The sequence below is a fragment of the Brevibacillus laterosporus genome, from assembly GCA_007833815.1.
Taxonomy (GTDB): domain Bacteria; phylum Bacillota; class Bacilli; order Brevibacillales; family Brevibacillaceae; genus Brevibacillus_B; species Brevibacillus_B laterosporus_D.
In genome coordinates this window covers 5,125,172-5,507,500 of sequence record CP033464.1, presented here as the reverse complement: position 1 = coordinate 5,507,500, position 382,329 = coordinate 5,125,172, and the positions used below count along the sequence as shown (strand labels likewise).

Annotated in this window: 303 protein-coding genes, 16 tRNA genes, 1 rRNA gene and 37 pseudogenes (2 of these 357 only partly in view); 265 read left to right on the top strand and 92 right to left on the bottom strand. The window is 40.7% G+C overall.

Annotated elements, in window-relative coordinates; translation table 11 throughout:
- The 15 genes from EEL30_27035 to EEL30_26965 form a co-directional block, all read left to right on the top strand.
- Positions 1 to 1,446 (top strand): 23S ribosomal RNA (locus tag EEL30_27035) (it extends 1,486 nt beyond the left edge of the window).
- A 59-nt stretch (positions 1,447 to 1,505) separates the two neighbouring features.
- Positions 1,506 to 1,580 (top strand) — tRNA-Asn (locus EEL30_27030).
- 1 nt (position 1,581) lies between these two features.
- Positions 1,582 to 1,657, top strand: a tRNA-Thr gene (locus EEL30_27025).
- A gap of 10 nt (positions 1,658 to 1,667) precedes the next feature.
- A tRNA-Glu gene (locus EEL30_27020) sits at positions 1,668 to 1,744 on the top strand.
- A gap of 9 nt (positions 1,745 to 1,753) precedes the next feature.
- Positions 1,754 to 1,829, top strand: a tRNA-Val gene (locus EEL30_27015).
- Between the two features lie 18 nt (positions 1,830 to 1,847).
- Positions 1,848 to 1,924: transfer RNA gene (locus EEL30_27010), tRNA-Met, on the top strand.
- A 7-nt stretch (positions 1,925 to 1,931) separates the two neighbouring features.
- Positions 1,932 to 2,008 (top strand) — tRNA-Asp (locus tag EEL30_27005).
- 37 nt (positions 2,009 to 2,045) lie between these two features.
- Positions 2,046 to 2,121 (top strand) — tRNA-Thr (locus EEL30_27000).
- 8 nt (positions 2,122 to 2,129) lie between these two features.
- Positions 2,130 to 2,214, top strand: a tRNA-Tyr gene (locus EEL30_26995).
- A 5-nt stretch (positions 2,215 to 2,219) separates the two neighbouring features.
- A tRNA-Lys gene (locus EEL30_26990) sits at positions 2,220 to 2,295 on the top strand.
- Between the two features lie 9 nt (positions 2,296 to 2,304).
- A tRNA-Gly gene (locus EEL30_26985) sits at positions 2,305 to 2,380 on the top strand.
- Positions 2,381 to 2,384: 4 nt separating this feature from the next.
- Positions 2,385 to 2,461 (top strand) — tRNA-Arg (locus EEL30_26980).
- Between the two features lie 11 nt (positions 2,462 to 2,472).
- Positions 2,473 to 2,546 (top strand) — tRNA-Pro (locus EEL30_26975).
- 14 nt (positions 2,547 to 2,560) lie between these two features.
- Positions 2,561 to 2,647: transfer RNA gene (locus tag EEL30_26970), tRNA-Leu, on the top strand.
- Positions 2,648 to 2,655: 8 nt separating this feature from the next.
- A tRNA-Gly gene (locus EEL30_26965) sits at positions 2,656 to 2,729 on the top strand.
- 275 nt (positions 2,730 to 3,004) lie between these two features.
- On the opposite strand, the gene EEL30_26960 is transcribed toward EEL30_26965, so the two are convergent.
- Positions 3,005 to 4,168, bottom strand: a complete 1,164-nt coding sequence (locus EEL30_26960; GenBank protein ID QDX95900.1) for a sensor histidine kinase — start codon at positions 4,166 to 4,168, stop codon at positions 3,005 to 3,007.
- Positions 4,169 to 4,409: 241 nt separating this feature from the next.
- Here EEL30_26960 and EEL30_26955 point away from each other — a divergent pair, with 241 nt between their 5' ends.
- From EEL30_26955 to ytfJ, 6 genes are all read left to right on the top strand, one after another.
- A complete protein-coding gene (locus tag EEL30_26955) occupies positions 4,410 to 5,129 on the top strand; it encodes a TerC family protein (protein QDX95591.1) in 720 nt (239 codons plus the stop codon).
- A 447-nt stretch (positions 5,130 to 5,576) separates the two neighbouring features.
- The gene (locus EEL30_26950) at positions 5,577 to 6,125 is read left to right on the top strand and encodes a hypothetical protein (protein ID QDX95590.1); all 549 of its coding nucleotides are present in this window, start codon (positions 5,577 to 5,579) and stop codon (positions 6,123 to 6,125) included.
- A 420-nt stretch (positions 6,126 to 6,545) separates the two neighbouring features.
- Entirely contained in the window at positions 6,546 to 6,749 is a 204-nt protein-coding gene (locus tag EEL30_26945) for an alpha/beta-type small acid-soluble spore protein (protein ID QDX95589.1), read from the top strand.
- A 193-nt stretch (positions 6,750 to 6,942) separates the two neighbouring features.
- Complete coding sequence (locus tag EEL30_26940; protein QDX95588.1) at positions 6,943 to 8,079, top strand: hypothetical protein; 1,137 nt, start codon at positions 6,943 to 6,945, stop codon at positions 8,077 to 8,079.
- 57 nt (positions 8,080 to 8,136) lie between these two features.
- Entirely contained in the window at positions 8,137 to 8,808 is a 672-nt protein-coding gene (locus EEL30_26935; protein QDX95587.1) for a DUF2953 domain-containing protein, read from the top strand.
- The gene (gene ytfJ, locus EEL30_26930) at positions 8,781 to 9,248 is read left to right on the top strand and encodes a sporulation protein YtfJ (GenBank protein ID QDX95586.1); all 468 of its coding nucleotides are present in this window, start codon (positions 8,781 to 8,783) and stop codon (positions 9,246 to 9,248) included. Before EEL30_26935 ends, ytfJ begins: the two co-directional genes overlap by 28 nt.
- A gap of 78 nt (positions 9,249 to 9,326) precedes the next feature.
- Here the strand turns inward: ytfJ and pyc are convergent, their stop codons facing one another.
- Complete coding sequence (gene pyc, locus EEL30_26925) at positions 9,327 to 12,770, bottom strand: pyruvate carboxylase (protein QDX95585.1); 3,444 nt, start codon at positions 12,768 to 12,770, stop codon at positions 9,327 to 9,329.
- Positions 12,771 to 13,136: 366 nt separating this feature from the next.
- Between pyc and EEL30_26920 the strand changes: the two genes are divergently transcribed.
- The gene (locus EEL30_26920; protein ID QDX95584.1) at positions 13,137 to 13,964 is read left to right on the top strand and encodes a DUF2837 family protein; all 828 of its coding nucleotides are present in this window, start codon (positions 13,137 to 13,139) and stop codon (positions 13,962 to 13,964) included.
- A gap of 16 nt (positions 13,965 to 13,980) precedes the next feature.
- Here the strand turns inward: EEL30_26920 and EEL30_26915 are convergent, their stop codons facing one another.
- On the bottom strand, positions 13,981 to 14,187 hold the full coding sequence (locus EEL30_26915; protein QDX95583.1) for a hypothetical protein: 207 nt from the start codon (positions 14,185 to 14,187) through the stop codon (positions 13,981 to 13,983).
- Positions 14,188 to 14,280: 93 nt separating this feature from the next.
- Here EEL30_26915 and tnpA point away from each other — a divergent pair, with 93 nt between their 5' ends.
- The 14 genes from tnpA (at position 14,281) to EEL30_26845 (ending at position 27,628) form a co-directional block, all read left to right on the top strand.
- Positions 14,281 to 14,679, top strand: a complete 399-nt coding sequence (gene tnpA / locus EEL30_26910; protein ID QDX95582.1) for an IS200/IS605 family transposase — start codon at positions 14,281 to 14,283, stop codon at positions 14,677 to 14,679.
- A gap of 4 nt (positions 14,680 to 14,683) precedes the next feature.
- Entirely contained in the window at positions 14,684 to 15,739 is a 1,056-nt protein-coding gene (locus tag EEL30_26905; protein ID QDX95581.1) for a transposase, read from the top strand.
- A 365-nt stretch (positions 15,740 to 16,104) separates the two neighbouring features.
- A complete protein-coding gene (locus EEL30_26900; protein ID QDX95580.1) occupies positions 16,105 to 16,632 on the top strand; it encodes a hypothetical protein in 528 nt (175 codons plus the stop codon).
- 95 nt (positions 16,633 to 16,727) lie between these two features.
- Positions 16,728 to 17,246, top strand: coding sequence for a thiol peroxidase (locus EEL30_26895; protein ID QDX95579.1), 519 nt, complete (start codon positions 16,728 to 16,730; stop codon positions 17,244 to 17,246).
- A gap of 278 nt (positions 17,247 to 17,524) precedes the next feature.
- Positions 17,525 to 18,544, top strand: coding sequence for an ABC transporter ATP-binding protein (locus EEL30_26890; protein QDX95578.1), 1,020 nt, complete (start codon positions 17,525 to 17,527; stop codon positions 18,542 to 18,544).
- Positions 18,541 to 19,536: a dipeptide ABC transporter ATP-binding protein gene (locus EEL30_26885; protein QDX95577.1), complete on the top strand. Its 996-nt coding sequence runs from the start codon at positions 18,541 to 18,543 to the stop codon at positions 19,534 to 19,536. The genes EEL30_26890 and EEL30_26885 overlap by 4 nt, the downstream gene beginning before the upstream one ends.
- A 42-nt stretch (positions 19,537 to 19,578) precedes the next feature.
- Positions 19,579 to 21,306, top strand: a complete 1,728-nt coding sequence (locus tag EEL30_26880) for an oligopeptide ABC transporter substrate-binding protein (protein ID QDX95576.1) — start codon at positions 19,579 to 19,581, stop codon at positions 21,304 to 21,306.
- A gap of 29 nt (positions 21,307 to 21,335) precedes the next feature.
- Positions 21,336 to 22,301, top strand: coding sequence for an ABC transporter permease (locus tag EEL30_26875; protein ID QDX95575.1), 966 nt, complete (start codon positions 21,336 to 21,338; stop codon positions 22,299 to 22,301).
- Between the two features lie 13 nt (positions 22,302 to 22,314).
- Positions 22,315 to 23,226 carry an ABC transporter permease gene (locus tag EEL30_26870; protein QDX95574.1) on the top strand — a complete coding sequence of 304 codons (912 nt, stop codon included), beginning with the start codon at positions 22,315 to 22,317 and terminating at the stop codon, positions 23,224 to 23,226.
- 121 nt (positions 23,227 to 23,347) lie between these two features.
- Positions 23,348 to 24,241 (top strand): RluA family pseudouridine synthase, encoded by an 894-nt coding sequence (locus EEL30_26865; protein QDX95573.1) that lies wholly within the window; start codon positions 23,348 to 23,350, stop codon positions 24,239 to 24,241.
- Between the two features lie 55 nt (positions 24,242 to 24,296).
- The gene (locus EEL30_26860; protein ID QDX95572.1) at positions 24,297 to 24,638 is read left to right on the top strand and encodes a DUF3870 domain-containing protein; all 342 of its coding nucleotides are present in this window, start codon (positions 24,297 to 24,299) and stop codon (positions 24,636 to 24,638) included.
- A 220-nt stretch (positions 24,639 to 24,858) separates the two neighbouring features.
- The gene (locus EEL30_26855) at positions 24,859 to 25,812 is read left to right on the top strand and encodes a fumarylacetoacetate hydrolase family protein (protein ID QDX95571.1); all 954 of its coding nucleotides are present in this window, start codon (positions 24,859 to 24,861) and stop codon (positions 25,810 to 25,812) included.
- Between the two features lie 15 nt (positions 25,813 to 25,827).
- Positions 25,828 to 26,991 carry a homogentisate 1,2-dioxygenase gene (locus EEL30_26850; GenBank protein ID QDX95570.1) on the top strand — a complete coding sequence of 388 codons (1,164 nt, stop codon included), beginning with the start codon at positions 25,828 to 25,830 and terminating at the stop codon, positions 26,989 to 26,991.
- 19 nt (positions 26,992 to 27,010) lie between these two features.
- A complete protein-coding gene (locus EEL30_26845; GenBank protein QDX95569.1) occupies positions 27,011 to 27,628 on the top strand; it encodes a flavin reductase family protein in 618 nt (205 codons plus the stop codon).
- 71 nt (positions 27,629 to 27,699) lie between these two features.
- On the opposite strand, the gene EEL30_26840 is transcribed toward EEL30_26845, so the two are convergent.
- The 4 genes from EEL30_26840 to EEL30_26825 form a co-directional block, all read right to left on the bottom strand.
- Positions 27,700 to 28,587, bottom strand: a complete 888-nt coding sequence (locus tag EEL30_26840; protein QDX95568.1) for an IS3 family transposase — start codon at positions 28,585 to 28,587, stop codon at positions 27,700 to 27,702.
- Entirely contained in the window at positions 28,575 to 29,252 is a 678-nt protein-coding gene (locus EEL30_26835) for a transposase (GenBank protein QDX95567.1), read from the bottom strand. Before EEL30_26835 ends, EEL30_26840 begins: the two co-directional genes overlap by 13 nt.
- An 88-nt stretch (positions 29,253 to 29,340) precedes the next feature.
- Positions 29,341 to 31,077 (bottom strand): ABC transporter permease subunit, encoded by a 1,737-nt coding sequence (locus EEL30_26830; GenBank protein QDX95566.1) that lies wholly within the window; start codon positions 31,075 to 31,077, stop codon positions 29,341 to 29,343.
- On the bottom strand, positions 31,077 to 32,273 hold the full coding sequence (locus EEL30_26825; protein QDX95565.1) for a glycine betaine/L-proline ABC transporter ATP-binding protein: 1,197 nt from the start codon (positions 32,271 to 32,273) through the stop codon (positions 31,077 to 31,079). Before EEL30_26825 ends, EEL30_26830 begins: the two co-directional genes overlap by 1 nt.
- A 285-nt stretch (positions 32,274 to 32,558) precedes the next feature.
- Here EEL30_26825 and EEL30_26820 point away from each other — a divergent pair, with 285 nt between their 5' ends.
- The gene (locus EEL30_26820; GenBank protein ID QDX95564.1) at positions 32,559 to 33,119 is read left to right on the top strand and encodes a GbsR/MarR family transcriptional regulator; all 561 of its coding nucleotides are present in this window, start codon (positions 32,559 to 32,561) and stop codon (positions 33,117 to 33,119) included.
- A gap of 134 nt (positions 33,120 to 33,253) precedes the next feature.
- On the opposite strand, the gene EEL30_26815 is transcribed toward EEL30_26820, so the two are convergent.
- The gene (locus EEL30_26815) at positions 33,254 to 33,622 is read right to left on the bottom strand and encodes a hypothetical protein (protein ID QDX95563.1); all 369 of its coding nucleotides are present in this window, start codon (positions 33,620 to 33,622) and stop codon (positions 33,254 to 33,256) included.
- 121 nt (positions 33,623 to 33,743) lie between these two features.
- Between EEL30_26815 and EEL30_26810 the strand changes: the two genes are divergently transcribed.
- From EEL30_26810 to EEL30_26790, 5 genes are all read left to right on the top strand, one after another.
- Entirely contained in the window at positions 33,744 to 34,109 is a 366-nt protein-coding gene (locus EEL30_26810) for a PspC domain-containing protein (GenBank protein QDX95562.1), read from the top strand.
- 420 nt (positions 34,110 to 34,529) lie between these two features.
- Complete coding sequence (locus EEL30_26805; protein QDX95561.1) at positions 34,530 to 34,769, top strand: hypothetical protein; 240 nt, start codon at positions 34,530 to 34,532, stop codon at positions 34,767 to 34,769.
- Positions 34,770 to 34,990: 221 nt separating this feature from the next.
- Positions 34,991 to 35,617: a DedA family protein gene (locus EEL30_26800; protein QDX95560.1), complete on the top strand. Its 627-nt coding sequence runs from the start codon at positions 34,991 to 34,993 to the stop codon at positions 35,615 to 35,617.
- On the top strand, positions 35,610 to 36,089 hold the full coding sequence (locus tag EEL30_26795) for a DUF1232 domain-containing protein (GenBank protein ID QDX95559.1): 480 nt from the start codon (positions 35,610 to 35,612) through the stop codon (positions 36,087 to 36,089). Before EEL30_26800 ends, EEL30_26795 begins: the two co-directional genes overlap by 8 nt.
- A gap of 2 nt (positions 36,090 to 36,091) precedes the next feature.
- The gene (locus EEL30_26790) at positions 36,092 to 37,039 is read left to right on the top strand and encodes an HD domain-containing protein (protein QDX95558.1); all 948 of its coding nucleotides are present in this window, start codon (positions 36,092 to 36,094) and stop codon (positions 37,037 to 37,039) included.
- A gap of 75 nt (positions 37,040 to 37,114) precedes the next feature.
- Here the strand turns inward: EEL30_26790 and EEL30_26785 are convergent, their stop codons facing one another.
- The 3 genes from EEL30_26785 to modA are packed head-to-tail and all read right to left on the bottom strand — an operon-like array spanning position 37,115 to position 39,405.
- Complete coding sequence (locus EEL30_26785; GenBank protein ID QDX95557.1) at positions 37,115 to 37,801, bottom strand: ATP-binding cassette domain-containing protein; 687 nt, start codon at positions 37,799 to 37,801, stop codon at positions 37,115 to 37,117.
- A gap of 30 nt (positions 37,802 to 37,831) precedes the next feature.
- Positions 37,832 to 38,521: a molybdate ABC transporter permease subunit gene (gene modB, locus EEL30_26780; GenBank protein ID QDX95556.1), complete on the bottom strand. Its 690-nt coding sequence runs from the start codon at positions 38,519 to 38,521 to the stop codon at positions 37,832 to 37,834.
- A gap of 53 nt (positions 38,522 to 38,574) precedes the next feature.
- Positions 38,575 to 39,405 (bottom strand): molybdate ABC transporter substrate-binding protein, encoded by an 831-nt coding sequence (modA, locus tag EEL30_26775; protein QDX95555.1) that lies wholly within the window; start codon positions 39,403 to 39,405, stop codon positions 38,575 to 38,577.
- A gap of 137 nt (positions 39,406 to 39,542) precedes the next feature.
- On the opposite strand from modA, the gene EEL30_26770 reads away from it, so the two are divergent.
- The 5 genes from EEL30_26770 (at position 39,543) to EEL30_26750 (ending at position 45,889) form a co-directional block, all read left to right on the top strand.
- Positions 39,543 to 40,508 carry a helix-turn-helix domain-containing protein gene (locus EEL30_26770; protein QDX95554.1) on the top strand — a complete coding sequence of 322 codons (966 nt, stop codon included), beginning with the start codon at positions 39,543 to 39,545 and terminating at the stop codon, positions 40,506 to 40,508.
- 172 nt (positions 40,509 to 40,680) lie between these two features.
- On the top strand, positions 40,681 to 41,967 hold the full coding sequence (locus EEL30_26765; GenBank protein ID QDX95553.1) for a hypothetical protein: 1,287 nt from the start codon (positions 40,681 to 40,683) through the stop codon (positions 41,965 to 41,967).
- An 89-nt stretch (positions 41,968 to 42,056) separates the two neighbouring features.
- Entirely contained in the window at positions 42,057 to 43,208 is a 1,152-nt protein-coding gene (locus EEL30_26760) for a carbohydrate diacid regulator (protein ID QDX95552.1), read from the top strand.
- Between the two features lie 222 nt (positions 43,209 to 43,430).
- The gene (locus tag EEL30_26755; GenBank protein QDX95551.1) at positions 43,431 to 44,699 is read left to right on the top strand and encodes a GntP family permease; all 1,269 of its coding nucleotides are present in this window, start codon (positions 43,431 to 43,433) and stop codon (positions 44,697 to 44,699) included.
- A 38-nt stretch (positions 44,700 to 44,737) separates the two neighbouring features.
- Positions 44,738 to 45,889, top strand: coding sequence for a glycerate kinase (locus EEL30_26750; GenBank protein QDX95550.1), 1,152 nt, complete (start codon positions 44,738 to 44,740; stop codon positions 45,887 to 45,889).
- Between the two features lie 74 nt (positions 45,890 to 45,963).
- Here EEL30_26750 and EEL30_26745 read toward each other — a convergent pair whose 3' ends face one another.
- Positions 45,964 to 46,578: an undecaprenyl-diphosphatase gene (locus tag EEL30_26745; protein ID QDX95549.1), complete on the bottom strand. Its 615-nt coding sequence runs from the start codon at positions 46,576 to 46,578 to the stop codon at positions 45,964 to 45,966.
- A 369-nt stretch (positions 46,579 to 46,947) separates the two neighbouring features.
- Between EEL30_26745 and EEL30_26740 the strand changes: the two genes are divergently transcribed.
- The 6 genes from EEL30_26740 to EEL30_26715 all read left to right on the top strand — a co-directional run bounded on the left by EEL30_26740 (position 46,948) and on the right by EEL30_26715 (position 53,500).
- Positions 46,948 to 47,913 (top strand): hypothetical protein, encoded by a 966-nt coding sequence (locus EEL30_26740; protein ID QDX95548.1) that lies wholly within the window; start codon positions 46,948 to 46,950, stop codon positions 47,911 to 47,913.
- A gap of 23 nt (positions 47,914 to 47,936) precedes the next feature.
- Positions 47,937 to 48,155, top strand: coding sequence for a hypothetical protein (locus EEL30_26735; protein ID QDX95547.1), 219 nt, complete (start codon positions 47,937 to 47,939; stop codon positions 48,153 to 48,155).
- Between the two features lie 110 nt (positions 48,156 to 48,265).
- Complete coding sequence (locus EEL30_26730) at positions 48,266 to 50,302, top strand: integrase (protein QDX95546.1); 2,037 nt, start codon at positions 48,266 to 48,268, stop codon at positions 50,300 to 50,302.
- 582 nt (positions 50,303 to 50,884) lie between these two features.
- Positions 50,885 to 52,366, top strand: a complete 1,482-nt coding sequence (locus EEL30_26725) for a LytR family transcriptional regulator (GenBank protein ID QDX95545.1) — start codon at positions 50,885 to 50,887, stop codon at positions 52,364 to 52,366.
- A gap of 263 nt (positions 52,367 to 52,629) precedes the next feature.
- Entirely contained in the window at positions 52,630 to 52,932 is a 303-nt protein-coding gene (locus EEL30_26720; protein ID QDX95544.1) for a hypothetical protein, read from the top strand.
- A 103-nt stretch (positions 52,933 to 53,035) separates the two neighbouring features.
- Complete coding sequence (locus tag EEL30_26715; protein QDX95543.1) at positions 53,036 to 53,500, top strand: hypothetical protein; 465 nt, start codon at positions 53,036 to 53,038, stop codon at positions 53,498 to 53,500.
- A gap of 24 nt (positions 53,501 to 53,524) precedes the next feature.
- Here the strand turns inward: EEL30_26715 and EEL30_26710 are convergent, their stop codons facing one another.
- A complete protein-coding gene (locus EEL30_26710; GenBank protein ID QDX95542.1) occupies positions 53,525 to 54,436 on the bottom strand; it encodes an NAD(P)-dependent oxidoreductase in 912 nt (303 codons plus the stop codon).
- A gap of 130 nt (positions 54,437 to 54,566) precedes the next feature.
- Between EEL30_26710 and EEL30_26705 the strand changes: the two genes are divergently transcribed.
- Entirely contained in the window at positions 54,567 to 56,567 is a 2,001-nt protein-coding gene (locus EEL30_26705) for an NADPH-dependent 2,4-dienoyl-CoA reductase (protein QDX95541.1), read from the top strand.
- Positions 56,568 to 56,700: 133 nt separating this feature from the next.
- Here EEL30_26705 and EEL30_26700 read toward each other — a convergent pair whose 3' ends face one another.
- Complete coding sequence (locus EEL30_26700; protein ID QDX95540.1) at positions 56,701 to 57,450, bottom strand: response regulator; 750 nt, start codon at positions 57,448 to 57,450, stop codon at positions 56,701 to 56,703.
- A 226-nt stretch (positions 57,451 to 57,676) separates the two neighbouring features.
- Here EEL30_26700 and EEL30_26695 point away from each other — a divergent pair, with 226 nt between their 5' ends.
- On the top strand, positions 57,677 to 58,678 hold the full coding sequence (locus EEL30_26695; protein QDX95539.1) for a M23 family metallopeptidase: 1,002 nt from the start codon (positions 57,677 to 57,679) through the stop codon (positions 58,676 to 58,678).
- 316 nt (positions 58,679 to 58,994) lie between these two features.
- On the opposite strand, the gene EEL30_26690 is transcribed toward EEL30_26695, so the two are convergent.
- Positions 58,995 to 60,416 (bottom strand): peptidase, encoded by a 1,422-nt coding sequence (locus EEL30_26690; GenBank protein ID QDX95538.1) that lies wholly within the window; start codon positions 60,414 to 60,416, stop codon positions 58,995 to 58,997.
- Between the two features lie 204 nt (positions 60,417 to 60,620).
- Between EEL30_26690 and EEL30_26685 the strand changes: the two genes are divergently transcribed.
- From EEL30_26685 to EEL30_26615, 15 genes are all read left to right on the top strand, one after another.
- Positions 60,621 to 61,472, top strand: a complete 852-nt coding sequence (locus EEL30_26685; GenBank protein QDX95537.1) for a MurR/RpiR family transcriptional regulator — start codon at positions 60,621 to 60,623, stop codon at positions 61,470 to 61,472.
- 174 nt (positions 61,473 to 61,646) lie between these two features.
- Positions 61,647 to 62,546 (top strand): N-acetylmuramic acid 6-phosphate etherase, encoded by a 900-nt coding sequence (murQ, locus tag EEL30_26680; GenBank protein ID QDX95536.1) that lies wholly within the window; start codon positions 61,647 to 61,649, stop codon positions 62,544 to 62,546.
- A 231-nt stretch (positions 62,547 to 62,777) separates the two neighbouring features.
- On the top strand, positions 62,778 to 63,083 hold the full coding sequence (locus EEL30_26675; GenBank protein QDX95535.1) for a PTS sugar transporter subunit IIB: 306 nt from the start codon (positions 62,778 to 62,780) through the stop codon (positions 63,081 to 63,083).
- 62 nt (positions 63,084 to 63,145) lie between these two features.
- The gene (locus EEL30_26670) at positions 63,146 to 64,423 is read left to right on the top strand and encodes a PTS sugar transporter subunit IIC (protein ID QDX95534.1); all 1,278 of its coding nucleotides are present in this window, start codon (positions 63,146 to 63,148) and stop codon (positions 64,421 to 64,423) included.
- 159 nt (positions 64,424 to 64,582) lie between these two features.
- Complete coding sequence (locus EEL30_26665; protein ID QDX95533.1) at positions 64,583 to 64,870, top strand: hypothetical protein; 288 nt, start codon at positions 64,583 to 64,585, stop codon at positions 64,868 to 64,870.
- Positions 64,871 to 64,948: 78 nt separating this feature from the next.
- Positions 64,949 to 66,280, top strand: a complete 1,332-nt coding sequence (locus EEL30_26660) for a 6-phospho-beta-glucosidase (protein ID QDX95532.1) — start codon at positions 64,949 to 64,951, stop codon at positions 66,278 to 66,280.
- 1 nt (position 66,281) lies between these two features.
- Positions 66,282 to 67,436, top strand: a complete 1,155-nt coding sequence (locus EEL30_26655) for an anhydro-N-acetylmuramic acid kinase (GenBank protein ID QDX95531.1) — start codon at positions 66,282 to 66,284, stop codon at positions 67,434 to 67,436.
- A gap of 34 nt (positions 67,437 to 67,470) precedes the next feature.
- Positions 67,471 to 67,818 (top strand): PTS lactose/cellobiose transporter subunit IIA, encoded by a 348-nt coding sequence (locus EEL30_26650; GenBank protein QDX95530.1) that lies wholly within the window; start codon positions 67,471 to 67,473, stop codon positions 67,816 to 67,818.
- 16 nt (positions 67,819 to 67,834) lie between these two features.
- A complete protein-coding gene (locus tag EEL30_26645; GenBank protein ID QDX95529.1) occupies positions 67,835 to 68,923 on the top strand; it encodes a DUF871 domain-containing protein in 1,089 nt (362 codons plus the stop codon).
- A 19-nt stretch (positions 68,924 to 68,942) separates the two neighbouring features.
- Positions 68,943 to 69,854 (top strand): ATPase, encoded by a 912-nt coding sequence (locus tag EEL30_26640; GenBank protein ID QDX95528.1) that lies wholly within the window; start codon positions 68,943 to 68,945, stop codon positions 69,852 to 69,854.
- 732 nt (positions 69,855 to 70,586) lie between these two features.
- Complete coding sequence (locus tag EEL30_26635; GenBank protein QDX95527.1) at positions 70,587 to 72,098, top strand: hypothetical protein; 1,512 nt, start codon at positions 70,587 to 70,589, stop codon at positions 72,096 to 72,098.
- A 131-nt stretch (positions 72,099 to 72,229) separates the two neighbouring features.
- Positions 72,230 to 72,892 carry an MgtC/SapB family protein gene (locus EEL30_26630; protein ID QDX95526.1) on the top strand — a complete coding sequence of 221 codons (663 nt, stop codon included), beginning with the start codon at positions 72,230 to 72,232 and terminating at the stop codon, positions 72,890 to 72,892.
- A 674-nt stretch (positions 72,893 to 73,566) separates the two neighbouring features.
- A complete protein-coding gene (locus EEL30_26625; GenBank protein ID QDX95525.1) occupies positions 73,567 to 73,863 on the top strand; it encodes a hypothetical protein in 297 nt (98 codons plus the stop codon).
- A 240-nt stretch (positions 73,864 to 74,103) separates the two neighbouring features.
- Positions 74,104 to 74,943 (top strand): MBL fold metallo-hydrolase, encoded by an 840-nt coding sequence (locus EEL30_26620; protein QDX95524.1) that lies wholly within the window; start codon positions 74,104 to 74,106, stop codon positions 74,941 to 74,943.
- Positions 74,944 to 75,018: 75 nt separating this feature from the next.
- Complete coding sequence (locus tag EEL30_26615; protein QDX95523.1) at positions 75,019 to 75,714, top strand: hypothetical protein; 696 nt, start codon at positions 75,019 to 75,021, stop codon at positions 75,712 to 75,714.
- Between the two features lie 38 nt (positions 75,715 to 75,752).
- Here the strand turns inward: EEL30_26615 and EEL30_26610 are convergent, their stop codons facing one another.
- Positions 75,753 to 76,739, bottom strand: coding sequence for a ketoacyl-ACP synthase III (locus EEL30_26610; protein QDX95522.1), 987 nt, complete (start codon positions 76,737 to 76,739; stop codon positions 75,753 to 75,755).
- A 143-nt stretch (positions 76,740 to 76,882) separates the two neighbouring features.
- Between EEL30_26610 and EEL30_26605 the strand changes: the two genes are divergently transcribed.
- A complete protein-coding gene (locus tag EEL30_26605; protein ID QDX95521.1) occupies positions 76,883 to 78,112 on the top strand; it encodes an MFS transporter in 1,230 nt (409 codons plus the stop codon).
- Positions 78,113 to 78,219: 107 nt separating this feature from the next.
- On the opposite strand, the gene EEL30_26600 is transcribed toward EEL30_26605, so the two are convergent.
- Positions 78,220 to 79,032: a lysophospholipase gene (locus EEL30_26600; protein ID QDX95520.1), complete on the bottom strand. Its 813-nt coding sequence runs from the start codon at positions 79,030 to 79,032 to the stop codon at positions 78,220 to 78,222.
- A 184-nt stretch (positions 79,033 to 79,216) separates the two neighbouring features.
- On the opposite strand from EEL30_26600, the gene EEL30_26595 reads away from it, so the two are divergent.
- The 4 genes from EEL30_26595 to EEL30_26580 all read left to right on the top strand — a co-directional run bounded on the left by EEL30_26595 (position 79,217) and on the right by EEL30_26580 (position 82,813).
- Positions 79,217 to 80,164, top strand: coding sequence for an ABC transporter ATP-binding protein (locus tag EEL30_26595; protein ID QDX95519.1), 948 nt, complete (start codon positions 79,217 to 79,219; stop codon positions 80,162 to 80,164).
- Entirely contained in the window at positions 80,157 to 81,137 is a 981-nt protein-coding gene (locus tag EEL30_26590; GenBank protein ID QDX95518.1) for an ABC transporter permease, read from the top strand. The genes EEL30_26595 and EEL30_26590 overlap by 8 nt, the downstream gene beginning before the upstream one ends.
- A 102-nt stretch (positions 81,138 to 81,239) precedes the next feature.
- Positions 81,240 to 81,923, top strand: a complete 684-nt coding sequence (locus EEL30_26585) for a transposase (protein QDX95517.1) — start codon at positions 81,240 to 81,242, stop codon at positions 81,921 to 81,923.
- Positions 81,884 to 82,813: an IS3 family transposase gene (locus tag EEL30_26580; protein QDX95516.1), complete on the top strand. Its 930-nt coding sequence runs from the start codon at positions 81,884 to 81,886 to the stop codon at positions 82,811 to 82,813. Before EEL30_26585 ends, EEL30_26580 begins: the two co-directional genes overlap by 40 nt.
- Positions 82,814 to 82,944: 131 nt before the next feature.
- Here the strand turns inward: EEL30_26580 and EEL30_26575 are convergent, their stop codons facing one another.
- The 3 genes from EEL30_26575 to EEL30_26565 form a co-directional block, all read right to left on the bottom strand.
- Positions 82,945 to 84,426, bottom strand: a complete 1,482-nt coding sequence (locus tag EEL30_26575) for a hypothetical protein (protein ID QDX95515.1) — start codon at positions 84,424 to 84,426, stop codon at positions 82,945 to 82,947.
- Positions 84,407 to 84,976 carry an RNA polymerase sigma factor gene (locus EEL30_26570; GenBank protein ID QDX95514.1) on the bottom strand — a complete coding sequence of 190 codons (570 nt, stop codon included), beginning with the start codon at positions 84,974 to 84,976 and terminating at the stop codon, positions 84,407 to 84,409. The genes EEL30_26575 and EEL30_26570 overlap by 20 nt, the downstream gene beginning before the upstream one ends.
- A 238-nt stretch (positions 84,977 to 85,214) precedes the next feature.
- Positions 85,215 to 86,906: a helicase gene (locus tag EEL30_26565; GenBank protein ID QDX95513.1), complete on the bottom strand. Its 1,692-nt coding sequence runs from the start codon at positions 86,904 to 86,906 to the stop codon at positions 85,215 to 85,217.
- Between the two features lie 148 nt (positions 86,907 to 87,054).
- Between EEL30_26565 and EEL30_26560 the strand changes: the two genes are divergently transcribed.
- The 8 genes and pseudogenes from EEL30_26560 to EEL30_26525 all read left to right on the top strand — a co-directional run bounded on the left by EEL30_26560 (position 87,055) and on the right by EEL30_26525 (position 94,606).
- A complete protein-coding gene (locus EEL30_26560; GenBank protein QDX95512.1) occupies positions 87,055 to 88,395 on the top strand; it encodes an HlyC/CorC family transporter in 1,341 nt (446 codons plus the stop codon).
- 61 nt (positions 88,396 to 88,456) lie between these two features.
- Positions 88,457 to 89,590 (top strand): peptidase, encoded by a 1,134-nt coding sequence (locus EEL30_26555; GenBank protein QDX95511.1) that lies wholly within the window; start codon positions 88,457 to 88,459, stop codon positions 89,588 to 89,590.
- A 7-nt stretch (positions 89,591 to 89,597) separates the two neighbouring features.
- Positions 89,598 to 90,165, top strand: a pseudogene (locus EEL30_26550) (class I SAM-dependent methyltransferase).
- A gap of 203 nt (positions 90,166 to 90,368) precedes the next feature.
- Positions 90,369 to 91,166 (top strand): 5'/3'-nucleotidase SurE, encoded by a 798-nt coding sequence (gene surE / locus EEL30_26545; GenBank protein QDX95510.1) that lies wholly within the window; start codon positions 90,369 to 90,371, stop codon positions 91,164 to 91,166.
- A gap of 3 nt (positions 91,167 to 91,169) precedes the next feature.
- Positions 91,170 to 92,174, top strand: coding sequence for a hypothetical protein (locus EEL30_26540; GenBank protein ID QDX95509.1), 1,005 nt, complete (start codon positions 91,170 to 91,172; stop codon positions 92,172 to 92,174).
- Positions 92,175 to 92,642: 468 nt separating this feature from the next.
- Positions 92,643 to 93,131 carry a hypothetical protein gene (locus EEL30_26535; GenBank protein ID QDX95508.1) on the top strand — a complete coding sequence of 163 codons (489 nt, stop codon included), beginning with the start codon at positions 92,643 to 92,645 and terminating at the stop codon, positions 93,129 to 93,131.
- Between the two features lie 77 nt (positions 93,132 to 93,208).
- Complete coding sequence (gene thpR, locus EEL30_26530) at positions 93,209 to 93,796, top strand: RNA 2',3'-cyclic phosphodiesterase (protein ID QDX95507.1); 588 nt, start codon at positions 93,209 to 93,211, stop codon at positions 93,794 to 93,796.
- A 129-nt stretch (positions 93,797 to 93,925) separates the two neighbouring features.
- Complete coding sequence (locus tag EEL30_26525) at positions 93,926 to 94,606, top strand: hypothetical protein (GenBank protein QDX95506.1); 681 nt, start codon at positions 93,926 to 93,928, stop codon at positions 94,604 to 94,606.
- A gap of 251 nt (positions 94,607 to 94,857) precedes the next feature.
- Here the strand turns inward: EEL30_26525 and EEL30_26520 are convergent, their stop codons facing one another.
- On the bottom strand, positions 94,858 to 95,346 hold the full coding sequence (locus tag EEL30_26520; GenBank protein ID QDX95505.1) for a purine-binding chemotaxis protein CheW: 489 nt from the start codon (positions 95,344 to 95,346) through the stop codon (positions 94,858 to 94,860).
- Positions 95,347 to 95,442: 96 nt separating this feature from the next.
- On the bottom strand, positions 95,443 to 95,631 hold the full coding sequence (locus EEL30_26515; GenBank protein ID QDX95504.1) for a hypothetical protein: 189 nt from the start codon (positions 95,629 to 95,631) through the stop codon (positions 95,443 to 95,445).
- A 487-nt stretch (positions 95,632 to 96,118) separates the two neighbouring features.
- Between EEL30_26515 and EEL30_26510 the strand changes: the two genes are divergently transcribed.
- Positions 96,119 to 103,753, top strand: coding sequence for an amino acid adenylation domain-containing protein (locus EEL30_26510; protein ID QDX95503.1), 7,635 nt, complete (start codon positions 96,119 to 96,121; stop codon positions 103,751 to 103,753).
- Between the two features lie 283 nt (positions 103,754 to 104,036).
- Here EEL30_26510 and EEL30_26505 read toward each other — a convergent pair whose 3' ends face one another.
- The gene (locus EEL30_26505; GenBank protein QDX95502.1) at positions 104,037 to 104,540 is read right to left on the bottom strand and encodes an ADP-heptose synthase; all 504 of its coding nucleotides are present in this window, start codon (positions 104,538 to 104,540) and stop codon (positions 104,037 to 104,039) included.
- 336 nt (positions 104,541 to 104,876) lie between these two features.
- Here EEL30_26505 and EEL30_26500 point away from each other — a divergent pair, with 336 nt between their 5' ends.
- Entirely contained in the window at positions 104,877 to 105,602 is a 726-nt protein-coding gene (locus EEL30_26500) for a TerC family protein (protein QDX95501.1), read from the top strand.
- 65 nt (positions 105,603 to 105,667) lie between these two features.
- Here the strand turns inward: EEL30_26500 and EEL30_26495 are convergent, their stop codons facing one another.
- Positions 105,668 to 106,243 (bottom strand): N-acetyltransferase, encoded by a 576-nt coding sequence (locus EEL30_26495; protein QDX95500.1) that lies wholly within the window; start codon positions 106,241 to 106,243, stop codon positions 105,668 to 105,670.
- A 139-nt stretch (positions 106,244 to 106,382) separates the two neighbouring features.
- A complete protein-coding gene (locus tag EEL30_26490; GenBank protein QDX95499.1) occupies positions 106,383 to 107,018 on the bottom strand; it encodes a hypothetical protein in 636 nt (211 codons plus the stop codon).
- Positions 107,019 to 107,339: 321 nt separating this feature from the next.
- On the opposite strand from EEL30_26490, the gene EEL30_26485 reads away from it, so the two are divergent.
- Together EEL30_26485 and fabI are read left to right on the top strand one after the other, a co-directional pair.
- The gene (locus EEL30_26485; GenBank protein QDX95498.1) at positions 107,340 to 108,062 is read left to right on the top strand and encodes a hypothetical protein; all 723 of its coding nucleotides are present in this window, start codon (positions 107,340 to 107,342) and stop codon (positions 108,060 to 108,062) included.
- A gap of 93 nt (positions 108,063 to 108,155) precedes the next feature.
- Positions 108,156 to 108,929: an enoyl-[acyl-carrier-protein] reductase FabI gene (gene fabI / locus EEL30_26480; GenBank protein ID QDX95497.1), complete on the top strand. Its 774-nt coding sequence runs from the start codon at positions 108,156 to 108,158 to the stop codon at positions 108,927 to 108,929.
- Positions 108,930 to 109,093: 164 nt separating this feature from the next.
- Here the strand turns inward: fabI and EEL30_26475 are convergent, their stop codons facing one another.
- Positions 109,094 to 111,490: an ATP-dependent helicase gene (locus EEL30_26475; protein QDX95496.1), complete on the bottom strand. Its 2,397-nt coding sequence runs from the start codon at positions 111,488 to 111,490 to the stop codon at positions 109,094 to 109,096.
- 60 nt (positions 111,491 to 111,550) lie between these two features.
- Positions 111,551 to 112,927: an HlyC/CorC family transporter gene (locus EEL30_26470; protein ID QDX95495.1), complete on the bottom strand. Its 1,377-nt coding sequence runs from the start codon at positions 112,925 to 112,927 to the stop codon at positions 111,551 to 111,553.
- 356 nt (positions 112,928 to 113,283) lie between these two features.
- Here EEL30_26470 and EEL30_26465 point away from each other — a divergent pair.
- Positions 113,284 to 114,074, top strand: a pseudogene (locus tag EEL30_26465) (MBL fold metallo-hydrolase).
- A gap of 105 nt (positions 114,075 to 114,179) precedes the next feature.
- On the opposite strand, the gene EEL30_26460 reads toward EEL30_26465, so the two are convergent.
- Positions 114,180 to 114,545 carry a hypothetical protein gene (locus EEL30_26460; GenBank protein QDX95494.1) on the bottom strand — a complete coding sequence of 122 codons (366 nt, stop codon included), beginning with the start codon at positions 114,543 to 114,545 and terminating at the stop codon, positions 114,180 to 114,182.
- Between the two features lie 212 nt (positions 114,546 to 114,757).
- On the opposite strand from EEL30_26460, the gene EEL30_26455 reads away from it, so the two are divergent.
- Positions 114,758 to 115,606 (top strand): PHP domain-containing protein, encoded by an 849-nt coding sequence (locus EEL30_26455; GenBank protein ID QDX95493.1) that lies wholly within the window; start codon positions 114,758 to 114,760, stop codon positions 115,604 to 115,606.
- An 84-nt stretch (positions 115,607 to 115,690) separates the two neighbouring features.
- On the opposite strand, the gene EEL30_26450 is transcribed toward EEL30_26455, so the two are convergent.
- From EEL30_26450 to EEL30_26440, 3 genes are all read right to left on the bottom strand, one after another.
- Entirely contained in the window at positions 115,691 to 116,134 is a 444-nt protein-coding gene (locus tag EEL30_26450) for a GNAT family N-acetyltransferase (GenBank protein ID QDX95492.1), read from the bottom strand.
- A gap of 129 nt (positions 116,135 to 116,263) precedes the next feature.
- On the bottom strand, positions 116,264 to 116,770 hold the full coding sequence (locus EEL30_26445) for a hypothetical protein (protein QDX95491.1): 507 nt from the start codon (positions 116,768 to 116,770) through the stop codon (positions 116,264 to 116,266).
- 345 nt (positions 116,771 to 117,115) lie between these two features.
- A complete protein-coding gene (locus EEL30_26440) occupies positions 117,116 to 117,844 on the bottom strand; it encodes an esterase family protein (GenBank protein QDX95490.1) in 729 nt (242 codons plus the stop codon).
- Between the two features lie 253 nt (positions 117,845 to 118,097).
- On the opposite strand from EEL30_26440, the gene EEL30_26435 reads away from it, so the two are divergent.
- From EEL30_26435 to EEL30_26405, 7 genes are all read left to right on the top strand, one after another.
- Positions 118,098 to 118,700, top strand: a complete 603-nt coding sequence (locus EEL30_26435) for a phosphatidylglycerophosphatase A (GenBank protein ID QDX95489.1) — start codon at positions 118,098 to 118,100, stop codon at positions 118,698 to 118,700.
- Between the two features lie 304 nt (positions 118,701 to 119,004).
- A complete protein-coding gene (locus tag EEL30_26430; GenBank protein QDX95488.1) occupies positions 119,005 to 119,184 on the top strand; it encodes a hypothetical protein in 180 nt (59 codons plus the stop codon).
- A 277-nt stretch (positions 119,185 to 119,461) separates the two neighbouring features.
- Entirely contained in the window at positions 119,462 to 121,129 is a 1,668-nt protein-coding gene (locus EEL30_26425) for an alpha/beta hydrolase (GenBank protein ID QDX95487.1), read from the top strand.
- 328 nt (positions 121,130 to 121,457) lie between these two features.
- Complete coding sequence (locus EEL30_26420) at positions 121,458 to 122,567, top strand: YdcF family protein (GenBank protein QDX95486.1); 1,110 nt, start codon at positions 121,458 to 121,460, stop codon at positions 122,565 to 122,567.
- Between the two features lie 625 nt (positions 122,568 to 123,192).
- Positions 123,193 to 125,193, top strand: coding sequence for a methyl-accepting chemotaxis protein (locus tag EEL30_26415; GenBank protein QDX95485.1), 2,001 nt, complete (start codon positions 123,193 to 123,195; stop codon positions 125,191 to 125,193).
- A gap of 964 nt (positions 125,194 to 126,157) precedes the next feature.
- Positions 126,158 to 126,234 (top strand) — tRNA-Met (locus tag EEL30_26410).
- 30 nt (positions 126,235 to 126,264) lie between these two features.
- Positions 126,265 to 126,340 (top strand) — tRNA-Val (locus tag EEL30_26405).
- A gap of 119 nt (positions 126,341 to 126,459) precedes the next feature.
- On the opposite strand, the gene EEL30_26400 is transcribed toward EEL30_26405, so the two are convergent.
- Positions 126,460 to 127,329 (bottom strand): site-specific integrase, encoded by an 870-nt coding sequence (locus EEL30_26400; protein ID QDX95484.1) that lies wholly within the window; start codon positions 127,327 to 127,329, stop codon positions 126,460 to 126,462.
- A gap of 222 nt (positions 127,330 to 127,551) precedes the next feature.
- Here EEL30_26400 and EEL30_26395 point away from each other — a divergent pair.
- From EEL30_26395 to EEL30_26375, 5 genes and pseudogenes are all read left to right on the top strand, one after another.
- Positions 127,552 to 128,234 (top strand): annotated as a pseudogene (locus EEL30_26395) (site-specific DNA-methyltransferase).
- Between the two features lie 188 nt (positions 128,235 to 128,422).
- Complete coding sequence (locus EEL30_26390; GenBank protein QDX95483.1) at positions 128,423 to 129,085, top strand: hypothetical protein; 663 nt, start codon at positions 128,423 to 128,425, stop codon at positions 129,083 to 129,085.
- Positions 129,086 to 129,181: 96 nt separating this feature from the next.
- Complete coding sequence (locus tag EEL30_26385; GenBank protein QDX95482.1) at positions 129,182 to 129,376, top strand: hypothetical protein; 195 nt, start codon at positions 129,182 to 129,184, stop codon at positions 129,374 to 129,376.
- Between the two features lie 208 nt (positions 129,377 to 129,584).
- Positions 129,585 to 130,268 carry a transposase gene (locus tag EEL30_26380; protein ID QDX95481.1) on the top strand — a complete coding sequence of 228 codons (684 nt, stop codon included), beginning with the start codon at positions 129,585 to 129,587 and terminating at the stop codon, positions 130,266 to 130,268.
- A gap of 106 nt (positions 130,269 to 130,374) precedes the next feature.
- Positions 130,375 to 130,719, top strand: a complete 345-nt coding sequence (locus tag EEL30_26375) for a transposase (protein QDX95480.1) — start codon at positions 130,375 to 130,377, stop codon at positions 130,717 to 130,719.
- A 74-nt stretch (positions 130,720 to 130,793) separates the two neighbouring features.
- On the opposite strand, the gene EEL30_26370 is transcribed toward EEL30_26375, so the two are convergent.
- Positions 130,794 to 132,152, bottom strand: a complete 1,359-nt coding sequence (locus tag EEL30_26370; protein QDX95479.1) for a transposase — start codon at positions 132,150 to 132,152, stop codon at positions 130,794 to 130,796.
- Positions 132,153 to 132,303: 151 nt separating this feature from the next.
- Here EEL30_26370 and EEL30_26365 point away from each other — a divergent pair, with 151 nt between their 5' ends.
- The gene (locus EEL30_26365; GenBank protein ID QDX95478.1) at positions 132,304 to 132,405 is read left to right on the top strand and encodes a hypothetical protein; all 102 of its coding nucleotides are present in this window, start codon (positions 132,304 to 132,306) and stop codon (positions 132,403 to 132,405) included.
- A 103-nt stretch (positions 132,406 to 132,508) separates the two neighbouring features.
- Here EEL30_26365 and EEL30_26360 read toward each other — a convergent pair whose 3' ends face one another.
- Positions 132,509 to 133,291 carry a hypothetical protein gene (locus EEL30_26360; GenBank protein QDX95477.1) on the bottom strand — a complete coding sequence of 261 codons (783 nt, stop codon included), beginning with the start codon at positions 133,289 to 133,291 and terminating at the stop codon, positions 132,509 to 132,511.
- Between the two features lie 58 nt (positions 133,292 to 133,349).
- Here EEL30_26360 and EEL30_26355 point away from each other — a divergent pair, with 58 nt between their 5' ends.
- The 4 genes from EEL30_26355 (at position 133,350) to EEL30_26340 (ending at position 135,126) form a co-directional block, all read left to right on the top strand.
- Complete coding sequence (locus tag EEL30_26355) at positions 133,350 to 133,691, top strand: YolD-like family protein (GenBank protein ID QDX95476.1); 342 nt, start codon at positions 133,350 to 133,352, stop codon at positions 133,689 to 133,691.
- A gap of 267 nt (positions 133,692 to 133,958) precedes the next feature.
- Entirely contained in the window at positions 133,959 to 134,300 is a 342-nt protein-coding gene (locus tag EEL30_26350; protein QDX95475.1) for a hypothetical protein, read from the top strand.
- A 334-nt stretch (positions 134,301 to 134,634) separates the two neighbouring features.
- Positions 134,635 to 134,889: a helix-turn-helix domain-containing protein gene (locus tag EEL30_26345; GenBank protein QDX95474.1), complete on the top strand. Its 255-nt coding sequence runs from the start codon at positions 134,635 to 134,637 to the stop codon at positions 134,887 to 134,889.
- 36 nt (positions 134,890 to 134,925) lie between these two features.
- On the top strand, positions 134,926 to 135,126 hold the full coding sequence (locus EEL30_26340) for a hypothetical protein (GenBank protein ID QDX95473.1): 201 nt from the start codon (positions 134,926 to 134,928) through the stop codon (positions 135,124 to 135,126).
- A 328-nt stretch (positions 135,127 to 135,454) separates the two neighbouring features.
- Here the strand turns inward: EEL30_26340 and EEL30_26335 are convergent, their stop codons facing one another.
- The 3 genes and pseudogenes from EEL30_26335 to EEL30_26325 form a co-directional block, all read right to left on the bottom strand.
- Complete coding sequence (locus EEL30_26335; GenBank protein ID QDX95472.1) at positions 135,455 to 136,228, bottom strand: site-specific integrase; 774 nt, start codon at positions 136,226 to 136,228, stop codon at positions 135,455 to 135,457.
- A 114-nt stretch (positions 136,229 to 136,342) separates the two neighbouring features.
- A complete protein-coding gene (locus EEL30_26330) occupies positions 136,343 to 137,269 on the bottom strand; it encodes an alpha/beta fold hydrolase (GenBank protein QDX95471.1) in 927 nt (308 codons plus the stop codon).
- Positions 137,270 to 137,320: 51 nt separating this feature from the next.
- A pseudogene (locus tag EEL30_26325) lies at positions 137,321 to 137,476 on the bottom strand (IS1595 family transposase).
- Positions 137,477 to 137,941: 465 nt separating this feature from the next.
- Here EEL30_26325 and EEL30_26320 point away from each other — a divergent pair.
- Positions 137,942 to 138,301, top strand: a pseudogene (locus tag EEL30_26320) (HNH endonuclease).
- A 47-nt stretch (positions 138,302 to 138,348) separates the two neighbouring features.
- Here the strand turns inward: EEL30_26320 and EEL30_26315 are convergent.
- A pseudogene (locus EEL30_26315) lies at positions 138,349 to 138,573 on the bottom strand (site-specific integrase).
- Positions 138,574 to 138,772: 199 nt separating this feature from the next.
- Between EEL30_26315 and EEL30_26310 the strand changes: the two are divergent.
- The 6 genes and pseudogenes from EEL30_26310 to EEL30_26285 all read left to right on the top strand — a co-directional run bounded on the left by EEL30_26310 (position 138,773) and on the right by EEL30_26285 (position 142,403).
- Positions 138,773 to 139,210 carry a hypothetical protein gene (locus tag EEL30_26310; GenBank protein ID QDX95470.1) on the top strand — a complete coding sequence of 146 codons (438 nt, stop codon included), beginning with the start codon at positions 138,773 to 138,775 and terminating at the stop codon, positions 139,208 to 139,210.
- Positions 139,211 to 139,261: 51 nt separating this feature from the next.
- The gene (locus EEL30_26305) at positions 139,262 to 139,411 is read left to right on the top strand and encodes a putative holin-like toxin (protein ID QDX95469.1); all 150 of its coding nucleotides are present in this window, start codon (positions 139,262 to 139,264) and stop codon (positions 139,409 to 139,411) included.
- 377 nt (positions 139,412 to 139,788) lie between these two features.
- Positions 139,789 to 140,103, top strand: a complete 315-nt coding sequence (locus EEL30_26300; protein ID QDX95468.1) for a hypothetical protein — start codon at positions 139,789 to 139,791, stop codon at positions 140,101 to 140,103.
- A 22-nt stretch (positions 140,104 to 140,125) separates the two neighbouring features.
- The gene (locus EEL30_26295) at positions 140,126 to 140,314 is read left to right on the top strand and encodes a hypothetical protein (GenBank protein ID QDX95467.1); all 189 of its coding nucleotides are present in this window, start codon (positions 140,126 to 140,128) and stop codon (positions 140,312 to 140,314) included.
- 260 nt (positions 140,315 to 140,574) lie between these two features.
- Positions 140,575 to 140,976, top strand: a complete 402-nt coding sequence (locus tag EEL30_26290) for a hypothetical protein (GenBank protein QDX95466.1) — start codon at positions 140,575 to 140,577, stop codon at positions 140,974 to 140,976.
- An 835-nt stretch (positions 140,977 to 141,811) separates the two neighbouring features.
- A pseudogene (locus tag EEL30_26285) lies at positions 141,812 to 142,403 on the top strand (recombinase family protein).
- An 87-nt stretch (positions 142,404 to 142,490) separates the two neighbouring features.
- On the opposite strand, the gene EEL30_26280 reads toward EEL30_26285, so the two are convergent.
- Entirely contained in the window at positions 142,491 to 142,670 is a 180-nt protein-coding gene (locus tag EEL30_26280) for a hypothetical protein (protein ID QDX95465.1), read from the bottom strand.
- Positions 142,671 to 143,122: 452 nt separating this feature from the next.
- On the opposite strand from EEL30_26280, the pseudogene EEL30_26275 reads away from it, so the two are divergent.
- The 14 genes and pseudogenes from EEL30_26275 to EEL30_26210 all read left to right on the top strand — a co-directional run bounded on the left by EEL30_26275 (position 143,123) and on the right by EEL30_26210 (position 157,727).
- Positions 143,123 to 144,922 (top strand): annotated as a pseudogene (locus EEL30_26275) (hypothetical protein).
- A gap of 63 nt (positions 144,923 to 144,985) precedes the next feature.
- Complete coding sequence (locus tag EEL30_26270) at positions 144,986 to 145,345, top strand: hypothetical protein (protein ID QDX95464.1); 360 nt, start codon at positions 144,986 to 144,988, stop codon at positions 145,343 to 145,345.
- Entirely contained in the window at positions 145,317 to 145,559 is a 243-nt protein-coding gene (locus EEL30_26265) for a hypothetical protein (protein QDX95463.1), read from the top strand. Before EEL30_26270 ends, EEL30_26265 begins: the two co-directional genes overlap by 29 nt.
- 6 nt (positions 145,560 to 145,565) lie before the next feature.
- On the top strand, positions 145,566 to 146,303 hold the full coding sequence (locus EEL30_26260; protein ID QDX95462.1) for a transposase: 738 nt from the start codon (positions 145,566 to 145,568) through the stop codon (positions 146,301 to 146,303).
- Positions 146,304 to 147,613: 1,310 nt separating this feature from the next.
- Positions 147,614 to 147,865 carry a heterocycloanthracin/sonorensin family bacteriocin gene (locus EEL30_26255; protein ID QDX95461.1) on the top strand — a complete coding sequence of 84 codons (252 nt, stop codon included), beginning with the start codon at positions 147,614 to 147,616 and terminating at the stop codon, positions 147,863 to 147,865.
- Between the two features lie 179 nt (positions 147,866 to 148,044).
- A complete protein-coding gene (locus EEL30_26250; GenBank protein QDX95460.1) occupies positions 148,045 to 149,982 on the top strand; it encodes a putative thiazole-containing bacteriocin maturation protein in 1,938 nt (645 codons plus the stop codon).
- Entirely contained in the window at positions 149,979 to 151,922 is a 1,944-nt protein-coding gene (locus tag EEL30_26245) for a bacteriocin biosynthesis protein SagD (GenBank protein ID QDX95459.1), read from the top strand. The genes EEL30_26250 and EEL30_26245 overlap by 4 nt, the downstream gene beginning before the upstream one ends.
- Before the next feature lie 22 nt (positions 151,923 to 151,944).
- On the top strand, positions 151,945 to 153,525 hold the full coding sequence (locus EEL30_26240) for a SagB/ThcOx family dehydrogenase (GenBank protein QDX95458.1): 1,581 nt from the start codon (positions 151,945 to 151,947) through the stop codon (positions 153,523 to 153,525).
- A 348-nt stretch (positions 153,526 to 153,873) separates the two neighbouring features.
- Positions 153,874 to 154,068, top strand: a pseudogene (locus tag EEL30_26235) (transposase).
- 222 nt (positions 154,069 to 154,290) lie between these two features.
- Entirely contained in the window at positions 154,291 to 154,533 is a 243-nt protein-coding gene (locus EEL30_26230) for a hypothetical protein (GenBank protein QDX95457.1), read from the top strand.
- Between the two features lie 369 nt (positions 154,534 to 154,902).
- Positions 154,903 to 155,187, top strand: a complete 285-nt coding sequence (locus EEL30_26225) for a hypothetical protein (GenBank protein ID QDX95456.1) — start codon at positions 154,903 to 154,905, stop codon at positions 155,185 to 155,187.
- Between the two features lie 33 nt (positions 155,188 to 155,220).
- Positions 155,221 to 155,673: pseudogene (locus EEL30_26220) on the top strand (hypothetical protein).
- Positions 155,658 to 156,188, top strand: coding sequence for a hypothetical protein (locus EEL30_26215; GenBank protein QDX95455.1), 531 nt, complete (start codon positions 155,658 to 155,660; stop codon positions 156,186 to 156,188). Before EEL30_26220 ends, EEL30_26215 begins: the two are co-directional and overlap by 16 nt.
- Before the next feature lie 11 nt (positions 156,189 to 156,199).
- A pseudogene (locus tag EEL30_26210) lies at positions 156,200 to 157,727 on the top strand (phage tail protein).
- A gap of 493 nt (positions 157,728 to 158,220) precedes the next feature.
- Here EEL30_26210 and fabG read toward each other — a convergent pair.
- The 6 genes from fabG to EEL30_26180 all read right to left on the bottom strand — a co-directional run bounded on the left by fabG (position 158,221) and on the right by EEL30_26180 (position 160,715).
- Positions 158,221 to 159,000, bottom strand: coding sequence for a 3-oxoacyl-ACP reductase FabG (gene fabG, locus EEL30_26205; GenBank protein ID QDX95454.1), 780 nt, complete (start codon positions 158,998 to 159,000; stop codon positions 158,221 to 158,223).
- Between the two features lie 115 nt (positions 159,001 to 159,115).
- Complete coding sequence (locus EEL30_26200; GenBank protein ID QDX95453.1) at positions 159,116 to 159,280, bottom strand: transposase; 165 nt, start codon at positions 159,278 to 159,280, stop codon at positions 159,116 to 159,118.
- A gap of 388 nt (positions 159,281 to 159,668) precedes the next feature.
- Positions 159,669 to 159,866: a hypothetical protein gene (locus EEL30_26195; protein ID QDX95452.1), complete on the bottom strand. Its 198-nt coding sequence runs from the start codon at positions 159,864 to 159,866 to the stop codon at positions 159,669 to 159,671.
- Entirely contained in the window at positions 159,838 to 160,137 is a 300-nt protein-coding gene (locus EEL30_26190) for a hypothetical protein (GenBank protein QDX95451.1), read from the bottom strand. The genes EEL30_26195 and EEL30_26190 overlap by 29 nt, the downstream gene beginning before the upstream one ends.
- Positions 160,138 to 160,175: 38 nt before the next feature.
- The gene (locus tag EEL30_26185) at positions 160,176 to 160,586 is read right to left on the bottom strand and encodes a hypothetical protein (GenBank protein QDX95450.1); all 411 of its coding nucleotides are present in this window, start codon (positions 160,584 to 160,586) and stop codon (positions 160,176 to 160,178) included.
- Positions 160,587 to 160,589: 3 nt separating this feature from the next.
- A complete protein-coding gene (locus EEL30_26180) occupies positions 160,590 to 160,715 on the bottom strand; it encodes a hypothetical protein (protein ID QDX95449.1) in 126 nt (41 codons plus the stop codon).
- A 450-nt stretch (positions 160,716 to 161,165) separates the two neighbouring features.
- Here EEL30_26180 and EEL30_26175 point away from each other — a divergent pair, with 450 nt between their 5' ends.
- The 3 genes from EEL30_26175 to EEL30_26165 all read left to right on the top strand — a co-directional run bounded on the left by EEL30_26175 (position 161,166) and on the right by EEL30_26165 (position 163,486).
- Entirely contained in the window at positions 161,166 to 161,609 is a 444-nt protein-coding gene (locus EEL30_26175) for a hypothetical protein (protein ID QDX95448.1), read from the top strand.
- Positions 161,610 to 162,175: 566 nt separating this feature from the next.
- Positions 162,176 to 163,066, top strand: a complete 891-nt coding sequence (locus EEL30_26170) for a cation transporter (GenBank protein ID QDX95447.1) — start codon at positions 162,176 to 162,178, stop codon at positions 163,064 to 163,066.
- A gap of 60 nt (positions 163,067 to 163,126) precedes the next feature.
- Complete coding sequence (locus EEL30_26165) at positions 163,127 to 163,486, top strand: HNH endonuclease (protein ID QDX95446.1); 360 nt, start codon at positions 163,127 to 163,129, stop codon at positions 163,484 to 163,486.
- Positions 163,487 to 164,392: 906 nt separating this feature from the next.
- Here EEL30_26165 and EEL30_26160 read toward each other — a convergent pair.
- On the bottom strand, positions 164,393 to 164,557 hold the full coding sequence (locus EEL30_26160) for a tryptophan RNA-binding attenuation protein (protein ID QDX95899.1): 165 nt from the start codon (positions 164,555 to 164,557) through the stop codon (positions 164,393 to 164,395).
- Between the two features lie 210 nt (positions 164,558 to 164,767).
- Between EEL30_26160 and EEL30_26155 the strand changes: the two genes are divergently transcribed.
- The 6 genes and pseudogenes from EEL30_26155 to EEL30_26130 all read left to right on the top strand — a co-directional run bounded on the left by EEL30_26155 (position 164,768) and on the right by EEL30_26130 (position 168,123).
- Positions 164,768 to 165,295, top strand: coding sequence for a phage terminase small subunit P27 family (locus EEL30_26155; protein ID QDX95445.1), 528 nt, complete (start codon positions 164,768 to 164,770; stop codon positions 165,293 to 165,295).
- Between the two features lie 133 nt (positions 165,296 to 165,428).
- Positions 165,429 to 165,778, top strand: a pseudogene (locus tag EEL30_26150) (HK97 family phage prohead protease).
- 421 nt (positions 165,779 to 166,199) lie between these two features.
- The gene (locus tag EEL30_26145) at positions 166,200 to 166,538 is read left to right on the top strand and encodes a YolD-like family protein (GenBank protein ID QDX95444.1); all 339 of its coding nucleotides are present in this window, start codon (positions 166,200 to 166,202) and stop codon (positions 166,536 to 166,538) included.
- A gap of 4 nt (positions 166,539 to 166,542) precedes the next feature.
- A pseudogene (locus tag EEL30_26140) lies at positions 166,543 to 166,664 on the top strand (mannosyl-glycoprotein endo-beta-N-acetylglucosamidase).
- Between the two features lie 235 nt (positions 166,665 to 166,899).
- Positions 166,900 to 167,693: pseudogene (locus EEL30_26135) on the top strand (DNA adenine methylase).
- A 217-nt stretch (positions 167,694 to 167,910) separates the two neighbouring features.
- The gene (locus EEL30_26130) at positions 167,911 to 168,123 is read left to right on the top strand and encodes a hypothetical protein (GenBank protein QDX95443.1); all 213 of its coding nucleotides are present in this window, start codon (positions 167,911 to 167,913) and stop codon (positions 168,121 to 168,123) included.
- Between the two features lie 318 nt (positions 168,124 to 168,441).
- On the opposite strand, the gene EEL30_26125 is transcribed toward EEL30_26130, so the two are convergent.
- Positions 168,442 to 169,215: a LysM peptidoglycan-binding domain-containing protein gene (locus tag EEL30_26125; GenBank protein ID QDX95442.1), complete on the bottom strand. Its 774-nt coding sequence runs from the start codon at positions 169,213 to 169,215 to the stop codon at positions 168,442 to 168,444.
- A 401-nt stretch (positions 169,216 to 169,616) separates the two neighbouring features.
- Entirely contained in the window at positions 169,617 to 170,423 is an 807-nt protein-coding gene (locus EEL30_26120) for a DUF2935 domain-containing protein (protein ID QDX95441.1), read from the bottom strand.
- Positions 170,424 to 171,359: 936 nt separating this feature from the next.
- On the opposite strand from EEL30_26120, the gene EEL30_26115 reads away from it, so the two are divergent.
- From EEL30_26115 to EEL30_26100, 4 genes and pseudogenes are all read left to right on the top strand, one after another.
- Entirely contained in the window at positions 171,360 to 171,602 is a 243-nt protein-coding gene (locus tag EEL30_26115) for a hypothetical protein (GenBank protein ID QDX95440.1), read from the top strand.
- Between the two features lie 28 nt (positions 171,603 to 171,630).
- Positions 171,631 to 171,916: pseudogene (locus EEL30_26110) on the top strand (hypothetical protein).
- Positions 171,917 to 174,183: 2,267 nt separating this feature from the next.
- Entirely contained in the window at positions 174,184 to 174,393 is a 210-nt protein-coding gene (locus EEL30_26105; GenBank protein ID QDX95439.1) for a hypothetical protein, read from the top strand.
- A gap of 199 nt (positions 174,394 to 174,592) precedes the next feature.
- A complete protein-coding gene (locus EEL30_26100; protein QDX95438.1) occupies positions 174,593 to 174,784 on the top strand; it encodes a hypothetical protein in 192 nt (63 codons plus the stop codon).
- A gap of 22 nt (positions 174,785 to 174,806) precedes the next feature.
- Here EEL30_26100 and EEL30_26095 read toward each other — a convergent pair whose 3' ends face one another.
- The gene (locus EEL30_26095) at positions 174,807 to 175,352 is read right to left on the bottom strand and encodes an IS3 family transposase (GenBank protein QDX95437.1); all 546 of its coding nucleotides are present in this window, start codon (positions 175,350 to 175,352) and stop codon (positions 174,807 to 174,809) included.
- A gap of 35 nt (positions 175,353 to 175,387) precedes the next feature.
- A pseudogene (locus EEL30_26090) lies at positions 175,388 to 175,683 on the bottom strand (transposase).
- Between the two features lie 360 nt (positions 175,684 to 176,043).
- Between EEL30_26090 and EEL30_26085 the strand changes: the two are divergent.
- Together EEL30_26085 and EEL30_26080 are read left to right on the top strand one after the other, a co-directional pair.
- On the top strand, positions 176,044 to 177,021 hold the full coding sequence (locus EEL30_26085) for a hypothetical protein (protein ID QDX95436.1): 978 nt from the start codon (positions 176,044 to 176,046) through the stop codon (positions 177,019 to 177,021).
- Positions 177,022 to 177,376: 355 nt separating this feature from the next.
- A pseudogene (locus EEL30_26080) lies at positions 177,377 to 178,539 on the top strand (IS3 family transposase).
- Positions 178,540 to 178,598: 59 nt separating this feature from the next.
- On the opposite strand, the gene EEL30_26075 reads toward EEL30_26080, so the two are convergent.
- The 3 genes from EEL30_26075 to EEL30_26065 all read right to left on the bottom strand — a co-directional run bounded on the left by EEL30_26075 (position 178,599) and on the right by EEL30_26065 (position 181,693).
- Positions 178,599 to 179,786 carry a galactose oxidase gene (locus EEL30_26075; protein QDX95435.1) on the bottom strand — a complete coding sequence of 396 codons (1,188 nt, stop codon included), beginning with the start codon at positions 179,784 to 179,786 and terminating at the stop codon, positions 178,599 to 178,601.
- A gap of 537 nt (positions 179,787 to 180,323) precedes the next feature.
- Positions 180,324 to 181,172 (bottom strand): SPOR domain-containing protein, encoded by an 849-nt coding sequence (locus EEL30_26070; protein ID QDX95434.1) that lies wholly within the window; start codon positions 181,170 to 181,172, stop codon positions 180,324 to 180,326.
- Positions 181,169 to 181,693 carry a sigma-70 family RNA polymerase sigma factor gene (locus tag EEL30_26065; protein QDX95433.1) on the bottom strand — a complete coding sequence of 175 codons (525 nt, stop codon included), beginning with the start codon at positions 181,691 to 181,693 and terminating at the stop codon, positions 181,169 to 181,171. Before EEL30_26065 ends, EEL30_26070 begins: the two co-directional genes overlap by 4 nt.
- 402 nt (positions 181,694 to 182,095) lie before the next feature.
- Here EEL30_26065 and EEL30_26060 point away from each other — a divergent pair, with 402 nt between their 5' ends.
- From EEL30_26060 to EEL30_26050, 3 genes are all read left to right on the top strand, one after another.
- A complete protein-coding gene (locus EEL30_26060; protein ID QDX95432.1) occupies positions 182,096 to 182,230 on the top strand; it encodes a hypothetical protein in 135 nt (44 codons plus the stop codon).
- A gap of 182 nt (positions 182,231 to 182,412) precedes the next feature.
- A complete protein-coding gene (locus tag EEL30_26055) occupies positions 182,413 to 182,601 on the top strand; it encodes a hypothetical protein (GenBank protein ID QDX95898.1) in 189 nt (62 codons plus the stop codon).
- 2 nt (positions 182,602 to 182,603) lie between these two features.
- Positions 182,604 to 183,236 carry a hypothetical protein gene (locus tag EEL30_26050; GenBank protein ID QDX95431.1) on the top strand — a complete coding sequence of 211 codons (633 nt, stop codon included), beginning with the start codon at positions 182,604 to 182,606 and terminating at the stop codon, positions 183,234 to 183,236.
- An 869-nt stretch (positions 183,237 to 184,105) separates the two neighbouring features.
- Here the strand turns inward: EEL30_26050 and EEL30_26045 are convergent.
- The gene (locus EEL30_26045; protein QDX95430.1) at positions 184,106 to 185,506 is read right to left on the bottom strand and encodes a dipeptidase; all 1,401 of its coding nucleotides are present in this window, start codon (positions 185,504 to 185,506) and stop codon (positions 184,106 to 184,108) included.
- 255 nt (positions 185,507 to 185,761) lie between these two features.
- Here EEL30_26045 and EEL30_26040 point away from each other — a divergent pair.
- The 6 genes and pseudogenes from EEL30_26040 to EEL30_26015 all read left to right on the top strand — a co-directional run bounded on the left by EEL30_26040 (position 185,762) and on the right by EEL30_26015 (position 193,813).
- Positions 185,762 to 186,103: pseudogene (locus tag EEL30_26040) on the top strand (YolD-like family protein).
- Between the two features lie 549 nt (positions 186,104 to 186,652).
- Positions 186,653 to 187,063 (top strand): hypothetical protein, encoded by a 411-nt coding sequence (locus EEL30_26035; protein QDX95897.1) that lies wholly within the window; start codon positions 186,653 to 186,655, stop codon positions 187,061 to 187,063.
- Between the two features lie 368 nt (positions 187,064 to 187,431).
- Positions 187,432 to 188,106, top strand: a complete 675-nt coding sequence (locus tag EEL30_26030; protein QDX95429.1) for a DNA-binding response regulator — start codon at positions 187,432 to 187,434, stop codon at positions 188,104 to 188,106.
- Positions 188,107 to 188,142: 36 nt separating this feature from the next.
- Positions 188,143 to 189,510: a GHKL domain-containing protein gene (locus EEL30_26025; protein QDX95428.1), complete on the top strand. Its 1,368-nt coding sequence runs from the start codon at positions 188,143 to 188,145 to the stop codon at positions 189,508 to 189,510.
- Between the two features lie 1,207 nt (positions 189,511 to 190,717).
- Entirely contained in the window at positions 190,718 to 192,475 is a 1,758-nt protein-coding gene (locus tag EEL30_26020; protein QDX95427.1) for a peptidase, read from the top strand.
- 504 nt (positions 192,476 to 192,979) lie between these two features.
- A complete protein-coding gene (locus EEL30_26015; protein ID QDX95426.1) occupies positions 192,980 to 193,813 on the top strand; it encodes a DUF2935 domain-containing protein in 834 nt (277 codons plus the stop codon).
- Between the two features lie 158 nt (positions 193,814 to 193,971).
- Here EEL30_26015 and EEL30_26010 read toward each other — a convergent pair whose 3' ends face one another.
- Complete coding sequence (locus EEL30_26010) at positions 193,972 to 194,358, bottom strand: hypothetical protein (protein QDX95425.1); 387 nt, start codon at positions 194,356 to 194,358, stop codon at positions 193,972 to 193,974.
- Positions 194,359 to 194,801: 443 nt separating this feature from the next.
- Here EEL30_26010 and EEL30_26005 point away from each other — a divergent pair, with 443 nt between their 5' ends.
- Positions 194,802 to 195,293 (top strand): hypothetical protein, encoded by a 492-nt coding sequence (locus EEL30_26005; protein ID QDX95424.1) that lies wholly within the window; start codon positions 194,802 to 194,804, stop codon positions 195,291 to 195,293.
- Positions 195,281 to 195,625 (top strand): TM2 domain-containing protein, encoded by a 345-nt coding sequence (locus tag EEL30_26000; protein QDX95423.1) that lies wholly within the window; start codon positions 195,281 to 195,283, stop codon positions 195,623 to 195,625. Before EEL30_26005 ends, EEL30_26000 begins: the two co-directional genes overlap by 13 nt.
- Before the next feature lie 526 nt (positions 195,626 to 196,151).
- On the opposite strand, the gene EEL30_25995 is transcribed toward EEL30_26000, so the two are convergent.
- On the bottom strand, positions 196,152 to 196,826 hold the full coding sequence (locus EEL30_25995) for a cupin domain-containing protein (protein ID QDX95422.1): 675 nt from the start codon (positions 196,824 to 196,826) through the stop codon (positions 196,152 to 196,154).
- Between the two features lie 928 nt (positions 196,827 to 197,754).
- Here EEL30_25995 and EEL30_25990 point away from each other — a divergent pair.
- The 3 genes from EEL30_25990 to EEL30_25980 all read left to right on the top strand — a co-directional run bounded on the left by EEL30_25990 (position 197,755) and on the right by EEL30_25980 (position 199,613).
- The gene (locus EEL30_25990; protein ID QDX95421.1) at positions 197,755 to 198,795 is read left to right on the top strand and encodes an MBL fold metallo-hydrolase; all 1,041 of its coding nucleotides are present in this window, start codon (positions 197,755 to 197,757) and stop codon (positions 198,793 to 198,795) included.
- 4 nt (positions 198,796 to 198,799) lie between these two features.
- A complete protein-coding gene (locus EEL30_25985; protein QDX95420.1) occupies positions 198,800 to 199,009 on the top strand; it encodes a DUF3006 domain-containing protein in 210 nt (69 codons plus the stop codon).
- A gap of 436 nt (positions 199,010 to 199,445) precedes the next feature.
- The gene (locus EEL30_25980) at positions 199,446 to 199,613 is read left to right on the top strand and encodes a DUF3006 family protein (protein ID QDX95419.1); all 168 of its coding nucleotides are present in this window, start codon (positions 199,446 to 199,448) and stop codon (positions 199,611 to 199,613) included.
- 114 nt (positions 199,614 to 199,727) lie between these two features.
- Here EEL30_25980 and EEL30_25975 read toward each other — a convergent pair whose 3' ends face one another.
- On the bottom strand, positions 199,728 to 201,152 hold the full coding sequence (locus EEL30_25975) for an aromatic amino acid hydroxylase (protein QDX95418.1): 1,425 nt from the start codon (positions 201,150 to 201,152) through the stop codon (positions 199,728 to 199,730).
- A gap of 325 nt (positions 201,153 to 201,477) precedes the next feature.
- On the opposite strand from EEL30_25975, the gene EEL30_25970 reads away from it, so the two are divergent.
- From EEL30_25970 to EEL30_25940, 7 genes and pseudogenes are all read left to right on the top strand, one after another.
- On the top strand, positions 201,478 to 202,977 hold the full coding sequence (locus EEL30_25970) for a spore germination protein (GenBank protein QDX95896.1): 1,500 nt from the start codon (positions 201,478 to 201,480) through the stop codon (positions 202,975 to 202,977).
- A 27-nt stretch (positions 202,978 to 203,004) separates the two neighbouring features.
- Positions 203,005 to 204,111 (top strand): spore gernimation protein, encoded by a 1,107-nt coding sequence (locus tag EEL30_25965; protein ID QDX95417.1) that lies wholly within the window; start codon positions 203,005 to 203,007, stop codon positions 204,109 to 204,111.
- A complete protein-coding gene (locus EEL30_25960) occupies positions 204,108 to 205,232 on the top strand; it encodes a Ger(x)C family spore germination protein (protein ID QDX95416.1) in 1,125 nt (374 codons plus the stop codon). The genes EEL30_25965 and EEL30_25960 overlap by 4 nt, the downstream gene beginning before the upstream one ends.
- A gap of 123 nt (positions 205,233 to 205,355) precedes the next feature.
- Positions 205,356 to 206,190 (top strand): annotated as a pseudogene (locus EEL30_25955) (cupin domain-containing protein).
- Positions 206,191 to 206,338: 148 nt separating this feature from the next.
- On the top strand, positions 206,339 to 207,259 hold the full coding sequence (gene rarD / locus EEL30_25950; protein QDX95415.1) for an EamA family transporter RarD: 921 nt from the start codon (positions 206,339 to 206,341) through the stop codon (positions 207,257 to 207,259).
- Positions 207,260 to 207,349: 90 nt separating this feature from the next.
- The gene (locus EEL30_25945) at positions 207,350 to 207,952 is read left to right on the top strand and encodes a hypothetical protein (GenBank protein QDX95414.1); all 603 of its coding nucleotides are present in this window, start codon (positions 207,350 to 207,352) and stop codon (positions 207,950 to 207,952) included.
- 246 nt (positions 207,953 to 208,198) lie between these two features.
- A complete protein-coding gene (locus tag EEL30_25940; GenBank protein QDX95895.1) occupies positions 208,199 to 208,462 on the top strand; it encodes a hypothetical protein in 264 nt (87 codons plus the stop codon).
- A gap of 120 nt (positions 208,463 to 208,582) precedes the next feature.
- On the opposite strand, the gene EEL30_25935 is transcribed toward EEL30_25940, so the two are convergent.
- Positions 208,583 to 209,044 (bottom strand): hypothetical protein, encoded by a 462-nt coding sequence (locus EEL30_25935; protein QDX95413.1) that lies wholly within the window; start codon positions 209,042 to 209,044, stop codon positions 208,583 to 208,585.
- Between the two features lie 286 nt (positions 209,045 to 209,330).
- Between EEL30_25935 and EEL30_25930 the strand changes: the two genes are divergently transcribed.
- From EEL30_25930 to EEL30_25890, 9 genes and pseudogenes are all read left to right on the top strand, one after another.
- Positions 209,331 to 211,073: a HAMP domain-containing protein gene (locus EEL30_25930; protein ID QDX95412.1), complete on the top strand. Its 1,743-nt coding sequence runs from the start codon at positions 209,331 to 209,333 to the stop codon at positions 211,071 to 211,073.
- 204 nt (positions 211,074 to 211,277) lie between these two features.
- Positions 211,278 to 211,880, top strand: coding sequence for a TetR/AcrR family transcriptional regulator (locus EEL30_25925; protein ID QDX95411.1), 603 nt, complete (start codon positions 211,278 to 211,280; stop codon positions 211,878 to 211,880).
- Complete coding sequence (locus tag EEL30_25920; GenBank protein ID QDX95894.1) at positions 211,880 to 212,299, top strand: DUF3995 domain-containing protein; 420 nt, start codon at positions 211,880 to 211,882, stop codon at positions 212,297 to 212,299. Before EEL30_25925 ends, EEL30_25920 begins: the two co-directional genes overlap by 1 nt.
- Before the next feature lie 192 nt (positions 212,300 to 212,491).
- Positions 212,492 to 212,788 (top strand): hypothetical protein, encoded by a 297-nt coding sequence (locus tag EEL30_25915; protein QDX95410.1) that lies wholly within the window; start codon positions 212,492 to 212,494, stop codon positions 212,786 to 212,788.
- 388 nt (positions 212,789 to 213,176) lie between these two features.
- A pseudogene (locus tag EEL30_25910) lies at positions 213,177 to 214,337 on the top strand (hypothetical protein).
- 112 nt (positions 214,338 to 214,449) lie between these two features.
- Positions 214,450 to 217,996 (top strand): annotated as a pseudogene (locus EEL30_25905) (DUF4132 domain-containing protein).
- 495 nt (positions 217,997 to 218,491) lie between these two features.
- Positions 218,492 to 218,965, top strand: a complete 474-nt coding sequence (locus EEL30_25900; protein ID QDX95409.1) for a hypothetical protein — start codon at positions 218,492 to 218,494, stop codon at positions 218,963 to 218,965.
- A gap of 115 nt (positions 218,966 to 219,080) precedes the next feature.
- Positions 219,081 to 219,302, top strand: coding sequence for a hypothetical protein (locus tag EEL30_25895; protein ID QDX95408.1), 222 nt, complete (start codon positions 219,081 to 219,083; stop codon positions 219,300 to 219,302).
- 256 nt (positions 219,303 to 219,558) lie between these two features.
- Positions 219,559 to 220,377: an alpha/beta hydrolase gene (locus tag EEL30_25890; GenBank protein QDX95407.1), complete on the top strand. Its 819-nt coding sequence runs from the start codon at positions 219,559 to 219,561 to the stop codon at positions 220,375 to 220,377.
- 78 nt (positions 220,378 to 220,455) lie between these two features.
- Here the strand turns inward: EEL30_25890 and EEL30_25885 are convergent, their stop codons facing one another.
- Genes EEL30_25885 through EEL30_25860 form a run of 6 tightly spaced genes read right to left on the bottom strand, consistent with a single transcriptional unit; the run spans position 220,456 to position 225,592 of the window.
- Positions 220,456 to 221,871: a 2-isopropylmalate synthase gene (locus EEL30_25885; protein ID QDX95406.1), complete on the bottom strand. Its 1,416-nt coding sequence runs from the start codon at positions 221,869 to 221,871 to the stop codon at positions 220,456 to 220,458.
- Positions 221,868 to 222,932, bottom strand: a complete 1,065-nt coding sequence (locus EEL30_25880) for an alpha/beta fold hydrolase (GenBank protein ID QDX95405.1) — start codon at positions 222,930 to 222,932, stop codon at positions 221,868 to 221,870. Before EEL30_25880 ends, EEL30_25885 begins: the two co-directional genes overlap by 4 nt.
- Positions 222,933 to 222,946: 14 nt before the next feature.
- On the bottom strand, positions 222,947 to 223,216 hold the full coding sequence (locus EEL30_25875; GenBank protein QDX95404.1) for a DUF441 family protein: 270 nt from the start codon (positions 223,214 to 223,216) through the stop codon (positions 222,947 to 222,949).
- Between the two features lie 7 nt (positions 223,217 to 223,223).
- Complete coding sequence (locus EEL30_25870; protein ID QDX95403.1) at positions 223,224 to 224,090, bottom strand: ThiF family adenylyltransferase; 867 nt, start codon at positions 224,088 to 224,090, stop codon at positions 223,224 to 223,226.
- Between the two features lie 10 nt (positions 224,091 to 224,100).
- Positions 224,101 to 224,949 carry a molybdopterin biosynthesis protein MoeB gene (locus tag EEL30_25865; protein ID QDX95402.1) on the bottom strand — a complete coding sequence of 283 codons (849 nt, stop codon included), beginning with the start codon at positions 224,947 to 224,949 and terminating at the stop codon, positions 224,101 to 224,103.
- 49 nt (positions 224,950 to 224,998) lie between these two features.
- Positions 224,999 to 225,592, bottom strand: coding sequence for a DJ-1/PfpI family protein (locus EEL30_25860; protein QDX95893.1), 594 nt, complete (start codon positions 225,590 to 225,592; stop codon positions 224,999 to 225,001).
- Positions 225,593 to 226,075: 483 nt separating this feature from the next.
- Between EEL30_25860 and EEL30_25855 the strand changes: the two genes are divergently transcribed.
- The 7 genes from EEL30_25855 (at position 226,076) to EEL30_25825 (ending at position 259,323) form a co-directional block, all read left to right on the top strand.
- A complete protein-coding gene (locus EEL30_25855; protein QDX95401.1) occupies positions 226,076 to 226,495 on the top strand; it encodes a hypothetical protein in 420 nt (139 codons plus the stop codon).
- Positions 226,496 to 226,945: 450 nt separating this feature from the next.
- The gene (locus EEL30_25850; GenBank protein QDX95400.1) at positions 226,946 to 239,347 is read left to right on the top strand and encodes an amino acid adenylation domain-containing protein; all 12,402 of its coding nucleotides are present in this window, start codon (positions 226,946 to 226,948) and stop codon (positions 239,345 to 239,347) included.
- 29 nt (positions 239,348 to 239,376) lie between these two features.
- Positions 239,377 to 254,007 (top strand): amino acid adenylation domain-containing protein, encoded by a 14,631-nt coding sequence (locus EEL30_25845; protein ID QDX95399.1) that lies wholly within the window; start codon positions 239,377 to 239,379, stop codon positions 254,005 to 254,007.
- Between the two features lie 172 nt (positions 254,008 to 254,179).
- Complete coding sequence (locus tag EEL30_25840) at positions 254,180 to 254,770, top strand: TetR/AcrR family transcriptional regulator (GenBank protein QDX95398.1); 591 nt, start codon at positions 254,180 to 254,182, stop codon at positions 254,768 to 254,770.
- Positions 254,771 to 254,791: 21 nt separating this feature from the next.
- Positions 254,792 to 255,421 (top strand): HXXEE domain-containing protein, encoded by a 630-nt coding sequence (locus EEL30_25835; GenBank protein ID QDX95397.1) that lies wholly within the window; start codon positions 254,792 to 254,794, stop codon positions 255,419 to 255,421.
- 639 nt (positions 255,422 to 256,060) lie between these two features.
- Positions 256,061 to 257,902, top strand: a complete 1,842-nt coding sequence (locus EEL30_25830) for a hypothetical protein (GenBank protein ID QDX95396.1) — start codon at positions 256,061 to 256,063, stop codon at positions 257,900 to 257,902.
- A 215-nt stretch (positions 257,903 to 258,117) separates the two neighbouring features.
- On the top strand, positions 258,118 to 259,323 hold the full coding sequence (locus EEL30_25825; protein QDX95395.1) for a DNA cytosine methyltransferase: 1,206 nt from the start codon (positions 258,118 to 258,120) through the stop codon (positions 259,321 to 259,323).
- Positions 259,324 to 259,671: 348 nt separating this feature from the next.
- On the opposite strand, the pseudogene EEL30_25820 reads toward EEL30_25825, so the two are convergent.
- Positions 259,672 to 260,454: pseudogene (locus EEL30_25820) on the bottom strand (AAA family ATPase).
- Positions 260,451 to 261,668: pseudogene (locus tag EEL30_25815) on the bottom strand (IS21 family transposase). The pseudogenes EEL30_25820 and EEL30_25815 overlap by 4 nt, the downstream one beginning before the upstream one ends.
- 224 nt (positions 261,669 to 261,892) lie before the next feature.
- Here EEL30_25815 and EEL30_25810 point away from each other — a divergent pair.
- Positions 261,893 to 262,165, top strand: a pseudogene (locus EEL30_25810) (hypothetical protein).
- A 342-nt stretch (positions 262,166 to 262,507) separates the two neighbouring features.
- Here the strand turns inward: EEL30_25810 and EEL30_25805 are convergent.
- Positions 262,508 to 262,717, bottom strand: coding sequence for a hypothetical protein (locus EEL30_25805; GenBank protein QDX95394.1), 210 nt, complete (start codon positions 262,715 to 262,717; stop codon positions 262,508 to 262,510).
- A gap of 453 nt (positions 262,718 to 263,170) precedes the next feature.
- Here EEL30_25805 and EEL30_25800 point away from each other — a divergent pair, with 453 nt between their 5' ends.
- The 5 genes and pseudogenes from EEL30_25800 (at position 263,171) to EEL30_25780 (ending at position 266,279) form a co-directional block, all read left to right on the top strand.
- Complete coding sequence (locus EEL30_25800; GenBank protein QDX95393.1) at positions 263,171 to 263,590, top strand: hypothetical protein; 420 nt, start codon at positions 263,171 to 263,173, stop codon at positions 263,588 to 263,590.
- A gap of 362 nt (positions 263,591 to 263,952) precedes the next feature.
- Positions 263,953 to 264,357 (top strand): hypothetical protein, encoded by a 405-nt coding sequence (locus EEL30_25795; GenBank protein QDX95392.1) that lies wholly within the window; start codon positions 263,953 to 263,955, stop codon positions 264,355 to 264,357.
- A 198-nt stretch (positions 264,358 to 264,555) separates the two neighbouring features.
- Positions 264,556 to 265,043, top strand: a pseudogene (locus EEL30_25790) (transcriptional regulator).
- 343 nt (positions 265,044 to 265,386) lie between these two features.
- On the top strand, positions 265,387 to 265,542 hold the full coding sequence (locus tag EEL30_25785; protein QDX95892.1) for an aspartyl-phosphate phosphatase Spo0E family protein: 156 nt from the start codon (positions 265,387 to 265,389) through the stop codon (positions 265,540 to 265,542).
- A gap of 311 nt (positions 265,543 to 265,853) precedes the next feature.
- Positions 265,854 to 266,279: a hypothetical protein gene (locus EEL30_25780; protein QDX95391.1), complete on the top strand. Its 426-nt coding sequence runs from the start codon at positions 265,854 to 265,856 to the stop codon at positions 266,277 to 266,279.
- A 73-nt stretch (positions 266,280 to 266,352) separates the two neighbouring features.
- On the opposite strand, the gene EEL30_25775 is transcribed toward EEL30_25780, so the two are convergent.
- Together EEL30_25775 and EEL30_25770 are read right to left on the bottom strand one after the other, a co-directional pair.
- A complete protein-coding gene (locus tag EEL30_25775; protein ID QDX95390.1) occupies positions 266,353 to 266,565 on the bottom strand; it encodes a hypothetical protein in 213 nt (70 codons plus the stop codon).
- 918 nt (positions 266,566 to 267,483) lie between these two features.
- Positions 267,484 to 268,827 carry a transposase gene (locus tag EEL30_25770; protein QDX95389.1) on the bottom strand — a complete coding sequence of 448 codons (1,344 nt, stop codon included), beginning with the start codon at positions 268,825 to 268,827 and terminating at the stop codon, positions 267,484 to 267,486.
- Positions 268,828 to 269,276: 449 nt separating this feature from the next.
- On the opposite strand from EEL30_25770, the gene EEL30_25765 reads away from it, so the two are divergent.
- Positions 269,277 to 270,740 carry a YdiU family protein gene (locus tag EEL30_25765; GenBank protein QDX95388.1) on the top strand — a complete coding sequence of 488 codons (1,464 nt, stop codon included), beginning with the start codon at positions 269,277 to 269,279 and terminating at the stop codon, positions 270,738 to 270,740.
- Between the two features lie 412 nt (positions 270,741 to 271,152).
- Here EEL30_25765 and EEL30_25760 read toward each other — a convergent pair whose 3' ends face one another.
- Positions 271,153 to 271,383: a hypothetical protein gene (locus EEL30_25760; protein ID QDX95387.1), complete on the bottom strand. Its 231-nt coding sequence runs from the start codon at positions 271,381 to 271,383 to the stop codon at positions 271,153 to 271,155.
- Positions 271,384 to 271,484: 101 nt separating this feature from the next.
- Positions 271,485 to 271,649, bottom strand: a complete 165-nt coding sequence (locus tag EEL30_25755) for a hypothetical protein (protein QDX95386.1) — start codon at positions 271,647 to 271,649, stop codon at positions 271,485 to 271,487.
- A gap of 302 nt (positions 271,650 to 271,951) precedes the next feature.
- Here EEL30_25755 and EEL30_25750 point away from each other — a divergent pair, with 302 nt between their 5' ends.
- From EEL30_25750 to EEL30_25740, 3 genes and pseudogenes are all read left to right on the top strand, one after another.
- Positions 271,952 to 273,250 carry an XRE family transcriptional regulator gene (locus EEL30_25750; GenBank protein ID QDX95385.1) on the top strand — a complete coding sequence of 433 codons (1,299 nt, stop codon included), beginning with the start codon at positions 271,952 to 271,954 and terminating at the stop codon, positions 273,248 to 273,250.
- 446 nt (positions 273,251 to 273,696) lie between these two features.
- A pseudogene (locus EEL30_25745) lies at positions 273,697 to 273,844 on the top strand (aspartyl-phosphate phosphatase Spo0E family protein).
- A gap of 423 nt (positions 273,845 to 274,267) precedes the next feature.
- Positions 274,268 to 274,975, top strand: coding sequence for a hypothetical protein (locus EEL30_25740; protein QDX95384.1), 708 nt, complete (start codon positions 274,268 to 274,270; stop codon positions 274,973 to 274,975).
- A gap of 1,282 nt (positions 274,976 to 276,257) precedes the next feature.
- Here EEL30_25740 and EEL30_25735 read toward each other — a convergent pair.
- On the bottom strand, positions 276,258 to 276,668 hold the full coding sequence (locus EEL30_25735; GenBank protein ID QDX95891.1) for a CHRD domain-containing protein: 411 nt from the start codon (positions 276,666 to 276,668) through the stop codon (positions 276,258 to 276,260).
- A 231-nt stretch (positions 276,669 to 276,899) separates the two neighbouring features.
- Positions 276,900 to 277,130 (bottom strand): hypothetical protein, encoded by a 231-nt coding sequence (locus EEL30_25730; GenBank protein ID QDX95383.1) that lies wholly within the window; start codon positions 277,128 to 277,130, stop codon positions 276,900 to 276,902.
- Between the two features lie 282 nt (positions 277,131 to 277,412).
- Between EEL30_25730 and EEL30_25725 the strand changes: the two genes are divergently transcribed.
- The 15 genes and pseudogenes from EEL30_25725 (at position 277,413) to EEL30_25655 (ending at position 307,883) form a co-directional block, all read left to right on the top strand.
- A complete protein-coding gene (locus EEL30_25725) occupies positions 277,413 to 278,915 on the top strand; it encodes a malate:quinone oxidoreductase (GenBank protein QDX95382.1) in 1,503 nt (500 codons plus the stop codon).
- Between the two features lie 572 nt (positions 278,916 to 279,487).
- Positions 279,488 to 280,783 (top strand): hydroxylamine reductase, encoded by a 1,296-nt coding sequence (hcp, locus tag EEL30_25720; GenBank protein ID QDX95381.1) that lies wholly within the window; start codon positions 279,488 to 279,490, stop codon positions 280,781 to 280,783.
- A gap of 323 nt (positions 280,784 to 281,106) precedes the next feature.
- A complete protein-coding gene (locus EEL30_25715; GenBank protein ID QDX95380.1) occupies positions 281,107 to 281,322 on the top strand; it encodes a hypothetical protein in 216 nt (71 codons plus the stop codon).
- Between the two features lie 101 nt (positions 281,323 to 281,423).
- Positions 281,424 to 281,624, top strand: coding sequence for a hypothetical protein (locus tag EEL30_25710; GenBank protein ID QDX95379.1), 201 nt, complete (start codon positions 281,424 to 281,426; stop codon positions 281,622 to 281,624).
- Between the two features lie 273 nt (positions 281,625 to 281,897).
- Positions 281,898 to 289,733: an amino acid adenylation domain-containing protein gene (locus tag EEL30_25705; protein QDX95378.1), complete on the top strand. Its 7,836-nt coding sequence runs from the start codon at positions 281,898 to 281,900 to the stop codon at positions 289,731 to 289,733.
- Between the two features lie 75 nt (positions 289,734 to 289,808).
- On the top strand, positions 289,809 to 293,084 hold the full coding sequence (locus EEL30_25700) for an amino acid adenylation domain-containing protein (protein QDX95377.1): 3,276 nt from the start codon (positions 289,809 to 289,811) through the stop codon (positions 293,082 to 293,084).
- Positions 293,085 to 293,090: 6 nt separating this feature from the next.
- A pseudogene (locus EEL30_25695) lies at positions 293,091 to 293,648 on the top strand (N-acetyltransferase).
- A gap of 29 nt (positions 293,649 to 293,677) precedes the next feature.
- Positions 293,678 to 293,905: pseudogene (locus EEL30_25690) on the top strand (ABC transporter ATP-binding protein).
- 535 nt (positions 293,906 to 294,440) lie between these two features.
- On the top strand, positions 294,441 to 301,451 hold the full coding sequence (locus tag EEL30_25685; GenBank protein ID QDX95376.1) for an amino acid adenylation domain-containing protein: 7,011 nt from the start codon (positions 294,441 to 294,443) through the stop codon (positions 301,449 to 301,451).
- 97 nt (positions 301,452 to 301,548) lie between these two features.
- Positions 301,549 to 302,266: pseudogene (locus tag EEL30_25680) on the top strand (ABC transporter ATP-binding protein).
- A gap of 87 nt (positions 302,267 to 302,353) precedes the next feature.
- Positions 302,354 to 302,956, top strand: a pseudogene (locus EEL30_25675) (hypothetical protein).
- An 80-nt stretch (positions 302,957 to 303,036) separates the two neighbouring features.
- Positions 303,037 to 303,597 carry a glycerol-3-phosphate responsive antiterminator gene (locus tag EEL30_25670; protein QDX95375.1) on the top strand — a complete coding sequence of 187 codons (561 nt, stop codon included), beginning with the start codon at positions 303,037 to 303,039 and terminating at the stop codon, positions 303,595 to 303,597.
- 181 nt (positions 303,598 to 303,778) lie between these two features.
- Positions 303,779 to 304,489, top strand: a complete 711-nt coding sequence (locus EEL30_25665) for an aquaporin family protein (GenBank protein QDX95374.1) — start codon at positions 303,779 to 303,781, stop codon at positions 304,487 to 304,489.
- Positions 304,490 to 304,535: 46 nt separating this feature from the next.
- Positions 304,536 to 306,044, top strand: coding sequence for a glycerol kinase (gene glpK / locus EEL30_25660; protein ID QDX95373.1), 1,509 nt, complete (start codon positions 304,536 to 304,538; stop codon positions 306,042 to 306,044).
- 174 nt (positions 306,045 to 306,218) lie between these two features.
- Entirely contained in the window at positions 306,219 to 307,883 is a 1,665-nt protein-coding gene (locus EEL30_25655; GenBank protein ID QDX95372.1) for a glycerol-3-phosphate dehydrogenase/oxidase, read from the top strand.
- 122 nt (positions 307,884 to 308,005) lie between these two features.
- On the opposite strand, the gene EEL30_25650 is transcribed toward EEL30_25655, so the two are convergent.
- Complete coding sequence (locus EEL30_25650) at positions 308,006 to 308,593, bottom strand: hypothetical protein (protein ID QDX95371.1); 588 nt, start codon at positions 308,591 to 308,593, stop codon at positions 308,006 to 308,008.
- A gap of 257 nt (positions 308,594 to 308,850) precedes the next feature.
- Between EEL30_25650 and EEL30_25645 the strand changes: the two genes are divergently transcribed.
- From EEL30_25645 to EEL30_25620, 6 genes are all read left to right on the top strand, one after another.
- A complete protein-coding gene (locus EEL30_25645) occupies positions 308,851 to 310,053 on the top strand; it encodes an amidohydrolase (GenBank protein QDX95370.1) in 1,203 nt (400 codons plus the stop codon).
- A gap of 67 nt (positions 310,054 to 310,120) precedes the next feature.
- Positions 310,121 to 311,428, top strand: coding sequence for an MFS transporter (locus EEL30_25640; GenBank protein QDX95369.1), 1,308 nt, complete (start codon positions 310,121 to 310,123; stop codon positions 311,426 to 311,428).
- Positions 311,425 to 312,759, top strand: a complete 1,335-nt coding sequence (locus EEL30_25635; protein ID QDX95368.1) for a CapA family protein — start codon at positions 311,425 to 311,427, stop codon at positions 312,757 to 312,759. Before EEL30_25640 ends, EEL30_25635 begins: the two co-directional genes overlap by 4 nt.
- 124 nt (positions 312,760 to 312,883) lie before the next feature.
- On the top strand, positions 312,884 to 313,816 hold the full coding sequence (locus EEL30_25630) for a manganese-dependent inorganic pyrophosphatase (GenBank protein ID QDX95367.1): 933 nt from the start codon (positions 312,884 to 312,886) through the stop codon (positions 313,814 to 313,816).
- A gap of 195 nt (positions 313,817 to 314,011) precedes the next feature.
- Positions 314,012 to 315,424 carry a DNA-binding protein gene (locus EEL30_25625; protein QDX95366.1) on the top strand — a complete coding sequence of 471 codons (1,413 nt, stop codon included), beginning with the start codon at positions 314,012 to 314,014 and terminating at the stop codon, positions 315,422 to 315,424.
- 307 nt (positions 315,425 to 315,731) lie between these two features.
- Positions 315,732 to 316,028, top strand: a complete 297-nt coding sequence (locus EEL30_25620; GenBank protein ID QDX95365.1) for an aspartyl-phosphate phosphatase Spo0E family protein — start codon at positions 315,732 to 315,734, stop codon at positions 316,026 to 316,028.
- Positions 316,029 to 316,214: 186 nt separating this feature from the next.
- Here the strand turns inward: EEL30_25620 and EEL30_25615 are convergent, their stop codons facing one another.
- Together EEL30_25615 and EEL30_25610 are read right to left on the bottom strand one after the other, a co-directional pair.
- Entirely contained in the window at positions 316,215 to 316,427 is a 213-nt protein-coding gene (locus EEL30_25615) for a hypothetical protein (GenBank protein QDX95364.1), read from the bottom strand.
- A 29-nt stretch (positions 316,428 to 316,456) separates the two neighbouring features.
- A complete protein-coding gene (locus EEL30_25610) occupies positions 316,457 to 316,822 on the bottom strand; it encodes an XRE family transcriptional regulator (GenBank protein QDX95363.1) in 366 nt (121 codons plus the stop codon).
- Between the two features lie 224 nt (positions 316,823 to 317,046).
- Between EEL30_25610 and EEL30_25605 the strand changes: the two genes are divergently transcribed.
- The 13 genes from EEL30_25605 (at position 317,047) to EEL30_25545 (ending at position 329,084) form a co-directional block, all read left to right on the top strand.
- Positions 317,047 to 317,709, top strand: a complete 663-nt coding sequence (locus tag EEL30_25605; GenBank protein ID QDX95362.1) for a DNA-binding response regulator — start codon at positions 317,047 to 317,049, stop codon at positions 317,707 to 317,709.
- A 13-nt stretch (positions 317,710 to 317,722) separates the two neighbouring features.
- Positions 317,723 to 319,240 carry a sensor histidine kinase gene (locus tag EEL30_25600; GenBank protein QDX95890.1) on the top strand — a complete coding sequence of 506 codons (1,518 nt, stop codon included), beginning with the start codon at positions 317,723 to 317,725 and terminating at the stop codon, positions 319,238 to 319,240.
- A 183-nt stretch (positions 319,241 to 319,423) separates the two neighbouring features.
- Positions 319,424 to 320,080 carry a sporulation membrane protein YtaF gene (ytaF, locus tag EEL30_25595; GenBank protein ID QDX95361.1) on the top strand — a complete coding sequence of 219 codons (657 nt, stop codon included), beginning with the start codon at positions 319,424 to 319,426 and terminating at the stop codon, positions 320,078 to 320,080.
- 49 nt (positions 320,081 to 320,129) lie between these two features.
- A complete protein-coding gene (locus EEL30_25590; GenBank protein ID QDX95360.1) occupies positions 320,130 to 320,288 on the top strand; it encodes a DUF418 domain-containing protein in 159 nt (52 codons plus the stop codon).
- Between the two features lie 537 nt (positions 320,289 to 320,825).
- On the top strand, positions 320,826 to 321,770 hold the full coding sequence (locus EEL30_25585) for an ABC transporter ATP-binding protein (protein QDX95359.1): 945 nt from the start codon (positions 320,826 to 320,828) through the stop codon (positions 321,768 to 321,770).
- Positions 321,767 to 322,918, top strand: coding sequence for an ABC transporter permease (locus EEL30_25580; GenBank protein QDX95358.1), 1,152 nt, complete (start codon positions 321,767 to 321,769; stop codon positions 322,916 to 322,918). The genes EEL30_25585 and EEL30_25580 overlap by 4 nt, the downstream gene beginning before the upstream one ends.
- Positions 322,919 to 322,920: 2 nt before the next feature.
- Positions 322,921 to 324,198 (top strand): hypothetical protein, encoded by a 1,278-nt coding sequence (locus tag EEL30_25575; protein QDX95357.1) that lies wholly within the window; start codon positions 322,921 to 322,923, stop codon positions 324,196 to 324,198.
- 15 nt (positions 324,199 to 324,213) lie between these two features.
- The gene (locus EEL30_25570; protein ID QDX95356.1) at positions 324,214 to 324,855 is read left to right on the top strand and encodes a hypothetical protein; all 642 of its coding nucleotides are present in this window, start codon (positions 324,214 to 324,216) and stop codon (positions 324,853 to 324,855) included.
- 12 nt (positions 324,856 to 324,867) lie between these two features.
- Complete coding sequence (locus EEL30_25565) at positions 324,868 to 326,592, top strand: SagB/ThcOx family dehydrogenase (protein ID QDX95355.1); 1,725 nt, start codon at positions 324,868 to 324,870, stop codon at positions 326,590 to 326,592.
- Between the two features lie 11 nt (positions 326,593 to 326,603).
- Positions 326,604 to 327,308, top strand: coding sequence for a hypothetical protein (locus tag EEL30_25560; GenBank protein QDX95354.1), 705 nt, complete (start codon positions 326,604 to 326,606; stop codon positions 327,306 to 327,308).
- Between the two features lie 210 nt (positions 327,309 to 327,518).
- On the top strand, positions 327,519 to 327,668 hold the full coding sequence (locus EEL30_25555) for a thiocillin family RiPP (protein QDX95889.1): 150 nt from the start codon (positions 327,519 to 327,521) through the stop codon (positions 327,666 to 327,668).
- 44 nt (positions 327,669 to 327,712) lie between these two features.
- Complete coding sequence (locus tag EEL30_25550) at positions 327,713 to 327,862, top strand: thiocillin family RiPP (GenBank protein QDX95888.1); 150 nt, start codon at positions 327,713 to 327,715, stop codon at positions 327,860 to 327,862.
- A 118-nt stretch (positions 327,863 to 327,980) separates the two neighbouring features.
- The gene (locus tag EEL30_25545; protein ID QDX95353.1) at positions 327,981 to 329,084 is read left to right on the top strand and encodes a PqqD family peptide modification chaperone; all 1,104 of its coding nucleotides are present in this window, start codon (positions 327,981 to 327,983) and stop codon (positions 329,082 to 329,084) included.
- Here the strand turns inward: EEL30_25545 and EEL30_25540 are convergent.
- Positions 329,060 to 329,227, bottom strand: a pseudogene (locus tag EEL30_25540) (flavodoxin family protein). The gene EEL30_25545 and the pseudogene EEL30_25540 sit on opposite strands and share 25 nt — an antisense overlap.
- 113 nt (positions 329,228 to 329,340) lie before the next feature.
- On the opposite strand from EEL30_25540, the pseudogene EEL30_25535 reads away from it, so the two are divergent.
- Together EEL30_25535 and EEL30_25530 are read left to right on the top strand one after the other, a co-directional pair.
- Positions 329,341 to 329,638: pseudogene (locus EEL30_25535) on the top strand (SDR family oxidoreductase).
- Between the two features lie 76 nt (positions 329,639 to 329,714).
- Positions 329,715 to 330,566 (top strand): hypothetical protein, encoded by an 852-nt coding sequence (locus EEL30_25530; GenBank protein ID QDX95352.1) that lies wholly within the window; start codon positions 329,715 to 329,717, stop codon positions 330,564 to 330,566.
- Between the two features lie 58 nt (positions 330,567 to 330,624).
- On the opposite strand, the gene EEL30_25525 is transcribed toward EEL30_25530, so the two are convergent.
- Positions 330,625 to 330,990: an XRE family transcriptional regulator gene (locus EEL30_25525; GenBank protein QDX95351.1), complete on the bottom strand. Its 366-nt coding sequence runs from the start codon at positions 330,988 to 330,990 to the stop codon at positions 330,625 to 330,627.
- Between the two features lie 160 nt (positions 330,991 to 331,150).
- Here EEL30_25525 and EEL30_25520 point away from each other — a divergent pair, with 160 nt between their 5' ends.
- From EEL30_25520 to EEL30_25510, 3 genes are all read left to right on the top strand, one after another.
- Positions 331,151 to 331,390, top strand: coding sequence for an XRE family transcriptional regulator (locus tag EEL30_25520; protein QDX95350.1), 240 nt, complete (start codon positions 331,151 to 331,153; stop codon positions 331,388 to 331,390).
- A 52-nt stretch (positions 331,391 to 331,442) separates the two neighbouring features.
- Positions 331,443 to 332,741: an XRE family transcriptional regulator gene (locus tag EEL30_25515; GenBank protein ID QDX95349.1), complete on the top strand. Its 1,299-nt coding sequence runs from the start codon at positions 331,443 to 331,445 to the stop codon at positions 332,739 to 332,741.
- A gap of 376 nt (positions 332,742 to 333,117) precedes the next feature.
- Complete coding sequence (locus EEL30_25510; GenBank protein QDX95348.1) at positions 333,118 to 334,530, top strand: DNA-binding protein; 1,413 nt, start codon at positions 333,118 to 333,120, stop codon at positions 334,528 to 334,530.
- Between the two features lie 144 nt (positions 334,531 to 334,674).
- Here the strand turns inward: EEL30_25510 and EEL30_25505 are convergent, their stop codons facing one another.
- Positions 334,675 to 335,352: an O-methyltransferase gene (locus EEL30_25505; GenBank protein ID QDX95347.1), complete on the bottom strand. Its 678-nt coding sequence runs from the start codon at positions 335,350 to 335,352 to the stop codon at positions 334,675 to 334,677.
- Positions 335,353 to 335,575: 223 nt separating this feature from the next.
- On the opposite strand from EEL30_25505, the pseudogene EEL30_25500 reads away from it, so the two are divergent.
- Positions 335,576 to 336,034 (top strand): annotated as a pseudogene (locus EEL30_25500) (IS4 family transposase).
- On the opposite strand, the gene EEL30_25495 reads toward EEL30_25500, so the two are convergent.
- From EEL30_25495 to EEL30_25470, 6 genes and pseudogenes are all read right to left on the bottom strand, one after another.
- On the bottom strand, positions 335,998 to 337,296 hold the full coding sequence (locus EEL30_25495; protein ID QDX95346.1) for a hypothetical protein: 1,299 nt from the start codon (positions 337,294 to 337,296) through the stop codon (positions 335,998 to 336,000). The pseudogene EEL30_25500 and the gene EEL30_25495 sit on opposite strands and share 37 nt — an antisense overlap.
- Positions 337,297 to 338,256: pseudogene (locus EEL30_25490) on the bottom strand (transposase).
- A gap of 332 nt (positions 338,257 to 338,588) precedes the next feature.
- On the bottom strand, positions 338,589 to 339,209 hold the full coding sequence (locus EEL30_25485; GenBank protein QDX95345.1) for an HAD family hydrolase: 621 nt from the start codon (positions 339,207 to 339,209) through the stop codon (positions 338,589 to 338,591).
- Between the two features lie 20 nt (positions 339,210 to 339,229).
- A complete protein-coding gene (locus EEL30_25480; GenBank protein ID QDX95344.1) occupies positions 339,230 to 339,994 on the bottom strand; it encodes a DeoR/GlpR transcriptional regulator in 765 nt (254 codons plus the stop codon).
- A gap of 264 nt (positions 339,995 to 340,258) precedes the next feature.
- Positions 340,259 to 341,617 (bottom strand): TrkH family potassium uptake protein, encoded by a 1,359-nt coding sequence (locus tag EEL30_25475; GenBank protein QDX95343.1) that lies wholly within the window; start codon positions 341,615 to 341,617, stop codon positions 340,259 to 340,261.
- A 149-nt stretch (positions 341,618 to 341,766) separates the two neighbouring features.
- Positions 341,767 to 342,486, bottom strand: a complete 720-nt coding sequence (locus EEL30_25470) for a 3-ketoacyl-ACP reductase (GenBank protein ID QDX95342.1) — start codon at positions 342,484 to 342,486, stop codon at positions 341,767 to 341,769.
- A 219-nt stretch (positions 342,487 to 342,705) separates the two neighbouring features.
- Here EEL30_25470 and EEL30_25465 point away from each other — a divergent pair, with 219 nt between their 5' ends.
- The 4 genes from EEL30_25465 (at position 342,706) to EEL30_25450 (ending at position 347,779) form a co-directional block, all read left to right on the top strand.
- Positions 342,706 to 343,398: an SDR family oxidoreductase gene (locus EEL30_25465; GenBank protein QDX95341.1), complete on the top strand. Its 693-nt coding sequence runs from the start codon at positions 342,706 to 342,708 to the stop codon at positions 343,396 to 343,398.
- 1,610 nt (positions 343,399 to 345,008) lie between these two features.
- Positions 345,009 to 345,407 carry a copper amine oxidase N-terminal domain-containing protein gene (locus EEL30_25460; GenBank protein ID QDX95887.1) on the top strand — a complete coding sequence of 133 codons (399 nt, stop codon included), beginning with the start codon at positions 345,009 to 345,011 and terminating at the stop codon, positions 345,405 to 345,407.
- A 226-nt stretch (positions 345,408 to 345,633) separates the two neighbouring features.
- Complete coding sequence (locus EEL30_25455; protein QDX95340.1) at positions 345,634 to 346,509, top strand: LysR family transcriptional regulator; 876 nt, start codon at positions 345,634 to 345,636, stop codon at positions 346,507 to 346,509.
- Between the two features lie 64 nt (positions 346,510 to 346,573).
- Positions 346,574 to 347,779 carry an MFS transporter gene (locus tag EEL30_25450; GenBank protein QDX95339.1) on the top strand — a complete coding sequence of 402 codons (1,206 nt, stop codon included), beginning with the start codon at positions 346,574 to 346,576 and terminating at the stop codon, positions 347,777 to 347,779.
- A gap of 106 nt (positions 347,780 to 347,885) precedes the next feature.
- On the opposite strand, the gene EEL30_25445 is transcribed toward EEL30_25450, so the two are convergent.
- Together EEL30_25445 and EEL30_25440 are read right to left on the bottom strand one after the other, a co-directional pair.
- The gene (locus tag EEL30_25445) at positions 347,886 to 348,602 is read right to left on the bottom strand and encodes a DNA-binding response regulator (GenBank protein ID QDX95338.1); all 717 of its coding nucleotides are present in this window, start codon (positions 348,600 to 348,602) and stop codon (positions 347,886 to 347,888) included.
- 17 nt (positions 348,603 to 348,619) lie between these two features.
- A complete protein-coding gene (locus EEL30_25440; GenBank protein QDX95337.1) occupies positions 348,620 to 349,801 on the bottom strand; it encodes a sensor histidine kinase in 1,182 nt (393 codons plus the stop codon).
- Between the two features lie 202 nt (positions 349,802 to 350,003).
- On the opposite strand from EEL30_25440, the gene EEL30_25435 reads away from it, so the two are divergent.
- The 5 genes and pseudogenes from EEL30_25435 to EEL30_25415 all read left to right on the top strand — a co-directional run bounded on the left by EEL30_25435 (position 350,004) and on the right by EEL30_25415 (position 356,996).
- Positions 350,004 to 350,420 carry a MarR family transcriptional regulator gene (locus tag EEL30_25435; protein QDX95336.1) on the top strand — a complete coding sequence of 139 codons (417 nt, stop codon included), beginning with the start codon at positions 350,004 to 350,006 and terminating at the stop codon, positions 350,418 to 350,420.
- Positions 350,421 to 350,443: 23 nt separating this feature from the next.
- Entirely contained in the window at positions 350,444 to 353,572 is a 3,129-nt protein-coding gene (locus tag EEL30_25430; GenBank protein ID QDX95335.1) for an efflux RND transporter permease subunit, read from the top strand.
- 26 nt (positions 353,573 to 353,598) lie between these two features.
- Entirely contained in the window at positions 353,599 to 354,843 is a 1,245-nt protein-coding gene (locus tag EEL30_25425) for an efflux RND transporter periplasmic adaptor subunit (GenBank protein QDX95334.1), read from the top strand.
- A gap of 203 nt (positions 354,844 to 355,046) precedes the next feature.
- Positions 355,047 to 355,442, top strand: a pseudogene (locus EEL30_25420) (hypothetical protein).
- 1,317 nt (positions 355,443 to 356,759) lie between these two features.
- Positions 356,760 to 356,996, top strand: coding sequence for a hypothetical protein (locus EEL30_25415; protein QDX95886.1), 237 nt, complete (start codon positions 356,760 to 356,762; stop codon positions 356,994 to 356,996).
- A 298-nt stretch (positions 356,997 to 357,294) separates the two neighbouring features.
- Here the strand turns inward: EEL30_25415 and ureC are convergent, their stop codons facing one another.
- Genes ureC through ureA form a run of 3 tightly spaced genes read right to left on the bottom strand, consistent with a single transcriptional unit; the run spans position 357,295 to position 359,692 of the window.
- Positions 357,295 to 359,004 carry an urease subunit alpha gene (gene ureC, locus EEL30_25410; GenBank protein QDX95333.1) on the bottom strand — a complete coding sequence of 570 codons (1,710 nt, stop codon included), beginning with the start codon at positions 359,002 to 359,004 and terminating at the stop codon, positions 357,295 to 357,297.
- Positions 359,001 to 359,378 (bottom strand): urease subunit beta, encoded by a 378-nt coding sequence (gene ureB / locus EEL30_25405; GenBank protein QDX95332.1) that lies wholly within the window; start codon positions 359,376 to 359,378, stop codon positions 359,001 to 359,003. The genes ureC and ureB overlap by 4 nt, the downstream gene beginning before the upstream one ends.
- Positions 359,375 to 359,692, bottom strand: a complete 318-nt coding sequence (ureA, locus tag EEL30_25400; GenBank protein QDX95331.1) for an urease subunit gamma — start codon at positions 359,690 to 359,692, stop codon at positions 359,375 to 359,377. The genes ureB and ureA overlap by 4 nt, the downstream gene beginning before the upstream one ends.
- Before the next feature lie 232 nt (positions 359,693 to 359,924).
- Between ureA and EEL30_25395 the strand changes: the two genes are divergently transcribed.
- Positions 359,925 to 360,281 carry a (2Fe-2S) ferredoxin domain-containing protein gene (locus tag EEL30_25395; protein QDX95330.1) on the top strand — a complete coding sequence of 119 codons (357 nt, stop codon included), beginning with the start codon at positions 359,925 to 359,927 and terminating at the stop codon, positions 360,279 to 360,281.
- A gap of 224 nt (positions 360,282 to 360,505) precedes the next feature.
- Here the strand turns inward: EEL30_25395 and EEL30_25390 are convergent, their stop codons facing one another.
- Positions 360,506 to 361,054 carry a cysteine hydrolase gene (locus tag EEL30_25390; GenBank protein ID QDX95329.1) on the bottom strand — a complete coding sequence of 183 codons (549 nt, stop codon included), beginning with the start codon at positions 361,052 to 361,054 and terminating at the stop codon, positions 360,506 to 360,508.
- 199 nt (positions 361,055 to 361,253) lie between these two features.
- Between EEL30_25390 and EEL30_25385 the strand changes: the two genes are divergently transcribed.
- The 4 genes from EEL30_25385 to EEL30_25370 all read left to right on the top strand — a co-directional run bounded on the left by EEL30_25385 (position 361,254) and on the right by EEL30_25370 (position 365,958).
- Positions 361,254 to 361,964 carry a DNA-binding response regulator gene (locus EEL30_25385; GenBank protein QDX95328.1) on the top strand — a complete coding sequence of 237 codons (711 nt, stop codon included), beginning with the start codon at positions 361,254 to 361,256 and terminating at the stop codon, positions 361,962 to 361,964.
- Between the two features lie 56 nt (positions 361,965 to 362,020).
- Positions 362,021 to 363,058, top strand: a complete 1,038-nt coding sequence (locus tag EEL30_25380) for a sensor histidine kinase (GenBank protein ID QDX95885.1) — start codon at positions 362,021 to 362,023, stop codon at positions 363,056 to 363,058.
- 124 nt (positions 363,059 to 363,182) lie between these two features.
- Complete coding sequence (locus tag EEL30_25375) at positions 363,183 to 363,953, top strand: ABC transporter ATP-binding protein (GenBank protein QDX95327.1); 771 nt, start codon at positions 363,183 to 363,185, stop codon at positions 363,951 to 363,953.
- On the top strand, positions 363,928 to 365,958 hold the full coding sequence (locus EEL30_25370; GenBank protein QDX95326.1) for an ABC transporter permease: 2,031 nt from the start codon (positions 363,928 to 363,930) through the stop codon (positions 365,956 to 365,958). The genes EEL30_25375 and EEL30_25370 overlap by 26 nt, the downstream gene beginning before the upstream one ends.
- A gap of 360 nt (positions 365,959 to 366,318) precedes the next feature.
- On the opposite strand, the gene EEL30_25365 is transcribed toward EEL30_25370, so the two are convergent.
- Positions 366,319 to 366,675: a helix-turn-helix domain-containing protein gene (locus EEL30_25365; protein ID QDX95325.1), complete on the bottom strand. Its 357-nt coding sequence runs from the start codon at positions 366,673 to 366,675 to the stop codon at positions 366,319 to 366,321.
- Between the two features lie 196 nt (positions 366,676 to 366,871).
- On the opposite strand from EEL30_25365, the gene EEL30_25360 reads away from it, so the two are divergent.
- The 22 genes and pseudogenes from EEL30_25360 to EEL30_25255 form a co-directional block, all read left to right on the top strand.
- Entirely contained in the window at positions 366,872 to 367,072 is a 201-nt protein-coding gene (locus EEL30_25360) for a hypothetical protein (protein QDX95324.1), read from the top strand.
- A gap of 381 nt (positions 367,073 to 367,453) precedes the next feature.
- Positions 367,454 to 368,067 (top strand): annotated as a pseudogene (locus tag EEL30_25355) (RNA polymerase subunit sigma-70).
- A 55-nt stretch (positions 368,068 to 368,122) separates the two neighbouring features.
- A complete protein-coding gene (locus EEL30_25350; protein ID QDX95323.1) occupies positions 368,123 to 368,329 on the top strand; it encodes a hypothetical protein in 207 nt (68 codons plus the stop codon).
- A 1-nt stretch (position 368,330) separates the two neighbouring features.
- Positions 368,331 to 368,780: a hypothetical protein gene (locus tag EEL30_25345; protein QDX95322.1), complete on the top strand. Its 450-nt coding sequence runs from the start codon at positions 368,331 to 368,333 to the stop codon at positions 368,778 to 368,780.
- Positions 368,773 to 369,036 carry a hypothetical protein gene (locus tag EEL30_25340; protein ID QDX95321.1) on the top strand — a complete coding sequence of 88 codons (264 nt, stop codon included), beginning with the start codon at positions 368,773 to 368,775 and terminating at the stop codon, positions 369,034 to 369,036. Before EEL30_25345 ends, EEL30_25340 begins: the two co-directional genes overlap by 8 nt.
- A 2-nt stretch (positions 369,037 to 369,038) precedes the next feature.
- Positions 369,039 to 370,376, top strand: coding sequence for a phage tail protein (locus EEL30_25335; protein QDX95320.1), 1,338 nt, complete (start codon positions 369,039 to 369,041; stop codon positions 370,374 to 370,376).
- Positions 370,377 to 370,378: 2 nt separating this feature from the next.
- Entirely contained in the window at positions 370,379 to 370,831 is a 453-nt protein-coding gene (locus EEL30_25330) for a hypothetical protein (protein QDX95319.1), read from the top strand.
- A gap of 11 nt (positions 370,832 to 370,842) precedes the next feature.
- A complete protein-coding gene (locus tag EEL30_25325; GenBank protein ID QDX95318.1) occupies positions 370,843 to 371,223 on the top strand; it encodes a hypothetical protein in 381 nt (126 codons plus the stop codon).
- Between the two features lie 213 nt (positions 371,224 to 371,436).
- Positions 371,437 to 374,067, top strand: coding sequence for a hypothetical protein (locus tag EEL30_25320; protein QDX95317.1), 2,631 nt, complete (start codon positions 371,437 to 371,439; stop codon positions 374,065 to 374,067).
- Positions 374,064 to 374,678: a hypothetical protein gene (locus EEL30_25315; protein ID QDX95316.1), complete on the top strand. Its 615-nt coding sequence runs from the start codon at positions 374,064 to 374,066 to the stop codon at positions 374,676 to 374,678. The genes EEL30_25320 and EEL30_25315 overlap by 4 nt, the downstream gene beginning before the upstream one ends.
- Before the next feature lie 12 nt (positions 374,679 to 374,690).
- Positions 374,691 to 375,638, top strand: coding sequence for a hypothetical protein (locus EEL30_25310; GenBank protein ID QDX95315.1), 948 nt, complete (start codon positions 374,691 to 374,693; stop codon positions 375,636 to 375,638).
- 3 nt (positions 375,639 to 375,641) lie between these two features.
- On the top strand, positions 375,642 to 375,896 hold the full coding sequence (locus tag EEL30_25305) for a hypothetical protein (GenBank protein ID QDX95314.1): 255 nt from the start codon (positions 375,642 to 375,644) through the stop codon (positions 375,894 to 375,896).
- Positions 375,897 to 376,325, top strand: coding sequence for a DUF2634 domain-containing protein (locus EEL30_25300; GenBank protein ID QDX95313.1), 429 nt, complete (start codon positions 375,897 to 375,899; stop codon positions 376,323 to 376,325).
- Complete coding sequence (locus EEL30_25295) at positions 376,313 to 377,128, top strand: hypothetical protein (GenBank protein ID QDX95312.1); 816 nt, start codon at positions 376,313 to 376,315, stop codon at positions 377,126 to 377,128. Before EEL30_25300 ends, EEL30_25295 begins: the two co-directional genes overlap by 13 nt.
- Positions 377,125 to 377,676: a hypothetical protein gene (locus tag EEL30_25290; protein QDX95311.1), complete on the top strand. Its 552-nt coding sequence runs from the start codon at positions 377,125 to 377,127 to the stop codon at positions 377,674 to 377,676. The genes EEL30_25295 and EEL30_25290 overlap by 4 nt, the downstream gene beginning before the upstream one ends.
- Positions 377,670 to 377,969, top strand: a complete 300-nt coding sequence (locus EEL30_25285) for a hypothetical protein (GenBank protein QDX95310.1) — start codon at positions 377,670 to 377,672, stop codon at positions 377,967 to 377,969. Before EEL30_25290 ends, EEL30_25285 begins: the two co-directional genes overlap by 7 nt.
- Positions 377,962 to 378,582 carry an integrase gene (locus EEL30_25280; protein QDX95309.1) on the top strand — a complete coding sequence of 207 codons (621 nt, stop codon included), beginning with the start codon at positions 377,962 to 377,964 and terminating at the stop codon, positions 378,580 to 378,582. Before EEL30_25285 ends, EEL30_25280 begins: the two co-directional genes overlap by 8 nt.
- Before the next feature lie 753 nt (positions 378,583 to 379,335).
- Positions 379,336 to 380,322: pseudogene (locus tag EEL30_25275) on the top strand (hypothetical protein).
- Positions 380,322 to 380,546, top strand: a complete 225-nt coding sequence (locus EEL30_25270; protein ID QDX95308.1) for a hypothetical protein — start codon at positions 380,322 to 380,324, stop codon at positions 380,544 to 380,546. Before EEL30_25275 ends, EEL30_25270 begins: the two are co-directional and overlap by 1 nt.
- Positions 380,547 to 380,780: 234 nt before the next feature.
- A complete protein-coding gene (locus EEL30_25265; protein ID QDX95307.1) occupies positions 380,781 to 381,608 on the top strand; it encodes a hypothetical protein in 828 nt (275 codons plus the stop codon).
- Positions 381,605 to 382,192, top strand: a complete 588-nt coding sequence (locus tag EEL30_25260; protein ID QDX95306.1) for a DUF2313 domain-containing protein — start codon at positions 381,605 to 381,607, stop codon at positions 382,190 to 382,192. The genes EEL30_25265 and EEL30_25260 overlap by 4 nt, the downstream gene beginning before the upstream one ends.
- Positions 382,192 to 382,329, top strand: partial view of a hypothetical protein gene (locus EEL30_25255; protein QDX95305.1) — the start only. The gene runs 144 nt beyond the window's last position; only the first 138 of its 282 coding nucleotides appear in the window; the start codon lies at positions 382,192 to 382,194; the stop codon falls past the right edge of the window. The genes EEL30_25260 and EEL30_25255 overlap by 1 nt, the downstream gene beginning before the upstream one ends.

Genomic DNA, 382,329 nt, shown 5'->3' with positions numbered 1-382,329 from the left:
AGGGTGAGCGGCCTATTGGATGGCCGTCTAAGCAGTAAGTGTGGTGTGTAGGCAAATCCGCACACCAGTAAGCACAAGCTGTGATGGCGAGGGAAATTATAGTACCGAAGTCCCTGATTTCACACTGCCAAGAAAAGCGTCTAGCGAGGAACAAGGTGCCCGTACCGCAAACCGACACAGGTAGGCGAGGAGAGAATCCTAAGGTGCGCGGGATAACTCTTGCTAAGGAACTCGGCAAAATGGCCCCGTAACTTCGGGAGAAGGGGCGCCTCGGTAGGGTTTATAGCCCGAGGAGGCCGCAGTGAAAAGGCCCAAGCGACTGTTTAGCAAAAACACAGGTCTCTGCGAAGCCGCAAGGCGAAGTATAGGGGCTGACGCCTGCCCGGTGCTGGAAGGTTAAGGGGATGGGTTAGCGCAAGCGAAGCTTTGAACCGAAGCCCCAGTAAACGGCGGCCGTAACTATAACGGTCCTAAGGTAGCGAAATTCCTTGTCGGGTAAGTTCCGACCCGCACGAAAGGCGTAACGACTTGGGCGCTGTCTCGGCAAGAGACCCGGTGAAATCATAATACCTGTGAAGATGCAGGTTACCCGCGACAAGACGGAAAGACCCCATGGAGCTTTACTGTAGCCTGGTATTGAAACTTTGTGCATCATGTACAGAATAGGTGGGAAGCTGTGAAGCGAGGGCGCCAGCCTTCGTGGAGCTGTCGTTGGGATACCACCCTTGATGTACGGAGTTTCTAACTTGCCGCCCTTATCGGGTGGAAGGACCATGCCAGGTGGGCAGTTTGACTGGGGCGGTCGCCTCCTAAAGAGTAACGGAGGCGCCCAAAGGTTCCCTCAGAATGGTCGGAAATCATTCGTAGAGTGTAAAGGCACAAGGGAGCTTGACTGCGAGACCTACAAGTCGAGCAGGGACGAAAGTCGGGCTTAGTGATCCGGTGGTTCCGCATGGAAGGGCCATCGCTCAACGGATAAAAGCTACCCTGGGGATAACAGGCTTATCTCCCCCAAGAGTCCACATCGACGGGGAGGTTTGGCACCTCGATGTCGGCTCATCGCATCCTGGGGCTGAAGTAGGTCCCAAGGGTTGGGCTGTTCGCCCATTAAAGCGGTACGCGAGCTGGGTTCAGAACGTCGTGAGACAGTTCGGTCCCTATCTGTCGCGGGCGTAGGAAGTTTGAGGAGAGCTGTCCTTAGTACGAGAGGACCGGGATGGACGCACCCCTGGTGCACCAGTTGTCACGCCAGTGGCACAGCTGGGTAGCTATGTGCGGACGGGATAAGCGCTGAAAGCATCTAAGCGTGAAGCCCCCTTCAAGATGAGACTTCCCATAGCGCAAGCTAGTAAGACCCCTCATAGACGATGAGGTTGATAGGTTCGGTGTGGAAGTGCAGTAATGCATGGAGCTGACGAATACTAATCGGTCGAGGACTTATCCACATGCCTGTATGCTGACTTTCATTATCCAGTTTTGAAAGAACAAGTTTTATTTTATACTGTTCCTCAGTAGCTCAATGGTGGAGCAACCGGCTGTTAACCGGTAGGCTGGCGGTTCGAGTCCGTCCTGAGGAGCCATGCTCCTGTAGCTCAGTCGGTAGAGCGTTTCCATGGTAAGGAAGAGGTCGCAGGTTCGATTCCTGTCGGGAGCACCATCACATGCTTGGCCCGTTGGTGAAGCGGTTTAACACAGCAGCCTTTCACGCTGTCATACAGGGGTTCGAATCCCCTACGGGTCACCATAGTACTTTGGAGGATTAGCTCAGCTGGGAGAGCATCTGCCTTACAAGCAGAGGGTCGGCGGTTCGATCCCGTCATCCTCCACCATTTTTATTTTCATATTGTCGCGGGGTGGAGCAGCTCGGTAGCTCGTCGGGCTCATAACCCGAAGGTCGCAGGTTCAAATCCTGTCCCCGCAACCAAATTTTTGGAGCTGTGGTGAAGTTGGAGTTCACGCCGGTCTGTCACACCGGAGGTCGCGGGTTCGAGTCCCGTCAGCTCCGCCATCTTTTTAAAAGATGACGGATGTAAATAACATAATTTGCCGGTGTAGCTCAATTGGTAGAGCACCTGACTTGTAATCAGGGGGTTGTGGGTTCAAGTCCTATCGCCGGCACCACCATACATGGGGAGATAGTGAAGTGGCTAAACACGGCAGACTGTAAATCTGCTCCCTCCGGGTTCGGCGGTTCGAATCCGTCTCTCCCCACCATGTATGAGCCATTAGCTCAGTTGGTAGAGCATCTGACTTTTAATCAGAGGGTCGAAGGTTCGAGTCCTTCATGGCTCACCATTTTTTTATGCGGACGTAGCTCAATTGGTAGAGCGTCGCCTTGCCAAGGCGAAGGTCGCGGGTTCGAGCCCCGTCGTCCGCTCCATTATGTGCCCTTAGCTCAGCCGGATAGAGCGTTTGACTACGAATCAAAAGGTCGGGAGTTCGAATCTCTCAGGGCACGCCATCTACATATATCGGGAAGTAGCTCAGCTTGGTAGAGTACTTGGTTTGGGACCAAGGTGTCGCAGGTTCGAATCCTGTCTTCCCGACATTTTCATTTTTTGCCGGGGTGGCGGAATAGGCAGACGCAACAGACTTAAAATCTGTCGGGAGTATTCCCGTACCGGTTCAAGTCCGGTCCTCGGCACCACATAATTTGCGGGTGTAGTTCAATGGTAGAACTCCAGCCTTCCAAGCTGGTCGCGTGGGTTCGATTCCCATCACCCGCTCCATTAAAGTCATAGAACTGGTTTTCGAAAAAAGAGTTCCTTTAAAGGGAACTCTTTTTTCATATGTCGGGAAAAATATAAATGCTACCGGATGATTAGAGGAAGTATTCAATTATAAAAAATGAGAAGCACATAATCCCAGCTATGGAAAGGAAGTAACTGGGATTATGTGCTTTTTTAGTTATAGAATGCATATAATAAAAGTATGCTACTAGTTTTACATATTTATCTGAAATGACAGAGAAATTCTGTTCTGATAAAGCGTACAGAACAGAATTTTATTGAAAATTGCATGGTAATCGAATAAAAAAACGAGTAACCGTACTATTAGACTCACAGTAAATGCTACCATTATGTTTTTCAATAATGTTTTTACAGATGGATAATCCAATGCCTGTACTATCGTCTTTGGTGGAAAAGAAGGGTTGAAAAAGTTTCTCTACAAGATCTTGAGGTATTTCTTCACCATTGTTTTCTACCATGATTGTAAGACTGTCCGTATGTTTGTAGGTGGATACCTGTACGTGCTTGTAAACGTTAGAACTAACGGCATCAATAGCATTGTTTAATAAATGAATGAGTACTTGGGACAGGCCCTCTTTATAGCAATACAAATCACAAGGGTCCATACGCATAATTAACGTCACGTTTTCAGCATGTAACCTTGGTGTGAGCAGTATTTCTACTTCATGGAGTAACTCAGATAATGAAACCTTTTTATAAACTTCATCTAAAATAGGCTTCTTGCAAAAACTGAGAAAGCCTGTAATTTGTCGATGGAAACTATCAAATTCGTGTAGTACGACTTGTACATAATTTTCCAAAACATGATTGCCATTTGTACTTTCCAAAATTAATTTTAGAAAGCCTTCAATGGCGCAAAGAGGGTTTCGTAACTCGTGTGCCATATTAGCCGCAATTTTGTCAAGTATTTCCAATTTATCATTATGTAAATAAGAAATGGTTTTTTCTTTTTCACTTAATTCATTTTGTACCAAATCTTCGTAATTTTGTACAGCCTGGTATAAGGCTTCATCAATTAATATCTTTAATCTTTTTTCCATAGAGGAGCGTTTTTCAGAAGTAATCAAATTGGGTGATATATTTGCTTGAATTTCATCCATAAATACATGATATAGTATTTGAAATGTTTTTAAGGCTAATGATAAAGGGAGCTTTTCAGTCCAAAACCAGTTACCTATTTCATGAGAGGACTCACGGACATCTTCTTCGTATGTGTCACGCATAAGTAGGAGTGAGATTAGGTAGCATGGTTTTTCAGCCAAATTTCTAGGTAGAGTTACCCGATAGGGATGAAAGAGATCTTCTAACTTATCTAACCACTTATTCGTAATTGTAGGTACTAGTGTTACTAAAAATTTAGAAATTTGCTCATATGTAAGCAATGTAACATTGACCATTACACCTTCACCCTCCTTCATCCTAATCAAGAATACAACTATTTTCAAGCAAAAAATACCCAATTCGTCAAAAAATCGTAAGTCAAATTCCGACAAAAGCAAGCTACTTGCGTAGAATTCAGTCAGATGGTATAACGTTGGCATGTAAGTGTAACGGAAGGGGACTAGAATACAAGATGGGTAAATAGCGCAAAGATACCTATAATAATACAAAAAGAAAAGTGAGAGTCAGATTCGACAAAGATCTGCGGTGCCTATTTCAATGTGGACAACCTCGAATCGAATTGACACAGCTCCTGATGCTCACACTAAATGGGGAGAAACCATGGATACAAACACACTACTTGCTTTATTTCATATTTTTATTATCGATGTGGTATTAAGTGGAGATAATGCTGTTGTAATTGGATTGGCCTGCCGTGGGCTTCCACCGATTGAACGAAAGAAAGCGATCCTATACGGTACGCTGGGTGCTGTGCTTTTGCGCGTATTACTTACGATTGTAGCTACTTGGATGCTCGCTATTCCATTAGTTAAAGCGGTGGGAGGGGTTATGCTGCTCTACATCGCTCTCAAATTGTTGGGCGGAGAAGAGGATACAAGCGAGGTGCACGTCAGCAAAAACAGTGGACAGGCGATTAAAACGATTATCTTAGCCGATTTTATTATGAGTCTAGATAACGTACTAGCTGTAGGTGGTGCTGCGAATGGGAATATTATCTTAGTGATAATCGGTCTTGCTTTAAGTATTCCATTGTTAATGTTTGGTAGTAGTCTGATTGCTAATTTGCTGGATCGCTATCCAATTCTTTTATATGTAGGCACAGGTATTCTTGCTTACACGGCCGTAAACATGTTTTTGGGAGATCCTTTTGTCCTTGATAAGATAGCTTCTAATCTGATCATTCCCCCTCAGGTTATATCTGGGATGGTGGTTATAGTAGTGTTATTGCTTGGTAAATGGCGTAGCCGTCGCACATAAAAGAACAGGCTGGGATTATTTCCTGGTCTGTTTTTTTGTGAACAAAGAGTAACAATTGTAGGATCTAAATAAAGCATTCACTGACCTTCTAGGTTGGTCTGGAAAAAGGAGATTTGAAATTACTGGTACTGTCTCTGAGGTATCGATTTGCCTCTAACGAACCGGATAATAGGAACACAAAAGAAGCATGAGATTGGAGATGGATACACCGCATTTAGATATAGGCTATGGTATGTATTAGACAAAATATAGAAGAATTTTACACTTCTAATCAATTATTTCAGTAAAACGAACATATAGATGGTAGTACCACTGTGGACAAGATTATATCATACAGTACTGCATTCACTTAGTCATTCACTTCTCGCGTTACTTTAGTGGAAATGGGTCATACTAACATAGATTTTGCAGAAATGGAGGACAGAAATAATAAAGGAGACGAGTCGATTGAACGTTGCCATGCTCACCCTATGGGGCATCTGGGATAAGATTTATCATTGCTGTAGCAGATTAAATTACATTCAAAAGGAACAGAATATCTTTCGCTATGCTATCCGAACATACCGTGGTGAAACGCTACAAACTGACAATGGTATTGTTATCCAAAAGGGAGACGTTGTTATCCGACTTCACATCCATAATTATTTGTTAGCTAAGCGTAGCATGGGAATTCACAGTGATGTACAGATCGGACTGACGCTGGTTCGTGAAGTCAGAAAGTCATTGCCTCAGCTAGCTAAAATGCTCATATCTCACCCAAAAGAACGAGAGATTAAAGGGATTGTGGGCACAACTATGCTATTCAAAGGAAGTGGGCAACTTGGGTTTTCTATGTCTCCTGTTCCAGATGTTTGGTACTTCAAATTTAAACGGTGGTATCTTACTTTATTAAAGATTGTCATGCATCCTAAAGGAAGAAAGGCTCCTACATCAATTGATCCACTTACTCGCGTATTTATGTCCAAGGAAGAATTGCTCAAACGTTTTTATTCATAGCAGGAAATGTAGGGAAGTAAAAATAACCAAAGAATACTGGAGAAAACTGCTAGATTGAAAAGGGTGTTTTTTTACCATTCTACTTTTAGGGAACCAGACAAGTTGATTTAAGTAAGTTTGATTTCTCAAAGAAAGATAACACACTGCATAAAAAAATTTAACAATGATTAAACTCTTGAAAAAGGAAGGGTAAGCGACCAGACAATGTTTTTGGATAAAAATTGGCAGGAATACAGCTAGCAAATTTCACACATAGTAAACTTACAAAGTTGCCAAAACGGTATGGATGGCAACGTCAAAAGATTTATTTATTCCTATAAGTTTGGTTAGTAGCATTGAAAATATAAGGACTAGTCTTTGCATTTTGAATGCTGCTAACGAAAAGTTGGTAGCCAAAAATTTAGATTGGAGTGACTAGATATGTCAAACAACAACGGATCTAGCAACAACCTTCTGGTACCTCAAGCAAACCAAGCTCTTGATCAATTGAAATACGAAATCGCATCTGAATTTGGTGTTCAACTTGGTCCTGACACAACATCTCGTCAAAACGGTTCTGTTGGTGGCGAAATCACAAAACGTCTTGTAAGTTTTGCTGAACAACAATTGTCTGGCCGTCAATAATTGAATATCTGGATGGTAAAAGGCGCCTTAATCGGCGTCTTTTTTACATACAAATATAACAAAAAAATAAAATATTTATCGTGTTATAAAATAAAATGGAAACATTTGTGCATTGAAAAGGCTGAGGTATTTATTAGAATGGAAAATGAGGCTTATCAACATAGAACGATACATTACTTTAGGAGGTTGATGCATGTTACGGAAAATGCTGATTGCGTGTATGGCATGTTTGTTCGGTATGCAAGCAGGTGTCATACAAGCAGAAGAAAAGGGTGAATCCCAACAGGAAACAGCATCTACAAACGATGAAGAAGAAACTAATCAAGGTCAAAATAGATACGCAACACCGGAAGGAAAAAATGATTCTTCAGAAGTTGAGTTAGAAGATTCGAAACAAAAAACAGAACAGAACAATAAGGAACATGTTGAGAAAGATCAGGTTGACACCATAAAAGATGTAGTCGGTCATTGGGCTGAAAAGGAAATCAAATCTCTATACGAGAACAAGGTCATATCCGATCAAGATGGACTTTTTCGTCCTGATGAAGAGATTACCATGGGTGAATTCATTGTTCTGCTATTGAAGAGCAAGCAAATTGAACCTGCTACTAAAGGAAAAAGCAGCTTTAGTGATGTACCCTTGAATAATTGGCTTTCACCTTATGCTGAAACAGCGTATCGCCTAGGAATAATTCAGGGAACTGTGGAGAACGGGAAACGAATGCTCAACCCTAATAGCTATGTAGAAAGGCAAGAATTGATTGCCTTTCTAAATAGAGCAAGTGGTAAAAGTGGAGAAGTAAATAATGTAAAATGGTCAACAACCTATGATACGTTAAAAAACTATCCTGACAGTCAAGAGGTTCCTACATGGAGTCAAAGAGAATATGCCTATGCTTTGCAAAATAAAGAAACTCAGAAAGCCTTGAATGGAAAGCTGGAGCCTAGGAAAAAGGTAACACGTGCAGAAGCTGCTAGTCAGGTTTACTACTCGTTATTTTTACCGAACAAACAAGATGCTTTATCGAAACACACGAACCCTGTCGAATTTTCTTATAAGCGTGTCCTACAAGTGCAAACCACAGCCTATGATTTTACCAATGGTCCAACTAAGGGATATCTCGGCTGGGACTTACGAGAGGGGATTGTAGCAGTTGATCCTTCAGTAATACCTTTAGGCACCCATTTATATATTGAGGGCTACGGGTATGCTGTAGCCGCGAACATTGGTTCCAAAGTGAAAAAAAACCACATTGATTTGTTTATGACTTCTCCTAAGCAGGCGAGAGATCATGGTATTCAGCAAGCAAAAGTGTATATCTTAAATTAACTGGTCATATTTGCCTTCCAAATCGCTCATACTACAAAAGCGAAGGGAGGCTTTTTTGTGCATTGGTTTTGGGGAGTTCTGATTGTACTGTTTCTTTTACTGATCTTGATTATGATTACCCCTATTAAAATTTTTTTACATTATCATCGGAAAAAGGAAAATGATATTTTTACCATACATATTCAAATTTGGAAACTAATTAAATTGAATTATGAGCTACCTATGATTAATCTCAAATTAAATAAAAACAATCATCCTGAAGTGGTTGCAAAAATAAAAAAGGAGGGGGACGTTCTTTCTAATACGGAAAGTAAGAGCAGTATTGATACAGAGGATGTTGAATCCTGGTTGCATCGTGTTCAGGAGCTGATTGAACGGATACAGGATTTTTATCCAATATTCCGCCAAGCTCTTCGGCATGTGTATTGTGAAAAGCTACAGTGGCAAACCATAATTGGCACAGGGGACGCGGCAGCTACAGGAACTCTGATCGGTTTAGTTTTAGGAATAAAAAATATGTTGGCGTCTATGCTCTCCTATTACATTTCTTTGCAGGAAATGCCGCGTATTACTGTAGAACCGATGTGGAATGCTACTATCATCCGAACCGAACTTTCTTGTGTTCTTTTCTTTCGGGTAGGACACGTTATTGTCGCGTTAGTTCGTATCGCAATCAAAATGAAGAAAGGGCGTGCGAGGAAATGGCAGATCACCCCATTCAGGGTTTAATGAAAACCACCATGGAAAATTTAAAGCATATGGTGGACGTCAATACCATTATTGGCGATCCGGTTGAAACACCGGATGGAAGCGTCATCCTGCCCATTTCAAAAGTAGGCTTTGGTTTTGCTTCAGGGGGTAGTGAATTCAAGATAACAGGAGATCATCATCCGGACCACAGCCATCCATTTGGTGGGGGTAGCGGTGGAGGTGTCTCTATTACACCTGTCGCTTTTCTAGTTGTTGGCAAGCAGGGGGTTCGTTCTATTCCACTGGAAAACGCTACCCATTTGTATGATCGCATCCTAGATTCTATCCCGCAAATTGTGGATAAATTCTCAGGCATGTGTAACAACAAGAAAAATCAAGGTGAAGAAAGCTGTTCACATACTGGAGTGTCTCCACAACAAGTTCACGAAGATCTGGGCGATTTGTTAGATAAGCAATAAGGCTAGGTAACGTTTTGCTACTTACAAAAAAAGAGCTGTTGGGGGAACAATCCTCAACAGCTCTTTTTTGTTCTATGGCTACTCGAGTTCGACTAACAGATCTCCTACTTCAATACTATCTCCTTCTTTAACGTGAATAGCTTTGATTGTACCATCCGAAGGTGCCTGAAGGGTTGTCTCCATTTTCATTGCTTCACTTACAATTAAATTGTGTCCACGGGAAATAGAATCGCCCGGTTTTACCAATACTTTTAGAATTTTACCTGGCATAGAGGCACCGATATGACCTGGGTTTTTACGATCAGCTTTTAAACGTATTAAGGCTGATACCTGTGCAGATAGATCTCGAACAGTGATGACACGGTTTTGACCATTCAAATCAAAGTTCACTTTACGCGTTCCGTCAGGGAGAACCTCTCCAATATTGTTGAGTTTAATAATTAACGTCTTACCTTGTTCAATAGTAACGGAGGTTTCTTCACCTAAACGCAAGCCATAGAAGAAAGTGGACGTCTCTAAATTGGACAAGTCACCATATAATTTGTTTGTCTGTTCATATTGTAAGAACACCTGAGGGTACATGATGTAAGACAAGACTTCTAGGTCATCTACCTTGCGTTCCACTTTTTCTTCTACTTCTTCTTTGGTCTTGTCAAAATCGATAGGGGAAAGCAATTCACCAGGTCGGCATGTAAATGCTTTGCGTCCTTTTAAAATAACATGTTGTAGCTTTTCAGGGAAACCATTAGGTGTTTGTCCTAGATAGCCTTGGAAGAATTGAATAACACTGTCCGGGAAGTCGATTCGATCCCCTTTTTCATATACGTTCTGTTCATCTAAGTCATTTTGAACCATAAACAGTGCCATATCGCCAACCACTTTGGAAGATGGAGTTACTTTAACAATATCGCCAAACATCTTATTGACGGTACTGTACATCTTCTTCACTTCGTCCCAGCGACCTTCCAAACCAACAGCCTTTGCTTGTTGTTCCAAATTAGAGTACTGACCACCCGGCATCTCATGCTGGTAAACTTCAGCACTAGTGGTTTTCATATCACTTGCAAAGCCTTGGTACATGGGGCGTACATCTTCCCAGTAATCCGATAATTTATTGAAACCGTTTAGATTAAGCTTAGTATCCCGCTCGCTTCCTTCTAACAAGGCAACAAGAGCATTAAGGCTTGGTTGGGACGTGAGACCAGACATAGAGCTAACGGAAGCATCAACAATATCTACACCTGCTTCAATAGCTTTTACCAACGTAGCGCCACCATTACCGGAACTGTCATGTGTATGCAGATGAATCGGAATACCGATCTCCTGCTTCAGAGAATGGACAAGCTGATAAGCGGCATATGGTTTCAAGAGTCCAGCCATGTCCTTGATAGCGAGGATGTTAGCACCTGCTTTTTCAAGTTGTTTGGCTAGTTCTATATAGTAGGATAACGAGTATTTTGTTCGATTCGGATCAAGGATATCACCGGTATAACAAATGGCTGCTTCTGCTACTTTGCCTGATTCGCGTACAGAGTTAATGGCCAGCTCCATACCTGGCAACCAGTTGAGGCTGTCGAAAATGCGGAATACGTCAATACCATTATCGGCAGATGCTTTAATGAAAGCTTTAACTGCATTGTCTGGATAATTGGTGTAGCCAACCGCGTTTGCACCGCGCAAAAGCATTTGGAATAAGACATTTGGAATTTTTTCGCGTAACAGACGCAAACGTTCCCACGGTGATTCACTTAAAAAGCGCATGCTGGTATCAAACGTAGCACCGCCCCACATTTCCAAGGAGAATAAATCTCCACCTAATTTGCCTGTTGCTTCAGCGATGGCAAGCATATCATAGGTACGTACCCGTGTTGCAAATAAGGATTGATGGGCGTCGCGGAAGGTGGTATCTGTAACTAATACTTGGTTTTGATTTTGAATCCATTTAGTTAAACCTTCAACGCCTTCCAGTTCCAAAATCTGTTTCGTACCAGCTGGATATGGCTGGTCGAACGGAGTTTTTGGAACACGTGGAGCATGGAATATTGGTTTTTCCTCTTTAGATAGCCCAGGATAGCCATTAACTGAGATATTTCCAAGGTAATTGAGCAAACGAGTACCACGGTCTTGTACACCAGGGAACTTGAATAGCTCTGGCTTTGTATCAATAAACGAGGTATTGTAATTACCTGACAAAAAATCAGGATGTGTGACCACATTTTTTAAAAATGGTAGGTTGGTCTTTACGCCACGAATTCGAAATTCTCGTAAGCTACGAAGCATTTTGCGGGAAGCTTGTTCAAACGTATTGGCATAGGTACAAATTTTAACTAGCAGGGAGTCATAGTATGGAGTAATGACAGCGCCAGGATATCCATTGTTCCCATCCAAACGTACTCCGAATCCTTCTCCAGAGCGCCACGCCAACAATTTACCAGCATCGGGGATAAATCCATTTTCTGGATCTTCGGTTGTGACGCGACACTGAATCGCATAACCGCTCATAGTGATATCTTTTTGAGATGTAATACCTATCTGTGGATCACTTAAATGTAAACCTTCTGCTACACGAATTTGGGTTTGTACGATATCAATGCCGGTGATAAGCTCCGTAATGGTGTGTTCTACTTGAATACGTGGGTTTACCTCAATAAAGTAAAATTTATTGTCTGATGTGAGTAAAAACTCAACCGTTCCTGCATTCGAATAACCAGCTGTTTTCATTAATGTAAGTGCAGATTGGCAAATTTCTTCTCGTAGCTCATCTGAAAGTGTTGTACTAGGTGCCACTTCTACGACTTTTTGATGGCGGCGCTGGATAGAGCAATCGCGTTCAAATAAGTGGACGAGATTACCATGCTGATCGCCTATAATTTGTACTTCAATATGTTTTGGATTTTCTAGATATCGTTCTAGATAAACCTCTGCGTTTCCAAAGGAAGAGTGCGCTTCTGATCGTGCTCTCTCTAAGCCTTCCTGCAATTCTTCTGGACCTCGAACAATTCGCATACCGCGACCGCCACCGCCAGAAACACCTTTGATAATAATAGGGAAACCTGATTGACGTGAAAAATCTAGGGCATCATCCAAAGATTCAATAGTGCCTTCCGTACCTGGAATAACAGGTATACCGGCTTCAATTGCCAGCTTACGGGCTTCTACTTTATCACCAAATTTTTGGATTAAGTCTGAGGAGGGGCCAATGAAAATTATTCCTTCTTCCTTACAACGACGGGCAAACTCCTCATTTTCTGATAAGAACCCATATCCTGGATGGATGGCATCGATATTGTGTCTCTTAGCAATCTCGATGATTCCCTCAATATCCAGATAAGCTTCAATCGGTCCTTTTCCTTCGCCAATTAAGTAAGACTCATCTGCTTTGAATCGATGTAACGAAATATTGTCTTGCTCTGAGTAGATGGCTACAGTACGGATTGTTAACTCAGTAGCAGCGCGGAAAATGCGTATGGCAATTTCCCCGCGGTTTGCTACCAGCAGTCTTTTAATTTTTCTCTGCTCCATGATTTTCTCCCCTATCGGTATGTAAGTGGTAGGTCAGTAACTCTATCATGTGGTTTCTTTCAATGATACAGAAAAACACCTGTATTTACATTATTTTTCGTACCATATTTCTTGCCTTTTGAGTTAATGAGTCAAATTCGTGACTTTATCTACAACTATACCCAAAAAAGATGGCTTTGAACAAAACGATAAAGAAGTTACTTTCATAATGAGCTAGTAACTCTGAAAGTAAGACATAGGGAATAAACTCCATTCACAGGGAAAGATACTTTTCTTCTACTACGAAACATTATAAAATAGGTTAGCGTTGACGAAAAGAATTATAAATTGCACAGTTATGGTAATGTGAATAGGAGAATACTTATTATGAAACTAATGATCGTGGTGGTGGTTACCATGTTGATTAGCTGTGTAGAGACTGTATCCTATGCTGCACGTCTTTCTGGTGCACGTACAGGGAAAATAGGGGCGTCTACTTCGCTTTTCAACATTTTGGTGTTATTCGCCCGGTTTGCTGTTATGAGTCAGTCCATTCTGTTGGCCTCTATGCTAGAGGCTGTTACTCGCTTCAAGGATAAGATTCCGTTCATGAACTATCAGGAATTGATCAATGAGTTGTTAATAAATTTTCGAATTGTTTTGCTTGGAATGAGTATGGGTATCGTGCTAGGTATGTTCTTATTGCCTACGGTTGCACGTGTACTAGCCATTGGTACACGTAAATTAGATAAGCATGGCAGTGTTCCTAAAATCTTTCTTAGCGAAGGTTTTCTGCGTCTGTTTTGGAAAATGCCCTCCCAATTTTGGATTCCATCGTTTCGGAATAATTGGCAAGTCATAAAAGAAACCCGCATAGGTGTAAATTTCTTTTGGATGAATGCCATCATCTTTTCGTTTTACTCCATTGCTATTTTATCCTCGTTGTATGCAGGGGTGCTCGTGCCTGACCATCGTACCGTAGCAAACCAAATGGCGACGGTCATTAATGGAGTGGGAACGATTCTACTGGTTATTTTTGTTGACCCGATTTGTTCAAAGCTACTCGATGATGTAGTAAGTGATGCCCGACCGTATAAGGATTTAAAAGTTACCGTATTTCACCTCGGCGCCGGACGGTTATTGGGTACAGTAATTGCTCAGCTTTTACTATTTCCATTCGCCTACTTGATATCACTAATTGCTCCACATATTTAGGGGAACAGGAGAGAGATTATGACGCTTTGTTTATAAAATGTTTTTTTATTTGCTTGTCTTTTTGGAATATGTAAATGGTCGCATTCAGCGCAATTCCTTTTGAAATGGAGGAATGCGCCTTTTTTGTAGACCGACCTACCATTTTTATTACAGTAATTGCCGACTGAAAGCCCACGGTTTTAATCGTGGGATGAAAGACGGCTTTGCCAGAACATCCCTTCATGGGATGGGCGGGGCAAACACCTAGCACATGTGCGTGTACTTTTCTTTTCGTTTAATTGTTGTAGTTGTACAATTAAACTGATACAATTGTTTTATGGGACAAGAATATAGACGTACAGCTACAACAGTATCTCTCATTAACTATCATTTTGTTTTCTGCCCTCGTTATCGAAGAAAAGTGTTAGTAAACCAAGTGGAAATTCGATTCAAGGAGCTATTGGCTGAAATATGCCATCAGAATAGCTGGCTTATTGTGGAAATGGAGATTATGCCCGATCATGTCCATCTGTTCCTGAACTGTCTTCCCACCGATTCTCCATCAGACGTAATGGCAAAAGTGAAGGGAGTGACCTCTCGAATAGTAAGGCAGGAGTTTAAGCATCTTGCTCATTTGCCTAGTCTGTGGACACGTTCTTTTTTCGTTAGTACAGCAGGAAACGTATCAAGCGAAACAGTAAAGCGTTATGTTGAAGAACAAAAGAAAAGGGGGTGAACACATGCAAGCTTTAACCGTTAAGATACGCATATTTCCTGATCAACCAGCCATTCTACGTCAATTAGGAAATGAGTACATTCGGGTAGTCAATCAGCTAACCAAACGGGCTGAACAACGAGGGGCATTTCCGAAAATGACTACAAAAGATGTAGAAACAATTCTTCCGTCTGCCGTTTGTAATCAAGCGATTCGTGATGCCAAAAGTGTTTTCAGTAAAATCAAGAAACTTGGTGTTCGTCCAATTCTTAAAAAATCTGTATATTTCGTTAACAATCAAAACTACACGGTATCCGAAAATACAGTTGCTTTCCCTATCGTTGTAGATAAAAAGACGAAGAAAACAGCGTTTCGTGCTACAGCGACTAGCAGAGATATGGAACTGTTAAGAAAAGCCAAACTTGGATTGATGCGTATCGTCGAAAAGTCAGGGAAATGGTACGCTCAAATTTCGGTAGAAGTACCTACAAGCGTAACAAACAAAGAAAACATCATGGGTATTGATCTTGGTTTGAAAGTTCCTGCTGTTTCTGTCACTTCTACAGGTAAAACCCGATTCTTTGGAAACGGCAGACAAAACAAGTACATACGAAGAAAGCACCAACAACGTAGACGTACATTAGGTAAACTCAAAAAACTGTCTGCCATTCGTAAGCTCGGTAATAAAGAGCAACGTTGGATGAAAGATCAAAACCATAAGATTAGTCGGCAAATTGTCGATACAGCCATTCAGGAAGGTGTGTCAATAATCAAGCTTGAACGACTAGAGAATATTCGCAAGACGGCAAGAACAAGCCGCAAAAACGCAAAGAATCTGCATAGTTGGACTTTTTATCAGCTTCAACAATTCATCTCCTACAAAGCAAACCTTGTCGGCATAAAGGTTGTGGAGGTAAATCCTTCCTACACTTCTCAATCTTGTCCTGCCTGTGCGGAGAAGAACAAAGTGAAAGATAGAAGGTACGAATGTTCATGCGGATTCAACGCTCATCGTGATCGGGTTGGAGCGATCAATATCATGAATCAACCTGTGGCAGATGGTAACAGTCTGTCAGCCTAAGATGCTATATGCACTGTCTTAGGACGGGCTGATGAGACAGCCCTGAACTTGGGGGAACTACGGTTAGCAGAAATGCACGACCGACTACCACCTAAGAATCCCAATGATACCGAAGGTGTCAGCTCCGGCTTTAGCCGTGGGAGTCTCAAATGGGGATATACCTGGACATATTAATGTTTTGTAGCGGCATATAAAAAAGGCAGTAAACCGTAATTTTTAAGCAATAAACCAATTGTTGCCTATGTTAGGTAGTGTAAGACAGATGATAAGATTAAATTAATCTGATCCTGTTTGGATGGTGTATCCGGCATGAAACGGTTTACCGCTTCTTTTTTTTGTCCAAAATGGGGAGAGGAGGGAATCATATGGACCTGTTGAGAAGAGAACCAGCGGAAATTTGGCGCTTACTTATTCCGCGCAAACAATGGTTATTTGATCAAGATACCGATCCCAGTGAATTTATTTTTGGCTATCGGGATAAAGTATATGTCGTAAACGAGGATGGTTCTGTGATTTCGCTACCTAAACCCTTGAATTTAGAGCGAATGAGTGTGATTCAATTACTTGATTTAATGGTGATGGGAACGGGTACATTTGATTATGACGATCATGGCATATTTGATGTTGGTGGCATTTTAAAGGATATGGGCTATATGGCACCTATTGGAATGGAGAAACATAATTATCGTGTAGAAATTGTTAATACTCTTGATCCAGACACTATGAATAGCTACTATGTCCTAAAAGGGGTAAGCTTTACATTTGCTTTGTATCATGCTATTTTGCGATGTCATGAGTTAAATGTGAAAAGCGACGGATTGTTTGAACATGAAGTCAAAGAAATTATAAAGATGGAACATAGAAAACATAGACCTAAACGCTATTTACATTAAGAATTCAGCTTTTAAACATTTTGATAGTGAAATGTTTCATAAAAACATGTATGATAATTGTACTACATAGCTACAAAGTTGGAGGAGGGTTACCTATGTCTACAATCGAACGTCAAGGTGTTGTTACTTTTAAAGATCAATCGGTTACGCTACTAGGTCCAGAAGTTAAAGTGGGAGATACAGCTCCTGAGTTTACCGTACTTGCAAACAATCTAAGCCCAGTAAAGCTGGCAGATTCCAAAGGCACGATTCGTCTTATTTCTGTAGTACCTTCTTTAGATACAGGTGTTTGTGATCAACAAACACGTCGTTTTAACGAAGAGGCAGCTAAGCTAGACAATGTAACGATTCTAACCGTTTCTGTAGATTTGCCATTTGCGCAAGCACGTTGGTGTGGAGCCGCTGGCATTGATAAGGTTCAAACCGTATCTGATCACCGTGATCTTTCTTTTGGTTTGGCTTATGGCGTAGTTATCAAAGAACTTCGTCTATTGTCCCGCGCGATATTCGTAGTAGATTCTAACGACAAAGTTGTTTACGTAGAATATCTGCCGGCTGTAGGCCAGCATCCAAACTACGAAGCAGCGATTGAAGCAGTAAAAGCAGCGAAATAAGGAAAGAACGTTCCCTATTTCTTTTTTCATAAAGTAAGTAAAGAAGCCGTCTCATTGGAGAGGGCTTTTTCACGTTAGAAAAAGTTACATATTATGAAAACCTTTTTCGCATCGAGGAAGAAATAGACTACTTGGTTTTTTTTGTAGGATTATGATAACAATTGGCAAAATTGTTGACTTTTATAGATAGGCTACCCCATAATATGGATAAAATTATTTTTAAAAAATTTAAATTTATCACACAATTTATTTTACTACTCGCGCAAAGCAGGTGACGTATGGAGAAAAAGCAGACAGAACCATTGCTGGAGATCTCTAACTTAGAAGCTGGCTTCCGTATTAACAAACAATTTTACAATGCGGTTGACGGTGTATCCTTTTCGGTTGAGACTGGCAAAGTGATTTGTATCGTTGGAGAATCAGGTTGCGGAAAAAGCGTCATGTCTTTATCTATCATGGGATTGTTACCTAAAGAAACAGGAAAAGTGGCGAACGGGAGCATTTTTTTCCAAAATAAAAATGTAGTGGGACTGACAGCAGATGAATTGAATAAAATACGCGGTAAAGAGATAGGAATGATCTTTCAGGAACCAATGACAGCACTTAATCCCGTGTTTACTATTGGATTCCAGCTAGAAGAGGTTTTGTTTAATCATCTGAAAATTTCGAAAAATGAAGCGAGAAGTCGGTCCATCGAATTGCTTTCACATGTTGGCATCCCACGCCCGGAAAAACTGGTAGACCAATATCCTCATCAACTTTCCGGAGGGATGAGGCAGCGTGTTATGATCGCCATGGCCATTGCTTGTCAACCCAAGCTATTGATTGCCGATGAACCTACTACTGCTTTGGATGTAACGATTCAAGCACAGATTCTAGAGCTTTTACGCGACATCCAATCCAAGAGTGGGATGTCCGTCATGCTGATCACACATGATTTAGGAGTAGTAGCTGAAATGGCAGATGAAGTAATGGTGATGTATGCAGGCAAAATTGTTGAGCAAGGCAATGTGGAACAAATTTTTTATGAGCCAAAGCATCCCTACCTGCAGCTGTTGTTAGAATCGATTCCGAAATTGGATGAAGATAAAGAGCGACTGTATTCCATTAAGGGGATTGTGCCATCTTTGGTCAACATGCCAAGGGTTGGATGCAGATTTGCTTCCCGCTGTCCGAAGGTTATGCCAGAGTGCACCGCGGTCTCGCCAGAGCTAGGCGATATTGGTGATTCACATAAAGTGCGTTGCCTACTCTATCCCCAAAGCAAACCTAACGAAATCGCGGAGGCGTCGCTATGAACCAAACCACTGCTCATACAAAAACGAAGACCTTGTTGGAGGTCAAGAACCTCAAAAAATATTATCCCATCACAGGCGGTTTATTTAGGCGGCAAATCGGTGAAGTGAAGGCAGTTGACGATATTTCATTTGTGCTAAGAGATGGAGAAACGTTAGGACTAGTAGGGGAATCAGGCTGTGGAAAATCGACAGCGGGACGAACCATTTTACGCTTAACTGATCCGACAGCCGGTAGTATTCACTTTGAAGGAAAAGATATTACTAGTATTAATGGAACTCAGCTACGGGATACGCGCCAAAATATGCAAATGGTTTTCCAAGATCCGTATGCTTCGTTAAATCCCAAAATGATGGTAGGCCACTTGGTAGCTGAACCAATCCGTAATTATACCAATCGAGTGGAAAAAGATGTAAAAGCTGAGGTTATGGAACTTCTTACACGAGTTGGATTACCAGAAGAGGCTTATTTTAAATATCCTCATGAGTTCTCTGGTGGTCAACGTCAACGGATTGGAATTGCCAGAGCTCTCGCGCTAAAACCTAAATTAATTTTGGCAGACGAGCCCGTCTCTGCTCTAGATGTATCGGTTCAATCCCAAGTATTGAATCTATTGCAGGATTTGCAAGAAGAGTTTAAATTATCCTATCTGTTTATTGCTCATAACTTAAGTGTTGTTAAACATATCAGCGATCGTATAGGGGTCATGTATCTCGGGCGATTGGTTGAAGTAACCGATAAGCACAGCTTGTATAAAGAGCCATTGCATCCGTACACGCAAGCGTTGCTATCTACAATTCCTGTGCCCGATCCGCGGGCTAGATTTAACCGAGAGCGAATCATTTTGCAAGGAGATGTACCTTCACCTGAAAAGCCACCTGCTGGTTGTGCCTTCCATCTTCGCTGTCCCTATGTGAAGCAGGAGTGTAAAGAGATAAAACCGCTCTTGAAGGAGGTGAGTGTAGGACATCAGGTTGCTTGCCATTTATATTAGTCATTCTCATTTCAATAAGATCATAGTAAGGGGGATTATTACATGAAAAAGAAAAATACGGTTGTTTTATCAGCTTTCTTAGCATTATCGATGGGTGTAGTAGGGTGTTCTAAACCAGCGGATACACCACAAACCAAACAAAATGAGTCAACACCTTCAGCGACTACCACTGAGCAGCAACCTAAAGATGGCGGAAAGGTTACCTATGCCTATGAAAGTCCGTTTCAAGGCTTATTGGAACGTGGCTTTTATGAGGGTGATGACGATGATCGTATCCTGCGCTTTATGATGGATCCATTGTTAGATACAGGAGACGATTTGAAAGCCTATCCTAAAATCGCTGAATGGAAGGAAAGTCCTGACCATTTAACCTACACGTTTACCTTTAAAAAGGGTGTTAAATGGCACAACGGTGATGAGCTAACAGTAGAGGACTGGTTATATGCCTTTGAAGTGATTGGACATAAAGATTATAAAGGATCGCGTTATTCCAATGTAAATATGATTGTAGGAATGGATGAATATAATAAAGGGACTGCAAAAACCATTTCTGGTGTAAAAATTATTGATCCCTATAATATTGAAGTCAAAATTAAAAAACCTATGGTTAATTTCTTAGATAACATTTGGTCAAATCCAATGCCGAAAAAATATTATGCCGGCATTTCTGTAAAAGACCTACCAAATTCACCGAAAGTTCGTCAGCAACCGATCGGTCTTGGACCATTTAAAGTGAAAAAAATTCAACCAGGTGAGTTTGTTGAATTAGAGCGCTTTGACGATTACTGGCAAGGCAAACCACACTTGGATGGTGTTGTATATAAAGTCATTGATGGCAAGTTATCAAATAGCTTATTGAAAAAAGGCGAAGTTGACATTATGGCAATTCCGCGTTCTCAAGCTAAAGAGGTAGCAAAAAATGATAATTTGGTGTTGAAAGAAGAAGATGAGTTAGCTTATAGCTATATTGGATTTAAGTTGGGTCATTGGGATGAAAATAAAAAGATAAATGTCATGGATAAACCGAAGTTTGCAGATAAGCGGTTACGTCAAGCGATGGCCTATGCGTTGGATCGCAAAGCGTTGGCTGATGCATTTGAAAATGGTAAAGCTGAACCACTTAACACACCAATGCCACCAGTGAGCTGGGCAAAGGTTCCGGCTGATCAAATTAATGCGTACGAATATAATCCTGAGAAAGCAAAGCAATTGCTGGATGAGGCTGGATATAAAGATGTTACTGGGGATGGGCTACGTGAAGATCCTCAAGGTAAGAAATTCACAATTAACTATGATGCAATGACACGTGATGAGACTGCGGAGCCACGCGCACAAGCTGTAATGCAATTCTGGAAAGATGTAGGCTTGGATGCAAAGTTAAATGGTGGAGCGTTGAAAGAATTTAACTTGTTCTACAGAACAGTAGAAAAAGATGAGCCTAGCGTTGAGGTGTTTGCTGGTGCGTGGTCCTTGGCAAGTGATCCTGATCCAACAGGATTATGGAAAGTAGATGATCTCTGGAATTATCCTCGTTGGGTGAATGCGGAATCTGACAAATTGATCGAAGAGGGTATTAGTGAAAAGGCTTTTGATGAAAATTATCGCAAAGAGGTTTACTACAAGTGGCAAAAACTTGTGAATGAAGAAGTACCGATGATTATCATGCATGCTCGTAAGGATATTACTGCTATCAACAAACGTCTACAAGGCGTACACACCAACTCCTTTACCAATCAGGTAGATACACATAAATGGTGGGTTACTAACTAATACAGCTTTAGAACAAGGGGAGTGTACGAATGGTTGCGTTTGCGCTGCGGAGATTTTTTTCCATGATTCCGATTTTGATCCTGATCTCCATTGCGGTGTTCACCCTGGCAAAATTAATGCCAGGGGACGCCCTTTCGGGGAAGATTGACCCTAATAATGCTAATCCTGAATATATAGCAAAAATGCGGGAATCGCTCGGATTTAACGATCCGATTCCTGTACAATATGGTCGTTGGGTTAGTGGTTTTCTGCAGGGGGATTTAGGTGACTCGTTCAATCATAAAATGCCGGTTACTCAGCTAATTGGCGAACGTTTACCTAATACGGTATTGCTGATGATTATGTCGTTGTTTTTTACTTATCTAGGCGCTTTGGTGATGGGCATGATTGCTGCTCGGCGTCCTTTCACATGGACAGATAATATCATTGTGGCACTCAACTATATTGGATATGCCATTCCATCGTTCTTTGCTGCTATTGTATGTATTTATGTATTTGCGATTCTGTTGGGATGGGTCCCTGCCAGCGGTTCTATCGGTGTGGATGTAGATCAGGGAACCTTATCTTACTATTTGAGCAAATTAGGACATACGATCTTACCAGCTGCTGTGCTTGGTCTATTTAATACAGCTGCCTATACACAGTTTTTACGCAATGACATTATTGAAGGTAGCGGTAAGGATTATGTGCGTACAGCTATGGCAAAAGGTACAGGCGAATCAGCTATTTATAACAAGCATATTTTGCGCAACTCTCTTATCCCGATGGTAACATTTCTAGGACTTGATATTGGTAACCTACTCGGGGGAGCGGTAATAGTCGAAACCATTTTTACCTATCCTGGATTGGGACAACTCTTTATTAACTCCGTCAGCAACCGAGATTATTCTGTCGTTATGTCGATCACCATGCTATTAACCTTTATGGCGTTATTAGGTAATCTAATCGCGGATTGGTTGTACAGTGTCGTTGATCCTCGGATACGATTGAAATAGGGAGGAAAGAGTTATGGAACCCGTAACAATAACCAACAGTCCAGAAGCTTCTGTACATCAGATGAAGCGTAGAGGAACTTCTCCTTGGGCTATCGGAATGCGCAAGTTTACAAATAATAAGCTAGCCATCTCTAGTATGATTTTTTTAGTATTGATTTTTCTGATCTGCTTTTTAGCCGATTTTTTAACCCATTATGATCCGATTAAGATTGATATCCGTAATTTGAACCAAGCACCTAGTTCTGAGCATTGGTTAGGTACAGATAAAGGTGGGCGAGACGTTTATACACGCCTTTTGTTTGGTGGACAAATATCACTCACAATCGGTCTCTCCATTACCCTGTTCGTCGTAGTCTTCGGTACCCTGATAGGGGCTGTGGCTGGTTATTTTGGCGGATTGGTGGATAGTTTACTTATGCGTTTTACGGATTTTATTATTACATTCCCGTTTCTCATTTTTGTTATCGTACTGAACTCAGTCTTTACGGCTTCGGGTGTGTTGACACTTATTACAGTGGTCAGTGTACTGAGCTGGGGGTCGACAGCTAGGATGGTACGCGGAAAGATTTTAGCAGAAAAAGAGAATGAGTATGTGCATAGTGCTGTTTCGATTGGATGTAAACCAGCTCAAGTTATTATCAAGCATATTTTACCCAATGTTATCTCTACCATCATTGTACAAGGGGTTTATTTGCTGGCTTCCATGATTGTAGTAGAGACAGGGCTTAGCTTTTTAGGATTTGGCGTTCCTTCTAATGTACCTTCGTGGGGGAATATCATGTCAGATGCGGTTTCTCCAGAAGTAATTGAGCAACAATGGTGGATTTGGTTACCGGCAGGTGCTTGCATTACGATGACCATTCTAGCGATTAACTTTGTAGGTGAAGGTTTAAAAGACGCTTTTAATCCAAAATCACTTCGCTAGCATTTACACAAATATAGTAGACGAAAGCCCTTCTTGCGCTGTTTCTCTTTTAGAGGACCAGAGTGAGAAGGGCTTTTGTGCTATACTAACGGTAATCATTTCTCAGAGCGAGGATATAAATATGAAAGAGTTGTTATTACGTTTTCATGCAAGTGAGAAACAAGCAGGTCGAAGTTTACGAGAGGTTCTGCAAAAAGATTACGAGATATCCCGTAAATTATTGATTCGAGCTAAATTCAGTGGGGAAATACAGATAAATGGAGAGCTTGCTTTCGTAACAAGAATTGTAGAAGCAGGAGATATTATTACCATCTGGATGGATGAGGAAGAGTCTGAAACCCTTCAGCCCGAGCCAATGGACTTACAGATTCGGTATGAAGACGAGGATGTTTTGGTGTTGGCTAAGCCTCCTGGAATAGTAGTTCATCCAACCGGTATGCACGTATCGGGAACCTTGGCAAATGGTGTTGTACATTACTGGCAGCAAAAAGGAGAACGTCGTAAATTTCGTCCTGTGAGCAGATTGGATAAGGATACGACTGGGTTAATTATTATTGCTAAAAATCAGTGGGCACATGACCGATTCTCACGCATGCAAAAAGATCGGAGCTTGAAGCGACGCTACCAAGCTATTGTTCATGGATGTGTAACCCCGCAACATGGTGTAGTTGACGCACCTATTGGTCGTAGGGAGGGTTCCATTGTAGAACGTGAAGTTCGCCCGGATGGACAGCAGGCGGTGACACACTATCAAGTTTTGCACAGCACTGATAACATGAGTCATATCCAGCTACAATTAGAAACAGGACGAACTCATCAGATACGTGTTCACATGAGCTATCTAGGCTATCCGTTGCTTGGGGATGATCTATATGGAGGAAGACGTGAGTTCATTTCAAGACAGGCGTTACATGCCTTTGAACTCAGATTCAATCATCCACGAACAGGTGAGGAAATATGTTTGACGGAACCATTACCAGGAGATATGCAGAAAATCATAGAATGTTCAGAATAGTTCTGGTCAAAGTGGAGCGTTTGATTTATTATGAAAGAAGGAGGGGGAAGGGATCATGGAGAATGCGCCCCTGCCTCGTTATACCGATGATGCTTATATCTTAGCCACTGGATTTGCTCAATTACCTAAGGGAACACCTTTAACAGATACTCAAAAGATGTTTGCCTGTTCGCTAGTGATTGATAGTCGAACCGACCAAGTGGTTGATGCATCATTTACTTTTTTAATGGGATTAAATGAAGAATTTATTCGTGGCTTAGTAATTGGATTGTGCTTGCCATCAGAATGGGATAAGTTGCAAGCCAACATCCGCAAACGTGCCTTGGTACCAACACAGGGGACCGTATTACAAGCGCTCCGCTCCGCACTGGATCGGTATTTGGAAGGAAAGCAGTAATTGTCACAGATGTCATGATTATGTAAAAAGATAGCAGAGTGACACTGGGTGTTTATGGGGAATAAATCCTAAGAAGATTTTTTCTCAATAAGTAGACATGAACCAGTTGCTCATACTGTCATGCAAACGTTGACTCGAAAGGAGTATTCCTTTTGCGTTTCTTGTGTGGCTTTATGTGCAACTGGTTTTTTTCGTTCATGCATGATTTAGGAGGGACGTCATGAAATTAGTTAGTTATCAACGAAAAGAAAAGCTTACACCAACAAGAAATCAAGCAGAATGGCGGGCAGGTTTGTATGTAGGGGAGGGAGTCATTGATGTAGCTAATGCAATGAAAGGAGCTCCATCAGCCATGCAGGGCTTGTTAGACGAATGGAATAGATGGTACCCACGTTTACTTGAGGAACAACAGCAAATAGAGGGCTGTGATTTAATTTCTTTGGAAGAGGTACAGCTAGGTGCTCCTATCCCACGTCCCCCTAGTTTTCGGGATTTTTATGCCTTTGAGCAGCATGTGAAGACGTGCCGGGAGCGTCGTAATTTAGAGATGGTGCCTGAATGGTATCAGATTCCCGTCTTTTATTTTTCTAATCCAGCTGTGTTTGTTGGGACGGAAGCTGGTATCACTAGTCCCAAGCATACGAAATCACTTGATTATGAATTAGAGATTGCTTGTGTCATCAGTAAAGAAGGAATAGATATACCAATAGAAAAGGCGGATGAGTATATCGCGGGATTTATGATTCTAAATGATTGGAGTGCGCGCGATATTCAACGTGAAGAAGTGAAGATAGGGCTTGGTCCTGCTAAGGCCAAAGATTTTGCAACTTCTTCAGGTCCGTGGCTAGTCACTGTTGATGAGTTGCAAGGTCGTCTTATCCCATCATTAAAAGGAAATCGTTATGATTTACAAATGACGGCGCGAATAAATGGGGAGCAGTATTCACGGGGGAACTTTATTGATATCTACTATACGTTCGCACAAATGATTGCTCGTGCTTCCGAAGATTGTTATTTGTATCCCGGGGATGTAATTGGTTCGGGTACGGTAGGTAGTGGGTGCTTGTTAGAAATAGGTGGTGGTGAGCTACGTGACTGGCTACAACCAGGAGATGTAGTTGAATTGGAAATTGATCATTTAGGAACATTGCGAAATACCATTAAGGAAAAATAAGGGGAGGAATATTTTATGCCATTTTACGCAAAGATGGGCGAAGTGCCACACAAACGTCATACCACATTTTTCAAGCCAAATGGTGAGTTGTACCGTGAGCAGTTAATGGGAACAAAGGGTTTCTCTGGGATTCAGTCCATCTTGTATCATCACAATCCTCCTACACAAGTGACGGAAGTAAAGAAATTTGCTACAATTAATATGGAATATGTGGAGCGAGAGGAGTTACGTCATCAGCATTTTTTAAGCTTTGATACGCCAAAGGGGGGAGACCCTATCCTTGGTCGTCGCTATTTGCTGGGAAATGATGACGTGGTCATGGCTGTCTGTTCACCAACTGAAAGAATGGATTATTATTATCGTAATTCGGAAGGTGACGAAGTAGTATTCGTTCATCAGGGCGAGGGAGAACTCCAAACCATTTTTGGTACAATTACGTATCGACCTGGAGATTATTTGGTCATTCCTATTGGTACGACCTATCGGATTGAACCATCAACGGAAGAGACTCGTTTCCTTATTATTGAATCTCAAAATGAAATTGTTCCACCAAAGCGTTATCGAAATGAACATGGTCAATTGTTGGAACATTCTCCATTTTGTGAGCGGGATATGCGTTTGCCAGAACGATTGGAAACACATGTGGAAGAAGGAAACTTTGAAGTTCGAGTAAAACAAAAACAAACATTATTTAGTTATACGTTTGACTTTCATCCTTTTGATGTTGTTGGATGGGATGGTTATTTGTTCCCATATGCGCTGAGCATTCATGATTTTGAACCAATAACCGGTCGTGTGCATCAGCCGCCTCCAGTTCATCAAACGTTTGCTGGTCAGAATTTTGTGATTTGTTCATTCGTTCCTCGTTTATATGATTATCATCCGCAGGCTATTCCAGCACCGTATTACCACAGCAATGTAGAGAGTGATGAAGTGCTGTATTATGTAGATGGTAACTTTATGAGTCGTAAAGGTGTGGTAGAAGGCTCCATAACCCTACATCCAATGGGTATTCCGCATGGGCCGCATCCAGGGAAGATTGAAGCAAGTATTGGTAAAAAAGAGACGAAAGAGTTGGCGGTCATGCTAGATACGTTCCGTCCGTTAAAAGCAACAAAACAGGCTCTTGCTGTAGAGGATACAGCTTATATGTATAGCTGGTTACCTGTAAAAGAATAGGTAAAAGGAGGCATGGCGTGTGGAGTTACGAATAAGCGATTTAGAGAGACAAGAAAAATATAAATTACTAATAGGTGGCATTATTCCGCGTCCCATTGCCTGGGTTACATCGCACAATCAGTCAGGATTGGTAAATGCAGCCCCGTTTAGCTATTTTAACGTTGCTTGCATTGACCCGATGATGATTTCCATTTCTGTTTCGCGTAAACCGGGACAGGTAATGAAGGATACAGCTCGAAATATCTCTGAAATAGGAGAGTTTGTCATTAACATGGTAGATGTGCATAATGTTGCGTTTGTAAATGAAACTTCGGCTGACTTTCCAGCTGATCAAAGTGAAGTAGAGGCGCTAAAACTTGATGTGCTCCCTTCCAAAGCGGTAAAGGTACCGAGATTGGCATTATCTCGAATCCATTTTGAGTGCGAGCTACATCAGATCGTTACCTTAGGTGAGCCAGCCGCTTCTGATTTAATCATTGGAGAGGTTGTTCATGTGCATATTGATGATGACATCTACTTTAGTGGTAAAATAGATGCTGAAAAATTTGCTCCAGTTAGCCGCTTAGCTGGACATACGTATGCCACGTTAGGCGATATGTTCGACCATCCACGACCTGTGCATGATCCAGAGAAATAGTCAAAAGAAAAAAGGCATCCTCACATTGAACTGCACCCTGTCAAGTAGACAGTACAAAAAATAAAAAACAGTTAAGCAGCCTTAGTTCTGTATTCCATTGGACTAAGGCTGTTTAGTTTTACCTGTAATCGGTCGTTATTGTAAAAGTACATGTAGTCATCAATGTCTTTCTTAAGTTCCTCGAAGGTACTATATGAATGCAAATAATACTTCTCACATTTAAGGGTTCCCCAGAACGCTTCTATTGGACCGTTATCAATACACCTGCCAACTCGGGACATGCTGTGGGTTAGTTTGTCGGCAAATAACTTTTTGAACCTGAAAGAGGTATATTGAAAACCTCGATCACTATGAAGCATAGGCTTACTTCCTGGTACCGCTTGCAAGGCCAAATTCACTGTTTTAAACACAAGGCTATTGTTATTGGAATGGCCTAAAACATAGGAGACAATCGAGTTATCATGAAGGTCTAAGATAGCACTTAAATAGGCCTTCTGGCCACTTCCGTACTTGAATTCCGTTATATCGGTTACCCACTTCTCATTCGGTGTTTTCGCATAAAACTTACGATTTAACAGATTCTCAGCAACTTGCTGTGGAGCTGAACGCGCATATTTTTTTCTCTTTCTGCGGATCACCGATTGGATTCCTCTTTTCTTCATAAGGCGTTGTATTCGCTTATGATTGATCCGTCGCTGGGTCTGGCGGCGCAAATGGAGGGTTAACCGACGGTACCCGTAGATGCCATCAACCTTCTCGTATAACGAGAGCATGGCATCAGTGAGTTGTTGATTTTCCAGTTCACGAGAACTGGTTTTGCGATTGAGCCATTTGTAATAGCTTGACCGTGAAATCTTTGCGATTTCACACAATACCTGCACGCTACATTGTTCTTCTTGCCAAACAGCTTGAATGGCAAGGTAGACATTCTCCTGCCGATATTGGCTTAACGTCGCCACCTTTCGATTTCCTGTAACTTTTTTAAGAAAGCATTCTCTGCTCGAAGCCGCTCATTTTCATACTCCAGCTTTTTCATTGCGAACTTTTGGCGATCCGCTTCGGTTAACTCCTCAAGCGCTTTTTTTCTTCCCCGCCCATCCTGTAAAGCATCCTGACCGTCATTTTCATACTTCTTTACCCATTGGTACACTTGTTGGTAGGAGACCTGGTACTGCTCCGCTGTCTTTTGATAGTCATGATGATGGGTAAGACAATAAAGAACAATATCAATCCTCTCCTGCCAAGTTGTAGATCGACCTTTCGTCATAGCTTTCACTCCCCCTGTATAGGTTTTTAAGCTGCTATGACCATTATACTTCTTTACCCAGTTGGAGAGTTGTGTTCGGCTGGCTATCTTGTACTTATCGATGGTCTGATATTGTGACAATCCCCCATAGAGATAATCCCTCACCGCTTGAAGCTTTAGTTCCGCAGAATAACTTCTATTGTGGGTTCGAACCTCTAACCCTTCGTATCCATACACTTCATAACGACCTCGCCATTTCGCTAAGGTTGATTTGTTAATCCCGTATTTTTTAACTGTAGCCATAAGACCCAACTGGCCACTTTCAACTTCTTGTAGGATGGCGAATTTCTCTGGCGCACCATATTGTACTTTAGGCATGAAAAAGCTCCCCTCACAGTAACAGGTTTTATTATTTCACCTGTCTACCTTTAGGGGAGCATATCACATGAGAGGACGCCTTTTTTCTTTACTTCTTGTATTCAATGCCTGTTAGCCATTGATCTACCTTATCTGGATGGGCAGAAATCCATTCCTTGGCAGCATCATCTGGCTCAATACCTTCCTGAATGCGGATCATTACTTGGGCCATATCATCAGGTGTCCATTTAAACTGGCGCAGGAATTGATAGGCATCTGGTAAGTCTTCTTGTAACCCTAAGCGGGCAATCGTGTGAATTTGTTCATCTTCCCCCAATGATTTTTTGGGATCGTCTAGATACTTTAATTTCATTTTGGCGAACATCCAGTGTGGCGTCCATCCAGTTACAACAATTGGTTTCTGTTGGCTATACGCTTTTTGTAGCTCGGTTGCCATTGCTGCGGATGAAGCCTCCATCAGAGTCCAATCTGTCAGTTGATAATCCTCTAACATTTTATTAGCTGCTGACATCAGACCAGCCCCAGGTTCAATTCCAATGATCGTTGCTTTTGTGGCATCTTTTATATCAGGGCGTCTTAGGTCCCCAATAGAGGTAATATCCATATATTCAGGAACAACTAGACCAAGTCGTGTACCTTCAAGATTAGCTCCTAAATCCTCTACATGGTCTTTGTTTTTAGCGTAGAAGCTCGCATGTGTTTTTGGTAACCAAGCGGCAACAAGGGCATCTGCACTTTTTGTAGCGACACCTGTCCACATAGGACCTGCTTCAACTTGTAACATGTTAACCTGATAACCTAGTTTTTGTTCTAAGACTTGTTTTACTACATGTGTACTGGCAATTTCAGAATCCCATGCTACATAAGAAAGGGTAATGTTTTTCGTGTTGCCACCATTACTAGCTATTCCACTAGCAATACTAGAGATAATCAAAATAGCGACTGAGGCCAAAATTAACGGCGTCCGATACTTCGGGGCAGCTTTGGCTGATTTCTTTTCTCGTCCTTTAATTAATGTTTGAGAAAAGCGATCCAAAATAATGGCTAGAATAACAACCGCAATCCCGGCTTCAAAGCCCACTCCTGTTTTGGTTTGTGTAACGGCACGATAAACATCAGAACCTAAACCTTGTGCACCGATCATGGATGAGATGACAACCATGGATAACGATAGCATAATGGTCTGATTAATCCCGGCCATGATGGAAGGTATTGCTAATGGGAATTGTAGTTTAATTAGTTTTTGCATAGGTGTAGAGCCAAATGCATCTGCTGCTTCCACCAAGTCTTCGGGTACTTGGCGAATCCCTAAATTCGTTAGACGAATCGTTGGGGGAATCGCAAAGATAACAGAAGCGATAACACCTGGTACCACGCCTAATGAAAAGAACGTAACCGCTGGCAACAGATAGACGAATGCTGGCATGGTCTGCATGAAATCTAGAATAGGCGTGACGATATTTTGAACCGTATTTTTCTTCGCGCACCAAATCCCAATCGGGACACCAAGGAAGATGGAGATCATGGCGGCTGTCAAAACTTGTGCTAAGGTCATCATGGTCTGTGGCCAATAGCCAAGGTTATAGATGAGAAGTAAACCAAGTACAGAGAATAGGGCCATTTTCCAACGTGCTACCAGATAAATAATCAGGGAGAACAAGACGATAAAGAGCAGAGCAGGAATATTAATAAATAGCCACTCAAAACCGCTAACTAATCCGCCGATAATTGCGCTAATCAGTGCAAATAAAGGGCCAAAAGAAGCATCGAACCAGGCTTCTAATGATTCAATCCATGAGCCTAAAGGAATTTTAGTCATATTCATTACACTGTTTCACCGCCTTCTGTGTTGCCTGAGAGTGCGGCTAATACGGCTCCGCGAATAATAATTCCCTGCAATCGATTTACGTCATCTACCACTGCTACAGGTACTCGGGTGGAGCTTACGATATCAAAAAGATCATTGAGTACAGTATCAGGGGGAACAGTAGGAAGCTCTTCTTTAATTAAGATATCCGCTAGCTTCTTACCTTCTCTAACGGCTTGTACGGCATCATCAGCTGTAATGGCGCCTAACAAACGTTTTTGTGTGTCTACCACATATAAAGTAGATACCCCGCGTTCTTGCATAAACTGCAAAGCAACACGTGGTCCGCGTTCTAATGTAATGGTTTCGGCGCGTTTCATAACGTGAGTAGCTGTGAGTACCTTTGACAAGTCAACGTCTTCCACAAAACGTTCTACATATTTATTAGCCGGGTTGGTCAAAATTTCTTCCGGTGTTCCAACCTGGACGACATTTCCATCCTTCATTAAGGCAATACGGTCACCAATCCGTAATGCTTCATCTAAATCATGCGTGATAAAAATAATGGTTTTTTTCATTTTTGTCTGCAATTCCAATAGTTCATCTTGCATCTCTTTGCGTATCAAAGGATCAAGGGCACTGAATGCTTCATCCATCAATAAAACGTCAGGATCATTAGCTAAGCCACGAGCAAGACCGACACGTTGTTGCATCCCACCACTAAGCTGATCAGGTAAAGAATTTTCCCATCCTTTTAAACCAACCAATTCCAAGCATTCCATTGCTTTTTCATGTCGCTCTGCTTTGGGAATGCCGGATACTTCCAGACCATATTCCACATTCTCTAATACAGTACGATGTGGAAAAAGAGCAAATTTTTGGAAAACCATTGTGATATTTTTACGGCGTACATCCCGTAGATCCTCATGATTTAAGGAAACGATATCCTTCCCATTAATAAACACATGGCCATCTGTCGGTTCAATTAGACGATTCAAAAGTCGTACTAACGTGGATTTACCACTGCCGGACAGCCCCATTATGACGAATATTTCTCCAGCCTCTATGGAAAACGAAGCTTGATTTACCCCCACAGTCATTTTTGTCTCTCTGAGGATTTTTTCTTTCGTCCATCCCTCTTTGAGCAGAGGTATTACTTTTTTTGGATCACGTCCAAATACCTTTGTTAAATTTTTGACTTCAATAATTGGCATGAAGACACTCCTTTCTTCTGGTAATTTCTTTTGCTCCCAGAGAAAACGTTCGATTTGATAAACAAATGCTCCGGTAAGTGTATGAAAAATGTATGAACATGAGCAAACAGGAAATAACTTGATCAAGTACGTACAGAAAAAACTTTACGCACTTTATGTACAGTATACTTCATTTTTCGTAAAATTTCACCTATACCCAGTCCTTTACTGGGATATGGTTGCCTCCTACAATAAAATCGATATAATGAAAGATGAAGTTTGACCTGTCCTAGGAGGTAAACAAAAATGGATGAATTTGAAGGACTTCCTGAAGAGCTTCAGGTTGCCGTTCAAAAAACGCGCCATCGCATGATTGAAACGGTTGGTAAAAACATGGATTTATTTGGAGTGACGCAATCGGTTGGTCATCTGTATGGCATGATGTACTTTTCACAAGGACCAGTCACTCTTGACGAAATGGGTCAAAAGATGGGGATGAGCAAAACCAGCATGAGCACCGGAATGCGAACCCTGATGGATCTCAAAATGGTCAACAAAGTTTGGAGCAAAGGTTCTCGCAAAGATCTTTATGAAACAGAACCAGATTGGCATCAAAATCTGGGTGATTACTTTTCCATTCGCTGGCGCAAATCACTGGAAAGCAATGTGCATCATTTGCACAAGTCCCTCAGAGAACTACAAATCCTGTTAGATAAGTACGGAGATGATCCTCACGCCAACAACGTAATTAAGGGTGACATGCTTAAAATGCAACATGCACTCTCTTATTATAAGTGGTTAGAGAAATTGATCCGTTCCTTTGAAACAGGTGACATTTTTGCTTTCCTGCCTAAGGAGGAAGAGTAATTCTACAAAACAAGTGTAGCGCTGAGGGAGTCCTTAGCGTTTTTTGTTTGCTCTGAAAAAAATACTAGATATTTATACCCATATATTGCTTGTTTAGAAACATTTGTAAGAAACCTTTTTACTTTATCGATCAATTACTTTCGATAGGGAACATTTGTATTATTGGTCGGAACGATTTGTTTTTTCCCGAAAAATCCTCCATAATTAGACACGGAATCTGGCCTAATGAACAGATCATAATCTGTTCCACTTCCGGAATTTACCGGCATGCCGTATGGAGTAAAGTTATCTTCATTTGTCGCTGTTTGTGGATGACTTTGTAAAAAATAGACATGCGGATTAAAGGTAGTTGGCATGCTTTGTATACGATTTGCACGGTTCCCGCCACAACCAGCTATAGAAAGCAATCCTACAGTGCTAATGAGCAAAAGGATTATTGATTTTGACTTCATCACATTGATCACCTCATCAATAGCGTGAGCAACCTGATCCTTTTTATGCAAGCCTGTCTCCGCCTATAGACGGAGGAAAAATCCCACTCCAGCCAGTTTTGTACAGTACACTTTTTCGGTATCCTAGTATTATCAAGAACATGCACATATATTGAGAGGGGATGCGTCTATTATGAATCGTATCTATCGATCCCAATCTGATAAAAAAATATCTGGGGTATGTGGCGGATTCGCTGCTTATCTGGGAATTGATGCGACTTTGCTCCGTTTGATTACAGCGGTTGTCACTTTTTTTACAGGAGTACCAATATTGTTGTACTTCTTACTTGCTTTCATCATGCCAAAGGAGCCGATATGGGAACAAGCACGTTATCAACGCCCACAGCCTGAATTTGCCTCAGGTTTTTATCAAGAACCATTTTATGAAAAAACAGGGTGCGATAAAGGTCTAGATCAAGAAATGGAACGATTAGAAAAAGCAGCGATGCGCCAAGAAATTAAACGATTACGTGCGGAACTAGAAAAATATCAGTCCTGATTGGAAAAGAAAATGGAAACAATATGCTGTCGTTGCATATGATGTAAGGTGGTTCGTTGGATCTTACATAGGGAGGGAAACGGTAGTGTATATCGGCGTTTTTGATATGAAAGAACGCTTGGACCAAACACGAAAAGTGCTTCGAGATAAGAAACATCTGCTTAAGATGCTGGAAGAAGATATTCGTGGTCTTGAAGATGATGTCCAGGTGTTAGAAGCAATGCTGACAACATGTCCATCAGTTACAGGTAAATAGTGACTTGCAAAAGAGGCGCAAGGAATGATGGCGCCTCTTTTGGGGTTGTAAGGAGTATATTTACTGTCTAAAGCTGGCAATACATAAGGTTATGGACAGAAGGTTGATTCCTTGGGCAGTTTGGGAGATAATAGTTTCTATACTGTAGGATGAGGTGGAAGTTAATGTCAACGACTGAACTATTGTTAAAGACGCACTTTGAAGGGCGTGTATTGCGAACGTTGCAATCCTATTTCCGTCGCAACAACGACGTTCTTTTAAAAGAAAGTCTAGTCGCGACTGGTCTGAAAAAAGAAGACGTTGAACATGTTATGACAATGATTTATAACAAACATACGGTTAGCGAAATTATGAAAGTTCTTCGTGAACGCAATGCATTTGCTCGCGACCAAAAAGCGGAATAAACGAGAAACGGGACCAACGCAAATTGAAGCGTGGGTCCTTTCTTTTTGTAGCATAGGATAAATTCCTATACCATTGTTATAGCCCAATTTATACGAGAGCACACGTGCATTTGTATGCAACCAATGGTGGCGAAGGACGTCATATTGGATAGATAAAGATTACCTGCACCTCCTATTATTGATTTAGCACGATAGATAAAGAAAGGAAAGGGAAGACCAGGATGGAAGAATTTATTAATCATTTTGGCGGATATATATCACAATATGGTTATTTTGCTCTATATGGACTATTCTTTTTTGGTTTGATAGGATTGCCTGTACCTGAGGAGACTCTGCTGGTTTTTTCTGGATTTTTAGTATCTAGAGGAGATCTGCATTTTCTACCTACATTTTTAGTCTGCTATCTAGGCTCCATTAGTGCAATGACGGCAGCTTATTGGATTGGTTTTAAATTGGGACATCCATTTATAGAAAAGCGCTTGAAGCCTTTTGAAAAAGGATATCGAGTGTATAAAAAGACAGAGGAATGGTTTCAACGGTTTGGAAAGTGGGCTATTCCCATCGGCTATTTTTTGCCGGGGATTCGTCAGTATACTGCCTACTTTGCTGGAATTACAGAGTTGCGTTTTCGCACGTTTGCTATTTTAGCTTATGCGGGAGGGGCATTTTGGACCGCTTTGTTTGTTAGTTTGGGGCTCATTTTAGGTGAGAGCTGGGAGAGAGTATTCCAACTAGCTGTTAAAAAAGTGACCATATGGATTCTACTCGCTTTTGTCGTAGTGGTTCTTGTGGTATATGTTTATCAGCGTATTTGCAGAAAAAGAGCGGGAGGAAAGCCGAATGAATGATGATCAAATCATGCTGTTGTCAAAAAATCATCAACGATTTTATGATAAGCTAAGAGAAAAAGTGGAGAAGTTCATTCGTAGCAAAGGCATGCCGGAGGATTCTACTCAGTATATTTTACTTGCACCTGATCTATTTGTCCTTTTGGCCAGATTGATGGTGGACAAGCGTGTTCCTACTGGATCCAAGGCTACAGCCGCATTTGTCGTTGCCTATTTTATTTCGCCAGTAGATTTGATTCCTGAAATGCTAACGGGACCTATTGGTTATCTAGATGACATTGTCTTATCCGTATATGCCCTGCGCAAAATTTTAATTAGCACCGAGCAAGTCATTGTACAAGAGCACTGGAATGGAAAAGATGATCTACTACAGGTAATTACGGATGTCATTCAGAAAGCGGATGATTTAGTAGGGACCAAGATCTTGAAAAAGATTGAGGCTCTCCTTTTCCATAAAACAAAGGAGAATTAGTTATGAAATTTTTGGCTGATTATGTGGAGGGAGAACGCGTAATTGCCTTTTGTCTCGTTAAAAGTAGAGAAATTGGTGTAGCTAGTAACCAGAGTGAATATATGAATTTAGAAATTGGTGATCGATCTGGTAGTTTGCCAGCAAAGATTTGGGATGTAACGGATGAATTAAAAGAAAACCTTCAAGTAAAATCTATCGTTAAAATTGATGCTCAGGTGCAGATGTATCGTGGTAAAAAGCAGTTGGTCATTCAACGTGTACGCCATGCCACTCCTGCAGACGAGGTTTTGATGGAATCACTAGTCCCTACTTCCAAATATGCTACAGATGAATTGTGGGCTAAGCTGGAAAGTCATATTTCCGATATTCAAAGTCCAACACTTCGCGCCATCATCTCGCATCTGATCGGAAAAGAAGACGTTTATGAACGGATGCGTTCTTTCCCTGCTGGTGTACGAATGCATCATCACTACTACTCAGGTTTATTGGAGCATGTTGTCTCCTTATTAGATTTGGGCAAACGCTTATTACCGCTCTATCCACAGGTAGATCATGATGTGCTCCTTACGACTTGCATCTTGCATGATATCGGAAAATTGTATGAGTTATCAGACCCGGTGGCACCTGAATATACGACGCCTGGGCAGTTGATTGGTCATTTAGTTATGGGAGTAGAAATGGTGACGCAGGCATGTTCGGACCTAGTTATTCCATTAGATGATAGTGAAGTTTTGCATTTGAAGCATTGCATTTTAAGCCATCATGGTGACTTGGAAATGGGATGGGGAAGCGCTGTTTCCGGTAAAACTCCAACCGCTGTCATTTTCCATTATCTTGATCAAATCGATAGTAAAATGAATGCGCTAGGCAACACCTTACAAGAGATGCCAGAAGAGCAAGAATGGCATTATGCGCCTGTGTTAAAGAGGAAGGTATGGAGAGGATTTTAGGTCACCATAACGTACAATTTTGAATATAAGGCAGATTATGTGTATGAAAAAAGCTGACGTGGGTTGCTCCATACGTCAGCTTTTTTTGTGTGTAGTGGAAGCAAGGTGAGGAAGTGGGCGTACTCGCACTTCTTCCTCTATCCTCCCCATCCGTAAGCGTAGGATTCTGTTTCCTAGCTTGTATGCTTCTGATTCGTCATGAGTGACTAATAAGACGGGTATGTTCCAGAGCTGATGCAAGCGTAGCAGCTCATCCTGACACTCTGCTCTTGTTACAGGATCAAGGGCTGATAGGGGTTCATCTAAAAGCAACAAATCTGGTTTGATTGCAAGAGCGCGAGCTAAGGCAACACGTTGCTTTTCCCCACCTGAGATTTTACTCGGATAGCTTTGCAAAAGATGACGAATACCGAGTGTTTCGCATATTTCCTGCAAGAAGGACGTATCTACCTCCTGTTTTCTGGAATGGATACCGTACAAAATATTTTTTTCGACAGTCATATGAGGAAACAAAGCGTAATCCTGAAAGACATAGCCGATATTTCGTTTTTGGGGAGGTACGCTACCTATTGGAGTGCATAAATCTTGTCCATGTAGTGTGATCTGAGCTGCATCTGGCGTGAGCAAGCCAGCAATACATTCCAAGATACTGGTTTTTCCTGAACCAGATTGACCGAACAGGACGACAATCTCGTTATGAACAACAAATGATGCTTCTAACGCAAAATGCACACGTGTTTTCATGATTTGGACTTGGAGCATAGAAATACCTCATCTACGTAAGATTGACTTCTAATCTTTGATCTGTGTGTGACGATTTAACGTATGCTTACTCCACCAGTTAAGCCAAAGGATAGTACTAAAGCCGATGGCAACGATAATGGCTACCCAAAAGGCAGCGATTTCCATACGCCCACCCTCGACAGCAAAATAGATGGCGATGGGGAGTGTTTCTGTTTTTCCAGGAATGTTGCCTGCTAGCATGAGTGTGGCCCCGAATTCACCTAGTGCTCTGGCAAAGGAAAGCACAAGCCCAGCCAATAATCCTGGCCAACATAAAGGAAGCGTGACGGTCCAGAAGACGCGCCAAGGGGAAGCACCAAGCATGATGGCAGCCTGTTCGTAGCGCCTATTCATATTTTGAAAGGCAGCATGAGCAGCTTGATACATCAGAGGAAAAGAGACCACAGCAGAAGCAATAACTGCTCCTACCCAGGTGAATACAATTTGAAACTGAAAAGACTCCAATAAAAATTTGCCGATTATTCCGTTTTTACCAAACAGCAGAAGTAGACCAAACCCGACAACGGTTGGGGGAAGCACGAGGGGCAATAGAAACAATGCTTCCAGAATACTTTTGCCAAAGAATTGACGACGAGAGAACCAATAGGCGATAAATAACCCGCTGATAAAGACAACGATAGTGGAAATCCCCGCTACCTGCAACGACAGGTAGAGCGGGGAATAAGAAATGTCAGGCATGAAAAGGTACCCTCACTTTATTTTGCTCTGCATATACATAAAAGATAAGTTAACTATTTTACAGGATGAAATCCATATTTCTCAAAGGCAGATTTTGAAAAATCAGTGGTAAGGAACGTTAAAAATTCTTGAGCTTCCTTTTGGTGCTTTGTCACTTTTACTAAGGCGGCAGGGTAGACAATCGGGCTGTGCCATTCTTGATTAGCTGTTGCTAGAATTTTTATCTTATCTGATGTAAGTGCATCACTTTTATACACTACACCTAGTTCAGCGTTTCCTGATTCAACATAGGTTAATACCTGACGTACGTCTTTCGCATAAACCATAGTTGGCTTCATTTTTTCCCAGAGACCCAATTTTGTCAAGGCTTCCTCTGTATAACGTCCGACTGGCACAGAGCTGGGTTCTCCAATGGCAAATTGTTTTACTAATGCAGGCGTTATTTTCTCAAAAGAATCAACGGAGATTGTACTCTCTTTAGGTGCAATCAACACCATTTCATTAGTGACCAGTTTTGTTAGGGAGTCTTCAGCAATGAGGCTTTTCTCCTTTAATGAATTCATATCCTTAGAACTGGCAGAGATAAAGAGATCGCTTGGTGCTCCCTGTTCAATTTGTTGTGCGAGCTTGCCTGATCCGCCAAAATTGTAGGTTAGTGTAACATCAGGATGCTTCGTTTCGTATTCTTTTTTCACATCTTGGAGCACATCGGTCATGCTGGCTGCCGCAGACACAAAGATTTCTGTTTTAGCTTGTTGTGATTTGGGGTCAGTAGTAGGTTGTGTGGTAGATGGTGCTGGGGTGGAACAGCCTACTGTTGCAAGTAACAAGGAGAAACTGACCAAACTGCTCAGAATTGATTTTTTTTTACGCGAGACTAACATGAAAGACTCTCCTTTGATATAAGTGGTTATAATTAGTTATATTTAGATATATCTAATTAAGAACATTATAGCTTGGATTACTTGTTATGGTAAGATATTTCTACAAACAAATAGATTCGGTAAAAAGGAGGCTAGCCATGACTCAAGATATCTCCTATACCACAGAAGAAATTGCCAATATTCTGCGAGTATCCAAGCTGACGGTATATGACCTCATAAAAAAGGGGGAGCTCTCTGCTTATCGGGTTGGTAGACAGATGCGAGTAGATGCAAGTGATTTGGATTCCTACAAGCAAAAAACAAAATCGAAAAAATCTAGTAACGCTACCCCCCTTCCTCAAGTAGGAAAATCTATCGTATCAGATAAACCAGCTTCTGTTGGAATCCAGTCAGTTATCATAAGTGGACAAGATATGGCGCTAGATTTGTTTGCCTCCCATTTAGAGAAGCAAGTAGGCAGCATCCGGGCGCTTCGTTCCTACCAAGGAAGTTTAAATAGCTTGGTCTCACTCTATCGAGGCGAAGCACATATCGTGAGTACGCACCTATTTGATGGGGACAGTGGTACCTACAATCTGCCCTATGTACAACGCATATTAACGGGACGGCCTTACCTCATTGTCCATATGATGGCTCGCCATTCAGGTTTGTATGTAGCAAAGGGGAATCCCTTGCAGCTGTGTACGTGGGCTGATTTACAAAAGCCAGGAGTTAGACTGGTAAATCGGGAAGCGGGTTCTGGAGCTAGAGTTTTGTTAGATGAACAATTGCGTCTTCATCAGCTTGAGCCATCCCGACTATCAGGTTATTTTGATCATGTAGAACATAGTCATTTAGCAGTCGCTACGGCTGTAGCTAGAGGATCAGCAGACGTAGGAATTGGGATTGAAAAAGCTGCTAAGATTGTAGATGTGGAATTTGTCCCCTTGATTCAAGAACACTACGATTTGGTTATGTTAGTAACGGAAGAGAGTCATTATTGGGTCAACAGTCTCATTCAATTGTTACAAAGTGAGGCATTTAAACAAGAATTACAAGCGATCGGGGGCTATGATGTAACGCTCACGGGGCAGATCAAGTTGAAGGGACCCATCAATACTTGATGATAATTTACTTTACAAATGATCAAAATCCCGGTATTCTAAAGGGTGTAAACTTGATATGAATGTGTTATGGAGGAGCCTGTCATTAGATGGGCTCTTTTTGTCGTTTTTTACATCCATCTTTTGGATAATATAACAATAAACTTCAGGAGAAAGAAAGAGAGGTTATCAAGTGGATAATCAAGCATTACTAGCAATTGCGATTTTTCTAATTACTTATGCTTTTATTATCAGTGAAAAACTGCACCGCACGATCGTTGCGGTGGCAGGGGGATTACTCATGATCCTCACGGGTATAGTTACGCAGGAAGAAGGGATTCATCATATCGATTTTAATACCCTAGGGCTATTAATCGGGATGATGATTATCGTGAGTATAACCGCACAAACAGGCGTTTTTACCTTCGTTGCCATTAAGGCGGCTAAGGCAGTAAAGGGAGACCCTGTTAAAATTCTGATTGCCTTGAGTTTAATTACAGCCTTTGCTTCTGCTTTGTTGGATAACGTAACGACTGTTCTCCTCATGGTACCTATCACCTTTAGTATTGCTCGTCAGCTGAAAGTAAATCCGATTCCTTATCTGATTAGTGAGATCATTTGCTCCAATGTAGGGGGAGCTGCAACGTTGATTGGTGATCCGCCAAACATCATGATTGGGAGTGCTGTACCTGAATTAACCTTTGTGGCTTTCTTGGTACATATGGCTCCGGCGATAGCTATTATACTCGTAGTCACCATCATTTACTTGCTATTGGTTTATCGCAAGGGATTACAGACAACACCAGAATTACAACAGAAACTAATGTTACTGGATGAAAAGCAGGAATTAACTAATCCTACTTTATTAAAGAAATCATTAACGGTTCTTTCACTAACCATTATTGGCTTTGGCTTGCATGGCGTATTCCATTTAGAATCTGCTACGATTGCATTAGTGGGAGCTTTCTTATTGCTATTATTGACAGGAGAGCATTATTTAGAAGAGGCTTTACTTAAAGTGGAGTGGAATACTATCTTCTTCTTTGCAGGATTATTTGTATTGGTATCTGGTCTGGTGAACACGGGGGTTATTGCTTCTCTGGCTGAAAAAGCAATCGTATTCACACAAGGCGATACCATGAAGACATCTCTTATCATTCTGTGGATGAGTGGGATTGCGTCTGCTTTTGTTGATAACATTCCGTTCGTAGCTACGATGATCCCAATGATTAAAGAAATGGGGAGCCTTGGTATTACTAATCTGGAGCCACTGTGGTGGAGCCTTGCGCTAGGTGCTTGTTTGGGTGGTAACGGAACGATTATCGGGGCCAGCGCTAACGTAATTGTTGTAGGGATGGCTACGAAAGAAAAATATCCGATTAGCTTTGGAATGTTCTTCAAGGTAGCGTTCCCGATTACAATCATTACGCTACTCATATCTCACTTATACGTCTATCTGCGTTACTTCTACTTTGCATAACGCTATCTACTATGTTATACAAAAAACCATCGAAAGAGGTGAGAGCCTTAGCCGATGGTTTTTTGGAACAATAAAGGGATGTGGTCGGAGTGTTGCAAGTTACACAAGAGCTCGCGCAGGCAATTGTTACTCGCATGATGAAGGTAATTGGTTATAACGTAAACGTGATGGATGAGCATGGATATATTATCGCTTCAGGTGATAAAAAGAGGCTACATCAAAAGCATGAAGGTGCGGTTATTGCTATTGAGCGTAAAGGTCGTTTTGAAGTATACCCAGAAGATGTGACCCGTCTGGTTGGTGTTCAGGCTGGAACCAATTTAATTATTCAATTCCAAAACGAAATTGTAGGTGTTATTGGTATAACTGGCGATCCTCGGGAAGTGACGAAGTATGGGGAGCTTGTCAAAATGACAGCAGAGATGTTTCTAGAACAATCCTATCTACTAGAGCAAGCCAAGCTGGATAAGCGGTTACGTGAAGATTTTTTGTTGTCGATCATACATTCTGAACAGCAAAATGTAACCTTATGGAAGGAACAGGCTAGGCGGTTGCAAATCGATTTATCCATTAAGAGGGTGGCGGTGGTCATTGAATTAATGGATAAAGGGATTTCGGATGATCGAGCTTACACCACATTACGCCAAATGGTTGGTTTATTGGAGACGCGCGATACCATTGAGATGATGGCAATTAAGAATTCTAAGCAGATTGTATTAGTAAAAGAATCACGTCATTATCGTGATGAGGAAGCTATTTGTGAAGGTGTTGAGCAAATTTTATCATTGCTTAAAAATCAGTTAATCACACCTATTAAAATATCGGTGGGAAAAGCTTTTTCGGGTGCTGAAGGGTTACGGCATTGCTATGAGTCTGCTCAAGACACTTTGATTGCTGGTAAAGCTATGGCTCCAGAATTAACCGTTTATTACTATGATGATTTCATAAATGAGACTTTGATGGTATCGGTACAGGATTCTTGGAAATCTGATGAGATGATCAAGGTGTATAAGAATCTTATTAATCTGGATAAAAGTGGGGAGCTCCAGCAAACCTTACAAGCTTATATGATCGAAGAGGGTGAGTTGCACAGAGTTGCTAAGCGGCTCATTATTCACCGTAATACGCTCAGATACCGATTACAACGCATTCATGACATCACTGGAAAAGATCCCAAGCGAATTAGTGACTTGATCTCGTTGCAATTTGCTATGTGGCTGTATAAGCTGAAAACCGAGTAAGCATGTAAGTAGCGATTAATGACCAGACAGTGTGATGGAGTAACAATTTCCAGTTTCTTAAAATCAAGCAACCCTTTTTGTGCAAATGAACAAAAACTCCTTGTCCTGCAGACGGGAGTTTTGTTTTTATAGATGATGAATCCGCTTACATGAAAGCGCTATGATAAAGACAGGAAATAACAATCATTCAAATAGAGCAAAAATCAGAAGGAGGAGTCACACATGGATGTAACCGTAAGCGTTTTCGGGGCATTAGCAGCGTTGGTTGTAGCAATCGTCCTTATTTTACGTAAAGTGCCGCCTGCTTATGGAATGATAGCTGGTGCCTTGATTGGTGGTATTATTGGGGGAGTCAGTTTGCCAGACACCGTGACCCTAATGATTGAAGGCACCAAGGGAGTTATTCCAGCTGTCCTACGTATCCTTGCAGCTGGTGTCTTGGCTGGTGTACTAATTGAATCGGGAGCAGCATCCACGATCGCTGAGACCATTGTGAAAAAAGTAGGCGAAACCAGAGCACTACTAGCACTAGCTATCGCGACGATGATTTTGACAGCTGTGGGAGTTTTTATCGACGTAGCTGTTATTACCGTAGCTCCGATTGCTCTTGCAATCGCGCAGCGCGCTGATATATCTAAAATGGGAATTTTGCTTGCGATGATTGGTGGAGGAAAAGCTGGTAACATTATGTCACCGAATCCTAACACGATCGCAGCAGCAGATACATTTTACGTACCATTGACATCCGTGATGGCGGCAGGAATTATTCCAGCTATCTTTGGAGTAGTAGTGACCTACTTTATTGCCAAGCGTCTGTCGCAAAAAGGAAGCAAAGTAGAAAAAAGTGAAATTAATGAAGTTGATAGAAGTACATTACCGAGTTTTGGAGCAGCTATTTTGGCACCGCTTACAGCGATTGTTCTGCTGGCTTTGCGTCCTCTATTCAACATCAATATAGATCCGCTAATTGCTTTACCAGTTGGTGGTCTTGTAGGTGCAATTGCTATGGGGCGTGCAAAGAAAATTAATCAGTATGCGATATATGGGTTAGGAAAAATGTCTGGTGTAGCAATCATGTTGATTGGTACAGGGACACTTGCAGGAATTATTGCCAACTCAGAGTTAAAAGGCGTTATTATTTCAGGATTGACGGCATCCGGTCTCCCAGCCTATCTGCTGGCACCAATTAGCGGTGCGCTAATGTCTTTGGCTACGGCTTCTACAACAGCTGGTACCGTGGTAGCAAGTTCTGTTTTTGGTAGTACGATCGTTGAGTTAGGTGTAAGCTCACTTGCAGCAGCAGCGATGATACATGCAGGTGCAACCGTATTTGATCATATGCCACACGGAAGCTTCTTCCATGCAACAGGTGGTAGCGTCAATATGGCGATGAAAGAACGTTTGCGCTTAATTCCTTATGAAACAGCTATTGGTTTGGTGCTTGCTGTAATTTCTACCCTTTTGTTTGGTATCTTCCAAATTCTTGGCTAAAAAAATAGCAAGGGTAACACCTGAGAGGAGAGACAACCATGAAATTCGTTATTGCACCGGATTCTTTTAAAGAAAGTCTTACAGCTTTGCAGGCGGCAGAAGCAATTGAAAAAGGAGTAAAAGAAGTCTTCCCTGATGCAGAGTGTGTATTGGTACCGATGGCAGATGGTGGAGAAGGTACGGTTCAATCGCTGGTGGATGCTACTGGTGGAGAGATTGTTACTTGTAAAGTGACGGGTCCTATGGATCAACCTGTGGATGCATTCTACGGTTTATTGGGCGATAAAAAGACGGCGGTTATTGAGATGGCAGCAGCTTCTGGTTTGCAGCTAGTGCCGCGTGAACAAAGAAACCCGCTTCTCACAACAACGCGGGGGACTGGTGAACTGATTCTTCATGCTTTGGATTTAGGCGTTACACATATCATACTAGGATTAGGTGGAAGTGCAACGAATGATGGCGGTGCCGGTGTAGCACAGGCATTAGGGGTACGGTTACTAGATCAGAACGGTAAAGATCTTGGTAGCGGGGGCGGAGAGCTTGGTAAGCTTGATCAAATTGATATAAGTGGTCTTGACCCGCGTCTACAACAGGTAACCTTTGAAGTAGCTTGTGACGTTGATAATCCATTGACAGGACCAAAGGGGGCTTCCGCAGTATTTGGACCGCAAAAAGGGGCAACCTCACAGCAAGTAGCTTTTCTGGATAAAAATTTAGCACATTATGCGAAGAAATTAAAAGAATGCCTTGGTAAAGATGTTGATCAGATTGAAGGAGCTGGGGCAGCAGGTGGTCTAGGAGCAGGTGTATTAGCTTTCTTTCAATGTGAATTAAAACGTGGTATTCAGATCGTAATAGAGGCTACTGGGTTGGCAAAACATGTGCAGGATGCTGATTTTGTCATCACAGGGGAAGGGCGCGTAGACTTTCAGACCATTCATGGTAAAACCCCGATTGGTGTAGCCAAAACTGCAAAGCAGTATCATGTTCCAGTGATCGGAATTGCGGGTTGCCTGACCGAGGAAAGCAATGTTGTGCATGAGTATGGAATTGATCTTTTATTCCCGATCATTCCGCATCTGGCTCCCTTAGAAGAGATTTTGCAAGAAGGGGCTCAAAATATGGAGCGGACGGCGCGCAATGTAGCTATGTCCTTGAAGCTAGGAGCAATGTTGCAGGCGAAAAAATAGGAAAACAAAAAGACCTTCTCATCATGAAACTTGCTGAAGTTTCAAGTGGTGAAAAGGTCTTTTTTCAAGAAAGATTATTCGATCGTGTGCTGTTTTTTGCGTGTAGCTGATTTTTTTGCTGGTATAATCGCACTTTCAATTTTCTCGTACAAAAGAATGCCCTGATCAATTAAGCTTACTACTTGAGGAAATCTTGGGAGTAAGCTGTGAATAGCGTAAGCACAGCTCATGCCGAGTACCATACCGGATAAAACGTCTGTTGGATAATGCACACCAATGAATACGCGGGAAAGAGAGACCCCGACTGCGAGTGTCATCCAGAAGCGTCTACCTTTTGGCTTAATAAAGTACCAGTAGGTTGCCGCGATGGCTAATGCTGCTGTAGCATGGTCACTTGGAAAAGAAGCATCCGCGTCATGCGGTACTAATGGTATGAGTGGCAATGTAACAAATGGGCGATCGCGAGGAATAAGCTGGCCTAACAACCAGCTAAGTCCCATGGAAATACAACAAACAATAATCGTTTGGATAATCATTCGTTTATTTTTACGATTGCCAAAAAACCAGTAAACCGGGATACTCAGATAAAATAGGTATTCTGCATATTTAGATAGAAAAATACTAATCCAGCCAACGACTGAATAGGAACCAGCAAAGGTGCTGAGGGCTTGTACAACAGTAGAATCCAACGTTAATTCCTCCAGTTCATAAACTCTGTCAAAACCTCTCCCCATTATATACCGAAGAGGTAGTAAATCCACCACCAATCCCTACTATTTTATTTCCATCTGTAAATCAAAGATGCTATTTACACGTTATGTTTACCATTACGTTTGAGGAAAGAAAAAGGTTACGGAACAAGCAAGTTGTTTCTGAAAAAACGGAAAGAATCTATAATTGATCAGCATGTATGCGATTACAATGATAACGAGGCTGTTACAAAATCACATTCAGTCATAAAAAAACAATACTAAATGTAGGATTTTCTGCTTTGATGTAGAATATAGGTTACTATTCCGTCTTGTGGAAAGTCTTTGCAATGCAGAAGGAGAATGTTCATGAAGAGGCCAACATATACCATCGCTAGTTACATCAAGAAGGTTTTTCGGCCAGGGGAGCGTTCACTTCCAAGAACTGATATCATTGCGCGCCTAGAAGAGCAACTGAGTCTTATGCCAAATGGAAAAAGCGCGGAAGCAACCCTCTCCGAAGCCATGCAGCTTACTGATTCGCCCATAAAGGTTGGAAGAACGGAAGCAATACTAGAGCTTTCTTACCAACCACATCAATTATTTGATCAGGCATATCGTTTTGTGAGAAAATCCCACTCTCCCAAAAATTTAGACCAAATGATGCGTGAATTGCGTCAACATACCCATTTTTCCTGGAATCAGATCACGAAATTGCTAACACTGGATAAAGACCCACGTTTTATTCAGTACGATGGAGATGATCGTTGGTATCTTGCTGAATGGAAGCTCGCCAATGACTCCATTTATGAATTTTTGGTTAGTAAAGCAATCGACAGACTCTCCATCCGACTTTTGTTCCACATGGTGGAGAATGAGTTGAAGCTGTCCATTAAAGAAAGTATTTTTGCACCAGAATTGGACGGACGCTTTACGGTTAACGGTGAAAACATTTACGTAAACGGCCAAGATGATACGGCAATAGCTATACAGGAAGTGGAAGCCGCAGAGGCACAAGTGGCTACGACAGATACTCTCGTCGAAAAACCAGCACTTGAGCAAACCGAACCACAAGGAAAAAATTTAGAACCGGTACAGGAGGAAAAAATCATGATTACAACGCAAACGAAAAACGTATTAACAGAAGTAGAACAACTATTAAGCAAGGCAGCGTCTCTTTTGGATCAACGCAATGCAGAAATGTCCCAAGAGGTTATTTCACATTTCCAAGAAAGTAACATGGATGCGATTGAAATCCTAATGAAAGAGAAACATAAAAACGAACAGGTAGTTACCGACATCAAAACAATTGTGACTACATTAGATCAAGAATAATGAAAACAGAAGAGTCCATTTGCATGGAAAAGAGATTTTATGTGATCCGAGAGATCATTTTGCAGTATGAGGCTCGTTTAAAGCATATGGAAATGTTGGTGGTGCAGTTTTTTTCCACCAATCAATTAGAAGCGATATCTGAATGTGTTGCTGAACGTGAAAGAGTTGAGAAGCTTATCAAAAAGCTACAACTTTTTATTGAAAAATGGGAAGCATACGCAGATATTAGTATTGATTACTAGATATTCGGGTAGAATAACTTGCAATCAATTCGGGAAATGCGATATAACTAGAAGGATTGTGGCAATTCCTAGCTGAAGGTTAGCTGGGTCGAAAGGAGAAACAACCCCCCATGTCAGTCGGTAGAAATGAACTGTGTCCATGTGGCAGCGGTAAGAAATATAAAAAGTGCTGTGGTGTTGTAACGGACATTGCCCATGTACGTATGGCTCGCGAGCAAAAGCTGCGCAAAGAGTTTGCTACTTGGACAGAACGTCTAACCAAGTATGTCGTGCAGCATGTAAGCGATTTAGAAATAAGTAGGGCGAGAGATCGTTTTGCTGAAGAAACGGGCCTTTCTATAAAAGAGCTGTTCCAACCACGCTGGATGGACCATTTTATGAATTGGTACGTGTTCGATGTGAAAAACGAGGGTGTTTCTATCCTTGAACATTTCATCGCTCAATACGGTAAACGAATGGATCAAGAGATAAAAGATGGTTTGTTACATCTTCAATTGGGTCTATACGAGATTACATCTGTTACAGAAAATATGACTGTCGTTACTGATGTGTACGACAATCAGGAACGCAATCTAATCCCTTCCCAATCCGTTGTACTAAAACCAGGACAACTATTGCTAGGTAGGTTAATTCCTCTCGGCTACCGTGATTCTATCTTTTCAGGTAGTTTAATGGTAAGTGCTTCTTTAAAAAAAGAATTGCTATCTATTGTAAAAAATGTTCAGAGTGCGGATAGAGAAGCTATTTCACTAGCTCTTTACAAGCGTTTAAATGAACAAGGTGTAAGCTATGAGCAAGAACCTGAGGAAGAGAGCATGGTTCGCTTCGTTTATGAAGGTGTGCACGCTCCTGAAATCAGACGCTTATTAAAAACACATGGTTCCTTTGAATCTAAAAAGCAAGAAGCTTCTCACGAGATTTGGATTTATGCTACGCAAAAGGACGAGTTCCTGATTCGTTCTTTGGATAGTGCCTTATTGGAACTTCATGAGGTAGCAGCTGAATTGATTTTAGAAAAAAATCGACTGACTATTGAAGGATATAAACCAGGTGTCGAAAGGGCGAGTGATGCGCTTCAGCTAAGTGTTCCAACAGAAGAAGTGCTTATTACTCAGTTAAGTTCGACAGGAACTAGATTGGCTCAAGGTACTTTGTTCATCACAAGTGTACCTATATTACCACCTAAAGTGTTGCAATGGACTATCCAGAGCTACTTTACGGAGAAATGGGTACAGACGCCTCAGATAGAGCTTCAGGACGTACCACCATTGTTGGTAGCCGCTTCTGATAAGCAAGAGTTAAAAGATGCTCTTGATCAGATCGTGGAGAAGTTAGAACAAGAGGAGGGGATGGGCCACGGTATTGCGCGCTTTATGAACGTAGAAGTGCTAAAAACAAAACTGTCCATGCCAAATCGCCTTCATCATGTAGCTAACTTGTTGGATCGTCCGTTAATCGAAGGTCTGCCGGAGAGTATTTTTACTGTTCGCCCAGAAGTGTTAGCTGACATTGCTTCTTTCGTAGAGGAAATGACAGCAGGAAAGTCTGAGCTAACGATGAAAAAATATGATGAAACTATGAATTTGTTCCGTACATTTATCCGTAATGCATTTAGTCCTTCGTTTGATTGGAACACATTACGTATTCAGCATGTCGCTTATTTCTTAGCTCATGATGTATTGGAACGTGTAGACTCTCCTTCCAAAACCTTGGCAATCAATTTGCTTTCTGTACTTACAGCATTCTTCAAATGGCTAGATAAGAAGCATAAGATTTTCTTGACTGCTGACATGCTGAGCTTGATTGGTCAACTAAAAGAAGATTTGCCAGAAGCGTATCGTATGCGTACTCTGTTGTCCAAAGAAGCTGTTCATTCTCTGCACCAAGCTTCCTTGCAACCGCAAGTGGTGCTGGAAGAAATGTTTGCTTACGCTGGCAAAAAACAGCCTGAGTATGCCTTAACGCGTCAAAATGGTGAACAACTCTCATTTGTAACAGAACAAGAAATAGTGATGAACGAGGGGTGGAGCATGTTTGCTATCACTGGACTTGTAGAGAATGGCAAGTTCCGCCTCTATGGTGCTCCTGAGATTTATCCACCAGCCATCACTGAATTGGTTATAGCTGCTACTAGGCAAAAAGCATAATCACTTACATCCCGTCTTGCTATTTAAGTGAGACGGGATGTTTTATTTCTGGCCTATCTATGCATGGCGAAAGCGGTATACTCACACAATAGAGGAAGCAAGATAAAAGGAGGAGAGCAGATGGCAAAGCAAATCAAAGGCAAAAACGATAAGTATCATATTCGTCATGGCGGAGATGCTCACCATAGTGGTCAAAATGCAAAACATGAGAATGAAAGCAAGCCAGTACAAGGGTTTAGCCAGGCACCTCATGGGATGCAATAGCTCTTCTGTGTTCTCCTAGTAAGTACTTGCTAGCTACATTTTTCCGACCCCTTTTCGTTTCTCATTAGCGAAAGGGGTTTCTATTATGATAGACATTTTTCTACAAAATCCCACATGCTTGTGGTATGATAGAGGATGTAGTTTTTAGCTAAAATAGGTGTAAAGCTCTATTTCACTTTACGAAAACTCAATTTATAATGATGGGAATTGTGAGACAAGAGGCTAGAGTTGAAATTTTTCCAAGAAGTTGGCTGTCTAACGAAGGAACATAGATTGCGAGTGACAAGATTTTTTGTCACATAAGGAGACTGATTACATATGCAAGAAACGGTTGCGAACACGAGTAAGCGCACCGCTTCCAAACCGAAGAAACCCAAGAAAAAGAAGACAAAGCTGCGCGTAATTCTTCTCACCCTACTAGCTTTACTGATTTTGAGTGGTAGCGCCTATGCCTTCTATGTGTACAAAACAATCGATGATGCTATGAATAAAGCAACGGAAGATCCTTATCAAGATGTGAAAAGTACATTACCTGTTGATTCGAGCTACAGCTCCAGTAAACCTATCTCTGTCGTCATGTTGGGACGGGATACCAGGGAAGAGACAGGTTCCGTTAATACCGATGTAATGATTGTTGGAGTCATTGATCCAGATACGAAAAAAGTGACAATGATCTCTATTCCTCGGGATACTCGAGTAAAAATTCCGGGCTACCGAGGATATCATAAGGTGAATGCTGTATTTGCCAATGGAGAGGTTGAGCGGCGTCAGGCAAAAGCAAAAGGGCAAACGCCTACAGAAAACGGAATTACGTTAACCAAAAAGACTCTCGAACAAGTGTTAGGCATTCCGATTAACCACTATGTAGAGGTAGACTTTAATGGATTTAAAGCGGTCGTTGATGCAGTAGGTGGAGTGGAAGTCAATATAGATCGTCGACTCGTATACGATGATCCAACTGATAACACGCATATTAACCTTAATCCAGGTAGACAAGTGTTGAATGGTAAGAATGCACTTGATTATGTGCGCCATCGTCATGATAATCGCGGGACCAAGTATTATTCCAACGACTTTGATCGAAACAATCGACAGCAGGAAGTAATTAAGGAAATTATGAATAAGATGTTGTCGATCGAAGGTTTTGCTAAATTACCTAAAGTGATTGAGACATCTGGTGATCATGTGCACACTGACTTTAGTAAGCAACAAATACTAGGCATTGCGAATGACTTTAAAAACTTTAACATGGATAATTTCGTTGTAGTAGACAGCGGGGCTTTCTGGAGCTCAAGCACAAGCTATACACTGTTACCAACGAGCAAAAGAGATGAGATTCGCCAAACGCTACAATCTGCTATGAAGCTAGATAGCAATGAGTTAGCTAAAATTGATTACAATGATTCTCCATTTGATAATCAAGTTGTGGAATATGTAAACAATTCCAAACCGAAACAGAAACAGGAATCAACTCAATCAAAACAATCCGTAAACAAAGTCCAACCAGAAGAAAAAGATTCTGAAACAAACAAGAACGGCACCATGAATGAGCAACAACAGGGTACCGATCAAGAGCAACAAAACGGTGTGAATGATTCAGAAACTATTGGTGGAGATAGTGGATCGCAATCAGAGGGCAACTCACCGCCAGCTGATATTATGGACGCACCTACTTTCCAACAGAACACCCCAGCCTCTAATCATGAAGTAACACCACCACCGGTAACTATCACGCCACCCTCATCTCCTAGTTCACCTTCTGTTGGAAGTGTAATACTGCCAGATAGACAGGCGTCCTAAAGGCTGAACGGATACCATGAATACAAATGCTTGAATATGCTTAGCATACAACCTTTTATAATCAGACCAGTTGGAGATCTCCAACTGGTTTTTTATTATGCCTCATGATTTATGAAATTTTTCCAAATAATTTGTTGAGTAGGGGATATGAAGTAGTTACCAAAGAGTAAAAACGTGATAAAATAAAAAGAACAATCAGAATATTTATAGGGATATACGTAATGTACTAATGGAATTGGCTTTAAGGGAAAGGGGAGATAGGTATGACACTGTTTTTGGTGAATACAGGCCTTGTTCTTTTATTCTTGTATTTTATTAGTCGTCAGAACGATGATGAAATCCTGTATGATGAAGATTATTTCCTCAAACACCCTTCTGCGTTGGAAGAATATCAACAAATGCCAATCGAATTTCAAAATGCCTTCTTCGGTAAGCATAAGGAGTGGCTAAAAGAAAAGTATATGTTGGGAGAAAGTTATCTGCTTGGATACTGTCCTAACAAAGATGTGAGACGGATATGGTTGTCAGAATTTCTGGACAAAAAAGACTGCCATCCGACATCCTGAAATCATTTTTCTTTTTGTGAAAACGGTTTCTTTTTGTGTAACTTTACGGCTTCCCCTGATTTCAGTATGATGAATGAAGTGCATCATGAGGAGGAAGAAGACTATGTTAGATATATTGGTAGCAAAAGTGGATGAGGAACTTTCAGCCTACGGTGTAACCACAGAGGTATTGCTTAAAACAGAACGCTCTATTTTAGAGGGGGAAGAGTACCACGAAGTAGAGATTAGATTCATGGAAGATGAAACAAGGGAAGGTGCTCCTGTAGCTTTTATTCACTTATTTCCGCTTGAAGAAGCAAATATGTGTGAATTTGAAGTAGAGGTTACCTATCTTGTAGATGGACGTGATACCAATGCTTTGTGGAAAGCTACTCAGGCAATTGTGCCAGAGATCGCTATCACCAGTAAAAAACGCATGCTATCACCAGAGCAGGAGTCGGAAGTAGAGTGGATTGCCGATTTTCATTTTATGCTTCCATTAAATCCAATGGATGAGAAGAGTGAGTGGGAAACAGTGATTACAAACCTAGCAGCGCATGTTGGGAAATTGGTTCGTATCACTTATTAACATGATAAAAAGGTGAAAAGGCTCTCAATCGAGAGCCTTTTCTTTTACCATAATTCCCGTTTTTTCTTCATAAATTTTAAACAAAGCGGCCATATCTTCACTAGGATATCTTTCGCAAGCTTGTTGGTACATTTCTTCAGCAAGCTTATTGATTGGCATGTCCAACTCGTACGCTTGAGCTAATTCTCCGGCAATACGCATATCTTTATATAGCAATTGATTGCTAAAACGAGCATCAAAATCACGTTGGTGTACCAATGGAACGATACGATGCAACATTTTGCTGTCACCAGTGCTTGCAGACAGAACTTCATACAATTGAGTGGTATCAACCCCTGCTTTGGTAGCTAAAATGAAAGCTTCAGCTAGAGCCGCTGTATGTACTCCGATGATGTAGTTATTCATCAGCTTAGCAATGCTACCATTGCCGATTTTACCTAAGTAGAACAGATTCGTCCCTAGTGCTTCAAATACCGGTTTGGCTCGCTCATAATTGCTTTCTAGACCGCCACACATGATAGCTAGAGTGCCAGCAGTAGCACCCATGGGGCCACCACTAATAGGAGCATCCATGTAAGAGCCACCCTTTTCTGTGATAGCATCAAACACACGTTGGTTCAATAAGGGGCTTACTGTTGAGTGATCAATCACTAATTTTCCCGTCAGATCGGCACTTAAAATACCATTTTCTCCAAAATAAACTTCTTCAATCGTGGAGGGAAGAGGTAAGCAGGTTAGTAAGACATCCACCTTTTCCACTAGATCAGCAGGGCTTTTAGCTTCAATGGCTCCAAAAGAAACAGCTTTTTCTATAGGACCACGGCTTCTAGAAACGACATGTACAGGAAAGCCAGCTTTTAGTAAATTTTGTACCATAGGTAGTCCCATCGTACCAAGTCCAATAAATCCAATCGTATCCAGTGTAATCTCCTCCAGTTTTGTTTAATGAATGATTTGCCTTTATTATAACAGGGCAATGCAAACATCGTCAGAAAAAAAGGAGTTTTTGAAGTGTGTAGAGAAATGAGTGAACATTCATTCAAAAAATAGAAAGTGGGGATGTCGGATGTTATCGCATATCTTCCAACCGATTCAAATTGCTACTTTACAACTTCCTAACCGTGTCATTATGGGTTCCATGCATGTGGGATTGGAAGCATTAGATCATGGTTATGAGCGTCTTACTGCCTTTTATGTAGAGCGAGCAAAGGGGGAAGCAGGTTTAATTGTCACCGGGGGCGCTGCCGTCCTACCAGAAGGGGGAGGCGGCGTAGGTTTTACAAACATTTACGCAGATGAGCATATTCAACCACTTTATAATATGACCCGTGCAGTCCATGATGCTGGGGGAAGGATTGCGCTACAGCTTTTCCATGCGGGGCGTTATGCTTACAAGGAAATGACTGGTCTCGATCCTGTAGCTCCTTCTCCACTGCAAGCACCCATTAATAGAACGGCCCCTATCGAAATGAATGAGGAATTAATTTTAGATACCATTCAGGCTTTTGCAAATGCAACGCGTCGAGCAAAAGAGGCAGGGTTTGACGCAGTTGAAATCATGGGTTCGGAAGGTTATTTGATTAATCAATTTTTGTCCCCTGTGACCAATCAACGTTCAGATGGATGGGGAGGAGACTTTGAACGACGTGCTCGTTTTGGACTGGAGATAGCTAGACAAGTTAAGGAAGTGGCTGGTCCTGAGTACCCTGTTTTTTTTCGGATGTCCGGACTAGATGTCATGCCAAATAGCACGACGTTAGAAGAATCCGTTCAATTTGCAAAATGGTTGGAGAAAATTGGCATAGATGCCCTGAATATTGGAATTGGATGGCATGAATCGCAAGTGCCGACCATCTCAATGATGGTCCCTCGGGCTTCATATGTCTGGGTAGCGAAAGCGATCAAAGAGGCAGTTGGCATCCCGGTTATTGCTAGCAATCGAATAAACGATGTTCGTTTGGCTAATCAAATTGTAGCAGAGGGGCATAGTGACCTAGTCTCTATGGCGCGTCCATTTTTGGCAGACCCATATATTGTTGCGAAGAGCAGAGCTGGTCGTTTTGCTGAAGTAAATACATGCATCGCCTGTAATCAGGCTTGCCTAGATCATATTTTTGAAGGAAAGACGGCTTCATGTTTAGTTAATCCGTTAGCAGGGCGCGAATGGGATATCAGCATTACGCCAGCAGAAGCGATCAAGAAAGTGGCCGTTATCGGAGCCGGTCCAGCTGGGATGGAAGCAGCGCGAGTGTTGGCATTGCGTGGACATGATGTGTCTTTATGGGAGAAAAATATTCGGTTAGGTGGACAACTCAATTTTGCCAGTCAGGTCCCTGGTAAGAGCGAATTTAAGGAGACGCTCCGTTACTATGAGAATGAGTTACGGAGGCTTGGGGTACAGATGCATCTGGGAGAAGAGGCAACCAGTGACAAACTTGTCGCTCAGGGAGTGACTGAAGTGGTTCTTGCTACCGGAGTGACGCCACGATCACCAAAGCTTCCAGGAATGGAGTTACCACATGTCGTAAGCTATGCTGATGTTTTTACAGGAAAGGTACCAGTGGGTCAACAGGTAGTGATCATTGGAGCAGGGGGTATTGCCTGCGATTTGTCTCATTTATTGGTAACGAACACTAGCTTTTCAGCAGAATCAGGTCAATATTTGGCAGAGTATGGAATTGTGCCGGCAAAATCATATGTGAGCATGCAACATAACAAGCGCTCTATCACGCTGTTGCGCCGGGGCAAGCACGTTGGGACTGGACTGGGTAAAACCACGCGTTGGGCCGTGCTGGCGTTGTTAAAGAAACACGGGGTAGTGACGAAAACAGAAATTGAGTACAAAGAAATTCTACCAGATGGTGTGCGTATTATAGAGAAAGAACAAGAAGTATTTATCCCGGCAGACACGGTTATTATTGCTGCTGGAAGCACGCCTAATCGGATACTTGTGGATTCTTTGCCACCTGATATGAAAGTTCATCTGATTGGTGGAGCTAAAGAAGCAGGAGAATTGGATGCAAAACGAGCAATATGGGAGGGCATGAGCGTGGGGAGAGAAGTGTAGTGTTTAAAAAGCTGGCGCATGAAAGGAGCTTTTAGTGCTACATGAAGTCATGCGTTACTTTTTTCGTCACATAGAATCACAGAATTGAAGTGCTCGAACGAAAATATTTCAAAAAACCTCTCACCCACTTTTATTATTTACTGTGGGTAGAGAGGCTTTTTAGATGATCAGAAGGGAATAAACTTTTCTCTTTATGAAATGTAAATTGAATAGTCGTCCCCTGCCCAAGCTCACTTGCCACCTGAATTTCTCCTCCATGTGCCAATGCTAACTCTTTGGCAATTGCCATCCCTAATCCAGTTCCTTGGGTCAATCCTTCTGTATTGGTTCCACGATAGTAGCGTTCGAATAATTGTTGGGTAACTTCGGGTTCCATTCCTGTACCACAATCGCGGATCGTTAACGAGAAGCCCTCTACATCCAAGCCATCCGTTTCACAAGCTACCAAGCAAATTTCAATAGGTGTACCTACAGGATTATGCAGGATGGCATTTGCAATTACATTATCAACCATCCGCTGAAACTGATAAACCTGAGCGGGGAAATCGACAACCTTGTTGGCTACTCTCACTTCTCCAGCTTGTTCATCTAACTGAAAATGGCCAAAATCATAGATTGTAGCCGGAATGATTGGCACTGGCTCATGTTCTGTTGATTGTAAATAACGACGGAGATGGGCTTTTATACTCTCTATTCCGCTTTTTCCAGGCAACATGACATCCAATAGGATAAGATCATAGGTTTTAATCTGACAGGCATTCAAGGCATCTTCGGCTGAGGTTGCCACATCCACATGCTCAAACCCTTCTTTAGAGAGAACGGTTGTTAGCATTTTACCGATGGCTAGCTCATCGTCCACCACCAAAAGTTGTGCATGAAGCATGCACCATTCCTCCTTTATGTATGTATCCTTTCCAAAATGCTTCTAGGGTTTATCATATCATGATTCTGAAGGAATTTTAGACACTCGATCTTAACTCAGTCTTAACGAATTAAGGAGGGAAGTAGGAGGACAGGGGTGCAAAGTAAGCTACTCGTAAGGCAGAGTTTCGTGAGTTGTAATGTTATTTTGATATGGTTATAGAGATAATTTCGAGAGGGGTTTATTCATGAAACGATCTATTTGCCAACCCTTACTTTTAGTAGTTGCGGTGGGAATAAGTCTCACTGCTTGCGAGCAACAGATGGTTAATCAGTCTGGGAAAGAACAAGTAGTGCAAAAAAAGGAGATTGGAAGCACTATGCAGCCCATCGAGCCCAAGCAATTAGGTGATGTATTTTTACACGAAGAGTATGAACGAATCCATGCACAAATGTCTCAGGAATTTCAGCAGCAAGTAAGCCTAGAGCAGTTGAAACAAATTGCCCATCCTTTTCAGGAAGGAATAACAGGCTATACTTTACAAGCTACTGTACCGATAGGTGATGGACAACAGCAATATCTGTGGCTTGATCAAAGTGGGAAAAAGGGATTAAGTGCTATATTTGACCAACAACAAAAAATTGGGGGACTACAAATTATGCCGCTCAAAACTTTTCCACAGACGGATCAAACCTTTACCAGAAATGTCTATTCTCCCCCTCTCAAACAGGATTGGTTTGTCTTCTGGGGAGGGACCAATGAATTATTTAACTATCACTATGATTATGAAAGTCAACGCTATGCCTACGATTTGGTTATCATGAAGCAAGGAAAGTCCCATCAGGGTGACCCTACTAAGAATGAAAGCTACTATGCTTACGGGCAGGAGGTAAGTGCTGCGGCAGACGGAAAGGTAGTGAAGGTGGAAAACGAAATCCCTGATAATGACCCAGTTGGTACGACGAATAAAACACAACTTCTCGGTAATCATGTGATTATTGACCATGGGAATGGCGAGTACAGTGTCACTGCGCATTTAAAAACAGGATCTCTTACAGTAAAAGTAGGAGATCAGGTAAAACGAGGCGAGGTCATCGGCCTGTGTGGAAATTCAGGTAATTCTAGTGAAGCACATATTCATTTTCAAGTCTCTAACTCACCTGAGGTTATGGAGAATAAGTCAGTTCGTATTAAATGGGAAGGGAATGTCAACCCGATACGTGGCGAGATCATGAAGAAGGGCTCATAAAATTTTTCAAACTGGCAGTAACTTATTATGATGCAGATCAAGACCAAGACCTATTGACATCCAAAGAATGTAGTCTAGCAATCAAGTGAAAGCTGTCGAGATACGGTTAGTTATTCAAAGAAGTAGTCGGACAATTAACGTGTCAGAAGACACGCTTTGTCCGAAGCCGATTCATCTCATGATTAAAATCACGAGTGTTCTCGGCTAATTCATAAATAACATTTTAATTTTGATTGCAAGAAATAAAGAGAACGTAGCAAGAAGCATGAGTATAAAGCTTCTTGCTACGTTTTTTATCTACACAGATAGGGATTTATTAGCTTCTATTATAAAGCGAGTAAGCGAAGTGATAGACACTGTCTACATTAGAATTCAGCTTCGTTGATCCACTAGCCACTAGAAGCGGAATCACATCATAATAGTGTATAAACGAGTAGAGGTAGTGGGTGTTCTGACCGATAGCTGGACCAATTCCGTTAACAGCGATACTAAAATTACCATTCGCATCAGCTGTTCCTGTACCTGAATAGACCGTATTATTCAGACGAGTCACGACATAAACCGTAATGGGAACATTATAAGCGGGGTAGCCATTGGCATCGTATGCTTTTCCATGTACGGTAATATTATTTTTAATTCTCCATTTTTTCCCCTGAGGATAATCGACTAAACCTTCCACACCTCCATCTGAATTAATGCTACTGATGATAACAGAGCTAGCTACTGATTGGTCTTTAACACTTAACGTATAGGTCTGAGAATCACTATAGCCTGATGAAGAGAGAACACGGACAAAATAGTCACCTTTAGGGAAATTAATGAGATACTGTTTGTTTTGATCGAGGCTGGCGAGTACATTTGCTGCTGCATCTAATATATCTGCACGATAAACGGTACCTGGAATTTGATTGTTTAAAGTGACAGAGATTGATTTTGGTTCTAGTACGTGGAAGTAGCTCCAATCTTCATCGAATGGATTATCAATGGTTTGGGTATTGGTAAAGGTTGTGGATTCTTTCTCATGAGCGAGCCATGCGTTGTCATCGGGTTCAGAGGTGTCGTAGGTAGTGGAGTGTTTGACTACGAGAGCAAATGTATTAGCTGTATCAAAGCCTTGAACTGAGTTTACGGCTATGTAGTAATAGCCTTCAGGGGCGATGCGGGCAACCTGTTCGTTTTTCCCTGCTTGATAGGAGGAGATAATTTCATCTTCAAGTTTCATGGTATTTTCATTTAATTTAAATAAATGCAGATCATAATTGACGTCAGTGGAGCGAACCGTTTGAAGGAAAACGGTTAATTTTCCAGGCTTAGTATTATAGAAAGCATACCATCTAATTTCGCCTTCCTTATTGATGGTACCGGAGTGAATGGAGTCGATTGTGATTGGCTTAGCGTTACTTGCGTCCGTATTTTCTGCCTCAGCTTCGGCAGTAGCGGATTTTTTCTTTTTGGCGGTCGACAGAGTGTCATCAATGTCGACAGTCTTTTCTTCAGGCTCAAGCAGGTCTTTTGCACCTTCTTCAACAACTAGCTTATCTCCTAGAGGTTTTCCTAGCTTTTCTGAGCCTAAATCTACTTCTTTAATAAGGGACTTGTCTGGCTTTTTCTTTGTCACTTGCTCTTTCACTTGTTCTTTCACATGTTCTTTCTCTTCTACTACTTCTTTGGCAAAACTTACATTACTAAAAGCGGTTGTAAAGAGAATAGCGACAGATAATAACACTTTTTTTAACATATAAATAATAAACCTCCCTTTGTGATGAAATTAACATCTCAAATACTATATTATCAATAAAATACATAATATTCCATTCTCATTTATTACATTTTTTTGAATTTAATATAAAAAATTAATTGTGATTTATCCTAATAGATTAGTTTCTACTATTACAAACTAGGTAAGATGTGGTAAAACTAGAGAAGAACGGAGGGGAATAACATGCATTCCATGATTGTAAGCAAGATTGAAAGTCAATTAAGTCGCTTTACGCAGGCAGAGAAAAAAGTAGCAAGCTATATTGTAAATCATGCCGAATTAATTCCAACCATGACAACAAAACAAATCTCCCAACAATCGGGGGCAAGCGAAGCGAGCGTTGTTCGGTTTTGTAAATCGATTGGGATGAGTAGCTTTCAGTCGTTTAAGCTAGCATTAGTTCGGGATTTGACCCGCTCAGATATGAATATGAGCGACTTTTCCATTATTAAAAAGCAGGATGAGCCATATGAATTGTTTCAAAAAGTCCAGTATCACAACAAGACTGCCATTGAGGAAATATCAACTTCTCTTGATAAACGAGAGCTAGAAAAAGCCATAGAGGCCATTTTACAGACCAAAAGCGTCGTATTTTACGGTGTAGGTGGTTCATCAGTGGTGTCCTTGGATGGATGTCATAAATTCAGGAAGATCGGCTATTACTCTGAGATGACTACTGATTTTCACATGATGCTCCCTGTCGTGTCCAATATGAAAAAAGGGGAAGTATTGATTGCCATTTCCGTAAGTGGTAATACAAAAGAGGTACTGGAAATCGTACGTTTTGCAAAAAAGAAACAAGTAACCGTAATCGCTATTACCAATTTAACGAAATCTCTTTTGTACAAAGAAGCTGATATTAAACTATGTACGCCAAACATTGAACAGGATTTTCGTGTAGGTAGTTTTGCTTCCAGAATCATGCATTTAACGATTGTGGATGCCTTATATGTCAGCGTGTTTAATCGAATAGGTGAAACGGTTATTGATCATTTCAATGAAATCCGTGAAGAAGTATTAAAATCTAGCAGGTAGGAGAGGTGATTAGATGAGCGGATGCTTGCCATTATGCTGCATCCTTGCTCTTTTACCCATCTTTTTTTTATTTTGTATTGAAATGTTGATTCATAAATTAAATAAAATTATTGACGTTTTATTTCAAAATGGTACAATGAAAGCGGAAACAAAATAGGAGTAGAAGGTGAGCGCATGCTGGAAAAGTTGGTAACAGAGACACGTAATAATAGAACGATGAATTTGGACCAGATGACGATCCTAAACGTGTTGCAAGTAATGAATGAGGAAGATCAAAAGGTACCACTCGCCATTGCGGCTGAACTGGAACAGATTGAAAGAGCCATTCAGCTAGTGATTCGCTCTTTTAAGCAAGGTGGTAGACTCATTTATGTGGGGGCTGGTACCAGCGGGCGATTAGGAATTCTAGATGCAGTAGAATGTCCTCCTACTTTTGGCACTGATTTTGAGGTTGTACAGGGACTGATTGCTGGAGGACAAGAAGCTTTTGTCGTCGCGGTGGAGGGTGCCGAGGATAATGCTGAGCTTGCCAAGAACGATTTGCAAGCCATTGGATTAACTGACATAGACACCGTGATCGGAATTGCTGCCAGCGGACGTACACCTTATGCTATCGGCGCTCTTCAGTACGCGAACAGTGTTGGAGCCAGTACGGCCAGCCTCGCTTGCAATAAAGGTGCGGAGATTAGCAACTTTGCTAAAGTAGCGATAGAAGTAGTTCCAGGCCCTGAAATATTGACTGGTTCCACACGATTAAAGGCGGGAACAGCACAAAAGCTAGTGCTGAACATGATCTCTACTTGTTCTATGATCGGTGTTGGAAAAGTCTATAAAAATCTGATGGTGGATGTGCAGCCAACCAATCTAAAGCTGGTGGAACGTTCCAAGCGAATTATCATGCAAGCTACAGATGTTAGTTACGAGCAAGCTGCTGAATGCTATGAAAAGGCTAATAAGAATGTGAAAGCGGCAATCGTGATGATTTTATCTGCATGTGAGTATGAAGAAGCGCTAGAACGCTTGGAAAAGAATGAGGGATTTGTTCAGCACGCCATACAACAACCGTCAGAATAGTAATTCAAGTACAAATATAACAATTACAAACAAATAGATTCGACAAAATGCATAGTGGGGTGTAACACTAAAGGCAGGTACTAAGCAGGTATTGGTTAAGCATTCCGATATTACTAAGTCTGTATATAGACGTGATTGCTGGTATCTAAGAGCTTCCCCTGCTCTTGTAACAAGTGTTTTATCCATCATGGGTTACAAAAAACTTTCATACATGCAAAAGGAGGAATCGTAATGAAGGTATTATTCGTATGTTCAGCAGGGATGTCCAGTGCTATTGTGGTAAACGCTCTCAAAAAAGAGGCAGATAAGCATGGGGTAGCGATGGAAGTGAAGGCTGTCAGTACACAAGAATTTGCTGAGGAAGTGAAAAATGGCTGGAATGTAGCCATGGTAGCTCCTCAAGTTCGTCACCGTTTTGAGCAATTGAAACAAGAAGCTGATGTAGCAGGAGTACCGTGCGATCTGATTCCACCTCAAGGCTACACACCACTGGGTGGAGCAACATTATTTAAAAAAGTACAAGAATTAGCGAAGTAATCAAGCATTCAGACCAGTTTTTGTAGAGAGTATGTACGCAAGAGTAAAGGGGGAAGTAAAACATGGACGCTTTTGTGCAATTTCTAGATAAACACTTGTCAGGTCCTATTGCTCGTATCGCTGAACAACGACATTTACGTGCAATCCGCGACGGGGTTATCTCTGCCTTACCGTTCATTATCGTCGGGAGTTTCTTCTTAATTATCGCTTTTCCACCGTTGCCGCAAGATTGGGCAATTACCATGTGGGCAAAAGAAAATGCCGGTCAAATTCTCATCCCATACCGTTTGACCATGTTTATTATGTCGCTCTATATCTCATTTGGGATAGGGCATAATCTAGCGAAGAGCTATAATCTTGATCCCTTGGCGGGTTCTCAATTAGCAATTATGGCATTTCTTATGACGATTGCGCCTAAAGTGATGGATGGTGTTGGTTTTGTTCTTCCGATGACCAATCTGGGTGGACACGGTTTGTTCGTAGCGATGCTAGCTTCTATTTTTGCCGTAGAGGTGTTGCGTTTCTGTAAACAGCGCAATTTAATGATAAAACTGCCCGATCAGGTACCACCTTCTTTGCTGCGATCCTTTGAAGCATTGATTCCGGTAGCAGTTGTTCTTCTGATCATGACACTCATTACCGTTGTCTTTAAAATTGATTTGCATGGACTTGTTGATAAAATCATTGCACCGCTTGTTAAAGCAGGAGATAGTTTGCCAGGGGTTTTGATTCCAGTTATCTTGATTACTTTCTTCTGGGCATTTGGTATCCATGGTGTTTCCATTGTTGGTACGATTGCCCGTCCACTATGGGAAGTATATCTGGCGAAAAATGCTGAAGCAGTTGCCGCTGGTCAAGCGATTCCGCATGTGGCTCCTGAAACGTTCTTTCAATGGTTTATCTGGGTTGGAGGATCCGGCGCAACACTTGGTCTTGTACTGTGTATGTTGTTGTTTGCCAAATCAAACTACCACAAGACATTGGGAAAAACGGTATTTGTACCAGGAATTTTCAATATTAATGAACCAGTTATTTTCGGGATGCCGATCGTATTAAATCCGGTATTGATCATTCCATTCGTTATTGTTCCAGTGATTACGGCTTCCTTGTCCTATTATGCTACTGTACTTGGTTGGGTGAATCCGACCTACATCATGGTACCTTGGACACTACCAGCGCCAATTGGAGCTTATCTGGCAACTGGTGGGGACTGGAGAGCAATCATTCTGGTATTAATTAATTTGTTAATCTCATTCTTGATCTACATTCCATTCTTTAAAATGTACGACAAAAAAGTAGTGGAACAAGAAAGAGAAGCTGAGGAAACAGCGACAATCTAAGCATTTCGTTATGATAAGAAAGAAAGGAGGGGGCGTGGAACAAAGAGAGCTTACAGCATTCTTTGTCCACGTCTTTCTCCGTTTAGTAAGCATAGTTCTACTTGCTTCACGGCTTTGTTATCTGTCAGTACCGTTCTATAAAAGAGGGAGGAATGGACAATGGAAGAGAGCAACAAGCTAATGAAATTTCGTTGGAAAAGCGCCTTTTTCTTCTTTACGTTTGTTGTGGGTTTAAATTTGTTACTCACCCCGCTTCTGACGTGGTTGGGACTATCCCAACGAGCAAGTCTGTTTCTGGTAAATAGCTTGGCTGGAGGAGTAGGAGTGAGCATGGTCATGCTCTACTTTGAAGGAAAATATAAAAATCGAAAACAAGCCATCACGTTTATTATAGGTTCGTTGGTCGTGTGCACGGCTGCTAGTTATTATCTCGTGTATTTGTACTAATCTTGCCGTTCTTGCCTAAAGAGACTAGAAATTTTTCTGAACAATATAGGAGAAATTGGACAGAGAGGAGCAACTGAGATGAATAAAAAAGGGATGAAGATTGTAACCATAGGAGGCGGCTCTAGTTATACCCCAGAGCTGGTGGAAGGTTTTATCAAGAGATTCGCTGACATGCCAATCCGCGAATTATGGCTAGTCGATATTGAGGAAGGAAAAGAGAAGCTACACATTGTTGGTGAATTGGCTAAACGCATGGTCAAAAAAGCAGGAGTACCTATGGAGATTCATCTAACGTTGGATCGCAGGGAAGCTTTACGGGATGCCGATTATGTTACGACACAGATGCGGGTCGGATTACTGGAAGCACGGATTAAAGATGAACGCATTCCACTCATGCATGGAATGATTGGTCAGGAGACGAACGGAGCAGGTGGATTGTTTAAAGGGTTACGTACGATCCCTGTATTGTTACAAATCGCCGAAGACATGCAAGAGCTTTGCCCGAATGCATGGCTGATTAACTTTACCAATCCAGCTGGCATGGTGACCGAAGCCTTATTGCGTTATGGGAAGCATTCAAAAGTTATTGGTATTTGTAACGTACCTATTACCACAAAGATGACGATAGCCAAGATGCTCGATATTGATGTAGGGCGACTTCATATTGATTTTGCTGGACTTAACCATCTCGTGTATGGACTTCGCGCTACAGTAGATGGGGAAGATGTGACTGAGCATGTTTTGCAAATGCTGGCTGATCCAGAGAAACAATTATCTATGCGTAATATCGCCCCTATGCCATGGGAACCAACTTTCTTGCAAGCACTAGGAGTTATCCCATGCCCGTATCATCGGTACTATTATAAGACACAAGATATTTTAACAGAGGAAGTAAAAGCATTCGAATCAGGAACAACACGGGCAGAAGTGGTAAAACGGTTGGAGGACGACCTGTTTGACTTATACCGGGATGAACACCTACAGATTAAGCCTCCCCAATTGGAAAAACGTGGCGGTGCGTATTACAGCGATGCTGCGTGTAGCCTAATTTCTTCTCTGTATAATGGAACAAATGATATTCAGACATTAAATGTTCGAAACAACGGGACCATTCAGGGTATTCCTAATGATTCTGCTGTGGAAGTGAATTGTATCGTTACGAAGGAAGGACCAAAACCGATCACTGTAGGTGAGCTGCCCACAGCTATTAATGGGCTTGTCCAACAGATTAAATCATTCGAAAGAGTAGGAGCAGAGGCGGCAGTTACTGGTTCATATGAAAAAGCTTTGTTGGCTTTAACGATTAATCCGCTTGTGCCAAGTGATGAGAAAGCTAAGGCTGTTCTTGATGATTTATTAGAGGCACATCGTGAGTATTTGCCTCAATTCTTTACAGAGGAGCAAGCTTGATATGGCTTACGTGATCGGACTAATGTCAGGTACGTCTTTGGATGGCATTGATGTAGCACTGGTCGATATTCAGGGGAGTGGCTATGATTCACAGGTCAAGCTGCTTGATTTCATGACACTTCCATTTGCCCAGGATGTACGGGATGAAATTGTGGATAGCTTGTCCCTAGATCGTTCTCACGTGCAGTTAATTTGTAGTCTCAATTTTAAACTGGGAGAGCTTTTCGCTGATGCCGTAGATGCTATTTGTGAGCAAAATCAGCTTGACTTTACCAGCATTACAGCCATTGGTTCTCATGGGCAAACCATCTATCATCAGCCCCAGTCAAAAGGGCAGTATGTAGCATCTACTTTGCAGATTGGTGAACCGGCAGTGATTGCTTATCGTACCAATACAACAGTGATTTCTAACTTTCGCACCATGGACATGGCGGCAGGGGGGCAAGGAGCTCCACTTGTACCTTACACCGAGCTTATTTTGTACAGAGATCATGAGAAATCACGGCTTCTACAAAACATTGGTGGGATTGGTAATGTGACCGTCATTCCTAAAGGGGCTCAGTTAGATGATGTGTACGCTTTTGACACGGGCCCTGGTAACATGATTATTGATGAGATATGTAAGATACTTTTCGGCACAGCTTATGACAAGGACGGAGCATGGGCTGCTAAAGGAGTAGTAAATCAGACTTTACTCGAACAGTGTATGAGCATCGAATATATGCAGGAAGCACCGCCTAAATCCACAGGAAGAGAGCTATTCGGTAAGCAGTTTGTAGAGAGGATGATGCGAGAGAATGCTCATGTTTCCCCATACGACTTGCTGGCTACCATGACGATGTTTACAGCTAGCTCCATTGCTTATCATTACAAGAACTTTATCTTTCCTACATTACAGGTGGATGAGGTGATTATAGGCGGTGGTGGTAGTTATAATAAAACGCTTCTCTCCATGTTACAACAACAGTTGGGAGATACGTGCCGGGTTATCACACAGGAAGATGTGGGACTGTCATCGGAAGCTAAGGAAGCGGTTGCCTTTGCGCTATTAGCCCATGAAACCCTTCATCGACTGCCAAGCAACGTACCGACTGCGACAGGGGCCAGAGAGCCTGTTATTTTGGGAAATGTGACGTATCCGCCTAGAAGAGTGTAAAAAAACGAGAAGAATATGAGTAGGAGTGGATGACATGCAAAACGAAATGAATAACGACATCAATAACAATGAAACGGCTATTTTTGAAATTATTGTTCACAGTGGAAATGCTCGTGGTCTTGCCTATGAAGCATTGACAGCAGCCGAAGAGTACAACTTTGACCAAGCTGCCGAGCTGATGAAGCAAGCACAGGAAGAATTAAGACTTGCTCATCACACGCAAACCGAGTTAATTCAAGCCGAGTTAAACGGTACACCTGCGGATAAGACATTGTTAATGATTCATGCGCAAGATCATCTTATGACATCAATGAGTGAACAAAAGCTGATTGAACATATGATTCGTATTTTACAAAAACTAAAAGCAGAGACTTCAAAATAGATAGGGAGGGTTTCGTATGCATCAGCTAGGTATCTCTATTTATCCTGAACACAGTACAGTCGAGAAAGACAAAGCGTATATTGCGCTAGCCAATCGGTATGGTTTCACACGTATTTTTACTTGCCTATTGTCCGTTGAGGGGGATGCAGAGGCAATCGTGCAAGAATGTAAGGAAACCATTGATTATGCTAATAGCCTAGGTATGCAAGTAATTGTAGATATAGCACCGCGTGTATTTGATAAATTGGGCATTTCCTACGACGACCTCTCCTTTTTCCATCGTTTAGGTGCTTATGGAATTCGTCTTGATATGGGATTTACTGGTCATGAAGAAGCAATGATGACTTATAATCCATATGGACTAAAAATCGAACTAAATATGAGCAGTGGCACGAAATACATTGATAACATCATGACCTATCAGCCACAAGTAGATAATATTTTGGGCTCACATAACTTTTATCCTCATCGTTATGCCGGTTTGTCGTTGAAACATTTTGAAGCATGTAGCCGCCAGTTTAAAGAAAAAGGGATTCGAACAGCGGCGTTTGTTACTTCTCAGACAGCTACGTTCGGACCATGGCCAGTGACTGAAGGACTTTGCTCACTGGAAATGCACCGTACGCTCCCTATCGGTACACAGGTTAAACACCTGTATTCAATGGGGCTGATTGACGATATCATTATCGCAAATGCTTATGCGTCAGAGTCTGAGCTGCGTGAAGTAAGTGAAGTGAATCCTAATAAATTAACATTTAGGGTCGAACTACATGAGAGTATTACGTCTCTTGAGAAAAAGATTGTATTAGAAGAGCCCCATTTCTATCGTGGGGACGTTTCCGATTACCTGATTCGTTCCACACAGTCTCGCGTGAAATACAAGCAAGAGGATTTCCCGCCATCAAACATACCACACATTCGCCGTGGAGATGTACTGGTGGAAAATAATCTATATGGACAGTACAAAGGAGAACTACAATTAGCTTTGCAGGATATGGACAATTCAGGTAAAACAAATGTGGTTGGTCGTATTGCTGAAGAAGAAATTTTCTTGTTGGATCAATTACAGCCATGGGGTAAGTTTGCGTTTGTGGAAAAGGCGTAAATAAGGGTGAGTGAAAAAAGTGGCCTATATCATCGGGGTTGACGGCGGCGGAACGAAAACAATAGCAGTGGCCTATAATTTACAAGGTATAGAGCTTGCTAGGGGAGAGAGCGGATACGGCAACGTCATGGTCCATAGAGAGACGGCCATCTCCCATATGATCCAAGCTATTGATCAATGTCAGAATGCAGTTATAGATGATCATGATTGTGTCTATTTATTTTTGGGGCTGGCAGGTATTGAGAGCGGTACACATCGGGAAGTAGTAGAAGCTAGTTTGCAAGAGCGCTTTGCGGTACCCATCACTATCACAAATGATGCCCGAATTGCTCATGCGGCTTGCTTGCAAGGCCAAGACGGTATGTTGACCATAGCAGGTACAGGAGCAGTAGCGCTCGGAGTACACAGAGGTCAGAGCTTCATGACTGGGGGATGGGGGCATCTACTCGGTGATGAAGGCAGCGGATATTGGATTGGGATTGAAGCTCTGCGGCAGTTGATGATAGAGGAAGAGTGCGGGTTTGCGTACAGCTCTTTAAGTCAGGTGCTACTAGATTATCTGGGACTACAAAAGGCGGCACAGATTAAAGGATTCGTCTATTCTTCTTCAAAGGATAAGATCGCAGCCCTAACCCCATTAGTTGTAGGGGAAGCGGAAGCTGGTGAGCCGAACGCCCAACGAATTCTACGGACAGCAGGACAATATTTGGCACAAATGACTATCCGTTTATACAAAAAAACCAAGTTTGAAGCACCTGTTTCCATCGCTCTAAAGGGAAGTATATTGACCCGAATTACGATTGTACAAAAGGCTTTTTATGAAGAATTGAAAAAGTTTATTCCAGACGCAGTATTTGTTTTAGAAGAGGTTTGTTCTTCCAAAGGAGCTTATTACTTGGCATTGCAAGAGATGAGGGAGCAAAGCAGGTAGAGCATTACGATCGAAAAAGCCGTGTCAGATATATGGAAGGAAAAAATAGACAATCGAAAAACACGTTTAGCCGGAGTAGTAGAAAGGCAGTTGTCCTTCTACGCTCCGGTTTTTATTTTTATTCCCCCCATGTGTATTCCGATATATTTTTTCTGCTTGTTCCTAATTTGTGTGGAGCTAGCCGAGGTTTGTTTTTCTACTTATGTAATCTGAGCACCAAAACTAGTATAATATAAAAATTTTGTAATATTATTGAAATTTTCAGAACTATCTATCATAATAGTTTCAATGATAGATTTTACTCCTATCATAAAATCTAGTTAAAAGGAGGGAGCCGTATGAAAAAAGTAGTGAAAGTAGAGCTCTCAGATAACAAAAATGTAACTGAAATGAAAGCTTTAATGTGGCGTGTTGTTGTTGACGTTTGTTTGTAATTTGAAGTACATCTTTTCAGCGAAAAAAACATCTTTTCAACGTAAAGAGGGGGTTTTACTATGAAAAAAGTTGTAAAGGTTACTGTCAATAATGAAAAGGTAACAGACATGAAAGGTATTGTCCATCCAATTATCACCACTGTTTGTTTACTTTAATGTTTTAGACAAGGGCACGTATGACGCGTGCTCTTGTTTTACTATCGTATAAGCTACTAAGGCCCTAGTAGCTCTTATGCTTGGCAATTGCCAAGTTTTCTTTATTTATGATCAAAATGAAGAAGGGATAGGATAAGATAAGATGAATTCCTTTCACATGATACAACGCTACGAAGAACTGCGTAAGCTAGCACAGGATACCGATCAATGGTTGGAGTCTAAAATAGGTTCAGATCTATGGGTAGATGGAATTAATGTGTTTTTAACAATCGAACATGGAGATTTTGTAGAAGGGCTTGAACAATTTCAACAAAAATATACATATGAACAAGATAATGTGACGAGTTGCCTTAGACAACTACAGCTGTATGCACGACATTCGGTTGCACAAGGTGAGTTTGCGCTGTACCAGGCTTTAGCAGTCGGCATGACATGGTTGTCTTTGCAGGAAGAGACGAATGGTCTACATTTTAATCTACCTGTACAAATTACCAACCATTCTATTGCACTCTTGCTGAGTCCTACCTACCTAGCCGTTTGGGCAAATAGTTATAACGCGGGCATTGAGCTATTTTTAGACGTAGATTCAACATTACCTACTCTGTTTCGTCCTGAACACGGGAAAATTTATCAGAATGCAGGCTCCTACCTCCGTGGGGAAAACCTTAAATTTCCATTTCAGAATTACTTTCATGAGATTGCTCATATTCTCTTGTTTCATGATGTGTATCAAAGGGTACTGGGATCAGAGGCTGAATGTAGAAGCTATTGGACTCATATCGAGGGATGTATCTATGCATTAGAAGAACAGGTATTAAGTGAGCTAATGGAAGTACAGACGGACTTGCATGTCATTGACGATGGATACGGAAATACGCAAGGGTTCGAAGAATTTGCTGCCTTCCGTATTGAGCTTTATCAAGGAAATGGCGAGCCTTCTTTAACGGGAGAAACATTACGGACCTATGTGAAGAGAGGCATGCAATTGGGAGAGGGGAACTTTCACATTCCCGATAACGCTGTCAAACAAACGATTTTGTCTAATCATGAATTAGAGGAAAGGGAACTGGAATTATTACATAAGCATTGTTTTTCCTTTGTGAAAGCTCTACAAGCTCATAGTGCTTGGGGAGTTAAAAGCTATGCACGAAATACATTACCTGCCTTTAGAGAAACGGTAGAGTTGCTCCCTGCTCATGCATATTGCATGAAAAAGCTGGAGGAATCACTTCAGAAAAACCCGTGGACAGACGTGCAATCTCTATTTTCCAGTGATCCGTTCCCACCACTGGATTCAAAACAGCGTAAACAGCATAAGCAACTATGGAAATGGAGAGAATTAATGTCACGTCTAGCGGAGATTCGTGGCTATTTGGAACAGTGCTCTAATCAACTCCTAGAGCAAAATAATCACCAATTATCAACTATTTATACAAAAATTCAGCAGGCTCTTTTACCTGTCGCAAAGCAAGTAGCAGATTGGATAAGAGAGCTTGAAGAGACTGCGGAATCAGAACAGCAACACCAGATTCGTTACGAGTCTGTTCAAAAAGAAATAAGCGAAATTCTTCAAGGAGTTCAGGAGGAAGAGGGGCAAAATCGTTTACTTTCTTTTTTACATGTACCATATTCGTATGTTTTAGAGCCGCATTAGATGGGAAGGTAAGCAGATAAAGTCTGATTCTCTTACATGAGAGTCAGATTTTTTGCTGTTTTGTACGAAGACATTCATTTGGTTTCAATGAACTACATATAAGGGTATAGAGAATGCTAGGGGGAATGAAGATGGAATGGGAATTACTCCTACGATTATTTGTTGGTGGTTTATGCGGGGCACTTATTGGATTCGAGCGGAAAAGTAGACAGAAAGCAGCGGGATTGCGCACGCATTTTCTTGTGGCGGTGGGTAGCTCGTTGATTATGATTGTTTCCAAATATGCCTTTTATGACGTTCTAGGTGACTCGGTCAAACTAGACCCAAGTCGTATTGCAGCCAATGTGGTGAGCGGCATCGGCTTCCTCGGAGCAGGTACTATCTTGGTGCAAAAACAGTCCATTCGCGGCTTAACAACAGCTGCTGGTTTGTGGGCTACGGCAGGTATTGGGCTTGCTATCGGTTCAGGTATGTATGGCATTGGTTTTTGTGCAACGATTCTTGTGTTGATTGGGCTAGAGATTCTGGATCGCAGCTTACAATTGGTTTTTCCAAAAACGATGCACCTTGTAGTTCATTTGCAAGAACAGAATCTCGTGCGGACTGTTATTGATAAATTAACAAACAATGGAGTCAAGATTTCCACCTATCAAGTGGAAATGCCCAATGAACAGGAGAATACAAAGACGATTCTGGATTTGCAGATTCAGGCTCAAGTCTCTACGGAAGTAAATCACTTGCTCATTGAAATCCAAGATATGATTGGTGTCACCTTTATACGAATGGATAAATAACGCAAGGGAATAAAAAAATGCCCGCCAATCTGCATGTTTTGGGCGGGCAAATATTTGCGGATAACAGACTATCCATGATTTAGTTTACTTGGTTATTCCTCTTTTCTCAAACGTAATAATTGGTTATTTTGAGAAAGTTATCATAATTATGTATTTGATAGTACCATGAGGAGATTAAACGGGATACAAGGCAGGGATATGATGCGATTTATAACGGATAGCGTTGATTATATAAGATCAAAAAAGATAATGGCAAAAAATTGATCGTGAGAAAAAAGAATAACGTAAGAAGAAAATGTCGAACGAAAGAGAAAAAAGTTTGTTGGTACAAAGAAATATAAAATAGGATTTTGTAAAAATGTGAATAAAATGTAATATTATTTCTTTTTATATATGATTGTAAGTCAAGGATCTCCCGAAACGGATCCTATATAAAAAAAGTATATACGTAGATAAGATAAGGCTTCAACCAGTGCTGATAACAGCGACAAAAAAAACAACTAGGGAGAGTAGAAAAACTATTATACATACATATCTATAAAAAGAAAATTTTTACATTAAAATACGACTACTGTCGGTTTATTGGAGTTTTTGTCGAAGCACTTTCTTTTCTTACGATTTCATTGCACAATAAAAATAACTTTATAGCCCTTTAGGGTGAAGGTGGCGTGGGTATGGGCGAGCACATGATATTATTAGGGAAGCGTCATTTTCTTAATGCACAACAGCAGAATATTCGAGTAAAGGATTGGAAATTCTGTCTGCCTGCAGGTTGTCGATTTATAGCAACGAGCGATGGCTATCCAGGAAATGACCATGCTATTAGTTTGTTTAAGAAGTCGGAAAAAATAGCACAAATGATCTTGCGTAAATCAAACGGGGAATTTCAATTTATTATGGAAGCAGTATCCAGTGAGTATGCAGTAGAAGTAATTGGGTTATCCAAAACAGTTATTTTTCAAGAAAAATAGTTCAAAAATAGGAGAATTTTCGAATAGGCACCCCTCATCGGGTGTCTTTCTTTTAACAGATAGGAATCAGATTTTGACGGCGCTCCAAGCTTGGTTTTATCAGATTTTTCTTACCTACAAATTTTTTATGTTTATCACAAAACAATCCAAACCAAGGAAGTTTTCTTTACCAAGAAGCTGTCTTGGTGTAACGTAGGAGATAAGAGTTTCTTGTGTGATATTGGCTTAAGGAGGAGTAGCATGAATACATTGCAGATTGGTGATTGTAAGCTAACGTGGATGAGGGGTGGAATGACCCAGTTAGACGGAGGAGCGATGTTTGGAGTTGTTCCAAAAGCCTTGTGGAGCAAACGCTACCCTTCCAATGAGCTCAATCAAATTCCCCTTCGCTCAGACCCTATTCTTGTACAAGTTCATGGAAAAAATATGCTGATTGAATCGGGTATGGGCACAAACCGTTTAAATGATAAACAAAAACGTAACTTTGGTCTTGTTGAAGAATCACAATTACATGAATCTCTTCAAGCAGTTGGGCTACATTTTGAAGATATTGATGTGGTGCTGATGACTCACATGCATTATGATCACGCAAATGGATTAGTTAGTGTGGCAGAAGATGGTAGTTTGCATTCTACTTTTCCTAATGCCATTATTTATATCAACGAAATTGAATGGAATGAATTAAGATCTCCTAATATCCGATCGCGTAACACGTATTGGGAAGACAATTGGCGGCCCATCGAAAAGCAGGTTTGTACGTATGGGGAACAAAAAGAGATTGTTCCTGGTATAACAATGGTTCATACAGGTGGGCACAGTGATGGACACGCTATCATCTTGTTTGAAAGCAAGGGTGAGAAGGCTTGCCATATGGCGGATATTATGCCTACACATGCACATCAGAACCCACTGTGGGTCATGGCCTACGATGATTATCCGATGACATCTATCTATGCTAAGGAAAAATGGATGAAGGAAATGATAGCAGAACAAGCGTGGTTCACTTTTTACCATGATGCCAAGTATCGGGCAGTGAAATGGAATGAACAAGGTGAAATGCTTGAGTCCATTCCAATTTAAGTATCACTAATGCTTTTCCGCTCTAGGGGGTAGGAAAGTCAAGTTTGCGAATAGGAAGAATGGCGGTGAAACAACATGCAATTGCGTCGTGAGCAAAGGGTGTGGCATTGGCTTGATTTTATGCTGGTGTTAATCACTATGTCTCCCATTATTGCGGCGATCGGTTTTTACACCCAAATGCCTGACAAGCTGTTAGTAGCAACAAGGATTGGGGAAAAGACCGGATACTACCAGGATAAACTGCTGTTTCTCCTTATTTTTAGCCTTGTCCAAATCATAGCACCAATATTAATACGCTTATTTATCACGATCTCTCGCCAACGAGAGCTGCAAACTAAACGGATGAACATTTGTTTTGATTTGTTGCGGATAGCTCAAGCAGTACTGTTTAGTACGATGTATTGTTTTTTGATATTGCAAAATTTGCTTATTCCCATTGGTGTGGAAATGTACGTCATGATTATAGTAGGTATCATCTTGTTAGTGTATGGATACCTGTTGCCGTGGATTTCGTATCTGCATCCGTTGGGAATGCGGACGTCTTGGACCAAAAAGGAACAGGAGGTCTGGGTTAGTACCCATTGCAAGCTGTCCGTTTTCTGGATGATAACAGGTACAGTCTATCTGCTATGTCCGTATTTGCCAGGATGGTTGGGATTATTGTTAATTACCATTTCCGTGTGCTTAACGATTTTATCAACCTATATTTATTCATACTTGTATTTTCGCCGGGGTAAAGGAAAACAGAACAAGCCATCCCTAGAAGCTTAGGCTTCTGAAGGGTGGCTTGTTTTTTGGATCGGAAGTCATTATTTGCGCTTATCTAAAGACAAACGGACCAGTGATGCCGCTTGAACGAAACCACCGCCAAAACCGTATAGGATCGCTGTGTCATCTTGTTTAATTTGTTGGGTAGATAAGGCCATATCCAAAGTTAACGGGATAGTCGCGCAGGAGGTATTTCCGAAATACTCTAGGCTGTAAAGTGTGCGTTCTAATGGAAATCCACTTTTTTCACAAATAGATTCGATCATGCGTAAGTTAGCACTGTGTGGAACGAACCAGTCCACATCTAATAGGGACAGATTGCTGTCCGTTACTATTTGGTTCATCCCCTGAGGTAATTGAGAGACCACCCACTTATACAATTCTCGTCCGTTTTGATATATATTACCATCTCCAAGAAGTTCTACATCTCCCATTTGTTTAGAAAGGCCTGTGCGATATAAGTGAATTCCACCGTTACCATTGCTACTCATGAAGGAGTGGAGGAAGCTAGGATTCTGTTCATCACGTTCTATACGAGCTGCACCAGCACCATCTCCGAACAGAACACAGGTATTACGATCGGAATAATCGGTTACTTTAGACAATGTCTCACCGGCTACCACCAGAACTTTTTGATGTAGCCCACTACTAACAAGTGAATTTGCCAAGTGTAACCCATAGACAAAACCAGCGCATGTTGCATTTAAGTCAAGAGCTCCAGCAGAACGAATGGAGAGCTTAGCTTGTAACTGACTAGCTACACTAGGAAAAGGATAGTCTGGAGTGGTGGTACACACAATTATGAAATCAACATCTTCTAATTCTTTATCATAGGCTTGCTGCAAATGATGAACGGCTTGTAGACAAAGATCGCTTGTAAATTGGTTGCGTTCAGCAATGCGGCGCTCACGTATGCCAGTTCTTCTAACAATCCATTCATCGCTGGTCTCTACTAATTTTTCTAGGTCAAAATTAGTGAGCCGCTTATCGGGAACGTAAGACCCTATAGCGGTAAGAAACTTGTCAATAGTTTATCCCCATTATATTTTTAGATAATCCCAATCAAATTTTTCATAGGGGAGAAGAGGCAAGTTCCATTGACTTTTCATTTGAATATTCTTACAATTCTCGTTATCCAGAAAGATAAATATAGATAAAGGGAGTAAGAGAGATGAACAGACTACGAGAATACTGGCAAGAATTCCACCCAATAATACACTCCTTGATTATCGGCACGATTTTTGTGCGAGCAGCTAGTTCCATGAGCATGCCATTTTTGGCCATTCACCTATCCAAGACAACCGATTTAAGCCCGATCATGATTGGGATTACAATTGGAGCCGGTCCTCTGGCATCCACGGTGGGGGGATTTATTGCAGGAACGCTGTCAGATTTGTTTGGACGAAGGAAAATTATGCTGTGGGCTTTGTATACCTGGATATTAGTTTTTTTAGGATTTGCGATCGGAAAAAGCGCACTCTTTTTTATTTTACTTAATATTTTGGCCGGTCTTTGTCGTTCATTCTATGAACCTGTCTCGCAAGCACTTATGGCTGATTTAACAGAGCCTGAACGTCGCTTTCGTGTGTTTTCCCTGAGATATCTGGCTATTAACATCGGGGTCTCTGTCGGCCCTTTATTAGGAGCCTATTTGGCATTATTAGGAGGAGCCCTTCCGTTTATTGTCACGGCTATTATCTATTTGTTCTATGTCATAAGCCTGCAATATTTATTGAATAAATTTGGTATAAAACAAATTGAAGGTCAAAAGAAAGAGAAGGTGACATTTGCCTTAGCTTGGCAGGTAGTGCGTCAAGACGTCGCCTTGAGATATTTTATTGTGGGTGGCATCCTAGTGTCGGTTGGCTATTCGCAAATGACAGTGACCTTATCTCAATTCGTTCAGGGCATGTTTGTTGACGGAGCTATCTTGTTTTCCTATCTCATGAGTTTAAATGCAATAGTGGTAGTGGCTTGTCAGATTCCGTTATCCAGATGGGCTGAAAAAAAGACCCCATTGTTTAGTCTTGTAGCTGGAACTGTAATGTACGCTATGGGTTTGCTAGGTTTCGGGCTTTCATCGAATTGGTGGGCTTTCATGGTCTCCATGTGTGTCTTTACCATTGGGGAGATTTTAACGTTCCCTGCCTCTAACGTATTCATCGACTACTTAGCACCAGATGGTATGCGTGGAACCTATTTTGGAGCGCAAAGCTTGCATAATTTAGGTCAATTTTTAGGCCCGGTGCTAGGGGGATATCTACTTGGAGGTTATAGTGGAACAATTATGTTTACAATTATTTCCTGTATAACACTTAGTAGCATTTTATTTTATATTCAAGGACGCAACAGTTACACCGCTCGCACCGGTCAAGCTATGATGATGACACGGACAGGGTAGCAACGATGGTTATCATAGTAGAAGATAGAAAAACTGTCGGGGTCATTAAAACCTCGACAGTTTTTGTGTAAGGGAGGTAACAGTAGATACGCATCCTTCACTAACGACTACTTTACTGCCTGCAAAATTCGGTTTGCTATACGCTCATATCCAGCATGATTAGGATGGAAATGGTCAGTGTATAAATAGGCTTTTTCCTTGTTCCAAAATAGATCGTAGGAGGGTATGACCAACACGTTATTATAGCGGGCGGAGATGGTAGTCGCTTCATTATTCCAATCCTGAACATGGGTATCTGATTCTTGTTTAAACTCTGTATCACCAAATGGGTTATAGAGAGCGGTATAAAAGACAGGTGCTTCTGGATTTATGGAGCGAATTTGTTTTACAATGGCTTCATAGTTGGTAGAAAGCTGAGTAGAAGCGTCCAATAGTTTTTCTAGATTAAATTCAAATATACCTCCGCTTTGGCGAAACAAATCATTGCCACCAATCGTAAACAATATGAGGTTGGCTTCGGAGACAAGTCGTTTGACATTTGTTTGTTTCAGTTGGTCTACTAAATCACCTGACTCAATGCCACTGATGGCTAAATTGCTTACCTGAATGTTTTGGTTACGTTCCTTTTCTACCTTTTGTTTAAAAAGCCCAATATAGCCTAAACCACTTGAATCTCCCAGTCCGCGTGTTAAGGAATCGCCCAACGCTACCATTTTTAATGTGCCTGTAGTGGGCAAGATAGCAGGGGGAGGAGTTTCTGGTTTTTGGACTTGTTTCGGGTTTTGAAGCTCAGCTGTACTTTTTTCTGCTAAACGCACTGGTGTAAAAGCAAAGCAGAAGCCGACTAACAGGGTAAAAAAAGATAAGCAAGCCAGTAGCAAAAGCCATCTGGTCAACGGATGTCGCTTTGATCTGAGCATCAGGGAACCTCCTCATGTAAGGCTGTTATGTCTTGTCATGTTACATTGTACTTCTATTGTACCATTCTGGTTGGAGATCAAACCAGAGAGGTTCATGTGGAAGGAAAAGCATGGGAAGTCCATCGTCGTGAAAGAATAAGAAATCCTATACCAACCAATTTACATACAGAAAGGTGGGAGTCATGTGGCAGACAAGGTTCTTTCTGTTGTTCACCTGCAAAAATCAATTAAAAAAAAGCAACTGATTCATGATATTACTTTTGATGTGAGGGAGGGGGAGGTATTTGGGTTTCTTGGACCCAACGGAGCTGGCAAAACAACCACGATTCGTATGCTGGTCGGACTAACCAGACCTGATAGAGGAGAGATAAAAATTGGTGGATATTCTTTACAAAAGAACTTTTTACAGGCCATTGATCAGGTGGGGTGTATTGTAGAGAACCCGGAATTGTATCCCTTTTTGACAGGGCAAGAGAACTTAGAGATGCTTGCTCGGATGAGTAAAAAGGTTAGCTCTGAGAGAATTTGTGAAGTAGTAAAGCAAGTGGAATTGACTGAAGCGATTCATGATCGAGTAAAAACGTATTCTCTTGGTATGCGTCAGCGCTTGGGGATTGCACAAGCGTTGCTACATCGTCCTCGCTTACTTATTTTAGATGAACCAACCAACGGATTAGATCCGGCTGGTATTCGTGAATTACGGCAGTTTATACGGCGCTTGGCAGTGGAAGAAAGAATTGGTGTCTTTATTTCTAGTCATATGCTAAGTGAGATTGAACTCATGTGTGATCGTGTAGCCATTATTAATAAGGGACGTGTCATTTCAGTTGGTCATGTCAAGGAATTAATGGAACAATTTGCAGATCAGGTTAACTGGAAATTTGCGGATAGTAGTTTGCCAAAGGCCGTGGAGTTCATGCAGGCAAGTCCCCATGTATATGAGCTTATTGCTTTGTCGGATGGTAGAGTGAAATGCCGGATGGATACGGACAAAATAGCCGAGGTTAACCGTACCCTCATCACTGCGGGAGTACATGTAATTGGCATTGAAGAAAAGGCGGTTACATTGGAAGATTTATTCCTCACTTTAACCCAAGATAAATCAGCAGATGAGGAGGGGAAGCATGCTTGATTTGGTATACAATGAAAGCTTAAAGCTAGTCAAACGCAAGCGCTTCTATGTAGTTGTCTTAATTTTGCTTATTCTGATCCCGCTTTTTACATATGCGCAATATAAATCGGTAGAGGTGGCTAGAGAGCAAATTGGAACAGATGATTGGCGTACCATTCTGCAACAAAAGATTGTAGATACCCAAAATAGATTGGCTTCCAGTCGGATTCCCCCTGAGTGGAGAGATTTTTTAAAAACCCAATTACAGCTACAGCAGTATTATTTAGATCATGATATAGATCCATCAGCGCCAGGAGCGGTTACGTTTGCGCGTGGATTTATGGACCAGGCTGTTGGTCTTTTTCTACCCATGATTATTGTGATTTTGGCAGTTGATCTAGTTTCTTCAGAATTTAGTGAAGGAACAATTAAACTGTTGTTGACAAGGCCAGTCAAACGTTGGAAAATCCTTACGAGCAAGTATATGACGCTCTTATTGTTTACCTCGCTGACCGTGTTGCTATGTCTTGTACTAGCGTATGCTATTTCAGGGATAGTCTTTGGTTATGGAGGTTGGAGGATGCCGGTTTTAACAGGTTTTCAGGCGTCAGGAGAAGGATTACAAACCTCACAGGTATTCGTATTAGATCAGTGGAAATATATCTTGATGCAGTATGGATTGGGCTGGTTCGTTTGCGTGGTGGTGGGAACAATATCGCTGATGATTTCTGTACTGGTGAGAAGTACAGCAGCTGGTATGGGTATTATGATGGCGGCACTCATTAGTGGGGCAATTTTGACCCAAATGGCATCTACGTGGGAACAAGCCAAGTATTTATTTAATGTAAATTTACAGCTTACGACCTATTTGGCAGGAAGCTTGCCACCTATTAAAGGTATGAGTCTACCCTTCTCTCTTGGGGTACTGTCTGTTTGGGGAATTGTTTCCTTAGTTGTTGCATACGGAGTGTTTACACGACAAGATGTTACGTAATCCATATATAACAAAAACCCTCTAGCTATGGTTTTGATATGCTCCCCTTGTGGTAGACAGTTGAAATAATATAACTGTTTCCTTACAAGGAGGAGCATTTTTATGTCCCATAAAGCAAAAATATCTGGGTCAGAAAAGATTGCAGCTATTGAAAAATATCTTCGTGGGGAAGATTCGCTTAATCATTTAGCAAATCTTCTAGATGTTTCCTTTCCATCTATTAAACAATGGCTTCAAACTTATCAATCATTAGGTCCAAACGGATTGCTCCATACATCCAAGAACTCCTCCTATTCCACAGAATTAAAGAAAACAGCTGTCGAGGATTATCTGGCTAGTCGTGGTTCTCACATGGATATATGTAAAAGATATGGCATCAAATCAACCCGCCAACTGCGTAACTGGATCCTGAAGTATAATGGTCATGAGAAGCCGAAAGCTTGCGGCACAGGAGGAACACCAATCATGACAAAAGGACGAGCAACTACTTACGATGAAAGAATTGAAATCGTCAGATTCTGTATAGAACATCAACACAATTACGCCCAAACCGCACAGAAATTTCAGGTATCCTATCAGCAAGTTTATTCTTGGACAAATAAATACATTAAATCTGGTGTAGATGCACTTCAGGATAAACGTGGAAAGCGAAAATCTGAAGATGAGATGTCCGAAGTGGAGAAGCTGAGGGCACAAAATAAGCTGCTTCAAGCTGAGAACAGAAGAAAGCAAATGGAGATTGATTTATTAAAAAAGCTGGACGAAATCCAAAGGAGGCGATTCTAAGCCAAGTCCGATATGAACCTGTATATCTTGCAATACGTGATCTTCATGAAAGTAAATCATATCCCATAAGTCTACTCTGTGAAAACATGGGAATTCAACGTTCTTCGTATTATAAATGGCTAAATAGGAAAGAAAGCCATAACGAGAAATTCAACAAAGAGTTGCTTCCCATGATTAAGGATGCCTATGAAGAAAGAAATGGGATCCTTGGATATCGTCAGATGACAATCAAACTAAACCGACAACACAATCTTACTGTTAACCATAAACGGATATACAGACTCATGAGAATCTTACAAATAAAATCAGTATGCCGCAGGAAGAAGAAAAGTTACATTCCGTCAACTCCTCAAATTACGACGGAAAATATTTTGAACAGAGATTTCGAATCCGACGGATTCGGTACAAAATGGCTCACTGACGTGACGGAAATGAAGTATGGCCTTCAAAGCAAGGCTTATTTGAGTGCAATCATGGATTTGTCAGATAAAAGTATTGTTTCTTTTGTGGTAGGGCATTCCAACAACAATGAACTTGTGTTTAGAACTTTTGATATCGCACATCAATCATATCCTAATGCTAAACCCATCTTTCATAGTGACCGAGGATTCCAATATACGAACAAAATGTTCAAAAAGAAACTGGACGACGCAGGAATGATACAAAGCATGTCGAGGGTATCTAGATGCATAGACAATGGACCGATGGAATCGTTTTGGGGAATGATAAAATCCGAGATGTATTATCTCAATAAATTTAATACATACAAAGAATTGGAAGTAGCAATTATGGAATACATAACTTACTACAATAACCATCGATACCAGAAAAGACTAAACTGTATGACGCCTTTGGAATACAGGCACTACCTTCAAAATTCAGCAGCATAAGAAAGACACCAACCCATGTGAAAATAGTTGGTGTCAGATTTTTTTGTTTTTCCGTTGTCTACTTGACTGGGGGCAGTTCATTTTACTCCGGCTAGAGGGTATTCATGTTGGTGTAAGCAAAAAACATCAAGCTATGACCAATTCATGGTTTTTACAATGTCCATTAAATCCTGCAAGCTCATTCCCTTTGCTGTTGCAATCACATATAGCTGTTGGGAAGACTTGTTGGTAATAAGATGGACAGTATGTTGCATGGTATTTTTTTCTTGGGAGTCAAACGTTACTCCGATTGCTTTATCAGTCCCTACAGAGAAGATTTGAGGAGAGCCCGCGAAGGTTCCTGGAATGGATAAAGCTCGTTTTTGCGTATCATTACGTAGTACCTCTAGCTTAATCTCAGCTTCACCATGGCGATAGACAGATATTTGGGAGGTAACGTGCTTACTCGTTTCTGATTCGTAATGAATATTGACAGAAGCTAGTTTATAATCTGCTTTGACAAGAGCAGCAAGTGGCATATCAGAAGCTTGCTTCGCTTTGTCCAGAGAAACGAAGGTAGAGAAGGTTTGAGGTTTCTCTTTCTCCTTTTCTTTCTCTTGCGTGAACATTTCACTTATAGAGCCCGCTGATTCAACCTCGGTTTCGGCTATAGAAGAAGCTTCCCCTACTGTCTGATTTTCAGGGCTTGCTATTGCTATGTCATTTGATTTTTTTAATTCATCAGAGGGTGTTGTAGACTCTGATCCAGATTTTTGATCATCCAGATTTTTCTCTGTTGCCTCAGCAGCTGTCACTGCATGCTCTTTTGACGCTGCTTGTTGTGGAGACAATGAACGTGAAGCGAGCATGGATGAAATGGCTGGATTATTATTTTGTCCTTGTTGGACAGCTTGCTTACTGTTATTCTGCATAGCGATCGCAGAGTCAGTGGAAGGTGTCTGTGTTTTCTTCGCCTGAGCTACCGCAGTATCTTTTTCATTTCTAACAGGCTTTGGTTCCTTTTTTTCCGTTGTTCCTTCTGCTTTTTGCATGGTAGGAACAGAAGTCTCCTGTGATCCTGTTTTTTGGTCAGTTACCAACGAATTTGTCTCAGGCAAATTCGAACTCGTAGGAGCTTGTTTGGTATCGATTTGTGGTGACTGAGCCATATAGGAGGTTGGCTCCTCTGGAACCGGTGCATAAGCTACCTGTGGAGGATGATCAACTCCACCTGTAAATCCTCCATTTAAAGCTTGGACGCCGACAAGTCCCATGACCAATAGAACGCTAGCTGCGCCCAAGACCGGATAGGATAAGAATTTAAAGCGTTTGGCTTTGGTGTTGCTACTTCCTTTTGTTTGATCAGTTACTGCAAGTGGAATGATTCCTCGCTCCGTTTTTTCAGATTGACTAAATCCTCCTTGATGCTGTGGAGCGGCATATATCTTATTCATAATGCTATTTTCCAAGTCAACGGAAGGGTGTGGAATCTCTTTTAGGAATAAATTTTCTTCGTTAGATGACCACTCATTTTCTAGCCAAGCCAAGCATTCATCACAGAATTCTAAATGGGAAAGAGCGGTGTCGTCGTCAACAGTGTTAGTCCATTTTGCCTTAAATTCTTGGCAATTCATGTACGAGTCCTCCTTCCATCTTCGTTAACACTTTGGCAAATTCTTGCCTTGCTCGTAAATATCGAACCCGTGCTGTAGACTCTGCTACCCCGAGAAGGGAAGCTATTTTATCAAAGGGATATTCGTGCGTACAACGAAGCACAATAACTTCTTTATAGGAGTCAGATAGCAGCTCGAAAGCTTCGGCGATGGTCTTCTGTTGTTCTTTTCGCAGAAGCGATTCCTGTGGTTGTTCATTCTGTACTCCTGAAGGGACGAAAGCCAATTGTTCATCCGTATCATGGAACTTCCGGCGCCGGAGAAAGTCGATGGTACGATTCCTCGCTAAAGTATGGAGCCATGTAGTTAGTTGACTTTCACCTCGATAGGTGTTCAGCTTTTCGTAGGCTTTGATAAATACCTCTTGGGTCAGATCTTCAGCGTCTGACTTGTTGTTTACCATCTTATATATGAAGATATAGATCATATGTTGGTATTTTTGAATAATGTCACGAAAAGCTTCGACGTCCCCTTGCAAAACCTGTTGTACAACTTCACTGTCGGTTTGCATCGAAGTATTGCCTCCCTTCACTTCATCTGACGATACGTTGTTTTCAAACGTTTCAGTTGGTTTTTTTGTTTTTATTCCACAAATATTTCCAGTCCTCTTACATAACGTATAAGCATGGATAAGACGTTGTAAAAAAGCTGGTGCTTGTAAAGTTTCTTCCCCATTCTATCATTTTTTTAGAAAAAAAAACGATACAAAAACTAGGAAAGCTTGGTACGTAGCTCATTCTTTACGTTTGCTAAGCTTCAAAGCTTGATGTATCTACCTCGGCATCTATAACCTGATAGTGATAACCTTGTTCTAATAGAAACATTTGGCGCTTACTGGAAAACTCCTGCTCGCGGGTATCCCGTGACACCAGTGTATAAAAATAGGCTTGGTTGGTTGCCTTAGGACGCAAAACACGGCCCAATCGTTGAGCTTCTTCTTGTCTAGAGCCAAATGTGCCGGAGATTTGAATAGCAACATTAGCATCTGGCAAATCTACTGCAAAATTGGCTACCTTAGATATCACTAGCTGTTTGATCTCCCCACGTTTAAACATGTCATAATAGCGACCACGGTCTTCTTCAGGTGTTTTACCCGTGATCAGCGGTAATCCTAGTGTACTTGCTACCTGCTCCAATTGTTTGATGTACTGACCAATAATTAGGATTTGATCATCTTTATGTTGCTCCAGTAGTTTTTGTACCCAGTCCACCTTATATGGGTTCTCCGCTGCTAATCGATATTTTTCACGTGTGCTAGAAAAAGCGTAGGCTTCTCGATAGATAGAGGGGAGTGGTAGTCTGATTTCTTTACAGAGGGCTGTTGCGATCCAGCCTTGTGCTTCTAAAGCTTTCCACGGCATTTCGTATTTTTTAGGTCCAATTAGTGAGAAGACCTCATCTTCTTTTCCATCTTCACGTACTAAGGTAGCGGTCAGACCTAATCGGCGTTTGGCTTGAATGCTCGAAGTCATTTTGAAGATGGGTGCAGGGAGCATGTGTACTTCGTCGTAAATGATTAACCCCCAATTATGATCCGTAAACAAGTTCATATGAGGAAACTCTTCCCCACCTCGCCGTCTAGATGTCACCATCTGATAGGTGGTAACTGTAACAGGGCGTACCTCTTTTTGTTCACCAGTATATTCGCCCACCATGTCAGTGGTCAGGGTGGTTTTTGTTATTACTTCGTTGATCCATTGCCGGACAGAGGTCGTGCTTGTGGTTAAGATAAGTGTGGCTGTCTCAAAACGTGCCATGGTTCCCATTCCAATAATGGTTTTTCCAGCTCCACAAGGCAAGCACAAGACGCCACTGCCACCATATGCAGTACCATTAGCATAAAAGGCTTCTACAGCATCAAGCTGATAATCTCGCAAAGCAAAAGGCGCACCAGTACTACCGTGAGACATAAGCTTCATCGGACATGGTTCGCCTTCCTGATAGCCGGCTATATCCTGCACAGGATAGCCAAGCTTGATGAGAGCCTGTTTTACCAGTCCACGAGAATAAGGCTTCAATATATACAAGCTGTCCGACCGTTTTTCTTCTATATAAGGTTGTAAGGACTGATAACCCATGACTTCAGCTAAGATCAGGGGGTCAACACTTGTCAGGGCGATGCCATCCTCGTATGTATGCATTTGAATTAATCCATATCTAGCAAACGCTCTTTTGATCTCATCCGCCACAGAAGGAGGCAGACCGTATTTACTGTACCGGCTTAGGGCATCCAAAATCTGTTCTGCTTGTAGCTGACTTGCTGCGGCATTCCATAATGAGAGCGGTGTAAGACGATAGGTGTGTATATATTCTGGGCTTTTAATCAGCTCAGCAAAGCCACTAATCGCTTGTCTTGCTTCATCAAATAGGGGATTCTCGACTTCTACTAAAATACTCCGATCACTTTGCACAATTAGCGGTAAATGGGGTTGAAAAGACACGTTCTTCACCTCATAGCGGTATCAATAAAGCCAATGGTACCATATTTCGGGACGAAAGGGAAAAGCAGGGGAGGAGCTTCATTTTGGTTCAAAATCAGGGGCTCAGGTTACAATACAAGTACCTTTATAGAGATAGGAGGAAAGGGCGTTGGATTCGAGTAATATTTTTGGGACAAGCATCAATTTATTGTTTGTTCTGTTTCTTGTTTTTCTAAACGGGTTTTTTGTAGCAACGGAATTCGCTCTGGTAAAGATACGTGAATCTCGAATTACCCAGCTTGTAGCAGAAGGTAATGTGAAGGCTAGATTAGTTGATAAATTGTTACATCAACTGGATGCTTATTTATCTGCAACCCAATTAGGGATTACGCTCGCTTCTCTAGGGTTAGGATGGATTGGAGAGCCAGCGATAGCGCATCTATTGCATCCCGTTTTTACATATGTAGGAATAACAGAACCATGGATGAGTTCAATCTCCGTTATTATTGGATTTTTGATTATTACGTTTTTACATATCGTGCTGGGGGAGTTGGCGCCCAAGTCGTTAGCTATACAGCGTCCTGAGCAGGTTTCTCTATTTGTGGCACGTCCGATGCAAGTTTTTTATAAAGCGATGTTTCCCTTTATTAAGCTGTTAAATGGGGCTGCCTCTAAAATTTTGCGCCTGTTTGGTATTGAACCGGTATCTGAGCACGAAGCGGCTCACACAGAAGAAGAGATTCGTATTTTGGTCAATGAAAGCCACAAAAGCGGATTAATTGATAACACCGAATTGATGCTAGTAGATAATATCTTTGAATTCTCGGAAACGACAGCTCGAGAAATCATGGTACCTAGAACAGATATGGTTGTGCTAGATATTAGAGATAGCTTTGAGGATAATTTGGATATTGTTAGTACGGGCAGATTTACTCGTTATCCGGTGGTAAATGGCGATAAGGATCATGTGGTGGGAATTTTGCATATCAAAGACATTTTAACCTATGCGTTAAAAGAAACAGAGAAGGAACGTCATTTGACGGATTTATTACGTCCTGCTTTATCTGTACCAGAGTCCATCTCTATCAGTCAATTGTTGACCATGCTGCAAAAACAACGGAGTCAAGTAGCCATTCTAATTGACGAATATGGTGGTACAGCTGGGTTACTCACGCTTGAGGACATCGTGGAAGAGATTGTAGGAGACATTCAGGACGAATTTGATGATGAGCGCCCTGAGATCGAGCAATTTAAGCAAAAAGAGGAGAGCATCGTTTCCTTTGATGGTCGTATGTTGCTTGAGGAAGTAAATGACTATCTTCATATACAGTTAGACACCACAGAAGTAGATACAATAGCTGGCTGGATTTATACGAAGATTACTCATCCTCCAACTATAGGCATGAAAGTCGAACAAGGAGAGTATGAATTTGAAGTTGGGGAAGTGAATCATTTACGAATTACACGTGTCTTTGTGAAGAAACTCATAAAAGAAAAAGTGGAAACGTAAGCCACTTAATGAGTCCCTGCATAGGATATCAAATAGACATGATTTTCGTGGAGGGGCTTTTGTGTATAAAATTATTTCATTTCCCAAAACTCTTGGCTATAACATATGTACAAAAAAGCTGGCAGAGAATCAAGCCATCATGGCCTCAGTTAGGCATTGTGCATCGGTAGGTTGTTTATTAGTAGCGCAGGATGAATTTGAAAAGCTGACCAAATTAATTGGTCAGGAAGGATATACGGTATCAAATGAAGTACAGGTGCGTTTACACAGCCAGGATGAAATTCCATGGGGGGTGGAGCATATAGGTGCACCTGCCATATGGAATGTAACACAAGGTAAGGGAATAAAAGTTGCCGTGATTGATACTGGCATTTCCCATTCTCACCCAGATTTAAAGGGACAGGTAAAAGGGAGAGTTTCAGTGATAAAAGGAGCAGGCCAGTCTAAAACGATTGGAGGTCATGGGACTCATGTAGCAGGGACCATTGCTGCTGTGGCCAATAATCGTGGGATTGTAGGTATTGCACCACAGGTCGATCTCTATGATGTGCAAGCATTTGGAGTGGATGGAACAGCCAATATCAGCGACATCATTGCTGGAATTAACTGGGCTATTGAGCAGAAGGTAGATATTATTAACATGAGCTTCGGTACGGGGGAGGATCATCCTGCTTTCCACCAAGCTCTGCGAGTAGCCTCCAAGAATGGAATCATGCTCGTAGCCTCCGCAGGTAATAACGGTGGAGCATTGGAATTTCCAGCTGCCTATCGTGAAGTAGTTGCGGTAGGAGCCATCAATCAACAGGCAAAATTGGCTGAATTTAGTGCGAGAGGCAGAGGATTGAACACGGTTGCTCCTGGTGTTGCCATTAAATCGACTTGGTTAAATAAAGAATATCGCACGTTGGACGGTACCTCTATGGCGGCTGCTCATATTTCAGGATTATATGCCTTACGTCTAGCAGAACAACGTAGTCGTGCAGAGGATCGCGTAAATAAACGTGTGAATAATCGTACAAACAATCGTACAAATAATCCTACAAATAAACGTGAAGAAGAAGCTCATGGAAAAAAACATGAAAGAAACAATGTAAAAAATCATGTGAAGAAAAATCATGAAAATACCTCAGCAAATAAAAATACTCATAACCGTCAAAGAAAATTCAGCCTTCTTTCTCTTTTTAAAAAACGATGATATGTAAATGAAGGGACATAGTTATTTGTTAGAAAAAAAGGGGGATGCCGCCAGCATTCTCGGGATTGAAGCGAATACCAAATGCTTTTTGCGTTGTTTGGTAACAAAAGAAGTAACGATCTGAAACGTGTACGCTATCTTTGCGGGGATTTTGTAGAATTTTTAAAACAGACAGATCAAACATTTGATGTTTGTTTCGCGTCTGGTGTTTTATACCATATGGTCAATCTAATCATGGTGCTGGGATTATTAAAAGAGCGATGCAAGAAAATGTATTTATGGACGCATTATTTTGATGAGAACATCTTACAGCACACCGTTGATTACGGTTTGCGATTTAGCGGAAGGCAATCAGCTTCAGAGTATGGCTTTGCACATACGCTGTATAACATAACTATTTGCAAGCACTCGATAGCAGTCTGTTTATCGGGGGCACCCTACCCTTTAGCAATTGGTTGAGTAGGCAGGATTTGCTTGCAGGCTTGCATCATGTCGGCTTCCATATAGAAGCAAGCTTTGACGATCCGGCCTACCCTAATGGCCCAGCTCTTGCCATAGTTGCAAGTGTTCGATAGTAAATAATTGAGCGTGGTATTCAAGTAGATAACCGAGGAAAACGGCATAACTCCTAAAAAAGCAAGGTATCATAGGAGTGTGCTTGATTCCTCGGTATTTTTATTTGATAGGAATGTTATGAATGATGAGTAGGGCGAGAGGTGAAACTTTCCATCCGATTTGTTACAATAACAAGATCAGATTGTTAAAGGAGATTGGTATTATGCGTATTCTGCTTACAAATGACGATGGCATTGAAGCATTAGGTATACGAACCCTTGCGGAAGCCCTTCTTCCTTTACAGGACCTTGAAATTTATGTGGTTGCTCCAAGTGAAGAGAGAAGCGGAGTGGGTCACGGTGTTACGTTTCGTGAAGCACTGGCGCCTACACCGCATGATTTTTATGGCTTACCAGTAAAGGCCTGGAGCGTAAATGGAAATCCTGCTGACTGTGTAAAGGCAGCATATTATCTGCTATTTAAAGATCAAGAGCGTCCTGATCTCGTGTTATCAGGAATAAACGTAGGTGCTAATCTAGGAAAAGATGTTTACTACTCAGGGACATGTAGTGCGGCTCGTGAAGCTGTTATTTTAGGTATCCCAGCTGTTGCCTTATCCTATGATAATTATCATAATCAGGCAAGTTTTGGAGAAGTAGGCAGCATTATTGGGCCATTGCTCCAACAATTTATGGAACAAACCAAACAGAAACAAATGCCAGAGAAAGTGTTTTGGAATGTGAATGTCCCCGATTTGCCTGAGAACCAAGTAAAAGGGATTACTCCAGCTGTTCTAGCGTTTGACTTTTATAACGATGTGTACAGCCCAGCGGAAACAGGTTATTTTTTGGGAAGAGAATATCCTGACCAGTGGGATACGCAAGGCGAGCAAGAAGATTTTCGTTTGTTAAAAAGTGGATATATGACTGTTACGCCTGTTCATATCGATTCCACTGACCGAAAATTACTGGAGCAAATGAAAGAGTGGCCACTTCTAAAAAATAAACCAAGGGGAGAGTAACAAATGGCAGAAATGCAGATGCAGCCCTTACTTTCTTTCTCTGGACCATCTCCTGATGTTCATACGTCAGGGGAGGTTCTGTCTATAGAGACTTATGTCTCCTTGTACCAAATCGTGAACGAGGAAGGATACCCCTGTTTTGGACGAATAAATGAACAAGGTGTTTCTGAAATTTACTTGGTATTTGAGGATATTGATGCTTTTAGTCAAGCGGTAGAGGGAGTTAGTACGGTTGAGTTTCGTACGTATGAGGAGAAATTACTACTTATCGTCTGGACAAAATCTGATGCGATTGCCCCACTCGGATTTCCGCTTTCATTTACCCCTCATGTAACTGTTGAACGCACCTGGCTTCATGCATTGTTAGAGCAGCCCAATCTGGAGCTGTTTTTTTTAGCAAGGGAACAGGGCATGCTGGTTCACATCTTCACAGAAATTCTTACGCTTTCATCTAATGAAAGATCAGGTGTTTACCAGATGCTTCAGGAACTAGATGAGCGTACCCGAATGTCCATTACGTTATCAGAAGAGATTGCCTCCAGGCCAGCAATGGAACTGCTAGATGAACTATTGTTACAAGAAGGAGAAGCGTATGATTTTCTGTACAGAATCCATATGGAACAGAATCAGGATAAGGCAGAGCATGTCTTGATGGAGAGCTTGCATCAAGCATTACACATGCTGAATAAACATCCAATAAGTCATATTCGGGAAGCGGATTTTCTAATCTGGGTCTATGGCGATGAGCAAACGTTCTCCATTTATACTAGCCCTTCCTTACGTAATCTGTACCCGACTCAGCAAGATGATCCATTTAGGACAGTGTTTCATCGGTTTCCTGCTTTTCGAAACATTCGGGAAATATCACCGCTAGTAGAAGGTGCATTTCCGATTTTTCAACGAGAAGCGGGTTGTTGTTATCACTTGGAATTAAATGATGAGGTGCAAACAAAGCTGGCTCGACTTTTTTCTCGTATTGATCAAATAAGCGCAAATCCATTTGTCTAAACATACAGAAAACTAGACATGTTTCAACAAAGGATTAGACAAGCCTAATTGCGAAAAAGTAAAGAGAGATTTGAACCTCTCATGGCTAAAGCCACGAGATTCCTGCGCTATCACATCCAACGAAGTGAGAATTAGCAGGCTATCCCCGTAGTCCCTACGGTTATTGAAAAAAAGTGTACGTTGGACTCTTCTCTCTGACCTACTGCTTGGTTTTCGCTTTTCGGTCAGAGAGGACGAAGGTGCTTGAATGTTTTACGCCACAAAGCATTCCTTATGGCAACCCCATACATTCAGTTTTCAATGAGCAATCTGTACAAGATTAGTATACCTGTTCTTGTTAGTTATTCAAAGAAGTAGTCGGACAATTAACGTGTCAGAAGACACGCTTTGTCCGAAGCCGATTCATCTCATGATTAAAATCACGAGTGTTCTCGGCTAATTCATAAAAAAGTGATGGAGGTGTAGGTAGTGAATTCTTCCCAGCATGGCAGTATCGCACTTATTTCTCAATCCTTTCAAGGTCTGCAAAAAGAAGTAGAGCAGATTGCCCAATCATTATCTCTTCGTACGGAAGGAGGGGTACGGCTTTCAATACAAGGAGAGTCGTTTGCAAACACCTTTTGTGCGGATTTCACTCTTTGGGATTTGGCAGGAGTCATTACGCTGAAAAGTAAGCCGGGGAGATACGGTTTCGGTCCTGACAAAGAACAAGATATTCCTATGATGATGCGATTTTCATTTTCTTACAACTCGCTGAGGGATGCGGAAACCACCAAACAGCGAATCGATGAATATTTTTCTTACGAAGCGGAAGTTCACTGGAATGTGGCTTCAACTGAACAAACGAAGCAAATGGATCTGTCGGTTCATTTTCAGTATCAACCGCAACATGATACTGTAGCTGCATATATTCGCTATGTATTGGGTATGATAACGGGACGAAATACAGCTGCCTAAATGTGGCTGGAAAAAAGGGCGCTCTATGAGAGAGTCCTCTTTTTTACGGATACGAATGAGAAAGGAAAGATTATCTTATGCTAAGACGCCTATTTATAGCCTTGCATGTCCCAACCAAGGTGGTTTCTTATATTGAAGATGCCCAACGACAAGTGAAACAGGAGCTTAATGCCCAACGCTGGCAACCTTTACATAACTTACATTTGACCCTTCATTTTCTAGGTGATGTCGATGAACAGAGAATTCCAGAGCTACAGAAAGATATTCAGATTGTCAGTTCCATTATTCGTCCTTTTTCTCTAGCTATTGATCATTTTGGCTCGTTTCCTCAAGGTGGAAAGCCACGAGTATTGTGGCTGGGCATGCAAGGGAATGTAGAGTCGTTGCAACAGATGCATCTCCTTTTAGGTAAACGATTGGATCGTCATCAAAACATACAGTTTGACAAACGACCGTATGAACCTCATGTAACCATAGCCCGCAAACCGTTTTTGCATGACGAACGTTCCCTCCCATTAGCAGATTGGTCGCAACGTTTTTTACCCCATCCCAAACCTAGCTGGATGGTAGAGGAAATTACCCTATTTCAGTCTGAATTACTGCCAGAAGGAGCTATTCATACTCCGCTATTTACCAGTTTATTAGGCGAAACAACGAACTTATAGAAAAAAACACCGTTTTGCCGTTCAAAATTACTCACCATCTGAATAAACTTAGTAAAAACAGGAGATCGCGAATGAAAGCGATCAAACATTACGAGATGTCAGATGCTGAGAAAGCGGTGGAAATTCAAAATGAGTGAGTTTACTACCGGGGTATTGTATCCAAGACGTTACGAGAACAAACTGATTAAAGAACTACCTGACTCGAAACAACCTTATTTTCATAAGCGGTTAAACGATGAATGGAATGCGTTTTTTCTAGAAGATGAGTGGGTGCAGACAGCGGAAACTCTTCAATATTTATTGGATTTATCCAAACGTGGAGTGGCCTTGTTATGGTTCCATGATGCGGAGGACAGCGGTTGGGGCTTCCGTCTATTTGAAGGCGGCTACGAGGTATCGTCTGCTACGATTAGCTACATTCTAGATATGGAATTAGCTGAGACTGAAATGAAGCGGAGATATCCACGTGTAATAGACCCAGATGATTATATGAAGGAAGAAGAGTTACGCAGAGAATACGATGAACTAATTGATACAATTTTTACTACACAAATGTATCGCCAGGAAGTGCAGAAGGGATTATCTCGCTGTAAACCACAGTTGTTTCGTTCCTTCTTGTCTCCCAAGCAGATTCAGCAACTCCATTCCTTGTTTGACACGAACATTCTAGTGGAAGTCGATTATGAAACAGGTAATAGTCTACTGTATGATTCAGTGGATTTGTTTAAGGAGATCTTAGGTATTGAAGAAATGATGTGGGTTAATTATTCGTATTTAGCAAGTGGTGGCAGAGATAGTGGCCTTGCATAGTTTTCCTGTTTTCCTAAGAAGGATATGGGCCAATAAGCATGCTTCACCAATCAAAAAAAGGCAGTAAACAAAGGCTTTGCCAAGAAATGATGAGGGCAAGGTCTTTGTTGTGTTCATTTTGTACTAATTGGAAAGCCATGCTTTATATAAAGAATTATCTTTGCAACAATTGCAATCACTCAACAATTACGGTGGCTCATTGTGATGTGTAAAAATGAGAAACAGAGCCACCAATAACCGATTAAGCTTACTTATTTAACAGGTTGAAGCCATGGGGCAAAAATAGTATGAAGATCAAGTAGAAGAAGCAGACGATCTCCTTCTTGAGCAATGCCTGCTAAATTGGACCCATCTAATCCTGCAACAACAGGTGGAGCTGTTTTAATGGAAGAAGGCGAAATTTTGGCTACTTCCGATACACCATCCACAACGATCCCTGCTTCAAACCCGTCTATCTTGAGCACGATAAACCGGCTTTCTTCGGTAAGTTGAATGGACGGTAGCCCAAACATTTTACGTATTTGCAAGATGGCCAGAATACTCCCACGTAGATTAATGACACCCTCTACATATTCAGGTGATTTAGGAACCTTCGTGATAGGCATAGGCTTAACAATCTCCAAGACATTCTCCAATGGAAAACCGAACGTCTCACTACCCATGGTAAACAAAATATAAGAAAGGGCCTCGGCTTCGTTCTGCGACTGGTTGAGGCCCAATTGGTTTTGACTTGATTCCATGAGGCTTCCCCCTCTCTATTTTTCTTTTCCAAGTACGTTTGCTATGTACGTCTCTCTTTATTATATCATCTCAACTGGAAAGAGGAATCGTTAGGTTTAGTTAATTAAATCATCCGAAAGTTGACTAGGTTCCGTCCACATTTTTGCTATTGCCTGATCAATTTCAAACATTAATATTTCCTTTTTGGATTGTGGAAATATAAGGAAAACCATAATTTCCAATATCATATTGTAATTGATATTATTGTAAACAATAGTGAAAGGAAATGAATGAATATTATACATGCGGGAGTCGAAAGCTTTTCCTTGCTTTCAATAAAGTACTACTGAACTAAAAACAAAAAGGACCACCCAATGATAAGTGATCTTTTTGTACCTGATTCATCCCATTATTTCTTCGTTATTGTTAGATTATTTCATGTCATAGCGTGACCATACTTAAATCGGAATCTAACGAAATCATCGTACATAACAATTACGTTTTCCTATCGTATAGCCTTTATTCTTACTTATCTGTAACGGACTTTTTATTATGTAAATAAAAGTTAATAAAAAATAATTGAATACCATTTTTTTCTTTTACAAAATATGTATAATTAATTTGTAAGGTTATTAAAAAGTTAAAAGTGTTATTTTTATTCTGACTTAAAAGAGGGGAGGTATGTTACTAGAGAAAATCTAGCATGTAGTTTGTTTGAAAACACAGATTATGAAAACCCCGAACAAACAATCATGAGTGAATCGTTTAATTGATTTAGGAGGGACTATTAGAATGTCTACAAAAACGAGTCTGGTGCAAGAAAAACGGGAAAAAAAGTCAACCTATGAACAAGCTATTGAGCTGACAAGCGTAGAAAAATCTCTTTGGGTAGCACATCAAATGAATCCAGCGCTATGCAATGAACCTCTTGGTATTAAAATGAAAGGGGAAGTATCTCTTTTCGTATTGCAAAAAGCATTAGATAGAATTGTTCAACGTCATCCAGCTCTGCGAATGATTTTTGTTTGTCGAGATGAAGAGAATCCGCAAAAAATTATTTTACCTCAAGTAGAAGTCCCAATAACTCCGTATGATTTTACATCTATCCCTTTGTTAGAAAAGGAAAGTATTATACAGGACTCATTAGAGCTTTTACGAATTGAACCGTTTGAGTTAAAAGAAGGACCATTATTTCGCCCTTATTTAATCAAAAAAAGTAACCAAGAATATCTGTTTTATATTGTTTTTCATCATATTATTTATGATGGCTGGAGCTCTGGTATCTTTTTGCGAGAATTATCTACTTTTTATACATCTTTAAAAAGGAATGAAGAAATTGATTCTGACAAGGAAAATGAAGATAACGTAGTTACTAAGATTCAACAAGCGAGTAACATAGGAGCATTATCCTATCAGGAATCTAACATATACTGGAAAAATAAGATGGAAGGCTCTCTTCCTTACGTGAATTTCCCTTACGATAGTGTTCCCGCTAACAACCTGTCCTATCAAGGAGATTACCTAAGTAGCATAATAGACGCTACCTTGATGAAAAGGGTTGAGAAATTCTCTGAAGATAATCAGGTAAGTGTATATCGTGTTATGTTAACGGCCTATTTTATCCTATTTCATCAAATGACAACGGAAGAAGATATCGTGGTAGGTATGCCTGCAAATACAAGACCTCGAAAAGGATTTGAAGAGATTTTTGGTTACTTTATTAATACTCTTCCTATACGTCTCTCTTTTACTAACATCAAAACATGCAATCAATTACTTCAACAGGTAGATATAAGTGTTAGAGAGGCATTGCAACACCAAAATTATCGAAGTGAATATCTGATGGAAAATACTAATTCCACCAGTAAGGGAGATAGACCTCTAATCTCTACTGTATTCAACATGGTAGGTCTTCCTACAATTGAACTTGAGGGACTTGAGGCAGAAGTAACCTACCAATTTAAACGTACGACTCTTTTTGATGTCGTATGGAGAGTAGTACGTAGCCAAGAGAGGGAATATACGATAGAAATAGACTTTAATACGGATTTATATGCCTTTGAAACGATCAAGGACCTTCTACATCGCTACATTCATACGCTAGAAACATTGATTCAAAACGCTGAAGCATCTCTACATACATTGCCATTACTTATTGAACAGGATTACGAGATCTATAAAAAGATAAATCATAATAATCTGGATTATCCGGCGGCCAAGACGTTGGATCAGCTTCTAGATGAACAAGCTGCTCAATATCCAGAACGCCTCGCGATCACAATGGGAGAGGAAGCTATTACATATAAGCAATTGGAGAGTCGTACAAATCAAGTAGCACATTATCTGCTTCAACATAACCTCAGCAAAAATGAACTGGTTGCATTAATGATGGATCGTCATATTGATACCATTGTCGCCATGATAGGAATCTTAAAAGCAGGTGGAGCTTACGTCCCTATTGACCCAGATTTTCCTGCTGAACGCATTCAATATATGGTCAAGGATAGTGGAGCAAATCATCTGATCACAAGGAAAAAATGGGAGGATAAACTTCCTGCTGATTTTGGAGGCTGTTTATTTTGGGAAGAGTTTCCTCAGCATCTCCCTCTTTATTCAGTCGAATCGTCTCATACTGCTGAAGATCTTGCTTACGTGATCTATACCTCAGGATCAACAGGTAATCCAAAAGGAGTATTATTGTCCCACACTGGGGTTGTAAACTTAGTTTATTCTTTAAAAGACAAGTACAGATTTACGGAAAAAGATGTATTTTTACAATTTGCTTCCTTCATTTTTGATGCCTCCGTGTGGGAAATTTTCTCTAGCTTATTGTGTGGGGGAAGGCTTTATCTGCTTTCAGACCTAGATCGAACATCACCAGAAAATTTTGTCCTTACCGTAAAAAACAACAAAGCGAATTACTGCCTTCTTCCTGTTATTTATTTTAAACAACTAACACAATTGCCTCAGGAGACTTTACGTCAGTTACAATCACTAAAAGTAATTTTTGTAGGTGGTGAAACATTGTCTCCAGAACCAGTACGTATGTGGCAACGCAAAATGGGGACGAAAATTCCGATTGCTAATGCGTACGGGCCTACAGAAGCTACTGTATGTAAAACCATCTATGATATCACTGAAATGGTACCAGAAACGAAACAGCACATTCCAATAGGAAAGCCTCTAGCAAACAGTGAAATATTTGTCTTGAATAAACATGGTATGCTGTGCCCTATAAACGTTCCGGGAGAATTGATAATTGGGGGAGTAGGATTAGCAAAGGGTTATTTAAATCAAGTGCAACAGACAGAGAAATCTTTTATTTCACTTGCTCTTCCTAATCAATCAGAGAAAAGATTTTATCGTACAGGGGATGTTGGGCGAATTTTACAAGATGGTAATTTGGAATTTATTGGACGTGTGGATCATCAGGTAAAAATTAGAGGCTATCGAATGGAGCTAGATGAAATTGAAACCATTCTACTGCAACACCCCAAAGTAAAGGATTCTGTCGTTGTTGTCCATAAAGACGATAGTGATCGTACGAGAATAGTAGCCTTTTATATATCTGCTGATTCTACTGAGGACATACCAACGAAGGAATTAGTAAACTACCTGAATCAAAAGCTACCGGTTTATATGGTACCAGATCATTTTTATTCTCTGTTATCAATGCCTCTCTCACCTAGTGGAAAAGTAGATCGTAAAGCGTTAGCTCAACAAGCCAAATCTCTTTTAACAATGGAGAACAAGACATGTATTTCACCTAGTACGTCTACTGAGAGAGATGTAGTAACAATCTGGGCAAAGGTGCTCCAAATGGAAGAAACAAAAATAAGTATTGATGATGATTTTTTTGCACTAGGAGGCCATTCATTAATAGGCATTAAAGTAATCAATCAAGTACATAAGCAACTGAATGCTAAAATTGAGCTAAAGGATATGTTCCAGTATCGCACGGTTGAACGTTTGGCAGCATTCATCGACAAGCAAGCAGATACAGAGTCTACCCATCAATCAAACAGTGATAAAGATTTACTGCCGCACGTTACCGAACAAGAGCATTATACATTATCGAATGCTCAGAAACGGTTATGGTTTTTAGATAAATGGAATTCTGGCCATAGTGTTTACCATGTTCCGCTACAGGTGAAAGTCAGACCAAGTCTTGATCCCGATTTATTTAGACAAGCTTTTGAAATATTGATGGAACGACATGAAATTTTGCGTACCATATTTGTAGAATTACAAGGAGAACCTAGACAGATCATTCGCAACACAAGCGAGCTATCATTTTTTTATAAGGATTTATCCCATTTACGCGAAGAAAAGCAGATAGCCTTGATTGAAGAAGAGGTAAGAAATGATGTAAAAGAGCCTTTTGATTTGGTCAATGGACCTTTGTTTCGGACTGCGTTATATTCCCTTACTGATGAGGTAAGCTATCTCTATTTAAACTTTCATCATCTCATCACGGATGAATGGAGTATACAACAACTCCTTCAAGAATGTATGGAGGTTTATAATGCACGTGAACAAGATATTACTCCCATGCTACAGCCTATTCATCACCGTTATATTGATTATGCAGAATGGCAAGAAAAACAGCTCCAAAAGGGTTACTGGGAAGTAGAAAAAGCATATTGGCTAGAACAGCTAAAAGGGCCTTTGCCTGTTCTACAGCTACCTATGGATTTCACTCGACCTAAAGAACAGACTTTTGAAGGGGACACCATATGTTATCCCCTTACCAAAAAGCTGACGCAGCAGTTAAAAGAAGTAAGTAGAGATGAAAATGTTTCGATGAATATGCTATTATTAGCTGCTTATTTCAAACTTCTAAACCATTTTTCTGGACAAGAAGATATTATTGTAGGAACACCTATCGCTGGGCGAATACATGAATCTTTGGAGCATATTCAAGGTTTCTTTGTAAATACATTGGCTATTCGGATGGATCTTCAATGTATGGAAACCTTGCAACAGCTTATACAAAAGGTAAAAGAGACTTGCTTAACAGCCTATAATCATCAAGCATATCCTTTTGATAAGTTAATAGAGCTTATAAACCCAGACAGAACTGAAAATCAAACACCTATTTTTTCAACAATGTTTAGCTATGAAAATAATCTGAACCTACAGCAGGGTGACTATCAATTAGAAGTGCTTCCTTGCGATATAAATACAAGTAAATTTGATCTTTCCTTGTCTGTGAATGAGAAAAAGCAACAATTACATGTTACGTTTGAATACAACAGAGATTTATTTACACAAGATACTGTCTCTCGATTTGCTAGTAGCTTAGAAAAAATTTTAGAAGCTTTCATAGACCAGCGATCGTTGGCACCACATGCACTAGATTTATTGACAGACGAAGAGAAACACTTGTATCAAGAAGTAAATCATACAAAAGCAATGTTTCCTACCAACCAAACTATTCAAGAACGGTTTTATGAACAAGCAAGCAAGTACCCTAGTAAAGAAGCTATATCGATGGGTGAGCATTCTCTTACTTATGAAGAAGTAAATCAGGCTTCCAATCAGGTTGCTCATTATCTGCGTCTCAAAGGAATGAGATCTAATGATAAAGTGGCCATATTATTAGATAGAAGCATAGAGAGCATCATTGCTATGCTAGGTATCTTAAAAGCAGGAGGAGCCTATGTTCCGATTGATACGAGTTATCCAAAGGATCGAATTCAATATATCTTAGAAGATAGTAAAACGTCATACATGATTACGAGAGATTCTCAAAAGACGGGTTTATCTCTTTATACAGGTGTCCTCATTCTGATGGATGATGTATATAAGCATTCGCAAACAAATAATGTGGATATTGTAAGCACCCCAGAGGATATAGCTTATGTCATTTATACATCTGGCTCGACAGGAAAACCAAAGGGCACATTACTGCGTCATCGGGGGGTTCTTAACCTGATTCAGTGGAGGAAAGATCAGTTTCAGGTGAGTCATGAGGATAATTTTGTACAGTTTGCTTCTTTTAGCTTTGACACCTCTGTATCTGAAATTTTTTCGGCTTTGTTACATGGAGCTAGATTACACATTTTATCCGAAGAAGAGAGGTACTCAGTAAGTGCATATGCTCAAGCAGTTCAAAAAGTGAAGGCCACAATCACCGATTTGCCGGTCGTATTTTTTCATAATCTGATTGCTTCCATGAATAATATAGAAGCGGAAATGATCAAAACGTTGCGCATGATGATGGTCGGGGGGGAAGCATTACCTGCCGAATCTGTTCGAGCATGGCAAAATAGATTTGGTCAGCATACGTTGATTGTAAATGAGTACGGTCCTACGGAAGCTACTGTCTCTGCAACTTTTTATCCAATTAACCTGATTCATCCTGAACAAAAGAATGTCCCGATTGGAAAACCTCTGGCTAATACGAAGATTTATATCCTACATTCTCAAAAGAATCTGTGCCCAATTGGTGCGATTGGTGAGATTTACATTGAGAGCGTCGGACTTTCCCCAGGGTATTGGAATCAAGAGCAGAAAAATGAAGAAGTATTTATTTCTAACCCATTCTCTCGTGAATATGCAGACAAATTATATCGAACAGGTGATTTAGCGAGATGGTTGCCAGACGGGAATATTGAATTTGTGGGAAGAAGAGATGATCAGATTAAAATAAGGGGTTACCGTGTAGAATTGGGTGAAATAGAGGAAACTCTTTTACAACATCCATTGATACATCAATCCGTTGTTTTGGCAGTAGACTCTATAGATGAGAAAGTTCTCGTCTCTTATTACACAACTACTAGTAAAGAAGAAATCCAAGTAAGCGAATTGAATACCTACTTATCTGGAATGCTTCCAGAATATATGCTGCCAAGACATTACAAACACCTTAGCGAGCTTCCTTTAACACCAAATGGCAAAGTCGATCGGAAAAGTTTGATACAAAACTCACCACATTTGATAACAAAAGAAAGAACCTTTACTAAGCCTGAGACGGAATTGCAAATAGAGATGGCTAACATATGGGAACAGGTTTTAGATGTGGAGGCAGTCGGATTAGAAGATGATTTTTTTGAGTTGGGTGGTCACTCCTTGAAAATCATGCCTGTTCTCGTACAACTGAAGCCAAAATATCCAATGATTCGTATTCAGGATTTTTTCAAATACCGTACAGTAGCAAAGCTTGCACAATATTTAGAAGAAAAGAAAGAAGAAACTCAAATTACAGAGCAGCTCCCCCAGAAAGCTACCCAACCTATTGTAAACCGTGTGCAGCAAAGGAAAAGAGAAAAGCCTTTGACGAACATTACAATGAATATTCCTAAGGGAGTATTTCTTACAGGTGCTACTGGTTTCTTAGGAGCGTATATTTTGAAGGAATTGCTTCAGATACCTTCTGTCTCTATCTATTGTCTCGTACGTAAAACAGAACAAACCTCCATTGATAAAAAACTGGCTGAAAAAATGGTTTTCTATTTTGGAAAAGGAATTCTGTCTCAGATGAAGGGGAGAGTTTTCACAATAGAAGGTGACTTAGGTAGCAAGAATCTAGGAGTAGATTCTTTGATATGGGATAGTCTTGTAGGTAAATTTAATTCGGTTATACATTGCGGGGGAGAGGTAAGACATTATGGAGATCGTGAATATTTTCATAAGGTAAATCTTGACTCAACAAATGAGTTGTTACAGTTATCGAAAAAAATGAAAGCACGTTTTCATTATATCTCCACGTTAAGTGTGGTTGGTCACTCTATTCACGATCCAGAAGAATTTATGTTTTATGAAACGGATTTTGATCGTGGTCAAACGATAGAGAATGTCTATGTTGAAAGTAAGTTTCTATCAGAGAAAAGTGTTAGGAAAGCTATCGAAGAGGGATTGGATGCTACTATTTACCGAGTAGGTAATTTGGTTGGTCATTCTGTGACGGGTAAGTTTCAATATAACATTCATGAAAATGCATTTTATCGCTTACTTAAAGCAATCTTCCTTTTACGAGTGGCCCCTTCTATGCCTGGTTATATGGATGTAACGCCAATTGATTATGGAAGCAAAGCTATTGTGCAGCTGGCATGTCAACAAGAAACGATTGGTGAGACTCTGCATATTTGCAATCCGTACCAAATTACTTGGGAGGACTTTATCCGCAATGTACAAAAGGCGGGATATCCGATTTCTCTTATTCATGCGCAAGAGTATATCCAAACTCTTTATCAGGGTGATCTTTCTGAGGAGAAACAACAAGCATTAGAGTTGATCTTACCTTCCTTAGAAGCTAGTGAAGGAATGTCTATTTCAATACCTGATTGTGCACTCACACAGGAATTTTTACAGAAAACATCCGTTGTTTGCCCAAGACCGACGGAAAAACTTGTAAGAGGTATGATAGAGTATGCTATTGAAGTAGATTTTTTTCCTACGATACAAGAGACTGTAATAAAGTAGGAAGCTCTCACCATGAAAGATATCCAAGGGTAAGGCTTTTTACAGAAAAGAAGGGGTAATGTGGTTGCCAAGCGTGCTTGCTAGCATCCACCAAAACTAATTTTTTGAACGCGTGCTTCTCCCGGCACTGCATGATGTTGGCGGTTAACCACAGATTTCATTATCTTTCATTTAGCTTTTATATATCCAATAAAAAGCGTGTAGACCTGTTTGTACCTTGGTACTTGTCTACACGCTGAAGGCTTATCTCTTTGAGTATAAAGGATAAGCCTTTCTTTTTTCTCTATAAGTAGAGATTGGGCTCCACGGCAAAATCAAAGTCCTCAATATCATAAAATTGAATCGGAATCACATATTCCAGCAAACGATCCTGCCATTCGGTTTGGTCCGTAATTAGTGGAATGTCCCATTTCATGGACGTTAAAATTAATTCTGTTTCAATGGGATCAAATATATCCCCCCACATGGCGGTATCTTCCGCTTTTACAATGGTAAAGTGAACAGTATCACTATGTTCAAAAGTAACGGTAGACCATGGTGCTACCAATGATTTTTCCATCATTTTACGTCGAAAAGGATTCTGGAAATATTGGATCATGTCTCCAACAATTTCTCTTACCCGTTTCTCTTCTTCCGGGTCATGCATGATGGGACTAGAATTTCCTACAAATTCGTCCAGTTCACGAAGAGTAGAAGAAGGGATGAGGTATTCGACAGGCTCGCTTGGCACTAGTAAATTACCGTATATAGCAAGCATGATGGCTTCAATCACAAATGGTTTCTTCACTTTTGTCTCCTCCTCCTTACTCATCCATCATACTGAAAAGGATGCTTGACAACAAGTGGAGTTCCTCGTATGATGACAATATAAAACTTAAAAGAACGTAACTCTCAGTCAAAGGGGAGTAGCTTTTACAGCAAAGTCGTCATTACAGGATGAATAATCCTCGGCTTTGTTGGCAACCAATCGTTGTTAGCAAGACCTTTGCCTATGTACATATGTACGTAGGTAAAGGTCTTTTTTGTTGTCAATCATGAAGATTTGTATGAAGAATCAGCAGGGGGATCAAGGAAAGTCGTTCAAAGGTGAGATGACCCACGGGAGGGCAGGGGGGAAGATATTATGTTTGAGACAGAATTTATTATTCAGTTACTAATGATCATTGCCATTGACATTTTGCTTGGGGGAGACAATGCAGTGGTCATTGCCATGGCGAGCCGAAACCTGCCGTTGGAGCAAAAGAAAAAAGCGATTATGTGGGGAACAGGCTTGGCCGTAATTGTACGTGTAATTGCAACTATTGCAGCAGCATACTTGTTAAAAATTCCATTCTTGTTTGTTGTAGGGGGTCTGTTGCTCGTTTGGATTTCTTATAATCTGTTAGTGGAAGATGGGAATGAAAAAGAGATTAAAGCAGGTGACTCGTTAATGGCAGCGATTCGAACCATTGTGATCGCTGACGTAACGATGGGAATTGATAACGTTGTAGCGGTTGCTGGTACTGCTCATGGTAACATGGTGCTAATTATTCTTGGTTTGTTGATTAGTATCCCGATTATGGTGTGGGGGAGCACGCTAATTCTAAAGGCGATGGATCGCTATGCATGGATTCCTTATGTAGGCGCAGGAATATTGGCTTTAGCAGCGGCTAAAATGATTACGCATGAGGCTCATCTACAACCTTTCTTTGACGCCAATCCGTGGATAAGCTATCTATTGAAAGGCGTTGTAATTGTGGGAGTAATTGGCGCTGGTTACTGGCAACGTAATCGGATGGCTAAAAAGGCGGAAGCTCGCCGGATTATGCAAGAGACGAAACCCCATCATGAAATGAATATAGGATCGTAAAAAAGTAGCCACGTGAGCAATAATGCTCCGTGGCTTTTACATTACCTTGAGATGAGAAGGAGAGTCTAGAATTTTTTTGCCTGCCATTCACTCCGTAAGATTCCCATTTTGATGGAATCGTAGTAAGCACCACGGACAATTCTTGCTTGTCGTATTCGCCCTTCCTCTTGCATACCACATTTTTGTGCGAGACCCATCATTCGTTCATTGCCTGACCATGTAGAGATTCCTAAACGAACCACATCCATTTCGGTAAACAAATAATCAATCCATGACTGAAAAGCGATGGTTCCGTAACCGCCTGACCAATAGGACGAATCATAAATCACAATGCCTATTTCGCACCAATTAGTAGCTCTGTCTACCCAGTAACGGCCTAGGGTTCCTTTTAGCTCGCCATTGATTTCAATCACCAGATGACTACGGGGAATTGTAGTGTTTACTAGAAGTAAGTCTTCCTGATATCGTCTTGTATATTCCTCCAATGGGACATAGATAACTGGTTGATAAGGCCCATTCCAATTATGGAACTCCTGGTCATCAGCCTCGAAGTTATAGTGCCATATGAGTGGAATATCCTCTGATTGAAGATCGCGTAGGACAAGATTTTGGAGGGAAGGATTCTTTATTTGCACATGCATGGTAGTGTACCTCCTACAATCTATAACTTTGAAAATTTTTTGCAAAAGTAACAATCTTTTATCATTATAAAATAGAGAAAGAGCGGAGCATAGACAAAAAAAATACCGGCACATGCCGGAGGGACGAAGAAGATTATCCTTACTCTGAGATTACACCATGGTTGTTACTGCGAGTGAACCAGCGAAAAGGATTGAGTGACCATCTGCTCTCATAACGATTGGAGCGTTGCTTGCGACGCGTCAAACGTTGATGCATCAGATCCATTTCAAACGTCACACGGCGCATTTCCAGACGAAGCGCTTCTTGCTTGTCTTCAATTTCAACGATTTTTTCTAATATAGAAGCCTGCAACTGTGGCAAAGTGGCTAGCTGACTTATTTCTTTTTGGAATTGAAGAAGTGTATCTTGCACGGTCATTTCCACTTCTCGAATCGCGTTAGTGAGGGGCTGACTAGGTGATGCTGTCCATTCAGTAACCTGTGTTTCCTCGTTGGCAGCGACTTCATTATCTAAGATATCTACAGGTAGGATACCTTCTTCGAGCATCTCCCGTTGAATCTCTTTTAGGGAACTGTTCCCGGAATCTTTGCGTTTTTTTGCCTCTTGCAACAAAGTGAATCCATCTGTGCTAATTAGATAATGTCCTTGTGGATTTTTTTGGCGTTGGCTTGTAGGAACAAATAACTCTAGCCAGTTACGCAGGGTACGAACATGTAAATCTAATTTTTCTGCTACTTCTTTAGAAGCCATCCAAGCATGCATAATTTGTTTCATTGTGATCACTCCCCAATCGAAATTCCTCAAAAGCAGATTTTAGTCAATTGTGACCAGTTTATACAACAGGACAAAGGATGAATATGCACCGGACAGATTTCGATTTCATTTTCTACAGGTATTATAGCACCTATTTTTCCCGGAAAAAGCCAATCGACAAAGGTTCTAAAAACTAGTGATCTTTCGGCGAATTTGGACAAGTATAGGGATGGATGTCTAGCTTTGGCACAAACTTAAGGACATAACTCTCCAGGTGCACGCGTAAAATGAATCAGATCAACAGTTTGTCCGATGGGGGCGGGGAAGGCAGGGCATAAAATAATGTGGCATCCTTCAATATCAATTCTGTTGTTACTGGTTTGTGCTGCTAGTTTGCTCGGCAGTATGACGATTTGTTTCCGCAAAACGTGGTCCGAACATGCTTTATTCGTGATGATCAGCTTAGGTGGCGGTATTTTACTGGCTTTAACCGTCCTTGATCTTCTACCCCACGCAATGATAGGCGGGGGTCATCAATTTCTGCCACTGGTATTGGTAGGCTTTATGCTGCTATTTTTAGTAGAAAGCATTCGACATGATCAGGGAAAACCCTATACGAATAACATGATTGGAGTAAGTCTTGGTTTTTTCATGCATGCCTTTTTTGAAGGATTTTCGATTGCTGCAGGATTGGACACGGATGCAGGACTCGCTCTTCCTTTGTTGATTGCGCTCATCTTACACCGATTGCCGGATGGAATTACGGTATCTTCCCTTTTGCTAGCAGCAACGGGTAACCGAGGAATGGCACTACTGGGAGGTCTTGGTCTTTGTGGAGCTACAATTCTTGGGGCTGTGACGTTACGTATGGCCGGACAATGGATTTCTGAAGAATGGACGAGTGCAGGACTCGCATTGTCAGCAGGGGTGTTTTTATATGTAGCAGCTAGTCATTTGGTCCCCTTGATTCAAAATCGAAATTTTCCTAGATTAAGTCTCTATTTTTGTGTATCCATGCTGTTGTACATGGTTTTTTCACTCTTTTTTCATACGCATACTCACTAAATGACTAACCAGACTACTAGCGATAACTCGTAGAACAAGCTAATATAAGTTATAATGTTTGGAGTATGCTGGGAAAGAAAGGGGTTTATACATATGCAATTATTGCAAGGTAAAAATATTTTGGTTATGGGTGTGGCGAATCATCGCAGCATCGCGTGGGGAATTGCGCAATCCTTGTCGAAAGCGGGAGCGAACCTGATTTTCACGTATCAAGGGGAGCGATTGAAAAAGAATGTAGAAGAATTGGCAGCAACACTGGATCAGCCAGAGCAAATTTTGTACAACTGCGATGTTACGAAGGATGAAGAGGTAGCAGCTTTATTTGGTTCCATAAAAGAAAAAGTGGGCGTTCTACATGGTATCGCACACTGCATTGCATTCGCTAAAGGGGAAGATCTAAATGGCGAATTCGCTGATACCTCGCGTGACGGTTTTGCATTAGCACATGACATTAGTGCGTATTCTCTGATAGCGGTAGCTCGTGAAGCTCGTCCACTAATGACAGAGGGTGGTAGCATTGTCACGTTGACTTATCTTGGCGGCGAGCGTGTTGTCTCCAATTACAACGTGATGGGAGTAGCGAAAGCAGCCCTAGACATGAGTGTACGTTATTTGGCAAGTGATCTTGGCAAAGATAACATCCGCGTCAATGCGATCTCTGCTGGTCCAATCCGTACATTAGCTGCAAAAGGGATTAGCGGCTTTAATGCTATCATTAAAGAGATTGAGGAAAAAGCTCCTTTACGTCGCACGATTGATCAAACAGAAGTAGGCGACACAGCTCTATTCTTGATGAGTTATATGTCTCGCGGTATTACTGGTGAAGTGTTACACGTTGACGCTGGCTACAATATCATGGGTCGTTAAGTAGAATACTAGAAAATCATCCCCTAATGTATAGAAGGATAGTTTATTAGACAAAAAGCAGGTTTTGAACTATGGCGATTAAACTGGTACACTTCGCTATAGCCAAGACCTGCTTTATTACGTTTACTTTCTTACATTTATATTCACTCTCGTTTTATAGAGAACTATTCCGGTTCTTTTTTCCCTCGACCCATCTCCGACACAAAGCGGGACATACGTGTTTTACGGCCGAATCTCTCTGTAGGTACACCAATAAATAAATCATGTCTCGCTCGCGTAACCGCTACGTACATGAGGCGGCGCTCTTCCTCGATAGCGTCCTTATTCCCTTGGCGTGCCTGATCCATGGCAAAATCATGGGGGATCGCACCTTCCACTACATCAACCAAAAAAACAGTATCAAATTCTAAACCCTTTGCTCGATGAATACTTAACATTTGCACCGCATTATTGCCGTTTTGCGGTTGCTTACGCCACTCCGCTTCTTTTTTTACCATCTCATCTATATAGGTTATAAAATCCTGAACACTGGCATGGCGTTTAGCCGAAACCAATAATTGGCGCAACTCGTCCGTGGAGCGTTCTTGATCTCTTTCCGGTCGATCTTTATCACGTTTTTTTACGTAATCACGCAACTTGAGATCCTCATAAATTGTTTCAAGAGCGTGAGCGGGGGACGCGTTATAAAAGCTAGTTAGCGTATCCGTTACTTTACGTATTTGTGCACGTTGAAAGGTTTTCAGATGGGCTAATTCTGGAAGCACGGTTAATTGCGAACAATTATTTAAAATAGACTGGCTTCGAATATCGTTCCAAACTGTTGGCGATAGATAGAGTGTAGGCAATATTTCCCGTAGAGCTGACTCATTTTCTTGATCCACTACTAATCGCAGGTAGCCCAGTGCCCAGCGAACAACTTGCTTGCTATAAAATGGCTCGTCCTCTCGTGTAAAGGAGAAGGGAATATCTGCCTCGCTCATACGTTCTAACAGGGGGCGAGTCGACTCGTACGTGCGAAACAACAGCGCAAATTGGTGTGGCTCTGCGCCATCCTGTATTCGTAGTTTAATTTCATCCACGATGCGGGATGCTTGTTCCTCTTCATCCGCTGGTTGGAATAGATAGCAGGAGCCTTCTTCCTGATGAAATGATTTTAGCTCCTTTTTCCAACGAGTACGATTGTTGCCGATCAGGGAGTAGCCTAGACCCACTATAGAAGAGCGTGAACGGTAGTTTACTTCTAAAGAAATCGTTTTTGCACCAGGATAATCTGCCGTAAATCCAAGAATGTAGCGTGGATTACTTCCTCTAAAGCCATAAATGGACTGATCATCGTCGCCGATTACACAGAGATTGTTCTCAGGAGCTGCCAGCAATTTTACTGTCTCGTACTGCACACGATTAATATCCTGGAACTCATCAATCATAATGTATCGAATGCGACCCTGATACAGTGACAAGATGTGCGGATCATCCTTTAGCATTTCATAACAGCCAATTAGCATATCGTCAAAGTCAAACCAATTATGTTGCTTTTTCAACTTTTCATACAGTGGATATAGCTCCTGGGCCTGCTTTTCTTCAGAGCTTTCCACAGATAGCAGCTGTGCATCGGAAGGGGTGATATATTCATTCTTCCAACGGCTAATAAGGCTCATGACTGCTTCAAAATCTGATTCTTTGACAATTGGATTCTCCATCTGTGCAATCGCACCGGTTTCACGTAAAAATTTACGTTTTTGCCATTCTTGTTTTAATAAGCGCTGTTGATCCCAGCGTTCAGGCTGATGAAATAGTAACATACGATAAAACAAGCTATGGAAGGTACCTGCAATCAGGGCAGATGCTTGATGAGAAGGCAAAGACTGCTTTAAACGATGCTTAATTTCACCAGCTGCTTTGGTAGTAAAGGTAACAACCATGATGGAGCGTGGGTCAATGTTCATCTCTGTAATCAAATGGGCAGTACGGGCTGTCATAACACGGGTTTTACCACTTCCAGCACCTGCGAGAATCAATAAGGGTCCCTTTGTACAAATGACAGCTTCTTCTTGTGCAGGATGTAACGTTGTATGATAGCGCTCCTCCAACACCTGAGTGCGTTGTTTTGGTGCGATCAAAGTTCGAAAACTTTTAGTGGGTGCAGGTGCTTGTGTAACGGTCGTTGATAGGGGTGAAATACTACGTCCTTTCGGCAACCGGAACCCACCGACCATGACATCATTGGACTGGTCATGGGTGGTAGTTGTTGTTACAGATTCCATGCTTGGTGTTGATCCAGACTGTTTCGCCATGACCGTACTATTGCTAGAGGTAGCTGCTAGCTCGGTTGTTACCAATGTTTGCTGTAAAAAGCTGTCCAGTTCGTCAAGGGAACAGGGAGCAGTATGTAAATGAGTAAAAAATGGTTCGCGGCTTACGCCAGCAACTATATGAACAGGCTGCCCACATACGGGGCAAGAGAGTTCCCTTTGATTCGCATACATGCGCCAAGTGGGAATCTTTGCATAGTTGTCTTTACGTAACATGAGCAATTCATCATTGTGCTTGGCTATATTCAAGATATATTCACTCCTATACAAACGGAAATGTCCCTCAATGATAGAGGGACATTCCAGTCATTAGGCTTGCAATAGGATGTTGCCAGACGCATCTTTTTGCGCTGACTCTACTTCAAGCTGTTCAATGGCAATTCGGTTAATGCGATGATTATCAAATTCTGTAATCGTAAACTTAAAGTTTTTATAGAGAACAGACTTCCCAGCTGTCACTTCTTCACTTAGTTGGCTATATACCCAACCAGCAATCGTATCCACATCATCGGAAACCAACTCAATCGGTAAAATATCATTCAAATCGTTAAGCAGAGTTTTACCAGAGACGGATAAGACATTTTCAGCTTTGGTCTCAATCTCAGGACGCTCAAACGCATCGAACTCATCCTGAATTTCGCCAACGATCTCTTCCAGGATATCTTCCATGGTAATGAATCCGGCAGTACCACCATATTCATCAATAACAATGGCAATCTGTGAACGGCGTTTTTGCATCAGGCGCAGAACATGGCTTACTTCCATGGATTCCGGTACCGTCAAGATAGGGCGCAAAAAGTCATGCAGATTGGCTTTGCCTTCTGTGAGAGCCGCTAGGTAGAAGTCTGAAGTATGCACAAAACCAATGATTCTGTCCTTGTCGTTATGAGCGACAGGAAAACGCGTATGGCGCTGATCACGAATCATTTGCAGGTTTTCTTCAAAGGTGTTGTCGTCATATAAGCAGATCATGTCAATTCGCGGAATCATGATTTCGCGAGCAAGACGTTCGGAGAAATCAAAGACATTATCGACAAGCTCCATCTCTTCAACATCAATATGACCGCTTTTGTGACTTTCATTTACTAACAAACGAATTTCTTCTTCTGTATGGGCCGTCTCACTTTCAGAGACAGGTTGAACGCCCAAACGGCGCAATAAGAAGGTAGCTGCACCATTCAGTACCCAAATGATTGGGAAACTGATTTTGTAGAAGAACATAAGCGGAGCTGCCACCCATAGGGAAGTTGATTCCGCTTTTTGAATAGCGACCGATTTTGGCGCCAATTCTCCAAGTACGATATGCAAAAAGGTAATGATACCGAATGCAATCGCGATGGAAATGGTGTGTAAAAGTGCCTCAGACGCAATCCAGTTACCAAGAATTGGTTTGACAATTAAATTCCCAATCACTGGTTCCCCGACCCAACCTAGTGCCAAAGATGCGAGTGTAATACCCAACTGGCAGGCGGATAAATAAGCGTCTAGTTGCTGTGTTACCTTTTGCGCATAAACGGCGCTTTTGCTACCTTCGTTAACCAATTGGGTTAAGCGCGTTTGACGCACTTTTACCAAGGAAAACTCGGCTGCAACGAAAAATCCGTTTAGAAGAACCAACAGAATAGCTACAAGTACTTGACCTGCGATAAACAGTAGGTTCGACGGATCTATCGGTATACTGTCCAAATAGTTTCTCCACCTCTAGCTTGTAGAAGGGGAGAACTCACCTCCATCTTTCGTTGAATTTATATATGATGTTGTAGATTATGAACGTTTGGACAAAAGATGACATGTTTCCATGCCAAGGCATAGGCAGTTTTTATAAAATGTTTACACATAAGTATACCAGCAGGGGAATTGGATAGTCAAAACCAGATATCTCTAATCTTGGCAAGAAAAAGCTACATGCATCGCTGTGGCTCCTTTTTTCTGGAAATCATGCATGTATTCATTAACGTAGCCTGACTCTCTGACAGGAGTGGTTGTTTATTTAGGCGGCTCTAACACACTTTCCATGAAATAAAGGAATGTCATAAGAAAGAGTGGGTTATTTTCCCGGGAGTGTCAATATTGGCATCGTGTTAACAGAAAAAGGAGCGGTGTTGATTGACTCCGGGTTGGATACACAAACAGCAAAAAAAACAAAGAAAGGGTTGGACGAATTGTCTCAGCCCTTGTATGCCATTATAAAGACACATTCACATGCGGATCACTTTGGTGGTAATCATTATTTACTTCAGCAATATCCACATGCAATAGTGTATGCTCCAGCTCTGGAAGAAGCCATTATTCGAAACCCAATGTTAGAACCTATTTATCTTGGTATGGGATCAACTCCACTACCTGAGTTGTGTAATAAATTTTTGTTAGCAGAATCCTCACGTGTAGATGAAATATTGCCAGAGGATGGTGAGCCGATCTTATCTGATTGCCGGGACATAGCTGGAATCAACTTGGTCTTGTTGTGGATGGTATCTGTTTTGCTGCAGATGAAACCATAAGGAGTGTTCAACGCTTGTAACAAACCAGCTATCAAGGATATCTACCTGGAAATGAAGTGCTTGAGACGGATGTTTTTTCAACGCTAACTTATAATGAAGAATATCATCAACAGATTTTAGGGGAAATTGAGGAAGGGTTTAGCGTGCAACCAGCTACATTAGAAGAAGGCTTAACATGGATCTGTGAAAAACGAGGCATTACTATCCAGAATATGACAAGTTATGTCTTATTTCGTACTGCCTTTATGGGATAGGTGATGGGACTTCATAAGCAAGGAAGAATTAGTTATTGCCTAGAGAGAAATCGATTGCTGTTTGTAAAAAATGGATAAGAACATATTTATTTTTGAAAAGATAGATGTGTAATGTGCACAAAATCACCTCGCCTATGTAGAGTGAAAAGCGTTTATGTTATGATGAGAGAGCTGGTTAATGCTTTATTGAGCGGCTTCTTGATGGGGCTTTCCTAAATAATCGGCTATTTCCGCCAGCTTATGTTCCGCTGCCACCTTTATTGCCCGGGGAATCAATAGACCTTCTCGGGACGTTCGTGAGGCCATCTTTAGTTTTAAATAAGGGGAGCCGATTTTTATCGTTTCCTCTTCGACAAATTCGTTGATGACTGTAAGGCGGGTGGGAATTCGTAAATGATAGGTCATGCCTGTTGATGAATCGTAGATCATGGCGTTATAGGTGGGTGAATCTTGGCTATTGCTCCTACGGAAACCTTGATCCAAAAGCGTTTTATCTACATACCACAGAGGCTGAACCATACCTACTAAAGCATCGCATTCAAGTTGCACAAAGACTCCCTCCTTGCTTTCCTTTTCTGTTTATAAATTCAGTTATATGTAAGCGCTCATTTTTTCAGACTGCTTTTTCTTGGATAAGGATCGTTTCGGAATTTTTATCTTTAAAAGTGGTAACGTAGGCTCGCTTACAACACGGGCTTTTTTTCGCATAAGACTGCCATCGCAGAGTCAATTTAAGTTTTTTAAAATCGAGGTGATTACTTATGGAGATTTCATGTGATTTACATACCCATACGTTGGCATCAGACGGAACAACGACACCAGCAGAGAACGTGCAGCTCGCTAAGGATGCAGGTCTCAGCGCTGTTGCTATTACCGACCACGATACAATTGCCGGGGTAGCAGAAGCGATTCAAAAAGGGATCGAGTTAGGCGTAGAAGTGATACCTGGTGTTGAGATTAGTACAGCTCACGAGGGAAAAGACATTCATATCCTGGGTTATTATATTCCGTTTGATGATTCGACTTTCCATGAAGCATTAGCAGGGTTACGTGATGTTCGTCATCTACGTAATTTGAAATTAATAGCACGTCTGCAAGAGATAGGACTAGATATCACGGTAGAAGATGTGTACCGTCGCAAAACCTCGGATGATAAAAACATCGGTCGTCCACACATCGCAGAAGAATTGGTGATAAAGGGGCTTGCTACATCTATTGATGATGCTTTTCAGAGGTATTTAGGAGAAGGTGGCGCCGCTTATGTAAATGTAGAGCGGATCGAGCCGTTAGTAGCTATCAACATGATCAAAAAAGTAGGTGGCGTGGCAGTCATTGCTCACCCAGGCTTATATCATAACAATGAATTGGTGGAAGAATTGATTGTCTACGGACTGGATGGCATCGAAATTAATCATCCAGATAACCAAGAGGAAGATAAGGCGATTTACCGTCAATTAGCAGAAGAGTACGGCTTGATTATTACAGGTGGTTCCGATTTCCATGGATATCGCGAAAATAAGACATTCCATGCACCACTAGGTACTCATGGCACGTCTGGTGAGGCTGTTGAAAAGATGCGGAAGCTAGCGGCATTACGACAAAAAAAGTAAGCTGGATTTGCATGCAAATAAAATGTCATAAATGAAAAACACGCAAGAGAGCTTCTCTTGCGTGTTTTTACTATGATCAAGTTACTATTCATGTAACTGTTTTTTCATCATGATATGATCAATACCGGCATCATCGAAAATCTCACCAAAGCCCACATACCCCAATTTCTCATAAAACGGTTGAGCATGTACCTGAGCCGAGAGTTTTAGTGTAGAGTATCCTTGCTGGACAGCGATGTCTTCCATATGCATCATCAAATCACGGCCAAGGCCTGTCCCGCGCGTCTCTTGTTTCACAGCAACTCGTTCAATTTTCCCAACCCCTTCTTCAAAAGGCCGAAGACGTCCAGCTGCTACGGGTTCGTTATCGTGATAGGCAACAAAGTGAGTTGTTGGAGTAGAGAGCTGATCGTGCTCATCGATTTCAAGATCTTCTGGTACCTGTTGTTCTTCTATAAAAACAACCCGTCGAACATACAAGGCATCTTGTAATTCTTTTTCCGTGCTTACTTGGCGAATGCTATACATCTGACTTCCCTCCAATAGTTACAAAGGCAACTGTTTTCTCATAGGATGTAAGGTCTGTTACGTTGTGTTCATAAAACAAACAGGCCATGACGAGCATGGCCTGTTTTTATCATAGCATGTCGAAAACGGTTAGGCCAAAGGAAAGCTTTTTACAATTGACCACTTACCATTAGCTTCTTCTTTAATTAGATGCAACTCTGTTATTTCGGAAGGAAGATCAAATTTCATCATGGCTAACTGATCAACAATATCCTTTAATTCTGACTCACTTAGATTACGTCCTATGGTCAGATGAGGCACAAAGACATACTCCTCTTGATGATCCCCAAAGTATTTCAAAATTTTAGCATGTAAGTCTTCAACAGCTTCTTTGTTCTGGAAAGAAAGAAAAATAACGTTTGTTGTAGGATGGAACGTAGAAGCTCGATGGAAATTAATAGAAAAAGATGGAGTTGATCGCACGATGTCTTCCAATTGAGTCGACAAGGTGGCAATCTGTGTATCTTCCGCTTCAAATGCCTCTTTTAACCGGATATATGGCTGGACCAAGGCATAGGCAGGGTCGTACCGTTTACGGTATGAGTTGGCGACTTCTTGCACTTCTTTTGATGGGAAAAGTACGATACTATACTTCATGGAAAACCATCCTCCTCACATAAAATACCCTTTAAAAGCTTTTTTCTATTTTAACAGAAAATTCTTTCGGTGTATAATGTTGCAGTTGTCTTGTATATACCTACCTTTTTCAGGAAAAACTACTGGAAAAGGAGGTGTACTATATGAAAAGTGCTGTGATGATGACCTACGCTTTTTTAGGAATTATGATGCTACTAGTGCTTCTTTTTACTATGATTTGGGCTATTCTTAAAAGCGATAAAACGGTTGTAACCAATGGAGCTGCTCGTTCGCAACTACGCGATCCGACAGACCCTTCCGCGGGAGAATAAAGCTATCATTTTGAGGTTATCTATATTCTATCTGTTATGAGTAAAAATAACGAATAATCTGTGGCAAATGGGCTTGCCAATGTTCCCATGTATGGTCGCCTTCGCTTAGTTCTAAGTGAAAGGTGGCCTTTTTTCGTTGTAACAATTCTACAAAGCGTTGGTGCGGGGTAAACAGATCGATAATACCACGGCTTGTAGAGACAGCCGTTTCTTTTGTTCCAATCTCCAGATAAAGAGATAATTGCTCAAGGGAATGGCTATTTTCTGCCAATGTATAAAAGGAATCATACAGAGCTCCAGATTGAGAGGCCACATTACCAAATGTATGGGGATAACGGATAGCAGTTGCCAAGGAAACCGTACCACCGAGGGAGTCACCAATCAGGGTTCGTCCACCGCTTAATGGCTCGGTTGCGTAATGTTTATCCATATAGGGTACTATTTCTTCAGCCATAAATCGAATATAGGCATCAAATTCCTCGCCATCTGGGTGATAACGCGAACGTCGTTTCTCCAGTTCAACGGGAATAAATACTACGATGAGATTCTGGATTTCCCTTTTGTCCAGCATACTGTCGAGCATACCTGGCAGGCGTCCCAAGCTCAAGTAATCTCGTCCGTCCTGAGCGTATAATACTGGATAAGAATACAGCGGTGAATAAAAAGGGGGTGTATAAATAAGCAGTGTTTCCGTAGTGCCCAGATGTTGACTAGAGAGAGTCACTTCTGACAAGCTACCTTTTGGTGTCTGAGGGGAAGACATGGGATAACCTCCTTTGCTAGATAATCGTATTTTACTGTATGTAGGAGGGGGACGGCAAAAAGGAAATGGGCTCAAACTTTTCTGATCACGTGTTACATCCGAAAAAAGATAACCACGCATTGTAAATCTGGTAAAGAAAGCAAGTAAGATGGCTTGATCTACCAGCATAGAGAGTCGCAACCTAAGCAGAATATGATACTATATAATATGTATTCATTATTTTGCCACTCATTTGTGTAAGGAGGTTGGCTTTATGAAAATCAAGAGGGTACACAGTAAACAAGTTAGAGATGCAGCTTTAGCCAGCTTGACAGAACGAGGAGTATCGATTGAGGCTATTGCGGAAATCGTGCACGCGATGCAATCGCCCTATTATCCTACTCTGGCCATGGGACCGTGTATTGAAAGTGTTCAGGCCGTTTTAGAAAAACGTGAAATTCAACACGCCATTTTAGTGGGCATCGAACTGGATAAATTGGCTGAAAAAGGTTTGCTTTCTGAACCTTTGCAATCCATAATCGCAAGTGACGAGGGTCTTTTTGGCTGTGATGAAACATTAGCACTAGGTTCCGTTTTTGGCTATGGTAGCATTGCTGTAACAACATTTGGACATCTAGATAAACAAAAAATTGGCATCATTAAACAGCTTGATAATAAAACAGAAGGTAAAGTAAATACGTTTTTGGACGACATGGTGTGTAGCATAGCCGCTAATGCTTCCAGTCGAATGGCGCATCGACTACGCGATGAAGAAGAGACAAAAGCAGCGGGAGAGGAAGCAGAATCAGATCAATTACGAATTAACATTGAAATGGCAGGTCAGCAAGCTAATAAGGCCTCTGATCAGGCAGGATAAGGCATTACGCACCATTTTATGTTGAACAAATGTGAGCGTACGAAATCTTGAAATCGTGGAATCACGGAATGCTGAAAGTTGAAAGCACCCAAGCCAGTTTTGTTGGCAGGGGTGCTTTTTATATGTGATGGTAAAGCAAGCTTGATATCTATTTACATATAACTTAGTAAAAAGGAATTGGATTCTTTGCTCCAGTTGCAAATCTTATCTCGGTATCATTTTGAATGCAGCTACTGCTTTGATTCTCCCACTTTTTCTTAGAATTTTACAAGAAGGTGGCAACCACGATAATGCTGAAAAAGTAATGGTAGGAGATAATGAAGCAGCCTATACAACCATGAAAATGCCAGATGGAGATATGCATAAACGAATTAGTTGGATTAAAAATGGAACTAGTTTAGGTTACAACGTGTGGACTTTCTCGAAAGATATTACAAAGCAAGACCTGTTAAAAATGGCAGAGGACCTTCAGAAAGCAAAATAAGTAGAAACATCCTGTTTTACCGTCAAAGGTGGAGTGGGATGTTTTTTTCGTAAATCGGTGTAAATAATATTTTTTCTTACATTAGGAAAACGAAGACTTTAGTGCGTAAAGATTGGGGAAGAAAACTAGTTTTTAGAAGAGGATACTACGAATCAGGTGAATAGGAAAAATGAATAACATTAATTTAAAATTAAATATTCGAAAAATTATTGACATTTTAATAAAGAAGGGAGAATATGTAAATTAAAGTATTATTATGAATAAGGAGTGAAAATCAATGCGCATCCCTAAGCTGTATCATGCTCTAATTTGTATTTCTCTAACTTCTAGCTTTCTATTACCTGCAACAATGTTTTCCACCAAAGCGTTAGCCGCTGCACCTGCGCCTACCCTACACGATGACAATCCCAATGGTGCTTTTGGTGACTGGTACACAGGGGCTGTTCCACCTAACGCTTCGCAGGACAAGCCTGTCATTTTATTCGTTCAAGGTCTTCACTCGAATTATAAAACGTGGTATCGGGACGGAGGGCTATACGAAGCAGCATACAACTCTGGTTATCGGACTGCTTTTGTTCAATTAAGAGATGCTGATGGTGAGGGTGGCAACATGCATACAAATGGACAGAAGCTGGCTGAAGTAATTAAAAAAGTAGCAGATAATTACAAAGTAAAACAAATTGCAATCGTAGCTCACTCGAAAGGCGGTATTGATACACAAGCAGCCCTTCTACATTATGGAGCAGCCCCTTACGTCCATACTGTTCACCAGCTTGCTACTCCTAATAAGGGGTCGGAGCTGGCAGACATTGCCTACTCTTCTTGGTTCTCTTGGCTTGCAGATATTCTAGGTAAAAAAGACGACGCGGTGTACTCCTTGCAAACGTCATATATGGCCAATTTCCGCAACCAAACGGATAATCGAAGCGATGTAAACAAAACCAAAACCTATATGGCGGCAGGCACTGGTGATGATGGTATGTTTACAGCGTATTGGTTTGCCCATGCTGTTTTACCAGGAGAAGACGATGGAGCGGTTACTGTCACATCCGCATTTGGCCTACCCTATGGAATCAAAACATTTACTAAAGATATTTCCCATTCCAGTATGACCGATGCTAAACACGTGTGGGCAGAGGTGGAGGCCAATATAAGTAAAAGCTCGAAGGGAGTAAAACAAGAACTAGCGGCGGAAACAGAGAGAGAATATCAAATGGATGAAGAAGAAAGTACTCCAACCTCAACCGTGAGCAATACTATTTTAAGAGGTGGGGAAATCAGCGGAAAAACGCAGGATACTTTCATGCTAGAAAGCGGAGTTAGTCAAATTATAGTAGATGTTATGACAGCGAATGAAAAGACAAAAGTAAAGCTAATTAGCCCATCTGGCAAGGAGTATACTCCAGAAAAACTAGAGATCAGCAAGTCGGGTAAACAGCGTAGCAACGAAGAGAACGAAGAAGAAAGTGATTCCACTAGATCCGAACATCTGTTTGCAAGTGCTATTCATAATGGGTTCGAGATCGATGAGCCAGAAAAAGGGAAGTGGAAACTTGTCGCTTCAGGCAAAAAAGATGCCTACTTCATGTTCGCTCAAGTAGAAAGTGAACAACCAATGGAAGTGGTAAGTGACAAAAAAATCTATGAACCTGGTGAACAAGGAGAGCTACGGATTGAACTACCTGAAGCCACTGTTAAGAAACAGGGAATTGCTAATGTGAGCATAATCGAAACAAAGAATCGACAACTTTTGGTGGCGGATGACTATTTGAAAATAAAGCAAAAAGATGATGAGATTACGGGAACTTTTAAAGCCCCTAAGGAACCAGGTGTTTACAACATTTGCTTGGAAATCACCGGAATTAACGAGCGTGGAGAAGAGTTTTCACGGTCTGTTTGGTATAACTTTGCGGTAGTGGATGAGGATACGGAGACCGATCTATAGGTATATTTTGTAATATATTTTGATATATGATAATAAAATAGAGTAATAATACATTTGTGAATGTATTATTATAAAAAGTTAATTTTTATTGTATACGTTTACATTGTGTGTTATTATTCGTTATACAAGAACGAAATCAGTCACACGGCGTGTAACTAGTTCGACTAGGCATGAGCCAAAAGGTGCGAGGAAGAAACTTTTCTTTTACCTTTTTGGTTCATGCTTTTTTAACTTACAAAGCCGTTACCTTTTGCGCAGAGGAGCGGTACAAAGACTTATTTCTGATTATCCTACCAACATTGAGAGCTGTTCATAAGGAGGAATTTTCATGGTGAAACTCAACAAAAAAATACTAGCTAGTGTAATCCTAGCAGCATCCTTGGTAACAACATCTAGTGTATTTGCTAACCCAAGTACTACTTCCGTGAAAAACGATGAGCCTACTACTTACCGCATTAACCAGTTAAAAGAAACGGCGATGTACTACTACTGGCACGGCGGTGATCTGAAAAAAGCGGAAGCGGAGATTTTCAAAGGCATTACGCTAAAAGGTAAATACGATGTAGTTGAAAACGCTTATCTAGAAGCGACTATGCTTGATCCTTTTGACAACGACCTGAAATTCTCGCTTGCTTCTACTCAGATTATTCAAAAGAAGCTTCCGGAAGCCTTGCAAACTTATAAGCAAATCTTGAATCTTGATCCTAATAACTTTAATGCCAATTTGTTATACGGGGTTTACTCCAAGGTAAATGGAGATCCAAAAACATATGACGCTCAAATGGCTAAAATAAAGAAACTAGACGAGACAAAGGCAAACGAGTATCTAGCCAAGCTTGCCTCAGCAGAAGCATACATGCAGACTACATTTAACAAAGACGTACCAAAAGGCTTGCCACAAAAAGACCATGCGATCGTCATTCTGGGTTATGCTCTAGCAGACGACGGGAGCATGCGTGAACCATTAATCGAACGCCTAAAAGCAGGACTTGCTCTGGCAAAGCAATACCCAAACTCTAAAATCATCGTGAGCGGTGGAGTACCGAAAGAAGGCATTACCGAAGCAGACGCAATGAGCAAATGGTTAATGGAACAAGGCATTGATAAAAACCGTATCCTATTGGATAACAAAGCGACTGATACAGTTGAAAACGCTCTTTTCTCCATTGGAATCATGGAGCGTGAAGGCTTGAAGGATATGACACTGGTATCTAGTGCGAGTCATATGCGTCGCGGACTAAGCGTGTTTAAAGAAGCAAGTGATCATTATGCGAAGCAAATGGGTAAAAAGAACGATCGAATATTCACGAATATGGTATACCTAGATTACAAATCCCTAGATGAAGCCCATAAAGTAACAATGGATGAGCAGTTAGTTATCTACCGTGATTTGTTGAGAACAAGCGGTATTTGGGCTTACCCTGGAATGCAACGCTAAGGTTAAAGGCTTCTTTGAACCTCTCATGGCTAAAGCCACGAGATTCCTGCGCTATCACATCCAACGAAGGTGCTTGAATGTTTTACGCCACAAAGCATTCCTTATGGCAACCCCATACATTCCGTTTTCAATGAGCAATCTGTACAAGATTAGTATACCTGTTCTTGTTAGTTATTCAAAGAAGTAGTCGGACAATTAACGTGTCAGAAGACATGCTTTGTCCGAAGCCGAGAACACTCATGATTAAAATCACGAGTGTTCTCGGCTAATTCATAAAAGGACAAATACATAAGTTACAGGCAGAATTGGACATAATCACATCTGTAACTCGTAGATAGATGCTGTCATTTCATTTCTTCAGGTAAAAAATCTAAAAGATGGAGCCGTCTTGTCTGTAGATTTGTCTGCGGGTGAGGCGGTTCTTTTGCGTATGTATATAAGCGATCGTTGATATATTTCGGGTTCATTTTCATTACAGATACTTACATTCACAATAATGTTTTTTTTTTTAACTTTCATAAATAGTTACATAAACGATAGAAAAAAACCGATGTAAATAATAGATATAAAGTCCTAGTCAGCTGTACTTTTTAGGCTGATCTACTATCAAGGGAGGCACAAGCTTATGAAATGGCTAGACATAAGAAGCAGAATATTTAATCGAAAGACATTACGGAGTAAGCTGATGTTTCTCATCATTGCTGTGTTACTTTTACAAGGAGTTCTAATTGGTTATTCCTCTTTTTACATTTCCAAGTGGCAGTTAGAACAAAAATTAGAAGGAGCAGCTGATTCTAGCGTTAGCTTATTGAATCAAGCGATTGACCAGATTATCCAATTGGAGATTGCTAATCTCAATACACTGGTTGAACAAATTACCTCTCGTCAAATCGACGAACAAAGCCCTGAACTCCGAAAAATAATGGAGGACTTTGCGAAGCAACATCCCGAAATTGAAATTGTAACAGTCGGGAATCAAAATGGTGCTTGGATGAAGGCGCCCGATCCTGGAAAACAAGAGTACGATCCACGCACGCGAGATTGGTATAAACAAGTCATACAAGACCCAAGCACAATCGCAATAAATGATCCAGTCGTTTCAATGACGACGAATCATTATATATTGAATATCGGAAAAGCGCTTCCAGACGGACAAGGTGCGTTAAGTATTAGTTTAAGCCTTAATACAATTCACGAGCTAGTCAAAGGTGTAAAATTTGGTTCAGAAGGATATGCGTATTTGTTAGATCGTACCAACAAACTCATGTCGCATCCCATACATCCCATAGGAAAACAGGTAGAAGGTGAGCACTATGACACCATGCAATCGATTGATAAGGGATGGGTCAGCTATGATTCTTCTGAGAACGGAGAGAAACGAAAAGCATTATTTGAGACAAATTCTTTAACGGGTTGGAAGATCGTTGGTGTGCTTCCCAGTGAGGAATACGTGAAAGCTTCTGCCCCAATTCTGAACCAAACAGGGTTCATTTTAGTAGTCTTTCTTGTAGCAGCTTCTATCTTGGTGTTTATTTGGACTAGTAAAATTACAAAACCGTTAGCACTACTGGCAGCCTCTGCAAAGCGGGTAAGTGAGGGCTATTTAGATGAAAAAGTGAATATCAACCTGGAGGATGAAATTGGTCAGTTAGCCACCAACTATAATGAAATGGTAGACTCACTTAAGGGCATCGTCACAGAGGTGATGGAAACGTCCAATCAATTAGCTGCATCCAGTCAACAAATGACAGCTAGTACAATGCAAAATGCTAAAGCGGTAGAATACGTCACAGAGCTGGTAGAGGAATCAGCGAACGGATCAAAAACACAAGCGATTGCTACATCTGAGAGTGCCCGCACAATGGAAGAAATGTCAACTGGGATTTATAAAATTGCTGAGTCAGCTAATGGCATTGTAGATTCGTCAGCCAAAACCACAGAGGACGTACAAAATGGTAATCAGAAAGTGGTACTGGTGACCGAACAAATGGAAGCGATTCGTCAATCTGTAGAAGAATCGGCTGGCATCATGGAACAATTGCAAAAGTATAGTGGACAAATATCAGAAATGAGTACAGCCATCATTGGCATCGCGGAACAGACGAATCTCCTATCATTAAATGCGGCGATTGAAGCAGCGCGAGCAGGAGAGCAGGGAAGAGGCTTTGCTGTTGTTGCTAATGAGGTAAGAAAGCTAGCAGATCAATCAAAACAAACGGCGGATCGTATCCAAGAAATTATCATCCGAGTAACGAGCTTGACCCAGAATGCTTCAGAGGTCATGAAAAGTAAAGTTTATGAAGATGTCAAAAAGGGTATTATCGTCACGTCAGAAGCCAGAGAAGCTTTTACTAATATTCAAGCATCTACACAACATATTGTCGAGCAAATTCATGACGTATCTGCCATCACTGAACAAATGTCGGCAAGTGCAGAAGAGGTCTCTGCTTCGATGCACGAAATCGCTCAAATTGCGCAGGGCATGGCAGCATCTTCGCAGGGTGTCACTGCGGCATCTGAGGAACAACTTGCTTCTATGGAAGAGATTACATCGTCCGCAACTGCTTTGACTCAGATGGCAGAGGGAATGCAGCGTGCTGTGGAAAAGTTTAAGGTCAAGGAGTAAGAGGCGAGTAGAAAAAGATATACTAATGTTAGAAAATGCCCACTTAGCGGAAGGAGAGTTCCGTTAGGTGGGTATTTATTTGAGTCCAGTGCAGCCCAATAAGTAGTCGGTTATCTTCGTTCAAGACATTCAATACAATATCAAAATGGAATAGATCAATTAAGGTTTGTGACACTGAGGTGCTTTTTTTAGTGATGACATTAAACTGAAGCAAGTCCAAGATCAAATGTATAATAAACTATGCAAAATTTACAATCAAATTTACTCAAAAAGTGAAGCTTCAAGTCTCGCAAACACCTAGTAATGGAGGCCAAGGGTCTTTACAAGCATCGTATTGGTTAGTTAAAGTAGGAGGGGACGAAAAGAACGTAAAGAGCTTTTCAGTGAATGGAATAGGTACATTTGCAAGAGAATTCTATCTTGAGCCGGGAACATATTTTATAAATTATGCGACTCACACTAATTTTTCAGTTAATGTTAATGGATCAGTAATTTTATTATAATCATGTCCTTTATTCACTTGGAAGAAGTATGTGACTAAATCAACTGTGTCTGAAGTAACCTCTTACTATATTCAACTGATTTTTTAGCTAGTAAATTATTGGTATGTCTATTTTGAAGGGGTTATTTCAGATTATGATAAAGGAGAAAAGATGAATTAGAATGGGATTATGCATTTTTGTGATGATTTTCCAATATAGCACAGAGGTTCATAATAATTGAATTACTAGTTTCCTTAATTTTTAAAATATCCATTTAATTGGGAGGTTCTGCACTCTATTATTCTATGTTAGAATCTCACAATTTGGTTATGCAACAATTATGTCGTATTGTAGGTAAATATTTCACAGAAAAAAGCAGAAAAATTTTTATTTAACTATTGAAACTTAAGTAAAAATGCGTTATACTTATTTTTGTCAATGACAAATGCTTACATATGTTATACATAACGTTTAAGCATAAGGGGCCCTTAGCTCAGTTGGTCAGAGCGGTCGGCTCATAACCGATTGGTCGTAGGTTCGAGTCCTACAGGGCCCACCATATACATATTTTGTACCCAGAAAAAAATGTGATCCGGTAGCTCAGCTGGGAGAGCACCATCTTGACAGGGTGGGGGTCGCTGGTTCGAACCCAGTCCGGATCACCATAAAATAAACGTTAAAACCCTTGAGAAATCAGGGGTTTTTCTTATTTTATCTATTCCCACCCTGACAACATGATCCCTCTCAACTGTCGCTTGACAACATTTTGACAACCTTTATTTAACTAAAGTGTCTTCGGTCGCTTTTGTTTCATCATTTTTTCGAAGTTGTCAGCAGCATCTTTTTGCATGTCTGGCATGACATGGCTATAGACATCCATTGTAATTCCGACTCGACTATGGCCTAATCGTTCAGATACAACTTTTGGGTGCTCCCCCAGTTGTAATAGCATGGTTGCGTGTGTGTGGCGCAAATCGTGAAACCGTATAGATGGCAAACAACAACCTTTGATCAAACGTTCATAGTGTCTAAGTAAATTTCTAGGGTCTTGTGGTCTCCCATCATCGTATGAAACAATCAGATCAAAATCTTGATATCCTTCGCCATACTGCAATTTGTTTTTATTTTGTCTCGCTTTATGAGCCTTTAACTCTTGAATTACAAAGTCAGGTATAGAGATTCTTCTTTTTGCACTTTTAGTCTTAGGCTCTTGAAAAATAATTCCTTGATTAGCAGGGCGATATAAGGTTTGTTGTATACTAATTTTTGCCTTTTCAAAATCAACATCTTTCCACCTAAGACCGAGAATTTCCCCGCGTCTCATTCCTGTATATATTGCTAAAACGAAAGCAACGTAGTATTTATCTTTCATAGCAAAGGCTAAGAATTCATTTGCTTGTTCGGGACTCCATGTAATAATTTCTTTTTGTTCTAATCGAGGTGGATCAACGTTGTCCATAATATTTTTGGAAATCAGTTGCCATTTGACTGCTTGATTCAATGCCTTTTTGAGTACAGAGTGAAGATATTTTATATAGTCAGCAGAGAGATTTTCTTTTTGAAGCTCAGATAGATATTTAGTCACATTAATAGGAGTTAGCTTGTCTAAATCAATTGCCCCAAGAACAGGTTTAATACGACTATTTACAGCAATTTCATGATTACCATAAGTGGAAGAGCGGAGTTTATTTTTTGCGTAGTTCTGACGACCAAATTAATGACATCGCAAACGGTGCTTCTGCTATAGTTGCTGTCATCGCGGCTTTCACAAATAATTTAAAACCAAAAACAAATTAGATCAGATGCCATCCAATCGGTTGGCATTTTTCTTTTCCCTACTACGCACATAAACTATCACATCATGGGAGCTGGTACGATGATCTACAACATGGATTGTATAGCTGGAGCCAAACAACACCTACAAGACGAATCTATCGACCTCTCATTGCCGATCCACCCTATAATCTAGGCTTTGGCGGGACAAATTTTAGCAAGACAAAAAAGCCTAGATTTAGTATCATCGCGAACGATCGGTTAAGTCCAAGAGATTATCAGCGATTCACTATCCAGTGGCTCCGAGAAGCGTATAGGGTTTTGAAAACCGGCAGACACATCTATGTATTTATTGATTGGCGCATGTACCCACTCTTGTATTTGTGGATGCAGCGCGTCGGGTTTGTCATAAAAAATTGTGTGGTCTGGAACAAAGTACACATGGGAATGGGCTGGCAATATCGTTATCAGCACGAATTTATCATATTTGCTGTAAAGGGGAAGATCAAGGCCCGTCGTGTTTCGAATCGTCGTGCTACTGACATCTGGCCGATACCACGAATCGCAGGTCAAAAGACCATTCATCCCACCGAGAAGCCGGCTAAGCTTATGGAAGGCATCATTCTGAACAGTAGCGAGGAAGGGGAAACGGTAGCGGATTTCTTTTTAGGATCTGGCCCAACAGTAGAAGCAGCCAAAAAGCTTGGCCGTAAAATAACAGGTTTTGAAATAGATGAGGTTTATTTTAATTTGGCAAGTAGTAGAAGAAAATTGCCTCCTTTATAGGGGGCAATTTTAATAATAAAGAGGAAAAAAGTTACATATATAGAATAAGTATTTATGTCGAAAAGGGGTCATTGTGGTTTAATCTAAAAATAAAATATAATAAATTCAAAATTATGACATTATTTTACAATATGTTTCTGATAATCTATTAAAAAGCCCTTATCTGACATATTGTAGGAGGAATAAAAATGTACAAAAAGTTTTTGATGATGTTCACTTTCTTAGCCTTATTTGCTACCACAATTATGGCCCCATCACCAGATGCTTTCGCTTTCGCAGCTCAATCTCAAGAAATATCTGTAGTTGCAGAATCGGATTTTACAAAAGAGGATATTCTCCCTCTAAAAAAGTATGTTTCAGTGAATAGCGAAGGCTTTTTTGAACTTGATATTGAAAAAGCAAAAGCTGATGGTTTTGAAGAGGAATTACTGATTGGTCAGCAAAAACATCTTCAACATCTTAATGTTCAAATAGCAGAAGGGGACTTAAAGGCATACAATAATTTAACCGTAGAAGCAACTCATTCAGGTAAGCCTTCGTCAGTTATTAGTATTAAAGGTAATTGTAATGGCGTAACTACTGAAGTAAAAAATTATTGGTGGGGTTATAGCAGGAAATTGGATAGCTGCAAGGCTAATAAAGTTGCTGCTGATTTTGCCGGTGCTGCATCAGTAGCCGGAGGTGTTGCAGTTGTAGCAGGTATTTGGGGTGTAGCACCTGCTGTTCCACCTGGAATAGCTGGAAGTTATTGGGCGTTATTGTCTTCTCGATTATATGCTAATAACAGTGATAATACTGGCATAGTGTTAGATATGACATGGGCATATATTTTTGACATAGAGCCGCAATAAAATGTTTTCTTAGTTTACTATTTTTTATCTAAAAGTTTCCCCTTTTTATTTTGAAAAGAGGAAACTTTTAAATTTCTATACGTGGAGGATAAAGATATGCAGCAATTGGCAAATACAATTCTAATTTTTTCTTTAGCTATCACGGTTATTTTTAGTTTCAGAGCAATACTACAGTATAAGAGAGGGGATGTTTCTGAGAAAAAAAAACTTGTAAAAACCTCTCTTATTTCCCTTGTGATAATGTTTATTGCTATGGGATTAGTAACAATGTTTATTATTAGCTCCTCTTAAGGGTCACTGTATGAAGAAAGAAGATTATAATCTAAAGCGATTGAAAGCATTAGAAAACCCTGCATTCTGTACGAGGGTAGCTGTTTGTGCTGTCTGTATACCCAAACCGCCCTTCAACAAGACAAAGCTCTCTGACGGATTGATATGCTCCCCTTGTGGTAGACAGTTGAAATAATATAACTGTTTCCTTACAAGGAGGAGCATTTTTATGTCCCATAAAGCAAAAATATCTGGGTCAGAAAAGATTGCAGCTATTGAAAAATATCTTCGTGGGGAAGATTCGCTTAATCATTTAGCAAATCTTCTAGATGTTTCCTTTCCATCTATTAAACAATGGCTTCAAACTTATCAATCATTAGGTCCAAACGGATTGCTCAATACATCCAAGAACTCCTCCTATTCCACAGAATTAAAGAAAACAGCTGTCGAGGATTATCTGGCTAGTCGTGGTTCTCACATGGATATATGTAAAAGATATGGCATCAAATCAACCCGCCAACTGCGTAACTGGATCCTGAAGTATAATGGTCATGAGAAGCCGAAAGCTTGCGGCACAGGAGGAACACCAATCATGACAAAAGGACGAGCAACTACTTACGATGAAAGAATTGAAATCGTCAGATTCTGTATAGAACATCAACACAATTACGTCCAAACCGCACAGAAATTTCAGGTATCCTATCAGCAAGTTTATTCTTGGACAAATAAATACGTTAAATCTGGTGTAGATGCACTTCAGGATAAACGTGGGAAGCGAAAGTCTGAAGATGAGATGTCCGAAGTGGAGAAGCTGAGGGCACAAAATAAGCTGCTTCAAGCTGAGAACAGAAGAAAGCAAATGGAGATTGATTTATTAAAAAAGCTGGACGAAATCCAAAGGAGGCGATTCTAAGCCAAGTCCGATATGAACCTGTATATCTTGCAATACGTGATCTTCATGAAAGTAAATCATATCCCATAAGTCTACTCTGTGAAAACATGGGAATCCAACGTTCTTCGTGACGGAAATGAAGTATGGCCTTCAAAGCAAGGCTTATTTGAGTGCAATCATGGATTTGTCAGATAAAAGTATTGTTTCTTTTGTGGTAGGGCATTCCAACAACAATGAACTTGTGTTTAGAACTTTTGATATCGCACATCAATCATATCCTAATGCTAAACCCATCTTTCATAGTGACCGAGGATTCCAATATACGAACAAAATGTTCAAAAAGAAACTGGACGACGCAGGAATGATACAAAGCATGTCGAGGGTATCTAGATGCATAGACAATGGACCGATGGAATCGTTTTGGGGAATGATAAAATCCGAGATGTATTATCTCAATAAATTTAATACATGAATCAATTTCATAAAGGCTTTTTTCAAAAATGATTAGACTATCCCTACGGGATCTATGCTGTTTTTTTGAAAAAATTAAGCTACTACTTTCATCCTACTTGCCAGTTCCTTACGAATTCGATCCACTGCTAACTTGGATGCATTATAAACAAGAGTAACCAAATCAAAATGGACTTTTGCCCTCTTTCCTGTGCGATATCGGACATTGTTTAGCTGAAAGAACTCCTTCAAATAAGCATGTACTCGCTCCACAGCTGTTCTCTGGTCATAGAGTTCTTCCCACGTTTTCGTTCCTCTGGCTGGCGCGGTGTACTTTCGAAGATCGGTTTCAGCCTTGATTTTATAGACTTTTTGACAGAGAGAATCTTGAGACAATGGACAGTCTTTACATTCTTTTGGCCGTACAAATTTCAACGTTTTGTACTTTTTATCATAACTGTCGTAACGATAAGAGCATTCTCGAACACAAGTTGGCGCAAAATGTGAATCGAACCCAATCATTTCTCCTTCATTCCGCTTGTTGTAAGCAATAATCGCTTGTGCGTTCATTCGTCCGATTTGTTGATAGATCGGGACATAGTCATATCCCGCATCCATGATTGCATATCGCATGTGATTGGGCAGGACAGTTTGAATTCCCTTCAACAAAGGAATCGCTGCTTTCCCATCGTTCATACTTCCAGAGGACATGAGGGAGCAAAGAATATACTGACTTTTCGTACTGACTGCAAGATGAGCTTTGTATCCAAACCAAAACATGTTCTTTCCATCACTATTTTTCTTAATTCCCCAATCAGGTTTGATAGGAACTTGGGACCGTAGGTCCTCCAACGTCACATCCAGTTGAGCTGCAATGGTTTTTTCATATAAGGACTTCTGGGCTTCCTTTTCTTGCTTTTGCTTGTCGTAGATATCTTTTTCTGCTTTTGATTTACGTCCGCGTTTTTTCAATTCTGGTTTCGTCTTTTTTTCTTTTTCCACACCACGATCACGGGATTCAAAATGGGTTGCATCGATGGCAATTGCTTCATCGCCTATGAACCCTTCCTGAATTGCTTGCAAGAGTAACTTGTCTTGGACTTTTTCGAGGTGTGCTGTTTCAGAAAGTTTATGAACCAGACGAGAGTACGATGCCTCGGAAGGAAGACTGTCACAAAATAGAAAACCGCATTCCATTCGAAAGATAAAGTCATGTTTTAAACGTTTCCGCAAATCTTTCACAGTTGGAATCCGTTCTACGATTCGAGCGACCAGAGAATACAGCATGGCAGCATAATTCAACTCAGTAGGAGCTCCATAGATCGATTTTTTGGAAATATAGAAAAGAATCGGTTCAATGTCAAGAGTAGAGAAAATAGCCTCAAAACGTTTGGGAGGTTCTAAGTCGAATAATTCTTGTATATCAAATAGGCTTCCTTGTTTTATAATAGACACTGGGAGTCACCACCACCTCTTAAGTTTAGATCGCACTTAACTTATTAGAGATTTGGGGAGGTACTCCTTTTTCTATGCTCAAAAACCCTTGAGCCCGTAGGGCTCTGATTTATGAAATTGATTCACATACAAAGAATTGGAAGTAGCAATTATGGAATACATAACTTACTACAATAACCATCGATACCAGAAAAGACTAAACTGTATGACGCCTTTGGAATACAGGCACTACCTTCAAAATTCAGCAGCATAAGAAAGACACCAACCCATGTGAAAATAGTTGGTGTCAGATTTTTTTGTTTTTCCGTTGTCTACTTGACTGGGGGCAGTTCAATTAAACCGTTGGAGGGCTATTTTTATTTAGAAGATTTTTGAGGTACTTTAATTTCAATTTCGTACTCTTTTTCAGGAGAATCGTGTTTATTTGCTGGCCCTTTTCTTGTTGCCCATTTCAACTTAACCCATTCAAGTTTGTCAACATTACCTCTGTCTAGTTTCCAGTAAACAACACTCTCTTTAGTTACCCCTTTATCAATTTCTCCACCAATGGCCTTAGTCCAATAAATGGGCATTTCTATTTGCTCACCTGTACTTGTTACTAATCTTGCTTGGTCAGGATATGTAGTAAATTTATTCTGCGTTGTGTTAGTAAGAATGAATTTTGCGTTGACGATATCGGCTGTAGTTTCATTATCAATTTGAACTGAGTCTGCCAGTGCTATACGTTCAACCTTAGTAATAAGACCGTCATAATTGTCTTCCCAATTAGCGCCTTTATAATATCTGAATTGTGGATCATTCGAATATGTTGATACTCCGTTTATTGTTGTTTCGACTACTCCATTATCTAAGGTTTTTACAATTTTGGTTTCATTTAAAGACGTATTGGTTTTGGCTGGTTCTGTTACTGTCGATTGAGGCTTTTGTAATGGTTCAGTTACTGGTACGGACACTTCTTGTGTTTTAACATTTTGGTCTGTTTGCACGTTAGGTGCTGCGTTATTACTACATCCAGTAAGAAAAAATATTATAGCCAAATAAGTAAACAGATTCTTTTTCATATCCAACCCCCGTATAGTCATTTTCTTATATGTATTACTATCCATTTTACTTAATCGAACCATATTTATCCATTGCATAATCTCCTTATCATCAAATAAAATAAGAACACATATTCGTATTTGAGGAGATGTTTCGATGGTTAGTAAAATCCTTGATCCACTTGTAACGAAATTCATTTTACCTGAACATGCCGAAATGTTACGCCAACTTCACGAGGATAAGAAACTGATTGAGAAGCCGATCATTGAAGAGGATGAGCTAGCCGAGTTTTGCTACAGGATATCTGACTCACGTCAGTATGAGTATGCCCTTACAATCAGCTGGTGGAAAGAGACAAAAGAGGGTAGAGGAGTAATTGAAACAGCTTGGGGATGGGTAGAGAAATTTGATTCCCAATTCAAAAGGATCAAGCTAAAGAATGATGAGGATTTTTGGTGGATACCTGTAGAAGATGTGGTTAGTTTAGAAGCTTACTAAGAGGGTCATTTTACAACTACATAGAATGTACTGCCAGTAGGTCAGGGATACTAAAATAGCCCTCCAGAGTACGGAGGATTTTGATTATTTGTAAAGGTGATCATTAAATGTAGCTCGAAAAATAGAGGGATATTCAAGAAGATGTGTAAAAGTTTGAAAATAAGTATTTTTTTGTATGTTTGTACGGTATATTGGTAATTGAACCACGTCTAAAATTAAGCCTTACACGGTAGCCATGGAAAATAATAATTGAAAGGATGATTAATAATGGCGGTTATTGATAAGGGTCTAGGTACAAATATGGGGAACACAAATAAAGATATAAGAAAGGAAATAAAAAATGACATTATAGACAAAATTAAGACAATTGATGAGGTTAAGAGAACGCAGGATAGCATTTTAATATCTCCAAATTTCCATTTAGATTCTAAGTATCTTGAGAAGCAGCATCAATATAAAGTTGAAATTCAGCATAGACACCCGCAATCTGGAGGCAAAAAACCAACCGTTTCCGTAGTGCTTGTAGATAATACAGCAGATAAAGTTGATCAATTAAAGGAAGCACTAAATAAAAGTTTGAACGATGGTCATATATATGAAGTGACTTAATGTTAAACAATTAGGCTAGTACCAATGTTTCCTAGCTATTCTTAAGTTGAAAACTCCTTTTACTGATTACTATCAGCTAGGTGTGAGTACAAGGTTATATCAAAGCAGTTCAAAATAGATAAAACGAAGTTGCTCAATAAAATAAAGATATGTAAAGCTTTCTGACGAAATTAAACCATTGGAGAGTTTTTTTGAACAATTGACTGTTGGAATAAGGATACAGATGACCTCACCAGTAAGATGATGGCGAGGTCTTTTTTTTTCGTCAAAACCTCCATTTACTCGCTAAAGGATTCGACAAGGGCAGTAGTGAAGTGAGCAATGAGGTGATTTTATGATTTGCTACCTGAAAGCAATACTGGTCATGCTGGACATGTCACAACAGGAGTTAGCTGATACACTTGGAGTTAGCCGAAATACGATCACAAGCCTTGCTAGGAATAAGTCAGTGCCTAATCTAGCGTTGGCTTACGACATAATGGATGTATTGAATGCACGAGCTGCTGAACAGGGATTACAAAAGCAATGGACAGTTGAGCAAATTTGGGATAGAAAAAAATCACAGTTGGACATGCAAAATCAAAGTTAACTGTGCATACACTGTACCATCAAGATTAAGGAACGTATGGCAGAATTGTGGGTTATTAATAAGACCAGAGAACTTACTGACTCAGAAATGACTGAAATGAGTCAATGCCTAAGTGCAAATGCTACAAGAGCTTGGGAGGTTGCGAAACTCAAAAATCTATCTCTAATTGCCAGCTTGACAAATGATGCCGAATGGCAGCATGAGCTATGTTCAATGATAGAGAAGATAGAGGGGTGACTTTCTTGTTCACCCCTATAGAAAGGGACTGACAACGTTGACAACCAAATTGACAACGCACTTAAGTAAAACAGGTAAACTTAACTCATCTTAATTACACATAAACCGCACTACAGTAAGGTTTATGCGCTTAAATTAACCAATGAAAAGACTCTTGACCAAATTGACAGGGTGGGGGTCGCTGGTTCGAACCCAGTCCGGATCACCATACATAAGACGTTTAAACCCCTTGGTAATCAAGGGGTTTTTGTTATTTTTAGATAGACTTGTCCATATGATTTTGGGTGCGAAAAGAAAATTTGGCGCGAATTTGGCGCGAATGAAGTTTTTATTTGGCTTCTTTGTTTTCGAAGAATACTTTACCAAATGTTTCAGCAGTCTCTTTTTGAATGTTAGGCAAAACGTGAGCATAACGGTCTATCATCTTCATATCAGACCATCCCATACGTTCCACAACAACCTTTGGATTAACGTTTGCTTTTAGTAGCATCGTAGCATGTGTGTGGCGGAGATCATGAAATCTGATTTTTTTTACCTGCGCTTTTTCAGTCAAACGGTAAAATGACCTCATCAAATTTCTTGGTGTTACTGGGGTTCCTACAATAGTGCTAATAACTAGTCCGTTATCTTCATACATACCTGGATCAGCCTTTAATTTTTCAGCTTTGTATCTTTTTTCAACTTTCCTCATCTCTTTTACTGTTTCTGCATCAATAGCTATAGTTCTATTTCCAGAATTAGTTTTAGCCCCAATCTGTAACTCTTTTCCGTCATGACTTAAAGTTTGGGTTATTGATATAACCCCCTTCTCTAAATCTACGTCCTTCCAACGCAAACCAAGAATTTCACCTTGACGCATACCCGTAGTTAAGGCTAAAAGAAAAGCGATGTAATAACGATCCTTTTCCGATGATTTTAGAAAAGTGTGGGCTTCCTCCAATTCCCACACTTCCACTTCCTTTTTTCCTGCTTTGGGCCTGTCCACAACTGAAGCTACATTCTTAGGGATCATTTCCCAACTAACCGCTTTATTTAATGAATCATTGATAATTGTATGTACCTTTTGAATATTTTCGTCTGAAAGTCTACCTGATTCAAACAATGAATTGTATAGGTTTTGGATATGTCTTGGTGTTAGTTTGGATAATTCTATTTCTCCAAGTGATGGAAGAATATGATTATTTACAAGTCCGCTGTATTCCTTACGTTGATATTTCTATATTGAAAGAAGCCAGTCTGAAATGTCATTTATAACTTGTTTATCTACATGTTGTGCGACCTTATATTCTTTTTTTGCTTTTCGTATCTCTCCATAAACAGAAGGCATTAACAAATGATTTAAGTTCGCATATAGTTTAAATGTTACATTTGGCTTATCGCCCAAAAAGTTTTTATAACCATGAAAATCTTTTTCTATTGATACATGAAAATCTTTATCTCCTTGTAAAATTAATACTGGTTTATCCAGTACTTTGAGATAATTAATAGATGGATGTTCACCCATTTCTTTGAGGTAGTATACTCTGAGATGTTTCCCAAAAACTATGGTTGATTTTGCTTCCTCATCACTAAGGTTATAAATGTTGTTAAACTTGGATGATAATTTTGCTACTTGTTTCTTGGCAATCATTTTCAAAAACTTATTCAACGAGTTTAAGACAACATTATTTTGATCCATTATAATTTCTTCTAATTTACGTGGAGAACCGCCCATAATAATGATTCCAGCAAAATTTCCACCTTCTGCATCAATTCGAGGAGCCAACATTCCCCCTAAACTATGACCTAAAATAAATATTTTGTGTGAATCAATACGTGAATCTTTTCGTAAGAAATCAGCCGCAAAAATGGCATCTTCTATTGTTTCTTGTTTAACCGTTACCCCAGTATCATTTTTCATTTCTTTGCCATATACGAATGTTCTCTTATCATAACGTAGCACTGCAATTCCTTTTTCCGACAAGCCTTCAGCAAGGTCTTTAAAAGGATAATTATTTCCGATTTTTTCGTCCATATTATTTGGGCCAGAGCCGTGAACCAAAACGACCGCAGGAAACAATCGGTTATTTTCATTAGGAAGGGTCAATATTCCATTAAGAGGGTACTTTGTTTCAGCACCGATAACAAGTTTTTCCTCAGTCATTGTGTTTGCCTCCTTTTTTATGCTTTTAAAACAGTTCCTACATGCTTCTTATTAGTTTAAACGATGCTTAGGGAAGATAAACGTTTGTTTCCTTAAAGAAAACGGACATGAAGAGACTAACATATTCTTTTTATTTGACGTTGTGTTCGTACTCCTTGCTATCGAGAGGTAGCGAAACCATGCCAGGTAATGCTCCAAATATTTTGTTCTATCCATGATGTCACCATAATTATAGAACGAACGTTCAGAAATAACGACATGATTTAACATAGCTAAAATAAAAAAGGAAATAATATGAAAAAAATAGGCTTTAATCATGGTTTGTTAGGTTTTAGATGGTGTAAATTTATATCATAGGAATTAGAGAGTTAGTCACCTACGGGTGGCTATTTTTAATGTGTACTTAATGTTTACATCATGTTGCAATAACTCTGTTTGAACTGTAGTTTCTGCAACATTAATAAGGGTTTTTGTTAACAATAACTCATTGAGTAAAAATGGGTATTTTAACCAGTTGAGTTTCTGTAAGCAATAACTTTCATTTCTGTAGCAGTAACTCTAGTTTCTGCTGCATGATGTATGCAATAAGTACACAAAAGAAAAAGAAAAGAAATAAATATATATAGGTCATTTTGATAGATATTTTTTCTATTAAACAAGGAAGGTGAAACAATGCCTAGCAAACCATTAAAGACCTGTCTGCATTCCAGATGTCCAACACTAACAAGAGAAGCTTATTGCCCTGTGCATCAAAAGAAACAAGTCCAGCAGTATGATCGAGAACGTGGATCATCTACGCAACGTGGCTACGATGCCAAGTGGAGAAAAGCAAGAATAGGATTTTTGAAAAAGCATCCACTCTGCAAACATTGCTGTGACAAAGGATTGCTAACGGGTGCTACAGTAGTTGACCATATCGTTCCGCACAAGTGAGATAGGACATTGTTTTGGGATAGGAACAACTGGCAGCCATTATGTGAGCAGTGTCATAACCGGAAGACTGCTAGAGAAGATAGAGGCGCTTGGAGATAATCTATCAATTCTTTTAGACTCTTATTTAAGGGATGAATTCAGCGGTATCGTTCAGATACAACCTTTGGGTGCTCCCCCAGTAGCATAGTTGCGTGTGTGTGGCGCAAATCGTGAAACCGTATAGATGGCAACCCACAACCTTTGATCAAACGTTCATAGTATCTAAGTAGATTTCTAGGGTCTTGTGGTCGCCCGTCATCGTATGAAACAATCAGATCAAAATCTTGATATCCTTCGCCATACTGCAATTTGTTTTTATTTTGTCTCGCTTTTTGCGTAGTTCTCCAGCCAAAATTCTAGATAGGTACCTAGAGTTTGTTTCTTAGAAATGGTTAGTTCACCATTTTCATATTTAGTGATCATTTCGGGTATCATCAAGCGTATTACGACAGCAAGGAAAACAGGCTTACAGGGTGCTAACATGTTCGCTTTTTTACCCTCAAATGACGGGGTTAAGGTGAAGGGAAGGGGTTGGATGGCGGAGAAAACCCAACAATACTAAGCTCTGAAGCTAACAAAAGCAAGTCCAATACAAGTGTTTTTAATACGTCAAAAAACCAAAAAGAAAATAATAAAAATAACGTTAAAGTAACACGGCTAGAAAAGGACTCCACAATTATCCCAAGCTACATCCCGAAAGAATTTGTTAAGGCAATCAAGCCAGCGTTTTATTGTGGGACAGTTATTAAGCAGTTTTGGGCAAGGGTTGTGATGTTCAAAAGAGTAACTTGTTGGGAGAGAAACGAGAATGTCATACCTGTAGCCTTAGATGCTTGGGAATATACCAAGCATGAGTATAAGAGGGATCAACAAGAGTGGGAGTTAGACAGGTTCTTAAAATGTTTTTACGGAACGATGAAAAGGATCGAGGAGAAGAGAATCCAAGAGCTGGCTTCCCAGTGGGTATAAAAAAACTATATACCAAATATTCCATTTGCTGTTATAATTCACCTTAATATAATAGATGGCTCTCTCAAGGGTGGTCGGCTCACTCTCTTTTATCCCAATAGGGAAGGGGGTGAGAGTATGGAGGTATATCAAGCGTTGACTCTGATGTTCATGTTCGGCATGTTCATCCTCGCATTGTTAACCTACCTAAAAAAGAAATGATCTCCCTTGAGCTTAGCAGGCTGGGAGATCATTCTCACTAGTTCTTGAGCCGCCCCTTTAAAGGGACAGTCTATTGTATGGCCGTAGGTGTTGGAAGCATCTACGGTTTTTTTATTATACGTATCTGCATCTAGTTTAACACAGAATTAGGCTATTCTAAACTAAATTATTTTGTAGCAATGAGGATGTTTTTGTCTTTTTGTAAATAATGACTATACAACGAATAGGATAGCTAAGTAAAGATAAATCGTCCCGTATACACGCGTAAGGGTTTTTGGTCACGGAAGTTTACAGATAAATTCCCGATATTTGGGATTTTGGATCAGTGAGAAAAGGTGAAAATGAATGATCCGAATTCACCAAGAGGTGGGCAAAAAGTGAAGTACGTTCCACATGCTTATCAACGCTATTGCATCAACAGACTAATAACTGACGAGACACTAGGGCTGTTATTGGACATGGGACTAGGGAAGACCATTATCACATTAACTGCAATCAATGATTTGAAATATAACCAGTTTGCTGTCAGCAAGATACTGGTTATCGCACCCAAGAAGGTTGCAGAATCGACATGGGTAAAAGAAGCAGCTAAATGGGGTCACTTACAGCTGTTACGCATTATTCCAGCACTAGGCACGTTAACAAAGCGAGTCAAAGCGTTAAATACACCTGCAGATATTTACGTCATTTAAGTACATGTGTGACCAGGTTAGGTTGACGGAAGATGTTCACCGCTATCAAGTTATATATGATTTATATCTTTCAGATAAAAAAATGACAGCTGAAGAAATTGCAGAATGCCATAAAATCGATCAAAGTACAGTGTATCGAGACGTGAAAGAAGCCGTAAAAACCTTGTCAGTGTTGATGTTTGGGGTTGACGGGGTGCATTTCAATATGTGAAAAAATTGTGCAAAAAAGATGCCGTTTTCATGCCAGTATGATCGTGACATTATGATAGTATGAGATAAATAGGTAAACCATTAGAGCCACTCAAAGTGAGGCGTCATGCGAAATGTATGACCTAGCAATGAGTGGCTTTTTGATTAAGAATTTGAGGAAATAGGCGACACCTTTAGCAAATAGACAAACTCCTACTCTTTTTATTTCGCATATTTTGAAATAGATAAATTTATTCACGCCTGTGATGAAGGAGAGTCGATATGTATCAATTTGCATCCAATCCAAATCAATTGAACATTGATGGATTCTACAAAACAGGAGGGGGAGACATTCTAAAATTCGAAACTCATATATACACAAATGTACAACCGTATCAGTATAGAGTTAATGGTTTAGCGTGGCTCAGGCATCAAAATCCTAAAAAAGAATCCCCGACAATTATCATTTCCGGAGAGTGGTTACAAGCAGGGCCTTTATTAGCGTATTTACGACATGGCATTTGGTACTATAAAGGTAGTCATGTGAATCCAAAAGCTGAAGCAGATTTTTATTTTGATGAGCATGAGAAAAAGGTTAAGGTTGAGGTAAGATTGTATCGTTTTTCGAACTCAGAAGAACATTATACTTGGAAAGGAACAAAGATCGGCGATAGTGTGAGATAAATATGTAAACGGTTAAAGCCACTCAAAGTGTTGCGCCATACGTACTGTATGACGTAGCAATGAGTGGCTTTTTGATAATTGAGAGATAGAGTTTTCAATCTAAAGTAGAGAATCGAGGTGGAATCAATGGTATTAAAACCAGAACAATACGATGCAATCCATTATCTGTCCCAACCTAAGTGTGGTGGTAAGACTCTGATGAGATCGCAGGTCTATGAGGTATCTCTGATCGTCAATTACTTAACTGGAGAAAAGACCCTGTATTTGATCGAGAGCTAAAAAAAGAAATCGTTCGTCGCTCATCTGAACGTTTACCCGAGGTATTGGAAAGCATGGCAGATGCGGCTATTAAGGATTCAGTGGAGATCGAACAGAAGAGCAAAGGAGCTATTCCTAATACGATGGAAGACCTTAAACGTATGGTCAGTGAGATCGATGTGGAAGAGGAGTAAAATGTAAAAAGGGAAGTGTGCAAAATTTTGCATATATAGTGGAAGAGATGCATTTGTGCATGTTCGGAATGTTTCGTGATGGGGGATTTTTATGGGGGAATGGGGACTGCATCCTTGTCGTTATGCGTGACCTGCTAAAAATTTAGGGGTGATAACATGAAAGAAGATTGGCTCAGAGATTGGGACACCTCTTCCTGAAAGTAAAGATGATGTCTGCCCTGTATGTGCTAAACCCTTGGAAACGTCGGCAATAGCTATCGGTGTTAGAGTTGTGTAAATAGAGTAAACTCAAATTACCACTCTTGATCAGAGCTGTGAACCCGCATTCCTATGTTCAATATGATGTGTAATTGACTTGTGTAATAAATACAGGGGGTTTCGCAATGATCTATGGATACGCAAGGGTCAGCTCAACTGGGCAGAGTACAGAAATTCAAATGGAGGCACTGAATACATATGGATGCGAGACACTCTTCACAGAAAAGATCAGTGGTCGTAAGAAGGGGAACCGAGTCCAGTTCAACGTGCTGATGGAGACCGTTACAAAAGGTGACACTATTGTAATAACCAAGCTTGATAGAATGGCTAGGAATACAAGAGATGCATTGGATATTAATCGAGTCTCTCAGAGAAAGAGAAGTCTCTTTGGTCATTCTAAACATGGGCGGTCAAGAAGTAGATACCTCAACCCCAATTGGCAAGATGCTGATAACCATGTTGGCTGCTGCCGCTGAGTTTGAGGCTGACATGATAAAAGAACGTAGAGATGAAGGGATTCAAGCAGCGAAAGAACGTGGTGCATTCAAAGGCAGAGCTCCTAAGTACACATCAGACAGTAAAGAACTACAGCAGGCTATTGAGCTGGTCCGTAAACGACACGATACAGGTATGAGTATGGACATGATTGCTAAAGCATGCGGCATGTCTCGTAAGACTCTTTACACTAAACTAAAAGAATTAGAAATTGAATGGTAGAAAGAACATGTAGACTTCAAGCAGGGGGTACAGCCGTGATACGTGTAAAAATTATGGTTGCTATTGATAGATAGATGGAAATATTATTTAGTTTTGACTTCGGGATTTGGTAAATAGAGACTTGTTCCAGGTTTTCCCTTTGTCTGTTGAATAAAACGGAACGCCATTTTCGGTTTTTGTCTGAACAGTCATTTTTGCTCCACTTTGTGGTGTGGTCGCCGCAAAAGCCGCAGTTGGTACCAAAACTGCTAGTGCTAACGCCCGCATAATGGGGTAAACGGAAGAGATGATCCCTTTACCCCTAATTCATAAAAAACAAAAAAAGACAGGTTTCATCCCTGTCTAAACTCACTATTAATCCCCTTTTGAAGAATACATTCTAAATTCACCGATTACCTTTTTGCCAACTGATTCACATAGGGGTTCAGCCGAGATACGTGTATACCTCGGTCATACCCCTACATTGAATACTGTAAAGTCACCCATTCTGACTAGTTAGGTTAACTGTTCTAGTCCGCAACAACACTTCCTAATAATGGATTTTATGGATTTTATGAATTCTTATGGTGGATAAGAACAGGGTTAGTTGGTTGCCAGTGGATAAATAGCAGTTGAAAGGTGGTGATTCTGTATGATTGGTTTGAAATCAAATCAATAACGTAACGAAAGGGTGAGAAAACGTGTTTACACAGAGATTCAAGGTCAAATTACTGTTTGAAATGAATCTACAGTACTTTGCAAAAGCAGGATTCATGGCGGATGAAGAACCCATAAAGGATGCATTAACCGATGACCCATTGATGAAACAGATTTTAGAAGCTAACAGTGTCATTGCTCTGCTGGCCATAAAGAAAAGTTTGGCCAATACTCCACTAACAGAAGTGGACCGTCGTATTTATTATGAGGCAATTGATGCAAGAGCAAGGGCTGATTTTAGCACTTGGTGCATTGAAGAAGCAGCAAAAGAGGAGTCTGGCGAACGGCAGAAGCCAAGCATGGGTTTTACTGACTCAGTTGAACCACTTTTTACTGTTTTGACTGACAGCGCAGAGGATCAAAGGGAACTATGTTTTTCAAGAGCTGTTCCAGTCGTAGATGAAGCAGGAAAATCAACGGGGTGGTATCGTCAGCCCGTTTCTAAAGTTGATGCAATCAATGGAAATAACCGGCTCTACCCCCGCACAGTTTATCAAGTGGCTCTAGATGCAGTGAAAAAGGCGGGTTTCCCGTATGCAGGCGAGCATCCTCATCCGCGCTGTTATAAAGGTGCAGATGGTAGGGTGCTTTTTGATTCCAGTGTGCCTAATCAGGCAGTTGTTTGGGCTGAGTATAAGCCATTAGCTACAGACATGGGGAAACAGGTGCAGGCCATGCTTGACGCAGGATTACCGATTGGGTTTAGCAATCGAATGACCGGAGACATGGCACCAGCTGCTTCAAACGGTCGCAAGTTCAATGCGGCTCGTGATCTTACGCTTTACACATGGGATGTCGTATTAAATCCGGCAGAACCTGAGGCATTTACTACACCGATTGAGTTAACAGACACTGCAATAGCTGTAATCATAGATTCACTAACCAAGGAGGAAGAAAAGATGAAGATGGATTTCTTTAGTATGACACTTGATGAACTACGCGCATGGAAAAAAACAAACAGTGGCCACGCTGACATGTCACTATGTGATTCAGCAATTGTGGCAAAGGAAAAAGAACAAGCTCTGACGGATGAACTGGAGATTTTAAAGAGAGATAAGCAACAACGTGAACAACAGGAAGAGGCAAATCGTAAGAAAGAAGAAGCACAGCAAACACGAACAGATGCAATCAACGCACTTCCTTACGATAAACAGGTAAAAGATGGGCTACTTCAAAAAGGCGCAGCCATTATGGACGCTTCCGAAGTAGCCTCTTTTAATGAGACAGAACAAGCCTTTGTGGATGCCATCCAAATTGATAATCAAAAGCATAATTTAGGCATCCCTTCAGGACGAGCGGCTATTATCAACAAGGAACTCCAAGTGGGTAACTCAGCTCAACCGTGGGTTCCAGTAGTAGATAATTTAATGGCAGCCCTTGACGATCAATTTCGCGCGAAAGACCGGAATTTCCGTATTGACGAGAATCTACGCAAAGGAAATCTCGCTATTCTTGATCGTGTTCTTGGAAGAATGGAGCGAGAAAACCATCATGAGTATCAGAATTTTATGCACTCTCTCACAGATGCTGCTCAATCCATTACTGACGGAGCAATTCAAGATAGCGCAGCAACATCAACTGGTGACCTTGCGCAAATTCCAGTTGTCAGTTTAGCGTTTATGCGTCAGTTGTTCCAGAACTTAAAGTTTGCTCAGTTAATCATGGCCGAGAGTTTTTCAGGTACAACATACAAGATTCCTGTGGAGTTCCAAACAGAGGATATTTATTCCCAAGATGATTTTGGAGGCATTGGAGAATTTGATGGTATCCCAACTGAGGGTGTTGAAACATTCATGCTCGAATTTGGAGCAGATTGGTTAAAACCGCCATATCGCACAATCAAGTTGTTTAATAGCAAGTCAGGTCAATAGAAAGGGGTATTCTTTATGCTGAAGTTAAATACAGGTTGCTCATTTCTTCATCCGTTAACGGGCCAGATGATTCACCCTGGCCAGTCTTACCAGGAGCATTACACCCAACCGGTTCCCACTGAACTGGAAGATAAGAACGATGAGATAGATCCTGTTAATGAACCTACTCCTGAGATAGTAGTATCCCAGGAGTTTTTAACATTGGATCAATTCGATAAACTGGATGCTCACAAACAGAAAGAAGTACTAGTACGAAATCTAATCGTATCTGTGGAGGATGCAGATGCTGTTCGCAATAAAGAAAAACGAATGGAATTGTATAAGCAGTTCTTGGAGGCGAATACGAATGATGGAACTGGTGAAGAAGCTACGTAAAGAGCTTGGAGATATTGAAGAGCCTTTTCTACATTCAGATGATAAACTGATCGATAGATTAACAGAAGCGGTTTACGACTATTCCCGTTATCGTCCTAGTTATATAGACTATAATTTGAAGGAGATTACAACGTATTCTACGTTTGTAATCTGCCTATTTTTTTTGCTAAAAAACTCTTTATCTAAACTAAAGATTTACCGAATTTATAGTTAACATTGAATAGACACTCTGTATCAATTTGTAAATACCAGCGCTAAAGACATACAATCGAATCGACGAAAACAATTTTCAGGGAACCATCGTAAATTCAAATCATTCTTACATCATATAACAAAAGGAAAACCAGTCGATAAAAATATCTTAAAGTTAAACGAGCCTAAACGCCGAATCAAAACTTTATCGGAATTTCAAATCAAGTCTATCCATGATACTTGTACTAATACAAGGGATAGCTTACTTCTTTTAGTTCTTTACGAAGGTGGGTTACGGATATCAGAGGCCCTTTCATTATGGATTGAGGATTTTGATATTGGCAAAAATGCTATAACCGTTAGAAAATCTAAAACGCGAGCTGGCGAAGGACGCAAAGTATTTGTTACAGAAAAAACGATGAACTTATTTCAGGACTTTTTAATTGATTTTCATGCTGATGATATTGACACGAACTATGTATTTTTCAAGTTAACTGGGCCTAATAGAGGCCAGCACTTAGACTATTCATCAACAAGATCCTGGGTTAAACGCATGAAGAGCAAAACTGGAATTGATTTTACAACTCACATGTTCCGTCATACTTACGCTACAGAACTTCTCAGAAACGGAGTAGATATAAAGACGTTGCAAGATCTGTTAGGCCATGAAAATGTTCAAACTACTATTGGTATTTACCTACACCCTTCTGATGATGATATTAGGAAAGAATGGGAAAAGGCACATTCCAACAAGATGAAAAAATAGATAGAGGGTGTGGAATAGTTGTCTATATCTAAAGGCAGAAATAATCCTACTCAAAAACATATTGATGAATTTGCCCAAATATTAAATGGGTTTTGGGAGCGCGAAATTTGGGATGTCAGAGAATGTTACTTGAATAAAGGAGAGAGTGGCCTTACACTAACAAGGTTATTTTATTCAATAAGATTCAACAGCCTTACATCCGTAAAGAATTACAGTATTATTTTGCAAAACGTATTTTGAATGATGAGTATACAATTAAGACAGTTTTCTTACTCTATGGTTCGTTGACCCACCGTTTAGCTGATTTTTAGAATGGGGCATCTCTCCTTAGAAAATGATCTATACCAGCTTATTCACTCTGAGATTAATCAATAATATCTCAATTAATTATTCAATTCAAAATTTTACCATTATATATATTTTATTGCAATTGATGTCACATTTTATTAGATTCCCATAAGTTCTTTTTATGGGATGATAAGTTTATTTATGTGAGAATACTGAATGTTAGGTATATCGCCATTCATATCTCTAGTAATAACTAGACTTTTTGCTAGTATCAGAAATTTGTCACTTAACCATTTGTACACTAAAAACAAGGTTCCCATAAAGATTAATTTACTTCGGTGAAGACATTTCCTCTTGTGTTTCTCTTCTAAAAGAAAGATTTAATTTGACTTGATCGCTAAATGCTCTCGCTAACAGTTCAGCTTCCTTTAAGACCGAATATCTCAAATTCACCAGTAAGTGTTTATCATCTATCAAATGAGCCAACGAGCTTCAGCGTCTGGTGTGGAACAGTATAGTAATCAATCAGAAATTCATTGCTCGGTTTTAATTTATATTATGGAATTATTAGGTAAAATTTTAAAATTTATGTAATAGGAATAGAATTTAACGAAGTACACAATGATCGGCAGGTTACAAGAGCGAATGGCGGAAGCCCAGGAGGATTTGGCACCTTGCGAGGGCGGCTTCATTTGCTCGAGCAACTGATGGACAAATTTGTAGATAAAATCGAACGACACATACAGGCGTAAAAACAAATCCCCACACACGTTAAGCCGGGTATGGGGATTTCCACATCGGTGAGCAGTTTAAATGAAGGGCCACTTTCCACTCGGGAGGTGGCTCTTTTCTTGCGTTTTTTAAGGGCCCCAAAAAATAGGCTTTTGCAGGAGGATCCAATCAAGGATGATCTTTCATATATATAGTGTATATTCGCTGATGGGTATTCGTGTATTGGATAGCTTCACCCGTTCGACAAAGGTTTTCCTAAGTATCATATTTTAATGCTGGAGGTAGTAATCATGGATGATTTCCAAAACGAACTTAAAAAGTTGAAGATTGACAAATTCAGCGGTGGAGATGTATCGCCTTGGGAAAATGAAAGTCAGCAAGATGCAATGCTAGTTCAGAGAAGATGCGGAGGGTGTCATCACCGCTGTTCGTGCAATTGCTCGTGTAGCTGTTCATGCAGTTGTTCATGCAGTTGTTCCTGTAGCTGCTTTTGTATTTTCTTCAATTGCTCCCGATGTGGTCGTTGTTCCCGTTGCTTCTAAGGTCTTAAAGGAAATATTGCTGCCGGAGAAAAAGAGAGCCCCTGCACAGTCAAGTAGTTTGGCTACCAGGGGCTTTGTTCACAAAAAGATCAGGTATGAGGGACAAATAGCCATACATAAGATTACGATGAAAGTGCTGGCGCGTTATTTGGGGAACTGCGAACAGTAGGAGGAGTGACATGACAAAATTAGATTCTTCTATGCGTCTAAAAGTGAAAAGGGACACTTTTTTTCTTCCTGATCAAAAGGGAAATGTGTATTTTCGGAATAATGTAGGCTCATTTCGTATGGAAGGAAATGGGATTGATCAGTGGATTGAAAAACTGTTGCCGGTGTTTAACGGGGAGAACACGTTGGGCGAGCTGACGGACAGATTGCCGAAAGAATATCAGGATCGTGTGTTTGAAATCGCAGAAAATTTATTCCAAAATGGTTTTGCCCAGGATGTGAGCCAAGATCGTCCGCATCAGCTTACGGACAAGATTTGCAAAAAGTATGCTTCACAAATTGAATTTTTAAGTAATCTGGCTGATTCTGGTGCTTATCGTTTCATGTCTTATCGTCAGGCTAAAGTGCTGGCGATCGGCTCCGGTCCGATCTTTGTCTCATTGGTTGTGGCGTTGCTTGATTCCGGCTTGTCCAGGTTCCATATGCTGGTCAATCGTTCGCTGCCGACGGATCGACAACGGATAGTGGAGCTGGCGTCTCATGCCCGCAAAACGGACCCCGAGGTAGCCATAGTGGAGCTTGCGCTGCAGGCGGAGGTAGTAAATACTTGGCGCGAGGCTGTGCAGCCGTTTGATGCGATTTTGTACGTTTCTCAGGAGGGCAATGTAGAGGAACTGCGGGTTCTTCAAGCCGTTTGCAGGGAAGAGGGCAAGGTGCTGCTGCCAGCGATATGTCTGCAGCAGGTGGGGGTAGCGGGACCGCTTGTGCATCCAGACTCTGAGGAATGTTGGGAGTCGGCGTGGCGCCGTATACACCAATCCGTGCTCTGCAAAGACGAAAAGCTGCACACGTTTTCCTCCACGGCAGGAGCGATGCTGGCAAATGTAATCGTGTTTGAATTGTTCAAGACCATTACGGCGGTGAACGAATCGGAACCGAAGAATAAGGTCTACCTTCTTGATCTGGAGACGTTGGAAGGAAACTGGCATTCGTTCATGTCTCACCCGTTGGTGACAGGAAAAACGAAAGTCAAATGGATAGAAGATCTTGATGAACACCTCGAACAAAAAAAGGGCTCAAGTGATTCGAACGGTCTGATCCCTTATTTCAGCACATTGACATCAGCAGAATCAGGGATTTTCCACATCTGGGAGGAGGGGGGCTTAAAGCAGCTTCCATTGGCCCAGTGCCGAATTCAGGCAACTGACCCGCTGTCGGAGGGACCGGCCGAGCTGTTGCCGGAGATGGTGTGCACAGGGATGACGCATGAGGAGGCTCGGAAGGATGCGGGGCTGACCGGAATAGAAGCGTATGTATCGCGTATGGTTCCCGCGTTCTTGACGGGACAAATGCTAGAGCCACATGATTTTGTCGGAGTCGGAGCGGGGGAGACCGCAGCGGAGGGTGTCAGCCGCGGGTTGCAAAAGTGTTTGTTCCAAGAACTGAGCACGCAGCATATGGATCAAAAACCTCCTGTTAATCAGGTGCAATTGAGTACGGTAGAAGATGAGTATAGCCGGTTTTATTTGCAAGCATTGATCACCATGCAAGGAACACCGAGGATCGGAGTGGGAGCAGAAGTGTTCGGTTTCCCTGCAGTGTGGGTCGGTACAGGTGAACGCTGGTATGGCAGTGTAGGTTTAAATGTGACCATGGCGTTGCGTAATTCGTTGCAGTATGCCTTGCTAGTGGCACAAAATCAGGCGGAATTTCGCATGCCGCTTGCGTTGTCCCGTGCATCCGTTCTTTTGGAAGAACAGGAGCAAAACAGTCTTGCGATTCCCGGACTAGACGAAACAGCGCAAACAGAGATCTTGCAGTCCGCCCTACAGGTTTTGAAACGGAATCAGAAGCGGCTCTTCCTCTTGGATTTGGCGCAGGAGTCCTTTTTGAAAAAGGAACTGGCAGGAGTATATGGGGTTTTGCTACGAGAGGAGGAGTCCCGGTGAGTTCAGTCGTTTTGGTTGTCGGAGAAGGGCTCTTGGCGGATCTCGTGTGCAAAGAATTGTCTGCTCCATACGAGGTCGTTCGTCAGACCAATTTGAAGGCCCAAATACCGAAAACAGCTGAAATAGCTCTGGTGTTGCACGATGCTTGGAATCCTTTCGTACATCGCGAGGCGGAAGCGGTGTTGCAAACATCTGGCATCCCTTGGCTGCGCGGTTTCGTTTCGTTTGGTGAAGGCGTGGTTGGGCCGCTGGTGCGTCCTGGTACGCCGGGGTGTTCGCAGTGTGCTGATCTGCGATATCTGATGGCGGGACGTGAGCGTCAAGAGATATGGGAGCTGCAACAACGGCTGGGCGAGCAAGCGAATATCTCACGTGATGCATGGGCATCGCACACGGGGCTTTTGCAGATGACTCACGTGCTCGTGGCAGAGGTACAGCGGGTGCTAACAGGCGAGCAAGCCCACTTGGAAGGTCGGTTATTTTTGATCAACCTGAAAATGTTAAGGAGTTCTCGCCACTTCATTCTGCCTGACCCGTCATGTGAGGTTTGCGGTCAGATGCCCGAAGATTCGGCGATTGCAGCTCGCATATCACTAAAACCTAATCCGAAGATCAGCGCCGACAGTTACCGCTCTCGCCCCATGGACGATCTCAAGAAGGTTTTGGGTAAAGAGTATCTGGATTACCGAACAGGCTTTTTGAATAAAAAACTGCGTGATCTGGTGTCGCCGTTTGCCGATGTAAGTGTTAGTCTGCCGTTGTTCACTGGGGACGAGGGGACAGCAGGGCGGACGCATTCGTATGAGGATAGCGAGATGACAGCCATATTGGAGGGCTTGGAGCGGTACTGCGGAATTGCACCTCGCGGCAAGCGGACCGTGATCCGCGACAGTTTCCACAATCTTGCGGATCAAGCGCTCGATCCCGTCAAGGTAGGGCTACACACCGAGGAACAGCATGAGAGACCTGATTTTCCGTTCGTACGGTTTGATCCTGACCGACCAATGTATTGGGTATGGGGCTACTCGTTCTTGCAAGAGCGCTCGATTTTGGTTCCGGAGATGCTTGCCTATTACGGGATGGGTGATAAGGATTGCTTTGTGTTTGAAACTTCCAACGGATGCGCGTTGGGCGGCAGTCTGGAAGAGGCGATTTTCTACGCCATTTTGGAAGTGGTGGAGCGTGATTCATTCCTGATGACCTGGTATGGGGAGCTTCCTCTTCCACGTATTGACCCCTTTTCGATTCACGATCAGGAATTGCACTTGATGCTCTACCGTTTGCAGGCGGTGGCCGGTTATGATGTCTATGTGTTTAACGCGACGATGGAGAATGGGATTCCCAGCGTTTGGACACTGGCGAAAAACAGAAAAGAAAAGGGAGTCAATCTGATCTGTGCGGGCGGCGCTCATCCGGACCCTGTGCGGGCGTTGAAAAGCTCAATCCACGAATTGGCCGCTATGCTACTGACATTGAACGAGAAGTTTGAGGCTAACCGTGAAGAGTATGTGCGTATGTTCCACGATCCGTTTCTGGTGAAAAAGATGGAACATCATTCTATGCTGTACGCTTTGACGGAAGCGGAAGAGCGCCTGCAATTTTTGCTGAATGATCATCGTCCATTGCGAACGTTTGAAGAGGAATTCATACCGAGGCCAAAGTATGGCGATTTAACCGATGATTTGAAGTCCCTTCTCCAGACGTTCCGCCGATTGAATCTCGATGTGATCGTGGTGGATCAGACGACACCTGAAATCTTGCGGAACGGACTGCATTGCGTAAAAGTACTGATTCCGGAGATGTTGCCGATGACTTTCGGACATCACCTAACCCGCGTTAAAGGACTGGATCGGGTACTACAAGTACCCATGGAGCTTGGGTATACGAAGCAGCCGTTAACGTATGAACAGCTCAATCCACATCCGCATCCGTTTCCATAAATCGTGATCGGGAGGGAAAAAGATGAGGCTGGATACTTTTCTGCACACTCTTCATTTCGACACAGAAAAGGCAATACCACTTGACTTCGAGGTGGACTGGGAAGACGCACCCTTGCCATTTAAGCTCTACCGTGGCTTGCCTGTCATCCCGTTGTCTGCGGAAATACCGCTTATGCTGGAGGAGCGACAAGCGATCACGAAACCAGATCTGCGAGAAATGAGTCATTTTCTCTGGTACGTATACGGTCTGACTCAATTCAGCGAGTCTGTCTTTGATCTGAATACGATGGAACAAGCTTTTGGACCGATACAATCGTACCGACGGTTTGTTCCGTCTGGCGGTGCGAGGTATCCAAACGAAATATACGTATATCTGAAGCTGGAAGGTGCCCATACCGGTATCTACCATTATGATGTCGCTCACCAGCGATTGGTTTTATTGCGTAAAGGAAACTTCGATGATTATATGGCTCGTGCTCTCGGCAATCGCTGTGATCTATCGACTTGTTTTGCAACCGTTTTTGTGACGACCATGTTTTGGAAAAATTTCTTTAAATACAATAACTTCGCCTATCGCCTGCAAGGCCTTGATGCTGGCGTGCTGATAGGGCAATTACTCGAAGTTTCGAAACGGTTTGGCTATGAATCGGGGGTATATTTCCAGTTTCTCGATCGTGCGCTTAACCATCTGCTGGGGCTGTCAGAACAGGAGGAGAGCGTCTATGCGGTCATCCCGCTGTCGGTGGAGCCGGGGAGTACGTGGTTTGGGAAAGGGAATGGCGCAAATGGAAGCGTCACGGCCGCTGAATTGTGTCGGGAGTTGCTAACGGTAGAGCATGATCACTACGTACGGTCGCAACGGGTTCTGCCATACCCGATGCTGATCCAAATGACCGAAGCGTCCCAACTGGAATCTCTACAATCGTTTCGGCGGTTTGAAGGAGAAAAGAACATTACTTATGAGGGTAACACAGTGGCACTCCCTCAAGTAGGGCGGTTCTTTTATGATCTGGGCTCGGCCTGCAGAAAACGGGTTTCGCCGGAAATGGGTTTTGTTTTAGGCAAGGTAAGCCAACAGCAATTGGCTACTTTATTACAAGAGGCGACTGCTTCCTTCCAATATCGAAACGATTTGGATGAGGACCAGGAGAACCGCCAACCCCGTGTCTTCCTGTATTGCTGTTTGTACAACGTAGAAGACATTCCGGATGGTGCCTACCGCTATGACAGTGAAGCTCATGCGTTGCGGCAGATACGTCTTGGCGATCATCGGCTTTACCTGCAACAAGGCATGAATCTGGACAATGTAAATCTGTTTCAGGTACCGCTCTGCTTTCATGTGGCAGGGGATAAAGATCACCTCAAAGCAGCACTGGGGTACAGAGGGTATCGCATCCAGCAGATGGAGGCGGGCATGCTCGTGCAACGTTTACTTTTGGCGGCTACTGCTCTCGGCATGGGCGGGCACCCACTGCTTGGCTATGACGTGGAGTCCTGTGATAATCTCAATCGGATGGATTCGCATGGAAAAACCAGCTTGATCCAGATTCCGGTTGGTCCCTATCGTCCGAGGTCCCGATTGGAGGGGAGTTTGCATGGCTAGGGGTGAATGAGAAGAAGCAAAAGGTTGTCGAGACATCACTCGGCAACCTTTTTTTATCCGCGTATAAAGGGTATAAAAAAATGTGAATATTCTGGAATAAGAAGGGCTTACTACTCGCCCTTGATGTATATTGAGATTATGGGTGAATCAGCAACACGACAGTAAATCCAAACGTAATTGAAGTAAGAGGTGGTTTTATTATGGAACAACTTTCACTCACTTTAGTAGGAAAACCGTCGGCTCGAATGGAAAAGATCTAAAATAAGATCACTACAAGAAGATGAAATTTTAATACGAACAATTGCTGGAGCTATTAGCATTGGTGCAGAAATACCTCAGTATAATGGTGGTCGTACTATTGTTGTGGTGGGTAAAACATTTGCTTCTTCTCAGCTTTGCTCATGTTGTGGATACCAAAACAAAGAGGTAAAAAATCTTAACTTGCGACATTGGGAATGCCCTTCTTGTCATAGTGAATGGGACAGGGATGTAAACGCAAGTTTGAATATTCTTGCCGAGGGCAAAAGACTACTATCTGCATAATCGCAGTAACCGTAGGGACTACGGGGATAGCCTAATCAATTAGAAACCGTTAGGTTTCCGTACTTAGGAATCTCGTCTCTTTAGTGATGAGAGGTTCAAAAAGATAGCATGGAAAGTAATATATTTAATGAAGACCATGCCTTTCCACGAGGTAAATTGATAGAGAAATTACTTAGCTTGTCAAAAGAGGACCTGACTGAAGAATATCTTTAGGATTTTTTTGTGAATTACAATGTGGGTGTTCATTTGCTTAAAAAAGAACATGATAATTTAAAAGACGATATGCCAACATCTTTTTCTACGACCGATAATATATGGAGCCGATATAAAGAAGAGAATTTTGAAATTATTCGGGTTACTTGGAAAGAAAAGAAAGTCATTTATGCAGAAACAATCAAAAAAAATGACCCTAGTGTCCGACCGTCACTTGTTCCATATTATGAGGATTGCAAGGAAATTTTTTAAGGGTTTATGAGATCTTGAAAGGTAATCTTTATAATATTCTTTTAATTGTAAACATATAAATGAGGAATTGTTTTTTCACAACATCGGAACATACGAACTAGACCTAAAAAAGTATGTTGCATGTTCAACTAACGGGTTCGATAGTTGAAAAGTGGCAGACACAACAGAGGCAGTCTAGGACTTTATTTACTCTTCTTAGTCCGCCGTTGCGGTTATTGAAGGTTTAGGAATAAAATAGGCTCCGTGAGGAGCCTTTTCCTTTTTAAAGTACGCATTTTATACTTTATATACATGTATCCAACGTTTAAAGCGTTGAATACATGTAAGTTATTTTAAATTAGTCTTGATAAATCCAGAAAGCGGAAGGGATTGTTAAAGCTTGAACACGGTGTAACAGAATATGAGCTTCCTGAAGACTACCAAACATGGATAGAAGGATTGACGGGGTACGATATTTCTGATCGTGCCCTTTTTCTATCCTCATCACCACTTGGGCCTGCTGAACTGTCGTTTCTATATCTAGCGGATCACTCTCTAGAAAGCGTTCCAACGCGGGATCATGGATTGTTACTGGATTTCTGTATGGCGAAAGCTCTAGACGAAATCGTTACGATAAAACGATACGAAGACCGACAGGGATGTGGTCCTGATTAACGCCTCCAAATTGGCCCAAAAAGTAAAACGAATGGTACCTATCAAGGTGAATCGGGCGGGTATACAGCGTGGGTAAAACTCAAACCAGGAACCGTCCGTAAAAAACACATGTCCAAAACAAAAGCCGGTGCCCTAACAAGAGCAGGAAAAAGATACAAGAAGAAGCACGGTTCTTGGGGAGCTGGTGGAAATGACGATTCTCCATTAGTTGATTCTGGTCAATTACGCCAGGCTTTAACTGTCGATGAAAAGCAAATTAATAAAGGTGTTGTGTATGTAGGGGTTGCTTCTGGTAAATCGGATAGCAAGAAGGGCGATCCAGGAAGCTATGCTGCGGCACATGAATTTGGGTACGCACCTAAAAAAATACCAGCGCGTCCCTTTCTACGTCCTGCCCTCCATGAAAATCGTGACCAGATTAAAGAGATAGCTAAAAAAGAAGTGGTTAAACAGCTAAGGAGGCTTGGGCATTGGGAGATCCACTAGTTTCAGTTTATACTGCCCTTGAAAATGCTATAAAGACTGTACATGGTTCTGGATTTCTCGTGACTGATGATATTCCTAACCCTATTGAGACAAAAAAAAGAGTACTTCCTGCCGCCAATATCACTTGTGTTAGCGGAACATCTGAGAAAGCTCTCATGAGGGAACACGAGCCACACGGTATTCTTTCGAACGGCAACGGAACCTTTACAGTGGGTACAGAGGCTGTACGATTTGAATATCTCATTCAGGTGTCTTTTTTTGCTGAGCGACCAAGCCAGGCACAACAACTATCAACTAAGTTCCTTGCCTACATCGAAACAGAAAACGAAATAGTCATTCCAGAAGATAAATGGGGCGACCCTGTGCAGATATTTATTACTTCCCCACCTCTTCCTCCACGAGGTGAACCTAATCTCTACCAAGTGGATGCCACTTATCAATGCACAGAAAAGTTGATAGTAGAGGAGCAAGTCAACGCTATTGATGTATCTAAATTTAAGCCAAAATTAACGTAAGGGAGCTGGTCTTGTTGACCATGTTACGCGGAGTGACTTCGCTACAGGATTACCCACCTGGGTTATATGTAAACGAACTGCCTGTACCTCAAAGCGAAGAAGTAAGTACATCACATTTTATCTTGGGTTTTGTAGGTGAATTTGATCGAGGCCCGATTGATAAATACATGTTGATTTCTGAAACACCATCCAAGAGGTTAATTGAAATTGCCGAGCCTATTCTTGGCCCATCTACCAAAAAACATGCGGGCAATCAATTGCTAGACCACTTGAACCATGTCCGTATTAAAAAGGCGGCTTTTGTACGAGTCTTGGGTAGTGGACACCAAACAGCTAGTTTGCATCTTAAAGATCGCCAAGACAAAGAAACTGCACGTATCTACCCAAAAGCTGGACCAGGTGAATACGCAAATATTTTCACTGTCGAGGTGCAAGAAGGAACCAAAGCAGACACCTTTAAACTGATCTTGTGGTCGGACTTAGGTGGGTTCGAAACCTACGACAACCTATCTAAAAATCAAGATGATGCTCGTTACGTGGAGAAAGTAATCAAATCCACTAGCGAGCATTTTGTGTATGAAGACGTCAAAGAAGACAGCGATTTTGATACAACACGACCAATAGTAATGGCTAAAACTCAATTGAAAAATGGCTCAAATGGAGCACCTATAACAGATGCAGACCGAATCGGTACATTTGATCCAGGTACAGGTGTCCGAACAGGCCAAAAACTGCTAGGGGTCATCGGGAACATCATCACAGACGTTGCTCATATCAACTACTCTAGCTCAGAAGTAGACAAGGCATTAATTTCTCTTGGTGAAAAGCATAACTTTATTGCTTACACGGGGACAAAGAATGCTCAAACGATAACGGATGCCTTTGAATATCGAGATCAATTTGATAGCGACTTTGGACAAATGGTCTATGGCTATTACAACTCTACGACTGGTCAACGTATCTCTGGTAGTTGCCTTTCAGCCATTGCTCACGTAAAGGGACAGATCGAGGATTCTGGTTTGGCGGTTGAATGCAATTGGATTGTTGGTACTGATCAGGAATTGGAATTTGAAGACTACCAGGAGCTCTTTAACAACCAGATAGCAGCGTTTCAACTCAAATCATCTGCCAAAGGTGATGGATCTTATGCTTGGCGCATGGCTAACGACTATACACTCTAAATACGATGTATCCGGCAACCCTATTGCGGACAACGAGAACCGAAAAGTCAATCGTCGCCGTCTGAATAGCTGGATCGGAAAACAACTAGAAGCTGTAGCCGCACCATGGCAAGGTAAAGCGATGACCAAACCGATGAGAGAAGCAGCAGACATGCGCATTCGTACATTTTTCGATAATTTGGTGCAACCAACCAATAAATTAGAGACAAGCAAGATCGAAAGCTACTCCATTCGATTTGATTCCAAAGCGCGATCAATCGACCAATTTATACAAGAATTGAAAGTCAAACATTACAATACAGCCGATTGGATTCTGTTGAATTATCAAGGCGGTACAAACGTGGAGGTAGATGTTTAATGGCTGAACAAGGATTACTCGGAAAAAAATTAATTATTGCCCTAACTGATTCAAACGGTAATGTCTTAAAAAAGACACCAGAGTTCCTAAAGTGGTCTGAAGAAGAAATCTCTACCGAAGAAAAAAAGATCCCATCGGTGTGATCTTGCCCCTGTCAAGTAGACAACTTTAAACAAGCCCCATCTAGGCTACCTGAGTTCGGTATTCTATCGGATTTTCCCCAACTAATTTTTCAAGGCTTTGCAAGGCATCTCCGGTAATATAGGATACTTATTGGCCAACCTCCTAGGGCCCCTACTTCCACCTTCACCTTCACAAAAAAGTGGACATAACCGTTCTTCTAAAACGGATGTCCACTTATACATAGGTTATGATGATTACATTGAGCTCGGCCAGCAGAGGTTCATGATGAAATGTTTCGCTCTTCAAAAGACAAAGACATGCGCCTGCCTTCTCTCTCGGGGTATCGATATGGTGTCCTATCGTAATCGAATCAGGTTTGCCCCATCGCTTCCAGACTCTCTGGAATAATCTGACCGCCATCAACGATGATAGTTTGGCCCGTAATATAACCTGCCTCCTTCGAAGCCAAAAAAAGAGCGGCGTAAGCGATATCTTCGACGCTTCCGAGCCGCTTGAGCGGGATGGACGCCGTCATCGCCTGCAGATAATGATCTCCAAGGCCATCCAAGCCTTCCGTCATTATGTTGCCGGGCATGACGGCGTTAATGGTAATGCTGTAACGCGCGAGCTCGAGCGCCGCACTGCGCATGAATCCAAGCTGAGCGGCTTTGCTTGCGCCGTAGTGCGACCATCCGGCATAGCCCGTGACCGGCCCCGTAATCGAAGAGGTAACAATGATCCGGCCGTATTCCGCCTTCTTCAGAAAGGGCAGGCAGGCTTGAAGGGAAAACAGAGTCCCGCGAGCATTCGTGTTCATCACCTGATCCCAATGCTCGCCGGTCATCGTCTCGATCGGCGCATTCGGAAAAATACCGGCATTGGCGCACAGCACGTCGATCCCCCCGAAAGTACCGGCCGTCTCGCTCGCAACGCACCTCATCGACTCCAAATCGGCGACATTGCCCTGGAAGGCATGAGCAATGCCTCCGTTCTTCCGGATTTCCACCGCGGTTTCCTCCGCTTTCGTCAGGCTGCGTGCGACGACCGCGACTTTCGCCCCCTTTGCGGCGAAGGTTCTCGCAATTCCTTTGCCGATTCCTTTGCTGGCTCCGGTCACTACGACCGTCTTATCCTTCAGTGGCGTCAGCATGTAGCAGCACTCCTATCCTCTGTTATATAAGTTACATTTTCCCATTGCTTGGATTCCTTATCATCGTACTACAAATCCAAACGTGGAGGCAATTTGCTGAGCAGCCTTTTTTCATCTAGCGAAGGAACTGCACTGTACCACGGATTTGACTTAAAATAAGGTTTGGGTCACTAATACCGAGATCCCTTGTAAGTGTTTTGTACCCTTGTTCACCGCTCAAATAAAGCCGTACGGCTTTTAACTTAAAATCCTTTGAATATGTTTTTCTAATTTCCCCCATAGAAAATTCCCCTCCTAGTTAATACAGTAAGGGGTCTTGCTTCTTACTGTCTACTAAAAGGGGATAATATCATATTATGGGAGTTACCTTTTTTTATGTGCCAAAAAATAAAACGTCAATTTTTATATTCTGCGACAAGGTAACTGGAACACATTCCAACCTTGGAAGTTTGCAAAACTCAAAAACTTATCTTTGATTGCCAGCCTAACAAATGATTCAGAATGGCAACATGAGCTATGTGCTAGATTGGAAGAGATACAGAGGTGAAAAAGGAAAGAGATCCTTTCATACTGAAAAGGGACTGACAACATTGACAACCAAATTGACAGGGTGGGGGTCGCTGGTTCGAACCCAGTCCGGATCACCATAGATAAGATGCTAAAATCCCTTATGTGTCTAAAGTAATTCGTACATTGGCATGTCCCAGACGTTCCGATACGATTTTGGGGTTAACACCTTGCTTTAGTAGTAGGCTGGCGTGAGTGTGTCGCATATCGTGAAACCGAATTTTTCTGACGTTCCCTTTTTTGATAATACTATCAAACGAACGGTTTAAATTACGTGGTGATAGGGGTGTGTTCAACAGACGTACAAATAACTAAATCGTGATCTTTATAAAGTGGACGGTTTTCTAGCATTTCAACCTTGTATCTATGTTTTAATTTCAAGATTTGGTTCAAAGTCTGTTCATCAATGGAGATACGTCGGTTTCCCGAATCAGATTTTGCGCCTACGTTGAATTCCTTACCATCATGCGAAAGGGTTTGAACGATAGAAAAAGTACGGTTATCCTCATCAATGTCCTTCCAGCGTAGTCCTAGAATTTCCCCTTGTCTCATTCCAGTTGTTAAAGCAATTAGAAAAGCAACGTAGTAACGAGATTCTTTTGCGGTAGCTAAAACTGTTGTATCTCATTTTCATCCCAGACCACAATTTCTTTTCTTGATACCTTTGGTGAATCAACCAAAGAAGCGGGATTTTTAGCGATCATTTCCCAACGGAAAGCTTTATCCAACGAGTCGTTTATGATCGTATGCACCTTCCGGATATTTTCATCTGATAGGTTTCCTGCCTCTTTTAGACTGTTATACAAAGATTGAATATCACGCGAAGTTATTTTTGATAATTCCATCCCACCGATTGTGGGTAAAATGTGACGTTCAACTAGGAATGAATAAAATTCCAACGTGCGTGCTTTTACGGTTGTCTTTTTATCCTCCAACCAGTTATGCATGAAATCTATATAGGTCATTTTAGATGGTTCAATGTATGTTCCTTTATTCAAGGCATTTTGTGCTTCCACCATCGCTTACTCTGCTTTTTTTTTTGTCTTAAATCCCCGTCGGAGCATTTTTTTATATTTCCCATTCTCCTTATAGTTGATAGTAAAATACCAAGGGTTCTTTTTTGCGTTAACGTCTTTATATACTGGCATCTTACTTATCCTCCTCACTGATATCTGGATCGTAAGCAATGATATCCTCGATTGTAACCACACGTTCCCAGTGACGCAAATTGGAGCATGGCAGTCAATAACTGTAGGAATCCCTACCTTATGAAAAATGAGAACAGGAGGGATGAGAAATCAAAGTAGCAAAGGTTATAGAAGTTTGTAGAGGGCGAAGTCATATAAAATAAAACAGGAAATAATATGAAAAAAATAGGCTTTAATCATGTGCCATTTGGTTTTAGATGGTGTAAATTTATATCATAGGAATTAGAGAGTTAGTCACCTGCTGGTGGCTATTTTTGTGTCAATCATGAATATACTTAAAATAAGTATATTGAAAATGCAGAATTAACGGGGTATTATATATCCATAATCTTTTATGTAATTTTTTTACAATAAAGGTTTATTATTGGAATTAGGAGGAGGATTGTAAAGATGAAAGCTGGACGCAAGGTTTTAATTTCATTATTGGGATTGTCTCTGATGTTATCAGCAGGAGCGACAGGAGCATTAGCGAGTGAAAATGTAACCAACACCCCAAACCAATTTCCACCAAGTATTAATAAGTCTGAAAAAAGTGTTCTTCCAGCAGATGATGCCCGTGAGAATTTTGTTAAAGACACACTTTACCATGCTTTTTACCAAGTGGGTCAAGGAAAAAAGAATGTGGTGGTTTATAATTTAAATCAAAGATATTCTCATAATCTACAAGGCATTCAAACATCTTATACAGTACGTTATGGTAACATTCTTTATGGAGTGTGGGTTTTCACAGATGGTGAATTTTGGAATAATGGGGATGGCGGATGGATTAACGGGGGGTATCAAGGTAGTTTTGTTACGTCTGCAGGATATGTACGATTCCATAGAATAAGTTGAAATCCCGTTTTGTAAAGAAGATATCACTATACATGATCCTCTTTTTGGATCATGTATTTTTTATTGGAATCAAAAAAGTGTCCTAATAAAAATATGTTTGCTTAATGTTTACATCATGTTGCAATAACACTGATTGAACTGTAGTTTCTGCAACATTAATAGGGGTTTTTGTTTACAATAACTAATTTAGTGAAAATGGGCATTTTAACCAGTTGAGTTACTGTTAGCAATAACTATCATTTCTGCAACAGTAACTCTAGTTTCTGCTACATGATGTATGCAATAAGTACACAAAAGAAAAGAAATAAATATATATAGGTCATTTTGATAGATATTTTTTCTCTTAGAACAAGCACAAGAGTATGAAGAAAAGTTATAGGTGTGAGCTAATCTGTTACCGAATACGGAGACCAAAGCTTTGAAGTATTGGTTCCTTGCAACTTATTTGTCAAAGACCAATGTTTTTTGAGGTGTCCTAATTTTTAATAGTGAGCTAAAACTGTTTCTCTAGACCCACACAAACTTTGTCAAGTACAATGGCAAAATAAGTGAGGAGGGACTTTGAAATGAAAAATTTCTCTGGATTACTCGCATTATGGATCAGCCTTATTAGTAATGTAGTGTTAACCGTTATAAAAGTTGTTGTAGGATATTTATTTAACAGTCAGGTACTCATTGCTGACGGAATTCATAATGCTGGTGATGTGATTGCAACTTTCGCTGCACTATCCTCATCAATGGTTTCAAAAAAACCAGCCGATGATGATCATCCTTACGGTCATGGTAAAGCTGAGGTTATTGCTTCAGCCATTGTTGCCATTATATTAGCTTTAGCAGCTCTTTTAATGGTCTATAAATCTGTAGAAGCACTACTCGAACCTGCAACTGAAGCAAGTGTCATAGCGTTGATTGCTGCGTTTATTTCTTTAATATGGAAACAAGTTCTCTACGTTTATTGTATTCGTCTTGGAAAAGTACAAAAAAGCAAAAGCTTAATTGCAACAGCAAAAGACCACCTTGCCGATGTTTACGCATCTATTGCTGCTGTTGTAGGTATTGGCACAACATTGATTGGTGAGCATTATCACATGCCATTCGCTCAATATGGCGACCCAATTTCTGGAATCATTGTATCCTATTTTGTACTGAAATTAGCCTACGAAATGGGAAAGGAATCCATTGGAATTCTAATGGAAAAAAACGTACCTTTGGATCAATTGAATCAGTTAGAAAATATTGTTCGTTCTATCTCACAGGTTAAGAGAATCGATCGAATTCGGGCAAGAGAACACGGTCATTATATTATTGTCGACATAAGAGTGAGCGTTTCAAATGATTTAACGATAAAAGAAGGTCACGATATTTCCCGTTTAATCAAGAACACAATTAAAAGTGAAATTCAAGATGTTGAAGAAGTACTGGTGCATTTAAACCCATGGTATGAAAAGAGTAGTTGAACCTTAAGACCATTGCCTCTTCTTTCATGCTTAATAGGCTAGTGGTTTACTTCATGAACAATGCCAAGTAATCCATTAAAGACCTGTTTGCATTCCAGATGCCCAACATTAACTCGAGAAGCATATTGCCCTATACACCAGAAGAAACAAGTCCAGCAGTATGATCGTGAACGTGGATCATCTACGCAACGTGGTTATGATGCTAAGTGGAGAAAAGCAAGAATAGGATTTTTGAAAAAGCATCCACTCTGCAAGCATTGCTATGACAAGGGATTGCTAAATGGTGCTACTAGGGTTGACCATATCATTGCACACAAGGGAGATAAGACATTGTTTTGGGATCGGAACTACTGGCAGCCATTATGTGAGCAGTGTCATAACCGGAAGACTGCAAGAGAGGATGGAGGCGCTTGGAGATAATCTATCAATTCATTCGAGACATGATCCATATGGCAGAAGATTTCTAGTAAAGTGAAGTAGTAGTCAGGAAGAAAAAATATGTTCCTGACTACCACTTTTTATTAAACTATAGATTCCCGTTATTGGAAAAGTATTTGTCCAACATTTACAGGGTAACTCATTGTTTCTGCAACTTTTGAGTTGGAATTCGCAACCATAACGTTGATTCTAAGCATGTCTATTAGCAATATCCACATCTATAGCAACAGTTTAAAGGAGGTATTCCCAGTCTTCTGCATTCCCTAACACAATCATCGTCAGGAAGAATAGAATAATAGTGATAAGGGATAGGTGGAAGAGGTTGAGGGTTAAGAGCATAGGGATATGGCTGTGGCTGTGGACTGTAAGGCACTGGTTGACTCATACCGTAAGGTCTTGAAGGTTCATATGGCATAGGTTCTGTACATCTCATATACCAAGGTCTTGTATTATACTGTCTACATATGGGCTGGCATTCTTGATCTGTACCTGGATTTTCTCCAGATTTGCACTCCTCCATACATTGGTCATAGGTATAAGGGACACGATAACAAACCAAAACAATCACTCCTTATCTTAATCTTATTTTCTCGATAGTATATTTAACTGTATACGTTTTGGGTGATTATCCGTGCGTAATTGGGTGAATACCTACCATACATAGCAAGGCCCAAGCATAGACGTTCACAGAGCTACAGAAAGTGGGTAAGGTGAGTTTTTAATGGTATTGGAAGGTATTGTGAGGGGGGTATCAAAACCTGCACAGTGCCAGCGCTAGACCGCGTGGTAGTCTTTTGTAAAAAAATTCCCTAAATGGATTTTCAAGTAAATAAAAAAGAGGCTACACCATAGAAAATGGTTGCCTCCTTCAAAATGATTCAGAGTAATTTAAAAATGTTTTTTTATAAAGTGAAGCAGTGTTTGTCCTAATGCAGTTAAAATAACACCTTTCCCATTACACTTTGGACAGATTTCCTCTGTATTATTTACATTAACTTGTTTTTGCCCTTTGCAAAAAGGACAGGAAAGTTCTAAATCATCCGTTGATATAATGACCGACACTTTTTTCACCTTCCTGTTATTTGATTAGTAGTGCAGAAGTATATGTAATCACCAAAAAACTAAATTACTTAGGTTACAATACCAAAAGTGAATTACTTATTCAACTAACAGGCATCAATAGTTTGACACTTCGCTGGATTTTTTAGGAAGGGTTAAATAGTATAAAAAATTATTTTCGATGAACAGAAAGGGGGTGAGGGAATGGCTAGACCAAGGCAACCAGTTGACTTGCTGCTTTACAAGGGAAAGAAAAACCTAACAAAAGCTGAAATAGAAGAGCGTAAATCCCAAGAAATAAAGGCGGCAAACGACAAAGTAAAGCCACCTAGCTACCTACCGAAAGACCTGAAAAAAGAATGTAAAAAAATTGCAAGCGAGCTGCTGTATATCGGCATCATGAGTAATCTTGATGTAGATGCGTTGGCTCGCTTTTTGTATGCTCGAAAAATGTATATAAAAGTCACAGATGCCTTGCTACAAACGAAATTGACAGTGCAGCGCAAACAAGCAATTCACGATAAAGACGGTGCTGTAATTGACATGAACGAATGGGAGGAAGCAAACGTAGCTTATTCAGATTTATTGATTAACCAAGATAAATTATTTAAGCAATGTAGATCAGCAGCAAGCGACCTGGGCCTTACCATTGCATCTCGCTGCAAGCTTGTAATACCGAAGCAGGAGAAGCAGGAGCCTAGCGCGGTCGAAAAGACATTCGGTGATTTATGATCAAACAATATCTAATTGACTACAGCCTTGATGTCTTAGCTGGTGAGATAGTTGCTTGTGACAAACACAAATGGGCGTGCATTTTTCTAATATTTATGGTTGGGTGCATAAGGACACGAGTTGAACGGATTATGTGCTTGGTTCAACGAAAAATGAAACTCTCAGATTGTATGAAGATGATATTGGTCTACGATTCGAACTTGATCTACCTAACAACACCTGGGGTAAGGATGCTTATGAATCTATCCAACGTGGGGATGTAGACGGGGTTTCATTTGGTTTTCATGTCCGAAAAGATGCTTGGACATATCTAAAGAATGAATTGTCTATGAGCGAACATTGACAGATATAAACCTTGCTGAAATATCCCCTACTCCCTTTCCTTTGTCCATAGATCGTTCTGATCCGTTTTTTCATCGACTTATCCCTATGCAAGTTTCTAGTGGAAAGGTACTTGTAATAGCCACTTCTCGAAACACCTAACACCATACAAATCTCAGTAATTGGATACATTGTAGACAAGCTCTCCACAATCCGATATTTCTTTCTTATCCCTCCCGCATCCAAATTTCCAAACACTTTTTTAGGATTTCATTCTCCTATCGTTAATTCCCAAGTGTTCAGCTATCTGTTTGTGAGTCCACTTTTCATCTAGATGCAATCGTACTGCTTCCAATTTAAGTGATTCTGGATAACTTCTAAACTTCTGTCCTTTGATTGCCATAAAAATACACCCCCTAAAGTTCATCGGATAACCTCGAGGGTTTTTCCAATGTCTACTTTAAGGGGTGCACTTCAAAAAAGCAGGGGGTTTTTGCTTGCGAATACCATTTCTAACCATTGCATAATCTCCTTATCATCAAACAAAATAGGAACACATATTCGTATTCGAGGAGATGTTTTTATGGCTAGCAAAATTATTGATCCACTTGTAACGAAATTTATTTTACCTGAGCATGCTGAGATGTTACGACAGCTTCACGAGGATAAGAAACTGATCGAGAAACCGAACATTGAAGAGGATGAGCTAGCCGAATTTTGCTATAGGATATCTGATTCACGTCAATATGACTATGCCCTTACAATTAGCTGGTGGAAAGAGACAAAAGAGGGTAGAGGCGTGATAGAATCCGCTTGGGGATGGGTAGATAAGTTTGATTCAACGTTTAAACAGATTAAGTTAAAGAATGATGAGGATTTTTGGTGGATACCTGTAGAAGATGTGGTTAGTGTAGAAGCATGACAGGATTTACTTACAAGTAGCATGGCATACAGCCAATGGATGGAAGGACACAGCGAGAAAAAACGTATTGGGCAATTGGCAGATGAATTAAGGGTGGCTAGCGGACAGGCACCTCAAAATAATTAATCAATTAAAGTGCCAGCTTTTAACTGGCACTTTTTCTTTTTCTAAATGAATAACCACATTGCTGAGTTAATATACAACACGGATTGTATAGATGGGGCTGAACAACATGGATAGGCTACACTTAGTTGGACAGATATTTTAAGGGCAAGTAGACTACAAATAACATATTTGAGGAGAATCTACCATGGCCAAAAGAGAACGCAGAACACCATTTACAAAAGAATGTAAGGAACAAATGGTACAGCTTTATATGAATGGGAAGCCGAGGAAAGACACTATGCCAGAACATCATACATATTTGGAACCGTTCTTCGGATCGGGAGCCGTACTTTTTAATAAACCACTGTCCAAGACAGAAACGATTAATGACATAGATGGACAAGTGGTCAGTCTCTTCAAAGTAATTCGAGATCGACCACAGGAATTAGCTGAAAAAATATTTTGGACACCTTACTCGCGCGAAGAGTCTTACGCGGCCTATGAATCTAGCGAGGATGAATTAGAAAATGCTAGACGGTTCCTAGTACGTTGTTGGATGGCCATAGGAGCAAAGACAAGCGACCGGACCGGGTGGAAAAGTAATACCGGTGGTGATCAACATAATCGACCTAGAGACTGGATAAAGCTTCCGCAAAAGATCATGGCCATAACTGAACGCTTAAAAGAAGTACAAATTGAGCAACAGCCATTTGAAAAAATTCTTGATCGTTACAACAGATCGAACGTACTTATCTATGCGGACCCTCCCTATCTTTTAGAAACACGGACCAAGCGACATTACAAGCATGAATTGGATATTGGTGATCATGAATTGCTGTTAGAACAATTGGACGATCATCCTGGACCGGTCCTTCTATCAGATACGCACACGAGCTGTATGATATCAGGTTGAAAAAATGGCATAGAGAAACGTTTGAAACTGTGGCAGAAGCTGGAGCAAAACGAACGGAAGTGCTCTGGTTCAATGAAGTGGCTGCTGAACATTTTGGACAACAATCAATATTTTCTCTTCTGGGGCAGGGTATGTAAATCCGGAATGGCCAAACACCAAATGTACGAAATGATACTGCCGCACTGGTAGATCAGGAAACACAAAACGAACGTTATCACTGTTTCGGATAGATTCAACATCAAAAGGTATGCCACATTGAATTGAACAAAAAATAAAAGGTGGGTTTGAAAATGTGCGACTATGATCACCCTGATCACTTTGAAGTAGATGAAAATTTTGATTTAAACACTAAATATGAACAAGTTGCTTAATCAAGAAGTGGAGAAACTTCTGGAATTCAAGATAAACGTTTACTATGCTGCTCTTGAACGAGAGAGGAAGGCAACGCAAAAGCAATACAAGCAGGAAAGAACTATTCGAGAGTTGGAACGGCAGTTGAAGGAAGCTGAAAAAAGGGATTATCCGCGAGATCAAGATACACACTTGGGCGAAAGAAAAATGCTTTGAAAGCACATTCTATATCGAACCAACGAGTTATAGAGCAAATGATTCTGCGAGCAGAAAGCACAGTGAGTTATTCCATACCGAGGAAGAATGCCAAAAAGCGATCAATGATATTTTGAATCCTCCAACGCCAGCAGAAAAGTGATTTATCACAAGCTCAAACACTATGCCGTATCGTCGAAACTTTCTAACTAACCTAGCAGATCGGCTACACGGCACGAGATGATAGAACGATTTTTGCATGATATCACACTCCTTGACGCTATTGTAGCGCGAGGAGCTGGGACAAAAAAGTTAGGGGAAGGAATAGCCTGATTAATCCTACTTTGTGAAGATATATGGAAACTGTTTTACAATTCCGTCAGTAAAAGCGTCAGCCATTTCTAACGCTTGTTGCTCAATTTTGTCAAATGTTGCAATATCCGATGCGTAGTTTTTATTTAGTCTATAGACTGCTTCAGCTTTAGTTAATGCAAGATGCTCATAAAACATTTTCCTAATGTCTTCCTCCGACCAGTATGGATTGATGCTATTGAGGAAAGATGCAATTTCATCTGCATTCTTATACCAGCGTTTTTCTGCATTAGCTACTGCTTTGCTATCTCCAGCCTTTGCTGCTTTAACAAGCTGAACGGCAATTACTAAGTGATCTCTTATCAAACGTTCAAATGTGGCAGCATTTTCTTCACCATAGAATGGTTTTAAAGCATTCGCCATATCAGGAGCATTACGGAGCAACCGTTTAGTAACCAGTTCTTCATCTGGCAAATTAGCTGCGATGCTGATAATAACCATCCTCGTCCAATAAACATGCTGTTCCCAAAGAGTGCGCATGAGACTTTTTAAATCAACCTCAGCTTGGCTAATGCATTCATGTACATTTTGATAAGGCGAAGGTCTTGGGCATGAAAATGGCATGGAGTATTGTACAAAAGGGATGCAAATAACCTGACCCACAAAAAGATAGTAAGGATCTACGCCTGGATTGGCAGCAACAATTTCATACACGGGTGTTCTAAATCGTTGAGCTAACAACCAGTAGGTATCCCCTGGTTGTATAGTGTAAGGAAATGACTCAAAAGAGTATGGACTCATATCTACTACTCCCTTCAAAAGGAACCAAATTAACTTACATATATTCTTTACTTTCACAATAGCTATTCGCCTAAACAGTATATGTAAGTAACTGTATAGTGATATGGGTCTCTGCCTATTTAGTAAACTGAGGAGAAGATGGAGCTACGTAATCATCTGTAACCCCAACTTCATTGAGCTTTTTAAGGTTTTCTTTACTGCTATCAACAAGGATGTACGCATCTTCGCCACCGTTCATATCTACTACTTCCAGGCTGTTCAGCACGTCCAAAACTGCTTGTCTATTCATCGTTCATTCCTCCTATTTTTGTCCCAAATGATCTGCTGTTCGGTCATTGTGCTTCCTCCTTTAGGGCAACCACGGATTAAAAATTCTTGTAAAAGGTTTCCCTCCCTAATTTTTATTCAATCCGGGGTCTGGTTGGATAACAGTCAGGTGATTTCACATCGGACACTTCGGATAGCTTCATCAAATAATAACACTCTTCCCGTGACATATGATCGGCCATAAGTGGAGACAACGTTCCTAATACCTCATCCTTTAAGCGTAGCTCCTCCAATTCATGCAAAAAGGCCTGAAATAGTTGAATTTCCATTTCAGCCTCATGATTAAAACGATGTAGCGCTGGGAAGTCTGATAAATTTGTCCGTAGGTAACCGGCTAATTCGATTGCTTTGAGATGAAAATGTTCAAATTGTTTTGTAAAGTGCTTGCTTTTTTGCTTGTAGTCATGTTCCACCATATCTAGGTGTGAAGTGATGGTATCAGCATGCCCCACAGCATCCAAGAGCCAAAACAGATGATAGTAAAGGGGATGAGATGTAGGAGGCCAATTATCGGATAGACAAGCCTCAAGGATTCGTTGATATTCTTCCAGTTCATTAACCATATGGTTTATAAAAGTTGGAGGAAGACTGATAGAAATTTTACCAATAAGATGTTGTTCTAGAAGATGAAGCTTAAACTGGCGTAGATTTTGTGTCTCGGAATTTGCTTGTTGGTTGAGTGTCTTGACTTCATTAGTTGACAAATTCCTACGTGCATAATCTAATAATCTGTCAAATGTGTGGATAAAGTAGTTAGCCTGCTCGATATCTGTTTGCTCTTTCGGAGCCAATGATTCAAAAATAAATCTGGAATGATCCCCTAGGATTTGTAGCCAAAAACGGTGTTCAAACGGAATATCATCGCAAGAATTTTTATTCACGTCATCCCCTCCCTAATACGTCCAGAATATGTTTGTAAAGCCAGAGGTATGTTTATGGGGTTCACTAGATGTAATTGAAAAAACTAAAGGCAGGGATATTACGCCTTATGTGGAGGAAAATCATGTCTATTAAAAATCCAATATCACTGTGATCTAGTGGTTATGCACACTTGCATAGAGGCTAAGAATCCAAATAATTACTGTAGAATTTGGACTTGCCGAAAGATGAATTTACGAAGAGTGAAGCACAAGTAGTGTTTTTAGAAGGGGTTAGTGGTTATTTTTTAACGGAGTTTTTACAAAAAGTAAATCTTGAATTTCGGGAGATACAGAATGAAGAACCGGCAATGAAAAAAGATTTTGGAGATAGTTGCTCGTCGATTAACAACGGTGATTTCACTAAGTTAAAATCAGTCCACTTCCGATGCGTTGATAAAACGATAAATGACTATATTGGAGAAGAGCATAAAAAGTTCTTCGATAAATCTATCCAAGAGCTGCAAGCGTGGACAGGCATCGATATGGAGAAATATCACCAGTATTTTGAACTCAATCACAAAAACATGCCGAAGCGTAAACGTGGAAAACGCAAGATCAGAAAACAAAAGGAACAACCGATCAGGAAGCTGAGGAATCCTAAGGAGTACAAAATCAGGGTGATCCGAGATGGTAAACCAGAATGGGGAAATATTATTGCTGAACAAGCCTTTCAATACCGTGGGTATGAGTTCTTTATCGCTTATTATCATGGTTGGTGGGTAGTATCAGATGTTGCAGCAGGAATCCAAATTGCTCGTCATGAGCGATATAAGAAGTCGATTCAATTTTCTAAGGAACGGATAGAGAAGAATTTTGAAAAGTATGTTTCGCAGGTTGCTAGCTAGCCTATCTAAAAGCTAAAGGCGTGGACATTATTCCGTATCTGGAGAGGGTAGCGTGAAAGAGGTCACAATCGTATTCTCCAGTGGAGCACAAACGCAATTTGATGTTGTTGACTTTGCTATAAATAAAAATTTGTCTGGCGAATTTAAAGGATTCACTTGGACAAGCAACCATGCTCTCGGTCCCCAACCAGCACGGATTAATTCAGACAGCGTTGATTTAGTTTTAGTAGAAGAGATAGAGGAGCAAATAGAAGAAGTTGTTGAAGCTGCGTTACGAGCCGAAGTGTCAGCTTAACAAAATATTCTGTGGAGGGGAATTACAAATGGCAAAGAAATTGCGAGTGACAATGCCTGATAGCTCAGAATGGGACGTGCCAGCGGAAATTATCTCCAAGAGCAGAGCGGATTACTATGCAGCGTAGACGCTGATACGGATTTTGACGAGGAGTACGAATACACTTTATCGAACGAAGAAGAACTGATCGATTGGGCTGCGAACAACATGAATTGGGAAGATGTCGAGAAGTTTGCTCACTAATTGGAATCCCAACTAAAACCTACTATCAAGAGGGATGGGTAAATGGTGACAAAGAAGTCGTGGAGGGCTGAATGGGACGGAAAATGGTGCGCGAGTGTATAAACTGCCATCATCGTCAGCTCGGCTGGTCCGATCATGATGGTGATACATGCGAAAAGTGCGGTAGCTACGCCAATCCAATTGGTTGGTGGAATGACATTATGAAAAGTGATTCCCCACAAAAGAGAAAGGATGATGAGGTATAGATAAAAATACTGTTTGGTTGATCCACATCATCTGTATGGTTGGACTTCTAATTTGTGGAAATTTTCTAGGCCGAGACACTTATGTGCCACCAAATAATCATGAATAACCTATGAGAAAGTAAGAAAACGAGAGCATGATTGCCCTCGTTCACTATGAAAATAGCAATTATTACTCGCAAAAAAGAATCCACGGAGGGCACCAGGGAGGGTCCCACGCGTAAACAGCAACCGGAACAGAAGCTACAATCATCACAGTAAAAACAACAGTAAGCAACTTTTTCATATGTATCACCCCAGTCGAAGTGTTCTAAATATAATATACCATTAATTACAATTTATGTAAAAAGTATATTAGCAAAGTATATTGGTGTAGGGAAGTGAAATTGTGTGCGAGTACATGTGGTGGATCGACGGAGAAGAAAAGCTGTTTTGCGTTAAGTGCGGGCAGGCAGCGGAGCACGATGCAAAGTTTTTATCATGGACACTCAGGAGAAGGCGCAACCATACAAGATGCGATATGTCGAGCTGTATTAAAAGCCTACGGGATTAATTTAACACATCGGTAATTATAACGAATGGGGAGATTGTTTTGAAAGTAGAATGGCGGATTGATGGAGAGGATTGTATAAGGGTCATAAGTAGGTGGAGTAGAAGTAGTTACTATTGATGCTTCAGAATCAAATGAACGAGGATTTGGAGTGTGGGAGAAGTCTGAGATAGAGGAGTTATTGCTAGAACAATTCTCAGAGTACCTTCCTGATGATCCAACTTTCGTAATGTTGTGATCTAACACAACACACAATGTGATAAATGGGAGGTTTTCAAATGGCTAAAACAGTCAGGTTCAGTGTCGTGATTGAATCTCCACAGCAAATAGAAGTCGTTCTGCAGTGAAACAAGATGGGAAAATGCTGTTTGTTACAAAGATTAAAAAGGTAGAGTATGTCACGAGCATATTAGTTTTAGTAAGTGGCAATGCAACTATTTAACAAACCAATTACTTGTGATAAAGGAGGATGCGGAATGAATCTAAATGAGGGAGACAAGGTTCAGGGCGAGGGCATCGGTAGCATACATCCAGTCAGGCAAATATAACAAATCGGTGATTAATTTATCTAGCTAAATAAAAGGCCCCCCAATAAGGGAGCCTTTGGTGCAATTAATGTTGATATGAATGCATCATCATTCTATGGTGATGCGCTCTCATGCGATGGTAATGTTCTCTGTGAGCAAACTCGTGATGCCTCATTCGGTGATGCCGATGCGCCATACTTAAAGAGCGAAAGTGATCGGCATGCCTTAAATGATGGTGCATTCTCCCCCGATGGTATTCAATAGGATCCATAATCCATCACCCTTTCTAACCATGATAGTTATGGTATGAGAGCAGCTTTAGAATTGATTATCCATTAGTGGAGTGAAAACAAAAATGAGTTAATGTCGGTAACGTACATGCAAAAGCATTGCTGCTACAAGCAATAAAACATAACACACGATTTATAAATGGGGTGGCGGGAACGATGAAAAAACATGAAGTCTTATCTGTTTTAGACAGGATAAGAGAAATGACGGATACGGAAATTGAAATAAATCCAGATTGGATACGCAAAGTAGCTCTATCTGCGTACACCTTGATTAAGCAGAAATCTAAGTAAATACAAGATGTAGGAGGTTTTTGAATGGCTAGATTTAAGTTTTGTGTATCGAATGGATACGTGGGATCAAAACGAGAAGAGATCGTCGAGATTGAGGACGAGGAACTGGAAGGATTAACGGAAGATAAACAAGAGGAGATAGTGCAGCGATACTTTGACGAATGGCTTTATAAAACATCGATGTAAGTTGGGGAAGGGTAAATTAACAAACCATTACTTGTGATAAGGGAGTTAAAGGATGAAAGTCGTACAAAGAAAGCTGTTTTTGAATAGAAAGGAAACTGAGATTAATGAGTGGCTGAGTAAGATACCAGTTGAGGATATTGTTTCGGTAAGTTTTCAAGCAGTTGGTTTTGAAGAGGGATCAGATGAGTACACTTCTGTTTTTTATAAAACGGAAATTTAGCAACCATTGCTTGCGATAAGGGAGGAAGACCATTGCTTTGTGAAGTTTGCAATAAACGCGAACATACGCGCCTTTGCGATTATGCAACAGGTACAGGGGTTGTAACGAGTGTGAATTTTCAAGAATTGACGATAACGTGTGATAAAAAAATGTGCAAGGAATGTGCTGTTAGTCTTTGGGCTAATTGCGAGGTTTGTCCTGATCACGCTGTACAAGTTAAGGGGAAATTACTCCAGGAGTGACTGGAGATTAAAGAGGAGGATGCGAAATGATCGGTGGGTTCGACATAACTCCTGATAAGTGGTACCACAAACTCTGGTTTTACCCATTGATAATTGCTTTGTGTATTGGATGGACAATATACGGGTTTATAGAATGTGCGGTTATATGGCTGAAACGGAAAATTACAGTACGGAATGGTAGATGGTGAGGAGGAAGCCAATGAGCAGAGAGATTGACGCGAAAGTGGTTGAGCGCTTGGGATGGACACAGGTTGATGTAAATCAAGAGCTTATAGCAGGTGGGCATGGAGTAGGTATTAGCCCTCCTTGGAGACAGAATAGTTTGTCTGGCGGGTTAATAAAAACGCCTATTTTTGACTACGCGTCAACTGGTCAAGACCCCGTTTTGTAGACAGTAAGAAAAACCCCGGCCGTTAGGCCGCTAACTGACGCCTAAATTCACTAGGCGTCAGTTTATTTAGCTTCAGTTGAAGACGTTCTTCGTTGTAAAAATAAATGTAACTGATGTGATAAGCGATAATCTCATGCGTGCATAAATCTTTGATTGCGGAAAGGTAGATACGTTCCTCACCGATTCGATATTGAGTAACGTCAGTTACCCATTTTTGATTAGGCTCTTGAGCGGTAAAATCACGGTTGAGTAAATGATCCGCAATACGCCCATCCGATACCTTTGCTTGATAGGTAGTCATATAGGCACGTTTACGGCGAATGATGGCTTTGAGTCCCAAATTTTGCATGATGCGTAATACTTTCTTATGAGTAACCCTACAACCAAATTGACGTAACAGTTCAGCTTGAATTCTACGATATCCGTATATCCCTTTCCTTTGTTCATAGATCGTTCTGATCCGTTTTTTCATCGACTTATCCCTATGCAAGTTTCTAGTGGAGAGGTACTTGTAATAGCCACTTCTCGAAACCCCTAATACCATACAAACCTCTGTAATTGGATACATTGTAGACAAGCTCTCCACAATTCGATATTTCTTTCTTATCCCTCCCGCATCCAAATTTCCAAACACTTTTTTAGGATTTCATTCTCCCGCTCTATTTTATGGACGTATCGATCCTGGTCAAGATACACCTCACGTCGTCCACGTTGATCAAGCAAGCCGAATTCCCCCTGCTTTCTATATTTTCTCATCCAAACTTTAACACGATCTTTATCGTTAATTCCCAAGTGTTCAGCTATCTGTTTGTGAGTCCACTTTTCATTTAGATGCAATCGTACTGCTTCAATTTAAGTGATTCTGGATAACTTCTAAACTTCTGTCCTTTGATTGCCATAAAAATACACCCCCTAAAGTTCATCGGATAACCTCGAGGGTTTTTCCAATGTTTACTTTAAGGGGTGCACTTCATAATCGGGGAGGGTTTTCGTTTTTTCTTGACAATCATCTCTGCAACCATTTTGCTTATTTTCATGAAATTTTGCAACCAAACATTAGTTATTTAAACAACTTCTTAATTACCTTAAAAACACGAGCACCCCCTCCAACGTAGTGAAGTGACCCAGTAGGGAATGTTGGTATTTACATTTGTTAACAATATTGAAACAAAATAGAACAATTCTTATGTAAGAGAGAAACTAAAACCATGCTATTATTAAATTATATCGATAAAAATAAACTAAAAAAGAGGGATTTTATGAAAAAACAAATTTTAACAGCAATGGTATTAAGTGCTCCATTATTAATCTCTTCAGGAAATGTAGCTAGTGCTCATACTAATGTTTCAACAAACGTAAACCTAGAAAATCCTCAATTACAAAAATTATCTAATTATCAAACGCAACAAACACAAGTTGTTAATATTGAACAAGTTACTAGAAAAGTAATTCCGAGTTATGCAAGATACATTAACGGTATTGGAGACCCTAACGTAGGCGTATATATCAATGATATGAAATTAGTAGATGTAGAAGAAAAATATGTAGATCCAGATTACCCCATTCGAGCTAAATTAATTGGGGCTGGACCTGAGAAATTGGTTCAATCTTTAGAATATGATGCATATAATGATCATTCCTCGGGTGATTTGACTGTATCACATACGTTCCAACATGCTGTATCAAATACTTCCACTTTTACAAAGTCAATCACTCACAGTCATAAAGCAGGTGTTAAATTTAATTATAAAGCAAAAGTGGATTTTCTTGTTGCAGGGTCAGAACTTGGTGCAGAAGTAGCATATGAATATACAAATTCTAATCAAAACGGAACATCTGATTCAAAAACTATCACTAACACCATTAGTTCAACCGCATCCGCAAAATTACCTCCTAAGTCAAAAGGGACATTGATTTCAAATGTGTACACCTCACCAGCTATTTATGAAATTAAAAGTCGTAGTTTCTTTACAGGATCGGTTCAGTTTTCCTATGTATTAGGTAGTGATCCTGGTACACTCCGAACTAAAACAGTATCTTTATATGAATTATTTGCAAGAGCAGATGAAGAAATTGCTGATGAAATTGCTGATAGTTATCATATGTGGGCACAAACTTTTTGGAAACCTGAAAATGGAGAACCTGTTAAAGCGTTACTATTTGAAGGCACCTCTATATTAAAGATTGATGAAAAATATCGTACTGAAACTCGTTTAGCTGATATGAAGAAAATTTAATTTTTTAATAAGCCTTACAGTATATTGAAACCAAATATACATGAAGAAAAATTGACAGAAAACAAGCTTGATTTTCCTAATCAAAGAACATCTTACAATTTGTGGATTTATTTGTGTGTTGGACTTTATACCTATCTTCAGTTTATTTTTAATAAATATATTCAAGATTATGAGGTATAGGATGCAAAAACCCGCCTGAATATTGGCGGGTTACTTAATTATTTAAACAACTTCTTAATCACCTTAAAAAAATGAGAAACCCCTCCAACGTAGTGAAGTGACCCAGTAAATTGAGACAAGGAAAAAGCACCTCCTGAATCGTATTTCTAATATGATTCGAAGGAGGTGCTTCTTTATGGGCACAAGCGTACATTATCCGGAAGAAGTGAAATGGCAAGTCGTTAAGATGAAACAAGCAGGCGTTACGAATAAGGAGATATTGGAGCAGGTAGGAATCAAGGATAAAAAGCAAATTAAAACCTGGATGAAGTGGTATCGAAACAGGGAAACATATCGATTTTCCCAACCTGTAGGCAAACAGTATAAGTATGGGAAAAGCGGTTCAAATCATCTCGACGAGATGACTCAGAAGGATCTAAAAATCCGACAATTAGAGATGCAAATTGAAGTCCTAGAAAAGTATCTGGAACGACAAAGGAGGTGGAAAAATCAATTTTAATGGAGGTTGTAGAGAGTTTTCGGGGGAAATTTCCTATCACAGATATGCTTAAACTGTTTGGGGTGCCACGGGCGACTTATTATCGCTGGAAAGCCAAAGCAGGCAATAAGGAAATAGAGCTTGAAACTTTAATTGAGCAGTTGTGTCGAAAATATCACTATCGTTTTGGTCACAGAAAGATACGAGCTCTACTGTGTCGTAAGCATAACAAACAGGTGAATCGTAAGACTGTCCAAAGGATTATGCAGAAGAAAAATCTACAATGTCGCACCAAGCCAAAACGTAAGACGTTTATCAACGGGGAGAGCAGAATTGTTGTAGCGAATGAACGTAACAGGGATTTTACGGCTTCGAAACCAAATGAAAAGTGGGTTACGGATATTACATATTTACCTTACGGTCAAAGCATGTTGTACTTATCGACAATTATGGACCTGTATAACAACGAAATCATCGCTTACCGAATAAGTGACCGACAAGATGTTTCTCTCGTACTAGAAACTCTGGAGAAGGCAATAAATACTAGGGAGGCAGCAGGTGCCCTTCTCCCAGTGACCAAGGCTCAGTTTATACGTCATACGCGTTTCAAAGCAAAGCAAAAGAAAAAAACATTACCACGAGCATGTCCCGAAAGGGGAATTGCCATGAATAATGCTGTCATTGAATCCTTCCACTCCTTGCTAAAGTCGGAAGAATTCGCCTCTCTAAAAAGAGAGATCCTAACAAACCTAATGGTAATACAAAAAGTAGAAAATTACATCTGTTTTTACAATGAAGAACGAATTCAGGAGAAATTAAACTACCTGCCCCCATACGAGTATAGGAAACAGGTAGCATAGGTGTTTTTTCAATGTCTCATTAACCTGGGTCAGTCCATAGTGTAGGAGGGGGTGTCATATTATCTACTGTATTCTTGTACTTCAAAGCTTTCGATGTGACTGTAGCTAATGAAGTCTTTTCTTGAATTGAAAGGTCCGATGTTGTATTTCTTATTAACGATGTATGCTTCTCTTCCGTTTCCTTTTGCTCTATCTTCATACCATTCGGTAAAGGTTCTGATTTCTTCATTTGTCATCTCAAATTCTTTGATTAAACCACTGTCCATGTAAATGACTAAGAGTGCGTTTCCGGTTGGATTCGGGTCTGGATCAGGATCTGGATTAGGATTAACTAAATCCGAAAGATTTAATTCTAAGAAAGAGTCAAGATTCGGAAATTCTCCCATAGCGTAAAGCCTATTATTAATTATTTCAAAATTATGGATAGCCTTATTTAAGGGTGCAGCAGGATACTTTATCAGATTTTTTGATTTTAAATCATAATAAAATAAATTCTTATCACTTGGAAAGAAAACCTTTTCATTGTAGACTATTACATTCCTAGGCAAAGTAACTTCTGAAGGCATTTCAGCAATATGTGTCCATGTATCTTGTGCAGGGTTATAATTATAAATAGATGGAGTTTCTCCAGGTTTAGTATAAGCAAGTACATAGATTGAGTTGTTTATCTTAAAAGGAATCGTTTCGGAGGTTTTAACAGGCATTGAGTTTTTGGTATCCCAACTATTTGTTTTGGTATTGAATACCTCTACAACGTCAGTGAAAGTATTCTTAATCCCGTATCCACCAAAGGTATAAATATAATCACCTATAGAAATAGCGCCCACATTATAACGTGGGGTTGGCATAGGTTGTTTATTAGTCCACTGATTTGAGAATGGATCATACTCTTCAACGACATTGGTTGCGTCACTAGTTCCAACTCCACCAATCGCATAAAATTTATCCTGATGCTCTACAAACTGTACTAAATACCTACTAATTGAAGAACTAGATAATTGTTCCCACTGATTTGTTTTGGGATCATACATCTCAAAGATTGCTGTTCTTCCACCACTTCCACTTCCACCATATACATAAATTTTATCATCATAAACTAAACTCCCCATTCCAAATCTTCCTGTTGGCATCGGACTTTTTTCTGTCCAAATATATTCATCTACTGGTGCTGCTAACGAATGCGGCTGAAAACTAAACAAAGTCATGATCATCGCTAAAGCGAATAGTCCTATTTTCTTTAGGTTCATTTGTTTAACACTATTACTCTATCTGTATAGAAAGAGAAAAGTGCTTACCTCCCTTATAAGTGTATGTAAGAATAACGAATAAAAAATGTTGTAAGAATATTAGATATGTCGGCCGACACATTTGCATTATACGAGATTAAATTTCATAAAACAAAACAAAAATTGAAAAATATGTAATTAATTATGGTGTATTTTGTATATTTTTTAAAATTTATTTTCTTTTTTAATTATTCTAGGAAAGAAATGTACTCTTGTTCGTTATATCTGTTCATGTTTTTGTAGGCGAAAAAACTTTAACTCTGTTGATCCGAAGGCTTGCGTTCCTACATGGGCTACTTTGTAGATGAGATGGGGCCTTTACTTATTTATAACTACAAAATCTCTCCAGGAAGCTATAGAGGTAAGCGTAAAATAGTTCCTATCTTTCTTAAGGTGGGGACTATTTTACGCTTACGCTTGTTTGTAACTGTCTACTTGACAGGGGTAAAACTAAATCGTTCGGGAGGCTTAATTTATTTCAGTCATCAGAAGTTTTACCTATTGAGGATTTTCATTGCTCATCCAGCTATCGACATGAAGGGGTTCGTTGTAATCCTCCCGGGCAGATAATTTATGGAGAATCTCCTCTGCCTCAGTGCGGGACTGGAACCCGCCCAATGCAACGACATACTTACCGTTCTTTGTTTTGATTACACTGCTGCCGTCTTGGGCATATTGCTCGTCGAGTATTCCCAGCATTTCACCAAACTCCATCGTTTGGCTCCGGACGTAGAAGACCTCTTGTGCTTTCTCTGTCTTCTCAGCGGCAAATAATTTTAGCTGGATATAACCGGGTTTTTGGTACTCGGATACGGAATAATCGATGTTATCCTTGAGCTCAACCACAAAGCGGAATGCGGAATCATCTAAAATGACATTGTTATAGACATCCTTTACATTCGAGAGAGCCTTGATGTCCTCTTGCAGTTTCGCATAATCGAGATCACGGACTCCATTAAAGGTGAAGATAAGTCGGTCCGGTGCTTCCTTGTGATCAACCTTGTAAGCTGGGGCACTCATTGCTTGTTCGCCATTCATGTTGAAATGAATGTTTAGAGTGTTGTCCCTTGCCGTTGTCGTGATGGAGACGCCGTCCGTCCGTTCTCCTCCGCCACCGACCTGCAGAACTTTAACTATGGAGCCTAATACTGGCACATCGGACAGAGCCATGGCTACACTCGGCACGTTGACGGTAATCAGTATGGCGGCACAAGCAGCCACAAGAGAGGAACCACCAATAAGCTTCTTTTTTCGTGTGTAAATACGTCCCTGATTCTGGGCCTGATGAATAACTCCGGAGAGACGGGATGGAATCTCTATATTTTCGTAGCGCTCTTTTCCTGTCATGTGATATCAACCTCTTCCTTAATTAGATGCTTTTTTAGTTTGTTTAATATCCGGTAAAATTTTGTTTTGACGGTATTTTCTGGCAGTTCTAACACTTCCGCCATGTCTTTAAACCGCTGACCCTCGAAAAATTTGAGAATGATGAATGCTCTATCTTCCGGAGCAAGCTGATCCAGCGCCTCATACAAATCCCATTTCTCCTCCAGCGAAACCGGACTTTCTTTGGCTGCAAATCCTGTCGGGCTATCCTCCATATACGTATACTTCTTGTTACGCCTAATATGGTCCAGGGAGCAGTTGATAACAATCCGGCTGATCCAGCTCTCAAAGTATTCCGGGTTTTTCATTTTTCTAAAGGACAAAAAGGCTTTGTACGTAGCTTCAGACACGATTTCCAAAGCTTCCTGTTCATTCTTCACGTAACAGAAAGCGAACCGATACAGCTTTTCTTTGCAGGCCTCTATATGTTCACTGAACTGCTGCTCTGTTAATCTAGTAGATTCCTTGTTCAGTTTGTTCACCCCCTGTAAAATTGTAGTGTTTATAAGCCGCTTAATCCTTCAAAAGAGTTCTTTGAATGCTGTAGCGTTAGTTAGACTGAGGTGAGTGTGAAATAGTTTCAGAATATATTTTAATCGAATTTAACCGAACCATTTTTTGGCTCCGTTTATAATGAGTGGCATGGTTCGTTTTACGAAGCTTCTGCGTTTAAGGTTCGAACCTCGCTACTCCAGATGTAGAATGTCCCATACATTGGCCAGACCCCCGATTACTGCCAATGCGGTTTATCGCGTTATCGGGACTTATTATATCCATTATTGTTGTAGATTTAAAATAAATTTGTACCGTTTGTAAAAAAGATGCGTCGTTTGTAAAAAAGTTTAACCGGTTCACCCCTTTGGTTTTTACTTGTAACAAAATTTATTTTGCCAGAGCATGCAGAGATATTACGCCAGCTTCACGAGGATAAGAAATTGATTGAAAAGCCAATCATTGAAGAGGATGAGCTAGCCGAGTTCTGTTATCGGATATCTAACTCACGTCCTCAGGGGCAGTAATTGCATGGTATTGGGATGATATTTCTGATAAATTTGATGATATTGTAGTAGCGTTTAAAAAGGCTTTTTCTAGTATGAAAGGTAAAATTGAAGACGCTTTCGATTATCTATATGCTGAAGTAATAATTCACTACTATGATATTCCTAAGAGATTACTAGATACAGATTCTGATGGTAATGTAATTGTTGATTTAGATGTATTTACTGATAGAGTGGACGGTAGAGAACGCAGGGAACCAAAGACGGGTTGGAGCATACAAAAAGACAGAGGTAATGTAAAACATGGCGGTAGCGCTTGGAAATTAAGAAACAGCAAAAAAAAGCGAGTTGCAACCCTAACTGATGAAGGAAAATACTTCGGGAGTAGATAATAATGCACTTACAGTCAATTATTAATGGATTATGGGACAACACATGGGATATTTCAATCGACCCTGGCAGAGATATAGAGGCTAACACCTTGTTGCTAGATAATAGTGACGTAGTCTATTCTCAATTTCCTAATAATATTTTTACATTGGATAGATTCCCCTTACAAATTGTAGATAATAATAAATTTGGGGAAGTTAACATTTTTTATGAAAAGAGTCTCGATAACAAAAGTTTATTCGACCTATATAATAAAGAAGAGGAAAAGTTTATACGTTTATTTCAATTATTGTGGACAAATAATTCAGTTTGGGTTGAAACGTCACTCCGTTATAACGAAATCGAGTCAATAACAAACGAAATTTCTGACGATACTAAAAAAAATCGTTTACGTGATCTTCATTTTGAACTTTGTAGCAAACAAAAAAATTATTTGGAACTAAATCATTTCTTTGATTTACAGTTATTTCTTCAACTGGGATTACGTGAACAAGTTTCATCTGTATTTATATTTGAAACAATGAAATTTTGTGTTTGGTCAAATTTTGACTTAAATATGCCTGTTTATTCCGGAAATAAGTCCAACACTGAGTTATTGCGTTTAATTTGTACTACAGAAGGTTTGTATTTACGTTAAGATTTTATGTAGGAACAGGATACAGAAAACCCTGCCAGAGTGATTGGCGGAGCGTGGGATCAAACGTAAGTGATTGCAGGAACGCACTGAATTGTCAAGAGCAACAAAAAACGTTTGATAAATGATTTATCCGTTCCAAGTTGGAAGAATCTGCTCTAAGAATGATAAGAGTGTGCTTGAATTACCTATTGAAGATGTTTTGGAGATCAGATTTTGAGCAGGGGACGATTTGGGGACCAAATGAATCAAAAGGTACAGTAATTAATCATAAAATATCATACAGCTAGAAGGTAAAACATTGATATTACTAAAACTCATCCGTATATAACAGAACATATCAAAAGCGATGTCTACTCTTGACAGGGTGGGGGTCGCTGGTTCGAACCCAATCCGGATCACCATAAAATAAACGTTAAAATCCTTGATGAATCAGGGGTTTTAACGTTTATTTTATCTATTCCCACTCTGACAACATGATCCCTTTCAACGGTTGCTTGACAACATTTTGAGAACCTTTATTTAACTAAAGTGTCTTCGGTCGCTTTTGTTTCATCATTTTTTCGAAGTTGTCAGCAGCAGCTTTTTGCATGTCTGGGCATGACATGACTATAGACTCCATTGTAATGCTTGTTCGAGACTCCATGTAACAATTTCTTTTTGTTCTAATCAAGGTGGATCAACGTTGGCCATAATATTTTTGGAAATCAGTTGCCATTTGACTGCTTGATAAAAAAAATCTGTGTGATATACACATTGAATTGGGTCAATATCTGTTTTGTGTACATGGTAAAATCCTAAACTCGTTTCATGGTCATACTCAATAGCATGTGGTATTTGGCATTCTGGACAAAAACGTTGAGGAGAAGCAACTACATTTTTATTTCATGCTTAGTTATATTAATTTCATTACCCAATTGAAGATAATAATGGCAAAGTGACAGTATACCATTTTCAAATTTCTGTAGTGACAAGTTTTCATTTGCTGAATGAACATTAGCTGAGGAGTGACTAAATCCAATTAAGATAATAGGAATTTGAAACTGATTGTGTAGCATTTCTACTGCTGGAATTGATCCCCCTGCACGAATAAACTGTACAGGTTTTTGAAATACACACTCTAAAGATTGAGCAGCTTGTAAGATCAAAGGATGATCTGGTGAGATAAAGTACGGATTCGAGTGCTGATCCCAACAGATTTCTATATTTACTCCAGGTGGAGTGTTAGACTCAATATGTTTTTGTATATATGTTTTTAAATCATGAGGACTTTGATTGGGGACTATACGACAAGTTATCTTGGCTGTTACTTTCGCTGGAATAATTGTTTTTATACCTTCTTCTTGATAACCTCCGCTAATTCGATTAACTTCTAGAGTGGGTCTTGCCCAAACTCTTTCTAAAGGTGTAAATCCTTCTTCACCAAATAAATTTGATACATTAAGATCTTCTTTGAGTTTTTCAGATGAAAAAGGAAGGGAATATAAGTTTTTCCGTTCTTCTTCGGAAAGTTCCACTACATTATCATAGAAGCCTTCGATTGTAATAAAGCCTGTTTCATCTTTCATAGAGCTTAATAGCTGAGCTATAGCATGAATAGGGTTCTGTACAGTTCCTCCATAAATACTACCAGAATGTAAATCTCTGTTTGGACCTTGTACACATAGTTCAAAGCCTAGTAAGCCTCTTAGACCATAACAAATAGCGGGAACTTGTTCCTCTAACATAGCAGTATCTGAGATAACAATTAGATCAGCAATCAATAATTCTGAGAAATCTTGTAGAATTTCCGGCATGCTAGAACTCCCAATCTCTTCCTCACCTTCAATTAGAAGCTTTACATTAATAGGTAATGTTTGATTGGTATGAAAAAGTGTTTCTAATGCCTTTATTTGCATAAATAGTTGTCCTTTATTGTCTGTAGCTCCTCTGCCATAAAGATAATCATCTCTAATTTCCGGTTGAAAAGGATGGGAGTGCCATTCTTCTAAGGGATCCACTGGTTGTACATCATAATGCCCATAAATGAGTACAGTAGGCTTTCCTTTTGCATGAAGCCAATCAGCATAAACTGCTGGATGACCCTTACACTTTAATAGTTGTACATTTTCAAATCCAATTTGAAATAGAAGCTGACTTAGATGCTGAGCACAATAAAGAACATCTTCTTTATAAGAATCTATGGTACTAATACTTGGAATCTGGATGCATTTGATTAGATCATCTACCATCTGAATCTTATGTTTATCTATAAATGTTTTTAATTGTTTCAAATTTACAACCCCTGTTCATCTTTGTACATTCCATTATAAATACATGTCAAATTATTTAGAAATTAAATAATTTGATTGCTATGATTTATATTTTTAATATAAACGAGATAGCTAAAGATGGAACTATTAATTTTTGAAGTCATATACTTACTACCGCAACATCCAGATTTGGAAAATATCATTTCTAACCATTGCATAATCTCCTTATAATGAAATGAAATAGGAACGCATATTCGCATTCAAAGAGATGTTTTAATGGCTTCTAAAATTCTTGATCCACTTGTAACTAAATTTATTTTACCTGAACATGCTCAGATGTTATTTCAGCTTCACGAGGATTAGAAACTGATTGGAAAGCCGATCATTGAAGAAGATGAACTATCCGAGTTCTGTTATCGGATAGTTGACTCACGTCAGTTTGACTATGCTCATACGATCAACTGGTGGAAAGCAACAAAAGGGGATAGGGGAGTAATCGAAACAGCGTGGGGTTGGGTAGAAAAATTTAATACCACGTATAAACAGATCAAGTTAAAGAATGATGAAGACTATTGGTGGATACCTGTAGAGGATATTGTGGATATCATGGAAATATAACGATACCTCTTAGATTTACATACAATGTATTGCCTGTGGGACTGTTAAACAATCTCAATTATTTAACCAACAATTTCAGCTCTGTCGAACTGAAGGCTTGCGTTCTTACGTGGGCTATTTATGTAGGTGAGACGGGGAAAAGTACATAAAAAGTACATAGCAATGCCCTCTGACGGATTTAAAACCGTTGGAAGGCATTTTTTGTTTTTTAGTTTGTAGATTCTCATCTATTTTTTCGAAAAAGAGTTACTAGTAAAGCTATAGTGAACGCTTGCGCGGTTGCAAGTACTATAGACATATTCTCAAGAAAAGTTCCTTTAGTGCTTTGCTTTTTTACAAACGATAAAAGCATTTCGGAAATTTGTTATACATTTCTTAGGATAGTGAAAATCTGCAATATATGCACGGGATATTCTCGGGACTGGAGTCGGAAGAAGATAATGAAATAACTAAAATTTTATTTTAAGCTTCATTTAAGGTCCAGGGATTACAATAAATTTGTAAGGTAACTGCTTACAAAAAAATTACCTATGAAGGAGTTTGATTCTAATGAATAAAAAAGCATCAAAATGGATGATTGGGGCGTTAGCACTAGCAGTTTTGGTACCAACTGCGGCTTTTGCGGCGACCACACCACAAAGTGGAGCAAAAATGACTGCTCAGGTAAAAACCGAAAATGGCGTTACGTTTTATTCAACAGACAAAGGAAAAACCTGGAGCAAAGCAGAGCCGGACGGAGTTATTTCTGCGGAACAAGATAGCAAAATCAAAGGCAGCATGGGGAAAGATGGCATCACAACAATCGATTCTGGCTTGGGCAATAAAGACCGCTTGGGCGATAAAGACAGCTCGGTGGAACTCATGATAAAAAGTGAAAAAGGCGTTACGTTTTATTCAACAGATAAAGGGAAAACCTGGAACAAGTTTCTGTTACCAAATCCTGAAGTCAAAACTAAGTAATATTTCCATCTATCTATCAATAGCAACCATAACACTTGACGAGTGTTATGGTTGCTTTACGGCATTATACTCATTATATAAAACTTTATGAAAATAATACAATTACTATTTTAACACAGAAAACAACCATGTCATCTCAAAATCCATCTATGGGTGGAAATGGAGGCATAGGTGTCATGGTTAAAACGGAAAACGGCGTCAAGTTATATCAACCGACGTGGAGTGAAAACGCGCCTGAAGTAGCTAAAACAATGGAAAACAAGTAATAGTTGTATGATTGAAAGAAAATAATGTATCCATAACAAAGATAAAATATCCAGTTTTTATTTTGTTACTATTTTGTTACTATAATGGTCGGAGTGTTGCTCATGAGAATTTTAATGGTTGAAGATGAAAAGTTTATGGCGGAAGCAATCGAGCAGGTTTTAAAAAAGAATCATTACAGTGTTGATCTGGCTTTTAATGGTGAAGACGGTTTGGATTGTGGACTTTCCGGCATATACGATATCATCCTTCTTGATATTATGTTGCCAAAAATGAATGGAATAACCGTGCTTAAAGAATTGCGCAAGAATGGTATAGATACCCCTGTTATACTAGTAACCGCCAAAGGAGAAACATCAGACAAAGTGACCGGTCTTGACAGCGGTGCCGATGATTACCTTGCCAAGCCTTTTCCAACCGAGGAATTATTGGCGCGTTTAAGGGCATTAGGGCGCAGGAAAAGCGAGTTGATTTGTGATAACGTTTTAAAGTATGGCGATATTGAGTTAAACCCCCATATCCTTACGCTTCGTTGCAGAAAAAGCGAGTTTAAATTAACCTTGAAGGAATGCCAGTTACTGGAATTGTTAATTCAAAGACAAAGCGTAATTATATCTAAAGATAGCATTATTGAAAAGATTTGGGGCTATGAAACGGACGCCGAGGACAACCATGTGGAAGTGTATATCTCTTTTTTAAGGAAGAAATTAAGCAGTTTAAAATCATGTGTGTCCATACAAACCATGCGAGGCGCGGGGTATTGTTTAAAGTCTAAGTAAAACGGAAAATAGATACGGTAAGCGGGTGGTTTAGTTATGTTTAAACAAGTGCGCAATAAATTCTTGATACTTAATATGTCGATCATATCGGTATTGATGATAACGGCTTTTTCTGTTATTTATTTCATTACGTATAACAACATTCAGAGCGAAAACCTGAACAAACTGAGCGCTTTATCTGTCGGGCCGACATTAGATGTTCCTGTAGATGTAACTGTAACAATGGATTCTATAACGAAGATGGATGGAACTGTCATGGACGCTCAAGCTTTCTCCATCTCCTCTGATTACTCTATGTCATTTCATATACAGGTTGACGATAATGGCGTGATACAAAAAATTAACTCTTTTATCGACATGGCAGATGAAACATATGAAAGAGCCGCCGAACTTGCGTGGCATGATAAAAAAGATAATTCCGTTATCAATATTGACGGGAAAAAGTGGATGTATAAAATATCGCCTGAAAAAGGAAGCGCAATGATAAGAACGGAAAACGACGTTATGCAATATTCCACAGACGGCGGGCAAACATGGGGTGTGGACCATCCCGGTGTTATCAATCAGGAAAATAATAATTCTCAGATTACATTTTTAGATGTAACTGATACAAGCAAAACACTTACAGGTCTGTTTATAACGTTTCTTTCTGTGGGAATGGTTATGCTGTTTGTAATTTATGTAATTAGTATTTATTTTGCAAACAGAGCTATCAAGCCTATTTCTGTCTTCTGGGATAAACAGAAACAATTTATAGCGGACGCCTCACATGAATTAAAAACACCCTTAGCAATTATTTCAGCTAATTATGACGCATTGATGACAAACGAGGACGAAACAATTAAAAGCCAGAAAAAATGGCTGGAATATATCCAGGCTGAAACAACACGAATGATTAAGCTTGTAAATGAACTTTTATATTTGGCAAAGAATGATGATGCGGAAATTAAACTGCAATATTTTTCTTTTGATATAAGTCAAGCCGTGAATAATGTTATCTTGTCAATGGAAGCCGTAGCTTTTGAGAAGAATGTTACGATTATTCAGCATATAGAACCCGATTTAATGATAAAAAGCGATATGGATAAGATTAAACAGGTCATTACAATTTTATTGGATAATGCAATAAAATATACCGAACAAAATGGACAAATTGAAATAAGCTTAAAAAAGGTAAAAAAGCGTATCGTCTTTTCTATTAAAAACAGTTGTGAAGGCTTAACCAAGCAGGATTTACCAAAGCTGTTCGACAGGTTTTATCGTAAAGACACAGCGCGGACGCATGAAAACGGCAATTATGGTTTGGGTCTCTCTATAGCAAAAACAATTATTGAGAGGCTAGGTGGCAGGATTTATGCTGAAAGTATCGAGAGCAAAAGCGTCACATTCATTTTTATGCTTTAACATGTAATTTACAGATCGAAAAATCAAACAATTGCACAACTATTGATTTTATAAAACACGTAATTAGACATTTTGGTTTAATGACGTGTTTTTTATTTTTTTGAGATATTCAAATTTGACATTCAAAAAACGTGTAAAATTATATTCTATATCAATAAATGCTGCAATTTAATCAGGTGATTTTTATTATAATCACAACAATATGTTTTTCATCTTATTGAATAAAAACAAAGCCGATAATCCTTAGCGTAGGAAAAATCGGCTTTTTATTTCCCATAAATTGTCTTAGTGTAAGAGCAGGGGACGAATGGGGACGATTTGGGGACCAAATGAATCAAAAGGTACAGCAATTAATCATAAAATATCATATAGCTAGAAGGTAAAACATTGGTATTACTAGAATTCATCCGTATATAACAGAACATATCAAAAGCGATGTCTACTCTAGACAGGGTGGGGGTCGCTGGTCGTTAACCTTACGCTCTCTTTCCGTAATATATCGGAAGGGAGCGTTTTTATTTTAGATAACGGAAAGAGAAGTGTCAGCGATCGTACACTTGCTAGTTATAAGGAAAACTACGGATTTTTCATAGAGTATATGGGCATTCGAGATTTAGATAGAGATGTTAGAATCGTGGACACAGAAATGATACGCGATTATATAGTCTGGATGCTCAAGGAAAAAGTTCGTTTTGAATGAAGAAATAAATTAATCATGGCAAAATCCGTATAACGGTGAATTTAATCAATAGGACAATGCAAATCTAGTGGTGAAATTGAAAGATATGATAATACCCCTGTGACTTCTCAACGAGCTTAAAAGAAAAGAGCTGTCACAAAACACCTCATTTGATAATATCCATCATTCCATACATGTGTAGAATTTGACTTTGCTTATATTAGATGAAGAGGGTGTCCCAAAAGTTACTTTTGGGACACCCTCTTTTGCGTTTAGAAAATTACGTTGTTTTTGTACACACCAAATACGGTCTGTTTAACGTTTTTCTGTAGTGTTCCGATTTCTTTGATTAGTTCTTTTTTTATTTGATAAGCTGACTCATCACTATCTCTATACAAAAAAATTCCTGCGTTTCCCCACCAAAAATCAAAACTTCCGGAACATCCTGAATACGAATAATTCCGTTTTATGGAGGTTACATTAAAGCTGAGTTCACTAAGATATAACCTAATAAAGGAGGAAGAAGACATGTCACAGAACCAGCAGCTCTATACATATCGAGTAGGTCAAAAAATTATTCTCAGAAAGCAGTCGGATCAATTTGTGGTTCGGGCACTTCCGAACGAACTGGAGAAGAAGATGGGAATTACAGATGCAGAACAGGTTTCGTCGGCTTCTTCTCGTGTAACTACCCGGACAACAGATTTGGAAAACCTAATGACCAGAGCCAGGGATGTCGCACCTACCCATCACGCTTACTACATCGCTGATACCAATGATGAGTTCCTAATCACCGATCGCGTCTTTGTTACATTTTGTGAACCAATTTCCTCTGAAGAGGTTTCTGCATTCGCCCAGCGATATGGCTTGGTAATGCTAGAGGTCTTCGGTGATCGTGATTACCTCTTCCGGCTAACCAACCTCACAGACATGAACCCGGTGAAACTTGTGGTTCATTTAACTGAAAAGGAGCCTCTCGTAAAGTCCGCGGAACATGACCTTAACCAACGTATGAGTACCTGTGCTTTGTTACTTCCGACGGATTCTTTTTATTTACAGCAGTGGCACTTGCATACTCGATTCTTTCATCCTGATTTCGATCCGCGTGCGTCAACGCGATGCGAGAAGGCTTGGCAACTTCTCGGTAATTACGGTAGCTCCGACGTGGTTGTCGGCATCACAGATGATGGATGCATGCTGAACCATCCTGACTTCAACGCGACAGCGAAGTTTGCTGGTTGGGGGTATTTTGAAGGAGATCGGCTTATTACCAATATTGATATAGGCGCAGATCCAAGCAAGATGTATGAATCGGACTACAACCATGGAACCTCGTGTGCAGGAGTTATCGCAGCCGAAGTAAACGCGTCGCTCACCGTCGGTGCAGCTCCGGGGTGCCGACTTTTGCCAATTAAGTGGCAATCCTCAGGACCTTACTTGTCTATCAGTGATTCAAAATTATTGACAGCACTTACCTACATTTCCGACAAAATAGACGTCTTGTCGAATTCGTGGGGAGGTGACCCTATAACAAATTGGATACCTCTGGTAACAAACAAAATCACTGAGCTGTCTCAAACCGGGGGAAGGCGAGGCAAAGGAATTGTTTTCCTTTGGGCAGCCGGAAACGAGAATAGCCCTATCCAGTACACTGCCTCCTTAGATGTTCCTTATACTAACGGATGGTCTGATGATGGCACGGTTTGGATAGGAGTTGAGACGTCTCGCCGATTCGAGCACAATTTAACAAGAATTCCTGGAGTGATGCACGTTGCAGCCTTAACTAGCTCAGCAAAGCGGAGTCACTACTCAAATTATGGAACAGGAATTTCCATATGTGCTCCAACTAATAACAGTCATAAGTATCGCCGATTGCAACTACGGGGGCTTGGTATCACCACGGTAACGGGTTCGCCAGAACAGGTGACCCAACAATTTGGTGGGACCTCAAGCGCAACTCCACTCGTAGCCGGCATCGCAGCCCTGGCGATTTCAGCGAATCAGGACCTGACAGCCCTTGAGGTTGTTTCCATACTCAAACGGACAGCATCAAAGAATTTGAACTTTGAAGGTTATCCTCGTACTCCGCCCACTATCTTTAATCCTGACACATCCTGGGATATATCGCCTATTGCTCCCTTTAACCGAGGCAATTTCATCGATACAGGCGATCCTAACGGGACGTGGAGCCCCTGGTTCGGACATGGAAGGATAGACGCCCTAGGTGCTGTACAGGAATCACTTAATAGGAATAGAACAGGAGCAGGCGTATTACAAGAAATCTAAACGATTTCATGGCTAATTCATCTAAAAAGGAAACTGCAGCTACAAATCCTTTACCTTTTAATCTATTTAAACAAAAATAATAATTTCCAAGTATTAGAATTCTCGAATATTCTTTATCACGGATCGATCTTGTCCAGTATCAACTTCAATGAAGCGCTAATAGAACATGAATCGGGCTCGGTCACAAAAAGGAGATATTCATATCTGACCATCCCATATGGATAATATGCTTAATATATCATTAGAAATAAAGAATTAGTCACCTCTGGGTGGCTATTTTTTTATGTGTACTTATTGTTTACAGCATGTTGCAATAACCCTGTTTAATAAGTTTCTGCTACATCTTGATGCAATAAGTACACATAAGAAAAGAAATAAATAATATAAAGGTTTGACCAATTATTTCAATCGTCTCTCCAATCTTTCAAAAGAATGACAGACATTTGGTGCATCCTTCCTGCATAAACTACTGAGAAAGTACATAATTTGAGGGGGTCTCAGTGGATGACGGATGTATTTGTAAGTAGATCACTAGAGGAAGTTCGATTTTGGTCCAGGATAATGAAAGAACATTCCCTTTTTTTGAAACTAGGTTTTAATTGTGACGATACACAGCTAATAAATGAAGCAGATCGCTTCTACAGTATATTTGAAAATATAGAAGCTCAGGCACTTTCGCTATCAGCAGATGTTGATCCCCAGTATATATTTGAGTTTAATGCCCAGATTCTTCCTCATGTTAAACATATTTGGGCCTTTAAACGAAAAGTATTAGGTCTGATTATCACCTGTCAAATTGGAGGGAATAACCTACCGTTATTGGTCGATCACGTTAGCAGAGAAGCTGCTTATTTTGCCAAACGTCTGGAACAACTAAACACTGGCACTTTAGACCCGTTACCGGATGCCATCATTAATGAAAATGTTTTCTTTCTTCGGATTATGGCTGATCATGCTAAATTCATTAATCATTTACTGGACCCCTCTGAACGAAAGCTAGTGGAACAGGCTCGTGATTTTAGCCATGACTTTGATCAACTTCTATACCAAGCGATTGATTTGGATTCCATGAGTCCTCAATCCCAAACTGTTCCTTTACTATCACAGTTTGTCGATCAGAACAGAGTGTCTGTTCGCCAACTCCGTGATTTTAAAAAAACAGCCCGTGATTTGATCGAAGCCTGTCGCATCAAAAGTATTATCCCTCCCCTTCTTGCAGACCATGTCTTTAGAGAAGCATCACATTTTCTTGAAATACTAGAAGCTTTTGAAGAGGCATTAGAAGGGCCAAAAAAACGTAGTAAACAAAGAAGAAGTAATCCTGAATCTAATTGTTAGTCCAGATGTAAACGTTGATCTTATATTTTCAAATAAGAAAAGAGCTTACAAAATAATGTGAGCTCTTTTTACTTTCTCTTGATCGATTCCAACCATTAATAAATGGGAAACATCACGAAAAATTTCCGTGCTACTTTGCAAATTATCATACCTACGATTTAGTCAATTTCATTTTCTGTGGTTCCTTTGTAATGATGAGAATGCGGTTGTCTTCCGTTTACTGTTGTATACCCTTCAAAGTAATGAACATGTCCTCCTCTAGGTAGACTGATAGCGGGACCAGTTACTCCTTCAATAATATGTGTATGACCATTATCTATTGAAGTAACCGTATAATAGCGGTGAACATGAGGAACACCTGTCGGAGCGGGCTCCGTAACACCAATGTATTGATGATCATGTCCATCATTGAATGATGTAGTACCAGAAAACGGATGTCTGTGCAAAGGCATACCATTCCAAGAAGTAATATATAATCCATGTGAATGTTCTGATGAGGATTCCTTCGATTGGACTAGAAACCCTGTAACAGGTATTTTTCTCATTTTAAAACCCCTTTACCCAGTTTAATACACTGTATGAATGAGTATGGGAATTGACTTAGGCATTAGCACCATTTACAGGATAGTTGGCTTGACAGTAAGTAGTTTCAAGTAAAAATAATTTGGACTGACCGAGTGGTCTATGCAGGAAAGGAGATTGGAAGCTGTCGAGTAAGTCATTAAAAACCTGTTTGCATTCAAGATGCCAATATTAACGAGAGAGGCGTGATAGATATAATCGGTGCTGCCTGGCGGTTAAAATAGTTTGAACCCAGTCCAGATCACCATATATAAAACGCTGAAACTCCTTGGTAATCAAGGGGAGGCTCTTATTTTATCTATTCCTACCCTGACAACATGATCCCTTTCAACTGTTACTTGACAACCTTTTGACAACTTTTATTTCTACTAAAGTGTTTTCAGTCGCTTTAATTGGAGGAAAAATTATGTTTAAGAAGCTAGTAGGTGTATCTTTAATTGTAGCAGTGTCTTTTGGAGTCACAATTCCTTGGACAAGTACCAATGTCCAAGGAATTGATTTACCTGATTCATTGAGCAACGGTAGCATTACACCAGATAAGATTGAATACATCACAAGTGAAAAAGAAAAAGGACAGACTATACCCGTTATTTATATCGACGATCCTAAAGCGCTCAAAAATTTATGGAACAGAACGGATTTACAAAAGAATCTGTTGTCAAAGAACAAAATACTAGCAATGACAAAAGAAGTGAAGTGCAACCGATGGCCTGGGATACGTATGAATTTATGGGGTTTTCTACTTTATTTGACAAATGTTACAAAAGAAAATAATAACAGAAGTTGTGAAAAATATATCAAAATTAAGAGGACTTTATCGTTTTTCCTAGAATTAACATTAGATATACTTATTTTATTTTTTATTCAATTCAAGGAGTTGGACTTATGGATAATTTAATTGCAAGACAGAACTTAAACACTGATCAGCAACTAATGGTCAATGCAGAACTGAACAAAAAGAAGAAGTCGGTAGGGATAGCGTATCTGCTATGGTTTTTTTTAGGTAGTGTGGGTGGTCATCGCTTCTATGCAGGAGATATCGGGTTAGGTATTTTCTATTTAGTACTTTTTGTTATTAGCTGTTTTACTCTTTTTATTCCTACTGGTATTATGTGCTTAATTGATCTTTTCTTGATTGGCAAACGCATTGATAAAGTCAACGATCGTTTAGAAGCTGATATCATTAAGCAGGTTAAATTAGTAGGAAAAAGGAATAACAAGATGGCGTAAAACGTAGAAGTCACCGCATTTTCGGTGGCTTTTTTGTTTGCTCATATTCTATTAAACCATTTCTAGGTCTTTTAATATTTTATGAGAGAAGCAGTAAATATATATCCGCAAAATGTTTGAATTGTAACATTACATAAAAAACAAATTGGTAGATTTCGGGTTAACCCTACCAGAAGAAGAAACGACAACAGAGACGGCGACAGCAACAAGACATTACTCCACCTCCTCATTGTTTCATACTGTTTATGTAATCGAAAATAGCTGAAAATGATTGAACGAACCTTCATGGAAAAAAGACAGAAGTCCGAACCACGATTGACGTAAATGGCTGTAAAGAAATAGTAGGAAATTTAGCTAACAATAAGCCACTTGAAGGATTTATCCGTAAATTGGTTGGATCAGAAGGTTTTTCTAAAATACGAGAACGAAGGGATTAAAAAGGGAAAAGCCCTTAATGACTCCAAGCGGAATAAAATAAGGACTCAATAGTTTATTCTTTATTTTATATTACGAATTATTGGAATGTTCATTCAGGAGGAAGTTGGGTGATATATGTCTGTTGCTGTCCATGACCTTGATTATAATAATCCTGATGTGGATAACCATAAGTGGGATTTGGGTACTGTTGTTGCTGCTGATGAGGCATTTTTCCTCGAACCTGACGTAATTTACAGTCTTTAGGAGGACCGATTACGACAGTGTTTTGAATAGGTGCTAATGTATCTTTGACTTTAGCTTCATTAAGACAGTAGGTATGGGCAAGTATGTTGGGAGGTGTCAATCTTAAAATATCAGATCCAAAAATTACTTCTGGAATGGGGGCGTCAAAGATAGCTAGTAAATGTGTGTTATCAACAGTTGCTACTTCATAATGCCACCAACCTTGAGGCACGTTAGCTACTTGACCAGGTGTGATAGGAAAGTTTAGAAGTTCATTTGTGAATGGATTGATTAATGACACCACGGCTGCCCCGGAAATACAGTACACAAGCTCCGATGCATTTTGATGAATGTGTGGTTCAACGACATTTCCAGTACTAAGATAGATGTCAAGTAAGGAAACATTTCCTAATGTATTCAATTGCATAATGGATAGTACATTGATGTAGTTTCGGGAATCTTTTCTAAAGAAAGGGTTGTTGCTCAAATCATAGGTAAATTGAGTCGATGGTGATGTATAGTCCATGTAAGAAATGGCCATGTAAAAACCTGCCTTTCTAATAATTTTAAAAATCCTACGGTAAGTTATGCTTCTGCCTATTTAAAGGTGAAATTTCTAAAAAATTCTTTGTTTGTTCTCACGCCTATTGTTTTTTGATAAGAAGACAAAAATTGTGGTGTTTCAAACGATATTTTAAAAAGGTCGTCTACAAGCTACGTCCCCTCCTTTGAGAGAGATTTTTTTTGTGGGAACTATTTTTCTTTAGCCGATGGCTCCACGTATCGTGCATGTACTGTTGACGTAGCTTCATTAATGGCTTTGGAGACGGAAGTTTCTTGTCTCCAGTGTTGGAACATGGAAATCGTAAATGGGCTGTTGTTGATTTGTAAAGTAAAAGGAACCTTTTCGGAGTGTCTGAAATAAAATAATGTTAGCTGAGCGAATGAACATATGGTGCTGTCGATTTGTACAAATCGGCGTGATTTCACTCATGCTATATAGAGGTGCCAGACTCTATATGTATTACAAGAAGCTCTCCAGCGGTTGAACCGTTGGGGACTTTTTGTTGTTAATCCTGGTAATTGTAGATGTATCGTTACATTTAGTTCTGTCGATTTGAAGTCTTACGTTCCTATGTGACCTATTTATATAGGAGAGATTGGGCGTGGCTATCTTTACAAAATAGTGCCTACGCGTTTACTTCGATTAAAAGATGTATTTTTTAATTTAAATAAAGCTTGCCTTAGCACTGAAGTGCACTTTTTAAAGTAGACATTGGAAAAATCCTTGAGGGTTGCCGATGAACTTTAAAGGGTGTATTTTTTATGGCAGTTTTTACAGAGAAAAGTATAAGAGTTATCCAGAATCGTTGAAGTTTTGTAAGACTATATCACTACATACCAAGCAATCATTTCTGACAGACGTGTGTCGGACCAAGTTGCTTAACTAACATTTGGAGGTGCCAATTTTGAAAAGAAGTTTATTACTAGTAATCATCATGGCTATGTTCATTCTACCCATTGGCCTATCCGAAGCGCATCCAGGTAAGACAGATGCTAGCGGTGGGCACATCTGTAAAACAAACTGTGCCAAGTGGGGATTAAAAGATGGGGAGTATCACATCCATAAAGATGGTAAGATAATCCGCCCTAATCAATCTAAGCCAGCACCTGCATCACAGCCAAAGCCACAAGCTGTCCCTGCTACTAAACAAGCACCTGCTCCAAGCGTTCCAGTAGCGCCAGGCACAAACGATCTGAAGGTTTACTTCCTTGATGTCGGTCAAGGTGATGCCACGTACATAAAAACTGCTAATGGTGACAATATCCTAATTGATGGCGGGAACACTGACAAAGGCGACTTGATGGTGAAGTACCTAAAGGACCTCAAAGTGGACGACATTGAAGTTCTGATCATGACTCATCCAGATGCCGATCATATTGGCGGACTAAATAAGGTCATGCAGAATTTTAAAGTTAAATCTGTGTATGCACCAAAAGTAGCCCATACAACCGATACATATGTTAATCTGCTGAAACAAATCAAAGGACAAGGTTTGTCAATTAAAGCAACGGTAGCTGGCACAACAATACCTCTACAGGGTGTTACAGCTAGGTTTGTTGCTCCTGTGAGTACATACGACAAAGAACTTAACGAATGGAGTGCAGTACTACATCTTGCTTATGGGACCACATCATTCTTGTTTACTGGCGATGCTGAACACAAGTCAGAGGCTGATATGCTAAAAATCAAACAAGTGGTCAAAGCTGACGTTTTAAAAGTCGGTCATCATGGTTCAGATTCTTCTACTACACCAGCATTCTTGAAAGCCGTCGCCCCTAAATATGCTGTTATTAGCTCAGGAAAGGAAAATAGGTACGGGCATCCAACACAAGGCACCTTAAAGAAATTACAAGGCGCTGGGATTACTACATACCGTACAGATCAAAAAGGGACTGTTATAGTTATAAGCAATGGAAAGACCATTACATGGAAGACTGCGAGGTGAGAGAATGAAAGATACAAAAGGGATTGTTGATCGTTTTGAGGAGCACTTGGTTGTTGTAGAGGTTGATGGACAGACCTGCGACCTACCTACATCTATTTTTCCGGCTGATGTGCAAGTTGGACAAGTGATTAGAATATGTATTGAAATAGACCGAACAGCAACTGAGGATAGAGAAAAAGAAGTTGATGATTTCATTGACGATTTGTTTGAATAAAATGTTGTCAGCATGAGAAATCCCTCCCTCGTTAAAAAACGTTGGAGGGATTATTTTATATACACCTATATATTCTTTTATAGCACGACTTCTTGGTAGGGTAGTAGCCAGCTTTAACCTGTTTTCACTTCTCCCCACAAATCCTACAAGGATGCTTACTGGTATAGATAAAACTAATGAAATATTACATATGATTCCAAAGAAAGTTATTAGATCATCGAGAAAAAATATGTAAAATAGATTCCAACCTTTGATGGGGTATTTAACCAGTAATTTCCATGGATAACTTGCAAACGAATTGGAAAAACAAAAAACCGGTAGAAACATGATTTAAGGTTCTACCGGTTTTTATGTCCAAACTATTTTGCTTTTCAATTCAAAATACAAAATATACCTTTACTAATGACTTTTATATTCATGAACGACATTAAAACATTTGGTTGTTGTGGAGATTGACGGACAGACGTATGACCTGCCTACATCTATTTTTTTTGATGATGTGCAAGTTGGACAAGTGATTAGCATCTCTATTGAAATAGACCAAGGGGCAACTGAGGATAGAGAAAAAGAAATTAAGAATTTGATAGATGATCTGTTTGAATGAAATATTCCGATTTTTTTGACTATCAGTATCCTAGAGTGGTCAGTATTAATCGTTACGATTATATCTAGCTGCCCCAACAACTGTCGGGACATCTTCTATAAAAGGTTTTCCTTTTTACTTAAAAAATCTTTCAGGATCTGCGGCACCTGCGAATGACGAAATGATTCGCTCGCCAACAGCCATATCGTATGAGCCTTGTTCTGATTGGAAAAGTATGCGTCCGTGATGACTGATTTTGCATTGGGTGAAAGACAGAAGCAATATCTTGCCCTCTCGGCGAACGATTTCTTCCAATCTTCCTTCCACTGTTATTCCACCTTCAAACTCCAGACTCACGTGTTCCTTCATTCTGACACCGTTCGCTTCTAGGTCTCCATCGGTAAACATCTCAAGAGGACGCGAAACTCCTCTTAGACGACCAATTGGAGAAGAAAAACCTTCAGCGTGTGTGGAATTGCCATGTCCAGTCAGTTCCTGATTGTTCCAGGCAAGAGCAGTTGGACCCTCCATGCGGAAGAAAACAATCTCAGTATTTTCATCGCATACCATCGACTCCATTGTTCCAGTTACTTGTAAACCAGAGCTGTACACCACTGTGGAGGTAACCCCTGAATGAAGTGCTTTTTCCATAGCTTCCTTACCGCCTGTGTGATAGGCCATGCGATCTTTGAAACGCTCAACAGAATCAAGCAACTGGTCAAAGCTTTCGCAAACAAATAGTTGAGGCTGCATTTTGGTAATGTCAAAAGCTGTGTGGATTGTTTCTTCTAAAGAGAATGGTCGCTTGATTACAGCATCGGTTAAACAGTGTCTGCTTTCCTCAATGGAAGAGAGTAGACCAGCACCGTATAGCAATGGATTGTTTATTTTACCAAATAATCCGTATTCAACCGTCCACCAGTATAATCGGGCAATCTCTTCTGCCTCAGATACTCCAGTCACTGCGCTTTGTTTTGCATCAAGAATTTCTTTGGCTAGCAGAACTTCCTCTTGAGTTGCTTTAGGATCTTCCATGATTTTGGAGTATGCACGAATCGCTTCAAAAACCTCATGCTCTTCTCTGGTAGCAAATGCTTTGGCACCAATTTCTCCAAAGCGTTTGACATAATCTGCATACCACTTATCGCTTAGGATAGGAGCATGCCCAGCAGCTTCGTGTATGATATCAGGTGCCGGCGTATAGTCGATATGTTCAGGCTTACGAATATCGGTAGCGATCGGAAGAATTCCACGTGACTGAAAATCAAAGAAAACTACAGCAGGTATAAACCCATCTATCGTAACAGCTCCCCAGCCAGATGGCTGCAAGCATTGGTTCATTTCTTCTACACGGGGAATATGATCTAGACTTATCCCTGTTTTGCGTAATCCATCTACATAAGCTGGATGGGCCACATCTTTTAAAAAATTGTAATTCCGATTCAATACATGGCGCCAAACTCGTTGGTCTACATCTGTATATTTATCGTAATTCTGCTCTACGACGTAAGGCTGAAGGTGTTTGGGAATAATTAAATTTGTTTGGTTAGTAGCTTGCATATTGATTTCCTCCTGTCCATCCTTGCTATGTCAGCAAACAGAGTGGATTACTTCGCTTTTTTGCTTTTAAGCTGTTATGCTTTTAAGTAATAAAGTATATGGGTAAGTATATGCTGGGAAAATATGTTCGTCAATATAACGAGAAATATTCATGCAATTGAATTAATTCCGAAATTGATTTTTAACAAAATGACCACTTTCTTTGCAGATTGAAATCGCAATGCTAGACGTTTTCATTACTTATAGATGTATAGAATAGGTAACACAGGTAAAAATATGGAATGATATACATCAAGAAATGAATGTAGGTGTAAGTATGAAACATATGACATGGTTTTCAAAAAGCAAAAACAAGATAGCTACAGATACTGTTCATACTACAAATTCAAATACCCCCTTGTCCAATACCTTGCAACTAAATGAAGAATATCTAAATTCTATTTTTGATGAAGCTCCAGATCTAAAAATTCACCACATTAAAATCCATGAGCAGACAGATGCAATCCTTGTTTATTTAGAAGGGATGGTTGATAACAATGTCATCCGGCAAAATATTCTTCGCCCCCTTATTTATGAGATAAAATCGGCCCAACAGCTTTGGGACTCAACCGTTGTTCTTAGTCACATAACGTGCACCCAATCGTGGACAGAAATTGAAGTCGCCATTCTTGAGGGAAGCAGTGTTCTCTTTGTAGATGGGGAGGAAAAAGCGCTAGTCATCGCCTCTCAAGGTTGGCCGCAACGCACAGTGGAGGAACCAGATTCAGAAATCATGTTAAAAGGTGGGCATGAAGGGTTTCTTGAAACCGATACCCAGAATATTGCCCTTATCCGTCGCTTCCTACCAAGCCGGGAATTGAAAATCAAACAATACAGAGTGGGTGAAAGAGGGAGCACAAAAGTTCATCTTGTCTATTTAGGTGATGTTGCCAACCCCGAAGTCATTGAAGAATTAGAAAATCGCGTGAAGCAGATTACCGTAGACACATTGCTGACTACAGGCGAATTAGAGCAGTACATTGAGGATACTTCCTTTACCCCCTTTCCGCAGTTTATTCTTACGGAAAGGCCAGATGTCACAGTCATGCACATTCTTGAGGGGAGAGTAGCGGTTATTGTCGATCGCTCTCCTCGTGTGTTAATTACTCCCGTTAACTTTCTTACTTTTTTTCAGACAATCGATGATTACAGCATACGATGGCCGCTTGCTACCTTTATACGATTATTACGACTGTCGAGCTTTCTAATCGCAGTATTTTTACCTGCTTTATATATTGTTGTTGTTGGTTTCCATTATGAACTCCTCCCTATAAATTTGATTTTATCTATTGGTGAATCAAGAGACCGAGTCCCAGTATCGCCCCTTTTAGAAGCTATTGTAATGGAATTAACGCTTGAAATGCTACGGGAAGCAGGGGTTCGGCTTCCTTCGAATATTGGACAAACCGTAAGTATTGTTGGTGGGATTGTCATTGGGCAGGCAGCTGTTAAGGCTGGATTGGTAAGCGATATCATGGTGATCGTTGTGTCGTTAACGGCGATCGCTTCCTTTATTGTACCGGCTTTTGATATGGCGTACGCAATACGTTTGCTTCGTTTTCCTATGATGTTAGTGGCCTGGATGTTCGGTATGGTTGGGATCGCTTTGGGAATGATGGTAATTTTGGGACATTTAATCTCATTAGAAACAATGCGTACACCTTATGGAGCACCAATTGCTCCTTTGCGACTTTCAGATTGGAAGGATTCCGTTTTACGGGCTCCCCTTCGTTATCTAAATAAACGACAAACCGGTGCTCGCCCCATTCAGCGTGAAAAAAAATGACCGAATTTATCTCATAAGGAGTAAGGTATGAATAAGTATAGAAATAACGAAATTACCCTAATGCAGTATATTTTATTGATTCATGGGACACAAGTTGGGATTGGCATCCTAACCCTTCCTCGTGAGCTTACAGAAATCGCAGGGACAGACGGTTGGATATCTATCTTACTTGGCTGGATGCTGTCGATTTGTGCAAGTTTATTGATTACGTACATCATGAAAAAACATCCTCAAAAAACCTTGTTTGATTTACTGCCTTATTACTTTGGAACCTGGCTTGGAAATTTCGGTAATCTCCTTATGATTTTGTACGGAGCGTTTGTGACTGTTACTGTTTTATTTACAGCCCTCTTTGTTATTAATGTTTGGGTTTTAGTGGAAACCCCTAACTATATGATTTTGGCTTTGTATCTTATTCCCGCTTATATCATTGGACACAAAGGAGTACGAGTATTAGGCCGATATTCCGAAATTATTTTTTTCTTGACTCTTTGGATACCGATACTGCTTTTGGTTCCCTTACAAGACGCACACCCGCTACATCTCTTGCCTGTGATTAAAGAAGGCTGGCTTCCGATTTTTCATGCAGTAAAAACTACAATAGTCTCTTTTTTAGGTTTTGAAATGGCATTTTTCTTTTATCCCTTTCTTACATGCAAACAGCACGCCACAAAAGGAATTGTGATTGCAAATACATTATCTCTCTTGGTATTCCTCCATATTACCCTTATTACGTATCTTTTTTATAGCCCTTACGAGTCTATTCAGTATCAATGGCCTACGTTGAATCTATTAAAAGAAATCGAATTTCCTTTTCTTGAGAGATTTGAAATTATTTTTTTATCCTCCTATATGGTTGTTCTCTCAACCACTTGGCTCCCTTACACCTTTATTACCGTCTTTGGTAGCAGTACATTATTGAAAAAAGAAGCCCATTATCAACAGCATCTTCTTGTTTTTCTTGTTCTTTTACTTATTACAGGATTTTTCTTCCAGCCCTCTTACACGCAAATCGCTCAATTAGCAAAAGCGTGGGGGGCTGCCGGTTCGATAATTGCTTATGTACTCCCTGTTGTTCTTTGGCTCTACATGGGACTCCACCATTTTTTTCAGAGGAGGATTTCACTTAAATGATGCATAGGGTAAGGCAAATGATCATCGTGTTTCTTCTTGTTTGTCTAACAGGTTGCTATGACCAGCACGAATTAGAAAAAGTCACGCTGGCTTTAACAGTAGGACTTGATTTAGATCAGAAAAACAATCTGCTTGTCTATCAACGAAGCCCGGTATTTAGCCGGGAAGCAAAGACAAAAACAGAAAAATACGGCATACTTGCCACCACCATTCAACAATCATATACCAACTTCGATGCCGTCGATACAGCTTATACAGAGGGAGGGAAGACACAAAGTCTTCTAATGAGTAAGCGTTTGTTGCAAAACAAAAGAGTTTTTCCTTATTTGGACGTTTTATACCGGGATCCCAAGAACGCAACAAGCTTACGTATGATAGCGGTAGAGGGTCCTGTTAGCGATATTATCAATTTTGATCCTGTGGATAAACCGCGTCTTTCACTTTTTTTGGCTCAGTTAGTCGATACGGCGGTTCATCGACACATTACACAAAAAGTGACCCTTCGTCAGTTTCATTACATGACAACTGAAAAAGGAATGACTCCTTTTATGTCGGAAGTAAAAAAAGAAAAAAAGGAAGTAAGAGTTCTGGGCACTGCACTTCTTGATAAGAGAGGGTATTATCGTGCCTCCCTTAACCTTCGAGAATCTGCTTTACTCGATTTACTACGCAATAATCAAAAAGAACCGTACACTTTCACCATCCCAGTGCATTTTCCCGACAGTGAAGATAATAGCCGTAAGAAAAACATTACACTGGCCACCACTCTCAAAAAGCAAACCGTAAACACAATGTATGAACAAGGGGTTTTTCAGTTTGATATTAATATGAAGCTAACGGCAGCCATAACAGAACGTACTTTCCGATTGAATCTAGAAAGCGAAAAGGAAAAAAAGAAAATAGAAGCCATGATAGAAAAGGAAATAAATAAGCAGGTTGCTGCTTTACTTACAAAGCTTCAGCGTCATCAAGTCGATCCAATAGGGCTAGGACTTTATGCCAGAGCGTATCAATATAAAGAGTGGAAAAACGTTCAAGAAATATGGCCAGCTACCTTTTCGAAGGCTTCCCTTCGTTTTTCTGCTCATGTAGACATTAAGAATATAGGTGCGCTTAAATAAGAGTTTTTTACAACTTTTTGAAGTAAAGATACGAGAGTAATAATCATGGAACTTATGCCATAAATTCCTTGAGTGAGGAATTGAATTCTCCTTGTAACCACTTAAGTGAGAGGAGCATGTCTCATGGAAAAACGACCTATGATTCAAGCTGCGTGCAAAAATGTGCCGCAGCCCATAAGAAAAGATGGTGCTGGAGCGACAGTTAGAGAATTCCCGATTACTACACTTGCAGGGGTGAATATGCGATTGACGCCGGGCGGGGTGCGTGAATTACATTGGCATCAGCAAGCAGAATGGGCTTATATGTTGTTAGGGCGGGCACACGAATAACCTCGGTCGACCAAAAGATGTGCTGTCGGCCAATTTTGGCGTACCGGAGAATGCTTTTACATACATTCCTTCAGAGCAAGTCTATATCTACCAAGACAATGTTCCTGGTTCGCTGGAAAGTCAGAAAATCCAGTCTCCGTATGGTACCATTCCCCAAAGCTTTACATATCAACTGCTAGCTCAAACACCGATTAAAACACCTGGAGGAAGCGTTAGGATCGTGGACTCATCTAATTTTCCTATCTCAAAAACGGTCGCGGTAGCGTTGGTTGAGGTCGAACCAGGAGCAATGAGAGAACTGCATTGGCATCCCAATAATGACGAATGGCAGTATTATCTTGCTGGACAGGGAAGAATGACGGTGTTTGCAGGAAACAATACAGCTCGTACATTTGATTATAGAGCTGGTGATGTCGGGTACGTACCGTTTGCTTATGGACACTATATTCAGAATACAGGTAACCAAACGTTATGGTTTTTGGAGATATGTAAAAGCGATCGATTTGCCGATATGTCATTAAATCAATGGATGGCGCTTACTCCTCGTGATCTGGTTGGGGATAATTTGCACGTCGGTTCGGAACTATTGAATGCATTGCGCAAGGAGAAATGGCCGGTCGTCAAATAGAAAGGGTTTTCTCATGTGTAAGTTTTCCCATACTAACTTCTCGAAAAGCGCATACAGAGAAGTGTAATTTCCTACAAAACTTCTTTGTAATGACCTGATAATTCTTGTATGATTAGGAACAATTCGAGAAGGAAAGAGATGGGTAATTATGCAAAGCGAACATAGGGTAGGAGTTCTATATGCAATAGCGGCGTATACCATGTGGGGATTCTTACCGATTTATTGGAAAAGTGTCAGTTTTATACCTCCAGGCGAAATTTTAGCGCATCGTATTTTATGGTCACTTATTTTTGCCATTGTATTAGTAGGACTAAAGAAGAATTGGAAACGGGTTATGGACTTTATGAAAAAGCCAAAGAGTTTACTGCTCTTTTTACTTGCTTCCGTGTTAATTAGTGCGAACTGGATGATTTACATATGGGCAGTTAACTCCGGTCATATTGTAGAGACGAGTCTCGGTTATTATATCAATCCTTTGCTTAATGTCGCGTTAGGAATGCTATTTTTCCGAGAACGGTTGGATTTTTGGCAACTCATTTCGTTACTTTTTGCGGCAGTCGGCGTATGCTGGATGGCTATTAATTTTGGCCAGCTTCCATGGATTTCTCTTTCTTTAGCATTGTCATTTGGTATTTATGGTGTAGTTAAAAAGTTGATTCAAACAGACTCGATTACCTCATTGACTCTAGAGACGGTCCCAGTGGCTCTGATTTCGCTGGTGTATATCTTCTGGTTACAGAGCCAAGGTGCTGGTTCGTTTGGTATAGCAGATTGGGGAACGGATCTATTGCTCATAGGTTCTGGGATAGCTACGGCAATGCCACTTCTTGCATTTGCTTCAGCAGCACAGCGTATTTCCCTTTCTACGTTAGGTTTTATCCAATACCTCGCCCCTACGATACAATTGGCGATTGCTATATTTTTGTATAAAGAGTCGTTTACGCATAGCCATCTGCTAAGCTTTATTTGCATTTGGTCAGCGCTTGTTCTATACACACTTTCCCGAACTCCGATCATGCAGGTGTGGCAACCAGCGTTTTTTAAACGGCGTATAGAAAAGCGGTCGTAAAACATTTTGTACCATCTGAACAGAACTAAAATTATAATGAAAACAAGAACAATCTAAATTGTCTATAATTTCATGCGAGGAGGGGCATTCTTGAAAAAGTACATGGCTTTATTGGTCGCATTGTTTGTAGTAATTGGCCTTACGGTGTTCGGAGCTAATGAAAAGACAGACGCTTCCATTGAAAAGACGGATATTTCCATAGACAGTCCGAAGTCTGAAATGAAACAAGAGGAAGTAAAATCAACAGGCGCATTTAAGGATATGACAACAGAGGAATATCTTAGTCGTTACAACAAATTGAAAAAAGAGTTAGCTAGTAAAGGAATTGAAGTTTTACCTTTTACTCTTGAATTAGAAAAGAACACAAACTTCTACAGATTCTATTATCCGAAAAAGGAAAAATACACGAAAGAAGAAGCAAAATGGGTTAGTGTTATGTTGAAGCGAGATGGAAAAACAATTGATGGTCTGATGTATAAGGGGACTCCAGATTTACATACCATTAAGGCAATGATTCAAGCTACCGGTATCGCTTGGTCAGATCAGCTAGATCAATTGATTAAAGGTGGAAGCACAGCTGAGTCTTTTAAAGAAATGAAAGTTGACGGAGTAAAAATTTCTATAAAGAGAGAATCTAGTGGTATTACTGTTATGGTAGATCCTGAGAGATTAGACTCTCCAAAAAAATTATAGAAGTAGGTATACGGTAATGACGTGTATGGTAAATGGTGCCGTGCACGTCTCTTTTTATTTGTCTACCTAAAGTAAGATAGCAACCATTCCTCTTTTCGTTCAAGTCGATTTTTTAGTGAGCATATTTTTAACAAAATGTATATTAAGGACAAAATTACAGTTTCATGTTATTTTGTGTAGTAGATTGAAAATGATTATTATATAATATCCTTCAATCAAAAACTTCGATAAGGAGTGTGATTACTTATAAATATTTACACCGAACCTCCTAAAAGATGCTCCATATGTAGAAACCAAAAGTTTCACAGGACAGAAACCCGCATACAGATATTCGATGACATTGTAGATGGCGAGCCAAGGAAGATAGAGGTAAAACGTCAAAGATACAGATGCCCGAATTGTCTGGCTAAGATATGGGATGGGGTCCAAGGAGCGTGTTCATATCGAAGGAAATCAAATGTCTTTATGGAAAGGGAGCAAAGTTCAAAAGTAAGCGCAGAAAGATCATAGATACAAATAAATTGATTGCGTTTAAAACCCTCTAAATTACATTTAGAGGGTTTCATTTGTGTGCTGATGAGAAGACAAATACCCCCACGGAGGAGGTATTTGTCTTCATATGTACCCTTATTACTGTAAAACAAAATCGATATGGATTGGGAATTCTTCGTTGACTAGAATATGTACACTTAAGCTTTGTTTTTGTTGAGGTAAGGTATCATCAGAATAAATATTTTTGAGTAAACCAACATTTGTAAATTCAATTTGAGCCTCGATTGCTTGATAACTAGTGATTGCATGGCCTCTTACCATATCTGCAAATTCTTCAAGTACACTTTTTTTCATCTCGTCATCGACCATGTCTAGCGGGATGCTAAAGGACTGAAGTAAAACAGAAAGAGCATCTTCTTCCATTCCAATAATAATGTCACCCGTAACGACACCAGTTATTTGGGAAACGACTCTATGGGACTGATCATAGGTATAAGGGGATCTTTGGAGTTGTACGTCTTTACGTTCTATATTAATTCCTAATGAACCTAGTACAGTTGTCAGTCCTTTGAGATAAGCGTTTAAAATTTTTACATCCACAGTTCTCATCCTTTTCCGGTTTGTGATTTCTTTATTTATATATCGGTATTTTTGTGAAATAATTAACAGCTACTTACCAAACAAAATTGCTTACCCATCTTACAGCAATTCAATCTTACCAGCAAGAAGAACAATCTGAGGCCCAAAATTGGATAGTGAGGTAATTATTTCCTCTCATTATCTGGTTCACTTTCTACGATATTTATAAAGATAGAATGAGATGGAGATTGATGAAAGAAACATCCATTTTGTCACACAAGAGAAAGACCTATAAGGAGGAGAGAATGTGAAAATTCAAATAGCTTCATTGCGAGCCAAACTTACAATTTTATGCTTAGGAATCTTGTTAGTGCCCACTTTGCTAATTGGGATAACAACTTATGGATCAACAAAAAAAGAATTAGATCAGGCTGGTCAAACAGCACTAAAGAACAATGTGAAAATGGTAATTGGTCTGATTAATCTGATGAACGAACGGGTTGAGGCCGGTCAATTAACATTAGAAGAAGCACAGGAAAAGGTGCGTCAAGAACTCCTAGGTCCAATAAATGGGGATAACAAACGTCCGATTAAAAAAGAGTATACGATTGGTGAGACGGGTTATCTTTGGGCGGTCAACGAAAAGGCTGTGTCCGTCATGAATCCATCCAATGAAGGCCAGAATTTAATGGATGTTAAAACCGAAGACGGTATTTTATTAGGAAAGGAATTTATTAAAAAAGGAACGATCAATGGCGGGTATGTAAGCTATAAATGGCAGATAGCTAATTCTGACGATGTGGAGACCAAAGTCTCGTATGTACAATTAGAGCCTCATTGGGGATGGATTGTGGGATCCGGTGCGTATCTTACTGAGTTTAATACCGGGGCTAATAAAATTTTGACTTTGATCGTTCTGATTGTTTCTATTTCTACGATTATTGGAATTATCATTGTCAGCTTTTTTTCCAAACTGTTTACCAAACCAATTGTATTGGTCGCCAAACAGTTGAACAGGGTAGCAGATGGGGACCTTACAGTAGAAGAATTGAAGATTACCTCTAAAGATGAAATAGGTAATTTGGCAAATGATTTTAATTACATGCTAAAAAATATACGACATCTGATTCGTGAAGTGGATTTATCAGCACAACAGGTAGCCAGCTCCTCTAAGGAATTAACAGCTAGCGCAGAAGAGACAAGTAAAGCAAATGAGCACATTACACTTGCTATCCAAGAAGCTGCGAGTGGGGCAGAAGAGCAACAAAACGCTCTCTATAAAACAACAAGCTCTATCGAGGAAATATCTATTGGTATGCAACGGATTGCGGAGAGCTCGTCATCTATTGCAGAAACATCTACAGAAACTAGAGAAACAGCAGAAGATGGCGGAATGGCAGTACAAAAAACAGTTCAGCAGATGAACTCCATCCATAAGTCTGTCAATGAGTCAGATACTGTGATTAAGCTTCTGGATAAACGTACAAGTGATATTTCCGGAATGCTAAATGTTATTACGGATATATCAGCTCAAACCAATTTACTTGCCTTAAATGCGGCTATTGAGGCAGCACGAGCTGGTGAGCACGGACGTGGCTTTGCTGTGGTTGCGGAAGAAGTTAGAAAACTAGCGGATCAATCCACACAATCCTCCAATCAAATTACCCAGTTGCTGGGAGAGATTCAGCTAGATATGAATCAATCGATTCAGACGATGGATAAAGTTAAAGAGGAAGTAGCAACGGGAATTGAAATTGCAAACGATACGGATCAGAAGTTTAAGAAAATTCTCTCTTCCACGAGCCAGATTTCTCAGCAGATTGAAGAATTAGCTAGCATCACCCAACAAATTTCAGCGAGTCTTCAAGAAATTTCGGCCAGTGGAGAAAATGTAGCTCATATTGCCCAGCAAGCAACTGACCATTCGCAGAACATTGCTTCTTCTGCAGAGGAACAGCTTGCTTCCATGGAAGAGGTAAGTGCATTAGCAATGTCTCTTTCTCATATGGCTGAAGAGCTGCAAAAGCTCACCCGTTCCTTTACTTATTAAGGCTATAAAATGGAGATAAACAAAACACCTTCACATTTGTGGGGGTGTTTTTGTTCGTGCGCCCAGCATGAATAGAAGCTAGGGAATGAAATTGCATCCGAAAATAAAATAAATATTGAAAAAAATTACTTTTTTAGTTTATAATGATGACTGTAGTCATTTATTGACTATAGTCATCATTATAAGAGGCTGGTGATCTCTAAAATGTTAAGGGATGTAAGGAAACAAGAGCTTAAGGAGCACATTTTCTTGCAGGCTTTGAAATTATTTAAAGAAAAAGGCTTCGACAATGTAACGGTAGAGGAAATCACAAAAGCATGTGGCATCGCTAAAGGAACGTTTTACAATTACTTTTCGAAAAAAGAGGCCATTTTACTTCATCTGGGCAGGGCTCAGCTAGAATCGGTTTATCAAAGTGCATTTCGCTATGCAGACGAGCCTAATCTAAAAAGAAAACTTACGCTTCTATTTCATGATTTGTTTGCACGTTATACAGAGCATCCCGATATTATTAGGCTAATCATTCTAGAATTGATGCGCTCCACCTTACATATCCAAGAAGAGATAAGCGTTGTACAAAAATTTCGAGAGGCTATCACATCCATGCTCGATGATGCTAAAAGAAATGGACAGCTTTCAGAGCATATGGTTTCCGCGGATATTGCTTCCGTGCTAGTAGGCGTTTATTTCAATACTCTTATGGTATGGTTTTCGTCGGAAACGGATGTAAACAGTATAGAAACGATTTTTCTACGCCAATTCGAGGTTGTCTGGGAAGGAATTGGTTCACAGAAGGGTGGAAAATGATGGATGTTCTCATCGGATTATCTATTTTGCTCTTAGTTTTCATTGGATGTATTCATGTATATTGGGCGTTTGGTGGCAAATGGGGAGTAGGCGTTGCAGTGCCTACAGGCGTATCCCAACAACCTACATTTGTCCCAGGCACAGCAGGTACGCTCATTGTTGCGCTTCTACTATTCGGGGCATCACTACTTCTGATGGTTCAGGGGGATATTCTCCCGTCTATTCCCTCCTATCCAATTGTGAAGTGGGGGTGCTGGGTATGTGTCGCTGTGTTTGGCCTTCGAAGCATAGGGGAATTCAAATATGTCGGGCTGTTTAAGCGAGTGAAGAGTTCTCGTTTCTCTAAATATGATACGTATTTGTTTACACCCCTTTGTTTGTGGCTTTGTGTCGTCTATTTGTATGCAATCATTCGATAGAAGGATGAAAAGCTATGGAGAATGCATACTTGTACAGATGCTACATAATCTACTAATTGCTATTAGATAATAACATTAGAAATATAAATAAAATTATTACTATATTTTATTCCATTTTAATCCATTTTTATTAATTTGATGGTAAATTAAATACAAGCAATACAAATAAATGAACATTGGGAGGAAACAATTGTGTTTAAAAACCAAATGAAGAGAGTTATGGCTGTTGGAATGTTGAGTCTTGCTGTTTTGTCAGTAGGTTCCGTGGTTAGTGCTGCGCCTATCTCAATAGACCACAGTAGGTACTCTATTGCTCCCGCAAGTGAATATTTAACAGGTTTATTATCAAAAGAAACGTATCCAACCATAGAAAGTATTCCATACGAAAAAATGGGTGGAGGCTGCTATGCAAATACGAAATATGTTTTGGAAAATGTTGAACATGAAGGTGATAACTGGTTAGTCACTTATAAAAAGGCTGATGAATAAAACAAAAGACAAAAGTTCTTTTCTATATATAGTCTACTTATGAAAAGGCGCTTTCGAGCGTCTTTTTATGTTGCTTTAGCATTGAGAGTCCAAGGGTGAGGAATAAAATCACTACATCCTGATGGACGGAATGTTTACACAAAGGAAGATATGTCGATTTTTCATCTAATCTTCTCATTTTTACCCAATAATATTGCTGTTCGTCCCTCGTAGTCCTTACGTTGTGACTTTCTGCCCTTGTGATGGTAAATAATATTCTGTTATATCATGTATAGTTCTTCCTCAAAGGAAGTAGGTATCCCTTTCAGACGATAAAAAGAATATAGCAGAAAGGACGTTTTGCTATGGAGTCGATGAAGACCATGAAGCCCCCATGGAAACGTTGTATAAAGTAAGGCAAGTAAAAAATGAAAAAGTGTATCCAATGGTGTACACCTTTCGTGAGGCGGATCATGTAAATGGATATGCAAGCGGAATGCCCTTTGTCAATTACTACGACACTGTCTGGAGGGCAATCCAGAAGAAGCGATCCTTTCCCTACAATAACAGTGCTGTTCTATTTTTGGCTCAATTGTTAAAAAGCTTGAGGGAAAAAGGGTGCTCCGTTTCAGATGCTATTGAGGCATATCATTTAGTGCTGGGGCTTGCTACCTTTCGATCTAAATCAGAGGGCGGAGTCTACGAATTGCTTGATGCGGTTACCTCTGCTTTTACGAAGGGAGAGCGGTCGATTGCCACATCACAACCATTAGATACGTTACAACATAGAGAGACTAGTTATTTTTTTCACAGTGTACAGTTTTTAGTGACAGAGTTTTGTCAAAAGATAATAGGTCCAGATTGGATCGACAATAAGAATATTAATGTAGTCAGAGAAAGCTGGAACTACAGGTATTCTTCCTATGTAGAAGCAAGGCTCATTGAAAATTCGATTTATGGGGGAAGCATTAAAGAAGCGGCAATTAATAAGGTAGAGAAATTAATGAAGGATATTCCGGATCATCATAGCAGAGAAGCAGCTAAATGGCTTTTGAAGACAATGCTAATGGGGCTAGAGGAGTTGAGTGCCAGGCTCTTTGACATGGTCGAGGATTCTGTGAAGAGAGATGGAAGCTTTGTTTCTCTCTGCCAAACTCTTCAGACACTTACAATTTTCTGTGAACAAAAACGATTGTTTGCTCTTCAGGAGACGGATCAATTAGAAAAGCTTATTGAGGAAGCCTATTACCATGCAGTAACGAAAATCTATGAAATAACAAAGCCTAACCCTGATGAAATAAATGACATCGTCGAATACCTGAAATTTCTCTATATGCTTTCGTCCAAAGAGAGATGGGGTTTATCTGTTGATATCTTTAAAGATCAACTAACTGGCCTCCTTTCTGTTAGTGATATTCCACCTCGGCTCGAAGGGGTTATTACTGCTACTTATTTACAAGGAGTCTTTTCCATAGCCCGCGATGTATTCTTACATGATGAACAGTTACTTGGAGATTTGAACCATCTGATAGGAAATCTGTCTTATGAGGATTTTTTGCAGCACGTACCTTGGCAGATATGGGAGCGCATGTTGCAGCCATCACGCCTGATAAGTTAGCGCAGTGGGTTGGTAAGATTATAACTTCATAACCTAGAGAGAAAGCATATGAGGAGGAATTCCAATGGTTTTAAAAAACAGTGCAAGTAATCCTTTAATCACTCAATTTGCTGATAAATTTGTTAAGGATTATTCTGGACACTATTCTAGACAAAATCCTCAAAACGATTCCATTGACTCCAATCAGTATAATCAGATTATTGCTTATGTGTCTGGTGAGAAGGACATGTTTCCAAGTATTCTTGTCCATCAAAAAGTATTTGCTTATGATTGCATATCTCAGCTAGAAAAAATGGGGAAAAGGGGAACAGACGAAACTTTTTTTAGAGCGGCAGCTATTCTTTTTAAAACGAGTTCAAATGAAAACCATAGAAGTAACGTTTTGAGTATTTGTATTGGTCATTTTGTTAAAACGATCAGACTTACGCAAGAAATAAAAGATGTAGAGGCACAAAAACAGCTGGTTATCCGCCAACTTTGTGATACGAAGAAATATATAGGGGATACGGCTATTTCTTTTTATGTCGATACCCTTATTAATAATTACATATCGAGTTTGAACTCTTATTCCGTAACAGAGCATGCTGTTCCGTTACTGCTGACTCTCAGCTATCTGTCTTTTGCTGATAACAGTTATCTTGAGCAAATCAAAGACCAAGTTCAATCCTATATGTATTACCTGATTACCGAAAATGTGGAGGGGCTAAAACAGGAGATTTCGACTGCTATTGAAGCTTTATCTACCGTTACCTTGGCGAAACGAGATTGTACTTCTACTAGTTACTTAGATAAACAAATCCGCAAGCAGAAGATAGAGGTTATCCAAAATCAGTTCAATTATAGTCCTGAACAACAAACAGGAAAAACACTCAGCCGCTCTGAGTTTAATTTATATGCTACGTTGGTTACATCGGCTCTTCTCTACAGAGTAAATATACGTGGAAGCAAAGCAAATTTCTTACAACAACAGGATGAATTAGATCAGGAACTATTACGTGCGATGAGTTCGCTCTATGAAATGATCCCTCTGGATGTAATTAATTCCTTATCTTACCTACATCGTGAGCAAGAAGCCGATCTGAACGAAATGCTCAAAGGAATCGTGCCTATGACAGAGCCGTATGATTTGATTGTTTGTGCAATCAAAGAATTGCGCGGTTATCAAATTTCGTGGCAGGTGGTAGAAGAGAGATTGCTTGTTGATACACAGAGAGCTAAAAGAGCGATGGTGCTTGTTTCTGATTGGTTGATCAAGGGCTACATATTCAAAACACTGCAAGACCACGGTGTTAATATGTCTGATCAAAATATAACGTTAGAAGATATTGCGATTGCTTCCTTACAGGAAAATAACAAAACTCATAAGCTCTATCGATACCTTACCGGAAAGCTGTCTTTACAAGAAATATTGTACGAATTTACGCAGCAATCTTCATCGAATAATAAATTTAATTCCTATGATATAAAAGATCAGCTATTTTTGTTTACGTTCCTTCCTGTGGAACATCCGATCATTCAACGATTTGTCGTCTTTCTGAGCCATTATGGGACCCAACAAGAAAACATGTCCCTCATTTATATGCTATTTTCCTCATCTGCCTTTGATCCTGAGAAATGGATAGCTACGTATGCAGATGATCCTGAAGTGGATATAAATCGTTTTCTACTTCATATTCTTAATTATAAAGGTTCTGTTGATTATTATAGCGAGCTTTCAGAGGATTCCTATCAAAAAATCGTTTTGGGAAATATCGAAAAAAGCTTACAACTGTACGGACAATTAGGTTCAGATGCAAGAACGTCAATTCTAGAAATTATTTTTGAGAAAAAGAATGAATTAAAACAAGACTACTACTATCAAGCCATTCAGCTTGGGTTACAAGATACCTCAAAAAAGGCAAGCAGTATAGCTCAAGCAGAGTTTACAAATGTAAAAAACAAAGATCTCTATTTGCGTATCTATCAGACACAGAAGAAAGCTAAACTAAAGGAGTTAGCATTAGATGCCCTACGTGGTGTGGAAAACTATCAAAGCATCTATCAAGACCTATTATCAAATGAGACGAGTAGTAAGTTCAAAGCGTTACTTCAAAGTTTAATAGATGCTGCTACACAGAGTCCGGAAAAATCTCATGCAACATTTGGAAACGTGGTAGACAAAAGAAAGCTAGCACGATTGAAATGGCTCATGATTGAGCAGCTTCCTACTCTCCTAGATTTAGAGGGAGGGGAACTGGATGCAGAAGTAAAAGAGTACATTTTGACGCAATCTGTTGATTTTACGACAGCACCTAACCCTCATGTTTTAAAGGTAAAAGAGTATGCTCATCCAAAATCATTAGCTGATTTCGTGATGGAATTGTTCAATATGTGGCTCGATAACAATGCACCTGCTAAAGAAAAATGGGTCATGTTTGTTTGTACCTCCCTTGGAGATCGTAGAATCATCGACGTGTTGAGCCAGAAGATAAAAGAGTGGGCTGAAGCAGGACGTGGTGCACTTGCATCTGATGCAGTCAAAGCTCTTTCCTTTATGCAAGAACTGGCAGCATTTATTACAATTGATCAAGTGAAGCGGACTGTAAAAAATAGACAAGTGAAGGCGGCGTCAATGGAAGCTTTAGCAATGGCGGCACAAAACTTAAAAATATCGCCTGAGGAATTAGAGGATCGGTTAGTCACAACATTGGGATTTGATCAAAGGGGTAAGCGTATCTTTAGCTATGGGCAGAGAACGTTTACCGTTAAAGTGAATAATGATCGTGAATTACATGTGACCAATGATGAAACGGGAAAAGTAGTTAAAAATCTACCTTCTCCTGCTCAAAAGGATGATGCCACTTTAGCTGAACAAGCAAAAGTGGAGTTTACCCAGCTGAAGAAAGATGTAAAAAACCTTGTGAATATCCAATCCTTACGCCTTGAAGAATCGCTCTGCAAACAAAGATTGTGGAGCACGACATCTTGGGAAAATCTCTTTGTAGAAAATGTGATGATGCAGAAATTTGCGATCGGGCTCATCTGGGGCGTATGAGGACGGAAAACTAAAAGCTACCTTCCGTTACATGGACGATGGTACTTTTAATACGGTTGATGAGGAAGAGTTTGAATGTAAGGAAGATGCTCTCATTGGTTTGGTTCATCCGATCGAGCTTGGTAAAGAAGATTTGGAAGCGTGGAAAATACAATTGGAGGATTATGAAATAAAGCAACCTTTTCTCCAATTGAGTCGTCAGCTTTACTTTCCAACAGAAGAACATCTAAAAAATAATAGAGTTGCAGACCTCTCTGAAGAAGAATATTCACCAACTGCCTTTCCAAAAAGTTTGGAGAAGTACGGCTGGTATAAAGGAATGGCGCAGGATGGAGGCTGGTACCATGAGTTTTACAAAGAGTATGGCGATATGATTGCGGAACTTACATTCAGTGGTACTAGTATCTCTTATTATGAAGGAATGGAAGACATCAGCTTAGATAGCTTGACTTTTCATCAAAACAAATTTGATCGTTATTATTACTATGAAAAGAGCCAACCCTTACCTATTACCGACATTTCACCTCGCCTATTTAGTGAGACGATTTACGATATCATGCGAGCTACAGGAAAATAATCGATACATTGCTGGGTGGGGGAAACCTCACCTCAGTAACGTATCTGATCTCAATAAAGAGGTGCGTATGACAGACTTTTCAAATCAGTTTCAGCAATTTATAGCACTTTGCTCAGAAGAATATCTGATTAAACATGCGAACAAAGGTTTATATAATCGTGCAGTATGGTTGCCTTAGAAAAAGAGCTGAGTCAGGAGCAAAAGAAACAAGTAATATAAACGAGCAAGATATAGAGGAAGTAAAACAATATATGCTTGATGCGCAGCAGATGGACATGAAGTTTTTGCTTCAATTGTTGGAGAAGCTAGAGATGGAGGGGAGGAATTATATACGTAATAGTAGAGCAGATATAGCCGACCTCACGCATAGCTACTTTTATCTTTGTCAGCTTGTCCTTCATAAATAACGATTTTAAGAAAATAGGTATTTGTCTAGCACAATGTATTTCCGTTTGTCATTCTATATATAGAGGGCTTGATAGGAGGTGTAAATGTATGTCTGGACACAAATGTAAGTCTGATGAAAAAATTATTTATGTAACAAATGATTTTCTTCCACAGTTCATTAGTCCTACTAACATAGTACCTGTCGTCATCAACTTGAATAGTGCATCTAATGCATTCAGCATTATCTTTGATCCAGCAACTGACACTATCACTATTATAAAAAGCGGAATATATCTAACTCAATTTAGCCTACAGGTCTCTAATATTGCCTCCCCTCCCCCTGCTAATCCTAACCCTCTTCTAACATTTGAGTTACTTCAGAATGGGGGAACGATTATTCCTTCTCAAACAAGCTTTAACTCCAATAGTCTTGATACTACTTATGTAACTTCCACCCTTTTACCACAATTCTTTCATAGAGGGGATAGGATTCAGCTAGTATTGTCAGCACCAAATCCATTACCAGCTGGCACACTACTCCGAATTGATTTCGCTAGTATCACGATTTTCGAAATTGATTAAAGCTGACGACCGATTGCTTGAAGAAGCAGTAAGAAGTTCCTTCGTTTTGGAAGGAGCTTTTTTGTACATGTAATCTGCTCTGGATGTGTACAATTGTTCTAGCGTAGGGAAGTGAATTTGCAATACGACAAAATTTTCCGTATCCTTTAGAAACGATGTACGTAATGTTGCTTTTAAAGGAGAAGAGTACAAAGCTATACTCGTATCAGGTATAGGGTATGCTTCATCAAACATCAAGTTAATGGTAAATGGGAAGGAAATCAAGACTAGTGCTCCGATTCAAAATGTGAACGGTAGTACAGTGGTACCTGTTCGTTCTCTTGCTGAAGCTTTTTGATAAGCCCGATAGTATTGAATATAAAGAATGCATACAAATGCTAAATGCTTTAAAACAATCAGCTCAACTATTATTTATTTCGGATCATATAACTCAGCTACTAGCTGTAAATCGTCCATAATTGTTCTGGATATTGTCTATGGTACTAAGAGAGCTACTTCGCTATGATCAATAGTGATAATAATTATCAATTAGGGAAAAATTGGACAAAAGAACACGAAGTCCGATTGAAGCTTAAGGAGAGGGGAATTTGGCGATGAAACACAAAGATAATCGTTCAGCCTTCGCCATTCCGGGGGCAGAGCAGTGGACAGTAACAAGCAATAGTGGTGCAAAATACCGAATTATGGTGTGCAAGCCAGATATGCCTGCACCCGCAACTGGTTTTCCGGTTATTTACATGCTGGATGCTAATGCAGCTTTTGGTTCGATGGCTGAGACGGTTCGCCTACATACTCGCGGTCCGCATATGCTGGAGCCGGCTGTCGTAGTTGGCATTGGATATGAGACCGATCAGCCGTTTGAAACAAATCGACGGTTTTACGATTACACCGTGTATGCGGACAAAGACGAGTTTCCTGAGCGCAAGGACGGCTTTGAATGGCCAGCAACTGGTGGAGCAGACTTATTTTTGGCATTTATTGAAGAAGAATTGAAGCCTTTGATCGAACAAGAGATTCTAATTGACCGTAGTCGCCAAACGCTATTTGGCCATTCATTGGGCGGGTTGTTTGTATTATATACTTTGTTTACAAAACGTCCGGCTTTTCAGGTCTATGCGGCTGGAAGTCCGTCTCTTTGGTGGAAAAATAAATTTCTTTTTCCATTAGCGGAACGTTTTGCAGAGGCGGAACAGGAATCGCCAGTAGAGTCTTTACAAACCAGTCTGCTCATAGGTGTAGGCAGTCAGGAGCAAGACATGGTCGTGAATGCCAAGCAGATGTATGAACGCTTGTCCACCAGTAATGTTCCTGGGTTACAAGTTGATTATCGTTGCTTTGATGAGGAAAATCATCTGTCTGTTATCCTGCCGTATATGGGACGCGTGGTCCGTTCTGCTCTGGCGAGGGAGTAATGTATATGTAAAAAGGGAACACGACAAAACGCATGCTCTGTCATAGAAGACAGTTTGCATGCGTTTTTAGTCATAGAGTTATTTTGCCACCTCTAAAGGTTTTGTGATGTCCAAACTAGCATTGTACTCTGGAGCCAAAACAATGTTCGTATAAGTACCACTGCCAGATAGATATTTATACGTATGCTCTAAGCCTGCTGGAATAAAAATAGAAGCTGGACTTACTACTTGCTGCACTTCTCCTTCTATTTCTACTTCACATTGCAACCCTGATCCATCAGGTTCGTTTCCCCAGAAAATGAAAGCACTGTCACAATGATGTGAGTGGGTATCGACATGGGATTTTGAAATATCGTCAGATGCATGGTGGGAAAATACTCGTTTTATTACATAAAAAGATGCACGTTCGTCTGTGCGGTGGTCCATTTGTACCCAGCGGTTACCTGGACCGTCACGGTGAAACAACAGCTCAGATGCTCCTTTTATAAAAGGCTGACCTACACGTAGAAAGTGAGATAGTTTCGGTTTTGTTCGTGAAGTAGGCTTATTTACTATCACTCTGTTTCTTCCTAGCTTTTCTGGAGGAATAGGCTCATAAGAAGCTGGATTCTTTTGAACCGCTTTCATATGGTATGTTGATGCATGGGTAAAAGCATTCTTACCCACGATAGGCTTCAGTTTATCAATCTGATAACCTGTTGCTAACCTGAGCATACGAACAAGCTGGGGGATTTGTGTCAAGTTAAATTGATGTATATTCCGCTTTTGATGTAACACGGTAGAAAAAGCAAGTAAATCAACGATGCCTGCTCGTTCTCCAATCCCGCATAGAGAGGTATCAATCACAGTTGCGCCGGCATCAATGGCAGCAAGTGCGTTTGCCATGGCCAATCCAAAATCATTATGAAGGTGCACCTCTATTTCACAAGGAAATCTATCAACCGCAAGCTGAACCATTCTTGCACATTCTTTAGGCTCCCAGACGCCAACTGTATCAGCTAAGCTAATACGATCAGCCCCTGCTTCTAAAGCAAACAGCCCCAGCGTCTCTATATCGTTCCAATCTGTGCGTGAGGCATCTTCAATAGTGAATCGTACTTTTAAACCAAGTCTTTTCGCTTCTTGTATAGAAAATTTTACCTTTTGCATCACGTCCTCGATGGACTTATTGGTAAATTTTGCTTGTAGAGATATTGGATTTACAGATGCCCAAATCCCAACCCAATGAGCTTTGGCACGAGAAGCACAACGAATTTCTTCTATGTCTGCTCGAGCATGCATGAGAATCTCCGCTCGTTCTGCTGTTGCCGCTACTTCTTTACAAATGCTTTCTTCTTCAGGAGAAATTCCCGGATGTCCGATCTCAATTAACGTTACGCCGAAGTTTTCTAGCATGTGTAAAAGTGCGATTTTATCTTCTTTTGCTAAGCGGATACCGTCTTGTTGCTCTCCCTCGCGAAGAGTCGCATCCAACAATGTGACCTGTGCCATTATTTTTTGCCACCTTCTTCATCTGTCAAAAATTTCAGTGTCTCTTGCATTAATGTGTCCCGATTTTTTTCGTAGATGGCCCAGTGTGTTGCATCTGGAATGACAACTTCCTTTTTCTCCTGTGTACCTGTTAACTTATTGAGCATACCTTGGTCTGCAAACAGGTCATCTTTACCGTAAATCACGAGAGTAGGTACGGAAATTTTTGATGCATCATATAAAGGTTTGTTACTCCAAATTGAAAACAAATCTTCCAATGGACCGAACGGACGTCGAACAGCTCCTTTGTTCTGATCACTTTGCGGATCGGAAGATAGAAACACACCCTTTACTGCTGTCATGGAATTATTTTCTACGATTTTTTTGTCTCCGATCATCATGTGCCAATGATGCATGCCCTTCTCGTAATCTACTACTTGATAGGCTGGTAGACTAGGGTTAAATTGCCCCGCCTTTTTTGGATTTTCAAAAGGTTTTGTCATCATAGGTAATGTGAAACCATGCATATAACCATAGAGTACGAGCTTATTAATATCTTGTGGGTGACTAATTGCATAGTTACCAGCGACTACACCACCATAAGACCAGCCTACGATATGAATTTTGCTTACATTCCGCTTTGTCTGAATCCACTTGACGACCGTTTCCAAATCCTGCGTGGCATCGTCTACATGGATAACAGGAGGGTTGTCTAAAGCGGGAGCTGACATTTCTTTTGGACGCGACGAGTTTCCGAATCCTCTAAAATCCATAGCCCACGTGTCATAGCCTTTACTTGCATATTCCTCCATCCAGGAATATTGTGGGACATCAAATGCTTTAGCGGTCGGTACACTGAATGGCTCCAAAAATAAAATGACTTCATCTGAGGTGTACTCTTTTTTTGTGCTCAAGCTTTTATGTAGGAGATATAGTTGTTCTTGGCCTTGTGGCACGTTGAATTCTTCTTGTAAAACGGTGGCTGAATCTGTTTGTTTTACAGGTTCCTGACTCTTAGTGCAGGCTGTAAGTAATGTAAAGCAAGCCAGGCTTATTAAAGCTTTAGATACGAACTTGATTTTCACGCTACGATCTCCTTTTATTTGGTAGAAAAGAGTGCAATAATCCCTGCGGCAATAATCAAACCAGCAGGTAAACCTTTTGCAAAAAGCACGGCTATTAACGTACCAACCAGCACACCAATTAAAAGGACGGGAGCATCAGGTAGAACACTGACACCTTTACCACCGATGTAAGAGATGACGAAACCGGCACATATGGCTCCGATACCTGTAGGAGAGCTAAAGACTTTCATGATATTGTCTACCGAAGCTTTTCCGTTTGCGAAAGGTAACAGAAGGAATAACATGAGAAACCTATAGCTCTGAGTAATTCCATGACCCGTTTTGCGGATTCATGACTTGTACCATGTCGCTGTTTGCCAAATCTACACGGATAAGCTCAGGACTTAAAATAGGCGGTAGTGATGAACGTTTGACGATTAGCTTAAACGCTTCAAAGCTTGCCAGGATTCCTACTATATTTGCTATTGGTGACAGCACCGCCCAAGGGCTTTCTTTTTTTACGTAGTTTTGTGCCCATTCTTCGTCTGCACCGTGGGAAATGGAGTTTAGAGCCCTTCCATCCTTCATTAAATGAATGCTATGTTTCAAATTCTCTGTCAATTCCTGCTGATAGGATGGATAGCCTAGCGCAATCTCATATGGTACAGAATCAGGAGTAAGGGACATAACTCCTCCTCGGAATGGAGGAGTCACTGCAATCCAGATAGAAGGGATACCTAATGTAGCCGCAGCTCGATGAATGATGACTCGTGCAACCAAATCATCGGTAGCATCTACTATCACATCAGTGTCTTTTAGAAGGTCAGTAGCATTTTGTTCTGTTACAAAATCTTGTGTGACACGAATATTTATGGATGGATTAATGTCTTTTAACAGCTCAGCCGCAGTTTCTGCCTTGTTAGAACCAATTCGGCTAACAAAACTGAGCATTTGGCGATTTAGATTACTAGCTTCAAAAACATCCTGATCAATTACGTGTATGTTACCAGCACCCATGCGTGCCAATTGAAGCAATGTGATGCCGCCGACACCCCCAGCTCCTACTACTGTAACTCGGGCATTTCGTAATTTCTCTTGTTCAAAGGTAGAAATAACCCCGATATTTCGTTTGAAGCTTTCTTTATATAAATCAGACGTATTCACGTTTTGGTGTATCATACTGTCCCCCTTATAATGTTGTATAATCCCATCCGCCAATGGGAGCTTCTTTGATTTGTACAGGTGTCAAACAATCTGTGTTGATAAGGATTCCTTTTGGGGCACGTGCCAAAGGTTCACGTCCAGTCAGAATTTGTACCGCTTCATTAAAACTGAACAAAGAAAGTAAATGGGCTCGCATTGGTGTAATAATCCAACCAGCTTTCCCCTCGCAAAAGGCTTCAGCCCATTCTTTTGGGGCACCTTGTTCAACAGAATGCCAGGCCCTGCCTTTTTTTATATCTGCAACTTGCTGACGCAAGTTTTGATCCGTTAATTTTTGCCCCATACCTGGAATATTTAACGCTTCTTCATATGGAATTCCGTCAGGGAAGAAGGAAGATACAAACCCACGTGTAGGAGGACTACCAGACATACCTACACTTGGGATGCCCAGTTCACGGGCAGTTCGATGGATAATAACACGAGATGGCATATCGTCTACTGCTTCTATTACTATGTCATGTCCTTTCATTAGCTCCTCTACGTTATCTTCGTCCACACTTGCTTGGATAAATGTTGAGGATATATATGGATGTATATCTGTTGCTACTTTTTCAGCTACGGCTGCCTTCGATTGTCCTATCACACTAGAAGTAGCCAGCATTTGGCGATTAATATTAGATACTTCAAATTCGTCAGGATCAACTCCAGTGATATGTCCCAGTCCCATACGTGCGCATAAAATGACTTCATAACCACCAACGCCGCCCAAACCAAAGATAATTACTTTAGCATTTCGGAGTTGTTCCTGTTCTTCTTGGGAGTATACGCCAATATTTTTTTTGACCATTTCCCAGTAATACTGATTTTCGTCCATTTTTTTGCCCACCTTTGTAAGAGTAAACGGTAGTTACCTTTCTAGCCACTTACTCGATTACAATGTCATACTCCATAAGCTTCGCTGTATGCTCGGCAGTTTCTTTACCTAACAATCGTTTGACAAGATGGAACGACATGTTAATACCAGCAGAAATACCACCTGATGTTACAATTTTTCCTTCATCCACAAACTTCACGTCTCTCTTGACCTTTAGATTGGGATAATCTTTTTCAAGGCGGTCATAGGAATTCCAATGTGTTGTAACCGTTTTTCCATTTAGTAATTCTGCTTCCGCTAAAATTAATGCACCCGTACATACGGAAGCCATGATATCAACGGTTTTCATCCGCTCTTGTAACCATTTGAGCATATTTTTGTTGTACATTTCCTTACGACTACCAGGTCCTCCTGGAACAATAAGAATGTCAAAAGCAGGGGCATTTTCAAAACTGTAATCAGGCTGAACTTTCAATCCATTTCGTGCAGCTATCATTTTTCCATCTTGCGAAACCGTTTTTACATGGAACGGACTAAATGATGTATCTTGCCCTGTTACAGCAAAAACTTCAAAAGGACCTGCAAAATCTAATACCTCCACATCGTCAAAAAGCAAAATTCCTACAGTCCACTCCTTTTTTATTGCTTTTGCCTGCGAATCCTTATTGGAATCTGCTAATGCTATTTGTCCCCATGCACTTGTACTAAAAGAGCTAATGACCATTGCTATCACGAGGATGTACCTAAAAAATCGTTTCAATTCACACATCTCCTTTTGTTGGGAATTATTTCTTTTCGTCAAAATAATATCCAAATTTAGAAAATTGAACATGACTAATAAGGGCTAGAAAATTAAGAAGATTACAATTTGAGTGTTTTTACAAAAAAAACGCATGCCCTGTCACAGAGACAGTTGCATGCATTTTTTGAAAGAGGGTCCTATATCATTTATCACCCAATAATATTGCTCTCCTTTTCCTTATACAGGATATTGTGACTTTTTCCTCTTGAGATGGTAAAGAATTTTTAGTTATATCATGTATAGTTCATGACATTATTGGTATGTATTCCTTTCCTAAGAATAAAAACATAAATAAAAAAACAGATTGTGGAAGGACGAGACCTAATGAAAATATATGTGACCGTCAAAAGCTTGGGAAAACGTAAGAATGCGCTAAATCGGCACCAAATGGAGCTTACCATTTTTCCAGAAACGTTAAAGGAGCTTCTTATGGAAATGGTATCCGTGAATGTCCAGAAGCTGATGGACAAGCAGCAGGATGTTTTGCTGATTACTTACCTAACCGAAGCTGATATTAAAGAACGTGGTGAGACGGGAAAGGTGGGCTTGGATGCAGTCTATAACGAAAATGTGCCAGAACCATCTGAAGCCGTTGATGCGGCACTTCTTGCATTTGAAGACGGATTATTTAAGGTGTTTATACGTGAAGAAGAGGTTGCAAAACTGAATTCTCCACTACAGATAGAGGATGGCGATGAGATTGTCTTGCTCCGGTTTACCATGCTGGCTGGAAGCTTATGGTGAGGAGGGGCAATCATACATTTTCAATCCCGATATTTATCCAAATTCCGCTAAGGCAGAACGGCTCTGTTCGCATTGTTTGCGACAGAGCCGTTCTCTGCTTTTCTTATAGGGGTGGTTTGAGCTACACTGCTGATATCCGGGCAAGCGAGGGTAAACATATAGAGGAGCCATATGCTTTAGTAGGGCACGTACGGTTCGATAAGGGGAAACCATGGGAGTGGTTTTCCTTTCTTTATACATTTACATTTATTACATAATTTCGACATAAAATTAACATTTTCTTTATATGTATTTTTATTGGATATTATAGAAAATAATAGAAATAAATAGAAAAATATGTTTATATTATATTTGATGATGCTTAATTATTGCTTGTTTATTAGTGTTATTTTTTAAAAATAATGGAAAAACAACAAAATCGTACCGACAGGATATGGGGAGGAATAGATTATGAACAAAGAGGCAGAACGGACAAATTCCGACACTTACTTGCTAACTCATCCGCAGAAAAGAATCTGGTATACCGATCAATTATATTCCAATTCTAGCCTTTCAAACCTTGCCGGATTTATAAGAGTGAAGGGCGATATCGATTATTCCTTATTAGTCAAGGCTATTCATATCGTGACGGCAAACAATAGCGCTTTTCAAATTCGTCTGATTCAGCACGATGACGATGAATCGAGACAGTATTTTGCCGATCATGAACTTTTTGATGTTCCGTTTTTTGATATTCACGATATCGATGATTTTGACGGATGGGTGAAGCGTGAGTCTCAGACCCCCTTCGAGCAATTCAATTCCAGATTATATGCATTCTCATTGATTCGGTTGAGTGATCAGGAGACGCTTATTTTCGGTAAATTTCACCACATCATGGTCGATGGCATGTCTTTGGATTTTATGGCAAGGCAAATCTTTGAAGCTTACACGAACCTAATGGATAATGAACCTCAGCTTCAAAAAACGGGTGCGTCATACTTAAACTTCATTAAGAATGAGCAGGAATACCTATCATCGGCTCGATACGAGAAAGACCGCACATTTTGGAATGAAAAATTTTCCACCTTGCCGGAGTTTATAAGCCTCAAAGATTACAATTCATACCAGATAGGTACGGAAGCCGAACGGAAAACGATCCAGCTTCCTAAAGAGTTCGGTAGCAAAATCCATGATTTTTGTAACAATTATGCTACGAATATATTTTCAATATTTCTAACAACCTTATACGTCTATGTTTATAAAATGACAGGCCAACGGGATATTGCGATTGGTACAGTTTATGCCAATCGTACGACCAAAGAAGAAAAAGAGATGCTTGGCATGTTTGTTAGCACATTTCCTCTTCGTACTTGCTTGGATCCGAGCATAGATTTTGTCACCTTTCTTCAGCATGTGAATAAAGAAAAAGCTTCGATTCTACGACACCAAAAATACCCCTATAATTTGCTGATTCAGCATTTGAGAAAAAATAACCCGGAAACGAACAGATTATTCGGCATTTGTCTAGAATATCGACCTCTTAGATGGGACCAAATCGGGAATATTACATACCAAACGGAAAGCCTTTCGCATGGACATGAAGTTAACGATGTGAACATCCATATTGTAGAAGAGGCGAATACGGAGGAGCTTATCCTCTATCTGGATTATCGTACCGAATTGTTTACGGAACAAGAAATTGAAAGCATGATGAACGGATTATTGAACATTTTGGATCAAGTAATCATGAACCCCTCACAACCACTCTCCCAGATCGATCTACTCACAGAAGAAGAAAAGAACCACATTTTGTTTACATTTAATGACACAGATGCAGAATATCCTATGGACAAAACGATTTCAGTGCTTTTTGAAGAACAAGTGGAAAAAACGCCGAACCATATTGCGGTAGTGTTTGAAGAGCGGCAGCTAACGTACCGGGAACTGAATGAACGAGCAAATCAATTGGCCAGAAAGCTTCTTACCAAAGGAGTAAAGCGAGATCAGTTAATCGGCATCATGGCGGATCGCTCCTGTGAAATGATCATAGGCATGCTTGGTATTTTGAAAGCAGGGGGCGCTTATGTGCCTATTGATCCGGAGTATCCCAAAGAGCGTATCCAGTTTTTGCTGGAAGACAGCCGGGTGGACGTGCTGCTTCTTCAGCGTCATCTTCCATTTGAGCTGCCTTATGCGGGAGAGCTGATGTATCTGGATGACGAACGTTTGTATACGGGAGATACGTCCAATCCAGTTAGTATTGCACAGCCTCGGGATTTGGCATATGTCATTTACACGTCCGGTACAACCGGGAAACCGAAAGGCGTTTTGATTGAGCATAAAAACGTCGTAAGGCTCTTTTTTAACAGTAAACCGCTGTTTGATTTCCGGGAGTCGGATGTATGGACGCTCTTTCATTCGTTCTGCTTTGATTTTTCCGTATGGGAAATGTACGGCTCTCTTTTGTACGGCGGCAAATTGGTCATCATTCCGAAGACGGTCGCTCAAGATCCCACTGCATTTTGGGAAGTGATCCGGCATGAACAAGTGACCGTCCTAAATCAGACTCCGTCGGCTTTCTATTCGCTAGTTCAAGAGGAATTAGGCAGACCCGAATCGGCAAGTAAGCTACGTAAAGTGATTTTCGGAGGCGAAGCTTTAATTCCGACGCGATTGAAACAATGGAAAGAGAAATATCCCGAAGTAAAGTTTATCAACATGTACGGAATTACAGAAACGACTGTGCATGTCACGTATAAGGAAATCGATCAAGCTAATATGGATCATCCCGCCAGCAATATAGGAAAACCTATCCCAACATTGTCGTGCTATATTTTGGACGAGCAGTGCCGTCCAGTTCCCATTGGGGTTGTAGGGGAAATGTACGTGTCGGGAGAAGGAGTGGCTAGAGGATATTTAAACCGGCCCGAATTGACGGCGGAACGATTTGTAGAAAGTCCGTTCTTCCCAGAAAAGAGGATGTACAAGACGGGAGATTTGGCGAAGTGGCTCCCGAACGGCGATATGGAGTACTTAGGACGGATGGATCAACAGGTTAAAATCAGAGGCCATCGGATCGAGCTTGGCGAGATCGAATCGAAGCTTCTGCAAATGGAAGCGATTCAGGACGTAGCGGTTATTTCCCGACAGGATCGCCACGGTCAAAGTTCTCTTTACGCTTATGTTGTTTTGAAGGACGGATGCACAATCAAGCAAACGAGAGATGCACTGGCACAAGTTTTGCCGGGCTTTATGATACCTTCTTATATCGTATCTTTGGATTGCATTCCGCTAACCCCCAACGGTAAACTGAACCGCCAAGCGCTTCCGGAGCCGGATGGAGATAATTATAGCGGAGTCGAGTATACGGCTCCACGCAATCCGATTGAAGAAACATTGTCCGCTGTATGGCAAGACATTTTGGGAGTGAACCGGATTGGAATTGCGGAAAACTTCTTTCAATTGGGAGGGGACTCGATTAAAGCTCTCCAAGTGTGCTCTCAAATGCGCAAGCTTGGTTTTGAGCTGTCGGTCAAAAATTTGCTACAGCATCCTTCCATTGCTGAATTATCGCCCTCCGTACGGGAATTCCGTCAAATCATTGATCAAGGTCCGGTAGAAGGCGAAGTGAGCTTTACCCCCATTCAAATCGGGCTATTTCGGGAGCAAGAGGGCGAAGGACTGCACCATCACAATCAATCTGTTATGCTGTATCGCCGCCACGGCTTCGACATTTCATTCGTATGTCGTGCTTTTGAGCGTTTGACAGAGCACCACGATGCTCTGCGTATGGGGGTATACCGGTCGAACGAAGGAGGTTGGATCCAGCAAAACCGGGGGATCGAAGGACAGCAGGTGCATCTGCACGTAGTGGATATGACACAGGAAACCGACATCACTGCGCACATAGCGGAAGAAGAGCGGAATATTCAGCAGAGCATGAATCTGGAGACCGACCCGACGCTTGTAAAGCTCGGTTTATTCCGCACAGCCGAAGGAGATCACTTGCTGATTGCTATTCACCATCTGGTGGTGGACGGCGTGTCCTGGCGGATTCTTTTGGAGGATTTCTCTGACCTCTACAGCCAACTGGAAGCGAACAAAGAAATGAAGCTCCCGCCGAAGACGACTTCTTATCGAGATTATGCTAGTCAGCTTCAGACCTATGCAGTCAGCAGGAAGCTGAAAAAAGAGCTCGATTATTGGAAAGAAATCGAATCCGTATCGATCGCTCCGCTGCCCAAAGACGGCGAAGCCCTTCAGCGTAAACGCAGGGATGAGCGGTTGCTTTCGATGACCCTGTCGGAAGAAGAGACGGGGCTTCTGCTGAAGGAAACCCATCAAGCGTATCGTACCGAAATCAACGATATCCTGTTGACCGCGCTCGCTCTATCCGTACAGCAATGGACGGGGCAAGAACAGGTGCTGATTAACCTCGAAGGACATGGAAGAGAAGAGATACTGTCCGGAGTGGACATCACCCGAACGGTTGGCTGGTTTACGTCGATCTATCCCGTTTTGCTCGATCTGCGCACTTCGGACCAGGTTCAAACGAAATCGAACCTGCTCGGCTACCGGATCAAGCGCGTCAAGGACGGTCTGCGGCGTATACCCAATAAAGGCATAGGCTACGGAATTTCCAAATACATGATGTCGGAAGAACATAAGCAAGGAATTGCCTTCCGAACCGAACCCGATATTCGTTTCAATTATTTAGGACAGTTTGACAATGACATACAAAGAGACGTCTTTCAACGATCCCATTACCAGTGTCAACACATGGTTAGTGCGGAAGCGCAGCGCACGGTTGCCTTGGACATTAACGCTATGGTTGTGGAAGGCTCATTAACCTTGACCGTAGGCTATCACTGGGAAGAATACAAAGAAACGACAGTTGCCCAATTCCTTCAGAGCTTTTTACGGTATATTCGGGACATCATTGCGCACTGTGCCGCCCAAACGGAATCGGAGAAGACTTCCGGCGATTTTAGTAGCCATACCTTGAGCTTAGAAGAGTGGGATATTCTTGCAGATAGGTTGAAAGAGGACGGAAGCATAGCGAATATAGCAGACATCTATCCTTTGTCATACATGCAGGAGGGCATGCTGTTCCACTATTTGAAGGAAGAAGGGACGACGGCTTATTTCGAACAGGCCAAATTTGAGCTATCCGGCGACCTTCATATCCCTGCTTTTGAACGAAGCGTGAACGAATTAGTTGATCGATATGATGTGCTTAGAACGGTGTTTATATACGAAGGCCTAACCCGCCCGCAGCAGGTGGTGTGGAAACAGCGAAGATTGACTGTGCATGTGGAAGACCTGTCGGCCATGGAGGAAAATCAGAAAGCAGCGTATATCGAAGCGTATAAAGCGAACGATCGAGAGCGAGGCTTCGATATTCAACGTGACCTGCTGCTCCGAATCTCTATCCTTAAAACTGGAGAGAGAAGCCACACGCTGATTTGGAGTTTCCACCATTTGATTATGGATGGATGGTGCCTCGGCATTATTTTTAAAGATGTCTTTCAAATATATGATGCTATGCAGCAAGGGAAGACGATGCAGCTGGAAAAAGCTCCGGCCTACAACACGTATATTGAATGGCTCTACGGAAACGATCGAGAAGAAGCGCTGTCTTATTGGCAGAACTATTTGGACAATTACAACCAACAGGCAACGATTCCGAGAGCGGGAGAACGAAGGGAAGAAAGTGGAACCTATCATCATGAGGAATTGAGCCTGACTTTGGATGAAACATTGACAGAACGTCTTCTTCATCTCGCTCAAACGAATCAAGTGACCGTAAATACCGTCTTCCAAGCGATTTGGGCCATATTACTGCGGCAGTATAACCGGACCGATGACGTTGTGTTCGGTTCTGTCGTCTCGGGACGCTCTGCGGAAATTCCAGGTATCGAGCAAATGGTGGGCTTATTCATTAACACGGTTCCTGTGCGCGTACGATTGGGCAGGATGTCATTTCGCGAATTGATCCACCAAATACAGCAAAATTCCTTGGAGACCGAACCACACACGTATTGTCCTTTATATGAGGTTCAAGCAAAATCGGAGCTACGTCAACATTTGTTCGACCATTTGCTCGTTTTTGAAAATTACCCGATTGAACAAGGAATGAAAGCGCTGAGCGGGTCGAAAGAGAAGGGGCTACAGATCGAAGGAATCGAATTTTCGGAGCACAATAACTATGACTTTACTGTCACGGTCATTCCGGGCAAAGAGATGAAGGTGATCTACAGCTACAACGCCCAGGTTCATGAACGAGAATGGGTCGAGAACATAGCAGGCCATATGAAACAGGCCATGGCAGATGTAACTTTTAATCCTGATTGCCTGTTGGAAGAAGTCGATATTTTAACTGAACAAGAAAAGAGTCATCTAATCGTGGAATGCAACAATACGAAGGCGGATTACCCACATGAGAAAACGATTCATCAACTGTTTGAAGAGCAAGTAAGGAGCAACCCAGACAACATTGCAGTGGCCATGGGTGATTCAAGCTTGACCTACCGCGAGCTGAACGAAAAGTCCAATCAGTTGGCAAGAGAGCTTAGAGCCAAGGGCGTGCAGGCAGATCAGCTGATCGGAATAATGTGCGAACGTTCAATAGAGATGATCGTGAGCATCTTGGGGGTTTTAAAAGCCGGCGGTGCTTACGTTCCTATTGATCCCGACTATCCGCAGGAGCGCATTGATTTCATTTTGGCCAATAGTGCATGTCAAATTCTGCTGACGCAAAGCCATCTTGTGACGAAAACGGGGTTTGTCGGTGAGCAAATTTTGCTCGATTGCCCGGAATTGTTCCAGGGAGAACATGCCGATCTGGAGACGATCAATACTCCGAACGATTTGGCCTACGTCATCTATACCTCTGGCACTACGGGAACGCCTAAAGGTGTGCTAATCGAGCATCGCAATGTGGTAAGACTGCTGTTCAACGACAAATCCCTCTTTGATTTCGGCTCAAACGACGTATGGACATTATTCCACTCGTATTGCTTCGATTTCTCGGTATGGGAAATGTACGGGGCTTTGCTTTACGGCGGCAAGCTGCTTATCGTTCCAAAGGAAGTGACACAAGATCCGCAGCGGTTCATCGGTCTATTGAAAGAGCAACGCGTTACAGTGCTCAATCAGACTCCGACTGCTTTCTATCCAGTCATTCATGAAGAAATGCGGACAGAAGACCGGGAGCTTTGTCTCCGTATGGTTATTTTTGGAGGAGAGGCTTTGGCGCCGGCCAAATTGAAGTCTTTTAAAGAAAAATACAAGCATATAAAGCTCATCAACATGTACGGAATAACGGAAACGACGGTTCACGTTACGTACAAAGACATTACCACCAATGAGATCGAACAAAATAGTAGCGATATCGGGAACCCTATTCCGACTTTGACGGCCTATGTATTGGACCCACGCAACAAGCTAGTGCCTGTAGGTGTTCCTGGGGAACTGCACGTAGGCGGAGAAGGGCTGGCAAGGGGATACCTTCATCAGCCGGAATTGACTTCGGAAAAGTTTATTCAGAATCCGTACGAGCCTGGCGAACGGCTGTACAAAAGCGGGGATCTTGTTCGCCGTTTGCCGAACGGAAACTTGGAGTATTTGGGCCGGATAGACCATCAAGTCAAGATCAGAGGGCATCGCATTGAGCTAGGAGAGATTGAACGGAAGCTTTTGGAGCACCCTTCTATCAAAGAAGCTGCCGTATTGGCCGGAGAGGGAGATGGAGGACATAAATCGCTTTGCGCCTATTTTACAGCAGACTCGGAGCTGCCTGTTTCGGAGGTTAGAACCTATCTGACGAAACAATTGCCAAGCTTTATGCTGCCATCTTACTTTATATATTTGGAAAATATGCCGCTGACATCCAACGGGAAAGTGGATCGCAAAGCGCTACCGAAACCGGACGATAGCTTACGCGACGTTGGGAACTATGAAGCACCACGTAGTGAACTGGAGTGGCAGCTTGCGGAGATTTGGCAAGACATGCTTGGTGTCCGGCAGGTTGGCATCCACGATAACTTCTTTGACTTGGGCGGAGATTCCATTAAAGTTATCGGACTTGTTAATAAAATGAATCGCCACTGCCAGTTTCATGTGCAAATCCGCGAGATGTATTTGTATCCTACGATCGGCATGCTTGTGGAGCACATTCAAAGTCAGACAACTTACGCTCAGCATGAAGAGCTGCTTAAAGACGCAACTGCCGCAGCCGAAGCGTTCAAGCTGAGTTTGAGGGAAGACGTCCGATTCGCGGAACGTTTGACGGATGCGGAAGATTTGCATCCCATGAGCGAAATCTCGAAAGGCATGATCTATCACAGCCTAAAAACGCCCGAAGCCGCCATATACCACGATCAGATTGTATATCGCTTAAAGGATGATTCGTACAAACACGATATTCTGAGGCAAGCTTTGGAGCAATTGGTTGCGAAACACAGCATGTTGAGATCGAGTTTCCATATTCACGATTTCCCGGAACCGGTTCAGGTCATTCATCAACATGTTGCGATGGAAGTGAACTTCTTCGACCTCGCCGATCAATCCGCGGGGGAAAGAGAACGTTTCATTGCTGATCAACTTGCCAAGGATCGCCAAAACCTGTTTTCAATAGACGTCAATAAGCCGCTTTGGAGATTGCATGTCTACACGCTGAATGAAGAATACGTTTTGTTGGCTTGGATATTTCATCATGCCATTATGGACGGTTGGAGCGTGGCATCGCTGATGACGGAATTGACTACTTTATATTACCGTCTGAAAGAACGGCAGCCGCTCCAAATTCATGCGCTTAAGAGTAGCTACAAAGATTATGTCATTGAGCAGCTTGCTATAAAGAATAATCACGAGTTTCAGCAATTTTGGCAGGAAGAATTAACCCATTATAAACGCTGGGAGCTTCCGGTTCCCCATAGTTCGGGCGGGGAGATCGAGAACGCGTCTTACACGGTGGTCACCAAACCATTAGACCCGGAGCTCGTTGCGAAATTGAAACAAATAGCGCAGCAGCATGATACGACATTCAAGACCGTATGTTTTACCGCTTTCCTTTCCCTGCTTCGGATGTATGCCTTCGAGGAGGATGTTGTGGCAGGGCTGGTCGAAAACGCCCGACCGATTTGCGAAGACGGCGAAAAAATCTTGGGATGTTTCCTGAATACGGTCCCTTTCCGTATCCAGTTTGAGCAAGAGATGACATGGGCGGATTTGATTCGTAAAGTCCATCGTAAGCATGTCGATTTGAAAGAGTACGGTAGACTCCCTCTTCCGGATATTTGCAAAGCCGCTGGGGAGACGGCATTCGGGAAAAATCCGTTCTTCGATATCATGTTTAACTACGTCGATTTCCATGTGTTTAACAACATTGCCCAAGGTACCATGGAAACCGACAACGTTTTATTTGAAATCGACAACAGCTACGAGAGAACGAACATGCTACTTGATTTCTCCGTATCGACCACTTTGGGTCATAATTTGATCAAGATCGGTTCCGTTCTGCCTCAGGCAACCGTAGAGGAGATGGCGCAAACTTTTATTCGCATCTTGGAACTAATCATGACGGATGTGAACCGCAGAGCGGATAAAATGAACATGATTTTACCTGAGGAGAAGGAAACTTTACTGACGGCATTCAATCAAACCCAGGTGCGTTTTCCGACAGAAGAGCCTATCCATAAACTACTGGAAGAAGCGGCTGAACGAACGCCTGACCGGATCGCCTTGCAGTACCAGGATCAGCAAATGACGTTCCAGCAAGTGAACCAACGTGCCAATCAACTAGCTTATCACCTGCGCAGCAAAGGGGTCATGCCGAATGTCCTCGTAGGGATCGTAACGGAGCGATCTTTTGATATGATCGTTGGAATTTTAGCGGTCTTAAAAGCAGGAGGCGCTTATGTTCCTATTGATCCTGATTTTCCGGCGGATCGCATCGAGTACATGCTACGGGACAGCCAAGCGAATATATTGCTCGCTCAATCCGGACGGGTGTCTGATTTGTCTTTTGCAGGGCATATCGTACTCATAGATCAAGAGGAGAGCTACGGGGGCAGCACAGCCAACCTTGAACCGGTCCATGCGATGAACGATCTTGCCTATGTTATATATACGTCAGGTTCTACAGGTCTACCTAAAGGGGTGACGATTGAACACGCCAATTTGCTTCACGTCTTATTCGTGCACGAATATTTGTATCCTTTGGAAGAAAAGGATGCGTTCCTGCTAAAAACAAACTATACGTTCGACGTTTCGATGATTGAAATTTTTGGTTGGATCGTAGGGGACGGTCGTCTGGTCATTCTGGAACCAGGAGCGGAGAAGGAACCCCATCTGATTATGCAAGCGATAGAGCGGCATCATGTTACCCATATAAATTTCGTGCCGTCCATGCTGAGCTGGTTTGTAAGTAACGCCGAACAAATCGGCGCCATCGGTCAACTGAAATATATATTCGCCGCCGGAGAGGCTCTGGCACCCGACCTTGCCAACAAGATTCGTGAAGCTGTGCCAGGCGTTCGACTGGAAAATGTGTATGGACCGACCGAGGCCACCGTATACGCAACTAAATTTTCCGTTCAAGGCCACACAGAAAAGGTTGTACCTATTGGCAAACCGCTTCCCAATGTGCAGATATTCATTTTGAGCAGAATGAATCAGCTACAGCCTTTGGGTGTCGCTGGTGAGTTGTGCATTGCTGGATCGGGTGTCGCGAGAGGGTACTTGAACCGGGCGGATTTAACCGCAGAAAAGTTTGTGAGTAACAGAATTATTGGACAAGGAACCTTGTACAAAACAGGCGACCTGGCACGATGGCTGCCGGACGGGAACATCGAGTATTTGGGCCGTCTCGATCATCAGGTGAAGATTCGCGGATATCGGATTGAATTGGGTGAGATTGAAACCGCACTTCTCCAAGCGGCTTCCGCACGGGAAACGGCAGTGGTTGCCCGTGAAAACACGTACGGGCAACAGGAGCTCTGCGCTTATGTGGTAACCGAAGAGGAACTGGTCGTATCGAAACTACGGGAAGCGTTGGCTACATTTATGCCAAGCTATATGATTCCTTCGTATTTTGTGCAGCTTGACCGTTTGCCGTTGACTTCCAGCGGCAAGCTTGACCGCAAAGCGTTGCCAGAGCCGGAGGACTGCCAAAATGCAAGAGGCGAGTATGTCGCTCCGCGCAGCGAGACGGAAGAGCTGCTTGCGAACATGTGGCGGGACGTATTGGGTGTACCGCAAATAGGCATACAGGATCATTTTTTTGAGCTAGGCGGAGATTCGATCAAAGCCTTGCAAATATCGTCAAGATTGTACCAGTATGGATTCGGTATTACTGTCAAAGACCTGTTCCAGTATCCGACGATTGGCGAGTTGTCTCCTCATGTTAGCAGGATCAGACAGTCTATCGACCAAGGGCTGGTGGAGGGTGAAGTGGTGCTGACGCCAGTCCAGCGGCAATTTTTGGAGCGCCAGGGAGAACTCCGCCGCTTTAGCCAATCTGTCATACTCTACCGCAGGAACAGATTTGAAGAAGAGGCGGTGCGCGAAGTATTTGAGCGATTGGCGGAACACCATGATGCGCTTCGCATGGTATATAGCCAAGAAGAAGGCGCCTGGAAGCAGCATAATCGGGGAGTAGACGGGACGAGCTTTAGCTTGGAGGTTGTCGATATCAGCGACGAGCCGGACAATGCGGAAAAAACCGCCGAACAGGCGATGAACATTCAGCAGCGTATAGATTTGGAAAAAGGGCCGTTGGTGAGGCTGGGTCTGTTCCGAGCTTCTGGTGGCGATTACTTGGTGGTGGCGATCCATCCTCTGGTTGTCGATGGCGGTTCGTGGAGAATTTTGCTGGAGGATTTCTCGACAGGCTACAAGCAGCGGACTTCCGGTGAGGTCATCGGCTTCCCGCTGAAAACAACGTCGTACCTTGACTATGCGATGAGACTTGCGGAATATGCGCGCAAACCTCAGCTACTGGGGGAACAGGAGTATTGGCGTAGCATCGAAGATATTCAGGTAGTGGGGTTGCCGAAAGACGCGGAGACCGCAAGCAATGCGAGTAATACGAGTCGAGACGAGTACACACTGAGCGTGAGGTTAACCGAGCAGGAGACCAGTCAACTGCTTCAAGAGGCGCACGAAGCGTACAGCACGGATACTGAAGCTCTGTTACTAACGGCATTGGGACTATCCGTACAGCAGTGGACCGGGGAAAAGCGGGCGCTGCTAAACATGGTAGGACACGGACGTGAGGATGATGTGTTGGGAGGAATCGACCTATCGCGCACCGTAGGATCGTTTACTTCCGCGTATCCGGTGATGCTAGATATGGACGTTCCAGGCGGTTTGGCAGGAGAGGACGCGCTTAGCCACCAGATCAAATCGACCAAAGACAGTCTCAGACGCATTCCGGACAAAGGCATCGGCTACGGGGCGTTGAAATATTTGGTGCCGGAGGACAAAAAGGAGATCGCATTTTGCTCGAAACCTGAGATCGCCCTTACCTATTTGGGTCAACTTGACTGTGAAAGAAACAGCGAAGTATTCGAGATTTCTTCGTTTGCCGCGACCGGATCGGCGAATTCCGAATGTTACAAGGAGTACACGCTTGACATCAAAGCGTTCGTAACGAAAGGAGCTATGACGTTAGTGGTCGGCTATAACAGGCAACAATATAACAAAGCCACGATAGAGCGGTTTATAGCGAGCTTTCAGCAATATTTGCAGTCCATCATAGCCCATTGCGTAACGAGAGAAAAAGAGCGGACGTTAACCGATTTTAGCGATGAAGAATTGACACTAGATGAATTAGAGGATATTTCCGAATTGTTATCTACTTTATAGAAAACGTAAATAAAGGGGAGCGTTCCATAATGAATACAGCAGACATTCAAGATATTTTTCCGTTGTCTCCTATGCAGGAAGGGATTTTGTTTCACTCCATCATGAACCACCATTCTAACGCTTATTTCGAACAGTTCGATTTTACGGTAGAAGGCCATGTTGATGTGGAATGTCTGCAAGAGGCTATGAACAAGGTAATCGCTCACTACGATATTCTCCGAACGATTTTTATATATCAGAACGTTGCCAAGCCCCGTCAAGTTGTACTAAAGAAAAGAGATTCTCACATTCATTTTGAGGATATTTCCCATTTGCCAGCGTCGGGTATCGGCCCTTTTATAGAGCAATTCAAGGCCGATGATAAGGTAAAAGGGTTCGATATATCTAAGGATGTTTTGCTGCGGATGTCAATATTTAGGGTAGGCGAGCAAAGCTACAGATTCGTTTGGAGCTACCATCATATCATTATGGACGGTTGGTGCCGAGGTATCATTATTGACGCTCTATTCGAATGTTACAAGGCTTTGCTGCACAATCGCCCGATTTTGCTGGAAAAAACGCAGCCTTACAGCTCGTACATCAAGTGGCTGGGCAAACGCGACAAAAAAGAAGCGTTGCAGTATTGGAAAACGCATTTGCAAGATTATGAACAGCAAGCGGAGCTTCCATTTTCGGGCAGGAAAGGTGCCGAAGAAGGCTATCGGCCGGGGGAAGTCCGATTATTGCTGGATCGGGAAGTTACCCAGGGGCTTGTTCAACTGGCGAAGGAGAATCATGTCACCTTGAACACTGTTTTTCAAGCCCTTTGGGGCCTTTTGCTCCAACGATACAATGATACGGACGATGTTGTGTTCGGCTCGGTTGTCTCGGGAAGGCCTGCCGAAATTCATGGAATCGAAAGCATGGTCGGGTTGTTTATCAACACGATACCGGTTCGCATTCAAGCAGAACAGCTTCCATTCTCTCAATGGGTACGGCAGATTCAAAAGAAAAGCGTTGCATCCGAGGCTTACAGTTACTCCCCGTTGTATGAAATTCAGGCGGAGTCGAGACTCAAACAAGAACTAATTCATCACATTATGGTATTTGAAAATTTTCCTCTTCAGCGAGAAATGGAACAGGCAAAAAGCGTGGGTTTTTCGATAAAAAATGTTTCTACCATCGAAAAAACCAACTATGATCTGACGATTATCGTAGAACCTGCCGAAGAAGTGCTGATTAAGTTTTGCTATAACGCCAACCAGTACGACAATGAAAGCATGCAAAGGGTAGCAGACCAACTGATGCAAGCAGCCAAGGCTGTGCTTGAGCAACCGGATATGAAGGCAGAAGATATCGATTTAATGACGAAATCTGAAGAACGTCAATTATTGGTGGAGTTTAACGACACTGTGGCGGAGTACCCGAAGGATGCAACAATTCCTCAACTGTTTGAGGAACAGGTGAGGAAAACACCGGATCATATTGCGGTTGTGTCGGAAGATGGGAAGCTAACGTACCTAGAGCTGAACGAACGGGCTAACCGGCTGGCTAGAGTGCTTCGCGCCAAGGGAGTACAAGCAGGCAGCATCGTTGGTTTGATGATTGAACGTTCTCTGGAAATGATGATTGGAATTTTCGGGATTTTAAAAGCAGGTGGAGCCTATCTGCCTATAGATCCGAGCTACCCGCAGGAACGCATCGAGTATTTGTTAAAAGATAGTGGCACGTCCATGCTGCTGCTTTCACAATCTTTAAAGGAGCGTGTCGAATTTTCAGGTACCGCTCTCAGTTTGGACGCACAGGAACTGTGCGAGGGCGATGGCAGTAACCTAGAGCCTATATCTTTTTCTGGAAATTTGGCTTACATCATTTACACTTCCGGTTCCACAGGCAATCCAAAGGGAGTCATGGTGGAGCATCACAGCGTTGTGAACCGTCTTCTCTGGATGCAAAAACGGTATCCATTGGAGGAACAAGATGTCATCCTACAAAAAACGCCAATTTCTTTTGATGTTTCTGTGTGGGAGCTATTTTGGTGGTCTTGGACTGGGGCTAAAGTATGTCTGTTGCCTCCTGGAGGGGAGAAAGACCCTAGAACCATCGTCCAAGCTATAGAGCGCCACCAAGTAACGACGATGCATTTTGTGCCTTCCATGCTTCATGTTTTTCTCGAATCGGTAGCGCTGCGCCAAGAAGCGAACCGCTTGTGCTGTCTGCGGCGCGTGTTTACGAGCGGAGAAGCTTTGCACGCCAAGCATGGGGAGCGGTTCAGAGAGCTACTTTATCAAGTGAATGGCACGACGTTGCATAACTTGTACGGTCCGACCGAGGCGACCGTTGATGTAAGCTTCTACGATTGTCCGATGGACGAGACGATTACGCAGATTCCAATCGGCAAGCCGATCGATAACATCCGGTTGTATATTGTGAATCGGCAAGGCCGAATGCAGGGAATCGGTATGCCCGGCGAACTGTGCATTGCTGGAGTCGGCGTGGCGAGAGGGTATTTGCATCGTCCAGACCTGACCGAGGAGAAGTTTGTGGCTAATCCGTTCGTTCCAGGCGAGTGTATGTACCGGACGGGAGATTTGGCGAGATGGCTACCGGATGGAAACATCGAGTATTTGGGCCGGATCGATCATCAGGTGAAAATCCGCGGAAACCGGATCGAGCTGGGAGAAATTGAGGCTAGACTGCTTCAAATTCCTTTATTAAAGGAAGCTGTGGTGATGGCGCGTCAGGATCAAGAAGGGAACTATTATCTGTCGGCTTATTTTGTGACAGAAGAGGAACTGGAGATTTTAGATGTGCGGAAGCAGTTGTCCCAAACATTGCCGGGCTATATGATTCCTTCCTATTTCGTGCGGCTGGATTGCATGCCGTTGACGTCAAACGGGAAAGTGGATCGCAAGGCGCTGCCAGAGCCAGAAGGAAGCATGGGGACGGGACGTGAATATATCGCACCACGAAGCCTGCCGGAAGAACAACTTGCCGGTATCTGGCAAGCTGTTCTGGGTGTAGAGCGCATCGGCGTACGAGACAACTTCTTCGAGCTGGGAGGTCACTCGCTGAAAGCGACCGCGCTCGTCGCCCGCATCCACCAGCAGCTTCAGGTAGAGGTACCGTTACGAGAAGTATTCCAGTTCCCGACGATTGAAGGCTTAGCCCGCGTCATGGCTGGAATGGAAAAGAACGTCCACGCATCCATCCATCCTGCGGAAGAGCGGGACACCTATCCAGTTTCTTCAGCGCAAAAGCGACTGTACATTCTCCAGCAACTAGAAGGAGCCGAACAAGGCTACAACATGCCGGCCGCCCTGCTGGTCGAAGGGCAGCTAGAACGGGAACGCTTCGAGCAGACGGTAGCGCAGCTTGTCGGTCGACATGAAGCGCTGCGAACCTCCTTTGTGCTCGTGAACGGCGCGCCCGTACAGCGGATTCATCAGCATGCGCAGGCGGAGGTGAGCTTTCTGGAGACGAATGAGAGCGAAGTGGAGGTGTATATCCGCACGTTTGTCCGCTCGTTCGATTTGTCTCGGGCGCCGCTACTGCGCGTAGCATTGCTACGTATAAAGGAAGATCGGCACATGCTTCTGTTTGATATGCACCATATCATCTCCGACGGCGTGTCGATGAACGTGCTAGTGGAAGAATTCGCGAAGCTCTACGAAGAAGAGGAGCTACAACCGTTGCGGATTCAGTATAAGGATTATGCGGTATGGCAACAAGATTGGATGCAGAGCGGGCGGTATAAAGCACAGGAGCGGTACTGGCTGGAGCAGATGTCGGGGGAGCTGCCGGTGCTGGAGCTACCGACGGATTACCCGCGCCCTGCGGTGAAGAGCTTCAAAGGGGAGCAGGTCGGCTTTACATTGGATGCAGAGATGACCCGGGGGCTGCACCGCATGGCCAAAGAACGCGGATCTACGCTGTACATGGTGCTGTTGGCCGCCTACAGTGCCTTCTTAAGCAGGTACAGTGGGCAAAGCGAGATTGTGATTGGTTCTCCGATAGCTGGCCGGCCGCACGCAGATTTGGAACGCGTGATGGGGATGTTCGTGAACACCGTGGCGCTGCGCTCCTTCCCTGACGGAGAGAAAACGTTCGAGGCGTATTTACAAGAGGTAAAACAAACGGCGCTACAGGCGTACGAGCATGCGGACTACCCGTTTGAGGAGTTGGTGGAAAAACTAGATATGCCGCGCGATTTAAGCCGCAATCCAGTGTTCGACGCCATGTTCGTGCTGCAAAATACGGAACGGCAAACGCTGCAAACGAAGGATTTATGGGTAATTCCGTATTCGATGCCCCAGGCTACGGCCAAGTTCGATCTTACGCTGCAGGCGGTGGAAGAGGGGGACGTAATCGAGTGTAGCCTGGAGTACAGTACGGCACTGTTCAGCAGGGAAACAATCCAGCGCTGGACGAGGCATTTTACCCAGTTGCTTAAAGCGATTGTGGAAGCCCCTAAAATGGAGTTAAGCAAGCTAGAGATGCTGAGCGAGGCGGAGAAAAGGCAGCTATTGGTACAGTTCAACGATACTGCATCAGAGTATGCGAAAGATACAACAATCCATCGGCTGTTTGAGGAGCAGGCCGAAAAAACGCCAGATCATATTGCCGTCGTGTTTGAAGATCAAAGGCTCACTTACCGAGAACTGAACGAACAGGCGAACCAATTGGCAAGAACGCTTCGCACCAAAGCTGTTCGACCCGAAAGCGTCGTCGGGCTGATGGTCGAACGCTCTTTGGAAATGATCGTGGGCATTCTTGGTATTTTGAAAGCGGGCGGTGCTTACTTGCCTATAGACCCAGAATATCCGCAGGAACGCATTCACTATATGCTGTCGAACAGTGGCGCCGAACTGGTGGTTACCCGTAAGCAATTGGGTCCAATCACTGATGTGCCTGCCCTATATTTTGACGATTCAACCATTGCGCAGCAAAGGATCGATAATGTGAATGTGTATCCCGATTCACATAATCTCGCTTATTTGATTTACACATCGGGCACGACGGGCAAACCTAAGGGAGTCATGATCGAGCATCGGGGTATTCTCAACACGATTCAGTGGAAAGTAACGGCATACGATTATCGGGACGCTCGGGTTTTGATGTTGAATCCGTTCGTATTCGATTCTTTTGTCACACACTTTTTTGCCCCTATTGTTTCCGGCGCAACGGTGTACTTTTTAAAAGAACAAGAAGGGAAAGATCCACTTTGGATCAAACGGGTCATTCGAGAGAATAAAATCACCCATTTGCAAAGTCCTCCGAGTTTTTACTCGGCTTTGCTCGAAGGTATGTCCGCGGAAGATTTGCAGTCGGTGCGCAATATGGTCGTCGCCGGTGAAAAAGTCAGCAAAGTATTGGTGGAAACGATCCGCGCGTTCAATCCGTATATTGAAATCGTAAATGAGTACGGCCCAACTGAAAATAGCGTTATCACAAGCTCGCTCCAAATAAAGGGCACGCCCGAGTTGATTACGATCGGAATGCCGATTGCCAACACCAGCGTGTACATTCTCGGTAAACATCATGAGATACAGCCGTTGGGTATTGCAGGAGAACTCTATATTTCGGGTCGGGGATTGGCGCGGGGATACTTACATGATGCAGAATTAACAGCACAAAAATTTGTAGCCAATCCATTCATTCCCGGAGAGAACATGTATAGAACGGGTGATCAAGCCAGATGGCTTCCTAACGGGGAGATTGAGTATTTGGGACGGATCGACTATCAGGTCAAAATCCGGGGCTTCCGCATTGAACTGTGGGAAATCGAAGACAGGCTCGTAACTTATAACGGAATCAAGGAGGCTGTCGTTGTCGACAGAGAGGATCGCCACGGAACACGCTCACTGTGCGCTTATTATGTAGCGCCGGGGGTAGCGCTACAAGTAGCGGATTTGCGAAAACATGTGTCGGAAGCACTGCCCGAGTACATGGTCCCTTCCTATTTCGTGCGGCTGGAAACCATGCCATTGACATCAAACGGGAAAGTGGATCGCAAGGCGCTACCGGAGCCGGAAGGGAGCCTGGAGACGGGGCGGGAATATATCGCGCCGCGTAGCCAGCTGGAAGAACAACTTACCGGCATCTGGCAAGCTGTTTTGGGCGTAGAGCGCATCGGAGTGCGAGACAACTTCTTCGAGCTTGGAGGCCACTCGCTGAAAGCGACCTCGCTCATCGCCCGCATCCACCAGCAGCTTCAGATCGAGGTGCCGCTACGGGAAGTGTTCCAGTTCCCGACGATCGAAGGCTTGGCCATCGTCATGTCGGGAATGGAAAAGAACGCTCACGCTTCCATCCAGCCTGCCGGGGATCGGGACACCTATCCGGTTTCTTCAGCGCAAAAGAGGCTGTACATCCTTCAGCAACTGGAAGGAACCGAACAAGGCTACAACATGCCGGCCGCCCTGCTGGTCGAAGGCTCGCTAGAACGGGAACGCTTTGAGCAGACGATAGCGCAGCTTGTCGGTCGACATGAAGCGCTGCGGACCTCCTTTATGCTCGTGAACGGCGCGCCCGTACAACGGATTCATCAGCATGCGGAGGCGGAGATAAGCTTTCTACAGACGGATGAGAACGAAGCAGAGGCGTTTATCCGTGCGTTTGTCCGCCCGTTCGATTTGTCCCGGGCGCCGTTGCTGCGCGTAGCATTGCTACGCATAAAGGAAGACCGATATATGCTTCTGTTCGATATGCACCATATCATCTCCGACGGCGTGTCGATGAACGTGCTGGTGGAAGAATTCGCGAAGCTCTACGAAGGAGAGGAGCTACCGCCACTGCGGATCCAGTATAAGGATTACGCGGTATGGCAGCAAGATTGGATGCAGAGCGGGCGGTACAAAGCACAGGAGCGGTACTGGCTGGAGAAGATGTCTGGAGAGCTGCCGGTATTGGAGCTGCCGACGGATTACCCGCGCCCTGCGGTGAAGAGCTTCAAAGGGGAGCAGGTCGGCTTTACATTGGATGCAGAGATGACCCGAGAACTGCACCGAGTAGCCAGAGAACACGGATCGACACTGTACATGGTGCTGTTGGCCGCCTACAGTGCCTTCTTAAGCAGGTACAGCGGGCAAAGCGAGATTGTTGTCGGTTCTCCAATAGCGGGCCGGCAACACGCCGATTTGGAACGTGTGCTGGGGATGTTCGTGAACACCGTGGCGCTGCGCTCCTTTCCTGACGGGGAGAAAACGTTCGAGGCGTATTTGCAAGAAATGAAACAAACGGCGCTACAGGCGTACGAGCATGCGGAATACCCGTTTGAGGAGTTGGTGGAAAAACTGGATGTGCCGCGCGATTTAAGCCGTAATCCGGTATTCGACGCCATGTTCGTGCTGCAAAACGTGGAGCAGGGGGAACTGGACATCGAGGGTTTGCAGCTTAAACCGTATCCAAGCGAATATTCCGTGGCTAAATTTGACCTTACTTTAAACGGGGCAGAGGTTGCGGAAACCATCGTATGCAGCATGGAATACGCCACAGCGCTGTACAAACGTGAGACCATCGAACGGATGGCGAAGCATTTCGTCCAGTTCATCGACGTCATTGTGGGCGATCCGCAGACAAAACTCTCGTCTGTTGAAATCATTACGCCGCAAGAGAAAGTACAGATTCTAGAGGTATGGGGCGATACGGCGGCGGACTATCCGCGGGAGAAGACGATCCACGAGCTGTTTGAAGAACAGGCGGAGCGTACGCCGGAGCAAGTGGCGGTTGTTGGTGAAGGCGGACAGTTAACATACCACGAGCTGAATGAGCAAGCTAACAGGCTGGCGCGAACGCTACGGGCGGAAGGATTACAGGCAGACGAACCCGTCGGCATCATGGTCGAGCGTTCCCTGGAGATGATCGTCGGGATCTTCGGAATCCTGAAAGCCGGTGGCGCGTATGTGCCGATTGATCCGGAATATCCAGAGGAACGCATCAGCTACATGCTGGAGGATTCGGGAGCGAAGCTGCTTTTGTTGCAAGGACATCTGCGGCAACGAGCGTCGTTTGCGGGGAAATCCGTAGAGCTGGATGATGCCGGGGCCTACAGCGAAGACGGCTCTAACCTAGAGTCGGTCACCGGGGCCAAAGACATGGCGTATGTCATCTATACTTCGGGAACAACGGGCAAACCCAAAGGAGTTATGGTAGAACACGGTTCGGTGATCAATCGCTTGCTGTGGATGCAAAAGAAATATCCGATTGATGAAACAGATACGATTTTGCAAAAAACCGCAATTACGTTTGACGTGTCCGTGTGGGAACTGTTCTGGTGGGCGCTCACAGGCGCCAAAGTATGCTTGCTTCCCGTCGGAGGGGAAAAGAACCCGGCAGTCATTTTAGATACGATTACGGAACAAAACATCACCACAATGCATTTTGTTCCGTCTATGCTACATGCTTTTCTGGAATATACACAGCAACGGCCGTACCAGGAACGGAGGCACAAACTCGCTTCGCTACGGCGTGTGTTTGCGAGTGGTGAAGCGTTAACCACTTCGCAGGTTGCCGGATTCCACCGGTTCATTGCCCCGGTGAACAAAGCGCAAATGATAAACCTGTACGGACCGACGGAAGCGACTGTGGATGTGACGTATTTTGATTGTCTGGCAGGAGAAACTTTTACGAGCATCCCGATCGGAAAACCGATTGACAATACGCAGATTTATATCGTTAATCCACAAAATCAACAGCAGCCGATCGGTGTGGCCGGGGAACTGTGCATCGCCGGAGCTGGGCTGGCAAGAGGTTATTTGAATCGTCCTGAACTGACGGCGGAGAAGTTCGTGAACAATCCGTTTCTGCCCAGCGAGAGGATGTACCGGACGGGAGACTTGGCGAGATGGATGTCGGACGGCAACATCGAATATCTGGGGCGGATCGACCATCAGGTGAAAATCCGTGGCTATCGTATCGAGCTTGGCGAAGTGGAAGTGCAGTTGCTGAAAGCGGAATCCGTACGGGAAGCGGTCGTCGTCGCATGGGAGGACGGAATCGGACAGAAGGCGCTGTGCGCGTATTTCGTGGCAGATCGGGAGCTTACGGTAAGCGAACTGAGGGGAGCGTTATCTCAGGAGATGCCGAGCTATATGATTCCATCGTACTTTGTACAATTGGAGCGGATGCCGTTAACGATGAACGGAAAGCTCGACCGCAAGGCGCTGCCTGCTCCGGGAGGAAGCATGCAAACTGGAACGGAATACGTGGCACCCCAAACGTCGGTAGAGAAGACCTTGATTTCGATTTGGCAGGCGGTATTGGGATCCCAACCGATCGGGGTCCTGGATAATTACTTCGATCTTGGGGGCGACTCTATCAAATCGCTCCAGATTTCTTCGAGGCTGTATCAAGAAGGCTACAAGCTGGAATTGAAGGACTTGTTCAAGTATCCTACCGTTACAGAGCTCAGCCAACATGTCCAACCAGTCAGTAGAATTGCGGATCAGGGAGAAGTGAAAGGTGAGGCGAGACTTACGCCAATTCAAAGCTGGTTCTTCGAGCAAAAGTTCGCCGATCCGCATCATTTTAACCAAGCTGTGATGCTTTACCGAAAAGAGGGATTCGATGAAACCTCGCTGCGTAAGGTGATGCAGAAGATTACGGTGCATCATGATGCCTTGCGTATGGTATTTCGCCAGACCGAAAGTGGATATAAGGCATGGAATCGAGGGATGGAAGAAGGCGAGCTGTTCGACTTTGAAGTGCTTAACCTTCGTGAAGAGATTGACTGCGCCCAAAAGATTGAAGCCATAGCAAACGAGATCCAAAGTAGTATCGATATCAGTGAAGGACCCTTGATGAAGCTAGGCTTGTTCCAATGCGCCGAAGGGGATCACCTGCTGATCGCGATTCACCATTTGGCGGTAGACGGGGTTTCGTGGCGAATCTTGTTTGAAGATATAGCAGCAGGCTATGAACAAGCCGTGAACGGGCAAGACATCCGGTTTCCGGAAAAAACCGATTCCTTCCGATCATGGGCGGAGCAGTTGTCGGCCTATGCCAACAGCCAAGCGATGGAGAACGAACGGGATTTTTGGAAGTACATCGCACAGATCGAAAACAATCCGCTTCCTAGGGATTATGAACAGGACGATGCGCGGGTTCGGGATAATGAAAGCATTACGGTACAGTGGACTCGGGAGGAAACGGAACAACTGCTGAAACAAGCGCACTGGGCGTATAACACAGAAATGAACGACCTGTTGTTAACTGCCTTGGGCATGGCGATCCACACCTGGACGGGTATGGATCAAGTCTTAGTGAACCTGGAAGGGCATGGAAGGGAATCCATCATCCCGAACCTGGACATCACACGCACTGTGGGATGGTTTACGAGCCAGTACCCTGTCGTGTTGGAGATGAGGGCAGGAAAGGATATGTCTTACCGGATCAAGAGGGTGAAGGAGGACTTGCGCCAGATCCCGCAAAAAGGAATCGGTTACGGCATCCTAAGGTATTTGTCCGAACATCGGGATATCCGATTCGGAGTAGAGCCAGAGATCAGCTTTAATTATTTGGGACAGTTTGACCAGGACTTGCGGAACAATGCGATGCAGATATCGCCTTATTCGATCGGCGAAACCGTCAGCAAAAATAAGGCAAGGTCCTATGTACTGGATTTGAACGGCATGATTACGGGCGGGGAACTGTCCCTGACGATCAGCTACAGCGGCAAAGAATATCGAAGAGAAACGATCGAGCAACTGGCGGGGTTACTAAGGGCGAGTCTTCAGGAAGTGATCGTACACTGCGTGGCGAAAGAGCGGACAGAACTGACGCCAAGCGATGTCTTGTTGAAGGGATTGACCGTGGAGGAACTGGAGCAGTTAACGGAGCAGACCAGACACGCAGGAGAGATCGAAAATGTGTACACCTTAACTCCTATGCAGAAGGGAATGCTGTTTCACAGCCTGGTGAATCCTCAGTTGGGAGCCTACTTTGAGCAAACGACGTTTACTCTACAGGGAACTTTTGATGCGATAGCATTTGAAAAGAGTTTGAACGTATTGGTGCAGCGGAATGAAGTGTTGCGAACGAACTTTTACAGCGGGTGGAAAGAACAACCGGTACAAGTAGTATATCGGAAAAAGTGTGCTGAATTTTTGTATGAAGACCTTCGCGAGATGAATGGGGAACAGTGTGAGTCGTATATTGTGACCTTGACGAGCGGAGACAAGGCTAGGGGATTTGAGTTAGCTCAAGATGCGCTTATGCGGGTATTCATTTTGCGTACGGGAGACGAAACCTACCGTTTTCTCTGGAGTTTCCACCATATCCTGATGGATGGCTGGTGCTTGTCACTCGTTGCCAAAGAAGTGTTCGAAATCTACTTTGCCTATCAGAAACAAAGCCAACCTGAACTTGCCCCGGTAAGGCCCTATAGTTCATATATCGAGTGGCTGGAGAAACAAGATGGCGAAGCGGCTTCAAGGTATTGGAACGACTACTTGGAAGGATATGAACACCAGACGATTCTGGGGAAAGCGGAGCCTCAGAGAAAGGCGGCCGGGTTCGTTTTGGAGAAACGAATCTGCTCTCTTAGCGAGCAACTTAGTCAGCGGATAAATCAGGTAGCGAAGCAGCAGAAGGTGACAGTAAATACGTTGATGCAAACTGCATGGGGCATTCTGTTGCAAAAATATAACGACAATCAGGATGTCGTATTTGGAAGCGTCGTATCAGGAAGACCAACAGAAGTCCAAGGGATTGAAAACATCATCGGTTTGTTTATTAATACAATTCCGGTACGGATCCGCTGTGAGGATGAGGCCACCGTTGCGGAAGTGATGAGAAAGATTCAGAAGCAAGCTTTGGCATCCCATGAATACGATACGTATCCGTTGTATGAGATTCAGGCACAAACCGAACAAAAACAGAGCTTGATTAACCACATTATGGTGTTTGAAAACTACCCTGTGCAGCAGCAGATGGAGCAATTGGGAAGCAACAGTTCGACAAGCTTTGAGATCGTGAATGTAGATACGGTTGAGCAAACGAACTATGACTTTAACCTAATTGTCGTGCCCGGCACAGAGATAGGGATTCGTTTGGAATACAATGCGTGTGTGTATGATCAAGCGAGCGTGAAGCGAATTGGTGGGCATCTCGTTCATATCATGGAACAAATCGTCAACAACCCGCAGATTGCCGTAAAAGAAATTGAGCTACTTACTGAGGAAGAGAAGACTCAGATTTTAGAAGTATGGGGCAATACGGCAGCGAACTATCCGAGGGAGAAGACGATTCATCAGTTATTCGAAGAGCAGGTGGAGAAGGTGCCCCATCAGGTGGCTGTTGTGTTTGAAAACAAACAGCTGACGTACCGGGAACTGAACGAGAAAGCAAACCGATTGGCTCGGACGCTACGAGCAGAAGGCGTAGGGCCGGATCAGGCGGTCGGGATCATAGTGGAACGTTCCCTAGAGATGATTGTCGGTATCCTGGCGATTTTAAAAGCTGGAGGCGCATATGTACCGATCAATCCGGAGTATCCGGAGGAGCGAATACGCTACATGATAGAGGACTCGGGTGCAAAATTGTTATTGCTACAAAGCCATTTGCGGGAACGTGTCTCTTTTGCCGGCAAGCTCGTCGTGCTGGACGACACGCACGCCACTGTTGAAGACGGTTCGAATCTGGAGCCAATCGTTTGTCCGAACAATTTAATCTATATCCTATATACCTCGGGCACGACGGGTCAGCCTAAAGGGGTTATGATCGAACACCAAAGCGTGGTCAATATCGTTTGCTGGTTCAGCGACAAGTTTTTTGAACGAATGAATCATAAAATGATATTGATGGCAGAATATACGTTCGATCCCAGTGTGGAGCAAATTTTCGGCACGCTGCTTAACGGCGCTACATTGCACTGCATCAGGAAAGATACGATATGGAATAAACAATATTTGTTGGACTATATCACTGCAAACGAAATCAACGTTTTGAATATTTCCCCGGTGCTGATGCAAGAGTTGCTGGCGGACGAAGATAAAATCGCTTGCTTAAACATCCTGATTTGCGGGGGCGAACAGCTCGATGATTCGTTAAAAGATAAAATAGTGAGAAAAGGATACGAGCTTCACAATCATTACGGTCCTACGGAAACGACCATCGAAGTTATCGCTGGCGAATGTGAAGAGCATACCCGGGTATCTTTAGGAAAGCCCATCTCCAATACGGCAGTGTATATCCTGAACAAACATAGACAACTCCAGCCTGTGGGCGTAGTCGGAGAGCTGTTTATCGCAGGCGACAGTCTGGCCAGAGGGTATTTGAACCGGTCGGAACTGACAGCAGAAAAATTCGTGGCTAACTCGTTTGCTTTGGGAAAACGGATGTTCAAAACAGGTGATTTTGCGAGATGGCTTCCAGATGGGACCATCGAATATTTGGGCCGGGCCGATAATCAGGTGAAAGTAAGGGGACACCGGATTGAAACCGGAGAAATTGTGTCTCAGCTGCTTAAAGATCCGGGAGTGAAGCAAGCGGCGGTGGTCGTCCGGGATAACCTAGAGGGACAAAAGGAGCTTTACGCCTATGTTATCATCGAAAATGGGCTGACCGTGACGGATATAAGGAGTGCGTTAGCGAAAAATTTACCAAGTTATATGATGCCTTCGTACTTTGTTCGTTTGGATGAAATGCCGCTTACATCCAATAGGAAGGTGAATTACAGAAAGCTACTGGAGATGGACAACCTCTTGGACACAGGCAGGGAGATTGTGACTCCGATGACAAGGATGGAAGCAGAGCTTGTACGCATTTGGCAAGATGTTCTGGGTCTGGAGCATGTAGGGATTCACGATAATTTTTACGAAATCGGCGGACATTCTCTGCGCATGATTCAAGTCATTAGTAAAATTTACGCGGAATTGTCGATCGAAATCCCATTTGTTTTTGAAGCCCAAACGATCAAAGATATGGCCAAACAAATGTTAGTATCGGAAACGAATGCTAATTTTGAAAAATCCGTAACAGTCATGAATCAGGAAGGACATACAAATCTCTTCTGTTTCCCACCGATTATTGGATTAGGCTATATTTATAAAAGAATAGCGGAATTATTAAATGAACAAGCAACGGTATATTCATTTAATTTTGTCCATGAGGAAAACCTGATTGAGCACTATATCAATCACATATTGGAAATTCAGCCGGAAGGTCCGTTTGTTCTTGTAGGATACTCGGCGGGAGGGAATGTTGCCTTTGAAGTGGCGAAAGCCTTGGAGAATTTAGATCATGAAGTCTCGGATCTTATTTTGATAGATTCTATTAGAAAAGACGAGATCATGATTCAAGCAGATGATGAGATCGATAGAGAAGTTCAACAAGTAATTGACGAATTCGCTGTCAAACAGAAATTGGACGTTACGTTATTAAAAGATAAAGCTGGTCAAAGATACAAGTCCTATAGAAAATATTTTAATCTATTAACGAACACGGAATGTATACATGCAGATATTCATTTCATTCGCGCTCAACAATCCGAACAGGTCGAATTATGGTTTGAACAAGCTTCGTGGAAAGATACAACGACTGTTAGCTTTACAGAATATAAAGGACACGGATCGCATATGGATATGATGGACGAACCGTATATTTCGAAAAATATGGAAAGTATTGATGTGATTTTGCAAAAAATCCGTTCCCGAAAACATGAGAACCAATTCACGGTTTAACTACTTTAGCTGACGAATAGGTTTCAAGTGGATAGCCCCGACAACCGTCGGGGTTTTTTTTGTAAACAATGGAAAAAAACAAATTGATTTGCTGAGGTAACACTGCTATTATGTAATTAAACAAAGTTTAAAACACTGTTTAAAAGCTTGTTCCTGGGTAAGGAGGAAGACTATGACCCATTCTGAAAAGAATCAGGCAACTAAAGAAAAAATTCTCGAAACTACTTTGGATTTGATTAAAAAAGAAGGGTTTGAAAGCGTCACAATAAGGAAAATTGCGTCCAAGTCCGAGACGAATATCGCGCTTATTAATTACTATTTTGGGTCCAAAGAAAAACTGATAAGTGAAACCATTAAAGTTTTACTACACAGCTTTCAGGATACCTTTACCATTTTAGACAATCTCACCTTATCACCAAGGGAAAGATTACAATCGTTCTTAATTCATTATGTACAAGTGATTTTGCAATACCCAGAGCTAGTATCAAGAATTATCGCCATGGGTACTGCACCATTCGCATCTCAACAAGAATATGGGGAATTTCTCCAAACGATGGGATTTCACAAAGTGCAGGTTACGGTACAAGAAATCACGCATGAGAGCGATCCTAACAAATTAATGATGATGATTACGCAAATATTTGGTGCAATCTTTTTGCCAGCATTAATGAAGCCAATACTCGAATCAGGGGCAGGAGTAAAAGTTGCCCCATTAGAAGAGCAAGTGAACTTCCTGTTTGATCACTATTTTCCTTGCAAATAAGAGGATAGGGGAGAAGTGGACATGGACTTTATACGAAAATATTGGCAGGATGTAGGCGTAGTAGTAGCTTTAGTAGTAGGAATATATTTGTATATGGATTGGCAGGCTATCTCAGAAATACGTGCCATTTTATGGCTTAGTTTTGTGGCCATTCTATTCCATCAATTTGAAGAATATCGTTGGCCAGGCTACTTCGGGGGATTGTTTAATGTGCTTATTTTTAAAAGTGAGTATCCGCAAAGGTACCCATTAAATCCTCAATCGGCTATGATCATAAATATTGTGATCGCCTATGTGTTTTATCTGCTTCCCGTTATTTTCCCAGATATAATCTGGCTCGGTCTTGCTCCTATCCTGATGGGCTTCTTTCAATTAATCTGGCACGGAATATTTGCCAATATAAAAGCAAAAACACTGTATAACCCCGGCTTGTTTGCCGTTGTGTCTCTTCATATTCCAGTGGGTGGATGGTATATCTATCACATCATTACTCACAAATTAGCGACTACAACTGATTGGGTTATTGGAACGATCTATTTTATCATCGCTGTGTATGTTCTTATCATTAAGGGGAATATGTGGTTGAAAGATAAGCAGTCGCGTTATAGCTTTTCGAAGAAGCAGATGGGGCCTTATTATAAGGGGATGTAGAAGGGGTGGGGTTAAAGTTGGTATTTTTTGAGGGATGGATGTTGCTTAGGCAGTAGCTCCGTTTAGAATACCATGGTAGGTGAAAGAGAAAGAGATTTTATGTTTGGCTACTTGCAGATATTTTAAGGACAAATGATGAACTTTAAATGGACTAAAAGGGCACCAATAAAATCTGTTGTTAGACTTATCCCTGTTAATAAAAAAATCTATAAAAAACTAAAGCTACCAGTGTACTCCTGTATTCTATAGGAGGGCACTGGTTTAACCTTCGTTATTCTAAAAACAAATGGAGGTGGTCATTGCTTGATATAATTCATTCTCTGTTTTAAACTGAATAAAGTATGCTTGTTTTTTGAGAAGTAAAAAACAAGCATTTAGTTAAGCGGTTTCAATGTGAGAGTGATTACCTATTTTATCGAGCTGTCCTATTTAGTAGATGTACATCAAAGCGTGTATCGAAAGCAAGGATTCTAAATGGAGAATCATAATTAAAAAAGAATAAATAGATGGCAGTCTTAAGCGCATCAATCATTGAATTTTAATAATATAACTTATTCATTCAAATCTAATACGTTTTATTCAACTAAATCTGATATATTGAATTTTGTAAGTTCTACTAAAAAAAGAAGAGGGTATACTATGGTTTTAAAATATGATGAAAATAACTATGCTATTCTTTTAGGAAATATTAAACAAGCCTATCAAAATGGTGCATTTAAGAATAACTACATAGAATATATCACCTTTCCATATTACAAGAACCTTCAATCATTTACTACAATTAACTTTACATTTCCTTTTACTGTTTTAGTAGGAAAAAATGGCTCTGGAAAAAGTTCAACATTGCATGCTCTATATGGGTGTCCGCGAGGTTATTCGACAGGTAATTTTTGGTTTTCAACACACCTTGATCCCATACTTGAAACAGGGAATAGTCCGAATTGTTATTTTTACCAATACCAAGAGGATAGAGATAAGAAAGTCGTCCTGAAGACTAGAGTCACACGTAAAGGTTCGGATACTCATCGAGAAGATCCCGACTACTGGGAACCAAGTAGACCTCTAAAAAAATATGGACTAGACCCTAATAAGCGTGACCGACCTCTGCAAAAAAAGGTTATTTATATGGATTTTAGATCAGAATTGAGTGCATTTGATCAATATTTTTATTTTGGTGCACTAGACAAATATATTAGCTCAAAGACTAAACAAGATTATATACGTATTCAATCAAAAAAGCTTAAATCTGCAATTGAATTGGATAAGATATATAGTTTAAAAGGCGCGAAACAAAATGAATTAGTAAGTGAGTTAAATGAGAATGAATTAAAAATTATTTCGTATATTCTCGGAAAAGATTATACTTCTGGAAAAATTATTAAACATAAATTTTTTAGCACCTGGGGTACTTCGGTTATTTTAGAACACCATTCTTTTAAATATTCTGAAGCACATGCAGGGAGTGGTGAAATAGCAATAGTAAAACTTATCCACAAATTACTTAATGCAGAAGAAAATAGTTTAATACTGTTAGACGAACCTGAAGTTTCTCTGCATCCAGGTGCACAAAAAAGACTAAAAATATTCTTAATGGAATTGTTATTAAAAAAGAAGCACCAAATTATTATATCCACTCATTCTCCTAATTTCGTTGAGGGTCTACCAAAAGAAGCAATAAAACTGTTTACCAGTGGACTAGACTCTACCAAAGTAAAAGTTGTTGAAGATTGTTACTCTAATGAGGCGTTTTATACTTTGGGACAAACTACGTCTGATAAAGATAAGGTTAACATTATTGTTGAAGATGATCTTGCGCGTAATATAGTTACTGCGGTTCTTTCTACTTTAGGAGATGAGAAAGCATCACTTTTTAATATTAATTTTTATCCAGGTGGTGCACAAACTATAAAAAAAAGTTTAGTAAAACACTACTCTAATGATGAAGTGTCAAATGCCTTCATATTATTTGATGGGGATCAAACTCCAAAAATTAATATTTTAGATATTGAACAACTCCCTAAAATTAACTATAATACTGATTTCTTGGGTGACCATATAAAGAAAATTACTGGTATTTCAAATATAGAATTTGATATTGACGGTAATAATATCTCTGGTGTACGTATTGATCAGTTACTTCAGGCACAAGAAAAATATATTAAATTCTATGCATCCAATATTTATTATTTACCTTGTCAAACCCCAGAAGAAATTATTTGGAACGATGATGTTATAAATGATTTATTGCAATTTAATAAAGAAATCATTTATAACATAAGTAGTGCTAATAATTTTAAAGAAAAAATGAAAATAGCAAGTGATGCAATTTTTAAAAACATGGTTGATTCAGTTAACTCTCTTTCAAGTTTGCTGTTAACTCGTTGGATTCAAATTAATAGTAAGGAGAAGGAGCAAATTTCAAAAAATCTTATTAATATGTTAGAGAAAAAGGAAAGACTGGTTTTAACAGCTCTAAGCTAGTTATTTGAAAAAAATACTAGTTATTCTTTAAAATATTTTTTATAAAACAAATAGGCCTTATTGTATATGTGATTATAATATTTATATTCACTCTTATCTCTCTGGCTACCACAATATATATTGTGAAAAAATAGGAATTTATAGATTGTTGTTAATAAATAACGGGTTTCATTAAATTTCAACTGATATATTACAATTAACCTTATTTGCATAACATGGAGGCTAAGAGAGTGAAAAAACCGTTTACCGCTATAGATTTATTTTGTGGGGTTGGCGGGGTATCGGAGGCTCTAAAAGTACACTTTGATATTCTTTCTGCTGTTGAATTTGATCCTATTATTGCTAAATCATATGAAATAAATCATGGAGCTGCCCACTTGCAAATTTGTGATATTAGAACCCTTTCTGAGGGTAAATGGAATGAATTGGTGAATATAAAAAAAGGAGAGTTAGATTTATTAGTTGGAACACCACCCTGTCAAGGTTTCTCAAAACATTCAAGAAAGAAGACATCAGAGAATAATGATGACAGAAACAATCTAATCTTTGAGATTATTAGAGTTTCTAATATTTTTCACCCTAAATTCATTTTGTTTGAAAATGTTAATAATATCTTAAATTTTGGTGTTTTTCATAGTTTTATTTATCAACTTGCAAATATTAATCAACATGGATATCCAATTAATCCTAACTTGCCCTCATATCATATTAGGTATGAAAAAGTTGATGCTTTAGACTATGGAGTACCACAAAAACGTAAACGACTGATTTTAATGGCTAAAAGAATAGATATTTTCCCAGCAACATTCGCTATTCTGACAAAATCACAAAAATCAACACCCGTGGCATTAATTGAACTTAATATTTGGCCAAAGAAGAACCCTGCTCCTAAACTGGGCGATTACTTGAAAAACTTTAATTTAAATAATATTAAAGCTGGTGAAACGGATATCCATGATCCGTTGCATACAGCTTGCCGTTTGTCTCCAAAGAATTTATTGAGAATACAAGAAACACCTAAAAACGGTGGTAGTCGTAGTGATTGGCAGAATAAAGAACTAGTACTAGAATGTCATAAAAAGAAAAACGTTAGTTTTGGTGATGTATACGGTAGAATGGATTTTAATAGCTATGCCCCAACTATCACTTGTGGTTGTACAAAATATTCTAAAGGTCGTTTTGGGCATCCTATTGAAGATAGAGCAATAAGTTTAAGAGAAGCAGCTCTTATTCAAACCTTTCCAAAGAGTTATAAATTTACCGGAAATCTTGAGGGAATTGAGTATAAGGGTTCAAAAGATAAAATTGCAACGCAAATAGGAAATGCGTTTCCTGTATTGTTAGCTCATTCTTTCATAGAAGCCATATACACAGAATTAGAGTTGCTAAAAGAAAACAAAAAAGAGTATGTAACATTGTAAATAATGAATCATATTGGAGTAAGTGACGGTGTTAAAATTTTAGTTTCAATGCCATTAAACCAACAATTAATAATGGTCATTAGCTTTAAAAACTTTCAGTTCTGAGTCGAGAAGTTATGGACAACATTCGGGAAAGCAAAAGTGTCACTAGCAAGTAAGAAATGTAGATCTTACTGGGAATGTAAAATTATTTATATAATATATCCTATTAATTACAGTTTGAAGCGATGTTGGAGATCGCTCATTAGCAAGTTTGGAAGCGGGAACGCTTCCTTTTTTATTGCTCATTATAACAAAGATGTTAAATTTTGTATCATTGAGTCATAGCCCTTCATAATAAATATAGTGCTATGTCAAATGAAAGTCTTTTAAACAAATTGTATAAGGATGGATTCCTGCTTTTTGTTTTTCCCTAAGTCTATAAGAGTCTCCCTTTATATTAAATGTCATTGATTCATGCAATAATCTATCAAGAATAGCTGTTGCCAGAATGTCATCTCCGAAAAGTTTTCCCCATTCCATGTAAGATTTATTAGAAGTTAGAATAAGAGATCCATGTTGATATCGCTTAGAAATGACTTGAAAAAAGGTATTCGCACTGAGTTCATTAAAAGGAAAATAACCTACTTCATCAATTAACAAAAGGTCTCTGCGAACCCATCTATTGATAACACGGTCAAGCTGTCCTTTTTTCTCTGCCTTTCGGCATTCTGACATAAAATCATCTGCACGGATAAAAAGAGCTGAGTATCCTTTTGCAATAGCTTCCGTAGCGAGAGCTACGGCAAGATGTGTCTTCCCTACACCCGGAGGTCCCAAGAGCAAAATATTCTCTCCACTCGTGATGAAGCGGCAAGTGAAGGCTTCTTTTACTCGTTTTTCGTTGATACTTGGCTGAAAAGAAAAATCAAAATCATGAATTGTTTTTGTAAAAGGAAGCTTTGCTTTAAGTAATCTTCTTTGCAGAGAAACAAAATCTCTTGCTTCTAGTTCGTGTTGAAGAAGGGTGTCAAGAAACTCTGAATATGTTACATTATATTTAGATGCATCTTCTAGGAGACCATCTAGTTGGTCAGCAGTATATTGCCAACCAACTCTTTTTAATCAATCAATAAGTAGGCGAGTGGTCATTTTTGTTCTCTCCCTTCTAATTGTTCATACACCTGAAGAGAACGTTGTTCTATTTCAAGTGGGGTGGGTTGAATGTGATTGGGCGGCAAACCTTTTATGATCACATTCAGCCCTTTATAATGATCAAGCTGCATATGGATATGTGCTTTTCCAGTAAGAATAGGATGTTTGGCAATACACTCGTTTTCATCATAGATTTCAATATGATGGCGAGTGTTTCTTTGATTTTCACCTTCTGTCCAGCAAAACGGAAAGGAACAGAGTATTTCTTTCCCTGATAGGAAATAAAGCAGTCCTTACTTACTTCCCGAACTTCCCAGTGACTAATAGCAAATAGAGGTTTTGTTCCCCAATGTACTAATCGTTGCTGCTCGACTTCAAAGCGTTTCAAAGGTGATTCTTGAGTAGTTTGATTCACTTTCTTATTTGTCACTTTATGTAGCCATCCCCGTACATCTTCATTTAATGCTCGAAGAGTAGGTTCATGTTTTCTTTGCATAAAATTCTTCTTCAAATAGCCTACAACATTTTCTACTTTACCTTTGGATTGTGGACGCTTAGGGCGACAAGCTTTCGGCACAATTCCGTAGTAAGCAAGAAAATCTTCAAACTTTCGGTTAAAACGAATTTCTAGCGGTGTATGCTTCAACACAACCGTTTTCATGTTGTCATATAGAATTTGTTCAGGAACTCCATTGAAGTAGGCAAATGCATTCATATGACACTTCATCAACGTTTCTAGATCCATATTGGTAGTAAACTCGATGTATTTCAAACGAGAATAACCAAGGACTATGACGAAGGCATAGACATCTCGTTGGACTCCCTCCACTTCATACTTTCCAACATAACCCCAATCCATTTGAGCTTGTTTTCCAGGTGGTGTTTCAAACCTTACGGTTGCTTGTTTTTTCGGCTGTTTCCTGTAAAGTCTTACGAAGTCTCTTAGAATTGTTACTTTGCCTTGATAACCCATCGTTGTTATCTCATCAAGTAAAACTGAGCAGTTTGTTGTTCCCTCATTTAATCTTTGTAGAATATAGGATTTGAAAGGGTCAAGTTTACTTGGTTGCTTTTCAACTGGTGCTTTTTCGGGCAGTTTATCTTGATATAAATATTTACGTATTGTTTTAGGATCAAATCCTGTCAGCTTTTTGTGTCCATCCTTTTTGGTGTAACTCTCTAATCATAAAAAATTCCCCAATCTTGACCATAGCTTCTCTACTCCACAGTGAAAGTTTTTATAGCTATTGTCCGTTATTTATAGGTAATTTGGAACCGTTGATAGTAGGGATTTTAGCACCGTTACTTACATGAAAAATCAAGGATTTAAATATCTGTGGGGAATTTATCCAAACTGGACATTTAATATATCCAATTAATATGTGAGAAACCTTACCTCCTAGGGGGTAGGGTTTCTAAAAGGGGAACTGTTGTTATGAAAAATTGTAATACTTCTTTTTGTTCTATCTATAATAGCAAATTTAGGATTTATTTTGTTGATAGTAGTAGATTTTTCCCTTGGTATCGCAGTGTCTACTGGTTACAGTGGGGATTAGTTTTTAATTTTTTGATAATGGTTTACTTTATTTCTCTTCTGTTTACTTATTATGAAGTAGTAAAGGTGAAATCTAACAAATTATTTATTGGTGGTGTTTCATTCAATATTATCGGACTAATTCTATTCTTGATCTATAGGAATAGTTTATAGTGGATGAATGATAAAAAAGATGCTGTTTGGGCTTGGTTCTAATTATAATTTCATTAATGTGAAAGGGAACTATGCAGGTCATATAAGATTACGGTTTACCACCACTGAAAATTATTATATTCACGGTCAGTATATAAAGTGAAAACTTGTAAAATTAATTTACCGTCCAAAATTCGGACGTTTTTCTTCCTGAACTGCTACGAAACCTATTTTTGTTATAATAAGTCATACAAAAAATTGTCCATTCAAAGAGGCGACTTAAGTATCAAAAGTGAGATTGATCTCTCAGCCTGCTAAGTTCAAGGAGGTCTATTTCTTTTGCTTACTAAACCTCAATATGTCCTACGAAATAAATACATAGCCAGCATCTGCTTCATATTGCGGATTCCTCACCGTAACCCTATCATGCATATCACTAATTCTTCTTACTCGCACCGTAATACTAGTTGGGAGTGTAGTATCATGGAATCCTCTGACCTTAATTTCTGCATTCAAGAATCCTGAATTAACTTGGATACTATATGGGAAATCTCTACCATGTCGAACAGTAATGCTTTACTGTGGTTCATCGTACCCTATGGCACGAATTGGAAATATGTGGCTGTCTGGTGCTTACGAGAAAAATTTCAAACCTTTTTGGGTTTCATAGTGTCTGTGAGGGCGATTCTAAGCGAATTAACTTTTACTTTAGCGGTTGTTTACCCTATCATTGAACTAACGTGGCAGGATTAGTTGAACAAGATAATGTAGTAAGCTGATAATAAAAAGAGACCATTTTATGGGAGGAGAAAAGCATTGGGATTATTTGCTGGAATAGCTATTGTACTTATTGTATTTTTTTCTTCAAGCATAATCGAAAAAAGATTAAAGTCAATTGAAAAACAAAACGATCGTGTAATAGAAATTTTAGAAGAAATAAGAGATAAAAAATAGAGATTTAATTAGCGGAAGGGTGCTTTACTACAAGCTCCTAAAGCATTGGATAGGAACGAATACAATAAGTTAATGAGAGAAATAGAAAGGACAGGAAACAAGCGGGATTTTGCAATTGTGGTAACTCTGCTGTACACAGGATTACGAGTAAGTGAACTTGTCAATCTTGATCAATCAGACGTTGAAAGTAGTGAACGTAAAGGAGAACGAACGGTAAGAACAGGGAAGGGCAACAAAGAAAGAGCAATTCCGCTGAATGCAGAAGTAAGAAGGGCAATAAATAGATACGTAGAGGAACGATCTGACAGTAACGATGCATTATTTCTAAGTAATCGACAACAACGTATTTTTACAGCATTGATAAGAGACAATCAGGATATAGATGTTATTAAATCATTGAGCGGTCATAAGTCAGCGGATATGGTGTTACGCTATAGCAAGCCAACAGAAGAAGACAGAAAAAGAGCGGTTGAGAATTTGTTTATAAAGTAAGCTATCCTACATGGATGGCTTTTTCTGTTTCATGATGACTGGATATAGTTCTTGGAAGGGGGATAGTTTACATCCATTCTGCATGTCCAATATGGGGCTGAACACTTCCATAGCTCCACCCTAGATGAAGAATTTACGATTCGACTAATAGACACCATCATAATGTCTTCTTCATCCCTCTTCTCATTGAATAGCTCCTCTGCTTCGTTTTTATTTCTAACTATTAAGTTCATCTAGACTCCATTTTAACTACAGATAAACTCCAGAATGAACTGATACATTATAAACAACGAAGGACATGAACATATGAAATTCACTTTATATACCTTCAAAAACACCAAACATTTAGGAGGAGTTTCTCAATGAAAAAGAAACTAATGGCAGCTACAATGGTTTTTGCTCTATGCGCTATGGCAAGCTCTGCTTTTGCATCTCAAGGTGTAACTGGTCAAATCAAAACAAATGTAGGTACTCCATCAAATGTAAGTATCTCAAATGCAGTTAACTCAAATGTAGCTAACTTTGGTGCAACTGTAGCTGTGTCTGAGATATCTACTGCTGAGAAAGCTAAACAACTAGGAATTACCTTGGATGAATTAATGAAATATTATACAAAATATTATCAACTTAATGTAAATAAACCTAATCAAATTATGACACAAGCAGAAATGGCTAAAAAACAAGCAGAACAAAAAAAATCACCCATTTATCAATTAATTCAACAATGGGAACAAAAGCAAATGATGCAAGTGATTAATAAAAAGTAGAGCAATTTAGAATTGTTATGAGATAAGCTGTCCTGAAAGGATGGCTTTTTTTGCTTTAGTTGAACCCATTGACTAAAGGAGGGGGAATATTTTACATTCACACCCTACCCTCAAATATCTATCCGAGGCTGAACACTTCAATAGCTCCGCCATAGATGAAGAATTTTACGTTACGATAATAGATGCCATCATCTTTTGAGAGACGGAGAAGAAATAGCCTACTATGTTGACTTTTTATCCCTCGAAGAACAGATAACTTTTTATTATCGCATGGCACTTCACGCACATAATATTAAAAAGTATGAAAAGTGTATTAAATTAGGTCAAACGGGGATGAATGAGGATAAAACGAAAATAATGATCTTAAAGAAAGTGTAGCATTGGCAATGTGTAACTCTTACGCAGAACTTGAAGACCATATTAGTCTGCGTTCACATTTAGATGAATGTGAAAAAAAGGAATATCGTTTTATTATTGAATGTATAAATTATTATCGAGCGATTATTCTTTCACAAAGAGGTGATTATGAAAAAGCCATTCCTTTGTTGCAGGTATGTTTAGAAGAGGTTAAAGGCATTAGACGCTTGTATCGATTAAACAGGCTGTTAGAAGCTCTATCTAAAGCAAGAAATATCGAACTAATCAGAGAAATAATACAGTCTGAGGAAAACCATTTTTCATTTCATCTGGAATTTTTCATTTCATCTGGAATTTTTCAGTGGACGCCACACTTTTTAAAAGAGTGGTGTCCTTTTTATTTATAACAAAGTGCGGATTATGTAATAATTTGTAAAATTTTGTTGAACGTTTCGATTTTTTTTATTTTGCAGAAAAAAACAATACGATTGGTAAAATATTACATAGGAGGAAGGGACGGGGTATCATCTTCGGATTATATGATTTGTTAACTAAAAGGAGCGTTCCCATTAGTTTGCACACCATCGGAACGCCCCCACCTTGAGGAACAAAAAATGTTTCTCAAGTTTAATTTACCACTCACTTACAAGTGAAGAAAGTAGAAAGTTTCAGATTAACAAACGATTTAAGAAGATTATTAAACGCCTCCGTCAAGAATTAGAGCAGTTGTATTGTAAAGAAGGTTCGTTTTCAAGTCCAACAGTATTACAGATGAGTCAACAACTAGATGAGTCTATTGTTGCCTTTCAAAAGCTTACAAAACATTAAACAGGTTTGTCGGATATGAGAATAGACTGTACGGAAACCTGCGGAATCCTTTGGGATAAAATGAGCCGTTTTTCAGCTATTCATGAAGGTATCAAAGCCAGTATGATATTACACCTAATGTGAAGTGTTATTTATGAATTTGTGGGATTTGGAAAAGAAAAAGTTGTTGAAAGAAAAGAAGAGTCAAGAATGGGGAGAACGAAAAGTTCAGCCCATGCTTATCTTTAACTTTTACTTCCGTTGTTACCGCATCATCTACTAGTACAAATGTAGTGCAAGATACAGAATATTTTGATCCAAGTCAACATAATATGCAGTTTGATGAAAAAACAGGCTGGTATGTTGATTCTGCTGGAAGGACAGTTTATGACCCGATAAACTTTAGACTTGTCATAATTGAAGCAGATGTCTATTTAGACTTAAAAACCAAGAAGATCGTCCCATTAGAAACACACAAAGGTATTATCGAAGAACAAAAGGTTGTCAGCGCCACTCTTAAAGCTATTAAAGGTTTCGGTAAAATCGTAAGAGCTGGTGGATGGGTGCTTGAGAAGACCATAGGCTTATGGAGCAAATCTAAGGCGGATTTAGTAAGGAAGTACTCAAGAGAAATTGCAGATGCTTGCGAAATGGTGGAAGCTGGCACTAAGAAGGCTATGATAAAAGCATTAAAGAGATTTAACGTACCAGAGGATGTAGCAAAGGATATTACTGATATCATTTTCTGGTTCATATAATTTAATTGAATCATAACAAGGAAGGTGAGATGAAAATGAAGAGATATCCTTGGTTAAATGCTTCTGTTTTCTTTTACATTCTTGGAATAGTCGTAGCTGGTGTCGCAGTTGGCACTTTAATCCATGCTGTATTTTTCTGTTTAATGTCTCTAATATTTGACATAAGAATAGAGTCCTTTTTTTCTGTGATTTCTTTTTCGGTAAGCGTGTATCTACTGATAATACCATCTTTTTTGTCCAGTTTTATCACTTCCGTGATCAATACAAAATTAGCTGTAAGTGGCATAAAATTAAGACTTCTAGAAACTGTAGTATCTTTCGTGCTTTACTACTTTTCAGTATCTTTTTTAGAAGCTATGTATTCAGGAATTTCTATTTCACCAATGGGAATTGTAGCATTTGCGTTAATTTACGCTTTGTTAATAAGATACGATGAACTCTATAATTACTTGAAAAATAAAATAATATCATAATAACTTACAACTGGAAAAATTTATCTTATACTTATAAAGAGGTTATGAGTGGAATGGTAAAACCTAACAAAGTTTTTGATGAGAAAAGTAGTTCTGCTTGGGGAACTGATCTGTATACAGTTTCGGTTACATCAGTTGAAAATATGTCTGGTAAAGTATCAGTAAAAATTGCAGAAAACAAAAGCGAAATAGATTAAGAAACCTTGGAGCTTTACTTCGGGTCAAGATAAAATGTCTGGCAGTCTATCAGTTCGTATCGGTAATACACTAGAAGAATTACAAGACTAGGTTTAACATTTGGAAATTGGTAGTCACGAAAACAAAGTAATACACAAGGGTTCCCAATAATTTCATATGTGTAAACTTAACGTTGTAACGTCCGAATCCCCATAATTCAGACGTTTTTATTGTGTTAAATAAGCTCTGTGTGTTAGTTGTAAGATTAATAGAGGACTAGTTACTAATAAGAATGCCCATGATTCTTGAAATATAGAGGATTCATGGGTATTCTTCATTAGTATTAAAGTTTCAAACAGTAATAACTACCTTCTGATCATAACCAACTATGTTCTTAGATACAGTACGGTGAACCATATCACAAGTGGAGTAGTAAGTAAATTATTTCATTTAATTTGATACATGAATCAATTTCATAAAGGCTTTTTCCAAAAATAATTAGACTATCCCTACGGGATTAATGCTGTTTTTTTGAAAAAATTAAGCTGCTACTTTCATCCTACTTGCCAGTTCCTACGAATTCGATCCACTGCTAACTTGGATGCATTATAAACAAGAGTAACCAAGTCAAAATGGACTTTTGCCCTCTTTCCTGTGCGATATCGGACATTGTTTAGCTGAAAGAACTCCTTCAAATAAGCATGTACTCGCTCTACGGCTGTTCTCTGGTCATATAGTTCTTCCCACGTTTTTGTTCCTCTGGCTGGCGCGGTGTACTTTCGAAGATCGGTTTCAGCCTTAATTTTATAGACTTTTTGACAGAGAGAATCCTGATTCAATGGACAGTCTTTACATTCTTTTGGCCGTACAAATTTCAACGTTTTGTACTTCTTATCATAACTGTCGTAACGATAAGAGCATTCTCGGACACAAGTTGGCGCAAAATGTGAATCGAATCCAACCATTTCTCCTTCATTCCGCTTGTTGTAAGCAATAATCGCTTGTGCGTTCATTCGTCCGATTTGTTGATAGATCGGGACATAGTCATATCCCGCATCCATGATTGCATATCGCATGTGATTGGGCAGGACAGTTTGAATTCCTTTCAACAAAGGAATCGCTGCTTTCCCATCGTTCATACTTCCAGAGGACATGAGGGAGCAAAGAATATATTGACTTTTCGTACTGACTGCAAGATGAGCTTTGTATCCAAACCAAAACATGTTCTTTCCATCACTATTTTTCTTTATTCCCCAAGCAGGTTTGATAGGAACTTGGTACCGTAGGTCCTCCAACGTCACATCCAGTTGAGCTGCAATGGTTTTTTCATATAAGGACTTCTGGGCTTCCTTTTCTTGCTTTTGCTTGTCGTAGATATCTTTTTCTGCTTTTGATTTACGTCCACGTTTTTTCAATTCTGGTTTCGTCTTTTTTTCTTTTGCCACACCTCGATCACGGGATTCAAAATGGGTTGCATCGATGGCAATTGCTTCATCGCCTATGAACCCTTCCTGTATCGCTTGCAACAGTAACTTGTCTTGGACTTTATTGAGGTGTGCTGTTTCAGAAAGCTTCTGAACGAGACGAGAGTACGATGCCTCGGAAGGAAGATTGTCAGAAAACAGAAAACCGCATTCCATTCGAAAGATAAAGTCATGTTTTAGTCGTTTTCGTAAATCTTTCACAGTGGGAATTCGTTCTACGATTCGAGCGACCAGAGAATATAGCATGGCAGCATAATTCAACTCGGTAGGAGCACCATAGATCGACTTTTTGGAAATAGAGAAAAGAAGCGGTTCAATGTCAAGAGTGGAGAAAATAGCCTCAAAACGTTTGGGAGGTTCTAAGTCGAATAATTCCTGTATATCAAATAGGCTTCCTTGTTTTATAATAGACATTGGGAGTCACCACCACCTCTTAAGTTTGGGTCGCACTTAACTTATTAGAGATTTGGGGAGGTACTCCTTTTTCTATGCTCAAAAACTCTTGGGCCCGTAGGGCTCTGATTTATGAAATTGATTCACATAATAAAATGATCCCATTAAGGGTATCTGCTTCAATTCAAATCTAGGGGCCGTGCGAAGATATAATGGTGCCTGTCACCATCCGGGAGTATGCCGATGTTTTCGTCAAATCCCGGGCAGTGACAGGCAATCAACTTTACTTAAAGGTGCTTATCTTTGTGTGGAAACGGTATAATAAATTGGTAGAAGTAGACATTAAAAAGGGGCTGCATTGAGTTTTATAGAATGTAGATAACTAAAATAACATAAAATGCTTATGATTTTTGTTTCATATGAGAGAAAAAACTATTATACAAAAAGACAAAAGAAGAAAAGGAGAAACTATGACAAAGAGTAAAGAAACAGGATGGAACTTAGACAACAGTTATGCCCGACTGCCAAAATCATTTTTTTCCAGCATTAACCCAACTCCTGTACGCTCACCGAAGTTGATCATTCTAAATAATCAGTTGGCAACATCCCTGGGTTTGAACGTTCAGGCGCTGCAAAGCGAAGATGGCGTAGCGGTGCTTGCTGGAAACCAGATTCCCGAAGGTGCTTCGCCTCTTGCTCAAGCTTACGCCGGGCATCAATTCGGGCATTTTAACATGTTAGGGGACGGCCGAGCTGTGCTGCTAGGAGAGCAGATCCCGCTCCAAGGTGAAAGGGTTGATATTTCGCTTAAGGGTTCAGGTAGGACTCCATATTCCCGCGGGGGTGATGGTCAAGCGGCACTTGGACCGATGCTACGCGAATACATCATCAGCGAAGCCATGCATGCGCTTGGTATTCCTACCACCCGTAGTCTAGCGGTGGTGACAACTGGTGAGTCAGTAATCCGCGAAACCGAGCTACCTAGTGCAATTCTGACCCGTGTGGCTGCCAGTCATCTGCGCGTCGGTACCTTTCAATACGTTGCAAAATGGGGCACAGTTGAGGAACTCCGGATACTGGCTGACTATACACTAAAGCGTCATTTTCCAGACGTTGAAGCTGATGAGAGCAGATATCTTTCGCTACTTCAGGAAGTGATCAAGCGTCAGGCTGAGCTTATTGCCAAATGGCAACTGGTTGGCTTTATTCATGGGGTGATGAACACCGACAACATGACCATTAGCGGAGAAACCATCGATTATGGTCCTTGCGCCTTCATGGATGCCTATGATCTGGAAACGGTATTTAGTTCCATTGACATTCAAGGACGCTATGCCTATGGCAATCAGCCATTTATTGCTGGATGGAATCTTACGCGATTTGCTGAAACCCTATTGCCACTGTTGCATGATAATCAGGAGCAGGCTGTCAAACTGGCCCAGGATAAGATTTCAGATTTTACTGAGTTGTATCACTCTAATTGGCTCGCGGGAATGAGAGCAAAACTGGGGATTTTTAACGAAGAGACACAGGATGAATCCCTTATTAATGACCTTCTCAGTATGATGAAGAAGCATCGTGCGGACTATACCAATACCTTCCGCGCATTAATTTTTGATACGCCGGAGGATACGGTCCTATTTGAGACCCCAGAATTCGCTCAGTGGCATGAGCTATGGCAGGCGAGATTAGGCAGACAGCAGGAATCGAAAGACTCCTCGAATCAGTTGATGCGGGACAGCAATCCTGCGCTAATCCCACGGAACCACCGGGTAGAAGAGGCACTAGAAGCCGCAGTGGAACAAGGAGACTACAGCGTGATGGAACGGCTTTTGGATGTTCTTTCAAACCCTTACGCGCACTCCACCGAACAGGCTGAATACTCCACACTGCCTACGTCAACAACACCTTACCGAACCTTTTGCGGTACTTGATATATAAGCATTAGAGAAATTTGGAACGGTTCTTTCTGCTTTTCTCAATCAAGTTGACGCTTTGTCATGGTTTACTAGTAGTACAAAATAATGCTACCCATTTCTTGAGGTAGCATTATTTTAGTTTATGATTTTTCCCTTTCCAGTAAGGGTCAGTTACAGGTTTTGGAAATAGGATGAGATGGTAAGGTAAACCGTACCATAAATAGGCACAATGTTTATAGGGAGAGATGTATCGAAGAACAACACAATGTTCTCGATACAACGCTCTTTAATGTTGTTAGAAAATTTTATTGTAATACGATTGATAATCGAGTGCAGTAAATCTTTTTGTTTCTCAGGTGACACGTAAAAAGTACCTGTGAGAAATTAGTAAGAATGTTTTGTATCTGATCTACCGAAACTTCTTTTATCATAGGTTTGGATAATTCATGGTTTCCTTTGTTTTTTTGAGGGTTGCAAGTTCCTTCTCATACAGCTCAAGCTTCTCTTTAACGATATAAGAAGAAACCTTGTCTCTCTCAAAGAGCATGAAATATTTTTGAATGTTAGCCTCTACTTTACTTATCTGTTGGTCTGTATAAGAAAGTTGTTGGACTAGTGGTTCTTGAAATTTTATAGTTAACCTTTTGTATAATACCATCCAGTAGAGTTTTATTAGTTGTTATTTCCTCAAGTTTTTTAAACACTGTCTCTTCTGCATAATCAACGTTGATTAAGTTTGATTTACAAATTGCTGATCCTTTAGCGTGAAAATTGCTGATAATATCGAATGTAGTATGTATCTGACTTGGACTTTTTGACCTTATGTGAAATCATTGCATGACTACACATGGGGCAACGTAACAATCCAGTCAGGGGGAAATGACCTGTAAATACTTTCGATGATTTTCCAACAGTTTGTTCCATTCTCTTTTGCACTTTGTGCCATGTATCGAGGTCTATAATTGGTTCATGCTCACCATTTACATAAATTGGATTTAGATTTTTACCTAATATAGTCCGTACTCCTCTTTTTTGGTACCCTTTAATGAAAGAAATATTTTATTAGAGATATTAATAATCCTCGACTTTTAATATCCCTTTTATAAAAGAAAGTAAATCAATCTATTATTTTTTGTTGTTATTTACAAATATATACAATAAAGTCAGAATCAAGTTAAGATTGATAAAGGAATCAATAGGTTTATAAATTATGGAAGGGGATTAACATGAGTGTAAGTTTAACTTTCACAACGTTGGGGGAACTGATAAAGAGAAAAAGAGTGGAAATAGGCATCAGTTTGTCAGAAGTGTCCAGAATAACTGGGATCAGTAAAGGGGTTATTTCTAAAATAGAAAGTGGTGAAACAAAAAGTCCAGAGTTGAGGACTTTGAAACCTATCGCAGATGTTTTAAAAATTCCCTATGAAGACATAATTGAATATAGCATCCAGATAGAACGCCGTTATGGATTATATGATGACTTTTTATCAGAGGCTATTGAAATTTCCAATCCTTCTTTGATTAATAAAGTAGCAATCAAATTCCTAGAAAACATTAGGAAAGAAACATGCTCATCGTTAGACCATTTGTATACACTTGCAAACACTAGTACAAACAACGATGCAAAGGTAACTCTTTATACCATTATTGTTGCGTACGCCAGAGTGCATGGACTACCCTATTACATAGCCAAAGGGTTGTATCAAAAATACTTAATTGAGAGAGAAGATTTAAAACGTTTGGAAGAATCGTTTAAAGTAGGAGAAGAAGTTCTGCACTATGTTGATTTTCTTTCCCAAGAAGAAAAGATAACATTCTATTTTAGAATGTCGTTACATGCTCATAATATAAAAAAATATGACAGGTGCATTGAACTTGGTCGAACAGGATACAATTCAGATTTAGGGACAAGTACGCTTAAGCAAAGAGTAATTTATGCAATGATCAACTCTTTTATTCATACTGGAGATTTTCAGTCCGCAGAGCAGCATTTAGAAGTGTCAGAAAGTTTAAACTATACATTCATTGAGGAGCGTTCTAAATTCATAAGAGCTAACATATATTTTGGAAAAGGTGAGTATGGGAAGTCAATTCCAATTCTTCAAGAGTGTTTATTAGAGGCTACAGATGATACTCGTGTTCATATCTTAAATGACTTGATGGAATCATTTTTTAAGTTGGGAGAGTTAGAATCAATACAGACATTATTAGCTACAGAAGAAAAGTCAATCTGTTTGGGTGTGAATACACCTCATAAACATCGAGAAATAGGAAGATTTTTTAAACTAAAAAGCGCTTGGCAAGTCGAAATCGGTAAGTATAATGATGCAATATCTTCTTATTTAAGGAGTGTGGTATCTTATGAGCAAATTAACTCTAATGAAGATATTCATCATGCTATAGGTGAAATTTTATCAATACATTATTTATATCAAAAACCAATTGATTTAGACCTTTTAGGGAAGCTGGTTGAGGTTTATAATGTCATCAACAAGAAGTCTAATGATAAAAAGGTGGTAGTGTAATGAAAAAGATAGTAGTAGCAACATCCGTAATTTTAGCCTCATTGTCATTGGCGTTTTTATTTTCAATAGAAAGGCAAACCGAGAATCAAGTAGTTTCAGGACACATCAAAGTATATACAGGAGACCCCGGTCATTAATTATTTGAAACTTTCAGACGCTCATAATAGCGTCTTTTTTTTATGAAAATTTGCATTTCTTAACAAAATGTAAAGGCGTTTCTTCGAGAAAAAAATAAAGGTAGTCCCTGCAACTAATGGTAAAATAATACATAAGAGGAAAAAGGGAGGTGGTTGCTATTAGCTTTTGCTTTATGATGATACAAAAGGGCGTTCCCACTGTCGCTAAACTTACGGGAACACCCCCACCTTGAGCAACAAAGGTTGTTACTCAAGACCATTTTAACACTCACTTACAGAATATGAAAACAGAAAATTCCCAACTAGAACATGATTTTACAGAAGCTTATTGAAGTCCTACGCCAAGAATTAGCACAGTTGTATTCAATTAAAAGGTTCATTTTTACACCCAACCGTAATACAAATGAGCCAACAACTAGATGAGTACATCGTTATGTTTCAGAAGATTAGATGCTAGTTGGTCGATATGAATAGGCAGTACGGAAAACTTTACGAAACCCTGTTGGGATAAGTTAATTAGCCGTGGTTCAGCTATTCACTAAAGACCTCTAGGAGGTTTACAACATGTTAATATGGGGTGATTCATTTATCGAGGATGACATTATAGATGTACAGAAATGAAGGTTTTAAGAGTCTTACCTTTTATTAAAGAATGAGCTTATCCACTCAATAACTAGAGCAATTACAGTTGAAAAAATAAGTAATTTGAAAAAAGCCATCCAAAAATCTGTTGGAGCGATATTAATAATTCCTATAACTAGAATTATTAAAAAAACTAAAACGCTTGGTCTAAAAAAAAATGCTTTCACGTTAACATCACCTCAAAAACATTTTACCACTTTGTTCCAAATAAACAATAAAAAATTAGGAGTGTATTTTAATGGAAAAATCATTGATTAGTTCTATTGTAATGTCTGCTGTGTTAGTTACTGGTTTAGTTCAACCGACTTTTGCAACAGAGAATGAAACAAAACAAACCATTCCTCAAAATACAAAAGAATTATCCTTTTTAATGGAATCTGGTGCGCTAAACAGAGATGGAACAGTAGTACAAGCATTAAGAGCTGAAGAGATTAAAAAAGCTCTTGCAGAAGGGGAACTAAAAACATCAGGAAAGATTGATGGAGAAAAAGCTATAAAAGTTCATGAGTTTGAGGATGGAAGTAAAATCAGAGTGACTACTCATATGACTACTGAACCAAGCTCAAATAGAGGAATTAGTACACAAGCAAAAGAGGAGAAGGAGGAAAAAGTTACCGGTTACACGACCTATACATTAGAAAGCGCAATTGGGGTTGAGTTGTGGACTTATACACTTTATCAAAAAGTAAAAATCAAAAAAGAAAAAGTTACATGGTACGAAAAAAATCCTTATACAAAGTGGAAAACGAGTAATATTTTAAATGCTTGGCATCTTGATCACGAAAACTATTATAATGACCCAGAGGGCAAAAACGTAAGAGCGATAGTTAATGCTAAATTAAGTTGGGGAATTAGAGACATAATTAATTTGCAAAATATAAGCCTTAAAGGAGAATTACTAGTTCGTGGTGATGGTACTTATGTTGGTGGTTGGCAAGAGCTATAGAATAAAATGAAGTCTCTATAGATGGTTCCTGATAATTCATATGAGTAAACTTAACGTCCGAATCCCCAAAACTCGGACGTTTTTACTTGTGTTAAATAAGCTCTGTGTGTTAGTTGTAAGATTAACCAACAAAGTGTAGCCTCTTCATTAATAGAGGACTAGTAACTAAAAAAAATACCCATGATTCTTGAAATATAGAGGATTCATGGGTTAAAGTTTCAAACAGTAATAAACTACCTTCTGCTCATAACAAACTATGTTCTTAGATACGGTACGGCGAACAAAGACTATAAAATAAAGCCTTTGTTCGCCGCTGTTTTTGTTGAACCAACGATCCCCGTTAGATCAATGCTTAAATAGATATGATCCAAGGCCCATTGATTTTTATCTAATAACTGTTTCGGCAGGAGTAAACGCCTCATATTCATTATAATATGTAGTAATTTCAGTTATAAACCAGTTCTTTCTATATGGTTCTGGGTTCTTTTTTACCGTAACTACTTTTTGGCCTTTACCGTAGTTTCCTTCAGAAGTTAGTAATTCGTATTCTATTGTAAATTAGGCCTCGGTATCACTTATCTTTTCTTCTTTTACGAAACGGACATTATCAACCCACGGACTTGATCCGTTAGCTTAATGCGTTTGTCGTGATGACATGTCTCCTTGAACCTCTCATGGCTAAAGCCACGAGATTCCTGCGCTATCACATCCAACGAAGTGAGAATTAGCAGGCTATCCCCGTAGTCCCTACGGTTATTGAAAAAAAGTGTACGTTGGACTCTTCTCTCTGACCTACTGCTTGGTTTTCGCTTTTCGGTCAGAGAGGACGAAGGTGCTTGAATGTTTTACGTCACAAAGCATTCCTTATGGCAACCCCATACATTCAGTTTTCAATGAGCAATCTATACAAGATTAGTATACCTGTTCTTGTTAGTTATTCAAAGAAGTAGTCGGACAATTAACGTGTCAGAAGACACGCTTTCTCCGAAGCCGTTTCATCTCATGATTAAAATGACGAGTGTTCTCGGCTAATTCATAAAACCGTACCTAGCGGAAGCGTTATTGCTCTTAAAGTATAATGTTTGTGTCGTTTTATTTGCGACACAAACTTGGTTCTTAAAAATAAAAACCCTTAAAGGTTAAGGTTTGAGTGCTCAGTTATAGAACCATTATTGTGTCGCCAGACAATGTACGAAGATATTCAAAATATCAGGCAAAGAAACTAAAAGCAAAAGCCTCTCGATCAAACGGCGCAGCTTGTATGCTGCGCCGTTTACTCTTATTACCGCATGACCACCCGCACTTGTCCGCGTATTTCCCCATCGGGGTGCCGCTCGGTATGAACATTGACGTAGGTGTTTCCGGCATTTATCTGTTGAATCAAATCGGACAATGGTCTGCCCGCTAACGGACCCACTAAATTGCTTGCCATGATCGTTCCTTGCACCGTTCCCCGATCGACGCTAATCCCTTGTGTCTTGCCATACAGAAATACAACGACCGGTCCATTCTCTCGCGGTCCTCCTAGATGGATATGAGCTTGCGTCATATTTTGGATATCGTAAACGCTTAACTGATAAGGGATTCTATGCTGATCCGCACTAATCCTAAAAGTAGCCTGCCCAAATGCCATTGTTCGTACAGGTGGAACCCCTTTTTCTCCCCGCAAATTGGCTACATAATCGGGTATGATGATCACCTCCAAAACCATAGATATATTCACACTATTCCTATGCATAGATGATTGCTTGGATGGTTGCCTATTTGTTTACCAAAGAGAGGATATATCTTTTTAAATCAGCATATCCTCGTGTCGGATTTCTTGCGAATAGAATAGCCATTCGCAAGGATTCAGGAACGAAAAATACGTTCCTGAATACCTCTTTTTACTAAACTATTGAATCCCGTTAGTTGAGTAAATACCTTAATTATCAAGAAAAACAGACACTTCGTTTGTATTCTTGTTTACCCAATCATTAATCTTATCGGGAGCTTTGGGATTGTTGAAATCGAGTTCGGTTACTTTGGCGTGGTAAAACGCCTGAATGGTTTTCATGAAATCACTGTGAAACGGTGTTCCTTTACGTAACCAGCGCAGAGCCATACCACAAGTAACGGCGAAAATTAGAGGGTGTCGGTTCACTAATAACGGCAAACCAAAGCCTCAACCCTTGCAAGAAGCTGGGTTAAGGCTTTGGTTTTTGTGTGTTCCTAGGGCCTTGTGGACGGAGTTCTCACTTTTTTACCAGCTTTAAATAGTTTATAATCATCAGATAACAGTAGATATTTTAATCTATAAATAATTATAATAGACTATGGTATGGTTATAATTGAGACAGAAAAGGTGTGTTCCTAGGTAGCCCCTGGCTTTTTGTGACACCTAAGCAGGAGCGCCTACCTCTCTTTTTTGCCAATATAGGGGATAAGGAAGGTTATAATGAGTAGCATACAGAAAAAAACAGACGTTATCTTAATAGGTGCCGGAGTCATGAGCGCGACTTTGGGATCATTACTGAAAGAGTTAGCACCGGAATGGGAAATCAAAGTGTTTGAGAAACTCCCAAATGCAGGAGAAGAAAGCTCTAACGAATGGAATAATGCGGGTACGGGCCATTCTGCACTGTGCGAGCTTAACTATACATCCGAAAAATCTGACGGATCTATAGATATTAGCAAAGCTATAAAAATTAATGAACAGTTTCAGCTTTCCAGACAGTTTTGGTCTTATCTTGTAAACAGCAATTTGATTGGTAATCCGCAGGACTTTATCATGCCAATACCTCATATGAGTTTAGTACAAGGGGAAAAAAATGTAACGTTTTTGAAAAAACGTTTTGAAGCGCTGTCAAACAATCCCCTGTTTCAAGGGATGGAATTTTCCGATGATGCTGAAAAACTGAAGGAATGGCTTCCGCTTATCATGGAAGGCCGTACATCGAATGAACCGATAGCGGCAACAAAAATCGACTCTGGAACGGATGTCAACTTTGGTGCTTTAACACGCATATTGTTTGACCACTTAAAGAGTAAAAACGTCGAGATAAACTACAAGCATAGTGTTAAGGATATGAAACGTACTAGCGACGGCTCGTGGGAAGTAAAAGTGCTTGATATCGATAGCGGTAAAATCGAATACCATACTGCAAAATTCGTCTTTATCGGCGGTGGGGGCGGAAGTCTGCCTTTACTACAAAAAACCGGTATTCCTGAATCAAAACATATTGGAGGATTCCCGGTAAGCGGACTATTTATGGTATGTAAAAATCCGGAAGTTGTAGAGCAGCATCATGCAAAAGTATACGGTAAAGCTAAGGTTGGTGCTCCTCCAATGTCTGTTCCGCATCTTGATACAAGATATATCGACAACAAAAAATCATTGCTGTTTGGACCGTTTGCCGGCTTCTCACCAAAGTTCTTAAAAACTGGTTCAAATTTTGATTTGATAGGTTCCGTAAAACCGAATAATGTCTTCACTATGTTGGCGGCAGGCGCAAAAGAGATGGCATTGACAAAATACCTGATCCAGCAAGTTATGTTATCGAATGAAAAGCGCATGGAAGAAGTACGCGAGTTTATTCCGAACGCCAAAAGCGAGGATTGGGATATAGTGGTAGCGGGCCAACGTGTGCAAGTTATCAAAGATACTGAGGCCGGCGGCAGGGGAACACTTCAATTTGGTACGGAAGTTGTTAGTGCCGCTGATGGCTCGATAGCTGCATTGCTTGGGGCTTCTCCGGGTGCTTCTACTGCCGTTCACGTTATGTTTGAAGTATTAGAAAAATGCTTCCCACAACATATGAAAGATTGGGAACCGAAAATAAAAGAAATGGTTCCTTCTTATGGCGTGTCACTAGTGAAAAACCCAGAGCATTTCCAGGAAATTCATACTTCAACAGCGCAGACGCTTGGTCTAAGCGAAAAACAACCCGTCTATAGTTAATTCTTTGGATCTAGAAACAAAGGTATTTAAAGAAAAAATGTAAGCAACATTTTTCATTAATGGACAATTGTTTCTATGATGAAGAGATTGAAAAGGCAATGATTGAAAAAAACAGAGATAAAATAAAAAATTTCATAAAGAATTGAGTAAACCATAGAATATCATTGAAAATAAAACATAACCAAACCCTTCGAATAGAAAGAAGGAACGACAAAAGAAAGATCAAAAGCATTGAATTTTAATGAAATAAGGGATACCCCTTTTCACTAACTAACCCCTTCTGCGATAGGTGCAGAAGGGGATTTTTGCATTGATAAAAAAGCACAGTCAGTCAAGGGAACATATTGTGGTTATTATCTAAATCTATATCATCAATATAATTTCATACGGAAAAATAATTCAGTCAGGTTTGAGATAAGCAAGGGGGGACCACTCCACGAATGGTTAGTTTTTTTAGAACCCACTCGCTTGTCACTGTTTCGCCACCCTTTTTGTGAGCCGTATCACATCGAATATGATGGCCGATCTTTATAATCAACTCATAAAGAGCAGAAGAAAAAGGAGAGATCGTGATGTTCTGTTACCAGTGCGAACAAACCCCAAGCGGCGGTTGCAAGGTGATCGGTGTCTGCGGGAAAACAGAGGAATTGGCCAGCATTCAAGACACGATCATTTTCGCGTTAAAAGGGATTGCGGCGTATGCCACGCATGCTCGCCAACTGGGTTATATCGACTCCGAAGTGGATGGCATCACCCAGGAAGCGCTATATTTTACCTTGACTAATGTTAACTTTAATCTGGACGAACATCTAAAAATGGCGATGAAGGTAGGGCAGGCCGCGATCAAGGTGATGGAGCTATTGGACAAAGCCCATACCGAGCACTTCGGCATTCCCCAGCCTGTAACCGTATCGCAAAATAAAATCGACGGCAAATGCATTGTGGTTACTGGACACAATCTGTTCGCGCTGGAGGAATTGCTGAAACAGACAGAGGGGAAGGGCATAAACATTTTCACTCATTCCGAGATGCTTCCTGCCCACGGATATCCTGCCTTGAAAAAGTACCCACATTTGAAAGGAAACATCGGCAAAGCATGGTACGACCAACGACGACTGTTCGAGGAGTTTCCGGGGGCAATTCTTGCGACAACAAACTGTGTCATGCCGATTAAAGGCAGTTATGCTGACAGATTTTACTCCTATGATGTCGCCGGGCTGGAGGGAGTAACTAAGATTGAAAACGACGATTTTTCTCCACTGATCGAAAAAGCACTCTCCTTGCCAGAAGCAAAAATCGAATCCGATCAAACTTTAATCACCGGATATCATCACGAGACGGTTTTGGGGTTAGCGCCGGAAATTATCGATGCTGTAAAAGCAGGCAAGATCAAACGCTTCTTCGTGATTGCAGGGTGTGACGCACCGGGGAAAGGCGGCGAGTACTACCGGGAATTGGCCACTTCTTTACCAAAGGAAACGGTTATTCTTACCACGTCCTGTGGAAAGTTCCGTTTTAATGATGTGGACTTTGGAACAGTGCCAGGAACCGATATTCCCCGCTATATTGATTTGGGGCAGTGCAACAACTCTGTATCTACAATCAAGATCGCAGCGGCTCTGGCAGAGGCGTTTGGCTGCGAGGTAAACGATTTGCCGGTAAGCATCGTGCTTTCATGGTTTGAGCAAAAAGCAGTGGCTATCCTGCTCGGGTTGTTCAGCATGGGAATCAAGGATATCCGGATTGGTCCAAAGCTGCCTGAATTTATTCAGCCAGGCGTGCTCACGGTCCTGCAGGATTTGTTTAACGTAAAGCTGATCGGACATGCGCAGGAGGACATGAAGCAGATGATGGAGATTACCCAATAAAAAAACTTTTCTACAAACCACAAAGACAGTCCGAAACTTCCTTCAAAAAGTTTTGGACTGTCTTTCTCATTTGACAAAGAGCAGTTGATAACTTGTTTATTAAGTAAGCTGTCCTTAATGGATGGTTTTTAGTTTTCACGATAAATAATATAGCTCATGGAACTCAACATGTTCACATATTAATATGGCGCCGAACCATTTCAGAAGTCCACCTTATAGTAATGACACAGAATCGGATTTGATTAAGGCATTCGGTTCATCTAAGTACAGATATTCAGATAGATGATGAAAAGAATTTGAAATTGAAATGGGGGAAATAATTCATGAACATGAAAAAGCTAGCTGGAACTATTATTTGTTCGGTTGCATTAGTAACAAGTGGGTTTTATTTTTTGACACCAGCAAAAGTAGTAAAGATAGAAGCAAAAGTAGTAGGATATGAAAATGTGGAAGCATTAGAAAATGAAGCAGAGTATATTGTAGTGGGATACCTTGAAAAGGATTTTTCAGAATATGAGCCAACTTTTACCTATACTTAGAAACTGATACAAAGGTTATTCCTGTACTTCAAGATGCTGTCTATGTAGAAAGCTCTTCTAAATATCAAGACGATCTAGAAACAATAGAGGGCTTTACACCTATGGAAAAAGGAAAAGAGTACCTTCTGTTCTTAAAAAAAGCTCATGACGGTCAAAGCTATAGTCTGTTAGGGGTATACCAAGGTAAGTTTAATATTAACGGGTCTGATAGCAAGGAAAAAGGCTTTGCATCAGAAAACAGACACTATCAAAAACTAAAAGATGAAGTTGAAGAGAAATATAAAGATATTTTTGAGAAGTAAACATTTTTGAAAGGTTAGGTCCGAATCCCTAAAATTTGGGCGTTTTTTTGTTTAGCCTCCTCACAACTATCTATGCGTGTAGATACGGTACGGTGAACCCCGAAACAAACAACCCCACTGTAAAAATATATTTTAATAGAGTACCTTCTTCTTAATTTGTTATAATTATACAGGTAAAATATGTTTATTTATAAATGAACAGTATGCCCAATCCAAAATCTAAAATGAAAAAATCATAAAAAAACATCCAACCTAAAAAAAGGGTGAGACCTGATGCAAAAAACCTATGCGCTATCGCATCCCCAAAAAAGAATTTGGTACACGGAGATGATGCATCCTGATACTGCTGTAAACATCATGGCGGGGTTTATAAAAATCACAGGGGAGTCTGATTATTCGAAACTTTGCCAAGCTATAAACGCAGCCATTTACGCACATGATGCCTTTCGCATTCGTTTAACGGACAAAGAGCAAGCAGAACCAAGGCAATATCTAGCAGACTATGAGGAGCAGCAATTTCCTTTCATAGACTACAGCCAAAAGCTAGAGTTTCATAAGCTTGAAGAAGTGTCAACTATAAATGAACTCGAAGAATGGGCCAAGACTCGGGCGAAGACTCCTATGGAGCTATTTTATTCTGATTTGTACGAGATTTCCCTTCATAAGATTCATGGCGAGGAAATGTGGGTTTATTGCCGATTTCATCATCTTATTACCGATGGTGTGTCCATAGATTTGTTCTGTAATCATTTTATGGATAACTATGTGCAGCTTCTTGCAGGCGAGCCGATAGTGTTGGAAGTCCAACCTTCCTATCTCTCTTATTTAGATAGCGAAAAGGAATATGAGAATTCCGGACGCTTTCAGAAGGATGAGAGTTTTTGGCATGAGGCTTTTTCCAGTCTTCCTGAAGTAAATGGAGTAAAACAAGTCCTTTCTTTTCAGTCAAGTTCAGTGGCAAAGAGAGAGTCTTTTCCTATTCCACAGCGACTTCAGACATTGATGCATGACTTTTGTAAAGAACATCAGGTTAGTGTGAATGCCCTATTTTTGGCCACTCTCTCTATTTATTTGCACAAGCTTTCATTATCCGATGATGTTGCCATTGGTACACTCTATGGTAATCGGACCAATCGAACGGATGCGAGCATGTTTGGTATGTTTGTAAGTACCCAGCCGTTTCGTACACAAGTGAATGATGAGATAGACTTTGCCTCTTATGTCCGCCAAATCACCCAAAAACAAGTTTCCATTCTGCGACATCAGAAATACCCCTATAATTTGCTGATTCAAGAATTACGAACCAAGCATCGAGAAATGGACGAACTCTTTACCATTGTGATGGAGTACCAACCCATGAAGTGGGGGCAAAAGGGTCAGCTTACATATAGCATGGAATGGCTCTTTACTGGTCATGTAGGCTATCCGTTGAATGTGCATGTAAAAGAGAATATCGATAACGGACATATTATGCTCACTCTAGATTATCAGATCGAAATGTTTGATAAGTCAGAAATTATACGAATGGTAGAACAGCTTCTAATCCTGTTGCAAGATGGCGTAGAGGAACCCAGTAAAAAGGTTGGTAATCTACAACTCTTATCTGAGATGGAAAAGCAGTTACTCAGGTCTTTTAATGAAACAGAGGTAGATATTCCTTTGGACAAAACGGTTCACCAAATGTTTGAAGAACAGGTTGAAAAAACACCTGATCATGTAGCGGTGGTCTTTGAAAACAAACAGCTCACCTATCGCGAGTTAAATGAACAGGCCAACCGTCTGGCAAGAAGGCTCAGAAAGAAAGGAGTGCAGCCTGATCAGATTGTTGCCATTATGACGGAGCGATCTTTAGAAATGCTAATAGGTATTTTCGCCATTATTAAAGCGGGTGGAGCTTACTTGCCCATCGATCCCGAATCCCCCAAGGAACGAATTCAGTACATGTTAGAGGATAGTGGAACGTCTCTATTGCTTGTGCATCCTGTTTTTGCCGAGCATTTCTTGTTTGAGGGAGAGGAGCTCGTCATACAATCCGATCTCTATGCGAATGAGGATGGGACAAACCTGGAACCACGGGCACAAGCTCAACATCTTATTTATGTGATTTATACTTCCGGCTCGACTGGAAATCCAAAAGGGGTAATGATCGAACATCAGTCGGTAATATATCGCAACTACTGGACTCAGAAAAAGTACCCGCTTACGGAGCAAGATACGATTTTGCAAAAAACACCGTACACATTTGATGTTTCCGTCTATGAATTGTTTGGCTGGTCATTTGTAGGGGCAAAGGTATGCTTTTTACACCCAGGAGGAGAAAAAGACCCAGATACGATTGTTCAGACTATCCAACAACAAAACATTTCAGTGATTCATTTTGTACCATCTATGCTACATATTTTTCTCAACTATCTCACGGAAACAGGGATAGAAGAGCAGGTAAAAAATCTTCGGCTTGTATTTGCTAGCGGGGAAGCGCTCAAGGTCCAACATGTCGCCAAGTTCCATGAGCTTTTGCAACCGTATGGCATTACTCTACATAATTTATACGGGCCAACGGAGACGACCATTGAAGTGACCTACTATGACTGTGATACAGATACCTTGGCATTGGTTCCGATTGGTCGACCTATCGACAATATCCAAATATATATTGTTGGGCCACATGGTAAACTACAACCGGTGGGAGTGACAGGTGAGCTATGTGTGTCTGGTGTTGGCTTGGCAAGAGGGTATCTCAATCTCCCAGAGATTACAGCAAATCGTTTTGTCCCGAATCCATTTACAAACAAAGGCGAGCTGATGTACAAAACGGGAGACTATGCTAGGTGGTTGCCTGATGGACAATTGGAGTATCTGGGACGCATGGACCACCAGGTGAAGATTCGAGGGTATCGTATCGAGTCTGGAGAAATAGAAACACAGTTGGTCAAAATTGATGGTTTGAAAGAAGCAGTGGTGTTGGCTGTCGAGAATGAACAAGGAGGACAAGAGCTGTGTGCGTACATTGTGTCAGAGCGAGAACATAGCATTGGAGTATTGAGAGAGGAATTAGCAAAAACACTGCCGATGTATATGATTCCCACGTATTTTATGTATGTGAAGAGCATACCGGTGACACAAAATGGTAAGGTTGATCGTAAAAGTCTACCATTACCCACACTAGATGGAGATACACTTCTCACAGGTGAGGTCTATGTAGAGCCGAGAAATGAAAGAGAGTGGATTCTGGCTGGGATATGGCAAGACGTGTTGCGACTGAAGAAGGTCGGAGCCCGTGATCATTTCTTCTATTTGGGTGGAGATTCTATAAAGGCCATACAAGTGATGGCTCGACTTCGGGCAAAAGGCATGTCTTTAGAAATGAAGCGCTTATTCCAGTTCCCTATTCTGGCAGATGCCGCTAGAGAAATGTCTTTGATGGAACAAAAGGTAGAAGCTCAACTGCCAAAAGCTACGGCTCCACTGATCACGATTCCGTTGGAGGAGCTTACTCTATTGCAAAGGGAAGTAGAAGCAGATATTCCAATCTGTGACATCCAGCAGGCCTACTCGGTAACTCCATCTCAAGAATGGATGTATGTACACAGCTCTTTGAAATCCCATTCCTCCTCCTTTTTGATTCAACTGGAGTTGAGATTAAAAGGGCAGGTAGACGTTGATTTGCTAGCGTCAAGCCTACAGCGCGTAGTGGAGCGCCACGATACTCTGCGTACGGTGTATCGCTATACGAAAAGTGAAAAACTGGTTCAGGTTGTTCTGAAAAATCGGGTTATTCCGATTGTGCAAGCAGATGTATCTCACTTGAACGAACAGGAGCAACACCATTACTTACAAAACCAGCGGATCGCTGATCGAGAGCGTGGTTATGATCCTACTCAAGATGTGATGCGTTTGGTTATTTCAACATTATCTAACGACTGTTATCACATCATGTTAAGTACACATCACATTCAAATAGATGGCTGGTCCTTGCAGATCATTTTACAAGAGTGGCTGGAGTTTTATCGTGCTGCTAAGCAAAAGACATCGGCTGAATTAGATGAGGGTGTACCGTTCCATACATATATGAGGTGGATCGAACAGCAAAATCAGGAAGAATCGCTACGATTCTGGAAGCATTATCTCCAAGGGTACGAGGAGGCTACCGCTCTACCTAAAATGATGAGTGCTGGATCACAGAAGGAAGAGATGGATGTACAGCGAGGGATTGAGCACGGACACGAGAGTATGGAGTACGAACAAGAAGAGACCACCTTGTATATAGAGAAAAATCTCACATCACAGCTGCAACGAATGGCAAAGGAATATCACTCAACTACGGGAACTCTGCTTCAAACAGCATGGGGGGTTCTTTTGGGCAAATACAACGGCAAGCGAGACGCTGTATTTGGAAGGACCGTTTCTGGAAGACCGTCTGAGGTTGATGGTGTAGAAAGGATCATGGGCTTGTTCATCAATACCAATCCATTACGGGTAAGCTGGGATGATCAGAGTACGTTTTTGGAGCTGTTGAAAAGAGTCAGTAAGCAGGCTGTAGAAGCCAAGCCCTATGAATATTGTTCCTTCTCGGAGATTCAAGCGCTAAGTCCAGTCAAGCAGGGGCTAATTGACCATCTGTTTATTTATCAAAACTATCCATTGGATGTGGAGGGGCTTGCTCAAACTACCCAGTCCTTGGGATACACAATGGATTTGTATGCTTATTTTGAGCAGACTCACTATGACTTTACAGTAAAGGTGACACCAGAGGATTCCTTACAGTTCCACTTTATTTACAATAGAAAACGCTATGATGAGAAGTACGTGAAATGTCTGATGGAGCATTTTATTACGCTGTTACATGGAATTGTCGAGAACCCAAATCAACTGATAGATCAGCTAGAATTGACCTCGACAAAAGACAAACGTGTAATACTGGAACGCTTTAATGATTCAAAGGTGAAGTTCCCAAAAGACAAAACATTTACGCAGTTGTTCGAAGAGCAGGTGATCGCTACACCTAATAAGAGTGCGATCGTGTGGGGAGATCAAACGATTTGCTATTGGGATTTGAATAAGAGAGCGAACCAACTGGCAAGAACGCTACGAGAAAAAGGTGTACTGGCAGAGCGTATTGTAGGTATTCTCATGGATCGTTCTATCGAAATGTTCATTAGCGTACTTGCGGTATTAAAAGCAGGTGGAGCCTATGTACCAATCGATCCCCATTATCCCAGCGAGCGTATTTACTACTTGCTTACGGATAGCGATTCGATGATGTTATTTACAACGAGAGCGACAGAGGCTCATCTTCAGATAAATAAAGGAGAATATACGAAAGAAATCCTGTATGTCGAGGATGAATTGAATTACCACCCAGATGGCTCTAATTTGGTTGGTGTTACGAAACCCGAAAACATGGCATACCTGATTTACACATCAGGATCAACGGGAAATCCCAAAGGAGTAATGATTGAACACCGTGGCTATGTGAATGCGGCCTATGCCTGGATGCAGGAGTACGAGCTGAAGCAAACTCCTTGTCAGTTATTGCAAATGGCTAGCTTTTCATTTGACGTATTTGCTGGGGATATGGCAAAAGCGCTCCTTACAGGTGGTCAGCTCATTATTTGTCCAGAAGACATTCGGATTCATCCCCCCGCTTTATATGAATTCATGCGTAAGCATCAAATTAGCATGGTTGATACGACTCCAGCTTTATTTGTACCCATTATGCAGTATGTTGCAGAAGAGGGCTTGGAGCTACCCGATCTGAAGCTAATTCTGCTTGGAGCCGATACCGTATCGATCAAAGATTTCACTTATTTATTACAGAAGTTTGGACAAGCAATACGTATTTTAAATACCTACGGGGTAACGGAGGCTAGCATTGAGTCTAGCTATTTTGAAGAGGAAGCTGGTTGGTTGAATGGGCAAAGCCATGTCCCAATTGGAAAGCCATTACCCAATACGAGCTACTATATCGTCAATCAACAGAATCAGTTGTTGCCTGTAGGAATTCCGGGGGAATTGTGCATAGGAGGGGCTGGTGTAGCGCGTGGCTATTACAAGCAGGAGGAATTGACTCTGCAAAAATTCATCCCAAACCCGTATGTATCAGGTGAACGGATGTATAAAACGGGAGATGTAGCTAGGTGGCTACCAGATGGAAATGTAGAGTTTTTAGGTCGTATGGATCATCAGGTAAAGGTGCGTGGATATCGTATCGAAACAGGGGAGATAGAGGCCAAAATCAGGGAGCTTGGATATGTTAAGGAAGCCGTGGTTTCGGTGTGGACGAGCTCTCTAGGCGAACATGAACTATGCGCTCATCTCGTATCGGAGGAAGCTTTATCCTTTGCCAAGGTAAAGGATGATCTAGCAATCTTTTTACCAGGATATATGATCCCCACTCATATGTACCAGATCGATCAGATTCCGCTTACACCCAATGGAAAGGTTGACCGAAAAACATTATCCATCTCTGAAAGGAATGCGGTTAGAAATCAAGAGTATGTAGCTCCACGCACTCTGTTGGAAGCTCGCATGGCAATGCTGTGGCAGGACTTATTAGGAATCAATCCGATTAGTATCTACGATGATTTTTTTGAATTGGGTGGACATTCTTTAAAAGTGATGATGTTTGTTGCTAAGGTCCATAAAGAATGGCATGTTCAACTGCCAATTGAAAAAGTCTTCCAATATCCCACCATAGCATCGTTGGCAAAACTACTTCCAGAAATGGAGAAAAGCGTGCACAAGGGTATCCAGCCTGCACAGGAGAGCGAATACTATCCGCTTTCTTCTGCACAAAAACGACTTTTCCTGCTTCATCAATTAGACGGAGCTACCGTGAGTTACAATATTTTGGCTGTGATAATGCTGGAGGGAGCTGTAGATCGAGAACGCATGGAAATAGCTTTTCAACACTTGATTCAAAGGCATGCTACATTGCGAACGTCCTTTGAAATGGTGCACGGGGAACCGATGCAACGCGTACATGATAAGGCAGATTTTACGATTCAATATGAAGATATGAGGAACAACCATGTAGCTGAGGAAGATATCCACGCATTGATCCAAGCATGTATTCAGCCTTTTGATCTGGAGACACCGCCTTTACTTCGAGTTGGTCTCATTGAGCTTGCGGCAGACCGTCATCTTTTACTAGTAGACATTCATCACATTATTTCAGATGCCGTCTCCATGGCTACCTTTACGGATGAATTTGTACGACTTTATCAAGGGGAAGAGCTACCTGCACTACGACTGCAATATAAGGATTATGCCGTATGGCAGCAATTCTGGAAACAAACCGCCCCCTATTTGAAACAAGAAGAATATTGGCTGCAACAGTTAGCCGGAGAGCTTCCTGTTCTGCAACTCCCACTTGATTACCAGCGTCCGGAGGCTCTCACGTTTGCAGGAGATCAGTTATCGATTACTCTTGATCAGGAAACAACCCACCTCGTGCATCAAATAGCAGAGGAAACAGGAACAACCCCCTTTATGATCTTACTTTCAACGTTCGGTCTGCTACTGGCTCAATATAGTGGTCAGGACGAAATCATGATTGGGTCACCGATTGCAGGCAGGAGAGATGATGATATTCAACGGATCGTCGGTATGTTTGTGAATACATTGGTACTTCGAATGCATCCAGAGGGTAGTAAATCGTTTGCAGCTTATTTAGATGAGGCTAAATTGACTTCGTTAAAGGCTTTTGAGAACCAAGACTATCAATTTGAGGAGCTAATCGAAAAGGTGAAGGCTGAGCGAACTCCTAATCGCAACCCTCTTTTTGATGTAGTATTTGTACTCCAAAATACAGATTGGCAAACAAGCCAAGTAAATGGACTAACGTTAATACCCTATCCGTACACGCATCAAACTGCAAAATTCGACCTTACTTTGCAGGCAATGGAGCAAGGAGACAGGTTCCATTTCACATGGGAGTATCGCACAGCGTTATTTAAACGCGACACCATTGAGCAGATGGGACAGAACTATGTGGAGCTTCTCCGGATGGTTACAGCGAACAAGGATATGCTCATAAACGAGATTCCCTTTTTGCGAACGAAAAAAATGGAGAGTGCCATAACGGAAGACTTCACGTTTACATTTTAACAGGTAAGGGTTTTTCTCTGGTAAAAAAGGGAGGGGCATTCTCTCCCTACACGATCTGATAAGGAGAGAAAAAGGATGCGTGACACATTGAGTCAATCAAGTACAATGACGACTGGAAAGTGGCAAGAGGAACAGCAATACTGGTTAGGCAAATTACAAGGAAATGTAGTCGCGAGTGGATTCCCAGAGGATTTTACCAGAACACGCAAAGAGAGCACTAGGTCTGTATATAAAGCGGTCTTTCCTGCCGAGCTGTCCGAAAAAGTAATAGCAACCAGCAATGGATCGGCGTTTGGTATGTACGTTTTGCTAGTTACGGGTGTGAAGCTGTTGCTTAGCCATTATACAGGGAGTGAGGATATTCTAGTCGGTATGCCCCCTTTTCAGATGAAAAGGAGTGAGGACACAGCCAACCATCTTCTTGCTCTGCGAACATTTAGAACGAAGAATGATAGCTTTGCCGAATGGGCGGGAAAAATCAAACAAACCGTCATGGAGGCAGATCAGCATCCCAATCTGTCTTTTGCAGAAGCTGTACGGATGCTACACCCAGAGATAAATGATCCATCACAGATAAATATGCAGACGGTTGTTCTGCTCGATAGCGTACATGATGACGTGGGAGAAATCGATAACATAGAGAGTAAAACACTCTTCCTATTTCGAGCTGTGGGAAATAGCCTGGAAATAGAGCTGCATTACGATTCAGAATGTTATCAGGAGGAGACGATACAGCGCATTGTTCAGCATGCTCTGCGACTACTACAGCAAGCTTTGTCCAACCCGAAACAACCTAGTCGGGAGATCGAGATCTTGTCTGAACAGGAAAAAAATCAGCTCATATTCGGCTTTAATCAGACACAGTCCAGTTATCCGCAGGACAAAACAATTGTACAACTATTCGAGGAGCAGGCAAAGAAGCATTCGGATCGAGAAGCCTTGGTATGTGATGATCAACGTATGACGTATGAAGAATTGAATAGACGTGCTAATCAAGTAGCAAGGTCACTTACAGAGCGTGGAATTGAACCTAACGATATCGTAGGGATCATGGTTGAGCGTTCCTTGGAGATGATTGTGGGAATACTTGGCATTGTAAAAGCAGGTGCAGCCTACCTTCCCATCGATCCGATTTATCCACAGGATCGAATCCATTATATGCTAGAAGATAGCGGGGCGAAGCTTCTGCTTACCGATAGACCTGAAGGAAAGGTTTCCACTTATCCGGGAACAATCATTCATTTACGTGATGAAAACCTAGAGAAGTACGCTAGTGAAAATCTGTCTGTCGCGATTTCACCGCAATCCTTAGCGTACATCATCTATACTTCAGGGACGACTGGACATCCCAAGGGTGTCATGATTGAACACAGACATGTCGTGCGTTTATTCTTTCCAGACACCCCCTTATTTTCATTTACCCATCAAGATGTTTGGACGCTGTTTCATTCCTTTAGCTTCGATTTTTCCGTATGGGAAATTTTCGGAGCATTACTGTTTGGCGGAAAGCTGGTAGTGGTTCCTAAGCTGGTGGCACAAGATACCAAAGTCTTCTTACAATTACTACAGAGTGAGCAAGTAACGGTACTCAATCAAACACCTACCGCATTTTATCAGATCATAAATGAAGAGGTAAAATCCACTGATCAAAATCTGAATATGAGGTACGTCATTTTTGGCGGTGAAGCCTTAACACCAAGACAGCTACAGCCATGGAAAGCAAAATATCCTCAGACCAAACTGATCAATATGTATGGCATAACCGAAATCACGGTCCATGCTACCTTCCGTGAGCTGATAGAAGAGGATTTTCATCAGCACGCAAGCAACATAGGAAAGCCGATTCCGACGCTGTCTATCTATGTTTTGGATCAGGAGAGAAAGCTGTTACCAATCGGTGTCCCAGGCGAGATGTATGTATCGGGAGCAGGCGTAGCGAGGGGCTATCTAAACAGACAGGAGCTAACGCAGGAACGCTTTATCGACAACCCTTATATCGCTGGAGAACGTATGTATAAGACAGGGGACTTGGCTAGATGGCTGGCAGACGGCACCCTCGAATATATGGGACGACTAGACCACCAAGTGAAAATTAGAGGTCATCGCATTGAATTGGGTGAGATTGAGGAGCAGTTGCTGTTACGTAGCTTTGTGCAGGAAGCAGTAGTTATAGCTAGACAAAACAAGGATGGAATCAATGAGCTATGCGCCTATTTGGTGGCTACAGAAGACATAGGAAACATAGATGTAAGAAAAGCCCTTTCTGTTTCTTTGCCTGACTATATGCTCCCTACGTACGTGATACAGATAGAGAAAATGCCGCTAACCCCTAATGGGAAAATCGATCGAAAAGCCTTGCCAAAGCCAGAGAACAGCCTGCGCTCAAAGCAAGAGTATGTGGCGCCCAGAACATCCCTTGAGGCTAATCTAGTGAGCATCTGGGAGGATGTACTGGAAATAAAACCGATCGGAATTAAGGACAATTTCTTCGAGCTGGGTGGATACTCACTAAAAATGCTGAAGATAATTAATCTAGTGGCACAAGAATTAAACGTAGAGATTCCATTAAAATTACTGTATGAAAACCCAACGATAGAATATATGGCAGAACGGGCCTTTGCTTTTTATATGGAGGAGAGTAACAACCATATGACGCTATTAAACCGAGCTGGCGATATCAAAGTGATTTGTTTTCCTCCGATAAATGGTTTTATCTTTATCTACAAACGAATTGCGGAATTATTAGATCAGGAAGCTACGTTTTATGGATTTGAATATTTGGATGAGGAAAATCGCATAGAGCTATATACTCAACAGATTTTGGATGCGGAGCCAGAAGGACCCTACATTTTTCTAGGTTATTCAGCTGGTGGAAATCTAGCATTCGAAGTGGCAAAAGCAATGGAAGAGAAGGGACACACTGTATCTGACATCATTATGTTTGACACCTACATGAAAACAGAGCAGATGAAAATGACTCCAGAGGAGCTAGAAGATGAGATTGAGCGCTTCTTGCAACTAGAAAATATCAGAGAAATCTTAGACTTTAGCCATGGTGATGAGGTTGTGAAAGAGCAGGTTCTGAAGAAAACCAGAGCGTATGTTGCTTTCTTCCTTCAGTTGGCTCATGTGGGTCAAGTACATGCTTCCATTCACTTTGTACAAGCAGAACCAGATGAGGCCAATATTGCGCAGCCCGCCGATTTGCAAATGTGGGGTAAATTTACAAAAGGAACCTATAGAGAATATCAAGGTGCAGGCATGCATTACAGTATGTTTAATGGTCATTTTTTACAAAGGAATGCCAAAATGGTTCAACGTATTTTACAGAAGATTAAAAAGGAAGGATAGATAACTATGGCTCAGATCGTACCTGTGTTGAAACAAAACAAATCGGATCGCATCATTTCATTTCGTTCACCGACAGCAAAGGACGCTTCGATCATTCGGAAGCATTACGAACGAGTATTTCACGATAATTCCTTCATGCTCACTTCTGGAGAAGAATTTATCGCAAATGATGTGCAAGTCGCAGCCGGTATTGATACCTTTTGGAATGATCCCAATAAAGTGGCGTTTATCGCGGAATACGAGAATGAATTAATCGGAATTATGACCGTTACGCCAAGAGAAACAAAGAGAGTACAGCATGTAGGTATGATCGCTTTAACAATTAAAGAAGAGTGGCGCGGTCAAAGAATGGGAAGTCTCTTTTTTGAAGTCATGCTAGAGTGGGCAGAGGCACATCCTGTCATTGAGAAGCTATCAGGCGAGGCATTTGCTCATAATGAAAGGTCCCTTCGCTTATTGAAGAGCTTTGGGTTTGTAGAAGAGGGAAGGAAGATCGCAGAGGTCAAATATCCTGACGGTACATATGTAGATACTATTTTTATCGCTAAATCTGTAAAAGGCAACTAGAGAGAAAGAGTATCCTCTGAAAACAAAGCGAATCATGTGTTCGTGACGTGATCCGCTCATTAAAGGATCAACGTACCGTCATGATCGTAACGCATCAAATGCAAACAGCAGAGATAGCAAATGTCATTTTCGTGATGGAGCAGGGTTCTATCGTGGATCATGGGACACCTGATGAGATGAAAGTGAAAGAGGGACCTTACCTGCGTTTATTTGCAGGGGAAACCACTTCTGACAAAGCAATCTCTATTCATTAGTATAGTACGGTCAATAGCATCTTGGACTTTTTCAGCATGAAATTTACAGAAATACATATAAAAGTTCACAAAATTTACAAACACTTAAATGGAAGAATAATGCTAATATGTTATGGTGAGTCGCAAATGTTTATTTTTTCATAAAATATATTTTTGTGGAATATGCGATTTAGCTTTTACAGTGAGGTCAAAGGTTTTTTGCTGCAACAATATGTCACTCACATCGAAAAGGAGGCCAAGTATGATCGCATACAACCGCTTCAATTATCCTTGAGTAAAAGAGGTGATGGTAAAATATTTGATAGATTCATAGACAAAAAATCTTTTCTCACATCATGATGATTCCTCTGCATAAAGTACCGTCTTTCCTCAAGCGACTCCCTACATCTCTAGACATAACTCTCATAAATCTTAGATTAACGTGATCTATCCTAACATACAGTCAAACCTTGCAACATGCCGATAGCATCCACATAGTAAGCAATCATAGTATTTTTTTATATAAACTATAATTTCTAACAAGAGGTGCAGCAATATGAATAAGGATTTGCTTCAATTATTTTCGTTGACTCATCCTCAACAAAGGATTTGGTACTCCGAATTACTTTATCCAAATACGGGTGTATCGTCGATTTCATTGACAATTAAAATGAAAGGTAATATAAGTCTAGGTGCCTTGCAACAAGCTCTAAATATGATTATTTTCCGGCACGATGCCTTTCGGATTAAATTGACAGCTCAAAATGGCTATCCTCAGCAATATGTGGAGGAATATAGCGAAAAATCGTTCGAATGTTTCGATTTTTCAGGTGTTGATGGAGAAGCTCAGGCATTAAAGTGGCTGGACCAGCACAATCGTACACCATTTGAACTTCTACATTCAAAATTGTATCAATTTATCATTTGCAAGATTAGTGACCAAGAATATTGGTACAATGTCAAAATTCATCATATTGTCTGCGACGGAATCTCTGCAAGAATGTTCGTCAATCAAGCGAACGAATACTATTCTCAGATTGCAAATGATGAGCTTCCAGAAATAACAGAGAATCATACTTATTTCGACTTTATACAAACGGAGCAGGACTATGAAAAATCGGATCGCTATCAAAAGGATAAATCGTATTGGGTAGATAAATTTAGCACCTTACCCGAAGTGATAGGGTTTAAATCATATAATCCTCTTACCTCTACTGCTGGAAAAAGAAAAAATATTATCTTAGAAGAGCGTTTGTATTATAACCTGTATGAGTTTTGCAAACAAACAAACAGTAGTATGTTAACAGTCTTTATGACTGCGTTGTACATCTACTTGCATAAAAAGACAACACAGAACGATGTTTCAATTGGTACATACTACGCGAACAGAACAACCAAAAAGGAAAAAGAAATGTTAGGAATGTTCGTTAGTACAGTGCCAACACGGGTATTCGTTGATCCTGAGATGGATTTGCTTTCATTATTGCAAGTCGTATCAAAAGAGCAGGTTTCGATCCTACGCCATCAAAGATTCCCGTACAATCAAATGATGGAAGATTTACGAGAAGCACATCAGCATAAGGACCTTCAACGTCTCTTTGGTGTTTCTGTACAGTACCGTGCTATGAATTATTCGCAGTATGAAAATGTTGAAATTGAAGTTGATGAGAATTTTTGTGGAGACGTCATTAATGATTTTGAAATGAATGTGATTGAATTAGATAATCAAAAAATTCTGTTTCAACTAAATTATCGAGCACAGTTGTTTACAGAAATGGAGATGGAACAACTAATTCAACAGTTCTTTACCATTATTGAAACAATCATTCATCATCCTACATCAAAAATAGCGGACATATCCCTGCTTCGAGAAGAAGAGAAAAATATGATTATATCTGAATTTAATAATACGGTAATGGAATATCCGCGCGAAAAGCTGATTCATCAGCTATTTGAAGAACAAGCAGCACGTATACCAGATCAGATAGCTGTCATTTGCGAGGGGGAACAGCTTTCTTACCGGGAACTGAATGAAAGAGCGAATCAGTTAGCGCGAAAGCTACGTTCTGAAGGAGTAGTAGCTGATCAATTAGTTGGAATCATGGCAGAACGTTCATTAGAGATGATTATTGGAATTTTTGGGATTTTAAAAGCTGGCGGTGCATATATGCCGATTGACCCGGAATTTCCAGAGGAAAGAATCCGCTATATGCTAGAAGATTCAAAAGCAAAACTACTCTTGGCCCAGCCCTATTTGTTGGAGCGAGTGATTTTTGCTGGGAAGATAGTAGATATAAATGACGCTCAAAGCTATCACCAAGATGGTTCGAATTTGGAAGCGATAAATGGTCCAAATCACTTAGCCTATGTTATTTATACATCAGGATCTACAGGGAAGCCTAAAGGAGTTATGATTGAACATCATTCAGTTATAAATCGACTGATGTGGATGCATGCAAAATACCCTATTTCATCCGCTGACACCATTATGCAAAAAACAGCGATTACGTTTGACGTATCAGTATGGGAGCTATTCTGGTGGTCGATGGTGGGCTCCAAAATGTGCCTATTATCTGTAGGAGGAGAAAAGAACCCTGAGCAAATCTTAGAGACAATAGCCGAACATCGCATTACAACAATGCATTTTGTTCCTGCGATGCTGCACGCTTTTCTGGATTATGTTGAACAACAGCCAAGTGAGTTGGTAGAGGAAAAACTCCAGTCTTTACGGCAGGTTTTTGCAAGTGGTGAAGCATTGCCACCACAGCATGTTGATAGATTCCGTCGAGCAGTTTCCTCAGTGTGTGAAGCTAGATTAATCAATTTATACGGACCAACGGAAGCTACTGTCGATGTTACGTATTTTGATTGTGATACAGATGAGGAACTAGCTGCAATTCCGATTGGTAAACCTATATATAATACTCAACTATACATCGTCCAGGCTGATTCTGAGAACCTTCAACCAATTGGGATAGCAGGTGAGTTATGCATTGCTGGTGTTGGTACAGCAAGAGGGTACTTGAATCGACCGGAGCTTACGGAAGAGAAATTTGTGAAAAATCCGTTTGTCGCGGGAGAACGAATGTATAGAACAGGGGACTTAGCAAGGTGGCTACCAGATGGAAATATTGAATATTTGGGCCGAATTGATGATCAAGTAAAAATCCGTGGGGTTAGGATCGAACTTGGTGAGATTGAGTCACAAATGCGTAAGCTTGATGGTCTAAGAGAAGTAGTCGTTGTAGCGAAGGAAGATCAAGCGAAGGAAAAATTCCTCTGCGCATATATGGTTACGGATAGAGAGGTAAGTACAGCAGAAATACGTGCCCATTTAACAACTCAGCTACCGATCGCGATGATTCCTTCTACGTTTATTTCACTTGAGGCGATGCCATTAACTGCAAATGGAAAAATTGACAAGCGATCGTTACCAGATCCAGACAATTCTTTGCTTAACACAGAATATGTGGCTCCTCGAACACAATTGGAAGTACAACTTGCTACTGTCTGGCAACAAGTTTTAGGTATTGATCGAGTTGGATGTAAGGACGATTTCTTCGCATTAGGTGGTCATTCCTTACGTGCTATGATGGTTATAACTCAAATGCACAAAGAGTATCAAATGGATATTCCTTTACGTTTCCTATTTGAAAAACCAACGATCGAAGAAATAGCCCAATACTTGGAGAGCGAGCGCATGAAGCAGATCATATCTATCCGACCTGCTACAAAGCAAGATTACTATCCGGTTTCAGCAGCACAACGAAGAATGTTTATTCTTAACCAGTTTGATGGGATAGATATCAGCTATAACATGCCTTCTATCATGCTACTGGAAGGAAAACTTGATCTGGTAAAACTAGAAACCGCTTTTAAAGGTTTAATCAACCGACATGAGAGCTTGCGTACATCCTTCGAGTTAGTAAATGGTTCTCCTGTACAGAAAATCCATTCAGTAGTTGATTTTGCAGTCGATTATCAGGTAACTGTTGAAGAAGAGCTGGAAGAAATCATTGATGAGTTTATCAAACCATTCCAGTTAAATATGGCACCATTGCTTCGCGTCAAGCTTGTTCAAACCCGATTGGATCGTTATTTGTTACTAGTAGATACGCATCACATTATTTCTGATGGAGTATCATCTGGGATCATCATCAGCGAATTGGTGGAATTGTATCAAGGGAATACGTTACCAGAGCTTACGATTCAATATAAGGATTTTTCTGAATGGCAACATGAACAGTCTCAGACGGATCTGTATAGAAAACAGGAAGACCACTGGGTTCAAACATTTGCAGATGAAATTCCTGTGTTAAATCTACCGACAGATTTTCCGAGACCAAATACACAAAGCTTTGACGGAGATGTAATCACAAGAGGAACTGGCAAAGAGCTTATGGAAGGCTTGTATAAGATAGCTACAGACACAGGTACTACTCTCTATATGGTCTTGTTAGCGACATATAATGTACTTCTTTCCAAATATTCTGGTCAAGAAGATCTGATTGTGGGTACACCGGTTACAGGTCGATCGCATGTTGATTTACAGAGCACTGTTGGGATGTTTGTCAATACATTGGCCATGCGAAATAAACCAGCTAGATCAAAATCATTTAGAGAGTTTTTAATAGAAGTAAAACAAAATGCATTACAAGCTTATGAGAATCAGGATTATCCATTTGAAGAGCTAGTGGAGAAACTGGAGCTACAAAGCGATGTAAGCAGAAATCCAATGTTTGATACCATGTTTACTCTCCAAAACAGAGGGGAAGATTCTATTGAATTAGATGAGCTACGGTTTATTGCCTATGAATGGGAAAATAAATGGAAACACTCTAAATTCGATATCACCTTTATCGCTACAGAAGAAAGAGATCAAATCATAATTGGTGTGGAATACTGCACCAAATTGTACCGTCAGGAAACAATAGAACGCTTGACGACAAATTACCTTCAGATTATAAAAGCGATCGTAGATAATCCTGAAGTGAAGCTAGCTACTATCGAAATACTGACGAATGCAGAAAAAAATCAGCTTTTACAAGAGTTTACTAACACAGAAAGAAACTATCAGCAGGATACAACGATTCATCAGCTTTTTGAAGAACAGGTAAGAAAAACACCAGATCAGGTAGCACTTATCTGGAACAAGAAGGAGCTGACTTATCAAGAGCTAAATGAAAGAGCCAACCAATTAGCTCGTACGTTACGTAATAAAGGAATCGTTCCCAATCAACTAGTAGCTATTATGGTAGATCGTTCCGTAGAGATGATTGTTGGTATCATGGGTATCTTGAAAGCAGGAGCAGCCTATGTCCCTATTGATCCAGCTTATCCTACTGAACGTATTGAATATGTCTTAGAAGATAGTGGTGCTGTTCTTTTACTGACCCAGTCGCATTTGTTCAATGGATTAGCAGTTAATATGGTGAGGCTAGATTTAGATGAGGAGCAAAATTATGTAGTTGATGGAACCAATCTCACAGTTGTGAACCAACCAACTGACTTGGCATATGTCATCTATACTTCAGGTACAACTGGTAAACCAAAAGGTGTCATGATTGAACATCATTCCATCGTGAACTGCCTGCAATGGAGAAGAGACGAGTATGCATTTAATCCAAAGGATAAAGCTCTGCAGATTTTCTCATTTGCTTTTGATGGATTTGTAGCTAGTTTGTTTGCTCCTATGCTTGGAGGGGCCACTTCGATCTTGCCAAGGGAAGAAGAGGCAAAAGATCCATTTGCACTACGAAAATTGATCGCCTCTGAATCAATCACTCATTACTATGGTGTTCCAAGTCTGTTTAATGCCATTGTGGATAGCGCTACAGCAGAGGATTTACACCAATTACGTTGTGTCACTCTTGGAGGAGAAAAATTATCACCACAAATTGTCCAAAAGATTAAACAAAAAAATCCTGCTATTGAGATTAACAATGAGTATGGACCTACGGAGAATAGTGTAGTTACGACTATCCAAAGAGCAATTGGAGTAGATCAAGAGATTACAATTGGTCGACCGCTAGCCAATGTAGTTGTCTATATTGTTAATAATGAGCATCATTTACAGCCTATAGGAGTAGTAGGGGAGTTATGCATAGCAGGTCGTGGACTGGGTAGAGGTTATTTAAATCGACCAGAATTAACAGAAGAGAAGTTCGTTGCTAATCCATTTGTACCTGGGGAGCGCATGTATAAAACGGGTGATTTGGCCAAGTGGCGTCCAGATGGCACGATAGAATACGTTGGTCGGGTAGATGAGCAGGTCAAAGTACGAGGTTTCCGAATTGAGATAGGAGAGATCGAATCTACCATTCTTCAGTATCATGGTGTTAAGGAGGTAGTGGTTACTGCTCAAGAGGATCAACATGCACAGCAATATTTATGTGCTTACTTTGTAGCTGAAAAGGAAGTTGTACTGGCTGATCTGAGAAAATTTGTTTCCAAGGAACTCCCAGCCTACATGGTTCCTACTTACTTCGTACAGCTTTTAGAACTACCTACTACTGCTAACGGAAAAGTAGATAAGAGAGCATTGCCAAAGCCTCAGAACGTCGGCGTTGCAGCAAAAGAATATATTGCCCCTAGAAACATGGTAGAGGAACAATTGGCTACTATTTGGAAAGAAGTATTAGCAGTAGAGAAAATTGGCATCACTGATCATTTCTTTGAAATCGGGGGACATTCCTTAAAAGCGATGCTTCTCATATCAAAGGTGTATGAGTACATGCAGGAAGAGTTGCCTCTACATCTTGTATTCCAGCATCCAACGATTGAAAAAATGGCAGAGTTTATTTTGCATAAGCAGTACGAGCAAAACGCGGGTCACCCGATTCTACTAAATAAAGAAACAAATCGACCTGTATTTAGCTTTACACCGATTGCAGCCCACAGTACCTTCTATCAAAAGCTTGCTGAAGAAGTCCACGACATTTCTTTATATAGCTTTGACTTCATAGAAGAAGACAATCGCATTGAGCAGTACGTCAATGCAATTACTCAGATCGATTCTGAGGGGCCGTATACTTTGATGGGGTATTCCTCTGGCGGTAATTTAGCTTTTGAAGTAGCAAAAGTATTGGAAAACCAAGGAAGACAGGTGTCCAGCATTATTTTATTTGACTCCTATTGGAAGGATAAAGCAATTGAACAAACGGCTACTGAAGCAAGAAAAGAAATTGGAGCCTATTTTAAAAAAATAGCAGAAAATAACGAGCTGTTTAATATGACAAAAGAGGATCTAGAGCAGTTCATAACTAACGATTTTATCAAACAAGGTTTTTTTCAAAACATGTTCAGTTATCTGATGTTCCATAATCAATTGGTAAATAAAGGTAATACAAAGGCCGCTATTCATCTCATCCAAGCAGAATGCGAGCAAGGAAACGTAACAGCCTATGAGGCTGAAAAATGGAATGAGGAAGTGTGGGCACGAGCATCTGAACGATTTATAAACTATCGTGGCTATGGAGATCATTCGAGGATGCTTAGCGGAGAACAAGTTACTAAAAATGGCTCCATACTCAAAGAGATTCTCCAAGAGTTTTTTGTCCTGAAGTAAATGTTGTACCGATGAAAGTTTAGTTTCCGTGATTTCCCCTATAAAGATTCTTGTTTGTAGGGGAAATCACTATTTATCTTTTCGAGAGGAGCAGCAGATGAATTTTCAAAAACAAGAGCAAACACCCCTCAAAAAACCTGTATTCCAGTTGGGTATTAACACATGTAAGACCATATCGTTTTTGGGTTTTTCTCTGTATCGTTACTTCTCTTATCGTAGCGACAATCGAAATTTGGATATACAAATGACTATCAAAAGCTAGTAAGCTTCGCTACCTTGATTTTAGGATTAACGATTGTCGGCTTTATTTCAAAATATTTCATAAAATATTCTGCTGTAAAATTATAAAAAATAATGTTACCTATCATATAGAAAAAATGCCTATTTCCGCCATTGAAAAATATCATACAGGAGATATTACCTCGCGTTTAACAAACGATGCCACGTTATTACAGAATTTTTTGCAACAACATTTCTATCAAATTTTTTATATGCCGGTTATTTTTGTTGGAGCCCTTTGTTTGCTAGTTTCTACCAATTGGAAGTTAGTTGTATTAAGTATCTCAATTTTGCCAGTAGCCATACTGATTATGGGCGTTTTGAGTAAACCTTTACGAAAATATACAGAAGAACTACAAAAGCATTTAGGAAAAGCTAATTCAATAGCCCAGGATACTGTTTCAGGTATACATATGGTAAAAGCTTTCAATCTAAAGGATGTGTTATTTGAGAAATATTCATCTACTATGGCTATCTTTTTGCAAAAAGGAATTTTGGTAGAAAAGAAGCGAGCATGGATGACTGCCCCTGGTATGTACTCGTGCTATCTTAAAAGATGCACCTATCCTGCTACTCGAACAGATGATGAGAAATCGTTCGGTTCTCGTTGTTGCTCATCGCCTCTCAACGATTAAAGAGGCCGACGAGGTATTGGTTTTAGATAAATGTCTTGCCATCCTAATAATCCGGATTTAGTCCGATTCGAGCTGGCAAGCGATAACCTTGAATGGGAACGCGGGGATCGTTATTGTAAACCGTTTTTCTTTTTCGATAGTCTTGAATTTAAAAGACTAAAAGTTAACGCTAAACGTATCATTTTAAAAGCTGCTCTCCAATTGTCTATTCAAAGTTCTTCTCAGAACACGACTGTTGTAATGGAAAAAGAAGCATTTTTCTCACGTAAACAATACCATTTACGTAAATTACCTCTTGATAATGAGCGCTTTTCGTTTTCAATTCATGAGATAAATTCTAAGCTATTTGGAATTGTAGACGTACAAGTACATAAATCTGTTGAGACAAAAAAAGAATTTGTAGTTTTCAACTTTGTTCCGTAAATCCTTACCCAATTTTATACAATCGAACGTGAAAGAAGCCTTCTTGAAGACACTTTTACATGCTACGGGGTAGTAAAAAATCTCTCTCCAGAAACCTACCAAGGAATACTAGCAACTGCTAAAGGTTTTATTAACAGTTTAGTAAAGGAATCCGAATTGCTACTGTTAAAAAAGGTACTAGTTGCATCATCGAAAAATCCTGCTACAATGATGCATGAACGTTTTTGTTACAGGATGTGAAGTGTTGCATGGATTTTTTACAGCAGAAAGTATTACCAGCAGTCAGACAGATGAAGGATTTCGAGGCATTGCTTAAAAGTCGTTTTGAATATTTAGTCTTGTTGGATAGCCATGTGGGACAATTAAAGCATATTGTCCAAATGTCGAAAAAGCATAATAAAAAAATGCTTGTGCATGCTGATCTCATTAATGGCTTACGAAATGATGAATATGCAACCGAATTTTTATGTCAAGAAATTCGACCAGCAGGTGTAATTTCCACGCGGAAAAGTGCCGTACTAACCGCAAAGAAAAATAAAGTCTTAGCGATTCAACGATTATTTCTGCTGGACACTACGGCGCTTGAAACCAGTTACCGTCTTTTAGAACAAACGCAGCCAGATTATATCGAGGTATTACCAGGAATTATGCCGCATATTATTGCCGAAGTATATGAACGTGTGAAGATTCCTGTGCTTGCAGGTGGTTTAATCAGAACGGTGGAGGATGCCGAGTGTGCCTTTAGTGGTGGGGCCGTTGCGGTAACAACATCGCGTAGAGAGATTTGGAACCATTATGAGAATAAATAAAACTTTTTGGATTCCCTGATAATTCATTGTTGACAGAATTATCTTTTGTTTGTTTAAATGGGATATAAAGTTAATCAGGTGACGGAGAATCGGAGACCCACAGAGGCTTCCCTATGGTATTATAGGGATTGTTTCCTGTGGGTTTTTTGTTGTCAGTCAAGCATAAAGGGGGATACAGAAGATGTCACCATTTGTAGGAGAATTGGTTGGTACCATGCTTTTAATTATTTTGGGGGGCGGCGTAGTAGGAGGGGTTGTCCTCCATAAATCAAAAGCGCAGAATTCAGGGTGGATTGTCATTACGATTGGCTGGGGGTTGGCCGTTACCATGGGAGCTTATGCTGTGGGCGGGATAAGTGGCGCTCATCTAAATCCAGCCCTTACGATTGCGTTAGCTACCATCGATAGGTTTGCTTGGACGGACGTACCGTTGTATATCGTGGCACAGATGTTGGGAGCTTTTTTGGGCGCTGTAATTGTTTGGCTACACTATCTACCTCACTGGAAACAAACAGAGGATAAAGGGGCGAAATTGGCTGTTTTTGCAACTGATCCTGCCATTCCTAACACACTAGGTAATCTTTTAAGTGAAATTATTGGTACTTTTATTCTGGTTTTTGGTATTCTCGCGATTGGAGCGAATAAATTTGTAGATGGATTAAATCCGTTTGTCGTAGGACTTTTAATCGTTAGCATTGGGGTATCCCTAGGTGGCACGACAGGATATGCGATTAATCCAGCGAGAGATTTAGGACCACGTCTCGCCCACTTTCTGCTCCCGATCGCTGGAAAAGGAACGTCGAACTGGAGTTATGCTTGGATTCCGGTTGTGGGACCAATTGTTGGAGGGGTATTGGCAGCCCTATTCTATAAAATCGTATTTCTTGCTTAGACTAGAGAGAAAATACTGAATAACAGGGAAAAGGGATGAGTGATATATGGAGAAAAAATATATTTTGTCATTAGATCAAGGCACATCCAGTTCTCGTGCCATTCTTTTTAATAAGCAAGGGCAGATTGTTGCCATGGCACAGCGGGAATTTCCACAGTATTTTCCACAGCCAGGATGGGTAGAGCATAATGGATTTGAAATATGGGGTTCTATTTTAGCTGTGATTGCAGAGGTTCTGTCCACATCCAATATTAGCCCAAAGGAAGTAGCGGCGATTGGAATCACGAATCAGCGTGAAACCACGATCGTTTGGGATAAACACACAGGCAAACCAGTATATAACGCGATTGTTTGGCAATCCCGTCAAACATCCGAGATATGTGATGAGCTAAAGGCCCAGGGCTATTCCTATCTAGTGCAGGAAAAAACCGGATTAGTGATCGATGCTTACTTCTCTGGTACCAAATTAAAATGGATTTTGGATCATGTAGAAGGTGCACGTGAGAAGGCGGAGAAGGGTGACCTGCTGTTTGGAACCATTGATACATGGTTGATCTGGCGTTTATCAGGTGGGGAGAGTCATGTAACGGATTATTCGAACGCTTCACGAACTCTTCTATATAATATCTATGAGCAAAAATGGGACGATGAGTTATTAGCCATGCTGAATATACCTAAATGTATGCTACCTGAGGTTCGAGCATCATCAGAGGTGTATGCGCTTACAGCATCGTATCATTTCTTTGGCGAACAAGTACCCATCGCTGGGGCGGCAGGAGATCAGCAAGCGGCTTTGTTTGGGCAGGCATGCTACGAAACGGGTATGGCGAAAAACACCTATGGAACAGGCTGCTTCATGCTGATGAACACAGGAGAGAAGGCTGTTAAATCGGAAAGAGGATTACTAACGACGCTCGCATGGGGCATCGATGGTAAAGTGGAATATGCGTTAGAGGGCAGTATTTTTGTTGCTGGTTCAGCTATCCAATGGCTACGTGATGGGCTTCGGATGTTAAAATCGGCGGCTGAAAGTGAGCAATACGCACAACGAGTGGAATCGACTGAAGGGGTATATATGGTTCCAGCCTTTGTTGGACTAGGTACGCCATATTGGAAGAGTGACGTGCGAGGAGCTATATTTGGATTGACACGTGGGACAGAAAAAGAGCATTTTATCCGTGCCATTCTTGAGTCGCTTGCGTACCAAACAAAAGACGTCCTTTCTGCAATGGAAGCGGATTCAGGAATTGTTTTAAAAGCTTTGCGTGTAGACGGTGGTGCAGTAAGAAATAATTTCCTGATGCAGTTCCAAAGCGATATTCTTGGTGTTTCAGTTGAGCGTCCTACCAATAGTGAAACGACAGCATTAGGGGCAGCTTATCTAGCTGGTCTAGCTGTTGGATTCTGGGAAAGTCGAGAGGAGATTGCCTCTGTTTGGCAGATTGATAAGCGCTTTGAGGTACAGATGGGGGCAGAGGAAAGAAGTAAATTATATAGTGGATGGAAAAAAGCAGTAGAAGCAACAATGGGCTTCCAAGTACCGACTGTCGGTTGAAGCTACCAGTAAACTACGCTATACTTTTGTTATCAAATTGACAAGTTAATATCGGTCGGAGAATGGGAGTAGACCACAGCAGATCCTTATGAATGAGAAGGATCTTGTTGTGGTCTTTTTTTATTCACCTGACGAAGAATTGTGTTCGTTATTATGTACAGGAGAGTGAGTGAGATGACAAAGCCATTTTCAAGCTTATATCGCGGACAATTATTGCGTGATATGGAGATACAGGAATATGATCTGCTGGTGATTGGAGGCGGAATCACTGGGGCGGGAATAGCACTGGATGCACAAGTACGTGGGATAAATACGGCTTTGATTGAAATGCAGGATTTTGCTGCCGGGACCTCTAGTCGCTCGACAAAACTAGTGCATGGAGGTTTGCGCTATTTAAAACAGCTGGAATTTAAGCTGGTTGCGGAGGTAGGACGGGAACGGGCCATCGTATATGAAAATGCTCCCCATGTCACTACGCCAGAGTGGATGCTTCTTCCCATGATAGAAGGAGGAACGTATGGTAAATTTGCTACTTCGATAGGCTTACGAGTGTATGACGCATTAGCCGGGGTTAAGAAAAATGAGCGTCGTATCATGCTGAACAAGGAGCAAACGCTAGCAAAAGAGCCCCTATTAGCAAAGGAAAAGCTAAAAGGTGGCGGCTATTATGTAGAATATCGGACTGACGATGCTCGTCTAACAATGGAAGTGATGAAGGAAGCGGTACGACGGGGAGCAGTAGCTAGTAATTATGTGAAAGCAGAAGAATTGTTGTATGAAAATAATAAGATAACAGGAGTTGTAGCCATTGACCAAATTAGCGGGGAGAAAATAACGATCCGTGCCAAGAAAATTATTAATGCGGCAGGTCCATGGGTAGATACGATACGAGAAATTGATGGCTCTAAAAAAGGCAAGAGATTGCATGTAACAAAAGGGATTCATCTAGTCATTGATGGAAAGAGATTTCCGCTGAAACAATCCGTTTATTTTGATACACCTGATGGGCGCATGGTGTTTGCCATTCCACGCGATGGTAAGACGTATGTCGGAACAACGGATACCAACTATCAGGGTGATATCGCAAACCCAAAAATGACTGTAGAGGATCGGGACTATATTCTTCGTGCCGCTAATTTTATGTTTCCAACACTTGAATTGACAGGAAAAGACGTCGAATCAAGCTGGGCAGGTTTACGTCCTTTAATTCATGAGGAAGGAAAGTCTCCGTCTGAGCTTTCGCGTAAAGATGAGATTTTTATTTCAGAATCAGGTCTCTTAACCATTGCGGGAGGAAAACTGACTGGGTACCGCAAAATGGCTGAGAGAATTGTTGATCTACTAGCTGAGCAATTCAAAGCGGAAGGCCGAGGCACTTACCCACGTTGTACAACGGATCACATTCGCTTATCTGGTGGTGATGTAGGCGGAGCAGAAAAGTTTGGGACTTTCAAGAAAGAAAAAGTGAAAGAAGGCGTCATGCTCGGTTTATCTGAGCAGGAAGCGAAACAGTTGGTCCTTCGTTATGGTTCGAATGTATCTCGCATTTTTTCACGAATAAGTGAACATGATGCAGAAATGACTGAAACGGGGTTACCCAAACAAGTTTTTGGCCCGCTTTTGTATGCGATAGAAGAGGAAATGGCAACGACTCCAGAGGATTTCTTTGTTCGTCGTACGGGCGCTCTGTACTTTAATATGCAGGGAGTTAGAGAATGGAAAGAGCCCGTTATCGCCTATATGGCTCAGAAGCTGGACTGGAACGTAGAAGAAAGGATGAATCATCAGAAACGTCTAGAGCAATTCATGTATGATGCCGCTATACCTATCCAAGAATGATGGAAAGCTCTGCAAAAGAAATAAGCTTGGATATACGCTATATACGTGGAACCTAAGGCTCTGGTGCAGACTCGTCACCAGTTGGGGAGTGCACCAGAGATTGCTATTTTTACATTGCCTGATCAAGACCGATCGGGCTCCTTTTCCTTCAAGCGATATGTCTCAAAAAACTCCTTGTGGGCGATGCGATACACTTCGGAGTAGTCCAGTGGTGATACTAAATAATCGCCTTCTTTAACGACCATTTTCTCACCCCAGGCTGCTATAAAGTAAAATTCCTGTGCAGTGACCTTAGCTTCTTTTAGCAAGTCAGGGGTCACTTCAATTGCTTTAATTTCACCGACCGCTTGATACTCTTTAAATCCATCTTTTGCTTCGCCGATTTGTTTGTATCGTTTGGAGAACTTGTCTGGTTTTAAGATATACATTTCATTTGCTTCGGTCTGGTTTTTAACGAGCATATCCTTGGCAACTGCGGTATTTTCTGTTTCTACACCATCTTTAGTGATGGTTGCGATCCTTTCGCCTCCTACCGCTTCTTTAGCATAGACATGAGTGAATTTTTCATAGGTAGGGGCTTTTTCCAGTTTAGGTTGTAAAAGGGAAATCATGTCTTGTTGGTCAATGGGATTTTTCTCGGTAAAACGGAGGGGATCACAAGCTGTTAAAAGAAGCATGAGGGCAAACAATGCTATTACGATTTTTTTCATAGATGTACCTCCTAGTTTAGTAGCTGTCCTTTTAAAGACTATCGCAAATTTTAGGAATAAACAATAATAAAGAGCGTTATTTCCTTCGTTTTGGAGCATAAACTTCATTTTTATTATTAACTTGCTATGAATTCATTCAGAAAGTAGAATGGTTAATAACTGATAATTCTGATAAAAAATGGGAGAATAATCGGTAAAGGGAGTGGCGCTAGGAAAGCTAACAAGAAGAGAGTTATGAAGAAAAAGGAGGAAGAGCGATGTTAAACCAGGCAAGTATCAAATTAGAAGCACTGTACCCTGAAATGGTGGCCTTGCGACGAGATTTTCATATGTATCCAGAGTTATCTTTCCAAGAGGTAGAGACGCCCAATAAAATTGCTGCTTATTTGAAAAAGCTTGGTATTGAAGTACGAGAAGGGGTTGGAGGTCGTGGCATCGTAGCTACGATCTACGGAAAAAAACAGGAAAAAACAGGGAAAACAGGCAAAACGGTGGCGCTACGAGCTGATTTTGATGCGCTTCCTATCCAGGACGAGAAACAGGTAGATTATAAGTCAAGAATTCCTGGGGTCATGCATGCGTGTGGTCATGATATCCACACAGCAGCTTTATTGGGAACAGCTAAGATTTTGAAAGAGTTCGAGCATGAACTAAGCGGAACGGTGGTACTTCTCTTTCAGCATGCGGAAGAATTACATCCTGGTGGAGCGATCTCGATGGTAGAGGATGGTTGTCTCGATGGAGTGGATGTTATTTATGGAACGCATGTGTTTTCTGGACTTCCGCTGGGAATGATTGGTGTTCAGGAAGGGTATATGATGGCTGCTTCTGATGAATTTCAAATTGAAATTCAAGGGAAAGGTGGGCATGGGGCAAGTCCTCATGAGTCCATTGATCCAGTAGTGATAGGAAGTCAACTAATCTTGAATTTACAACAAATTGTCAGCAGACGCGTAGATCCTTTGCAACCAGCCGTGTTAACGATAGGCTCCTTTCAAAGTGGATCTACTTACAATGTGATTCCAGATACCGCACAGATTTTGGGCACAGTGCGCACGTTCAGTGAAGAAACACGTACTGACATCGAACAAGCTATGCAACAAATGATTCAGCATACGGTTGAAGGCGCTGGAGCTACTGTTCAGTTTACGTATCGCAGAGGTTATCCGTCTGTCTGGAATGATCCTGCGGAGACAAAAAGGGTGGAAACAATTGCGAACCAGCTGGTAGGAAATGAACGAGTTGTTCGGGTTCCGCCACAGATGGGGGGAGAGGATTTTGCCTATTATTTGCAAAGGATACCAGGAAATTTTGTGGGAATAGGGGGTGGGAACAGTGAAATAAATGCAACATATCCGCATCACCATCCGATGTTCGATGTGGATGAACGCTCAATGTTACAAATAGGAAAGTTATTTGTGTCGTTGGTAGCTGAGCATTTATGTCTATCTGAATCTTGAGACGAACAGCAAAAAACAAAATCATGAGAAAGAATGGATCAGGGAAAATGTGTAGGGGGAGTCTCTCATGGCGTGGGTAACGGTAGTGTTTCTATTTGTCTTTTACCTGATTAACTATCTTGATAAATCGATTGCCGGATATTCCGCTGCCCAAATTATGCAGGAGATGGCGCTTAGTCCAACACAATGGGGATTGGTAGGGAGCAGTTTTTTCTGGTTTTTTGCAATTGCTGGTGTCATTGGAGCGGGGTTATCCGATAAGATTGGTACCAAAAAAGTGATTACGATTATGGCGATTTGCTGGACTGTTGTGCAATTTGGCTCGCTTGTGATTACGAGCTTACCTGTATTAATTGTTGCGAGGATTTTGTTAGGGATCGGAGAAGGACCTACATGGCCTGTCATTGTTAGTCACCTTAGCAAATGGTTTCCAGAAGAGCGTCGTGGCTTTATTTTTGCCTTGTTGACTTTTGGCGCGTCCATTGGTTCTAGTTCGTTTACTCCTGTTCTGGTATCTTCTATTGAACACTGGGGCTGGAGATGGGCTTGGGCAGCGTTAGGCACGGTAAGCTTAGTCTGGGTGATTCTATGGCTTTTGGGAGGATCAGATCGTCCAGACAGTAAAGGTGTGTCTGCGACTCATTTGTCAACAAAGAGTCAATCGGTACAACTTCACTCAAATAAGTCTGTAAGTAAGTCATCATCGTTGAATTGGTCTGATGTTTGCCATACATTGACATCAAAGGATTTTCTATTCCCTTTTCTACTTTACTTTGCTCAGATGTGGGGTGTGACCTTCGTATTGGTCTGGTTGCCAACGTATCTGGTGAAAGTTTTGAAGCTAAGTTCTAATCAAATGAGTACATCTATCGCTATTATTGGTATTACCGCTGGATTAATCACATTACTAACATGTATGTTAGCAGACCGTTTGTTTAAAAAAACGAGATTGGTACGTAAATCTTATGTAGTAGTCGGTGGTATTGCTGTTATGACAGGTGGTATTTTGTTTAGTTTGGTTCCATTGTTTCAATCTACAGCCATACTTATTACCCTATTTTGCTTTGGGTTAGGATTAACGACAACAGCAGGTAGCTTAGCTTCTGTTATTGGTAGTACGTTATTACCTGAACGAACAGGTCTGATTATGGGGGTTATGTCTGGACTAGTAACTTTGGCTGGAATGATTTCACCACTTGTGACGGGAGCGATCGTACAAGCTGCTGGTGCTAATCTGACCGCAGGGTTTAATCAGGCACTACTTCTGAATGCCTTTATTTATGTCGCTAGTGGTTGTTTATTCCTACTGTTTGTAAAACGCAAGGAGCAAGTCAAACCATCTTATACCACTGATTTGGAGGGAGTGCAATCGTGAATTCAATTATGACATTCGTAGCCACAGGAGACTATCTGCAAACCAGGCGTGTGCCCAGTTATCAGGAGCCTAGCTTTCAAGAGGTAGCAAAGCTTATTCGTCAGGCAGATGCGAGCCTTACTAATTTGGAAATGCATGTTTCTTACAATGAAGGTACACCAAATGCTATTTCTGGTGGTACTCATGTGCAAACGACTCCTGATCGGCTAGAGGATTTGAAGGAATATGGATTTAATTTAGTGGGAACAGCCAATAACCATTCGATGGACTTCAGCCACGATGGTTTGTTACTAACCAACAAGTATTTGCGGGAAGCAGGTCTATTACACACAGGGATGGGAAAAAATCTGTTTGAAGCAGGTCGCCCTGTTTATTTGGATACGCCAGCTGGACGAGTGGCGTTACTTTCTGTGACCTCCTCTTTTCATCAAACACATCTGGCTTCCGAACAGCGGCGTGATGGGAAAGGTCGTCCAGGTGTGAATGGGCTGAGGCATGTGAAAAAACATCTAGTGTCACAAGCTGATTTTGAGGTGATGAAGCGCATCGCTAGTCAAACAGAAGTAAATGCTCTATATGAGATGCTGGTGGAAGAGTCCTTTCTGTCCCCGTTGCCAGAAGGAGTACTACCGTTTGGTTATGACTTGTATGGGTATCCTGCTATTTTTTATGGGGGTGAGAAAGAGAAACTAGTCACAATGCCACATGAGCTGGATATGAAACGTTTAGAAGCTAGCATTGATGACGCTTCTCGCCAAGCAGATTATGTTGTCGTGAGCTTTCATGCTCATGAAATGAAAGGGGCAAATAAGCAGATTCCTGCTGATTTTGTAGAGATAGCTTCTCGCAGATTTATCGATGCTGGTGCCCATGCGGTGGTGGGGCATGGTCCACATACGCTACGTGGTATCGAGATTTATCAGAATCGCCCGATTTTTTATAGCTTGAGTAATTTTATTTTTCAGGATGAAACGTTGGAAGTATTACCACAGGAATTTTATGACGCCAATTCATTCCCACATGATATGACCATTATGCAGGCCATGGACTCGAAAACAGATAAAGGGACAAAAGGCTTGCTTACGATTCCGGAGGTCATGGAGTCTGTCATCGCCTCATGGAGTATGGAGAATGGACAAGTAAAAGAGATTACATTGCACCCCATCGAGCTAGGGTGTGGAAAAAAACGGCATCAGAACGGTTTTCCACAGCTCAGTAGAAATGACGATATTTTAAAGCGAGTAGCAGAGCTGTCAAGACCGTATGGAACGGAAATTCAGATTGTGGATGGGCTTGGGAAAATACCTATCACACAAAAAATATTGGTATAGAACGTGTAAAGTTTTGCAGAAGGATTTAAAAACATGGATTTTAAATTTATAATGAGCATGGAGAGTATCATAACTCCTATGATATTATATGTTTATCTCTAAAACAGGAATAAGGAGAACGATTATGGAAAAAACACTAATTTTTGGACATAAAAACCCAGACACAGATACGATTTGTTCCGCACTTATTTATGCTGATTTAAAAACAAAATTGGGTGCAAACGTGGAGCCTGTTCGTCTAGGCAACATGAACGGAGAAACAGAATTTGTGCTTACATACTTCAATGTAGAGGCTCCACGCTTGGTAGAAACCGTAGCGACAGAAGCTCAAGATGTTATCCTAGTAGACCACAACGAGCGCCAGCAAAGTGCGAACGACATCGACCAGGTACGCGTGGTTGAAGTTATTGATCATCACCGTATTGCTAACTTTGAGACAAATCACCCGTTGTACTTCCGTGCAGAGCCAGTTGGGTGTACGACTACGATTTTAAATAAAATGTACAAAGAGAACGGTGTCGAGGTAACGAAAACAATTGCTGGTCTTATGCTGTCTGCGATCATCTCTGACACGCTCTTATTAAAATCTCCAACATGCACGGAGCAAGACGTGAAAGCGGCTCATGAACTAGCAGCGATTGCTGGCGTTGATTTGCAAAGCTATGGCTTGGAGATGTTAAAAGCTGGTGCAGACCTCAGCGACAAAACGATTAGCCAATTGATTTCTCTTGATTCTAAAGAGTTTGCAATGGGTAACTCCAAAGTTGAAATTGCTCAAGTAAACGCAGTTGATGTGAACGATGTTTTAGATAGCCAAGCTGAAATCGAAGCTCATCTAGCTGCTATTATTGAAGAAAAAGGGTTAGATTTGTTCCTATTTGTCGTAACCGATATTCTAAACAATGATTCCGTTGGCTTGGCAGTAGGTCGTGCAGCTAAAGCTGTGGAGTTGGCATATAACGTGTCATTGGTTGATAACAAAGTGCTTCTAAAAGGCGTTGTCTCTCGTAAGAAACAAATTGTACCGGTATTAACAGAAGCCTTTAGCAAGCTGTAAGGAATAAACCTCATTGATTCAAGAAAAAAGAAGCGTCCTTATCTGTGCTGATCTATGGATCCACGGAAGGAAGCTTCTTTTTTTTGTGTCGAAAAATATAAAATTTTACATTTTTTGAGATTTTAGTAGCGGATTCTCCGAAAAAATTGTAAAATATAGTAAAATATTGATATTTCGTTAAAAAGGAGTGTTTATATGGTCGGAAGTAATCATGTGATGGTGCGATCGATACGGTCGGAAATTGAATATCGCATCAAATCATATAACTACACCTTAAGTAAACTCAGTGAATTGACTAATATCAATGCCGGGCACTTGAGCGGATTCTTGAAGGGGAATCCTATCCGAGCATTAACTGTCCATCAATTAAATGCTATTGGACGAGCATTTGGAGAGCCTACTGGGTGGCTGTATGATTTATATGTAGAGGAATGCTTTCAAAGAGGAAAAGTATCTAAGAGAAGAGTTAGACCGTATCTTGTTCAGTGTGCCGAAATAGGTAGACATGACTGTATTCAGTTGGTAATCTCTCAGTTGTTAGAGGATCCTAAAAACATCGAAGTTCTTTTTGCTGTAGCTGAACAGCTATTTTATAAGGGAAAACAGAAGGAATCAGCTTATTTTTACCAATTGGTGATTGATAATGAAAGAAATAGCCACTCAGAACGAGCTGTAATGAGTCAATATCGTTTATTTCGATCACTACTGGGAACCAATGCAGAGGAAAATGGTAAAGCTGTTATTCGATTCGAACCTTTTCGAAAAAGACTCTCTGAGAATTACCAATTGGATGCATTATTACAGCTAGCAAATGTGAGCTTTACTTTGCATAAGTGGAAAGAGGTAGAGAAATACGCAGACGAGTTAAGAGAATTGGTTACTTTGGTATACGATAATGAACAAAATAGACAAAAAAGTAATAGAAAAGGTGAACCTCTCAAAACGGAACGCCATTTGGTTGTCTATTATGGACAGGCCTATTTATTGAAATCGGAATCATTGGAAAAGCAAGGCTTGTATAGAGAGGCAAACGAGTATGCTGCTGGTTACGCTGATTTAGGATGGTTTGAAAATCTTGATGATGTAGGACAAAAAGAGGTTCAGAAATTCCGATTATGGGCCCAAGCCAATAGATATACGTTCGATTTGCTACTGGGACTTACAGATATTCTTCCAGATTATATCGCTTTCCTTGATGAACATCCAAAGGAGATTCTTGCTGGTCTAGTGACCATTGTAGAATCAGCCAATAAATATGACTTTTCGATAGACAACCTATTAGAGAGATTTTCAGAAGAGATACGTTGCTTTGATCAATACCAAGATACTATTAATGTAGAACGCCATCTTCGGTTTAGGTATCAGTTAGCTATTTATCAGTTCCAAAATGAACGTTTTCATAATGGGATAGTCGATATTCTACGATGCCTAGCTTTATCTACAGCTATGAATGATCAAAAGAATTTCATACGATGCGTAACACTTTTTGAAGCACATAGATACCACGCAACACTGCAACAGAAACAGGATTATAAAAAAATAATGGAGGAGGTAAGGAATGATGAAAGTCTTTTTGCTTTCGCTGGTAATGATCTTTGGGTTGTGTAGTCAGGTGATGGATTTTGAAGTGGCAATGGCAAAGGACAGAGTGATTCAATACGATCATGGGATTGGTGGCTAAATAAATAATCATTTCCTTAATGCTACAGAGCACACCTTCTAAAAGAAGGGTGCTTTTTTTTGTGGTTGAAAGAATGAGATAATGTGGATAATGAGAGGAAGACAATGATCATCTATTTTAATGTTAAAATTTGGTTAAAATAGATGATTTTTACAGTTTTTCTCAAAATGGTTTTTTTGGGATAATGAGATATAGTGTAAGTAATACATTTTATACATAAAGGAGGAGGTTGATATTAAGGATTTAAAAAAGGTTGAGGACGTTCTACTCTACCATAGGAAAAGAACGCCAAGAACAGGAGTAAAATACTCAGCCCCCATCAAATCAATTAGTCCCTTATCAGCAAAACGCATCCAAAGTTGCCAAGATGAGAATGATCTACATACGGATACAGAGATTCTCAGAAAAAAATTGGTAGAGTTGGTTTGCAAAGAAGGTACCTTTTCAAGCCTTGCAGTGCTAGAGATGAGTCAACGATTAGATGAGTATATTGTTCACATGCAAAAAAGGATCAAAGCTTACAAACATTAGAAGCTGCTGGACAAACTTTAACCCGTTTCTCCTAACATTAGCAAGACTTTTCCAGTGCTTTGTCTACTTTCCATCCACGCATGAGCTCCAAAATAACATGGGCGCCCCTCTCATTTGTCGAATCATGTACCTTTTGAACAATATCTCGCGTATCTGTGCAAATAACATGGTCAGCGCCCACTTCTCTCACAATAGTAGCTTTATGCCATTGCTAACTACCCCTATAACTTTTCCAGCCCCCATGAGTTTTGCCAATTGAATAGCTAAGGATTTTTTTAGTGGTATAAGATTAGTAACTTTTAGATTCTTTACGTCATCATTATATATCAGAAAATTCTGGAGGAAAAGGGAGTAAAAAACTTCATGATTGAGCAAAGAGGGGTACAACATTACTACCAAAGTAAAAAGCCCGCATCCAATATGCGAGCCTACTCGTCGTGATTTTTCTGTTCTTGCTCACCTAGATAGCGGAGAAAACGGACATGTTCCAGAGCTTTTTGCTTATCTTCTTCCGAGAGCTTTTCTAATTCGGATAAAAATAGTGCTTCAAAAGCGGAATAGGGACTGGTTGCCTCTTTGACTAAATCTGGTCGCTGTTTACCAAAAAGAATAGAATCAGCGGATACTTCTAGCGACTCTGCTAGACGGGTAATATCATCATGATTAGGATTAGTGTAGGCTCTTTCCCAGTTAGAAATCACTTGTGATGATACATTCACACGAGCAGCCAACTCTTGTTGCGTCCATTTTTTCTGTTTCCGTAGAGCTTTGATTCGTAGTCCAATCGTTGGCATTCTTGTCACCTCTTTCAAAAATAATAACAAGAACTAACGTATTTAGGTAGTTTACTAACGATAATTGAGAGTTTTACAAAAAATAACACTTGAAGAAACGAGTTACGTTATTGTAATTCATCTTTGGAAATACTTTTCTGTTTAGCTAGCTCATTCAAATTCCAATTTTTTCTATACAGATAAACTCCAGATTGTTCTGATATAATTCTTTTAGGTGATGAAAAATGTCTTATCGAATCCTGGTCATTGAAGATGACATAGATATTCAGGAAGTAATAAAAGAATTTTTATTAGCACATGGCTTTTTGGTTGAAACTGCTTCAGATGGGTTAGAAGGAGTGGCACTCTTTAACAAACAAGAGTTTGATCTCGTTGTATTAGATATTATGATGCCAAATTTAGATGGCTATCAAACTTCTAAAATAATAAGAAGTACATCGAACGTACCTATTATTATGTTAACTGCTTTAGAAGAAGAACAAGACCAAGTTAAAGGCTTTGAATCAGGAATTGATGATTATATTACGAAGCCATTTTCATTTGATATTTTAATTAAAAGAGTAGAAGCGATACTAAGAAGAAGCAGAAACAAAGAGCATAATCATATTTATACATTTCAAGAGTTAAAAATTGATTGTGATACGTATAGAGCCTTTGTAAATGAAGAGGAAGTAATCCTAACTACTAAAGAATTTGAAATTATTCAAACATTATTAGAAGCTAAAGGCAAAGTCATTTCGAGAGAAGCCATGTTGGATAAACTTTGGGGATATGACTACTACGGAGATTCTAGAATATTAGATACTCATATGAAAAACATAAGAAAAAAGCTTAATCTACCCTATCTTAAAACAGTAAAGGGGATTGGTTATAAAATTGGCACATAAACTTCTTCAGATCATAAACAGAAAAAGTATATCTTTTAAAATTTTTCTTGTAACCCTGATTCTTCTATTAGTTTCCGCCAGTACTATTTATCTAACCCTCTACTTCTATCTCCCTATTTTTTATGAAAAATACAAAACAAACAGCTTAGAAGTAGAGAGTAATAGATTAGTAGAGAAAGCAAAAAATCTTTATTTGGATGATGCTACAATACTTTTCGATAAATTTGAACAAAATTTCAATGCTTATCCATCATTAACTGACAATACAGGCAAAATCGTTTTTCCTAATTATCCCATTTTATCAAAAGCTCAAATGTTAGATAAAAAAGTAGATTTAGATAAAGAAGTTGAAATTTTAGCTATAGAAGAATCAACTTCTCAAGTTGGAGTTGCTTTAACTGCTCAAGTTGGAGTTGCTTCAACTTCTCAAGCTGGAATTATTACTATGAATAACTTGCCAAAGGTCCATAATATTTCTGTACCAATTGTGTTTAAAGATGAAACATTAACTCTAAACATACATGCAACGTTGCAGCCAATTGACGAGGCTTCTCAAGTATTATTATTGCTTATTCCTTATATTGGAATAGTGATTTTTATTATTTCGATTAGTGGAGCCTATATTTACTCCAAGATTTTTTCAAAACCACTAATCACTATTAATCATGTAGCTCAGAAAATGGCTAATTTGGACTTTACAGCTAAAATAAATCTTGATTCAGCAGATGAGATCGGTCAGCTGTCCAGAAGTTTAAATGAAATGTCAGCAAACTTGCAAAGAACGATGCAAGAGTTACAAACAGCCAATGAAGCATTGAAAAGTGACATGGAGAAAAAACAGGAAGCAGAAGCAAAACGCAGAGAGTTATTTGCAACGATTTCACATGAGTTGAAATCACCTATTACAGCTGTAAAAGGGCAATTAGAAGGGATGCTTCACAATATAGGAGTATACAAAGAACGGGAAAAGTACTTAAACCGGTCTTATCAAATCATGGAAACGATGGAATCACTCGTTCGTCAAATTCTTCAAATATCAAAACTTGAACAACTTGGTTTTACTTCCAAATATGAAAGGGTCAATATATCTACTTTGGTTTGTACTACGATAAATAATCTTGGTTTTTTCGCTACTGAAAAAAATATTCAAGTGATTAACGAAGTACAGGAAGAACTTTTTATCAACACAGATAAACAACTATTGGAAAAAGTAATAGGGAATGTTATTCATAACGCCATTGTATATTCCAATCATTCCGAACAGGTTCACATTCACTTAATAGATAATGGTAATGGAACGTTGAAATTTGAAGTTTTAAATACTGGAGCATATATACAGGAAGAACATATCAAACAAATATTTGAACCATTCTACCGAGTGGAGAAATCTAGAAATAGGAATACGGGAGGCAGTGGTTTAGGATTATATATTGTTAAAACTGTGTGTGAAGCCTTATCTATTGATTATTCGATGAGAAATACAAACGAAGGTGTTTTATTTAGTGCTCAAATGAACAAGAATGTTCAGTAAGAATTGATTGGTCATAACTATGCTATGCGCTCGGGTTGTACAATTACGTGGGTAAGTTGATTTAACGCAAGCTAAACAGATGGAACAAGAGTGTTGAGATTTTCTCAACAGTTTTGGAACAAAATGACACTTTTTTTCAACATTCCTAATACAATGACAGAAATAGTGTTTAGGAGTGATTTAATGAATTGGCTTATTATACTAGGCTTTGCTGTCTCATCGAGTCTCGATAATTTTGGTGTAGGGATATCTTACGGCATTCGCAATGTTCGCATCGGCTTTCTTTCCAATTGTGTGATAGCTGGCATATGCTTTATTTTGAGTGAAATCGGAATTTATTTCGGGCAGCTGCTGTCAGCCATACTTCCTGGAATACTTCCCGTTCTGATAGGAGCCTTGTTCCTGTTCGTGATCGGTATACGAATCATATTATTGGCGGTCCCACGCAAACAACGGAGTATGGCTATGGCGACATCAAGTGAAGTTGGCGTGAGCACCAAAAGCATCAAAGGAATCAAAGGAATCAAAGGAATCCTAAAAAATCCAGAAGAGGTGGATTTCGACAAGTCAGGAGAAATTGGAATAGGGGAAGCATGTATTTTGGGAATTGCCCTTGCTGCAAATGCGGTTACCAACGGATTAAGTGCCGGTTTGATTGGCTTATCGCCGCACGCTATCTCAATAACCGCCGCGATAGGTAGCTTCATAACAGTTTGGGCAGGAGTTGCTTTAGGTGGAAAAGTAGCCTCGGTTCGGATTGCTTCTTTCACCTTAGGTCAATTCGGTACCATCATAAGTGGAGTGATGCTTTTGGTGATTGCGGTTAACACTCTGTTTTAATTCATGGCAAAAGTAGCTTGTCTCTTATTTTGAGATATGAATAGTTGGTATGACAAGAAAAGCAGCTGCCCGTAGTGAGCAGTTGCTTCATTTAAAATCTTATGGGCGTATGGCATTAACAAACTATCTAGGACGAACCTTTTTACTACTCCTAGCTAGTGGCTATATATTCCATTTATTTACTCATATGACGACATCTAGACTCTGATAGAGGAGAGATCATCTAGGCTCTTTCCCAGTTAGAAATCACTTGTGATGAAACATTTACACGAGTAGCCAACTCTTGTTTATTAACGGATTAAGTTATAAATGTATAGTCCAGTCTATAACGGCTTAAGCGAGGAGCCCCTTAATAAACGTGGACACTAAGAGTGTATTTGCTTTATTTTTCCTCATGTATGCTCTCATATTGGGTGTGTGACGAAAACATAGCATTGACAGTAACGTTTTACGTTATTAAGATAGAGCTATCTTTTCCTGAAAGCTAGATAGGTATTTTTTTAATTGAAAAATAACGGATTAAGTTATAAATGTAATAATTCAGTTGTAGACAATACCTATAGTGGTGTCCAGATAACAAGGAGAGCGTCATTGTGTTTACGTTTTACAATTCGTTAAGGAAGTATAAAAATTTAAAAATAGTAAAATAGGTAATAGAAGTTATTAAAATAATAGAAGCACTTGTCTAACATGATTAAATGTAATATTATTACAATAAATAACAAAAATAGGAAGTGATATTTATTTGTCTAATCACATGCATGCCATACAAATAGCTACTTTTACAAAGAAGTATGGGGATATCACCTCTGTTGAAAACGTAAATTTACAGATAGATAAAGGCGAAATCTTTGGTATTCTGGGGCCGAACGGTGCTGGAAAAACAACAACAATAGAGTGCATAGTTGGATTGAGAAAGCCTACCAGTGGTCATATTCAAATATTCGAGTGGGACGCTCAAAAGGACCGTACTTCGATAAAAAAAATGATAGGTGTTCAACCTCAAGAAGCGAATCTATTGCCTAATGTAACGGTAATGGAAACACTTACGCTTTTCTCTAGTTTCTATGCCAATTCACTTGCTCCAAAGGATATGATTTCACAGATCGGTCTTGAAGATAAGGCAGATACCTTAGTCAAAAAATTGTCAGGCGGACAAAAGCAAAGACTTTTGGTTGCGGTAGCCTTGATTTCCGATCCGAAGATCTTATTTTTGGATGAGCCAAGCAGTTCACTAGATCCAAAAGCAAGGCGTCATTTATGGGAAGCGATTCTGGCATACCGAAAAAAAGGGCGGACGGTCATATTAACCACTCATTCGATGGAAGAAGCAGAAACATTGTGTGATCGGGTGGCAATCATGAACCAAGGAAAAATGATCGCATTAGGTACCCCTGACGAATTAATAGATGTATATTGTCCGAAAAAGATCATTCTATTTGACACGGAAGAGAGTTGTGACATAAGCCTGCTTCAGTCATTTGCTGAGATTGAACAAGCATCTCAAGAAGTCGTATTAAATAAGAAAAGGGTAACTGTCGTTTCCACGCAAACCGATGTAACGGTGAAAAGACTGTGTAATGGTCAACTTAATCTCCATAACTGGAGCAATCTATTGATACGGCGTGGAAACTTAGAGGACGTTTTTTTAGCACTGACAGGTAAATCTCTTAAAGGAGTAGAGGTATGAACAAACAAAATGGAAAGGTGATATGGAACACGTTCGTACAGCTAACTCTTATGAATTACCGTGAATTGGTTAGAGATAAATCCACCTTTTTCTTTGTGTTAATTTTTCCATTTATGTTTATTGGATTGTTTGCTTTTATTTCTCATCAATCTCAACCTACACAGGTAAGGGTTGGAATTGTCATGGATGTTAACAGTGACAAAACAGTACATGATTTAAAGAAACAGTTGGAACAAGAACGCAAGTTTCGTATAGCAGAGATGAAAGAGGATGAGGTAAAAGGAAAATTTAAAGAAAAAAGATTGGATGTTGCCATTTTATTGCCACCGACATTAGATCAACAAACATCTATTCAACTGCTATACGATTCAAAACAGGAAGATATGTTACTCATTTTTAAGAGTGTTTTATCCGAGATGCTACGCAAGCCTGGTGAGCTAAACCTTGTTGCTACCTCAGTTGGAGATACGAAAAAATTTAACGTGTTACAATTTACGTTTCCTTCTGTTTTGATTTTGGCTTTTCTTTCATTAAGTCTTACGGGTACAGCCGTTCCACTCATTCAAATGAGACAAAGAGGAAACCTGAGGCTGTTTGCTCTAACACCAATTCATAGACTTAGTCTCATTGCCTCACAGATTTTGGTTAGAGCAGGGATAGCAATGGTTCAATTGTCGATCATGACCATCTATGGTCTGCAAATGGGAATTTTCACATCAAATGCTATAGTAGGGATTATTATGGCTTCTGCTTTTGGATTACTGATGTTTTTTTCATTAGGATATATGCTTGGGGGAATTTTGCGTTCTCAAGAAGCTGTTAATGGTGTGATTGGCTTGATGATGGGACCATTGATGATTGTCTGTGGATTGTTTTACCCACTAGAATGGATGCCGTCTTTCATCAGCTCATTGGCTAGATTTATTCCATTAACCTATTTTGGGGATAGCTTGCGCCACTTTATTGATTCCGGTGCTGAAGCTGTTGCTCCTCTGTTAATTGACTATCTAGTAATGACTGTGACGTCTATGTTATTCATATTCATTTCTCTGTATACCTTTAAATGGGATGACCTTTCTGAGAAAAGAGGGGAGCTTCGCAAGGATAAAAGGAGAAAAAAACATCATTTTTTTAGAATAGGAGGATAGCAATGGGTTTTGTAAATAAGTTAGTGCAGCCTATTGGTGGTTTACTACAAAATGTTGTTCCTATACCCTCACTACCTGGAGAACCATCTTACCATGTTTATAGCGGGATTATGGGGAATCTCTCTCATGTCATTCCAACCATAGCTTTTTCCATTGATGGTGCAGGTAACAGTACTCTAGAGGAAGAGGCAAAACGAAAAGCAATTGCGGAAACGGTAGAACGCTATTCCAGCTGTATGTACAATGAAAAACAGATGATTTGGGCGACTGGCAGGGAGCTTGGGGAGGAAGCATTGGATTTAGATATGATTCCAAGGTGCTCTGACAAAGAATTACAGCATCCCCGTTGCCCGCTTATTAAACCTGATAAAGATCTTCCTCTCAGGTGGGTACGAGGCATCTCGTTAACCCATAAGCGATCGGTTTGGTTACCAGCGATTATGGTCTATCTAAACTTTGAAATAATGAGTAAAGGTGAAAAAATATGGTTACCAATATCAACAGGATGTGCAGCCCATACTACACTAGAGCAAGCCCTACTTGGAGCAATTTGTGAAGTAATTGAACGAGACGCCATCGCAATTACATGGTTACAACAATTGGAGTTACCGAAAATTTCGGTAGATAGCTACCCGCAATGGGTACAGCCCTATTTGGAAAATTTAGATCGAAATAAACACATCCAGCAAATCTTTTATGACGCAACGAGCGATTTAGAAATACCTACACTGTATAGCATTCAGCTTGCTCCTCATAATCCTCAACTTACCACTATGGTTATGTGCTCCACGGAACTCAACCCCTACCATTCTTTTACAAAGCTAATGAAGGAGTCAGCATCCTCTCGCATTGCACTGCAAAACGGCTTGAAGCATCCTGAAAATCTAGATGATTTTATCAAGGTCTATGACGGTGCTACGTATATGGGAGCACCAGAAAGAGCTTCAGCATATCATTTTCTGCTTCAAACATCTAAAAATAAGAAAATTTCGGAAATGAAGAACATAGAAACGGGAAATCCCAAAAAGGACCTTGTGGAGCTAGTAAAACGCTTAGAAGAAAAGGGGCATGAGGTTTTTGCTCTAGATTTGACAACCGATGAAGCACGGCGAGCCAATTTGCATATTGTCCGTGTAATTATTCCAACATTAATGCCTCTTTCATTTAGTTATCGCGCCAGATTTTTAGGTACTCCTCGTTTATATGAGGCACCTAGATTAAATGGGTATCCGATTCGAATGGAAGAAGAGATTAACATTTGGCCACAACCATTTGCTTGAGGGGTGAGGGTAGAGATGAATACCGTTCATGTGATAGCTGTTGGAGCTTTTGGAATAGAGGTTGCCAACATGCTTCAAACTAAAATGGAAGGAGTTATTATTACCCAATCGGATGAGAGCGGAGTGTTCTATCCAGCAAATTGGCCACATGCTAGGATTCATATTGTTGCTTCATGGAGACCGGTTTCTTCTCTATGTCAATTGATGGACAAGTTATGTTCTGCGTGGAAAAAGCCGTGGGTACAGATTGTCATGGATCACACGAGTCTGATTATCGGACCAGTAGTTATTCCTGAAGAAGAAGGGTGTTACACATGTTTTTCAAAACGTCAAATCCAGCATTCTGTGTTTGGAAAATACATGCAACAAGCCCAAGATGTATACAAGCAAAACTTTGAACTAGGCCCCAAAGGCTTCTTGCGAGTGCATGTGGGTATGGCTGTTCACCTCTTTTTACATGTGAATCAGCGTTTGCAAGAGGATTTGGTTAAGGAAGCTGGTACGGTCTACGAGTGCAATGTGGTTCGGGGAACTACTCGAATGGGAAAAGTGGTTGGTTTTCACGGATGTCCACAATGCGGATTACAACGAGAAGAATCAACGAGAAGCTATGACTATCTTTTAGAGAAATATGACGAAATATTCTTACGTGTGTAAGGGGTCGATTGTATGATCACAGCTAACAAGATCAGTGCTACGTATATGGCAAATGCAATTCAACACGATTTGCAATTTCACATTCCTATTCACCCACGCTTTCTGAAAGAAGTAGCTGTAATTCCACTTCCAGAGCATAAGTTTCTCTTTGAAGGAACGGAAGAGCGGCAGATACTAGGTGGAAAATCAACAAGTAGCTTATTTCCTCTACTTTTACCATTACTCGATGGTACCAAAACATTAGAGGAACTACATAGAGCCCTTCCCGCTTACAGTCAAGAAACTTTGTACCAGGCTATAGTCTTGTTGTATGCAAGAGGACTGTTGGAGGACGCATCGGTAGATGTCAACATAGAAACCAGCCAATTTGAGCAAGAAACGTTGAACTACTTTCAAAGACATGTTGATACTACTAGAGTACACAGAAGTGGTGCAGAAGCAATGTACAAAATGCTACAAGCCAAGGTGAAGGTATTTGCTCGTAAAGAATGGGGAATTGTTTTTAAAAAGGAACTGGAACATGTGGGTATCACGAATGTTCACGTTCAGTCATTTGAGGATGAAATTTGTTTTAATGATGAGTCCTTGGTAATCGTCTTTAACGATGGCATGATCGTTACGGAAAAACTTCGACAATTAGATACATTATGTGCAGAAAATAATATTCGTTGGCTACTAAGCGAAGTGTCTGATGAGAAGGGAGAACTATTTTACTTGGAGCGGGGGGAAACCCCTTGCTATTCGTGTATAGAAAAGGTACATAAGCAGAACCAATCAGCTAAAACGAATAAGCCTAATCACTATATGGCAGAATTTTGGATGTATTTCACAGTTCAGGAGCTAATGTACTGTTTGAGCAGAATTAATCCCCTTTTCTCTGGACAATATGTTTATCAATTGTATTTCCAAAACTGGACTAATAAACAGCTCCGGCTTCCTTTTGTTCCTGGTTGCAGTTGTCGTCCGATTGACAATTATGAATGCAAAGAGGTACCGCTGGCAGCAGCCTATGAGAATTCTGTAGCTTTCCCATCTTTTCATTTGAATACGCCAAAAAGTCATCAAATGCATTATAAAGCGAGTAATATGGAGCTTGCTCATCATTTTAAAAAGATGCTCAATTTTCCTGTTGTTACATTGCCACAGTACGATGACCTTCCAAAACCAGACAAAGAGGTATTACACAGTATGATAAATGAGCGTAGGCTACAACTACCTAACCGACCTCTTACACTTGCTCAACTAGCTGTACTCGTTCTGTACGGAGCTGGAATTAAACAATTTGAAGCAAATGGGCAACTAAAGCGTTGGTCTCCAACTGGTGGTAATTTAGGTTCAACAGAACTCTATCTAATGGTTCACCATGTAGAATCGCTTGAATCAGGAATATATTTCTATCAACCTGCTAATCATTCCTTATCTTTTATTGAAGCATTGTCAGAGGAGCAAGTTGCGATAGTAATCCGTAGTTCTGTTAAAACACAAAGCATGAATATACCTTCTGTGTTAATAGTGGCTGCATCTAATGTTGGAAAGGTTTCGGCGAAATATCATTTCTTTGGTTATCGAATTTCTTGCTTGGATGCGGGGGTTTCCATATCCCAAATGAATACCACTGCTAATGGATTGAACTTATATGGTGAAGTGATTACGAGCTGGGATGATCATATACTTGCAAACAGATTAAGACTTTCAGAAAAAAATGAGACGGTTTCTGGGGGTTTAGCTGTTTATTAGGAGATGTATATATGAACTTTGAGCCATACAACATTGTTCTTTCTTTAATGGACGACACCAAGACAACGTTGACGAAACAGCCATATGTAGAGATTCCTTCCTCTTTATTAGGAAAAGAAGATAATCTTTTGTTTCAAAAAACTCCTTCTTCCATACAAGAAAGCGCTCCTGTCTATCAGACTATAGAAGAAAGACAAGCTGTAAGACATTGGGGAGAGCTATCTGTTCAAAAAGAAGATGTCTTAACGATTCTTCAATCTGCGTATCAAGGTGATGCCACAGATTGGGAATCAGAGCATTTGGCTGGATTGGATATCGGATTTGTTGTATACGTCAGAAATATGGAGAAGGTAACCCCTGCCATCTATCGATATTGTCCAATACGTCATGATTTGGTCATGATAGGTGAATTAGACCTTTACAAGATGGAGCATTTGGTTTTGCAACGAGAATTCGCATTAGCGCCGGTGATTCTAGTGATCACTGGAAAATTGGGAGCTTCTATTTGTCGCCATGGTAGCCCAGGACATCGTCAGTTATTAGTACGAGGGGGAATGGCTGCCCAAAGAGCATGGTTAAGTTCCATAGGCTTGGGATACGGTGGATGCATATTTGCGGGAATTGTCCAAAAATATCTCTATGAAACAGCTGGAATCGATGGCTACAAAGAAATGCAACTTGTTGCATATTCCTTTGGCAACCTACTGGAGATGTGACGGCTTCAATCTTTCGTGAATGCAACCTTTATGTAAACTATACAAGTTCCCTCCAAGTTAGTGGTACATTTAGCATCGTTTTGCGAAGTCTAACCAAGAACTTTCTGTTACTTGGAGGTAAATATATATCTGACCATTATGAGCCGATTATTTCACAACTTGGGGGGAATTGAGTTCCTGTATCTAGGAGGTGAAAAAATGAAAAAAGGTATGGAGAAAAATGTAGAGTTAGATCTGTTTGCAGAGGAGCTTTCTGAACAAATGGATGCTGCTGTTGTTTATGACTGTTTAGGTACAGCAGGAACTCTCGGTACTGCAACCGGTACAGCAGGTACGTTTGGTACTTATGGTTGTTACTAATTCTTCATAATTGTAACAAGAAGGGGGAGGAAATGATGGAAAAAATGGAGGAAATGTTAGAATTAGATCTGTTTGCAGAGGAGCTTTCTGAACAAATGGATGCTGCTGTTGTCTACGATTGTTTAGGTACAGCGGGTACAGCAGGAACTCTTGGCGGTACAGCAGGTACGTTTGGTACTTACGGTTCTTATTAATTCATTAGTTCTAACCGTATAATGCTTTCGAAATGGTGCTTTCAGGTATGATATGCATTATCTATCCTGAAAGCATTTTCGATTTAGAATTCTCTTCGTAATTGGGAGGTCTTACTCTATGCAAGTAGCGAGATTACAAGAATTATCGAATCATGAAACTAGACTTGCAGATGGTGTGGAACTTATTTACGGGATCAATGATCAGCCTATGTTATATAATCCAATAATCGGAAATTATGTCAGAATATCTTCCCTAGGTATAAAAGTAGTGGAGTGGTTGAACAACTCTTTTACCATTGAAGAGATTATTGAACAACTTGCTACTGATTATCAAAAACCACGTGAAGAGGTTAGACCAGTGGTTAATCAATTTCTAGCGCAATTGAGACAAGCGAGTATGTTAAACGTAGAACCAATTCCTCAAGATAGAATTGGACGTTCCATCAGGTATCTTAGAGGGCATCCTGTGCTTCGAATACCTTTACTTTCTTCCACTGAGGTAATCACCTATCCATTTTCCAAGCTCTTGGGGATGTTTTCGACACGGGGAATTTTTATTAGTGGAGCGTGTATTTTTTTACTAGCTACCTGTATGATTGCGCTGTTTTTTTCTAGTAATAGATTACCAATAACTAATGAACCTTTATCATGGGTGGTTATTATTGCTGCTACTGTTCTGCACTTAATTTTACATGAATTGACTCACGCCACCATTTTACAAAGGTTTGGAATTAACATTCGTCAAGCAGGGATAGGACTACTATATTATATTCTTCCTATAGCCTATGTAGATACAACAGATGCCTACCGTTTACGCAGTAAATATGAACGGGCAGCAGTAGCATTAGCGGGGCCCCTATTTGATGTGATAGGAGTAGCGATATCCGTATCCATTTGCCTTTGGGGTAACATGTGGTGGGCAAATCAATTCCAAATCGTATATAAAATTCAATTTGCTATTTTTTTATTGAACTTGAATCCTTTGTTACCCAGTGATGGATTTCATACGATTGAAGCCTTAATGGGAGAACTAAATATGCGTAGAAGGGCACTTCATTATTTTCTTTGTAAGGTCACGTTTCGACCGTTGCCAAATTACTTGGTTTATTTACCTAAAGAAAAAAGGATACAGTATAGTTTGTACACGGTATTGAGTGTTGCTTATTTTTTTCTAATGATGTATGTCATGATTTTATTCTATAGAAGACTGGTTAATGGCTGACTCCCTGGATTTTTGACTACATCATAACAAGCGAAGCTCTTCAACGGTTTCAGTCTGAGAAATTCCTGCACTCGATGCAAATGACTGAATGCTTCTTCTAGGTTTTTTCCTTTAAAAAACTGCACAGGATCGTTAAATGCTTTTCAAGGAAAAAGGACCGGTGGGTCTTTTTTTGTTACGTGAAGGAATCTAGCAAAAAATTTCTGCGTTCTTCTTCCTTGCTATCAAAAAAACTTTCTGAAATGTAACAGCTTATATACTAGATACGACGCAAGAACAGCAGGTTCAATCTTATTTCGAACAAGTAGGTACGCTTGATCACTTGATTGTTATTCCGAGTAAATATGATCTCTCCAGGCATTATTGATACGCCATCACGCAGTAAAATGCCGGAAGAAGCGCGCAATAGCTTTTATGCCAATCTAGCAAATAAGCTCCCAGTAAAACGCATAGGACAACCAGTAGATGTAGCAAAGGGCGTAATGTATCTGATTCATAATGATTTTGTTACTGGAACCACTCTTCATATTGAAGGTGGATATATTTTAATGTAACCTGTAACTCAAACGGTTTATATTGTAAGAAAATTAGATGATGAGCAGCACGCATATCAAGAGGGGAGAGAGTTACTTGAGGCATAACTTTGACGGAAAGGGACTTACTGAAGTACCAGAAGTCGTATTTCAAACCGATCATCTAGTAGAATTAAGTGTGTATAACAACAAAATAAAGGAAATACCGGAAAGACTCTATCATCATCAAGAATTGGAAGTAGTAAACTTTGCAGGGAATGAAATAGAAGAGCTATCTGCGACAATCAAAAGCTTACGCAATGTAAGAATGCTTGATCTGGGCCATAATAGGTTAAAGAAATTACCAGAAGAGATTGGACTATTAAGAAGTTTGGATTCGTTTCTTTATTTGAGTAATAATCAGCTCGAATGTCTACCGATCCAGATTTGTGATCTTCAGCAGCTCAAATACTTGAATGTAACGGATAATCAATTAAAAGAGCTACCCGCCAATATAGGGGGATTAAAAAGTCTAATAGAGTTACGGTTATATCATAATCATCTTGAGAATATTCCAGAATCCATCACTACCATAAAAGGTTTAAGAGAAATTCATTTATATGGGAACCAATTAATCAGCTTGCCAGACGCCATAGGAGATGTAGAAGAAATGCGTCTAATAGATGTAAGTGACAATAAATTACAAGGGCTACCTAAATCAATTGGTAAATTGAATAAACTAAGAAGATTACATCTGAGAAAAAACAAACTGAATGAAATTCCAGAAGAAATAGGTACATTGAGCAATCTAATTGAACTAGATTTGAGAGATAATAATCTTGAAGAAATTCCGAGTTCAGTCTTGAATCTAGAAAAGTTAGAGAAACTAGACCTAAGATGGAATAAAACCTTGAAAGTGACAAAATGCTTGATTGAACTAGAAGAAAGAGGATGCATCGTTTATAAATAAGGACTTCAAATAGAAGCTACCCTCCTAGAGAGAAAAAGCCCGCATGTAACATGCGGGCCTACTTGTCGTGCCCCTGCTGCTCTTGTTCTGCCAGATGGCGCAGGAAACGTACATGTTCAAGGGCTTTTAATTTGTCTTCCTCTGATAACTGTTCTAGTTCGGAGAAAAATAATGCTTCCAAATCAGAATAGGAGTTAGTAGCTTCTTTAACGAAATTAGCTCGCTTGTTGTCAAAAAGTATGGCATCTGCGGAAACTTCTAACGCCTCTGATAGACGCGAAATATCATCATGATTGGGGTTCGTGTAGGCTCTCTCCCAGTTAGAAATTACTTGTGATGAGACGTTTACACGAGCAGCCAAATCTTGTTGCGTCCATTTTTTCTTTATACGCAGAGCTTTGATTCGTAGTCCGATCAAAGACATTCTCGTCACCTCTCTTTCAAAATAATACCAGTAACTAACGCATTTAGGTAGTTTACTAACGAAAATTGAGAGTGTGACGAAAAAACAGCATTGACAGTAACGTCTTCCGTTATTATGATAGAGCTATAGGTTCCTAAAAATTGGAATGAGAGGTGCTACAATGGTTCATCAGAATGTTGAGAGAGTCAGGAGAGCAAAAGGAATCACCAAGACACATCTGGCAAAGGTGCTTGGTCTATCATTGCAGGGTTACAGACATATTACGTGCGGACATGTGAGACTTGATGTAGAACGATTGCAGATTATTGCAAAAGTTTTAGGTGTTGAGCCAGGCATTTTTTTTAATGATAAACTAACGGATTCAGTTATAAAATCTATGACACAGTCTAAAACAGCTTGAGAGAGAAAGAATCATCGGCAATAACGGTAGAACCTACAGAGGTGGGGAATGGATGGAAGGAACGGCTTTACAAAATGAAGCGTTGGGAGAAGGGATGCGAAGACGTCGAAAGGACAGGAATTTAAGCCTGTCGCAACTATCCAGAATGACTGGCATCAGTAAGGGGGTGATTTCAAAAATAGAGTGTGGAGAAACGCGAAAGCCTGAATGGCGGACCATTAAACCAATAGCTATTTCACTACAGATTCCGTGGGAAGAAGTAATTAGCTACTATGCAGACGTGGAACGGCGCTCCAAGATTTTACTAGATTTGCTCTCCAAATCCATTTCACTGAAACATACCTCACTGATTAAAAAAGTAGCGCTACGTTTTGTTCAACTACCGACTGAGGACAGCTATGTACTTATGGAACAGCTATATGAGCGCTCTGGTCAGGTTGATGATCTTCCCATCCGATTCACTTTATTCAATGTGATTGTAAGCTACGCTAGAGAAAGAGGTATGCAAAAATACCTAGCCAAAGGTCTTTTGCAAATCTATCTGGTACAACGACAGGACTTAAAGCAACTGGAAGAATCCTTTCAAATAGGAGAGGAGGTGTTGCATTACATCAATTTTTTGACGCAGGAGGAAAGGATTGATTTCCTTTACAAATTAGCCCTGCAGGCCTATGCATTAAAAAAGTATGAGAAATGTATCGCATTCAGTAAAGAAGGAATTCGAGAGGATCAAGGCAGTAGCGAGTTTAAAGCGAGAGGCTACCTAGCTATGATTAATTCCCTTTCACGTCTGGGGCGTTACGAAGCTGTAGAGCATCACCTAGAACAATTTCAACAACTTCCATACTCATTTGTAACGGAGGCTACCGTGTTAACGAAAGCTATCCTACACGCAAGAAGACAGGAGTATCAGCTTGCTATTCCGTTACTCAAACAGTGTCTAGTCACAAGTAGTCCGTCTTCCAAAATTCATGTGGTAAATGAGCTTCTAGATATATTTCTTACTACCAATAATGTGGAAGCCTGCGATGAGCTATTTCACCAAGAGAAAGAGTGGTTGTATATGAATCTGCAAACACCTTACAAGCATTTATCGGTAGGGAAATATTATCGGTTTAAAGGATTTCATCAAATCAAGATAGGCCATGTTGATGCGGGACTTGAGAGCTACAGTAAGAGTCTGCTCGTCTATGCGAAACTAAATGCTTTTTACGAAATGAATGAATGTATTAATGATATCTTGACACATTTTGCAACATGCTCCAAAGCGATTACTGTAAAACAAATTGAACAACTGCAACGTGTGTATCAACAAATTATTTCTGAAAACTATCAAATAAGGGGTGCATAATGTATGAAAAAAGTGTTGGGAATGCTTCTAATGTCGGTGACGATGCTTGTGACTGTAACAATCTCTGATTCTGTGATTCACTCACAAACTGGGATAAGCAATCAAACAAATCAAATATCACCATATGATTATGACCCGGGGTATTAAGAAGTTGATTGAATGGAAGCTGTAAGTAATTCATTACAGGGGCGTATGTGAAGAGCGCCCCTGTAATAAAAAAAGGAATAAACACAGGGACGATCGGTCAAAAGAATAGACTGTACGGAATACTAGTTGGAAAAAACAGCCGTTGCTCAGTTATTCGAAGTCCGAATAGTCCGTTCACATAAAGATATGTACGGGATGAGAAGAAATGTTGGCTAAAAGGAGTGATTACATGGTTGCTAGTAATCATGTTATGGTGCGATCCATACAATCTGAAATTGAAAATCGCCTCCATTTATTTGACTACACGCTTAGTAAACTAAGTGAGTTAACTCATATCAATAATGGACATTTGAGTGGTTTTTTGAATGGGAATCCTTCAAGGGCATTAACGATTGCACAACTAGATGCTATTGCGAATGTATTTGAAGAGCCTTCTGGTTGGTTGTACGAGCTATATGCAGATGAATGTTTTCCAAAGGGAAGAGTATCTAGGCGAAGAGTATGTCCTTATCTGATCCGATGTGTTGAAATCGGCAGACATGACTGCATTACGCCCGTTGTCTCTATCTTATTGGAGAATCGCAAAAACCTAGAAATTCTCTTTTTTGTGGCTGAGCAGTTATTTCAAAAAGGGAAACATGAAGAATCAACCTATTTTTATCAGTTAGTTATCGATAACGAGAAAGACAGCTTCTCAGAGCGATTTATTATGAGTCACTATCGTTTGTTTCGAGCATTACAGGAAACAGATATAGAGGAGAATTGGGAGGCTGTTATACGATTCGAATCTTATCGAAAAAGATTATCCGAGCGTCATCAATTGGATGCGCTACTACAACTCGCTAATGTATGTTTTACATTACATAAGTGGAAAGAAGTGGAGAAGTACAGTGATGAATTAAGGAAATTAGCTACCTTGATTTATAGAAATGAACGTTGCAAGCAGCAGAATAATAGAGTATTTCAACCACTTAAAACAGAGCGTCATTTAGTTGTTTATTATGGACAGGGATATCTTTTAAAAGCGGTAGCATTGGAAAAACAAGGGCAATATGAAGAAGCAAAAGAATTTGTTTCTGGCTATGCTGATCTCAGCTGGTTCGAGCTTCTTGACGAATCTGGACAAGCAGAGGTTGATAAATTTAAGCTGTGGGCTACAGCAAACTTGTATACGCTAGATATTCTCATGGGAAATACAAGTGTTCTTGCTGACTACATTACATTTCTTGAAGACTATCCTACAGAAATATTATCTGGCTTAGTAACAATCATGACATCAGCTAACAAGCATGGCTTTTTCATAGATCATCTATTAGAGAGATTTTCAGAAGAAATCCGTTCCTTTGACGACTCTCATGATCCAATTAATGTAGACCGTCATCTTCGGTTTCGATATGATTTGGCTATTTATCATTTTCAAAATGATCGTTTTGAGAATGGAATAATCGATACCCTTAGATGTCTAGATTTATCCATAGTAATGAATAATCAAAAGAAATTCATACGATGTGTAACACTTTTTGAAGCACATAGATATCACGCAACAGATCAACAAAAAAGAGAGTATAAAAAATTGATGGAGGAGGTGAGAAATGATGAAGGTATTTTTTCTATCGCTAGTAATGGCCTTTGGAGTGTTTAGTCAAGCGGCAGATGTAGAAGTGGCAAAAGTAGAAGATAGAGTGATTCAATACGAACATGGAGTAGGTGGTTAAAAACTTCTTTTATTTAGTTACAGAAGCATTCCTTTGAAAAAAGGAGTGCTTTTTTTATTCAAATCTTTATTTTATTCTTTCACGACGCCAAGCACAAATCCATCATATCCTTTGCTACCAACTGTTTGGATAGCAGTTGCTTCAATACGTGGCTCTGAAGCTAGTAAATCAAAAAGTTGACGAACGCCCTGCACCCCATCATCATCACTCTCTTGTTTAATCACTTCTCCATCACGTACGACATTATCTACAATAATAATGGCCCCTGGATTGCAAAGCTTTAGAGCCCATTTCAAATAGTGAGGATTATTTAATTTATCAGCATCAATAAAGATGAAATCAAAGCCTGACATTCCTTTGTCTGTAAGGGTAGGCAGTGTTTCAAGGGCTGGGCCTACAAGTATCTGTACTTTTTCATCGAGTCCTGCTTTTTTAAGGTTCTCTTCAGCAATATGAGCAAACGCTTGTTCATACTCAAGCGTAATAAGTTGTCCATCTTGTGGTAAGGCACGGGCAAGCCAAATGCTACTATATCCACCAAGTGTTCCTATTTCTAAAATGTTTCGTGCTCCTTTCATCTTTGCAAGTAGGTAAAGTAGCTTCCCTTGGTTTGGTGCGACATCAATAGCAGGTAAACCAGCTTCAGCATTAGCTTGCAGAACGGCATCCAGAACTGAATCAGATGGGAGTAGCTTACTATTAAAATACTGGTCAACTTCATTCCATTTTATTTTTGATTCCATGTACATAACCCCTCCTTCAACTTGACCACGGTAATTTCTTTACCGGGGATCTATTTCTAGTTTATGATGAGATGAAAAATAATACCAATATAAGTTTTTTTGATATACATAAATTATATTATATAAGGGGTAGCACCACATCGCCATCAAGCTAAGGCGAATTTATATCCTCATAACGAAAAAAACGCTATTCTTTTTGTAGAAATAGACAGGAAGGATGGCGTTTTCTATGAGTTTTTCTCTTACAGATGAAATGAATCTATTCTCTCAAGAACTTCAAAACTACTTATCTCCATCTTTTCTTCAACAACTAGCTAAAGAAGTTGGTTTTGTTCAACGTACAAGTAAATATCAAGCGCAAGAATTAATTGCTTTATGTGTATGGCTTAGTCAACAAGTTGCGAGTACGCCACTTACACAATTATGTAGCTGTCTCGAAGCATCTACAGGTGTCCCCATGAGTCCCGAAGGACTTAATCAACGATTTAATAGTTCAGCAGTACAGTTTCTTCAACAAGTTTTAGCTAACCTTTTAACTCAAAGAATTCATTCAGCACACGAAATACTTCATCCATACACCACGACTTTTAAACGTATTCGCATCCTAGATTCTACAACGTTTCAACTTCCAGATAAATTTTCCTCACATTATCAAGGTTCAGGCGGAAGCAGCCATACTGCAGGCGTTTCAAGTTGAACAAATAAATACTTTTTGGGATTGTTACTCTGGGTACTCTGTACCTTTATGGTTTCTAATAGGGTTTGAACAATCAGTGCGACCTCATCGGTTATAGGAACACGATGGTTCAACACTTGTGTCTTTTTAATATCACCACATAAGTACCATCCTTGAGAAGAACGCTCTAAGCAGCTATCGTAGCGCAGATTAAGAATATCTGATATTCTCCAACCAGTAGCACGCAACAATATTACGACTGGAATAAATCTTGCGGGAGTTAAATATTCCAATCGTTCCTCAATTTGTTGAAGGACTCCTTCAGGGATATATTTAATATCATTTTCGGTTTTTGTTACTTTGCGAGGAAAATCTTCTTTGAACAATAATACACTCACGGGTAAATCAGGTGCTTCATCAAATTGTAGTTTCTCTATATTTTCCAAAAACACATGTAATGTGATTAGATAGTATCTTTTGGAGGGGATTTTGTCGTGTAATACTTGGTTATGCCAAACAAGATAATCTTCCATATCTCTACGATTAAGGGCTTTTAAATCGCTCCATAGAGGATATCTCTTATGGATAAAGGTCATGAACAGATTCATCACTCTTAGGTCAAGAGCACATTGGCCAAATGATAGATAGCTTATTCGAAACTTTAAGTATCTTTTTGCTAAATTTAGAAATGGATCTGAAATATGCTTGAAATTTAAAGTTTGGTTTGATACGTAGTCAGCAAACTTTGCACCAGGAATGTTCCTTACATCCCAGATATCTTTTTCAAATTCACTTCTCGTGTCATAGTACTTTTGATAGAACAAGAACAAACGATTCAACAAATTTTCATAATTGGAAAGTTTTTTTCTGCCATGAATGCGTATACTAAAGCCATTTTCGCTTAAATATGAACGAAATTGCATCAGTACTTTATCGATGTCTAATTCAACAAAACTGTTTATATCAGGGTAGAATTTATTTAAAAATATGGCGAGTTGCTTAAAGCACCTACAATAGTTATGGACTGCCGAGTACAATTGTAGATCATCGTTCTGGATACGATTGATAATGAAGAACTTAACCTCATTTTTTAAGCTGGGTGAGAAGAAAGTAAAGTTCATCTTACGATGAGATTTTTCAGAACTTACTTTTCTAAAATCGTTAAAAATCGAGTCATCTGCATCCCAAATATCGTTTTCCCAGTACCCAGTGATAAATTGATTTATTTCGAGGACTTTGCTTGCTGTAGGCAAGTTTTTAATAGCTAAATTCATCTACAATCCATCCTTAGATTCTTTGTTGATTTTCAAGTTCTCTTGAGCTTTTTCCCAATCTTTACGAATATCTTCATCCGAAGGATGAATGTACATCTGCATAGTTGTTTGAATGTGAGCATGGCCTGCTCGTTTCATTAAATGTTCATCACGCCAACCAGCCTTTCTAAGTTCCGTTAACGATGTATGCCGCAACATATGTGGAGTAAGATAAATGCCCGTTTTCTTACGAAGACGTCACACCGTTTTAATTTCAGCTAGATTGGATAATTCACCACGATCCCTTATATGAATTCTTCTAGCATCAATTTCAAAATCTTCAAGCCAGAGAGCAAGAGCTTCACCAATACGCATCGAACTTTCCCATAGTAGCTGGATGAGGAACAGATCCCGTTGATTTTCGCAAGCATTCATGATTGCAGCGATGTCATCTTTTGGCATGATTTTTGGTTTTTGCTTTGGGACTTTTAACTTCAAAATATGGGTCGAAAACAATTTATCCTTATTAATGTGGTATAGAAAATCCTTGAATCCTCTCCGTGATCCTAATACTTGCTTTTTTAAACGTTCAGCCAATTGGATACTATAATTTTCATGACGCATGAGATAGTCATAGAAGCCAATTACAGTATTGATGATAATATTCACCGTTTTAGCTTTCCTGATTGGTTGAGTAGGGAGGATGGGAGAAACCCTTGCATCCTGGTATGGGTTTTGAAGCCATCGCATGAATTCGGCCATTTCGTCTAGCCCTATTGTTCGATAATCCTTATTTGTTTGTTCAAGGTATTCGAAGAATAGCTTCAAGTGAAAGCAAAAGGAACGTAATGTATTACGAGCTGCACCACTATTATCCTTAAACTTTAAATATTGCATGACTGGCTGAACTGGCTCACTATTATGATCCATCAGCATGTAGCGAGTTTTACCTTCTTTAGTAAGAAGGGTAGCCACTCTCATAAAATCACTCCTGTTGCATAAAGCCGTTTCTTTGGTTCATTGAAAAAGATTGCTACCCGCGTCTTCGCTTGGGCTACACCCTCCATCTTAAACACCTAACTCAATGTACTATGAATACTATAAAATTGAATATAGATATCTAGTATTTGATGAAATAAAAAGAATGGGCAACTCTACATTGAATACTGTAAAGTCACCCATTCTGACTAGTTAAGTTAAACCTGAATTTCGTACGCTAAGCATAATTTTATAAATAAAAAGTCGATTTCCTGTACGTTAAGGAATCGACTTTTTAATGAGTAACTTGATGTCTTTATTAGATTCAAGCTTGGTTAAATTAAATCCAAAATATCTTTTGGTGTATTTAATACATAATCAGCTTTTTCAAACCCTTCCCTTGTCTTTGAACCCCATAAAGCGAGTGCGAATTTTACACCAGCACTTTTTGCGCATTGCATATCGTATATAGAGTCCCCAATGTAAATTGCCTCATTATTAGGAACATCTAATTGTTGTAAACAAGCTAATAATGGTTCAGGGTGTGGTTTATGTTTATCAGTATCACATGCACAAATTGTATGTTCAAAGTAACCACTTAAACCAAATGGCTCGAACTCTTCTATTACTTCTTGCTTAGTTTTTGATGTAACAATACCTAGTTTTAATTTACTAAGAGATAACTCTTTAATAACGTCTTCTAATTCTTCAAATACGGAAACTTCATGAGAAAAATCTAGTACAGCTTTGGACCATTTAGGATGAACAACGTCTATATTTGGTACGTTTAATTTTTTTAACGTTTCTTTTCCTGGAATCCCTAATGCAAATCTTAAGTCGTGTAACGCATAATCTTCCTTTAATTCCTCTTTTAAAATTTTTTGTAGCGATTTTAGTATTGCTTTTTCTGTGTCTAAAATTGTACCATCCACGTCAAAAATAAGAGATGTAATCAAAATAAAACCTCCCAATTTTTTCACTCTTTACTTGCAATTACTACTTCAATGCCATTTTCTTTCAAAGTGTTATATAAACCACTAGGCATAACTTGATTTGTAACAAATGTATCAATAGATTCAAACGTTAAAGCCTTATAATTCTGGCGTTGATTATATTTGTTGTGATCCGCCACTAAAATAACTTGATCAGCATGTTTTATTAATTCACGCTTGAAATAAATATCTTCTTCAAAACCATAGTATATACCGTCTTCTGTGATACCCGCGGCTCCAATAAACACTTTATTGAAGTGATAATCTTTGAGTTTTTCAGTGGTAGAATACCCAGTAACATGTCGAGAGGCTTTATTTAGTGTTCCTCCCAAAAGGTGAATAGTCGTATCTTCAGATTGAGCTAACATATAAGCACTATCGATCGAATTCGTCACAATAGTTACGTTCTTTGATTGTAAATATTGTGCTACAAAATTGACTGTAGTTGAAACATCTAGGTAAATCATGTCACTAGTCGTTATCATATTTGCAGCTTTCATTCCAATTAATTTTTTCGTTTCTAATTCAGTCTGTGATCGCACTTGATAATTATCAATTTTCTTATGAAAAGTGGCTAAAGCTACTCCACCATAGGTTCTAGATACTTCTTTATTTTGTGAAAGTTTTACTATATCTCTTCTTGCAGTATCTCGTGAGATATGAAACATTTCACACATTTGTTTAATATTCATGGTTTTATGTGTTTCTAAATAATTTAGGACTCGTATCAATCGTTCTTCTTGATTCATAAGTAACCTCCTTAAGGTTATTTTAAGTTAATATAAGTTGATATTCAAGTAAGTTTAAGTAATTCGGTGCGTAAATATCTTTCAATTTAAGTTTCTTTAAGTGATTTGGGTAAAAGACTTTTTTTGATACCTTTATAATTATCGTTAAATTCTATATAACAAGTTCCATAAACGACCGTTTTTGGTCCTCTGAAACTTGTAATTAAAAATGATTCCAGCATCTAAGCAAAAAGGGCGCTCTTTGCAAGCACCCTTTTCCTCTTCCTATTGACCAATAATGATCCGTTCTTTCGGATAGTGATAACGAACTGATGGGGCATCCTTTTTCAAGAATAGCAACAAGTTGATAATCCCAATACGTCCAATCACCATCATGACGATTAAAATAAATTTACCAGGTGTGCTTAACTCCGATGTAATTCCCATTGACAATCCAGTTGTACCAAAGGCCGAACATACTTCAAACAGAATGGCCTGGACAGATAGATCCTCAAACCACACCATGAAAATAACCGCTGTAAACACGAGAGTGATTGCGACAAAGAACACCATAAATGATTTGATTACATCCTCTTGTACTAACTCACGCCCAAAAACTTTTACATCCTTTTGTCCACGCATGTAGGTATACACGGTCGCAATTAAGACGAAAAAAGTTGTTGTACGAATCCCGCCACCCACACTGCTAGGAGAGGCCCCAATAAACATCATGCCTGAAAGCATGATTAGGGTAGGAGAAGACAGTAAGCCGATATCCATGGTAGTCAAGCCGCCGCTCCGTGTAGAAACAGATTGGAACAGCGAGTAAAACAGCGCTTCATGCCAGCTTTTATTCTGTAGAAAGGCATCTTTTTCAAAAAAGAAAAAGAGTAGTGTTCCAACTACAATCAGTGTGAAGAAAGTCAACGTTGTCACTTTAGTAAATAGGGAAAACGTAAATCGATATTGACCACTTCGATGAGTCGCGTAGCTGACAAGCTCTATCAGTACGGGAAAACCGATCGCTCCACAGATAATGAGGATCATATTTATGCTCTGAACAAAATAATCCCCCGAAAAACCTAATAGAGAGTTGCCGAATATATCGAATCCAGCATTGGTAAATGCACTAATAGAAACAAAGTAACCGTAATAGTAAGCGGTATACCAATCACTCTGATAACCAGTCCATAAGAAATAACTGCCTAGTAATAAGGTACCGATTAGTTCGATTAAAATGGTCAGTAATAAAATACTCCGTGTCAATTTGACCAATCCCGATAGTGTGGGACGATTGTGGTCAGTGGCAATCCATTTTCTTTGTTCTAAACCGATTCGTTGTCCGAGCATCATCCACAAAAAGGTACCTAAGGTCATAATGCCGATCCCACCTATTTGAAAGAACAAGGTGAGTAAGATAATTCCACTCTGATTAAACACTTCACTAATTTGAATGACGGTTAGACCCGTTACGCTAATCGCACTGGCAGCAGTAAATAAAGAATCTACAAACGATATAGTTTTGCCAGGTTGGTGAAAGATGGGTAACCAGAGGAGTAACGCAGCGAGAATAACACTGCTAAGATAAAACATTACGATAATTTGTACGGAGCTTAAGCGCCGTTTTTTATAAGAGAGCAGCAACTCGCTTACCTCCTGAGTAAGTAATACAGGTTATTCTACCGAAAATCATTGTAACAAGCAAAAAGAGTTTTTAACAGATAGATAAAAAAGAAAGTCCCTTCTTTTATAAGAAAAAGAGGGGACTTCGAATAATTATCGTGTATGGAAAACTATTGTGGATTGGTTGTCCAAATTCCAGCAGCTTTTACAAATACGCGTTCAGGCAAACGCAGAGTTGCTAATGCTAGTTCCGCTACATCCTCTGGTTGCATCATGTGGTCTTCTCCACCAATTTTTAGCCCAGCATTGACAGCTAATTCGGTGTTTACAGTGCTTGGAGTAAGGGCTGTGACACGAATGTTATGTTTGCGTACTTCTTGCAGTACGGATTCTGTAAAGCCCATCACGGCAAATTTGGAGGCGCAATATGCGGAGCCTGTTGCAAAACCACGTTCTCCAGCAGTGGAAGCGACATTAATGATATTTCCACTATTTTGGGCGATCATATCAGGCAATACAGCGTATGTCATGTAGTAGGTACCAAACAAATTGACGGAAATGATACGTTCCCACTCTTCTGGTGCCATGTCAGTGACTGTCCCAAAAGAAGCGGTACCAGCGTTGTTGATGAGAATATCGATAGAGCCAAGCTCAGCTTTTACTTTAGCATATGCAGCTTCTACGTCACTACGATTGGAGATATCAGCAGTTGCGATCCTGACTGTGATACCATATGTTTTCTGTAGTTCAGTAGCCAAATCTTGCAGATCAGATTCTGTACGAGCAACCAAACCTAGATGTGCTCCTTCTTTCGCCAAAGCAATCGCAATAGCACGACCAATTCCCTTTCCTGCTCCCGTAATTAACGCTTTTTTTCCTTGAAAGTCCATGTTGGCAATCCTCCCATTTTTAACTTGGAATAACAAATGATGCGTAAATTTCTTTTGTCATGTCAATTTTGTAAGTGTAACTGGTAGCTTCAGCTGTATAAGATCATGATACACTGATTTGTATGAGCCCATTATACACGAATTCGGATGAGGTCATGTACATAATGTGTTTGTATAAGTGAATGAGGAGTAAGACTGTATTCAGGAAGGATGATTATCATGGATAAACAAGTAGTTGTTATTACAGGAGCAGGGAGCGGTTTGGGCGCTTCTTTGGCGAAACGATATTCTGAGCAAGGCTATCATGTCTGTTTGCTTGGTCGAACGAAGGCAAAGCTAGAGCGTACGGCTGAGCAGTTGGCTGGTAGCAATTCCATTCACGTTGGAGACGTAGCTAGTAGACAAGCAATCATGGAGATGATGACGGCCATTATAAAGAAGCACGGTAGTATTGATGTTTTGATCAACAATGCAGGAACAGGAAGCTTTGACTTGGCTGAAAATCTAACCGAGGAAGCTGTTCATCAGATGATTGATATCAATTTGAAAGGAACCATTTTTAGTACACAGGAAGTATTAAAACAAATGAAAGAACAAAATAGAGGAACGATCATCAATATCGTGTCTACAGCCGGTAAAGTAGGGAAAGCAAATGAGTCTGTTTACTGTGCCAGCAAATTCGGTGTGAGAGGTTTTACTGAGAGTCTATATATAGAGTTAAAAGAGACGCCGATTCAGGTAATTGGTATTTACATGGGCGGAATGAAAACGGAATTCTGGAACGGTATTTTCACAGAAGAACGCATGAAGCATCTGATGGAACCAGATGATGTTGCCGATGTTATTATGGCAAATGTAAAGCCAAGACAACGCTTGATTGTATCTGAAGTGGTCATTCAAAACCAAAAATAGAATGAATCGAAAACATCGCTGAAGCTGACAACTTCTCGCGTTTATACCATCGCTTTAGATTTATTGTGAAATAGGTCTTTGGTTGTTGTTATGTAGCGATTAATTGGAGTTTATTAGAAAATAGTAGTTATATTAACCTAATACGAAAGTAGTGTCATACCGATATATAAATGAAGGGAATAATTATCCTAATTTATGACATAAAAGGAGAGCCAATTATGAAGCGATTTCAAAAAATAGTAGCGATTGTTCTCGCGGTTGTATTTATGTTTACAACGATGGGGATATCACCGGCAGAAGCTATGGAGATTTCACAGTCAGAAACTATGAGAGGTACACTGGTCATAAAGGAACCGGTCTATTATCAACCTGAATTATTTGAGGTAATTAGTAACAAGGATGGAAGTATCACAGGGGAAGTTATGGTGGATTCTAGATATGCAACCAGTGTCATGCTACAAGTTAGTAATGTAACCGGTGAGGTGATAAGAGAAATTGAACTTGTAAACGATTCTAAAACAGGTATACAAGCTCCTTCTGGTATCAAAAGGAAAATCAGTACCAATACAAAACTGGTACGCGTCGATGGTGAGCTCAGATCAGTAAAAGTTACGATTATTTCGTTTACTGTGCCAGCCAAATATCTCGAATTATCTCCAAATGAATATGAGGTAAGAGTTAAAACTAGCAATACGGTTATTGAGATGGAGCATACGGAATACCAATATTCTGAAAAACAGACCATTGACATTCAAGGGGGAAAGGTACTTCCAACTTCCTTTCCAGCTTCTTTTCCTGGTGTTCTAGAAATGGATAATGATGGAAATATCGTTATTACACTCAACCTTACGTCTATCTATGATAAGTCCACGTTTTATTTAGTGGTGATGGATGAAAAGAATCGACAAGTTAAACGAATCAGTCTGAAAACGAAGCAACGTACGATTTCAAGCAAAGATTTAAACCTAGCTTCCGGTACATATACGATCTATATAGAGGTTTCTGATGTGAAAGGCTCTGCTAATTCTAATCAGGTTACGCTTGTAATACCAGACAGTAGCAAGCTAAGTTCTGGAGTCGACGATTTCCCTGGATATGTAAAAGTATCTGAGGATGGAATGATTACGATTAACCTGGAAATCACCGCTGAATATCAACAGGCCAAATTTAACGTTGTTATTAAAAACGACAGCGGTAAGATTGTAAAACGAATCCCGATCAGCACCAAGAATTCGAAAATTTCTACAAAAGGACTATCCTTGTCTACGGGTAACTATGAAATTCTACTTGAAATGGTGTTGCAAGGGAAAAAATATTATTCAAGTGCTGCATCATGGTCTTGGGAAACTAGCCATGTATTTTCAGTTCCGACTGGACAAGCCTTTCCCGGTGGAATAAAAGTGAATACCAATGGTACGATTACCATCAACTTGCAATGGAAAACTAGCTATTCTTCCTATCATGCTAATATAGTGGTTTATGATTTATACGGAGATGTTGTAAAACGTATTCCTATCACTGGTAAAAATCCAATGATCTCTTATAAGGAGTTAGGCTTATCTACAGGAGGATATAACATTGTTATTGAAATTGTTGATCCTGATAGTGGGATGTCTGCAAGCACACTGCCTACTTTTATTCCGATTAATCAAAGCAAAGATATTGTCATTTTTATTGATGGAGAGTTACAGATTTTTAAAAAGGCACCAGTAGAAATCAATGGAAGAACCTTGGTTCCATTACGAGCCATTTTTGAGGCCCTAGGAGCTAGAGTAGACTGGGATGAAGCGACCCAGACGGTGACTGCAATGAAGGATGGCACGACCATTAAGCTTACCATTGGTTCCAAAGTCGCTTATAAAAATGGTAAGAAGCTAAATCTGGACGTCCCTGCGCAGTTGTTTAACGGAGATACGACCATGGTTCCAATTCGATTTGTCAGTGAAGCATTGGGTGCCAAAGTTGCTTGGGATGGATACTCGAATGCCGTCATTATTAGTAATGATTAGTACAGCTACTACCTATTTGTTGTTCTTCCTTTACTAGCTTCTTTTTAAAAAAAGTCACTTTGATTATCATCCGGAGTAAGGGGTGGTAACAGGTGACTTTTTTACATTTTGTTGATTCATAACCTGTATGCATGAAAATCATGCAAATACGTAAATTGAAGTCATAACTAACTTGCAGTATGATACATAAAAGGTAAAACAAAACAACAAAACGGAGACGTACGATATGGAATGGCAACAAATGTTATATTTTCGCAAAGTGGCACAGACGCAGCACATTACACAATCGGCAGAAATGTTAAATGTGTCTCAGCCTGCTTTAAGTAGATCAATTGCACGTTTAGAAGAAGAGTTAAACACGCCTTTGTTTGAACGAAAAGGGCGAAATATCGTGTTAAATCAATACGGTGAGCTGTTTTTAAAGCGAGTGGAGCGAGCTATTCAGGAGATCGAGGAGGGCAAACAAGAAATTCAGGACTTGATTGACCCAGATCGCGGTAAGGTACGTATTGCCTTTTTACATTCACTAGGAATTGAAGTAGTACCTGAATTCATTCGTTCGTTTCGTTTGCAATATCCACAGGTTAGTTTTCATTTACATCAAGCAGCTACTGAGCAGATTGTGGAGCAATTAAAAACGGGTTTAATTGATATTGCCCTTTTTTCCATGATAGAACCGATGGACGAAGTACATTGGGAGCCTCTACTTACGGAGGATTTGTATCTCATTGTTTCCAAGACCCATCCGCTAGCAAATCGCACACATATTGATTTAAAAGAGATTGCGAATGAACCCTTTATTTCCTTTAAGCAGGGCTATGGACTTCGGACGTTGACAGATACACTTTGTATGCAAGCAGGCTTTACTCCTGATGTAACCTTTGAAGGAGAGGAGATTGCTACTGTTGCTGGTCTCGTGGCTGCTAAATTGGGAGTAAGCCTTGTTCCAGATGTAAACGTGCTAGATAAATCAAAGATTTCGCTCCTTCGTGTGACAAATCCAACCTGCAAACGGATCATTGGGATAGCTTGGAAAGAAAAGCGTTATTTATCGCCTGTGTCTAGAAGGTTCATTTCTTTTGTAAAAGCGCACTATATCTAATTTGTGTGTAAGTACACCTGACTTACATCTGTTTCCTATCTGAACAAAAGAGAGGATTTACATCATGGGTTATATCAAGCAAGGCTCGCGCGCATTTCGCCGTACCAATATAGCGTTATTTGCGGGAGGATTAAATACATTTGCTATCCTATACTGCATGCAGCCTTTGTTACCTGAATTTACCAAGGAGTTTCAGATTTCCCCTACTCTTGCCAGTCTTTCGTTATCTGTGACTACGATGGCTTTAGCTATTAGTTTATTATTTCTCGGCTCGTTGTCAGAGGCGTGGGGACGCAAACCGATCATGATGGTTTCCTTGATTGCTGCCTCTCTGCTGGCAGTATGTACGGCGTTTAGCTATCAATTCCAAATGTTACTTGGTCTCCGCGTTTTGGTCGGTATGGTGCTTGCTGGATTGCCTGCCATCGCGATGGCTTATCTGGGCGAAGAAATTGATAGCAGTAGTTTAGGAGTAGCGATGGGGCTATACATCAGCGGGAATTCCATTGGAGGAATGAGTGGACGAATCATCACTGGAACTTTAACCGATTTGTTTAACTGGCATGTAGCTTTGATTGGAATCGGTGTGCTGAGCTTATTGTGTACGATTTTGTTCTGGGTCATGCTGCCACCTTCTAAACATTTTGCACCACGTAAATTAGAGGTGAAGACATTAGCACGATCGCTCTGGAGCCATTGCACGGATCATCGATTGCTTTATTTGTATGGGCTTGGATTTCTGTTAATGGGTAGTTTTGTTACGTTATACAATTACATCGGATACCAGTTAATGGAACCGCCATATTCTCTTTCTCAAACCATCGTTGGCTGGATTTTTATTGTGTACTTGGTCGGAACGTTTAGCTCCACGTGGATGGGGAGGATGGCGGACAGACTTGGGCGTGCTAAAATGCTTTGGATGTCTTTGTTTATCATGCTTGGGGGAATTGGACTTACATTAGAACCCCATTTATTTGGTAAAATTGCTGGAATTGCAGTCTTTACATTTGGGTATTTTGGTGGTCATTCCATCGCCAGTAGTTGGGTAGGAAGATTAGCCACTCATGATAAGGCACAGGCTTCTTCCTTGTACTTATTCTTTTATTATGCCGGTTCCAGTGTAGGTGGAACGGTTGGTGGTTTATTCTGGTTGTTATTTGGATGGACCGGCGTTGTCGGAATGATTGGTGGATTCATCGTGCTTGCTTTCATTTTATTGATGAAGCTGTCTCATGTAGAGAAATCTCCAGCGACATTGCGTATTCAGTAGCTCTACTTTTTGATAGATAAAAGGCAAAAAGGACAGGATGCATAATGGCTCCCGTCCTTTTTGCGTTTGTAACAAAAATGGATTGTCATCTACCTCTAGATAGAATTTATTTTACCAATTTATGACGCAGCGCTAGAACGACGGCTTGCGTACGATCATCAACATTTAATTTTTGCAAGATACGATGTACATGTGATTTCACAGTACCCTCTGAGATAAAGAGATTTTGGGCAATTTGATCATTGCGATAACCGAATGCTAATTGTTGCAAGACATCCTGCTCCCGTTCTGTCAGTTCATCGAGGAGTAGCAAGTTATCCCCGTTCGCATGAATTGTCTCTGTTTCATCTGGATTGATTACGGCGTTCGCTTCGGATTTTTGACTTTTTAATACCTCAGCCAACGCTTTTGCTGCTGTTGCTGTGTGAAAAGAGGCTTCTCCATTATGCGCACGTCGGATTAAATCTAGCATCTCTTGAGAATCGGCATCTTTTAGCATGTAGCCCACCGCACCCGCTAGAATGCCGTCAACGACGTAATCATGATTATCGAATGTGGTTAAAATCAGTACTTTCACCTTGGGCACATGCTTAACAATCTCACGTGTCGCTTCAATGCCCGTACACTTGGGCATTTGTACGTCCATGAGGATGACATCAGGACACAGCTTGCAAGCTAATTGAGTAATCTCTTCTCCATCAGCCGCCTCTCCGATAACCTCCATATCCTCCTGAACATTAATAACATACCCAAGACCTTGTCGGATCATCTTCTGATCGTCCGCCAGCATGACTCGAATCTTTTGGTGTCTGTGATCTACCATAGCTATGAGTTCCCTTCTTAAGATGAATGGTGGTAAGGAACCGTTGCTGTAATTTCAAAACCAAAGGGTTCCCTAATCTGATATCGCAGCGTTCCATGTAATTTAGTAATACGTTCCTTCATACCAGATAAACCAAAACCGGGTATAAATCCTTCCAGGGAAGGATTTTGGCCATTATCGTGAATCGCTAAAACGATAGAATCAGCCGTCTTTGTAATTTCAACCCAAATAGCTGTAGCGGTAGAATGACGCAATGTATTAGTGATGGCTTCTTGTAGGATTCGATAAAAAACAATTGTTACTTCGTTCGTTAAATCCATCTCTTCTTCATTTGTAACAAATATACAGGACAAATCCGTATTTTTCTCTGTTTGGGACAAAAGAGCTTGCAAAGGTGTTAAGCCAAATGTCCTTTTGTCGACTGCGAGTGTATGAACGGAACCACGAATATCCTCCAAGCTCTGTTTTGCTACATCCAGCATATTATTGACAGCCATTTGAGCATCGTTTGGACCAGACTTCAACATATATGTAAGCGCATGTAGCTGCACAATAAGAGAAGTCAGACTATGACCTAAAGAGTCATGAATATCGCGTGCAATCCGGTTTCGTTCCTCCAACACAGCTACTTGTAATGTGTTTACAGCCATTTCTTGCAATTCATTATGCGCATTCTGCAATTCATTATGTGCTTGTTGCAATTCTTTTAAATGCTGTTGATTTAATTGATACGCCTCATGATGAGAACGATATCCTCGCGCTCCCAAATAGCATCCGATAAAGGAAAGTAAAAAAGGAGCAACATGTGAGGTGTAGCTATGGGTGCTCCAGATGAGTAAAACACTGGTAACCACACCGAAAAAGATAGCTAAGGGTAGCGAATATTTTTTATCAATTCGAAGACCAATGATGATCCCAAGTAGGATGATCATACCAAACCCTTCTGGTCCTAGATAGATGCCTTTAAACAGGGTGACGCCCCCAACCAGCAATAGAATCAAGGTCATTTTTTTAGAAGGCAATTGAATAGATGATGTCCAAAACAAAATCAGATACCAGCAGAACAATATAACGGAAAAAATAAATTGTATGGGCGATTCATGGTTATAGGAGCTAGGTAGCCATGTCAAAAGAGATAGGGCTAAGAACCAGACCAACAGGAGTCGTTTGCGGAGGGCGAAAATTATGTTAGCAATCAAATATAAGCCCACCCTTCTGGAAAGTTTCTCTGCAACTTGTTCACATTCTATTGTAGCATGGGGTGTCTTCTATCTCTAGATAGACGCCTTGGTGTTAATTTTTCCATCCCTCGATAGATTTGTCTATTCGGCATTGCCATTACAATGAGAATTATGACATTTCGTATTGCGAACAATTGACCAACGGCAGGAGGTGGCTTGGATGGAAGAGTTGATTACCATGGCGAAACTTCTCAGAGAAGCGAGTGCTCTTTTTACATGTATCACACGTGAAGAACTAGAGAGCAAGGATATTACCTGGCAGCAGGTGCTGATTCTAGAGCAAATTGTACACAGCCCGAAAACCATTGGGGAAATCAGCAAGGCTGTTAGTCTTTCGTACAGTACGGTATCTGGATTAATTGATCGCCTTGAACGAGATAACATCGTCAAAAGGCTCAAGGATAAAAAGGATAAACGAATGGTTTGGGTAGCGATGTCCCAACGATTTGATCATGCGAATGATTTCGCGGTACACCAGACGGAAATGGAGACGTTTGAGCAAAAGACTACACAGATGATTTCATCCCTCCATGTCTTGCAAGAAATGTATACGACCAAAAAAAGAGTAACTAGTTAAGACATTGATGAGGTGAAAAGAGAGTGAATATATCTGAAGTGTCGGTAAAACGACCTGTTCTAATTATCATGTTGACCATTGCAGTCATGATCTTTGGGATGGTATCTCTGCCAAGATTGGCGATTGATTTATACCCAGATTTAAATTTTCCCGTCGCAGTTGTCGTAACGTCCGTGGACGGCGCGGCGCCAAGCGAAGTGGAGAAGCTGGTAACCAAACCGATAGAAAGTGCGGTAGGGACTGTTTCAAATTTAAAAGAAGTATCATCTATTTCAATCCAAGGAGCATCGCAGGTTATTCTCAATTTTAATTGGGGCACCGATCTGGATCAAGCTACATTGGAATTACGTGATAAAGTGGATCGGGTGCGCCAACAGTTGCCATCCTCTGCCAAATCGCCGCAAATTCTGCGTATTGATCCAAACAGTATGCCGATCATGACGTTTGCCTTGACAGGTGAAGATGATGTAAACCAATTGAAGAAGATAGCAGAAGACACCATTCAAAACCGCTTGGAAAGAATTGATGGTGTGGCTGGGGTAAATTTGGTCGGCGGTCAGGATCGCGTGGTAGATGTGGTGTTAGATCCGGCAAAAATCTCGTCCTACGGATTAACCATTGATCAAATTCAACAGGCGATTGCTAGCAACAACTTGTCTGGCTCAGGTGGTGCAGTACGCGAAGGAGACGGGAAATTTAATATTCGTGTCCAAGGTGAATACGATAGCGTTGCTAAGATTGGATTGACCCCGATTCGCATAGGTACGGGTTCACTTCGCTTACAAGATATTGCTACCTTAAATGATACAACCGCAAAAATAAGTCAGTTTAGCTACGTCAATGGAAAGCCTAGTCTAGGTATAACCATTACAAAAGCATCTGGCGGAAATACGATTCAAGTAGCGGATGCCGTTACACAAGAAATGAAAGAGATTGAGAAAACATTACCTTCCAATCTGAAAGTAACAACCACGTTGGACTCGTCCACGTTCATTAAAGATTCAATCTATACCACAGCGGAACATGCGCTGTTAGGTGGTTTGTTTGGGATTATCATTCTGTTCTTTTTCTTAGGTAGCTTCCAATCGATGATCGTTGCGATTATCGTGCTACCCATCTCAATCATATCGACATTCTTGTTGATGTATGCGACAGGTCAGACGATTAACTTGATTTCCTTATCGGGTTTGACGCTCGGTCTAGGGTCGCTCGTTGACTTTGCGGTCGTAATGCTAGAGAACATTTTCCGTCAAAGGGAAAAAGGCAAGGGTATGGTGGAAGCAGCTCTGGATGGTTCTAAAGAGGTAGGTACAGCTGTTATGGCTTCTGCCCTGGCACAGATATGTGTATTCTTGCCGATTGCGCTCGTTGATGGTATCGCGGCAGAAATTTTTAGACCACTTGCTTTAACTGTTGTGTATTCCCACATCGCAGCTTTGGTCTTCTCGATTATTCTAGTACCGATGTTAAGCTCACGGATTTTGAAAAAAGTACCGGAACATAACAAACGGGACGGATATCGTGGTATGAACCCAGTGATCTGGTTTAACATTGGCTTCCACAAGGTAGAGAATGGCTATAAAAAGCTGTTGGACATTTCTTTACGTCATCGCAAAACGGTAACGATTGTCACTGTTGCCATGCTGGTAGGTTCGGTAGCGCTGACGCCATTGGTTGGTGCAGAATTTATGCCAGGAATGGATCAGGGACAAGTCACTATCGATATTAAGATGCCAAATGGTACAGTTTTGGAAGAAACACAAAAAGTGGCCCTACAAGTGGAAAAGATAGCGGTAAAAGTACCGGAGCTAGATATTCTTAGTACCTCAATTGGTAGTGGTGGTTCGGCAGCAGTAGCAACTTCTACCTCTAACAAGGCAACCGTTGATTTAAAATTGGTCGAAGTAAGTGAGCGCAAACGTTCCACTGAAGAGATTATGGCAGATTTGCGGACACAAGTAGCTTCCATTGCTGGTGCTGAAATTAAGGTGAAAGAACAGTCAGCTGGTATGTCGACAGGTTCTCCACTGCAAATTACTTTACGTGGTGATGATATTGAAGTATTAAAAGATGTGAGCGGGATTATTAAACAAGAAGTGATCAGCGTTCCGGGAACCAGCAATGTCATTACTACATTGGATGACACCCAACAAGAATTTGAAGTAAAGATTGATGCGGAAAAAGCAAGTATGTACGGACTTAGCTCTGGACAGATTCTCACCGCTGTTAACACTGCGTTTAACGGACAAACGGTGACAAGATATCGTACTGGCGATGATGAAATCAATGTGCAATTAAAATGGCCTGAGCAATATCAGGAAGACACGAATTACCTGAATAACTTGCGAATGACTGCACCAGGTGGAGCACAGGTGGCCTTGTCTTCTGTGGCTGTGATTAATAAAGTAGAGGCACCGCTATCTATTAATCGCTCTAATCAGACTCGTGAAGTAAAAATTACAGGTGAGTTAGCGGGTCGTGATTTGAACTCAGTTACTACTGAGGTAAAAACGAAGCTAAACAATCTCTCCCTACCAGATGGCTATAAAATTGACTATGGCGGAGAGAGCAAAGATATGATGGAGTCATTTAGTAGTCTCGGCTTGGCTGTCATCTTGTCAGTGGTTTTACTGTATATGGTAATGGCTGCTCAATTTGAATCTCTATTTACGCCGTTTATTATCATGTTCTCGATCCCGCCTACCTTTGCAGGTGTAATGCTGGGCTTATTGGTCACCAATACCCCGATCAGCGTGTCCGTGTTTATTGGATATATTCTATTAATTGGTTTGGTGGTAAACAACGCCATCGTATTAATCGATTATGCGAACCAATTGCGAGACAAAGGCATGAGTGTGAAGGATGCTATTTTGGAAGCAGGGCCAGTACGTTTGCGTCCGATTCTGATGACGACATTGACGACCATTCTGGCAATTGGGCCGTTAGCTTTTGCCACAGGTTCTGGTAGTGAATCTCAAGCTCCGATGGCCATCACGGTTATTTTCGGTTTAAGCTTTGCTACCCTCATTACCTTGGTGTTGGTTCCAGTCGTTTATACCTGGTTCGATGATTGGTCTTCTAAACGAAAACAAAAGAAAGAACAGAAACGACAAAAGAAACAACAAGCAACGATTCAGATAATGGAATCTTAATGGCGTAAGAGATGGAGGAGGGGGAAATGAAAGTGAAAGCAAAAATGAATAAACAAATGATCATAGTAGCAGTATCCGCTCTGTTTCTAGTAGCGGGATGCTCGAATCAATCGGCGGAGAATACTCCCGCAGAACAGACGGAGAGCGTAACCCCTGTTCAAATAGAAATGTCTAAATTAGGAAACGTTTCTTCTGAAGCAGGTTTTACGGCGAAATTGGCGCCTAGTCAAGAAGTACAGCTAAGCCCAAAATTGTCTGGGAAAATTACGTCCCTGCCCGTGAGCTTAGGGAAATATGTAAAGCAAGGGGAAACTTTGTTTAGTATAGATGAACAAGATGTGATTAATTCTATTAAGCAGGCGGAAGCAGCATATGAGGTAGCCAAGGCGAGTTTGAACCAAGCAGGTAATAGCTCCAGCCAAGGTCTTGAACAAGCAAAAAATGGATTGAGTCAAGCGCAAACAGCTTTGCAGGACGCAGAACGAGACCAACAGCGTATGCAAACGTTATTTAATCAAGGTGCCATCTCTCTTCAGCAATATGAACAAGCAAATACACAACTTGCCAATGCAAGAACGGCGTTTGCCAATGCTCAAGAAAGCGTAAAGTCAGCTAATCAAATGTCAGCGGTAGGTGTATCAGAGGCTTCGGTGAAACAAGCCGCTGTGAGCTTGGAAAATGCTCGGACACAAATGGGAAATGCAGTAGTAAAGGCCCCGTTTAGCGGCTACATTTCTAGTGTCAACGGTACGATCGGTCAGGTGGCTTCTCCGCAAAGTCCGGTTGTTACGTTAGTTAATACCAATCCGCTTGTTGTGAAAGCAAATCTGTCGGAACAGGATATTACACAGGTAAAAGTGGGCCACGAGGTAAAAGTGGATATTACTGCAATTGGAAAAGAAATGACAGCTAAAGTAACGGCTGTCAGTCCGGTGATGGATCCACAGCTTAAATCGTATCCTATCGAAATTTCTATTCCTAATCCAAACAACGAATTGAAAGCAGACATGGTTGTAAATATGAAGCTGTTAGGTCAATCAGGAAAAGGGCAGGAAAAGGTAGTTGTTCCACGCAAGGCTATCTTTGATCGCGATGGCAAACAGTATATCTACGTCGTGGAAGGTGAAGTAGCAAAACAAATCGAGGTAACCACAGGAGAAGGTTCCACCGAAGCAATCGAAGTCCTGACTGGAATAAAAGCAGATCAACAGGTAGTAGTGAAAGGACAGACACTGTTGAAAGACGGTAGTAAGGTGACTATCCAGAAATAAGGCATAAAAGGAACTAACTGAAGGTAATAGAGTGATGTTGAAAAGGAAAAGGCTGTCACGTATGTTGTGGCAGCTTTTTTTGATGCAATTTAATATATCTAGTATTCGTCCTAAAAAACATTTGTAAAAGTACATCGATTAACATATAATGGAATTGATAGGTTATTTTTACTAGTTTTGTTCAATAGAGGGAGGTTTATTTTATGAAAAGAAAGGTTCTTCCTCATCTTGTACTTACTACAGCGATTGTAGGTTCACTCGTTTTGATTTCAGCACCAAGTACTTATGCTGAAAAGGGTATTGGAAAAATTCCAGATCAAATGCTGTCTGGAACAGTGATTGAGTATGACGATTCTAACAATATGATTGTGATTGAAGAAGGAGAAGAACTTGCCCCAAATAAGAGAATTCATGGGGTTCAAAAAGAGGAACTTTCTGCATCTGAACTAGCAAAATTGAAAGAAGAAGAAGCTTTTGTTCAGAAAATTTTGGATGAGGCTAAAGAGCTTCCTGTCTATCATATAGAAAATCCAGCACCTCAGCCAGGCATGAAAGTTATCTACGACGGTGAGGGGTTCATTAAAGATATTGTCTATCCCACTTCAATTCAGGAAGCTGACGAGGTAAAACCACTAGCTTACAAAGCTCTGCCGAGAGGAACGCGTAAAGCTGCTGGTACATATACGTACGGTGCTAATGACAATTCCATTGTGATTTCGGGATCAAAATCAGGCAGTGTTCTAGGTACAGGAAGGATTACAAATTTTACGGATACAACAGGTGAAAATAGCAATACATTGGAAAAAGGGGATTGTGCAACAAAGGGCGACATTGATAATCCGAAATATAATACAGTTATCTATGCGCGCAATTTGGATAATGATAAAGCAGCTACGGTAAACAAGAAGGATAATGGTAAGTTACCAGATGCTGTGCTGGACATTTGGAAAACAGGTGTTGAAAATTTTGGACTGAAATGGGATAAAAGCCTTTCATTTAATGGTAGATATTATTATGAGTTTTAAAAATTTCAGGATGGGGTTTTATGCCCTATCCTCTTTATATGTAAAGAAAGGAAAGTGGACATGAGCAAGAAGAAATTCTTATTAATGATTGTAACTATATTGACTTTCGTTCTTTCAGGATGTACGAAACCTACTGTAAATCCCGTACCCCCAACTAAGACTTCCCAAAGTGAAAAAACTAAAAAACAGGGTGACTATTTATCTATTACATACACCGAATATGTTAATGGTCAGGATACAACTAATGGGATGATGATGCGAGTAACGACCTTTGATTTACAGTCTAAGGTCATGACCAAGCTGGCTGATATTCCTTATACATCTCAATATCCATTTTCCATTGCGTCACTTATGGATAATAAAATTTACTACTCAGCAGATGTACAAAATAAAGGTGATCAATTATTCGCGTATGATCTACAGACGAAAAAGGCAGAACAGTTATCAGACGAATTATTTGCCATTAACTATATTGTACCTACGACTGAAAAAGGACCTATCGTGATGGCAGCGGTAAAAAAAGGCGATCGTGTCCTCAAGACCGTTTTGTATGACAAACAGAACCATCAGATAGAGTTCATACATGATGAAGACCTTGATGGCAACACTTGGGCTGTTTCTTACAATAAAGAGGTAAATAAAACCTATCTTGCCCGTTATTCAGAGAACGCAATGAAAAAGCAGCAAGGTATCTCGAATAAGCAGCAAATAGCACTGGTTCCACCCGATTATACCGTTGTTGAATTAGATAACGAAACGAAAACAGAGCGACCCGTCATTTCTTTGAAGAATGAACAAATTAATTCTTTGACCAGCAGTGGTCATCAGTTATTACTTGTTACCTCTCATCGTATCAATCTTTCTCCTATAGAGTATAGTCTCGTAGATATCATGTCCGGTAAGAGAACCAAGCTAGATCTTCCCATTTCTTCTAGAAGTGATGTCTATCTTTCCCACGACGGCAAGGGTATCTATTACCTTGGCAGTACTTCCACAAAAGACTTGAACGAGGGTCGTGGGATTTATTACTATGATTTTGCGACAAAGAATAGGCAACCTATCTTTTTACAGAAGAACGGGTTTATCAATAACTTTATGCTCGTGTCTAGTAATGTTAAAAAAGACTAAAGGGTGAGGGAGGTTCTGGAGGATGTGACCAGTCTAAAATTTTAGAAAGGAATAATCGTCAATATGATTGGTATAAATCGGGAATTAAGTGGGGTCACTTACGATGAAATTGAAAGAATAACCAAATTTAATAAGCAGTTCACCCCAAAAAATTAAGTTGGCCAACAACTTCGATTCAAAGTCGTTCGTCTTTTTTAACAAAAAACTCCTGGTTGTTGGACGCAACTCATCCTAATTTTCATGTAAAAACCGAACAAAGCGTGCATCTCGCCATATGTGGAACCACCAGATCACATTATTAAAAGATAAAATAACGTTGTCCAAGTGGCACATAAGCAACCGGTTGACATGAAAGCTCTTCACCATTTGCAAATACTTGATACGTTTTTGGATCAACTTCAATAGTAGGTAAGGCATTATTCAATTTCATATCTAATTTACTTACGTTTCTTATATGATGGACAGGTGAGATTATTTTCTTCAGTCCTAACCTCTGTGGAACACCAAGATCAATACTTGCTTGTGACATAAATGTAATGGATGTAGAGTAATTTGCTCTTCCATATGAAGCATACATTCTACGCATAAATACTGGTTCTGGGGTTGGAATAGAAGCATTAGGATCTCCCATTTGTGCTCGTGCAATCATACCACCTTTTAAGACAAGATCTGGTTTAACACCAAAGAACATTGGGTCCCATAAAACAAGATCTGCCAATTTCCCTTTTTCAATGGAACCTACTTCATGGCTTATCCCATGCGTAATAGCAGGATTAATTGTATATTTTGCAATATAACGTTTTGCACGGAGATTATCGTTTCTTTCTTCTTTAGAAAGAGGTCCTCTTTGCTTTTTCATTTTATCCGCTGTTTGCCAAGTGCGAATAATAACCTCGCCAATACGTCCCATGGCCTGAGAATCTGAAGACATCATACTAATAGCTCCAATATCATGCAAAATGTCTTCGGCCGCAATTGTAGCTGCACGAATTCTCGAATGACTAAAAGCAACATCTTCTGGAACATTTGTATCTAGATGATGACATACCATCATCATATCGAGGTGTTCTGCCATTGTATTAATTGTGTAAGGCATTGTCGGAGTTGTAGAAGATGGTAAAATGTTTGAGTAAGAAGCTAACTTCATAACATCAGGGGCATGTCCACCACCAGCTCCCTCAATATGGTACGTATGAATAACCCGATCTCCAATTGCTTCAAGTGTCGTTTCTAGAAATCCCGCTTCGTTTAGTGTATCTGTATGAATGGCAACTTGAACATCTGTTTGTTCTACAACATCCATACATGTTTGAATTGCCCTAGGAGTTGTGCCCCAGTCTTCATGAAGTTTAAGCCCAACGGCTCCGGCTTCTATTTGCTCAAACAAAGGAGCCTTATGAGACGCATTCCCTTTTCCTAAAAAACCTACATTGACAGGGAATTCTTCAGCTGCCTCGAGCATTCTTTGAATATACCACTCTCCTGAAGTGCAGGTAGTAGCTTTGCTGCCAGTAGCAGGTCCGGTACCTCCTCCAATTAGTGTTGTTACTCCTGAGGATAGTGCTACATCCATCTGTTGTGGACAGATAAAATGAATATGTGTATCCACACCACCAGCAGTTAATATTTTTCCTTCCCCTGAAATGACTTCGGTTCCTGCACCTATTACCATTTGACTATCTACATTATCCATGATATCAGGATTACCACTCTTACCGATTCCGACAATTCTTCCATTTTTTATACCAACATCTGTTTTTATAATGCCTGTATAATCTAATACAACAACATTTGTAATGACTAAATCAAGAGCACCATTTCTTCCAGTTATTTTTCCATTCTGTCCCATTCCATCTCGAATTGTTTTTCCGCCACCAAAGATAACCTCTTCACCGTAAACCGTACAGTCTTTTTCTATTTCTATCCACAAATCAGTGTCTCCAAGACGTATTTTATCTCCAACAGTTGGTCCAAATAACTCAACATATTTCTTTTTTGAAAGTTTCATGATAAAACCTCCTTTGTTAACCAACCGAACTCTTTTAGTTTAGTAGCGGTCTTTTCTTTTCCTCTAGCATCCATAAACCCTTCAGCCATACCGTTTAAACCGTATACAGTTTTTCGTCCACCAAGCATAACAAGGTTCACTTTCTTCTTTTCTCCCGGTTCAATTCGAATTGATGTGCCGGAAGGGATATCCAAGCGCATACCAATTGCTTTTTCTCTATTAAAGGAAAGTGCCCGATTCACTTCTGCAAAATGAAAATGGGAACCTACTTGGATTGAACGTGAGCCAGTATTTTTAACCATTAATTCGCATGTCTCTCTCCCTTCATTAATTGTAATTGTGCCCTCTTTAATTTGAATTTCCCCTGGTTTCATATTTTAGCCTCCATTGAAATTGGTTGATGAATTGTTACAAGCTTTACACCATCTGAAAATGTTGCTTCAACTTGAATACTCTCAATCATTTCGGGTACACCTTCCATTAGATCATTTGAGGTAAGCACATGCTGTCCCATTTTCATTACCTCCTCTACCCCTTTACCATCACGTGCTCTTTCCATAACAAAACATGTCAAATATGCAATTGCTTCTGGATAATTCAGTAAAACACCACGTTCCTTACGGTCTTTTGCAAGTTGACCAGCAACAACAATTAATAGTTTTTCTTGCTCAACTGGTGTTAATCTCATTTGGTAACCCCCTATTTTAAAATTACATTATGTAAAAGACGAATAAGTTGTATTATAAAATATATCAAAATAATATAAAATTTGTAAATTTATTTTTTAAATTTTTTATGTTAGATTCTGTCAGCGCATTATTACTATCAAGAAAAAGAATTTGGAATTTTAATGTTGAATCTAAAGAATCATTTTCAGTGGAATGCTGGTACAATAAGGGGAAACTAAAAGGGGGAAGGTTATGGCAACATGGGATTTATCGAAAACAAAGCATCATATTTTGCTTTGCAATGGAGGTAGCTGCATGCAAAAAGGTGGCGAAGAAGTCACCGTGGCGATTCGTCAAGAGATAGCGCGGCTACAAGCAGATGAACAAATTCATACAACGCGTACGAAGTGTAATGGACGTTGCGAGGATGCCTGTGTCGTGGTGGTATATCCAGATGGAATTTGGTATCAGAATGTTCAGCCTGAGGATGCGGGAGAAATTGTAGGAAAACTTGTTCAGGGACAGTATTATCAGGATAAAATTAGCCATCGGTATCGCGGTGATGGATTTGTACGAAATGAAAAGGTAGCGCTTGGCGTAAAAAAATAAGTGATAACCACTCTCGGTATCTCGGTTATAGTGAAACCATTCATTTCCTACCATACACATAATGAAAAAACAGGCTTCCTGATTAAGGGAAGTCTGTTTTTTGTTTGACTAATAAAAATTGTAACAAATTACTATCTAAGGGAAACGCAACTATCGCATGGTCTTTGCCAGAGATTTGGCAAAGCCAAGTTTTTTATGATGAATAGTAGCACTGATATATCAAATTAGAGAGCTGGTTCAGAGGTGAAAATCTCACTTGAATCTTTTACATTGATTTGGTTGTGTAGGGTACCTAGTCCATTCAATGTTTCGTTATGGTGGTCAATGATAGAGATGGCATCCAAGGTAGGCGTATTCGCCGTTGAATGGCAATCGCTCACTAGCGTAACATCATAGCCACGCGAGACAGCGCTACGGCAAGCTGTATCTATGCAAAATTGAGTTTGAAAGCCAACGATAATGAGATGCGTAATGCCCAGATTTGTAAGTTCTTCATGTAAAGGCGTTTCATAGAAAGAATCGCATGCCGTCTTTTTGATAACCGTCTCACCTTCAAGAGGTGCAACGTTAGGATGAATTTCAGTCATATGCGCTCCTTCTTCAAAAGGAGTGCCAGCTGGACCAATATGCTGAACAAACAGGACAGGAATGTTGAGCTCACGAGCTTTTGCTTGTAATGAACTGATTTTGCCAACTATTTCTTCCCCATGATAAGAATGATAAGTAATGATGCTCTGGGTGTCTACAATAACCAGTGCTGTTTTATCGGTCATATAGGTGATCATCCTTCCTTATTTAGGCTTACTTATAAGTATACAACAAATAAAAGTGGTGAAATACAAATAATACAACAAAAAGGGTAAAACATTGAGATAGTGACGGAAAAGGGACCTTTTTCGTCAAAAGATGAAGAAGAGTGTAAAGGAAAGATACGCAGAGCTTTTCTTTTACAAAGATAAAGGAGGAAAGCTTATGACTACTATCATGATTATTGAAGATGATCCTAAAATTGCGGAAATGTTGCGAGCGCATATAGAGAGGTATAAATATCAAGGAGTTGTGGTTAGAAATTTTGATCACATTATCGATAATTTTACGGAATGGAATCCAGATCTTGTGTTGCTAGATATTAATTTGCCTAGCTTTGACGGCTATTACTGGTGTCGACAGCTTCGAACGCTTTCGACGTGCCCGATCTTGTTTATATCGGCTCGGAGTACAGAGATGGATCAGGTGATGGCACTTGAGTACGGTGCGGACGATTATATTACCAAACCCTTTCATTATGAGCTGGTTATGGCTAAAATTCGTAGTCATTTACGCAGAGCCTATGGTGATTATGCACCCAAGATGGAGGAACGAATGATCGAGCAGACAGGTCTGAGACTTTATCCAGAAAGATTAGAAGTAAGGTTGAAAGAAGAGGGGATTTTGTTAACCAAAAAGGAAGCGATCTTGCTGGAGGCTTTGCTTAACGCCTTTCCTCGTGTATCCAGCCGGACTAAGCTCTTAGACAAACTATGGGATGATCAGGCATATGTAGATGATAATACGTTGAGCGTGAATATCACTCGTTTGCGAAAAAAACTGGCTGAGTTAGGGATTGAAGATGTAATTGAGACGGTCCGGGGGGCAGGATATCGCTTACAGGTCACGTGGAACAATGGAGGTGATAGAAGGTGAAGGAACAGGGAAAACAACAAGAGAATCCACTAGGGGAAAACGAGGTGCGAGCAGATATGAACACGCCCTCCCTTTCATGTTCACCTATATACAAACAACATGTACGGCTATTCTTACGTGAGCATGTTCCGCTTATTGTGTACTCTTATATCTTAATGTTCCTTCTTTTGCTTGTCTTTTGGTTTGATGGCTATGACCATGTTCTGACGGCTTTATATGCTATTTTTTTAGGAACCTTTTTTTTAATGATGTATCTTACGTACCGATATGTGAGCCACCGTTCTTTTTATCTGCGTCTATCTCAACCACTCGAAACGATGCATGAGTTTATGTCAGAATACAACCATGCACCGCTCCCGGAAGCCTTAGAAACCTTATTGGAGGCCCAATATAGACGGTATCAAGAACAGATAAAGAACTGGGAACGACAGCATCAAGGTCACATTACCTTTATGAATCAGTGGGTACATCAAATGAAAACTCCTTTATCTGTCATTGAATTAATTACGCAAAAGGAAGATGACGAGCGGTTTGAAAGTATTTCTGAAGAGACGGATAAGCTACGCAAAGGGTTGGAAATGGCATTATACATTTCAAGACTGGATACGTTTGAACAGGATTTTAGCGTGGATCGCGTACAACTTTTGCCAATTGTAAATAAGGTTGTTCACGATAACAAGGGTTTTTTCATCAGAAATTATGTCTATCCCGACGTAAAAATAGAAGCTACATTAACCGTGGAAACAGATGCGAAATGGCTTGTCTTTATGCTAGATCAGTTGTTAACGAATGCGATTAAATACTCAGCAGGCACGCGAGAAAAGGTGACGATTTCTGCCTATGCACAGGGTGAGGCCGTTGTTTTGGCAGTACAGGATAGAGGGGTAGGCATTCCCTCTGCTGATCTTCCACGTGTGTTCCGTTCCTTTTTTACGGGAGATAATGGGAGAGAGTTCAAGGAGTCAACAGGAATGGGTCTTTATTTAGTCAAGGAAGTAGCAGATAAATTGAATCATGCGGTAGAAATACAGTCAGAAGAGGGGAGGGGAACGATTGTGCGGGTTATTTTTCCGTACGCGTCTCGTCGCCCTTAGATTAGGTATGGACTTACGTGAAATCTTACAAACATGTAAGGAAAATGAAAGAATGTTTTATATGAACATCTCCCCCAGTTGATTACACTGGGTAACAGAATGAAATGGAAAGGGGAGCGTGCACATGGATATTGTAAAGGCTCGTGCACTGAGCAAAATCTATCAAGGAAAGATTTCCTATGAAGCATTGTCCAATATTGATTTGACCATTCAAGAGGGGGAGTTCGTTGGGATCATGGGCCCGTCGGGGAGTGGAAAAACTACCCTACTTAACATGGTGTCTACGATTGATTCACCCACATCAGGGGAAGTTTTGATTAATAATCAAAACCCACACCTTCTCTCGCCAGATCAATTGGCGCTATTTCGTAGACGGGAGCTGGGATTTGTTTTTCAATCCTTTAACCTCTTGAACACATTGACAGTAAAAGAGAATATTTTACTACCGTTAACGCTTGATGGCACTAGCTTGGATACGATGAATCATAAAGTTGCCGCTATTGCTGACAAATTAGGTATTACCCCGATTTTGAATAAACGTACGTATGAGATTTCAGGTGGACAAGCACAACGTACAGCGATTGCGAGGGCCATGATTCATCAACCGAAATTACTGCTAGCTGATGAGCCGACAGGGAACTTAGACTCAAAGGCAGCTAGAGATGTCATGCAACTGTTGTCTACATACAACAAGAACGATCAAACGACCATGATGCTTGTTACGCATGATGCTTTAGCTGCTAGTTATTGCAATCGAGTCGTTTTCATTAAAGATGGCAAGCTTTTTAATGAAGTATATCGTGGGGACAACCGTCAGGCATTCTACCAGAAAATCATGAATGTGTTGTCGTTATTGGGGGGAGAGGCGCATGACTTTTCAACAGTACGCTCGTAATAACGTGATGCGAAACAAGCGAGCTTATGCTGCTCATTTTTTGAGCTGTGCCTTCTCCGTTATGATGTTTTTCACGTATGCTCTGATCTCTTTTCATCCTGATCTGCAAGGAGATCTAACAGGCTGGAGCGTGACAATGAATTCGCTTGGAAAAATGGCGATGAAATTGCCTCCATACTTCATCTTTATCTTCTCTTTTTTCTTTGTCTTGTATTCCGTTAGTGCTTTTTTGCAAACACGGAAAAAAGAATTTGGCATTTTGCTCATCCATGGAATGACAAACAAGCAATTAAACAAGCTAGTGTTTTTAGAGAATATGATTATTGGTGTACTTTCTATGGCATTGGGAATATTGGTTGGTCTGGTATTTGCCAAGCTTGTCTTACTGATTAGTGCAGATATGCTAGCTATAAATAAAGGTCTGCCATTTTATTTGCCCTATAAAGCAATCGGAATTACTCTAGGCGCCTTTTTTGTCTTGTTTTTGGCTATCTCTTTCTTCACCTCCAGAACAATGAAAGTGAATAAGCTGATCGAACTAATGCAAACGGGTGAAAAGCCGAAGCCGGAGCCTAAAGCTTCTATTTGGTTATCAATCCTTGCAGTTGTCTTGATTGGGACAGGCTATCTGTGTGTCTTCTATTTTGCGATAGGTAACCATCTGTTTTCTATATTATTTAGTGGGGTGGGGCTTGTTGTCGTTGGAACCTACTTTTTCTTCACCCAGTGTAGCGTATTCATCATTCGTTTTTTACAGAAGAGAGAAAGGCTCTTTTTTAAAAGAACGAACATCCTGACTATGGCAGAATTGGTGTACCGCATGCGAGACAATGCAAACATGTTTTTTATGGTAGCGGTTGTCTCAGCAGTAGCCTTTGTAGCCATAGGAACCTGTGCAGCTATGGGAAATCAAGGATTGGCTAAAATTAAAAATCCATATGCATTTACCTATATTTCTTATACGAAAAATCCACAGGAACAGGAGCATGTTTCCCTAATTGAAAGAGAGTTGACTAACGCAGGATTCTCTTATCATCATGCTTTTGCTGAGATAATCTGGACAGATAACAACTTGGTCATGTCCGTAACAAATTATAATCAACTGGCACAAGCTCTTGAGTATCCTACAGAAACATTAAAAGAAGGGGAATTTTTGCTGATCCCAGGAAGATTTGCTCAAGAACGGGGGATCAATAAACAGAAGTTTGATCAACAACTCCATCTTACAAATGGCACCTTGAATCTTGATTTGTCTATGAAAAAAGCGGTTGATCATATGGTTATGCCACAAAATTTTGGCGATGATTACTTTGTGGCAGTAACGGATCAGACGTACGAAAGAATTCTTGCTAGTCATTTGGAAGCTAGTGTAGACGCGTCCAAAGGTTCATCAGAGTCACAAAAGAATGGAGAACATCCTAGCAATTCTGAACAAGCTTCATCTCAAGATTTGCAAGAATCATCTGAATCGGAGACAGTACAGCTACCTATGAGAATCAATGCCTTTGTGGTAGAAGATTGGGTAAACACCCTACATGTATCAAATCAATTGAATGAAAGATTGCAGCACTATGAATCACCGTATCATTTTTATGCTTTAAGTTTGGAGTGGAAAGAAGCTAAGCAAGAGAATGGATTACTACTTATATCAAGTGTAATGATTGGTTTTGTGTTCTTCACATTCGCTTCTAGCTTTCTTTATTTCAGATTATATACAGATTTGGACAGGGAGCATGCCCAATACCAACTGATTGGGAAGCTAGGCCTTACTGGTAAAGAATTAAGAAAAACCGTAACAAGACAGTTGCTTATTATGTTCTTTTTACCTATCGTGATAGCGATTGTTCACAGTGGAGTAGCATTTACCGCTCTTCAACAATTGCTCCCATATTCAGTCATGGCAAGTTCTGTGATTGTTCTCGGATGTTTTGTGGTCACCCAGTTCTTGTATTTCTGGCTGATTCGCTGGCGGTATCTCAAATTGCTTTACAGGGGAATTGTCTAAAGAAAGCCATTTGAGGGTTAAATAACAAAAGAGTAGGATTGAACATCAGATTTGAGGTATAGAATTGAGGTATTAGTTATAGGGCATAGGGATGAAAGATTCCTTATGCCTTTTTTATATGAACGGGAAAAATTTTGCTAAAGTTCCTTTCCCAAAATTTATTTTATAGAATCCTTTGATCAAACTCGTTCTAAAAAAGTGTAGCGTTCTAGAAACTCGTTCTAGTAAAGATAATTTACGGAGGAGCTATTTTATCAGGAACTCTGTTTCTAGGAAGTACGTAACCTTTCTAGAGAAGATCATATCTCTTAAAAATGTCCAATCAAATTTCAGCATAGCGGGCTAGCATGGTATATCAAATCACCTAGACTTTGCCCGTTTTTCTTTCATTCTTCGAAAAAGCTCTAAACTTTCCTTCAAGTACTCCGCTTCTTCTTCTGTTAAAGAGTCGCCCCCTGTGATAAAGGCAAGTCCCGTAGCTTGATCGCTATCATCCAAGGAGTAATTATTTTCTTCCTTTTGCTGTTTGTTGAGCAAGTAATCGGTAGATGTTTGATATATTTCAGCTAATTCTTTGAGAGAGGTAGCATCAGGTTCATAGGTATTTGATTCCCATTTTGAGACAGTGGTGTTATCGATGCCTAATTTGTCTGCAATCTCTTTTTGGGTCCATTTATATTCTTTTCGTTTTTCCTTTAATCGTTCTCCGAGAGTCATTCCTATCACCGCCTTGTCTAACTTATGATCAATACCTAGCCTGTTTACTCCCATTATATCTATTTAGTTGAGGTATTAGCAAGTTTTGATTGACTTTTGAGTTTTAATCAACTATCATTAAATTGAAAGTTGATTAATGCTCAAATTTTTCGCTTGAAATAGCTGATTCAGCAAGTTCCAGAGGGGGAAGATGAGAATGCGGTCTACAGAGATGAAACTAACACTGGATATGAAACAGGTAACAATTCCGGTCGGTAGGGAAGCTAGTATGGTTCTCATTGACCCTGTTCAAGGGAAAGTTAAAATAGTGTCCCTGGTTCATCACGGTGAGACTATCGTCAAATCTAGCCAAGGCAAGATAGCTAAAATAGCATTCCAAGAAAATGAATTATTTTAACAACTACATATTGGCCTGATACCGAGATGCGGGAGGGCGCTGGATATTTCCACTACGAGTGGGAGTGTCTGGCGTCCTTCTTTTTTGTTAGGAAAAAATCTATAAAACCTATATCGACATTCAATGAAATGAAAAGGAGGGAGAACATGAGCAACCGCAATCAAAAACAGAGAAGGCAACATCAAGCTAGTAAAACAACTCCAAGACAGAAAAAACCTAGAGAGATCTCAGAATATGAGTGGAGACGCTTGATGGGAGATACCACAAGTATTCAGTTTTTGAAAGATAGAGCAGCGAACAGACGATGAGCCTGCTACGAACAAAGCAGATAAACATATGAGCACTGAAAAAGTGACTGATTAAAACAAGGGGGATAAAAGTATGACAACGAACATGAAAAAACTAATTACTTCCTATAAAGGAACCAAAAAACAACTAAAGAGTATGTTAGCCCAAGTTGTGAGTTCGGATCAAGGTGCTAGTTCTGATCATGCACATCATTCCAATCAAGAAGCATTGCGCAGTAGTCTAGCTGCAAGTATTCGCGATGTGGAATATGCGATCGAATGGCTTGAAACACGAAGACAGCCTGATAATCAACGTGGTATTGAGAGACGATCTAAGGAACAGCGCGAAATTTTATTAGATCCTTTTAAAATGCAGAGCTATGTGACACCGGGTACAGGAGGATGCCGAGTCGGCGTAAGTGATGCTGAACGGGAGATGATTGATTTTTATCTTCAGTTTGTAACGGAAAAAGAAAGAGAATGTTATCTCATGGTGCATGGAGGAGGCTTTACCCACGACAAGGTTGCTGAAATGTTATTTTTATCTAGAGGGAATGTATCCACCTTGCTTTCCCGGGCCCAACAAAAAATTGAATTTGCCAAGAATCTAACAGCTATCCTTGTGATGGCTGTTTTCTTTTTGAGAAAGGGGGCGTTAAACCCCTTGATAGCGAACGTTTGTTTGTGTGGGGCAGAAGCCACCTATAAGTGTAAGGACCATTTGGCGAGGCATGAACCGGTGAGCAAGGAGGTACACACCAGAATGATCCTGCATCCAAGATTACTAGGAGTCGTCAGAGTACAATTGGCTAACAAAGGTAAGCAGTCTACAAACAAGCCGTCAACAGAAACACAATCAACAGACAAAAAAGCTTATCAGACAAGGAGACAGGCAAAAACATTTGAGGGAAGACCTCCTCCAAAAATTGATAAAGCTTCGTCAAAACAGCGCAAGGAGGTGCAAAGCTAAGATGGACAGAGATTTGTCCACACTAATTGATTTGGTAGAAGAGGCATACCCCGATGTAGCGATTATCTCCCAATTAGGAGAGTGGATGAAGGGGACGTTCCAACTACCTTCCGCTTTTGTCATGACTCAGACTGTAACGGAAAAGGGAAACAGCTTGACCAGTTACAAAGTGATTTGCGAAGCGACCATCATGTTGCATTATCCTTTGGAACAAGACATACAGGTTCCGCTTTCTACAACTGTTCTTCGTGAATTGTTAAGAAAGCAACGTTTTAGTTACCGTGGTAAAAACAATCTCTTACTTGATATCGACCCGGGCACATTCAATGTAAATACAGAGAAAAAGGAACGGGCTGAGATTACGTTTCGCTACGAATACCTCATGCCTGTACCAAGAGAGCGGGTAGAAAAAATTAACACCTTCGAGGTGAAGGAGGATGAGCATGGCTAAATTAAAAGGACAAACAAGTGAAGAGACGACGAAAAAAGCTGAATCTAAAAAGCAAAGTGTTGAAGCTGAAGCGCTAAATCTCAACACTACTGCTCAGGAAAACAAGCGAACTCGTCAGGAATGGATTGAGAGCGCACCGCTCTTGCAAGCCGAGCGCTTTGAAGTAGCAGGGGCGCTACATGCATTTGCTAACCATCAAGTAATGAATGAACAACAAGTACGTCAATACGTATCTACATTTCGAGGAGGCAAGTAAGTATGACAATCCAACGTGAACGACCAGGTGTAAACGTAGAATTAAAGGCAAAAGCGCAAGAACGGGTATTACCAAAAAGCGGTGTGGTACTTGTACCATATCTAGCTGAATGGGGAGCTCCTGATCAAGTCATCACCATGAAAGGCTATGAAGAGCGCGTAGCAGAAACCTTTGGACATATCGGAATCTTGGAGCTAGCAGCAGAAGGCGGTGCTACCGTACTTGGTTATCGTATGACGAGCGGAAATGGCGTTGCAGCCAGCTATACGCAATCTGATTCCTTTACCTTAGAAGCTCGTTATCCAGGATTAGTTGGTAACGATCTACAAATCTCTATCAAAGAATCCACAGTTGAATTAGGTAAAAAGGAATTACAAGTCAAAGGTCCGATAAAAACAGAAAAATTCTCTTTTGCTAACGTGGACGAGCTCGTGACAAAAGCAGAGCAATCTATTTATATCAAAGTGAAAAAGTTGGGTGACAAAGTAGCAGAAGAGACAATGATGATTTCACTCGAAGGTGGAACAAGTGGTATTACTTCGCTAACAGCTAATGACTTTACTACCTTATTTAACTCCATCTCTGGTACAGATTTTGACGCAATGTATTTGCCATCAGCTGATGTTGCAATCCAAGCAGCAGCAAAACAATTCATGTCCGACCGCGAACTTTTTAGCAAAAAACGTAGCACGCTAGTAATCGGAGGTTTGAAAGATAAAGATAACAACATGAACGAGCATGTACAGCGTTCTGTTGCTAACAATTCTCGCCGTGTTGTGAACTGCGCTATTGCAGGTCAACATGTGAACGGTAAGACTTATGGAAGCCTAGAATGGGCAGCATGGCTTGCTGGAATGATCGCTGCTACCCCTGCGCACATTTCTCTGAGTGCACAGCTGGTTCCGTTGAAAAAAGCGGAAAAAGACTGGGGGCATACTGATATTCAGGCAGCACTTAACTCTGGCACATTGATTGCAGTGCGTGATGGTGACGTGTACTTGATCGAAAGTGCGGTCAATACCTTAACAACGCTGAAAGCAGCAGAACGAGAGGATTTTGGTAAAATTCGTGTCTCCATGACGCTGGATCAGATTGTTAATGACATTACTTCTGTAGGCAAAAAGTATAAAGGTAAATTGGATAACAACGATATTGGTGGTGCGACGTTCGTTGGTGCGGTAAAGACTTATCTCGAAGTGCGTGAAGCTCAAGGAGCTATTGACCAAGGATGGATTTTTGAAGATAAGAAAAATGGGATTGGTGACAAACGTGGTTTCCGTTTAGCGGCCAAACCACTTGATGCTATTGAGATTTTCGATATTGAATGGGAGGTGCTGTAAGCATGCGTCAAAGCGATATTAAATTAAAAAATTGTCAGGTATATGATGAAAACGGTGATCCAATCTACGGTACATTGGAAGGAAAAGCTGTCCTAAAAACAGAGTATGGAGATGTAAAACGTCTACAAAAGGGCTCCGTACAAACGATTGACTCTTGGCACGTAGAGGTTACTTTAAAGGTATCATCTGTTAACGCCTTGCTCAAATATTTTTGCGTGGATCAAATTACAGAGGGCAGAACTCCTGTTATTCCACAGCTTTTAGGCGAGATGATCGACAAAGAAAACGGAAATACAGAGCGTGTTCGTTTAACTGATATCTATTTAAACCCAGAAGAAATTACGTTATGGGAAGCGAAGGCGGACGGCAATGATCATGCGGCTTATGAAATTAAGGGGCGCAGTAACAAGAAGCCTGATTACCTTGATAAATTACCGGAATATACAGAGGAATAGGGGGGCTTTGAGTGGGTAAATTAGAAAAATTCTTAGCACAAGCAAGTGAAACGACGCCACGTCATGAGGTAGAAGTCAATATTGATGGCGAGGTATGGAAGGTACGTCAGCTTACCTTAATGGAAAGCCGAATTTGCGAGCGGGAGGCGGATAAAGGCGATAAATTCGACTGGTACCGCTATAATGATGCTCGCATCGTGAAGGCAACCGAACACGACTTTAACTGGAATGATCCAGAGCTAAAGAAAGCGTTCAAAATAGGTGACAAATTTGAGCTTCCAGGCAAACTATTTGATCGAAACCCAGATGCGTATGCACTACTCTTAGAGACGGTTCGCAAAGCAAATCAGGGTCAAACGGAAGAGGAAGCGATTGAAGAAGCAAAAAACTAATTCAATCCGACGCGGAGGCCTGGCATCTCGCAAAGGCTTATCTACATGGAAGAGGTCTCCCGGCGGAAATTGTCGAGTATGACGTGGATCGCTATAAGCAAAAGTTATTTGTTATCGCATGTCAGATCATTGAATTAGAGGCGGAGGAGGAGTGATATCCTCCGCCGTTTTTTTTAATAAGGCAAGATGTAGTATGAACGGAGGTGAGTGGAAATGAACAACGATATGGTCGTAGAGCTACTTTCCGTCCAGAAAGAGATGTATAAGGTAAGACAAGGCATGATGGAGTGGAAACGCGATGCGGTCTCTTTACAGGTAGCATGGGGGCAAATGGGACGCGATTTCTTACGGGAAACCGATAAGATGGAGCGTCGCATCAAAGAGTTGCATTCCCAATTAAAACGCTTGGGGACTTCTGTGCAAGCCAAGCTCCGAGTGACCATTGATGATCAGGCGACGCAAAAGATTTCGCAGATGCGCAGTCAAATAAGCCAGTCTCTTGTAATAAGCGGAGGAGGCAGTAGTGGTGGCAGTAAGGCAAGCGTCATGGACCCTATGGGTGATTATTTAATTAACTCTTATAATGACGCAATACCTGATTCTCAGGCTGCAGCCAAAGAACGTGGGCTGTTTATGGCTAGGGGTAAGACTGAACTAGAGGGTCAAGAGTTGGACCGCAGTGTAGGAAGAATGACACAGATTAACCCTGAAATGATGAAAGCAGAAGCTACAGCGATCTATAATCGGAGCGATGAGGTAAATCCAACCAATAAGGCTGAATATGCGGAATTTGCTGCTAAATTAAGCATGAGCACAGGTTTCACTTCTGATCAGAGCTTAAAAATGATGGCCCTACTACGCGACAGCACAGGAGTTAATGATCCCGAGCGCCTCGCTAATTCTCTTCAATACATGAGTACCAATATGAAGGATTTTAGCGATGATTTTGTTTCATCAATGATTAAAAACACATCACAATTAGGCTTATTAATGGATACGCCTGAAAAAATGGCTATGCTAGTCGGCGAAATAGGCAACATGGGAATACCATCAAATGGGCTACCTTTGGAAGCTTTGAAGGATCTAGCTTTGAAAATGTCTACTCAAGGTGAGATGAGCAAGGTCTTACAGCGGGGCTATGAAGCTGATGGAAAAAGTCCTGAAGAAGCAAAAAGATTAGCTACGATTGAGTCCAAAGAAGTAACTCAATTATTGCACTCAGATAACAAAAGCGATAATCAGATGGCTATGGGACGTATCTTTATGAATGTGGCATCTATAAAAGATGATAATGTGCGTCAAGAGATGCTAAATGAGGTCGGTTCAGGCTCTGGTAAAGAATTATTACAATATCTGGAGCCTCTTATAGAGAGTGCGGGAAACATTTCCGCCGGTTTAGTAGTTAATAAAGTGGCTGATGATGAAGCGGAGAAATCATATCAGGCAGCAAAAGATCAGAATCCATGGTTTGAATATATGCAGGCACAAAACGAAGTACGATTAGCGATGACAGAGTTGGCAGCCACAGTTGCAAAAGATTTAGCACCAGGTTTTAAAATTTTAAGTAATGGGATTGCGAATGTCGTCCAATCTTTTAATAAATTACCACAAATGGCTAGATTAGCAATAGAAGGAGTAGTCATAGCTTTTCTAGCAAAAAAGGCCAAAAAATCACTACAGGGCGAACAAGGTGATTCCAAAAACATTACAATAAAGAAAATCGATGTGAAACCAAAGATCACCATCAAAAATAAGGTCAACGTTACATTACAAGACAAGAAAAAAGTCATCTGCCAATGTAGTTGTTCAGGTGATAGTGACGCAGGTGGCCAGCAACGAAAAAAACGGAAAGGCTCAAAAGGAAAACGAAAAGGTAAGCGGAGTCAGAAGCAACGTGGTCCATCCAAAAATGGTGGCAAAAACAGCGGTGGAGCCAGCAAACAAAATAGAAACAATCCAAGTAACCCAAGCAATCAGAAAAAACCTAATAAACCAAACAGTCAACCTAAATCAACAAAACCACTTAACCGAAAAGGTAACATCCCTACTCCAGCTCCATCAAAAAAAGGCAAGCTAGCTACCGGCTTTGGAAAACTCAAGGACATTGGCGGCAAAGCTTTTGAGGGGATAAAAAATTTCGGTGGTTCTACGTGGGATGGATTAAAGAATCTGGGCGGTAAAGGTTTGGGTGGAGCTAAATCCTTTGGTAAAGGTCTGCTGAAAAAAATTCCTTTTGTAGGAGAAGCAATGGGTCTCGCTTCACTAGCTACGTCAGACAACAAACCGATGGAGCTATTAAAACTAGGCGGAAGTGCCGGAATGAAAGCAGTCGGTACTATGATAGGCGCTACAGTTGGCTCAATTGTACCGGGATTGGGTACAGCGGTTGGTGGAGTAGTTGGTGGGTATTTAGGTTCGGTTGGTGGAGATTTTCTAATGGATAAATTGCCTGATTGGTTCGGATGGGGAAAGGAAAAGCCACAGCCACCTCCTGCACCAGTGCCACCTCCTGCACCAGTGCCACCCGCACAGCCACCGATTCCAACTGATTTTGATGCTAGTCAGATCAAACCTATGAGAAGAAAACCACAAAATACGTTAGCTATAACACCAGCACCGCCCGTAAAACCTGTAGCTACGAATGCGGTAAATAAGAAGGAATCAGCTCAAAATCTATCAGTAACGGTCTCAACTATGCCCATCACACTACATGCAGATGGTGTACTTCAGGATGTGGTAGGCATGATTCGATTATTGAAAGACCCTTCCGTTACGAATGAAGTAAAGCGTATCATCGAGACTGCTTTCGTCAATGCGTTAGAGACAAGAGGTGGAAAAGCATGATTCGTATGCAGGGAAAGTATCGGCTGACGTTTCCCGTAACCCCAGCAGAGGTGCAAATAAAAGGCTACGGAAACGATGCAGAAACATCTACGAGCATTTCGCTTGTTACCAAAAACAGACTATCTGCTCATCGAGCGAAATCAATCTCCTTTGATTTTTGGCTTCCAGGTGATCTAGAGTCGCCTTTAATTGAAGTGGAAGGATATCAGGGACCGCGTGAATGGTTAGCAGGCTTAGATCGTATCTCAGGGAAAGAAGTTTTGCTCACGATTGACGAACTGAATTTAGCTTGGAATGTATTGATTGGGCCTGTAGATGGGACTTTTAAAGGAATGAATGTAGATTATTACGGTTCCATTGAATTACCTATTTTTATCAAAGATGAGTTCGTAGAGTGGTCCAATAACAAAGAACTCCTCCAACCCCCTATGATCATGGCTAAGCAACAAAAGGCCCGCGCAAACACCACTGGAAAAACAGCAAAGAAACAGCAAGCCAACCCATATTTGCTCACCCCAGCTCAAAACATGATTCTTCAAGATAGAGAATTGCGTGCTAAACAGCAGAACCGTATTGAAAAGAAAATTGAGGAGCCTAAGGGCAAAGCCTAGGAGGGAGCGGCTATGCGTGTCATTTACGGAAAAGATGCTACCCGACTTGAACTCACCCCTGCCGTGACGGATGTCTCTTGGTCTTCTTCCAGAGGACAGGTCGCCCAAGTGTGTCAGATTCAACTGCGCAATCCCCCTGTACTAGCTGCTGCCGGCTATCTCATGATGTTTCCCAATGAGTTAAAAGAAAGTGAACAGCTTTTTCATGGCCCCTTAGTAGAGTGGAATCGGGATGAAAAGACGAAAGATGTGAGCGGTACAGCATATGAGCTTTCATGGTATTTACAAAAAAATGATTGCTCAAGACCCTATCTCAATGGAGACGCAGGGACAGAACTGGAGAAGATCATGAAGGGGGCAGGCATTTCGTTTCAATGTCCAGCCTTTGGATTTACCTTGAAGGAGCGGCTCTCTTCCCAGCCGTATACTTCGCTATTTACCGATATTGCGGAGAGAGCCTTTGAACGCACAGGACTTCGCTATTTTATCCAGCATGAGCGCGATAAGCTGATCGTTCTGGCAGAGGGAAACAATCCATATGTTCCCGTGTTTCAAGCAAAAATGCTGGAGGCTAGCTCAACAGGGGAAAGCTTGGAAGAAGTGTACACAGCAGTAACGGTAGAACGTTATGAAGGAGATCGGGAGGCAGGCAGAATCACTAAGGAACATAGTGATTTGATTAAAAAAGTGGGACGGATGCAAAAAATTATTGATGCAGGTGAGGATAAGAACCTCGCCTCTTTGGCGTCCAAACAGCTTGCTACGTTAGCTAAAATACCACGAACACGTTCCATAACCGTTCGTCATACAAACTCGCTCATTGCTAGATTGCGGGCAGGCTGGCTAGTGAAAATTCTGGAGATGAATGGTCAACAAAGTAGCTGGATTGTGACCTCCTGCAATACGCGGTGGAAAAATAGGGAGTTTGTGATGGATTTACAACTGGAATGGAGAGGATAGGGGATGCAACAAGCAATTAACAGATTGTTTACGCAAGCGAGAAGTGGCATTAGTGATACCCAAATCGAAATTGGTACCCTACAAAATTATGCTCCTGTTGTCATCAAGCTAGATCAGGACCCCATACCGTTAAAAGAAGTTGAAGATGATTTGGTGTTTTTTAAGAGTGAGCTATTCACGGCACTTCAACTGGGAGCGACCTATGCCTTGATGCGTTGTTCTACGGGACAATATCTGGTGCTGGGTGAGGTGAAATAAATGTTTCCTACTTTAGAAGGTATTGTGGAAATGACAGATGCTACTCCTCCAATCCCTTGGACATATAAATTGGATTGGTCTACGTATCAATTTGTCAAAGGGACAGATGGTAGACATGTAAAGACCAGCAATTATGCTGAGTATTTGGAAGAGATTGCGAAAAAAATCCTGCATACCAAGCGCTTCCAATATGCTATTTACAGCGATCGAATGGGGGTAGACTTTTTTGAGCATATTGGAAAACTGCCAAAGCATGTGCCCTTGACTTTAATCAAACGCGATGTGGAGGATGCGTTGGAAGCTCATTCAGAGATTGAACGCGCAGAGGTCACCGATAGTAGGTATACAGACAATCGGATTGCCCTAAGGCTAGAAATTGAAGGGACACGCGGAAATACTAAGGTGGTGATAGATATTTGGAAACGATAGAGAAACCACAAATGCCGATTCTTCAAGAAAGTCCAGACCATATTTATCAGCGTATAGCCAATCGTGCTATTGCATATGCAAAAGAAAACGGACAATCTCCTCCTACTGCAGAAGAAGGGGAGATTTTTTACGATTTTTGGTACCCGTTAGCAAAAGAAATATCGGAGCAGCAACAATTATCCCAATATAGTCTCCTACAGGCGTTTGTCGTTTGGAGTGACGGTGAGTTTCTGGATGCTCATGGATATGCAGAAGGAGTAGATCGCAAAGAGGGAGAGGAAACGGAAGTCTATCGACAACGCATTCTCCATAAAAAGAGAACAGAGGAGGGAAATGGACGCGCAGAGGACTATATCAGATGGGCCTTAGAAATGGAGGGAGTTGGTGGCGCAGTTGCTATTGAACACGAACGTCACGATGTATCGATTGATTTATATCTGACTGATTTGAAGGGTCAGCCTGTTACATTAGAATTTGCTTCTCTCTTACAGAATCAACTGGAGCCAAAACGTATTGCAGGTCATGATTTGAAATGTTTTCCTGCTGAAATTTTCAACCTTAATGTGAGGGTAAAGCTTCAATTAGATGATGTATCGAAGAGATCGGAGATAACTTCACTTATTACAAATCGAATTCAAGAATATATAAAAGGGAGTACTAGCATTGTGTATCATTTATTAGGTGCACTATTTTGGGTTGATGGTGTAAAGGATTATACAAACTATACTTTAAATGACGGAACAGAAAATCTTAGTAAACCAATAAAGGCTGTTCCGCGTGTTAATTTGGTGGTTGAGCTATGATTCCTTTTCGATATCGCCAGCAATTGCCGCCATATTGGTATGAAAACGAAGTAGCAGGGCTCCATTTTGTGTCAACAGGAGAAGAGATTTTGTTTCAAAAAAATAAAATAGAAGAATTAGGAAATCAGTACCTTTTGCCCTATGCCATCTTTGGATTAGATATATGGGATTGGATATATTTTCGGGACAAACGAAACGGTACAGTAGAAGAAAGACGAGAAGCGATACGTAAAAAGAATATAGCAAAAGCCAATTTTACATTAGATACATTATATGTATTAGGCAGAATGGCAGGAGATCTAAAGAAAGTTACAGAGGATTTCACTAATAAGGAAATCATATTTGAGTTCTCAGGTTATCGATCAATAAATCTGATGCAGCTAGCAGTTGATTTTGAAAAAATACGACCTGTTCATGTTCTGAAAGAGAAAATCATTGCAAGTAGTCATGGAGGGATTACCTTTACATCAGGTCTGACAAAGTTTTATGAAACACAAAAAAGGGATTGTGGTGCTTTTTTTAGCGGAGGAGAGAATGATTTATGCTAACTGACCATCTATTAGAGGGACAGGCAAATGCCTTGGAATCTGCTTTTTATTCGGCAGAGGTAGAACTGGATGATAAAATCGTTCCTGTTAGTTTATTGAAAATACGACAAAGTGTTGATAAAGTTACTTTTTTGATCCGTCTCTCAGCCTCCATGACAGGAATAGTAACGAAATGTATTGTAAAAGATGTCAACGGACAGGTAGTTTGGGAAGATTGCTTGCAAATGGAGAAACCTAACCGTGAAATAACTCTTAGCATACCAATCGAACTACAATGGAAGGCAGGTGAATAATTTGGCGTATGAAAAACAGCTCCACATCAACCGTCTTGTTAATCGCCCCAACACATACAACTTTCATCAAAATGAAGACGGTACAGTTTCCATTATCCCTGCGTGGGAACAGATTGCAGGTACGCCTGTAGATGAAATTCGATTGAATTACATGGAAGATGGGATTTATCGTGCTCACTTTTTGATTGAAAAAGCGAGTCGCCGTATTTCCCGTATTGAAGCACATTTAGACATTGATAGTCGAGGAGTATCCGGAGCACAGGCGAGATTTGCAGACACTTACGACGGGCAGATAGACCCTGTTTTACAATTGGATGAGACAAAAACCTATGCCACAGTAGCTCTATCCTCTAGTGCTTCTGCTGTGGCTATTTCTGTTGCTTCCACAACAGGCTTCACAGTTGGACAAGAAGTTACGATCTGTGACGATACAGCTTTTGAAAATCAGACTATCACAGCCATTGGATCAGGGAAGATAACCCTTTCTAAGCTGATCAACAGCTACAAAAAAGGAGCCATGATCGCACGATCAACGGTGAATCGTGATACAACTGTGCAGAAAATGAAAATCGGTGGTTGGAATACACACACGATTACGATTTCGTTGGGATAAATGGGAATGAATTACAAGATTAGCCTCGAATAACACTCTAAGGGGGATGAATGCAAAATGGCAGTGATTTACCTAGGCTTAGTTGAGTTAGGTACTCTATCTTTTAACGGAACAGAAATTGATATTCCTACAAGACCCTATCCATCGGATGTTATCCCGCCTGGAGCTTTTTATGGTGGAAATATACCAGATTACCGAGATGGTTACACAATTAATTTCAATAATACTTCAACATCTTCTTCAAAACGTGTCAAATGGCACAAGGTGAATGATAATGGAAAGATACTTTTTATATGTGACAGGGTTCTAATCGCTAATATATCATGGAGAACCTTAGATGATCTTGGCTTGGTTAAAGGAAAAATAGTAACAATAGATGGAGAAAAATATAAATGTAGAATTTTAAGCGGAGGTATAAGGGGGCGTGGCTCAATTAGCAATAGCCCTTTTGGGGGGATGCCTTCAAACGAGTGGGATCGTATTGTAATAAACGAAAGTGGGATCGTTGGACTGCCAAAACCAAGTAATTATGATATTAATAATCCAAGCCAAGGTACTGTTGAGAATGTGCAGAGTGAGCATAATAAAACTTGGAATTGGTATTCTATGGTATCTTGGTGTCAAGAACTCGTTAGTGAAGGAACTAAATCCTATTCTGCACGGGGTGGGAGTTACTCTGTAGGAACAGCTGCGAATGGTTTTGCTTCTCCATTTGGATTGAAAACATATAAACATATTGGATGGCGTCCCGTTCTTGAATTTTTGAACGAACCTCCGGCTATTTCAGTAATCTCTCCTCTTGATAATCAAGTATTAATAGAAGATAAAATACTACGACTGGAAGGAACTATGTTTGACCGTGACAATGGTAATGTCGTCACGGTCAAATACCAAATCAATACGGGAACGGCAAGGGCGGCGCAATCCGGAGTATCAAACGGTAGCACGCCTCTTTCTTTTTCCAAGGGACTAACCTACCGAGGTGGTAGACTGTATGACGGCTCCATTGATGTATCAGGGTTACTAGGAGAAGGAACCAATCACACGGTATCCATATGGGCTGAGGATGACCAAGGTGGTAAATCTGATGTCGTCACCCGTACTTTTACCGTTAAGCACAATAAGGCTCCTATTATTACTGTTGGCACGTTCCCTGCTGTGCAATCTGGTCTGATTCCACCGGATTCTATTACTCTCTCAGGTACTTCATCCGATCCAGACGGGAATACCCTCACAGTAAAAGGGAAGCTCAACAGCGGTACGGAACAAACGGTGCTCAGCGGTGTTGCAAGTGGTAATTGGTCGTATTCGTTTAAAGTGAGTGATCTTAAAGCTGGAGCTAACACCGTGACGATAACATCTACAGACCAGTTTGGGTTATCGACAGTTAAGACCTTCAATGTAACCAACGCCGTAACAGAAACACCTATGAAAAAATCTGTTGCTCGTTATAAAATCCTAGCACCAAAAGGATCAGCCAAAGAAATACTTGCTTGGCTAAAGAGAGAAAAAGGCAATCTAGTTGTTGATGCTGAGGCATCTTTTGTAGATAAGGGACTGCGAGAGCAATATACAGCCATGACCAAGGAAAGTGTCGATCTTACTACTTTGATTTCAGAGGATGAGTTGATTAGCACTGTAGCTACAGCAAAATCAGATGTTATGTTCAAGCTGACATTGAGCAGGACCAATACAAGTACAAATGAATCAGCCGTCATGCTAGTGGGGGTGATTAGATAGTGGAATATATAAAGAGAAATCCAGACGGAACATTTGGTAATGTGGTAGAAACACCAGGGCATCAACTTGATTTACCTGAGGAATTGATATCTACTTTGGAGGCAATTGTACAGTTGGATAAGCAGAACGTATCGTCACAAGAGACAATAAAACAGCTAAATGATCGAATTTTAGCTTTGGAAGATGAAGTGAAATCAATGAAAGCAGGTGAGAAACAATGGTAAAACCATACATGATCCCTGTCTATGCATACCTAGTAAAGTCAGGCGAATGGGCAATAGAACCGGTGAAAAACGCACAAAAAATTCTACCCGAAGCATACAGGCTGCCAGTGGCAGAATTCTTAGCAGATCAAGTTAATAAGAAGTAGGAGGCGCCTCTCATGTGTAATGAGTAGGCGTTTTTTGATGGGAGAGCCGTTTATACGGCTCTCCAATTGATAAGGTGGTGATAGATATATGGCAGAGGTAAAAAAACCAGACATGCCGCTGCTGCGCGAGACAGCGGAAGAAATTTACCAACGGATGTATAATCGCGCAAGTGAACTTGCTACAGCCCGTGGTGAGACTCCACCTTCCCCAGAAGAAGGCGAGATTTTTTATGATTTTCACTACCCACTCGCTATGGAAATCTCCGAGCAGCAACAATTAGATGAATATCGTTTTCTACAATGGTATTTGCCTTGGGCAGATGGGGAATTCTTGGATGCCTGGGGTGTGTTTTTAGGGGTGAAGAGAAAAGCAAACGAGCCAGACGAATTATATCGCCAGCGTTTAATAGCTAAGGCTGGGGAAGAGGAAGGAACAGGAGCTGAGTATGATTACAAACGTTGGGTGAAAGAAGTACCTAATGTAGGAGAGGTGTTTATCTGGGGTGAGGCGCCAAATACGGTGCACATTGCGTTAACCGACCAAGATGGGCAACCTGCCAGTGAAGAATTGGTCAAGGAAGTAACGGAGCATCTGGCATTGCCAGATAAGCATAGCCTCAACGACAAAGTAATGGTGCAAGCAGCGAAAGCATTGGAAGTAACGGTAAGTGGAGACTTGCTGGAGTGGGAATCTACTGTATCTATAGAAGAAATAAAAGAGAAGATACAAGCTGGCATTGTGGCATATGTCAACAAACAGAGCAAGAAGATACTTTATTCAGAGGTATATCGCTTGTTCAAAGTAGATGGTGTTATTGATTATCGTAATGTTTTGCTAAATGGTACTCAGGATAATATCGATTTCACTTTTTCAACCATACCAATTATGAAAAACGTGACGGTGAATACGCCATGACTATGATTCCAGAGAAATATCGAGCTGTGTTGCCGCCCTATTGGTATGAGAATCAGGTAGCGGTGCATCATTTTGAAGCAGGAGAAGCTGAGAGGGATTATCAACAAACCCGCAAGCTAGATGTGGAACGGCAAACGATGATCACAACAGTTACATGGGGACTACCATATTGGGAGTATATGTTCCAAGTTATTCCCAAGCAAGGTGATTCCTATGAGACGCGACGCGCACGTGTGATGGCGAAGTATCGGGAGCGGTTACCCTTTACACCAGCGCTGGCAGGTAGTATTACCAGACTTTTTATCAAAGAACAGGCAGCGGACCAAGTTCTCATAGAGGAAAACCCAGATACAGGCTATTTCTATATCTCGGTTCCTCTGTGGTCGATTTATGACGTAGCCTCTTGGGTGCATGATATTCATAAGCGAAAGCGGGTTCCGCATGTGTTCATGCCGCAGTTGGCAGTGTCAAATGAGATTGCGATTACTGAAATTATCAAAATCAATCGGAGACGTTATCACAAGGTTAGCGAATTTCGAGTCGGCATGACTCCTATTAAATATCAGGATGAGGTGATTATTTGATGGATAAAGCCTATTTGGAACGGGCGGCACAAGATTTAAGTAAACGTACTTCTAGCCTCATATTAAACAACCAAACAGTCCAATTGAGATCTACCAAGCAGGATGGAAATAAGGTTGTGGTAATAACAGAGCCAGTG

Excerpts from the sequence above, each read along its gene's own strand:
- EEL30_25505 (QDX95347.1), bottom strand. The coding sequence starts at position 335,352 with ATGTACATGGAATCAAAAATAAAATGGAATGAAGTTGACCAGTATTTT.
- EEL30_25260 (QDX95306.1), top strand. The coding sequence starts at position 381,605 with ATGACTATGATTCCAGAGAAATATCGAGCTGTGTTGCCGCCCTATTGG.
- EEL30_26870 (QDX95574.1), top strand. The coding sequence starts at position 22,315 with ATGGAACCCGTAACAATAACCAACAGTCCAGAAGCTTCTGTACATCAG.
- EEL30_25560 (QDX95354.1), top strand. The coding sequence starts at position 326,604 with ATGAACTTTGAGCCATACAACATTGTTCTTTCTTTAATGGACGACACC.
- EEL30_26575 (QDX95515.1), bottom strand. The coding sequence starts at position 84,426 with ATGAATTGCCAAGAATTTAAGGCAAAATGGACTAACACTGTTGACGAC.
- EEL30_25645 (QDX95370.1), top strand. The coding sequence starts at position 308,851 with ATGTTAAACCAGGCAAGTATCAAATTAGAAGCACTGTACCCTGAAATG.
- ureC (QDX95333.1), bottom strand. The coding sequence starts at position 359,004 with ATGAAACTTTCAAAAAAGAAATATGTTGAGTTATTTGGACCAACTGTT.
- EEL30_25710 (QDX95379.1), top strand. The coding sequence starts at position 281,424 with ATGGAAAAAGGAAAAGAGTACCTTCTGTTCTTAAAAAAAGCTCATGAC.
- EEL30_25480 (QDX95344.1), bottom strand. The coding sequence starts at position 339,994 with ATGAATCAAGAAGAACGATTGATACGAGTCCTAAATTATTTAGAAACA.
- EEL30_26000 (QDX95423.1), top strand. The coding sequence starts at position 195,281 with ATGGATAATTTAATTGCAAGACAGAACTTAAACACTGATCAGCAACTA.
- EEL30_26030 (QDX95429.1), top strand. The coding sequence starts at position 187,432 with ATGAGAATTTTAATGGTTGAAGATGAAAAGTTTATGGCGGAAGCAATC.
- EEL30_25685 (QDX95376.1), top strand. The coding sequence starts at position 294,441 with ATGAATAAGGATTTGCTTCAATTATTTTCGTTGACTCATCCTCAACAA.
- EEL30_25640 (QDX95369.1), top strand. The coding sequence starts at position 310,121 with ATGGCGTGGGTAACGGTAGTGTTTCTATTTGTCTTTTACCTGATTAAC.
- EEL30_26605 (QDX95521.1), top strand. The coding sequence starts at position 76,883 with ATGAACAGACTACGAGAATACTGGCAAGAATTCCACCCAATAATACAC.
- EEL30_25875 (QDX95404.1), bottom strand. The coding sequence starts at position 223,216 with ATGTTATTCCTTCTGTTACCTTTCGCAAACGGAAAAGCTTCGGTAGAC.
- EEL30_25520 (QDX95350.1), top strand. The coding sequence starts at position 331,151 with ATGGTTCATCAGAATGTTGAGAGAGTCAGGAGAGCAAAAGGAATCACC.
- EEL30_26360 (QDX95477.1), bottom strand. The coding sequence starts at position 133,291 with ATGCAATGGATAAATATGGTTCGATTAAGTAAAATGGATAGTAATACA.
- EEL30_25825 (QDX95395.1), top strand. The coding sequence starts at position 258,118 with ATGGAGGCTAAGAGAGTGAAAAAACCGTTTACCGCTATAGATTTATTT.
- EEL30_25565 (QDX95355.1), top strand. The coding sequence starts at position 324,868 with ATGATCACAGCTAACAAGATCAGTGCTACGTATATGGCAAATGCAATT.
- EEL30_26705 (QDX95541.1), top strand. The coding sequence starts at position 54,567 with ATGTTATCGCATATCTTCCAACCGATTCAAATTGCTACTTTACAACTT.
- EEL30_26440 (QDX95490.1), bottom strand. The coding sequence starts at position 117,844 with ATGTCTTCCCCTCAGACACCAAAAGGTAGCTTGTCAGAAGTGACTCTC.
- EEL30_26655 (QDX95531.1), top strand. The coding sequence starts at position 66,282 with ATGGCTTACGTGATCGGACTAATGTCAGGTACGTCTTTGGATGGCATT.
- EEL30_25445 (QDX95338.1), bottom strand. The coding sequence starts at position 348,602 with ATGGTAGATCACAGACACCAAAAGATTCGAGTCATGCTGGCGGACGAT.
- murQ (QDX95536.1), top strand. The coding sequence starts at position 61,647 with ATGCTGGAAAAGTTGGTAACAGAGACACGTAATAATAGAACGATGAAT.
- EEL30_26800 (QDX95560.1), top strand. The coding sequence starts at position 34,991 with ATGGAAGAATTTATTAATCATTTTGGCGGATATATATCACAATATGGT.
- EEL30_26940 (QDX95588.1), top strand. The coding sequence starts at position 6,943 with ATGTTACGGAAAATGCTGATTGCGTGTATGGCATGTTTGTTCGGTATG.
- EEL30_26540 (QDX95509.1), top strand. The coding sequence starts at position 91,170 with ATGGCAGAAATGCAGATGCAGCCCTTACTTTCTTTCTCTGGACCATCT.
- EEL30_26730 (QDX95546.1), top strand. The coding sequence starts at position 48,266 with ATGTCAGTCGGTAGAAATGAACTGTGTCCATGTGGCAGCGGTAAGAAA.
- EEL30_25350 (QDX95323.1), top strand. The coding sequence starts at position 368,123 with ATGATCCTGCATCCAAGATTACTAGGAGTCGTCAGAGTACAATTGGCT.
- EEL30_26860 (QDX95572.1), top strand. The coding sequence starts at position 24,297 with ATGGAGAATGCGCCCCTGCCTCGTTATACCGATGATGCTTATATCTTA.
- EEL30_25345 (QDX95322.1), top strand. The coding sequence starts at position 368,331 with ATGGACAGAGATTTGTCCACACTAATTGATTTGGTAGAAGAGGCATAC.
- surE (QDX95510.1), top strand. The coding sequence starts at position 90,369 with ATGCGTATTCTGCTTACAAATGACGATGGCATTGAAGCATTAGGTATA.
- EEL30_26715 (QDX95543.1), top strand. The coding sequence starts at position 53,036 with ATGTTAGATATATTGGTAGCAAAAGTGGATGAGGAACTTTCAGCCTAC.
- EEL30_26420 (QDX95486.1), top strand. The coding sequence starts at position 121,458 with ATGGTGAAACTCAACAAAAAAATACTAGCTAGTGTAATCCTAGCAGCA.
- EEL30_25800 (QDX95393.1), top strand. The coding sequence starts at position 263,171 with ATGAGAGAAATAGAAAGGACAGGAAACAAGCGGGATTTTGCAATTGTG.
- EEL30_25700 (QDX95377.1), top strand. The coding sequence starts at position 289,809 with ATGCGTGACACATTGAGTCAATCAAGTACAATGACGACTGGAAAGTGG.
- EEL30_25310 (QDX95315.1), top strand. The coding sequence starts at position 374,691 with ATGCGTGTCATTTACGGAAAAGATGCTACCCGACTTGAACTCACCCCT.
- EEL30_26810 (QDX95562.1), top strand. The coding sequence starts at position 33,744 with ATGAATCGTATCTATCGATCCCAATCTGATAAAAAAATATCTGGGGTA.
- EEL30_26185 (QDX95450.1), bottom strand. The coding sequence starts at position 160,586 with ATGGTGGAAGCACAAAATGCCTTGAATAAAGGAACATACATTGAACCA.
- tnpA (QDX95582.1), top strand. The coding sequence starts at position 14,281 with ATGGGACAAGAATATAGACGTACAGCTACAACAGTATCTCTCATTAAC.
- EEL30_25995 (QDX95422.1), bottom strand. The coding sequence starts at position 196,826 with ATGGCCATTTCTTACATGGACTATACATCACCATCGACTCAATTTACC.
- EEL30_26075 (QDX95435.1), bottom strand. The coding sequence starts at position 179,786 with ATGAACCTAAAGAAAATAGGACTATTCGCTTTAGCGATGATCATGACT.
- EEL30_25495 (QDX95346.1), bottom strand. The coding sequence starts at position 337,296 with ATGAATTTAGCTATTAAAAACTTGCCTACAGCAAGCAAAGTCCTCGAA.
- EEL30_25840 (QDX95398.1), top strand. The coding sequence starts at position 254,180 with ATGACCCATTCTGAAAAGAATCAGGCAACTAAAGAAAAAATTCTCGAA.
- EEL30_25370 (QDX95326.1), top strand. The coding sequence starts at position 363,928 with ATGACTTTTCAACAGTACGCTCGTAATAACGTGATGCGAAACAAGCGA.
- EEL30_25415 (QDX95886.1), top strand. The coding sequence starts at position 356,760 with ATGTCCGGTAAGAGAACCAAGCTAGATCTTCCCATTTCTTCTAGAAGT.
- EEL30_25320 (QDX95317.1), top strand. The coding sequence starts at position 371,437 with ATGAACAACGATATGGTCGTAGAGCTACTTTCCGTCCAGAAAGAGATG.
- EEL30_26340 (QDX95473.1), top strand. The coding sequence starts at position 134,926 with ATGGCAGAATTGTGGGTTATTAATAAGACCAGAGAACTTACTGACTCA.
- EEL30_25965 (QDX95417.1), top strand. The coding sequence starts at position 203,005 with ATGAATAAGTATAGAAATAACGAAATTACCCTAATGCAGTATATTTTA.
- EEL30_26435 (QDX95489.1), top strand. The coding sequence starts at position 118,098 with ATGAAAATCAAGAGGGTACACAGTAAACAAGTTAGAGATGCAGCTTTA.
- EEL30_26425 (QDX95487.1), top strand. The coding sequence starts at position 119,462 with ATGCGCATCCCTAAGCTGTATCATGCTCTAATTTGTATTTCTCTAACT.
- EEL30_25555 (QDX95889.1), top strand. The coding sequence starts at position 327,519 with ATGGAGAAAAATGTAGAGTTAGATCTGTTTGCAGAGGAGCTTTCTGAA.
- fabG (QDX95454.1), bottom strand. The coding sequence starts at position 159,000 with ATGCTGACGCCACTGAAGGATAAGACGGTCGTAGTGACCGGAGCCAGC.
- rarD (QDX95415.1), top strand. The coding sequence starts at position 206,339 with ATGCAAAGCGAACATAGGGTAGGAGTTCTATATGCAATAGCGGCGTAT.
- EEL30_26670 (QDX95534.1), top strand. The coding sequence starts at position 63,146 with ATGGACGCTTTTGTGCAATTTCTAGATAAACACTTGTCAGGTCCTATT.
- EEL30_26520 (QDX95505.1), bottom strand. The coding sequence starts at position 95,346 with ATGGAATCAAGTCAAAACCAATTGGGCCTCAACCAGTCGCAGAACGAA.
- EEL30_26280 (QDX95465.1), bottom strand. The coding sequence starts at position 142,670 with ATGCGGGCGTTAGCACTAGCAGTTTTGGTACCAACTGCGGCTTTTGCG.
- EEL30_25580 (QDX95358.1), top strand. The coding sequence starts at position 321,767 with ATGAACAAACAAAATGGAAAGGTGATATGGAACACGTTCGTACAGCTA.
- EEL30_26960 (QDX95900.1), bottom strand. The coding sequence starts at position 4,168 with ATGAAGGAGGGTGAAGGTGTAATGGTCAATGTTACATTGCTTACATAT.
- EEL30_25830 (QDX95396.1), top strand. The coding sequence starts at position 256,061 with ATGGTTTTAAAATATGATGAAAATAACTATGCTATTCTTTTAGGAAAT.
- EEL30_26250 (QDX95460.1), top strand. The coding sequence starts at position 148,045 with ATGACAAAATTAGATTCTTCTATGCGTCTAAAAGTGAAAAGGGACACT.
- EEL30_26010 (QDX95425.1), bottom strand. The coding sequence starts at position 194,358 with ATGAGAAAAATACCTGTTACAGGGTTTCTAGTCCAATCGAAGGAATCC.
- EEL30_26690 (QDX95538.1), bottom strand. The coding sequence starts at position 60,416 with ATGTTAAAAAAAGTGTTATTATCTGTCGCTATTCTCTTTACAACCGCT.
- EEL30_25590 (QDX95360.1), top strand. The coding sequence starts at position 320,130 with ATGACAAGAAAAGCAGCTGCCCGTAGTGAGCAGTTGCTTCATTTAAAA.
- EEL30_25290 (QDX95311.1), top strand. The coding sequence starts at position 377,125 with ATGATTCCTTTTCGATATCGCCAGCAATTGCCGCCATATTGGTATGAA.
- EEL30_26265 (QDX95463.1), top strand. The coding sequence starts at position 145,317 with ATGATGGAACTGGTGAAGAAGCTACGTAAAGAGCTTGGAGATATTGAA.
- EEL30_26920 (QDX95584.1), top strand. The coding sequence starts at position 13,137 with ATGAAACTAATGATCGTGGTGGTGGTTACCATGTTGATTAGCTGTGTA.
- EEL30_26600 (QDX95520.1), bottom strand. The coding sequence starts at position 79,032 with ATGCTCAGATCAAAGCGACATCCGTTGACCAGATGGCTTTTGCTACTG.
- EEL30_26630 (QDX95526.1), top strand. The coding sequence starts at position 72,230 with ATGGAATGGGAATTACTCCTACGATTATTTGTTGGTGGTTTATGCGGG.
- EEL30_26445 (QDX95491.1), bottom strand. The coding sequence starts at position 116,770 with ATGAAGTATAGTATCGTACTTTTCCCATCAAAAGAAGTGCAAGAAGTC.
- EEL30_26625 (QDX95525.1), top strand. The coding sequence starts at position 73,567 with ATGGGCGAGCACATGATATTATTAGGGAAGCGTCATTTTCTTAATGCA.
- EEL30_26050 (QDX95431.1), top strand. The coding sequence starts at position 182,604 with ATGCACTTACAGTCAATTATTAATGGATTATGGGACAACACATGGGAT.
- EEL30_25890 (QDX95407.1), top strand. The coding sequence starts at position 219,559 with ATGAAACACAAAGATAATCGTTCAGCCTTCGCCATTCCGGGGGCAGAG.
- EEL30_26890 (QDX95578.1), top strand. The coding sequence starts at position 17,525 with ATGGAGAAAAAGCAGACAGAACCATTGCTGGAGATCTCTAACTTAGAA.
- EEL30_25960 (QDX95416.1), top strand. The coding sequence starts at position 204,108 with ATGATGCATAGGGTAAGGCAAATGATCATCGTGTTTCTTCTTGTTTGT.
- EEL30_26665 (QDX95533.1), top strand. The coding sequence starts at position 64,583 with ATGGAAGAGAGCAACAAGCTAATGAAATTTCGTTGGAAAAGCGCCTTT.
- EEL30_25515 (QDX95349.1), top strand. The coding sequence starts at position 331,443 with ATGGAAGGAACGGCTTTACAAAATGAAGCGTTGGGAGAAGGGATGCGA.
- EEL30_26700 (QDX95540.1), bottom strand. The coding sequence starts at position 57,450 with ATGCTTCATGCACAACTTTTGGTGGTGGACGATGAGCTAGCCATCGGT.
- EEL30_25850 (QDX95400.1), top strand. The coding sequence starts at position 226,946 with ATGAACAAAGAGGCAGAACGGACAAATTCCGACACTTACTTGCTAACT.
- EEL30_26070 (QDX95434.1), bottom strand. The coding sequence starts at position 181,172 with ATGACAGGAAAAGAGCGCTACGAAAATATAGAGATTCCATCCCGTCTC.
- EEL30_25715 (QDX95380.1), top strand. The coding sequence starts at position 281,107 with ATGAACATGAAAAAGCTAGCTGGAACTATTATTTGTTCGGTTGCATTA.
- ytaF (QDX95361.1), top strand. The coding sequence starts at position 319,424 with ATGAATTGGCTTATTATACTAGGCTTTGCTGTCTCATCGAGTCTCGAT.
- EEL30_25450 (QDX95339.1), top strand. The coding sequence starts at position 346,574 with ATGGGTTATATCAAGCAAGGCTCGCGCGCATTTCGCCGTACCAATATA.
- EEL30_25970 (QDX95896.1), top strand. The coding sequence starts at position 201,478 with ATGACATGGTTTTCAAAAAGCAAAAACAAGATAGCTACAGATACTGTT.
- EEL30_26650 (QDX95530.1), top strand. The coding sequence starts at position 67,471 with ATGCAAAACGAAATGAATAACGACATCAATAACAATGAAACGGCTATT.
- EEL30_26290 (QDX95466.1), top strand. The coding sequence starts at position 140,575 with ATGTATCAATTTGCATCCAATCCAAATCAATTGAACATTGATGGATTC.
- EEL30_26175 (QDX95448.1), top strand. The coding sequence starts at position 161,166 with ATGAAAGCTGGACGCAAGGTTTTAATTTCATTATTGGGATTGTCTCTG.
- EEL30_26835 (QDX95567.1), bottom strand. The coding sequence starts at position 29,252 with ATGCCTAAAGTACAATATGGTGCGCCAGAGAAATTCGCCATCCTACAA.
- EEL30_26820 (QDX95564.1), top strand. The coding sequence starts at position 32,559 with ATGGATGAATTTGAAGGACTTCCTGAAGAGCTTCAGGTTGCCGTTCAA.
- EEL30_26785 (QDX95557.1), bottom strand. The coding sequence starts at position 37,801 with ATGCTCCAAGTCCAAATCATGAAAACACGTGTGCATTTTGCGTTAGAA.
- EEL30_26495 (QDX95500.1), bottom strand. The coding sequence starts at position 106,243 with ATGCATGTGCAAATAAAGAATCCTTCCCTCCAAAATCTTGTCCTACGC.
- ytfJ (QDX95586.1), top strand. The coding sequence starts at position 8,781 with ATGGCAGATCACCCCATTCAGGGTTTAATGAAAACCACCATGGAAAAT.
- EEL30_26865 (QDX95573.1), top strand. The coding sequence starts at position 23,348 with ATGAAAGAGTTGTTATTACGTTTTCATGCAAGTGAGAAACAAGCAGGT.
- EEL30_25340 (QDX95321.1), top strand. The coding sequence starts at position 368,773 with ATGGCTAAATTAAAAGGACAAACAAGTGAAGAGACGACGAAAAAAGCT.
- EEL30_26955 (QDX95591.1), top strand. The coding sequence starts at position 4,410 with ATGTGGACAACCTCGAATCGAATTGACACAGCTCCTGATGCTCACACT.
- EEL30_26525 (QDX95506.1), top strand. The coding sequence starts at position 93,926 with ATGAGTGAGTTTACTACCGGGGTATTGTATCCAAGACGTTACGAGAAC.
- EEL30_26770 (QDX95554.1), top strand. The coding sequence starts at position 39,543 with ATGACTCAAGATATCTCCTATACCACAGAAGAAATTGCCAATATTCTG.
- EEL30_26145 (QDX95444.1), top strand. The coding sequence starts at position 166,200 with ATGGCTAGCAAAATTATTGATCCACTTGTAACGAAATTTATTTTACCT.
- EEL30_26490 (QDX95499.1), bottom strand. The coding sequence starts at position 107,018 with ATGAAACAAATTATGCATGCTTGGATGGCTTCTAAAGAAGTAGCAGAA.
- EEL30_25670 (QDX95375.1), top strand. The coding sequence starts at position 303,037 with ATGGATTTTTTACAGCAGAAAGTATTACCAGCAGTCAGACAGATGAAG.
- EEL30_26365 (QDX95478.1), top strand. The coding sequence starts at position 132,304 with ATGGAATACATAACTTACTACAATAACCATCGATACCAGAAAAGACTA.
- EEL30_25510 (QDX95348.1), top strand. The coding sequence starts at position 333,118 with ATGGTTGCTAGTAATCATGTTATGGTGCGATCCATACAATCTGAAATT.
- EEL30_25665 (QDX95374.1), top strand. The coding sequence starts at position 303,779 with ATGTCACCATTTGTAGGAGAATTGGTTGGTACCATGCTTTTAATTATT.
- EEL30_25465 (QDX95341.1), top strand. The coding sequence starts at position 342,706 with ATGGATAAACAAGTAGTTGTTATTACAGGAGCAGGGAGCGGTTTGGGC.
- EEL30_26430 (QDX95488.1), top strand. The coding sequence starts at position 119,005 with ATGGTAGGAGATAATGAAGCAGCCTATACAACCATGAAAATGCCAGAT.
- EEL30_26125 (QDX95442.1), bottom strand. The coding sequence starts at position 169,215 with ATGAGTCCATACTCTTTTGAGTCATTTCCTTACACTATACAACCAGGG.
- EEL30_25460 (QDX95887.1), top strand. The coding sequence starts at position 345,009 with ATGTCTGCAAGCACACTGCCTACTTTTATTCCGATTAATCAAAGCAAA.
- EEL30_26085 (QDX95436.1), top strand. The coding sequence starts at position 176,044 with ATGAAAAAACAAATTTTAACAGCAATGGTATTAAGTGCTCCATTATTA.
- EEL30_26025 (QDX95428.1), top strand. The coding sequence starts at position 188,143 with ATGTTTAAACAAGTGCGCAATAAATTCTTGATACTTAATATGTCGATC.
- EEL30_26035 (QDX95897.1), top strand. The coding sequence starts at position 186,653 with ATGAATAAAAAAGCATCAAAATGGATGATTGGGGCGTTAGCACTAGCA.
- EEL30_26750 (QDX95550.1), top strand. The coding sequence starts at position 44,738 with ATGAAATTCGTTATTGCACCGGATTCTTTTAAAGAAAGTCTTACAGCT.
- EEL30_26620 (QDX95524.1), top strand. The coding sequence starts at position 74,104 with ATGAATACATTGCAGATTGGTGATTGTAAGCTAACGTGGATGAGGGGT.
- EEL30_26685 (QDX95537.1), top strand. The coding sequence starts at position 60,621 with ATGCATTCCATGATTGTAAGCAAGATTGAAAGTCAATTAAGTCGCTTT.
- EEL30_25655 (QDX95372.1), top strand. The coding sequence starts at position 306,219 with ATGACAAAGCCATTTTCAAGCTTATATCGCGGACAATTATTGCGTGAT.
- EEL30_25835 (QDX95397.1), top strand. The coding sequence starts at position 254,792 with ATGGACTTTATACGAAAATATTGGCAGGATGTAGGCGTAGTAGTAGCT.
- EEL30_25865 (QDX95402.1), bottom strand. The coding sequence starts at position 224,949 with ATGGACGAAAATCAGTATTACTGGGAAATGGTCAAAAAAAATATTGGC.
- EEL30_26900 (QDX95580.1), top strand. The coding sequence starts at position 16,105 with ATGGACCTGTTGAGAAGAGAACCAGCGGAAATTTGGCGCTTACTTATT.
- EEL30_25740 (QDX95384.1), top strand. The coding sequence starts at position 274,268 with ATGGAAAAATCATTGATTAGTTCTATTGTAATGTCTGCTGTGTTAGTT.
- EEL30_25725 (QDX95382.1), top strand. The coding sequence starts at position 277,413 with ATGAGTAGCATACAGAAAAAAACAGACGTTATCTTAATAGGTGCCGGA.
- EEL30_25550 (QDX95888.1), top strand. The coding sequence starts at position 327,713 with ATGGAGGAAATGTTAGAATTAGATCTGTTTGCAGAGGAGCTTTCTGAA.
- thpR (QDX95507.1), top strand. The coding sequence starts at position 93,209 with ATGCTAAGACGCCTATTTATAGCCTTGCATGTCCCAACCAAGGTGGTT.
- EEL30_26240 (QDX95458.1), top strand. The coding sequence starts at position 151,945 with ATGAGGCTGGATACTTTTCTGCACACTCTTCATTTCGACACAGAAAAG.
- EEL30_26635 (QDX95527.1), top strand. The coding sequence starts at position 70,587 with ATGAATTCCTTTCACATGATACAACGCTACGAAGAACTGCGTAAGCTA.
- EEL30_25625 (QDX95366.1), top strand. The coding sequence starts at position 314,012 with ATGGTCGGAAGTAATCATGTGATGGTGCGATCGATACGGTCGGAAATT.
- hcp (QDX95381.1), top strand. The coding sequence starts at position 279,488 with ATGTTCTGTTACCAGTGCGAACAAACCCCAAGCGGCGGTTGCAAGGTG.
- EEL30_26180 (QDX95449.1), bottom strand. The coding sequence starts at position 160,715 with ATGCCAGTATATAAAGACGTTAACGCAAAAAAGAACCCTTGGTATTTT.
- modA (QDX95555.1), bottom strand. The coding sequence starts at position 39,405 with ATGTTAGTCTCGCGTAAAAAAAAATCAATTCTGAGCAGTTTGGTCAGT.
- EEL30_25900 (QDX95409.1), top strand. The coding sequence starts at position 218,492 with ATGTCTGGACACAAATGTAAGTCTGATGAAAAAATTATTTATGTAACA.
- EEL30_25285 (QDX95310.1), top strand. The coding sequence starts at position 377,670 with ATGCTAACTGACCATCTATTAGAGGGACAGGCAAATGCCTTGGAATCT.
- EEL30_25330 (QDX95319.1), top strand. The coding sequence starts at position 370,379 with ATGCGTCAAAGCGATATTAAATTAAAAAATTGTCAGGTATATGATGAA.
- EEL30_25265 (QDX95307.1), top strand. The coding sequence starts at position 380,781 with ATGGCAGAGGTAAAAAAACCAGACATGCCGCTGCTGCGCGAGACAGCG.
- EEL30_26695 (QDX95539.1), top strand. The coding sequence starts at position 57,677 with ATGAAACGATCTATTTGCCAACCCTTACTTTTAGTAGTTGCGGTGGGA.
- EEL30_25630 (QDX95367.1), top strand. The coding sequence starts at position 312,884 with ATGGAAAAAACACTAATTTTTGGACATAAAAACCCAGACACAGATACG.
- EEL30_26675 (QDX95535.1), top strand. The coding sequence starts at position 62,778 with ATGAAGGTATTATTCGTATGTTCAGCAGGGATGTCCAGTGCTATTGTG.
- EEL30_26130 (QDX95443.1), top strand. The coding sequence starts at position 167,911 with ATGAACAAGTTGCTTAATCAAGAAGTGGAGAAACTTCTGGAATTCAAG.
- EEL30_26255 (QDX95461.1), top strand. The coding sequence starts at position 147,614 with ATGGATGATTTCCAAAACGAACTTAAAAAGTTGAAGATTGACAAATTC.
- EEL30_25925 (QDX95411.1), top strand. The coding sequence starts at position 211,278 with ATGTTAAGGGATGTAAGGAAACAAGAGCTTAAGGAGCACATTTTCTTG.
- EEL30_25315 (QDX95316.1), top strand. The coding sequence starts at position 374,064 with ATGATTCGTATGCAGGGAAAGTATCGGCTGACGTTTCCCGTAACCCCA.
- EEL30_26850 (QDX95570.1), top strand. The coding sequence starts at position 25,828 with ATGCCATTTTACGCAAAGATGGGCGAAGTGCCACACAAACGTCATACC.
- EEL30_25570 (QDX95356.1), top strand. The coding sequence starts at position 324,214 with ATGAATACCGTTCATGTGATAGCTGTTGGAGCTTTTGGAATAGAGGTT.
- ureB (QDX95332.1), bottom strand. The coding sequence starts at position 359,378 with ATGAAACCAGGGGAAATTCAAATTAAAGAGGGCACAATTACAATTAAT.
- EEL30_25760 (QDX95387.1), bottom strand. The coding sequence starts at position 271,383 with ATGGTATTATACAAAAGGTTAACTATAAAATTTCAAGAACCACTAGTC.
- EEL30_26905 (QDX95581.1), top strand. The coding sequence starts at position 14,684 with ATGCAAGCTTTAACCGTTAAGATACGCATATTTCCTGATCAACCAGCC.
- EEL30_26385 (QDX95482.1), top strand. The coding sequence starts at position 129,182 with ATGCAGCAATTGGCAAATACAATTCTAATTTTTTCTTTAGCTATCACG.
- EEL30_26015 (QDX95426.1), top strand. The coding sequence starts at position 192,980 with ATGACGGATGTATTTGTAAGTAGATCACTAGAGGAAGTTCGATTTTGG.
- EEL30_26585 (QDX95517.1), top strand. The coding sequence starts at position 81,240 with ATGTCCCATAAAGCAAAAATATCTGGGTCAGAAAAGATTGCAGCTATT.
- EEL30_26895 (QDX95579.1), top strand. The coding sequence starts at position 16,728 with ATGTCTACAATCGAACGTCAAGGTGTTGTTACTTTTAAAGATCAATCG.
- EEL30_26875 (QDX95575.1), top strand. The coding sequence starts at position 21,336 with ATGGTTGCGTTTGCGCTGCGGAGATTTTTTTCCATGATTCCGATTTTG.
- EEL30_25435 (QDX95336.1), top strand. The coding sequence starts at position 350,004 with ATGGAAGAGTTGATTACCATGGCGAAACTTCTCAGAGAAGCGAGTGCT.
- EEL30_25380 (QDX95885.1), top strand. The coding sequence starts at position 362,021 with ATGAACACGCCCTCCCTTTCATGTTCACCTATATACAAACAACATGTA.
- EEL30_26415 (QDX95485.1), top strand. The coding sequence starts at position 123,193 with ATGAAATGGCTAGACATAAGAAGCAGAATATTTAATCGAAAGACATTA.
- EEL30_26020 (QDX95427.1), top strand. The coding sequence starts at position 190,718 with ATGTCACAGAACCAGCAGCTCTATACATATCGAGTAGGTCAAAAAATT.
- EEL30_26570 (QDX95514.1), bottom strand. The coding sequence starts at position 84,976 with ATGCAAACCGACAGTGAAGTTGTACAACAGGTTTTGCAAGGGGACGTC.
- EEL30_26200 (QDX95453.1), bottom strand. The coding sequence starts at position 159,280 with ATGGGGGAAATTAGAAAAACATATTCAAAGGATTTTAAGTTAAAAGCC.
- EEL30_26455 (QDX95493.1), top strand. The coding sequence starts at position 114,758 with ATGGAGATTTCATGTGATTTACATACCCATACGTTGGCATCAGACGGA.
- EEL30_26720 (QDX95544.1), top strand. The coding sequence starts at position 52,630 with ATGACACTGTTTTTGGTGAATACAGGCCTTGTTCTTTTATTCTTGTAT.
- EEL30_26825 (QDX95565.1), bottom strand. The coding sequence starts at position 32,273 with ATGCCAATTATTGAAGTCAAAAATTTAACAAAGGTATTTGGACGTGAT.
- EEL30_26355 (QDX95476.1), top strand. The coding sequence starts at position 133,350 with ATGGTTAGTAAAATCCTTGATCCACTTGTAACGAAATTCATTTTACCT.
- EEL30_25705 (QDX95378.1), top strand. The coding sequence starts at position 281,898 with ATGCAAAAAACCTATGCGCTATCGCATCCCCAAAAAAGAATTTGGTAC.
- EEL30_25765 (QDX95388.1), top strand. The coding sequence starts at position 269,277 with ATGACAAAGAGTAAAGAAACAGGATGGAACTTAGACAACAGTTATGCC.
- EEL30_26095 (QDX95437.1), bottom strand. The coding sequence starts at position 175,352 with ATGTATCCAATTACAGAGGTTTGTATGGTATTAGGGGTTTCGAGAAGT.
- EEL30_26515 (QDX95504.1), bottom strand. The coding sequence starts at position 95,631 with ATGTATAATATTCATTCATTTCCTTTCACTATTGTTTACAATAATATC.
- EEL30_25335 (QDX95320.1), top strand. The coding sequence starts at position 369,039 with ATGACAATCCAACGTGAACGACCAGGTGTAAACGTAGAATTAAAGGCA.
- EEL30_25755 (QDX95386.1), bottom strand. The coding sequence starts at position 271,649 with ATGGAACAAACTGTTGGAAAATCATCGAAAGTATTTACAGGTCATTTC.
- modB (QDX95556.1), bottom strand. The coding sequence starts at position 38,521 with ATGCCTGACATTTCTTATTCCCCGCTCTACCTGTCGTTGCAGGTAGCG.
- EEL30_26830 (QDX95566.1), bottom strand. The coding sequence starts at position 31,077 with ATGAATATGACTAAAATTCCTTTAGGCTCATGGATTGAATCATTAGAA.
- EEL30_25395 (QDX95330.1), top strand. The coding sequence starts at position 359,925 with ATGGCAACATGGGATTTATCGAAAACAAAGCATCATATTTTGCTTTGC.
- EEL30_26155 (QDX95445.1), top strand. The coding sequence starts at position 164,768 with ATGGCTAGACCAAGGCAACCAGTTGACTTGCTGCTTTACAAGGGAAAG.
- fabI (QDX95497.1), top strand. The coding sequence starts at position 108,156 with ATGCAATTATTGCAAGGTAAAAATATTTTGGTTATGGGTGTGGCGAAT.
- ureA (QDX95331.1), bottom strand. The coding sequence starts at position 359,692 with ATGAGATTAACACCAGTTGAGCAAGAAAAACTATTAATTGTTGTTGCT.
- EEL30_25545 (QDX95353.1), top strand. The coding sequence starts at position 327,981 with ATGCAAGTAGCGAGATTACAAGAATTATCGAATCATGAAACTAGACTT.
- EEL30_26450 (QDX95492.1), bottom strand. The coding sequence starts at position 116,134 with ATGTATAGCATTCGCCAAGTAAGCACGGAAAAAGAATTACAAGATGCC.
- EEL30_26945 (QDX95589.1), top strand. The coding sequence starts at position 6,546 with ATGTCAAACAACAACGGATCTAGCAACAACCTTCTGGTACCTCAAGCA.
- EEL30_25780 (QDX95391.1), top strand. The coding sequence starts at position 265,854 with ATGCAGTTTGATGAAAAAACAGGCTGGTATGTTGATTCTGCTGGAAGG.
- EEL30_25305 (QDX95314.1), top strand. The coding sequence starts at position 375,642 with ATGCAACAAGCAATTAACAGATTGTTTACGCAAGCGAGAAGTGGCATT.
- EEL30_25470 (QDX95342.1), bottom strand. The coding sequence starts at position 342,486 with ATGGACTTTCAAGGAAAAAAAGCGTTAATTACGGGAGCAGGAAAGGGA.
- EEL30_26885 (QDX95577.1), top strand. The coding sequence starts at position 18,541 with ATGAACCAAACCACTGCTCATACAAAAACGAAGACCTTGTTGGAGGTC.
- EEL30_25855 (QDX95401.1), top strand. The coding sequence starts at position 226,076 with ATGAAAATATATGTGACCGTCAAAAGCTTGGGAAAACGTAAGAATGCG.
- EEL30_25455 (QDX95340.1), top strand. The coding sequence starts at position 345,634 with ATGGAATGGCAACAAATGTTATATTTTCGCAAAGTGGCACAGACGCAG.
- EEL30_26590 (QDX95518.1), top strand. The coding sequence starts at position 80,157 with ATGCTTGATTTGGTATACAATGAAAGCTTAAAGCTAGTCAAACGCAAG.
- EEL30_26795 (QDX95559.1), top strand. The coding sequence starts at position 35,610 with ATGAATGATGATCAAATCATGCTGTTGTCAAAAAATCATCAACGATTT.
- EEL30_26915 (QDX95583.1), bottom strand. The coding sequence starts at position 14,187 with ATGAAGGGATGTTCTGGCAAAGCCGTCTTTCATCCCACGATTAAAACC.
- EEL30_25360 (QDX95324.1), top strand. The coding sequence starts at position 366,872 with ATGCGGTCTACAGAGATGAAACTAACACTGGATATGAAACAGGTAACA.
- EEL30_26805 (QDX95561.1), top strand. The coding sequence starts at position 34,530 with ATGTCAACGACTGAACTATTGTTAAAGACGCACTTTGAAGGGCGTGTA.
- EEL30_25575 (QDX95357.1), top strand. The coding sequence starts at position 322,921 with ATGGGTTTTGTAAATAAGTTAGTGCAGCCTATTGGTGGTTTACTACAA.
- EEL30_26390 (QDX95483.1), top strand. The coding sequence starts at position 128,423 with ATGTACAAAAAGTTTTTGATGATGTTCACTTTCTTAGCCTTATTTGCT.
- EEL30_25985 (QDX95420.1), top strand. The coding sequence starts at position 198,800 with ATGAAAGATACAAAAGGGATTGTTGATCGTTTTGAGGAGCACTTGGTT.
- EEL30_25920 (QDX95894.1), top strand. The coding sequence starts at position 211,880 with ATGGATGTTCTCATCGGATTATCTATTTTGCTCTTAGTTTTCATTGGA.
- EEL30_25870 (QDX95403.1), bottom strand. The coding sequence starts at position 224,090 with ATGATACACCAAAACGTGAATACGTCTGATTTATATAAAGAAAGCTTC.
- EEL30_25300 (QDX95313.1), top strand. The coding sequence starts at position 375,897 with ATGTTTCCTACTTTAGAAGGTATTGTGGAAATGACAGATGCTACTCCT.
- EEL30_25845 (QDX95399.1), top strand. The coding sequence starts at position 239,377 with ATGAATACAGCAGACATTCAAGATATTTTTCCGTTGTCTCCTATGCAG.
- EEL30_25750 (QDX95385.1), top strand. The coding sequence starts at position 271,952 with ATGAGTGTAAGTTTAACTTTCACAACGTTGGGGGAACTGATAAAGAGA.
- EEL30_26755 (QDX95551.1), top strand. The coding sequence starts at position 43,431 with ATGGATGTAACCGTAAGCGTTTTCGGGGCATTAGCAGCGTTGGTTGTA.
- EEL30_25385 (QDX95328.1), top strand. The coding sequence starts at position 361,254 with ATGACTACTATCATGATTATTGAAGATGATCCTAAAATTGCGGAAATG.
- EEL30_26350 (QDX95475.1), top strand. The coding sequence starts at position 133,959 with ATGGCGGTTATTGATAAGGGTCTAGGTACAAATATGGGGAACACAAAT.
- EEL30_26005 (QDX95424.1), top strand. The coding sequence starts at position 194,802 with ATGTTTAAGAAGCTAGTAGGTGTATCTTTAATTGTAGCAGTGTCTTTT.
- EEL30_26170 (QDX95447.1), top strand. The coding sequence starts at position 162,176 with ATGAAAAATTTCTCTGGATTACTCGCATTATGGATCAGCCTTATTAGT.
- EEL30_26645 (QDX95529.1), top strand. The coding sequence starts at position 67,835 with ATGCATCAGCTAGGTATCTCTATTTATCCTGAACACAGTACAGTCGAG.
- EEL30_25795 (QDX95392.1), top strand. The coding sequence starts at position 263,953 with ATGAAAAAGAAACTAATGGCAGCTACAATGGTTTTTGCTCTATGCGCT.
- glpK (QDX95373.1), top strand. The coding sequence starts at position 304,536 with ATGGAGAAAAAATATATTTTGTCATTAGATCAAGGCACATCCAGTTCT.
- EEL30_26510 (QDX95503.1), top strand. The coding sequence starts at position 96,119 with ATGTCTACAAAAACGAGTCTGGTGCAAGAAAAACGGGAAAAAAAGTCA.
- EEL30_26345 (QDX95474.1), top strand. The coding sequence starts at position 134,635 with ATGATTTGCTACCTGAAAGCAATACTGGTCATGCTGGACATGTCACAA.
- EEL30_25365 (QDX95325.1), bottom strand. The coding sequence starts at position 366,675 with ATGACTCTCGGAGAACGATTAAAGGAAAAACGAAAAGAATATAAATGG.
- EEL30_26660 (QDX95532.1), top strand. The coding sequence starts at position 64,949 with ATGAATAAAAAAGGGATGAAGATTGTAACCATAGGAGGCGGCTCTAGT.
- EEL30_26100 (QDX95438.1), top strand. The coding sequence starts at position 174,593 with ATGAGCAGAGAGATTGACGCGAAAGTGGTTGAGCGCTTGGGATGGACA.
- EEL30_26725 (QDX95545.1), top strand. The coding sequence starts at position 50,885 with ATGCAAGAAACGGTTGCGAACACGAGTAAGCGCACCGCTTCCAAACCG.
- EEL30_25975 (QDX95418.1), bottom strand. The coding sequence starts at position 201,152 with ATGCAAGCTACTAACCAAACAAATTTAATTATTCCCAAACACCTTCAG.
- EEL30_25605 (QDX95362.1), top strand. The coding sequence starts at position 317,047 with ATGTCTTATCGAATCCTGGTCATTGAAGATGACATAGATATTCAGGAA.
- EEL30_26500 (QDX95501.1), top strand. The coding sequence starts at position 104,877 with ATGTTTGAGACAGAATTTATTATTCAGTTACTAATGATCATTGCCATT.
- EEL30_26270 (QDX95464.1), top strand. The coding sequence starts at position 144,986 with ATGCTGAAGTTAAATACAGGTTGCTCATTTCTTCATCCGTTAACGGGC.
- EEL30_26735 (QDX95547.1), top strand. The coding sequence starts at position 47,937 with ATGGAAAAGAGATTTTATGTGATCCGAGAGATCATTTTGCAGTATGAG.
- pyc (QDX95585.1), bottom strand. The coding sequence starts at position 12,770 with ATGGAGCAGAGAAAAATTAAAAGACTGCTGGTAGCAAACCGCGGGGAA.
- EEL30_25390 (QDX95329.1), bottom strand. The coding sequence starts at position 361,054 with ATGACCGATAAAACAGCACTGGTTATTGTAGACACCCAGAGCATCATT.
- EEL30_26485 (QDX95498.1), top strand. The coding sequence starts at position 107,340 with ATGTGGCATCCTTCAATATCAATTCTGTTGTTACTGGTTTGTGCTGCT.
- EEL30_26880 (QDX95576.1), top strand. The coding sequence starts at position 19,579 with ATGAAAAAGAAAAATACGGTTGTTTTATCAGCTTTCTTAGCATTATCG.
- EEL30_26615 (QDX95523.1), top strand. The coding sequence starts at position 75,019 with ATGCAATTGCGTCGTGAGCAAAGGGTGTGGCATTGGCTTGATTTTATG.
- EEL30_26855 (QDX95571.1), top strand. The coding sequence starts at position 24,859 with ATGAAATTAGTTAGTTATCAACGAAAAGAAAAGCTTACACCAACAAGA.
- EEL30_25770 (QDX95389.1), bottom strand. The coding sequence starts at position 268,827 with ATGTCTATTATAAAACAAGGAAGCCTATTTGATATACAGGAATTATTC.
- EEL30_25775 (QDX95390.1), bottom strand. The coding sequence starts at position 266,565 with ATGCCACTTACAGCTAATTTTGTATTGATCACGGAAGTGATAAAACTG.
- EEL30_26380 (QDX95481.1), top strand. The coding sequence starts at position 129,585 with ATGTCCCATAAAGCAAAAATATCTGGGTCAGAAAAGATTGCAGCTATT.
- EEL30_26790 (QDX95558.1), top strand. The coding sequence starts at position 36,092 with ATGAAATTTTTGGCTGATTATGTGGAGGGAGAACGCGTAATTGCCTTT.
- EEL30_26330 (QDX95471.1), bottom strand. The coding sequence starts at position 137,269 with ATGACTGAGGAAAAACTTGTTATCGGTGCTGAAACAAAGTACCCTCTT.
- EEL30_25375 (QDX95327.1), top strand. The coding sequence starts at position 363,183 with ATGGATATTGTAAAGGCTCGTGCACTGAGCAAAATCTATCAAGGAAAG.
- EEL30_25610 (QDX95363.1), bottom strand. The coding sequence starts at position 316,822 with ATGCCAACGATTGGACTACGAATCAAAGCTCTACGGAAACAGAAAAAA.
- EEL30_25425 (QDX95334.1), top strand. The coding sequence starts at position 353,599 with ATGAAAGTGAAAGCAAAAATGAATAAACAAATGATCATAGTAGCAGTA.
- EEL30_25650 (QDX95371.1), bottom strand. The coding sequence starts at position 308,593 with ATGAAAAAAATCGTAATAGCATTGTTTGCCCTCATGCTTCTTTTAACA.
- EEL30_25525 (QDX95351.1), bottom strand. The coding sequence starts at position 330,990 with ATGTCTTTGATCGGACTACGAATCAAAGCTCTGCGTATAAAGAAAAAA.
- EEL30_26165 (QDX95446.1), top strand. The coding sequence starts at position 163,127 with ATGCCAAGTAATCCATTAAAGACCTGTTTGCATTCCAGATGCCCAACA.
- EEL30_26740 (QDX95548.1), top strand. The coding sequence starts at position 46,948 with ATGAAGAGGCCAACATATACCATCGCTAGTTACATCAAGAAGGTTTTT.